Consider the following 455,200-nt stretch of genomic DNA (forward strand, 5'->3'; position numbering starts at 1 on the left):
AACAGACCCGCAAGGCTCAGATTCAAAGGGAACCAACCATACAAGATCGCGCACCAAATACAAGTTTTGCCCGGCGCACGGACACCAATCCACGGACAGGGAGCCCACAGACTTGCTTCAGAGATGATTTGGTTATATTTTATACAGTTATTTCATCTTCATCATGTCATTCATCTTTTCCAATTCATCTTTTTCAAAGTCAAATTACTTATGACCACTGAACCGTCTAAAGCGCCACCGCTTTACCCGAAGACCCACCTGCTCGCCGCAAGTGGGATCGCCGCCCTTCTCAGCCTGGCGCTCCTGGTGTTTCCATCCAGCGATGTTGAAGCCAAAAAGACAACGCTAAGCCTTGAACTGGAAAGTCCTGCTGAACAACTGACACAAGATCAAGACGCTGCTGACGCCGTTCAAGCCACAAATGAGCCAGCAGCCTCCCCTTTCGCACAGATCGAAAACAGCGCCGAAGAGACGCAGCAATCCGCTCAGGCTGCACCAGCGCCGACACCGGTAGTCGAAGAAAAGAAGGCCCCAAATCACAGGGAAGTGATCGTCTCCAAGGGCGATACGCTTTCTACACTGTTCGAGAAAGTCGGCCTCCCGGCCGCGGCCGTCCATGAAGTGCTGGCCAGCGATAAACAAGCCAAACAGTTCAGCCAGCTCAAACATGGCCAGAAACTCGAATTCGAATTGAACCCACAAGGCCAGCTGACCAACCTCCACAGTAAGGTCAGCGACGTTGAAACCATCACCCTGACCAAGAACGACAAGGGTTATGTGTTCAACCGCGTTACCGCCAAACCGACTGTTCGCACCGCCTATGTACACGGCGTGATCAACAGCTCGCTGTCGCAGTCCGCTGCCCGCGCAGGCCTGTCCCACAGTCTGACCATGGACATGGCCAGTGTCTTTGGCTACGACGTCGACTTCGCTCAGGATATTCGTCAGGGCGATGAGTTCGATGTGATCTATGAACAGAAAGTGGTCAACGGCAAAGCCGTTGGCAACGGTCCGATCCTGTCCGCCCGATTCACCAACCGCGGCAAGACTTACACCGCCGTGCGTTACACCAACAAGCAGGGCAACAGCAGCTATTACACCGCCGATGGCAACAGCATGCGCAAGGCGTTCATCCGTACACCGGTGGACTTCGCCCGCATCAGCTCGAAGTTCTCCATGGGCCGCAAACACCCTATCCTCAACAAAATCCGCGCCCACAAAGGCGTCGACTACGCCGCTCCACGCGGCACGCCGATCAAGGCTGCCGGCGACGGCAAAGTGCTGTTGGCCGGTCGTCGCGGCGGTTACGGCAACACCGTGATCATTCAGCACGGCAACACTTACCGTACGCTGTATGGCCACATGCAGGGCTTCGCCAAGGGCGTGAAGACCGGCGGCACCGTCAAACAGGGCCAGGTAATCGGTTACATCGGCACCACCGGCCTGTCCACCGGCCCGCACCTGCACTATGAGTTCCAGGTCAATGGTGTTCACGTCGATCCATTGGGCCAGAAGCTGCCGATGGCCGATCCGATCGCCAAATCCGAACGCGCTCGCTTCCTGGCGCAGAGCCAGCCATTGATGGCTCGCATGGACCAGGAAAAAGCCACCATGCTGGCTTCGAGCAAACGTTAAGCCATGGCTCTGTATATCGGCGTGATGTCCGGAACCAGTCTCGACGGGCTGGACATCGCCCTGATCGAGCAATCCTCGGCGATCAATCTGGTCGCCACGCACTACATCCCCATGCCTGAAACCCTGCGCGCCGAGCTGCTTGGCTTGTGCGCCAGCGGCCCTGACGAAATCGCCCGCTCGGCGATTGCCCAGCAGAACTGGGTGAAGCTCGCCGCGCAAGGGATCCATGCCCTCCTCGAACAACAACAGCTCAAGCCTGAAGCCATTCGCGCGATCGGCAGCCACGGCCAGACCATTCGCCACGAACCCGCACGCGGTTTCACCGTGCAGATCGGCAACCCCGCCCTGCTGACCGAGCTGACAGGCATTACAGTCGTCAGTGACTTCCGCAGTCGCGATGTGGCCGCCGGCGGCCAGGGCGCCCCTTTGGTCCCGGCTTTTCATGAAGCGTTATTCGTAGAGAGTACCGGCAACCGCGCGGTCCTGAATGTCGGCGGTTTCAGCAATCTCAGTCTGATTGAGCCGAACAAGCCTGTAGCCGGTTTCGACTGCGGGCCGGGGAATGTGCTGATGGATGCCTGGATTCATCAGCAACGGGGCGAGAACTACGACCGTAACGGGCAGTGGGCAGCCAGCGGCAAGGTTGAACCGACCCTGCTGAAAGCCCTGCTCAGCGATCCGTTTTTCCTGACCCAAGGCCCGAAGAGCACCGGCCGCGAAGTCTTCAACCTACCCTGGCTGGAGCAGCAACTGTCGCGCCTGCCAGGTTTCGCACCCGAAAACGTACAGGCGACACTGCTCGAACTGACGGCACTGACCATCGTGGAATCACTGCAAAGCGCTCAATCGAATACCGAAGAGCTCCTGGTCTGCGGGGGCGGCGCCCACAACGCCACGCTGATGAAGCGCTTGGCCGACCTGCTACCCAACGCAAAAGTCGCCAGTACCGCGACCCACGGCGTCGATCCGGACTGGGTCGAGGCCATGGCCTTCGCCTGGCTGGCCCACTGCTGTCTGGAAGGCATTGCCGCCAACCGCCCGAGCGTCACCGGCGCCAAAGGCCTGCGCGTACTCGGCGCCATCTACCCCAACTGACAAATCGCAGATAACAAAACGCCGCAGAACCGTGAGGTTCTGCGGCGTTTTATTGTGTTCGGTGAAACGCGGTCAGATCGAGAACGAGGAGCCGCAACCACAAGTGGTGGTGGCATTCGGGTTCTTGATCACGAAACGCGAGCCTTCCAGACCCTCTTGATAATCCACCTCGGCACCCGCCAGGTACTGGAAGCTCATCGGATCGACCACCAGACTGACGCCTTCGCGCTCGACAATGGTGTCGTCCTCGGCAACATCTTCATCGAAGGTGAAGCCGTACTGAAACCCTGAACAACCGCCGCCCGTAACGAATACGCGCAGCTTCAAGCGATCATTCCCCTCTTCATCGACCAGGCTCTTCACCTTGTGCGCGGCACATTGAGTGAATTGCAAAGCCGTGGGGGTGAAGGATTCGACGCTCATGCTGACTATCTCCCGGCGTTACGCCGCCATAATGCGTGATGACGCGCATTATCCGCTTGTCCTAGAAAATCGGTCAACTATTGTTACGGTATATCAATAAAGCTGATCAACCGACCAGAATGCAAAAAGGCCCGTTAGACGGGCCTTTTTACCAAGCAAGATCAGCCGTTACGGCAGCATGCCGGCGTGGGACAGACCAAAACGCTCATCCAGTCCGAACAGGATGTTCATGTTCTGTACCGCCTGACCCGACGCGCCCTTGACCAGGTTGTCGATCACCGACAGCACCACCACCAGATCACCATCCTGGGGACGGTGAACCGCGATGCGGCAGACGTTGGCACCGCGCACGCTGCGGGTTTCCGGATGGCTGCCGGCCGGCATCACATCGACGAACGGCTCATTGGCATAACGCTTCTCGAACAACGCCTGCAGATCCACCGAGCGATCCACCACGGTCGCGTAGAGCGTGGAGTGAATGCCACGTATCATCGGCGTCAGGTGCGGCACGAAAGTCAGGCCGACATCCTTGCCCGCTGCACGACGCAGCCCCTGACGGATTTCCGGCAGATGACGGTGACCTTTCACCGCATAGGCCTTCATGCTTTCCGACGTCTCGGAGTACAGCGAGCCTACGGCAGCACCACGACCGGCGCCGCTGACACCGGATTTGCAGTCGGCGATCAGGTGCGAAGTGTCGGCAATGCCCGCCTCAAGCAACGGCAGGAAACCCAGTTGCGTAGCGGTCGGATAGCAACCCGGCACTGCAATCAGACGTGCTTTCTTGATCTGCTCACGATTGACTTCCGGCAAACCGTAAACCGCCTCGTCCAGCAGCTCCGGCGCGCCGTGTGGCTGGCCGTACCACTTGGCCCATTCATCCGCGTCCTGCAGACGGAAGTCAGCCGACAGGTCGATAACCTTGGTGCCGGCCGCCAGCAGTTCGCCGGCCAGTGCGTGGGCAACGCCGTGCGGAGTGGCGAAGAACACCACGTCGCAAGCGCCCAGGGTCTTGATGTCTGGCACGCTGAATGCGAGACCGTCGTAGTGACCGCGCAGGTTAGGGTACATATCAGCCACGGCCAGACCGGCCTCGGATCGGGAAGTGATCACTACCACTTCTGCTTGCGGATGCTGTGCCAACAGACGCAGCAGTTCGACACCGGTGTAACCCGTGCCGCCGACGATACCGACCTTGACCATAAACCTGCCCTCAACGAACCCACTGGAAAGCCGTCGATAATAGGGGCCGCGCGCCCCTGCGACAACCGTCAAGGTGACGTGCGGACGCTCAAGCCTCTACTATCCGGCCTACCGTGAATCAGGGAATAACCAAAAATGCTCTATCTGTGGATCAAAGCGCTACATATCGTCAGCATCGTGTGCTGGTTTGCCGGCCTCTTCTATCTTCCGCGACTGTTCGTTTATCACGCGCAAAGTGAAGACACGATCAGCAAGGAACGCTTCAGCATCATGGAGCGCAAGCTGTATCGCGGCATCATGGGCCCGGCGATGATCGCCGCGCTGATCTTCGGCGGCTGGCTGATCTACCTGAACCCTGGCATCTTCAGCAGCGGTGGCTGGATCCACGCCAAACTGACGCTGGTTGTGCTGCTGATCGGTTATCACCACATGTGCGGCGCGCAGGTAAAACGTTTCGCCCGTGGCGAGAACACCCGCAGCCATGTCTTTTATCGCTGGTTCAATGAAGTGCCGGTTCTGATATTGCTGGCTATCGTAATTCTGGTCGTGGTCAAGCCGTTCTAACTTCAACAAATACAACTTTCCGGGGTACTTCCGATGTCGCTGCCCGCTCTGCTCGAACAACGTCTGCGCCTGCCCGTAGTAGCGGCACCGATGTTCCTGATCTCCAATCCCGAACTGGTGCTGGCGTGCTGCCGCAACGGCGTGGTGGGCAGCTTCCCGGCGCTGAATCAACGCGAAAGCAGCGGCTTCAAGGCCTGGCTGGAGCAGATCGAAGCAGGGCTGGCGACATTGGAGAACCCGGCGCCGTACGCGGTGAACCTGATCGTCCACCACAGCAACCCGCGCCTGCAGGCTGACTTGAACATCTGCGTCGAACACAAAGTCCCCATCGTCATCACCAGCCTTGGTGCGGTGAAGGAACTGGTAGACGCCGTGCACAGTTACGGCGGCCTGGTCTTCCACGATGTGACAACACGCCGCCATGCCGAGAAAGCTGCCGAGGCCGGTGTCGATGGTTTGATCGCTGTTGCAGCCGGCGCCGGTGGGCACGCCGGGACCTGGAGCCCGTTTTCGCTGATCGCCGAGATCCGCGAGTTCTTCGACAAGACCCTGTTGCTTGCAGGATGTTTGAACCATGGACATGAGATTCTCGCCGCACAACTGCTCGGCGCGGATCTGGCCTACTTCGGGACGCGATTTATCGGTACCACTGAAAGTCATGCGCCTGACGCCTACAAGGAGATGCTGCTGACTGCCAAAGCCGCCGACATCATTCATACTCCTGCCGTGTCCGGTGTACCGGCCAGTTTCATGCGTCAAAGCCTGGAGGCTGCCGGTTTCGACATGGCAGCCCTGCAAGGCAAGGGTGAAGTGAACTTCGGCGACAAGCTCAAGCCGATCAACGACGAAGCCAAGGCCTGGAAAACCGTGTGGTCGGCGGGTCAGGGCGTAGGGCAGATCGACGATCTGCCAAGCGTGGATCAACTGGTAGCGCGTCTAGATGCCGAGTACCGCCAGGCCCTGGAGCACGCAGCGCAACTGCCGAAACGCTGGCCACGTTGAATGAAACCCGGCCAGTCGCTGTCTGACTGGCCTTAGACTCAATTTATCTCGCGACAAGGATGCCTCGGCCATGAGCGAACCCCGTTACAAGATCGTTTTCGACGGCGCGCTCCAGCCCGGCGTCGATATCACCACGGCCAAGCTCAAACTGGCCGATCTGTTCAAAAGCGATGTCGCCGCCATCGAGCGCCTGTTCAATGGTCGCACCGTCGCGCTCAAGCGTGATCTTTCGCACAGCGATGCGCAGACTTATCTGCAAGCGCTGGGCAAGACAGGGATCGATGCCCGGATCGAAACCGAAACGCCCATCGAGCTGAACCTGTCGGATGTCCACGAGCAAAGCGCCGCCGTCGCGGAGCCTGACTCGCCTTATGCGCCCCCTCGCGCCGCCGTCGGTGAAAGCCTGGCGGCATTCGCGCTTCTCAAACCGCTCAGCGTCGAAGGTCGGATCGGCCGCTTGCGTTACCTGGCATGGTCGATGGTCTTGAGCCTGGTAGCCCTGCCAATCGTCAGCGTGTTCGCGCTGATCGGCCTGGGCCTGGTGAGCGCCGACTCGACGACCGGCCTGATCATCGGCGGTCTCCTCGCCTTCTTCCTGTTTCTGGCCTTCGCGATCGTCGGCATCCTGTTCAGCATCCAGCGCTTGCACGACATTGGCTGGTCCGGTTGGCTCTGGCTGCTGACGCTGGTGCCTTTCGTGGGCAGTTTCTTCCCGCTGGTGATCATGGTCGTGCCGGGCAATACCGGCGCCAATCGCTATGGCCCACCGCCTCCGCCGAACAGCACGGCGGTCAAAGTGCTGTGCTCGCTGTGGATCGTGTTTATCGGACTGTTTTTTGTGGGTGGCATGCTGGGCGGGATCACCGCCATCCAGCAAGAGTACGAAAGCAGTCTTGAAAGCAGCTATGAAAGCGGTTCGGTGACCACCGATGAAATCGATGTCGAAGTCGAACCCGCCGCGAATTCGGCAGACGATGCAGCCGAAGCCGCCCTCGCCCCTGTAGACTCTGCGAAAGAATGAACAACGCGCCCCGCCGTGACACCTGCGTCCACGGCGCGGCGCTGTTGCGATGGAGATTTGCATGACCCGTTACGCTCTGATCACCGGCGCCTCAAGCGGTATCGGCCTGGCCATGGCCGAGGCCCTAGCACGCCGTGGCCGCAGCCTGATTCTGGTGGCCCGCCAGCGTGATCAGCTGGAAAGCATTGCGATTGAACTGACCCAGCGCTTCGGCGTGGAGGTGCTGTTCCGTGCCTGTGACCTCGGCGAGCCGCTGCGCCTGTCCGGTTTCCTGCTGGAGCTGGAAGAAGGCGACCGGCAGATCGATCTGCTGGTCAATTGCGCCGGCATCGGTACTTGCGGCCCGTTCCTGGCCCAGGACTGGATGACCGAACAGGACCTGATCGAAGTGAATATCCTCGCACTCACCCGCCTCTGCCATGCCATCGGCAACAGCATGGCGCTGCAGGGTGGCGGGCAGATTCTCAACGTCGCGTCGGTGGCAGCCTTCAATCCCGGGCCCTGGATGAGCACCTATTACGCCAGCAAGGCGTATGTTCTGCACTTCTCGGAAGCACTGCGGGTGGAATTGAAGAAATGCGCGGTCAAGGTGTCGGTACTGTGCCCCGGCCCGACCCGCACCGCGTTCTTTCGCACCGCGCAACTGAACAACGACAAGCTCAACGCCAGCAAACTGCTGATGAGTCCCGAGGAGGTCGCGCTGTATACCGTGCGCGCCCTGGAGAAAAACCGCGCAATCATCATTCCGGGGCGCAGAAACCGCTGGTTCGCCTTTCTGCCACGGCTCGGTTCGCGCTGGCTCAATCGCACGATTGTCGGCATGGTCAACAAGGCTTACTGCCCGCGCTGAAGGGCCGGCAGGCAAATGGCTGGGCGCGGTGTTCCCCCGTGGGTACACTCAGGCCAGCCCAAACAACGGAGAAAACAGCTGTGGATACTCTGTTCACCAAGATCATCAACCGGGAAATCCCGGCGAAGATCATCTACGAGGACGACCAGGTTCTGGCGTTCCACGACATCGCCCCACAGGCGCCGGTGCATTTTCTGGTGATCCCGAAGAAACCGGTGCGCACCCTCAACGACCTGACCGAAGACGACAAGGCACTGGCCGGACACATCCTGTTCACCGCCCAGCGTCTGGCGCTGGAACTGGGCTGCGAGGAAGGCTTCCGGGTGGTGATGAACTGCAATGAAAAGGGTGGGCAGACCGTCTACCACATACATATGCACGTACTCGGTCAACGCCAGATGAACTGGCCTCCGGGCTGATTCAACCCGGAGATCGGTGGGAGCGCCCGGCTCCCACATGACCCAGCGCAAACCTTCACCGGCCGATTCGGTTAAACTGGCCGCCGAGATTCTTCCCGGAGGTCAGCATGACTACCCAACGTCACTACTCGCCCATTGATCGTCTTCTGCTGCAAGCCGATGCCGCAATGCGTACCTTGCTGCCCTTCAGCGGCCAGCCGTACCGTCCGTCGCCGGCAATCGTGCAGCCCGATGTGCAGATGAGCGATGAGGACACCCGCCACGTCGCCGGTCTGATGCGCATCAACCACACCGGCGAAGTCTGCGCCCAGGCGCTGTATCAGGGCCAGGCGCTGACCGCCAAGCTGCCGCAGGTGCGCGAGGCCATGGAGCATGCGGCCGAAGAAGAGATCGATCATCTGGTCTGGTGCGAACAGCGCATTCATCAGTTGGGCAGCCATACCAGCGTGCTCAATCCGCTGTTCTATGGCATGTCGTTCGGGATCGGCGCGGTCGCCGGGCTGATCAGCGACAAGGTCAGTCTCGGGTTTGTCGCCGCCACCGAGCATCAGGTGTGCAAGCATCTGAACGAGCATCTGGAACAACTGCCGGCCGAGGATGAAAAATCCCGGGCGATTCTGGAACAGATGCGTATAGATGAAGAACATCACGCGGAAAGCGCACTGGAGGCCGGCGGCTTCCGCTTCCCGGCGCCGGTGAAGTTCGGCATGAGCCTGTTGGCCAAAGTGATGACCAAGAGCACTTACCGGATCTGAAAAACGCCCATAAAAAAGGCGACTGCCGCAAAGCAGTCGCCTTTTTTTGTGCCCGGATTTCTTAGCTCGGCATATTGCGCGCGTAGAAGATTTCCAGCATTTCGTGTTTCACACGCTCGGTCACCTGAGCGCGTTGCTCGGAAGACAGGTTGCTGGTGGCATCGCCGAACAGGTAATTGTCCAGTTCGAAGTTCTTCAGCAGCATTTTGGTGTGGAACAGGTTTTCCTGGTACACGTTCACGTCGGTCATCTGGTACGCGTCGCGGGTGTCTTCGGAGAGGTAGTTCTGGATCGAGTTGATCTCGTGGTCGATGAAGTGCTTGTTGCCTTCAACGTCACGGGTGAAGCCGCGCACACGGTAATCCACGGTCACGATGTCCGAATCGAACTGGTGAATGAGGAAATTGAGCGCTTTGAGCGGTGAAATGACACCACAGGTCGACACGTCGATGTCCACACGGAAGGTCGCGATACCGGCATCCGGATGGATTTCCGGGTAGGTGTGCACCGTGATGTGGCTCTTGTCGAGGTGGGCCAGGATGATTTCGGGCAACGGGCCCGGGGACTCTTCGATCTGGCTTTCGGTCGGGGTCACCGGCTCTTCCGAGATCAGAATCGTGACGCTGGCACCCTGAGGCTCATAGTTCTGACTCGCAATGTTCAGAATGTTGGCACCAATGATTTCGACAACTTCCGTGAGGATCTGCGTCAGGCGTTCGGCGTTGTACTCTTGATTGATGTACTCGACGTAAGCCTGCTGGTCTTGCGGGGTTTCCGCGTAGCAGATGTCATAGATGTTGAAGCTCAAGGTCTTTGTCAGGTTATTGAACCCGTGGAGCTTGAGTTTGCTTTTCACCGTTAAAAACTCTCTATGTATGCGGCACGGCCGCGTGATCAAGCATGCCCGTCAAGTGCGAACAACGCACCTGCGTAGGACGGTTAACACCTCTTCGCGATGGCGATTTTGGTTATCTGTTCAGGCGGATGACCCGTCGGTTGACTGATCACGGCCCTGAAAAAAGTGGCGCATTATGCAGACGTCAGCGGGGGATCGCCAGAGTCTGCACTGCTTTTATGATAGTTGAATGTCGCTTCAACCGAGTTCGACGATTTCGTAGTCGTGGGTGATCGCTACGCCGGCCGCGCCGAGCATGATCGAGGCCGAGCAATACTTCTCGGCAGACAGTTCGATGGCCCGTTTGACCTGGGCTTCTTTCAGACTCCGGCCCTTGACCACAAAGTGCATGTGGATCTTGGTGAACACCTTCGGATCTTCGGTCGCGCGCTCGGCTTCCAGAAAGGCTTCACAGCTTTCAACGGCCTGACGGGACTTCTTCAAAATGCTGACCACGTCGAAATTGCTGCAACCGCCGACACCCAGCAGGAGCATTTCCATCGGGCGGACACCCAGGTTACGACCACCGGCGTCCGGCGGACCGTCCATGACCACGACATGACCGCTGCCGGATTCGCCGAGGAACATGGCTTCGCCAGCCCATTGGATGCGTGCCTTCATCGCCAAGACTCCACTGTAGAAAAAAGGGTCGCCAGCTTAGCACAGGGCCCCGCCGGGACAGCGAGCAGGTTCCTAGGACGAATCCACCTTTAACGTAGGTGATTTCTCGAAATTTCGACGAAGTGTCTGGTAAGCTGGCGCCAATTCACTGGCGCCTTTGCCAGACTGTGTAGCGACCGCCTCAGCGCCTCATATAAAAACCAAATATAACCGTGCAGTCTTTTCGGGATACAACCATGGTTGGTATTACCCCCACACCCAAAATCAAGAACCTCGACAAGCTGCTGATGCATTGCCAGCGCCGGCGTCACGCGGCCAAGAGCAACATCATCTGCGCCGGGGATCGCTCGGATACGCTGTACTTCATCATCCGGGGTTCGGTCACGATCCTGATCGAGGACGACGACGGCCGCGAGATGATCATCGCCTACCTGAATGCCGGGGACTTTTTCGGCGAGTTGGGTCTGTTCGAAGAAGCCGGCCAGGAACAACAGCGCAGCGCCTGGGTGCGGGCCAAGGTTGAATGCGAAGTCGCGGAAATCAGCTACTCCAAGTTCCGTGAATTGTCGCAGCAGGATCCGGACATTCTTTACGTGCTCAGCGGACAAATTGCACAACGCCTGCGCAATACTACCCGCAAGGTCGGCGACCTGGCGTTCTTCGACGTCACCGGTCGTGTCGCTCGCTGTTTGCTGGAGCTGTGCAAACAACCGGACGCGATGACCCACCCGGACGGCATGCAGATCAAGGTGACCCGTCAGGAAATCGGCCGGATTGTCGGTTGCTCACGGGAGATGGTCGGTCGCGTGCTCAAGGATCTTGAGGAGCGCAACCTGGTGGATGTGAAAGGCAAGACCATGGTGGTCTTCGGCACTCGCTGAGCTCGAATGCTCAGCCGGTGTAGATCTGCGCCAGCATCAGACGAAAGAGCTCATCGAGACGCGCCAGTGCATGGGGCGCCGGGAATTTTTCATGCAGAGCGATGTGACTGGCGGCACGTACCCGCTGCTCCAGACCACACGCTTCGTTGAAGCGATTGACCGCCGCAACCATCGACTCACGTTCGTCATCCACCAGCATCGCACCGTGCACCAAACCCACCGGACGCTGACCGCCCTGACTCTGACGCCAGCGCTGGGCGGTACCTACCATCTTGCGACCGTCGAGATTGACGTTGAAGCGCCCATCGCAGAATGCACCGTCGATTTCACCCAACGACGAAGTGCCACCCAACTCATCCAGCAACTCGCAGATCGGATCGCACAGCCGCCGGTAAGCGGTTTCGATGCGGTTCAGATCGCCTTCGCTGCGAGGCGGTGCGTAGACCAGTGCAATGTTGATGGTGGAAGCCGATTGCGGAACCGGTTCGCCGCCGGTTTCACGCAACAGCACCGGCCAACCGGCAGCAGCGGAGACTTCGCAGGCGGGATCGAATCCGGGCAAGCGATTCAAACGGCGAGGCATGACCAAAGCGCGATCGCTGGGCTGCCAGAACAGCAAGCCGAATTCGGCATCACCAGCGCAGACCGAGGCCAGCAGATCCTGTTCGGCTTGCAGGCCGGCTTCGATGGTCAGGGAAGTGGGGATCATAAGGTTTCCATAGGACGTTGAGTCTGAGGTGAATCTTATGCCGCCTTCGCGGGCAAGCCCGCTCCCACAGGGGACGGGCGCCTGCGAAGACTTGATCAGTCGAGGGTCGAACCGCTCACCGGCACGCCGCGCTCCGGGAAGAACAGACGCTGCAGCTCGATGCCCGGGCTTTCGGCGCGCATGAACGCTTCACCGACCAGGAACGCGTAAACGTCGCTGATTTCCATCAGCTCGACATCGGCACGGTTGAGGATCCCGCTCTCGGTGATGACCAGACGATCGCGCGGAATGCGCGGCAGCAGGTCGAGGGTGGTTTCCAGGCTCACGTCAAAGGTGTGCAGGTTGCGGTTGTTGACCCCGACCAGCGGCGTGTCGAGGGTTTTTAACGCGCGCTCCAGCTCATCGCCGTCGTGCACCTCCACCAGCACGTCGAGGCCGACGTCTTTGGCGACCGACGCCAGTTCGGCCATTTTCACATCATCCAGCGCGGAGACGATCAACAGCACGCAATCGGCGCCCAGGGCACGGGCTTCGACGATCTGGTACGGATCGATCATGAAGTCCTTGCGGATGACCGGCAGAGAGCACGCGGCGCGGGCCTGTTGCAGGTAGGCATCGGCGCCCTGGAAGTAGTCGATGTCGGTCAGCACCGACAGGCAGGTCGCCCCACCCTTCTCGTAGCTTTTGGCGATGTCGGCGGGAACGAAGTTCTCGCGGATCACGCCCTTGCTCGGCGACGCCTTCTTGATTTCGGCGATCACTGCCGGTTGTTTCTTCTTGGCCTGCGCCAGCAATGCCTGGGCAAAACCACGGGGTGCATCGGCCGCCTTGGCCAGACTTTCCAGCTCGCTCAGGCTCACACGGGCGCTACGCTCGGCGACTTCCTGAACCTTGCGGGCCAGAATGTTTTCCAGAACCGTCGGTACACTCATCCCTCATTCTCCACTTTGAATACCGCGGTAAAGGCACCCAACTCCTCGAGTTTTTCCCGAGCAAGACCGGTGTGCAGAGCGTCGTGGGCCAGTGCCACGCCCTCTTTCAGACTTGTCGCCAGATCGGCGGCGTACAGCGCCGCACCGGCATTGAGCACGATCATTTCGGCAGCCTTCTGACCGTTCTCGGTCTTGCGCTTGCCCAGTGCATCGCGGATCAGCGCCAGCGACGCTTCCGGGCCTTCGACCGACAGACCGTGCAGGCTCTGGCTCTTCATGCCCAGATCTTCCGGCTCGACCCAATATTCGGTGATCTGATCGTCCTTCAGCTCGGCGACAAAGGTCGGCGCCGCCAGACTGAACTCGTCCAGACCGTCCTTCGAATGCACCACCAGCACGTGCTTGCTGCCCAGGCGCTGCAAGACTTCAGCCAGCGGCCGGCACAGCGCCGGGGTGAACACGCCCACCACCTGATGTTTCACACCGGCCGGATTCGTAAGCGGGCCAAGCATGTTGAACAGGGTGCGCAGGCCGAGATCGCGACGCGGGCCGGCGGCGTATTTCATGGCTTTGTGGTGGGTCTGGGCAAACATGAAACCGATACCGACGTTGTCGATGCAGCGCGCCACCTGAACCGGGGTCAGGTTGAGGTAGATGCCGGCGGCTTCCAGCAGATCGGCGCTGCCGCTCTTGCCCGATACCGCACGGTTACCGTGTTTGGCCACGGTGCAGCCAGCTGCGGCGACCACGAAGGAAGACGCGGTCGACACGTTGAAAATGTTCGCCCCGTCACCGCCGGTGCCGACCACATCGACCACGCGGTCGAGGGTCTGGAGTTCGACCTTGTCCGCCAATTCGCGCATCACCGACACGGCGCCGACGATCTCGTCGATGCTTTCGCTCTTCATGCGCATGGCCATCATGAACGCACCGATCTGCGCGTCCGTGCATTGGCCGGTCATGATTTCGCGCATCACGTCGCGCATTTCATCGGTGCTGAGGTCAAGGTGATCGACGATACGGCTCAGGGCTGTCTTGATATTCATGGAAAGTCCTTAGCGCGTGCCGCCGGTTTGTTTGAGGAAGTTGGCGAACAGTTCGTGGCCCTGCTCGGTGAGGATCGATTCCGGGTGGAACTGTACGCCCTCGATGTTCAGGGTCTTGTGACGCAGGCCCATGATTTCGTCGACCGAGCCGTCATCGTGCTGGGTCCACGCCGTCAGCTCCAGGCAATCGGGCAACGTTTCGTGTTTGACGATCAGGGAATGATAGCGGGTGACGGTCAGCGGGCGGTTCAGACCGGCAAACACGCCCTTGTCCTCGTGGAATACCGGGCTAGTCTTACCGTGCATTACCTGGCGGGCGCGGACGACATCGCCGCCAAAAGCCTGGCCGATGGACTGGTGACCGAGGCAGACACCGAGGATCGGCAATTTGCCGGCGAAATGCTTGATGGCTTCGATGGAGATACCGGCTTCGGTCGGTGTGCACGGGCCCGGGGATACCACGATCCGCTCAGGGTTGAGTGCTTCGATTTCGGCAATGGTCAGTTCGTCGTTGCGCACCACCTTGACCTCGGCCCCCAGCTCGCCGAGGTATTGCACAACGTTGTAAGTAAAGGAGTCGTAGTTGTCGATCATCAGCAACATGGCGTTTCGAACCTCTTGAATTCTGACTTGAAGACAGCCTTCGGATGACTTGCCAGGGCGCTGCACACTGTCGGACGCGCAGGTCGCATCGGCACAGCGGCATTTCAAACGGGCAAGGAAGGCAAAGCGATACAGATCCGGCGGGGCCGGCAGAAAAGATTCAGGCGCGCCAACGCCAGCGGGCGTGTGCCTTGATGACTTGATCCAGAAGTTTGCTGGTGATCAACACGGGGAAGGTCTCGTTCATACGTTTCGGCACAGTAACTTAGCTGGACGGAGCGTGCAATATGGCCGGGGTCGTGGGGGATAAAACAATCGGAGGGTTGACGACCGATGGCAAAACGCCGGAAGTTTTTGGTACTGTCGTTTCGTTCACTACAACAATAAATAAACGGACTTGCTCATGATCAAACAGACGTTGTTTGTACCGCTCGCCGGATGCCTGCTCGCGATGGCCTGCGCCCAGGCGAATGCCGCACCCAACCCTTATTCCAATTTCGTGGTCTTCGGCGACAGTCTCAGCGACGCGGGGACCTTCACCGACAGCGGCGGTCCCGCCGGATCGGGCAAACGCTTCACCAACCGCACGGGCCCGAACTATCAGGACGGCAGCGGTGAGTTCTACTCGCTCAACGCCACCCAATTGCTCGGCGGCCGTCTCGGCTTCACCCCGGATCAGACCGCCGCCTCGTCCTCTACCGTACGCCCCGACCAAGGTTTGCCGGATGGCAACAACTGGGCCGTGGGCGGCTATCGCACCGACCAGATTCTCGACTCGATCACCAGCCAGTCCGCCACCGGCGAACGCACCCGCGCCGGTTATCTGCCGTCGAACGGTTTCCGTGCCGACCCGAATGCCCTGTATTACCTGACCGGGGGCGGCAACGATTTCCTCCAGGGCCGCGTCACCAGTCTTCCTCAAGCGAATGCCGCCGCCGATCGACTGGTCGACAGCGTACGCACGCTGCAAGGCGCCGGCGCCCGCTACATCATGGTCTGGCTGTTGCCGGACATCGGCCTGACCCCGGCCATCAACGGTTCGCCGCTGCAGGCTTTCACCTCGCAACTCAGCGCCCAGTTCAACACCGAACTGGTCAGCCAGCTGCAGAGCGTCAATGCCAACGTCATTCCGCTGAACGTCCCGGTACTGCTCAAAGAAGCGTTCGCCAATCCGGCGCAGTTCGGTCTGGCAACCGACCAGAACCTGGTCGGCACCTGCTTCAGCGGCAACAGCTGCACGGAGAACGCCCGATACGGGATCAACAGCGTCACCCCGGACCCGACCAAGCTGATCTACAACGACGCCGTCCACCCGACCGAAGCCGGGCAGCGCCTGATTGCCGATTACGCCTACTCGCTGCTGGCCGCGCCATGGGAAGCGACCCTGCTTCCGCAAATGGCCCAAGGCACCTTGCGCTCGCACCAGGATGAACTGCGCAACCAGTGGCTGGCGGATTGGGAAAACTGGCAGACCGTTGGCCAATGGCGGGCGATTGTCGCCGGTGGCGGCCAGCATCAGGACTTCGACAGCCAGCGCAGCGGCGCCAGCGCCGACGGCAACGGTTACAACCTGAACATCGGCGGCAGCTACCGTCTCAACGACGCCTGGCGCGTGGGCGTGGCGGCCGGTTTCTACAATCAGAAACTCGAGGCCGGCGACAACGACTCGGACTACAAGCTGAACACTTACCTCGGCACCGCGTTCGCCCAGTACCAGCAGAACCGCTGGTGGGGTGACGCCGCCGTGACCGCCGGGCATCTGGATTACGACAGCCTCAAACGCAAATTCCAGCTGGGGGTCAACGAACGCGGGGAGAAAGGCGATACCGACGGCTATGTTCTGGCCTTCAGTGGACGCGTGGGTTACGACATTGCGCCAGAAGCGAGCAGCCCATGGCACCTGTCGCCATTCGTCAGTGCCGACTTTGCCAAAGTTGAAGTCGATGGTTATTCGGAAAACGGCGCCGACTCCACCGCGCTGACGTTCGATGACCAGTCGCGCATATCCCGCCGTCTCGGCCTTGGGTTCCAGGGCAAGTACCAGATCACCCCGCAGACCCAGGTGTTCGGCGAACTGGCCCATGAGCGCGAGTACAACGACGACACCCAGAATGTGACGATGAACCTCAACAGCCTGCCGAACAATCGCTACACCCTGGCCGGCTATGCCCCTCAAACCAACCTGAACCGCCTGAACCTGGGCGTGAGCCACAACCTCACCAAGGATCTGGCATTGCGCGCCAGCTACGACATCCGCAAGGATGACGACTTCACCCAGCAAGGGATCAACGTCGGCGTAGCGCTCGACTTCTGATTCGCAGGCCATAAAAAACGCGGCGCCCTCACAGGCGCCGCGTTTTTTTTATGGATGAAGCATCAATCACTCAGTCCGGGGTTTGCTCGGCCAGCGCAACCGCACGGAACATCGCCCGGCGCTTGTTGATGGTTTCTTCCCATTCCAGCGCCGGCACCGAGTCGGCGACGATGCCGCCACCGGCCTGCACGTGCAGTTCGCCGTTTTTGATCACGGCAGTACGGATCGCAATCGCGGTGTCCATGTTGCCGTTCCAGGCGAAGTAACCGACCGCCCCACCGTAGACGCCACGCTTGACCGGTTCCAGCTCGTCGATGATTTCCATCGCACGGATCTTCGGCGCGCCGGACAAGGTGCCCGCCGGCAGGATCGCCCGCAGCGCGTCCATCGCTGTCAGCCCGGCTTTCAACTGGCCGGTCACGTTGGACACGATGTGCATCACGTTGGAATAACGCTCGATGACCATCTTCTCGGTGAGCTTCACCGAGCCGATTTCCGATACGCGCCCGGTGTCGTTGCGACCGAGGTCGATCAGCATCAGGTGCTCGGCGATCTCCTTGTCGTCGGACAGCAGGTCTTCTTCCAGCGCCACGTCTGCCTCTTCGGTGGCCCCGCGAGGACGGGTGCCGGCAATCGGGCGCACGGTGATCAGGTTGTCTTCGACCCGCACCAGCACTTCCGGCGAACTGCCGACGACGTGGAAATCGCCGAAGTTGAAGAAGTACATGTACGGCGTCGGGTTGAAGCAACGCAGCGCGCGGTACAGATCGATCGGGGCAGCCTTGAAGTCGATCGACATGCGCTGGGACGGCACGACCTGCATGCAGTCACCGGCGAGGATGTATTCCTTGATGGTGTCGACGGCTTTTTCGTAGTCGTCCTGGGTGAAACTGGAGCGGAACACCGGCTCGGCCGCCTGCTGCTTGCTGAAATCCAGGCCACGGCGCGGAGTGATCGGCTGACGCAGTTTTTCCAGCAGTTGCTGCAATTGCGCTTGGCCCTGCTCGAAGGCATCGGCCTGAGCCGGATCGGCCAGCACGATCGCGTGCATCTTGCCGGCGAGGTTGTCGAACACCACCACCGCATCGGAGACCATCAGCAGAATGTCCGGTACACCCAGCGGATCCGGGTTCGGGCATTTGCCGAGGCGCTTCTCTACATAGCGCACGCAGTCATAACCGAAGTAGCCCACCAGACCGCCGTTGAAGCGCGGCAGACCGGCAATGGTCGGCACGTTGTAGCGGGCCTTGAAGGTTTCGACGAAGGCCAGCGGGTCTTCAACGTCATGGCTTTCGGTCTCGACGCCATCGACGGTGATACTCACGTGATGGTCGTGAACCCGCAGCACGGTACGGCATGGCAGGCCGATGATCGAGTAACGGCCCCATTTCTCGCCGCCCTGCACCGATTCGAGCAGGTAGGAGTTAGGTTGGTCGGCCAGTTTCAGGTAGATCGACAGCGGCGTGTCGAAGTCGGCCAGGGTTTCGCAGGCCAGCGGGATGCGGTTGTAGCCGTCAGCGGCCAGACGCAGGAATTCTTCGCGGATCATAGGGTGCCTCGTGGTGTGAGGTGCAAATCAGTCAGGTGTGCAAACGCGCCGGCAGGCCGGCCAGGAACAAGTCAGGCGCGCCAACGCCAGCGGGCCAGGGCCTTGATGACTTTCATCCAGAGTTTGCGGGTGACCACCACGATGGCGTTTCCAGAAGGGGATTGAGAAGCGTCGGGCAACGTTATCTCAGCGGCCGTATCCAGGCAACCGGGAATTAGCTTGCGCAGATCGTCGATCACCAGCGCCGGGGATTCCTCGGCAATCGGTCGGCCATGGTTGTAGCCATAACTCAGCGCAACACACTTGACCCCCGCCGCTTTCGCCGCCAGCACGTCGCTGCGCGAATCACCGACGAACAACGATTGCGAGGCCGGGATGCCGGACATCTTCATGACGAAGAACAGCGCCGCCGGGTCAGGCTTCTTCTGCGGCAGGGTATCGCCGCCGATGATCCACTTGAAGTAGCGGCCGATCTTCATCTGATCCAGCAGCGGCGCGACAAAACGCTCCGGCTTGTTGGTGATCAGCGCCATGGCTACGCCCTGCTTGTGCAGCCATTTGAGGGTATCGCGCACGCCGGGATAGACCACGGTCAGCTCATGGCTGGCGCCGTAGGCTTGCATGAAAACTTCCAGCGCATGCTCGGCTTCGACGTCATCCACGGAGGCATGGTCGATGCCACCGGCCAAAGCGCGGCGCACCAACACTGGCGCACCGTTGCCGACCCACTCGCGCACCGACTCGATACCGGCAGGCTTGCGCCCGAGGGAGAGCAGCATGTTATCCACCGCCGCCGCCAGGTCGGGTACCGAATCGATCAGCGTGCCATCCAGATCGAACATCACCAACCGCGGCAGTTGCCCCGGGAACAGCTGCTCAAATCCGCTCATGGGCGAGCCAGCGCCAGTTCGGAACGCATCTTGTCGATGACTTCCTGATAGTTCGGCGCATTGAAGATCGCCGAGCCGGCCACGAAGGTGTCGGCGCCGGCAGCGGCGATTTCACGGATGTTGTTAACGTTGACGCCGCCGTCGATTTCCAGGCGGATGTCACGACCCGAGGCATCGATGATCGCCCGCGCTTCACGCAGCTTGTCGAGGGTGCCGGGGATGAATTTCTGCCCGCCGAAACCCGGGTTGACGCTCATCAGCAAGACCATGTCGACCTTGTCGATCACGTACTTGAGCACGTCCAGCGGGGTCGCCGGGTTGAACACCAGGCCGGATTTGCAGCCGCCTTCACGGATCAGTTGCAGCGAACGATCGACGTGCAGCGTGGCTTCCGGGTGGAAGGTGATGTAGGTGGCGCCGGCCTCGATGAAGTCGCCGACGATGCGATCCACCGGGCTGACCATCAGGTGCGCGTCGATCGGCGCGGTCACGCCGTACTTGCGCAGTGCGGCGCAGACCATCGGGCCGATGGTCAGGTTCGGTACGTAGTGGTTGTCCATGACATCGAAGTGAACGAAGTCGGCACCGGCGGCCAGAACGTTGTCCACTTCCTCGCCCAGGCGGGCGAAGTCGGCGGAGAGAATCGACGGAGCAATAACGAAGGGCTGCATGACGCACCTTTTCTGAGCTAAATCACGATGGCGCGCATTGTATACCTCAAGTTTCCGCGCGCGCACCGTGACCGCGATGATTGGGTTGTGCCATGACCGATGACCGGCGGGTTCTCAGTACGCCGCCCGGTAGATCTTCTCGATGTCGGCGGCACTGAGCTTGCGCGGGTTGTTGCGCATCAGGCGCTCGATTCCCGCGGCCTCTACCGCCATGGCCGGGATCGCTTCTTCGGGCACGCCGAAACTGCGCAAGCCCAGCGGAATTTCTACCGCCGCGCACAGTTCGGTCATCGCAGCGACCGCACTGTCGGCGGCCTCATTGAGACTCAGATGAGCGGTCTTCACCCCCATGGCTTCGGCGATATCCTGCATCCGTTCGACGCAGGCCATCTTGTTCCAGGTCATGACATACGGCAGCAGCAACGCATTGCTGACGCCGTGGGCAATGTTGAAACGCCCACCCAGCGGATACGCCAGCGCATGCACCGCGCCAACCCCGGCATTGCCGAACGCCATGCCGGCCATCAGGCTGGCGGTGGCCATGTCTTCCCGGGCCTGCAGGTTGGAGGGATTGGCGTAGGCCTTGGGCAAGGACCGGGCGATCAATTTGATTGCGCCGATGGCCAGCGAATCGGTGATCGGCGAGGCATTCAGTGACAGGTAGGATTCGATGGCATGCACCAGCGCATCGACGCCACTGGCGGCGGTGACACTGCGCGGGCAGGTCAGGGTCATCTGCGGGCTGACCAGCGCCACGTCTGGCAAAAGGTAATCGCTGACGATGCCTTTCTTCAGTTGGGCGACCTTGTCCGAAAGTATGGCGACGTTGGTCACTTCAGAACCGGTGCCGGCGGTAGTCGGGATCGCAATCAGCGGCGGGCCTTTGCGCGGTACCTGATCGACGCCGAACAGATCTTCCAGCGCACCGTGATAACCGGCATATGCCGCGACGCTCTTGGCGATGTCGATGGCACTGCCGCCACCGAGACCGATCAGCCCGTCATGCCCGCCTTCGCGGTAGACACGCATGCAGTCCTCGACGATGGCGATCTCCGGATCGGGTAGCACCCGGTCGAAGATTTCGTACTCGCGCTCGCCGATCTGCGCCAGCGCCAGCTCAACCGTGCCGGACTTGACCAGCGCGGCATCGGTGACAATCAGCGGGTTATCGATGTCCAGCCGCGTGAGCTCGGCCGACAGTTGCTCGATGGCTCCGGCGCCGGTGATCAGTTTGTGAGCAATCTTGAACGAGGAAAGACTCATCGTGCGCAGCCTCTTATAGATGTGGGAGCTGAGCACAAGCGTAGCTGGGGAATTCGGGTTGTCTGTCATTCAGCGCATGAATGACTGACCGCACACTGATCGTTCCCACGCTCCGCGTGGGAATGCAGCCCGGGACGCTCCGCGTTCCATTCGGGAGCGGGAACGCGGAGCGAGGGAGCAATATCGAGCTGGTTCAGACCTGGGCAGTACGCAGCTTCTCACTCCGCCCACGCAACCACTCCAGCGTCAGCAGCAGAATCACCGAGAAGGCAATCAGCAGAGTCGCAGCCGCCGCGATCGTCGGGCTCAGGTTCTCGCGAATCCCGCTGAACATCTGCCGAGGCAACGTCGCTTGCTCGGGACCTGCGAGGAACAGCGTCACCACCACTTCATCGAACGAGGTCGCAAAGGCAAACAGCGCACCGGAAATCACCCCCGGCGCAATCAGCGGCAAGGTCACCCGACGGAACGTGGTCAGCGGCGAGGCGCCAAGGCTGGCCGCCGCCCGCACCAGATTGTGGTTGAACCCCTGCAACGTCGCCGACACCGTGATGATCACGAACGGCACACCGAGCACCGCGTGCACCACGATCAGCGAGAAGAAACTGTTGCCCAGGCCCAGCGGCGCGAAAAACAGGTAACTGGCCACACCGATGATCACCACCGGCACCACCATCGGCGAAATCACCAGCGCCATCACCAGCGGCTTGCCGGGGAAGTCGCCACGGGTCAGGCCGATGGCCGCCAGCGTACCGAAGACCATCGCCAGCACGGTCGCGGCCGGGGCGACGATGATGCTGTTCTTCAGCGAGCGCATCCATTCCGCCGAGGCGAAGAAGTCCTGATACCAGTGCAGCGAAAAGCCCTGCAGCGGATACACCAGAAAACTGCCCGAGTTGAACGACAGCGGCACGATCACCAGCACCGGTAGGATCAGGAACAACAGGATCAAGCCGCAGAGGATCCGCAAGCTGTAGAACCACACCCGCTCGACGGGCGACATATAAGGACTCAGCATTTCAAATTCCCCTTAGCTCAGGCGCAGGCGACTGGCGCCCACCAGCCAGCTGTAGATCAGATAAAGCACCACGGTCGCCAGCAGCAACAGTCCACCGAGTGCGGTCGCCATGCCCCAATTGATGCTGGTGTTGGTGTAGAACGCGACGAAGTAGCTGACCATCTGATCGTTCGGGCTGCCGAGCAGCGCCGGGGTGATGTAGTAGCCGATGGCGAGGATGAACACCAACAGGCAACCGGCGCCGACACCGGCGTAGGTCTGCGGGAAGTACACCCGCCAGAAACTGGCGAACGGATGGCAACCGAGGGAAATCGCGGCGCGCATGTAAGTCGGCGAGATGCCTTTCATCACGCTGTAGATCGGCAGGATCATGAACGGCAGCAGGATGTGCACCATCGAGATGTAGACCCCGGTGCGGTTGAACACCAGCTCCAGCGGTTTATCGATGATGCCCATCGCCATCAGCGCGCTGTTGATCAATCCGCCGGATTGCAGCAACACGATCCACGCCGCGACCCGTACCAGGATCGAGGTCCAGAACGGCAACAGCACCAGAATCATCAGCAGGTTGCTTTGACGCGACGGCAGATTGGCCAACAGGTACGCCAGTGGATAGGCCAGCACCAGGCAGATCACGGTGATGATCAGGCCCATCCAGAAAGTCCGGGCGAAGATGTCGAGGTAGATCGCCTGATCCGGAGTCGCCGGGGCAATTTCGCCGAGATCATCGATGCGGTGATCCACTGCTGCCAACAGATAGAACGGGGTGATGCTGCTGGTGTTGCGCTTCACCGCTTGCCAGTAGGCCGGATCGCCCCAACGCTCGTCGAGGCCCTCCAGCGCTTCTTTATAAGAGGCCGGTTCGCTGGCGAATGGCAGCGAGCGGGCAGTTTTGGTCAGCAGGCTGCGATAGCCGGCCAACTCCATGTTCAGGCGCTTGGACAGATCGCCCAGGGTCTGGTTTTTGCGCGCTTCGGCGAGGTCTTCGCTGGCGGCTTTGTAGACCGGTTCTGCGGGCAGGCCTCGGCCGTCCCACGCCGCAATCGCGGTCACGGTGCGCGGCATGCCGCCGACCACTTCCGGGTTGCCGACGCTTTTATAGAGCAGCGCCACGATCGGCACCAGGAACACCAGCAACAGAAACAGCACCAGCGGCGCGATCAGCGCCTGGGCCTTCCAGCGATTGACCCGCTCGGCGTGCTTGAGCCGCTGCTTCAAGGTGGGGCTGTTGCCCTCGTTCAGGGGAACGGCGATGGCCATGACGTACTCCGCAAATCTTTGATCGTTACAGAAGCAGTGAACCGCCGCTGTTGTGTTGGAACACCGCAGCCTGTGGGAGCGAGCTTGCTCGCGAATGCGGTCATTCAATCAACGAAGATGTTGAATGGGGTGGCCTCATCGCGAGCAAGCTCGCTCCCACAAGGGTGAGGCGAGCCGCCCTTGCAGGGTCGCGTGCTTACTTCGCAGCCCAGGAATTGAAGCGCTGCTCCAGTTGCTCGCCGTTGTCAGCCCAGAAGCTGACGTCGATCTGCACCTGGTTGGCGATGTTTTCCGGGGTGGTCGGCATGTCTTTCAGGATTGCCTTGTCCAGCAATGGCACTGCCTGAGAGTTGGCCGGGCCGTAGGCGATGTTTTCCGAGTAGGTCTTCTGCTGTTGCGGCTGCACCGAGAACGCGATGAATTTCTTCGCCGCTTCGGCACGCTTGGCGTCCAGGCCTTTCGGGATGGCCCAGGCGTCGAAGTCGTAGATGCCGCCGTTCCACACCACTTTCAGGTTGGATTCTTTCTGCACCGCAGCGATCCGGCCGTTGTAGGCCGAGCTCATGACCACGTCACCGGAAGCGAGGTATTGCGGCGGCTGGGCGCCGGCTTCCCACCACTGGATGTTCGGTTTCAGCTCATCCAGTTTCTTGAACGCGCGATCCTGACCGCCCTTGCTGGCCAGTTCCTTGTAGACGTCTTTCGGCGCAACGCCGTCGGCCATCAGTGCGAATTCGAGGGTGTACTTGGCGCCTTTGCGCAGGCCGCGCTTACCCGGGAATTTCTTGGTGTCCCAGAAATCCGCCCAGCTGGTCGGTGCGGTTTTCAGCTTGTCGGCGTTGTAGGCCAGCACGGTCGACCACACGAAGAAGCCCACGCCGCACGGCTGGATCGCGCCTTTGACGTAGTCTTCGGATTTACCGAACAGCGCAGGATCAAGCTGTTCGAACATGTCTTCGTCGCAGCCACGGGACAGTTCCGGCGATTCAACCTCTACCAGATCCCAGGACACGCTCTTGGTGTCGACCATGGCTTTGACCTTGGCCATCTCACCGTTGTACTCACCAGCGACGATCTTGCCGTTGCCCGCCGCTTCCCACGGTGCGTAGAAGGCTTTGACTTGCGCTGCCTTGTTCGCCCCGCCAAACGAAACCACGGTCAGATCAGGACCTGCGGCCATTGCGCTGGCCGCACCCATCAGGCCCAGGGTCAGGGCTGTGAACTTCAGGGATCTCAACATTTATTGTTCTCTCCACGTGCAGGGTTGGTGTTGGTATTGCGGGGCGTTTTAGTGCGCCTCTAGAAGAGGATCGAGCGCGCGAACGTGCTCGACCTGCCAGCCAAGCGGAACCACGTCGCCGACCGCGAGCGCTGGATCGAGCTCGGCAATCGGTTGTTTCACGAAGAAGTCGGTCTTGCCGCAGACTTCCAGGCGCACCCGGACGTGGTCGCCCAGATAGATGAATTCGGCCACCCGCCCGGAGAAGCGGTTGACGCATTGATCGCTAGAACCGTTGAGGCTGACGCGCTCCGGGCGGATTGAAAGGGTGACCGGCTCGCCGGTCTGGCCGATGTTGACCGCCAGCGCCTCGACCTTTTCCCCGCGCCCCAGCTCGACCACGCAGCGCTCGCCGTTCTGGCTGAGCAGGCGACCGTTGAGGCGATTGTTCTCGCCGATGAAGTTGGCGACGAAGGTGTTTTTCGGTTCTTCGTAAAGGGTGCGCGGCGGGGCGATCTGCTGGATCTCTCCTTGATGGAACACGGCAACGCGGTCAGACATGGTCAGGGCTTCGCCCTGGTCGTGGGTCACGTAGACCACGGTCACGCCGAGGCGCTGGTGCAGGTGTTTGATTTCCATCTGCATGTGTTCGCGCAGCTGTTTGTCGAGAGCGCCGAGAGGTTCGTCCATCAGCACCAGTTGCGGCTCGAACACCAGCGCACGGGCCAAAGCCACACGCTGTTGCTGGCCGCCGGACAGTTGCGCCGGGTAACGCGATGCGAACGCATCGAGCTGGACCATGCTCAGGACTTTCTTGACCTTGTCGCTGACGTCGCTCTTGTTCATGCCACGCACGGTCAGCGGGAACGCGAGGTTTTCAGCGACGGTCATGTGCGGGAACAACGCGTAGTTCTGGAACACCATGCCGATGTCGCGCTTGTGCGGCGGCACGTTGTTGATCGCCCGACCGGCCAGGAGGATTTCACCGGCGGTCGGGGTTTCGAAACCGGCGAGCATCATCAGGCTGGTGGTCTTGCCGGAGCCGGACGGCCCGAGCAGGGTCAGGAACTCGCCCTTGCGGATGTCCAGGTTGAGGTCTTTGACGATCAGGTTCTCGCCGTCGTAGCTCTTCTGCACTCCACGAAAGCTGACCAGCACATCGCTGGCCCCTGCGTTTGATTCGACCTGGCTCATACCCACACCTTTGTTATTGATGACTGCTGTGGGATTAAGCCTAGTGGCTGCTCACAGTCACGCAAATCGGGGCGCAGGAGAGAATCGCCTCAGCCGGATGGAAGTCCGGGGGTAGGGATTGCCCTACAAGGATGACGCTAATGGATAAGGCAGGGGAGAGCGCTGAGCTGCAAGCTTCAATAACAAGCAAAAGCGTGTGTCGCTAAGAGATATGCCCAATATCGCAGGATCGATGCAGAAACCTGTGGGAGCGAGCTTGCTCGCGAAAGCGGTGTGTCAGTCGCCATCTTTTCTGACTGACACCGCCTCTTCGCGAGCACGCTCGCTCCCACTGTGGACAGAGGTGTGGTTCAGAGGAGCTTGTGCTCCATCGCGTACTTCACCAGCTCGGCGAGGGAAGTGATGTTGAGTTTCTGCATCAGCCGCGCCTTGTGGGTGCTGATGGTCTTGCTGCTCAGGGCCAGTTGCTGGGCGATGTCGTTGACGTTGGCACCCTGGGCCAGGCGTTCGAACACCGAGAACTCGCGCTCGGACAGCAACGAGTGCAGCGGCCGCGCATCGGTCAGGCCGACTTCGAACACCATGCGGTCGGCCAGCTCCGGGTCGATGTAGCGCCCGCCCGCCGCGACCTTGCGGATCGCCGTCAGCAACAGCGCCGGATCACTGTCCTTGGTCGCATAACCGGCGGCGCCGATCTTCAGTGCCCGGGCGGCCATCTGCGCTTCGTCGTGCATCGACAGCACCAGAATCGCCGGCGGATGGTTCAGCGCGCGGATCCGCGGAATCGCTTCGAGCCCGTTGACGCCGGGCATCGAGATATCCAGCAGCACCACTTCGCAGGGCACGTTGCGCAGGGTTTCCAGCAATTGCTCGCCATTGCTCGCCTCCCCCACCACTTGCAGATCCTTGGCCAGGCCGATCAATTGCTTGATGCCTTCGCGAACAATGGTGTGGTCTTCGGCTACCAGTACACGGATCACTTTTCTTCTCCAGATTCAGGCAAACACAAATCCCTGTGGGAGCGGCGGTGCGACGATTCGACTTGCCCGCGAAGGCGTCAGTCCAGACACCGCAAAATCATCAGACCTCATCCACCGGCACCCACACCACCAGACGAGTGCCATCCCCCGGCTCACTTTCAAGCACCAACCGCCCGCCCATGATCAACACCCGCTCGCGCATGCCCACCAGTCCGAACGAAGTCGGCCTGCCGGCAGCGGCGACAAATCCTACGCCATCATCGCTGACCGTCAGACACAATTCGTCCCCTTCCTGCGCCAGCGTCAGTTCCACAGTATGCGCCTGGGCATGGCGCATGACGTTGGTCAGCGCCTCCTGAAGAATACGGAACAGGCCGATGGCCTTGGCGTCGCTGAGCGGCGCAAGGTTGTCCGGCACCTGCACCAGACACGGAATCTGCGTGCGCGCCTCGAACCGCCGCGCCTGCCACTCGATCGCCGAGGCGATCCCGGCATCGAGGATCGGCGGGCGCAGCGCCGTCGCCACGTCCCGCACCAGTTGAAACAACTGGGCAATCAGGCGCTTCATGCTGTTCAGCCGCTCGTTCAGACCCGGGTCGAGTTGCGCGTAGGCCAGTTCGCACATCGATGTCTCCAGTTTCAATACCGTCAGCATTTGCCCCAGTTCATCGTGGACTTCGCGGGCAATGCGTGCTTTTTCCTCTTCCCGCACGCTTTCGAGGTGCGCCGACAATTCGCGCAGTTGTTCGCGGGAGGCCGCCAGTTCCAGTTCGATGCGTTTGCTTTCGGTGATGTCCCAGACGATGCCGTCCCAGACATAGGCACCGCCCTCCAGCTGACGGGTGATCGCCTTGATCTCGGCCCAGCGCTGCTCGCCCTGGCGCGTCAGGATCCGGCCTTGCCACGACCAGTCGCTGTCGGTGTCCAGCGCCTGATCCTGGGTCTGGTGATAAGCGGCCCGGTCATCCGGATGCACCAGACTGCGCAGGCCCATGTCGCGATGGGCGATGGCGGCCGGCGCGTAGCCGACCAGACTCTCGCTGCCCTCGCTGATGTAAGCGAAGTCGATCTGCCCGGTCACCGGCGCGCGCTCGAGGCGGAACACCAGCCCCGGTACATTGGCCGCGATGCCTTGCAGCCGCGCCTCGCTTTCCTGCAACGCAGCCAGGGCACGGCGACGCTCTGTGACATCGGTGAGATAAACCACGAGGTACTCGCCATCGCGAAAACGCAGGAAGCTCAACGACACGTCGGCCGGCAGCACACTTCCATCGGCGCGCACACAGTTGGTTTCAAAACTCAGCGGCCCTTCTTCGCTGGCCCGGGCGCGTTTCCACAGGTTCAGCCAGCGGTCCATGTGCAGGCCCGGTTCGAAGTCGATCAACGGCCGGTCGATGATGGCGCCCTGTGGATAACCGAGCATGTTTTCTGCCGCACGGTTGGCGTAGCGCACATGGCTGTCCCAGTTGACCCAGAGAATGCCGACGGTGCTCTGGTCGATGGAAAACTGAGTCAGGCGCAGGGCTTCTTCACTGGCGGCGCGCAGGGCGATGTCTTCGCGCGCGTCGAGCAGACGTTGTTCAAGGTTGCGCTGCTGGCGGCGTTGCCAGAACACGATGGCCACGCAACTGAGCAGCAGCACCGCGAACAACAGACTCAGGTTCTGCCAGAAGCCCGGAGACTCGGAAAGCCGCGGATACTTGGGTTGCAGCCACTGCGCATGCAGACGCTCCAGGTCCTTGGCCGGGATTGCGCGCAAGGCGCTCTCGACGATACCGGCCAGTTCCGGCCAGTCACGACGGGTACCGATGCGCAGCAGTTGCGGCAAACCGATGTCACCGACCACCACCAGCCCGGCGAACTCCGGTTCCGCCGACAGCCGCCCGAGCTGCGCCTCATCGACCACCGCGTAGGACGCCTGCTGACTCAGCAACAGTTGCAGCGCCTGACGTTCCATCGGTACGCCTTGCAGATTCAGGTGGGGATAGTTGCCGCGCAGGTAATCGGCGGTGACGCCGGGCATGCGCACGGCCACGCGGGTCTGGCTGTCGAGTTTTTCCAGTTCCACGGTCGCGCTGCTCTTCTGGTCGCTGACCACCAGTTGCGGCACACGCATATACGGGTCGGAAAACTGCCACAAGCGCAACCCGCCCGGGGTCTGGGTCAAGCCCGGGGCGATGTCGATTTCGCCTTCCCGGGCAGCGGCCTCAAGTTGTGCCAGATCCTGAAAGTTGCGCCAGCTCAGCTCGACATTCAGCGCCTTGGCCAATGCCTTCATCACTTCGACGTTGGCCCCCGACAGCCGCTGCAAGCGCCGGTCGTATTGCGCGTACGGCGCCTGCAACACCAGGCCCACGCGCAACTCATTGTGCTGTGCGAGCCACTGTTGCTCGCTCGCCGACAACCGCGCGAGGTGACTCGGTGGCGCAGGCGCCGCCCAGCCCATCAAGGGAAACGCCAGACAGCCGATAACCCACAGGCAGCAAAAACGCATCATTGAAGTCTCATACACTGACAAATTCTGACCAACCCATTAGGCTGCCGGGATAACTTCTGGCCTGGAATAACCGATGCCCCCTGTCTATCGCCTGGCAATGCCAGCATTGTGCCTGTCGCTGATCCTGCCTTGTGCGTTTTCCGTCGAAGCCGCGGATCCGGCACCTGCCCCCGCCGCAGAAAAAGCCGCCGAAGAAAAACCGGTCGAACGCCAGCCACTGCTTGAGCGTAGTCAGGAAGAAGCCGCGGCACTCGAACGCAAGGTTCCGGCCCAGGAACAACAGCAACTGCAAGCCGGCAGCGACACCTTCCTCGCCTTGTGGAAACCGGCCAACACCGCCGAACCCAAAGGCGCGGTGATCCTCATTCCCGGTGCCGGCGAGACCGCCGACTGGCCCCAGGCGATCGGCCCGTTGCGCCGCAAGTTGCCGGACGTTGAGTGGAGCAGCCTGAGTATCACCCTGCCCGATCTGCAAAGCGATGCCATCGCACCGCGCGTGGCCGAAGCCCCCGCCGCACCGAAAACCGCCGACCCGGGCAGCAAGGATTCCACCACCGCCGAGCCGATCGAACAAGCCGCCGGCGGCGAAGCCGATGTGACGGACAAGGTCGTTGCTGAATCCACCGAGGAACAGTCCAAGGCCGACGCCGAGCGAATCTTCGCCCGCATCGACGCAGCACTGGCCTACGCCGAACAACAGAGCGCGCGCAGCATCGTCGTCCTCGGCCACGGCACCGGCGCCTACTGGGCGGCGCGCTACATGAGCGAGAGACAGAACTCGCAGGTCGAGAAGCTGATGCTGGTAGCGGCGCAGACCCCGGTCAAGGCCAAGCCGGAACTGGTGGAACTGACACCGACCCTGAAGCTGCCGACAGCCGACATTTTCTATATGGATAAGGCGCTGGACCGCAACGCGGCGCTGGAGCGCATGCAGGCGAGCAAACGGCTGAAGACGTCCGCGTTCAGTCAGGTCGCACTTAAAGCGCTGCCGGACAACAAGGCCGAGCAGGAACAATTGTTCCGCCGGGTGCGTGGCTGGTTGAATCCGCAAAGCCCGGACTGAAGAGCCCGGACTAAAAACGCAGACAAAAAAATCGCAGCCCGACGCTGCGATTTTTTTATGCCTAGCGAAAATCCCGCCGTTCGCGAATCAACGTGTAGGCATTGTGCAATTCGCGGGTCCTCTCGGTGGCCTCACGCACTTGCGCCGGCGTGGCACCTGTCCCGGCGACCTTGTCCGGGTGATGCCGGCTGAGCAGGCGTCGATAGGCACGTTTGATCTGCGCCGGTTCACTGGTGGCTGATACGCCGAGCAGACGCATTGCCTCCTGATAGCTGACCGCCGCGCTGACGATCGGACGCTTGTGCGGCTCGTAATCCGCCGCCAGCGCCTGGATCTGGTGCGTCGTCCAGCCCAGCCATTTGCCCCACCTCGCCAGCAACTCACGCTCACTGACGCCGGCCCGGCCGTCGGCCCAGACCATCCGCCAGCAGGCGCGCAACACGCCTTCGGCCGCATGGGGTTGAGCGCTCAACCGCCGCAGATAACCGCGCAGATTGTCGTTGCCGGACTTGCCGCGATTAAATGCAGCAATCGCCCGGCGCTGTGCCGGATCGCTCATTTCCAGCGAGCGCATTTCCTGACGCGCCTGCTGGATGTGACCGTCCGTGACCCGCCCGTCGCTCTTGGCCAGACGCCCGAGCAACACGAACAACAGTTCGTCGTTGCGCAGCATCGGCCGGCCGCCGAGTTTTTCCCGCAAATGCCCCCAGCTCTGCAAATGCAGGCGCCGATCCAGCGCCTGCCCCAACAAAGCCCCAAGCATGGCCCCCGGAATGCTGGCGATAGCAAAACCTGCTCCGGCTCCAATCAGAGTCCCTGGCCACAACATATCAGCGACTCGCTTCTATCAAGGCTTCAGCTTCGGCCAGACGCTCGTGCGTACCGACATCGACCCAGTGACCTTTCAGTCGCTCGCCGGTCACCTGCCCGTCCGCCATGGCTCTTCGCAACAGCGGCGCCAGCTTGAAGGCACCGTCAGTGCAGCCGTCGAACAACTGCGGATGCAGTACGGCGATGCCGCTGTAGGTCAGGGTCGCTGCCTCGGCCTGGCCATCACGCACCTGGCCGTCGGCCAGGGTGAAATCGCCTGTCGGGTGATGCGCCGGGTTGTCCGCCAGCACCAGATGCGCCAGGCCAGTGATCGGCTGATGCAGCACGCTGAAGTCGTAATCGGTCCAGATGTCACCGTTGACTACCAGAAACGCGTCCTCGCCCAGCAGCGGCAAGGCGCGGAAAATTCCACCGCCGGTTTCCAGCGGCTCGCCCTCCGGCGAGTACTGGATCGACACGCCGAATCGCGAGCCATCGCCCAAGTGATCTTCAATCTGCTGTCCGAGCCAGGCATGGTTGATCACGATCTCATTGAAACCTGCCGCCGCGAGGGCACGCAGGTGGTATTCAATCAGCGGCACGCCACCGGCTCGCACCAGCGGTTTGGGGGTGGTCAGGGTCAGCGGGCGCATCCGCTCGCCTTTGCCTGCCGCCAGGATCATTGCCTTCATGCCGTCACTCCACCACGCAGGCTGGCGAGCAGTGCCTGCAGATCCGCCAGCTCGGGACGGCGCGCGATGACCGCTTCTATATAAGAGAAGAAACGCGGTACATCGCCAAGGTAACGCGGCTTGCCGTCGCGATGGCAGATGCGGGCGAAGATGCCGATGACTTTCAGATGGCGCTGCACGCCCATCAGGTCGCTGGCGCGCAGGAACTCTTCGAAGTCCGGCTGCACCGGGATGTTCAGCGCCAACGCCTGTTGCCAGTAGCTTTCCAGCCAGCCGCGCACACGCTCTTCAGGCCAGCTGAGGAATGCGTCCTTGAACAGACAGGTCACGTCGTAGGTCACCGGGCCATACACGGCGTCCTGAAAATCCAGCACGCCGGGATTCGGTTCGCTGAGCATCAGGTTGCGCGGCATGTAGTCGCGGTGCACCAGGACTTTCGGCTGGGCCAGGGCGCTGTCGATCAGCAGCTCGCTGACTTTTTGCCACTGTTGCTGCTGGGTTGCATCGAACTCGACGCCCAACTCGCGTTTCACGTACCACTCGGGGAACAGTTCCAGCTCGCGGCGCAACAATGCGACGTCATAGCTCGGCAGCGGTGCCACCATCGGCAGTTGCTGAAAAGCCAGCAGCGCTTGCAGGGCATCGCTGAATAACGCGTCGGCATTTTCGCTGTCGATCACGTCCAGATAGGTCTTGTTGCCCAGGTCATTGAGCAAAAGAAACCCGCGTTCGAGGTCCTCGGCATAAATTTTCGGCACGTTGATGCCGGATTTCGCCAGCAAAAAGGCGATATCCACGAACGGTTTGCAGTTTTCCTGAGGCGGCGGCGCGTCCATCACGACGAAGCTGCGACCCGCGCCTTCCCAACGGAAATACCGGCGGAAACTCGCGTCGCTGCTGGCTGCGGTCAACGTGGCCGGGGGTACGGCGCCCCAGCCCTGATCTGCAAAAAGGGTTGCCAGCTGTTCATCGAGCCAAACTTTCAGGTGTTGCAAGCGTACATCTTGATCAGGCATTGCAAGGGTCTCCGACGGCGCTAGCCGTCAAGCGGGTCATGCTTTATTATCCAGCATCTTTTTCAGACCATCGAGAGGCGTGCGGCCCACACCGCGGGCAGATGGCACGCAGGAAGCCCGGACTAATAAGATGGCATTGAAATCCCCCGCGTTTCGTAAAAAATTTCCGTTGTTGGTAACCGGCAGTCTGCTGGCTATGCAACCTCTGGCCAGTTCATTCGTTGTTGCCGCCGAGCAGTATGACTGCGCCGTCTCGGCAACGGGTGGCTGGGCCTGCTCGCCGAAGACGCCGGCCGCTGCCTTGCCGCCGCGTCCGGTGCATGACGGCAGTGCCGTCAGTGCTGCTGGCGAAGCCGCGGCCGAGAGCGGCTCCACTGCGGAGTCCGGGCCCAAGCCGGTACTGGTTACCGAGTCCAAGGGCCGCGGCCTGAAATCCCGTAGCGAAGACTACAGTCACCTCGACTGGGTTCCGCGCGAGAAGCTCACCGCCGCCCAACTGGCCGAGACCGGTCCTTACTGCTCTGGTTCCTATATCGAACCGATTCGTCCTGGCATGAATGACAAGACGAATAAAAGTGACGCTCCGACCTTCATCGGCGCCAAGGCTTCGCGTTATCAGCAGGATTCGCAGGTTGCGAGTCTGGCCGGTGACGTGGTCATGCGTCAGGGCAGCATGCAGGTCGAGGCCGACGAGGCCAACCTGTATCAGGCCGAAAGCCGTGGTGAACTGGCGGGCAACGTGCGCATTCGCGACAACGGTGCGCTGATCGTCGGCGACCACGCCGATGTGCAGCTGGACACCGGTGAAGCCAAGGTCGACAACGCCGAATACGTGATGCACAAGTCGCGCATCCGCGGTAACGCGCTGTACGCCAAGCGTGCCGAAAACGCGATCATCCGTCTGAAGGACGGCACGTACACCACGTGCGAACCGAACAGCAATGCGTGGCAGCTCAAGGGCAACAACATCACCCTGAACCCTGCCACCGGTTTCGGTACCGCGACCAACGTGACACTGCGGGTCAAGGACATTCCTGTCCTGTACACGCCGTACATCTACTTCCCGATCGACGATCGTCGTCAGTCGGGCTTCCTGCCGCCGACCATCGGCACCGGCAGCGACACCGGCTTCATGCTGGTGACCCCGTACTACTTCAACCTGGCACCGAACTACGACGCCACGTTGTATCCACGCTACATGGCCAAACGCGGTCTGTTGATGGAAGGCGAATTCCGTTACCTCACCAAGTCCAGCGAAGGTCAGTTCGGTGCGGCGTACCTCAACGACGAGGAAACCGAGCGCAGCAAACAGACCGACTACCAAAAGAATCGCTACATGTACAACTGGCAGCACAAGGGTGGTCTCGACTCCCGCGTGTTCACCCAGGTCGACTACACCAAGATCAGCGATCCGTACTACTTCCAGGATCTGCAGACCGACCAGATTGGCGTGAAAAGTGCCGACTACGTGAACCAGCAGGGCTCGGTCACCTATCGCGGCGACAGCTACACCGCCCGTTTGAACGCCCAGGCGTACCAGCTGGCAACCGTATCGAACATCACACCGTATGACCGCCTGCCGCAGATCACCTTCAATGGTCAGCTGCCGTATCACCCCGAAGGTCTGAATTTCGACTACGAGACCGAGATCGTCCGTTTCGATCGTGATCTGAAAAACGGCGACTTCATCAACGAAGACGGTACTTCCGCACCACGGCTGGACACCAATGTGATTGGTCTGGCCCGCGCCAACGGTGATCGCCTGAACCTGAAGCCAGGTGTCAGCCTGCCAATGAACTGGACTTACGGATTCTTGAAGCCATCGCTCAAGTATCAATACACCCAGTATCAATTGGACCTGGACGGGACCGGCAAATCGCAAATTGCCAACCAGACCGCAGAACAAAACAAGCTCGACGGCACCTTCGACAGCAACCAGAGTCGCGGCGTGCCCATCGCCAGCGTTGACGGCGGCCTGTACTTCGACCGCAACACATCCTACTTTGGCAAGAACTACCGCCAGACGCTGGAACCACGTTTGTTCTACCTCTATGTACCTGAGGTGGACCAGGAAGACATTCCGGTATTCGACACCAGCGAGTACACCTTCAACTACGCCTCGCTGTTCCGCGACAACCGCTTCTCCGGTTCCGACCGTGTCGGCGACGAGAACAAACTCTCGCTGGGCGTGACCAGCCGCTGGATCGAAGATGACGGATTCGAGCGTCAACGCATCAGCGTCGGCCAGGCGCTGTACTTCAAGGACCGCAAGGTTCAACTCCCGGGTATCGCGTTCAACGATCGCGACGACGCCAGATCCAGCGTCTCGCCATACGCGCTGGAGTACGAATACCGCTGGAACCGCGACTGGCGCACCACTGCCGACTACAACTGGGACCCGGACAGCCGCAGCCCGCGTTCCGGCAGCGCGATGTTCCACTATCAGCCTGAAGACAACCCGAACAAGGTGGTCAACGTCGGCTATCGCTATCGCAACGACCAGGTCCGCTACGACCAGAACACCGGTAAATGGTCGGTGGGTGGTGGTGACTACGGCACGCCTGGCCAGCCTGGCTACGTGAAGGACTACTACAAGATCCAGCAGCATGACTTCTCGGTCATCTGGCCGATCGTTCCACAGTGGAGCGCGATCAGCCGCTGGCAGTACGACTACAACCGCAACCGTACACTGGAAGCCTTCGGTGGTTTCGAGTACGACAACTGCTGCTGGAAACTGCGCCTGATCAACCGTTACTGGGTTTCCTACGATGAATTCAGTCAGGAAGCTCCGCAAAACGAAAAAGGCGACCACGGCGTCTTCCTCCAAATTGTTCTGAAGGGACTCGGCGGCCTCACCGGCGCCAAGGTAGAGAGCTTCCTCGACAAAGGCATCCAAGGTTATCGTCAACGTGAAGACCAAGCTTTCTGATTGTCTGCGCCCGCTGATGCTGGGCGCGCTGTTCCTGGGTACCGCGGCCAACGCCGCGGTGCAGTCCATCGATAAAGTGGTGGCCATCGTCGACAACGACGTGGTCATGCAGAGCCAGCTGGATCAACGCGTCCACGAAGTTCAGCAAACCATCGCCAAACGCGGCGGCGGTCTGCCGCCTCCGGGCGTACTGGATCAACAGGTGCTCGAGCGCCTGATCGTCGAGAATCTGCAACTGCAGATCGGCGAGCGCTCCGGCATCCGTATCACCGATGAAGAGCTGAACCAGGCAGTCGGCACCATTGCCCAGCGCAACAACATGACCCCGGACCAGTTCCGCGTCGCCCTGTCTCGTGACGGTCTCTCTTATGAAGATGCCCGCGAGCAGATCCGTCGTGAAATGGTCATCAGCCGTGTCCGTCAGCGTCGCGTGGCTGAGCGCATTCAGGTATCGGAACAGGAAGTGAAGAACTTCCTCGCCTCCGACCTGGGCAAGATGCAACTGTCCGAAGAACTGCACCTGGCCAACATCCTGATTCCGACCCCGGAAAGCGCCAACTCCGAAGCGATTCAGAGTGCTGCACGCAAGGCGATGGAGGTGTATCAGCAACTCAAGCAAGGTGCTGACTTCGGCCAGATGGCCGTAGCCAACTCCGCCAGTGACAACGCCCTCGAAGGCGGCGATATGGGCTGGCGTAAAGCCGCTCAACTGCCACCGCCGTTCGACCGCGAGCTGAGCAGCATGACGCCTGGCGACATCACTCAACCGGCACGCACCCCGGGTGGTTTCATCATCCTGAAGCTGCTGGAAAAGCGCGGTGGCGAGAGCCAGATGCGCGACGAAGTACATGTGCGCCACATTCTGGTCAAGCCTAGTCCGGTTCGTGACGAAGCCAAGACCAAGGAACTGGCCCAGTCGCTCTACAACCGTATCGAAGCCGGCGAAGATTTCGCTGAACTGGCCAAAAAGTATTCGGAAGACCCGGGTTCTGCTCTCAACGGCGGCGACCTGAACTGGATCGACCCGAACGCACTGGTACCGGAATTCCGCGCCGTGATGGCCAAGTCCCCGCAAGGTCAGCTGTCCAAGCCGTTCCAGACCCAGTACGGCTGGCACGTTCTGGAAGTCCTCGGCCGTCGCGCCACTGACAGCACCGAACAGGCTCGCGAGCAGCAGGCAATGACCGTACTGCGTAACCGCAAATACGACGAAGAGCTGCAGACCTGGCTGCGTCAGATCCGTGACGAAGCGTACGTAGAGATCAAACTCCCTGGTGCAGACCAGGCAGCGCAGTGAAACCCAAGCGTTTCGCGCTGACACCCGGCGAACCGGCCGGCATCGGTCCCGACCTTTGCCTGCTGCTCGCCTCGCAAGCCCAGCCACACCCCCTGATTGCCATCACCAGCCGCGACCTGCTCCAAGAGCGGGCCGAGCAGCTGGGGCTGGCCGTCAGTCTGCTGGAAGTCGCACCGGGCAACTGGCCGGACGCTCCGGCGCCGGCCAGCAGCCTGTATGTCTGGGACACCCCACTCAGCGCCCCCGTGGTCGCCGGGCAACTGGACAAGGCCAACGCCGCATTCGTCCTTGAAACCCTGACCCGCGCCGGCAATGGCTGTCTGAACGGCGACTTCGCCGGGATGATCACCGCCCCGGTGCACAAGGGCGTGATCAACGAATCGGGCATCGCCTTTTCCGGCCATACCGAATTCCTTGCCGACCTGACCCACACTGCCCAGGTCGTGATGATGCTCGCTACCCGCGGTTTGCGCGTGGCGCTGGTCACCACTCACCTGCCCCTGCGCGAGATCGCCGATGCGATCACGCCGGAGCGGCTGGAACGGGTCACGCGAATTCTGCACGCCGATCTGCACCAAAAATTCGGCATCGCCCAACCGCGCATCCTGGTCTGCGGACTCAACCCGCACGCTGGCGAAGGCGGACACCTGGGCCATGAAGAAATCGACATCATCGAACCCACATTGGAGCGCCTGCGCGGTGAGGGCATGGACCTTCGTGGCCCGCTGCCTGCCGACACTCTGTTTACCCCCAAATATCTGGAGCACTGCGACGCAGTGCTGGCGATGTACCACGACCAGGGCCTGCCCGTGCTGAAGTACAAAGGCTTCGGCGCAGCGGTCAACGTGACCCTGGGCCTGCCGATCATCCGCACTTCGGTCGACCACGGCACCGCCCTGGATCTGGCCGGTAGCGGCAAGATCGACACCGGCAGCCTGCAGGTCGCCCTGGAAACCGCCTACCAGATGGCCGAGACCCGTTTATGACCGAGCAATACCAACACAAGGCGCGCAAACGCTTTGGCCAGAATTTCCTGCACGATGCCGGCGTCATCGACCGCATCCTGCGCTCCATCAGCGCCAAGCCTGACGACCGGATGCTGGAAATCGGCCCGGGCCAGGGCGCATTGACCGCCGGCATCCTCAACTCCGGCGCGCAACTCGACGTGGTGGAGCTGGACAAGGACCTGATCCCGATCCTCAACCAGCAGTTCGCCGGCAAGAGCAATTTCAACCTGCATCAGGGCGATGCACTGAAGTTCGACTTCAACAGCCTGAACGCTGCGCCGAACAGCCTGCGCGTGGTCGGCAACCTGCCGTACAACATCTCCACGCCGCTGATTTTCCACCTGCTGAACAATGCCTCAATCATCCGCGACATGCACTTCATGCTGCAGAAGGAAGTGGTCGAGCGTCTGGCCGCAGGCCCCGGTGGCGGCGATTGGGGCCGTCTGTCGATCATGGTTCAGTACCATTGCCGGGTCGAACACCTGTTCAACGTCGGCCCGGGTGCGTTCAATCCGCCGCCGAAAGTCGACTCGGCGATCGTCCGTCTGGTGCCGCACGCGGTGCTGCCGCACCCAGCCAAGGATCATCGCCTGCTCGAGCGTGTGGTGCGTGAAGCCTTCAACCAGCGCCGCAAGACCCTGCGCAACACCCTCAAGCAACTGCTGAGCAATGCCGAAATCGAAGCCGCCGGCGTCGATGGCAGCCTGCGACCGGAGCAACTCGATCTGGCCGCGTTCGTGCGCCTGGCCGACAAGCTCGCCGAGCAGCCGGCGAAAGCGCCTGAAGCCGACTGACAAGCAATCATCGCTATCGGGCGGGACGCCAACTCTGGTCTACTGCCCGATACTTGCCTAGACTGAATCCGATCAGCTAAGCCCCGCGTCCCGCTTCGTTTTTAAGGCCTTTTGCATGTCCGATCCTCGCTACCAGGTCGATGTCAGTGTCGTTACCCACTATCTGGCAGACCAATCGCAACCCGAGCACGAGCGCTTTGCCTTCGCCTACACCATCACCGTGCAGAACAACGGCGAACAACCGGCCCGCCTGATGTCGCGGCACTGGGTCATCACCGATGGCGACGGGCATGTCGAAGAAGTGCGAGGCGCCGGCGTGGTTGGCCAGCAACCGTTGATCGGCGCTGGCAAAAGTCACACCTACAGCAGCGGCACAGTGATGACCACCAAAGTCGGCACCATGCAAGGCACTTACGAAATGGTCGCCGACGACGGCAAGCATTTCGACGCAATCATCAAGCCCTTCCGCCTCGCCGTTCCCGGAGCCCTGCACTGATGGCGACTTATGCCGTCGGCGACCTGCAAGGCTGCCTCGAACCGCTCAAGTGCCTGCTCAAGCAGGTCGCGTTCGACCCGACCCTCGATCGCCTGTGGCTGGTCGGCGATCTGGTCAATCGGGGCCCGCAGTCGCTGGAAACCCTGCGCTTCCTTTATGGCATGCGCGACTCGCTGGTCTGCGTCCTCGGCAATCACGATCTGCACCTGCTGGCGGCGGCGAAGAACATCGAGCGCATGAAAAAGTCCGACACGCTGCGTGAAATCCTTGAAGCGCCGGACTGCGCCGAACTGATGGAGTGGCTGCGCCAGCAAAAACTCATGCATTACGACGAGCAGCGCGAAGTGGCCATGGTGCATGCGGGCATCCCGCCGCAATGGTCGCTGCGCAAAGCGCTCAAGTACGCTGAGGAAGTCGAGACCGCGCTGCGTGACGACAACCTGCTTTCGCCCTTCCTCGACGGCATGTACGGCAACGAGCCGGCGAAATGGGACAGCGACCTCAAAGGCGTGACGCGTCTGCGAGTCATCACCAATTACTTCACCCGCATGCGTTTCTGTACCGCCGAAGGCAAGCTCGACCTCAAGAGCAAGGAAGGCCTCGATACCGCGCCGCCGGGCTACAAACCCTGGTTCCAGCACAAGGAACGCAAGACCCGTGGCCTGCGGATCATTTTCGGTCACTGGGCGGCGCTGGAAGGCAACGTCCAGGAACCCGGTATTTCTGCCCTCGACACCGGTTGCGTGTGGGGCGGCAGCCTGACCCTGATGAATGTCGACAGTGGCGAACGCCTGTCATGCAAATGCGACGAACACGGGGCCGTCCTGCCCACCGTCGCACCATTGATCACCGAATCTTCTCCCGTCAGCGCCCCGCGCTAGACTGCGTTTTCAGCCGAGCCACAGGAGCCCGCCATGAGCGAATTCAAACGTATCCCCCCGGAACAGGCCCAGACCCTGCGCGAGCAAGGTGCCGTGGTCGTCGACGTCCGTGACCCGGCAACATTTGCCGCACTGCACATCAGCGGCTCGAAGCACCTGGATAATCACTCCCTTCACGCCTTCATCCAGGGCGCAGACCTCGATGCCCCCACGGTCGTGGTCTGCTACCACGGCAACTCAAGCCAAGGTGCCGCGGCGTATCTCGTGAGCCAGGGCTTTTCCGACGTCTACAGCATGGACGGCGGCTTTGAACTGTGGCGTACGACTTTTCCTACGGAAACCGCGCAAGGCACCTCCGAATAATTTTTTTGTAACGTGCAGGCCCCGGCTGCCGTGGGTCTGCGCGGTAGCAGACGAACGGTCTGAGACAACTAATTACGTATCTCGCCTTTACCTCCCGAATTCCCAACTATCCTTAAGCCCAGGCCATCCAAAACAGGGGAGAGCCGGTACACCGGCGCACGGGTCATCGGGAGTGACTTCCGCGATTGTCGATCGTGGAAGGGTTCTGGGGGGTAAACAACAGCTGCCATCGCGGCTGCTTGCCAGCATCGACTGAGTGATCCGGCGTCGGCTCCACGTATCGAGCGAGGTGACGTCATGAGTATCTTTAGCCACTTCCAACAACGCTTCGAATCCACACGCCAGGAAGAATTCTCCCTGCAGGAGTACCTGGAACTGTGCAAAAAGGATCGCAGTGCCTACGTTTCCGCCGCCGAGCGTCTTTTAATGGCCATCGGAGAACCGGAACTGCTCGACACCTCGACCAATTCGAGGCTGTCGCGAATCTTCTCCAACAAGGTGATCCGCCGCTATCCGGCCTTTGAAGACTTCCACGGGATGGAAGAATGCATCGACCAGATCGTGTCGTATTTCCGCCATGCCGCTCAGGGCCTGGAAGAAAAGAAACAGATCCTCTATCTGCTCGGCCCTGTCGGCGGCGGTAAATCGTCCCTGGCCGAGAAGCTGAAACAACTGATGGAAAAAGTGCCCTTCTATGCCATCAAGGGCTCGCCGGTATTCGAATCGCCCCTGGGTCTGTTCAACGCCACCGAAGATGGCGCGATCCTCGAGGAAGACTTCGGCATTCCACGGCGCTATCTGAACACCATCATGTCGCCATGGGCCACCAAGCGCCTGGCCGAATTCGGCGGCGACATCAGCCAGTTCCGCGTGGTCAAGCTGTACCCGTCGATCCTCAACCAGATCGCCGTGGCCAAGACCGAACCGGGTGACGAAAACAACCAGGACATCTCCGCGCTGGTGGGCAAGGTCGATATCCGCAAACTCGAAGAATTCCCGCAGAACGACGCCGACGCCTACAGCTACTCCGGTGCGCTGTGCCGGGCCAACCAGGGCCTGATGGAATTCGTCGAAATGTTCAAGGCACCGATCAAGGTGCTCCACCCGCTGCTGACCGCCACCCAGGAAGGCAACTACAACAGTACCGAAGGCCTGGGCGCGATCCCGTTCACCGGGATTCTGCTGGCCCACTCCAACGAATCGGAGTGGCACACCTTCCGCAACAACAAGAACAACGAAGCCTTCATCGACCGGATCTACATCGTCAAGGTGCCGTACTGCCTGCGCGTCAGTGACGAAGTGAAGATCTACGACAAGCTGCTGTTCAACAGCTCCCTGTCCAAAGCCCATTGCGCGCCGGACACCCTGAAGATGCTGGCCCAGTTCACTGTGCTTTCACGCCTGAAGGAGCCGGAAAACTCCAATATCTATTCGAAGATGCGCGTGTATGACGGCGAAAACCTCAAGGACACCGATCCGAAGGCCAAGTCGATTCAGGAATACCGCGATGCAGCGGGCGTCGACGAAGGCATGAACGGTCTGTCGACCCGGTTCGCGTTCAAGATCCTGTCCAAGGTCTTCAACTTCGATCCGCATGAAATCGCCGCCAACCCGGTTCACCTGCTCTATGTGCTGGAACAGCAGATCGAACAGGAACAGTTCCAGGCCGAGACCCGCGAGCGTTACCTGCGTTACCTGAAAGAGTACCTGGCACCGCGTTATATCGAATTCATCGGCAAGGAGATCCAGACCGCTTACCTCGAGTCTTACAGCGAGTACGGCCAGAACATTTTCGACCGCTACGTGCTGTATGCGGACTTCTGGATTCAGGATCAGGAATACCGCGATCCGGAAACCGGCGAGATCCTCAACCGCGTCGCCCTCAACGAGGAGCTGGAAAAAATCGAAAAACCGGCCGGCATCAGCAATCCGAAGGATTTCCGCAACGAAATCGTCAACTTCGTACTGCGCGCCCGGGCCAACAACAACGGCAAGAATCCGACCTGGCTCAGTTACGAAAAACTGCGGGTGGTCATCGAGAAGAAAATGTTCTCGAACACCGAAGACCTGCTGCCAGTCATCAGCTTCAACGCCAAGGCCAGCAAAGAGGATCAACAGAAACACAACGACTTCGTTACACGAATGGTCGAACGCGGCTACACCGACAAACAGGTACGACTGCTCTCCGAGTGGTATCTGCGGGTCAGAAAATCGCAGTGAGGCAGCTGCAAGCTTCTAGCAACAAGCTGCAAGCGAACGGCGGATAAGTCCCCACTTCGGGATCTGAGGCGTTTTCGCTTGCAGCTTGAAGCTTACGACTTGAAGCTCCCCGGAGGGGCCTATGAGCTATGTGATCGACCGACGTCTCAATGGCAAGAACAAGAGCACGGTGAACCGTCAGCGCTTCCTGCGGCGTTACCGTGACCACATCAAGAAGGCTGTCGAAGAGGCGGTCAGCCGGCGTTCCATCACCGATATGGAGCACGGCGAGCAGATCAGCATTCCCGGTCGCGATATCGATGAACCGGTGCTTCACCATGGTCGCGGCGGCAAGCAGACCGTGGTTCACCCCGGCAACAAGGAATTCACCGCAGGTGAACACATCGCCCGTCCGCCGGGCGGCGGTGGTGGTCGTGGACCTGGAAAGGCAGGCAACTCCGGCGAAGGCATGGACGAGTTCGTCTTCCAGATCACCCAGGAAGAATTCCTCGAATTCATGTTCGAGGATCTCGAATTGCCCAACCTGGTCAAGCGCAACCTGACCGGCACGGACACTTTCAAGACCGTACGCGCGGGGATCAGCAACGAGGGCAACCCGTCGCGGATCAACATCATCCGTACCCTTCGTTCCGCCCACGCAAGACGTATTGCCCTGTCGGGCAGCAGTCGCGCGAAACTACGCGAGGTCAAAGAGGAGCTGGCGCGACTGAAACGCGAAGAACCGGATAACTTCGGCGATATTCAGGAACTCGAGGCCGAAATCGAGAAACTCAGTGCACGCATCCACCGGGTGCCCTTCCTCGATACCTTCGACCTCAAGTACAACCTGCTGATCAAGCAGCCGAACCCCAGCTCGAAAGCCGTGATGTTCTGCCTGATGGACGTTTCCGGCTCCATGACCCAGGCGACCAAGGACATCGCCAAACGGTTTTTCATCCTGTTGTACCTGTTCCTCAAGCGGAACTACGACAAAATCGACGTGGTGTTCATCCGCCACCACACCAGTGCCCGGGAAGTGGACGAAGAGGAGTTTTTCTATTCCCGCGAGACCGGCGGCACCATCGTTTCCAGCGCCCTGAAACTGATGCAGGAGATCATGGCCGAGCGCTATCCGAGCAATGAATGGAACATCTACGCCGCCCAGGCTTCCGACGGCGACAACTGGAACGACGACTCGCCGATCTGCCGCGACATCCTGATCAACCAGATCATGCCGTTCGTGCAGTACTACACTTACGTGGAGATCACCCCGCGCGAACATCAGGCCCTGTGGTACGAGTACGAGCGCATCGCCGAAGCTTTTTCCGACACTTTTGCCCAGCAGCAACTGGTCTCGGCCGGGGATATCTATCCGGTCTTCCGTGAACTCTTCCAGCGCAGGTTAGCGACATGACCGCCAAGACCGCCAAAGAGCAGAAGCGCCAACCCATTTCCACCGGCTCGGAATGGACATTCGAGCTGATCCAGACGTACGACCGCGAAATCGCCCGTATCGCGGCCGGCTATGCCCTGGATACCTACCCCAACCAGATCGAAGTGATCACCGCCGAACAAATGATGGACGCCTACGCTTCGGTCGGCATGCCGCTGGGCTATCACCATTGGTCCTACGGCAAACACTTCCTCAGCACCGAGAAATCCTACAGCCGCGGGCAGATGGGGCTGGCGTACGAGATCGTGATCAACTCGGACCCGTGCATCGCGTACCTGATGGAAGAAAACACCATCTGCATGCAGGCACTGGTGGTTGCGCACGCGTGCTATGGCCACAACAGCTTCTTCAAGGGCAACTACCTGTTTCGCACCTGGACCGACGCCAGCTCGATCATCGACTACCTGGTGTTCGCCAAGCAGTACATCATGCAGTGCGAGGAGCGCCACGGGATTGATGCCGTGGAGGATCTGCTGGACTCCTGCCACGCCCTGATGAACTACGGTGTCGACCGCTACAAACGTCCGTACCCGATTTCCGCCGAGGAAGAGCGACGTCGGCAGAAGGATCGCGAAGAACACCTGCAGAAGCAGATCAACGACCTGTGGCGCACCATTCCCAAAGGCGCTGACAAGTACAGCGACAAGGACAACGCACGCTTCCCGGCCGAACCGCAGGAGAACATCCTGTATTTCATCGAGAAACACGCCCCGCTACTGGAGCCCTGGCAACGGGAGATCGTGCGGATCGTGCGCAAGATCGCCCAGTATTTCTATCCACAGCGCCAGACCCAGGTGATGAACGAAGGCTGGGCGACGTTCTGGCACTACACGTTGATGAACGACCTGTACGACGAAGGCCTGGTGACCGACGGCTTCATGATGGAGTTCCTGACGTCCCACACCAGCGTGGTGTTCCAGCCGGGGTTCGACAGCCCTTATTACAACGGCATCAACCCGTATGCGCTGGGCTTTGCGATGTATCGCGACATCAGGCGCATGTGCGAAGAACCCACGGAGGAAGACCGCCGCTGGTTCCCGGAAATCGCCGGCAGCGACTGGCTGTCGACCATCAAGTTCGCCATGAGCAGCTTCAAGGATGAGAGTTTCATCCTGCAGTACCTGTCACCCAAGGTGATCCGCGACCTCAAGCTGTTCAGCATTCTCGATGATGATCAGAAGGACGACCTGCTGGTGCCCGCGATCCATGACGAGGGCGGCTACCGGATCATTCGCGAAACGCTCGCAGCGCAATACAACCTGGGCAACCGCGAACCGAACGTGCAGATCTACAGCATCGACCGCCGCGGCGATCGCTCGCTGACCCTGCGCCACCAGCAACACGACCGCAAACCGCTGGGCGATTCCACCGAGGAGGTCCTAAAACACCTGCACCGGCTGTGGGGCTTCGACATTCATCTGGAGACCCTGCAGGGCGACCAGATCATGAAGACCCATCATGTTCCGCCCCGCAGCGAACACAACGAGGGGGATTACGGTCGACTCGACCTGGCCGTCATTCATCTTTGATCCCGTTCAGGCCTCCGAAAGTCCGGCGCAAGGGTTATCCTGTCGGGCCAACGGAGGTTTTTTATGCAGATTTACAAGGTCGGCGGTGCAGTTCGTGATCGCCTGCTGGGCAAACCGGTCACCGATATCGACTGGGTGGTGGTCGGCGCGACTACGGAAGAAATGCTTGCCAAGGGGTTTCGCCCGGTCGGTGCGGATTTCCCGGTTTTTCTTCACCCGAAAAGCGGCGAGGAGTACGCACTCGCCCGCACCGAGCGCAAGAGCGGTCGCGGTTACGGCGGTTTCACCTTTCACGCCAGCCCCGAGGTTACGCTTGAAGAAGACCTGATCCGCCGTGACCTTACGATCAACGCCATGGCCGAGGACGACGAGCAAAACCTGACCGACCCCTACCACGGCCAGCGCGACCTCGAAGACCGGGTTCTGCGTCACGTTTCCCCCGCGTTTGCCGAAGATCCGCTCAGGGTTCTGCGTGTTGCGCGCTTTGCCGCCCGTTACGCGGAGCTGGGTTTCAAGGTAGCGCCCGAGACCCTGGAGCTGATGCGCCAGCTCAGCGAATCGGGGGAACTGGAAGCCCTGACCGCTGAACGCAGCTGGAAAGAGATTTCCCGCGCACTGATGGAAGAACAGCCCCAAGTCTTCATTCAGGTGCTGCGCGATTGCGGCGCTTTGAAAGTGTTGATGCCTGAGGTCGATGCCTTGTTCGGCGTGCCGCAGCCGGAAGCCCATCACCCGGAAATCGACAGCGGCATTCACACACTGAGCGTGCTTGAGCAGTCAGCCCTGCACAAGCAACCGCTGACCGTGCGCTGGGCCTGCCTGCTGCACGACCTGGGCAAAGGGCTGACTCCAGAGGAGGAATGGCCGCGACACATCGCTCATGAGCACAAAGGCCTGAAGTTGATCAAAGCGGTCAACGAACGCTTCAAGGCACCGAAGGACTGTCAGGAGCTGGCCTTGCTGGTCGGTCAATATCACACCCACGGGCATCGCGCCCTGGAGTTGAAAGCTTCGACTTTGCTCGAGTTGCTGCAAAGCTTCGACGTTTACCGCCGACCACAGCGTTTCGAAGAATTTATCGTCGCCTGCGAGATGGATGCCCGAGGCCGAAAAGGACTTGAGCAGCGCAGTTATCCACAGGCGGATTACCTGCGAGGCGCGGCCGATGTGGCGCGCGGTGTGGCGGTTCAGCCGTTGCTGGAGAAGGGATTCAAAGGCCCGGAACTGGGCGAGGCGCTCAAGCGCGAACGACTCAAGGCGTTGAAGGCTTACAAGGAATCGGCGTCGTCCTGAAAACACCTGATCCGCCCTCGGGAGGGCGGATCAGACTGTTCAAGAAAGATCTGAAGGCGTGAGCTGAGTACCGCGCCACTCAAATCCGACCGGTGCCAGCACCTGATCGATCTGCGCCTCGGCCCACAATGTGGCAAAGCTTTTTCCTACACCGGGATGCACCCGATCCGGCGCAATCAAAGACAGCGGCCACAGCACAAAAGCATTCTTCAGAATTTCCGCACGAGGCAGGATCAGCCCGTCGAAGTTGCCGGCCAGATCGCCGTACAACAACACGTCGATATCCAGCGGCAAGCCCTTGCGATCCGGCGCATAGCGACCGTTGTCCGCTTCAATGAACTTCAAGCGGCGATCCAGTTCGATCAACGGCAGATCGGTCAAAGCCGCCACCACGAAGTTAAAGAACGGTCCGCTCTTGATCCCCACCGGCTGGCTTTCGAACACAGGCGAACAGCGAATATCCACCAGAAACGTGGACAAGGCATCCAGGCCGGCCTGCAAATGGGTTTCGCGCTCGATATTGCTACCGAGCCCGAGATAGACCTGAGTCAGCGACATCCGCGCTCGATCTCCACACCCACACCACCCTTGGCGGCCGGTACGGCACCTGGCTTGGTCAGCTTCAGGCGCACCCAGGTGATCTTGAATTCATTCATCAGCACTTCAACCAGACGCTCGGCGAAGGTCTCGACCAGTTGATACTGGGATTGCTCGGCAAAAGCCTGGATCCGCGTGGACACACTGGCGTAATCGAGCGCCAGGGTCAGGTCGTCACCGGCGGCAGCCGGGCGATTGTCCCAGGCGAAGCTCAAATCAAGACGCAGGCACTGTCGGATGCCGCGCTCCCAGTCGTAGGCACCGATCACGGTGTCGACTTCCAGGCCCTCGATAAACACTCTGTCCAAGCACTTTTCTCCGCTGCACGACAAGGGCGCAATGCGCCGTTAGAATCAGGGCGTCCTCGCCCGGAATAGTTAGCATGTTTTGGTTACTGGCGATCCTCGCCTACCTGCTCGGCTCTCTGTCCTTCGCCATTTTGCTCAGCCGCCTGACCGGAAATCCGGATCCGCGAATGAGTGGCTCGGGCAATGCCGGTGCCACCAACATGCTGCGCCTGGCCGGCCGCAAACTCGCGATACTGACCCTGCTGGGTGATCTGTGCAAAGGCCTGCTGCCGGTGCTGATCGCTTCGGCAATGGGCCTTTCGCTGCAGGATCAGGCGTGGATCGGCGTCTGCGCCGTGATCGGTCACCTGTTCCCGTTGTACTTCCGCTTTCGCGGCGGCAAGGGCGTCGCCACGGCGGCCGGCATGCTGCTGGGCCTGTATCCACCCGCAGCGCTGCTGGCCGTGTGCGCCTGGCTGCTGACGTTCTACCTGACCCGCACCAGCTCGCTGGCAGCGTTGATCGCCACCCCCCTGACCCTGCCGTTGCTGGCCTGGCAGGAACCGGCAGCGCTGTTGCCGATGAGCACGCTGACCCTGCTGATCGTCTGGCGCCACCGGGGCAATCTACGCGACCTGTTCGCCGGGCGCGAACGGCATTTTTAAATACCGCACATGAGCGCCGCTCATCACAGCGCCGACAGTTGCTCCATCGGCCAGCGCGCCTGCACGCTGATCGCCAGACTTTCCTGCTGACCGGCCTGCAAACGCTGGCAGCCGGCAAACGCGATCATCGCGCCGTTATCGGTGCAAAACTCGGGACGGGCATAGAACACATCGCCCTTCATGTCGCCGAGCATTTTCTCCAGCGAAACACGCAACGCCTTGTTGGCACTGACGCCGCCGGCGATCACCAGACGCTTCATGCCGGCCTGCTTCAGGGCACGCTTGCACTTGATGGTCAAAGTCTCCACCACGGCCTGCTGGAACGCCAGCGCGATGTCGCAACGGGCTTGCTCGCTGTCGTCCCCGGCACTGACGCACTGCTGCCAGGTATTGAGGGCGAAGGTCTTCAGGCCGCTGAAGCTGAAATCCAGGCCCGGGCGATCACACATCGGACGCGGGAAGGTGAAACGCCCTGCGACGCCCTTCTCTGCCAGCTTGGCGATTTCCGGTCCGCCCGGATAATTCAGGCCCATCATTTTTGCAGTCTTGTCGAAAGCTTCGCCCGCGGCATCGTCCAGCGTCTCGCCGAGCAGGCTGTATCGGCCGATGCCATCGACCTGAACCAGCTGCGTATGACCACCGGAGACCAACAAAGCGACGAACGGGAATTCCGGCGGTTTCGGCTCCAGCATTGGCGCCAGCAAGTGGCCTTCCATGTGGTGCACGCCTAGCGCCGGAATACCCCAGGCAAACGCCAGCGCCTGGGCGCATGACGCACCCACCAGCAGCGCCCCGACCAGGCCAGGACCCGCGGTGTAGGCGATGGCGTCGATCTCGGTTGGCACGCAGTCGGCCTCGGCCAGCACCTGACGAATCAGGGGCAGCATGCGCTTGACGTGATCGCGTGAGGCCAGCTCCGGCACCACGCCGCCATAGACGCGGTGCAGGTCGATCTGACTGAACAGCGCGTCGGCCAGCAGGCCGCGTTCGCTGTCGTACAAAGCGACGCCGGTTTCGTCGCAGGAAGTTTCTAATCCCAGTACTAGCATGGGTTTGCGCCTTGTTTAGGCTGAATTCGAAGGCGCGCATAATAGTCGCCGCGTGATGCCCCGACCAGCGGTTTTCGATCAGAGGCTTTGCATTCCGAGCGATGAGGGGTTAACATCCGCAACCCTTAAAAACCGACGTCTTCAAGTGCTCTTTTGCCGCGAGGATGTTGACCCCGGTAATGAATGAAGGTAGCTCTGGATGCCAGCCGTCAAAGTTAAAGAGAACGAACCCTTCGACGTAGCTCTGCGTCGTTTCAAGCGCTCCTGCGAAAAAGCCGGTGTACTGGCTGAAGTTCGTAGCCGCGAATTTTACGAGAAGCCAACTTCTGAGCGTAAGCGCAAGGCAGCTGCTGCTGTTAAGCGTCACGCCAAGAAAGTTCAGCGCGAACAGCGCCGCGCCGTTCGTCTGTACTAATACACAGACGATCGTAGCAAGCTTCTGCCAAGCCCGGCCCTCAGCCGGGCTAATGGCATTTGCGTAAAACGCTTGATGCTTCACCGTCGAAGCCGCAGATGCGACCGAGACAAACCCGCTTCACCGCGTCAGGCCTGGCTCTTTTGCCAGCGGTGCACGTCTTTTCTGACGAGCCTTTCAAGGCTACTGACGAGCACACCCACTGATTCCTCTTACGACGATCAGCCCAAGGCACCTGCTTGCGTGCCCGCTTCATGAGCTATCCGAGGCCGATTACAGGCCGTCAGCGGATTCAGCGCAACATTTTCGAATAGTCGAAGACTGATGAGTACTAACGTCAGTGGATTTTCGGCAGATACACTTCCCGACAGCGATTACGCAAACGACACCGGTCGAGCAGCCCTTTGTGCGCGCATCACTCAATGACCCGCGTCCGGCTGCCTTTCGCATCGGATCCATTACAGCGCAGACGAGAACGCCATGGCCGGGCTGATTCCCCAGAGCTTCATTGACGACCTTCTGAACCGCACCGACATCGTCGACGTGGTCAGCTCGCGCGTGCAATTGAAGAAGGCCGGCAAAAACTACACCGCCTGCTGCCCGTTCCATAAAGAGAAAACCCCGTCGTTCAGCGTCAGCCCCGACAAGCAGTTCTATTACTGCTTCGGCTGCGGCGCTGGCGGCAACGCCCTCGGCTTTCTGATGGATCACGACAACCTGGACTTCCCCCAGGCCGTCGAAGACCTCGCCAAAGCCGCCGGCATGGAAGTCCCACGCGAGGAAGGCGGTCGCTCGAGCAAACCGCGCCAGCCGACCGATTCACCGCTATATCCGTTACTGACTGCCGCAGCCGACTTTTATCGGCAGGCACTCAAGAGCCACCCGGCACGCAAGGCAGCGGTGGACTACCTCAAGGGGCGCGGCCTGACCGGCGAAATCGCCCGAGACTTCGGTCTCGGATTCGCACCGCCGGGCTGGGACAACCTGTTCAAACACTTGAGCAGCGACACCTTGCAGCAGAAAGCCATGATCGACGCCGGCCTGCTGATCGAGAACGCCGAAACCGGCAAACGCTATGACCGCTTCCGCGACCGCGTGATGTTCCCGATCCGCGACACCCGTGGACGGATTATCGCTTTCGGCGGACGGGTGCTCGGCGACGACAAGCCAAAGTACCTGAACTCGCCGGAAACTCCGGTTTTCCATAAAGGCCAGGAACTCTACGGCCTGTATGAAGCCCGCAAGAACAATCGCAACCTCGACGAAATCATCGTCGTCGAGGGCTATATGGACGTCATCGCCCTCGCCCAGCAAGGCCTGCGCAACGCTGTCGCGACACTGGGCACCGCCACCAGCGAAGAACACCTCAAACGTCTGTTTCGCGTCGTGCCGAACGTGTTGTTCTGTTTCGACGGTGACCAGGCCGGCCGCAACGCTGCCTGGCGCGCACTGGAAGCAACACTCTCCAGCCTGCAGGACGGACGCCGCGCACGCTTCCTGTTTCTGCCCGAAGGCGAAGACCCGGATACGCTGATTCGCGCCGAAGGCACTGACGCCTTCCGCGCCCGGATCAATCAGCATGCACAACCGCTGGCGGACTACTTCTTCCAGCAACTCACCGAAGAAGCCGACCCGCGCTCGCTCGAGGGCAAGGCCCATATGGCCACGCTCGCGGCACCGCTGATCGACAAGGTTCCCGGCGCCAACCTGCGCATTCTGATGCGTCAGCGCCTCACCGAAATCACCGGCCTGAGCAGCGAAAGCGTCAGTCAGCTGGCCCAGAGCGCTCCGCAGGAAGCGCCGCCAGCCTACGACCCGGGCATCGATTACGACGCCATGCCGGACTACAGCGACTACCATCAGCCGCAGGCACAGGACATGTACGTGCCGCAGCAGGAATGGACGCCAAAGAAATCCGGTGCCGGCGGCAAGAAATGGGACAAGAAACCGTGGGACAAGAATGGCAAGCGTGGCGGCGATCGAGACCAGCCCCGCACCCCACGTGTGCCGGCCGCCGTCGAACCACCGACTCTGGCCGCTCTGAGGACCTTGTTGCATCACCCTCAGCTGGCGGAAAAAGTCGAAGACGCCGGGCACTTCGCGGACGAGAACCAGACCAACGCACAACTGCTGGTGGCACTGCTCGAAGCCGTACAGAAGAATCCCAAGCTAAACTCATTTCAGTTGATCGCGCGATGGCACGGAACCGAACAGGGTCGCCTGTTAAAGGCATTGGCGGAAAAGGAATGGCTGATTGACGGAGACAACCTTGAACAACAGTTTTTCGACACCATTACTAGCTTGTCAGCCCGCCAACGCGAGCGAAATCTGGAACAACTGCTCAGGAAAGCGCGTCAAAGCGAACTGAGTGCCGAAGAGAAAAATCAACTGCGCGACCTTTTAAGTCGCAATGTTTCCGCATCAAACCCGACCTCAACTGGCGCGTGAGGTCATAGCTCAGGTATAATCCTCGGCTTGTTTTTTGCCCGCCAAGACCTTCAGTGGATAGGGTGTTATGTCCGGAAAAGCGCAACAGCAGTCTCGTATTATTGAGTTGATCAAACTGGGTCGTGAGCAGAAGTATCTGACTTACGCCGAGGTCAACGACCACCTGCCCGAGGATATTTCAGATCCGGAGCAGGTGGAAGACATCATCCGCATGATTAACGACATGGGGATCCCCGTACACGAGAGTGCTCCGGATGCGGACGCCCTTATGCTGGCCGACGCCGATACCGACGAGGCCGCTGCGGAAGAAGCAGCCGCTGCGTTGGCGGCGGTGGAGACCGATATCGGTCGCACCACTGACCCGGTGCGCATGTACATGCGTGAAATGGGTACGGTCGAGCTTCTGACTCGTGAAGGCGAAATCGAAATCGCCAAACGTATCGAAGAGGGCATCCGTGAAGTGATGAGCGCCATCGCGCACTTCCCTGGCACGGTTGACCACATTCTCTCCGAGTACACTCGCGTCACCACCGAGGGTGGTCGCCTGTCCGACGTTCTGAGCGGCTACATCGACCCGGACGACGGCATTACGCCGCCTGCCGCCGAAGTGCCGCCGCCGATCGACGCGAAGGCCGCGAAAGCGGATGACGATTCCGAGGACGATGACGCCGAAGCTTCCGATGACGAAGAAGAAGCCGAAAGCGGTCCGGATCCGGTCATTGCCGCACAGCGCTTCGGCGCCGTGGCCGACCAGATGGAAATCACCCGCAAGGCCCTGAAAAAGCACGGTCGTCACAACAAGGCGGCAATTGCCGAACTGTTGGCCCTGGCCGAGCTGTTCATGCCGATCAAACTGGTGCCGAAGCAATTCGAAGCCCTGGTCGAGCGTGTTCGCAGTGCCCTGGATCGTCTGCGTCAGCAAGAGCGCGCGATCATGCAATTGTGCGTACGTGATGCACGTATGCCGCGCGCCGACTTCCTGCGTCAGTTCCCTGGCAACGAAGTCGACGAAAGCTGGTCCGACGCCCTGGCCAAAGGCAAGAGCAAGTACGCCGAAGCCATTGCCCGCGTGCAACCGGACATCATCCGTTGCCAGCAGAAGCTGACCGCACTGGAAACCGAGACCGGTTTGACCATCGCCGAGATCAAGGACATCAACCGTCGCATGTCGATCGGTGAGGCCAAGGCCCGCCGCGCGAAGAAAGAGATGGTTGAAGCGAACTTGCGTCTGGTGATCTCCATCGCCAAGAAGTACACCAACCGTGGCCTGCAATTCCTCGATCTGATTCAGGAAGGCAACATCGGTCTGATGAAAGCGGTGGACAAGTTCGAATACCGTCGTGGTTACAAGTTCTCGACCTATGCCACCTGGTGGATCCGTCAGGCGATCACTCGCTCGATCGCCGACCAGGCTCGCACCATCCGTATTCCGGTGCACATGATCGAGACGATCAACAAGCTCAACCGTATTTCCCGGCAGATGTTGCAGGAAATGGGTCGCGAACCGACCCCGGAAGAGCTGGGTGAACGCATGGAAATGCCTGAGGACAAGATCCGCAAGGTATTGAAGATCGCCAAAGAGCCGATCTCCATGGAAACCCCGATCGGTGATGACGAAGACTCCCATCTGGGTGACTTCATCGAAGACTCGACCATGCAGTCGCCAATCGATGTCGCCACTGTTGAGAGCCTGAAAGAAGCGACCCGCGAAGTGCTGTCCGGCCTTACTGCCCGTGAAGCCAAGGTACTGCGCATGCGTTTCGGTATCGACATGAACACCGACCATACGCTCGAAGAAGTCGGCAAACAGTTTGACGTGACCCGTGAGCGGATCCGTCAGATCGAAGCCAAGGCGCTGCGCAAGCTGCGCCACCCGACGCGAAGCGAGCATCTGCGCTCCTTCCTCGACGAGTAACACCAGAACCCCCGGCCCAGGCCGGGGGTTTTGTTTTTACAGCAGATTAAATACCTCGCACCGCCCTCCCCCGCGCACAGCCCGTCTACACTCGAAACATTCCCCCGAGCCATAACGAGACCGTTATGCCCAGACTGGCGTCCGTGCTTTTTTTGCTGTCACTGATGATCTGGACCGCAACGGCTGACGCGCTGACTCTGACCGATGAAGAACGTAGCTGGCTGGCGGCTCACCCGGACTTGCGCCTGGGTGTCGATGCGTCGTGGCCACCCTTCGAGTTCCGCGACGACCAGAACCGCTATCAGGGCCTGGCAGCGGACTATATCGATGTGATTCGTCAACGCCTGGCGATCAAACTCACCCCCATCGAGCCGGTGAGCTGGACCGTAGTGCTCGAACAGGCGAAAAACGGCACGATCGACCTGCTTCCGGGCATCATGTCCACCCCGGAACGCCAGAGTTACCTGTCATTCACCCGCCCTTACCTCGACTTTCCGATCGTCATCCTCGCCCACGTCGGCGGCCCGCAGCCGCGCAAGCTCGAGGATCTCTACGGCCTGAAAATCGCCGTAGTGGAAAACTATGCACCCCATGAGCTGCTGCGCACTCATCATCCCGACCTTAACCTGGTGGCGATGCCCAACGTGAGTTCCGCATTGCAGGCCCTGGCCACCGATGAAGTGGACGCCGTGGTCGGCGACCTGGCCTCCAGCGTCTGGAGCCTGCGCCAGCTCAAGCTCGACGGCTTATACGTCAGCGGCGAGACCCCCTATCGCTACCAACTGGCGATGGGCGTCCCTCGGGACAACAAAATGCTGGTGGGGATTCTGGACAAGGTGCTGGCCGACATGTCCCCGGAGGAAGTCAGCAGCATTCAGGAACACTGGGTGGGCAACGTCCTCGATCACCGGACATTCTGGTCGGATCTGCTGGTTTACGGCTTACCGGGCCTCTCGCTTCTGGTCATCGTGCTGGCGGTCGTGATCCGCATCAACCGTCGCCTGAGTTCGGAAATCGCCCGACGCATCGACCTGGAACAGGAACTGCGCAGCAGCGAATACCACTATCGCGGACTGGTGGAGAGTCTCTCGGCCATCGCCTGGGAAGCGCGGATCAGCGACTTCACCTACAGCTATGTTTCGCCCCACGCCGAAGATCTGCTCGGCTATCCGTTATCTCATTGGCTGATTCCAGGCTTCTGGCGCAACATCATTCACCCGGCGGATCTGACTCGTGCCCAGAGTTTCTGCGATCACGAGGTGCTGGCCGGACGCGATCACAGCCTCGATTACCGGGTGATCACCGCCGACGGCCGTTGCTTGTGGGTGCGCGACATCGTCAGCCTGATCGAACACGGCCACGAACCGGTAATGCGCGGCCTGATGATCGACATCAGCGAAACCAAGCGCACTGAAGAGGCGTTGCGCCTGTCGGAACAGAAGTTCGCTTCGGTATTCCAGCAATGCCCGGACATTCTGGTCATCGCCCGGCTCTCGGACGGCTGCCTGCTGGAGGTCAACGAAGCGTTTGAAGAACAGATCGGGCTCAAGGCCGAAGAAGTGATAGGCCAGACTGCCACCGACCTCAATATCTGGGGCATTCCGGGAGTCGGTCCGGGCTTGCTCCAGCGCTTGCAGGCCGGCAGCATTCGCAACCTGGAGATGCCCTTTCGTCGCAACAATGGCCAGGTGTTTACCGGGCTGATTTCCGCCGAGCCGTTCGAACTCGACACCACACCGGCACTGGTTGTGGTCGTGCGCGACATCTCCCAGCTCAAGGAAACCCAACAGCAGCTGCAAACCTCCGAAGAAAAGTTCGCCAAGGCCTTCCACGCGTCGCCGGACGGCCTGCTGCTGTCGCGCCAGAGTGATGGCCTGTTGCTGGAGGTCAACGAAGGTTTCAGTCGCATCACCGGCTTCAACAGCGCCATGTCGGTGGATCGCTCGGCGCTGGACCTGGGTATCTGGGTCAACCTCAACGAACGCAAGCAAATGCTCGACCTGCTGCACCGCGACGGATTCGTTCGCGACTTCAGCTGCCACATCCGCCGCAGCGACGGGCAGATCCGCCTCTGCGAGGTGTCCAGTCGTCCGCTGCCGATCGGCGACGAAGACTGCATGCTGACCATCGCCCGAGACATCACCGAACGCCACCTGATGCAGGAAAAACTGCAACAGGCTGCGACCGTGTTCGAGAGCACCGCAGAAGGCGTGCTGATTACCGATACCCAGCAACACATCAGCGCGGTGAACCGGGCCTTCACCGAAATCACCGGTTACAGCGAAAGCGAAGCGCTGGGACACACCCCGCGTCTGCTGGCCTCCGGCCTGCACGACAGCGCGTTTTACGCGGCGATGTGGCATCAATTGACCGACGAAGGTCACTGGCAAGGCGAAATCTCCAACAGGCGCAAGAACGGCGAGCTGTACCCGAGCTGGCTGACCATCAGCGCCGTGCGCAACCGCGACAAGTTCATCACCCACTTCGTTGCGGTGTTCGCCGATATCTCCAGCCTCAAGCACGCCCAGGCCAAACTCGACTACCAGGCGCATCACGACCCGCTCACCGGCCTGCCGAACCGCACGCTGTTCGAAAGTCGCCTGTTGACGGCACTCAACAGCCAGCAGGAAAACGGCGGCCAGGGCGCAGTACTGTTTCTCGACCTCGACCGTTTCAAGCATATCAACGACAGCCTCGGTCACCCCGTCGGCGATTTGCTGCTCAAGGGCATCGCCGTGCGCCTCAAGGAGCAACTGCGCGATATCGACACCGTCGCGCGCCTGGGTGGCGACGAATTCATCATTCTGTTGCCGGGCCTGCAACAACCCGGTGATGCCGACAACATTGCCACCAAACTGCTGAACTGCTTTGGCGCGCCATTCCAGGCCGGTGAGCATGAGTTCTTCATCAGCGCCAGCATCGGCACCAGTCTTTACCCACGAGACGGCTGCGATGTCGCGACCCTGATCAAGAACGCGGACGCCGCGATGTACCGCTCCAAGGCCAAGGGCCGCAACCGGGTCGAAAGCTACACCCGCGACCTCACCGCCCAGGCCAGCGAGCGTGTGGCGCTGGAGCACGAACTTCGCCGGGCCATCGAGCGCGAGGAGCTGTACCTCTATTACCAACCAAAAATCAGCCTCGACGATCACAGTCTCGTCGGGGCCGAAGCCCTGATCCGCTGGCGCCACCCGAATTTCGGCGAAGTGCCGCCAGAGCACTTCATTCCGCTGGCGGAAGAGAACGGGATGATTCTGCAAATCGGCGACTGGGTGCTGGAGACCGCCTGCCGGCAAATGTTTGAGTGGGGCCAGATTTACGAATCCCTCGGCCCGCTCTCGGTGAACCTCGCCGGCGCACAACTGCGCCAGCCGAACCTGCTGGGACGCATCGAGCAACTGCTCAAGGACAACCGCCTGCGGCCGGAATTACTGCAACTGGAAATTACCGAAAACTTCATCATGAGCCAGGCCGAAGAAGCGCTGGCGGTGTTGCACCAGCTCAAGCACCTCGGCGTGCAACTGGCTATCGACGACTTCGGCACCGGTTATTCCTCGCTGAGTTATCTCAAGCGCCTGCCACTGGACATCCTCAAGATCGACCAGTCTTTCGTTCGCGGCCTGCCCGACGACCCCCACGACGCGGCAATTGTCCGCGCCATCATCGCCCTGGGTCGCAGCATGCAATTCACCGTGATCGCCGAAGGCGTGGAAACCCAGGCCCAGCAACAATTCCTCGCCGCCGAGGGCTGCGAACAGATTCAGGGCTACATCGTCAGCCTGCCACTGCCACCCGAAGAATTCGCCGCGACGTTTCTTCGCATAGCCGTATCGGATTTTTCGGATAGCACAGCCGAGAAACCGTCGCTATAATCCGCGGCCTACTGAGGGCCTATAGCTCAGTTGGTTAGAGCAGAGGACTCATAATCCTTTGGTCCACGGTTCAAGTCCGTGTGGGCCCACCAAACATGAAAAAGCCGCGCACTCGCGCGGCTTTTTTTCGCCTGTCGTTTGGCGTTTACGTTCTTCACAAGCGCAATATTCGGAAGACTACCGCAAGGTCTGTAGGTTATTTCCCAAGCTGTGTTTTCACTCGGTTTTCGGCCTTGTTGGCCTTTTCTCCGAACGAGTAATCTCCGGGCGCCGCTGTTCGCCAAGGATTACTTTCATGCTCGTGAATGCTGCGCCACTGATAAAAGAATCGAGCGGCCAACAAACATGGATCGACTTAGCTTTGCCGGACCTGCGTACGCTGGCCAGGGGGCTTCGCTCAGCCGCACCGCATGGCCTTCATCAATGCCTACGAGGCAAAGAATGACATGCTCGTGGTGGTAGATGTCAGGCACGGGCACGTCCTGTGGAACGTCATGCATGCCCCGGCAAGAGCGATGAACAAGCACCGCCAGGGCGAACTTCTCTACAAGAGATACGTTCTTCAGGACAAACAAAAAGGGGAGCCTGTTGGCTCCCCTTGAATATTTGAATCCTGATATTGGCATCCTCAGGAAATGGGATGAAGAGGTCTCACCTTACACCGATGTTGCAGCATCGCTGAGGTACCTATGCCTGCTGAAGCCCTGCAAGGCAGCAGATTTCGCGCTCTTGAGGCCATTTTTGATAAATGGCAGCAGGCAAGTCAAATCATTTGTCCGTTCTTTTGTTTCAGTAAAATCCCCCGATCCGGTGGCTGCCTAATCCCCCGCCGCTCAATCAGCGCTCACAAGCGCCTCGCGTGGCGAGCCTGTAACATGCGACCCCATTGATCCGTACCGCTGGAGCCTGCCCTTGCCCGACATCCGCCCACCCGTGCTCGATGAAATCGACCGTCAGCTGATCGCTGCCCTGCAAATCAACGCCCGCGAGAGCGTGGCGATGCTGGCCCGGCAATTGGGGATCGCCCGTACCACCGTGACTTCGCGGCTGGCGCGGCTCGAAAAGGCCAAGGTCATCACCGGCTACGGTGTACGACTGGGCCAGCGTGTAGTGGACGGCGGGTTGCAGGCCTATGTCGGGATCAAAGTGCAGCCACGCTCCGGTAAAGAGGTATTGCGCCGGTTGAGCGTGATGGCCCAGGTACAGCAATTGTGTGCGGTGAGTGGCGAATTTGATTATGTGGCGTGGCTGCGGACCGACTCCCCGGAGCAGCTCGATCAGCTTCTCGATCAGATCGGCAGCGTAGACGGTGTGGAGAAAACCACGACCTCGATCATCCTCAGCAGCAAGATTGATCGCGGGCATCCAGTCTGACCAATAGAATCGTCAGATTGCAGCACAAGCACTCAAAACGACGACACTTTGCGTCTTATTAACGTGTTCTACGCTCCCTAGAATGGCTGGCATCTTTTCCTATACTCAGACGCGCATCCCGCGTCGGGTCGCCAGCAAGGTCAGCCATGAACAAGAACAATCGCCATCCTGCAGACGGTAAGAAACCAGTCACCATTTTCGGCCCGGACTTTCCTTTCGCCTTCGACGACTGGATCGAACACCCGGCCGGTCTGGGCAGCATTCCCGAGCACAACCACGGTGCCGAAGTGGCAATCGTCGGGGCGGGTATCGCCGGTCTGGTGGCGGCTTATGAGTTGATGAAACTCGGCTTGAAACCCGTCGTTTATGAGGCTTCGAAGCTCGGCGGCCGTCTGCGCTCCCAGGCGTTCAATGGCACTGACGGCATCGTCGCCGAGCTCGGCGGCATGCGCTTCCCGGTATCGTCCACCGCGTTCTATCACTACGTCGACAAACTCGGCCTCGAGACCAAGCCCTTCCCCAACCCGCTGACGCCGGCCTCCGGCAGCACCGTGATCGACCTGGAAGGCAAAACCCATTACGCACAGAGCCTGAAGGATCTTCCTGCACTGTTCCAGGAAGTGGCGGACGCCTGGGCCGACGCGCTTGAGGCCGGCTCGCAATTCGCCGATATCCAGCAAGCGATCCGCGACCGCGATGTGCCGCGCCTCAAAGAGCTGTGGAACACCCTCGTGCCACTGTGGGACGACCGCACGTTCTACGACTTCGTCGCCACGTCGAAAGCCTTCGCCAAACTGTCGTTCCATCACCGCGAAGTGTTTGGCCAGGTCGGTTTCGGCACCGGCGGCTGGGACTCGGACTTCCCCAACTCGATGCTGGAAATCTTCCGTGTGGTGATGACCAACTGCGACGATCACCAGCACCTGGTGGTCGGCGGTGTGGAACAAGTGCCGCAGGGCATCTGGCGTCATGCGCCGGAGCGCTGCGTTCACTGGCCGCAAGGCACCACCCTCAAGTCGTTGCACCATGGCGCGCCACGCTCAGGGGTGAAGAAAATCGCCCACGCGCCTGACGGACGATTCGCTGTCACCGACAACAACGGCGACACCCGCGAATACGCGGCCGTACTGACCACTTGCCAGAGCTGGCTGCTGACTACTCAGATCGAATGCGACGAAACTCTGTTCTCGCAGAAGATGTGGATGGCGCTGGACCGCACCCGCTACATGCAATCGTCGAAGACCTTCGTGATGGTCGACCGTCCGTTCTGGAAGGACAAGGACCCGGAAACCGGCCGCGACCTGATGAGCATGACCCTCACCGATCGCCTGACCCGTGGCACTTACCTGTTCGACAACGGCGACGACAAGCCGGGCGTGATCTGCCTGTCGTACTCGTGGATGAGCGATGCGCTGAAAATGCTCCCGCATCCGGTGGAAAAACGCGTGAAGCTGGCGCTGGATGCGCTGAAGAAGATCTACCCGAAAGTCGACATCGCCGCGCGGATCATCGGTGATCCGATTACCGTGTCGTGGGAAGCCGACCCGCATTTCCTCGGTGCATTCAAGGGCGCCCTGCCCGGCCACTATCGCTACAACCAGCGCATGTACGCGCACTTCATGCAGGACGACATGCCGCCGGAGCAGCGCGGGATCTTCATCGCCGGCGACGACGTATCGTGGACGCCAGCATGGGTCGAAGGCGCGGTGCAGACGTCGCTCAACGCGGTGTGGGGAATCATGAAGCACTTCGGCGGGTCCACACATAAAGAGAACCCCGGCCCGGGTGATGTGTTCAACGACATCGGCCCGATCGCCCTGCCCGAGTAAGAGGAATCCCTGATGCGTGTAGCCCTTTACCAATGTCCACCGCTGCCACTGGAACCTGCCGCCAATCTCCAGCGCCTGCATCAACTGGCGATGGAGGCCAAAGGCGCCGACCTGCTGGTGGTGCCGGAGATGTTCCTGACCGGCTACAACATCGGCAAGGAGGCGGTCGCGACATTGGCCGAGGTCTACAACGGTGAGTGGGCGCAGCAGGTCGGACGAATAGCCAAGGCTGCCGGTCTGGCGATTCTTTACGGTTACCCTGAGCGCACTGCCGAAGGACAGATCTACAACGCCGTGCAGTTGATCGATTCGAACGGTGAACGCCTGTGCAATTACCGCAAGACGCATCTGTTCGGCGATCTGGACCGTTCGATGTTCAGCCCCGGCGATGGCGAGTTTCCCATCGTCGAGCTCAACGGCTGGAAGCTCGGTTTCCTGATCTGCTACGACCTGGAGTTCCCGGAAAACGCCCGACGCCTGGCCCTTGAGGGCGCCGAGCTGATTCTGGTGCCGACGGCGAACATGATTCCTTTCGACTTCATTGCCGATGTTTCCGTGCGCTCCCGCGCCTTCGAAAACCAGTGCTACGTGGCGTACGCCAACTACTGCAGCCACGAAGGCGACATCCATTACTGCGGGCAAAGCAGCATTGCCGCGCCGGACGGCAGCCGCATCGCCCAGGCCGGACTGGACGAAGCCTTGATCGTCGGTGAGCTGGATCGCCAGCTGATGGTCGACTCGCGCAGCGCCAACCGCTACTTCAACGACCGCCGCCCCGAACTTTACGACGCGCTCAACAAGCGCTAATCCGCTAGCATTGGCACTTCACAGTTCTGGAAGTGCCCATGCCTGCCCCGACTCACCCCCGCCCCCACACCGAAACCCTGGCCAACGGCTTGCGTGTAACTCTGCGTCACGTGCCCGGCCTGAAGCGCAGCGCCGCTGCGTTGCGGGTGAATGCCGGTAGTCACGATGTGCCGTTGGCGTGGCCGGGGCTGGCGCATTTCCTTGAGCATTTGCTGTTTCTCGGCACCGAGCGTTTTCCTGCACAGCAAGGGCTGATGGCCTACGTGCAAAGGCATGGCGGCCAGATGAATGCCAGCACTCGCGAGCGCACCACCGATTTCTTCTTTGAATTGTCGCCAGCGTCCTTCAGTGGTGGGCTGGAGCGTCTGTCAGACCTGCTCGCCCATCCGCGTATGAGTACGGACGATCAGTTGCGGGAACGGGAAGTGTTGCAGGCGGAGTTTGTCGCGTGGTCGCAGGATGCTGCGGCTCAGCAGAAAGAGGCGCTGTTCGAGGGGTTGTCAGCGGAGCATCCATTGCGCGGTTTTCATGCCGGAAACCGCGATAGCCTGCCGGTAGAACAAGCGGAGTTTCAGCAGGCACTGAAAGACTTCCACCAGCAGTTTTACCGCACCGGGCAGATGATCCTGAGTCTGGTCGGGCCGCAGAGTGCGGAAGAGCTGCGCACGCTGGCCGAACAGTTTGCCGCCGCGCTGACGGCTGGGGATAAAACTGCACAGGCGGCCCCGGCTCGTTTGATGGACACCCCACAGGCAAGTTATCAACAGGTCGGCAAGCGACGCGGCGATCTGCTGTTTGCGCTGGAGGACTTGCCGGAGTCGTCGGCCGAAGCGCTGGCGTTTCTCTGCCACTGGTTGAATAACGCCAAACCCGGTGGGTTGCTCGCGCATTTGCAAAATCAAGGTCTCGCGAATGGTTTGCAGGCCTGTGTGCAATACCAGTTTTCCGGGCAAGCCTTGCTACACCTTGAGTTCACCGCCCCCTCCGCGTCACTCGACACCATTCGAACGGAATGTATCGACTGGTTGAGCTTCTTCGCAGCGCAGCAGAACTGGCCGACACTGCGCGAGGAGTATTCGGCACAGCTTCAACGTCAGCAGCAGGTCAGCGGCGCACTGCAACGGGTGCGACTCGACAGCGAACAACTCGAAAGCGGCCTGTCCGAATCGGCCGTTACGGCGCTCAAAGTGATTCTCGGCAAAATCGGCACTGTGGATAACTTTAGCGGCCACTGGCATCTGCCCGCTGCCAACCCGTTTTTGCGTACAGCCGAACCACTGGCCAACGCCGGCCTCATCCGCGGCCAGACCAGCGCCCACCGAGGCCTGCGCACATTTGCTCAGGATCGCTCGCGCACCCGCCGCGAACGCTCGCCGATGCAATTCAGCCAGGCGCTGCCGGATAACGGTGACGCAGGTGCGGTGTATGTGCGCTGGCAGACGGAAGCAGCGGCCACGGCCGAGTTGCAAGCGAAACTGCAACGCAGTCTGCGGGAGGTGTCTGATGACGCACGTCAGGCCGGGGTCGAGTTGTCCTTCAGCGCCACGGCTGATCAGTGGCTGCTGAAACTCACTGGCCTGCAGGACACGCTGCCTGCGGTGCTGGAGCACGCGCTCAACTCTCTGACACAAGTGGGCGCAGATTCCGCTGAAAGCGAGCCGCAACCTGCGCTGATGCCGATCCGCCAACTGCTCAAGGCATTGCCCGAAAAGTGCCTGCCAGCGGTAAGTGAGTCCGATGACGCCGCGCACCTGTGGACAACTTCCCGCTGGGACGGTCTGGCTTTGGGGCTCAACCCACAAACCCAATCCGGCATGGGCCTGGCCCTGAGTCGTATCCCAGGCATCCCGGATAATCAAATTCCCGCACCTTCTGCCATCAACGCCGGATTTCGGTGGAGTCAGATCGACAGCGCGTCCAGCGAACACGCCTTGTTGCTGTTCTGCGCGACCGCCAGCCGCGAAATCGCCGACGAAGCCGCGTGGCGCCTGCTCGCGCACCTGTGTCAGACGCCGTTCTACCAACGCCTGCGCGTCGAACTGCAACTCGGTTATGCCGTGTTCAGTGGCCTGCGTCAGTTCCACGGTCAGACCGGATTGCTGTTCGGTGTGCAATCGCCCTCGGCTACCGCAGCGCAATTGCTCAATCACATTCAGCAGTTTCTCGATGGCCTGCCGGCCCTTATCGAACAACTCGATGACGCCAGCCTCACACAGCAACGCCAGACGCTTGCCGATCAGTTCGGTGAAAGCGCCCTGTCCGGCAAAGATGCGGCCGAGTTCCTGTGGCAGGCCCGTCTCGCCGGCCACTCGTCGGATTATCTGATGCAATTGCGCAACGCCATCGCTCAACTGGATCGCCCGGCATTGCTGGCCGCCGCACAACGGCTGATCCACGCCGAAGGCGGCTGGCACGGCCTGTCCAACGACTCTGCGCCAGGCGCGCCATGGCTAGCGGCAAAATGATCATTACCGGGGCTGCAAGGAGCTTTCTCAAAGATTCACGGGCCAACCCCCTGAAATTTTGAGTAACATAGCCACCTAACTATTTGGAACATCCCTGCGCTGCCGTGGACTATACCTATGGATAGCGCTATCTCACCCACCTGAAGAAGGAGTCACCCGATGGCCTGGACCAAACCTGCTTACACCGACCTGCGCATCGGCTTCGAAGTCACCATGTACTTCGCCAGCCGCTGAGTCCTGCCTCAAGCAGAACACTGCAGTGCAACGCCTCGGCTCGCCGGGGCGTTTTATTTTCAGCGTTGAAATGATGGAGCGTTCATGTTCGTCCAGATTCTGGGTTCGGCCGCCGGTGGCGGTTTTCCGCAGTGGAACTGCAACTGCGTCAATTGCGCCGGTTTTCGCGACGGCAGCCTGAATGCCCAGGCCCGTACCCAATCGTCCATCGCAATCTCCGATGACGGCGTGAACTGGGTGCTGTGCAACGCCTCGCCGGACATCCGCGCGCAGCTTCAGAGCTTCGCCCCGATGCAACCGGGCCGTGCCCTGCGTGACACCGGCATCAGCGCGATCATCCTGATGGACAGCCAGATCGACCACACCACCGGCCTGCTCAGTCTGCGCGAAGGCTGCCCGCATCAGGTCTGGTGCACGGACATGGTCCACGAAGACCTGAGCACCGGTTTCCCGCTGTTCACCATGCTCAAGCACTGGAACGGCGGGCTGGACTGGAACCGCATCGAACTCGACCAGAGCTTCACCGTCGCCGCGTGCCCGAACCTGCGCTTCACACCGCTGCCACTGCGCAGCGCCGCACCGCCCTACTCGCCGCACCGCTTCGACCCGCACCCGGGCGACAACATCGGCCTGATCGTCGAAGACCTCAGCACCGGCGGCAAACTGTTCTATGCGCCGGGCCTGGGCAAGGTCGACGCGCCGCTGCTGGAAATCATGGCCGGCAGCGACTGCGTACTGGTGGATGGCACGATGTGGGACGACGATGAAATGCAGCGCCGTGGCGTTGGCACCCGCACCGGTCGCGAAATGGGCCACCTGGCGCAGAACGGCCCCGGCGGCATGCTCGAAGTGCTGGAACAGCTTCCCGAGCAGCGCAAAGTGCTTATCCACATCAACAACACCAACCCGATTCTCGACGAAGACTCCCCGGAGCGCGCGGAACTGGTTCGGCGCAATGTTGAAGTGGCGTATGACGGCATGAGTATTGTGCTGTAGCTGAGGGCCTCATCGCTGGCAAGCCAGCTCCCACAGGTTTTGCGTACGCCACGCAACCTTGTGGGAGCTGGCTTGCCAGCGAAGGCGTCCTGACAGACACCAAAGAAACCAACGGTTGTTTCCGGAGAACAGACATGACTGACACTCCAATGTCCCCCGCAGAATTCGAAGCGGCCCTGCGCGCCAAGGGCGCCTATTACCACATTCATCACCCGTATCACGTGGCGATGTATGAAGGCCGGGCCACTCGCGAGCAGATTCAGGGCTGGGTCGCCAACCGCTTCTACTATCAGGTGAACATCCCTCTGAAAGACGCGGCGATCCTCGCCAATTGCCCGGATCGCGAGATTCGCCGCGAGTGGATCCAGCGCCTGCTCGACCACGACGGCGCCCCCGGTGAGGACGGCGGCATCGAAGCCTGGCTGCGCCTCGGCCAAGCCGTCGGCATCGACCCTGATCAATTGCGTTCCCAGGAGCTGGTGCTGCCCGGTGTGCGTTTCGCCGTCGACGCCTACGTCAACTTCGCCCGCCGCGCCAGTTGGCAGGAAGCCGCCAGCAGCTCGCTGACCGAGCTGTTCGCGCCGCAGATCCACCAGTCGCGTCTCGACAGCTGGCCGCAGCATTACCCGTGGATCGACCCGGCCGGCTACGAGTATTTCCGCACCCGTCTCGGTCAGGCCCGGCGCGATGTCGAGCATGGCCTGGCGATTACGCTGGAGCACTACAAGACCCGCGAAGGTCAGGAACGCATGCTGGAAATTCTCCAGTTCAAACTGGACATTCTTTGGAGCATGCTCGATGCCATGAGCATGGCTTACGAACTGAACCGCCCGCCGTATCACAGCGTCACCGATCAACGGGTCTGGCATAAAGGAATCGCCTTATGAGTTTCGACCGCAGCAAGACCCCGACCTGGCGTCCCGGCTACCGTTTCCAGTACGAACCGGCCCAGAAAGGCCACGTGCTGCTGTACCCGGAAGGCATGATCAAGCTCAATGAAAGCGCCGCGCTGATCGGCGGCCTGATCGACGGTGAACGGGACGTCGCGGCAATCATCGCCGAACTCGACAGACAGTTCCCCGGCGTGCCCGAGCTCGGTGACGACATCGAGCAATTCATGGAGGTTGCCCGTGCGCAGCACTGGATCGAACTTGCCTGAGTCATCGGTGCAACCGGAAATCGGCTTGCCGCTGTGGCTGCTCGCCGAGCTGACTTACCGCTGCCCGCTGCAATGCCCGTACTGCTCCAATCCGCTGGATTTCGCCGAACAGGGCAAAGAGCTGAGCACCGAGCAGTGGATCAAGGTGTTCCGCGAGGCGCGGGAAATGGGCGCGGCGCAACTGGGGTTTTCCGGGGGCGAACCGCTGGTGCGTCAGGACCTCGCCGAGCTGATCCGTGAAGCTCGCCAGTTGGGTTTCTACACCAACCTGATCACTTCCGGCATCGGCCTGACCGAGCAGAAGATCAGCGACTTCAAGAAGGCCGGGCTCGATCACATCCAGATCAGTTTCCAGGCCAGCGACGAGCAAGTGAACAACCTGCTCGCCGGCTCGAAAAAGGCCTTTGCACAGAAACTGGAAATGGCTCGCGCCGTGAAGGCCCACGGCTATCCGATGGTGCTGAACTTCGTCACCCATCGGCACAACATCGACAAGATCGACCGCATCATCGAGCTGTGCATTGCGCTGGAGGCCGACTTCGTCGAACTCGCCACCTGCCAGTTCTACGGCTGGGCGCAGCTCAATCGTGTTGGCCTGTTGCCGACCAAAGAGCAACTGGTGCGGGCCGAACGCATCACCAACGAATACCGCGCCAAACTGGAGGCCGAAGGGCATCCGTGCAAGCTGATTTTCGTCACCCCGGACTATTACGAAGAGCGCCCGAAAGCCTGCATGAACGGCTGGGGCAGTCTGTTTCTGACGGTCACACCGGACGGCACCGCCCTGCCCTGTCATGGCGCCCGACAGCTGCCGGTACAATTTCCCAATGTGCGCGATCACAGCATGCAGCACATCTGGTACGACTCGTTCGGCTTCAACCGTTTTCGCGGTTATGACTGGATGCCCGAGCCGTGCCGCTCCTGTGACGAAAAGGAACAGGATTTCGGCGGCTGCCGCTGCCAGGCTTTCATGCTCACCGGCGATGCAAGTAATGCCGATCCGGTATGCAGCAAGTCCGAACATCACGGTGTGATCCTCAAGGCCCGCGAAGAAGCCGAGCACGCCACCCAGACCATCGAACAACTGGCCTTTCGCAATGAACGAAACTCGCGCCTCATCGCCAAAGGCTGAGCCTTTCAGCGCCACCGCCGCCGTTGCTGCAGGCGTGGATTTTGCCGAATTGCAGCTCGGCACCCATGGTTTGTTCTGGAATGAATATCGCCCGACAGATGCCGCCTGCCGGATCTGGCACTGGCACGATGGCGTGGCGAAATGTCTGACGCCTGCGGGTTTCAGCGTGCGCAGCCGGGTGTACGAATATGGCGGTGGAGCGTTTTGTCTGACGCCTGACGGGGTGGTTTTCGTTAACGAGGCGGACCAGCAACTGTACCGACAAACGCTGGACGGCGAGCCCGTGGCGCTGACGTCCGGGGAATGCCGATATGGTGATCTGCATTTTGCCCACGGGCAGGTGCTGGCTGTTGAAGAGAACGGTGATTGCCATCGGCTGGTGGCTATCGATCTGGCGAGTGGCGACCGCCATATGCTGGTTGAAGGCGCGGATTTTTATGCATCGCCAATCATCAGCCCGGACGGCCGGCGCCTGGCGTGGATCGAGTGGAGCCGTCCGCATCAGCCGTGGACGTCCAGCCGGCTGATGCTCGCCGAGCGCTCGTCAAATGGATTTTCCGCCCCGCGTTGTGTGGCGGGTGAAGCGTTTGAAGAGTCGATCCAGCAACCGCGTTTCGATGCCAATGGCCGACTGGGCTGCCTGACAGATCGTGGTGGGTATTGGCAACCGTGGGTCGAGTCGGCAAATGGTTTGCAACCGTTAGCTAGCGCCGAAGCCGATCACGCACCAGCCCCATGGCAACTCGGCGGCTGCACCTGGCTGCCCATCGGCGAAAACTTCTTGGCGAGCTGGAGCGAAGGCGGTTTCGGGCGTCTGGCGCTCAACGGCGAAGACTTCACCGGCGACTACAGCCGCTTCCGTCATGTGTCTGTCGATGATCAATTCATTTACTGCATTGCCGCCTCACCGATCAGCCCTTCAGCGGTGATCGCCATTGATCGCGAATCGCGTGAAGTGAACGTCCTGGCCGGCGGTGTTGCACCGTTGCCCGCCGAGCGCATCAGCCGCCCGCAAACCCTGCGCTATCCCAGCGGTTTGGGTGAAGCGCACGGGTTCTTTTACCCGGCCACCAATGGCGATGAGAAACCGCCGCTGGTGGTGTTCATTCACGGCGGTCCGACGTCGGCCTGCTACCCGATGCTTGATCCGCGCATCCAGTACTGGACGCAACGCGGTTTCGCCGTCGCCGACCTCAACTACCGGGGCAGCAGCGGCTATGGCCGGGAGTATCGGCAAGCCCTGCATCTGAGTTGGGGCGCAGTGGATGTCGAGGATGCCTGTGCGGTGGTGGCCTACCTGAACGATCGCGGCATGATCGACGGCGACTGTGCATTTATCCGTGGTGGCAGCGCTGGTGGCTACACAACGCTGTGCGCCCTGGCGTTCCATCAAGTGTTCCGCGCTGGCGCCAGCCTGTATGGCGTCAGTGACCCGGTGGCACTGGCCCGCGCGACGCACAAGTTCGAAGGCGATTATCTGGATTGGCTGATCGGCGATCCCGAGAAAGATGCCGAACGCTACGCCGCCCGCACGCCGTTGCTGCACGCAGGCAACATTCGCGTACCGGTGATTTTCTTTCAGGGCGAACTGGACGCCGTGGTCGTGCCGCAACAGACCCGCGACATGGTCGCGGCCCTGGAGCAGAACGGCATTGAGGTCGAAGCGCATTACTACGCCGACGAACGTCACGGCTTCCGCCGGGCCGCCAATCAGGCCCACGCGCTGGAGCAGGAGTGGAAGTTTTATCGGCGGGTGATGGGTTTGGGGGACTGAAATCCGCTGCCACCTCCAGGATCCTTGTCGCCCCAATCGCTGGCAAGCCAGCTCCCACAGGTTGTTTGGTGTACACAAAATTCATGTACGACCGAGACTACTGTGGGAGCTGGCTTGCCAGCGATAGCAATTTATCTGGCGCCGCAGAACTCAGCGTTTGGCGATGATGTACACCGCATGCACGATCCCCGGGATGTAACCGCACAGCGTCAGCAGAATGTTCAGCCAGAACGCGCCGCCGAACCCGACCTGCAGAAACACACCCAGAGGCGGCAACAGAATGGCGATGATGATGCGGATAAAGTCCATGGGGCAGCTCCTGATTGGGGGTTGGCTCACCCGAGCCATACAAGCTAATCGACCCGTGCCGTTCGTCAGGGTTCAGTGCAAACCGCAATCTCGCCATCTGATTGCCATTACCCGGCCACAAAAAAACGCCCCACGCCAAAAGAATCAGGCGTGGGGCGTGCGTTATACCGCGAGACGGTTCTTGAATTCGGGTAGGAAATTTCAGCTCAGACGGCAATCCCTTTGCGGCATTGCAGTTGCGCAGTGCGTACCCGGGAGAAGGCGCGAGCCAGGCGCAGGAGCATTTCGTCGATGTTGGCCTTGCTGACGTTGAGCGCCGGGGTGAAGCGCAGGCAGTCGGCTTGTGGGGCGTTGAGCAGCAAGCCCTCGTGAAGCGCGGCTTTGACGACGGCCTCGGCGGAGTCTTCCGACAGGGTCAGCCCCCAGAACAGCCCCTGTCCGCGTAACTCGCCATGTTCATAACGATGGGCCAGACGGGCGAGCCCTTCGCGCAGGTGCTGGCCGTTGTCCCGGATCTGTTCGAGGAATGCGCGATCCTGCACGCTGTCGAGCACCACCAGCCCTGCGGCGGTCATCAGCGCGTTGCCGTGATGAGTGCCGCCCAACTCACCCGAGTCGAAACAGCAGGCCTTGCCTCGCGCCAACAACGCCGCCAAGGGAACGCCACCGCCGAGGCCTTTGCCGAGCACGACGATATCGGCGCGCACGCCGTAGGATTGTTCGGCGAGCAAGGTGCCGCAGCGGCCGATGCCGGTCTGCACCTCGTCGAGAATCAGCAGAATCCCCAGCTCACGGCACAAGCGTTCGACACCCTTGAGGTAATGTTCGGTCGCTGAAATCACCCCAGCATCGCTCTGGATCGGTTCAAGCATGATTGCCACGGTCTGTGCATCGACCGCTGCATGCAACGCCGGCAGGTCGTTGAACGGCACCAGATCGAAACCCGGCAGCAACGGTGCGAAGCGGTTGTGCAAGTTGCAACTGTCCGACGCCGAAATCGTCGCCAGACTACGTCCGTGACAACCTTGTCTGGCGACAATAATCCGCGAGGCGCCGCCACGATGCAGCTGGCCCCATTTGCGCGCCAGTTTGATTGCCGCTTCACAGGCTTCACTGCCGCTGTTGAGCAGATACGCCTGATCGCTTGCAGTGCTCGCACACAGGCGCTCGGCGAGACTGAGCATGCCGCGGTTGTGCAGATTGAAGCCGGGATTGATCAGGGCCTGGGCCTGGTTGGCGATGGCCTTGACCAGTGCCGAAGGGCTGTGACCGAGGCTGTTGGCGCCTCCGGCCTGGGAAAAGTCCAGGTAGGCGCGGTCATTGCTGTCCCACAGCCAGGAGCCTTGGCCGCGAACGAATACCTGCTGCGGACGTTCGACGCTGGGCATCAGACGTTCGGCATTCAGGCCATCAGCGACCTTCGATTCATGGGTTTCAAAAGCCAGGTCATCGAGGCTCGGCGTCTGGCGCCGCAAACTGAACAGATTCATTGAAAAAAACCTCGATCGAGGTTTTTTGAACTGCCTATGTAAACACTATCGAAACAAACGCTGGTCATTGCGCTTTCCGGCCCTGTAAGCCTCGTGAATGCGGTTAGACTAGGCTCACACACGGCTGCCGGCCATTTCGATTTCCCAGCATTTTTGATAAGTGTTACTTATGGATTTCAAACAACTGCGTTATTTCGTCGCGGTCTACGAAGAAGGTCATGTCGGACGCGCCGCCGAGCGTCTGTCGATCTCCCAGCCGGCGCTGTCCCAGCAGATCCGCCAACTGGAGCAGAACCTCGACGTCACGCTGTTCGAACGCAGCAGCAAGCGCCTGCTACCGACCCTCGCCGCCCACACCTTGTACAACCACGCTTTGCCACTGCTCGACGGCATGCAGCGTGCGCGTGAGGCGCTGGGCAACTTCAAGGGTCAGGCACTGCGCACGCTGGCGATCGGCGTGCTGCAAACCGTGCACACCAGCCTGGTGCCGCAAATGCTCGAGCGAGTGCGCAAGGCGCAGCCGCATCTGGTGGTACAGATTTACGAATTGACGGGGCTGGAGATCGAGCGGCGCCTGCTCAATGGCTCGCTGGACATCGGCATCAGTTATCTGCCGCCACGCCAGCCGGGGCTACACGGCGTGATGCTGTACGAAGATGAACTGACGCTGGTCATCCCGGCGGATCATCCGCTGCGGGAATTCAAGAAAGTCTCGATGAGTCAGGCCGCTGAATTGCCGATGTTGTTGCTGGGCGAGGAATTCCAGATCCGCCAGATCTGGCAAGCGCAACTGGCCAGTCTTGGACGTCGACCGCAAGTGCAGGCAGAACTGAACAATATGGTGGGCATTCTCGACAGCCTGCCACATACGCGTCTGGCGACGGTGCTGCCCGGTCGTTCGCAAAAGGAGTACGACGATCAGGATCTGCTGTGGAAACCGTTGAGTGAGCCGCGCGTGCCGTTGAAGGTCGGGCTGGTGTGTCGCGATGTGCAGCGCCAGCAGGCACCATTGGCCTTGCTGCGAACGTTGCTGGAAGAGGTGATGCAGCGTGAGGACAAACCGCTGAAAGGTACGCCGCCACTGGACGCACTGAGCTGAAAGCTTTTCTGCGGGCATAAGAAAACCCCGCCGAAGCGGGGCTTTGCAGACTGTTTCCCTGACATCCATTTCACTCCGCCACCCTGGCAGAATCCTACGTGTCCGTGTTGTTGCTTTGCGCTTCCTGCGCGACGTCCATGGAAAGTAGATTAGCTCTGGATCCAATCTACGCCTATGGGAGAACAGCAGCACGTCATGTAAGAGATCGCTTACATGACGTTACATCATCAGAACTGCGCAGCATCCAGCAGGAACAGCGACTCGCTGCCGGCCTTGACCGACGCGCTCAACGAGTGAATCCGCGGCAGCAGACGGGCGAAATAGAACCGCGCCGTGCCGAGTTTGCTCGCGTAGAAATCGTCCTGCGCCTCTTTGCCCAGCGATGCCTTGGCCATCAGCGCCCACATGTACGCGTAAGCGGTGTAGCCGAACGCTTGCAGATACTCGACCGATGCCGCGCCGATTTCGTTCGGGTTGGTTTTCGCCCGATCCAGCAACCACGAGGTCAACTCGTCGAGGGTGCCGACGGCGTCATTCAGCGGCTTGGTGAACTCGCCCAGATCGGCACTGGCGGTCGCGGTGAAATGGCGGATCTCGTCGGCGAACAGTTTGTAGAATGCGCCGCCGCTACCGACGATCTTGCGACCCACCAGGTCCAGCGCCTGAATGCCGTTGGTGCCTTCGTAGATCTGGGTGATGCGCACGTCACGCACCAGTTGCTCTTGGCCCCACTCACGGATGTAGCCGTGGCCGCCGAAGATCTGCTGACCGTGGACAGTGGTTTCCAGACCCAGATCGGTCAGGAACGCCTTGGCCACTGGCGTCAGCAAGGCCACCAGATCTTCCGCACGTTTGCGGGTGGCGGCGTCTTCGCTGAACTTGGCGGTGTCGAGTTGCATCGCCACGTAGGTGGAGAACGCCCGGCCACCTTCGTTCGAGGCTTTCATGGTCAGCAACATGCGACGCACGTCCGGGTGAACGATGATCGGGTCAGCGACCTTGTCCTTGTTCTGCGCGCCGGTCGGCGAACGGCTCTGCAGGCGGTCACGGGCGTATTCGATGGCGTTCTGGTACGAGCGCTCACCGGTGGCCAGGCCTTGGATGCCGACGCCCAGACGCTCGTAGTTCATCATGGTGAACATCGCGGCCAGGCCCTTGTTCGGTTCGCCGACCAGATACCCCACGGCTTCGTCGAAGTTCATCACGCAGGTGGCGGACGCCTGGATGCCCATCTTGTGTTCGATCGAACCGCAGTTCGCCGGGTTGCGCGCGCCCAGGCTGCCATCGGCATTGACCATGAACTTCGGCACCAGGAACAGCGAAATGCCTTTCGGCCCTGCCGGTGCGTCCGGCAGCTTGGCCAGCACCAGGTGGATGATGTTTTCGGTCAGGTCATGCTCACCGCCGGTGATGAAGATCTTGGTGCCGCTGACCTTGTAGGAACCGTCGGCCTGAGGCTCGGCCTTGGTGCGGATGATGCCCAGGTCGGTGCCGGCGTGCGGCTCGGTCAGGCACATGGAACCGGCCCAGACACCGGCGTACATGTTCGGCAGGTAAGCGGCTTTCAGCTCTTCGCTGGCGTGGGCGTTGATCGACAGGCAGGCGCCGGCGGTCAGCATCGGATACAGACCGAAGGACAGGCTGGCGGAGTTGACCATCTCTTCGACCTGAGCCGACACGGCTTTTGGCATACCCATGCCGCCGTAGGCCGGATCACCGCCGACGCCGACCCAGCCGCCTTCGGCATAAGTCTGATAGGCCTGTGGGAAACCGGCCGGCGTGGTGACGGCACCGTCGGCCCAGTGGCAGCCTTCTTCGTCAGCGGCACGGCTCAGGGGCGCGATGCTTTTGCTGGTGACCTTGCCGGCCTCTTCGAGAATGGCTTCAACGGTTTCCGCGTCCACGGTCTCGGCCAGGGCCGGCAGTTCGGCCCAGAGTTTGGCGACTTCGAACACTTCATTGAGGACGAAGCGCATATCGCGCAGCGGCGCTTTGTAGTCAGCCATGGCAAACCTCGCAAAGATCTAAACAGGTGATTCGTGGAAGGGTGTTTTCGTTGAGCTGGAGTGTAACCCAACAACTTTTGCGACACATAGGGTCAGGCAGTGACTGTTTTGTTATTTTTAGTCACCGACAGTCAACCATAAAGAAGCCCGCAATCAGCGGGCTCTTTTGTTTAACAGGGGCGTGTTACAGCGCGAACAACTGGGCCGGCAGTTTCATCAGGCAATCGCTGCCCGCCTCGATCGCAGAACGATGCGCAGCGGTACGCGGCAACAGGCGCTTGAAGTAAAACTCGCACGTCGCCAGTTTGCCCTGGCAGAAATCGCCGTCCCCTTCGCCCGACTCCAGCTGCGCCTGGGCAACCAGTGCCATGCGCAGCCACAGGTAGCCGAGAACGATGTAACCGCTGTACATCAGGTAATCCACCGACGCGGCGCCGACTTCATCCGGGTTTTTCATCGCGGCCATGCCGACCTTCATGGTCAGCTCGCCCCACTGCTGATTGAGGCCATCGAGCTGCGCGACAAACCCGCCCAGTTGCGCATGCCCGGCGTTGGCGGCGCAGAACCTGTGGACGATTTTGGTGAAATTGCGCAACAGCTTGCCCTGGCTGCCCAGCACTTTGCGCCCGAGCAGATCCAGCGCTTGAATGCCGTTGGTACCTTCGTAGATTGGCGCGATCCGGCAATCGCGAACCAGTTGCTCCATGCCCCACTCGCGGATAAATCCGTGGCCACCAAACACCTGCATGCCGTGATTGGTCACCTCCAGCCCGGTGTCGGTCATGAACGCTTTGCAGATCGGGGTCAGGAACGCCAACAGGTCTTCGGCCTCCTGACGCGCCTCGGCGTCCGGGCTCAGGTGCGCGACATCAAGCATTTGCGCGGTGAAATAGGTCAGCGCGCGGTTGCCCTCGTTGAAAGCTTTCATGGTCAGCAGCATGCGCCGCACGTCCGGGTGGACGATGATCGGGTCGGCTGGTTTGTCCGGGGCTTTGGCGCCGGTCAGAGCACGCATCTGCAAGCGATCGTTGGCGTATTTGATTGCGCCCTGGAAACTCGCTTCGCCCAGACAAAGTCCCTGCATTCCGGTGCCGAGGCGCGCGTGGTTCATCATGGTAAACATGCAATTCAGGCCTTTGTTCGGCTCGCCGATCAGGAAACCTTTGGCGTCGTCGAAGTTCAGCACGCAAGTGGCCGAGGCCTTGATGCCCATCTTGTGCTCGATCGAACCGCAGGAAACGCCATTGCGCTCGCCCGCCTCACCGGCGGAATCGGGCAGGAATTTCGGCACGATAAACAGCGAAATCCCTTTGGTCCCCGCCGGCGCGTCCGGCAGTTTGGCCAGCACCAGATGAATGATGTTGTCGCTCATGTCGTGCTCGCCGGCGGAGATGAAAATCTTGCTGCCGGTCACTGCATAACTGCCGTCGGCCTGAGGCACCGCGCGGGTCTTGATGATGCCCAGGTCGGTGCCGCAATGGGCTTCGGTCAGGCACATGGTGCCGGTCCACTGGCCGGCGGTGAGTTTGCGCAGGTAGGTGTTTTTCTGCTCCTCGGTGCCGTGGGCATGGATCGCCGACATGGCGCCGTGGGTCAGGCCCGGGTACATGCCCCACGAGGTGTTGCTGGAGGCGACCATTTCGCTGATCACCAGTCCCAGCGAACTCGGCAGGCCCTGGCCGCCGTAAGCCGGATCTGCCGCCAGACCGTGCCAGCCACCTTCCACGTATTGTGCGAAGGCTTGCTTGAAGCCTGTAGGCGTTGTCACCACGCCGTTGTCGAAATGGCAGCCCTCTTCGTCACCGCTGCGATTGAGCGGTGCCAAAACGTTCTCACAGAACTTCGCGCCCTCGTCGAGGATCGCGTTGATCATGTCCGGGCTGGCGTCGTGGGCGCCAAGGGCCGCGTACTGAGTGTGGAAGTCAAAGACGTGGTCGATCAGAAAGCGCATGTCGCGCAGGGGAGCTTTGTACTCGGGCATGGTGGCTTCTCCTTCAGCAGATTGCTTCAACCTACTGCCGGCCACCCTGCCCCACAATCACTGTCCAGACGCTGAATGCGCCGTCATCACTCAACCTGCGGCGCTGTCCATGCGCACCGCGCCACGGCGATTCTGCCCGAATGCCATCACACAGTTTCGCCCTGCGCCCTTGGCGCTGTAGAGCGCCTGGTCGGCGGATTTCAGCACTTCTTCGGGAGTGCGCTGTTCCAGGCGTTCGGCCACGCCGATGCTGACCGTGACCGACACGCTGGACGCGCCCGAACCCGAGCGACGCTGACGGCCCTGCTGATCATCCTGCGGGCGACTTTCCTGATTTCGCAGCTGAATGTTGTAGGACGCAATCGACTCGCGAATGACTTCCAGGTGCGGCATGCACTCTTCGAGGGTCTTGCCCGCAAACACCAGGGCGAATTCCTCGCCACCATAGCGATACGCCCTACCGCCGCCGCTGATTTTGGACAGTTTGCTGGCGACCAGTCGCAGGACCTGGTCACCGACGTCGTGGCCGTGGGTGTCGTTGAATTTCTTGAAGTGATCGACGTCGCTCATCGCCAGCACATAGTTGCGCCCCAGACGCTGCATGCGCTCGTTGAGTGCGCGGCGGCCCGGCAGGCCGGTGAGTTCGTCGCGGAAGGCCATTTGATAAGCCTCATGCGCTACCGCTGCAGCAATCATTAGCATGACCTGGCTGCACATGATGTTCAGGGTGAACGGCAGGATGAAGGTTTTCGGCAGCATCCAGAACACCCCGAGCAACCCCACCAGTTGCGCCGCGTGCAGCGGACGCGGGTTGCGCCAGTATTGCCAGGCCAGCAGCAGAAACGCCGAGATGAACACCGGATACGACAACTGGATCAGGCTCATCCACGCGCCGTGCAGCGCCGGCCAGCGGATCTCGGAAAGCCACATCAGCAACGCCTGCGGGTAACTTTGCTCAAGCCCCAGCGCCACGCTGCCAAAGGCCAGCAGCACGGCGAAGCGCGCGACCATGTCCTGAAACAGGTGCGTGCGCTCCTGCCACGCGGCGAACAGCCCGAACAACAGCGGCAACAGCAGACAGACCAGATGAAAGACGACGGCCGCGTCTTCGCGCACCTTGCCGTTGTCGCGGTAATAGTCGGTCTGGGTGTCGAGCAGGAAGTAGGCGATGTACACCGTGACCATCAGAAACAGCTCGCGCTGGCGTCGGTAAACCGCACAGTACGAACCGCCCAACAGCAACACCAGGGTAGGCAACACGTTGAACAGCGAGGTGAAGAACACGTTGAGGTCTTTGACGTACGCAGCCGCCAACCCCGCGAGCAACAACAGCAGTGAAGGCAGGAAATGACTGAAACGTACAGCGGAAGAACGCGGCAAGGGGAAAAGCTCCGACCCGTCATGGCAAAGAGATGGCATTGTGCCTGCAATATGGCCAGTTAAGCACACACAATGTGATCCAGATCACAGGCTGTCTCTTTAACGGCCGAAATCGGCGGTTGCTGAGTAATTCAGTAAGGTTTTTTGTGGAATGACCGCTGGACGGCCACCATGGCCATCATTCTTGATGGCCATGGTGTGCGTTTCTGCTCAGAGATCGTTGTAGAACGGCTGCAATGGCCCCTCTGCCGCCGGCCGGCCTTCAGCACCGTAAGGCTTGAGATTGAGCGATGCATCCATCGCCTGACGGGTCGTGACTTTCGGACTGGCCGGACGCTGGGTCACGGCATTCTCGTCGCCAATGTGGCCCTGCGGAATCACCAGCGACGGATGGTCGAACGGTGCGCGCTCCCACGCCACGCGCGGATCGGTCAGGCCGACTTCCATGAATTTCACCACGGCGTCGATTTCGTCAGGCGTCAGGTTCAGCGCCGTCATGTCCGGGTCGAGGTTGGAAGTGTTGTGCTGGTTCACCGACGGATGCTCGAAACCGCTGGTGTTATTGGCGTCTTCCCCGCGCCGGTCACCGCCACGGTTGTAGAACTCCATCACCTGTTTGAGCGTCGAGCGGCTGCCGTTGTGGAAGTACGGCCCGGTCAGGGCAATGTTGCGCAGGGTCGGAGTCTTGAATGCGCCGTCGACCGAGTCGCGGAAACCGACATTCGGCTTGAGCGAGGCATCGCACGGAATCGCTGCGCTCAACGGCGCCTCGAACGTGCAGACATCGACGTCCAGCGGATCCACCGAACGGCCACCCTGCAACACGCTGTTGTACTGCCGGGTGAACGACCATGGATTGCCCCACGCATCCGCGCCGCCGAGGGCGAGGTCTTCCGAAGTCGGGCGTACACCGGTGTTGTAAAAACCGTTGTCGTAAAGGGTGGTCAGGTTGTCGGCCATCACCATCCGTTCGATGCGTTCGCGCGGATGCATCAGCAGGCGACTGGCGGCGTTGGTCAGCTCCGGCCCGCCGTGGCAATTGACGCATTTGCCTTTGCCGAGAAACAGGTTCATGCCTTCGACCTGTTGCGCGTTCATCGCGGTGTGATCGCCCTGCAGGTAGGCATCGATCGGCGCCTGATCGGACACCAGCGTGGCCTCATACATCTGGATCGCCAGACCAAAGAACAGCGGGAAGTTGGCCTCCATCTGCGTATACGGCGCACCGCCCACCAGAACGTTTTGCGTGGCGTTCCACAGCCGGGGCTGGAAGGCGTTCTTGATCAGTTCGCGATAGGTCGGACGCCGTGCGCCGGATACTGGGGCCAGCACCGAGTCGGTAGACGAAATCCGTTGCTGCTTGAGCATCAGCGTGTCGAGCATCCGCCGGCCGATGTCGGCAAAGGTACGGCCACCGCAGGACATTTCCACAGGGCTGCCGGGCGGGCCGACGGCTTGCGAAGCGGCAGAAGCATCGTTGAGCGCCAGCCGGACCTTGGTTGCGACCGTGCTGCGTTCGCTGGTCACGTAGATCCCGGCATCCGGGTCGCGATTGCCGAATGGCGAGAAGCCGTTGAACACGTTGTTGGCCCGGCCGTCCCAGAAGTTGCGCACGTTGAACGCGGCGTTGATCACCGAAGGCGCATTGCGACCGGTGCTGCGGCGAACGTTGATGCCGCCGACCTGAAACAGACCGTCCGGTTGCTGAGTGCATTTGTCGAAACGCGGCTGATTGGGTTTGACGAAGTTGGCGTCGAACACGCCTTGCGAGCCGACCACGTCGTCCGTCGAGTACACGATGGGCGAGTTGCGCTCCAGAGGATTGCTCAGCACGTGGGTCGGGAAGTCGGTTTTCTTCAGCGTGTAGTTCGGGCCGCCCTTGCCGCCGGACAACGTCGCGTAGGACGCCACGTCACCGGGAATGTCCGACGCCACAAACGGTTTGTTGAAGATCGACGCGACGTTGGCGTTGGTGTGCGCCTGGCCGGGGTTGAGCTGGTTGGTGATGCGGTGGTCGACGCCGGCGTGGTAGTGGCACGAAGCGCAGGCCGTGGAGCCGTCGCTGCCGATCTCCATGTCCCAGAACAGCGCCTTGCCCAGCAGGATCGCGGCCTGGCGATTGAGCACGTAGTCGGTCATCAGGTCGACCTTGCGTCCGCCTTCGGTCCCGGACGGATCGGGGGGCACCATCCCGCGCAACGATTGCAGCGAAGGGACTTCCGGCACCGGGGGATCGACCTCGGGGGGGGCGGCGGCCCATGCGCTGTGGACTGACAGCGCGATGGGTAACCAGAAGGTCAAACGAGCGAGTCGACTGATGTTCATAGGCTTCACCCTGACTGTGGTTGTTAAGTGCCGGGCGTCTTGCTTCTTTGAGCAGGCAGTTCTGGTTAGCACCGGTAAATCGGGCAGTGCAATTAATTGGCCACTCTTCTGGAAACATTTTGAATCAATAAGCGCAGGGGTTCGGCTGATCAGCGACTTCATCAATGCTGGGGAATCAGCCCCGGGATTGGGGAAATCCGGGCACAAAAAAACCGCTGCCCCCGAAGGAGCAGCGGTTTTTGGAAGGACTGCGTTAAGGCTTAGTAGCCCAGTGCGAAGTCTTCTTCTTTCATGTCCATCAGGTTGTTGGCACCCGACAGCATGGTGGCCACGTGCGTACGGGTACGCGGCAGGATGCGCTGGAAGTAGAAGCGCGCGGTTTGCAGCTTGGCGGTGTAGAACGCCTCGTCGGTGGTGCCGGCAGCCAGTTTTTCGGCAGCTAGACGCGCCATGTCGGCCCAGAAGTAGGCCAGGCAGGCGTAACCGGAGTACATCAGGTAGTCCACGGAGGCCGCGCCGACTTCTTCGCGATCTTTCATGGCGGCCATACCGACCTTCATGGTCAGCTCGCCCCACTCTTTGTTCAGTGCTGCCAACGGTGCGACGAATTCTTTGACGGCTTCGTTGCCTTCGTTGTTCTGGCAGAACTTGTGGACGATCTTGGTGAAGCCTTTCAGAGCCTCGCCTTGAGTCATCAGCACTTTACGGCCCAGCAGGTCGAGTGCCTGGATGCCGGTGGTGCCTTCGTACAGCATCGAGATGCGGCTGTCGCGAACGTTCTGCTCCATGCCCCACTCGGCGATGAAGCCGTGGCCGCCGTAGATCTGCACGCCGTGGTTGGCGGATTCGAAACCGACTTCGGTCATGAACGCTTTGGCGATCGGAGTCATGAAGGCCAGCAGTGCGTCGGCTTTCTTCTTCTCTTCTTCGTCCACGCCGTATTTGACGATGTCGACCTGTTTGGCGGTGAAGTACACCATCGCACGGTTGCCTTCGGCGAATGCCTTCATGGTCAACAGCATGCGGCGTACGTCTGGGTGAACGATGATCGGGTCAGCGGCTTTGTCCGGCGCTTTCGGGCCAGTCAGGGAACGCATTTGCAGGCGATCGCGAGCGTATTTCAGGCCGCCCTGGAAGCCGATTTCGGCGTGGGCCAGACCTTGCAGCGCGGTGCCCAGACGTGCGGTGTTCATGAAGGTGAACATGCAGTTCAGACCCTTGTTCGCCGGGCCGATCAGGAAACCGGTCGCGCCGTCGAAGTTCATCACGCAGGTCGCGTTGCCGTGAATGCCCATCTTGTGTTCCAGCGAACCGCAGCTCACCGCGTTGCGAGCGCCAACAGTGCCATCGGCATTCGGCATGAACTTGGGAACGATGAACAGCGAGATGCCTTTGGTGCCGGCCGGTGCATCAGGCAGGCGGGCCAGTACGATGTGGACGATGTTGTCGGCCATGTCGTGCTCACCGGCCGAGATGAAGATCTTGGTGCCGGAAACTTTGTAGGAGCCGTCGGCCTGAGGTTCGGCCTTGGTGCGCAGCATGCCCAGGTCAGTGCCGCAGTGCGGCTCGGTCAGGCACATGGTGCCGGTCCATTCGCCGGAGACCAGTTTGGTCAGATAGGCTTCTTGCTGCTCTGGGGTGCCGTGCTCGGAGATGGTGTTCATCGCGCCGTGCGACAGGCCCGGGTACATGCCCCACGACCAGTTGGCTTCGCCGACCATCTCGCTGACAGCCAGACCCAGCGACTCAGGCAGACCCTGACCGCCGTGCTCGACGTCATGGGCCAGGCTCGGCCAGCCGCCTTCCACGAATTGCTTGTAGGCTTCTTTGAAGCCAGTCGGGGTTTTCACGCCGGACTCGCTCCAGGTGCAGCCTTCGGTGTCACCCACGCGGTTCAGCGGTGCCAGCACCTGCTCACAAAACTTGGCGCCCTCTTCGAGAATGGCGTCAACCATGTCCGGCGTTGCGTCTGCGCACGCTGGAAGGCTCTGATAGTGCGCTTCGTAGCCGAGCAGTTCGTCACGAACGAAGCGAATATCACGCAAGGGGGCCTTGTAGTCAGGCATAGCGATAAACCTCTGCTGATGTAACCGGGAATGAACGACCGCATTGATTTGTTGTGACGGTCAAACAGTTGTTTGAAACATACGTTTACGCCGAAATCTTGTCAAGCGTCGATCTTTTGCCGTTCGTCATCGCATTTTCCGAACGCCGGACACAGCAGCGCGACATGCGCCCGACCGAGCCATGTGCACTGAAAAAAGATTAGTTGAGGGAGAAGGACTTACAACGAAAAACGCCGCGAACAGTCGCGGCGTCTGGCAAAGCGCAGATCAAAAAATCAGGCGAAGGTATCGATGATCGTACCGAGCATTTCATCGGAAGCCTTGGCGACTTTCACGCCCAGCTCCGCCTGAAACTTGCCTTGGGCCATCTCGACCATGTTGCTCGCCAGGTCCGATTGCTGGGCGCGATCCACGGAACGCAGACGATCGACCTGCACTTCCGAAGACTGGCTGGTGACCGAACGCTCGATGGTGCTGCTGGCGATCTGGCTGGCGGCCTGATCAACGCGGTTCTGCCCGGTCTGAATGGTGCTCAGACCTGCATAAAAAGCTGTGTTTCCGGAGATTTCCATGGGAGCTCTCATCCTTGGGAAGGATCAATGGGTGCCATTGAACCAGAGGCGTCAGAAAAACACCCGTCAAAAACACTAATGGCACAGTGCCTTGTCATAGCCAAAATCAGTCGAGCAGATCCAGTTGCAAGTGATCGGCGACCGCTTCGGCGCTGACGGCCTTGAGTTTTGGCACCCGCCCCAGGCAAGGCGCCGGAATACGCTCGGCCAGTGTCGCCAGGTTTTCCTCCAGCCGCGACGTCTTCGGATCAATGATGTTCGCCACCCATCCCGCCAGTTGCAGCCCGTCCCGGGCAATCGCCTCGGCCGTCAGCAGTGCATGGCTGATACAACCCAGACGCACACCGACCACCAGAATCACCGGCAGCTTCAGCGCAATGGCCAGGTCCGACAGATTGTCCTGATCCGCCAACGGCACCCGCCAGCCACCCGCCCCTTCAATCAGCGTGAAGTCGGCGTTCATGGCCAGAATCTCGCGCATCGGTGCCAGCAACGATTGCACGGTCAGCGCCACACCTGCCTCTCGTGCCGCAAGATGCGGCGCGATCGCCGGCTCGAACGCCACCGGATTGACCTGTTGATAAGTCAACGGCAACGAGCATTCGGCCTGCAACGCCAGCGCATCGGAATTGCGCAAACCTCTGGGCGTCACCACACAACCGGACGCCACCGGTTTGCCCGCCGCCGTACTCAGCCCCGCCGACCGCGCAGCGTGCAGCAACCCGGCGGCGACGGTGGTCTTGCCGACGTCAGTGTCGGTTCCGGTGATGAAATAGGCTGCGCTCATAAGGGTTTCTCCAACACGGCGTAGACCACCTGATAAGTCGCCGGCAAGCCCTGCGGCTGACGGAACTGCTCATAGGCTTCGACCAGCCCCAGAATCCGCGCCCGCCCGGTCAAACCACCCGGCCGGCCAGGGTTCAGGTTATGCGCGCCCAAGGCCTTGAGTTCGTGGGTCAGGCTGCGCACATCCGGGTAATGCAGGACATGCGGCCGATTCTCCAGACTGACCGTACGCCAACCACTGGTCGCGCACATTTGCTCGTAGCGGGCGAACTCGCGGAAGCGGTTGACGTGCACCAGGCCATCGACCTGACGCCAGCTGTCGCGCAATTCATACAGCGTCCCTACACAAAGACTAGCAAACGCGAAAATCCCCCCCGGTTTCAGCACCCGAAACGCTTCGCCGAGCACCGCTTCGAAGTCCGCGCACCACTGCACGGCGAGGCTGGAGAAGATCAGATCGCAGGTCGAATCCTGCAACGGCAAACGTTCGGCATCGCCAGCTATAAAGTGCATGGCCCCACCCAACGGCCGCGCGTGATTAAGCATGCCTTCAGCGATATCCAGCGCCAGCCCCTCACCAAACCGCTCGGCCAGTGCCCGAGTGAAATACCCGGTGCCGCAGCCCAGGTCCAGCCAGCGTGCCGGCCGAAAATCCACCGGCAGACGATTCAGCAACTGCGTGCCGACATCACGCTGCAACTCGGCGACGCTGTCGTAGCTGGCGGCTGCGCGAGAAAAAGAAGCCGCGACCTGGCGCTTGTCAGGCAAGCCGCCGGGTAGCGCAGCAAGAGACAAATCAGTCATCACCGCACTCACTTAAAAACGCCTGGATCGCACCCGCCACACCGTGGGGGTCTTCCAGAAGAAACGCATGGCTGGCCTGCTCGATCAGCCCGACCTCGACATCCGCCAGCAAGGCGAACAACTCGCCCGCGGCTTCCGCCGGCACCAGCCCGTCCAGACCGCCAAACAGATGCAATTGCGGGCCTCGAAACACCTGCAAGGCATTGCGTGTATCGATCTGCGCCAACAACTCCAGACCCGCCATCAACGCCACCGGTGAAGTGTTCGGCGCGCCGCCAAGCAACAGCCGCGACAAACCGCGAGAATCTTGCGCACCCTGAGCGCACAGCAACGAAAAACGTTTGAGGATCTGACGCGGGTCAGCGCTGCAACCGGCCAGAAATGCATCGAAGGTTTCCCCCGGCATCGCGCTCGGCCACTGGTCATGGGCAACAAAAGAAGGATTGCTCGCCAGCGTCAGCAAGCCGCAGCAATGTTCACCACGCCGCGCCGCCAGCTCTGAGGCCAGCATGCCGCCCAGCGACCAGCCACCCAGCCAGACGTCCTGGGGGATGCGCTCATCGAGTTCGTCGAGCCAGTCCGCAGGATCGCTGGATTCCAGCTCCGGCAGTGGTTCGATTTCCACCGTCAGGTGTTCGTCGAGCCCACGCAGCGCAGCCGCCAACGGTTCCAGCGGAGAAACCCCGAGGCCCCAACCCGGTAGCAGAATCAGGCGATCACGCATGGCTTGGCTCCGACTTGAGTTGCGCAAAGCAATCGGCCAGTCCTTCTAACAATAGCTGCACCTGTGCCTCGCTGTGGGCGGCGGTCAGCGTCACCCGCAACCGCGCGCTGCCGGCAGGCACGGTCGGTGGGCGGATCGCAGTGACCATCAGCCCACGCTCGCGCAGCATCTGCGACAACCGCACGGCGCGACCGGCATCGCCAATCATGATCGGCTGGATCGGCGTGAAGCTGTCCATCAACTCAAGGCCGATCTGTTCGGCGCCGTGGCGGAACTGGCGGATCAGCGTCTGTAGATGCTCGCGACGCCAGTGTTCGCTGCGCAGCAGTTCCAGACTTTTCAACGTCGCGCAGGCCAGCGCCGGCGGTTGGCTGGTGGTGTAGATGTACGGCCGGGCGAACTGGATCAGGCTTTCGATCAGCTCTTCACTGCCGGCGACGAACGCGCCCGCCGTGCCGAACGCTTTGCCGAGCGTGCCGACCAGCACCGGCACGTCTTCCTGGCTCAAACCGAAATGCTCGACGATCCCGCCACCGTTTGCCCCCAGCGGGCCGAAACCGTGGGCGTCGTCGACCATCAGCCAGGCGCCTTTCGCTTTGGTTTCCCGGGCCAGCGCCGGCAGATCGGCGAGGTCGCCGTCCATGCTGAACACGCCGTCAGTGACTACCAGCGTATTGCCGGTGGCTTTCTCCAGACGCTTGGCGAGGCTGTCGGCGTCGTTGTGCAGATAACGATTGAAGCGCGCGCCGGACAACAATCCGGCATCCAGCAAAGACGCATGATTGAGCCGGTCTTCCAGCACCGTATCGCCCTGCCCGACCAGTGCGGTGACCGCGCCGAGGTTGGCCATGTAACCGGTGGTGAACAGCAGCGCGCGGGGCCGCCCGGTGAGGTCAGCCAGAGCTTCTTCCAATTCGTGATGCGGGCCGCTGTGGCCGATCACCAGATGCGAAGCACCGCCGCCGACGCCCCACTTCGAAGCACCGGCGCGCCAGGCTTCGATCACTTGCGGATGATTGGCCAGGCCCAGGTAATCGTTGTTGCAGAACGCCAGCAACGGCTGACCGTCGACCACCACTTCTGGCCCTTGCGGGCTTTCAAGCAATGGGCGCTGGCGATAGAGATTTTCGGCACGACGGGCAGCAAGGCGTGCGGCGAGATCGAAAGACATGCAAGCCTCGACATTCAAGTGACACAGATCCCTTGTGGGAGCGAGCTTGCTCGCGAAGAGGCATTCACATCCGACATCAATGTCGACTGAAGCACCGCTTTCGCGAGCAAGCTCGCTCCCACAGGGGTTTGCATTCCTTCAGAGGAATCCGCGCAGGTTTTTACACCGCCGCGTTGTAGAACTGCTCGCTGCTCTTCTGCTCCACCAGCGCCTGCTCGATGGCGGCCTGATGCACTTCGTCGGCATGTTCTTCGCGGGCTTCCGGCTGAATGCCCAGACGTGCGAACAGTTGCATGTCCTTGTCGGCCTGCGGGTTGGCGGTGGTCAGCAGTTTGTCGCCGTAGAAGATCGAGTTGGCGCCGGCGAAGAACGCCAGGGCCTGCATCTGCTCGTTCATCGCTTCGCGGCCGGCGGACAGGCGCACGTGGGATTGCGGCATCAGGATCCGCGCCACGGCGAGCATGCGGATGAAGTCGAACGGATCGACGTCGTCAGCGTTCTCCAACGGCGTGCCGGCAACTTTCACCAGCATGTTGATCGGCACAGATTCCGGATGCTCCGGCAGGTTGGCCAGTTGAATCAGCAGGTTGGCGCGGTCATCAAGGGACTCGCCCATACCGAGGATGCCGCCGGAGCAAATCTTCATCCCCGACTCACGCACGTAGGCCAGGGTCTGCAGACGCTCGCTGTAGGTACGGGTAGTGATGATGCTGCCGTAGAACTCCGGCGAGGTGTCGAGGTTGTGGTTGTAGTAGTCGAGCCCGGCCTTGGCCAGTGCTTGGGTCTGGTCCTGATCGAGGCGACCGAGGGTCATGCAGGTTTCCAGGCCCATGGCCTTCACGCCTTCGACCATCTTCAACACGTAAGGCATGTCCTTGGCCGACGGGTGCTTCCACGCCGCCCCCATGCAGAAACGGGTCGAACCGATGGCCTTGGCGCGGGCAGCCTCTTCGAGGACTTTCTGCACTTCCATCAGCTTTTCTTTTTCCAGACCGGTGTTGTAGTGACCGGACTGCGGACAGTATTTGCAGTCTTCCGGGCAGGCGCCGGTCTTGATCGACAGCAGGGTGGACACCTGGACGCGGTTGGCGTCGAAATGCGCGCGGTGCACCGTTTGCGCCTGGAACAGCAAGTCGTTGAATGGCTGAACGAAGAGTGCTTTGACTTCGGCCAAAGTCCAGTCGTGACGCAGGGTGGCAGTGGTGCTGGCGCTCATGGGCGTTTCCTTGGTTATGCTTGGCTGGCGCCTGGGGAAACGGAATACCCACAGGCACGACACGGATGTTCGGCATATTTAAGGAAGAGAAATGCGCTGTCAACCACTCTGCGAAAGACCGGTTTACATCTGGTTAAAAAACAAACAAAACTGCTTGCTGTGCGATGAACCTGCAGACGCGCAAATCCCGATCTGCACCGCCTGTGAAACCGATCTGCCGTGGCTGGGCGATCAATGCCTGACGTGCGCCCTGCCCTTGCCCGCTGCCGGGCTTACCTGTGGTGGCTGCCTGCAGGATCCGCCAGCCTTTGAACAGGTGGCCGTGCCATGGGTTTATGGCTTTCCGGTGGACACATTGATCACCCGTTTCAAGCACAACGCCAAATGGCCGCTTGGCCACTTGCTCGCCGACGTTCTCGGCGAGTTCCTGCAACATCGCTTCGAAGAAGACCTGCCTCGCCCGGACGCCCTGCTGCCGGTTCCACTTGCTCCGAAACGCCTGCGCCAGCGCGGCTTCAATCAAGCGGCGATGCTGGCGCAGTGGCTGGGCAAGTCACTCGACCTGCCTTGCGAGGAACACAGCCTTTTGCGCGTGCAGGATACCGACGCCCAGCAATCACTCGACGCCAAGGCCCGTAAACGCAATCTGCGTCACGCCTTCGCCTTGAGCCCCGATGCCCAGGTGCAAGGCCGGCACCTGGCCCTGGTCGACGACGTGCTGACCACCGGCGCCACCGCCCAGGCGCTGGCCCGTTTGCTGATAGACGCCGGCGCCGCGCGGGTGGATGTGTACTGCCTGGCCCGCACGCCAAAACCCGGCGACGCGGCTTGACGGATACGCCTCGAGCCGCCAACGTCCTCCCTCAACCCTTCAGCACAAAGCGTCCGCCATGTCCCTGCCCTCCCTGTTGTCCCAGCACATCGTCCGCCGCCCGCAGCGCATTGCCTTGCTGCAACACATCGCCGAACAGGGTTCGATCACCCGCGCCGCGAAGAGCGCCGGCCTGAGTTACAAGGCGGCGTGGGATGCCATCGATGAGCTGAACAACCTCGCGCAAAAGCCTCTGGTCGAGCGCGCGGTCGGCGGCAAGGGCGGCGGTGGCGCCAAACTGTCGAGCGAAGGCGAACGGGTGCTGCGCCTGTATCAAAAGCTGCAAGCCTTGCAGGCCCAGGTGCTGGAAGCGGCCGAGGACGCCAGCGATCTGGACCTGCTCGGTCGGCTGATGCTCAGAACCAGCGCGCGCAATCAGCTGCACGGCAAAGTCGTGCTGATCGAAGGCCAGGGCCGCAACGACCTCATCCGCCTCGAACTGGCCGAAGGCCTGTCGATCGACGCGCAGATCACCCACGACAGCACCGTGCATCTGGAGCTGCAACCGGGCACTGAAGTGGTGGCGCTGATCAAGGCCGGCTGGCTCGAACTGCTCGCGCCAGAGGCCACGCCTGCCGTCGGCCACAACCTTTTGAGCGGTCGGATCGAGGCGATTCTCGACGCCGAGGACGGCCCGAGCGAAGTGCGCATCGCCCTGCCCAACGGCCAGACCCTGTGTGCGCTGGCCGAACCGCTGGACTTGCGCACCCGTGGCCTGACGGTCGAGCAACCGGTGCAGGTGCAGTTTTCCCCGTCCAATGTGCTGCTCGGAACACCGCTCTAAAGAGCGCTGCAACGAAAGCGTCATCGACCCGCATTAAGGTGGCTGCCAAAACCATGCAGGGAGCCTGATGTGAGCCTATTAGAAGAAAACCAATCCACAGACCTGGAAAAAATGGTCGGCCTGAGCCGTCGCGGATTCATCAGCGCCGGCGCGCTGTGCGGCGCGGCAATGTTCCTCGGCGGCAACCTGCTGAGCCGCAGCGTGCTGGCCGCCAGTGTCAGCGCCGGCAATAGCCGTCTGCTCGGCTTCGACAGCATTCCGGCTGCCACCACCGACGTCATCAGCCTGCCCAAGGGCTACAAGTCGTCGGTGCTGATCAGCTGGGGCCAGCCCCTGCACAAGAACGGCCCGGCCTTCGACCCAAGCGGCAATGGCACCGCGGCTGCACAGGAAGTGCAGTTCGGCGACAACAACGACGGCATGAGCCTGTTCGAATTCCCGGGCGAGAAAAACCGCGCGTTGATGGCGATCAACAACGAATACACCAACTACCGCTACCTCTATCCGCACGGCGGCATGCCGCAATCGGCCGAAGACGTGCGCAAGGCGCTGGCCTGCGAAGGCGTGTCGGTGATCGAAGTCCAGCGCAAGAACGGCCAGTGGCAGTTCGTCCAGGGTTCGCGCTACAACCGACGCATCCACGGTAACTCGCCGCTGCGTATCAGCGGCCCGGCAGCCGGTCACGAGCTGATGAAAACCAGCGCCGACAAGCACGGCAAGAAAGTCCTCGGCACCTTCCAGAACTGCGCCAACGGCAAGACGCCGTGGGGCACTTATCTGACCTGTGAAGAGAACTTCACCGACTGCTTCGGCAGCAGCAACGCTCAGCAACAATTCGACCCGGCGCAGAAACGCTACGGCGTGTCGGCCGCCAGCCGCGAGATCAACTGGCATCCGTTCGATCCGCGCTTCGACATGGCCAAGAACCCCAACGAGCTCAACCGTCACGGCTGGGTCGTGGAGATCGACCCGTTCGACCCGCAATCGACCCCGGTCAAACGCACCGCGCTGGGCCGCTTCAAACATGAAAACGCCGCACTGGCCGAGACCGATGACGGTCGCGCCGTGGTGTACATGGGCGACGACGAACGCGGCGAGTTCATCTACAAATTCGTCAGCCGCGACAAGATCAACCACCGCAACGCCAAGGCCAACCGCGACATCCTCGATCACGGCACGCTGTACGTGGCCAGGTTCGATGCCGGCGACGGCAACCCGGATCACCCGAAAGGCCAGGGCCAGTGGATCGAACTGACCCACGGCAAGAACGGCATCGACGCCAGCAGCGGTTTCGCCGATCAGGCCGAAGTGCTGATTCACGCACGTCTCGCCGCCAGTGTGGTCGGCGCCACGCGCATGGACCGTCCGGAATGGATCGTGGTCAGCCCGAAAGACGGCCAGGTTTATTGCACCCTGACCAACAACGCCAAGCGCGGCGAAGACGGCCAGCCGGTGGGTGGCCCGAACCCGCGCGAGAAGAACGTCTACGGCCAGATCCTGCGCTGGCGCACCGACCGCGACGATCACGGTTCGAAGACCTTCGGCTGGGATCTGTTCGTGGTCGCCGGCAACCCGGGCGTCCATGCCGGGACGCCGAAGGGCGGTTCGTCGAATATCACGCCGCAGAACATGTTCAACAGCCCCGACGGCCTCGGTTTCGACAAGGCCGGACGGTTGTGGATTCTCACCGACGGCGACTCGAGCAACGCCGGTGATTTCGCCGGGATGGGCAACAACCAGATGCTCTGCGCCGATCCTGCGACCGGTGAGATTCGCCGGTTCATGGTCGGGCCGATCGGTTGCGAGGTCACCGGGATCAGTTTCTCGCCGGATCAGAAAACCCTGTTCGTCGGGATTCAGCACCCGGGCGAGAACGGCGGTTCGACCTTCCCCGAGCACCTGCCGAACGGCAAGCCACGGTCGTCGGTGATGGCGATCACCCGTGAGGATGGCGGCATCGTCGGCGCCTCATAAACCGCGTTCGCGAGCAAGCTCGCTCCCACAGGGTTTGCGTTGAACCTGTGGGAGCTGGCTTGTCGGGTCGCCGTATCGCAGCGATAGCGTCACCACAGACACCAACCCCCTCACTGCCTGCCATCTGCGCTACCATGCTGAGCCGGACGCGGCAGCCTGCTGCGCGCAGGAGTCAGCATGGCCCACCCGTTTGAAACCCTCACCCCAGACCTCGTGCTCGATGCCGTCGAAAGCATCGGCTTTCTGAGCGACGCGCGCATTCTGGCGCTCAACAGTTATGAAAACCGCGTCTATCAGGTCGGCATCGAAGACTCGGAACCGCTGATCGCCAAGTTCTATCGCCCGCAGCGCTGGACCAACGACGCGATCCTGGAGGAGCACCAGTTCACCTTCGAACTGGCCGACGTCGAAATCCCGGTGGTGGCGCCATTGATCCACAACGGCGAAACCCTGCACGAACACGCCGGTTTTCGTTTCACCCTGTTTCCCCGTCGCGGTGGCCGGGCGCCGGAGCCGGGCAATCTCGACCAGTTGTATCGCCTCGGCCAGTTGCTCGGGCGCATGCACGCGGTCGGCGGGACCAAACCGTTCGAGCACCGCGAAGCGTTGGCCGTGAAGAACTTCGGCCATGACTCGCTGACCACCCTGCTGGAAGGCAACTTCATTCCCAAGAGCCTGCTGCCGGCCTACGAGTCCGTCGCCCGCGATCTGCTCAAGCGTGTGGAAGACGTCTACGCCAACACGCCGCACCAGAACATCCGCATGCATGGCGACTGCCACCCCGGCAACATGATGTGCCGCGACGAGATGTTCCACATTGTCGACCTCGACGACTGCCGCATGGGTCCGGCGGTGCAGGACATCTGGATGATGCTCGCCGGCGACCGTCAGGATTGTCTGGGACAACTGTCGGAATTGATGGACGGCTACAACGAATTCCATGACTTCGACCCGCGCGAACTGGCACTGATCGAACCGCTGCGCGCCCTGCGCCTGATGCATTACAGCGCGTGGCTGGCCCGGCGCTGGGACGATCCGGCGTTCCCCCGCAGCTTTCCGTGGTTCGGCAGCGAGCGGTATTGGGGCGATCAGGTGCTGGCGTTGCGTGAGCAACTGTCGGCGCTGAATGAAGAGCCGTTGAAGCTTTTCTGATTCACCACAACCACTGTGGGAGCGAGCTTGCTCGCGATAGCGGACCGACATTCGACATTGATGCCGAATGGACCATTGCCATCGCGAGCAGGCTCGCTCCCACATTTGTCTTTCTGTTCGCAATTTTGCGACTCATTGATCGATGAATCTCCTTACAATCGCTGCTTTGTTAGCTGCCTAAGCAAGGATTCTGCATGCAAGCCGCCAACCCGCGTCGCGGGTACATTCTGGGCCTTAGCGCCTACATCATCTGGGGACTGTTCCCGCTCTACTTCAAAGCCATCGCCGAAGTGCCGGCAGTGGAAATCATCATCCACCGGGTGCTGTGGTCGGCGCTGTTCGGCGCGCTGCTGTTGATGGTGTGGAAGCATCCCGGCTGGTGGCAGGAACTGCGCGACAACCCGAAACGCCTGGCGATTCTCGCGCTCAGCGGCACCTTGATCGCGGCCAACTGGCTGACTTACGTCTGGTCGGTGAACAACGGCCGGATGCTGGAAGCGAGCCTCGGTTACTACATCAACCCGCTGGTGAACGTGCTGCTCGGCATGCTGATCCTCGGCGAACGCCTGCGGCGCATGCAGTGGCTGGCGGTCGGTCTGGCGGCGGTCGGCGTGGCGCAGCAGGTCTGGCAGGTGGGCAGTCTGCCGTGGGTGTCGCTGGTGCTGGCGCTGACCTTCGGTTTCTACGGGCTGATCCGCAAGCAGGCGCCGGTCAAGGCGTTGCCGGGGCTGGTGGTGGAAACCTGGATGCTGGTGCCGATCGCCCTCGCGTGGCTGCTGTTCAATCCGACCGCGACCAGCGCCCAGGCCGAGTTCTGGACCACTTCGGAAGCCTGGTGGCTGGTGGCGGCCGGTCCGGTGACGCTGGTGCCGCTGGTCTGCTTCAACGCGGCGGCACGGCACCTGCCCTACACCACCCTCGGTTTCCTGCAATACCTGGCGCCGACTTTGGTGCTGCTGCAAGCCGTGCTGCTGTTTGGTGAGCACCTTTCGTCCAGCACACTGATCGCCTTCATGTTTATCTGGGCCGGTCTGGCGGTGTACAGCGTCGATGCATGGCTGAGCCTGCGCCGGCGCAGCTGATCAAAAAACACACAAACCTCCACAGGCCACGGTTCTCGTGGCCTGTACCGTTCCTTCCCAAGGTTATCCACAGCGTGATCCCCGCCGTTTGTGCGCAAGTCACTGAATGCTGGCGGTTTTTTGATCAATCTTCGCCAAGCCACGGCGGACGTGGCCTGGCGCTCAGTCTCTACAGGTTATCCACAGGCAGGTGCACGTTTAAACTGGATAACCCGATCCGTCTTCACAGGTCGGTGCGCAGCACCAATTCCACCATCAAGTCATCGGCCAGGGTTTCCAGGCGCGATTGCAGCACATCCAGCGACAGGGTCAGCGGCACCGCGAGAATCGCCTCGGCGTGGAACAGCGGTTCGCTGCTCATCGGCGCCGGGCGCACTTCGGTCACCAGCCGTTCGAGGTTGACGCCCTGCTCGCTCAGCAACCGGGTAATGTCGCGCACGATGCCCGGACGATCGTTGCCCACCAGTTCCATGGCGATCGGCTTCCAGGTGCAGGCCTGCTCGATACCGCTTTGGGCCACCAGCACGCGAATGCCTTGTGCCGACAGTGCTTGTAGGGCATCGACTAATTCGTCGTAAGCCTCTGCCGGCACACCGACCCGCAGGATCCCGGCGAACTGCCCGGCCATCCGTGACATGCGGCTTTCCAGCCAGTTGCCGCCGTGTTCGGCGATGCATTGGGCGATGCGCTCGACCTGCCCGGGCTTGTCCGGGGCGAAGACGGTGAGTACGAGGTGATCCATGGCGCAGCCCTCTTGTCATGACTTTTGTTATAGAAAAGCAAGTATAGGCAAGCGTTCGACAGACGCCTCAGACGCTCGAAATCACAAATCGTGTACAACTTTTTATATTTAGCTGGAACAATCCATTGGTTTTTTGAGAACATCCCGTTCCGCGCCGTGACCGCAATGCGTCATGGGGTCGCAGAACGACGTAATTAGTCTGATTTTCACAACCGCAACTCATCATGTAGTATGCCGCAGCGCGCACTACATAACGCTGGATCGATGTCTGCCCAAGGCACGTTCGCAACCCTGAAAGCCCCGTCAGCAAGGCCCCCAAGCCGTTGATTGGTCCCAACCCAGCCGCCAGCGATGGCATGTACTGGTCAAGGGGTTTGTGGTTTAAATGGCCAGAGGCTTCATTGTTAAATTGAAGAGCTGAAAAGCGAAATAGCTGAGCAGAGTGAGGCAAGCAATGACTGAACACGTTCAAGTCGGTGGCCTGCAGGTCGCCAAAGTCCTGTTCGACTTCGTGAACAACGAAGCCATTCCCGGTACCGGCCTCACCGCCGACAAATTCTGGGAAGGTGCCGACAAGGTCATTCACGACCTGGCGCCGAAGAACAAAGCCCTACTCGCCAAACGCGATGACTTCCAGGCTCGTATCGATGGCTGGCACCAGACTCGTGCCGGTCAGCCGCACGACGCCGTGGCCTATAAAGCCTTCCTGCAAGAGATCGGTTATCTGCTGCCAGAAGCGGCTGATTTCCAGGCAACGACGCAAAACGTCGATGACGAAATCGCCCGTACCGCCGGCCCGCAACTCGTGGTTCCGGTGATGAACGCCCGCTTCGCCCTCAACGCCTCGAACGCCCGCTGGGGTTCGCTGTACGACGCCCTGTATGGCACCGACGCCATCAGCGAAGCCGGCGGCGCGGAAAAAGGCAAAGGCTACAACAAGGTGCGTGGCGACAAAGTCATCGCCTTCGCCCGTGCGTTCCTCGACGAAGCCGCGCCACTGGCGACCGGCTCCCACGTCGATTCCACCGGCTACAAGATTGCTGACGGCAAACTGGTCGTCACCCTCAAGGGCGGCAACACCAGCGGCCTGCGCAACGAAGCTCAGTTGATCGGCTTCCAGGGCGACGCCAATGCGCCGATCGCGATCCTGCTGAAAAACAACGGCCTGCATTTCGAAATCCAGATCGATGCCAGCACCCCGGTCGGCCAGACCGATGCCGCCGGCGTCAAAGACATCCTGATGGAAGCGGCGCTGACCACCATCATGGACTGCGAAGACTCCGTGGCTGCCGTCGATGCCGACGACAAGGTTGTGATCTACCGCAACTGGCTGGGCCTGATGAAAGGCGACCTCGCGGAATCCGTGTCCAAGGGCGGCCAGACCTTCACCCGCACCATGAACCCGGATCGCACCTACACCAAAGTCGACGGCAGTGAACTGACCCTGCACGGCCGCTCGCTGTTGTTCGTGCGTAACGTCGGTCACCTGATGACCATCGACGCGATCCTCGACAAACACGGCAACGAAGTGCCGGAAGGTATCCTCGACGGTCTGGTGACTTGCTTGGCGGCGATGCACAACCTGAGTGGCAACACTTCGCGCAAGAACACCCGCACCGGTTCGGTCTACATCGTTAAACCGAAGATGCACGGCCCGGAAGAAGCGGCGTTCACCAACGAGCTGTTCGGTCGCATCGAAGACGTGCTGGGCCTCAAACGCAACACCCTGAAAGTCGGGATCATGGACGAGGAGCGCCGTACCACGGTCAACCTCAAGGCCTGCATCCAGGCGGCCAGCGAGCGCGTGGTGTTCATCAACACCGGTTTCCTCGACCGCACCGGCGACGAAATCCACACCTCCATGGAAGCCGGCCCGATGGTGCGCAAGGCTGACATGAAGGCCGAGAAGTGGATCGGCGCCTACGAGAACTGGAACGTCGATATCGGTCTGAGCACCGGCCTGCAAGGTCGTGCGCAAATCGGTAAAGGCATGTGGGCGATGCCCGACCTGATGGCAGCGATGCTCGAACAGAAAATCGCTCACCCGCTGGCCGGCGCCAACACCGCCTGGGTTCCGTCGCCGACCGCCGCTGCGCTGCACGCGCTGCACTACCACAAGGTCGACGTGTTCGCCCGTCAGGCCGAGCTGGCCAAACGTGCCCGCGCTTCGGTCGATGACATCCTGACCATCCCGCTGGCGGTCAACCCGAACTGGACGCCGGAGCAGATCAGGAACGAACTGGACAACAATGCCCAGGGCATTCTCGGTTACGTGGTGCGCTGGATCGACCAGGGCGTGGGTTGCTCGAAAGTGCCGGACATCAACGACGTCGGCCTGATGGAAGACCGTGCGACGCTGCGTATCTCCAGCCAGCACATCGCCAACTGGCTGCGCCACGGCATCGTGAGCGAAGCGCAAGTGATGGAAAGCCTCAAGCGCATGGCGCCGGTGGTGGACCGTCAGAACGCCAACGACCCGCTGTACCGTCCGCTGGCCCCGAACTTCGACAGCAACATCGCCTTCCAGGCGGCGGTCGAACTGGTGATCGAGGGCACCAAACAGCCGAACGGTTACACCGAGCCGGTCCTGCACCGTCGTCGTCGCGAGTTCAAGGCTGCCAACGGCCTGTAACCTGCGCTGATGCCGGACATGAAAAAGCCCTGATCTTTCGATCAGGGCTTTTTTGTTTGCGCCGGAACAACTAAGGCTCTATGCCGAGCTCATGTTTGACCAGCCCCAGCAACTTCGCCGTATCGATCGGCTTGAGCAGAAAGTCCACCACGCTCAAATGCATCGCCGCAATCGCATCCTTCACGTCGGCATCGCCCGAGACAATGATGATAGGCATCGCTGCCCGTACCGACTCGCGCACCTGACGAATCAGGTCCAGCCCACCGACATTGCCCATCCGCAGATCGGTGATCACAAGACCAATGGAAGGTTTCTCTTCGAGCATCTTCAGGGCGGACTCACCGCTGGCAGCGGTCATGCACCGAATACCGTCCAACCCGAGAATCTCCGACAACAGCTCCCGGGCGTCCTTGTCGTCATCGACGATCAATACACGCTGCGGTGGCAGATCGGGTTCGAGCATTACAGCGCTGAGCGCTTCCCGCTCGGCGTCGCTCAAAATATCGTGGTCGGACATGGCGTTCTCTACGTTTTCAATTCGATCCCCTGGCACAGTGGTCAGACATCGCTGGGCAGAGCTTCAATGTGCACTTCGTCGGATTTTTTTCCAAGGGGCGAACAGAAGAATTTCCGACCGATTTTGTAGGGCATATCCGAAAACTCCCCAACGGCATGCCCAACCTAGACTTACGTCCAATGGGCACCCCGCGCGATGGGGTCGACCATGGCTGCAACGATCCGACAACAACAATTCGAAAAAGACTGCGGTAATGGTTATGAGTAAAGCGGACGCCTTCACCCAGGCAGGGAAAACCGCGGTGTTGCAGAACATTCAGGGCACTTTGCAATTCCTCCAGCGCTTCCCCCCTTTCAATCAAATGGAACACGCCCACCTGGCCTATCTGGTGGAGCAATGTCAGCTGCGCTTCTACGGTCAGGGCGAGAGCATCATCAAACCGGCTGACGGGCCGGTGGAACACTTCTACATCGTCAAGCAGGGCCGGGTGGTCGGCGAGCGCCCGCACACGGCCAAGGGCGGCACCGAAACCACGTTTGAAATCACCACCGGCGAGTGTTTTCCCCTCGCCGCGCTGCTCGGCGAACGGGCGACCCGCACCGAGCACCTGGCCGGCGAAGACACCTTCTGCCTGCAACTGAACAAACTGGCGTTCATCAAGCTGTTCGCCCTCTCCGGCACCTTCCGCGATTTCGCCCTGCGCGGGGTCAGCAGCCTGCTCGATCAGGTCAATCAGCAAGTCCAGCAGAAAGCCGTGGAAACCCTCGGCACCCAGTATTCGCTGAACACCCGCCTCGGCGAATTGGCCATGCGCCATCCGGTGACCTGCAGCCCGACCACACCGCTGCGCGAAGCAGTGAAGCTGATGCACGAACAACAGGTCGGCAGCATCGTCGCGGTGGACGAGCACAAGGCGCCGCTGGGGATTTTCACCCTGCGCGATCTGCGGCATGTAGTGGCTGAAGGGGTTGGCGATTTCAGCGAGCCGATCGAACGCCACATGACGCGCTCGCCGTTTTATCTGTCGCCGGATCACAGCGCCTTCGACGCGGCGATTGCCATGACCGAACGGCACATCGCCCACGTGTGTCTGGTCAAGGATCGACGCCTGTGCGGCGTGGTTTCCGAGCGGGATCTGTTCTCGCTGCAACGGGTCGATCTGGTGCACCTCGCGCGTACCATTCGCAGCGCACAGCGAGTCGAACAACTGGTAACCCTGCGCGGCGAAATCGGCCAACTGGTGGAGCGCATGCTGGCTCACGGCGCGTCCTCGACCCAGATCACCCACATCATCACCCTGCTCAACGATCACACCGTGTGCCGGGTGATCGAACTGACCCTCGCTGAAAGAGGCGATCCCGGCGTGCCGTTCAGCTGGCTGTGCTTCGGCAGCGAAGGCCGGCGCGAGCAGACCCTGCACACCGATCAGGACAACGGCATTCTGTTCGACGCGCGGGATGCGGCCCATGCCGCGGAGATTCGCGGCAAGCTGCTGCCCATCGCCCAGCAGATCAATAACAGCCTGGCGCAATGCGGCTTTACCCTGTGCAAGGGCAACGTCATGGCCGGCAATCCGCAGCTGTGCCTGTCCCGCGCCGAATGGGCCCGGCGTTTTGCCGCGTTCATTCGCGAGGCGACGCCGGAGAACCTGTTGGGCTCGAGCATCTATTTCGACCTGCGCGTGGTCTGGGGTGATGAACAGGGTTGCGAACAATTGCGCCGGGGGATTCTCGATCAGGTCGGCGACAATCGCCTGTTTCAGCGGATGATGGCCGAGAACGCCTTGCGCAACCGTCCGCCGGTTGGGCGTTTCCGTGAGTTCGTGCTGACCCGCAAGAACGGAGAGAAAGCCACGCTGGACCTGAAAATCCAGGGACTGACGCCGTTTGTCGACGGCGCCCGCCTACTGGCGCTGGCCCATGGCATCGACGCCAACAACACCCTCGAACGCTTCCGCCAGCTTGTGGATAAAGAAGTCATCGACCGGCTGGATGGCGCCGCGTACGAAGAGGCCTATCATTTCATCCAGCAGACGCGCATGCAACAGCATCAATTGCAGACCCGGGAAAACCTGCCGTACTCGAACCGGGTCGATCCCGACAGCCTCAATCATCTGGACCGGCGCATCCTGCGTGAATCCCTGCGCCAGGCTCAGCGTCTGCAAAGCAGCCTGACCTTGCGGTATCAGCTATGAGCCTGTTTTCGTGGCTGCGTCCGGCCAGCCCCGTTGTGCCGGACGACCTGCAACAGCGCCTGACGAAACTGCCGGCTATCGGCGAACTGCGTGAGTGCAGCCTGCGCGAACAGCGTTGGGTGGTGCTGGATCTGGAAACCACCGGGCTGAACCTGAACAAGGACCGGGTGCTGTCGATTGGCGCGGTAGTGATCGAGGACGGTGCGATCGACTTCAGTCAGCAGTTCGAACGCACCCTGCAATGCCGCGAGCTGAAACTCGGCCCGAGCGTGTTGATTCACGGTCTGGCACCGAGCGCGATTGCCGCCGGCAGCGAACCCACCGAAGCGTTGGTCGAGCTGCTGGAGTTTATCGGCGACAGTCCGGTGCTGGCGTTTCACGCCTCGTTCGACCAGCACATGCTTGGCCGCGCACTGAAGGAACATCTGGGGCACAAGTTGCAGACAGTGTTCCTCGACGTGGCGCAGATCGCCCCGCTGCTGTGCCCGCAGGCACACATTCGCGAGGCGGGGCTGGACGAGTGGATCGACTGGTTCAAGCTCGAAGTCTTCGAGCGCCACCATGCGAGCGCCGATGCTCTGGCCACGGCAGAACTGGCGCTGATCCTGTTCAGCCGGGCACGCCAGCAGCAGGTCCACAGCCCGCTGAATCTGCAGCAGCGCCTGAGCCAGTGGAAACGCCGCCAGCAGACGCATTCGTTCTGAATCCGGGTTGTCGCCCGACAACCCGACCGGTGGCCAATTGCTAACCATTCCCACCTCTGCCACAATCGCGAACAATTCTCGTTAGTTAACACTTCCCAGTCGGTGTCGTCGTGTCTTCAGCCCAAAGCCCTCACAGTGAGCTCGTCGGTGCGTTGTATCGCGATCACCGCGGCTGGCTGCTGGCCTGGCTGCGCCGCAATGTGGCCTGTCCGCAACGCGCCGAAGACCTGAGCCAGGACACCTTCGTCCGCCTGCTCGGCCGCGATGAGCTGCTGACACCCCGCGAACCCCGGGCGTTTCTGGTGGCGATCGCCAAAGGCTTGTTGTTCGACTACTTCCGCCGGGCGGCGCTGGAACAGGCGTATCTGACCGAGCTGATGCTGATCCCCGAGGGCGAGCAGCCCTCGGTCGAAGAACAGCAACTGATCCTCGAAGACCTCAAGGCTATCGACCGCATGCTCGGCAAGCTGTCGACCAAGGCCCGCGCCGCTTTCCTCTATAACCGCCTCGACGGCCTGACCCACGCCGAAATCGCCGACAAACTCGGCGTGTCGGTCCCGCGCGTGCGCCAGTACCTGGCCCAGGGCATCCGCCAGTGCTACATCGCGTTGTACGGTGAGCCGACATGAGCCCGGCCAGTTCCCGACCGGTCCCGGCCCATGTGCTGGATGCGGCGATTGCCTGGCAATTGACTCTCGATTCCAGCACGCCGCTGGAGCGCGAAGAGTTCGCCAAATGGCACGCAGCCAACGAAGAACACGCTCGCGCCTGGCGTCAGTTGGGCATGCTCGACCAGCGTTTCAGCGTGGCCAACGGCCCGGCACGCACCGCGTTGCTGCAATCGCGCGAAGGCATCCGCCGCCGGGTGCGCAAGCTGGGCAGCGGGCTGGCCAGTGTCGTGGCGGTGGTCGGTCTGGCGTTGTTTGCCGGCGAACGCTATCTGCCGCTGGATTACTGGCTCGCCGATCAACGCACCGCCACCGGCGAACAGCGCACCGTTCGCCTGGCCGACGGCACGGTGCTCAATCTCAATACCCATAGCGCCGTGGATGTCCGCTTCGATGAGAAGCAGCGGCTGATCGTGTTGCAGGAAGGTGAAATCCTCGTCGAAACCGGTCACGGCGATGCGCGGCCGTTCATCGTCGAAACCGCCGAGGGCAGCATGCGCGCTCTGGGCACGCGGTTCCTGGTCAAGCGCGAAGACGCCGGCACGCGCCTGAGCGTGTTGCAATCAGCGGTGGCGGCGCACCCGCAATCCAATCCGCAGGAACAGATCCTGCGCGAAGGCCAGCAAGTGCTGATCCGTAACAATGGTCTGGATTCGGTAGTGGCGCTCACCCCCGGCGCCGATGCCTGGACCCGCGGCATGCTGGTGGTGGACAACGCACGCCTGGAAGACCTGGTGCATGAACTCGGTCGCTATCGTCGCGGCCATCTGGGCATTGCGCCGGAAGTCGCCGACCTGCGCATCACCGGCAGCTTCCCGCTGCACGACACCGACAAGGCGCTGAACGCCCTGCTGCCGACCCTGCCGGTGCAGATCGAGCAGCACACGCCATGGTGGGTGACCGTGGCCAAGGCGGATCCGAAGCCCTGACATTCAGCGCTGCCTGAGCAATCGCTGTCGCGAGCAGGTCGCGACAGAAACAACCATCACACCCCATGAAAACGGACTTTCTGCTGACTTGTGCAGCGATGTCGTTCGTTAATCGAAATTATTTTCATCCAGCCCTATCACTTTTCGAATCTCGTCCGGCACACAGGCAATTGAGAAATATTTCCATTCAGGAGCCTCCGTATGTCCCGTTCGCTAGACACCTTGTTGCGCCCCAGTTTGCTGGCGGTCGCCATTGCCCTCTGCACCCCGCTGGCCAGCAGCCAACTGATCGCCGCTGAACAGGCATCGAGCGTGCGCGCCTACAACCTGCCGGCGGCTCCGTTGTCGACCACCCTGAACCAGATCGCCAGCCAGGGCGGCCTCACGCTGTCGCTGAACCCGTCGCTGGCGGTGGGCAAGACCTCCGCGCCGGTCAACGGCCAATATGACGCGGCCGGCGCCCTGCGCGCGGCCCTGCGTGGCACCGGTCTGCAACTGGAACAGAGCAGCGCCGGCACCTACACCCTGGTCGCCGTGCCGGAGGGCGTGATGGCCCTGCCGGAAACGTCGGTGATCGGCGTGGAAAACTATGAAAGCGCCTGGGGCCCGGTCGAAGGCTACACCGCCACCCGCACCGCCGCCGGCACCAAGACCGACACCGCGCTGGTCGAAGCACCGCGTTCGATTTCGGTCGCCACTCGCCAGCAAATGGAAGACCGTGGCGTGCACAGCCTCGATGACGCCGTGCGCTACATGCCGGGCATCACCGCCAGCAGCTACGGGAGCGACACCCGCGCCGACTGGCTGCGCGTGCGCGGCTTCGAACCGACTCAGTTCCTCGACGGCCTGCCCCTGCCAAAAGGCGTGTACGCCAACCCGAAACAGGAAACCTGGAACCTCGACCGCCTCGCCCTGCTGCGCGGCCCGGCCTCGTCCGTCTACGGCCAGACCCCGCCGGGCGGCCTGCTGGACATGGTCAGCCGTCGCCCGAGCGATGTGCAGAGCAGCGAAATCCAGCTGCAATACGGCAGCGACAACCACCGTCAGATCAACTTCGCCAGCACCGGCAAGATCGACGACGCCGGCCAGTTTCTCTATGGCCTCAGCGGTGTGGTACGTGACAGCGGCACCCAGATCGACCACGTCGACAACAAGCGCTACAACATAGCGCCGAGCCTAACCTGGAACATCGACGACGACACCAAGTTCACCCTGCTGACCCAGTTCACCCGCGACGATACCGGCATCACCAGCCAGTTCCTGCCGGTGCAGGGCACCAAGATCGACATGCCGTTCGGCAAGGTTTCCCACCACAAGAATCTGGGCGATCCGGACTGGGAATACTACGACCGCACCTACTACGCGCTGGGCTATGCCTTCGAACATCGCCTGAATGACACCTGGCAGTTCAAGCAGAACCTGCGCTACACCAAATCTGACCTATCGTTCCAGGCCCTGACGCCTGGCTCGTATCCGTTCACCGAAGTCGATGATCAGGGTAATGTCGGACGTTCCTCGACAATCGTTGATGAAGACATCAGCCAGTTCGCCGTGGATAACAACTTCCAGGCCGACTTTGCCACAGGTGACATTCGCCACACCTTGCTTTTGGGTCTCGATCACCAGCGCAGCAACACCAATTACATCTCGATCTTCGGTGGCTCGGACGACACGCCGGGAACTAACGTACTCAACCCGATCTACGGCCAGACAATCGTGCGTCCGGCACGCTCGACCGCGTTTTACGACTACGACCAAAAGACCTACCAGACCGGCCTATACGTTCAGGACCAAATGGCCCTCGACCAATGGCGCCTGACCCTCGGCGGCCGGGAAGACTGGGTACACACCAGCACCAAGTTCAACAAGAGCAACGCAACCAACACCGACCGCGACAAGGCCTTCAGCGGCAACGCAGCAATCAGCTACGTGTTCGACTCCGGTTTCGTGCCGTACCTGTCGTACGCCGAATCGTTCCAGCCGACCAGCGGCGCCGACGCCTCTTCGACCGAATCGCTCAAACCGACCGAAGGCAAGCAGTGGGAACTGGGTATCAAGTACCAGCCACCGGGCAGCAAGACCCTGCTGACGGCCGCGGTGTATGACCTGACCCAGAAAAACGTTTCGGTCAGCTCGTTCGTCAACGGCGTATCGATCACCAGCCAGACCGGCGAAGTGAAGGTCAAAGGCCTGGAGCTGGAAGCCGTCTCCGACGTTACCGATAACCTGAAAGTCATCGCCGCCTACACCCTGGCCAAGTCCGAAGTGCAGAACGGCGCCGACAAGGGCAACCGCCTGCAACTGATGCCGAACCAGCAAGCCTCGCTGTGGGCCGATTACACCTGGCACAGCGGTGTGCTCGACGGCTTCGGCATCGGCGCCGGCGCGCGCTACACCGGCAACACTTACGGCGACAAAGCCAACACCTGGCTGGGCAAGGCGGACGCCTACACCGTGTTCGACGCCGCCGTGCATTACGACCTCGGCCGTCTGGACAACAGCCTCAAAGGCGCGTCGCTGGCACTCAACGCCACCAACCTGCTGGACAAGGACTACATTTCCACCTGCGACAGCTTCTATTGCTACTACGGCGACCAGCGCAGTGTCGTCGCCAGCGCCACTTACAAGTGGTAAGCGCCTGAGCTGAAACAGGCCCTGCAACCAGGCCGTCCCTCGTGGACGGCTTTGGTGTTTTTGAAGGTCATGAAATGAAAAGTAAAACAATTCGTCGCTGGTCCTTCGTCCACACCTGGACCAGCCTGATCTGCACCGTGTTTTTGCTGCTGCTGGCCCTGACCGGCCTGCCGCTGATTTTCCATCACGAAATCGACCACCTGCTGGGCGATGCGCCCGAGTTGCGGGTGATGCCGGCGGACACGCCGCATCTGAACCTGGCGCAACTGGTCGAAGCGGCGGAGAAGCATCGGCCCGGCGAAGTCGTGCAGTACTTCGGTTTCGAAGACGACGAGCCGAATGCCGTGCTGACGATCATGGCCAAGACCGCCGGCACCGAGCCCAATTCCTCGCACACCTTCATGCTCGACGCGCGCACCGGCGAAGCCCTGGAAATGCCTTCGGCCAACGGTGGCTTGATGCTGTTCATCCTGCGCCTGCACGTCGATATGTTTGCCGGGTTGCCGGGCAAATTGCTGCTGGCGTTCATGGGGTTGCTGTTCGTGATCGCGATCGTGTCCGGCACGGTGTTGTATTTGCCGTTCATGCGCCGCTTGAAGTTCGGCACCGTGCGCCAGGACAAATCCACCCGCCTGCGTTGGCTCGACCTGCACAACCTGATCGGTGTGGTGACCCTGACCTGGGCACTGGTGGTCGGCGTGACCGGCGTGATCAGTGCCTGCGCCGACCTGCTGATCGCCGCGTGGCGCGCCGAAGCCCTGACCACCCTGATCGCGCCCTACCGCGATGCCCCGCCGCTGACGCAACTGGCCCCGGCCACCCGGGTGCTGGACATCGCCGGCAGCGTCACTCCGGGGATGAAACCGGACTTCATCGCCTTCCCCGGCACCCGCTTCTCCAGCGAGCACCATTACTCGGTGTTCATGAAGGGCGGCACCCACCTGACCTCGCACCTGCTGACCCCGGTGCTGATCGACGCCAGCACCCTGAAAGTCACGGCGGTAGCAGAACGACCTTGGTACATGGACGCCATGGGCATGTCGCAGCCGCTGCACTTCGGCGACTACGGCGGCATGCCGATGAAGATCCTCTGGGCCACGCTGGACGTGCTGACCATCATCGTCCTCGCCAGCGGCGTGTACTTGTGGGTGGTACGACGCAAGGCCGCGAAACCGGTGCTGGAACCGGCGGAGGCCGCTGCATGAAGCCGCGTCAGTCGAATTTCTGGAAGGTCTTCAGCACACCGCTGCTGATCGCGCTACTGAGTGCAGCGGGCCTGTTCGCGGCGCTGCTGGGCGACCGGATCTGGGATGGTTTGAGCTGGGTGGGTCTGGGCATTCCGGCCGCCATTGCCCTGCACGGACTGCTGCAACGCCGCTGAAAAACCTGTGGGAGCGCGCTTGCTCCCACAAAAGGCTTGAGCCAAGGCGCTGACAGGCTATGCTGCCCGTCATTGCCCCTGACCGAGACCCTGCCGATGTCCGCTCCCAGCATGACCCTGTTCCACAACACCCTGTCCCCGTTCGTGCGCAAAGTCATGGTGCTGCTGCACGAAACCGGCCAGCAGGATCGCGTCGCGCTGCAGGACTGCGTGCTCAGCCCTGTGAGCCCGGACGCCGCCCTCAACGAAGACAACCCGCTGGGCAAAATCCCGGCCCTGCGCCTGGCCGACGGCAATGTCATCCATGACAGCCGGGTGATCCTCGATTACCTCGACCACCAGCACGTCGGCAATCCGCTGATCCCCCGCGACGGTTCGGCCCGCTGGCGGCGCCTGACCCTGGCCTCGATGGCCGACGGGATCATGGACGCCTCGGTCATGGTGCGTTACGAGCAAGTGCTGCGCGCCCCGGAAAAACACTGGGACGAATGGCTAGAGGCCCAGCGCGAAAAGATCCGCCGCGCCCTCGCCTTGCTGGAACGCGACGCGATTGCCGAACTGACCTGCCACTTCGACGTCGCTTCGATCAGCGTGGCCTGTGCGCTGGGTTATCTGGATCTTCGCTTCCCGGATCTGGGCTGGCGTGACGCCAACCCGCAACTGGCCAACTGGTTCTTTGAAGTGAGCCAGCGGCCGTCGATGATTGCGACGATGCCGAAAGTTTAGGTCGGCTGTCCCGGCCCCTTCGCGAGCAAGCTCGCTCCCGCAGGATTGGTTTCGCCCCAGCTTTTTCTGTCACAACCAAACCTACTGTGGGAGCGAGCTTGCTCGCGATGGCACCACTTCGGATCCAGTGGAAGTGACGCGAAGATCAGCGTCATCAACACCTCTGCTTCCCGCTGCTCCTCACGCAATCCCACAAACCGGCTCATTGCACCGCTCCGATATCGAATTCCAGCGGTTTGGCCGGTTTCTGCCCGATCCCGTACCAGTCCAGATTGCGGGTCAGCACCATGAACACACCAAGCAGACCGAACAGCAGCAGCGAGCCCATCAGCAGCGCGTAATCCTCGGCGCTCAGCAAGCCGTAGAGCAAGCCGTACAACGCCGCCAGCCCCGCCGAAAAACTCAAGCCATGCCGCACGCTGCGCAGTACGTGGCAGACGTAGAACCCGATCAACAGCACACAACCGCTGGCCGACAACAGATACGCCAGGGCAAAACCGATGTGCTCCGACAACGACAGCAGCAACAGATAAAAGAACGCCAGCGCCACGCCCACCAGCGCGTATTGCACCGGGTGCACCGCCAGGCTTTTCAGCACTTCGAACAGGAAGAAACCGGCGAACGTCAGGACGATGAACAGCAGCGCATATTTGATCGCCCGGTCGCTCTTCAGATACTGATCCACCGGATCGATGAAGCTCACGCCGAAACTTCGCCCGTTGAACGCCTCGCAATCATTGCCCGACACGCAGCGGCTCATCGCTTCTTGCAAATTGGTGGAGAAGAACGAGGTCTGCCAGTCGGCGGTGAAACCCTGATCGTTGATCTCGCGTTTGGCCGGCAGGAAGTTACCGATGAAGCTTGGGTGCGGCCAGTTGGCAGCGAGGTTCACCCGGCTGGTCTTGCCCACCGGCAGCACCTGCAACGAGCCGGTGCCTTGCAGGCGCAGGTCGAAGCCAAAGGCCAATTCCGTGGTCTTGCCGGTGTCCAGCGCCGGCAGCGTCACACGCACACCCTCGCCCAGCCAGCCGACCTGAGTGCCAGGCACGAAGTCCAGGCGTTGCGCGCCCAGCTCCAGCTTCAGCGCGTTTTCGATCCCGCGAATGTCACTGATGCCGACCGCCAGGAACGGCGCATCGAAGGTGTAATCGGCGAAATCTTCCTTGATCCCCAACTGTGCCGGCAGCGAGAAATGTCCGCTTATACGGTTGTCGGCATGAAACAGCCGTGCCTCATAAATGCCCCGGGCGCGCAGCTCGGTCTGCACCTGACCGTCGAGTTCAAAGCGCTCCGGCAGGAAATACAGACGACCGCGTTCTTCACCGATTTCCTGGTAACGCTCGTCGCTCTTCTCTTTGGTCTTCCAGGTGCGCACCACCTTGCGATACGGCACAACCATCACCGGCCCGCTGAGTTGCTGGCTGTAGCTTGAGCTTCTGGCAATGTCTTCGAGCACGCCGTCACGCAGTTGCTGGCGATCGTCGATGATGCCGTCGATCATCAGCAGCGGCACCAGCAGCAACAGGATCAGCAGGGCGATCGCCCCGAGTTTGAAAGTCAGGTTTCTGTTCATTTCCACGCCCCTTGTTTGAATGAGGCGAGTCTGGAAGCCCTGTGTGATTTTGTTATGGAGGTTGTGTGGGCTTTACGTGGAAAAGCCTGTAAAACGCTTTCCCTCGAAAGCCACCACCTGACTTCCCGGGCACCGACGGACAAGACTGGAATAAAGGACTACTGAATTGCGCAACAACTCATTCGATCTGATCAGGCACCTTGCCGCGTTTCTGGTACTGGTCAGCCACCACTTCGCCCTGAGCGGTTCGCAAGAGCCGGGCATCAGCGGCTACAACTCGCTGGGCGGCATTGCGGTCATTGCCTTCTTTTCGATTTCCGGCCTGCTGATCACCCGCAGCTTCCTCAACGCCAACGGCATCACTGACTATCTGAGCAAACGCGTCGCACGGATCTTTCCGGCGCTGATCGTTTGTGCCTTTCTCATGACGTTTGTGTCCGGCGCGCTGTTTGCCGAGGGCTATGTGACGAGCCCCGCCGTCCTGATCGACTTCCTGCGCATCTCGCTGTTCGGCCGGGCGAATATCGAGCCCGTTACTCACGGGTTTATCTTCAGCGAATCTTTCAATGGCAGCCTATGGACGCTGAAAATCGAATTCACTTTTTATCTGCTGGTGGCGGTGGTGCTGAGTCTGTACCGACGGGCGACGGCAGCGGGTGCCTTGCTGGCGTTGTTCTGCGTGGCGACCTTTGTGCTGGGCAACGGTCCTGCCACAGCGCTGACTCAGAAGCTCGCGGTGTATGGATGTGCCGGCATCGCGTTTTTTGCCGGATCGCTGCTGGCCTTCTACAAGCAACTGCTGGGCGACAGGCGCCGGTTGGCAATCATGCTGGTGGCCTGTGTCGGGGTTGCCTTGCTGGCGATCGGAGCACCGATGGCCGGTGTCGTCGTCACCCTGTGCATCTGCCTGGCCACCCTGAGTGTGGGCCTGCTCTACGTCGATCGCACCATTCGGGGTCGATTCGATCTGTCCTACGGCATCTACCTGTACGCGTTTCCCGTCCAGCAGTTGGTGATCAACAAGACATCGCTGACGTTCGTACCGTCCATGATGCTGTCGGCGCTGATCGTGATCGTGCTGGCCATCGCCTCCTGGCACTGGGTCGAGCGACCGGCGCTGCAATGGGCGCATCGCCGGAACAAGGCCAGAATCAGCGAAGCCGCAACACCGACCTGAGTGGGCGACGGTTTGCCGGGCGGATCACGGCAGGTGCAACTGCACCTGCACGCCCCCTGCGAGGTTATCGATGCGCAGAGAACCGCCGTGCAGCTTGACCACTTCCTCGACGAAATTCAGCCCAAGCCCCGTGCTTTTGCGCCCGCTGTCAGGACGCGGCAACGAATAAAAGCGCTCGGTCAGACGCGTCAGCGCGTAATCGGGAATGGGCGCGGCCTCGTTGAACAGGCCAAATACGATCTGTGCGCCAACCCGCTCGGCTTCAAATCGCAGCAAGCCCTTGGGTGGCGTGAAGTCCAGTGCGTTCTCCAGCAGATTGCCCAAGGCCTGGCGCAGCAGAAACGGCTCGCCGAGCAATGCCAGATCAGCGGGGATGGCGCGTTCGATTCTCAGCTGTCGCCCCTCAATCCGTGCGGTCTGTGCCTGCAAGACTTCATCGACCAACGCCGCGAGTGGCACGACGACGCGTTCTTCCAGGCCCTGACGCTGTTCAACCTGAGCCAGATCGAGCAGGCGCTCGATCAACTGCTGCATCCTGGCACTTTCACTGTCGATGTTGCCGACAAAGCGCAATCGCTGATTCGCCGGCATCTCGTCCTGCAGCAGCTCGGCGGCACCGCGAATCGCCGCCAGCGGGCTCTTCAATTCATGGGTCAGGGTGTGCACATAGCGCTCGACGTAAGCCTTGCCTTCGAGCTGGGTGCGCATCTGTTCCACGGCGGTCGCCAACTGCTCCAGCTCGCCGCCGCGATAGTGCGGCACCGCCACCCGACGGCCCTCGCTCACGGCCTGGGCGTATACGGTCAAGCGGTGCAACGCGCGGCTCAGCCACCACGAGAGCAGGGCGCCGAGCAGCAGGCCGAGGCCGATCAGTCCGGCGCCGTAACCGAGCAGGCGGCGTTCGGTACGGTCGACGTAGGGTTGCAGTGAGCTGTTGGGTTTGGCCACGGTGACCACGCCGATGATCGCGCCGTTGTCGCGGATCGGCGCGCCGACGTGCATCACCGAAGAGTTCGGGTCATTCGGATCGCTGCGGCTGGAGCGTGCGCCGTATTCTCCGCGCAAGGTGAGGTAGACGTCGTTCCAGCGCGAGTAGTCCTGGCCGACCGCGACACCGCTGGAGTCCAGCACCACGATGCCCTTGGCGTCGGTGACGTAGATGCGGTGGTTGACCTGGTTTTTCGCCAGGCCCCAGATGGTCGCTTTCGGCTGGCGTTCACCATAGGCGCGGAGCAGTTCCGGCCAGCGATTCTGGTTGAGGGTGCCGGCCTTGAAATCGTCCCGCAGGATTTCCGCCATCAGGTTGGCGGTGTCGACCAGGGTTTCTTCGGTGGACTGACGCACGCCGGGGCGGATTTCTTCCATCACCGTGTTGAGCACGAAATACCCGGTGAGGCCGATGAACAGCACATACACCAGGAAAATCCGCAGCCCCAGCGACATCAGCTGTGCCCCGGGCTGTAGCTGTAACCGAGGCCGCGATGGGTCTGGATCGGTTCGGCCTCGGCACGCACCAGACGCAGTTTGGCGCGCACGCTTTTGATATGGCTGTCGATGCTGCGCTCGTAACCGGCATCCGCCGCCACGCCCAGCGCATCGAGCAGTTGCTCGCGGCTGAACACCCGCTCGGGTTGTTCGAGCAGGCATTGCAGCAGGCGGAATTCATGGCGGGTCAGGCTCAGGGGCTGGCCGCGATAGCTGATCTGTACGCGCTCGGGATCGACGCGGAACAGCGCCGAGGATGCTTCGATGACCGGACGCGGCGCCATGCGCTTGAGAATCGCCCGGACCCGCGCCGCCACTTCGCGTGGGCTGAACGGTTTGACCACGTAATCGTCGGCGCCGATTTCCAGGCCCACCACGCGATCAATTTCGGCGTTGCGCGCACTGAGGAACAGCACCGGCACTTCGCTGAAGCGACGCAGCTGTTTGCAGGTTTCGAAGCCGCTGATATCCGGCAGGCCAATGTCGAGGATGATCAGATCTGCCGGGGTCTGGCGCTGATGCTCCAGCGCCGCCGCGCCCAGGCTCAGCCAGGTCGTGGTGAAGCCCTCGCCCTGCAAGGCAAAAATCAGCGTATCGGCAATCGCCGCTTCGTCTTCGACAATCAGGATATGAGGCATGGCGTCCGAGCCTGTGGGTTAAGTGCGCGAACGGTGCCCCAAGCTCGGCGTTACGTCAATGAGACCACTTGGTTTCAGCAGTCGGGCTTGTCCGCTGTAAAGCGTCGTGCCGGGTTCACCGCCGCGCCGAACTCGCGCAGGGCCTTGGCACCGATCAGCAACGGGTAGTTGAAGTTGCTGCGGTCGGTCAGGTTGACCTCCACGGTACGCTTGACGTCGCCCAGGCACAGCTCCAGATCGACTACCGGGCGCTTGGCCACTTCGGTGCTTTCGCCCTCGTCTTCTTCATCCGAGCGACTCTTGATCTTGCTGATCCGCGCGATCTTGTGCTCGTACACCTTGTTGCTCGCGTCCTTGGTGGCCAGGCGGAAGCGTACCCAGTCTTCGCCGTCGCGTTTGAACGTCTCGATGTCCTTGGCCGACAGCGAGGCGGTCAGCGCGCCGGTGTCCATCTTGGCCTTGAGCACTTCACCGCCGATTTCCGGCAGCGCGATGTATTCGTAACGACCGTACAGGGTCGGTTCGGCGGCGAGCACCGGCAGGGCAACGAGGGAAAGCAGTGCAAGGAGGGATTTCACGTAAGGGGCTTCCTTGGGAAATGGGGGCGTCAGACGCGAGATTTTAGACAGTCAGCGAACAATTGGTTCGCCCGTAAATCGCTTTCGCGGGCAAGCCCGCTCCCACAGGTACAGCGACGCTCACAGATTGTATGTACGACACCAACCCTGTGGGAGCGGGCTTGCCCGCGAAGAGGCCGGCACAGTCAATACAGAACCGGAAGCTCAGCATAGCCAGCCACAGGTGAAACATTCGTCACCGGCGGATTTGGCCTGTCGGCCGAAGCCACTTATCATGGCGCGCCCATCCGTATTCCAAGAGTTGCTTATGCGCCGCCTGCTCACCGGCTGTCTCGTCACCCTGCTGCTGTTGTCCAACACCCTCGTGCTCTTCGGCCCGCTGATGGTGTTTGCCCTGCTCAAGCTGATCCTGCCGGGGCGCTTTCGCGACTACGCCTCGTGGGCGGTGATGTGGATCGCCGAGACCTGGGCGGAAATCGACAAGCTGATCTTTCGCCTGTGCATCCCCACCCAATGGGACATTCGCGGCGGCGAAGACCTGCGCAGCGACACCTCCTATCTGGTCATCAGCAACCATCAGTCCTGGGTCGATATCCCTGCGCTGATCCAGACCCTCAATCGGCGCACGCCGTTCTTCAAGTTCTTCCTCAAGAAAGAACTGATCTGGGTGCCGTTCCTGGGCCTGGCCTGGTGGGCGCTGGATTATCCGTTCATGAAGCGCTACACCAAGGCGTTCCTGGCGAAGCACCCGGAGCTGGCCGGCAAGGATCTGGAAATCACCAAAGCCGCCTGCGAGCTGTTCAAGCGCCAGCCGGTGACGGTGGTCAATTATCTGGAAGGCACGCGTTACACCGCCGCCAAAAGCACTCAGCAGCAATCACCGTTCAGCCACCTGCTCAAGCCCAAGGCCGGCGGCGTGGCGTTCGTGCTTGCAGCGATGGGCGAACAGCTGGACGCGATTCTCGATGTGACCGTGGTTTATCCACAGCAGAAGATTCCAGGGTTCTGGGACCTGATCAGCGGCAACGTGCCGCGCGTGATCATCGACATCCAGACCCGCGAGCTGGATCCGGCCCTGTGGCAGGGTGATTACGAAAACGATCCGGTGTTTCGCGAGAAGGTCCAGAACTGGGTCAACCAGCTCTGGACCCTCAAGGATCAGCGCATCGCCGAACTCAAAGGCGAGCGCCGCTGAGTCATCCGTTGGTGCCGGTGCCCCAGATGCTGCCCAGGCTTTGCAGCAGCGAACCACCGACACCCTGCTGACCAAGGTATTGCAGGAGGATCGGGGCAAACTGGCCGACCATCCCGCTGTCCATGCCCAGCGCACCGAAGGCGTTGTTCAGGTCATTGGTGTCCTTGACATTACCCAGCGCATTTTCCAGCCCGGCGGACTTGCCCGACGAGCCAAGCAAGCCGCTCAACGCCGCCAGATTGCCGCTGCCACCCGACAATTTGTCGATGCCCGGCACTTCCTTGGCCAACTCGGAATAATCCGTGTTGCTGAGCTTGTTTTTCGCCAGCCCCAGCATGGCACTGGTGCCGCCGACCGCTTGCTGCGGCGTGACGTTCAGCGCGCTCAAGGCACTCAACAGACCGGCGGTTTCCGAGGTCGGCGCCGCGGCGGCAGCCTTGTCCCCGCCCTGCATGCCCGATACCGCACCGGCCACGTCATTCAAACTGAAACCGGCAAACACCGGACCTGCCGCCAGGGTCAGGAGCGATGCCAGGGCAAAACCGCGTGAAATCTTCATTCAGACATCCTCTTGTGGCGTGAAGAACCTTCGTCAGCGAAGGGACAAACTGCCGGTTTGACCGGGTATCCGCCGGCATGTTCCGAGCATGGCGCATCCATTCTGGCCCCGGTCGCGTATATGAAACGTGAAACCCCGGATGCCCTCTGATGAATGGCACGAGCGCTGTCGCTGAACTAGCCTGTGAACTACCCGAAACCAGCGCCTGTCCTGTCTGGAGACTTGTCATTACCCTCGCCGACACCGATCAGCTCCGGCAGTTGCTGGCCCAGTGCTCACAGGGCGACCGCCGTGCCTTCGAAACGCTGTACCGCAGCGTAGGCCCGCGCCTGCACGGCGTGGCCCTGCGTTTCATGGGGCGCCCGGATCTGGCCGAAGAAGTGCTGCAGGAAAGCTTCGTGCGAATCTGGAACAACGCTTCGCGCTATGAATCGCACCTGTCGGCGCCAATGACCTGGATGATCAACATCACCCGCAATCAGGCCATCGACCAGTTGCGCAAGCACCGCGACCGGCCCTTGAGTGATTTCGAGCAGGAAGCCTTGGTGGATGAAAATCCCTCGGCCCATGACCAATTGAACAGCGCCCGTGAAGCCAGTGCACTGAACCGCTGCCTGGAAACCCTCGAAGGCATGCAGCGCCAGTCGATTACCGTGGCGTATTTTCAGGGGTTGTCCTGCTCGGAACTGGCCGAGCATCTGGCGGCGCCGCTGGGTTCGGTCAAGTCGTGGATTCGCCGTGGCATGGAACGCCTGCGCCGGTGCCTTGAATCATGAACTACCAGACCCCGGCCCTGCGCCGCGCCCTCGCCGCCGATTACGCTATCGGTTTGATGCCGGCGCCGGCCCGGCGACGTTTCGAGCAGTTGCTGCTGGAAGACGCCGGCCTGCGCGCCGAACTGGCCCAGTGGCAGGAAAGCCTCGCCAGCCTTACCGAAACGTTACCGGAGGTTCCGGTGCCGGAGCGCGTGTGGCACGGCGTTACCGCGCGGATCGAACCGCAGGTGCTGCATGTGCCCGAGAAGCGTCCGTTCTGGAACTGGCTGCGCGTTACGGCAGCACTGGCCTCCATCGTGGTGCTGGTATTCCTCGGCTCGCTGTACACCCACGACGACGTCCACTACCGCGCCACCCTGCTGAGCGCCGAAGCGCGACCGGCGCTGAAGGTCGAGGCGCATGACGATTACCTGCAAGTCGAGCCGCTGACTTTGGCGGCCGTCGATCCTCAGCGCAGTCTGGAACTGTGGGCGATTCCGGCCGATGGCAAGCCGATCTCCCTGGGCGTGATTCCGGCGGGAGGCAAAGGCAAGGTTGAATTGAGCGACGCGCAGAAAGCGTTGATCGGCAAGCCGATTGCGCTGGCGGTGAGTCTTGAGCCGAAAGGTGGATCGCCGACCGGACAGCCGACGGGGCCGGTGCTTTATCAAGGGGCGTTGGCGGCGTTGTAGCCAAACCGAATATAAAAGACCCAATAATTGCTAAAAAAGAATAAAAAACTGTCAGAACTGACAGTTTTCAATACGCATAATTGAGGCGAACATCGTTACTCCATCCTGTAACGGAGTAAAAAAGATGAAGCTGAAACTTGCCACAGGCACCTTGGTTTTTCTGACTTTGTTGAGCAATGCCTATGCAGAAAGCTGCCCAACTGTCTCTCTCACCACTAGCAGCGGCGCCGAAGACGGTAAATTCACAGCAGCACGCATCAAAGACGGCAGCACCGCCAAATCAGTCGTTGTTTGCCAGTATGACGGCGAAGGCGATCTCGGCATCTCTGTCGCTCAAAGACCCGAAGCACCGGTTACCGGCACTGGACCGAACTGGAAGAACAATGAATGTTCTGTCACCGACGGTGACGCCAGCAAGTGCTCCTATAAGCGGTAAGTCAGATTGAACAACGTACTTCGATCAGACAAAACAGGCCTATCGAAATCTTTCAAAAAAAACGGCGCTAAAAAGCGCCGTTTGTTTTATTGCGAGAGTGTTTACGCCGCACTAAACAACTTGTGCGGATCAATCACAAACTTCTTCGGTACACCCGCATCGAACTCGCCGTAGCCTTCCGGCGCCTGGTCGAGGCTGATGACCTGCACGCCCACCACTTCGGCGATGTTGATGCGATCCCACATGATTGCCTGCATCAACTGGCGGTTGTACTTCATCACTGGAGTCTGGCCGGTGTGGAAGCTGTGGGATTTCGCCCAGCCAAGACCAAAACGAATGCTCAGGCTGCCCATTTTCGCGGCGGCATCGACGGCACCCGGATCCTCGGTCACGTACAGGCCCGGGATACCGATCTTGCCGGCTACGCGCACCACGCCCATCAGCGAGTTGAGCACGGTGGCCGGGGCTTCGGATTTGACGCCATCGTGACCATGACCACGGGCTTCGAAGCCCACGCAGTCCACCGCGCAATCCACTTCTGGCTCGCCCAGCAGCGCGGCGATCTGTTCGTGCAGCGGGGTGTCTTTCGACAGGTCGACGATTTCGAAACCCTGAGCCTTGGCGTGGGCCAGGCGGATGGTGTTGACGTCGCCGATGATCACCACCGCAGCGCCCAGCAGGCGGGCGGATGCCGCTGCGGCGAGACCGACCGGGCCGGCGCCCGCGATGTAAACGGTGCTGCCCGGGCCAACGCCAGCAGTAACGGCGCCGTGGTAACCGGTCGGCAGAATGTCGGAGAGGCAGGTCAGGTCACGGATTTTCTCCATGGCCTTGTCGCGATCCGGCAGTTTCAGCAGGTTGAAGTCGGCGTACGGCACCAGCACGTACTCGGCCTGGCCGCCGGTCCAGTCGCCCATGTCGACATAACCGTAGGCACCGCCGGCGCGGGCCGGGTTGACGGTCAGGCAGACGCCGGTGTGTTGCTCCTTGCAGGAACGGCAGCGCCCGCAAGCCACGTTGAACGGAACGGACACCAGGTCGCCAATCTTCAGGTTCTCGACGTCGGAACCCTTCTCGATCACCTCACCGGTAATTTCATGACCCAGGACCAGACCGGTCTGCGCCGTGGTACGGCCGCGCACCATGTGCTGGTCGGAGCCGCAAATGTTGGTTGAAACCACACGCAGGATGACACCGTGCTCGATCTTCCTGCCGCGCGGATCCTGCATTTTCGGATAGTCGATTTTCTGTACTTCGACCTTGCCAGCGCCGAGATACACCACACCACGATTGCCAGACATGCTTTCACCTCGCTGTTGTTTTTATGGAACCGCGCCGCCCAGGCAGGCAGCGCGTTAAGTGCTCGGGTACAGATGCTGATTCTTGTGTTGCCTGTTATGGCCTCATCGCTGGCAAGCCAGCTCCCACAGGATTTAGGGTGAACTGAAAATCTGCGTACAACACAAAACCCTGTGGGAGCGAGCTTGCTCGCGATAGCAATCTAAAGAACGACGGTGCGATTGGCGTTCAAAAACACCCTCCGCTCAATGTGATAACCCACGGCCCGGGCCAGGGTCAGGCCTTCGATGTCGCGGCCCTTGGCGATCAGGTCTTCGGGGTAATGACTGTGATCCACCGCCTCGACGCCCTGGGCGATGATCGGCCCCTCGTCGAGGTCGTTGTTGATGTAGTGCGCCGTCGCGCCCACCAGTTTCACCCCCTTGTTGTAGGCCTGGTGATACGGCTTGGCGCCCTTGAAGCCCGGCAGCAGCGAGTGATGAATGTTGATCGCCTTGCCATCGAGCTTGCGGCACAGCTCCGGCGACAGCACCTGCATGTAGCGGGCGAGGATCACCAGTTCAGCGCCGGACTCTTCGATCACCTGCCACACCTGACGCTCCTGCGACGGCTTGTCGTTGGGGTCGAGGGGGAAATGGTAGTAGGGAATCTGGTGCCAGTCGGCCAGCGGCTTGAGGTCCGGGTGATTCGACACGACCGCCGCCACGTCCATCGACAACTGGCCGATGCGCTGGCGGTAGAGCAAGTCGTTGAGGCAGTGATCGGCCTTGGAGACCATGATCACCACTTTTGGCCGGTAGTTCGGCGCGGTCAGCTCGAAGATCATGCCGAACGCCTGACCGCGTTCGGCGAGGCCGGCGCGGAAGGATTGCTCGTCGAAGCCGTCGGGCTGACGGAATTCCACACGAATGAAGAACCGGCCCGAGAGCCGGTCATCGAACGAGTGGTGCTCGGTGACGTAGCAACCCTGCTCGAACAGAAAACGCGTCACCGCGTCCACGGTGCCGAGAACGCTGGGGCAGTCGGCGGTCAGAATCCATGTATCCGGGGCGCGGCTCATTGTTTTCTCCTGGGTCAGGCCTGAACGCTAAGGCCGTATTCGGCGGACGCGTCCTGCAACCACAACCACCAGTAATCCGAGAAGCTGCGACGGATCAGCAGTTCCCAGGTGTCTTCGGCGGTGTGGCGGATCATCAGCTGCGACTTGGCGAACACCGTGCCCACAGCCTTGCCGACCGGGAAGTTGTTCGGGTGCACGTCGTAACTGGTGGACTTCATCAGCACCTGACGCACGTTCGGGCCGCTCAATTCGAGCACCTGTTGACCGCCGCTGACGTTGACGATTGCGATATGCAGATCGCCCAGCGCTTCGCGCAGTTTCTGCTCGGCAGCAAATTCTTCACCGCTCGGCACGATCAGCAGCCACTCGTCCGGCCCCATCCATTGCAGGCTGGTTTCACCTTTGACGATCACGCTCAGGGCGCCCGGCAACTCAATGCCCAAGGCCTTGTGCACACCGGCGGCGAACGCGGCATCGTGGCCATCGCCGCGAATAGTCAGATGGCCGAGGAGTTTCTTCTCGCGCACGGTCACACCGGCAGTCTTGCGACCCTTGCCCACCAGGCTGGCGAGGTCGGCATGATGCAGCGACGACTCGGCTTTGGCCCCGGTGGTCGGGCGTTGTTGGTAAACGTTGGCTGCGGTCATAAAGCACCTATATCAATTCTGTTGGTTCCGACCCTTGTGGTGGCTGTATCGCCGCCTTCGCGAGCAAGCTCGCTCCCACACTGGACTGATGCCTGACACAAATTCCCTTGGAGACGCCGGCCCTGTGGGAGCGAGCTTGCTCGCGAAAGCAAAATCAGCCACTCCACAGGATTCGAGGTCATCAAATGTTCTGGCGATCGCCTTTCGGATCGAAGAACACCGAAGAAACGATTTCCGCCTCGATCACGCTGCCGTCCGCCAGCGGTGCGAACACCCGCTCGCCCAGGCGTTTCAGACCGCCCTTGACCACGCCCATGGCGAACGAATAGCCGAGGGAGTTGTGCGCGTAGCTGGAGGTCACGTGGCCGACCATGGTCATCGGGATCGACTGCTTGGTGTTGAACACCAGCTGTGCACCTTCCGGCAGCCAGACATTCGGATCGATCGGCTTCAGGCCCACCAGCTGTTTACGCTGGTCACGCACGCAGTCTTCACGGTTCATGCCGCGCTGGCCGATCCACGAGAACGGTTTGGTGCGACCGACACACCAGCCCATGTTCAGGTCGTCCGGGGTCATCGAACCGTCGGTGTCCTGGCCGACGATGATGAAGCCCTTCTCGGCCCGCAGAACGTGCATGGTTTCGGTGCCATATGGCGTCAGGTTGAACGCCTTCCCCGCCTCGACAATCTTCTCCAGAACACCCATTGCGTAGTCGGCCTGGACGTTGACTTCGTACGACAGCTCACCGGTGAACGAGATGCGGAACACCCGCGCCGGCACACCGCCGACCAGACCTTCTTTCCAGGTCATGAACGGGAAGGCTTCGTTGGCCAGGTCGATGTCGGTCACGGCGCTGAGCAGCTTGCGGCTGTTCGGACCGGACAGGGTCATGGTCGCCCAGTGGTCGGTGACGGAGGTGAAGTACACCTTCATCTCTGGCCATTCGGTCTGGTGGTACAGCTCCAGCCATTGCAGTACGCGAGCCGCGCCGCCGGTGGTGGTGGTCATGACGAAATGGTTGTCGGCCAGACACGCCGTCACACCGTCGTCGAAGACCATGCCGTCTTCCTTGCACATCAGGCCGTAACGGGCCTTGCCCACATCGAGCTTGGTCCAGGCGTTGGTGTACACGCGGTTGAGGAACTCACGTGCATCCGGGCCCTGGATGTCGATCTTGCCCAGGGTCGAAGCGTCCAGCAGACCGACGCTGTCGCGCACGGCCTTGCATTCGCGTTTGACGGCGGCATGCATGTCTTCGCCGTTTTTCGGGAAGTACCACGGACGTTTCCACTGACCGACGTCTTCGAACTCGGCGCCGTTTTTCAGGTGCCATTGATGCAGTGCGGTGTAGCGCACCGGTTCAAAGATGTGCCCACAGTGACGGCCGGCTACCGCGCCGAAAGTGACCGGCGTGTAGTTCGGACGGAACATCGTGGTGCCCATCTGCGGGATGGTCACGTTCAGCGAACGGGCGGCGATGGCCAGACCGTTGACGTTACCGAGCTTGCCCTGATCGGTGCCGAAACCCAGTGCGGTGTAGCGTTTGACGTGCTCGACCGACTCGAAACCTTCGCGGGTCGCCAGTTCGATGGCGGCGGCGGTCACGTCGTTCTGCAGGTCGACGAATTGCTTCGGTGCCCGTGCAGTGGCTTTTTCGTGAGGCACCTGGAACAGCGCCAGCGTCGGTTCTTCCAGACGGCTCAGGGCTTTCGGCAGGACTGCTTCGACGCTCTGGAAACCGGCTTCGGACGCAGCGCGCACGCCGCCTTCAAAACCGTCGGCCAGGGAATCGCCGAGACCGTAGACGCCGTTAATGCCACCGACGCACACGCGTTTCTGCGGTGCTTCGCCCGGTACGAAACCGAGGATGTCTTCACGCCAGATCGGCTTGCCACCCAAGTGCGACGCCAGGTGAACCACCGGGCTGTAACCGCCGGAGCTGGCGATCAGGTCGCAGTCGAGCCATTCGCCCGGGCTGGTGACCTTGTGGCCTTTGACATCGATCGCCGCCACGCGGGCAGCGGTGACGTGCTTGCTGCCCCGGGCCTCGATCACAGCGCTGCCGGTGAGGATGCGAATGCCTTTGGCGCGCGCTTCTTCCACCAGCGCACCACGCGGATTGCTGCGGGCATCGGCGATGGCGACCACTTGCAGGCTGGCGTCGAGCCAGTCCAGCGCCACGCGGTAGGCGTGATCATTGTTGGTGGTCAGCACCAGTTTTTTGCCCGGTGCCACGCCGTAACGGCGCACGTAAGTCGACACCGCACCGGCGAGCATGTTGCCCGGCACATCGTTGTTGCCGTAGACCAGCGGACGCTCGTGAGCGCCGGTCGCCAGCACCACGCGCTTGGCGCGCACGCGGTGGATACGCTGACGCACCTGGCCGATCGGAGCGCGGTCGCCGAGGTGATCGGTGAGGCGTTCGTGAATGGTCAGGAAGTTGTGGTCGTGATAACCGTTGACCGTGGCGCGCGGCAACAGCAGCACGTCCGGGGTGTTCTTCAGTTCGGCAACAACACTGGCGACCCACTCCACCGCTGGCTTGCCATCGAGGCTTTCGCGGGAGTCGAGCAGGCTGCCGCCGAACTCTTCCTGTTCATCGGCGATGATCACACGGGCACCGCTGCGCGCAGCCGCCAGGGCAGCGGCCAGACCGGCCGGGCCGGCGCCGACGATCAGCACGTCGCAGTGCTGGTTCATGTAGTCGTAGGTGTCCGGATCGACCTCGGTCGGCGAACGACCTAAACCTGCGGCCTTGCGAATGTATTTCTCGTACGTCATCCAGAACGATTGCGGGTACATGAAGGTTTTGTAGTAGAAGCCCGGCGGCATCAGCTTGCCGCCGACCTTGCCGAGAATCCCCATCATGTCGTTGTTGACGCTCGGCCAGCCGTTGGTGCTGGTGGCGACCAGGCCCTGGTACAACGCCTGTTGCGTGGCGCGCACGTTAGGGATCTGGGTGGCTTCGGTAGCACCGATCTGCAGCACCGCGTTCGGCTCTTCGGCACCGGCGGCGAAGATGCCGCGCGGACGCGAATACTTGAAGCTGCGGCCAATGATGTCGACGCCGTTGGCCAGCAGGGCTGCGGCCAGCGAGTCGCCTTCAAACCCTTTGTAGGTCTGGCCATTGAAGGTGAAGCTCAGCACTTTGTTGCGGTCGATCCGTCCACCATTGGACAGGCGATTGGTCTGGCTCATACCTTCTCTCCCAGCGCCGTCGTGGCTGTTTTCGCAGTGTCAGCCTTGTCGGTGAATTGCGGCTTGCTGCCGATCTTGTAGGTTTCGAGAATCTCGTAGGTCACGGTGTCGCGGGTGACGTTGAAGTACTGGCGGCAACCGGCGACGTGATCCCACAACTCGTGGTGCAGGCCGCGCGGGTTGTCGCGGAAAAACATGTAGTCGCCCCACTCCTCGTCGGTGCAGCTTGCAGGGTCCAGAGGACGCGGGATGTGCGCCTGGCCGGATGCATGGAATTCCTCTTCGGAGCGCAGTTCGCCGCAGTGAGGACAGAAGATATGCAACATGGGATTTCTCCTGTTAGTGGGCGACAGCCGCAGCGCCGTGTTCGTCGATCAACGCACCGTTGTGGAAACGGTCGATGGAGAAAGGTGCGGCCAGCGGGTGCATTTCACCCTTGGCCAGACTCGCGGCAAACACGTTGCCCGAGCCAGGTGTGGCCTTGAAGCCGCCGGTGCCCCAACCGCAGTTGAAGAACATGTTCGGGACCGGGGTTTTCGAAATGATCGGGCAGGCATCCGGCGTGGTGTCGACGATGCCGCCCCACTGACGGTTCATGCGCACCCGCGACAGCACCGGGAACATCTCGACGATGGCCTGGATGGTGTGCTCGATCACCGGGTACGAACCGCGCTGGCCGTAGCCGTTGTAGCCGTCGATACCGGCGCCGATCACCAGGTCGCCCTTGTCGGACTGGCTGATGTAACCGTGCACGGCGTTGGACATGATCACACTGTCGATAATCGGTTTGATCGGCTCGGACACCAGCGCTTGCAGCGGGTGGGATTCGATCGGCAGACGGAAACCGGCGAGCTTGGCCATGTGCCCGGAGTTACCGGCGGTGACCACGCCGACGCGCTTGGCGCCGATGAAGCCCTTGTTGGTTTCAACACCGATGCACACGCCGTTTTCCTTGCGGAAACCGATCACTTCGGTCTGCTGGATCAGGTCCACGCCGAGTGCGTCGGCGGCACGGGCAAAGCCCCACGCCACGGCATCGTGACGGGCCACGCCACCGCGACGCTGAACGGTGGCGCCCATCACCGGGTAGCGGGTGTTTTTCGAGCAGTCGAGGTACGGAATTTCGTCCGCGACTTGCTTGGCGTTGAGCAGTTCGCCGTCGACGCCGTTGAGGCGGTTGGCGCTGACCCGACGCTCGGAATCACGGATGTCCTGCAGGGTGTGGCACAGGTTGTAGACGCCGCGCTGGGAGAACATCACGTTGTAGTTCAGGTCTTGCGAAAGACCTTCCCACAGTTTCATCGCGTGTTCGTACAGGTGAGCCGACTCGTCCCACAGGTAGTTGGAGCGAACGATGGTGGTGTTGCGCGCGGTGTTACCGCCGCCCAGCCAGCCCTTCTCGACCACGGCCACGTTGGTGATGCCGTGCTCTTTGGCCAGATAGTAGGCCGTCGCCAGACCGTGCCCGCCGCCGCCGACGATGACCACGTCGTAGACTTTCTTCGGGGTCGGCGTGCGCCACATGCGCTGCCAGTTTTCGTGGTGGCTGAGGGAGTGTTTGAAGAGGCCGAAGCCCGAATAGCGTTGCATAGTCATGTACTCCAGAACGCTCAGCGATAAACCGGGAAGTCAGCGCACAGGGCCGAAACCTGCTGGGCGACGTTGGCCTCTACATCGGCATCGCCGAGGTTGTCGAGGATGTCGCAGATCCAGCCGGCCAGCGTCACGCACTGGGTCACCTTGAAGCCGCGAGTGGTCACCGCCGGGGTGCCGATGCGCAGGCCGGAGGTGACGAACGGCGACTGCGGGTCGTTCGGTACGGCGTTCTTGTTGACGGTGATGTGCGCGCGACCGAGGGCGGCGTCGGCGTCCTTACCGGTGAGGCCCTGACGGATCAGGCTGACCAGGAACAAGTGGTTGTCGGTGCCGCCGGACACTACATCGTAGCCACGTTTGATAAATACGCTCGCCATCGCCTGGGCGTTGTCGATCACTTGTTGCTGATAGGCCTTGAAGCCAGGCTCCAGCGCTTCCTTGAAGCACACGGCCTTGCCGGCGATGACGTGCATCAGCGGGCCGCCCTGGGCGCCGGGGAATACCGCCGCGTTGAGCTTCTTCTCGATTTCTTCGTTGGACTTGGCCAGGATCAGGCCGCCACGCGGACCGCGCAGGGTCTTGTGAGTCGTGGTGGTGACCACGTCGGCATACGGCAGCGGGTTCGGGTACAGGCCGGCAGCCACCAGACCGGCGACGTGGGCCATGTCGACGAACAGCAGCGCACCGACCTTGTCGGCGATCTGACGGAAGCGCGGGAAGTCGAGGGTCTTGGAGTAGGCCGAGAAGCCGGCGACGATCATTTTCGGTTTGCACTCGACAGCCAGACGCTCGACTTCGTCGTAATCGATCAGACCGGTCTTGGTATCGATGCCGTACTGCACGGCGTTGTACAGCTTGCCCGAGGACGACACCTTGGCGCCGTGGGTCAGGTGACCGCCATGGGCCAGGCTCATGCCGAGAATGGTGTCGCCCGCTTGCAGCAGGGCCAGGTACACGGCGCTGTTGGCCGAGGAACCGGAGTGCGGCTGGACGTTGGCGTAATCGGCGCCGAACAGTTGCTTGGCGCGTTCGATGGCCAGGGCTTCGACCTTGTCGACGTGCTCGCAGCCACCGTAGTAGCGCTTGCCCGGATAACCTTCGGCGTATTTGTTGGTCAGGCCGCTGCCTTGCGCTTCCATCACGCGTTTGCTGGTGTAGTTCTCCGACGCGATCAGCTCGATGTGATCTTCCTGACGTTGCTCCTCGGCATTCATCGCCGCCAGCAGTGCATCGTCGTAACCCTGGATCTGGTCTTGCTTGCTGAACATCGCGTCTCTCCCAGCGGCATCTGTGCGCCATTCGTCTCGGTAAGGCACGGCGTTCAGCCAATGCCCTTTGATGCGATGGTATGGCCGGCGCAGGGAGGTCAAATGCCTACGGACGCCACGCAAAGGTGCGTTTACGACATAGACGTAAATGGCTTTGCCAGACTCGATCTCGGAAACACTGGAGAACCTTGTGGGAGCTGGCTTGCCAGCGATGGCGGTGGCACATCTGGCATTGATGGCGGCTGACCCACTGCTATCGCTGGCAAGCCAGCTCCCACAGGGTTATGCGATGAGTTGGCGGACTGCGAACAGCAGAAGGAAATGTACGGGATAAAGGGCATACGCCCAGCGCCTCATCGGGGGCGGCTGAAGATGTCGCGAGTGTCGCAACAGGAACATTCCGAGCAGTGGCGCGATCAGGCAGGTCGCAATGCCGAGGATGGCGACCAGGTTGCCGAACTGCGCGGATTCGTAGAGCACCCGCCATTGATTCGCGGCCAGACACAGCAGGCCCGGCAGCAGGCTGAAAAACCAGGTTTTGCGAAACACCAGCAACATCGCCAGTGGCAGCAGGACGCCGAACAGACCGAACATCAATTGCTCCGGGAACAGCGCGGCCACCAGCAAGGCACTCACGCCCAGCAGTCGCGAAATCAACGTTGGATCCTGCCAGCCCCGAGCCACCAGCAGGCCCAGCGCCAGCGTGGGCATCACGTTCAACGTGTCGGGCTCGGGAATGTACAAACGGTAGGGAATTTCACTCACAGCGCTGAACAGCAACAACCAGCCCAGGTAGCGCCATTCGGTCTTGGGCGCGCCGTCTCGCGCCAGATTCGCCGCCATTGCCAGACAGAACCACGGGAACGCCAGCCGCCCCGGCACATACAGCCAATCGGCGCTGATCCCGACATATCGCAGGTGATCGAGCAGCATGCTCATCAGCGCCAGCCACTTGAGCAGGTCGAGTGCGCCGTCGCGCGGGCTCAGGTGCATAATCGGCTCGCATCCTTGTAAAGTTCTGACAGCGACATCCCGTGTGCTCCCCGGATGATCTTCGGTACAGTGCGCACCATCATTGACCCCACGAAGCGCCACGAGCGCCTCGATCACGGAAGCCGGCCATGACCGACAAGAGCCAACAATTCGCCAGCGACAACTACTCCGGTATCTGCCCTGAAGCCTGGGCTGCCATGGAACAGGCCAACCACGGCCACCAGCGCGCCTATGGCGACGATGAGTGGACAGCACGCGCCGCCGATTATTTCCGCAAGCTGTTCGAGACTGACTGCGAAGTGTTCTTCGCCTTCAACGGCACCGCCGCCAACTCCCTCGCGCTGTCGTCGCTGTGCCAGAGTTACCACAGCGTGATCTGCTCGGAAACCGCCCACGTCGAAACCGACGAATGCGGCGCCCCGGAGTTTTTCTCCAACGGTTCGAAACTGCTGATCGCCGGCACTGAAAACGGCAAGATCACCCCGGCCTCGATCCGCGAAGTCGCCCTCAAGCGCCAGGACATCCACTACCCGAAACCGCGCGTCGTGACCCTGACTCAGGCCACCGAAGTCGGCAGCGTCTACACCCCGGAAGAAGTCCGCGCCATCAGCGACACCTGCAAGGAACTGGGCCTGAACCTGCACATGGACGGCGCGCGTTTCTCCAACGCCTGCGCGTTCCTCGGCTGCTCGCCGGCGGACCTGACCTGGAAGGCCGGCGTCGACGTGCTGTGCTTTGGCGGCACGAAAAACGGCATGGCGGTGGGTGAAGCGATCCTGTTCTTCAACCACAAACTGGCCGAAGACTTCGATTACCGCTGCAAGCAGGCCGGGCAGCTTGCGTCAAAGATGCGCTTCCTGTCGGCTCCATGGGTCGGCATTCTGGAAAACGACGCCTGGCTCAAATACGCCCGCCACGCCAACCATTGCGCACAGTTGCTCGCCGAACTGGTCAGCGATATCCCGGGCGTCGAACTGATGTTCCCGGTGCAGGCCAACGGCGTGTTCCTGCAACTTTCGGAACCGGCCATCGCCGCCCTGACCGCGCGCGGCTGGCGCTTCTACACCTTCATCGGCAAGGGCGGCGCCCGCTTCATGTGCTCGTGGGACACCGAAGAAGAACGCGTGCGCGAACTGGCGCGCGACATCCGCGAAGTCATGTCAGCCTGATTCCCCCCGCCCTGATCGTTTGATCGTTCCCACGCTCCGCGTGGGAATGCCTCCAGGGACGCTCCGCGTTCCTGCCGCACCGCCGATGCAACGCCGAGCACCGTCATGACGCGGAGCGTCAAAGACTGCATTCCCACGCAGAGCGTGGGAACGATCACCAGCCCCGATATCCCCCAAGTAGATCGTTCCCACGCTCTGCGTGGGAATGCATACCGGGACGCTCCGCGTTCCTGCCTCACCGCCGATGCAACGCCGGGCACCGTCATGACGCGGAGCGTCAAGGGCGGCATTCCCACGCGGAGCATGGGAACGATCAATAGATGCAGATGACTTTTCTTACCGCCGCCACGGACTTCGCCTCTAGCGCGATCACTCCGGCCACCTCACTCTGATCGTTCCCACGCTCCGCGTGGGAATGCATCCGGGGACGCTCCGCGTTCCTCTCAGCAGCACCGCAAGATTCAAGGATGAATCCCATGGGCCGAAGCCGCTACACCATCACCGAACCCGACAAGCCGCACTTCCTGACCTGCACGCTGGTGGAGTGGCTGCCACTGTTCGTCCGCCCCTACCTCGTCGACCACCTGCTCAGCTGTTGGCGCTATCAACAAATCCATCAGGATCTGAAGCTCTACGGTTACGTGATCCTGGAAAACCACCTGCACTTCGTCGCCCAGGCGCCGGACCTGAGCAAATGCCTGAGCCAGTTCAAATCCTTCACCGCCCGACAGATCATTGATGACCTGCAAAGCAAGGGTGCCGAAAGAGCATTGAAGCGTCTTCGCTTCAGCAAACGGGCACACAAGGAAGATAGGGTGTATCAGATGTGGCAGGAAGGTGCTCACGCAGAGATGGTCTACAGCGAAGAAGTCATGCGACAGAAACTCGATTACATCCACAACAACCCGGTAAAGCGTGGTTATGTGGAGTTGCCGGAACACTGGCGGTATTCGAGTGCCCGAAACTATGCAGGGCTGGACGGATTGATCGAGGTTCAGCGCTGGTACTGAAGCCCCAATATCCAACACGCAGATCGTTCCCACGCTCTGCGTGGGAATGCATACCGGGACGCTCCGCGTTCCTGCCTCACCGCTGATGCAACGTCTGGCACCGTAATGACGCGGAGCGTCAAGGGCTGCATTCCCACGCGGAGCGTGGGAACGATCTGGCTCCCTCCCGTTTCAGCTCCATCGTCTACATTGTCTGTCGAGCCATCGCTCACATAACAATAAGCAGGAGCTTGCGCATGTCGCTAAAAGGCAAAACCTTGTTCATCACCGGCGCCAGCCGTGGCATCGGGCGCGAAATTGCGCTGCGGGCTGCACAGGACGGGGCCAATATCGTGATCGCGGCCAAGAGCGCCGAGCCGCACGCCAAGTTACCCGGCACCATCCACAGCGTCGCCGCTGAAGTCGAAGCGGCCGGCGGCAAGGCCCTGGCGCTGCAACTGGATGTGCGGGATGAAGACGCGGTGCGTCAGGCGCTGGCTCAGGCCAATGAACATTTCGGCGGGATCGATGCATTGGTGAACAACGCCGGGGCGATCAAGTTGACCGGTGTGCAGCACATCGAACTCAAGCGTTTCGACCTGATGCACCAGATCAACACGCGCGCGGTGTTGCTGTGCAGCCAGGCCGCCCTGCCCTATCTGAAAAAGTCCTCCGGGCACATCCTCAACCTGTCACCGCCGCTGAATCTGGCCAGCAAATGGTTCGCCCAGTACAGCCCCTACACCGTGACCAAGTACGGCATGAGCATGCTGACGGTGGGCATGAGCGAGGAATTCGCCAACTACGGCATCAGCGTCAATTCGCTGTGGCCGCAGACCATGATTGCCACGGCGGCGATTGAGTTTCAGCTGGGCAATCGGGAGTCGTTCAAGCATGCGCGGACGCCCGCGATCATGGCAGATGCGGCGCATGTGATTCTGGGCAGCAGCGGACGGCGGATTACCGGGCGGTTGTTGATTGATGAGGAGATTTTGCGGGAGAGCGGCGTGACCGGGTTCGATCATTACCGCTTTGAGCCGGGGAGTGATGCGAAGTTGATGACGGATTTGTTTGTGGATTGATCAGTGTGTCTGTGAGCCCCTCCCCTCACCCTAGCCCTCTCCCAAAGGGAGAGGGAACCGACCGAGTTGTTTTGCGAGCTACATCGACCTGCAAGACCTTATCGATTATGGATTCGGCAAAGAAGATTCAGGTCGGCGTATTCCTTGAGCATCCCCCAATCAGCTCCCTCTCCCTCCGGGCGGTCCGACGTTTCGGGAGGGCTGGGGTGAGGGGGCTTTTGAAGTACCACTCAATATTCGATCCGAACATCCCCCTTCGGCACGCTGCAGCAAGAAAGAATGTACCCCTCCGCCTCGTCGTCCTCGGTGATCCCGCCGTTGTGATCCATCTCCACTTCGCCGCCCAGTTTGAGCACCTTGCACGTCCCGCAGATCCCCATGCCGCAGGCTTTCGGGATCATCAGGCCGACCTTGGCCGCCGCCGCATGCACGGTCTCGCCCGGGGCCACGCGGATGCTCTTGTCCGATGAGGTGAATTCCACCAGGTGCAGATCCGCCGCCGGCACTTCCGGTGCCTCCGCCGCCTGTTCGGCCTGCTCCACCGCGTCGGCACGGGCTTCCGGTGGCGTGGCGCCGAAGGACTCCTCGTGATAGCGCTTCATGTCGTAGCCGGCGTTTTCCAGCAGGCGCTTGACCGCCGTCATGTACGGCGTCGGGCCGCAGCAGAAGACTTCGCGCTCGAGGAAGTCCGGCACCATCAGTTCGAGCATTTTGTGGTTGAGGTAACCGCGATAGCCGGCCCACGGCTCGCCCAGCCCGTGCTTCTCGCAGATCAAGTGCAGACTGAAGTTGTCGATCCGCGACGCCATGTGTTCCAGCTCGCGGTGGTAAATGATGTCTTTCGGTGAGCGGGCGCTGTGGATGAACGTCATGTCGACGTTGCCGTTGGTGTCGTAGAACCAGCGCGCCATGGACATCACCGGGGTGATGCCGACGCCACCGCTCAGGTACAGCACTTTCGGGCTCGGGAAGTCGATGGCGTTGAAAAGACCGACCGGCCCGTGCACCGCCAGCTCCTGACCTTCATGCAACGTGTCGTGCAGCCAGTTGGAGACCTTGCCTCCGGGCACGCGCTTGATGGTCACCGAAAAGCTGTACGGCACCGATGGCGAACTGGAAATGGTGTACGAACGCATGATCGGCTGGCCTTCGATTTCCAGCTCCAGGGTCACGAATTGCCCGGGCTTGAAGAAGAACAGGATCGGCTGGTCGGCCATGAAGCAGAAGGTGCGCACATCCCAGGTTTCCTGGATGACTTTGACGCAACGGACGATGTGTCGGCCATTGGCCCAGGTCTGGGTGGTGACCGGATTCAGGAAGCTGTTGGACATGCTGTTCTCCACGGCCGACTGTCGGCCTTCATGTGGCGATTCTGCGTATAGCGTGAAGCGCCCGTTTACCTATCCGCGACATTGACATACTTATCGCGACCAGCCCCCAACCACCGGGGGTTGCGCGTCGGGAACAGATTGCACCATGTCGCCCATGGATAAGGTTCCGGGCAGCGCCGGCCCCACACTCGCCCCTACTACAAACCGTTTCTTTACACCTTGCGTAGCACCCTTTAGCCGCACACCAGATCAGCCACTTTCGCGGCCACGCAGATGGCCTTGAGGAATTCATCGATGGACACCGCAAAAATCAGCCTGGGCGACCTGCTGGAACCCGCACGCAAGGCCACCGCACAAATGCTGCAGGAACGCGAGCGCACCTATTCGCTGCCGCAACCGTTCTACAGTGACGAGCGCCTGTTCGATATCGACATGCAGGAGATCTTCCAGAAAGAGTGGTTGATCGCCGGCATGACCTGCGAGATCCCGGCCAAGGGCAACTACATCACCCTGCAGATCGGCAAGAACCCGATCATCGTCATTCGCGGCGCAGAAGGCGTGGTGCACGCGTTCCACAACGTCTGCCGCCACCGTGGCTCGCGCCTGTGCACCAGCGACAAGGGCAAGGTCGCCAAACTGGTCTGCCACTACCACCAGTGGACGTATGAGCTGGACGGCCGCCTGCTGTTCGCCGGCACCGAGATGGGTGCCGACTTCGACATGAAGCAGTACGGCCTCAAACCGGTGAACGTGAAGACCGCCGGCGGCTACATCTTCATCAGCCTGGCGGAGAACCCGCCGGCCATTGATGACTTCCTGTCGACGCTGAACCACTACATGGAACCGTACGACATGGAGAACACCAAGGTGGCGATTACCACCACCTTGATGGAAAAGGCCAACTGGAAACTGGTGCTGGAAAACAACCGCGAGTGCTACCACTGCAACGGTTCGCACCCCGAGCTGCTGAAAACCCTGCTGGAATGGGACGACGTCACCGACCCGCGCGCCGATCAGGCGTTCAAGGACCACGTCGCCGCCTCCGCCGCTGCCTGGGAAGCCGAGAAGATCCCTTACGCCCACGCCAGTTTCGGCCTGCGTAACCGCATCGTGCGCATGCCGCTGCTCAAGGGCACCGTGTCGATGACCATGGACGGCAAACAGGGCTGCGCCAGGCTGATGGGCCGGATCAAAAACCCGGACCTGGGCTCGATGCGCATCCTGCACCTGCCGCACTCGTGGAACCACTGCATGGGCGACCACATCATCGTGTTCACCGTGTGGCCGATCAGCGCCCAGGAAACCATGGTTACCACCAAGTGGATCGTCCACAAGGATGCCGTGGAAGGCGTGGATTACGACGTCGAGCGCATGCGCAAGGTGTGGGACGCGACCAACGATCAGGACCGGCGCCTGGCGGAAGAAAACCAGCGCGGGATCAACTCCACCGCCTACCAGCCGGGCCCGTACTCGAAGACTTATGAGTTCGGCGTGGTCAACTTCGTCGACTGGTACAGCGAGCGGATGCTGAGCAACCTCGGGGCCGAGCCGGCGCCGTACCTCAAAGGCGTACCGGTCCAAGGCTAAAAGCATCGCTGGCAAGCCAGCTCCCACAGGGTTCTTCGGTGTGCACTAATGTTGTGAGCACCACAAAACCTGTGGGAGCGAGCTTGCTCGCGATGGCGTCCTTACAGACACCCCTCACTTCGATGACCACCTCACGCTGCCATCCTCCCCGATAAACTCTTCAAAAATCTCCTCCCCCACCAACCTGATCTTTGCGTACCCGTTCAACACCCGCAGCGGATAGTCCGGATCGTTCGCATCCTTCGTCTCCGAAAACAACACCCGCGAATGCCCGTTCAGCTCGCTGGTGGTGCCATAGGGAATCGCCCCGTGCCCGGCGCAGCGTGCATGCAACCCGCCCTGAGTCGCGTAGACGATGCCGTTATGCAGATGCCCCCAGTACCAGTAATCCGGCTCGCGCCCCAGGGCATCGCAAACCGGCTGATACAGCGCGGTCTTGTTGTGCCCGGTGATGTCGAAACCCTGATGGTGGCTGAGCACCATGAGTTTCTTGCGTTTCGGCAGGCCTTTCATCCACTCGATCTGCGGCTTGTTCAGCGTGCCGTCCATGTACAGGTTCATCACGTCCGAGGCGTACGCCGTATCCAGTCCGACAATCAGCCAGTCGTCGTTGATCAGGGCAAAGTAGCTGGTGCCCTGCTGGCCCGGGAAACGTGCGGCCAGTTCCTTGAAATAACCGTGGGCGCCGCTGTACATCTCGTGGTTGGAATTGAGGGTGAACGAGCCGTGCGTACCCATCGGCCAGCCGGCCATGTCGGTGTCTTCCTGGGAGTGAGTACCGGCGTAATAGACATCCCCCAGGTGAATGGTGAAATCGGCATTGGCCAGTTGCATCTGGTTGGCCACCGACACCGCCGGCGCATGGCTGTTGAACGGCCCGGTGCCCCAGTCGCCGGCAATTGCCAGCGTCACTTCGCGCTCCATTGTCACCAGCGCCGGATCGGTGCCGAAGGTCGCGTGATGGCGCAGGTTTTCGATCCACTTGAGCAGCGCCTCGCTCCACAACAGATCCAGCAGCTCCCACTTGCGACAGCCCAGCAGCGTGCCGTCCTTGAGCACCTTGGTCTGCAGTTGATCGGGCGATTGCGGCAACGGCGTCGCGTTGCCGATGCGCAGGATCGACAGGCCGTGGGACAACTCCCACGGCACCGCCGGCTCGTCGTCCGGCAGCTCGCCGTGCTTGAGCACGTATTGCGCCTGATCGTGACCGCGCTGGAGCAATTTGATGATGGCTTGAAACTCCTGCGGCTCCAGCTCGCTGATGAGCTTCATCCAGGCCATTTCGATGCGCGTAAGCAAGCCGTGCAGGCGTACCTTGACCTTGTCGTATTCGTGTTTCAGATGTCCGACCGCTGACATGGCGTAATCCTCTATCCGTAAGGGTTCACAGGGTTTTCATGAATTCGATCAGCGCACGCTTGTCGTCGTCCGACAGCGTCGTGCCGTACAGGTGGCCGCTGTTGTGGTTGCCCTCCAGGCGCGTGTCGTAGGTGAAATCCGCCGAGGCTTTGGCCTGGGCGCCGCTGGTGACGAAGCCGACGTTGACCGGGTCGTAGACATCGGAGCCGGTGATGAACACCTGCGGACGTTTTTCCGGCGGTTGCAGCAAATCCCACAGGGTCGGCACCGAGCCGTTGTGCAGGTACGGCGCACGCAGCCAGATCCCGTCGGTGGGCGTGTTGCTGTAGCTCTGGGTCTTGCGGTAGGCGCCGAAATCGAACGGCGGTTTCTTGAAGGTGTGGAACGCCGCCACCAACCCGGTGGTGAACGAGTTCAGCCGGTGCGGATCGGTGCCGAGCTGATCGATGTTGGTGGTGACCTGCCCGGTATCGGTACGCCCGAAATCGTGACAACCCGCGCAATTGGCCTCCCACACCGGTTTGCCCTGGGCGACCTTGGCCTGATCCAGTGCCCACGGCCACGCCGGCGCCTTGTGCCCGAGCAGCCAGTTGGTCACCCGGTTGAAACTCGGCGGCAGCACCGATTCCGGCGTCGCGCCCACCGCCATCGCGGCGGCGTAGTTGCGCTCGTGGATCTTGTTGTTATTGCCGTCCCAGTGCAGGTACATCGATTCCCGGGGTTTCTGGTTCCACACTTGCGGCAGGTCGACGGTGCCAATGGTCGAGTCATCCGGGAAGCCGAACACCACCATTTTCGTCGGGTTGAACGTGTCGGTGCGCCCCGGCCCCTGTTGCGGGCGCAGTTTCTGCCAGGCGTAGGCCTGCTTCTGTTTGAGCAGCGCGGTCTTGGCCATCGGGATGATCAAGTAACGGTTGTAGATCTTCTCGAAGAAGCCCAGCTGGAACTTGCTGTTGATCGCCGCCATCACCGCGTCGGTGGTGAATTTCGGGTCGCTGGCGCAATCGTAGGCGAACCACTGGAAGGCCTGCAGTTGCAGGGTGTTGGCCGGGGCGCTCGGCACATTGACCGCGACGTCGCTGGCATTCGCCCGATAGGAGCCGGTGTGGCACAGCGCGCAGTTCGGCTCGACGGTCGGGTAACCGATCTGCCGCTTGGCCATGCCGATCGGCAGGTCCTTGCCGTTCTCGAACAGGAATCCGAAGACTTCCCAGCCACCGGGTTTCGGCAGTTTTTCCGGGCACATCTGCGGCAATACCGAGAACAGGTAATACGGAATCCGCGCTTCGATGCCGAGGCCGATGGCGGCGTATTTGTAGTGATCTTCGTCGGAGGCGTAATCCTGCTCCGGCACCACGCGCAGCATCTGATACCAGGTCTGGTAACCGATGAACGCCAGCAACGCCAGCACGATCAGCGTGCCGACCTTGAACGCGTGACTCTGCCACTGCCGCGCCCACGCTGCGCGCCATTCGCGCCAGCCGTCACAGAGCAGCGCCAGGGGTCGGTTTTCCGGCGTGGTGCCGAGGTACAGCAGGATGCCGAGGATCAGGAAAAAGCTCAGGTCGCCCATCAGCATCGGCACGAACACCGAGCCCTGGCTGCTGGTGTTGATCAGGTAGATCCAGAACGCCACCGCGATCAGCCGAGTCAGCACGCAGAGCCAGGAGTGCACCACATAGCGCGGCGCGTTGAAGCCCGACGGCATGTAGAACACGCTGATGCCCACCAGCAGCATCCCGGCGTTTTCCAGCCACGGGTCGGAGAGTTGCGGCGGCAGGCCGACCACCGATGTCAGCAACCCCGGCGCAAACAGCGCCGGGATCGCGAACACCATGTTCATCGCAATGCCGAGCCAGATGAAGCGTTGAAACCAGCGGATGTAGCTGTCCATATCATCCATTTCCTTGTGCAGACTGGAGAGGTGTAGCGCCTGATATACCGCTATCGCTGGCAAGCCAGCTCCCACAGGGTCTAGAGGTGTTCACAGGATTAGTGCCTGGCACTATCCAATGTGGGAGCTGGCTTGCCAGCGATGCAGTCGACTCGGTCCGAGATCAACCGAGGGCTGTTTTCTCCAGGTGCTCAAGGATGATCGGATACACATCGACCACCGCGTTCTTGCCGAACATGCAATCGATGTGGCCGTAACCCGGCACCACATGCCGGCTGTAGCGCTCCGGCCCGTGCTTCTCGCAAACCCGCTGATAAGTCTTGAGCGTACTTTCCGGCAGATAACACTGGTTGTCGGCGCCGCTGATGAAGCAGATCGGCATGCTCAGCCGATCAAAGTGCGGCATGTATACGTCGTGCCCTTTGAAATCCACCAGATGCCCTTTGCGCACGATCAGCGCCAGGTGCTCGAAGGTCTCGATGTTCGACTCGCCGAACAACTCGTGCAGGTTGTCGTGCAGGGTTTCGTTGAGGGTGTCGTGGCGATACAGCGAGGCATACATGAAGGTGATGCGGTGGCACACCGGGTTGGTGCAATAGCCCTGGGCTTCGATCCGCGCGTAGCCGTTGAGCGCCTTGTCGTAGAGCCGGTTGAACCAGTTCTCCTTGCTGTCGGCATAAGCGGTCATCGATTTGATGCCGATCGCATCGAGCATTCCCGGCAAGTGCAGACCGGCCTTCAGCCCCGTTGCCGTCGCGACCACCGTATCGGCGGCAATCTGCGAGCAGACCACCGAACGCACACCCTGCAAACCGGCGAGCAGCGACATGAAGAACGTGGTCGCGCCGTAGCAATGCACCACGCACTGCACGTCTTTGGCGTGGGTTTCCTGCTGGATCTGTGCGATGGCGGCCTTGAAGTCGTACTGGGCGATCTGGTCGCCGTTCCATTCCTTCTTGCTTGCCGGCAGCAGGATGCTCACCCGGAAATCCAGCAGCCACACGTCGTAGTCGTGCTTGCAGAGAAACTCCAGCAGGTTGGTCTGGATCGTATCGGTGGAGAAGATATTCGAGCCCACCCCCAGACCATGCACCAGCATCACCGGGCCTTTGCTGCCGGCCTGATAGCGGGTCAGGCGCAACTGCACGCGGTCTTCAGTGGAGAAGAAATGCACGGCCGGCGTCGGTGCATCCAGTGGCCGTTTCAGCCGTGGTGGCGCGTCGGGGTTGAAGTATTTGTCACCGGCAAACACCCCGCCATAACTCTCCCAGAGAATCCCGGCGAAGAACTTGCCGAACCGCGCCAGCCCTTCGATGCGCTCACGCTCGTTGCGCGCATTGAGGACTTTCATGGTGGCCATCTGCTTGGCGAAATCGGTCGGTTTGATGTGCATCACCCCGGAGCCGATCACCTCGCCGGTCTTGTCCGGCCCGCGATACAGCGTCACGTAGAGAGTGCTGGTGTCGTGCCAGATGTTCAGCACGCCGTTGTCTTCCGGCACGGTCTTGAAGGCGCTGAAGAAATAGTCGTTACCGTCCTCGGCGGTCAGTTTCATGTCGTATTTCATGTGACGCGTATCGACCTGCTGCTCGAATTGCTCGAACAGGTTGAACACGCCGTTGCTGGCAGTCAGCGGTTCCGGCGACAGCGCCGGGGCGATCACCGTGCCGACGATGGTCGCAGCGTGTTCCGGCTCCTTGATCATGCGGTTGAGGTCATTGGCGGTGATGGTCAGGGTGAAGTCGATCGGCGAGTTGTCCGCCTCGCCGCGTTTGGCAGCCGCCTCATAAACCTTCAGATCGGTGCTTTGCGCGGCGGTGAAGGCGCGGGAGAAGTAGCCCTTCATGGTTTCGGTGAACTGCACGCCGAGAGTCGGCGGTGCGGTCTGTTTGCGCGGCGCCGACGGCAGCGTGTAGTCGATCGTCCAGCCGCGATCGGCGGCCAGCAGGCCCATGTTGCGCTCGCTCACGGCGGAGATGGTCAGCAGCGGGTTGACCGCCAGTGATGTCGGGATCACCGCGCCGTCGGTCACGTACAGGTTGGCGTAGACATCAGTGCCACTGGCGCCACTGAACACCTGGCCCTTGTGGTTGACCACGCCTTGCGCGGCGTCCTCGCCCATCACGCAACCGCCCAGCGGATGCACCGAGACGATGCTGTGCTTGAGCAGCCTGGTCCAGATCGGATTCTCCACCCAGATCCCGCCCAGGGCCTTGGTGCTCTGGTACAGCCGTTCGTTGCCGATCTTGAAGTTTTCCTGCTCGCCGACGCCCGGCCAGTCAATGCGCAGTTGATCCTTGTTGTCGAGGACCATGCGTCCCTGCCCACTGTCGTGGCTCATGATCAGGTAGGTCTGCATGTTGTGCAGCGCGCCGTGATACGGGCCGCGCAGGAAGCTTTCGGCTTCGCGCTCCTTGTACTTCACTTTGCCGCTGAAGCTGTCGTCGGTGGGCTTGCCGATCATCTCGGCGAACCCGGCCATCGCCGGCACCATCGGCCGGCCGAGCGCGCCGGGAATCGAGCCTTCCTCGATGACCATACGACTGCTGCGGTCACCCTCGGTGCGCATGTCGATGATCGAGGTGATGCACGGGCCGATCGGTTGCAGTTCCTTGGCCGAATGCGCGCCGAAACCGATGCCATTGATGGTCTGCTCGCAGTTGTGGCCGAAGCCGAGGATGTCGCCGTTGCCGCTCATGTTTTCGCCGAGCTGGCCGGACATCACCAGGCCCTTGTCCCGCGAGCGCAGCAAAATTTCGGTGGAGCCGAGAGTGCCGGCAGACACCACGACGATGTCGGCTTTCACAAACAGCGTCGGCGCGTCGAACTTCTCGCGGCCGCTGTCCAGGTATTGGAAGTGCACGATCCAGCCGTTGCCGTCGCGCTCCAGATGCCGCACCTGGGCCTGGCAGAAAATCTCCGCGCCGTGGTTGGTGGCGTCCGGCAGGTAGTTCATCAGCGTGGTGTTCTTGGCCTTGTTGTTACAGCCCGACACGCAGTCACCGCAGTGGTTGCACGGCAGTTGCTCGACGCCGACGTGGTTGAGGTTGTTGGGCAGTTTGTCGAAGGTCACGTTGATCGGCGGCTTGTAGAAGTGCGCGCCTTGCTTGAGGAAGTCTGCGGACTTTTTGTTGGCATCAAGCTTCGGCAGGTTCGGCGCGGTGCTCGGGTAGGGATTGGGCTTGAGCATCTCCCGGGCCTTGGCGTAGCCCGCCTTGAGTAAGCCGTCCTGGTCATTGCGCACCGCCAGTGGCCAGCGTGGATCCTGGAATACCTCATCGGTCGGCTCCAGGGAAACGTTGGCATTGATCAGCGACGTGCCGCCGAGGCCGCAACCGACCACCACGTTCTGCTGGGCGTTGACGTGCAGGTCGAACAACCCGGTGCGCGAGCCGATGTGGCCGTCCGGATCATGTACCTGCAATTCCTCGGTCGCGGCGATCATGGTGTTGGGGTATTCGCCGGGCCGGATTTCCCGACCACGTTCCAGCAGACAGACCTTTTTACCGGCCCGGGACAGGCGCGACGCGGCAATGCCGCCGCCGTACCCGGAGCCGATGACGATCACGTCGTAGTGTTCCTTGATTTCGCTGATGGGCGTTGCGATCCGTGTCATGAGGTGGTTCCTCTCTCAGGCAGATGGGGCAACTCTGCGGTTGCCTGCAATCAATGGGCGAACGGGCACCTGGCCTCCGGGAAATCCCGACGGCAGTACAACGGTTTGGGCAGGAATCAGGCGCTACAGGCGGGCGTGCTGATTGGCGGCTCGACGCAACGTGCGCTTGCGCGGCGAAGGTGCCGGCGGAGCACGGAGCGTGCAGGGATTGAGGGCCAGGCGGTGTGGCTGGGTATCCATCACGCGTTCTCCCTGAACCAGATGTGGATAAGTGACGGCTGTCCTTGTGCCATTGCAGTGAAGACAGGCACCGGATCGAAGTCAAGGCAGCCTCTTAGAACTGTATGAAATCTGATCAATTGCCTTTTGGACTAAGCCAGCCGGGGGTTACAAGGTTTGGCGAACAAGTTATCCACATAGCCACCCACAGCTAATGGGGACAACTGTGGATGACCTGGAAAAATAAACGGGTTTTTGTGAAGAAAAACCGTGACTTATCCAGAAGCAGGGTTTCCATTAGCGATTGAGTATTTTTTGATCAAATCGCCGCATGGCACGGATTACGTGGCTTGCAGAGGATGGCGAACACCTTATCCACAGAAGCGCCAACAGAGTTCGGGGGTAACTTGGCGGGTGCTGTGGAAAAACGCTGGAGCCGTTGATAAATCGGGGTTTGCGTGGGGATTGCCGGGTTAAAACGCTGAATTGGACGTTTTTTGATCAGATCCTTGTAAGCCACGGTTTATAGGGCTCTTAGCGGATAGCGAACATCTTATCCACAGAAACGCCAACAGAGATTGGGGGCAAGTCGGGGAGTTGTGCTGGGAAAAATCTCAGAAAAAACCGCGAGTTAGGCTGGTTGTTTTTTGATCTGAGGGCTGGAGGGCTTGGTTTGTATGGGGTTTGGAGAGGGGCGAACATGTTATCCACAGAGTGGTTAACAGGGATTGTGGGTAAAGCGCCCTCTCCCGAAGGGAGAGGGTCAGCAACGGTTTCAGCGGACAACACCTTCTTCGATCAGCAGCTTGAGAATGGCTTCAGCACCGGCCTGCGCCGTCACGCCTTTCAGGACTTGCCCACCACCGCCACTGGCCTTGGCCGTCGCCGCCTTCATCCGGTCAGCCCCGCTCTTCGCCTTGATCACCTTCAACCGCTTTGGTCGTGGCTTGGCCGGTTGCAGGGTCGCCACCGCGAGCAATTCGTCGTCCACCACTTCCACGTCTTTAGCCTGAAGAGCGCCACGCCGCGCCGGGCCGTAAGCACTTTGCCGAGGCTTGGGCGCAGCGTTATCCACAGTCGCCAGAAACGGCAGGCGCACCTTCAACCGGCGGCGCTGCCCACGAGGCAACGCTTGCAGCACCAGCGCCGAGCCGTCGTTGATCGATTCGACCTGCGCCAGCCCCACCACCAGCGGCCAGCCCAGCCCCTCGGCCAGCAGGAACGGCAACATCCCCGAGCCCTCGCCGGTTTCTGCCTGGCTGCCAGTCAGTACGACTTGTGCACCGGCATCACGCAGATACTCGGTCAACGCCGGCAACGCGTCGGCGCCAGCCGGTTGTTCCAGCACATGCATCTGCGCAAGCCCCATGCCCAGATAGGCGCGCAGCGCCGGTTCGGCGATGTCGCCGGCGTGCAGCACTTGCAGGCTGTCCCCCGCCAGTTGCAGGCCGAGCTCCACCGCGCGGGCGTCCTGATCGGCGCGGCGCGGGCGGCCGGAGGTCGGGTGGGCGCCGATTGAAACCAGACTGATGATCTTTGTGCTCATAACCGTTCCTTAAGCCGCATCGCGCTTGGCTTCGTTGCGGTAAGCCTCTACCGCCGCGATCAAGGCCTGAAGAATTTCCGCGCTTTCGCCGATCACCGACAGGTCGGCACGCTTGATCATGTCGCAACCCGGATCGAGGTTGATCGCCACCACCTTGTCGCAGGCACCGATGCCTTGCAGGTGCTGGATCGCCCCGGAAATCCCCACGGCCACGTAAACCCGAGCGGTGACCCAGGTGCCGGACGCGCCGACCTGTCGATCACGGGCCATGAAGCCGTCGTCCACCGCCACCCGCGAAGCGCCTTCGGTGGCGCCGAGGGCGGCGGCAGTCCTGTGGAAAAGCGCCCAGTCCTTGACCCCGTTGCCGCCGGAGAAGATGAACTCGGCTTCGGCCATCGGAATCGCCGCCGGATCCACCGCCACCGCACCCAGATCCTCGATCCGCGACAGACTGCGCGCCACAGGTGTGGATAACTCAACCGGCAGCGCTTCGTGTCGGGTTTCACTGACCGGCTCGGCACATTCGGCGGACGCCAGAATCAGCCGCGCCACCGGGCGGGCAAGATCCTGCAACCCGGCACCGGCGCGGCCGATGCACTCCTGATCCTTGACCTGCCACACCCGTGTAGCCGGGCGTTCGCCCAGTGCGGCAGCAAAGCGCCGCCCGAGTTCGCCGCCACCGCTGCGGCTGTCCGGCAACAGCCAGTGACGCGGGTTGAACTGGTTATCCACAGCCCGCAGACCCTGGATCCGTTGTTCCGGTGCATAACCGCTGAACTCTTCGCCTTCCAGCACCAGCAGGCGGTCAACGCCCGCCGTGGCGAAAGCGTTTTCCTTGTGCTCGCCGAACACCACGGCCAGCACCGCACCGTCGCTGCCGGCCAACTGATGAGCCAGGCCGAGCAAATCACGGTCATGGCTGCTCAAGCGGCCGCCGACCATGTCCGGCACCACGCTGATGTAGAACGCCGGGGCCGGCACCTGATGCAGCGGCAATTGCACTTCGACCGCTGCCGAACGTTTGACCGCCCCGCCCTGCTGGGCGCCGCTGCGGTCGATGCGCTTGATGCCGTTCGGCCCGATGAAGCCGATGCCGTGCAGGTTCTTGCGGATGATCCCGTTGGGGCCCATCCAGCTGTGTTGCGCCGGTTGCATGGCCGCGTGCAGCGGGTGCAGACGGTTACGTGCAATCCATTCGGCGCGGGGGTCGCGGCGGATAATGTCGCTCATCAGTGGGCCTCCGCAGGTTCACGTTTGGCCGGGGTGGCAGGCTTGTTCGGCGCGGCATCTTCGAGCAGCGCGTCGGCCACCAGTTCGGCGATGTCCTTGATCAGCGGACGCGGTTCGACCACGCCTTCGAGCATCGCCGTGCACTGTGGACAACCCACGGCCACCAGTTCGGCGCCGGTCTCGCGGATGTCCTCCATGCGCATGTCGGGAATCCGCTGCTTGCCCGGAATGTCGGTGATCGGCGCCCCGCCACCGCCGCCGCAGCAGCGCGAACGGAATCCGGAACGTTGCATTTCCTTGATCTCGATGCCGAGGGCGCGCAGCACTTCGCGCGGCGCTTCGTACTCGCCGTTGTAGCGGCCGAGGTAGCACGGATCGTGGTAAGTCACGCTGTTGCCTTTGTGCTGACCGAGGTTCAGCGCGCCGGCCTGGATGATTTCCGCCAGGTAGGTGCTGTGATGCTGCACGAGGTAGTTGCCGTCGAACGCGCCGTACTCGTTTTTCAGCACGTGGAAACTGTGCGGATCGCAGGTGACGATGCGGTTGAAGCTGTATTTGGCCAGGGTCTGGATGTTGCGTTTGGCGAGCAACTGAAAAGTCGCTTCATCACCCAGACGTCGGGCCACGTCGCCGCTGTCGCGTTCTTCCAGACCCAGCACCGCGAAGTCGACCTTGGCCGCTTTCAGCACTTTGACGAACGCACGCAGAGTGCGCTGATTGCGCATGTCGAAGGCACCGTCGCCGACCCAAAACAGCACGTCGGTGGACTTCTTCTCGCTGAGCAGATTGAGGTTCAGGTCCGCCGCCCAGTTCATCCGTCCGCCCGGGGCGAAACCGCCGGGGTTGTCGGTGGCGATCAGGTTTTCCAGGACTTCGGCGCCCTTGTTCGGGGTCGCGCCTTTTTCCAGGGTCAGGTGCCGGCGCATGTCGACGATGGCATCGACGTGCTCGATCATCATCGGGCATTCCTCGACGCAGGCGCGGCAGGTGGTGCACGACCACAGGGTTTCGGCATCGACCAGACCGTTGACGATCGGTTGATGCGGATTGCCGCTGTGTTCGCCCACCGGTTTGCCCGGATACGGGCTGCCGGCGAACTTGGCATCGGTGCCGCCGGCGAGGCCGACGACCATGTCCTGAATCAGTTTTTTCGGGTTCAGCGGCTGGCCGGCGGCGAACGCCGGGCACGCCGCTTCGCACTTGCCGCACTGCACGCAGGCGTCGAAACCGAGCAACTGGTTCCAGGTGAAATCCTTGGGTTTCTCCACGCCCAGCGGCGCGGTCGGATCATTCAGGTCCAGCGGTTTCAAACCGGTGGAACGACCACCACCAAAACGTTCGGCGCGACGGTGCCAAGCCAGATGCAACGCACCGGCGAAGGCGTGTTTCATCGGGCCGCCCCAGGTCATGCCGAAGAACAGCTCGGACACGCCCCACAGCACACCGATGCCGAGAATCGCTGCCAGCACCCAGCCGCCGAAGTTCTCCGGCAGGATCCCGGCCACCGGCAAGGTCACCAGGAAGAACGAGGCCGAGAACGCCAGCAGGCTTTTCGGCAGGCGCATCCACGGGCCTTTCGACAGCCGCGACGGCGGATTGAGGCGACGCCGATAAACGAAGATCGCCCCGACGAACATCACCGCCGTCATCAGCAGCAACGCGTAGCCGAGAATGCGGTTATGCAGGCCGAAACCGTGTACCAGAATCGCCAGCACGATCGACGCCACCGCACCGCCCGCCGTGGCGACGTGGGTGTTGGCGATGTATTTGTCCCGCGCCACCACGTGGTGCAGATCGACCATGTAACGCTTGGGCATGGCGAACAGGCCGCCGATCAGATCGACCTTCGAGGCCCGGCCTCGGCGCCACATGGCCACCCGCCGCAACGCGCCCAGCACCGCGAGGGCCAGGGCTGCGAACAACAGGATTGGAAGAAGGGTGTTCAACATGGTGAAGCTCCCACCAGTACAGCCTGGAGAAACACGTTCGGCGTGTTCCTGTGGGAGCGAGCTTGCTCGCGAAAGCGCCGGGTCAGTCGATGCAGCGGTGACTGACAGAATGCATTCGCGGGCAAGCCCGCTCCCACAGGGTCATGTGCAAGTTTTTAGAAATCCTTGCAGAGGCGCAGGGCGTCGTAGATGGCGGCGTGGGTATTGCGCTGCGCCACGCAGTCACCGATGCGGAACAGCAGGTAACCGTCGCCGGTGCTGCTCAGCGAAGGTTGCGGCTGGATCGCGAACAGCGCCTCGACATCGATCTGGCCCTTGTTGCGCGAGCCATCCTTCAGCGCGTAGTAGATTTCTTCGTCCGGGCGCACGCCGTTCTCGACGACCACCTGATCCACCACCCGCTCCTCTTTGGCGCCGGTGTATTCGTTCTCCAGCACGGCAACGAGCTTGTCGCCTTCGCGGTAGACCTTCTCCAGCATCATGTCGCCGGTCATGATCACTTCTTTCGGGTACATGCTGCGGTAGTAGGTCGGGAACGACGTACCGCCGATGGCCACGCCCGGCTTGATGTCGTCGGTGACGATCTCGACCTGGCTGCCCTTGTCGGCAAGGAAATCGGCCACCGACATCCCGGTGAACTCGCAAATGGTGTCGTAGACCAGCACGTTCTTGCCCGGCGCAACCTTGCCGTCGAGCACGTCCCAGCTGCTGACCACCAGCCCTTCGGCGGCGCCCCAGTGTTCGTTCTGCTCCAGGTACGGGTGCCCGCCGACGGCCAGCACCACGATGTCCGGACGCAGGTCCATGATGGTATCGGCGTCCGCTGCTGTTCCCAGACGCAGGTCGACTTTCAGCCGCGCCAGCTCCAGCTGGAACCAGCGGGTGATACCGGCGATCTGGTCACGCTGCGGCGCTTTCGAGGCGGTAGTGATCTGGCCGCCGATGAATTCTTTCTTCTCGAACAGGGTCACGTCGTGGCCACGTTCGGCTGCCACACGGGCAGCTTCCATCCCCGCCGGGCCGGCACCGACGATCACCACCTTGCGTTTCGGCCCGGTGGATTTCTCGATGATGTGCGGCACGCCCATGTATTCACGGGACGTCGCGGCGTTCTGGATGCACAGCACATCCAGACCCTGGTACTGACGGTCGATGCAGTAGTTGGCGCCGACGCACTGTTTGATCTGGTCGATCTGGCCCATCTTGATCTTGGCGATCAGGTGCGGGTCGGCGATGTGGGCGCGGGTCATGCCGACCATGTCGACGTAACCGCCCTCGAGAATCCGCGTCGCCTGGTTCGGGTCCTTGATGTTCTGCGCGTGCAGCACCGGAACCTTGACCACTTCCTTGATCCCGGCCGCCAGGTGCAGGAACGGCTCCGGTGGATAACTCATGTTCGGAATCACGTTGGCCAGGGTGTTGTGGGTGTCGCAACCCGAGCCGACGACGCCGATGAAATCGAGCATGCCGGTGTCGTCGTAATACTTGGCGATCTGCTTCATGTCTTCGTGGGACAGACCGTCCGGGTGGAACTCGTCGCCGCAGATGCGCATGCCGACGCAGAAGTCGTCACCGACCTCGGCGCGCACGGCTTTGAGGACTTCCAGACCGAACTTCATCCGGCCTTCAAAGGTACCGCCCCATTCGTCGGTACGCTTGTTGACGCGCGGACTCCAGAACTGGTCGATCATGTGCTGGTGCACGGCCGACAGTTCGACGCCGTCCAGGCCACCAGCCTTGGCGCGGCGAGCCGCTTGCGCGTAGTTGCCGATCACCCGCCAGATCTCTTCCGGCTCAATCGTTTTGCAAGTGGCGCGGTGCACCGGTTCACGGATACCCGACGGCGACATCAGGGTCGGCCAGTGGAAACCGTCCCAACGGGAGCGTCGACCCATGTGGGTAATCTGGATCATGATCTTGGCGCCATGCTTGTGCATGGCGTCGGCGAGATTCTGGAAGTGCGGGATGATCCGGTCGGTGGACAGGTTCACCGAACTCCACCATTGCTGCGGGCTGTCGATCGCCACCACGGACGAACCGCCACAGATCGCCAGGCCGATGCCGCCCTTGGCTTTCTCTTCGTAATACTTGACGTACCGTTCGGTGGTCATGCCGCCGTCGGTCGCGTAGACCTCGGCGTGCGCGGTGCTGAGCACGCGGTTGCGGATGGTCAGTTTGCCAATTTGAATTGGCTGAAACATTGCTTCGAAAGCCATGGCGGGTTCCTCGACTTACAACGGCTTGACGGTGAACAGGCCGTCGTCGTGGCCTTCTTCGGAGCCACCGTAAACCTGCTCGGCCACGGTGCGGATCTTGCTGCCGCGAGCGGCGAGGATCTGGTCCATGGCACCGGCAAACCAGCCGGTGAACATGTAGTCGACCTTGCGCCCGACCTTGCCGTAGACGTAGACGAACGCCGAGTGTTCGAGCTTGACGCTGCAGGTGCCTTTGCCGAGGTCGATGTCCTGGATCTTGAACAGGCCCCAGCCGCGCTGCGACAGGCGCTTCATGTAGTGCTCGAACACCGCGACGCCTTCCAGGCCGTGGCACTCGGCTTCTTTTTCACACCAGTGCCAGGCGGATTTGTAGCCGGCCTTGTAGAGGATTTCGGCATAGGCGTCGGCGCCCAGCACTTCCTCGATGCCCATGTGGTTGTTCACGAAGAAGTGGCGCGGCACATACAGCATCGGCAGGGCGTCGGAGGTCCAGACACCGGTCTCGCTGTCGACTTCGATTGGCAATTGCGGGGCGATCTTGGCCATGGAAACTTAACTCCAGAAAAATTTTGGTGTTGCCCCCGGCGCGGACGGCCGGGGGAAAGTATTCGGGAAGCGGCGGCTTACTCGCCCCAGACGTCTTTCAGGACGTTGACCCAGTTTTCGCCCATGATCTTGCGCACGACTCGTTCGGAGTGGCCGCGCTTGAGCAGGGTTTCGGTCAGGTTCGGGAACTCGCCGACGGTGCGGATGCCCAGCGGGTTGATGATCTTGCCGAAGTTGGTCAGACGGCGGGCGTAGCCCTTGTCGTGGGTCAGGTATTCGAAGAAGTCCTGACCGTGACCCTGGGTGAAGTCGGTGCCGATGCCGATGGCGTCTTCGCCGACGATGTTCATGGTGTATTCGATGGCTTCGGCGTAGTCGTCGATGGTCGAATCGATGCCCTTGGCCAGGAACGGCGCGAACATGGTCACGCCGACGAAACCGCCGTGGTCGGCAATAAACTTAAGCTCTTCATCGGACTTGTTGCGCGGGTGCTCTTTGAGCCCCGACGGCAGGCAGTGGGAATAGCAGACCGGTTTTTTCGATTCGAGGATGACTTCCTCGGAAGTCTTGGAACCGACGTGGGACAGGTCGCACATGACGCCGACACGGTTCATCTCGGCGACGATTTCGCGACCGAAGCCCGACAGGCCGCCGTCACGTTCGTAGCAACCGGTGCCCACCAGGTTCTGGGTGTTGTAGCACATCTGCACGATGCCGACGCCGAGCTGCTTGAACACCTCGACATAGCCGATCTGGTCTTCAAAGGCGTGGGCGTTCTGGAAGCCGAAGAGGATGCCGGTCTTGCCCTGCTCCTTGGCCTTGCGGATGTCGGCGGTGGTGCGGACGGGGATCACCAGGTCGCTGTTTTCGCGAATCAGTTTCTGGCTGGCGGCGATGTTGTTGACCGTGGCCTGAAAGCCCTCCCACACCGACACGGTGCAGTTGGCCGCCGTCAGACCGCCCTTGCGCATGTCTTCGAACAGCTCGCGGTTCCATTTGGCAATGATCAGACCGTCGATAACGATGCTGTCGGCGTGTAATTCGGCTGGGCTCATCAGGCGTCCCCTTATTGGCGATTCATGCGCCGAATCGTCTGCCGGCGCTTTGGGGCCAGCATATGCCTCGGTGCGCGACCAGCCGGGTGCAAAAACGACAGGGGAATTGCCGAAAGCGTCAATCCGCGACAAAGGGTCGCCAACCGGTCCGACCGGCCACCTGTTCAAGCCCGCGAGCTTGAGCCAGAATCTGCCGCATCCCGGAAACACCACTGGATTAGAGCGGCGACATCAATGAAATCGATCTTCCTGGCCCTGGCCCTGATTGCGACCGGCGTACACGCCGCCGAAGAGTCCGACAACAACCCCTGCGACGCGGTGGAAAACGACATCCAGACCCTGGAATGCTCGACTTACAGCCGCACCACCGCCGAGGACCTGCTCAAGGACAACTACGCCAGCCTGAACGAGCGCATGCAGACCACCTACGGCAAGAACCCGGCGCAACTGGCCGACATCACCGCCAAACTCAAGGCCGCCCAGCAACAATGGCTGAAAACCCGCGACGCCGACTGCGCCGTCGAAGCCTTCCCGGCGACGGACGGCAGCAAGGCCTTCAAGATTGCGCAGAACGATTGCGTGGCGCGGATGAGTGACGAGCGGTCGGAGTTTTTGGAGTCGATAGGCCAGGAGTGAGTCGAAGATGGAAAGCATGATTCCCCACGAAGTCGTTAGCCGCATCGTTGATGGCGCCCTCCCGGTTCGCGCCTGGCGCGAACATCTCAACCTGACCCAGGAAGAAGTCGCGAAACGCATGGGCATTTCGCAGCCAGCCTTCGCCCAGCAGGAAACCGTTGCAAAGCCGCGCAAGGCCACTCGCGAAAAGATTGCAGCGGCGTTTGGTATCACCGCCAACCAGCTTGAGCTGTAAGCTGCACCTCTTCAGCCAATCAAGGGATTCACATGAACATCTGCGGTATCGAAATCAAAGGCAGTGAAGCGATCATCGCCGTGGCGTCCCTCGACGGTTCGGTGCTGAGCCATGTCGCGCTGAGCACCAAGAAAATCGCGCTGGACGATGACGACGAGGCGGCCAACGTGAAGCTGTTCGCGGCTCAGGTGGCGTCGTTCGTGCGCGAGAACTCGATTGATCGCATCGCGATCAAGAAGCGCAGCAAGAAGGGCGAGTTTGCCGGTGGCCCGACCACGTTCAAGATCGAGGGCGTGTTTCAGTTGCTGGACGGTTGCGAGGTGACGTTGCTGTCGCCACAGACGATCAATGCCCAGGCCAAGAAGCACAATTTCGAGCTGCCGGGCACGCTGAACAAGTATCAGCATGAAGCCTACAAGGCCGCGTGCTCGGCATTGGTGAAGAAGTAATTAGCGCGTTTTGCGTGCGCTCAGCCAGTCGCCGAAGGACTTGTCTTCCAGCGCATAACCACCACGGCTCGACTTCCACACCAGCTCCTTGTCACGCAGGGCATCGATGCAGGCCTGAATGGTCTGGGTGCCCGGCACCACGTCGCTGCCCAGGTTTTCCAGTGCCTTGCTGACCGCGATGAGCGTGCTGTCGGTGAACGGTGCAAAAGGCTCGTTGTTCTGTGAGCGCTCCACCATCACTTCCAGCACGGCGCGCTGAGGGATGGTCAGCGCGTTCCAGGCGCTTTCGAACTCGGTCCACACGCCTGCGCGCAACAATTCGGCACGGCTTTGCAGCAGCTGCCCCAGATTGCTGGCCTCACCCAGCTCCAGCGCGACTTCGCCGATGATGGTGCGCAACATTTCCGGGCGCCGCCCCACCAACTCAAAGGCGTCGTCGATATCGGCCGCACTGAACTGGTTGGTCTCGGCCAGATGGGCATTGAGGTGCAAGGTGTACGCTTGGGTGAACTCTTTCCCCAACAGCGGAAAGGGTGTGATGCTCGAGCCGAAAAACGGTTGGCTCTTGCCCAGCACCAGGTGGGCGAGCTTGTCGCGATTGGAACCGGTGAACACCAGATGCAAACCGCTGCCCTCGCCTTCACGTCCCTGGTTGAGCTGATCCCGAGCTGCCTTCAGGGCAAACATCGCGTTGATGCCCGCGGCGGTGGTGAGCGCGTGCTGGGCCTCATCGATCACCAGCACTACGGATTTTTCGGCGGCGCTGTGGAGCAACTCCAGTGCTTGAGTCAGAGTCGCGCCCGCCGGCAGTTGCGGCTTGGTGAAATCCCAGGACAAGGTGCGCAGAAAGCTGAGTTTTTCGATGCCGATATTCTTCGCCAGTTTGCGGATGCCCTTTTCGAAGGGGACCAACGCACCCGCAATGGCACTGGCGATCAGGTCAGCAGGGTCTTTTTCCTTGTCGGCCCACAGGTCGACATAAACCGTCAGCCAGCCTCGGGCCTGGCATTCCGGGATCAGATCCTCCCGCAAAAAGGTACTTTTGCCGGTGCGCCGCGGCGCTGCCAGAAAAAGGCCGGAGGTGAAATCCTGCAGACCCGCACCCACCAGACCATCGGCAACGCTGCGGGCCAGAGCGGGGCGGCGGAAGACGAAGCCGTTGTTTCTGGACATGGTTTTACACTCAATTATTCAAACGACTGTAATTTATACCTAAAAGTATAATTAACTATAATCGCCCGTCAAACGGCCTCCCGTCGCCGATCCTCCCGTGGACACCGTGCAAACTTCGCCCGGTAGCTGCGGGTGAAATACGACGGTGATTCAAACCCGCAGGCGATGCTGACTTCCAGCACGCTCATGTCGGTCTGGCGCAACAGCTGCCGGGCCTTTTCCAGTCTCAAGCGCAGATAGAAATTGCTCGGAGTGTCGTTCAGGTGCAGGCGAAACAGGCGCTCCAGTTGCCGCCGCGTCACCTTGATCGACTCCGCCAGTTCCAGCGTGGTCAGCGGTGGTTCGCTGTGCTGCTCCATCTCGCCGATCACATGCACCAGCTTCTTGTTGCTGATGCCGTAACGCGTGGCGACTTCCATGCGCTGGTGGTCTTTGCGCGGACGAATCCGCCCCAATACAAACTGCTCGCTGACCTGGATCGCCAGCTGCGGGCCGTGAGCCTGGGCGATCAGGTCGAGCATCAGGTCGATGGAGGCGGTGCCGCCGGCAGACGTGATACGCCGACGGTCGATCTCGAACAGCTCCTGGGTGACGCTGAGCTGTGGATAAGATTCCTTGAAGGCATCGATGGCCTCCCAGTGCAGCGTCAGGCGATGACCATCGAGCAGGCCCGCCTCGGCAAGGACGAAGCTGCCGGTGTCGATGGCGCCGAGGGTCACGCCTTCGTTGTCCAGCCGTCGCAGCCAGTGCTCCAGCGCCGGGGTGGCGAACTTCAGCGGTTCGAAACCGGCGACCACCAGCAGCGTCGCACCCTTCTTCAGCGGTTCAAGCGCCGCATCGGCGTTGACCGACATCCCGTTGCTCGCCAGCACCGCCCCGCCATCGTCGCTCAAGACGTGCCAGCGGTACAGCTCGCCGCGAAAGCGGTTGGCCACCCGCAGCGGTTCGATCGCAGAGATGAAACCGATGGCGGAAAAACCCGGCATCAACAGAAAGTAGAAATCCTGGGACATGGCGCGCACTCGGTCAGCGGGTAGCGTGCAACGTTGATACGCCAGTTGTCGGCGGCATTCAAGGGGACAGGTCGCTACAGTGCAAGAGCCAGTCGCCGCAGTGCGCTTTCAAGGGCGTACAGCTGCGTAATTTGAGCATCACCGGCGCACAGACACCGGAACCCACAATAACGACCTGCCGAGGAACCCGACATGAAACGACTGATCAGCAGCTGTGTTCTCGCACTCAGCGGTACCGCGTTTTTAAGCGCCAGCGTCATGGCGGCTGAACCCGCCGCCTGCCAGAACGTGCGCATGGGTGTGGTGAACTGGACCGACGTGATCGCCACCAGTGCCATGGCTCAGGTTCTGCTCGACGGCCTCGGCTACAGCACCAAACAGACCAGCGCCTCTCAGCAAATCGTCTTCGCCGGCATCCGCGACCAGCGTCTGGACCTGTTCCTCGGCTACTGGAACCCGCTGATGACCCAGACCATCACCCCGTTCGTCGATGCAAACCAGGTCAAGGTACTTGAAGCGCCAAGCCTCAAGGACGCCCGCGCTACCCTCGCCGTGCCGACCTATCTGGCGGACAAGGGCCTGAAAACCTTCGCCGATATCGCCAAGTTCGAGAAAGAACTGGGCGGCAAGATCTACGGCATCGAGCCAGGCTCGGGCGCCAACACCCAGATCAAGGCGATGATCGCCAAGAACCAGTTCGGCCTCGGCAAGTTCCAGCTCGTGGAATCCAGCGAAGCCGGCATGCTCGCCGCCGTCGATCGCGCCGTGCGCCGCAAGGAAGCCGTGGTGTTCTTCGGCTGGGCGCCGCACCCGATGAACGTCAACGTGCAGATGACCTATCTGACCGGCAGCGACGACGCCCTCGGCCCGAACGAAGGCATGGCCACCGTGTGGACCGTCACCGCGCCGAAATACGCCGAACAATGCCCGAACGTCAGCCGCCTGCTGAGCAACCTGACGTTCACCGCCGAAGACGAGAGCCGGATGATGCAGCCGCTGCTCGATCACAAGGATGCTTTCGAATCGGCCAGGCAATGGCTCAAGGATCACCCGCAGGACAAACAGCGCTGGCTCGAAGGCGTCACCACCTTCGATGGCAAACCGGCGGCTGAAAACCTCCAGCTCACCAGCAAATAAACCGCAACGAACGAACCACTTCGCAGCCCGCCACGGGCTGCGAACAGACCCATCACGCCTGAAGGAAAACGCACCATGAACCACGACGTCATCATCACCTGCGCACTCACCGGTGCTGGCGACACGACCGCCAAGAGCCCTCACGTGCCGGTCACCCCGAAACAGATCGCCGCAGCCGCAGTAGAAGCTGCCAAGGCCGGCGCCACGGTCGTGCACTGCCACGTCCGTGACCCGCAGACCGGCAAGTTCAGCCGCGACGTGGCGCTGTACCGCGAAGTCATGGAGCGCATCCGCGAAGCCGACGTCGACATCATCGTCAACCTCACCGCCGGCATGGGCGGTGACCTGGAAATCGGCCCGGGCGAGAACCCGATGGAGTTCGGCCCGAACACCGACCTGGTCGGCCCGCTGACCCGCCTGGCCCATGTCGAAGAACTGCTGCCGGAAATCTGCACCCTGGATTGCGGCACCCTGAACTTCGGCGACGGCGACACCATTTATGTCTCCACCCCGGCCCAGTTGCGCGCCGGTGCCAAGCGCATCACCGAGCTGGGCGTGAAAGCTGAGCTGGAAATTTTCGACACCGGCCACCTGTGGTTCGCCAAACAGATGATCAAGGAAGGCCTGCTCGACAACCCGCTGTTCCAGCTGTGCCTGGGCATCCCGTGGGGCGCGCCGGCCGACACCACCACCATGAAAGCCATGGTCGACAACCTGCCCGCCGACGCCGTGTGGGCCGGGTTCGGCATCGGCCGGATGCAGATGCCGATGGCGGCGCAAGCGGTGCTGCTCGGCGGCAACGTGCGGGTCGGTCTGGAAGACAACCTGTGGCTGGACAAAGGCGTGCTGGCGACCAACGGCCAACTGGTCGAACGCGCCAGCGAGATCCTCAGCCGCCTCGGCGCCCGCGTGCTGACCCCGGCTGAAGGTCGCAAGAAGATGGGCCTGACCCAGCGCGGCTGACGGCCACACATCAAACCCTGTGGGAGCGAGCTTGCTCGCGAAGAGGCCGGTACATCCGAAGCATCTTCATCAGCAGTGCCGCCGCATTCGCGAGCAAGCTCGCTCCCACAGGGAATCACCGAATTTTCCCAGGAAATCACCATGAGCTTTATCACCGAAATCAAAACCTTCGCAGCACTGGGCAGCGGCGTCATCGGCAGCGGCTGGGTCGCCCGCGCCCTCGCCCACGGCCTTGACGTGGTGGCCTGGGACCCGGCGCCGGGTGCCGAAGCGGCGCTGCGCAAACGCGTGGCCAACGCCTGGGGCGCACTGGAGAAAAACGGTCTGGCGCCGGGCGCTTCGCAGGATCGCCTGCGCTTTGTCGCGACCATTGAAGAATGCGTGCGCGATGCGGATTTCATCCAGGAAAGCGCCCCGGAACGCCTTGAACTGAAACTGGAGCTGCACAGCAAAATCAGCGCGGCGGCCAAGCCGAATGCGTTGATCGGTTCCAGCACTTCCGGCCTGTTGCCGAGCGAGTTCTACGAGAGCTCGACCCACCCGGAACGCTGCGTGGTCGGTCACCCGTTCAACCCGGTTTACCTGCTGCCGCTGGTGGAAGTGGTCGGCGGCAAGAACACCGCGCCGGAAGCGGTTCAAGCGGCGATGAAAGTCTACGAATCCCTCGGCATGCGCCCGCTGCATGTGCGCAAGGAAGTGCCGGGCTTCATCGCCGACCGCCTGCTCGAAGCGCTGTGGCGCGAGGCACTGCACCTGGTCAACGATGGTGTGGCGACCACCGGTGAAATCGACGATGCGATCCGCTTTGGCGCCGGTCTGCGCTGGTCGTTCATGGGTACATTCTTGACTTACACCCTGGCCGGTGGCGATGCCGGCATGCGCCACTTCATGTCGCAGTTCGGCCCGGCGTTGCAGTTGCCGTGGACGTACCTGCCGGCGCCGGAACTGACCGACAAGTTGATCGACGATGTGGTGGACGGCACCAGCGATCAACTGGGCCGGCACAGTATCTCGGCGCTGGAGCGCTATCGTGATGATTGTCTGCTGGCGGTGCTTGAGGCGGTGAAAACCACCAAAGAAAAGCACGGGATGAGTTTCAGCGAGTAATCCTTGCGCCAGCAATACCGGCCTCTTCGCGAGCAAGCTCGCTCCCACAGGGGACTGCATTTCGACTGTGGGAGCGAGCTTGCTCGCGAAGACGGCAGCCCAGACACCACCAATGGCGGAACAGATACCATGCCCACCCTCACCACCTACCAGACCCGCATCATCCCCGACTGGGTCGACTACAACGGCCACCTGCGCGACGCCTTCTACCTGCTGATTTTCAGCTACGCCACCGACGCCCTGATGGATCGTCTCGGCATGGACAGCAACAACCGCGAAGCCAGCGGCCACTCGTTGTTCACCCTCGAACTGCACCTCAACTATCTGCACGAAGTGAAGCTCGATGCCGAAGTCGAAGTGCGCACGCAGATCATCGGCCACGACCAGAAACGCCTGCACCTCTATCACAGCCTGCACCTGGCTGGCGGTGACAAGGAACTGGCCGGCAACGAACAGATGCTGCTGCACGTCGACCTCGCCGGGCCGCGCTCCGCACCGTTTACGCCGGACACCCTGGGCCGTCTGCAAGCCATCGTCGCCGAGCAGGCCGACCTGCCAGCGCCTGCTTACATTGGCCGGGTCATCGCCCTGCCCCCAGCCCGGTAAATTCATCCATCGCAAGGAGCCGCCATGTACACCGCCGCTGCAGTTGCCGATTTCCGTACTTATCCGTTGATCAGCGCGCTGAACGGCGTGCAGAACCTGGCGGATCGCGTCCTGATCGAATGGGCCGACGGGCGTGTCAGCCCGTTTCACCACGTGTGGCTGCGCGACAACTGTCCGTGTCCGCACTGCGTCTACAGCGTCACCCGCGAGCAGGTATTCGAGATCGTCGATGCCGCGCAGGATCTGTCGCCCTGCGCCGCGCATATCGACACCGATGGCTGCCTGCGCATCGACTGGCAGGACGGCCACCTCAGCCGCTTCGATGCGGGTTGGCTGCGGGCCCACGCCTATGACGACGAATCCCGCGCCGAACGCCTCGCCGCCAAACCTAAACCCTTCCTGTGGCGCAGCGATTTGCAGTTGCCGGTGTTCGACTATTCGGCCCTGATGAACGACAACACCGCGCTGCTGCAATGGTTGCTGGCGGTACGCGACATCGGCCTGACCCAGGTGCGCGGCGTACCCACCGAACCCGGCTCGCTGAAGCTGATCGCCCAGCGCATTTCGTTCATCCGCGAGAGCAATTTCGGCGTGCTGTTCAACGTGCAATCCAAGGCCGACGCCGACAGCAATGCCTACACCGCTTTCAACTTGCCGCTGCACACGGACCTGCCGACCCGCGAGCTGCAGCCGGGCCTGCAATTTCTGCATTGTCTGGTGAATGATGCCGAAGGTGGCGAGAGCATTTTCGTCGACGGTTTTGCGATTGCCGAAGCGTTGCGTCAGGAGGATCCCGCGTCGTTTCAGGCGCTGTGCGAGGTCCCGGTGGAGTTTCGCAACAAGGACCGCCGCAGCGACTACCGCTGCCTCGCGCCGGTCATCGCCCTGGATGCGCTGGGCCGGGTCGCGGAAATCCGCATGGCCAATTTTTTGCGCGGAGCGTTCGACACGTCCGTGGAGCAAATGCCGCTGCTGTATCGCGCTTACCGGCGCTTCATCGCCATGACCCGCGAGCCACGTTTCCGGGTGATGCAGCGACTCAATCCGGGCGAGCTGTGGTGCTTCGACAACCGCCGCACCCTGCACGCACGCAATGCGTTCGACCCGACCACCGGGGCCCGGCATTTTCAGGGCTGCTACATCGATCGGGATGAACTGCTGTCACGGATTCTGGTGTTGCAGCGCTAGACCGCGTCAGCGTTATTCGCAGGCAAAAAAAAGCCCCGATACAAGCCGTGACAGGATCGGGGCGAGGGTACTGTTGAGGAGCTGCCGTGGCGAGGGTGACCAAACCTTCGTGAAGCGAGCTGGGTCCAGTGTGCCCAGTCCCCTTGCCGGCAAGTTAGCCGAAAACGACATGCTCATAGCCAATGTGGACACTGCGACAAATCGCCCTTGCCGTGCCTGGGCATGCCTACCAGAATCGAGCCACGACCTCCGTTGCCGAAGAAGGATTCGCGTCATGATGTATGCCGATTTGATCGATCAGGAAGACCTGTTGGGCCAGCTCAAGTCGTTGGGCTTTCAAGTGCCGAGCGGCTCCACGGCCGAACAGGCTTGTGAGTGTGCGGTGCGAGGCCTGGACAATGTCCGTGCGTTCGAGCTGCGCAAAATGGTCAAGGACATGTACACCAGCGGCGCCAGCATCCAGCCTGCAGTGCGTCAGGCGATCGACAAACAATTGTTGCCGGCATTGGCGCTATACCAACAAACCCATAGCGCCTGACAGGCCGCCATCGCTGGCAAGCCAGCTCCCACATTGATCCGGGCGAACACAACATTTGTGTACTGCACAGATCCTGTGGGAGCTGGCTTGCCAGCGATAAACGATGACCCGGTCTACAGCCTTACACTGGCAAAGGTCGACTCGTTGCGTGCCTGGCTCAGCGCCGACATCGGCCCGGACAACGGCGACATCACGATGGCCTGCGGCAGCGGCATCATCGCCACCTGCTGGGTGGTGTTGGAACCGACGCGTTCGTCACGCGGCGGAATGCCGAAGTATTCGCGGTAGCACTTGGAGAAGTGCGGTGTCGACACGAACCCGCAGACCGACGCCACTTCGATGATCGACATCGGCGTCTGCTTGAGCAGTTGCCGCGCACGAATCAGGCGCAACTTGAGGTAGTAGCGCGAAGGCGAGCAGTGCAGGTATTTCTGGAACAGCCGCTCGAGCTGGCGACGGGACACGGCGACGTACACCGCCAGTTCGTCGAGGTCGATCGGCTCCTCCAGGTTGGCCTCCATCAACGCGACGATTTCCTGCAGTTTCGGCTGGTTGGTGCCAAGCATGTGTTTGAGCGGCACACGCTGGTGATCCTGCTCGTTGCGGATGCGTTCGTAGACGAACATTTCCGAGATCGCGGCGGACAGTTCACGGCCGTGATCGCGGCTGATCAGGTGCAGCATCATGTCCAGCGGCGCGGTGCCGCCGGAACTGGTGAAACGGTTGCGGTCGAGGGTGAACAGACGGGTGCTCATCGCGACGCGCGGGAAAGCTTCCTGCATCGCTGCCAGACATTCCCAGTGCACGCTGCAATCGAAGCCGTCGAGCAGGCCGGCGCAGGCCAGGGCCCAACTGCCGGTGCACACGGCGCCGAGGCGACGCGACTGACGTGCCTGGCTTTGCAGCCACGAGACGTGTTCACGGGTAACGGTGCGCTGAATGCCGATCCCGCCGCACACGATGATCGTGTCGAGGGCCGGGGCTTTGTGCATGGAGGCGTCGGGGGTGATCTGCAGACCGTCACTGGCCCAGACCTGGCCGCCATCGACAGTGAGGGTGGTCCAGCGATACAGCTCGCGACCGGACAACTGGTTGGCCATGCGCAGCGGTTCGACTGCGGAAGCCAGGGAAATCAGCGTGAAATTGTCCAGCAGCAGAAAGCCGATGGATTGAGGCGCACGGTTCTGGGGTTGAGCCCCGGAGTTGAACGACGTCATCGCGGTATCTCCTCACACAAAGCGGGTGATGGCCTCAGGCGGAGGCTCTTGTTATTGCCATCGTTCTCTTGCGTGAGACGGGCTTTGTTATGACAGAGCAATTGCCATGCCTAAAATTGAATGGCTGTTCAATAACTCCTGAAAACGACGTCGCGACGCGTCTATACAAGCGCTCCGACGAAAGGTAATTCGAAGTGCAATCAGCGGTCGCGAATGCCCTGCTCCGACGGGTGTGAGCAAATCGGTAGCACTTGTGGGAACTGGCCTGCGCGCGATTGTCCTACAGTGTCACCGCAAGCACGGGTGACGGACGGTAGCGCCTGCGAATCCGGCGCTGGAGGTGGGAAAGACTCTTATCTGATAGCGACGCGCCAAAAGGTGGCGCGTTTTGATTCCGGTGTGCACTTAACGCGCAGTTTTGACTGGTCCGGCCTCATCGCTGGCAAGCCAGCTCCCACAGTTTGTTTGGTGTTGCTGCTATTTTGGTAACACCTCAAAACCCTGTGGGAGCTGCGGTGCGACGGTTCGACTTGCCAGCGATTGGGGCGACTCGGAATCAGCACTCCACCGCGCTGACCGCCAACCCGCCCCGCGATGTCTCTTTATATTTGTCATGCATGTCGGCGCCGGTATCGCGCATGGTGCGGATCACCCGGTCCAGCGAAATAAAGTGCTGACCGTCACCACGCAAGGCCATCTGCGCCGCGTTGATCGCCTTCACCGCCGCAATCGCGTTGCGCTCGATGCACGGCACTTGCACCAGGCCACCCACCGGATCGCAGGTCAGACCGAGGTTGTGTTCCAGGCCGATTTCCGCCGCGTTGCACAACTGCTCGGGACTCGCGCCGAGGATTTCAGCCAGCCCTGCGGCCGCCATCGCACAAGCCGAACCGACTTCACCCTGACACCCGACTTCAGCGCCGGAGATCGAAGCGTTCTTCTTGCACAGAATCCCCACCGCCGCCGCCCCCAGGAAGTAGTCGACCACGTTGGCGTCGGTCACCGCCTCGCTGAATTTCATGAAGTAGTGCAGCACCGCCGGAATGATCCCCGCCGCGCCGTTGGTGGGCGCCGTGACCATGCGCCCGCCGGCCGCGTTTTCCTCGTTCACCGCGAGGGCGAACAGGTTGACCCACTCCATCGCGCTGAGGGTCGAGCCAATCACATTGGGCTTGTTCAATTCCTGAAGACTGCGGTGCAACTTCGCCGCGCGGCGGCGCACGTTGAGGCCGCCGGGCAGGATGCCTTCGTGCTTGAGGCCCTGCTCGACGCAATCCTGCATCGCCCGCCAGAGTTTCAACAGGCCGGCGCGGATTTCCTCTTCGCTGCGCCAGACCTTCTCGTTGGCCATCATCAATTCGGCCACGCGCAGGTTGTGGGTCTTGCACAGTTCCAGCAGCTCCACCGCGCTGGAAAAATCGTAAGGCAACTCGGTGCGGTCCAGGTCCACCACGCCGCTGGAGGCCTGCGCCTCGTCCACCACAAAACCGCCGCCCACCGAATAGTAGGTGTCGCGATGCAGCTCGCCGTGATCGCCTTCGGCAACCAGGGTCATGGCGTTGGGATGGAACGGCAGGTTCTCGTCGATCAGGTGCATGTCGCGGCCCCATATAAAGGGCACCGACAAACGACCGTCGAGCAACAGCGTGTGGGTTTCACGCAGGGCCTGGATCCGCGGTCCGATCTGCGACGGATCGATCGCGTCTGGCCACTCGCCCATCAGGCCCATGATCACCGCGTTGTCGCTGCCGTGACCGACACCAGTGGCCGACAGCGAACCGAACAGCTGCACTTCGATGCGACGCACCTGCTCCAGCAGGTGTTTGTCGCGCAATGACTCGACAAAAAGCGCGGCGGCGCGCATGGGCCCGACGGTGTGGGAACTGGAGGGGCCAATGCCGATTTTGAACAGGTCGAAAACGCTGATAGCCATTGCTGCAGAGCTCCTGAGAGTGCCGGTCCGGGGCGTGAAGCGCCCGCTGGCGGAGCTGCTACGCTCAAGCTGCGATCCGCCGGAATGCCCGCATCATCGGGCTTTTCCCGGGTCGCTCGGCGTCTGACACCGACGCACTCATGCCCACTAACGCCGTGCCGGTTTCAGCCCGTGTTTTCGCCGTTTTTATGCGGTTCAGATGGCCAGACAGGGCAGAAAAAAGCTGTAAACGACGTCACTGACACTGGATGCGACCATCCCTGTACTGGATACGACGCACCCTGTAGGCGTCAGATTTTCACTGGTACATGATCGTATCGACTCGATTGCAAGGCGCTGCGGTAGAGCTGTCTCCAGAACGCCATCCAACCGCAACCCATAAGTGCGGTGGTCCAATCGGAACACTGCCAAAAAAAACACCAAGGAGTCCATTCATGAAAGGTTCCCCGTCGTTGTTGTTGGCCGCCATGCTGAGTCTGCCGTTACTGGCTCAAGCCGCAGAACCGGCGCAGTGCAGTACCGTTAACTTCTCCGATGTCGGCTGGACCGACATCACCGCAACAACCGCCACCACCTCCGTCGTGCTCAACGCCCTCGGTTACAAGACCAAGACCACCATGATTTCCGTACCCGTGACCTACAAGTCGCTGGCCGACGGCAAGAACATGGACGTGTTCCTCGGCAACTGGATGCCGACCATGGAAAACGACATCAAGGCCTACCGCGACGCCGGCACCGTGGAAACCGTGCGCACCAACCTCAAGGGTGCCAAGTACACCCTCGCGGTTCCCCAGGCCTTGTATGACAAGGGCCTGCACGACTTCGCCGACATCGCCAAATTCAAGAAGGAACTCGACGGCAAGATCTACGGGATCGAGCCGGGCAACGACGGCAACCGCCTGATCCAGAGCATGATCGACAAGGACGCCTTCGGCCTCAAGACCGCCGGCTTCAAGGTCGTCGAGTCCAGCGAAGCAGGCATGCTGTCGCAGGTTGACCGCGCGCAGAAACGCGACACCGCCGTGGTGTTCCTCGGCTGGGCGCCGCATCCGATGAACAAGCGCTTCAAGATTCAGTACCTGACCGGTGGTGACGATTTCTTCGGCCCGGATTTCGGCGCCGCCACCGTGGCGACCAACACCCGCAAGGGCTACGCCGAGGAATGCAGCAACGTTGGCCAACTGCTGAAAAACCTGGAGTTCACCGTCGACATGGAAAGCGAACTGATGGGCAACATCCTGGACGACAAGATGAAGCCTGACGCGGCCGCCAAGGCCTGGCTGAAAAAGAATCCACAGGTGCTCGATACCTGGCTCGCTGGCGTGACCACCATTGACGGTAAACCTGGCCTGGAGGCCGTGAAAGCCAAGATTGCCCAGTAATCGCTTATGCCGGGCGGGCTAGTCCCGTCCGGGCTGTTTATTTCCTTGCATGCGGACGTTCACTACCATGCTGATTGATCAGAAAATCCCTTTAGGCCAGTACATCGCGGGCTTCGTTGAATGGTTGACGCAACACGGCGCCAACACCTTCGACGCAATCGCCGTGACACTGGAAACGATGATCCACGGCGTGACGTTTGCGCTGACCTGGTTCAACCCGCTGGTGCTGATCGGCCTCATCGCCCTGCTGGCCCACTTCATTCAACGCAAATGGGGCCTGACCGCGTTCGTGGTCGCCTCCTTCCTGCTGATCCTCAACCTGGGGTACTGGCAGGAAACCATGGAAACCCTCGCCCAGGTCATGTTCGCGACTCTGGTCTGCGTGGTCATCGGCGTGCCGCTGGGCATCGTCGCCGCGCACAAACCGATGTTCTACACTTTGATGAGGCCGGTACTCGATCTGATGCAGACCGTACCGACCTTCGTTTACCTCATTCCTACCCTGACCCTCTTCGGGCTGGGTGTGGTGCCGGGCCTGATCTCGACGGTGGTGTTCGCCATCGCCGCGCCGATCCGCCTGACCTACCTGGGCATCCGCGATGTCCCGCAAGAACTGATGGACGCCGGCAAGGCCTTCGGCTGCTCGCGTCGCCAACTGCTTTCACGGATCGAACTGCCTCACGCCATGCCGAGCATCGCGGCCGGCATCACCCAGTGCATCATGCTGTCGCTGTCGATGGTGGTGATCGCGGCACTGGTGGGCGCCGACGGACTCGGCAAACCGGTGGTCAACGCACTGAACACTGCTGATATCGCCCTGGGCTTCGAAGCGGGCCTGGCGATCGTACTGCTGGCGATCATGCTCGACCGTATCTGCAAACAACCCGACGCCAAAGCAGGGGGTGACGCATGAGCATAATTCGCTTCGATAACGTTGACGTGATCTTCACCAGGGATCCGCGCGAAGCACTGAAACTTCTCGATCAAGGCCTGACCCGCAGCGAGATCCTGAAAAAGACCGGGCAGATCGTTGGCGTTGAAAAGGCCAGCCTGGACATCAACAAAGGCGAGATCTGTGTGCTGATGGGCCTGTCCGGCTCCGGCAAGTCGAGCCTGCTGCGCTGCATCAACGGCCTCAACACCGTGAGCCGCGGCAAGCTGTTCGTCGAACACGAAGGCAAGCAGATCGACATCGCGTCCTGCACCCCGGCCGAGCTGAAAATGATGCGCACCAAACGCATCGCCATGGTGTTCCAGAAGTTCGCCCTGATGCCTTGGCTCACGGTGCGCGAGAACATCAGTTTCGGTCTGGAAATGCAGGGTCGTCCGGAGAAGGAACGGCGCAAGCTGGTCGACGACAAACTCGAACTGGTGGGCCTGACCCAATGGCGCAACAAGAAGCCCGACGAGCTGTCCGGCGGCATGCAGCAGCGTGTCGGCCTGGCTCGCGCGCTGGCGATGGACGCCGACATTCTACTGATGGACGAACCGTTCTCGGCCCTCGACCCGCTGATCCGTCAGGGCCTGCAGGATGAACTGCTGGAACTGCAACGCAAGCTGAGCAAGACCATCGTGTTCGTCAGCCACGACCTCGATGAGGCGCTGAAACTCGGCAGCCGCATCGCGATCATGAAAGACGGCCGGATCATCCAGTACAGCGTGCCGGAAGAGATCGTGCTCAACCCGGCGGACGATTACGTGCGCACCTTCGTCGCCCACACCAACCCGCTGAACGTACTCTGCGGGCGCAGCCTGATGCGCACCCTCGACAACTGCAAACGCATCAACGGTTCGGTGTGCCTGGATCCGGGCGGCGATTCGTGGCTGGACCTGGCCGAAGGCAACACCATCAAGGGTGCACGGCAGAACGGTTCGGTGCTGAATCTGCAGAACTGGGCACCGGGGCAAGCCGTGGAAGGGCTGGAGCGCAAGCCGACGCTGGTGGACTCGAACATCGGCATGCGCGACGCGTTGCAGATCCGTTACCAGACCGGCAACAAACTGGTGCTGCACGACAACAATCATGTGGTGGGGATTCTCGGGGACAGCGAGCTGTATCACGCGCTGCTCGGGAAGAACCTGGGATAAAGAGAGCAGACACAAAAACGCCGCGAGAGGATCGCGGCGTGATCGTTCCCACGCTCTGCGTGGGAATGCAGCCCGGGACGCTCCGCGTCCCAAATCAAAAGCCGAACGCGGAGCGTCCGTTGAGGCATTCCCACGCAGACGGTTCGACGCCTCGACATGGGAACGATCAGGCACAAAAAAGGGGCTCAACTTGAGCCCCTTTGTATTCCCGCACAACGTGCAGGAAAGATCACTTCACAACTCAGCTATAGACACGGCCAAGGAGCTGCCGATGGCTTTCAAACTGATCGAGCACATCGCGCGTGATCTGATCCTGTGTGAAGCCCATCAGGTCGTAGTCCTGGCTGCCGTTGTGCAGGTACACCTCAGCGCGGTAGAAACGCTGGCGCGCTTCATCGGACTGGACCGACTCGCTCGGGGTCGCCAGATAGCCGTCCAGGCTCACTTCGTAGACAAAAGGGTTGCCCTCTTCCATCTCGACCCGCACGCCCATGCAGCGCTTGGATTTGCCCAGCAGCGTCTGTACTTCCAGACCCTGAGCACGCATTTGCGCAGCGGCATCTTCCAGCGCCGGGCTGACGTGTTTGTCCATGAAGCGCTGAACCACCGACTGGCTCGGTTGCAGATCCAGCTGGGTCAGGCGCTCGCTGAAACCACGACGACCGCGTTCAGCCAGTTGCGCCTGCTCCTGTTCGATCTGCATGTCCTGGCGCATCGCCTTGTGCAGGCCGAACATGAAGCACACCAGCACCACCGAGAACGGCAGACCGGCCAGCACCACCATGGTCTGCATGGCTTCGAAGTTACCGGCGAACAGCAGGCCGATGGTCACCAGGGTGATCACGACCGACCAGAAAATCCGCAGCCAGTGCGGGGCATCTTCGTCGACATTGCCGCCCTTGCAGGACAGGTTCGCCATCATCACCGCGCCGGAGTCGGCCGGGGTCAGGAACAGCACGAAACCAACGAAGATCGACACACCGATGACGACTTTCGACGCCGGGTAGTGTTCCAGCAACTGATAGATCGCCATCGACGGCTGTTCCAGCGCCGTCTTGCCGAGTTCCACCGCGCCCTGGTTCATCACCAGATCCAGCGCCGAGTTACCGAAGATCGACAGCCACGCCAGGGTGAAACCCAGCGGAATCAGCAGTACGCCAGCCACCAGTTCACGCACGGTACGACCACGGGAAATACGCGCGATGAACATGCCGACGAATGGGGCCCAGGAAATCCACCACGCCCAGTAGAACAGGGTCCACAGGCCCAGCCAGCGGTCGGACTTCTCGCTGTCGCCTTCATAGACGTACAGGTCGAAAGTCTTCAGCACCACGCCGTTGAGGTAGTCGCCGATGTTCTGCACGAAGCCGTTGAGCAGGTGCAGGGTCGGGCCGAACAGCAGGACGAAAATCAGCAGACCGCTGAACAGAATGATGTTGAGGTTGGACAGACGACGGATGCCGTTTTCCACGCCGGACACGGCAGCGATGGTCGCCACGGTGCTCATCACGATGATCACGATCAGCAGGTTGGTGTTGCTGTGTTCCATGCCGAACAGGTTTTCCAGGCCCGAGGACACTTGCAGCGAGCCGATCCCCAGGTTGGTCACCAGACCCAGCAGGGTCACGAACATGCCGAAACCGTCCACCGCATGACCGGCAGCGCCCTTGACCCAACGCTCGCCCACCAGCGGATACAGCGCCGAACGCAGTGCCAGCGGCTGGTTATGACGGTATGCGAAATAGGCCACGGCCAGACCGACCAGCGCGTAGATCGCCCAGCCGTGCAGGCCCCAGTGCAGGAAGGTCAGTTGAACAGCCTGACGTGCCGCCATGTTGGTAGCGGATGCACCTTCCGGTGGGTTGAAGTAATGATCCAGCGGTTCGGATGCGCCGAAGTACAGCAGCGAAATACCGATACCCGACGAGAACAGCATCCCCGCCCAGGCGCCGTAGCTGAAATCCGGGGTGTCGTCCTTGCTACCCAGTTTGAGTTTGCCGTAGGAGGAAAACGCCAGGCCCACCACGAAAACCAGGTAAGCGGCGATCACCACCATGTAGTACCAGCCGAAGCTGCGGGACAACCAGGCCTGAGCCACTCCCAGCATTCTGCCGGCCTCTTGCGGGGCGATGATCAGAATGGCGGTCAACAACAGAATCAGCGCGGTAGAGGTGTAGAACACCCAACCGTTGACCGTCACCTTCTCGGGCGGGGTCTTTATAAGCGAGGCAGAACTCATGGCACAAATGCTCCAGGCAGTGCGAGAGAAGAACACAAGGCAACACGGAACCCGACCAATCGGTTAGTTGGCAGCCGACCGGCGGGTGATATAAAGACACCCCGAAAAAAGCCCGAACCTGCAGAGATGGCACCGCGAATCGCCGTCGTGGCCGAGGCATGGACGTTCATCCGAAACCTGGCCTTGAGCGTCTTGCCCATTCAACACGTCCATCGAACGTCGAACCGCGCCTTGCCCCGCGCAGGTTTCGAGCATTTTCGGATGTCGGTTTTATCGCCACTTACACGTAGGAAAAATCTGTAGGCAGCGACGATTTGTCGCAGATCTTATTCTTTGTTGATTGAACGTTCAATCAAAACAAAATAGACTGGCCCTCAATCCGATAGGCGTCATTCGCCCGTCGGAAGGCCTAAGGAGATGTGCAAGATGCCCAAGGTCGGTATGCAACCCATCCGCCGCCAACAACTGATCGAAGCCACTTTGCAGGCGGTTGATCAGGTCGGAATGGGGGACGCCAGCATTGCGCTGATCGCCCGTTTGGCCGGTGTCTCGAATGGCATCATCAGTCACTATTTTCAGGACAAGAATGGCCTGATCGCCGCCACGATGCGGTATCTGATGACCGCCCTCAGCGAGAGCGTCACCGCGCGCCGTCAGGCGCTGGCAGACAGCAGCCCCCGGGCGCATCTGCAGGTGATCATCGAAGGCAACTTCGACGCCAGCCAGGTCAATGGCCCGGCAATGAAAACCTGGCTGGCCTTCTGGGCCACCAGCATGCACCAGCCGTCTTTGCACAGGTTGCAGCGGATCAACGATCACCGTCTGTATTCCAACCTGTGCTGCGAGTTCCGCCGTGTGTTGCCGCTCGAAGATGCGCGCAGCGCCGCCCGTGGACTGGCAGCTCTGATTGACGGTTTGTGGTTGCGCGGCGCGCTGTCGGGAGACGCTTTCGACACCGCGCAGGCGCAACAGATCGCTTACGAATACATGGATTTCCAATTGGCCAAGCAGGTGAGCTAGAGCACAGAAAAAACGCTCGGCCCCTGAACTGTCACCGACCAGCGATGCCACAGCTACATGGCTCACCCGGTGACCAACGCCAACCACTAATGCACTTGCGAGGACACTATGGCCCGTTTCGAACTGCAAAAACTCTACATCGATGGCGCGTACTCCGACGCCGGCAGCGATGCCACCTTCGAAGCCATCAACCCGGCTAACGGTGAAGTCCTCGCACACGTGCAACGTGCGACCAAGGAAGACGTCGAGCGCGCTGTGGTCAGCGCCGAAAAGGGCCAGAAAATCTGGGCCGCGATGACCGCCATGGAGCGTTCGCGCATCCTGCGTCGCGCCGTCGACATCCTGCGCGAGCGCAACGATGAACTGGCGGCCCTGGAAACCCTGGACACCGGTAAAGCCTTCTCCGAAACCAAGTACGTCGACATCGTCACCGGCGCCGACGTGCTGGAATACTACGCAGGCCTGGTACCCGCCATCGAAGGCGAGCAGATCCCGCTGCGTGACACCGCATTCGTCTACACCCGTCGCGAGCCGCTGGGCGTTGTCGCCGGTATCGGCGCGTGGAACTACCCGATCCAGATCGCCCTGTGGAAATCCGCTCCAGCCCTGGCGGCCGGTAATGCGATGATCTTCAAGCCAAGCGAAGTCACTTCGCTGACCACCCTGAAACTGGCCGAGATCTACACCGAAGCCGGCGTTCCGAATGGCGTGTTCAACGTCCTGACCGGCAGCGGCCGTGAAGTCGGCACCTGGCTGACCGAGCACCCGCGCATCGAGAAAATCTCCTTCACCGGCGGCACCGACACCGGCAAGAAGGTCATGGCCAGCGCTTCGGCTTCGTCGCTCAAAGACGTGACCATGGAACTGGGCGGCAAGTCCCCGCTGATCATCTGCGACGACGCCGACCTGGATCGCGCCGCCGACACCGCCATGATGGCCAACTTCTACAGCTCCGGTCAGGTCTGCACCAACGGCACTCGCGTGTTCGTGCCGAGCCACCTGAAAGCCGCTTTCGAAGCCAAGATCGTCGAGCGCGTTGCGCGCATCCGCGTTGGCAACCCGGAAGACGAAAACACCAACTTCGGCCCGCTGGTCAGCTTCCCGCACATGGAAAGCGTGCTGGGCTACATCGCCAAAGGTAAAGAAGAAGGCGCCCGCGTTCTGTGCGGCGGCGAACGTCTGACCGACGGCGAATTCGCCAAGGGCGCGTTCGTGGCTCCGACCGTGTTCACCGACTGCACCGACGACATGACCATCGTCCGTGAAGAAATCTTCGGCCCGGTGATGGCGATCCTGACCTACGAAACCGAAGAAGAAGTGATCCGCCGCGCCAACGACACCGACTTCGGCCTGGCCGCCGGTATCGTCACCCGCGACCTGAACCGCGCCCATCGCGTGATTCATCAACTGGAAGCCGGTATCTGCTGGATCAACGCCTGGGGCGAGTCCGACGCAAAAATGCCGGTTGGCGGTTACAAGCAGTCGGGCGTCGGCCGTGAGAACGGCATCAGCTCGCTGAACAACTTCACTCGCATCAAATCGGTACAGGTCGAGCTGGGCGATTACGTCTCGGTGTTCTAAGACCCGCGTCTTGTAGTGCCTGCGAGGGCCTCTTCGCGGGCAAGCCCGCTCCCACAGGTTTGTGTGTCGCCCATCAAATCTGTGGCAACTCCCGATCTTTGTGGGAGCTGGCTTGCCAGCGATTCGAGTGCACAGCACTCGCCGAGGCCCCGACCTGACCACATCTAAAGAGGGTGCATTCAATGTCCCAAGAATTCGATTACATCATCGTCGGTGCCGGCTCTGCCGGTAACACCCTGGCGACCCGTCTGACTGAAGACGAAGGCGTCACCGTTCTGCTGCTCGAAGCCGGCGGCCCGGACTACCGTTTGGACTTCCGTACACAGATGCCGGCTGCCCTGGCTTTCCCGCTGCAAGGCCGTCGCTACAACTGGGCGTACGAAACCGATCCAGAGCCACACATGGACGGTCGCCGCATGGAATGCGGTCGCGGCAAAGGCCTCGGCGGCTCCTCGCTGATCAACGGCATGTGCTACATCCGTGGCAACGCGATGGACTACGACGGCTGGGCAAAACTGCCAGGCCTGGAAGACTGGACCTACCTCGACTGCCTGCCGTACTTCCGCAAAGCGGAAACCCGCGACATCGGCCCGAACGACTACCACGGCGGCGAAGGCCCGGTCAGCGTGACCACGCCGAAGGCGGGCAACAACCCGCTGTTCCACGCCATGGTTGAAGCTGGCGTACAGGCCGGTTACCCGCGCACCGAAGACTTGAACGGCTACCAGCAGGAAGGTTTCGGCCCGATGGACCGCACCGTAACGCCGAATGGCCGTCGTGCTTCCACCGCGCGTGGTTACCTGGACGTGGCCAAGAAGCGCTCGACCCTGACCATCGTCACTCACGCCCTGACCGACAAAGTCTTGTTCGACGGCAAACGTGCCGTTGGCGTGCGTTACCTGGTCGGCGCTGCCGAAGAGCGCGTTGAAGCCCGCGCCCGCAAAGAAGTCATCGTCTGCTCCGGCGCGATCGCTTCGCCGCAACTGCTGCAACGCTCCGGCGTCGGCCCGGCAAAACTGCTGGAAAGCCTGGACATCCCGGTCGTTCACGATCTGCCGGGCGTCGGCGAAAACCTGCAGGATCACCTTGAGCTGTACCTGCAATACGCCTGCACCCAACCGGTCTCGCTGTACCCGTCGCTGCTCTGGTACAACCAGCCGGCCATCGGTGCCGAATGGCTGTTCAACGGCACCGGCATCGGCGCCAGCAACCAGTTCGAAGCCGGCGGTTTCATTCGTACTCGCGAAGAGTTCGAATGGCCGAACATCCAGTACCACTTCCTGCCGGTAGCGATTAACTACAACGGCAGCAACGGTGTGAAAGAACACGGTTTCCAGGCGCACATGGGTTCCATGCGTTCGCCGAGCCGCGGTCGCATCCAGGTCAAATCCAAGGATCCGCGCCAGCACCCGAGCATCCTGTTCAACTACATGGCCACCGAGCAGGACTGGCAGGAATTCCGCGACGGCATCCGCCTGACCCGTGAAATCATGCAACAGCCTGCACTGGACGCCTTCCGTGGCCGTGAAATCAGCCCGGGCATCGAAGTGCAAACCGATGAGCAGCTGGACAAGTTCATCCGCGAGCACGCCGAAACCGCGTTCCACCCGTCCTGCTCGTGCAAGATGGGCACCGACGACATGGCCGTAGTGGATGGCGAAGGCCGCGTGCATGGCATGCAGGGTCTGCGTGTGGTCGATGCTTCGATCATGCCGATCATCACCACCGGCAACCTGAACGCGCCGACGATCATGATGGCCGAGAAAATCGCCGACAAGATCCGTGGTCGTCAGCCATTGCCGCGCAGCAAGGCGCCGTATTACGTCGCTGGCGAAGCGCCGGTGAAAGGCAAGGCGCTGCGTGATGTGAGTGCTGTTGCTCAGTAAGTCGTAATACCGCGTCACGGCTAATCGCTGGCAAGCCAGCTCCCACAAGGTTTTGCGTCGTTCACAGATTCTGTAACCACCAAAAAACCTGTGGGAGCGGGCTTGCCCGCGATGAGGCCATGCAATTCACTGCAAATTCCCCTGCTTCACAGTAAATCTTCCTACACCCCCTCTTCACTTGATCCTACCCCCTCGCAGGCCTACTCTAGTCCTCGCCCAATCGTTTCACCCCCTCCCCGCCGAATCCGCTTCGCCGCTACTCCCATAACAAGGAGGTTCCCTGATGTTCGATTTCCACCCCCAGCTCAAGCAGCGCTTCGCTGCCTTGCGTACGGGCGCCGAGTTCTTTTCCTTGCGGTATGTCCGCGAGTCCGGCCAGTACCTGTCGGTGCGCAAGAATGTCGCCGAACCACCGAGCCTGAGCCGCGACGAAGGCGCGATGCTCACCGTTCGGGTCAACGGCGTCGAAGCCTACGCCGCGACCAATGACCTGTCGCAACAAGGCCTGCAAGCCGCCCTCGAGCGCGCCGAACAACAGGCCCGGCGGCTCAAGCCCCACGCCCTGCTCGACCTGAGCCAGCAGCCGGTTTCGAGCGACCGCGCCGACTACTTTTCACCCAATCTGGAACAACCCTTCCCGTCCCTGAGCGAATGCTTCGAGCTGCTCGGCGCGGAATCCGCCTCGGTGCCAAAGGATGAGCGCCTGGTGAATTGGGAAGTGAGCATCGGCATCACCCACGTCGAACAGATCTACCTGAGCAGCGCCGGGGCCGAATTGCGCCAGGCCCAGCGCTTCGTATACCCGGGCCTGGACGTCACCGCCTACGACGGCAACGACAGCCAGACCCGCAGCCTCGGCCGCGAGAACTTCGGCCAGCAGGGCGGCGCCGACGTGATCAGCCGTTGCGGTCTGATCGGCGCCGGCCCGCAAGTTGCCGATCAGGCGCTGCAATTGCTGCTCGCGCCGAACACCCCGCAAGGCCCGCGCGACCTGCTGCTGATGCCTGACCAGATGATGCTGCAGATCCACGAATCCATCGGCCACCCGCTGGAGCTCGACCGGATTCTCGGTGACGAGCGCAACTACGCCGGCACCAGTTTCGTCAAAGCCTCGGATTTCGGCAGCCTGCAATACGGCTCGAAACTGCTCAACGTGACGTTCGATCCGGGCATCCCGGAAGAACTCGCGAGCTACGGCCATGACGACGACGGCACAGCCGCCAGCAAACAATTCCTGATTCGCGAAGGCCTGTTGGTACGGCCGTTGGGCGGTGCCTTGTCGCAGTTCCGCGCGGGTCTGGACGGCGTCGCCAACAGCCGCGCCTGCGGCTGGAACCGCCCACCGATCGACCGCATGGCCAACCTCAACATCGAGCCGGGCGACCAGCCGCTGGAGCAACTGATCGGCGGTATCGAAAACGGCATCCTGATGAGCACCAACCGCTCATGGTCGATCGACGATGCACGCAACAAATTCCAGTTCGGCTGCGAATGGGGCCAGTTGATCGAAAACGGCGAACTCAAGGGCGTGGTGAAAAACCCGAACTACCGGGGCATTTCCGCGCACTTCTGGAAGAGCCTGCGCGCCGTCGGCAACGCCGGCACCACCCAGGTGCTGGGCACGCCGAACTGCGGCAAGGGCGAACCGAACCAGGTGATCCGCGTCGGCCATGCGTCGCCGGCCTGCGTGTTCAGCAATGTTGATGTGTTTGGGGGAGACGCCTGATGAGTATTTCCAAGAACCCGTCCGAGGCGTTCAAGGTGCTGGTCAACTGGCTGCGCGATGCCGTGCGCGAGCCGGAACAGTTCACCCTGAGTTACGACGCCGAATCCTCGGCCTTCGTCCGTTTCAACCACGCCAAGGTGCGTCAGGCCGGGCAAGTGCAACAAGCCGGTATCGGCCTGAAACTGATCGACGACGGCCGCCATGCCGACCTGCACATCACTCTGTCCGGTGAGCAGACCACCGACCTGCAACGCCTCGCCGAAGGCTTGCAGCAATTGCGCGAAACCCTGCCGCTGCTGCCGCAGGATCCGTACCTGCTGCTCAACCACAATGGCTGGCAGAGCAAGAACGTGCAGGAGCATCCGTTGCCAGATACCGAGCAGGTGGTGGCGGAAATCGCTAAGGCTGCCGAAGGTCTGGATCTGGTCGGCTTCTACGCTGCAGGTCCCATCAGCCGTGGCTTCGCCAGTTCTTCCGGCGCATTCGGCTGGCATCAGGCCAACAGTTTCAACTTCGACTTCAGCCTGTTCCACGAGAACGGCGAAGCGGTGAAGGCCAGCTACGCCGGACATGACTGGAACAGCGAAGACTTCGCCAGACGCATCCAGCAGGCTCGCGAACAGCTCGAGTTTCTCGGTCGCCCGCTGCGTACCTTGCCGCCAGGCCAATACCGCGCCTATCTGGCGCCCGCAGCCCTGGAAGAAATCATGGGCATGCTGTGCTGGGGCGGTTTCTCGGCGCAGTCGATCGCCAGCAAGAGCAGCCCGTTGCAGAAACTGTATGCCGGCGATCAGGCATTCAGCCCGCTGGTGTCTCTCGACGAAAAGGTCAGCGATTCGCTGAGCCCGGCGTTTTCCGGTGAAGGTTACCCGCGCAGCGATCTGCGGTTGATCATCGAAGGCAAAGCGGGTGATCAGTTGGTGGGTTCGCGCAGTGCCGCCGAATACGGTCTGACAGCCAACGGAGCCGGCGGTGGCGAATCGCCGAGCGCGCTGAACATGGGCGCAGGCGATCTGCCGCAGGCCGAAATCCTCAAGCAGTTGGGCACCGGGTTGTACATCAGCAACCTGTGGTACCTGAACTTCTCCGATCAACCGGCGGCGCGCCTGACCGGCATGACCCGGTTTGCCACGTTCTGGGTCGAGAATGGCGAGATTCAGGCGCCGGTCAGCACCATGCGTTTCGACGACAGCGCCTACAGCCTGCTGGGTTCGCAGCTGGAAGCGTTGACTGCCGAGCGCGAGTTGCTGCTGTCGGCGAGCACCTACAGCCAGCGCAATACTTCGTCGGCGCTGTTGCCGGGGGCGCTGGTGAGCCGATTGACCCTGACCCTGTGACACCCTGTGGGAGCGAGCTTGCTCGCGAAGAGGGCATTTCATTCAACATTGATGTCGACTGATTTACCGCTTTCGCGAGCAAGCTCGCTCCCACATTGACCGAGCTCGACCATGGATATGCACTAACCCCAATCACCAGAGGTTCCATGCCCAACCGCCCGCCTCTCGACGCCATCACCGCCCGCTGGTTGCCGTGGGTCGTCGCCATCGCTTTCTTCATGCAGTCCCTCGACGGGACCATCCTCAACACCGCCCTGCCTGCCATGGCTCGGGATCTGGCCGAAGACCCATTGCGCATGCAGGGCGTGATCATCGCCTACATGCTCACCGTGGCCCTGCTGATTCCGGCCTCGGGCTGGATCGCCGACCGCTTCGGCACCAAGAAAATCTTCTTCGGCGCGATCCTGCTGTTCAGCCTCGGCTCGCTGCTCTGCGCCTTGTCGAGCAGCCTGAGCATGCTGATCGGTGCGCGAGTGATTCAGGGCCTCGGCGGTGCGCTGATGCTGCCGGTCGGGCGCCTGGTGGTGCTGCGCGCCTACCCGCGTTCGGAACTGGTGCGGATCATGGGTTTCATCACCATTCCCGGCCTGCTCGGCCCGCTGATCGGTCCGACCATGGGCGGCTGGATGGTGGAATACCTGACGTGGCACTGGATCTTCCTGATCAACCTGCCGGTCGGCGTCATCGGTTGCTACGCGGTGTGGAAATTCATCCCCGACCTGCGCGGCACCGAGCGCACGCGCTTCGATAGCCTGGGCTTCCTGCTGTTCGGCGCGGCGATGGTGCTGATCACCATCGCCATGGAAGGCCTCGGCGAACTGCACCTGCCACACCTGCGGGTGATGCTGCTGCTGTTCGGTGGCATGGCGTGTCTGGCGGCATACTGGTTGCGCGCCGGGCACATTGAAAACCCGCTGTTCGCACCGTCGCTGTTCAAGACCCGCACCTTCGCGGTCGGCATTCTCGGCAACCTGTTCGCGCGCCTGGGCAGCGGCGCCCTGCCGTTTCTGGTGCCGTTGTTGCTGCAAGTGGCACTGGGTTACTCGCCGTCCCAGGCCGGTATGAGCATGCTGCCGCTGGCCGCTGCCGCGATGGTCGCCAAGTGGGGCGCGCGGCCGCTGATCGAACGCCTGGGCTATCGCATTGTGCTGACCGGCAACACGCTGCTTCTGGGGATCATGCTGGCAAGCATGGGCCTGGTCAGCGAGCAGACGCCGTACTGGCTGCTGCTGTGCCTGCTGGCGATTCTCGGGGCGATCAACTCGCTGCAATTCACTGCGATGAACACCGTGACCCTGATCGACCTCGACGACGCCAGCGCCAGCAGCGGCAACAGTTTGCTGTCGGTGGTGGCGCAGTTGTCGCTGAGCCTCGGCGTGGCGTGCGCCGGTGCGTTGCTTGGCGGCTTTACAGCGGAAGTCGGCAACGACGGCGTTGAGACCGTGTTGGGCGCGTTTCAGCTCACGTTCGTGACTGTTGGGATCATGGCGATGCTCGCTGCGACGATATTTTCGCAGCTCTCGAAGAATGACGGGCGGCGTGTCAGGCGTCCGGAAGAACACATCGAGTCTTAGGGCTATTGGCCACCGGGCTGGTACACTGCGCGACATTTTGTTTTGCAGGCCAGTCCCGTGACCACCATCGCCACCGCTTTTAATACTTTGCCGCTGTCCGCCGCCATGCTGGCTAACCTCGACTCCCTCGGTTATGCCCAGATGACGCCGATCCAGGCGCAGAGCTTGCCGGTGATCCTCAAGGGGATGGACCTGATCGCCCAGGCCAAGACCGGCAGCGGCAAGACCGCCGCGTTCGGTATCGGCCTGCTGAACCCGATCAATCCGCGCTACTTCGGTTGCCAGGCGCTGGTGATTTGCCCGACCCGCGAGCTGGCCGACCAGGTTGCCAAGGAAATCCGTCGTCTGGCCCGTGCCGAAGACAACATCAAGGTGCTGACCCTGTGCGGCGGCGTGTCCTTCGGCCCGCAGATCGGCTCGCTGGAGCACGGCGCGCACATCATCGTCGGCACTCCGGGCCGCATCCAGCAGCACCTGCGCAAGGGTTCGCTGGTCCTCGACGGCCTCAACACACTGATCCTCGACGAAGCCGACCGCATGCTCGACATGGGTTTCTACGACGCCATCGAAGACATCATCGAGCAGACCCCGGCCCGTCGTCAGACCCTGCTGTTCTCGGCGACCTACCCGGTGGGCATCAAGCAACTGGCGTCGAAGTTCATGCGCGATCCGCAAACGGTGAAAGCCGAAGCGTTCCACGACGACACCCAGATCGAACAGCGCTTCTACGAGATCTCCCCGGAAGAGCGCATGAGCGCGGTGACCAAGGTCCTGCACCACTTCCGTCCGGCCTCCACCGTGGCGTTCTGCTTCACCAAGCAGCAAGTGCAGGAAACCGTCGATCACCTGACTTCCAAGGGCATTTCCGCCGTCGGCCTGCACGGCGATCTGGAGCAGCGTGACCGCGATCAGGTGCTGGCGATGTTCGCCAACCGCAGTACTTCGGTACTGGTTGCCACCGACGTTGCCGCCCGTGGTCTGGACATCGATGCCCTGGACATGGTGATCAACGTCGAACTGGCCCGCGACTCGGAAATCCACATTCACCGCGTCGGCCGTACCGGTCGTGCCGGCGAAAAAGGCATCGCGGTCAGCCTGGTGGCGCCGTCCGAAGCGCACCGCGCGCAAGCCATCGAACAATTGCAGAAAACCCCGCTGAACTGGGATCAGGTGGACAACCTGAAATCCCAGGGCGGTGCCCCGCTGCAACCGCCGATGAGCACGCTGTGCATCGCTGGCGGGCGCAAGGACAAAGTACGTCCGGGCGACATTCTTGGCGCATTGACCGGTGAAGCCGGCATTCCGGGCGCGCAGGTCGGCAAGATCGCGATCTTCGACTTCCAGTCCTATGTGGCCGTTGAACGCACCGTGGTCATGCAGGCGCTGCAGCGTTTGAACAACGGCAAGATCAAGGGCCGTTCGCTGCGCGTACGCGTTTTGTAAGCGGTCTTCCATCCGAGGAGGATCCCCTGTGGGAGCGGGCTTGCCCGCGATTGCAATCTGTCAGTTGATATATTTGTGACTGACACACTGCAATCGCGAGCAAGCTCGCTCCCACATTGGTTTCCGGTGAATTTGAATTTTGTGTGAGGACACCGTTTTGCGCTCTACCGAAGTCGTGATCATTGGCGCTGGCGCCGCAGGGTTGATGTGTGCACTGACCGCCGCCGGGCGCGGGCGTCAGGTGTTGTTGCTCGACCACGCGAACAAGGCCGGCAAGAAAATCCTGATGTCCGGCGGTGGGCGCTGCAACTTCACCAACATGTACACCGAACCGAGCAATTTTCTCTCGCAGAATGCGCACTTCTGCAAATCCGCGCTGGCCCGCTACACCCAGTGGGATTTCATCGGCATGGTCGCCAAGCACGGCGTGCCGTACCACGAGAAAAAACTCGGCCAACTGTTCTGCGATAACAAATCCAGCGACATCCTCGGCATGCTGCTGGACGAATGCGATCAGGTCGGCGTCAACCTGCATCTAGACACCTCGATCCAGACCATCGAGAAAGTCGAAGGCGGTTACCTGCTCGACACCACCCTCGGCCAGATCCAGTGCCAGTCGCTGGTGATCGCCACCGGCGGCCTGTCGATCCCGACACTGGGCGCGACCGGTTTCGGCTACCAGGTCGCCAAGCAATTCGGCCACGACCTGCTGCCCACCCGCGCCGGTCTGGTGCCGTTCACCATCACCGATCAGCTCAAGGATTTGTGCACCGAACTGTCCGGCACCTCGGTGGATTGCCTGGTGAGCTGCAACGACCAGAGTTTTCGCGAGAACATCCTGTTCACTCACCGTGGTCTGAGCGGGCCGGCGATTCTGCAGATTTCCTCATTCTGGGAGCCGGGCGACACGGTCGAGATCAACCTGCTGCCCGATCACGACGCCGCGAGCTGGCTGCAACAGCAAACCGCCGAGCGTCCGAACAGCGAACTGAAAACACTGCTCGGCGAAATCTTCACCAAGAAGATGGCCAACCTGCTGGCGGACAACTGGTTCGTCTCCAAACCGATGAAGCAGTACACCCACGCTGAACTGGCGGAGATCGCCGAGAAGCTCGGCAGCTGGAAAGTCGTCCCGGCCGGCACCGAAGGCTACCGCACCGCCGAAGTCACCCTCGGCGGCGTCGACACCCGCGAAGTCTCGTCCAAGACCATGGAATCGCTGAAAAGCCCGGGCCTCTACTTCGTTGGTGAAGTGCTGGATGTCACCGGGCATCTGGGCGGATTCAACTTCCAGTGGGCCTGGGCCTCTGGCTACGCAGCCGCCCAATACGTCTGACCCAAAGCCCTATACAAAACCCTGTGGGAGCTGGCTTGCCAGCGATGAGGCCGGCAGATCCAACATCATTGTTGACTGTCAGACCGCTATCGCTGGCAAGCCAGCTCCCACAGGTTTGAGTGCAAGATTCAAAATTTGAAGTCGGCGCAAGAACCCAAAGGAACACTTTTTGCTGTCAGATGTGATCGGCGCCATTGCGTCGGCGTCATTACTGGCTCAATTTAGCGGCATCGCCTCGGAAGGCCTTCGCACTTCATGTCCTCGACCTCGTTTCGTCAGTCTTTGCGGCGCCTGTGGGCGCTGGATAAATTCAGCTACAGCGTGCGGGTGTTCATCGCCCTGACCGGCAGCATGGCGCTGTGCTGGTATCAGGATGAAATGGGGCTGCTGATCCCGTTGTTCCTCGGGATCATCGCCAGCGCCCTGGCCGAGACCGACGACAGTTGGCAGGGCCGCCTCAATGCACTGGCGGTGACGCTGGTGTGTTTCAGCGTCGCGGCGCTGTCGGTGGAATTGCTCTTCCCCTACCCCATCGTGTTCGTCATCGCTTTGGCACTGGCCAGTTTCGGCCTGACCATGCTCGGTGCGCTCGGCGAACGGTATGGCGCGATTGCCTCGGCGACGCTGATCCTTTCCGTCTACACCATGATCGGCGTGGATCAGCGCGGTGGCGCGGTCACGGACTTCTGGCATGAGCCGATGCTGCTGGTGGCCGGTGCCGCGTGGTACGGCCTGCTGTCGGTGCTGTGGCAGGCGATGTTTTCCAATCAGCCGGTGCAGCAGAGTCTGGCGCGGCTGTTCCGCGAACTGGGCTATTACCTGAAGCTGAAATCGTCGCTGTTCGAGCCGATCCGTCAGATGGACGTCGAAGCACGGCGACTGGAACTGGCCCAGCAGAACGGCCGGGTGGTAGCAGCCCTGAACAGCGCCAAGGAAATCATCCTGCACCGGGTCGGCAACGGTCGTCCCGGCTCGAAAGTCAGCCGTTACCTGAAGCTGTACTTCCTGGCGCAAGACATTCACGAACGCGCCAGCTCTTCGCACTATCCCTATAACGCCCTGGCCGATGCGTTTTTCCACAGCGACGTGCTGTTCCGCTGCCAGCGCCTGCTGCGCCAGCAAGGCAAGGCCTGTCGGGCGCTGGCCGAATCGATCCAGATGCGCCAGCCGTTCATCTACGACGCGAGTTTCGCCGAAGCCCTGAGCGACCTGCACGCCTCCCTCGAACACCTGCGCATCCAGAGCAACCCGGCCTGGCGCGGACTGCTCCGTTCACTGCGCGCACTGGCAGCCAACCTCGGCACCCTCGACCGTTTGCTCAGCGACGCCAGCAACCCCGACGCCCTGGCGGATGCCACCGACAGCAGTCTGCTCGACCGCTCGCCGCGCAACTTCAAGGACGTGTGGATTCGCCTGCGCACGCAGCTCACGCCGACTTCGCTGCTATTCCGTCACGCCCTGCGCTTGCCGCTGGCGTTGAGCATCGGCTACGGCATGGTGCATCTGATTCACCCGTCGCAAGGCTACTGGATCATCCTCACCACACTGTTCGTCTGCCAGCCGAACTACGGCGCGACCCGGCGCAAACTCGGCCAGCGGATTTTCGGCACGGCAATCGGCCTGACGATTGCCTGGGCGCTGTTCGATCTGTTCCCGAATCCGCTGGTGCAGTCGTGCTTCGCCATCGCCGCCGGCGTGGTGTTCTTTACCAACCGCACCACCCGCTACACCGTGGCGACCGCCGCGATCACGATCATGGTGCTGTTCTGCTTCAACCAGGTCGGCGATGGTTATGGTCTGTTTGTGCCGAGGTTGTTCGATACGTTGCTCGGCAGCCTCATCGCCGGGCTTGCGGTGTTCCTGTTCCTGCCGGACTGGCAGGGCCGACGCCTGAACAAAGTGCTGGCCAACACCCTCACCTGCAACAGCATCTACCTGCGCCAGATCATGCAGCAATACGCCGCCGGCAAGAGCGACGACCTCGCCTATCGCCTGGCCCGACGCAACGCGCACAACGCTGACGCGGCACTCTCCACAACGCTGGCGAACATGCTGATGGAGCCGGGGCATTTCCGGAAGGAAGCCGACGTCGGTTTCCGCTTCCTGGTGCTGTCGCACACCTTGCTCAGCTATCTGTCAGGCCTCGGCGCACACCGGGAAACCCAGCTGCCGGCCGAGGTGCGCGAACACTTGATCGACGGCGCCGGCGTGAGTCTGGCGGCGAGCATCGATGAAATTGCCCAAGGTCTGGCAAGCAAACAGCCGATTGCGATTCAGAGCGATGAGGAAGAGGCGCTGGCCAATGAGCTGGAGCAGATGCCGGACGAAATCGACGAAGGCCAGCGGCTGGTGCAGACGCAACTGGCGCTGATCTGCCGCCAGCTAGGGCCGTTGCGCACGCTGGCGGCGCATCTGATCAAGGACACAGCCGAAGACTGAGTTGGCTGGACAGGCCTCTTCGCTGGCAAGCCAGCTCCCACAGGTACAGCGGCAGTTCACATAATTTGTGTACCACACCGACACTGTGGGAGCTGGCTTGCCAGCGATGAGGCAATCAATCACACCGCAAATTCTGGATCAGCCCCTCACATGCCATGCTGCCTGAGCAACTTGTCATAGCTGCCATCGGCCTTCATCGATGCAATCGCCTTGTCGAACCCCGCCACGATCTGTTCGTGCTGCGGGTTCTTCAGGCTGACCAGAATATGCAGGCTGTTCTCGCTCAACGGCTTGGGCAGAAACTCCACCGCGTTGCGCACTTTCGGTGATTCCCGGGCCAGGTAATAGCGGGCGACGTATTCGTCTTCCAGGGTCAGCTTGACCCGGTCCGCCGCGAGCATGCGCACGGCCATGGCGAAGTTATGCACAGGGACTTTCTGCAAGGCGGTATCGGCGTCGAACGGCGCCGAATAGGCGTAGCCGCGCACAACCGCAATCGGATAGGTGTGCAGTTCCTGCAGGTTGTTGTATTCGATGGGCGCGTCTTTGCGCTTGAGGAAGCGCACGCGATTGAGCAGGTACTCGGCAGAAAACTGCCCCAGCTTCGTGCGCTCGTCGTTGTACCAAGCGTTGACCAGCACGTCGTAACGTCCTTCGCCAACCCCCATCAACGCCCGCGCCCATGGCACCTGCTCGTAACCGCTGGCATAACCGGCACGGGCCAGGGCCGTGCTGACGATGTCGGTCGCCAGCCCACCGTTGACCAGCGTGTCATCGGTAAAGGGCGGCCAGACGTCGAACACCAGACGCAATTTCTCCGCTGCAGCGCTTTGACCCAGCAACAGCAATCCGATCAAAGCAAAGGCTCGATGCAATCGCGGCATGCTTGAAAATCCTTAGCGGGCGGGCCGCCCGGCGTGTTTTCAGTCAAAACCCCAAGGCCCCTTACCGGCGAATCCCAGGCCCTAACATTAGCTCATTGAAGCCATTGCACAGCGCTTCCCAGCAGATTACACAAAGTACGGCGGGCCGCGATATTGGAATGATGGCATTTTGGCCTTTGTCACAGATTTCTCAGCCATACAGACATATTTCGGCGCTGCGCTTAGTATCGGGCGACGTAGTTCAAGGAATCGGAAGATGACAATCGAGTGGGTCTGCAAACATCACAGCGATCTGGGACTGGAGCAGCTGTACGCCATTTTGAAATTGCGCTCGGAAGTATTCGTGGTCGAACAGCGCTGCGCGTACCTGGATCCGGACGGTCAGGATCTGGACGGCGACACCTGCCATTTGATGGGCTGGGACGGCGATCAGCTGGTGGCGTACCTGCGCCTGCTGGACCCGGAATCCCAGGGTGGCGACGTAGTGATCGGCCGCGTGCTGACGGCGCCGGCCGGGCGTGGCAAAGGCTTGGGGCATGAAATGATGGAGCAGGCGCTGAAGCAGGCCGAGAAGCATTGGCCTGAAGTGCCGATCTATCTGTCGGCCCAGGCGCATTTGCAGGGGTATTACGGGCGCTACGGGTTTGTCGTGGCGGGTGAGGAATATCTTGAGGATGACATTCCGCATATTGGTATGCGGCGGTCCTGAGGGTCTCTTCGTCGGAACGCCTTCGCGAGCAAGCTCGCTCCCACAGGCGGAATGCATTTCAATGTGGGAGCGAGCTTGCTCGCGAAGGCGCCAGCCCTGTCAACACAGGACTCAGGGATACTCGAGAACAGCCTTGATCTGCCGCAAATTGCGCTCGATCCACCCCCGATCAATCGCCCCCCACTCACGAATCCGATAGCGCCCCGCATGATTGCGCGCGCCCTCTTCCTGTTCGAACTCGCAGACGATATCCAGATCCGCCAGCGCCGCAATCGTGTCCTGCGCCGTGCGCCGGGGCATGCCGGTGACCTCGGTCAGCGCGGGCACGCTACTCGCCAGGCCGCTGTCGATCAGGTACGCCACGTACAAGCGCCGGTAGAAACTGCTCTTGGTCTTGCTTACGTCCATGCATGCGCTCCGTTGTTTGATGTCTTATTGCATGTCCCGCCACGTCAGGTACACCCGCAGGTCGAACTCGACCTGGTGGTAGCCCGGCAGCATGTGCTCACATAACTTATAGAACGCCTTGTTGTGATCCGACTCCTTGAAGTGCGCCAGTTCGTGCACGACGATCATCTTCAGAAACTCCGGCGCGGCGTCCTTGAACAGCGAGGCGATGCGGATCTCTTTCTTGGCCTTGAGCTTGCCGCCCTGCACCCGTGAGACCGTGGTGTGCAGGCCGAGGGCGCGATGAGTCAGGTCGAGGCGGTTGTCGAACAGCACCTTGTCGATGGCCGGGGCGTTGCGCAGGTATTCCTGCTTCAGATCCAGCGCATAGCCGTACAAGGCCTTGTCGCTCTGCACATCGTGGCGACCCGGATAGCGTTGGCTCAGGTAATCACCGAGGCGGTTGTCGGCGATCAATTGGCGCACCTGATCCTGCAGATTCGCGGGATAGGCCTGGAGGTATTTCAACGCAGTCATGGGGCGGCACAGGTCATGAAAAGGCCGCCAGTGTAGCGAATTCAACCGGCCAACGCGCTCCAGTCGAACGGCTCGGTAAAGCGTGCGGTGTCCTCGGCGACCAACGGCCGCGCCACCAGGAAGCCTTGCACGTACTCGCAACCATGGGCTTGCAGCCACTGGAATTGCTCGACGGTTTCCACGCCTTCGGCAATCACCAGCAAGCCGTATTCCTTGCACAGGGCGATGACACTGCGCACCAGCGAGGCGTCCCGGGTCGAATCCGGCAATCGGGCGATCAGATGGCGATCGAGTTTAAGGGTGTCCAGTTCCAGATCGCGTAGATGCGACAGCGAGCAGGACCCGGAACCGAAATCGTCCAGCGCTACCCGCACCCCGAGATTGCGCAGCAGCTTGAGCTGTTTGCGGGTTTCATCCGGGTTGATCGTCAGCGCTTCTTCAGTGACTTCGACTTCCATCTGGTGCGGCTGCAAACCATGGCGCTCCAGCACCTGGCGCAATTCGGTGACCAGATTCGGCATACCGAACTGGGTGTTGCTCAGGCTCACACCAATCACCAGATCCCTGGAAAACTCGGATTCCCAGGCCTTACGCTGCCCGGCGCTGCGGTGATAAATCCAGCTGCCGAGCCGGCTGATCAACGTCGCCTCTTCCAGCAACGGCAGGAACAGCCCCGGCGGTACATCGCCGACGCTCGGGTGCTGCCAGCGCAACAACGCCTCGAAACCGCGAATCCTGCCGTCGCCTATCGCCACTTGCGGCTGATAGACCAGATTGAAATCGCGGTTCTCGATAGCGTTGCGCACGCTCTCTTCCAGCATCAGCCGCGAGCGCGCGCGGCCGTTCATTTCATGATCGTAGAAGCGATATTGCTGACGCCCGGCACGCTTGGCCTCGTACATCGCGATGTCCGAGGCGCGCAGCAAACCGTCGAGGTTGTTGCCGCAATCCGGGTAGGTGGCGATGCCGATACTGGCGCCGAGCGCGATATCGAGGCCTTCAATCTGCTGACAGATCGACACCCGCTCGATGAGCTTCTCGGCAATCTTCGCCGCTTGTTCGGGGAATTCCAGATCCAGCAGCGCGGTGAATTCATCGCCGCCCATCCGCGCCAGAATGTCGAATGGCCGCAGGCAGGCTTTCAATTGTTCGGAAACCCAGCGCAACACCCGGTCCCCGGCATCATGGCCGAGGGAATCGTTGACCCTTTTGAAGCCGTCGAGATCGAGGTACATCAGCACCCAGCTGCTGTCCGTGCGCTCGCCGCGCAGCAGCAGGTTTTCCACGGTCTGGTAAAAACCCCGGCGATTGAGCAGCCCGGTCAGCGGGTCGGTGACAGCCTGAAATTCCAGCTGCTGATGCAGATGGCGCACCACCGACATGTCCAGCACCGTCACCACCATCGCGTGCTGTTCACTTGGCAGCGGCGCACAGGACAAAGCCACCGGCACCTGCTGCCCCGGCGCGGTACGCAGCAACGCGTCGTGTAAGCGCAACGTCTCGCCGCGTTTGTAACTGGCATAAAACTCGGAATCGGCCCACAGCGGAATGTGCGGTTTCTGCAGGAAATCGAGAAACTCCTGCCCTTCCAGCTCCTTCACCGGCGCATTGAGCAGCCGGGAAATCGCCGGATTGGCGAAGCGAATCAAACCATCCTCAGCCAGCACCAGAATGCCTTCGGCGGCGTTATCCAGCACCGAGGCATTGAAGGCCCGCGCCGATTCCAGATCCTGACTCAAGCGCTGCAAGGCCCGGCGATTGCGCTGGTGCTCCAGCAACGCCTGGACTTTCGGCTTGAGAATCTGCGGATCGAAGGGTTTGAACAGGTAATCCACCGCACCACTGGCGTAGCCCTTGATCACGGCGTCCTGGGACTGCTCATTGGCGGTGAGGAAAATGATCGGGGTCAGGCGCGTGCGCTGACTGCCGCGCATCAGCCGCGCGACTTCGAAGCCGTCCATGCCCGGCATCTGCACATCCAGCAGCACCAGATCGACGTCGTGTTCGAGCAGCAGGCTGAGGGCTTCGAAACCGGAAGCCGCGGTCATCACCTGCCAGTCCTGGCGCTGCAGCAACGCGCGCATGCTGATCAGATTTTCAGGGTAATCATCAACGATCAAAAGGACTGAGCTGCCTTCACCTGGCTGGGGTTGCGCGCATTCCATGCTGCTTCTCTTGTCGGGACATCTCGTGTCGGGGCATCTCGGATCAGCGTTCCGGGCGGTTTCTCGTGAAAACCGTACAGTCACTGAGTCTTCACTCTAGTCCGGGATCTGTAAAAGCAGTAGCTGTCACCGCGCCATCATTTAACCAATCCGGTGAGTAGCCGACTAACGGTCACCGCTGAAGCCCCCGAAAACCGGGAAAGATGGCATTTCGACAGGATGTTGACGCCAATCATCCGCCAGACGGCCGTTAACAAAAAATCCCTCTACGCTTATAAAGGCCGCCCCCAAGAACCGCGAGTTAGAGCTTCTGGCACGCGCGTGCAACAGCAAAAAAGTGGAAGAACCGACATGATCGACCTCGCAACCTGGAACCTCAGCGTTCCCGTTGGCAGCCCGCCCTACACCGTCGAAACCTCCAAACTGGTGAACGGCTTCAAGGATCAGTACTTCCATTCCGACACCGGCACCCTTTTCTTCTGGTCCCCGGTGACCGGCTCGAAAACCGAAAACGCCATCTACCCCCGCACTGAACTGCGCGAGACCTACAGCAATGGAACATTGCGCAACTGGTACTACCCGGACGCCGACAACCTGTTGCGCGCAACCCTCTCGGTCAACAAAGTGCCCAGTTCCGGCAAGATCGTCATCGGCCAGATCCACGCCTATGAAAGCCAGAAGCCGATGCTCAAGCTTGAGTACCAATACAAGGACAAAACCGAGACCGGCAACCTGGTGATCAAGCTGCGCACCCATCCGGATCAGGACGAAAGCCGCGTCATCACCCTCGCCACCGGGATCAAACTCAATCGCGAGTTCAACTACCTCATTCACCTGAGCCCCGGCGGCGCGCTGGGCGTGAGTGCGGCCGGGTATCAGTGGGATTCGCAGATCAGCGCGACGTGGCGCAACAAACCGTTGTATTTCAAGGCGGGCGTGTATGTGCAGGACAACACCGGGTACACCAGTGAGGGTGGGCAGGTGACGTTCTCAAAACTGGACATTGACCACGACAAATAACCTGTGGGAACTGCGGTTCGACGATTCGACTTGCCAGCGATGGCGCCTGCGGCAGCGCTGACGTTTAAACGGTCATGTTTAAAGCAGCCCGGCGCAACTTCCCGAAGCCTACATCGACTTGCGTCGCTGCCTACCGGTACGCCAGAATCCGCCGGCTTGTGCGCCTGGAGGGCCATCGGTAACTTGATTCGGGTCACTGATTCGCAGTGATCGGGTTTAGTAGCCCGAGGTGTTTTCAGCTACGTGCAACGCGCTATCCATCAGACATTCCAGTCTGACCGTGATGGTGGCTGTGTGCAGGGCGCTTCGGCGCGCCGGTCAATGCTGAATACTCCCCGGTCTACTAACCTGCGCACAGCTGCCACCCTTCTTTTAGTAGGGAAGGGCCGGCAGCTCCTTACAGGAGTTTTCAGCATATGTTCAAAATTACGCCAAACCCGCCAGAGACCGATCTGGCCTCCCCCTACGATTCCCTCGACCCCAAAAAACTCAACGAAGCCGCCGAACGCGCCCTCGACCACTACCTCTGCCCCGGCGCCCGCATCATGGCCACGGTCAACGAACCCGACCGCATGTACTTCGCCAACCCCGCCTACAACACCGAATCCCTGCTGGCCAACGCCAGCGAAACCCTCGGCTCCGCCAGCGAAATGCTCAACAACTTCGCCGCCTCCCTCGCCCCCGTCGACCGTAAAACCGCGATTGGCATTGCGCAGTTGGTAATGCTGGGAGAACTGGCAGTGAATCAGGCGCTGGATCACGTCGAGCTGAAATAACCTGAGCACCGCAGAAACCCACAAACCCGCCCTTTCACTGAGCATGACGGGGCGGGTTGCCTTAGACCGGACATGGCCTGGAGCCTGCCTGACTAGGTAATCAAATACGGGCGAAGGAAACTGAGAGCGACCACTCGACTCGGAATAGCGGGCACTTGAGGCGCCGGAGAGGGCGGAGTCGGCACACCCGGTAGAGTCGCACCAGAGTGCACAACTTCAACATCATAGATGCCGGGCGTAATACCCATGGCTGGCCAACGACTTGTATTGATCTCGTTCTGGATAAATACACCTTGCTGCCTTCTAAGAGCCACAAAAATCCGATAGTCATCGAGATGAATCTTCATTACCGACGTTGGAAAAAGGCCTTGGTCAACCAGAAAGATTTCCAGCTCATCGCCAAACCGGGTGGCCCATGGCAATGCGTAGTGGAAAGCAACGAACACCGTCCCCGGCACTTGCACCAGCAACGGCGCAACACTTCTCATCTGCAAAAATGAATAAGGATTAGGATCGGAAGCTATTTGCAGGGTAGTAGCGCTCAATCCAATCAGATTTCCCGGAACCGCTACAACAGGGGCAACATTCATGTTCAACCTACTTGATCAAAGATGCCGGATGGATGATTGAAACCAAGCTCATACACTCACAGCCTAACAAGCACTTGAGCTCAAGGAACCTGTAAAAAATACCAGTTTCTAATTCAATTCAGCCATAAGAACTATCCCAGCTATGGCCCTGCAGCATTTCAACCACTCACTACAACACCACCTGAACAAAAGGGAGCAAAAAAAGGTGACGAATTCATTTACTGCAGAGATCAAAAAAAAGAAGAGTTCATATTTCCCCTGAAATAAAAATATCTTCCGCTTCAAAAAACGAAAACTGCTATTTACGCCATCGCCAAACGGTATAAAAAACTGTCAACTTTGACAGTACCCACCACGTTTGAAAATCCACAACAATCACCCTCGCAGTGACCCAAACCTATGGGAACCAGCCACACCCATACAAGCAACAGAACAAATGCAAACCCTTTCAATCCAGGACTCATAAAAGGAATTATCAAATGAACTTCCCTAACGTTGATTTTGAGAATGGTGATTCTGTATACATTTTCACTGTTGATGATTTCTACTACGACGGCAAATTCATCAGCTTTGATCAAGATGCGCACGCACTGATTCTTGACGTAAAAAATGAGCCACAAGTGATCGAAATGCAAAATATTGTACGCATGTACGGTGGCATCGGCGGATCCGTCTGGCTTTCGGAACCCCAAAAAACCATGAAGGGTTGCAGCACGATTGAGACAACCGCTCTATCGAATATCACGCTTGGACAGCTTCTGACCTTTATGGACTTGAACAAACAACAGGTTATAGCGAGAATCTCAAACATCGATTCAAACTCAACATCAATAACAGCTGACATCCTCGATGCATCCCAAAGAGTTAATGCTTCCGGGCCGATCAACCTAGCGTCAGATAGATTCATTTTGACAGCGGACGTCACGACTTCAGATGACGCAAAAAAAGTCACATGGAGACCTGATTCCAGAAGTGCCGCGGCGGGAGTTGGAATCACGATGGCTATTAACTCGCACAGAGAGAACAACCCCAACTGGAACTACAACAGGAGATAAGCCAAGGGGTCGAGCTTACAATTCGTCCAATCACCGAATAAAACCCGACCCTATTCCTTTCAACCAATAGCTTACAAGTCCCTGACATAGTAAGTCGATCAAATATACCGTGACACACTGTCCGGCGCCGTATTCATTGAGTGAAATCAGGGACTCGTTATTAAGCGAAGGGATAATTTTTCACCGTTCCCTGCACACAACAGGAGTTTAATCATGAGCGTTTTAACAATGCTTTCTCCGTCAGTACAATTTCCGCCTCCAAGCATAACTGTTTCCTCCATCACTGCCCCGCCTCCAACAACTGCCAGCGTGGCCCCAGCACCTTGGGTACAGTGGAACAACTCAAAAACAAACACAGCCTTGGCAGGCATGCTATTGCATCTACCCGTAAACACTCGGATTGATGACAAAATCGAGCTTCTAATCAATCCGATCAACCCCACTGGTCCTTCGACTACCGTACACACCGAAACTTTAACCCTCCAAAGGCTCAATCCTTTACTGGATATTAAACTAGGCCGCATTGGTGTAGAGAAAAATTTGACACTTCAAAATGGTGACTATGCACTTCGTTATTTACAACGCAACGCAAGCGGCGTTCTTGTCTCAGCATCGCTTTCTGCAAAATTTAGAATCTCCTGAGACATCTGCAAAGACAATAGAAAGAGGGGGAAACTTATTTAATTCACTTACCAGAATGCCACTCCCCACCCTTTTTTTTCATTTGCAAATACAACTCCACCAACCTTGGTTATAAGACACCATTAACTTGAACAAATTAATCACAAAAAAATTGCGGCTTTTAAAAGATACGACTTCACAAATGGAATAACGCTGACCTACGCCAGCCCTAAATATTATTAAAACCTGTAATTTTTGACAGTAGATCGGGCTGAGAGATGAAGCAATAATATAGACTCAACAAAAAAGGAGCTTTTAGATGAAAATTCTCTTGGAAAGCAATGACTTAGCAACATTCGCTTCAGAGGACGGAAAAATGTGTGGCGGCACTATTATTGGAAACGATGATGACGGTTTTATACTTCAAACCGGCCCACAAGAAAACAATATAGAGGTAATCCAGAAAAGTTCCATAAGGCGTATTTTTCTTCATGACCGACTAGATGAAATGATTCTTTCGCTCACAGAGTTTGGCCATATTAACCCTCATCAACAAAGTTCCGAGCCCTATATTCCACCACCTCCTCGCTCAATGTCTCCGATATGGGACCGCATCGCGATGGTATGGCGTCACCCATTTGATGGGGTATGTAATTGTGGATGTAAAACAGGTGGGGAAAGTAGCTCCGATATCGCAATAGTAAAGGTGGGGTAAGGGAAGTGAAGTCAGATTTGATTTTAATGGAACTTATTTAGTAGCTAACCAATTGAGCTAAAAGCAAAAATGAAGAAGGGCTGGCCTTGGTCTACGGTAATAGTTGCGAACACACACCAGAAAACCAAGGACACAGCCCTCATGGATCGTAGACGTCAAATTCTCCAGCATCAACAACAACGTTTCCGCCACCATGCTTGAAATTGAGGGAGAAACGGGGACAGAGAAACGGGGACAGATTTATTTAATACATATAGCCACCACACTAAATAGATCAGTCCCTCTCACGCTGAACAACAATTACCATCCACAAGAAAGTGGACTTGTTTATCCCCTGCTTCAACTCTGCCGACAGGCATCAAATGCCAGTCTTGCTCACTGGCTTTCGCTTCATTCCTGAGCCAATGGAGTCATTCAACGCTACTCCCCGCCCTGCATCCCATTCCCGCTGCATATCAGCAAACAACTCACCGTTCACTCGCGTCTGATGATTCGCCAAGGCTTGAGTCATCGCCTCGGCAATACGCTCGATGATCAAGGCCGGCTTCTCCACTGAGCAATGCTTGCGACCAAACTCGATCAGTAGCTGGCGATCCGGATAGCTTTTCACTTTGTTCATCTTGATGGCCAATGTGCGATCAACCAATGAGCGTCCTGATTTTGGATTGTAGTTTTCGTAGACCGTTGTGGTGGTGACATCGAAAACGGGAGCCAATTGCACGGTTTCAAGAGCGTCTGGATGGGTATAGATCACACCGAAGTTCTTCAGGTGCGCGTCCCCGTTTCGAACCATCACCGAAAGGCAGACCGAAGAGAAGAAGCGCTCCAATTCCCGAAGCGGATCACCATGCCGGCAGACCTGGCCAATCACAGCCGCGAGGGTTTCGTAGCTCTGCGAATACTTGTAGTTGTCATGGGGATCTTTGTTGAGCCCCAACAGAACGGCCATGTCTTCAAACCCGAGACGACCGGCTTCGGTCAAGTCAAAGCGCTCCATCACAAACAAATCGCCGTTTTCGGACAGCCAGAACGGCGGTGTTTCCAAACCGGCAAGACGAGCCGCCTCCAGGCAAAGAAATTCATTCTGAGCCAGATGCGCGTACTCATCCGCGCCTGATTTGACGATCAGATCGGAGCTGAGCATGGTTTTTCGATTGCCGGCGAGTTTGTCCAGGTCGGGTACCAGCACTTTGGGCTGCACCCCTGAAATGCCCGACTCGAAATAGGTGTCGACCAGAAACTCGAAAACGCCCTGCGAAATATCGGCAGACAGGATCTCCTGCAATCCGACTTGCGCACGCACGGATACCGGAGTCTCTATCGGATTTTGGTAGGTGAGGCGTCCGATCTGGTTCCCGCCGATAACTGATAACAGGCGCATCTCATCGACTTGCATGTGCTTGGCCATCCGGCGCTTGATCTGATCCGCCAGAAACCCTTCAGGCACATTCATATCGAAGATCGGATGCAGCACGTTGCTCACCGAGGGCGTTGGGTCATAGGGCATGACCAGTGAGACTTCCCTTGTTGCATCTGCGCTTTCATAAGCGAAGGAAAACTGCGACCCCTTGGACAACTCGCCGGAGAAGCCTTGCGGCGTGGTGACGTTGAGCCGTTTGACTTTACTCATCGTGCTCTACCAGATCGGCCAGGGATTTGAGGTCGATTCGGTTGTCGACAATTTCCAGCGCCATGCCCAGCGCTGACAGCACCCTGAACGCGGTGTAGAGCGCGACATTCTCGCCGGCCTCAAGGTCAATGATGGTTTTGCGGCTGCATTTGGCTCTGTGGGCCAATATCGCTTGGCTATAGCCTTTGGCCCGACGCAATTGCCGAATTCTTTCTCCGAAAACCGCTGGATTGGGGAGCAGCATAAATGTCACCCATAAAGGACTTTTATAAATACAGACTCGATTATGTCCACTATAGGTGACATTTCAAGCGCCTTACGTCAGTCGGCTGCTTGATAAAACTCCAGGCAAAAAGAAACCCGCCTCTCGGCGGGTTTCTTTCAAATCAGCTAAACACCCAGTCTCAATTGACCTTGGCGTTCAACTCACCCTTCAGATAACGCTGATACATGCTTTCCAGCGAGATCGGCTTGATCTTCGAAGCGTTGCCGGCAGTACCGAATGCTTCGTAACGAGCGATACATACATCGCGCATCGCCTTCACGGTTTCGCCGAAGAATTTACGTGGGTCGAACTCGCTCGGGTTGGTGGCCATCAGGCGACGCATTGCGCCGGTGGATGCCAGACGCAGGTCGGTGTCGATGTTGACCTTGCGCACACCGTGCTTGATGCCTTCGACGATTTCTTCAACCGGTACGCCGTAGGTTTCTTTGATGTCGCCGCCGTACTGGTTGATGATCGCCAGCCACTCCTGTGGAACCGACGAGGAACCGTGCATCACCAGGTGGGTGTTCGGGATGCGTTTGTGGATTTCCTTGATGCGGTCGATGGCCAGCACGTCGCCGGTAGGTGGCTTGGTGAACTTGTAGGCGCCGTGGCTGGTGCCGATGGCGATGGCCAGGGCGTCGACCTGAGTCTTCTTGACGAAGTCAGCGGCTTCTTCCGGGTCGGTCAGCATCTGGCTGTGATCCAGAACGCCTTCAGCGCCGATGCCGTCTTCTTCACCGGCCATGCCGGTTTCCAGCGAACCCAGGCAGCCCAGTTCGCCTTCAACCGAAACGCCGCAGGCGTGAGCCATGGCGACGGTTTGTTGGGTTACGCGGACGTTGTATTCGTAGTCGGTCGGCGTCTTGCCGTCTTCGCCGAGGGAGCCGTCCATCATGACCGAGCTGAAGCCCAGTTGAATGGAACGCTGGCAGACGTCAGGGCTGGTGCCGTGGTCCTGGTGCATGCACACCGGGATGTGCGGGAATTCTTCGATCGCGGCCAGGATCAGGTGACGCAGGAACGGCGCGCCGGCGTATTTGCGAGCGCCGGCCGAAGCCTGGACGATCACCGGGGAGTCAGTCTTGTCAGCGGCTTCCATGATGGCGCGCATCTGCTCAAGGTTGTTGACGTTGAAGGCTGGAACGCCGTAGCCGAACTCGGCTGCGTGGTCCAGCATCTGGCGCATGCTGATAAGTGCCATTGTGTGTGTCTCTCCCGGTTTGGGTCGTTAATCGTGCCAGCCTGCCGGAGCGGCGGCGGCTATTCAAGTGATTGCAGATCGGGGGTTGAGGCCCGGCCTGGTGATTCGATAAAGCAAATTCTGTTTTATTCGGCTTTGCAGCCCCGGCCGATCAGATCATTGGTAGCGACCCAGTAGACCAGGCCTTCATTACCTTTGATGTGAAACGCCAGCATGTCGTCGCTGTACAGCGCACCCGAGGCGCCCGGCTCTTCTTTCAGGCGATAGACCTGATCGCCGCCGCCCAGGCGCACATCGACCTCCTTGCGGGCAGCATCGGTGAAGCGCCACAGCACCTTGGCCTGGCTGTCGCAGGTCCAGGTGGTCCAGTTATCCACAGGGGCAGACGACTGGAACGGGTTCCACTGCGCGCAACCACCCAACAATCCCAGTGCCGCAACGGCGATCAAGCCTTTCATCCGTGTTCCTCGACCGGCAGCGCACGCCGCCGGACTTGAGTAAAGAGTCAGACCGGTCAAGGACAACCATGTTCCTTGGCCGGGGTTTGCGTCTCGTATTTGTCCAGACCGTCCGGGCCCGAGCGCTTGTTCAGCACCGGGTTGGTTTCGGCCTGCCAGTCGGCCTGGTAGCAGCCTTTCTGGGCCTCGCCCGGTGCCGGTGTCGGCTCGGCCTTCGGGTTACTCCCGCAGGCCGCCAGCGTACCGGTCAGCAGCAACAGCGCTAACGACTTGACCATCTGAACACTCCTTTGCCTGGCCAATCGGGCGGCCTCAGGCCTTGGCCCGGCTTTCCAGGACTTCAACGGCCGGCAGCACCTTGCCTTCGACGAATTCGAGGAACGCGCCACCGCCGGTGGAAATGTAGGAGATCTTTTCAGCCACGCCATATTTATCGATGGCCGCCAGGGTGTCGCCACCGCCGGCAATCGAGAACGCCGCGCTTTCGGCGATGGCCTGGGCCAGCACTTTGGTGCCGTTGCCGAACTGGTCGAATTCAAACACGCCGACCGGGCCGTTCCACAGGATGGTTTTCGACGACTTCAGCAGTTCGGCGAAGTTGGCCGCGGTTTGCGGGCCGATGTCGAGGATCATGTCGTCAGCAGCAACATCAGCGATAAGCTTCACGGTCGCTTCTGCGCTTTCAGCGAATTCCTTGGCAACCACCACGTCCACCGGCAGCGGCACGCTGACCTTGGCGGCGATGGCGCGCGCGGTGTCCAGCAGGTCCGGCTCGTACAGCGATTTGCCGACGGGGTGACCGGCCGCAGCGAGGAAGGTGTTGGCGATGCCGCCGCCGACGATCAGCTGATCGCAGATCTGGCTCAGGCTGTTCAGCACGTCGAGTTTGGTCGAGACCTTGGAGCCGGCAACGATGGCAGCCATCGGCTTGGCCGGTGCGCCCAGGGCTTTGCCCAGTGCGTCGAGTTCAGCAGCCAGCAGAGGGCCGGCAGCGGCGACCTTGGCGAACTTGGCGACGCCGTGGGTCGAACCTTCGGCGCGGTGAGCAGTGCCGAAAGCGTCCATCACGAACACGTCGCACAGGGCGGCGTATTGCTGGGCCAGTTCGTCGGCGTTCTTTTTCTCACCCTTGTTGAAGCGCACGTTTTCGAACAGCACGATGTCGCCGGCCTTGACGTCAACGCCGCCCAGGTAGTCGGCCACCAGCGGCACTTCACGACCCAGCGCCTTGCTCAGATAGTCGGCGACTGGCTTGAGGCTGTTCTCGGCAGAGAATTCGCCTTCGGTCGGACGACCCAGGTGCGAGCAGACCATCACGGCCGCGCCTTTTTCCAGGGCCAGCTTGATGGTCGGCAGCGAGGCCAGGATACGCGCATCGCTGGTGACAACACCGTCCTTGACTGGGACGTTGAGGTCTTCGCGGATCAATACGCGCTTACCTTGCAGATCGAGGTCGGACATCTTCAACACGGTCATGGGTCGCACTTCCTACGGTTTTTTTGAAGTCGCTGTTTGCAGATAGTGTTCTGCAACATCCAGCATTCGGTTGGCAAAACCCCATTCGTTGTCGAACCAGGCCAGGATGTTCACCAGCCGAGGGCCGGAAACACGGGTCTGACTGGCATCGACGATGGCCGAATGTGGGTCATGGTTGAAATCACAACTTGCGTGAGGCAATTCGGTGTAGGCCAACAGACCCTTCAGCGGGCCGCTGGTGGCGGCATCGCGCAGGATCCGGTTGACTTCGCCGGCGTCGGTGTCGCTCGCGGTCTGCATCGTGATGTCGAGGCAGGACACGTTGACCGTCGGCACTCGTACGGCTTTGGCCTGGATTCGCCCGGCAAGTTCCGGCAGCAGGCGCTCGATACCACGCGCCAGACCGGTGGACACCGGGATCACCGACTGGAACGCCGAACGGGTGCGGCGCAGGTCTTCGTGGTGATAGGCGTCGATCACCGGCTGATCGTTCATCGCCGAGTGAATCGTGGTGATCGACACGTAATCCAGACCGACCGCCTGATCCAGCAGACGCAACAGCGGCACGCCGCAGTTGGTGGTGCAGGAGGCGTTGGACACCAGCAGTTCGTCGCCGGTCAGGCAATCCTGATTGACGCCGTAGACGATGGTGGCGTCGACATCCGCCTCGCTGGCCATCGGCTGCGAAAACAGCACACGCGGCGCGCCGGCGTCGAGGAAACGCTGGCCGTCTGCACGAGTGTGGTAGGCGCCGGAGCATTCGAGCACCAGATCGACGCCCAGCGACGCCCAATCGATGCCTTCGGGGGTGGCACTGCGCAGGACCTTCACGCAGTCGCCATTAATATGCAGACAATCGCCGTCGACCTTCACCTCGCCAGGGAACCGGCCGTGGGTGGAGTCGAAGCGTGTCAGGTATTCGATGCTGGCCATGTCGGCCAGATCGTTGATCGCGACAATTTCAAACCCTGCCGCCGAGCCTCGCTCGAACAACGCACGCAAGACGCAACGACCAATCCGGCCGTAGCCGTTGAGTGCAACTTTGTAGGGACGCGGTTGAGGCATGGGGTTCTCGATAATACGCAGGCAGACGCAATGCTTATTTGCGACACATCCCATGTGGGAGCTGGCTTGCCAGCGATAGCGTCCGATCAGGCAACATGTATGTTGACGCGGATGGCCCTATCGCTGGCAAGCCAGCTCCCACAAGGATTGCGGTGATCATGAGATCACCGCGTTGTGCCTTAGTCTTCCAGCAGCTCTTCAGCCTGACCCAGGATGTTTTCCAGGGTGAAGCCGAACTCTTCGAACAGTGCCGAAGCCGGAGCCGATTCGCCGTAGGTGGTCATGCCGATCACGCGACCTTCCAGACCCACGTACTTGAACCAGAAGTCGGCGTGAGCCGCTTCGATCGCGATACGCGCGCTGACCTGCAACGGCAGGACCGATTGCTTGTAGCTGGCGTCCTGAGCGTCGAACGCGCTGGTGCATGGCATGGAAACCACGCGCACCTTGCGGCCCTGCTCGGTCAGTTTGTCGTAGGCCTGAACGGCCAGACCGACTTCCGAACCGGTGGCGATCAGGATCAGCTCAGGCTCGCCTGCGCAGTCCTTCAGCACGTAACCGCCACGGCGGATGTCGGCGATCTGGCCGGCATCACGGGTTTGGTGCTGCAGGTTCTGACGCGAGAAGATCAGCGCCGACGGGCCGTCCTTGCGCTCCAGGGCGTTTTTCCAGGCCACGGCCGATTCAACGGCATCGGCTGGACGCCAGGTGTCGAGGTTCGGCGTGCTGCGCAGGCTGGTCAGTTGCTCGATCGGCTGGTGCGTCGGGCCGTCTTCGCCCAGACCGATGGAGTCGTGGGTGTAGACGTGGATCACGCGCTGTTTCATCAGAGCGGACATGCGCACTGCGTTGCGGGCGTATTCCATGAACATCAGGAAGGTCGCGCCGTAAGGCACCAGACCGCCGTGCAGGGCAACACCGTTCATGATCGCGGTCATACCGAATTCGCGCACGCCGTAGTACATGTAGTTGCCGCTGGCGTCTTCGGCGCTGACGCCTTTGCAGCCTTTCCACAGGGTCAGGTTGGAACCGGCCAGGTCAGCCGAACCGCCCAGCACTTCCGGCAGCAGCGGGCCGAACGCGTTCAGGGCGTTCTGGCTGGCTTTACGGCTGGCGATGGTTTCGCCCTTGGCCGCGACTTCAGCGATGTAGGCATCAGCCTTCTCGGAGAAGTCGGCCGGCAGTTCGCCGCTCAGGCGACGGATCAGTTCGTTGGCTTCGGTCGGGAACGCAGCGGAGTAGGCAGCGAAACGCTGGTCCCACTCGGCTTCGGCGGCGCGGCCCTTTTCCTTGGCGTCCCACTCGGCATAGATGTCGGCCGGGATTTCGAACGGGCCGTGGTTCCAGTTCAGCGCCTGACGGGTCAGGGCGATTTCCGCGTCACCCAGCGGGGCGCCGTGGCAGTCTTCCTTGCCTTGCTTGTTCGGCGAACCGAAACCGATGGTGGTCTTGCAGCAGATCAGGGTCGGCAGCGGGCTCTTGCGAGCGGTCTCGATGGCGGTCTTGATCTCTTCCGGGTCGTGACCGTCAACGTTGCGGATCACTTGCCAGTTGTAGGACTCGAAACGCTTCGGCGTGTCGTCGGTGAACCAGCCTTCGACTTCGCCGTCGATGGAGATGCCGTTGTCATCGTAGAAGGCGATCAGCTTGCCCAGGCCCAAAGTGCCGGCCAGGGAAGCGACTTCGTGGGAAATGCCTTCCATCATGCAGCCATCACCCAGGAACACGTAGGTGTGGTGGTCGACGATGTTGTGGCCAGGACGGTTGAACTGCGCGCCCAGTACCTTTTCAGCCAGGGCGAAGCCCACGGCGTTGGCCAGACCCTGACCCAGCGGGCCGGTGGTGGTTTCGACGCCCGGGGTGTAACCGAATTCCGGGTGGCCCGGGGTGCGGCTGTGCAGTTGACGGAATTGCTTCAGGTCGTCGATCGACAGGTCGTAACCGGTCAGGTGCAGCAGCGAGTAGATCAACATCGAGCCGTGGCCGTTGGACAGCACGAAACGGTCACGGTCGGCGAACGACGGGTTGCTCGGGTTGTGCTTGAGGTAGTCGCGCCAAAGCACTTCGGCGATATCTGCCATACCCATAGGTGCACCGGGATGGCCGCTGTTGGCTTTTTGCACGGCATCCATGCTGAGGGCACGAATGGCGTTGGCACGCTCACGACGGCTAGGCATCGCTGATCTCCTGGGGGTTTGTTAAATCAATACGGAAAAAAGGCGAGCATTTTCCCTCACCAAGACGCTTCGGGGCAATGACAGATAGTCATCCGGAGGCGTTTTTCCAATGGATAACATCGGTTTCGGCTGGTGAAACCTTTCCGCTGTTCGTTTGTAGAGTTAACCGGGCGGTGAGAAGTGCCATCGAAAGCACCACCCATCGAGCAATATCAAAACTTTTTGATATTGGCCTTGCGATGGATTCCACCCGTCACTAGACTGCCAGCCCTATGAACTTACGCGTGCCTTCCATTCGCCATGACGATTGCGACGAGCTGGCGGCCTTGTGCAAGGCCGGCGGCGATCCGCTGCGGCTGAATGTATTGCGCGCCCTGGCCAACGACTCGTTCGGCGTGCTGGAGCTGGCACAGATTTTCGGTATCGGTCAGTCCGGCATGAGCCATCACCTCAAAGTGCTGGCGCAGGCGGATCTGGTGGCGACTCGCCGCGAAGGCAATGCGGTGTTCTATCGCCGCGCCCTGCCCCACACCGAGTTGCTGGGCGGCAAGCTGCACGCGGCATTGTTAGAAGAAGTCGACAATCTGGCGCTGCCAGCGGACGTGGAAACGCGGATCGCACAGGTTCACGGCCAACGCGCGGCCAACAGCCAGGACTTTTTCGCCCGGGTCGCGGAGAAATTCCGCGCCCAGCAGGATTTGATTGCCGGCCTGCCGCAGTACCGTGAAAGCGTGCTGGCCCTGCTCGACAAACTGAATTTCAATGGTGCTGCCACGGCCATTGAAGTCGGCCCCGGCGATGGAGCTTTCCTGCCGGAACTGGCGCGCCGCTTCGGCACCGTAACCGCACTGGACAACAGCGCGGCGATGCTCGAACTGGCCCGCCAGGTATGTGAACGTGAACAGCTGGCTAACGTCAGCCTGCAATTGGCCGATGCATTGAATGGTGTGAGCCTTCAGGCCGATTGCGTGGTGTTGAACATGGTGTTGCACCATTTCGCCGCGCCGGCCGAAGCGCTCAAGCACATGGCCAGCCTGCTGCAACCGGGCGGTAGCCTGCTCGTGACAGAGTTATGTAGCCACAACCAGAGTTGGGCCAGGGAGGCCTGCGGTGATCTGTGGTTGGGGTTTGAACAGGACGATCTGGCCCGTTGGGCCACCGCTGCGGGACTCGTTCCCGGGGAAAGCCTCTATGTAGGCTTACGTAATGGTTTCCAGATCCAGGTCCGCCATTTTCAGCGACCGGCTGGCGACACTCACCATCGGTAAATTCAGGAAAACATCGAGATGAGCGAATACTCCCTCTTCACCTCCGAGTCCGTGTCTGAAGGACATCCGGACAAAATCGCCGACCAGATTTCCGATGCAGTGCTGGACGCCATCATCGCCCAGGACAAACACGCACGCGTTGCGGTGGAAACCCTGGTCAAGACTGGCGTGGCCATCGTTGCCGGTGAAGTGACCACCAGCGCCTGGGTCGACCTGGAGCAGATCGTTCGTGACGTGATTTGCGACATCGGCTACACCAGCTCCGACGTCGGCTTCGACGGCGCCACCTGCGGCGTGATGAACATCATCGGCAAGCAGTCCCCTGACATCAACCAGGGTGTTGACCGCGCCAAGCCTGAAGATCAGGGCGCCGGCGACCAGGGCCTGATGTTCGGCTACGCCAGCAACGAAACCGACGTGCTGATGCCGGCACCGATCACCTTCTCGCACCAGCTGGTGCAGCGTCAGGCCGAAGCCCGCAAATCGGGTCTGCTGCCTTGGCTGCGTCCGGACGCCAAGTCGCAAGTGACCTGCCGTTACGAAGGCGGCAAGGTTGTCGGGATCGACGCCGTGGTTCTGTCGACCCAGCACAACCCTGAAGTGTCGTACAACGACCTGCGCGAAGGCGTGATGGAGCTGATCGTCAAGCACGTGCTGCCTGCCGAACTGCTGAGCAAGGACACCCAGTTCCACATCAACCCGACCGGCCAGTTCATCATTGGCGGCCCGGTAGGTGACTGCGGTCTGACCGGTCGCAAGATCATCGTCGACAGCTACGGCGGCATGGCCCGTCACGGCGGCGGCGCGTTCTCCGGTAAAGATCCATCCAAGGTTGACCGTTCGGCTGCCTACGCTGGCCGTTATGTTGCCAAGAACATCGTGGCTGCCGGCCTGGCCGAGCGTTGCGAGATCCAGGTTTCCTACGCGATCGGTGTGGCCCAGCCTACCTCGATCTCGCTGAACACCTTTGGCACCGGCAAGATCAGCGATGACAAGATCATCAAACTGGTCCGCGAAGTGTTCGACCTGCGTCCATACGCGATCACCACCATGCTGGACCTGCTGCACCCGATGTACCAGGAAACCGCTGCCTACGGCCACTTCGGTCGCGCTCCGCAGACCAAGACTGTTGGCGAAGACACCTTCTCCACCTTCACCTGGGAAAAAACCGACCGCGCCGACGCCCTGCGTTCCGCTGCCGGCCTGTAATTTTCCTGGCGGTACAAGAAGCCCCGCACGGTTCGCCGTGCGGGGCTTTTTCATTCGTACCCTGTGGGAGCGAGCTTGCTCGCGAAGAGACCCGTATCAGCGACATCAAATGGGGATTGGAAACAGCTCGCAAAACACCCACCTCTCTCAACAACAAATCCTCGCCTAGCCTTCAAGCATCTCCCTGAGCAAGGACGCTCACAATGCTTGCCACACTGCGCCTGTTTCTGTTTTTCCTGCCAGTTTTCCACCTCAACGCCTTTGCTGCCGACTGTCCCGACTGGGCCGCCACGCGGGCTTCGAGCGAAGTCGCCGCCCTGCAACAACAGATCGATCGCTGGGACGACGCCTACCATCGCGAAGGCCGTTCGGTGATCGCCGATGAGCTCTACGATCAGTCCCGCTTGCGCCTGAACGAATGGCGCCGATGCTTCAAACTTCCTTCACCGCCCGCGCCGTTGCGCACCGCATCAGGCCCGGTTGCGCACCCTGTCGCCCACACCGGCCTGGACAAACTCCACGACGCGGCAGACATCGCCACCTGGCTGCGCGACCGCCAAAACGTCTGGGTACAACCCAAGGTCGATGGCGTGGCGGTCACCCTGATCTATCGCGACGGCCGATTGCATCAGGCGATCAGTCGCGGGGATGGTGTTCACGGGCAGGACTGGACCGCGTCGGCAAAAAAGATCGGGGCCATCCCGCAACAGCTGACGCAACCGCAGGATCTGCTGGTGCAAGGCGAACTTTACTGGCGTTTGAACGGGCATACGCAGGCACGTGCCGGCAGCGCCAATGCCCGCGCCACCGTGGCCGGGCTGCTGGGGCGCAAGGATCTCGACGCGGAACACGCCGCCGGCATCGGGCTGTTTGTCTGGGACTGGCCGCAAGGGCCGAAGGACTTGCCGGAGCGAATCGCAGCCCTGGCGCAATTCGGCTTTCCCACCACGGAGCCCTACACCCATGCCGTCACCAGCCTGAACGAAGCGCAACACTGGCGCGATCACTGGTATCGCTCGCCACTGCCATTTGCCACGGACGGCGTGGTTCTGCGCCAGAGCCAGCGGCCGCCGGCCGAGCGCTGGCAGGCTCGTCCGCCCTACTGGGCTGTCGCCTGGAAATACCCTTTCGCACAGGCACTGGCCGATGTGCGCAAGGTGAACTTCAAGATCGGCCGCACCGGGCGCATCACGCCGGTGCTCGAACTGTCGCCAGTGATGCTCGATGACCGGCAGATCAAACGGGTCAGTGTCAGTTCGCTCAGGCGCTGGCAGGAGCTGGACATTCGCCCCGGCGATCAGGTGGCAATCAGCCTGGCCGGGCTGACGATTCCGCGTCTCGACAGCGTGGTGCTGCGCAGTACCGAACGCGCCGATCTGACTGTTCCGCTCGCCAGCGACTTTCACGCCCTGAGCTGCTGGCAACCGACGCCGGGCTGCGAAAGCCAGTTCCTCGCGCGCCTGACCTGGCTCAGCGGCAAGCAGGGACTGGCCCTGCCCCATGTCGGTCGCGGCACCTGGGAGAAACTTCTGGAAACAGGCCGCCTGAACAGCCTGCTGGATTGGTTGACCCTCGACGGGCCGGAGCTTGCTAACATTGCCGGTCTCGGCGAGCGCAGCAGTGCCCGCCTGCTGCACAGTTTTCACAGCGCCCGCCAACGGCCGTTCCTGCAGTGGCTCAAAGCCCTGGGATTGCCGCCGACCGGTCAGGCAACACTCGCCGATTCATGGCAGGCGCTGGCACAACGCAATACCGAACAATGGCAGGCAGAAGCCGGAATCGGCCCGGGCCGCGCGGCGCAATTGAGTGCCTTTTTTCGCGACCCGCAGGTACTGGCCCTGAGTGAAACCCTGCAAGCCGCCGGAGTCGACGGCTTCTGAACACGCAATCCCCGGCCCGCCGGGAACCCAATGTCCGCCGGAGCGCTCCAACAGCGCAGTGCTTCACCGACCCGATTGCCTTTGCACATGGAGCTTTTATGAAATTTCTCGCACCGCTCGCCCTGCTGTCTTTCTGCGCAGTCCTCGCCGCCCCCGTGATGGCCGACGAAGACGCGCCGGGCCTGACCGGTTGTGCCGCCAAGAAGCAGGGCATCATCAATCAGATCGAACAGGCCAAGTCCCGCGGCAACGCCGACCAGCAGGCCGGCCTCGAAACCGCCCTGCGTGAAGTCACTGAACACTGCACCGACGCGGGCCTGAAGAAAGAACGCGAAAACAAGGTGCTCGACGCCAAGCACGAAGTGAGCAAGCGTCAGGCCGATCTGGACAAGGCCATGAAGAAAGGCGATCCGGAGAAGATCGACAAGCGCAAGAACAAGCTCGCCGAATCACGCAAGGAATTGCAGGACGCGCTGGACGAACTCGACAAGTAAGAAAGCCGGGGATCACGGCCAAAGGCTGTGATCCCTTGAATATCAGTGGTCGCGAAACTCTTTATGGCAGGCACTGCAGGCATCTTCGACTTTCTGCACGGCCGGCCCCAGGTTGCTGGCCTTGTAGGGTTGAACCTTGCTGGCGATCACCAGTTCACCGGTGGCCGCTTCAAGGGTGCGGGCCATTTCCTGGAAGCGGGCCTGCTTCTGCCAGACATCGTCCTTGGCGCTGGTGTGATCTTCTTCGCGCACCTGCGGGAAATGTTTCCACGGTTCATGGGACAACGCATCGAGCTTGACCGCGCCTTCGGCGAATTTCGGTCCGTCGAACGGGATGCGCCCACGCAACATGCCACCCAGGTCTTCGCCGGTCTTGAGCATCTGCTTGAAGATCGCCTTGCGCTGGCCCAACGGGGAATTGGGGTCGACACCGCCACAGGCGGACACGGTCAGACAGGCCAGCAATACAACAGAAATTCTTTTAAGAGTCATGGTGGCTTCAGGTCACGGAAATCGGCGGCCAGTATCCCCGCGTCACCGCCAAACACCAATAGCCCTATTAACAATAAGGGTTGCTTGAGCGCATGGAGCACTTCTGCAACCGGCACAGGAAATTCTCCATGAACAGCCGTTTCAAGGCCTGGCGTCATCCGCTTATCGCTACCCTCCCGCTGCTGGCGATCCTCGCCGGCTGCACCGGTGGCGACAGCGCCAAGCCGAAAACCCACGCCCTGGCCACGTATTCCAGTGCCACCTGGGAAGCATTGCCGGCGGTGTCCGATAGCGACCTTGTGGCCGGCTTCGGTTCCTGGCGCAGCGCCTGCACCCGGCTCAAGGCTGATCCGGTCTGGGGCGCAACCTGTGCTGCAGCTGCCAACGTGCCGCAAAGCGCTGGCGACATTCGCACGTTCCTCAAGCAGAACCTCGACGTGTTCGGCCTGCGCGCCGAGAACGACAACCCCAACGGTCTGATCACCGGCTACTACGAACCGGTCTATCCCGGCAGCCTGACGCAAACCGCCACCGCCAACGTGCCGGTGTATGGCGTGCCCGAAGACATGATCATTGTTTCGCTGGACAGCATTTACCCGGAACTGAAGGGCAAGCGCCTGCGCGGACGCCTCGAAGGTCGCGTGCTCAAGCCTTACGACGACGCGGCGACCATCGAGAGCCAGGGCGTCAAGGCGCCGGTCGTGGCCTGGCTGACCGATCCGATGAACCTGCAATTCCTGCAGATTCAGGGCTCGGGGCGGATCCAGACCGATGACGGCCGGCAGCTGCGCATCGCCTACGCCGACCAGAACGGTCATCCGTACCGGCCGATTGGCCGCTGGCTGGTGGAACAGGGCGAGCTGAAAAAAGAAGAAGTGACCATGGGCGCGATCAGCAAGTGGGCCAAGGCCAACCCGTCGCGCATTCCGGAACTGCTGGCGAGCAACCCGAGCTACGTGTTCTTCACCCGCAACCCGGACAGCAACGAAGGTCCGCGCGGCTCGCTGAATGTACCGCTGACCGCCGGTTACAGCGCGGCAGTGGATCGCAAAGTGATTCCGTTGGGCAGCCTTTTGTGGCTGTCGACCACCCGCCCGGACGGCACGGCACTGGTACGCCCGGTGGCCGCGCAGGACACCGGCGGCGCGATTGCCGGCGAAGTTCGTGCGGATCTGTTCTGGGGCACCGGAGATGCCGCCGGGCAACTGGCTGGCGACATGAAGCAGCAAGGGCAGATCTGGATGCTTTGGCCGAAAGGGGCGGCGTTGCCGCAAGTGCCGCAGGTGGCCGACAAGCCATAAGCACAAAGCAAAAGATCGCAGGCCTCGTCAGCCTGCGATCTTTTCAGGTTCAGACCGAAACGAAGAAGAAACTGGCAATCAGCCCCATCCCGACAAACCACACCAGCGACCGCAGAATCGCCCAGTCCGCCAGATAGCAAATGATGTAGAGCAGGCGACTGGTGATGAACAGTACCGCCAGCACGTTGACCGTCACCAGCTCTGCCGTGCCGACCAGGTGCGCAACGATCACCGCTGCCGCAAACGCCGGCGTCACTTCAAAACTGTTCAGCTGTGCCGCATGGGCACGTCGCGCCACGCCGTTCAGGCTTTCGAGAAAATCCCGGGGATCGTGATTGTCGCTCAGCCGATACCCACCGACAGCCTTGGCCACGCCTGTGCACAGGTAGGGCAGAAAGATCGCAATCAAAACGCACCACAGAGCCACCGTCATAACGCCGTCCTTTTTTCGAGTCATAGAGTTGCCGGGCGGTCAGAACTTCATGACCAGCATGCCGACCAGCACCAGCCCACAGGCTAAGAGCCGTGGCCGGCCGAAAGGTTCTTTCAGGTAACGCATGCCGAACAACACCACCAGAATCACGCTGATTTCACGCAACGCCGCCGCTTCGGCAATCGAGCCCAATTGCATCGCCCACAGCACCAGAGCGTAGCTGAACAACACGCAGAACCCGACCGCCAGTCCCAGCTTCCATTGCTCGCGCCAGAACAGCATGAACGCCGGACGCTTGGCCACCCACGCCAGCAACGGAAACGGCCAGGCACTGAGCAGCGTGACCCAGACCAGGTAATCCAGCGGATGCGACCAGCGTCGCAACGCCTGGCCATCGATGTAGGTGTAGCAACCGATGCACAAGCCGATCAGCGCCACCACCGGCAGCATCGACCACGGCAAGTGCTTCCCGCCGCCGCCCTGCCAGAGCAGGCAAGCCATGCCCAGCGGGATCAACATGATCCCGAAGATCTGCTGAGTGGTCAGCGCTTCGCCGGCGAAGATCAGGGTCAGCGCCAGCACCACCAGCGGCGACAGTCCGCGCATCAACGGGTAGACCAGCCCCAGATCGCCGACCCGATAGGCCTGGATGAGCAGATAACGATAGAGCAGCTCGAACGCCGCCGACGCCAGAATCCAAGGCCAGATTTCCGCCGGCGGCAGGCTGATGAAAGGGAACGCCAGCGCGACGAACAAAAGCGCCACGGTGTCCATGCAAGCCACCACCAGCAGCCGCTCGGCGCTGAACTTGATCAACGTGTTCCACGCTGCATGCAACAGCGCCGCCACCAACACCAGAGCTGTTGCCAGCACGTGCCACTCCTTAGTGCTTGTTGTTGAGCCTGAGCCAATTAGTCAGATTATTGATTCGCGATGTGTCAGCAGCTGTTTATACTGCAAGCGACCACGCCGCACTCAGTTGCGCACAGATAAATTCCAATAATTCCTGCCTGTCCCGTTCTCGTCCGAGACCGGTCGCCGGCCTGCGTATGCCTGATCAAAGCGTCAAGACTACCGACAGAGACCTTGCGCATGCCACTCGCCTTGCTTGCACTCGCTGTTGCCGCTTTCGGCATCGGCACCACTGAATTCGTCATCATGGGCCTGCTGCCCGATGTCGCCCGCGACCTCGCGGTGAGCATTCCCCACGCCGGCCTGTTGATCACCGGCTACGCCCTGGGCGTGGTGTTCGGTGCGCCGATCCTGGCGATCGGCACCGCCAACATGCCGCGCAAGGCCACGCTGCTGGGCATGACGCTGATGTTCATCCTCGGCAACGTGCTGTGCGCACTGGCGCCGAACTACGCGACGCTGATGGCGGCGCGAGTGGTCACCGCACTCTGCCACGGCGCGTTCTTCGGCATCGGCTCGGTGGTGGCCGCCGGGCTGGTCGCGCCGAACAAACGGGCGCAGGCGATTGCCATGATGTTCACCGGTCTGACTCTGGCCAACGTCCTCGGCGTACCGCTGGGCACCGCGCTTGGCCAGTACGCGGGCTGGCGTTCGACCTTCTGGGCGGTCTCGGTGATCGGTGTGATCGCTGCCCTAGCCCAATGGCTGTGGTTGCCGAAACATATCCCGATGGACAAGGCCAACCTCGCCAGCGAATTCAAGGTGCTGGGCAAGGTCAACGTGTTGCTGGCGCTGGGCATGAGCGTGCTGGCCTCCACCAGCCTGTTCAGCGTGTTCACCTACATCGCGCCGATTCTGCAGGACATCACCGGCGTCAGCCCCCACGGCGTGACGGTGATGCTGCTGTTGTTCGGCGTCGGCCTCACCGGCGGCAGCATGCTCGGCGGGCGCCTGGCCGACAGCCGTCTGTTGCCGTCGCTGGTGGGTGTGGCGCTGGCAGTGGTGGTGATTCTGGCGGCGTTCAGCCAGACCAGTCGCTCAGTGGTTCCGGCGGCAATCACGCTGGTGCTGTGGGGGATTTTCGCCTTCGCCCTGTGCCCGATCCTGCAACTGCTGATCATCGATCAGGCGCACGAAGCACCGAACCTCGGCTCGACCCTGAACCAGAGCGCCTTCAACCTCGGCAATGCCGCCGGCGCTTGGATCGGCGGGCTGGTGGTAGCCAGCGGCGCAGACCTGGCGGACTTGCCGTGGACCGGCGCGCTGGTGGGCGTGCTGACCGTGCTGACGGCGCTGTTTTTCATCTACCTGCAACGTCGGGGTGTCGCTGCGGTCAATGTGTCCGGCTGATTGTCCCGGGGGACACAATTGTGTCCCCACCCGGCATCAGCCCATCCAACCCTTGCGTCCATGAATGGGCGCGCTGTCTTTCACCCCCATCCAAAGGACCCCGGATGCTTGAACTCGTCGCCGCTTTCATCTGCCTCACCACCCTCCTCACCTTTGTGAATTTCCGCTTCATCGGCCTGCCACCGACCATCGGCGTGATGGTTACCGCACTGATGTTTTCCCTGTTGCTGCAAGGCCTGAGCCTGCTCGGTTATCCCGGTCTCGAAGAACGCGTACAGCAACTGATCGGCCAGATCGACTTCGGCGATCTGCTGATGAACTGGATGCTCTCGTTCCTGCTGTTCGCCGGCGCCTTGCACGTGAACCTGAACGACCTGCGCAGCTACCGCTGGCCCATCGGCCTGCTGGCGACCTTCGGCGTACTGATCGCCACCGCCGTGATCGGCAGCCTCGCCTACTACATTTTTGCCCTGTTCCGCTGGCACGTGAGCTTTCTCTACTGCCTGTTGTTCGGCGCGCTGATTTCCCCGACCGACCCGATTGCGGTACTCGGCGTGCTGCGTACGGCCAATGCCTCGAAGCCGCTGAAAACCACCATCGTCGGCGAATCGCTGTTCAACGACGGCACCGCCGTGGTGGTGTTCACCGTGCTGCTGGGTATCGCGCAACTGGGCGAAACCCCGACCGTCGGCGCAACGGCCATGCTGTTCGTTCACGAAGCGGTGGGTGGTGTGCTGTTCGGCGGACTGATCGGTTATCTGGTGTACCTGATGATCAAGAGCATCGAGCAGCACCAGATCGAAGTCATGCTGACCCTGGCGCTGGTGATCGGCGGTTCGGCGATGGCCACCGAGCTGCACGTCTCGGCGCCGATTGCGATGGTGGTCGCCGGTCTGATCATCGGTAACCTCGGCCGCAACCTGGCGATGAACGACATGACCCGCAAATACCTCGACGGTTTCTGGGAATTGCTCGACGACATGCTCAACGCGCTGCTGTTCGCGTTGATCGGCATGGAGCTGTTGCTGCTGCCGTTCAACTGGCTCCACGTGGCGGCGGCGAGTCTGCTGGCGCTGGCGATTCTGCTGTCGCGCCTGCTCACCGTGGCCCCGGCCATCGTCCTGCTGCGCCGCTGGCGAACGGTGCCGCGCGGCACCATCCGGATCCTGACCTGGGGCGGTTTGCGCGGCGGTGTTTCGGTGGCCCTGGCCCTGGCCCTGCCGCTGGGCCCGGAACGCGACCTGCTGCTGAGCATCACCTACATCGTGGTGCTGTCGTCGATCCTGTTGCAGGGTCTGACGATTGGCAAACTGGTCAAGCACGCAACGCGCGACGAGCCGGCGACCGCTGCCGAGCCCGCGCACCATTGATCATTTCTTGATCTGCTGCGGATCAGGCTTTTCGGCCTGGTCCGCAGACTCTTTCGGCCCGTCCGTTTCTTTTGGCGCGCCGCTTTCGCTGCGGATCTGCGCATGACTGATCAGTGCGAAGATGAAACTGCCGCCTATGATGTTCCCCGCCAGGGTCGGCCCGGCAAACACCGCCCAGAAATCACTCCACGGCAACTCGCCGGCAAACACCAGATACGACACTTCCGCCGACCCCACCACGATGTGCGTGAAATCGCCCAGCGCCATCAAATAAGTGATGAGGATGATGATCCACATCTTCGCGCTCTCCATGGACGGGATCATCCAGACCATGGTGGCGATCATCCACCCGGAAACGATGCCCTTGGCGAACATCTGACTCGCGTGGTTCTCCATGACCTTGCGGCCGATTTCGAGGAAGGCCTCGTCGGTCTTGCTGTCGAAGATCGGCAGTTCGAGCATCACGTACGCCACCAGAATCGTGCCGCACAGGTTGCCGAACAGCACCACCGTCCAGAGCCGGATCAGTCGGCCGAAGTTGGCCAGGGTCGGCTTGGTCATCACCGGCAGCACGGCGGTCAGGGTGTTTTCGGTGAACAGTTGCTGGCGGGCGAGGATCACCGCGAGAAAGCCTGCGCAGTAGCCGAAGCTGGCGATCACCTTGAATTCGTCGCCCTCGGGCAGGCGGGAGTTGAGCAGGCCCATGCCCATCAGCGACAGGCCCATGGTCAGCCCGGCCGCCAGCGCCGACCACCACAGCGCGGCGATGCTGCGCTCCAGTTCCTGGTCGCCCTGTTTGCGGATGATTTCATGCAGGACCGCCGCCCGGGGCGGCTGGCTTTTCTCGACTTCGTGTTGTTCCTTGGCCGAGAGGTCGGGGGTCTTGCCGTCTGTTGGCGTGGTCATGGCGGGAAACCGGTGGCGGGGTCATAAGGCTACGACACGCGCCGCTCGGCTTCCGTTCGCCAGGGTGGTGCGATTACTCGGTAACGGGTGTTTCATCCTTGAACTGGTCTTTGACGTACTTGATCTCGGTCCGCCCGTGCGGCGCCGGCAAGCCGTCTTCGCCGAGGTTGACGAAGACCATCTTCTCGACGGTCAGGATGCTTTTGCGGGTGATCTTGTTGCGCACTTCGCAGGTCAGGGTGATCGAGGTGCGGCCGAACTCGGTGGCGGTGATGCCCAGTTCGATGATGTCGCCCTGGCGCGAGGCGCTGACGAAGTTGATCTCGGAAATGTACTTGGTCACCACGCGCTGGTTGCCCAGTTGAACGATGGCGTAGATCGCCGCTTCTTCGTCGATCCAGCGCAGCAGGCTGCCGCCGAACAGGGTGCCGTTGGGGTTGAGGTCTTCGGGTTTTACCCACTTGCGGGTGTGGAAATTCATCTTCACTCCTGAGCGTCTTGCCGAATGATGGCGCCATCTTGGCAGACTGAGCGGTCATGCTCCATGAGGCTTCTACTATGGTCGCGATTGGCGATCTTCATCTGGCCGACAGAAACCCTTTGGAAGATCAGTCTAGACGGCTATAATCGCCCCCGTTTCAAAACGGTAACCTTCACTTGCTACCGTTTTCCCGCCACCTGTCCGAGGGGCGCTGCAGCAGGTTCAACCTGTCAGGCTCGGATGGGGCGTTGACCGGCTCAGGCCGGACACTAAACGCACAACGGCGCCCATTCGCATACATTACGAATGGAGGCTCTTCATGAGCGCTGTTATCACGCCTGCAGATTTTAACGATTACAAAGTTGCCGACATGTCCCTGGCTGCCTGGGGCCGTCGCGAAACCATCATCGCCGAGTCGGAAATGCCGGCCCTGATGGGTCTGCGTCGCAAGTACGCTTCCGAGCAGCCGCTGAAAGGCGCAAAAATCCTCGGCTGCATCCACATGACCATTCAGACCGCCGTGCTGATCGAAACCCTGGTTGCCCTGGGTGCCGAAGTACGCTGGTCGTCGTGCAACATCTTCTCGACTCAGGATCAGGCTGCTGCTTCCATCGCCGCTGCCGGCATTCCGGTTTTCGCCTGGAAAGGCGAGACTGAAGAAGAGTACGAGTGGTGCCTGGAGCAGACCATCCTGAAGGATGGCCAGCCATGGGACGCCAACATGATCCTCGACGACGGCGGCGACCTGACCCAGCTGCTGCACGACAAGTACCCACAGGTTCTGGACCGCGTTCACGGCGTGACCGAAGAAACCACCACCGGCGTACACCGTCTGCTGGACATGCTGGCCAAGGGCGAGCTGAAAATCCCGGCCATCAACGTCAACGACTCGGTGACCAAGTCCAAGAACGACAACAAGTACGGCTGCCGTCACAGCCTGAACGATGCCATCAAGCGTGGTACTGACCACCTGCTGTCCGGCAAGCAAGCGCTGGTCATCGGTTACGGTGACGTGGGCAAAGGTTCGGCCCAGTCCCTGCGTCAGGAAGGCATGATCGTCAAGGTTTCCGAAGTCGACCCGATCTGCGCCATGCAAGCCTGCATGGACGGTTTCGAACTGGTTTCGCCGTTCATCGACGGTATCAACGACGGCACCGAAGCCAGCATCGACAAAGCGCTGCTGGGCAAGATCGACCTGATCGTGACCACCACCGGTAACGTCAACGTTTGCGACGCAAACATGCTCAAAGCCCTGAAGAAGCGTGCCGTTGTCTGCAACATCGGTCACTTCGACAACGAAATCGACACCGCTTTCATGCGCAAGAACTGGGCATGGGAAGAAGTGAAGCCACAGGTGCACAAGATCCACCGTACCGGCCCGGGCGCTTTCGACGCTCAGAACGACGACTACCTGATCCTGCTGGCCGAAGGCCGTCTGGTGAACCTGGGCAACGCCACCGGTCACCCGAGCCGCATCATGGACGGTTCGTTCGCCAACCAGGTTCTGGCGCAGATCTTCCTGTTCGGCCAGAAGTACGCCGACCTGTCGCCAGCCCAGAAAGCCGAGCGCCTGACCGTTGAAGTATTGCCGAAGAAACTCGACGAAGAAGTGGCCCTGGAAATGGTTCGCGGCTTCGGCGGCGTGGTCACTCAACTGACCAAGCAACAGGCTGACTACATCGGCGTGACCGTCGAAGGCCCGTTCAAGCCGCACGCTTACCGCTACTAACAGGCGCTGACTGCTCGCTCTTCCTGTGGGAGCGAGCTTGCTCGCGAAGGCGGTTTATCATTCAACACCATAGTTGTCTGACCCACCGTTTTCGCGAGCAAGCTCGCTCCCACATGGAATTGCAGCGCCTCGAAGGTTCTTGTTTCCAAGGGTATGACCATGTCCCAAGACCGTCGCTACAGCTTCGAGTTCTTCCCGACCAAGACCGATGCTGGGCATGAAAAACTGCTCGCCACTGCCCGTCAGCTGGCCACCTACAACCCTGATTTCTTTTCCTGCACCTACGGCGCTGGCGGCTCGACCCGTGACCGCACGCTGAACACCGTGTTGCAGCTGGAAAGTGAAGTCAAAATCCCCGCCGCCCCGCACCTGTCGTGCGTCGGCGACAGCAAGGACGACCTGCGCGGCCTGCTGAACGAGTACAAGGCTGCCGGTATCAAGCGCATCGTCGCCCTGCGCGGTGACCTGCCGTCCGGCATGGGCATGACCAGCGGCGAGCTGCGTCACGCCAATGAGCTGGTTGAATTCATTCGTGAAGAAACCGGCAATCATTTCCACATCGAAGTCGCCGCCTACCCGGAGATGCATCCGCAAGCGCGCAACTACGAAGACGATCTCGCCAACTTCGTGCGCAAGGCCCGTGCCGGCGCCGACAGCGCGATCACCCAGTACTTCTTCAACGCCGACAGCTACTTCTACTTTGTCGACCGTTTGCAGGCGCTGGGCGTGGACATCCCGGTCGTGCCGGGAATCATGCCGATCACCAACTACAGCAAACTCGCGCGCTTCTCCGATGCCTGCGGTGCGGAAATCCCGCGCTGGATCCGCAAGCAGTTGGAAGCCTACGGCGATGACAGCCAAAGCATTCAGCGCTTTGGCGAACAGGTCGTCACCGAGATGTGCGAACGCCTGCTGCAGGGTGGCGCACCTGGCCTGCACTTCTATTCCATGAACCAGGCCGAACCGAGCCTGGCGATCTGGAACAACCTGAAGCTGCCGCGCTAAAAAGACGTCACCGCAAGACCAGAAGATCGCAGCCGCGACAGTGCCTACAGCGCTTTCGCCGCTGCGATCTTTTGCTTTTAACGCCCGAAACAGAGCTTCTGCGGCCAGTTTCTGGCTCTTTGCCGTTTCTCGTCGTAATCTCAAGCCATGCCTTTGATCGCGCAGTTATTCGCCGTGCTGGTTTTTGCTTGCCTGAGCTTTGCGGCTCGGGGCGAGAAGCTGCGTATTGTCACCGAACCGTGGGCGCCGTACGTCTATGAACAGGGCGGCAAGAACCTCGGGCTGGACTACGAAACCACCGCCATCGTGTTCAAGCGCCTGGGCATCGAAGTCGAATGGCAGTTCCTGCCGTGGAAACGCTGCCTGTCGATGCTCGAAACCGGCCAGGCCGACGGCGCGCTGGATATCTTCCACAGCGACGAACGCGACGCCACCCTGCTCTATCCGGGCGAACCGTTGTCGGACGTCGAATTCGTGATGTTCTACGCCAACGAGCGACCGCACCCCTTTGGCAGCCTGGAAGACCTCAAGGGCCTGACCATCGGCACCTCACCGGGCTATCTGTACAGTCCCGATTTTCGCGAATCGACCCTGTTTACCCGTGAGCCGGCCCCGACCCACGAAGCCAATTTCGGCAAACTGGTGCGCGGGCGCATCGACCTGCTGATCACCGACCGCCGCGTGGGTCAGCATTTGCTCGATGAACTGGGCATTCGCGACAAGATCACGGAAAACCCCACGGTCATCAGCCGTCAGAGCCAGTTTCTGGCCGTGCGGCGCAACGCCGGGATGGATTTGCTGGTGCAGCGCTTCGGCGCCGAGCTCAAGCGTTTCAAGCGCGAACCGGCCTATGCTGAGCTCAGCGCCCGCTACGGCGCAGCCCCCGCCCTGTCTGCGCCACTGGGCAACGCCACCGCCAGCGGTAAAACCGTTGAGCAGCAGGAAAGCGGCGCGCAGTGATTGCTCTGTTATACTCCGGCGTTCCCGCCAGGCTCACGCCCGGACGCCCGGAACCGTAACAGGCCTCCCGACCCGCTACAGCGCAGCTTTTCAGCCCGCGCGAGCGCTCCGGACGTGCCTTCGGAACCGCAGCAGGACCGGACGGGATTGCGTCCTCTTAAACGCCATTCGCGCCAGGCAAGACTCCCATTGGGCCAAGCCCTAACTGAAACAGGATTACTCATGTCCTTTGCTTCCCTCGGTCTCTCCGAGGCTTTGGTCCGCGCTATCGAAGATGCGGGCTATACCGAGCCTACTCCGGTGCAACAGCGGGCCATTCCCGCCGTGTTGCAAGGTCGCGACCTGATGGTTGCGGCACAGACAGGTACTGGTAAAACCGGCGGTTTCGCCCTTCCGATCCTGGAGCGGCTGTTCCCCAACGGCCACCCGGACAAATCCCAGCGTCACGGCCCGCGCCAGCCGCGCGTGCTGGTCCTGACACCGACCCGCGAACTGGCGGCCCAGGTTCACGACAGCTTCAAGATCTACGCCCGCGACCTGAAATTCGTCAGCGCCTGCATCTTCGGCGGCGTCGGCATGAACCCACAGGTTCAGGCCATGTCCCGTGGCGTTGACGTGCTGGTCGCCTGCCCGGGTCGTCTGCTCGACCTGTGCGGCCAGGGCAGCGTCGATCTGTCCCACGTTGAAATCCTCGTGCTCGACGAAGCCGACCGCATGCTCGACATGGGCTTCGTCCACGACGTGAAGAAAGTCCTCGCCCGTCTGCCGGCCAAGCGCCAGAACCTGCTGTTCTCGGCGACCTTCTCCAAAGACATCACCGATCTTGCCGGCAAGCTGCTGCACAACCCGGAACGCATCGAAGTGACGCCGCCGAACACCACGGTCGAGCGCATCGAGCAACGCGTGTTCCGTCTGCCGGCCAGCCACAAGCGTGCGCTGCTGGCCCACCTGATCACCGCCGGCGCGTGGGAACAGGTGCTGGTGTTCACCCGCACCAAGCACGGCGCCAACCGTCTGGCCGAGTACCTGGACAAGCACGGCCTGCCGGCTGTGGCGATCCACGGCAACAAAAGCCAGAACGCCCGCACCAAAGCCCTGGCCGACTTCAAGGCCAACCAGGTACGCATTCTGGTAGCAACCGACATCGCGGCGCGCGGCCTGGACATCGACCAGTTGCCACACGTGGTCAACTTCGAACTGCCGAACGTCGATGAAGACTACGTGCACCGTATCGGCCGTACCGGCCGGGCCGGTCGTTCGGGCGAGGCGATCTCGCTGGTCGCGCCGGACGAAGAAAAACTGCTGAAAAGCATCGAACGCATGACCAAGCAGAAAATCGCCGACGGCGACCTGATGGGCTTCGATGCCAGCACCATCGAGGCCGAGAAGCCGGAAGCCCGTGAACGTCCGGACATGCGCAACCCGCGCAACGCCCGTGGCCCACGTGGCGACGGTCCGAATGGCGGCGGCGGTGGCGGCGGTCGTAAAGACAAAGGCAAAGACAAGGGCAAGGAAAAACCAGCCGGCGAACGCGGTGAGCGTGGCGAGCGTCCAGCCCGTCAACAGAAACCGCGCGAAGGTACCCCGGCCCGCGAACAGCGCCAGCCAAGCCAGCCGCCACGCGCCGCTGCCGACCGTGCTCCGGACGAATTCCTCGACGACGATATCGATAACTTCGGTAACCGCGTTGATTACGTGCCGAAGCAGGCTCCGGCCGGTGGTCGCAACCGTCGTCCAGGCGCTCCGGCGCAAGGCGCAGGTTCGGGCGCACCACGCGGCGGTCAGCCGCAAGGTCGCCAGAACGGCCCACGCAACAGCAACGGTTCGAGCACCGGCACGCCACCAGGCAAACGCAGCGGCCCGCGCAACGGTGCCCCGCGTGATGGTCAGGGTCGTCGCGATGAAAACTCGCGCAACCGCCGCCCGGCCCGCGACGATCAGCAACGCGCTGAACCGGCCGTGCAGAACCCGCGCAGCAGCGGTCCGAAGATCATGCACAAGGAATCAAAAGCCGACCGCTTCCCGACGCCTGAGCAGCTGGATCAACTGCCAAGCCGCCCACGCGGTGAAAAACCGGCCTTGCTGACCCGCAATCGCTGAGTTAACGCTGTAACAAAAAATGCCCCGGCCTCAAACCGGGGCATTTTATTGACCAACACAGAACCCTGTGGGAGCGAGCTTGCTCGCGATGGCGTCGTGTCAGTTGACAATCTTTTGAATGTGCCGGCCTCATCGCGAGCAAACTCGCTCCCACAAGGGGCGTGTGTTATTGCAGGCAATAAAAAACGCCCCCGGTCGCAAGACCGGGGGCGTTTTTGTATGTCTGGCGAAAATTACTTCGCTTTGACACCTTCAAACGAGATGTACAGGTCGACGTTGTCGGACTGTGGACCCAGGTCCATCATCTTGCCGAAATCAGAGCGCTTGATGCTGGTGGTGCCTTCGAAGCCGGCACGGTAGCCGCCCCATGGATCCTTGCCTTCACCCAGGAAAGTGGCCTTGACCACGATCGGCTTGGTCACGCCGTGCAGCGTCAGGTCGCCGGTCACGTCAGCCGTGTCTTTGCCAGCGGCATTCTTGCCGGTGGATTTGACGCTGGTGGAAACGAACTTGGCGTCAGCGAATTTGCCCACGTCCAGGAAGTCTTTGCTGGCGATGTGCTTGTCACGCTCGGCGTGGTTGGTGAACACGCTGGCGGTCTTCACGTCGAACTCGATCTTGCTGTCTTCAGGCTTGGCAGCATCGAAGCTGAACTTGCCGCTGATGTCCTTGAAGGTACCGGTGATGTAGCTGTAGCCCAGGTGGCTGATCTTGAAGTCGACGAAGGCGTGCTGGCCTTCTTTGTCAACCACGTAGTCAGCGGCCATCACGTTGGCGGACAGGACGGCAGAGCCGATTGCCAGAGCGGCCAGAGTCTTTTTCAACATGCTTTGTTTTCCTTTGGAGTCGAGGTTGAACATCAGGCTTTGCGTCCCAGCATTCGTGTCAGGGTCGCATCACGATCGATAAAGTGGTGCTTCAATGCTGCCAACGCATGAAGGCCGGAAAAAATTACCAGCGCCCACGCCAGCCAGAGATGAATCACACCGGCGGTATCTGCCTGATCCGGTAGTCCGGAAACCAGTGCAGGAACTTCAAACAGGCCAAACACCGGGATCCCGACACCGTCTGCGGTGGAAATCAGGTAACCGGCAATCATCACGGCGAACAGCGCAAGGTACAGAAACCCATGGCCGAACCTGGCGCCGATGCGGGTCATGCGGCTGTAGCTTTGCAGCGTTGGCGGTGGCGGGCTGACAAAGCGCCACAACACCCGCAACACCATCACACCCAGCAGCACCAGACCGATGCTCTTGTGCAGATCCGGCGCGTCTTTGCGCCAGGTGCTGTAGTAATCCAGCCCCACCATCCACAGACCCAGCGCGAACAGCCCGAAGACCACCAGCGCCACGCCCCAGTGCATGAAGATGCTGACCCAACCGTAGCGCGAAGAAGAGTTACGTAGCTGCATTGCCCAAATCCTGTGAGAACTGCGAACCAAGACTAGCGAGTTATCTATCGAATTAAAGCGGAAAATTTCGCTTTGAAATATCGAGAAATACGATCAAGAGTCTTGAACGGGGGAGTTAAGGAAAGATTAAAGGGAAAAGTGTGACGGGAGATTAGCTGGCGACCGAATACTTTCAGGTGCCGGTTCTGGCCTCTTCGCGAGCAAGCTCGCTCCCACAGTGGCCGGTGGCGTTCACAAGAATCACGCTCAAAGCCGAAACCTGTGGGAGCGAGCTTGCTCGCGATTGCTGCCGCACAGGCAATAAAAAGCGCGGCATGAAAGCCGCGCTTTTTCATTCACCGCAAAGTCCTACTGCGCTTTGGTCTCGGTGGTTGCCGCCGGTTTGGCCGCTGGCTTCTTCGCCGGCTCAGCTTTTTTCGCCGCAGGTTTGGCTGCAGGTTTTTTCGCTTCGGTCTTGGCCGCCGGTTTCTTCGCTGCTGGCTTGGCTGCCGCTTTCTTCGCCGGCTCGGCTTTCACCGGAGTCGCTGGCTTCGGTGCTTCCACCGGGGCTGGCGCAGGGGCCGGAGTCGGTGCAGGCGCTGGAGCGGCTGGAGCAGGTGCCGGCTCTGGCGCTTTCACTGGCTCTGGTTTCTTGTCGTCGTCCGAACCGCCGAACAGGTTGGTGAAGAAGTTGCCTTTCTTCGCCGCCACTGCCGCGCCCGCTGCACCTGCCGCTACGGCGGTGGCCGCTGCAGGGCCGACTTTGACCGGTTCGAAGGATTTGCCCGCCGCCAGGTCTTCAACCTGACTGGCCGCGCGCTGACCGGTGCGCAGTGCGCCTTCCAGGGTGCCCGGGTACAAGGTGTCGGTGTGTTCGCCGGCAAACGCTACGCGTTGCAACGGACGCTCCCACAGGCGCCAGAATTTGCTGATCTGACCAGGACCGAAGGCCAGGTAGGAACCACCGGTCGATGGATCGGTGCTGTAACGACGGATTTCATAACCGGTGAATGCGCCACGGGCCTGTGGATAAAACGCGTGCAGACGGATCAGCACCTGATCGACCATCTGCTTGTCGCCGAAGGCCTGCATGACGCGAGCGTTGTCGCCGGACAGGTTGATCACCACGTTCGCGCCGCCCTTCAGGGCTGGCTCGATCCACAACATGCCCAGACCGGTGTTGCTGTAGATCTCGCCGGACATCCGCGCCTTGCTTTCCCACACAGGCGTCTTGAACTTCAGCATGATCTGGTCGCGCCAGCCGTAGTTGGTGCCTTTGATCGCGGCCAGGTGCTGAGCGTCCAGCGCCGGGGTCAGCTGGATCTTGTTGAGGGCGCGCAACGGCACCGCCAGCACCACGTAGTCTGCCTGGTAGCCGACGCTGCCGACCTTGACGGTCACGCCGTCCTTGTCCTGAGTGATGGCGGACACTGGCGAGTCGGTCTTGATGGTTTTCAGTTGCTTGACGAAAGCCTGGGCCAGCACCGGGCTGCCGCCGACCAGGCGCGAAGCGCGCAGGTCACGGTCGGACACGCCGCGATACACCCGGCTCTGCTGCGCGAAATACAGCAGCGAAAGGCGCGAAGGTTCGTCGTAGTGGGTGCGGATGTCCTGGTTGATCAGCTGACGCGCGGTGGCTGACAGGTTCTGCTTGTCGAGCCAGCTCGAGACGTTGATCTGGTCCAGGGCGTGCAGAGTATTGGTCGCCGCCGGGTTCTGCGGATCGTCGATCGAGCGCGCCAGATCGTCACGGGTTTTCTCGTAGCGCTTCAGCGCTTCGGCCGTGGCGGGCTGTTTGGCGGCCAGGTCGGCGGCGGAAAAATACTCGCCGTCGATCAGGTAACCCGGGGTCCGTACGAATTCAGGGGCTGGCGTGGTGTTCAGCTTGAAAGTCGATACGTACTTGTTCAGCACCGGTTGAGTCTTGTCGTTGCCGATCCACTCGCTGGTGGCCATGCCCGAGCGACCGCCCAGGCTCGGCTTGGCTTCGAGCAGGGTGACCTGCCAGCCCTTGTTCTGCAGTTCGTAAGCCGCCGTCAGGCCCGACAGGCCGCCGCCGATCACGATTGCGGTTTTATCCTTGGCCAGCGCCGTAACGCTAAACAGCCCCAACACCACTAGCGCACAGGCGCGCAGCCAACCGACAGACATTCAGCGAACTCCGGAAAAACACGTAGGAAAATGCAGTTTTGCGGGTCAGACGACCCAAAGAACCGCGAAGAATACGTCAGCCATCAAAACGCCGCCAGCGACGTCTATCGGCCCATACAAAGTAGCTCAATCGACACAATGGGTTGTCCCGACGCGACGCATTGCATAGGCTTGCGCGATTGTTTGCCCGCGCCTGACGCGAGCCGCCTCGAGGAGACTGAACATGGGCCTGAACAACCAGTGGATGCAACGCGATCTCGCGGTGCTGTGGCATCCCTGCACCCAGATGAAAGACCACGAACAGCTGCCGCTGATCCCGATCAAGCGCGGTGAAGGCGTCTGGCTGGAAGACTTCGAAGGCAAGCGTTATCTGGATGCCGTCAGCTCCTGGTGGGTCAACGTGTTCGGTCACGCCAACCCGCGCATCAACCAGCGCATCAAGGATCAGGTCGATCAGCTGGAACATGTGATTCTGGCCGGTTTCAGCCATCAGCCGGTAATCGAGCTGTCCGAGCGTCTGGTAAAGATGACGCCGGAAGGTCTGAACCGGGTGTTCTACGCCGATAACGGTTCGTCTTGCATCGAAGTCGCGCTGAAAATGAGCTTTCACTACTGGCTCAACCGCGGCCAGCCGAACAAGAAGCGCTTCGTCACCCTGACCAACAGCTACCACGGCGAGACCATGGCGGCGATGGCGGTCGGTGACGTGCCGTTGTTCACCGAAACCTACAAAGCCCTGCTGATGGACACCATCAAGGTGCCGAGCCCGGATTGCTACCTGCGCCCGCAGGGCATGAGCTGGGAAGAACATTCGCGCAACATGTTCGCGGCCATGGAACAGACGCTGGCGGAAAATCATGACAGCGTCGCTGCCGTGATCGTCGAGCCGCTGATCCAGGGCGCCGGCGGCATGCGCATGTACCACCCGGTGTACCTCAAGCTGCTGCGCGAAGCTTGCGACCGTTATGGCGTGCACCTGATCCACGACGAAATTGCCGTCGGCTTCGGCCGCACCGGGACGATGTTCGCCTGCGAACAGGCCGGCATCCGCCCGGACTTCCTGTGCCTGTCGAAAGCCCTGACCGGCGGTTATCTGCCGTTGGCGGCGTGCCTGACCACCGACGAGGTGTACAGCGCGTTTTACGACGACTACCCGACCCTGCGCGCCTTCCTGCATTCGCACAGCTACACCGGCAACCCGCTGGCGTGTGCGGCGGCACTGGCGACTCTGGATATTTTCGAGCAGGACAACGTGATCGAAAACAACCAGGCCTTGGCCCAGCGCATGGCGTCGGCCACGGCGCATCTGGTGGATCATCCGAATGTCTCGGAAGTCCGTCAGACCGGCATGGTGCTGGCGATCGAGATGGTCAAGGACAAAGCCACGAAAGAGGCTTATCCGTGGCAGGAGCGTCGCGGCCTGAAGGTGTTCCAGCATGCGCTGGAGCGTGGCGCGCTGCTGCGTCCGCTGGGCAGCGTGGTGTATTTCCTGCCGCCGTATGTGATCACCCCGGAGCAGATCGACTTCCTTGCCGAAGTCGCCAGCGAAGGCATCGACATCGCCACCCGTGACAGCGTCAGTGTGGCGGTGCCGAAGGATTTCCATCCCGGGTTCCGTGATCCGGGCTGATTGACTTCACTTAAGCTTCAGCGGTGACCGGACTACCGTCATCGCTGGCAAGCCAGCTCCCACAGGGAATTGCGTAGACCTGTGGGAGCTGGCTTGCCAGCGATAGGGCCGCCAGACTTTTACAATTTTTTCGAGACTCCGAATGAGACTGTCCCGCTTCTTTACCGACGCCCCGCTCAGCATTGGCGAACACGAACTGCCGGAAGCCCAGGCGCATTACATCAGCCGCGTGCTGCGCATGGCCGAGGGCGACGCGGTGCAGTTGTTCGACGGTTCCGGTCACGAGTTTCGCGGCTCGCTGGTGGAAGTCGGCAAGAAACGCGTGGTGGTGCAGATCGACGAGCAGTTCGCAGGTCAGGTCGAATCGCCGCTGCAAATCCACCTCGGCCAGGGCCTGTCCCGGGGCGAGCGGATGGATTGGGCGATCCAGAAAGCCACCGAACTGGGCGTCAACGAAATCACCCCGATCTTCAGCGAGCGCTGCGAAGTCCGCCTCAAGGACGAACGCGCCGACAAACGCCTGTTGCACTGGCGTCAGGTGGCGATCAGCGCTTGCGAGCAATGCGGTCGTTCCCGGGTGCCGGTGATTCATCCACCAGTGCTGCTGGCCGACTGGCTGAAGCAGACCGAAGCCGAACTGAAACTGGTACTGCACCCGGTAGCCGAGCCGTTGGTCAGCCACGCCAAGCCTGCGACGCTGGCGTTCCTGATCGGCCCCGAAGGCGGCTTGTCCGACACAGAAGTCGAGCAAGCCAAGGCCAACGGTTTCCACGCCGCCCGCCTCGGCCCGCGCGTGCTGCGCACAGAAACAGCGCCGGTTGTGGCCCTGGCGGTGGCCCAACAGCTGTGGGGTGATTTCTAAGGCCCTATCGCTGGCAAGCCAGCTCCCACGGGATCCTTGTTGGCCGCAACAGTTGTGAGCAACACCAAACCCTGTGGGAGCTGGCTTGCCAGCGATTGGCGGCGCCTCGGTCTATAAGACATAAAACAAGATCGCCACAAAATGCAGCAGGCTCCCGGCGATCACGAACAGATGCCAGATACCGTGGGCATGGCGTAGCCGATGGTCGAGGGCAAAAAAGATGATCCCCACGGTGTACAGCACGCCACCCGACGCCAGCCAGGCAAACCCGGCACTGCCCAGCGCGGCGATCAGCGGTTTGACCGCCACCAGCACGATCCAGCCCATCACCGCGTAGATCACGATCGACAGAATCCGCGCCTCGGAGCGCGGCTTGATTTCCTGCAGGATGCCGATCAGCGCCAGCCCCCAGACAATACCGAACAACGTCCAGCCCCACGGCCCGCGCAGGGTCACCAGGCAGAATGGCGTGTAACTGCCGGCGATCAGCAGGTAGATCGAAAAGTGATCGACCTTCTTCATGATCGCTTTCTTGCGCCCGCGCACGCTGTGGTACACGGTCGATGCGCTGTAGAGCACCAGCAAGGTGAAGGCATAAATCGCCACGCTGACGATCTTCCAGGGGCTGCCGTCGAGGCTGGCGATCACCAGCATCCAGACGCCCCCGACAAACGCCGCCACCGCCCCGACCAGATGCGTCCAGGCGTTCAGTTTTTCTCCGTGATACATGTGTCGCACACCTCGATTTCATTACCGCAGCGCGCAAGGCTCGGGCCTCGAGCGTAAAAGCGCAATGTTTCCGTTCAACGCAGGCAGGCGCCTGTCCTGATATTTGGGCACAATCGAGCGATACCAAGAAGAGTCCGCGCCATGCTGATCGACGAAGAATTGACCCTGAAGAAACTCGAGGTGTTCCTCGCCTTCATGCGCACCGGCAACCTCGCCCGCGCCGCCGCCGAGCTGCAGACCAGCAACGTCAGCGTGCACCGCGCGATCCATTCGCTGGAAAGCGCCCTGCGCTGCCCGTTGTTCAAACACGAAGGGCGCAACCTGACGCCACTGGAAAGCGCCTACGTGCTCGAAGAGCGGGCGCAGAAGCTGATTCAGGACGTGGTCGAAAGCGTGCGCCTGACCCGTGAAGCGGCCGGGTTCTCGGCCGAGCGCTTCAAGCTCGGCTCGCTGTATTCACTGACGGTGAAAACCGTGCCGCAGCTGATCATGGGTTTGAAGATCCGCCGCAGCGAACTCAACATCGACCTGATCCTCGGCTCGAACATCGACCTGCTCTACAAGCTGAAAAACATGGAAGTCGACGCGATCCTGGTGTCGCTGGACGACACCGTCAACGACCCGGACTGCGAGCAGATTCCGCTGTTTTCCGACGACATCTTCCTCGCCACCCCGGCGGATTCGCGCTTCGCCCAACGCAGCGAAGTGGATCTGGCGGAGGTGCGCGACGAAACCTTCATCACCCTCACCCAAGGCTTCGCTACCCATCAGGACGGTATTCGGGTGTTCAGGCAGGCGGGGTTCGAGCCGAAGGTGGCGATGCAGGTCAACGACATCTTCACCCTGCTGAGCATGGTCAGCTCGGGGGTCGGTTATGCGTTGCTGCCGGGGAGGATTGCGGCGGTGTACGAGAACCGGGTGAAGCTGATTCCGTTGCAGGAGAAGTACCGGTTGCAGCAGCACATTGGCGTGGTGTTCTTGAAGGCCAAGGAGCGGGATCCGAATTTGCTGGCGTTGCTGGCGGAGTGTCGGATGTATGCCAATCGCCAGACCTGAAACCGAGTCGCCTGCATCGCTGGCAAGCCAGCTCCCACAGGGTTTTGTGCTGATTCGGAAATCTTCTTACAACACAAAACCTGTGGGAGCTGGCTTGCCAGCGATGGCGTCAGCCCGAACGACAACTAATCTTCGGTTTAGCCCATCAACCCACGCATCAGCAGAAACAACACCGAAGGCCCGAGCAAGCATCCAAGTGCGGTATAGAACGCCGCCGTCAGGCAACCATAAGGCACCAGCTTAGGATCGGTCGCCGCCAACCCTCCGGCCACACCACTGGACGTCCCCATCAAACCGCCAAAAATCACCGCACTGCGCGGGTTGTTCAGACCAATCATCGGCGCCACGAACGGCGTCATGACCATCACCAGAATCGCCTTGATCAACCCTGCGGCGATAGACAGCGCCATGACCTCGGAACTCGCGCCAATCGCCGCGCCAGTTACCGGCCCGACGATGTAGGTCACCGCCCCTGCACCAATGGTCGTCAGACTCACCGCATCGGTATAACCGAATGCCATCGCCACACCGACCCCGGCAACAAACGACGTGCCCACGCCGACAAACAACGCCAGCACGCCAGCAAACCCGGCCCGCTTCAACTCATCGACACTCACGCCGAACGCCGTGGCAACAATCGCGAAGTCCCGCAGCATGGCACCGCCGAGCAAACCGATACCCGACAACAGTGGAATGTCCACGACACCTTTCTGACCGCCAGTCAGCGCCCCACCGACATACGACAGCACCAGGCCCAGCAAAATGGCGATGGCCGAGCCGTGCAGGCGGCCCTTGGTGAAGGTGTTGGACATCCAGTAGGACACCCACATGGTCAGGCCGACAATCAGGAAGCCGCTGATCAGCCCGTAGCCGGTGATGACTTTCATCATGGATTCGTACATGGCGCTCACCCCGCAGTCTTGGCAGGTGTGATCGGTGTCGGTTCCTTGTTACCGAGGCGCACCAGCACCGGCACCAAGGCAAAGGCGATGACCACGGCGAGCGTTCCCGCAAGGATCGCCATCGGGCCGCCCTTCAGCGCGCCGTAAACGTTCTGCTGCGCGGCCATGGCAACCACGATCGGAATGTAGATCGCACTCCAGAACTCGACGCCCTGTTCGGTCTTGCCCTTGAGCCAGCCACTTTTGTTCAAGTAACTGCCCAACCCGATCAACAGCAGCATCGCAATACCGACACCGCCGACATTGGCCGGCACGCCGATCAACTTGCCGAGCAGTTCACCGACCCAGATACCCACCAGCGTACAAAAGGCGAGAAACGCCACACCGTAAATAATCATTGTTGTAGTCCTCAAAGTGCATCGTCGAATGTTGTTTTTGTTGTTCGAAGCCTGAGTCGGTGATTTAGGGTCGTCGGCCCTCCTCTTCACGCAACAGCGCCTGCAAGGTGTCGAGCCGGGCGCTGTCGAAGGCAGTGACAGTTCCCTGTTCGAACACCCGGCGCGCCAGCCCGGTCAGCACCGCACCGGGCGGCAGTTCGATCTGTAGTCGCACACCGCGCTCATAGGCGCTTTGTACGGTGCCGCGCCAGTCCACCACGCGGCACATGTTGAAGGCGAGGTCGTCGCGCAGCGCTTCTACCTTGGTCACAGGCCTTGCGCGACTGCCGCTCAGGTAAGCGATTTTCGGTGTTTTCAGTTCTATCTTTTTGAACGCTTCGGCGAGGGTTTGCGCAGGCTCATCCAGCAACGGGCAGTGCGACGGCACACTGACCGCCAGACGTTTCGCCAGCCCGGCGCCACGACTGCGTGCCAGCTCGGCGACCGCTTGCATCGCCTTGTCACTGCCGGCAATCACCACCTGGTTATCGGCGTTGATGTTGGCCAGGTACACCGGTGTTTCTGCGCCGTGCACCTGCACCAGCAGCGTTTCGACTGTGGATAATTGCAGACCGATGATCGCGGTCATGCCGAAGCCCTGTGGATAAGCCTGCTGCATCAACTCGCCACGCAGGCTGACCAGTTGCAGCGCATCGCTGAAGCTCAATGCTCCGGCGACCACCGCTGCCGGATACGCACCGATGGACAGGCCGGCGACGTAATCTGCGGGGAGTCCGTCCTGCAACAACTGCCGCGAGGCTGCAACCCCGGCGATCAGCAGGCAGAGCTGAACCGATCGGGTGCTGCGCAACGCTTCGCTGGAATCCAGCCGCAAGACATCTTCACCGAGGCTATCGCTGGCCTCGATCAGCGTTTCCCGAGGCAAACGCTGGAGCATGCCGGGCTGCTGCGCGCCCTGACCGGGAAACACCAGCAAACTGCTCACGCTGCCTGCTCCTGCGGGTTCCACGGATCAGACACCAGACAGGCTTCATGGGCGTTTTTCAACAGCACCCGCGCCGAGGCACTGGCCCATTCGCGCAGGGCGACGGCACCGAACGGCGTCTGCAACTGCATGTCGACCCGGCAGCTCGCCTGATCGAAAACCGCGACCAATTTGCGTGCCTGGTTACGGGTGATGAGTTGCGGTGTACGCAGGATCAAGTCGAGATCACTCGCCTCGTGCATTGCCGTAAAACCGCTGGCCAGTTCAAACCCGACACTGCCGCTGACACCCCAGATCCACCCGCAATCGTCGAGCATCGGCCGCAGTTGCCGCAGCGCCTGCATGACCGGCAGATCACGCTCGCTGTCCACATGACAAAGCGCCTCGGGACTGACCCGACAGGCAATCGAATCGACAGACATAAACGCCGCCAACCGCTGCTCGCGCAATACACCGCGCACGCCAACCGCAATCAGACCTTCAGCGCTCACGGCACGGCGCACCACCACCGGTTGCCCGGCAGCCAGCGATTCAATTGCCCACTGCGGCGCATCCGCCGGCAGTTGCGCCGGCGTCATGCCCCACAGCAGGTCGTGGGCCAGCGGCGTGCTCACCACTGCGCCCTCAACAGTTCACGTACGCGGCTTGAGGCTTCGCGATTTTTCGCGCCGAGACGATTGCTCAAGTCAGTCGCAGCAACATCGCCGATGGCTTGCTTCAGGCATTCGCCGACCCGCGCCAGATCCTCCGCCGTCGGCTGTTCGATCTGCTGCACCGACAGGGTTTCCCAGAGCAAGCCGAGGCTGGCGTAGCTGTCGATGTCATAAGCCATCGGCGGCACGCTGGACGCCAGGGCTTCCAGTTCTTCGACGCTGCGCAAAGTCACCCGCGCCGCCGAAGCCTTGCCCATCGCATGCACCATCACCCCCGGATCACGCAGGGCGATCAAGCGGTTGGCCTGATAACCGTGGGCCAGAAACGCCCCGGACATGGCCTTGCCCACCAGCAGCGCAATCACCGGATGCCCGGCCAGACGCGCACGGGCGTAAGCGTCCGCCGCACCGGCCAAGGCCTGATGAATGCCGAAGGCTTCTTCGCGGCGACCGTAGGCCTGACTCGGCACATCGACGATGGCGATCAAGGGACGTTTTTGCGCTTTGTCACGGTCAGCGGTGATCGCGTCATCTACAGCCTTGGCCAGGCCCCAGCCTTCGAGCAAACCGACTTCGCCGTTGCGAGCGCGAGGGAAACGGTTTTGCGGATCGGCGACCACCGCGATAAACCGCCCGAGCTCACCGTCAGCGACTTTCAGCGATGCCGGCAAACCCTGAACGGCATTCGCGCCAGCGCTCAAGGCGTTGAACCAGTTCAAACCGCGCACGGAATAACCACTCATGAGCGCTCTCCTCGATACAGATGGCGAACCATCGAAGGCTCGACTTGCTTGTCAGTGTCCAGGCTCGCCAGCCGTTGCAGGAACCATTCGGCCCGCTGGCTGCGAGGCTGCTCCGGCAGGCCTTGTTGCAGCAACTCGCCGACCTGCCCACGAATCTGCGCGACATCATCGGCGACGTAACGATCCACCAGGCCACTGGCAAACCGTTGCTCACCGCCGGTCAGGCTCCAGATGAAGGGCCGGTCGCGGGAGTCGTATTCCTCGATCCCGGCTTCCTGCTCGATCACCTGCGGGCCGTTCAGGCCGAGGCGTGCTTCCTGGGTCACCAATAAATAGCTGCACAGCGCAGCGGCAATCGACATCCCGCCAAAGCAACCAACGCTGCCGGCCACCACACCGACCACCGGTTGGTATTGCTGCAGATCGACAATTGCCGCGTGAATGTCGGCAATCGCCGCCAGTCCGAGGTTGGCTTCCTGCAAGCGCACGCCGCCGGTTTCCAGCAGCAGGATGGCGCGGGTCGGGAGGCCTTTGCGGTTGTCCTCGGCGGCCAGTTCCAGTGCGCCGGCGATCTTTGCGCCGCCGACTTCACCGAGGCTGCCGCCCTGAAATGCACCCTCGATGGCAGCAATCACCACCGGCAAACCGTCGAGGCTGCCCTTGGCGATCACCACGCCGTCATCGGCCTGCGGCACCACGCCCTGACGTTCGAGCCACGGCGACATGACGCGCTGGAACGGGTCGAGCAGTTCACGGAAGGTGCCGGCGTCGAGCAAGGCTTTCGCCCGTTGACGAGCGCCAAGTTCGACGAAGCTGTGTTTGTGCAAAAGCGCTGAGGTATCAGTCATGACCGATCTCCTCGAAGCCTTGTTCCAGACGCAGACGCACCACGCCCGGAGTCGCGCCGAAGTCGTGGATATCGATGGCCATCGCCGGCGGCGTGGTGCCGTCGAACATCCGCGCAAACAGATGCTGCCAGCGCTGCTGCGCGCCGTTGACCGAGGTCTGCACGTTGATTGTCAGCTTGCCGGCCAGGCCCGGTTCGATCAGCACTTCCAGATCACCCGAGCCGACACAACCGACCAGCGCCCGACCGCGTGGCGGCTGCCCGGCGGGGAATTCAAAGGATAAGGTTTCCATCAAAACGCTCCCTGAAGGATGCCGTCGCGCTCGATTCGATCAAGCAGCAGAGTGGCGGCGAGCAAGTCGGCGGCGCCACCGGGCGAGGCATTCAATGCGATGAGTTGTTGATCCAGTTCGTGCAGGCGACGACGACCGGTGAGACTGGCGCTGCCACCGGCGTCGAGTACCGCCCGGGCGCCGTGTTGCATGGCGTGCAGGCCCTCTACGCCGGCGCGATAGAGGACGCAGGTATCGGCAAGGTCGGTCATGATCGCCAGCAAGCCATCGAGCCGGGCATTCTGTTCGCCATGGCCGGCGGCGCGGCTGCGCTTGAGCTGCGGCAGACCGCGTTGCACCACGGACGGGAAGCCAAGTTGCGCTTCTTCCCGGGCACCGCGAGCGCCGTAGCGTTGGGCGACTTGGGCACCGTGGCTCAGCGGGCGCGGCGCATCACGGTCATCGAGCAACGCCAGACGCGCGGCGCGCAGCGTGACGGCGCCAGCGCTGGTGGACTTGGTATCCAGCGCAGCAGCCGTGACCAGCAGGCCCAGCGCCCAGATCGCCCCGCGATGGGTGTTCACGCCGTTGGTGGTGGCGAGCATCGCTTGCTCGCCTTCCCGGCCGATGCGGCCAATGGCTTCGCGCAGCGGCAAGCCGATCTCGCCGAACTCAAGCGCAGCTTCGGCCATTTCCTTGAACGCCGGCCACAACGCCAGTGCCGAGGCGTGCATCAATCCGAGGTGCAGATCGGTGTGTGCACCGTTTCCGCGACGGTCGACCAATGCCGGTTTCGGCGACAGGTCAGCTTCGTCGATCAGCGCGTCCACGGCCAGATCCGCCAGCCGCTCCGCAAGGGTGATGGTTTTCGGTTGCAGGTTGAGTGCGTGCATTACCAGCTCCTGAACTTGGCGGGCGGGTTGTAGAGACCGCCGGACCACTCGACCAGATCGGCCACGCTCTTCGCCGCCAGCAATTCGCGGGTAGCGTCGGTGCGACGGATGCCGAGGTCTTCGGGCAAGGCGATCAGGCCTTCGCGGCGCATGCGTTCGGTGTCTTTCGGGTTGTGCCGCAGACCGATGGCGGTGACGCCGGCCACCGCTGCGATCATCGCCTGACGCTCTTCCAGCGAACGCGCCTTGTACAGGTAGGCGATGCCTTCTTCGGTGAGCAGGTGAGTGACGTCGTCGCCGTAGATCATGATCGGCGCCAGCGGCATGCCGCTTTTCTTCGCCACCTCCACCGCGTCGAGGGTTTCGACGAAGGTCGGTTTGCCGCCCTCCTGGAAGGTCTCGACCATTTGCACCACGAGTTTCTTGCCGCGTTCGAGCATCGGTTGCTGCGAATCGTCATGGCGCATGTCGAGCCAGGCTGGAGTGCCGTGACGGCGACCGCGTGGGTCGTGCCCCATGTTCGGTGCGCCACCGAAACCGGCGAGACGGCCTCGGGTTACGGTTGAAGAATGACCATCGCCATCGACTTGCAGGGTCGCGCCGATGAACAGGTCCACCGCGTATTGCCCGGCCAGTTGGCAGAACATCCGGTTGGAACGCAGCGAGCCGTCGCGCCCGGTGAAGAACACATCGGGGCGAGCAGCGATGTAGTTTTCCATGCCCAGTTCGGTGCCGAAGCAGTGCACGCTTTCGACCCAGCCGCTTTCAATCGCCGGGATCAGCGTCGGGTGCGGATTGAGCGTCCAGTTGCGGCAGATCTTGCCCTTGAGGCCGAGGGATTCGCCGTAGGTCGGCAGGATCAGTTCGATGGCCGCGGTGTTGAAGCCGATGCCGTGGTTCAGCGACTGCACGTTGTGTTTTTCGTAGATCCCGCGGATCGCCATCATCGCCATCAGCACGTGCACAGGCTTGATGTGGCGAGGGTCGCGAGTGAACAGCGGTTCGATGTAGAACGGCTTGTCCGCCACTACCACGAAATCGACCCACGATGCGGGGATGTCCACGCGAGGCAGTTCGCTGACGTCGTCCACCAGTTGGTTGACCTGGACGATGACGATGCCGTCGCTGAACGCGGCCGGTTCGATCAATGCCGGGGTGTCTTCGGTGCTCGGGCCGGTGTAGATGTTGCCGGCACGGTCGGCCATGAACCCGGCCGAGAGCACGACGTTGGGGATCAGGTCCACCACCAGCCGGGCGTAGAGTTCGATGTAGGTGTGGATCGCGCCGACTTCCAGCAGCCCGTCTTCGAGCAACTGGCTGATGCGCAGGCTCTGGGTGCCGGCGAAGGAGAAATCGAGCTTGCGGGCGATACCGCGTTCGAACAGGTCCAGATGCTCGGATCGACCGACGCTGGGCATGATCATGTGCAGGTCGTGGAGCTTTTCAGGATCGGCCTTGGCCAGCGCACGGGAAAGGAAATCCGCCTGCTTCTGATTGTTGCCCTCCAGCACCACACGGTCGCCGGGCAGGATCAGCGCCTCAAGCGCCGCGACGATCCTGTCGGTGGGCAACACCGCACCGTCGGCCAGCCCGCGCACCTTGTCGAGGCGGCGCTGCTTCTCGTCACGCCGCCGCGTCCAGCGCGAGTCGGGGGATATTGTTGTTGTCATGCTCACTCCACGGGGTTCGCTGTCGTGGAGTTACCTTAGGAGTGTCGGCTGGGGGCATCAATCAAGCGCGGCGGCGGATCATTACGCTCAGCGTAATGAATACTGGCCTCATCGCTGGCAAGCCAGCTCCCACAGTGATTGTGGTGAGCCAAGTTTTTGTGAACGGTCCAGAACCTTGTGGGAGCTGGCTTGCCAGCGATGAGGCCAGTGAGATCGCCACACACTCTGGATCAGTGGACAAGCCCCGCGTCCACCAACAGTGTCTCCAGCGCCAACAAATCCGGAACCTTCGCCACCTGCTCCCCCACCTGCACCGCCGCCTGCTCCAGCGCACACAACGGCACGTCGACATAACTCAACTGGCTGTCGAGCTTGTAAGAGCGCGGAATCCCCTGCACCAGCAGCGCAATGAACTTCAATTCCGGCCGCCCGCCGAGGGCGTTGAGGATGACGATCCGTGCGCGATCGCCGATGACGATCTTGTTGCCGCACGCCGACTCGAAACTCAGCAACGGAATCTGCCGCTCGCGCCAGGTCACCCGGCCCAGATACCACGGCGGCGTGTCGAGATCGAAGGCGCTGGACTGGTAGTCGATCAGCTCGGCGACGGCGACGTTGGGCAGGATCAGGTTGCGATCCGCCAGCGGCAGCAGCAGCCCCGTGAGTTGGCTGGTGCGCTGGTTGTGCCGGCGTTCATGCATGTTTTTTGCTCCACAGGGCGATGCTTTCGAGCAGCACCGATTCCTGGTACGGCTTGCCGAGGTAGTCGTTGACACCGATGGCCATCGCGCGGTCGCGGTGTTTCTGGCCGGTGCGCGAGGTGATCATGATGATCGGCAGGTGTTGCAGGCGCTCGTCGTGACGCACCTGGGTCGCCACTTCGAAGCCGTCCATGCGCGGCATTTCGATGTCGAGCAGCATCAGGTCGGGCATGTGTTCTTCCAGCAGCAACATCGCATCGACCCCGTCCTTGGCGGTCAGCACGTTCATGCCGTGGCGTTCGAGCAGCCGGCTGGTGACCTTGCGCACCGTGACCGAATCGTCGACCACCATCACCAGCAACGGCTTCTGCGGTTCGCTTTCGATTTCGTGACTGGCCGGACGCTGCGGCAACCGCGCCTGCATCGCGCGGATCGGCGCCAGCAGGTCGAGAATCAGCACCACCCGGCCATCGCCGAGGATCGTCGCCCCGGACACGCCCTGCACCGACGCGAACTGTGGGCCGAGGCTCTTGACCACGATCTCGCGGGTGCCGGCCATCGTGTCGACCTGCACCGCGATGTGCCGGTCGTTGCACTGCACCAGCAAGACCGGCACCGGCAGGCTCTGCCCGGACAGTTTTGGCCGTGGCGCGGTTTTCAGCAGCTCGCCCAGGTAGCACAGCTCATAACGCTGGCCGCCGTACTGATAACTCGGCGGATCGAGACGGAAATGCCCGTCCAGCTCATTCGGCAGCACACGGACGATGCCGTCGATGGTGTTCAACGGAATCGCGTATTGATCCTCGCCGCACTGCACCATCAGCGCACGATTGACCGACACGGTGAACGGCAGGCGAATCCGGAAGTGCACGCCCTGCCCCGGCACCGAGTCGATGCTCATGGTGCCGCCCAGTTGCCGGACTTCTTCGTGCACCACGTCCATACCCACGCCGCGCCCGGAAATCTGGGTGATTTTCTCGGCCGTGGAAAACCCCGGTTGGAGAATGAACTGCAACACCTCGCGGTCGCTGATGTCGGCGTCCGGCGCCAGCAGACCGCGCTTGATCGCCTTGCGCCGCACCGCGTCCAGCGGCACACCGGCGCCATCGTCGCGGATGTCGAACACGATGTCGCCGCCCTCGCGGGACAAGTCGAGGCTGATCTGCCCTTGCGCCGGTTTGCCCGCCGCCAGCCGGACTTCGGCGGACTCCAGACCATGGTCGACGGCGTTGCGCAGCATGTGCTCCAGCGGTGCGGCCATGCGTTCGAGGACGTTGCGGTCCATCTCGCCTTCGGCGTTGCCGACGCTGAACGCGACGTCCTTGCCCAGCTCTTCGGCGACCTGCCGGACGATGCGTTTCAAACGCGGCAACATGCGTTCGAACGGCACCATGCGCGTGCGCATCAGGCCTTCCTGCAATTCAGTGTTGATCCGCCCCTGCTGCTGCAACAGGTTCTCGGCGTCGTGGGTGCGTCGGTCGAGGGTTTCCTTGAGGTCGAGCAGGTCGGAAGCGGACTCGAACAGCGCACGGGACAACTGCTGCAGCTGCGAATGGCGGTCCATTTCCAGCGGGTCGAAATCTTCGTAGCCGAGGCGTTCGGCGTCCACTTGCTGGCGGCTGAGGATCCGCCCCTGGGTTTCGGTGTCGAGCCGGCGCAACTGGTCGCGCATACGCTCGATGGTGGTTTCCATCTCGTGCAGCGCGGTCTGCGCATCGCTGACTTGCTGTTCGATTCGCCCGCGGAAAATCGAGGTTTCGCCGGCGAGGTTGACCAGTTCATCCAGCAGCTCGGCGGAGACCTTGACCATGTCCGCCCCGGCCTCGGGCGCCGGGGCAGCAGGCTCGGCCTTGACCGCCACCGGCGGCACGGGTGCCGGGGTTTGCACGACCAGCGGATGGCTGAAATTCTGGATCGCGCTGATCAGCCGGTCCGCCGGAGGGCACGGCTGGCCGGCGCGCACCGCGTCGAGCATTTGCGCCAAGCGGTCCTGGCCGCGCTGCAACAGCGCGAACAGTTCGGCGCTGCCTTGCAGGGTGCCGGCGGACAGGCTTTCGTAAAGGTATTCCAGCTCGTGGGCGAGGTCGCCGATCGGGCCGATCTCCACCATCCGCGCGCCGCCCTTGAGGGTGTGCAGGTCGCGCAACAGGGTTTCCACTTCCTGGCGATTGCCGGGCTCGGCCTGCCAGCGCAGCAGCGCGGCGCCGGAGTTTTCGATGATGTCGAAACCTTCTTCGAGGAAGATTTCCAGCAGTTCAGGGTCGTGTCCGGGGCCGTCCTGCGTGACGGAAGCTGTCGGTGTTTCGGGACTGGCGCTCGGGCCCTGGCGGAAGCGGCGGATCGCTTCGATCAGGTCCTGCGCCGGATCCAGCGGCTGGTGCCGGTGCAACTGTTCGAGGAACAACGCCAGACGCTCGTGGCTCTGGCGCAACAGTCGGTCCAAGGCTTCGCTGTGGCTGTAACGACGATCCACCAGCCCTTCGTAAAGGCCTTCCAGCTCATGGGCCAGATCGCCAACGGCTTCGACCTCGGCCATCCGTGCGCCGCCCTTGAGAGTGTGCAAATCCCGTTGCAGCGACGACAGCGGTGCGCCGTTTTCCGGATCCTTCAGCCAGCGCTGCAAGGCTTGGCCGGCGCTGTCGAGGATGTCCACCGCCTCTTCGAGGAAGATCTCGACGATCTCGTCGTCCGGCCCGCTGTCGATGCGGTGTTGCTGCAGTTCGGCGGTGGCGCTGCCCAGTTCGCGGATGCTCAGGGTGCGGCTGCCATCGCTGCGGATCAGGCCCATGGCCGACGGATCGAGGCTCTCGTCGAGCAGTTCGTGCAAGGCGCGGATGCGTTGCGGTTGCGGGGTGATTTCCTGGCCGGCGGCCAGTTCATCGAGCATATTGATCAGCGCTTCGTGGGCCTGTTGCGCCTCATGGAAAAACCGCTCGCTGACCGCCAGGCTGCTTTCTTCGACCGCACCGTACAGGTCGAGCAAGGCTTCACACAGCACATCCACCGGCAGCAGATCCGCCAGGTGCGCGCCTTCGCCCAGGGTGGTCAGCTCATCCAGCAACGCGCTGAGCTCCTGACGTTCACCGGGGTGCTGCTGCCAGCGCTGCAAGAGGCTTTCGGCGTCGAGCAGGATGTCCATGCCCTGGGCCAGGAAGTTGTTGATCAGTTGCGGATCGCGCTTGACCCGCAACGCACTGCTCGGGGCGCTGAGGATCGATTCCAGGCGCTCGCCGAGCAGGGTTTCGGTGCGTTTGATCAGCGACTGCGCGCCGACAATCGGCGCCAGCGGATCGTGTTTGAGCTGACGCAGACCGACGCGGAACAGGCCCTCGGCTTCGAGCAGCAGCTCCACTTCGTCGAGGTCCAGCGCCAGTTGATGGGCCTTGAATTCCCGGGCCAGTTTGTCGAGCGGCGCCGCCAGTTCGGCAATCGGCGACACCCCTGCCATCGAGGCGCTGCCCTTGAGGGTGTGCAGCGCGCGCTGCAACTCGTCGCTGGCCTGCAACGGCACATGCTCGGCGGCCTGATCGAGAAAACGGTTGAGGCTGGCGAGGTGGGTCTCGGCTTCGTTGCGGAAGATCTCCAGCAACAGCGGATCGAGGGCCGCGACGTCTTCCACGTCTTCGGCCGGCAGCGGCGTGTCGCCTTTGGCCAGCGCGTGGGCGCGGGCCGCCAGTTGATCGACATCGTGGCGTTGACGCTGGCCGTTGGTGGCGAATTCGGCGATCAGGTCCGGCAACAGCAGCAGCGTGTCGGCCAGCAACTGGCGCACCGCCGGGCCGGGTTCGACACTGTGTTCCAGCACGCGGTTGAGCAGGTTTTCCACCGCCCAGGCCAGCTCGCCGAGGACCAGCGCGCGCACCATCCGGCCACTGCCCTTGAGGGTGTGGAAGGCGCGGCGCAGTTCACTCAGGGCGGCGCGGTCATCGGGCGCGGCAGACCAGCGCGGCAAGTATTCGCTCAGTACTTCGAGCACTTCCCCGGTCTCTTCGAGGAACACTTCGCGCAGTTCGTCGTCCACCGGCTCTTCATCGGCCGGTGGCGGCAGCAGGCTGCCCGGCGTGGTCAGCGCCGGCGGGTTGACCGCAGAGACCGGGCTGGCCAGCACTTCCGCCAACGATTGCACAATCTGCGGGTCGTCCAGCTCCTGCAAATCCTGCATCACCAGCGCTTCGCTGGGGCTGAGCACATCGTCGAGCACCGGCACATGCGGCTCGCCGGGCTGTTCGTCAGGAAAGAAGCCGAGGCTGGCGAGGCTTTTCTGCGCGATATCCAGCAAGTGTTCGCTGGGTGCCTGCGGATCGTCGGTCAGGCGTTCGAGGTAATACTCGAGGCTGGTAATGGCGTCGGCGAGGCTGTCGAGTTGCTGCCAGCCCGGTTCGTGAGAATCGAGCAACAGATGCTCGCGGATAAACCCGTTGCAGGCTTCGAGCAGGCTTGCCGCCCGCGCCAGCGGAATCATCGCCAGTGCGCCGCGCACCTGGGTCAGCAGCGCCGGCAGGCTTTGCAGTTGCTGGCGATCCCAGTCGGCGTCGATGTAGTCGACGATCATGTCCTTGGCCTGTTGCAGGCAGATGCGCGCTTCCTTGATCACGATCTGATGGATCTGCGTCAGGTCGGTGGTCGGCAGGCGCGAGTCTTCCGGGCTCTCCGGCTCCACCGTACCGACCATCCCGGCCAGCGTCGCTTCGACGTAGAGCAAGGCGCCGGCAACGTCCATCAGCGTGGCGTCATTCGGTTCGCGCTGGCCCTGCGCGAGGCTGAGCACCACCGCCAGTTGATCGATGATGACCTTGCGCGGCTGACCGAAACCGAGCACCGCGAGGGTGTCGGCGATCTGCCGCAACGGTGCGAGCAGGCTGTCCAGGTCCGAGGCGTGCTGGCGGTCGCTGCGCACGAACAGGTCGAGGCGTTCCTTGACCCGCACCAGTTCTTCGCACAGCGCCGCGAGCACCGAGCGCATGGCATCGCGGTCGGGGCCGGCCAGGCGCGCGCGTTCTTCGTCGACCATCGCGCTGTCGGGCAGCGCGTCGTCCAGGGAGTAGCGATCTTTCATGGTCAGCATCTGCCCGGTGGGATGTTCGGCTTTGGCGATATAAAACAGCAGGCTTTTCAGCAGTTCAGGCGGTGGCGGCTGGTTGAGGCCGGGCATGCCCTGTTCGAGCAGGCGCTTGAGTTCCTTGTCGGCGTCCTTGAACAGGCTGCGCAGGGCCGGGCTGTTGGCGATCCGCCCTTCGCGCATGCCTTCGACGAGTGCCGAGGCGACCTGCCACAACGGGCTCAGTGGCGAGTTACCGCTGAGTGCTTCAAGCCGGGTAAAGACCTTGGCCAGATAAGCGAGGTGCGTCTGGTCATCCTGTTCGCGAAGCAATCCGACCAGCGCCATTTGCAGCATCTGGCGTAATTTGCGCAGCACATTCGGCAGCTCCGCCGGTTCCAGCAGCGCCAGAGTTTCCTCGCCCAGAGGCGCCAGCTCTGGCAACTGCGGGCTGAACAGGCTGGTTTCCGACAACAGACTTTCGCCCCGGGCGCTGCGCAAATCGTTGATCAGCGGCAGCACCACCAGCGGCAGGTCACGGCGGGCGCCCTGCACGCGGTCGAGGTAGATCGGCAATTGACCCAGCGCCTGCAACAACAAGTGCAGCGCTTCGTCGCGGTGGCTGACGCGGTCGTTCTGCAACGCTTCGACCAGGTGCTCCATCTCTTCGGCCAGCAGCGCCGCGCCGTAGAACTCGACCATCTGCAGGCTGCCGTGGACCTGATGGATGCAGGCCAGGCATTCGTCCAGTCCGGGCACCGACTGCGGATCGTCAAGCACGGCTTCAATGGCCTGATGCGCCTGTCTCAGCGTCTCGGCTATTTCACCCTTGACCCATTCGAGGGCCACGTAGTCGTGCCGGTCACCCATAACCACTCCGCTCGACATGAACTCGCCCGCAGGCCTCACGCCTTGTCCGTGGCAGGCGCTGCCGCCGCCGCCGGCAAGGTGAACCCGGACACCGAGCGACGCAACTGGCTGGCCATTTTCGCCAGGTTGCCGATGCTCTCGGCGGTGGCCGTGGAGCCGGACGACGTCTGCGAGGTGATCTGCTGGATCACGTTCATCGTCAGGGAAATCTGCCCGGCCGAAGACGTCTGCTGCTGCGCCGCGTTGGAAATGCTCTGGATCAGCGCCGCGAGGGTCTTGGACACGCCTTCGATTTCTTCCAGGGCCACACCGGCATCCTGCGCCAGCCGCGCGCCGCGCACCACTTCGGTGGTGGTCTGCTCCATGGAAATCACGGCTTCGTTGGTGTCGGTCTGGATCGCCCGCACCAGCGTTTCGATCTGCCGGGTTGCGGCGGACGAACGCTCGGCCAGCCGTTGCACTTCGTCGGCAACCACGGCGAAACCGCGCCCGGCGTCACCGGCCATCGAGGCCTGAATCGCCGCGTTGAGGGCGAGGATGTTGGTCTGGTCGGCAATGTCATCGATCAGGCTGACGATGTCACCGATTTCCTGGGACGACTCGCCCAGGCGCTTGATGCGCTTGGCGGTGTCCTGGATCTGTTCGCGGATGTTGTCCATGCCGTGGATGGTGTTGTGCACCACCTCGTTGCCCTTGTTGGCGATCTCCACCGAACGCTCGGCCACCGCCGAAGATTCGGCGGCGTTGGCCGACACCTGATCAATCGATTGGGCCATGTCGTTGATCGCCGTCGAAGCTTCGGAAATCTGCTGGGCCTGATGCTCAGAGGCCTGGGCCAGGTGCATGGCGGTGGCCTGGGTTTCCTGCACCGCAGCGGCGACCTGGCCGGCGGTGAGGTTGATGGTGGCGACCAGATCGCGCAACTGGTCGACGGAATAGTTGATCGAGTCGGCGATGGTCCCGGTAAAGTCTTCCGTCACCGAGGCCGTTACGGTCAGGTCGCCGTCGGCGAGGTCTTCGATTTCGTCGAGCAGACGCATGATCGCGTTCTGGTTGCGTTCGTTCTTCTCGGCGGTCTCGCGCAACTGACGGTTGGTTTCCCGGACCATGACCATGCCGATCAGGATGATCGAAGCCAGCGCCAGCAGGCCCAGCACATAACCGCCGATGGTGTCGGTGTTGCGCCCGCCGGCGAGGTTCTCGAAACCGGTGGCCAGGTGCGAGGCTTCGTCGAGCAGGGTCTGCGACAGGCTGAAGATATTGGTGGCGGATTCACGGACCTTGAACAGCTCCGGCGAGGTTTCGAGGATTTCATCCACAGAACCTGAGACGAACTGGAACAGCTCGGAAATCTCGCTCAAGCGAGCGCGGGCGTCGCGATCTTCGACCTGACTGATCTTCAGCGTCGAGTTACCTTGCAGCATGCCGTTAAGCACCTGACCGAAGCGCGCAGCATCGCGACCGAAGGCGTCGGCGGCCTGCTGGGAATTTTCATCGCCCGACAGCACGGTGTTGACCGCGCCGAGAATCCGCTCGGCCAGCAGCGACTGACGCTGGGCCATCGCCACCTGCGCCGCCGGAGCGCCGCGTTGCAGGAGAATCTCGACGACTTTTTCGTATTCGATCTGCAACTGCGGCACGGTTTCGGCCAAAGTCGCGGCCACCTGATGCAGGGACAGCACGGTCTGTTCGCTGGAGAGAATCGCGTCGGTGTTTTTCAGCAGGCGTTCCCAGTCCAGCTGCACGGCGCGCATTTCCGGACGCACGGTGGACGGTGCCGGCGGCAGACCGGTGGCCGGGTCACCTTTCTTCAGATAGCTCCAGCGCTGGGCGAAGTCGTTGCGCGCATCGCTCAACAGTTTGAATGCGGCAGCCTTGCCGGCGGCGGCTTCGGTGGCGTTCTTGGCGATCCGCTGCGATAGCACCCGCAGCTCGCCGGCGTGGCCGATGTACTGCTTGTCGTAGTTGGCCTGGGTGTTGAGGTAAGCGAAGTTGGCGAACAGCAGCATGATGAACACGATCAGTGCGATGAACAGCACGATGATCTGCGAGCGGCTGCGCGAGCCTTCTGCGGGCTTGCCTGTTTTTGCTTTGATCATCGGTCCTCGCCTGTTAAACCGCGACGTGCATGAAACTCGGTGACTGCGCCAGCGCAAACAGGCTGAACACCCGCCAGTTCTGCTCGCGCCGGAAATAGCCCTTGATGAACTCGCCCTTGGAGCCTTGCCGTTTGCTGATCGAGACGGATTCGAAACTGCCCTGCTCGAAGTGCTGCAGGCCGAAGACTTCATCGACCAGCAAACCGGCAAACACGTCCTGATGCTCTACCACCAATACCCGCCGCTGTTTGCGCATCGGTGACAGCTCATGGCCGAAGAATCCGCACAGGTCCATGACCGGCAGCAGGCGACCGCGCAGGTTGGCCACGCCCTTGACCCACGGCTTGACGCCCGGCAGCTGGGTGACACGCAGTTCGGGCAGCACTTCGCTGACTTCGCCCATCGGCGTGACGTACCAGTGCTCGCCCAGACGAAAGCCGATGCCGCTCCAGCGATCCTGGCGCGCCGGTTGCGACGGCAGGTCCGCCGCCAGCAGGCGACAGCGCTGGTCGATCTGCCACAAGAGTTCGAACGCGGTCAGCGATTCACTCATGGCGGCGCGGTCAACCGGCCAGCACGTTGTTCAGGGTCTTGATCAGCGTGTCTTCGTCGACCGGTTTGGTCAGGTAGTCCTTGGCGCCCTGGCGGGTGCCCCAGACCTTGTCGGTCTCCTGATCCTTGGTGGTGATGATGATCACCGGGATGTGGCTGGTTTCCGCATCCTTGGTCAATTGACGGGTAGCCTGAAAGCCGTTGAGGCCGGGCATGACGATGTCCATCAGCACCGCGTCGGGCTTCTCCTGGCGGGCCAGGGCCACGCCGTCGGCGCCGTTTTCGGCTTTCAGCACTTCGTGCCCGTGCTTTTCCAGCATGCCGGTGAGTTTGTACATTTCGGTCGGCGAATCATCGACGATCAGGATACGTGCCATGGTCTTCCCCATTTTTCTTGTCGACACCGGGCCCGCTGGCCGAGCGTCTCTGTGCGTGTCTTACTGCGGCAAAGCGGCAGCGAAGCCCGGAACATGGGCCGAAATCGCGTCGAGCAGTTCTTCCTTGCTGAAAGGTTTGGTCAAAAATTGATCGGAACCGACAATCCGCCCCTTGGCCTTGTCGAACAGCCCGTCCCGGGACGACAGCATGATCACCGGCGTGCCCTTGAACGCGTTGTTGTTCTTGATTAAAGCGCAGGTCTGATAACCATCCAGACGCGGCATCATGATGTCGACAAAGATGATCCCGGGATGGTGGTCGGCGATCTTCGCCAGGGCGTCAAAACCGTCGATCGCGGTGATGACTTCGCACCCTGCATTTTTCAACAGGGTCTCGGCGGTGCGACGAATCGTTTTCGAGTCGTCGATCACCATGACCTTCAAGGCGCTGGACTGCTGTTCCATAAGGGGGCTCTACCGTCGCCTTTGCGAATCAATTTGTCCGTTTTGCGATGACTGATGGCTGGAAACCCTTGATGCTCAAGGGCCAGCACGGTTGGGAGCCTTTTTAGCACAGTCTCCAGAAGCAATCTATCGACGGGTTTTTCCTTGACCGAAAACCCGCCCGGAGCCACTCTGGCGGCACTTTTTTCATACCGATCCGGTAGCCAATTTTCGAGGAAAACCCAATGAGCGTTCGCGTCGGGATTGTCATGGACCCTATCGCCAGCATTTCCTATAAAAAGGATAGCTCGCTGGCCATGCTGCTGGCGGCGCAGAAGCGCGGCTGGGAACTGTTCTATATGGAACAGAAAGACCTTTATCAGGGTGAAGGCCAGGCACGGGCGCGGATGAAGCCGCTGAAAGTCTTCGCCAACCCGGAAAAATGGTTCGAACTGGGCGCCGAGCAGGATTCGCTGCTGAGCGACCTGAACGTGATCCTGATGCGCAAGGATCCGCCGTTCGACATGGAGTTCGTCTACTCCACCTACCTGCTCGAACAGGCCGAAGCCGCCGGCGTACTGGTGGTCAACAAGCCGCAGAGCCTGCGTGACTGCAACGAAAAGCTGTTCGCCACGCTGTTCCCGCAGTGCACGCCGCCGACCGTGGTCAGCCGCCGCGCCGACGTGCTGCGTGAATTCGCCGCCAAACATGGCGATGTGATCCTCAAGCCGCTGGACGGTATGGGTGGCACCTCGATTTTCCGTCACCGCGCCGGCGACCCGAACCTGTCGGTGATTCTGGAAACCCTGACCGCCCTCGGCGCCCAGCAGATCATGGGCCAGGCCTACCTGCCGGCGATCAAGGACGGCGACAAGCGCATCCTGATGATCGACGGCGAGCCGGTGGATTACTGCCTGGCGCGGATTCCGGCCCAGGGCGAAACCCGTGGCAACCTCGCGGCCGGTGGTCGTGGCGAAGCCCGTCCGTTGACCGACAAGGATCGCTGGATCGCTGCCCAGGTCGGCCCGACCTTGCGCGAGAAAGGCCTGCTGTTCGTCGGCCTTGACGTGATCGGTGAACACCTGACCGAAATCAACGTCACCAGCCCGACCTGCATCCGCGAGATCGACAACGCCTTCGGCACCGACATCGGCGGCCTGCTGATGGATGCCATCGAGAAAAAGCTGCAAGCTTGATGTGTGTCACATGCAGCCTGTCGCTTGATGCTTGAAGCCCAAGGCGAGAAACCAACATTGCGTTATCATGCGCGGCCTGTGAAAAACGCGATGTTGGTTTTCTTGTCATGACACTTCCGTCCGATCTGCCCGCTGAACTCGCCCATAAAGGCGTGCGCCCGGTCGATCGCCTCGGATTTACCCTGTTTCTCGCGGCGCTGATCCATTTGGCGCTGCTGCTCGGCGTGGGTTTCACCATGGTCGAGCCCAAGCAGATCAGCAAAACCCTGGAAATCACCCTCGCCACCTTCAAGAGCGAAAAGAAGCCGGCGAAGGCTGACTTCCTCGCCCAGGAAAACCAGGAGGGCAGCGGCACCCTCGACAAGAAGGCGATCCCCAAGACCACCGAGGTCGCGCCGTTCCAGGCAAATGAAGTCAAGAAAGTCACCCCGCCGCCGGCCGCCAGGCCGGAAGTGCAGGAAGCCGCGCCCAAGGCGGCCGTGACCACCGTCGCGCCAAAACCGAAAAAGGCGCCGACCAAAAAAGAAGAGGCGAAGACCGAGACCAAACCGACGGTCGATGCCCCGACTTTCGACAGCTCGCAGCTCTCCAGCGACATCGCCAGCCTCGAAGCCGAACTGGCCAACGAACAACAGCTGTACGCCAAGCGCCCGCGCATCCACCGCCTGAGCGCCGCCTCGACCATGCGCGACAAGGGCGCCTGGTACAAGGACGAGTGGCGCAAAAAGGTCGAGCGCATCGGCAACCTCAATTACCCCGACGAAGCCCGGCGCAAGCAGATCTACGGCAATCTGCGCCTGATGGTGTCGATCAACCGCGACGGCTCGCTGTATGAAGTGCTGGTGCTGGAGTCTTCCGGCCAGCCGCTGCTGGATCAGGCAGCGCAGCGCATCGTGCGGCTGGCGGCACCGTTTGCACCGTTTACCGGGGACCTGTCGGACATCGACCGGCTGGAAATCATCCGCACCTGGAAATTCGCTCGCGGTGACAAGCTCTCGAGCAACTGACACACCGCAGAACCCCTGTGGGAGCGAGCTTGCTCGCGAATGTGGTGTGTCATGCAACATTGATGTGACTGATCCACCGCTTTCGCGAGCAAGCTCGCTCCCACATTGGAACAGTGTTGTAAGCATCTCCAGCTTGTCAGTTCGCCCCCCGAACGCCACACTACCGCACATGAAAAACGTCAGCCCCAGCTACCTCAAGCATCACTTCCTGATCGCCATGCCACACATGGCCGACCCGAACTTTGCCCACACCTTGACCTACATCGTCGAGCACACGGCCAATGGCGCCATGGGGCTGGTGGTCAACCGACCGCAAGAGCTGAATCTGGCCGACATCCTCGAACAACTGCGCCCGGACATCGACCCGCCAGCGCTGTGCCAGCATGTGCCGATCTTCATCGGCGGCCCGGTGCAGACCGATCGCGGCTTTGTGCTGCACCCGGCGGGCAAGACGTTCCAGGCCACCGTCGAACTGGACGGCGATCTGGCACTGTCCACCTCGCAGGACGTGCTGTTCGCCATCGCCGACGGCGTGGGCCCGGCCAAAAGCGTGATCACCCTCGGCTATGCCGGCTGGGAAGCCGGGCAGCTGGAAGCCGAACTGGCCGACAACGCCTGGCTGACCTGCCCGTACGACGCCGACATCCTGTTCAACACCAGCAGTGAACTGCGCCTGGAAGCGGCGGCCAAACACCTGGGGATCAACCTCAGCCTGTTGACCAGCCAGGCAGGACACGCCTGATGGCCCTGCGCCTGATCCTCGGCTTCGACTACGGCACCAAACAGATCGGCGTGGCGGTCGGCCAGGTGATTACCGGCCAGGCCCGCGAACTGTGCACCTTGAAGGCGCAAAACGGTGTGCCGGACTGGAATCAGGTCGAAGCCCTGATAAAGGAATGGAAACCCGACGCCGTGGTGGTCGGCCTGCCGCTGAACATGGACGGCACGCCCAGCGAGATGTGCGCCCGCGCCGAGAAATTCGCCCGGCGCCTCAACGGCCGCTTCAACCTGCCTTTCTATACCCACGACGAACGCCTGACGACCTTCGAAGCCAAGGGCGAGCGACTGGTGCGCGGCGGACAGAAAGGCAGCTACCGCGACAACCCGGTGGACGCCATCGCCGCCGCCCTGCTGCTGCAAGGCTGGCTCGACGAAAACACCGCACTATTTGAATCCTGACAAGCGCTACGGCGCTTTTCTTTTGGTTACAACCCGAGCCCCGGTTCGCGAGAACCGGCTCGACCCCAAGAAGGAGCAACCATGAGCCTGCCCAATCCCGCCGATCTGATCAGCCAGATGGCGACCCGCCTCAAGGCGCACCTTGCCCAGCGTGAGATCAGCGAACCGCGTTACATCGGCATCCGCACAGGCGGCGTCTGGGTCGCCCAGGCCCTGCTCGAAGAGCTGGGCAGCGACGCGCCATTGGGCACGCTGGATGTTTCCTTCTACCGCGACGACTTCAGCCAGAACGGCCTGCACCCGCAAGTGCGCCCGTCCGCCCTGCCCTTCGAAATCGAAGGCCAGCATCTGGTGCTGATCGACGACGTACTGATGAGCGGCCGGACCATTCGCGCCGCCATGAACGAACTGTTCGACTACGGCCGCCCGGCCAGCGTGACGCTGGTCTGCCTGCTGGACCTGGACGCCGGCGAACTGCCGATCCGCCCGAACGTGGTCGGCGCGACCCTGTCGCTGGCCGCCCACGAGCGGGTCAAGCTGTCCGGGCCGGAGCTGGCCCTCGAACTGCAAGACCTTGCCCTTTAATCCGCCCTATTGAGAGTCCCCCTCGCGATGACGCCTCTAGATACCAAGCGCCCGCTGCAGCTCAATGATCAGGGCCAGCTGCGCCACTTCCTCTCGCTCGACGGCCTGCGCCGCGAGTTGCTGACGGAAATCCTCGACACCGCCGACTCGTTCCTCGAAGTCGGTGCCCGGGCCGTGAAGAAGGTCCCGTTGTTGCGCGGCAAGACCGTGTGCAACGTGTTCTTCGAAAACTCGACCCGCACCCGCACCACCTTCGAACTGGCGGCCCAGCGGCTGTCGGCGGACGTGATCACCCTGAACGTGTCGACCTCGTCGGCCAGCAAGGGCGAAACCCTGCTCGACACCCTGCGCAACCTGGAAGCCATGGCCGCCGACATGTTCGTCGTTCGCCACGGTGACTCGGGCGCGGCACACTTCATCGCCGAACATGTCTGCCCGCAAGTGGCGATCATCAACGGCGGCGACGGCCGGCACGCGCACCCGACCCAGGGCATGCTCGACATGCTGACCATCCGCCGTCACAAGGGCGGCTTCGAGAACCTTTCGGTGGCCATCGTCGGCGACATCCTGCACTCGCGGGTGGCGCGCTCGAACATGCTCGCCCTGAAGACCCTCGGCTGCCCGGACATCCGCGTGATCGCGCCGAAAACCCTGCTGCCAATCGGCATCGAGCAATACGGCGTGAAGGTCTACACCGACATGACCGAAGGCCTCAAAGACGTCGACGTGGTGATCATGCTGCGCCTGCAGCGTGAGCGCATGACCGGCGGCCTGCTGCCGAGCGAAGGCGAGTTCTACCGCCTGTTCGGCCTGACCACCGCACGCCTGGCCGGCGCCAAACCCGATTGCATCGTCATGCACCCGGGGCCGATCAACCGTGGCGTGGAGATCGAGTCGGCAGTGGCCGACGGCCCGCACTCGGTCATTCTCAATCAAGTCACCTACGGCATCGCGATCCGTATGGCCGTGCTGTCCATGGCCATGAGCGGACAAACAGCGCAGCGTCAATTCGAGCAGGAGAACGCCCAGTGAAGCTCAGCATTCTCGGCGCCCGCGTCATCGATCCAAGCAGCGGCCTGGATCAAATCACCGATATTCACGTTGAAGCCTGCAAGATCGTCGCCCTCGGCGCTGCACCGGCCGGTTTCACCGCCGTCGAAACCATCGACGCCACAGGCCTGGTGGCCGCTCCGGGGCTGGTCGACCTCAACGTCGCCCTGCGCGAGCCGGGCTACAGCCGCAAAGGCACCATCGCCAGCGAAACCCGCGCTGCGGCGGCCGGTGGTGTGACCAGCCTGTGCTGCCCGCCGAAAACCAAACCGGTGCTCGACACCTCCGCCGTGGCCGAGCTGATCCTCGACCGCGCCCGCGAGGCCGGCAACACCAAGGTGTTCCCGATCGGTGCCCTGAGCAAAGGTCTGGATGGTGAACAGCTGGCCGAACTGGTTGCCCTGCGCGACGCCGGTTGTGTGGCGTTCGGCAACGGCCTCGAAAGCTTCCGCAACACCCGTACCCTGTGCCGGGCGCTGGATTACGCGGCGACCTTCGACCTGACGGTGATTTTCAACTCGCAGGATCACGACCTCGCCGACGGCGGCCTGGCCCACGAAGGCGCCACCGCCAGCTTCCTCGGCCTGCCGGGTATTCCGGAAACCGCTGAAACCGTGGCCCTCGCCCGGGATCTGCTGCTGGTCGAGCAGACCGGCGTGCGCGCGCACTTCAGCCAGCTGACCAGCGCTCGCGGCGTGGCCCTGATCGCTCAGGCTCAGGCCCGTGGTTTGAAAGTCACGGCGGATGTTGCCCTGTATCAGCTGATCCTGACGGACGAAGCGCTGATCGACTTCAGCAGCCTGTACCACGTGCAACCGCCGCTGCGCACCCGCGCCGACCGCGATGGTCTGCGTGAAGCGGTGAAGTCCGGCGTGGTCTCGGCCATTTCCAGCCATCACCAGCCCCATGAGCGCGATGCCAAACTGGCACCGTTTGGCGCGACCGAGCCGGGCATCAGCAGCGTCGAACTGCTGCTGCCGCTGGCGATGACGCTGGTCGAGGACGGTCTACTGGATCTTCCGACCCTGCTGGCCCGCCTGAGCGCCGGCCCGGCCGAGGCCCTGCGCCTGCCGGCGGGCAAACTGGTGGTGGGTGGCGCGGCGGATATCGTGCTGTTCGATCCGAAGGCTTCGACCGTTGCCGGCGAAACCTGGCTGTCGAAGGGCGAGAACTGCCCGTTCCTCGGCCATAGCCTGCCGGGTGTGGTGCGTTACACGCTGGTGGATGGCCGGATCAGCCATCAGGCTTGATACCGAGTTGCCCCCAATCGCGAGCAAGCTCGCTCCCACAAGGTCACCACGAACCCTGTGGGAGCGAGCTTGCTCGCGAAGCTTTATTGGAAGGCGCCCCGCCCTTCGGCGTTACGCACCGACACCTGATCGTTCAGCGTCCAGAAGTCATACAGCACCCCCAGAAAGAACAACCCGCCGGTCAGCAGATACACCACCCCGCTGATCCACTTGCCCTGATACATCCGGTGCACGCCGAACGCGCCGAGGAAGGTCAGCAGAATCCACGCCACGTTGTACTCGATAGGGCCCGCGGCGAAACGCAGGTCGGCTTCGCGATCCATCGCCGGGATCAGGAACACGTCGATCAGCCAGCCGATCCCCAGCAACCCGAAGGTGAAAAACCAGATCGTGCCGGTTACCGGTTTGCCGTAATAGAAGCGGTGCGAGCCTGTGAAACCGAAAATCCACAACAGGTAGCCGATCACCTTGCTGTGGGTGTCTTTTTCCTTCACACGGGGCAGCTGATAGCTGTTCATTAAGACCTCGATTCACGCGATAGATAAATATTCTTTAATTCTTTGTGACTTTTTTACAGGTAGCCGACGTATGGCAAATGCTACCGTGTCTCCCGTCAAAGCCTTATAGCACCGGACTTCTGTCCGACAATTGCGTCTTTTTGCCGCTTATTTGGTTCCGTTGGCACCCGATTGAATCGACCAACGGCCTCGGAAGTGACAAAAAAGCTGTTATAAAGTTGCGCGCTAACACACAAGAGCCCTGCCTAATGCGTCCATTTTTCAAGACATGGCTGACCATTTGCCTATTAATGCCACTGGCCGCCCACGCCACCAATCGTGAGCAACGTCTTCCCAACGTTAACGGTTTCACCCCCAAATCCCATGCCTCTGCTCCTTCGAACAAAGGCAAACAGGTCAAACACACCACGCTGAGCAGCAACGGCCGCAGCAAGCTGGTGCCACCGATGGCGACCAAGGAAAGCAGCAACGTCCTCAGTCGCGCGGTAAACGTCCTCGGTACGCCATACCGTTGGGGCGGCAGCAGCCCGAGTAAAGGCTTCGACTGCAGCGGTCTGGTGAAATACGCGTTCAACGACGCCACGTTCGACCTGCCACGCACCTCGAACGCCATGGCCAGCGGTCACGGCGAGAAAGTCGAACGCAAGGACCTGAAGCCGGGCGACCTGATTTTCTTCAACATCAAGAGCCGTCGGGTCAATCACGTTGCCATCTACCTGGGCAACGACCGTTTCATCCATGCGCCACGGCGCGGCAAGTCGGTGAGCATCGACACACTGAACAAGCCGTACTGGGAAAAGCATTACGTCGTAGCCAAACGCGTATTGCCGAAGGAACAGGGGCAGATGCGCGTCGTTCAGCGCTGAAGCTGGCTCGTCCGCACGCTCTGCGTCCGCTTTGGGGCGCGGAGCGTCCCGGGCTGCATTCCCACGCGGACGGTTCGACGCCTCGACGTGGGAACGATCAGAACAAAAAAATCGCAGCCCACGGGCTGCGATTTTTTTGTCTAGAAATTATCCGGCGTGCGCGCCTTTTCCCGCGCGTGCTCGCGGCTGATCAAGCCCTTGGTCACCAGATCCTTCAGGCACATGTCGAGTGTCTGCATCCCCAGGGAGCCGCCGGTCTGTATCGCCGAATACATCTGCGCCACCTTGTCCTCGCGGATCAGGTTACGGATCGCCGACGTGCCCAGCATGATTTCGTGCGCCGCCACCCGGCCGCCGCCGATCTTCTTGATCAGCGTCTGCGACACCACCGCCAGCAACGACTCCGAGAGCATCGAGCGCACCATGGATTTCTCGTCTCCGGGAAACACGTCCACCACCCGGTCGATGGTCTTGGCCGCCGATGTGGTGTGCAGCGTGCCGAACACCAGGTGCCCGGTCTCGGCCGCCGTCAGCGCCAGGCGGATGGTTTCCAGATCACGCATCTCACCCACGAGGATCACATCCGGGTCTTCGCGCAGCGCTGACCGCAGCGCCGTAGCGAAACTGCGGGTATCGCGGTGGACTTCGCGCTGATTGATCAGGCATTTGCGCGATTCGTGGACGAATTCGATCGGATCTTCGATGGTCAGGATGTGGTGATGGCGATGGGTGTTGAGGTAGTCGATCATCGCCGCCAGGGTCGTGGACTTGCCGGAGCCGGTCGGGCCGGTCACCAGCACCAGCCCCCGTGGCGCATCGGTGATCTTGCGAAAGACGTCACCCATGGCGAGGTCTTCCATGCTCAGCACTTTCGACGGGATGGTCCGGAACACCGCACCGGCGCCCCGGTTCTGGTTGAAGGCATTGACCCGGAAGCGCGCCACGCCGGGGACTTCGAAGGAAAAGTCGGTTTCCAGATGTTTCTCGAAGTCCACCCGCTGGGTGTCGTTCATGATGTCGTAGATCAGCTCGTGTACTTGCTTGTGATCCAGCGCCGGCAGATTGATCCGCCGCACGTCGCCATCCACGCGGATCATCGGCGGCAGACCGGCCGACAGGTGCAGGTCGGAAGCGCCCTGTTTGGCGCTGAAGGCCAGCAGTTCAGTGATATCCATAGCGTCCCTCAATTCCAGTAGAATGCCGCGAACCTTCAGACCGCTGGCGCCTCTTGATGTCCACGATAGCAGACAACATTCAACTGGTTAGTTCGCGAATCCGTAACGCCACCCAAGCCGCCGGACGCGATGAAAACAGCGTCCAGCTGCTGGCCGTGAGCAAGACCAAACCTGCACAAGCCCTGCGCGAAGCGTACGCCGCCGGCCTGCGCGATTTCGGCGAGAACTATCTGCAAGAGGCCTTGGGCAAACAGCTCGAACTGGCCGACCTTCCCTTGATCTGGCACTTCATCGGCCCCATTCAGTCGAACAAGACCCGCTCGATTGCCGAGCATTTCGCCTGGGTGCACTCCGTGGATCGTCTGAAAATCGCCCAACGCTTGTCCGAACAACGCCCGGCGGATCTGCCGCCACTGAATATCTGCATTCAGGTCAACGTCAGCGGTGAAGCCAGCAAGTCCGGCTGTACGCCGCAAGACCTGCCGGCCCTGGCCCAGGCCATCAGCGCCCTGCCGCGTTTGAAGCTGCGCGGATTGATGGCGATTCCCGAGCCGACCGAAGATCGCGCCGAGCAGGATGCTGCATTCGCTGCCGTTCAGAAGTTGCAGGCCAGCCTCGATCTGCCACTCGACACACTTTCCATGGGCATGAGCCACGACCTCGAGTCGGCCATTGCCCAGGGCGCCACCTGGGTCCGTATCGGTACGGCCCTGTTCGGCGCCCGCGACTATTCCCAATCTTGAACATTTCCAGATAAGGACCTGACATGAGCAACACGCGTATTGCCTTTATCGGTGCCGGCAACATGGCCGCCAGCCTGATCGGCGGCCTGCGGGCCAAGGGTCTGGAAGCTGCACACATTCGCGCCAGCGATCCGGGCGAAGAGACCCGCGCCAAAGTCAGCGCGGAACACGGCATCGAAACCTTCGCCGACAACGCCCAGGCTATCGACGGCGCCGACGTGGTGGTACTGGCGGTCAAGCCACAAGCCATGAAGCTTGTGTGCGAAGCGATTCGCCCGAGCCTGAAACCGAATCAACTGGTGGTCTCCATTGCCGCCGGCATCACCTGCGCCAGCATGACTGCATGGCTTGGCGAGCAGCCGATCGTGCGCTGCATGCCGAACACCCCGGCGCTGCTGCGCCAGGGCGTGAGCGGTTTGTACGCCACCAGCGCAGTGAGTGCCGAACAACGCCAACAGGCTGAAGAACTGCTGTCCGCCGTGGGCATCGCCCTGTGGCTGAACGAAGAGCAGCAACTGGACGCGGTCACCGCCGTCTCCGGTTCCGGCCCGGCGTACTTTTTCCTGCTGATCGAAGCCATGACCGCCGCCGGCGTCAAACTCGGTTTGCCGAAAGAAACCGCCGAGCAACTGACTTTGCAGACCGCTCTGGGCGCCGCGCACATGGCGGTATCCAGCGACGTCGACGCCGCCGAACTGCGCCGCCGCGTGACCTCGCCGGCCGGTACCACGGAAGCTGCGATCAAATCGTTCCAGGCCGGTGGCTTCGAAGCCCTGGTGGAAAAAGCACTCGGCGCCGCCGCGCACCGCTCGGCCGAAATGGCCGAACAACTGGGCAAATAAGGAGCCTTACATGATTGGATTGAACACCGTAGCGGTTTACGTGCTGCAAACCCTCGGCAGTCTGTACCTGCTGATCGTGCTGCTGCGCTTCGTCCTGCAACTGGTGCGGGCGAACTTCTACAACCCGCTGTGCCAGTTCGTGGTCAAGGCTACCCAGCCACTGCTCAAGCCACTGCGCCGGATCATTCCGAGCCTGTTCGGCCTCGACATGTCGTCGCTGGTGCTGGCGATCCTCGTGCAACTGGCGCTGATGGCGCTGACCCTGCTGCTGACCTACGGCACCACCGGTAATCCGCTGCAACTGTTGATCTGGTCGCTGATCGGCGTGACGGCGCTGTTCCTGAAGATTTTCTTCTGGGCCATGATCATCAGCATCATCCTGTCCTGGGTCGCACCGGGCAGCCACAATCCGGGCGCCGAACTGGTAAACCAGATCTGTGAACCGGCTCTGGCGCCGTTCCGCCGCATCGTGCCGAACCTCGGCGGTCTCGACCTGTCGCCGATCTTTGCCTTCCTCGTGCTGAAGCTGATCGACATGCTGGTGATCAACAACCTCGCGGTGATGACGATGATGCCGGAAATCCTGCGCCTGCTGATGTGAGCTGGTTTCGCTGGGACGGTGACGACCTGATTCTGGAGTGTCACCTGCAACCGGCCGCCCGCAGCGATGATTTCTGCGGGCTGCACGGTGATCGCTTGAAGATCCGCCTGACCGCGCCGCCGGTCGAAGGCAAGGCCAATGCATACCTGATGGGGTTTCTGGCCAAGGCTTTCGGGGTCTCCAAAAGTCAGGTCAGCCTGATCGGCGGTGAGCTGAACCGGCAGAAGCGAGTGCGCATCAGCGCACCGAAAAAGCTGCCGGACTTGCCGGGTCTGGCTTTACCTTGATCGTTCCCACGCTCTGCGTGGGAATGCATCCCGGGACGCTCCGCGTCCCTGCCGAAGCGGACGCGGAGCGTCCAATGAGGCGTTCCCACGCAGAGCGTGGGAACGAGCGCAAATCAGGCCTGATCGTTGCTTGCCGCTAACCCCACCGGTCTTTAGACTTACGCCTCATTTCAACGAGAGCAGGGTCGATGCCAGCTGCCTTTCCCCCCGATTCTGTTGGTCTGGTGACGCCGCAAACGGCGCACTTCAGCGAACCGCTGGCCCTGGCCTGCGGCCGTTCGCTGGCCGATTATGACCTGATCTACGAAACCTACGGCACGCTGAACGCGCAAGCGAGCAACGCCGTGCTGATCTGCCACGCCCTGTCCGGCCATCACCACGCTGCGGGTTACCACAGCGTCGACGACCGCAAGCCCGGTTGGTGGGACAGCTGCATCGGCCCCGGCAAACCGATCGACACCAACAAGTTCTTCGTGGTCAGCCTGAACAACCTCGGCGGTTGCAACGGCTCCACCGGCCCGAGCAGCCTCAATCCGGAAACCGGCAAGCCGTTCGGCGCCGACTTCCCGGTGCTGACCGTGGAAGACTGGGTGCACAGCCAGGCACGTCTGGCCGACCTGCTCGGCATCGGCCAGTGGGCGGCGGTGATCGGCGGCAGCCTGGGCGGCATGCAGGCGCTGCAATGGACCATCACGTATCCGGATCGCGTTCGCCACTGCCTGGCCATCGCCTCGGCCCCCAAGCTGTCGGCGCAGAACATCGCCTTCAACGAAGTGGCGCGCCAGGCGATCCTAACCGACCCGGAATTCCACGGCGGCTCGTTCCAGGAACAAGGCGTCATCCCCAAGCGCGGCCTGATGCTGGCGCGGATGGTCGGGCACATCACCTACCTGTCCGACGACTCCATGGGCGAGAAATTCGGCCGCGGCCTGAAGAGCGAAAAGCTCAACTACGACTTCCACAGCGTCGAGTTCCAGGTCGAAAGCTACCTGCGCTATCAGGGCGAAGAGTTCTCCGGGCGCTTCGATGCCAACACTTATCTGTTGATGACCAAGGCGCTGGACTACTTCGATCCGGCGGCGAACTTCAACGATAACCTGGCGAAAACCTTCGAAGGTGCCAAAGCGAAGTTCTGCGTGATGTCGTTCACCACCGACTGGCGCTTCTCCCCGGCCCGATCGCGGGAACTGGTGGACGCGCTGATGGCCGCGCGCAAGGACGTCAGCTACCTGGAAATCGATGCGCCGCAGGGCCACGACGCCTTCCTGATTCCGATCCCGCGTTATTTGCAGGCGTTCGGCAATTACATGAACCGCATTACGTTGTGAGAAAGCCATGAGAGCTGATCTGGAAATCATCCAGGAATGGATCCCCGCCGGCAGCCGCGTGCTCGACCTCGGTTGCGGCGACGGCGAGTTGCTGACCTGGCTGCGCGACCACAAACAAGTCACTGGCTACGGCCTGGAAAACGACCCGGACAACATCGCCGAGTGCGTGGCCAAGGGCGTCAACGTCATCGAGCAGGACCTGGACAAGGGCCTGGGCAACTTCGCCAGCAACAGCTTCGACATCGTGGTGATGACCCAGGCCCTGCAAGCCGTGCATTACCCGGACAAGATCCTCGACGAAATGCTGCGGGTCGGGCGCCAGTGCATCATCACCTTCCCGAATTTCGGTCACTGGCGCTGCCGCTGGTACCTGGCGAGCAAGGGCCGGATGCCGGTGTCCGAGTTCCTGCCGTACACCTGGTACAACACGCCGAACATCCACTTCTGCACCTTCGAAGACTTTGAAGAACTTTGTCGCGAACGTGAGGCGAAGGTCATTGATCGGCTTGCCGTGGATCAACAGCACCGCCACGGGTGGGCCAGTAAGCTATGGCCTAATCTGTTAGGTGAGATCGGTATCTACCGCGTCAGCAGCCCGGGGCTTGCGGATCACAGAATCGCGGTCTGAACCACGACATTGCGAGGAGAACGAACATGGGACGCTTGATTACCGTGCTATTGGCCGCCTGCCTGAGCCTGTCGGCCGTGGCCGCCGATGCCATCAAGGGCGAACGCAAGGAAGTGTTCGGTGATGTCACCGTGCATTACAACACCTTCAACTCCACCTTCCTGACGCCCGACATCGCCAAGGCTGCCGAGCTGATCCGCAGCAAGAACCAGGGCGTGATCAATGTCTCGGTGATCAAGGACGGCAAACCGCTGATCGCCCAAGTCACCGGCACCGTCAAAGACCTGACCAGCCAGAGCGTGCCGCTGACCTTCCGCCAGATCACCGAGCAAGGCGCGATCTACTACATCGCCCAGTACCCGGTGGAGCAGCAGGAAACCCGCACCTTTGAAATCAAGGTGCAGAACGGCGACAAGATCAACACCATCAATTTCAACCAAGAGCTTTTCCCTGGCCAATGATCAATCTCACGCAACTCGTACTGGCCAGCCATAACGCCGGCAAACTCAAGGAACTCCAGGCCATGCTCGGCGAATCGGTGCAACTGCGCTCGATCGGCGAATTCAGCAGCGTGGAGCCGGAAGAAACCGGTCTGTCGTTCGTCGAGAACGCGATCCTCAAGGCGCGCAATGCCGCTCGCATCTCCGGGCTGCCGGCGCTGGCCGACGATTCGGGTCTGGCGGTGGATTTCCTCGGCGGTGCGCCGGGCATCTACTCGGCGCGCTACGCCGACGGCAAGGGTGACGCGGCGAACAACGCCAAGCTGCTCGACGCCTTGAAGGATGTGCCTGAAGCCGAGCGCGGCGCGCAGTTCGTCTGTGTGCTGGCGCTGGTGCGTCACGCCGACGATCCGCTGCCGATCCTCTGCGAAGGCCTGTGGCACGGGCGCATCCTGACCGCCGCCAGCGGTGAGCACGGTTTCGGCTACGACCCGCTGTTCTGGGTGCCGGAGCGCAACGTGTCCAGCGCCGAGCTGAGCCCGAGCGACAAGAACCAGATCAGCCACCGCGCCCGTGCAATGGATCTGCTGCGCCAGCGTCTGGGCTTGAAATGACCGATAGCTCCTGCGCGTCGTCGCTGATTATCGGCGGCGCCGCCTCCTCGCCTCGGGCGCCGTTGCCGACGCTGCCGCCCCTGGCGCTGTACATCCACATCCCGTGGTGTGTGCGCAAATGCCCCTATTGCGACTTCAACTCCCACACCGCCAGCCCGGTGCTGCCGGAGCAGGAATACGTCGACGCGATGCTGGCCGACCTCGATCAGGATCTGCACGCGGTGTATGGCCGTGAGCTGAGTTCGATCTTCTTTGGCGGCGGCACACCGAGCCTGTTCAGTGCCGAAGCCCTCGGCCGCTTGCTCGAAGGTGTGAAACAACGCATTCCGTTTGCCGATGACATCGAAATCACCCTGGAAGCCAACCCCGGGACCTTCGAACAGGAGAAGTTCGTCGCCTACCGCAAACTGGGGATCAATCGCCTGTCGATCGGCATCCAGAGCTTCCAGCAGGAAAAGCTCAAGGCCCTCGGCCGCATCCACAACGGCGACGAAGCGGTACGCGCCGCTGGCATGGCGCGTCAGGCCGGGTTCGATAATTTCAACCTCGACTTGATGCACGGCCTGCCGGACCAGTCGCTGGACGATGCCTTGAGCGATCTGCGCCAGGCTATCGACCTGAAGCCGACGCACATTTCCTGGTATCAGCTGACGCTGGAGCCGAACACCGTGTTCTGGAACCAGCCGCCGGTGCTACCGGAAGACGACACGCTGTGGGACATTCAAGAGGCCGGGCAAGCGCTGCTGGCCGAGCACGGTTACGCGCAGTACGAAGTTTCGGCCTATGCGCAACCCGGTCGCCCGGCGCGGCATAACCTCAATTACTGGAGCTTCGGCGACTTCATCGGCATCGGCGCCGGCGCCCACGGCAAGCTCAGCCACCCGGACGGGCGCATCGTGCGCACCTGGAAGACGCGCCTGCCGAAGGACTACCTCAACCCGGCCAAAAGCTTCCAGGCCGGCGAGAAAGCCCTGACCAACGACGAGATGCCGTTCGAGTTCCTGATGAACGCCCTGCGCCTGACCGCCGGCGTCGAATCGCGCCTGTACCCGGAGCGCACCGGCCTGCCGCTGGAGAGCCTCGACGAACACCGGCGCGAGGCAGAACAAAGCGGTCTGTTGCAGGTCGAACCGTCACGTCTGGCGGCCACCGAGCGCGGACAACTGTTCCTCAACGACTTGCTGCAGAAATTTCTGAGCTGACCGCTCTTAAGGAAACCGCATGGATTTGATACTCGACCTGCTCGCCACCGTGTCCCGCTGGAGCCGCAGCAACCTCTCGGAAATCGCTCTGGCCCTGGTGGGCTGTTTGCTGGTGCTGTTCGGCGCCGACTTCAAGGGCTGGGTCGAGCAACGCCTGGGCAGCATCGCCGGCGCCCTGCGCGTCCCGTTGATGGCCCTGCTGTGCATGATCGGCAGCGGCGCAGCGCTGATCTACGCCACGCCCTGGGTGGTGAAGGGGCTGAGCCAGTTCAACAACTACAGCCTGGCGCCGGTGTTGTTGGTGGTGCTGGTGTTGATTGGCGTGGTCGCGGATCGCCGCTGATCGCGCATTGAGAACAGACAGGGAAGTTCATGAGCAAGAAACTGCTGGACGAAACAAGCAAATTTCTCAGCTTCGTGCTGCGTCATGAGCCTCAGGCGATCGGCCTGACGCTGGACTCTGAAGGCTGGACGAACATCGACGCCTTGATCGATGGCGCGGCGCGGGACGGCAGAACGCTGGATCGCACGCTGATTGAAAACGTCGTGGCGAGCAGTGACAAGAAGCGCTTTTCGATCTCCGCAGATGGCCAGTCGATTCGTGCCGTACAGGGCCACTCGACGAAAAGCGTGGAACTGCAGTTCGAAGAAAAGCAGCCTCCGGAAACGCTGTACCACGGCACGGCGACACGTTTCATGGACTCGATCAACGAGCAGGGATTGATCCCGGGGTCACGTCATCACGTGCATTTGTCCCAAGAAACTGCCACCGCTTCAGCGGTTGGGCAACGTTACGGAACGGTCGTGATTCTGCAAGTCGCCGCGCGGCAAATGCAGGAACAGGGTTTCAGGTTCTATCAGGCCGAGAATGGCGTCTGGCTGACAGAGCGAGTCCCAGTGCGCTACATCTCGATTCTGTAATGTCCTCAGCACACAAAAACAAATGTGGGAGCGAGCTTGCTCGCGAAAGCGTCATAACATTCAACATCTTCGTTGACTGCCAGACCGCAATCGCGAGCAAGCTCGCTCCCACAGTTTTTTATTGCGTGATGCTTAAGCGAGCTTTTCGAACTTCAGATCCCACACGCCATGCCCAAGACGTTCGCCGCGGCGTTCGAACTTGGTGATCGGGCGTTCGGCCGGGCGCGGCACGCACTTGCCGTCTTCGGCGAGGTTGCGATAGCCCGGGGCGACGTTCATCACTTCCAGCATGTATTCGGCGTACGGCTCCCAGTCAGTGGCCATGTGCAGAATGCCGCCGACTTTCAGCTTGCTGCGCACCAGTTCAGCGAAGGACGCCTGAACGATGCGGCGCTTGTGGTGACGGCTCTTGTGCCACGGATCCGGGAAGAACAACATCAGGCGATCAAGGCTGTTGTCGGCGATGCAGCGGTTGAGCACTTCGATCGCGTCGCAATCGTAGACCCGCAGGTTGGTCAGGCCCTGAGTCAGCACGCCGTTGAGCAGCGCGCCGACACCCGGACGGTGAACCTCGACACCGATGAAATCCTGTTCCGGCGCAGCGGCGGCCATTTCCAGCAGCGAGTGGCCCATGCCGAAACCGATCTCCAGCGAACGCGGCGCGGAGCGGCCGAACACCTGGTCGTAATCCACCGGCGCATCGGCCAGCGGCAGGACGAACTTCGGCGCGCCCTGATCCAGGCCGCGCTGCTGGCCTTCGGTCATGCGCCCGGCGCGCATCACGAAACTCTTGATGCGACGGTGTTGGCGCTCGTCGCCTTCTTCCGTCTGGATTGGCGTGTCGTTCGATTCAGTCATCAATAGCTCTTACTTGATCAGACCATCCAGCGGCGAAGAGGCGCTGGCATAGAGTTTTTTCGGCATGCGGCCGGCGAGGTAGGCCAGGCGGCCCGCGACGATCGCGTGTTTCATGGCTTCAGCCATCATGATCGGCTGCTGGGCGTGGGCGATGGCCGAGTTCATCAGCACCGCATCACAGCCCAGCTCCATCGAGATGGTGGCGTCGGAAGCGGTGCCGACACCGGCATCCACCAGCACCGGGATTTTCGCTTCTTCGAGGATGATCTGCAGGTTGTACGGGTTGCAGATCCCCAGGCCCGAGCCGATCAGACCGGCCAGCGGCATGACCGCGATGCAGCCGATTTCCGCCAGTTGCCGGGCGATGATCGGGTCATCACTGGTGTAAACCATCACGTCGAAGCCTTCCTTGACCAGCACTTCGGCGGCCTTGAGGGTTTCGATCACGTTGGGGAACAGGGTTTTCTGGTCGGCCAGCACTTCCAGCTTCACCAGATTGTGGCCATCGAGCAGCTCACGGGCCAGGCGGCAGGTGCGCACGGCCTCGACCGCGTCGTAGCAGCCGGCGGTGTTCGGCAGGAAGGTGTAGCGATCCGGCGACAGCACTTCGAGCAGGTTCGGCTCGCCTTCGATCTGGCCCAGGTTGGTGCGGCGCACGGCGAAGGTGACGATCTCGGCACCCGAGGCTTCGATGGCCAGACGGGTCTCTTCCATGTCACGGTACTTGCCGGTACCGACCAGCAAACGCGACTGGTAAGTACGACCGGCCAGAACGAAAGGCTTGTCGCTACGAACGATGCTCATGGGAAATCCTCTGTTGGGGTGAGGGTCTTGCAGAATTCTCGGCCCATGCAGGCCGGACAGCTAGCCGCCGCCGATGGCGTGCACCACTTCGACGTTGTCGCCGTCGTTCAAAGTGGTGTCGGCATGCTGGCTGCGCGGGACGATATCCAGATTGAGCTCGACCGCGACGCGGCGTCCGGTCAGATCCAGACGGGTCAGCAGGGCCGCAACGGTTTCACCGTCGGGCAGTTCAAAGGACTCACCGTTCAACTGAATGCGCATGCGCAACGCCGCCATCACTTTTTAGGGGGTGGCATTCTAGCCCGATCATGACCTAAAGGTCAGCACCAAGCGTCAAGCGGTTGGCTGCAGGCGCCAGGCGGCGAGTCCGAGGCACAGCCAGCCGATCAGGAACGCCAGACCACCGAACGGGGTAATGATGCCGAGCTTGCCGATACCGATGGTGGTCAACAGGTACAGGCTGCCAGAGAACAACAGGATGCCAACGGTGAACGAGATCCCGGCCCAGGCGACCAGACGCCCCTGAAGCTGGGTGGCCAGCAGCGCCACGCCGAACAGCGCCAGCGCGTGCACCAGTTGGTAGGTGACGCCGGTGTGGAAGATCGCCAGGTACTCCGGGGTCAGGCGGTTTTTCAGGCCATGGGCGGCGAATGCGCCGAGGCCGACACCCGTGAAACCAAAGAAGGCAGCCAGCATCAGAAAGCTACGCAGCATGTAGAACTCCAGTCAGACTCGATCGGCAGGGTCTGTATAATGGCCCGCTCAACCGGTTCGGCCAAGCCATCTCTATGCTGCGTTCATTTCTCCGTCGTTTCACGAAGGCCCTGCTCTGGTTAGCGGGCGGCAGCGTATTGCTGGTGTTGGTGTTTCGCTTCGTGCCGCCACCGGGCACGGCGCTGATGGTCGAGCGAAAGATCGAATCCTGGGTCGACGGCGAGCCGATCGACCTGCAACGCACGTGGAAGCCGTGGGACGAGATCTCCGATGACCTGAAGGTCGCGGTGATTGCCGGCGAAGACCAGAAATTCCCCGAGCACTGGGGTTTTGACCTGAGTGCAATCAAGGCCGCACTGGCCCACAACGAACTCGGCGGGTCGATTCGCGGCGCCAGCACCCTGAGCCAGCAAGTGTCGAAGAACCTGTTTTTGTGGTCCGGTCGCAGCTATCTGCGCAAAGGCCTGGAGGCCTGGTTCACCGCACTGATCGAAGTGTTCTGGCCCAAGCAGCGCATCCTTGAGGTGTATCTGAACAGTGTCGAATGGGATGACGGTGTGTTTGGTGCCGAAGCGGCGGCACGGCATCACTTTGGCGTAAGCGCCAAGTCTTTGTCGCGGCAGCAGGCGAGTTATCTGGCGGCCGTATTGCCCAATCCCCGGGTCTGGAGCGCCAGCCACCCGACATCCTATGTTTCACGCCGGGCCGGATGGATTCGCCAGCAGATGAGCCAGCTGGGCGGGGACAGCTACCTGCTGACACTCAATGATTCGCGCAAGGCACCGTGGGCCCAATGACTTTCTGACACGCACACAAAAACGCCCCGATCATCACTGATCGGGGCGTTTTTATTACCGGACTACCGATTACGCGGCAATCGACAACTTGAGCTTGTTCATCGCGCTCTTCTCGAGCTGACGGATCCGCTCGGCCGACACGTTGTACTTCTGCGCCAGGTCGTGCAGCGTGGCTTTCTCTTCTGCCAGCCAGCGCTGGTAGAGGATGTCGCGGCTGCGTTCGTCCAGCACTTCCAGCGCTTCGTGCAGGTTGTGATTGGAGTTGTCGCTCCAGTCGGCATCTTCCAGTTGACGCGCCGGGTCGTACCGGTGGTCTTCCAGGTAGTTGGCCGGCGACTGGAAAGCGCTGTCGTCGTCGGCTTCGGCAGCCGGATCGAAGGCCATGTCATGGCCGGTCAGGCGGCTTTCCATCTCACGCACTTCACGCGGCTCGACGCCGAGGCTTTCCGCCACACGGTGGACTTCCTCGTTGTTCAGCCAGGCCAGACGTTTCTTCTGGCTGCGCAGGTTGAAGAACAGCTTGCGCTGGGCCTTGGTGGTCGCGACTTTCACGATCCGCCAGTTGCGCAGGATGAACTCGTGAATTTCGGCCTTGATCCAGTGCACCGCGAAGGACACCAGACGCACACCCATTTCCGGGTTGAAACGCTTCACGGCCTTCATCAGGCCGACATTGCCTTCCTGGATCAGGTCAGCCTGAGCCAGACCATAGCCGGAATAGCTACGGGCAATGTGTACGACAAACCGCAGGTGGGCGAGCACCATCTGCCGAGCCGCCCCCAAATCCTGCTCATAGTAGAGACTCTCGGCCAGTTCACGCTCCTGCTCCGGCGTCAGCAATGGAATGCTGTTGACGGTGTGCACGTAGGCTTCCAGGTTTGCGCCTGGAACCAATGCATACGCAGGTTGCAAAGAATTGGACATACGGAAAAACCTCCGACTTACATACTCATGCTTTTCAGCATTGCGAAAAATTGACCGGAAACTCAAATGAAAGTTTCCTTAACCACTGAAAGGTCAATCACGCGCAAAAAAGATTCTACTTCGGCGCCAGCTCCCTGAGATGACGTGCGACTGCAATCCATGCACCGATATAACCCAACAGCACCGCGCCAAGCAAGAGCGACAGACCGTCGGCAACTGGCACGCCGGCCAGTGCGAAATCACTGCCGTACAAGCCGGCCAGTCCAACCACCGCGTCGTTCAGCCAGTTCAGGCCGAACGCCAATACACCCCAGGACAGCAGCCCCGCACCGAAGCCATACAGCGCGCCCATATAAAGGAAGGGACGACGCACATAGCTGTCGGTGCCGCCGACGAGTTTAATCACTTCTATCTCGGTGCGGCGGTTTTCAATATGAAGACGAATGGTATTGCCTATCACCAAAAGTAATGCGGAAACCAGCAACACCGTCAGACCGAAGACAAAACGATCGCCGAGCTTGAGGATGGCGGCCAGACGCTCGACCCAGACTAGATCAAGTTGCGCCTGTTGTACCTTGGGCAGCTCGGAAAGTTTTTGTCTTAATGCTTCCAGGGTCGACTTATCGACCTCGTTCGGCGTCACCAGCACCACGCCCGGCAGCGGGTTTTCCGGCAGTTCGCGCAGGGCTTCGCCCAGTCCCGACTGCTGCTGGAACTCTTCCAGCGCCTGGTCGCGGCCGACATATTCAGCATCAGCTACGCCCGGCATGGCTTTGATCTGGTCGCGCAACGCTTCGCCTTGGGCCGGACTGGCTTCGAGCTCCAGGTACAGCGAGATCTGCGCCGCGCGCTGCCACGAGCCGCCCAGACGCTCAACGTTGCTCAGCAACAGCGAAAGGCCCATCGGCAGGCTCAACGCAACCGCCATCACCATGCAGGTGAAGAAGCTGCCGATCGGCTGCTTGCCGAGACGGCGCAGGCTGTCGATCCAGCTGGCGCGATGGCTTTCGATCCAGGCACGGAACAACGTGGCGAAGTCCGGCCCGTCGTCATCGTCGTGCTTTTTCTTCTTTGGCGGTTGCGGATCGGCGGCCTTCGGGGCCACGCGCTCGGAAACCTTCGGACTACGTGTCGCACTCATTCGCCAGCCTCCCCGTCGCCGATCAATCGGCCGCGTTGCAGGGTCAGCATGCGATGGCGCATGCGCGCGATCAGCGCCAGGTCGTGACTGGCGATCAGCACGCTGGTGCCCAAACGGTTGATGTCTTCGAAGACGCCCATGATCTCGGCCGCCAGACGCGGGTCGAGGTTACCGGTCGGTTCGTCCGCCAGCAGCAGGGCCGGACGGTGAACGATGGCGCGGGCAATGCCGACGCGCTGTTGCTGACCGGTCGACAGGTCGCCCGGATACAGCTCGGCCTTGTCCGACAGCGCCACGCGCTCCAACGCCGAATCGACGCGCTTGGCGATTTCGACCTTGGACAGCCCGAGAATCTGCAACGGCAGCGCGACGTTGTTGAACACCGTGCGATCGAACAGCAGTTGATGGTTCTGGAACACCACGCCGATCTGCCGACGCAGGAACGGAATCTGCGCATTGCTGATGGTGCTCAGGTCCTGCCCGGCCAGCAGCAGCTTGCCGCTGGTCGGACGTTCCATCGCCAGCAACAGGCGCAACAACGTGGATTTACCGGCACCGGAGTGGCCGGTGACAAACAGGAACTCGCCGCGACGGACTCGAAAGCTCAGCTCATGCAAGCCGACGTGACCGTTCGGGTAGCGCTTACCGACCTGTTCGAAACGAATCATGAACGCTCCCGCTCGGCAAACAGTGCCTGGACAAAGGGTTCGGCTTCAAAGGTACGCAGATCGTCGATGCCTTCACCGACGCCGATGTAGCGGATCGGCAGGCCGAACTGCTTGGCCAGGGCGAAAATCACCCCGCCCTTGGCGGTGCCGTCGAGCTTGGTCAGCGCCAGGCCGGTCAGTTCGACGGTCTGGTTGAATTGCTTGGCCTGGTTGATGGCGTTCTGGCCGGTGCCGGCGTCGAGCACCAGCAGCACTTCGTGCGGCGCATCGGCGTCGAGCTTGCCGATCACCCGGCGAACCTTTTTCAGCTCTTCCATCAGGTTGTCTTTGGTGTGCAGGCGACCGGCGGTGTCGGCGATCAGCACATCGATGCCACGGGCCTTGGCAGCCTGCACGGCGTCGAAGATCACCGAAGCCGAGTCCGCGCCCGTGTGCTGGGCAATCACCGGAATCTTGTTGCGCTCGCCCCAGACCTGCAACTGCTCGACAGCCGCCGCACGGAAGGTGTCACCGGCGGCGAGCATGACTTTCTTGCCTTCCAGTTGCAGCTTCTTCGCCAGTTTGCCGATGGTGGTGGTCTTGCCGGCGCCGTTGACGCCGACCACCAGAATGACGAATGGCTTGTGCTGGGAAACGATTTTCAGCGGCTGCTCGACTGGCTTGAGCATTGCGGCCAGCTCGGCTTGCAAGGATTTGTACAGCGCGTCGGAATCGGCCAGCTCTTTACGTGCGACCTTCTGGGTCAGGCGCTGGATGATGACCGAAGTCGCCTCGACGCCTACGTCGGCGGTCAGCAGGCGGGTTTCGAGGTCGTCGAGCAGATCGTCATCGATCGCCTTCTTGCCGAGGAACAGGCTGGCCATGCCCTCGCCGATGCTGGCACTGGTCTTGGACAGGCCTTGCTTGAGACGGGCAAAGAAGCCGGCCTTGGTTTCTTCGGTGCGCGGGGCCTCGACCGGGGTTTCTACCTGGACTTCCACAGGAGCGACTGGCGCTACGGCGACCGGTGCAGGTGCAGGTGCAGGTGCAGGTGCAGGTGCAGGTGCAGGTGCAGGTGCAGGTGCAGGTGCAGGCTCGGGGATTTCGATAACCGGAGCAACCGGAGCAACCGGAGCAACTGCGACAGGCTCGGCAGGAACGGGCGCGGCCTCAATCACAGGCTCAGGTTCAGGCTCAACCACAGAAACCGGAACCGGCTCAGGCATCAAGTCAACCGGCGCAGGAATCACCGGCGTCACATGCGGCGCAGCCTCTTCAACCAATGCCACCGGTTCCTCGGCCACAGGCAAGGTCAGCCATGGCTGGGCAACCGGGGTCAGCGGCAATTCGGCGGCAGCCGGCGCTTCAGGCTCGGCCTCGGCCACCGGTTGCAGCACCGGCTCGGCAATCGGCAGCACAACCGGCGCCGGCGCTTCTTCTATTACAGGAGCGGGCGCAGGGGCTGGCTCAGGAATGGCGGTCGGCTGTTCGACGACGGGTTCCTGCGGTTTTTTGCGCAGCCATCCGAACAGGCTTTTCTTCTCGCCAGCCGCAGCTGGGGTCTTCTTGTCGTCGTTGGAACCAAACATGGAGGACGGCTATCTCACGGTAGCGACGCGCCACAGGGGCGCCCCGGCAAATAAATATTCGATGCAGAACAGACTGTGTTTCACCCAGCTTGTTCACGCGCAACATTTTGTCGAGGTGCAAGCGGCACCTCAAAAGATTGATCAACACGAAGGACTGGTAGGCCATCGTCGGGGAAAAAGCAGAGTCTAGCGGACAAAATCCAGATTAAATCCGCAATTAGCATCACCTGCCTGCCGATCAAAGGCCTTATAGGCGTGGCCCCCAGTAAAACGGATCAGTATCCTAGCACCCTCTCGCCCGCCGACGCTAAGACCAAGCGGGCAGCCCAACAGGTTTAAAAACGAATGAATGCTCTAGCCCGCCGCGCCGCAGGCCTGCTGCTCAGCACAGTCTGCCTGCCCCTTTCGGCCCTGGCGGCCGACCCGCAACCGACCCACGAATTTACCCTCGACAATGGCCTGAAGGTCGTCGTGCGCGAAGACCATCGCGCGCCGGTGGTGGTGTCGCAGGTCTGGTACAAGGTCGGTTCCAGCTACGAAACCCCGGGCCAGACTGGTCTGTCCCACGCCCTCGAGCACATGATGTTCAAGGGCAGCGAAAAAGTCGGCCCCGGCGAAGCCTCGCTGATCCTGCGCGACCTCGGCGCCGAAGAGAACGCGTTCACCAGCGACGACTTCACCGCTTATTACCAGGTGCTGGCCCGCGACCGTCTGGGCGTGGCCTTCGAACTGGAAGCCGACCGCATGGCCAACCTGCGCCTGCCGGCCGACGAATTCGCCAAGGAAATTGAAGTCATCAAGGAAGAGCGCCGCCTGCGCACCGACGACAAGCCGATGGCCAAGGCCTACGAGCGTTACAAGGCCATGGCCTACCCGGCCAGCGGCTATCACACGCCGACCATCGGCTGGATGGCCGACCTTGAGCGGATGAAGGTCGAAGAGCTGCGTCACTGGTATCAGTCCTGGTACGTGCCGAACAACGCCACGCTGGTGGTGGTCGGCGACGTGACTCCGGACGAGGTGAAGACCCTCGCCCAGCGCTACTTCGGGCCGATCCCGAAACGCGATGTGCCGCCGGCGAAAAAGCCGCTGGAACTGGCCGAACCCGGCGAGCGCCAGATCACCCTGCACGTTCAGACCCAATTGCCCAGCCTGATGCTCGGCTTCAACGTCCCGAGCATTGCCACCGCCGAAGACAAGCGCTCGGTCAACGCCTTGCGCCTGATTTCGGCGCTGCTGGACGGCGGCTACAGCGGCCGCATCCCGACCCAACTGGAGCGCGGCGAAGAGCTGGTGTCCGGCGGTTCGTCGAGTTATGACGCCTACACTCGCGGTGACAGCCTGTTCACCCTGTCGGCCACACCGAACACTCAGAAGAAAAAGACCATGGCCCAGGCTGAAGCCGGCCTGTGGAAACTGCTGGAACAGCTGAAAACCACCGCACCGTCCGCCGAAGAGCTGGAACGCGTGCGAGCGCAGGTCATCGCCGGTCTGGTCTTCGAGCGTGATTCGATCACCAGCCAGGCCACCGCCATCGGCCAGCTGGAGACCGTCGGCCTGTCGTGGAAGCTGATGGACAGCGAACTGGCCGATCTGGAAAGCGTCACCCCGCAAGACATCCAGAACGCCGCCAAGCTGTATTTCACCCGCGAACGTCTCAGCGTCGCCCACGTCCTGCCACTGGAGACGACTCATGAGTGAGCGCAAAACCCCACGCCTGCTGCTCGGCCTGATCGCCGTGGCCATCATCGGCTCAGCCGCGTTCTATCTGGTGCCGAGCGACAACACCAAGGCCAGCGAAGCGCTGGATAACGCTAAGTCCAGCCAAAAGCTGCAATCGCTGGCCGAACTCGACGGCAAGGCCCCGGCCAGCCGCAAGCTCGACGTGCAGACCTGGAACACCGCCGAAGGCGCCAAGGTGCTGTTCGTCGAGGCCCGCGAACTGCCGATGTTCGACATGCGCCTGATCTTTTCCGCCGGCAGCAGCCAGGACGGCAACGCGCCGGGCCTGGCCCTGCTGACCAACGCCATGCTCAACGAAGGCGTGGCGGGCAAGGATGTCGGCGCCATCGCTCAGGGCTTTGAAGGCCTGGGCGCGGATTTCGGCAACGGCGCCTACAAAGACATGGCCATCGCGTCGCTGCGCAGCCTGAGCGCCGCGGACAAACGCGAGCCGGCGCTGAAGCTGTTTTCGGAAGTGGTGGGCAAACCGACCTTCCCGGCCGACTCCTTTGCGCGCATCAAAAACCAGATGCTCGCCGGTTTCGAGTACCAGAAACAGAACCCCGGCAAACTCGCCAGCCTGGAGCTGATGAAGCGCCTGTACGGCAATCACCCGTACGCCCATTCCAGCGATGGCAATGCGCAAAGCGTGCCGAAGATCACGCTGGCGCAACTGCGTGAGTTCCACGCCAAGGCCTATGCGGCCGGCAACGTGGTGATCGCGCTGGTGGGCGATCTGTCCCGTAGCGAAGCCGAGGCGATTGCCAACCAGGTCTCCGCTGCGCTGCCAAAAGGCCCGGCGCTGGCGAAAGTCGAGCAACCGACCGAGCCGAAAGCCGGCATCGGCCACATCGAGTTTCCGTCGAAACAGACCAACCTGATGATCGCGCAACTGGGCATCGACCGTGACGACCCGGACTACGCTGCCTTGTCGATGGGCAACCAGATCCTCGGCGGTGGCGGTTTCGGCACCCGGCTGATGAGCGAAGTGCGCGAGAAGCGCGGCCTGACCTACGGCGTGTATTCGGCATTCAGCCCGATGCAGGCTCGCGGCCCGTTCATGATCAACCTGCAGACCCGCGCAGAAATGAGCGAAGGCACCCTGAAACTGGTGCAGGACGTGCTCGCCGACTACCTCAAGACCGGCCCTACCCAGAAAGAGCTCGACGACGCCAAGCGCGAACTGGCCGGCAGCTTCCCGCTGTCCACCGCGAGCAACGCCGATATCGTCGGCCAACTCGGCGCCATGGGTTTCTACAACCTGCCGCTGAGTTATCTGGACGACTTCATGCGTCAGTCCCAGAGCCTGACCGTCGAGCAGGTTCGCGACGTTCTGAACAAACACTTGAGCACGGATAAACTGGTCATCGTCAGCGCTGGCCCGACCGTGCCGCAAAAGCCGTTACCGGCCCCATCTGATAAACCTGCCGAGCAGCCGCTCGGGGTTCCGGAGCATTAATGGCCAGTCCAAAGAAACCTGTACAAAAACTGCACAACGGTGTGAACCAGTTGCGCATCATCGGCGGCGAATGGCGCAGCCGAAAGCTGAGCTTCCCTGATGCGCCGGGCCTGCGTCCGACGCCGGACCGCGTGCGCGAAACCCTGTTCAACTGGCTCGCACCGTATGTCGCCGGCGCCAAGGTGCTCGATCCGTTCGCCGGCAGCGGCGCGCTGTTTCTGGAAGCCCTGTCCCGTGGCGCGGCCATGGGCCAGGCACTGGATGCCAGCCATGTTGCGGTCTCCAGCCTGAAAGAACACCTCGGCACCCTGCGCTGCACCAACGGCCACGTGCAGACCGCCGATGCCCTGCGCTATCTGGAAACCCAGACCGCGACCGCGTTCGATCTGGTGTTCCTCGACCCGCCATTCAACCAGAACCTGCTGCCAGCGGTGTGCACGTTGCTGGAAGAGCGCCAATGGCTGGCCGATGATTCGTGGATCTACACTGAAAGCGAAACCGCGCCATCGACCCTCGGCCTGCCGGGCAACTGGCGCCTGCACCGTGAGCAGAAATCCGGGCGGGTGTATTACGCGTTGTGGCAACGTATGGCAGTGATCGCCGGTTAACCGACCGGCCTGAAAAAGCGGCGAGTCTCAGCCGAGGCTCGCTGCACTGCATCGAGAGCAATCGTGTCCCCTTCGTCAAAACCGTTCATCCCCGCCTTCGGCCTCGGCAACCCGCACCTGCAAACCTTGTGGGGGCCACTGTGGCGCAAAACCGTGCACCTTGATCGCCAGCGCGAACGGCTATGGCTGGACGACGGCGACTTCCTCGACCTCGACTGGCACGGTCCGCACAGCGCTGAAGCGCCTCTGGTATTGGTGCTCCACGGGCTGACCGGCTCTTCCAATTCGCCTTACGTTGCCGGAATCCAGGCAGCACTCGCCGCGCAAGGCTGGGCCAGTGTCGCGCTGAACTGGCGCGGCTGTTCCGGCGAACCGAACCTGTTGCCGCGCAGCTACCACTCCGGCGCCAGCGAAGACCTCGTCGAAACCATCCGCCACCTGAAAGCCAAGCGGCCACTGGCACCGTTGTATGCAGTCGGCTATTCCCTCGGCGGCAATGTGCTGCTCAAGCATCTGGGGGAAACCGGCAGCGCGAGCGGCGTGCTCGGTGCAGTGGCGGTGTCGGTGCCGTTTCGCCTCGATCAGTGCGCCGACCGTATCGGTCAGGGTTTCTCTAAGGTCTATCAGGCGCACTTCATGCGCGAGATGGTCGCCTACATCAAGAACAAGCAGCGCCAGTTCCAGCACGACGGACGCGAGGACGGTCTCGCCGCCCTCGCCGCCCTCGGCTCGCTGGAAAACATGCGCACCTTCTGGGATTTCGATGGCCGGGTGACCGCGCCGCTGCACGGTTTCGTAGACGCCGAGGATTACTATCGCCGGGCGTCCAGTCGCTACTTTCTCGGCGAGATCCGCACGCCGACCCTGATCATTCAGGCCGCGGACGACCCGTTCGTGTTTCCCCACAGCCTGCCGCAGGCCAGAGAGTTGTCGGCCACGACGCAATTCGAATTGCAGGACAAGGGTGGGCACGTCGGCTTCGTCGACGGCACGTTCCGTCAGCCAGGTTATTACCTGGAACGACGCATTCCGCAGTGGCTGGCCGATGCGGGGCGTGGGTGAGGTCATGAGCGATCAGGGCGAGTCGATCCGCTTCTGGCAAACCCCGCCGCTGGCCGGTGTTGAACTGCTGTCGGCACGCTACATCGAGCAGCGTTTCGCCCCGCACGTCCACGACGGCTACGTGATCGGCATGATCATGGCCGGCGCCCAGCGATATCGTTATCGCGGTGCCGAACACCTGGCCGGCAGCGGCACGCTGGTGCTGATCAACCCGGACGAATTGCACACCGGTCACAAGGGCACAGAAGACGGCTGGCTGTACCGGGCGTTTTATCCGGACACCGGCAAGATTGTTGCACTGCTTGAAGAGCTGGAGCTGCCGACTGCGCCGATGCCGGCCTTTGGCGCGACGCTGTATCGCGATCCGGATCTGGTCAACGGTTTCTGTCAGTTGCATCGTTTGCTGGAAAGCCCCGCCACCGCATTGCAACAGCAAACGGTGTGGCGGGAAATGATGATGCTGCTGTTGCAGCGTCACGCGGCGGTGCAGATCAACGGCAAGCCCGGCAAAGAGCACCGTGCGGTGGCGATGGCCAAGGAGTTGCTGCACGCGCAACTGGCGGCGCCGCCGTCTCTGGAAGAACTGGCGGCAGCGGTGAACCTCTCGCCTTTCCACTTCGCTCGGGTGTTCCGCCGCGCCACCGGGATGCCGCCGCACAGCTGGCTGATGCAGCAGCGGATCGCCTGCGCACGGGGTCTGCTGCAGAGCGGCTGCCTGCCGGTGGAAGTCGCTACACAGTTGGGATTTGCCGACCAGAGTCATTTGAGCCGGCAGTTCAAACAGGTTTACGGCGTGGGGCCGGCGGCCTATCGCAGTGCGCGGCTTTTGGAGTAAACAAAAAACAAATGTGGGAGCGAGCTAGCTCCCACAAAGTTATTCGCCCGTAGCAATACCGCGCGAAGGCTCGTTGATCCACTCGCTCCACGATCCGGCATACAGCGAACCCAGCGGATAACCCGCCAGGCTCAGGGCAAACAGGTTGTGGCACGCCGTCACCCCGGAACCGCAATAAGCCACCAGATCGTTCGGCGAACGCTCGCCGAGTTTTGCGGCGAAACGCTGCTTGAGCTGATCGGCCGGCAGGAAACGCCCGTCGCTGCCCAGGTTGTCGGTGAACGCTGCGCATTTCGCGCCGGGAATATGCCCGGCAATCGGGTCGATCGGTTCCACTTCGCCCTTGAAGCGCGGCAAGGCGCGGGCATCGAGCAGGGTCAGGTCCGGCTGGCCGAGGCGCTGCTGCAATTGCTCGGCGCTGAGCAGCAGGCTCATGTCCGGCTGACCGCTGAAGTTGCCCCGTGCCGTTGACGGTGGATCAAGACTCAACGGCAGCCGCGCCGCATGCCAGGCCTTGAGCCCGCCATCGAGAATGAACACGCCGTCGCGCTTGCCCAACCACGCCAGCAACCACCAGGCCCGCGCCGCATAGGCACCCGGGCCGTCGTCATACAGAACCACGTCGCTGTCGTTATTGATGCCGAACGCTTGCAGGCGCTCGATCAGCGCCGCCGGCTCCGGCAGCGGATGGCGACCGGTCACGCCCTTGATCACCGGACCGCTGAGGTCGCGTTCAAGATCGGCGAAGTTCGCCCCGGCAATGTGCCCCTCGGTATAGCTGCGCTGGCCGTAATCCGGGTCTTCGAGGGCAAAACGGCAATCGAGAATCACCAGCCCCGGTTGTGCCTTGCGGGCATCCAGTGCGGTCGGGCTGATCAGTTGCGCAATCGGCATAGCGAACGACTCCAGTGAGGAAATGGAATTACGGTCTTTCTTCGAGGGCCTGTGCCAGTGGCACGTAGAACTCTTCGAACAAGGCGTTGACCTCATCGCGAGCCTGCTCGGTGACGAACCCTGCTTCCAGCACCAGCACCTGATACACGCCACGCTTGATGGCCTGTTCGCTGAGGTAATTGGAATTCTCCCGGGTCGTGCACAGGAAGCGCACCCACGAGGTGAGGATGATCCACGCGTTGAGGGTCAGGGATTCGATCTGCACCCGGTCCATCTTCAGGATTCCGGCGGCAACGAACCCTTCGTAGATCGCCGCGCCCTGGATCACGCAGCGCTGGGAGAAACGCCGGTAACGCCCGGCCAGATCCGGATCGCTGTCGAGCAGATGCTCGAGATCGCGATGCAGGAAACGGTAGCGCCACATCGCCGACAGCAGTTCCTTGAGATAGAAGCGCTTGTCTTCGACCGTCGCGGCACGGCCCTGGGGCGGACGCAGGAAGCTGTCCACCAGGCTTTCGTACTCACTGAACAATACGGCGATGATCGCCTGCTTGTTGGGGAAGTGGTAGTACAGATTGCCCGGAGAAATCTCCATGTGGGCAGCGATGTGATTGGTGCTGATGCTGCGCTCGCCCTGCTGATTGAACAGCTCGAGGCTGTTCTGCACGATGCGCTCGCTGGTTTTGATCCGTGGGGCCATGGCTTGAGCTTTAATTCAGAGTGCGTTGGGGGGCATCTTACGACCTAACCGGAACGGGATAAAACCAGGATGCGCAAGGAAGCCATTTGACTTTCTAGAGCATAGACTCTAAAAAGTTCCTCACAACAACATCTCCGGAGCTGACGATGACTGCCGATATTGCCTACCTGCAAACGCTGCAACAGCCGCTGGAAGAGCTCAACCGGCTGTTCGATGCGCAGCGTGCCGCCTACGCCGCCAATCCGATGCCGCCTGCGGCCCAGCGCCAGCAATGGCTCAAGGCCCTGCGCGATTTGCTGAGCAGCGAACGGCAGGCCCTGATCGACGCCATCAGCTCCGACTTCAGCCACCGCAGCGCCGATGAAACCCTGCTCGCCGAACTGATGCCGAGCCTGCACGGCATTCATTACGCCAGCCAGCACATCAGCCAGTGGATGAAACCTTCGCGGCGCAAAGTGGGTGTGGCTTTCCAGCCGGCATCGGCCAAAGTCGTGTACCAACCGCTGGGTGTGGTCGGCGTCATCGTGCCCTGGAACTACCCGCTGTTTCTGGCCATCGGCCCGTTGACCGGCGCCCTCGCGGCCGGCAATCGGGTGATGCTCAAGCTCAGCGAGTCGACCCCGGCCACCGGCCTGCTGCTCAAGGAACTGCTGGCGCGGATCTTCCCCGAAGACCTGGTGTGCGTGGTGCTCGGCGAAGCCGATGTCGGCGTGGCGTTTTCGAAAATGCGCTTCGACCACCTGCTGTTCACCGGCTCCACCAGCGTCGGCCGGCATGTGATGCGCGCGGCGGCGGAAAACCTGACGCCGGTGACGCTGGAACTGGGCGGCAAATCCCCGGCCATCGTCTCCCACGACGTTCCGCTCAAGGACGCCGCCGAACGCATCGCCTTCGGCAAGACCCTCAACGCCGGCCAGACCTGCGTGGCCCCGGACTACGTGCTGGTCCCGGAAGAGCGCATCGGCGGTTTCGTCGAAGCCTATCGCCAGGCGGTGCGCGGGTTTTATCCGACGCTTGCCGACAACCCGGACTACACCGCCATCATCAACGAGCGCCAACTGGCGCGGCTCAACAGCTACCTCAGCGACGCCACCAGCAAGGGCGCGCTGTTGATTCCGCTGTTCGACCAAGGCCAGGGCCGGCGCATGCCGCACAGCCTGCTGCTGAATGTCAGCGACGAGATGACGGTGATGCAGGACGAAATCTTCGGCCCACTGTTGCCGATCGTGCCGTATCAGGATCTGGATCAGGCATTTGCTTACATCAATCAGCGGCCACGTCCTCTGGCTCTTTACTACTTCGGCTACGACAAACGCGAACAGAAGCGCGTACTCAGCGAAACCCATTCCGGTGGTGTCTGCCTCAACGACACGCTGCTGCATGTGGCGCAGGACGACATGCCGTTCGGCGGCATCGGCCCGTCAGGCATGGGCCATTACCACGGGCACGAAGGTTTCCTGACGTTCAGCAAGGCCAAGGGGGTGCTGGTCAAACAGCGCTTCAACGCGGCGAAGTTGATTTACCCGCCGTACGGAAAGTCCATTCAGAAACTGATCCAGAAACTGTTCATTCGCTAACGTCACCGCCGGGTAATAACAACAATGCACCCAAGCCTGACCGAAACACCTGCCCTCTCACGCCGTGGCCTGCTGAAATTCAGCCTGGGCGCCACGGCTTTCCTCGCCACCGCCGGCCTTGGTGCCAGCCTCAGCGGCTGTTCGTCGAGCGTATCGGCCAACGGATTCGCCACGTTGCGCAGCGGTGATCTGCTGTTTCTGCGCGCGCTGATTCCAGTGATGCTGGATGGCGCCGTTGCTGTGGAAAAGATGCCCACCGCTGTCGATGGAACCCTGAAGTCGCTGGATTACAGCCTCGATCACCTGTCGCCGGAAATGCTCAAGCTCACCCGGCAACTGTTCGATGTACTGGGCATGGCGGTGACGCGCGGGCCATTGACCGGAATCTGGGGCAGTTGGGAAAACGCCAGCCCCGAGGCGATCCGCCACTTCCTAGAACGCTGGGAAAACAGCTCGCTGAGCCTGCTGCGCATGGGCCACAGCTCATTGCTGCAAATGGTGATGATGGCCTGGTACACCCGCGCCGAATCCTGGGCCCACTGCGGTTACCCCGGCCCGCCCGCCGTCTGAGCCTGGCGACCCCACGCAAAACAATAATAAGAGAACCTGATCGATGCCCGTACCCGACCCGTTTCGCGAAGGCCTTGCCCGTGGCTGGAAAACCTACAACGGCGCGCAACTCACCGATGACCTGACCCTGGAAGCCGACGTCGCCATCATCGGCAGCGGCGCCGGTGGCGGCACCACGGCGGAAATCCTCAGCGCCGCCGGCTACAAAGTGCTGCTGATCGAAGAAGGCCCGCTCAAGACCAGCAGCGATTTCAAACTGCTGGAAGACCAGGCCTACAGCAGCCTCTATCAGGAAGGCATCGGCCGCATGAGCAAGGACGGCGCGATCACCATCCTTCAGGGCCGCGCAGTCGGCGGCACCACGCTGATCAACTGGACATCGAGTTTTCGTACGCCCGAGCCGACCCTCGAACACTGGGCCAAAGAGCACAACGTCAAAGGCCACAGCCCCGCCGACATGGCGCCGTGGTTCGAAAAAATGGAGCAGCGCCTCGGCGTCGCCCCGTGGATGGTGCCACCCAACGCCAACAACGATGTGATCCGCAAAGGCTGCGAACAGCTCGGCTACAGCTGGCACGTGATCCCGCGCAACGTGCGCGGCTGCTGGAACCTGGGTTACTGCGGCATGGGCTGTCCGACCAACGCCAAGCAATCGATGATGGTCACGACCATTCCGGCGACCCTGGAAAAGGGTGGCGAACTGCTTTATCTGGCCCGGGCCGAAAAGCTGTTGATCAACGGCGACAAGGTCACCGGCCTGCAATGCGTGGCGATGGACGACCGCTGCGTCGAGCCGACTGGACGCACCATCACGGTCAAGGCGCGGCACTACGTGCTGGCCGGTGGCGGGATCAACAGCCCGGCGCTGCTGATGCGTTCGGATGCACCGGATCCGCACAAACGGCTGGGCAAGCGCACCTTCCTGCATCTGGTGAACATGTCCGCCGGGCGTTTCGACGAGGTGATCAACCCGTTCTACGGTGCGCCGCAGTCGATCTACTCGGACCATTTCCAGTGGAAGGACGGCACCACCGGCCCGATGGCCTACAAACTCGAAGTGCCGCCGCTGCACCCGGCGCTGGCCGCGACTTTGCTCGGTGGTTTTGGTCAGGAAAGCGCGCAACACATGGCGGACCTGCCCCACACCCACGCGATGCTGGCCCTGCTGCGCGACGGTTTTCACCCGGACAGTCAGGGCGGCAGCGTCGAGTTGCGCGGTGACGGCTCGCCGGTGCTCGACTATCAGGTTTCGCCTTACACCTGGGAAGGCTTGCGCCGGTCATTCCACAGCATGGCCGAGATCCAGTTCGCCGGCGGCGCCAAAGCGGTGATGCCGATGCACGCCGATGCGCGTTACGTGAACAGTCTGGCCGAGGCCCGCTCGTTGATCGACAGCCTGAGTCTGGAGTTGTATCGCACACGCCTGGGCAGCGCCCACGTCATGGGCGGTTGCGCCATGGGCGAAGACCCGAAGACTGCCGTCACCGACAGCCTCGGCCGGCATCATCAGCTACGCAATCTGTCGATTCACGACGGCTCGCTGTTCCCCACCAGCATCGGCGCCAACCCGCAGTTGTCGGTGTATGGTCTGACGGCGCAGCTGGCGACATCCCTCGGCGAACGGTTGAGAAACCCGTGAAAAAGACGAAAATTCCGATCGTCTATAGTGCTTTCTTACCCAACAGGCGACTTTCCCGACCGGGACGGCTGCGATACCATCCGACTCCCCAACGGATTCCCGCCAGGACGACGCGATGAACCGAGTGTTGTACCCAGGTACCTTCGACCCTATTACCAAGGGCCATGGCGATCTGGTCGAACGCGCCTCGCGCCTGTTCGACCACGTGATCATCGCCGTCGCCGCCAGCCCCAAGAAGAATCCGCTGTTCCCGCTGGAACAACGGGTCGAGCTGGCCCGCGAGGTCACCAAACACCTGCCGAACGTGGAAGTGGTCGGCTTCTCGACGCTGCTGGCGCATTTCGCCAAAGAGCAGAACGCCAACGTGTTCCTGCGTGGCCTGCGCGCGGTGTCGGACTTCGAATACGAATTCCAGCTGGCCAACATGAACCGCCAGTTGGCCCCGGATGTGGAGAGCCTGTTCCTCACCCCGTCCGAGCGTTATTCGTTCATTTCCTCGACCCTGGTGCGGGAAATCGCGGCCCTGGGCGGCGATATCAGCAAGTTCGTCCACCCGGCGGTGGCCGAGGCCCTGACCCTGCGCTTCAAGAAGTAACGACCGTTCAAACGGCGCCCGCGTGCACTACGGGCGCCAATGCGGCACAATTGCGCGCATTGATTCATAGCGCCCGGGCTCCCCGCCCCGGCTGGAGTTAGCATGTCCCTGATCATCACCGACGATTGCATCAACTGCGACGTCTGCGAACCCGAGTGCCCGAACGCCGCCATTTCCCAAGGCGAAGAGATCTACGTGATCGACCCGAACCTGTGCACCCAGTGCGTCGGCCATTACGACGAGCCGCAGTGCCAGCAGGTCTGCCCGGTGGATTGCATTCCACTGGACGAAGCCCATCCGGAGACTGAAGAACAGTTGATGGAGAAGTACCGCAAGATCACCGGCAAGGCTTGAGCCCCTGACCCCGATCGCAGCGCCAGGCTGCGATCGCGTCATTCACGCTGCTCGAATCCTTCCCCTGTGCAGCCCAGGCAACGCACGAACGCTGCTTTCGCCGGCGCCACCACCAACGCCTCTCCCGCATCGCCAATCCCGCCACCCAGCGCGGTGAACGGCAACGACACGACGAACGCCCCGGCACCGATCACCGTCGCCACCACCAGCAATGGTCGGGCAATCAGCAGATCGCCGAGCATGGCGTAGGCCGGTGGATTCTGGATGGCGTAACGAGGGTCACCGCTGCCGCCTTCCGTGGCCTGAACGGTCAGGCTGAAGCACAGCAGCAGGGCGACGATGAGGGTTTGCAAGGACTTCATGGCACGATCCTTCGGGCTAACAGTGAGACAACTCACTATAGACCGTAGGACTTTTTCGGACGCTTTGCTCAGCTTTGGCAGCGCGGACACCAGACGCTGGCACGCTGACCGAGCTTCATTTCCCGCAGGCCCGTGCCGCAGACCTTGCAGTGCTCGCCGCCACGACCGTAGACAAACAGTTCCTGCTGGAAATACCCCGGCTGCCCGTCGCCACCGATGAAATCGCGCAACGTGGTGCCGCCGCGCGCGATGGCGGCAGCGAGGATGCGTTTGATCTCGATCGCCAGCTTCAAATAACGCGCCCGGGAAATGCCTTTGGCTTCACGGCGCGGATCGATACCGGCGGCGAACAGCGCTTCGGTCGCGTAGATATTGCCGACCCCCACCACCACCGCGTTGTCCATGATGAACGGTTTGACCGCCATCGAACGCCCGCGTGACAGCTGATACAAGCGCTCGCCATCGAACAGATCGGTCAACGGCTCCGGGCCCAGGCGAATCAGCAATTCGTGATTGAGCGGGTCGGTGCTCCAGAGCATCGCCCCGAAGCGCCGCGGATCGGTGTAGCGCAGGGCCAGGCCCGACTCCAGTTCGATATCGACATGCTCATGCTTGGCCGCCGGCATCCCGACTTCCACCAGCCGCAAGTTACCCGACATACCCAAGTGACTGATCAGCGTGCCGACCTCGGCATTGATCAGCAGATACTTGGCACGCCGCTCGACCAGCACGATGCGCTGCCCGGACAGGCGCACATCGAGGTCTTCGGGAATCGGCCAGCGCAGCCGCCGGTCACGCACGATCACCCGGCTGACGCGCTGGCCTTCCAGGTGCGGGGCGATCCCGCGACGGGTGGTTTCGACTTCCGGCAATTCAGGCATGAGTGTCTCGAATCAAAGGTCTTTTCAAATCATGAGCTTTTGAATCATGAGCTTTCGAATCAGTGTGCGCCAAGTTCGCGGATCGTCTGCTTCAACGTTTCGAAGTCGTAATCCGAGAGGCCGATGTATTCCAGCACCAGCGGCCCGACAGCCTGCCATTCGAAGTCTTCGGTCTGGTTGCCCAGCACCCGGTACGACGCGCAGATGTGCTCGGCCATTTTCAGGATCGCCAGCAGGTTTTTCATCTGACTGTTGCGCGAAGTCTCGTCGCTGAAGATCGCCAGGGCATTGTGGTGGTTGGCGATGGCCGCGCTGACGTGTTCCGGCAGGCGCCAGGACTTCGCGGTGTAGTAACCGACCACCGAGTGATTGGTGTTGTAGACATCGTTCTCGGTGTCCACGACCCGGCGCTCGGCACTTGCGTTGGCGTAGGCCTTTTCGAGCGTCGTCATGTAATCCGGGAAACGCTGAAGCATCAACGGCACGCCGCAGTCATGGAACAGACCCAGGGCGTAAGCCTCGTCGCTGGCCTCGGTGCCGACACGCTTGGCCAGGGTCAGGCAGGTCATGGCCACGTCCTGGGCGGTATCCCAGAAACGGTTGAGGGTGACGATAGTGTCGTCATTCATCTCGCCCTTGATCGACATCGCGTTGATCAGATTGACGATCGAACGACTGCCCAACAGGTTCACCGCGCGCTTGATCGAAGTGATCTTGTTGCTCAGGCCGTAATACGGCGAGTTGACGATTTTCAGCAGCGAGCCGGACAGGCCGGGATCCTGGGAGATCAGCTTGGCGATCGTCTCCAGGTCCGGGTCGGGCATGTATTGCTCCATTTGCAGATCCACCATGATCTGCGGCTGCGCGGGCACGCTGATGCCTTGCAGGGACTGTTGAATCTGTTCGGTGGTCAGCTCTTGGGACATAAGTACACACTCTGGGACAGGCGGCGATTCTAACCTCTAAAAACCGACGGACGACACATCGGGGGCAGATCGGCGGAAACTTTCATTCAAGACCATCTGGCCAATTCTGCCTTCATTCATTTGCAGGCCGGGCTGACGCGCCGCGTGTCCAGCGTCGAACCCGCGTGCGGCGCAACACGGTATACTCCCGCTCTTTTTTCCGGAGCGACGTCATGTCCCTGCCTAGCTTGCGCCTCAAAGCCAACGCCGACCGTCGCCTGCGCGCCGGTCACCTGTGGATCTACAGCAACGAAATCGACGTGGCCGCGACCCCGTTGCACGGCTTCAAGGCCGGCGACCAGTCGATCCTCGAAGCCGCCGGCGGCAAGCCGCTGGGCATCGTCGCCATGAGCCCGAACAACCTGATCTGCGCGCGCCTGCTGTCGCGCGACATCAAGCTGCCGCTGGACAAGTCGCTGCTGGTGCATCGCCTGAACGTGGCGCTGTCGCTGCGCGAGCGTCTGTTCGACAAGCCGTTCTATCGCCTGGTCTACGGCGATTCCGACCTGTTGCCGGGTCTGGTGGTCGACCGTTTCGGCGACATCCTGGTGGTGCAGCTCGCCTCGGCGACCATGGAAGCGCATAAAGATGACGTGATCGCGGCGCTGACCCAAGTGCTCAAGCCAAGCGGCATCCTGTTCAAGAACGACTCCGCCGCTCGCGACGCCGAAGGCCTCGAGCGTTACACCGAAACCGTGTTCGGCGTGGTGCCGGAGTGGGTGGCGCTGGAAGAGAACGGCGTGAAATTCGAAGCGCCGGTGGTTCAGGGCCAGAAAACCGGCTGGTTCTACGATCACCGCATGAACCGCGCACGTCTGGCCCCCTACGCCAAGGGCAAGCGTGTGCTTGACCTGTACAGCTACATCGGTGGCTGGGGTGTTCAAGCCGCCGCGTTCGGCGCCAGCGAAGTATTCTGCGTCGACGCATCGGGCTTCGCCCTCGACGGCGTCGAGCGCAACGCCGCACTGAACGGTTTCGCCGACAAGATGACCTGCATCGAAGGCGACGTCTTCGAAGCACTGAAGGAACTCAAGGCCAGCGAAGAACGCTTCGACGTGATCGTTGCCGACCCGCCTGCATTCATCAAACGCAAGAAAGACCTGAAGAACGGTGAAGGCGCCTACCGTCGCCTGAACGAGCAAGCCATGCGCCTGCTCAACAAGGACGGCATCCTGTTCAGCGCTTCCTGCTCGATGCACCTGCCGGAAGACGATCTGCAGAACATCCTGCTGACCAGCGCCCGTCATCTGGACCGCAACATCCAGCTGCTGGAGCGCGGCGGTCAGGGCCCGGATCACCCGGTACACCCGGCCATCCCGGAAACCCGCTACATCAAGAGCATCACCTGCCGTCTGCTGCCTAACAGCTGACAGACGCACAGCGTGGAAGCTATCGAAAGGGGAGCCCATGGGCTCCCCTTTCTTTTATCTCGCACTTTGCTTTCCTACATTTATCGCCCTGTCGACGCGCAGGACATTTCCGTGAATACTTTATTTACTGACATTTAACTTACACACTCACTTCCAACCGAAGATCACTCCGACAAAATTACTGGATTATTCCTACTTAATATTTGCTTGCGATTAATCCATTACAAACTATTATTAAGTCGTCACCACGGAGGTGACACCAACTAACCACGAAGCAACAATGAACAAGGAGTTCAATCATGAAAGCAATTACTCTGGAATCCCGCTCCCTCGCAAACCTGGCTTTTCTGGTCGCACCTAAAGCCCGTTAAGTAAGGTTGGCGCTGGGTATAGCCGGCTACCCAGCGCCTCTGACAAAGCACCTATCCAGAGCAGCGTGCCCCAACATGCATATAAACCCTTATTTATTCATACTGCCACGAACGCCCGGCCAGATAGTCTGGAACTACAAAGACCATACTCAACACGAACTTGACCTTGAGTACTCTTCCCGACTGACGCAACTTGTCCACAACCCTGACTTATATGACAGCAGCAACATAATAGACACACAGCTATTAAATGCCGGAATACTGATTTCTTCAAAAAACTCAGCACCTGCCTGGGGCTGGGATGAACTGTCCAGGATCTACCATATCGGGACTCGGGATATTCCTTGCGAACACACTCCCCGAAACATTCAGGAATGGTCCAGGCAATACCTCGAGCACTGCAATACAGTGCTTGCCACTCCACCGCCGGTCGACATCCCTGCGGATACCCGTCCGGACGCACTCATCGCCCTACCCGCACCGCTCGTACTGAATGACGACAGCCTGTCGAGTTCACTGACCCGGAGAAAGACCTGCCGATCCTTCACCGGCGCCGCCGTGTCGCTGGACGATGTCGGCACCTTGCTCTACCTGTCACTCGGTTACCTGCGAGAACGCGAAGCCGATTGCGACGACAGCATCGCCGATGGACTGAGCGCGCGGCGCAGCAGCCCTTCCGGGGGCGGGCTCAATGCCTGCGCCGGGTACGTGTTTGTCCAGAACGTCGACGGACTGGCGCCCGGCGTGTATGCCTACCACTCCGTCGAACACGCCTTGAGCTTCATCAACCCCTTGCCCGACACCGCGCCCGGCAATCTGCTGGGGGGCCAGCATTTCATCAATAACCTGCCATTGGGATTGTTCATCACCGCCCGCTTCGACCGGCTCTGGTGGAAATACCCCCACTCGCGCGCCTATCGAATGGCGTTCGTCGAAGCCGGGCACCTTTCACAGACGTTTCAGCTGGTGGCCACAGCCCTGGGTATGAACACCTGGCTGACGGGCGCGTTTTCCGATGATCAGGTCGAAACGTTGCTGAAGCTCGAGAACAGTGCAGAGCAACCCTTGTTCTTTGTCGGTTGCGGGGAAAGCGACGGTCAGGCGATGTGCCAGGAAATGCGTGACCTGCTGCGTGAGGCACAACCATGAGCGCCCTCGCCCCGGAACCGGTCTTTCAGTTCACCCTGAGTGACTGGAACACCCGCGCCTCGGTTCGCACCAGTTCTCACGATTACCGCTTACCGGATGACCTGCAGAAACAACTGGAGACCCGGCACTGGTTTCCGCCGGCGTTCCTGCCCTACCTGGCCCACCCGGTCATCGAAGCAGCGGGCCGTTCGATGCTGCATCGGCTTACGGCCCGGCATCTGGTGCATTTTCTCGACTACACCACGCTACTTGAACACCGAATCGTCAATCGCGCCGTCGAAACCATCGTCCACGGCGAGCTCCCGGTCGAGGTACCGGCGCCGATGAAAACGGCCGCACTCCAGCTCTACACCGACGAGGGCTATCACGCCCTGTTTTCCAGTCAGGTGGCGGAGCAGATTGCTGGCGTCTACGCCCTCAGCGCGCGTCCGGCGATGCCCAGGCGGATCACCCGGATGAACCTGCTGATTGCGCGCACCGGGCAGGAGCAACGGCCGCTGGTGTGCTTTCTTCTGGGTTTCGTCTCGGAAACCATCATTGCCCGTGAACTGCTGGATGTATGCCGCGACAGCCTGGTGTCCGGGGTCAACGACATGTTGCGCGATCACCTGACCGACGAAGCGCGCCACAGCCGCTATTTCACCGAAGTGTTCCACTACCTCTGGCTGCGCCTGGGCCCGCGACAGAGAACGTTCACCGCAACGACCTTGCTCGACATTTTCGCAATCTTTTTCGAAGTGGATGAGCTCTGGCTGCAGGAAAGCCTCAGTGGCGCAGGTATTGCTAACACGACGGTGACGGACATTCTCGGCACGATGACAACCACCCAGGCCAGTCAGCGGCGGGCTCGCGCCGGCAGCCTCGCCACACTGAACGCATTGAAGAAAGCCGGCTTTTTCAACGAACCTCAAAACCAGACACTATTTGCCAAGGCAGGACTGATCGATGGATGACGGACAACCTGTGGTAACCCGACAACAGCAGCGCGGAGCTGTCAGTCTTTTGCTGGCAATGGTGTTGCTCGGCGTCTTTCCACTGGATGTCCTGCTGCCTTCATTCCCCGCACTCGCCGAGCACTTTCGCAGCACCCCGGCGGACATCGCCCTGTCGATCAGCCTGTTCGCCGTCGGGATTGCCTTCGCCCAGTTGCTGATCGGGCCGCTGTCGGATGTGATCGGGCGCAAGGGCCTGCTGCTCGCCGGCATGAGCGTTTCGATGCTCGGCGCCCTCGGGTGCGTGATGACCTCGGACTATTCGCTGTTTCTGATTTTTCGGGTGGTGCAGGCGCTGGGGTGCGGTTGCTTCGTGCTGTCCCAGGCGCTGGTGCAGGACCTGTTTGAAGGCGAGCAGCGTGATCGCCTGCGGATCCTGATGGTCACCGCCGGCGGGATTTTCATCTCGATATCGCCGCTGGCCGGCACCTTTCTTCAGGCGACATTGGGCTGGCGCGGCAGTTTCTGGGTGTTCATCGCATTATCAGCCGCAGTGCTGCTCAAGGCCTGGCTGTTTCTGGAGAACACCCGACCGACCGGCAGTGGCACACATACGAACTTCCTCACGGCCTATCGACGGGTTCTGGGAGATTTCGACTTCGTCGGCTACTGGCTGATTTCAGCATTTGCATTCGCCTGCCATTTTTCATTCATCGTGATCTCGCCGCTGATTTTCATGGATCGGCTGCAACTGTCCGCTTACGAATTTTCGTTGATCCTGTTGATCTACGGTGCGGCTTACGTCACCGGGGGCATCCTCGCCAGCGTGCTGAGCAGGCGCATCAACAGCGGCCAGCAGATGGTCGTCGGCCTGAGCCTGATCCTGTTCGCCGGCGTGAGCATGCTGTACCTGTCGTCGAACCTTGCACTGGCTCCGGCGACCGTGCTGATCCCGATGCTGATCTGTACCGCCGGCACCACTATTGCCCGGCCGGCCGCCACGTCCCGGGCCATGAGTCTGTTTCCGGAAAACGCCGGCACCTCGGCCTCGGCCGGCAGCACAATCATTTTCATCTGCGGCGGGTTGATCAGTGCCTTGATCAGCCTGAGCCCGACCACTCTGCAATCCACGCTGGGCTACAGCTTCGTGATACTCAGCGGGGTGGCACTGGCACTGAACGCGCGGATCGGTCGGCGCAACGATCTGGTGGGGCAACCGGATAGCGATTAATCCTGCCGGTCGTCATCCCGCACGCTTCGTCAGCACTGGAACAACGCTTTGCGCCATTCCCTCCTGACGCCAGCGGTGTAGAATCGCGAGATTCATCGCCATTCATCCCCGGCGGGTTTATGAGCTCAGGCTGAGACCAGCGGCGATCCCGCAACGTCATCGGCAACATCAGGACACACGGCCATTTCTGAGTGTTCCAGACGTCAATAGAAGCTCACTCCCTTTTGATACCTGATTAGCCGCCCGGAGTGCTCCATGCCAGATTACCGCTCGAAAACATCCACCCACGGCCGCAACATGGCCGGCGCCCGCGCACTGTGGCGCGCCACCGGGATGAAAGATGACGACTTCAAGAAGCCGATCATCGCCATTGCCAACTCCTTCACCCAGTTCGTACCGGGTCACGTGCACCTGAAGGACCTGGGTCAACTGGTTGCCCGTGAGATCGAACGCGCTGGCGGCGTTGCAAAAGAATTCAACACCATCGCCGTGGACGACGGCATCGCCATGGGCCACGACGGCATGCTCTATTCGCTGCCGAGCCGCGAGATCATCGCCGACTCCGTCGAGTACATGGTCAACGCCCACTGTGCCGACGCCATCGTCTGCATCTCGAACTGCGACAAGATCACCCCCGGTATGCTGATGGCCGCCCTGCGCCTGAACATCCCGGTGATCTTCGTCTCCGGCGGCCCGATGGAAGCCGGCAAGACCAAACTGGCCAGCCACGGTCTCGACCTCGTCGACGCCATGGTGATCGCCGCCGACTCCAGCGCTTCTGACGAGAAGGTTGCCGAGTACGAGCGCAGCGCCTGCCCGACCTGCGGTTCGTGCTCCGGCATGTTCACCGCCAACTCGATGAACTGCCTGACCGAAGCCCTGGGCCTCGCACTGCCGGGCAACGGTTCGACCCTGGCCACCCACAGCGACCGCGAACAGCTGTTCCTGCAGGCCGGCCGCACCATCGTCGAGCTGTGCAAGCGCTACTACGGCGAGAACGACGAGTCGGTATTGCCGCGCAACATCGCCAACTTCAAGGCGTTCGAAAACGCGATGATGCTCGACATCGCCATGGGCGGTTCGACCAACACCATCCTGCACTTGCTGGCCGCCGCCCAGGAAGCCGAGATCGACTTCGACCTGCGGGACATCGATCGTCTGTCACGCAAGGTGCCGCAACTGTGCAAGGTCGCGCCGAACATCCAGAAGTACCACATGGAAGACGTACACCGTGCCGGCGGCATCTTCAGCATCCTCGGTTCGCTGGCCCGTGGCGGCCTGCTGCACACCGACCTGCCGACCGTGCATAGCCGCAGCATGGAAGAAGCCATCGCCAAGTGGGACATCACCCAGACCGACGATGAAGCCGTGCACCATTTCTTCAAGGCAGGCCCGGCCGGCATTCCTACACAAACCGCGTTCAGCCAGTCGACCCGTTGGGAAACCCTGGACGACGACCGTGAAAACGGCTGCATCCGCAGCTTCGAACACGCCTATTCGAAAGAAGGCGGCCTGGCCGTGCTGTACGGCAACATCGCCCTGGATGGCTGCGTGGTGAAAACCGCCGGCGTCGACGAGTCGATCCACGTGTTCGAAGGCAACGCGAAGATCTTCGAAAGCCAGGACAGCGCCGTGCGCGGCATCCTCGCCGACGAAGTGAAGGAAGGCGACATCGTCATCATTCGCTACGAAGGCCCGAAAGGCGGCCCGGGCATGCAGGAAATGCTCTACCCGACCTCGTACCTGAAATCCAAAGGCCTGGGCAAAGCCTGCGCTCTGCTGACCGACGGCCGTTTCTCCGGCGGTACTTCCGGTCTGTCCATCGGCCACGCTTCGCCAGAGGCTGCGGCCGGCGGCGCAATCGGTCTGGTGCAGGACGGTGACAAAGTGCTGATCGACATCCCGAACCGCTCGATCAACCTGTTGATCAGCGACGAAGAACTGGCGGCACGCCGGGTCGAGCAGGACAAGAAGGGCTGGAAACCGGTGGAAAAACGTCCACGTAAAGTGACCACCGCCCTCAAGGCCTACGCCCTGCTGGCGACCAGCGCCGACAAGGGTGCAGTGCGTAACAAGGCGATGCTCGACGGGCTGTAAGCGTCAAATCGCAGAAACAAAATGCCCCGCCAAGTGCGGGGCATTTTTTTGCCTTCAAGTTTACTGGGTGATCGTTCCCACGCTCCCGCGTGGGAATGCCTCAAGGGACGCTCTGCGTCCAGTGACGCGGAGCGTCACGGGCTGCATTCCCACGCGGGAGCGTGGGAACGATCATTGCGCTCTGCGCGGGAGCAATCACCGTAGCAATTACTGGATTTCTTCCGGCTTCACGATCACCCAGTTTTTGTCCGCCGTCACCGGCAGGCCTTCTTTCGCCTGGGCCGCTGCGTGCTTGGCCATCATGCCCTGGAGCTGGGTCATGTACTTGTCCTTGCGGTTGACCCACAGATGAATGCCACCCTTGGCCACGTCCACATCGTGGAACAGCATGTAGCCGTCGCTGGTCGGCGTGTCGCCACCCACCAGCACCGGTTTTTTCCATTCGTCGATGTAGGTCAGGATCGCCGCGTGCTTGCCGGCCATCCAGGTCGCCGGGGTCCACAGGTACGGGGTCAGTTCGAGGCCGAGGTTGGCCTTCTCGTCATACTTGCCGGCGGTGATCTGTTTGCGCGCGGTGGTCAGCTCGCCAGTCTCGCGGTTCTTCAGCAACGTGGTCACGCCGATCACGTTCTGCGGTTTGACGTTGTAGCCGTACTTCGGATCGGCCGCGACCATGCGCACCAGTTCTTCGGAGGCAGCAGTCATCACGTAAACCTCGATGCCGTTCTCCATCAGTTTGTTGTACAGCTCTTTCTGGCCGGTGAAGATTTTCGGCGGATTCACATCCAGGTTCTTGACCACGTCACCTTCGTAATAGGTCGCCGGCACCGGTTTGCCCGAGGCCATCAGTTCGTCGACGTAGCCCTTGAGTTCCTTGAGGGTGAAACCGGAGAACACCTGCGCCACCCATGGATAGCAAACCATGTCGTCGACTTCGCAGAGGCGGTAGTAGTAGCTGAACAGGCTTTCCTTGTGGTCGGCGGTGTCCTTGAACGGCATCAGTTTCAGGGAGGGGTCGAGCTTGTCGCGGGTGATCAGGCCCTTGTTTTCCATGAACGGCAGCAACGACTCTTCGAGGTCGTAGCGGTAACTGGTGTTGTCCATGTCGAACACCGCGTAGTTACCCTTGTTGGCGTTGGCGGCGATCATCGCGTCCAGTGCCTTGGCCTGATCCGCCGGCCAGTGTTTCAGGTCGGTGGCGAATGCCTGAGTGGCCAGGCCCATTCCCACAGTCAGTGCGACAGCCAGAAATTTCGGTGCAAACTTCATTGGCGCTTCTCCCTGGGTCAAAGAAATCGACGCTAACAAATAAATGTGACAGTCCCCGTCTGTCAGCGACCGTCCACGTCCGTTTCGCGCCAGCTGCATCTCCGAGAGCGACACCCGCTTATTCCAAAAACGACGGACGACCTTTGATTTCGGTATTAAATCATTGGAAATCAAGCTGTTAGGCTTGCCGGTTCGCAACAGCCCCGGAAGGTTGTTGGCACAGTCTTTTCTGGAGTCCCCATGAATCTGCCCCTGATTCTCAACTTGCTGGTGTTCCTCGCCCTGCTCTTCGGTCTGGCGCAAACCCGTCACACCACGTGGAGCCTGGCGAAAAAAGTCCTGCTCGCCCTGGTGCTGGGCGTGGCGTTCGGCGTCGCGCTGCACACGATCTACGGTGCCGGCAACCCGGTGCTGAAAGCCTCGATCGGCTGGTTCGATCTGGTCGGCAACGGTTACGTGCAGCTGCTGCAAATGATCGTGATCCCGCTGGTGTTCGCCTCGATCCTCAGCGCCGTGGCCCGTCTGCACAACGCATCGTCGCTGGGCAAGATCAGCTTCCTGACCATCGGCACGCTGCTGTTCACCACCGCGATTGCGGCGCTGATCGGCATCGGCCTGACCAACCTGTTTGGCCTGACCGCCGAAGGCCTGGTCGCCGGCACTCAGGAAATGGCCCGTCTGCAAACCATTCAGACCGACTATGCCGGCAAGGTCGCCGACCTGAATGTGCCGCAACTGCTGCTGTCGTTCATCCCGCAGAACCCGTTCGCCGACCTGGCGCGGGCCAAGCCGACCTCGATCATCAGCGTGGTGATCTTCGCCGCGTTCCTGGGGGTCGCCGCGCTGCAACTGCTCAAGGATGATGTCGAGAAAGGTCAGAAAGTGATCAACGCCATCGACACCCTGCAAGCCTGGGTGATGCGCCTGGTGCGTCTGGTGATGAAGCTGACCCCGTACGGCGTGCTGGCGCTGATGACCAAAGTGGTCGCCGGTTCCAACCTGCAGGACATCATCAAGCTCGGCAGTTTCGTGGTGGTGTCGTACCTCGGCCTGGGCCTGATGTTCGTGGTGCACGGTCTGCTGGTGTCGGCGGCCGGGATCAACCCGCTGCGCTTCTTCCGCAAAATATGGCCGGTGCTGACCTTCGCGTTCACCAGCCGCTCCAGTGCGGCGAGCATTCCGCTGAGCATCGAAGCGCAGACCCGTCGTCTGGGCATTCCGCAATCGGTGGCAAGCTTCGCCGCATCGTTCGGCGCAACCATCGGCCAGAACGGCTGCGCCGGTCTGTACCCGGCGATGCTCGCGGTGATGGTTGCGCCAACCGTCGGCATCAACCCGCTGGATCCGCTGTGGATCGCGACGCTGGTGGCGATTGTGACCCTGAGTTCGGCCGGTGTGGCGGGCGTGGGTGGCGGTGCGACCTTCGCCGCGCTGATCGTGCTGCCGGCCATGGGCTTGCCGGTTTCGCTGGTGGCGTTGCTGATTTCGGTCGAGCCGCTGATCGACATGGGTCGTACGGCGCTGAACGTGAGCGGTTCGATCACCGCTGGCGCGATTACCAGCCAGGTGATGCAGCAGACCGACAAGGCCCTGCTGGACGCCGATGAGCATGCGGAGCTTGCTCAGGCTTAAGTTCTACTTTGCCTGATCTACCCTCATCGCTGGCAAGCCAGCTCCCACAAGGGTTCCGGATGTTCACACAACATGTGATTCACCTTGGACACTGTGGGAGCTGGCTTGCCAGCGATGCTTTTAAGCTTTTTCCCAGACTTCGAAGTGGTAAGCCGGTTTGTCGCCTTCAGCCGGATTCGGCACGTTCGACACCAGTTTCCACTGGTTCAGATCGAATTCCGGAAACCAGGCATCCCCTTCCGGACTCAACGCCACACGGGTCAGATACAGACGATCCGCCTGCGCCAGTCCCTGCGCATACAACTGTGCCCCGCCAATCAGCATCAACTCATCGACGCCCTGCTCTTTCGCCCACTCTTCGGCGCGAACCACGGCAGCTTCCAGCGAGGGATAGACTTCCGCCCCTTCCAGCACCAGACCGGCCTGACGGCTGACCACGATGTTCAGACGGCCCGGCAACGGACGACCCAGCGAATCCCAGGTCTTGCGACCCATGATGATCGGCTTGCCGAGCGTCGTGGCCTTGAAGTATTTGAAGTCCCCCGGCAGGTGCCAGGGCATGCTGTTATCGACGCCGATCACGCGGTTTTCACCGAGGGCTGCGATCAGGCTGAGGGGGAGTGATTTAGTCATGCCGGCGAGGATACCAGAGCCGCCCTTACCCCGATAAGCGCCACAGCGGTTATGCTCACGGCTCAATCAAGCAACGGGATGCCGCGTGACTGAACTGACTTCACTGCAAAACCTCTGGCTCACCGAAACCGTGCGTCTGCGCGAAGAACACGCAGGCCCGCTGGACGATCTGGAAGCCAATCGCCTGGCCCGCGCGGCCGGCGGCGATCTGCCGGGACGCATTCAACGCCGCGCCCTGTGGCTGGCCGAGCGCGACGGCCTGACCTCGGCGCTCAAGCACTGGCTGCAAGGCGCGCGCCTGGCGCTGGTGCTGCTGGCGATCTTCGCGGTACTGAGCGGCGCCGGCCTGGCCTTTGCCGCACTGGGCCAGACGCCGGTCAACGTGTTCTGGGCCTTGGGCAGCCTGCTCGGGCTGAATCTGATCTTGCTGTTGAGCTGGGCGCTGGGGCTGATCTTCGCTGGCGAACATGGCGCCACACTCGGCCGCTTGTGGCTGTGGCTCAGTGAAAAACTTGCCCGCGATGCCAAGGCGGCGCAACTGGCGCCAGCCCTGCTGTTGATGCTGCAACGCCAGAAACTCAATCGCTGGGCGCTCGGTACGCTGGTCAATGGCCTGTGGTTGCTGGCGATGGTCAGCGCGCTGGTTTTGCTGCTGACGCTGATGGCGACCCGGCGCTACGGCTTCGTCTGGGAAACCACGATTCTCAGTGCCGATACGTTCATCAACATGACCCAGGCCCTTGGCACCTTGCCGGCGCTGCTAGGCTTCAACGTGCCGACCGTGGACATGATCCGCGCCAGCGGCGACACCGCGCTGAACATCGAAAGCGCCCGTCAGGCGTGGGCGACCTGGCTGGTCGGCGTGCTGGTGGTGTACGGCGTATTGCCGCGTCTGCTGTTGGCGCTGTTTTGCTTCTGGCGCTGGAACAGCGGCAAAGCGGCGTTGCGTCTGGACTTGAACCTGCCCGGTTACGCCCAACTGCGCGAACGCCTGATGCCGACCAGCGAACGCCTCGGCATCACCGACCCTGAGCCTGCGCAATTGCACCGCGTCGAAAGCACCGTCGGCGAACACGCCAGCGATGGCGCGTTGCTGGTGGCAATCGAACTCGACGATCAACACCCATGGCCACCGACGCTGCCGAAAAACGTCAGCAACGCCGGCATCCTCGACAGCCGCGAATCGCGCAACAAACTGCTCGAACAGCTCAGCCGCTTCCCGCCCGCGCGCCTCGCGATTGCCTGCGACCCACGACGGTCACCGGATCGCGGCAGCCTGGCGCTGATCGCCGAGCTGGCGCGCAATGCCGCCGCGACCCGTGTCTGGCTGTTGCAGGCGCCATCGGGGCAAGCGCTGGACGCCGAACGCCTCGGTGACTGGCACGTGGCGCTGCAGCAGCTGGAGCTGCCGTTCGCCGATTGCGCCCCGTTGAACTGGCTGGAGCACGGACATGACTGATGCCTGGAAAGCGCCGCTGAAACTGGCGGTGGTCGGCCACACCAACGTCGGCAAGACTTCGCTGTTGCGCACCCTGACCCGCGACGTCGGTTTCGGCGAAGTCTCCCATCGCCCGAGCACCACCCGGCATGTCGAAGGCGCGCGGTTGTCGGTGGATGGCGAACCGTTGCTCGACCTCTACGACACACCCGGTCTGGAAGACGCCATCGCCCTGCTGGATTTTCTCGAGCGCCTGGAGCGCCCTGGTGAACGCCTCGACGGTCCGGCGCGATTGGCGCGGTTTCTCGACGGCAGCGAAGCGCGCCAGCGTTTCGAACAGGAAGCCAAAGTACTGCGGCAATTGCTCGACTCCGATGCCGGCCTGTATGTGATCGATGCGCGCGAACCGGTGCTGGCCAAGTACCGCGATGAGCTGGAGGTACTGGCCAGTTGCGGCAAGCCGTTGCTGCCGGTGCTGAATTTCGTCAGCAGCGCCAACCACCGCGAGCCTGACTGGCGCGAAGCATTGGCGCGTCTGGGCCTGCATGCGCTGGTGCGGTTCGACAGCGTCGCCCCACCCGAAGATGGCGAGCGGCGGCTGTATGAAAGCCTCGCGTTGCTACTGGAAAACGCCCGCCCACAACTTGAACGGCTGATCGCCGATCAACAGGCCCAACGCCTCGCCCGTGAACAAAGTGCCGCGCGCCTGATCGCCGAATTGCTGATCGACTGCGCCGCGTGCCGGCGCAGTGTGGCGAGCAACGCCGAACAGGAACAACAGGCCATCAGCGAACTGCGCAAAGCCGTGCGCCAACGCGAGCAGAAATGCGTCGAAGCGCTGCTCAAGCTCTACGCCTTCCGCCCGCAAGACGCTGCCGCCAGTGATCTGCCGCTGCTCGACGGGCGTTGGGGCGATGACCTGTTCAACCCGGAAACCCTGAAGCAACTCGGCGTGCGGGTCGGTGGCGGGATTGCCGCCGGCGCCGCAGCCGGTGCGGGTGTGGACTTACTGGTGGGCGGCATTACCCTCGGCGCAGCGGCCCTGGCCGGTGCAATTGCCGGCGGCGCCCTGCAAACCGCCCGCAGCTATGGCAACCGCCTGCTCGGCAAGATCAAAGGGCAGCGGGAACTGACCGTCGACGACAACGTGTTGCGCCTGCTGGCATTGCGTCAACGGCAACTGCTGCAAGCGCTGAATGCCCGAGGCCATGCGGCGCTGGACAGCATTCAGGTGGCCACGCCGCAGGACAAGACCTGGCGCGAAGGCAAGCTGCCGGAGGCGCTGAATATCGCCCGGGCCCACCCACAATGGTCGTCGCTCAACCCGCATCCGAAACTGAATCAGGCCCAGCGTCAGGAACAGATCGATGAACTGGTCGGCAAGGTCCTCGAACTCTAGAACCAGCCGAGCTTGAGAAACTGTTTGACCAGCGTCGTCACCCGGCTGCGATCCGTGCGATTGGTGCGCCCGTCGTTGTCGACGTCCGAACACAGCACAACCTCGAAGCCGCCATCGTTATCCAGGTCGTGGACGGCGGCCTTGTAAGCGATCGTTTCGCCCTCGTGAAAGTGCAGCCTGACTGATTCCGGCGTTCCATCGCTGCCGGGGTTCAGAGCGAACATCCGCAGATGTCGCGTGTCCTCGTCGGCCGCGTTGAACCAGGCACATTTCAGATAGGTGCTGGAGAAGCTGCGCAGTAGCGCCACCTCGCGAGCCGAGGCTTCGCGCCAATCCAGTTCGCTGTCATGAAAGCGCAGCTCGATACTGTCCGCTGCGCCGCTGCCTTGTCGATCCTGGGCAATCACTTTCAAAAAACGCATCCGTGCGCTCCTTCGGCAAAAAAACAGTCTGGGCCGAAGGGGACAACACGCGCCATGCACCGTTTCCCGGTTTGGCGTAAGAAGGTTCAGCGCGCTTCGCGGGACAACACGGTAAAGGCCTTGTGCTTCAACACCGCAAGATCCATCACCGGCACCGCCATTTCCTTCGCCAGCTCATCCCACTGGCGCATCCGCAGGCTAACGGCGCACAACGGATCCTGCTCGAACGCATCCGCTTCAGCCTCGGTCATCACCCCGCCCTGATATTCCAGGGTGCGGCGGCTGGCTTCGCTCAAGCGTTCGTAATAACCCGCCTCTCTGAGCGTCAGGTAACGCTTGGCCTGGACGTGATATTCCACCAGCCGCGCCAGGCGCTCGCTGAATCCGGCCTCACGCAAATAGTCCGCGCCGAGGCGTTCGTGGCTGACCACGCCGTAGCCGCCCATGTTCTCCGCACCTTCGGCACACAAATGGCCGATGTCGTGGAAGAACGCGGCGAGCACCACTTCATCGTCAAAGCCTTCGGCGATGGCCAGTTGCGCCGCCTGGGACATGTGCTCGATCTGCGACACCGGTTCGCCGATGTAGTCGCTGGCGCCGAAGCGCTCATAGAGGCCGAACACCCGGGCGATGACTTGTTCGTGACTCAACATCAGTTCTCTCCAAAAAGCCGTGCAACATTGCGCTCGGCCATGGCCGGGCCGACGCTCATGCCGACGCCGCTGTGCATCAGCGCCACACTCAGCCCCGGTGCCGGCCGCAGGAACGAAAACGGCCCCGGCCCCCGGGAACCATAGACACCCTGCCAGCGCTCGACCACTTGCACCTTGCAGCCGAGGGTCTGTTCGACCAGTTCGAGCATCCAGTTGTCGACCTGCTCGGCGTTGAACGGTGAAGGATCGCTGCCGTAATGGTGCGAATCACCGATGATCAGTTCGCCGTAAGGCGTCGGGCTGATCAGCAGGTGAATGCCGTTTTCCTGAAGGTGCGGCTGCTCGCGCAGAATCTGTGCCTGCACAGCCGCTGCTTCCGGCAAGTCAGCGAAGGCGCCGTAGTGCACGCAGCTGAGGCCGGTGAGCAAGGCGTGTTGCAAGTTCAGATCAATCTGCGGCCGGGCGCGGAGCATTTGCAGACGGCAGATTTGCGGGTCGAGGGTGGCAATCGGCTCGGCCAGCAGGGTCTGATAATCGTGGCCGGAACAGACAATGATCTGCTCGGCGGTGAAGCGGCCGACGGTGCTGTGCAGGCGTCCCGGCTCGACGTCGCGCACCAATGTCGAGAAGTGAAACTCGACGTCGAGTTCGCGACGCAGGTAATCGATCAGCGCCGGAATCGCTTCCCGGGAATACAGCTGTTGATCGTCCATGCCGTGCAACGCGGCGCGGTGATGGCTGAACTGGCCGCCATACAGATCGCGCAGCGCGGCACCGCGCAGCAGCTCGACACGGTAATCATGCTCCACGGCGCGCCCGGCGCAGAAGGCTTCGAGCAAGTGCTCTTCGGCCTCGGTGCGGGCGAACAGGTACGAACCGTTGCGCTTGAGTTGCAGGCCGGCGAGCTGTGCCCACTGGCCCCAGATCTCGCGGCTGGCTTTGGCCAGTTCGAGCATCGGGCCCGGTGGCTGGCCGGTGACCAGCGCCTGACCGAAGTTGCGTACCGAGGCGCCGAGTGGCGTGGCGGTGCGCTCGAAAACCGTAACCTTGAGACCGCGCCGGGCGGCGGCATAGGCGTGGGACAGGCCCAGAATGCCGGCGCCGACGATCAGCAAGTCTTTGTGTTGTGTCATTGAGAGGTGCTCTGAATGCGAGACCGCCATCGCTGGCAAGCCAGCTCCCACATTGGCCGGTGTGAAACACACATTGTGTGAACACCGCCAAACCTGTGGGAGCTGGCTTGCCAGCGATGGGGCCCTGTCAGTCGATGAAGATCTTACTTGGCAGCGACTTTCTCGGACTTGCCGTCATAGCGCTTGCGCCATTCGGTCAGGATCTCGTCACGATTTTTCGAGGCCCAGGCAAAGTCGTTCTTGATCAGGCGTTGCTCGTAGTCGGCCGGCAGTTCGGTCTGCGGCTTGGCGATGCCCGGCTGCGCGAGGACGGCGAAATTTTCCTTGTACAGGTCCATCGCCGGGGCGCTGGCGGAGAAGTCAGCCAGTTTCTTCGCGGCCTCTTCGTGCGGAGTGCCTTTGATCACCGCAGTCGCTTCGATCTCCCAGCCCAGGCCTTCCTTCGGCAGGATGATGTCCAGCGGCGCACCCTGGCGCTTCAACTGAACGGCCGGGTATTCGAAGGAAATGCCGATCGGGAATTCGCCCGCTGCCGCCAGTTTGCAAGGCTTGGAACCGGAGTGAACGTACTGGCCGATGTTCTGGTGCAGACCGTCCATGTAGGCCCAGCCCTGTTTCTCGCCGAAGGTTTGCAGCCAGGCGCTGACGTCGAGGAAACCGGTGCCGGACGAGGCCGGGTTCGGCATCACGATCTTGCCCTTGTACTCAGGCTTGGTCAGGTCCTGCCAGCTCACCGGTTTGGTCAGGCCCTGTTTCTCGGCCTCGACGGTGTTGAAGCAGATCGTTGCGGCCCACACGTCCATGCCGACCCAGGCTGGCGGATTGGCCGCGTCGCGGTAGTTCGCGCCGATCTTGCCAAGGTCCTTCGGTGCGTAACTTTGCAGCATGCCTTGCTGATCGAGGATCGCCAGGCTCGACGCCGCCAGGCCCCACACCGCGTCAGCCTGCGGGCGATCCTTTTCGGCCAGCAGTTTGGCGGTGATGATCCCGGTGGAGTCGCGCACCCACTTGATTTCAACGTCCGGATTGGCCTTTTCGAAGGCCTCTTTATAGGACTTCAACTGTTCGGCTTCGAGGGCGGTGTACACCGTCAACTCGGTTTTTGCCGCGAAGGCATTCAGGCTGAAAGTAGCGAGCACAGCAGCGGCCAGGGCCATAGGCTTGAACATGATCGTTTTCCTGTCTTTTGAGTTGAGGGGGAGTTGAACGGGATGGAATCAGTGGCCCGGCGCCGTTTGCCGCCAGGCCTGGGAGCGGCGCAGCAAGCCGCGCGAAGCCCACGCCAGCAACAGGGACACACCCGCCGAGGTGAACAGAATCAGGGTCGACATCGCCGCCGCGCCGCCGACGTTGCCGGCGTCATCCATGTTCAGCACTGCTACTGCCGCGAGGATGGTGTCGGGGCTATAGAGGAAGATCGCGGCGGACACGGTGGTCATGGCCGAGACGAACAGGTAGCGCACGATGTCCAGCAGCGCCGGCAGGCAGATCGGCACGGTGACCCGCAGGTAATGCCGGTACAGCGGCGCCTTGAGCGACAGCGCGGCGGCTTCGAACTCGGCGTCGAGCTGGCGCAGTGCGGTGGTGGCGGTCATCTGCGCAGTGGTCAAATAGTGAGCAATGGTGCAGACGATCAGCAGGGTCATGGTCCCGTACAGCACGTGCAGCGGGTTGCCGGTCAGGTTGAAGAAGAAGACGTAACCCAGACCCAGCACCAGCCCCGGCACCGCCATCGGTACGAAACTGAGCATTCGCAGTGTCAGATTCAACCCGCGCTGGCTGCGGGTCTTTTCCATCAGGTAGGCGCCGGTGAAGATCAGCACGCTGCCAATCAGCGCCGTGCCCAGCGCCATCTTCAGACTGTTGCCGTAGGCCAGCCAGCCACCGCCGGCGGTTTCGTTGAACTGATAGTGGTTGAGCGACAGCGACAGGTTGTACGGCCAGAACTTCACCAGCGACGAGAACACCGCCATGCCGAACACCAGCAGCAACGCGGCGCTGATCAGCAGGACCACGCTGAGATAAAAGGCATCGCGCTTCTTCGACGGCGCCGGTTTGAACACCTGGGCGCGGCCGCTCATGGAGTCGCCGTGACGACGACGCAGCCAGGCATCAACGCCGAAGCTGAACAGCGCCGGCAGCAACAGAACCATGCCGATCAACGCGCCACGACCGAATTGCTGCTGGCCGACCACCGCTTTGTAGGCTTCCAGCGCCAGCACCTGATAGTCGCCACCGACCACCACCGGCACCCCGAAATCGGTGATGGTCAGGGTGAACACCAGGCAGAACGCGGCGAACACGGCTTGGCGAGTCGCCGGCCAGGTAATGCTGCGGAAGGCTTTCGCAGGACTGGCGCCCATGCTCGACGCAGCGTCGAACAATCGCGCATCCGCCAGCGACAGGGCTGACAGCAAAATCATCAAGGCGTGTGGGAAGGTGTAGATCACCTCACCCAGAACAATCCCCCAGAAACCGTAGATGTTGTCCGACAGCAGCCCGCGCAACATGCCCTGATTGCCGAACAGATAGACCAGCGCAATCCCCGGCAACATCGAAGGTGCCATCAGCGGCAGCAGCGAAATACCGCGCCAGATGCCTTTTGCCGGAATCAACGTGCGCTGCAAGGCGTAGGCAAACAGGTAGGCCAGCGGTACGACGATGGCCGCAACGCTGAGGGAAACTTTCAGGCTGTTGCCGAGCAGCCAGTGGAAATTGTCGCTGGTCACCAACTCTTTCGCGGCGAGCCAGCCACCGCCCTGCCCGGCTTCGCTGCTGAAACCGCGCCAGAAGATCGCCAGCAATGGCAACAGCACCGCCACACCGAGCAACACCAGCAGCAGGAGTTTGCCGCCGAGGACGAAGATCCGGTCGCCGACCTCGGCCCCGGACACCTGCCGCGCCTGCTTTTGCGGTAGCGGCAGTGCGAGGTTGCTGTTCATCAGGCAAACACCTGCAGGCTGCGTGGCGGCAAGGCGACCATGATCTGCTGGGCGCCGAGGCGCGGCATGGCTTCCGGCGCCAGTTCGGCGAGCAAGGCATGGCCTGGCAATTGATCGAGTTCGAAGCTCATGCGGCAGCGGTTGCCGAGGAAAGTGATCTCGCGGACCTTGGCCGGGAACAGGTTTTCCTCATGCACCAGCGGATTGACGTTGATCGCTTCCGGGCGGCAGAACAGCCGGCCCGACGGACTATGGACGCTGCCATCGGCCAGGCGCAGGTTCATCCCGCCGACCTTGGCGTGGCTGTCGCTGCTGCGCTGGAACGGCAGCCAGTTGCCCTGGCCGACAAACTCGGCCACGAACGGCGTGGCCGGGCGGTTGTAGATTTCCTGCGGGGTGGCGTACTGCTCGACCTTGCCGTTGTTCATCACGGCGATGCGGTCGGCCATCAGCATGGCTTCGTCCTGATTGTGGGTGACCATCAGGGTGGTGATGCCGAGGTTGCGTTGCAGTTGGCGCAGCTCGGTGCACAGATGCTCGCGCACCCGGGCATCGAGGGCCGACATCGGTTCGTCGAGCAACAGCAGCGACGGCGCCGGTGCCAGAGCGCGGGCCAGTGCCACACGTTGTTGCTGGCCGCCGGACAATTGGCCCGGGTACTTTTTCTCACTGCCGCTGAGGCCGACCAGTTCCAGCATCTGACCGACGCGACGGCGCACTTCATCGCGACCGCTGCCGGCGAGGCCGTAGGCAATGTTCGCTTCGACGGTCAGATTGGGGAACAGCGCGTAGGACTGGAACAGAATGCCGTAGTCCCGAGCCTGCGGGGCGAGGTGGGAAACGTCGCGCTCGCCGAGGTACAACTCGCCGCTGTCCTGCTTCTCCAGACCGGCAATGCAACGCAGCAGCGTGGTCTTGCCACAGCCCGACGGGCCGAGCAGGCACACCAGCTCACCGGCCGCGACATCGAGGGAGACGTTATCCAGCGCCGTGAATGCGCCGAAGCGCTTCTGCACGCCGCGCACTTTCATCGGTGCGCCGGGGTTGGTCAGGGCAGTTGCGATTGCAGGGTTCATGGACAGGCCTCATCAAGCAGATGAGACGAATCCTAGAGTTGTAATGCGTCGGTCATATGGCAACAAGGCAAAATCGACCGATAGTGGTATTCAGGGATTTTGGTTCAGAACTTCAGATCATGTGTCGTTTGATCTGGCCCCATCGCTGGCAAGCCAGCTCCCACAGTTTCTCGGGTGTTTACAAAATTTGTATTCACTGAAGATTCCTGTGGGAGCTGGCTTGCCAGCGATAAGGCCTGAACAGGCACTGGAGATCTCAGGCCGGGGACATTTCCTGGGCCAGTCCGAGAAACGCCGCTGGCAACCGGGCGTTCTTGCGTTCCTTGAGGCAGTAAAGGTATTCGGGAATCTGCGGCGCATTCTCCAGGGTCAACACCCGCAACTGCGGATCGTGCGGCACTTCCTGGCGGGCAATGATGCTGATGCCGATGTTGCGCAACACCGCTTCGCGGATCGACTCGCGGCTGCCGATCTCCAGCAACGGGCCGAAACTGACGCCAGCACTGGCCAGCAACTCTTCGGTCAGGCGCCGAGTCGTCGAACCGGACTCGCGCATCAACAAGGTATGCCCGGCCAGCGCACTCAGCGTCACATGGTCGTGCGCCGCCAGTGGATGATTGCGATGCACCGCCAGCACCAGTGGATCGCTGCCCAACACCCGACGGATCAGCCGGGCATCGTCGAGCAACTGCGAGGATGCCGCGACATCCACCCGGTAATCCTCCAGCGCTTCGAGCACCTGCTGTGAATTACCGATTTCCACCGAGACTTCCACCTGCGGCAAACGCTCGCGGAAGGTCTTCACCAGATCGAGGATGTAATACGGCGCGGTGGCGGCAATGCGCAGCGTGCCCTGCACCTGGCCGCTGTTGCGCAGGAAGAACTCGATATCGGCCTCCTGCTGCAACAGCGCCTTAACCATCGGCAACAGCCGCGCGCCTTCGTCGCTGACACTCAGGCGTCGGCCGCCACGGTAGAACAGCTCCACCGAATACTGGCTTTCCAGATTGCGAATCTGAGTGGTCACGGTCGGTTGGCTGAGGCCGAGCTTTTTCGCCGCCAGCGTGATGCTGCCCAGACGGGCCACCATGTAAAACGCTTTCAGCTCGGCACTCAGCACAACCGTCCCTCTTCCTCTATTTGCGCAACAGGCGCAAACCGTTGAACACCACCAGCAGGCTCACGCCCATGTCGGCAAACACCGCCATCCACATGGTGGCGAGCCCGGCGAAGGTTACCCCAAGAAAGATCGCTTTGATCACCAGCGCCAGCGCGATGTTCTGTTTGAGGATAGCGGCGGTATGACGCGACAGGCTGATGAAGGCCGGAATCTTGCGCAGATCGTCGTCCATCAGAGCGACATCGGCGGTTTCAATCGCCGTATCGGTGCCGGCTGCCGCCATCGCAAAACCGATCTCGGCCCGAGCCAGTGCCGGCGCATCGTTGATACCGTCGCCGACCATGCCGACCCGTCGGCCCTGTGCATACAGTTCTTCGATGGCTTGCAGTTTGTCGGTGGGCAGCAGATCGCCCTTGGCCTGATCGATCCCGACCTGCGCCGCAATCGCCTGCGCGGTGTGGACGTTGTCGCCAGTGAGCATCAGGGTTTTCACGCCCAGTTCGTGCAATTGGCGAATGGCTTCGCGGCTGGTCTCCTTGACCGTGTCGGCCACGGCAAACAGCGCCAGCGGGCCGGAACTATCGAGCAACAGCACCACGGATTTGCCCTGTTTCTCCAGCGCGTACAGCTTTTCTTCCAGTTGCGGCGAGCACAGGCCCAATTCTTCCACCAGACGATGGTTGCCCAAGTGGTAGACCTGACCGTTGACCTCGCCTTTTACCCCACGCCCGGCCAGTGCTTCGAAGTTATCCACAACCCGCGACGCGAAACCTTTATCCAAAGCCGCGTTGGCGATCGCCAGCGACACCGGGTGATCGGAACGTCCGGCCAGCGCGGCGGCAATCGCCGGGGCCGTGGCGTCGGCGGTCGGGTCGAGGGACAGGTAATCGGTCTGCACCGGTTTGCCGTGGGTGATGGTGCCGGTCTTGTCGAGGGCCAGATAGTCGAGCTTGAAACCGCCCTCCAGGTACACGCCGCCCTTGACCAGAATGCCTTTGCGCGCCGCTGCGGCGAGGCCGCTGACGATGGTCACTGGAGTGGAAATCACCAGCGCACACGGGCACGCGACCACCAGCAGCACCAGCGCGCGGTAGATCCAGTCGAACCACGCGGCGCCCATGAACAACGGCGGGATGATCGCCACGGCCAGGGCCAGGACGAAGACCACCGGGGTGTAGATCTTCGAGAACTGATCGACGAAACGCTGGGTCGGCGCCCGTGCACCTTGCGCCTGCTCCACGGCGTGGATGATCCGCGCCAGGGTGGAGTTGTTCGCTGCTGCGGTCACCGCGTATTCCAGCGAACCGGCCTGGTTGATGGTGCCTGCGAACACTTTGTCGCCGACAGTTTTCTCTACCGGCAGGCTTTCACCAGTGATCGGCGCCTGATCGATAGTCGAACTGCCGCTGACGACTTCACCGTCCAGCGCAATGCGCTCGCCGGGTTTCACCCGCACGCGGGCGCCGAGATCGATGCTTTTCACATCCAGTTCGACCCAGTTACCGTCCGCCTGCAACACCGTCGCCTGCTCCGGCGTCATCTGCATCAGGCCGCTGATGGCGTTGCGCGCGCGGTCCAGCGAGCGCGCTTCGATCAGCTCGGCCACGGTGAACAGGAACATCACCATCGCCGCTTCCGGCCATTGGCCGATCAACACGGCGCCGGTCACGGCGATGCTCATCAGGGCGTTGATGTTGAGGTTGCGGTTCTTCAGGGCGATCCAGCCCTTCTTGTAGGTGGTGAGGCCGCCGCTGAGGATCGAGATCAGCGCGATGATCGCCACTACCCAGGTCGGGGCGGCGCTGGTGAAGTGGATCACTTCGGCAGCGAGCGCACCGACGCCGGACAGCGCCAGCGGCCACCAGTGTTTTTTCACCGGCGCCGGCGTTGGCGCTTCGACGCCCGCCTCCAGCGGCTCGGCCTGCATGCCCAGGGATTTGATCGCGTCGATGATCGGCGCGGTGTCCGGCAGATTGTGGGTCACGCCGAGCACGCGGTTGATCAGGTTGAATTCCAGCTGCTGGATCCCGGCCAGTTTGCCGAGCTTGTTCTGGATCAGCGTCTGTTCGGTCGGGCAGTCCATCGCCTCGATGCGGAAGCTGCTCAGCCGGGCGTCGGCGCTCGGCGCTTCGCTCAATTGAATCAACGAAGGCGCGGCAGCTTTCAACGAGCAGCAAGAGTCTTCACTCGAATGAACCGGCGCAGGCGTAACGGTTTTCGACCCGCAGCAGGAGTCGCCGGCGTGGGCATGTTTATGCACAGGCTGCAGTTTGTGACTGTGATCGTGCCCGTCGCCGGGCTTGTGGGTGTGCAGGGAATCGCTCATTGGTCGCGTCCATGAAGGTGCCTGTTGCCAAGTAAAGACCCTGTAGCCACTATAGGGTCAAGCACCCTTTTGGAGATTGCCGTCATGAAGATCGGAGAACTGGCGAAACAGACTGATTGCGCCGTGGAAACCATTCGCTACTACGAGCGTGAAAACCTGCTGCCGGAGCCGGCCCGCAGCGACGGCAACTACCGCGTCTACACCCAGGCCCACGCCGAGCGCCTGACGTTCATCCGCAACTGCCGCACCCTCGACATGACCCTCGAAGAAATCCGCAGCCTGCTGGCCTTGCGCGACAGCCCGCAGGATCAATGCGAAAGCGTGAATGCACTGATCGACGAGCACATCCAGCACGTCAAGGCGCGGATCGATGGGTTGTTGGCGTTGCAGACGCAACTGCTCGACCTGCGCCAGCGCTGTGGCGAAGGGCCGGAGGCGGATCAGTGCGGGATTTTGCAGCGGCTGGAAGTCAGCGGCGGGGTTGTCGCGGCGGAGGTTGAGCATTCGCATGTGGGCCGCAGTCACGGCCACTAGCCATAGTCGCTCGTTCCCATGCTCCGCGTGGGAATGCCGCCATGGACGCTCCGCGTCCAAAGTGACGCGGAGCGTCACGGGATTCATTCCCACGCAGAGCGTGGGAACGATCCTGCCGACTAGACCGCCATCGGCGCGGTCATCGGCGCATGGTGCTCGTAGCCTTCCAGCGAGAAGTCGCTCGGTTCCACCAGCTCCAGCCATTCCGGCTGATAAACACCCGTCTTGGCAAACTCCGGCACGCGGTCCGAAATCTTCAGTTTCGGCATGGCGAACGGCTCGCGCTTGAGCTGTTCGTTGAGCATGTCGAGGTGGTTTTCGTAGACGTGGGCATCACCGATGAAATAGGTGAACCAGCGCGGCGTGTAGCCGGTCAGGCGACCGATCAGGCTCAGCAGCGCAGCACCTTCGGTGAGGTTGAACGGTGTGCCCAGGCCCAGGTCGTTGGAGCGGATGTAGAGGGTCAGAGATATCTCTTTGGTCTCGACATTCGGGTGGAACTGGTACAGCAGATGGCACGGCGGCAGGGCCATTTCATCGAGCTGGGCGCAGTTCCAGCCGTGGAACAGGATGCGGCGGCTGCCCGGGTCCTTGATGATCGTGTCGACGCACTGGCGCACCTGATCGATGGCTTTGTACAGCACGACGTAGGCCTGGCCGTCTTCTTCGCCCTGGGCAATCTGCTTGTAGCCGTTGCTCAGGGTTTGTTCGATGGCGGCGGTGTTGCTCAAAGGGATCTGCTTGTACGCCGGCCATTTGCGCCATTGCACGCCGTAGATCTCGCCGAGGTCGTCTTCGCCCTGGCGGAACGGGTTGGCCAGCCACTGGGCGTTTTCGTTGGCGTTCTGATCCCAGACCTTGCAGCCCAGCGCGCGGAATTCGGCAGCGTTGTTCACGCCACGCAAAAAGCCGCACATCTCGCCGATGGCCGACTTGAAGGCCATCTTGCGGGTGGTGATCGCCGGGAAACCTTCCTGCAGATCGAAGCGCAGCATGGCGCCCGGAAAGCTGATGGTGTTCACGCCGGTACGGTTGGCCTGTTTGGTGCCGTTGTTGATGACGTGCGACACCAGATCGAGATATTGCTTCATGAGTTACCTGTGTCCTTGAGCCCCGGCAGACATCGCCGGGGTTCGAATATTTAAGCTGTCGGTGCAACCGGCGCCGCCGGGGCGCGGTGGTAGGCCAGCCAGATCAGGAACAGCCCGCCGATGATCATCGGTACGCAGAGTACCTGACCCATGGTCAGCCAGTTCCAGGCCAGATAGCCCAGTTGCGCGTCCGGTACGCGGACGAATTCGACGATGAAACGGAAGATGCCATAGAACAGCGCGAACATGCCCGAGACCGCCATGGTTGGTCGCGGTTTACGCGAGAACAGCCAGAGGATCAGGAACAGCGCCACGCCTTCGAGCGCGAACTGATACAGCTGGGACGGGTGACGCGGCAGTTGCGCCGGATCGCTGAACGGCGGGAACACCATGGCCCACGGCACGTCGGTGGCCTTGCCCCACAGCTCGGCGTTGATGAAGTTGCCGATACGTCCGGCGCCCAGGCCGATCGGCACCATCGGCGCCACAAAGTCCATCAACTGGAAGAACGACTTGCCGTTACGCTTGCCGAACCACAGAGCCGCCAGCATGACGCCGATGAAACCACCGTGGAACGACATGCCGCCCTTCCACACTTCGAAAATCAGCGTCGGGTTGGCCAGGTAGGCACTCAGGTCGTAGAACAGCACATAGCCCAGACGCCCGCCGACAATCACCCCCATCGACAGCCAGAACACCAGGTCGGACAGCTTTTCCTTGGTCCAGGTCGGGTCAAAACGGTTGAGCCGGCGCGATGCCAGCAGCCACGCGCCGCCGATGCCGACCAGGTACATCAGGCCGTACCAGTGGATTTTCAGCGGACCGATGGCCAGGGCCACCGGATCGATCTGCGGGTAAGGCAGCATTGCGACTCCTCGTTAGCATTCAAATCTTCAAAAATTCCCGGGCGACGCTGTCACCTCAGGATTAAGCCAGGATTGCGACCTGCCAAAACAGACGGCTCAGAACAGAAAGCTCAAGCCCACGCAAAACAGCAAAGCCGCGAACAGCCGTTTCAGCAACTTCGGCGACAACCTGTGCGCCAGCCGCGCGCCGATCCGGGCGAACACCATGCTGGTCAGGGCAATGCCCAAAAGCGCTGGCAAATACACAAACCCGAGACTATGGGCCGGCAGCAACGGATCATGCCAGCCCAGAATCATGAAACTTATTGCACTTGCAACAGCGATCGGCAGGCCACAGGCCGACGAAGTCGCCACTGCCTGCTGCATCGGCACGCTGCGCCAGGTCAGGAACGGCACGGTCAGCGAGCCGCCGCCAATGCCGAAAATCGCCGACGCCCAGCCGATCACACTGCCGGCCACGGTCAGACCGAGCTTGCCGGGCACCGTTCGGCTGGCCTTGGGTTTGACGTCCAGCGCCAGCTGCGCCGCGATCACCAGGGCGAACACACCGATGATCTTTTGCAGGTTGGGCCCGGAAATCGCTTCGGCGGTCAGCGCGCCGAAACCGGCGCCGAGCAGGATGCCGACGGTCATCCACTTGAAGATCGGCCAGCGCACGGCGCCGCGTCGATGATGCTCGCGCACGGCATTGACCGACGTGAAGATGATCGTCGCCAGGGACGTGCCGACCGCCAGATGGGTCAGGATCGACGGATCGAAGCCCTGCAAGGTGAAACTGAACACCAGCACCGGGACGATGATGATCCCGCCGCCCACCCCGAACAGCCCGGCCAGTACGCCCGCACAGGCGCCCAGCGCCAGATAGAGCAGAAATTCCATGACTGCCTCCCAAGGCGCGCCCCCAAAACCGGAGCGGCATGGTAACGGATGGATACCCTTCGGCTCCACTGGCGATGGATGCACGGACGATGTCTGCGTAGAGTGGGCAAAAAACACACAAGGACCACCTTATGTGCCTGATCGTTTTCGCCTGGCGGCCGGGGCATGCCCAGCCGCTGATCGTCGCGGCCAACCGTGACGAATTCTACGCCCGGCCCAGCCTGCCGCTGGCGCAGTGGCCCGAGTCGCCGCATGTTCACGCCGGTCGGGATCTTGAGGCTGGGGGCACCTGGCTCGGCCTGGGCGCCAACGGTCGTTTTGCGGCGCTGACCAATATCCGCGACCCGCATCAGCCGCCGGCGCGACGCTCTCGGGGCGAGCTGGTGGCAGGATTTCTCACCAGAAACCTGTCGATCGATGACTATTTGTCCGACGTTGTCGCCCGTTCGCCGGAGTATGCCGGGTTCAATCTGCTGCTGGGCAATGCCAACGAGCTGTGGCATTTCAACGCGCGGTCTTCGGAACCGGTGATGTTGCAGCCGGGCGTTTATGGATTGTCCAACGCCGGGCTGGATACGCCGTGGCCGAAACTGCTGAAGGCCAAGTCGGCATTGAGTGCGGTGCTGGATGATCCGCAGCCCGAGCGATTGTTGGCGTTGTTGGGTGATGCGCAAACGGCGCCGTTTGCTGATCTGCCGGATACCGGCGTGGGGCTGGCGACCGAGTCGTTGCTGTCGAGCGTGTTTATTGCCAGCCAGAGCTATGGGACGCGGGCGAGTACGGCGCTGATTGTGCAGGCGGACGGGACGCGGCGGATGGTCGAGCGTAGTTTCGGGCCATATGGCGGGCACTTGGGGGAAGTGGAAATTCTGATTTAGGCGTTGCTATACGGACGCCATCGCTGGCAAGCCAGCTCCCACAGGATGCTCGGTGGACACATATTTTGTGAACACCAGAGGAAACTGTGGGAGCTGGCTTGCCAGCGATGAGGCCCTCAGAATTTCAGAGAGGTTTTGCCGCCGCCGGATTGACCATCTTCGCCAGCCCGAGGTTCTTCAGCGCCAGTTGCAGCGAGCTGTGGATAACCTGCGGGTTGTCGATGGTCATCAGTTCCTTCAGCAGATCCTTGGCCTTGCTCAGGTTGATCTGACGCAGCATCCATTTCACTTTCGGCAGGTTGGTGGCGTTCATCGACAGGCTGTCGAAACCCATCGCCATCAACAGCACCGCTGCCGCCGGGTCACCGGCCATCTCGCCGCAGATGCTCACCGGCTTGCCTTCGGCATGGGCGTCGCGCACGACGGTTTGCAGGGCTTGCAGCACCGCCGGATGCAGGTAGTCGTAGAGATCGGCCACCCGTGGGTTGTTGCGGTCCACCGCCAGCAGATACTGAGTCAAGTCGTTGGAGCCGACCGACAGGAAGTCCACCATCCGCGCCAGCTCTTTGGTCTGGTAGACCGCCGCAGGAATTTCGATCATCACACCCACCGGCGGCATCGGCACGTCGGTGCCTTCGTCGCGCACTTCGCCCCAGGCCCGGTGGATCAGGTGCAGCGCCTCTTCGAGCTCGTGGATGCCGGAGATCATCGGCAGCAGGATCCGCAGGTTGTTCAGGCCTTCGCTGGCCTTGAGCATCGCGCGGGTCTGCACCAGGAAGATTTCCGGGTGGTCGAGGGTGACGCGGATCCCGCGCCAGCCGAGGAACGGGTTGTCTTCCTTGATCGGGAAGTACGACAGCGACTTGTCGCCGCCGATGTCCAGGCTGCGCATGGTCACCGGTTGCGGGTGAAACGCGGCGAGCTGCTCGCGGTAGATCGCCAGTTGTTCCTTCTCGCTCGGGAAACGCTGGTTGATCATGAACGGCACTTCGGTGCGGTACAGACCAACGCCTTCGGCGCCGCGCTTCTGCGCCCGCGCCACGTCCGCCAGCAGGCCGGTGTTGACCCATAGCGGCATGCGGTGACCGTCGAGGGTCACGCACGGCAAGTCGCGCAGGGTATCGAGCCCCAGCGCCAGTTGCTTCTCTTCCTCCACCACCTCGGTGAATTGCTTGCGCAGCACTTCGCTGGGGTTGGTGTAGACCTCGCCCCGTGTGCCATCGACGATCATTTCGATGCCGTCGACCTTGGCGTACGGCAGGTCGACCAGACCCATCACCGTCGGAATACCCATGGCCCGGGCCAGGATCGCGACGTGGGAGTTGCCCGAACCGAGTACCGAGACCAGACCGACCAGCGTACCTTCCGGCACTTCGCCGAGCATCGCCGGGGTCAGCTCTTCACTGACCAGAATGGTTTTTTCCGGATAGACCAGGTTCTGCTGGCGCTCTTCCTGCAAATAGGCGAGCAGGCGGCGACCGAGGTCCTTGACGTCCGACGCCCGCTCACGCAGGTATTCGTCGTCCATCAAATCGAAACGGTTGACGTGATCGGTCACGACCTGACGCAGCGCGCCCTGTGCCCATTGGCCGGTCTTGATCACGTTGGTGATTTCGCTGCCCAGCGAGGCATCGTCGAGCATCATCAGGTAGACGTCGAACAGCGCGCGCTCTTCCGGACGCAGCTGGGTTGCGAGCTTCGCCGACAACGCACGCATGTCGGCGCGCACGCCTTCGATGGCGGTCTTGAACAGCGCCAGTTCCGCGTCGATGTCGGTGATGGTCTTGTCCGGCACCACGTCCAGATCCGCCGGCGGCAGCATGACCACCGCGGTACCGACCGCCGCGCCCGGTGAACCCGGCACGCCGACGAATTTGGCTTCCTGGATGCCCTTGCCCTGACGGCCCAGGCCACGGATCGAGCCGGTGGCCTCGGCGTGAGCGATTACGCCAGCTAGCTGTGCGCTCATGGTCACGAGGAAGGCTTCTTCACCTTCATCGAACTGGCGGCGTTCTTTTTGCTGGATGACCAACACGCCGACGACGCGGCGGTGGTGAATGATCGGCGCCCCGAGGAACGAGGCGTAGCGCTCCTCGCCGGTTTCGGCGAAGTAGCGGTAGCGCGGGTGATCCGCGGCGTTTTCGAGGTTCAGGGGTTCTTCACGCGTGCCGACCAGGCCGACCAGACCTTCGTTGGGTGCCATGCTGACCTTGCCGATCGAGCGCTTGTTCAAGCCCTCGGTGGCCATCAGCACGAAGCGGTTGGTCTCTGGATCAAGCAGATAGACCGAGCAGACCTGGCTGCCCATGGCCTCTTTGACGCGCAACACAATAATCCCCAACGCCGCCTTGAGATCCTTGGCGGAGTTAACTTCCTGGACGATCTTGCGCAGCGTATTGAGCATGGCTCGGGGTCGAACTCCGTCGTCAGTCGCGCGCTAAAAGGCGCGGGGCAAGCTCTTTGAGAGCGCGGCGATACACTTCGCGCTTGAATGTCACCACCTGGCCCAACGGATACCAATAACTGACCCAGCGCCAGCCATCGAACTCCGGTTTACCGGTCAAATCCATCCGCACCCGCTGCTCGTTGGAGATCAGGCGCAGGAGAAACCATTTCTGTTTCTGGCCGATGCACAGCGGTTGGCTGTGGGTTCGCACCAGACGTTGCGGCAAACGATAGCGCAACCAGCCCCGGGTGCAGGCCAGTATTTCAACATCTTCGCGTTCCAGGCCAACTTCTTCGTTCAGCTCGCGGTACAAGGCGTCTTCCGGCGTCTCCTCGGGATTGATTCCCCCTTGCGGAAACTGCCAGGCATCTTGATTGATACGGCGAGCCCATAGCACCTGGCCGGCGTCATTCGTCAGAATGATCCCGACATTAGGGCGGAAACCATCGGGGTCGATCACGGCAACAACCTCGCAAACGCATGTCGCCGCATTGTTCCACAAAGGTTGTGAAGGCGGCAACGAAGGTTCCGAGCTTATGTGCACTCTTGTGAAAAGACCGTATTCTTGTGGCCTTTTTACTGACTTTTCAGCGGGTAACTGCAATGCGCCTGGCTTTATTCGATTTGGACAACACTCTTCTGGGCGGCGACAGCGATCACGCCTGGGGCGATTATCTGTGCGAACGCGGCTTCCTCGACCCGATTGCCTACAAGACGCGCAACGACGAGTTCTATCAGGATTACCTGGCCGGCAAACTGGATAACGCGGCCTACCTGAACTTCTGCCTGGAAATCCTCGGCCGCACCGAGATGGCCGTGCTTGAGCAGTGGCACAACGACTACATGCGCGACTGCATCGAGCCGATCGTGCTGCCGAAGGCGCTCGAGTTGCTGAAAAAGCACCGTGATGCCGGCGACAAACTGGTGATCATCACCGCTACCAACCGCTTCGTCACCGCGCCGATCGCCGTGCGCCTGGGCGTCGAAACCCTGATCGCCACCGAGTGCGAGATGCAGGATGGCCGCTACACCGGGCGCAGCACCGACGTGCCGTGCTTCCGTGAAGGCAAGGTGACGCGCCTGAACCGCTGGCTGGAAGAAACCGGGCATTCGCTGGAAGGCAGCTATTTCTACAGCGACTCGATGAATGACCTGCCGCTGCTGGAGCAGGTTGCGAATCCGGTGGCGGTAGACCCGGATCCGAACCTGCGCGCCGAAGCCGAGAAACGCGGCTGGCCGGTAATCAGTCTGCGCGACTGACTACGCCTTCGTCGGAACGCCGCCCGGGGCAAGCCCGCTCCCACAGGTTTTACGGGCGCTCACAAAATCTGTGTTCACCGAATATCCTTGTGGGAGCTGGCTTGCCAGCGATTGGGTCGACTCGGTGTGAAGCCTTAAACCGGCTTGGCGCCCATCAACCCGGCAATCGCGATAAAGCAGACCAGCCCGAACAACGCCAGCCCCAGGCTGAACCGGCCCACGCCGCCCGGCACCTTGCGCAACCGGTTCAAGCGCACCAGCAGCCAGAACCACGCCAGCGCCGCCACGGTGTACAGCACGCTGGAGGCCAGAATCCACGTCTGCCCCAACGGCCAGCCCACCAGATGCACCATCCACCAGCCGGTGAATGGCATGCTCACCAGCGCCAGCACGATCAACAGCCAGACAAACAGCCATGGCCGCTGCAACGTGCGGCTGCCCGCCGTCGCGTCACCCTTGCGCCGTGCGCGCCAGACCCAGATTCCCAGGCCCAGCGCACCGAGCAACAGCACCGCAGTCGCCAGCATGTGCGCCGCTTTCAGGGCGGTTAACGTTTCCATGATCCGATTTCCTTATGGCCTGCCCATCAGCGTAGCCGTTCAGCCAAGAAACAGCTGATAGGCGGGGTTGTCGCTTTCGTCCCAGTACGGGTAGCCGATTTCCTCAAGGGCTGCGGGCACCAGATGACGTTCGTCGTGGGGCACTTGCAGACCCGCCACCACGCGGCCGTCCGCTGCGCCGTGGTTGCGGTAGTGGAACATCGAGATATTCCAGCGCCCGCCAAGCTTGTTGAGGAAGTTAAACAGCGCGCCCGGACGCTCCGGGAACTCGAAGCGCAGCACCACTTCATCGACCACGTGCGCCGCACGACCGCCGACCATGTGACGGATGTGCAGTTTGGCCAGTTCGTTGTCGGTCAGGTCGAGCACCGGGAAACCCTGTTCGGTCAGGCTTGCCAGCAGCGCACTGCGTGGGTCGTTGTCCGGGTGGGTCTGCACGCCGACGAAGATGTGCGCTTCGCTGCCATTGTTGTAGCGGTAATTGAATTCGGTGATCTGGCGCTTGCCGATGGCCTCGCAGAAGGCCTTGAAGCTGCCGGCCTTCTCCGGGATGGTCACGGCGATGATCGCTTCGCGGCCTTCACCCAGTTCGGCGCGTTCGGCGACGTGGCGCAGGCGGTCGAAGTTGACGTTGGCCCCGGAGTCGATGGCCACGAAGGTCTGGCCGCTGACGCCGCGCTGCTCGACGTACTTCTTGATCCCGGCCACGCCGAGGGCGCCGGCCGGTTCGGTGATCGAACGGGTATCGTCGTAGATGTCCTTGATTGCCGCACAGATTTCGTCGGTGCTGACGGTGATCACTTCATCGACGTAATCCTTGCAGATGTCGAAGGTGTGCTGGCCGATCTGCGCCACCGCCACGCCGTCGGCGAAGATGCCCACGGTCGGCAGCACCACGCGCTCGCCCGCGGCCATTGCCGCTTGCAGACAGTTGGAGTCGTCGGGCTCGACGCCGATGACCTTGATGTCCGGGCGCAGGTATTTCACGTACGCCGCGATGCCGGCGATCAGACCGCCGCCGCCCACCGGAACGAAGATCGCGTCCAGTGGCTGCGGGTGCTGACGCAGGATTTCCATCGCCACGGTGCCCTGCCCGGCGATGGTGTGCGGATCGTCGTACGGGTGGATGTAGACGTAGCCTTTTTCATCGACCAGTTTCAGCGAATAAGCCAGCGCTTCCGGGAAGGAATCACCGTGCAGCACCACCTTGCCGCCACGGGAGCGCACGCCTTCGACCTTGATCTCCGGGGTAGTCTTGGGCATCACGATGGTCGCTTTCACGCCCAGCACTTTCGCCGCCAGGGCCAGGCCCTGCGCATGGTTGCCCGCCGACGCGGTGACCACGCCGCGTGCGCGTTCTTCGTCGCTCAACTGGGTCAGCTTGTTGTAGGCGCCGCGAATCTTGAACGAGAACACCGGCTGCAAGTCTTCGCGCTTGAGCCAGATGTCGTTGCCCAGCCGCTCGGAGAGCTGGCGGGCGTTCTGCAGCGGGGTTTCTACGGCAACGTCATAAACGCGCGAGGTGAGGATCTTCTTGACGTACTGTTCGAGCATCGGAAAGCATCACTGGCGGTTGGGCGGGACCAACGAGTCTAACCCGCCTTTTGGGCGCACGACCACACGAATCCAGAGGTTTTAGCCCGGCTTGAGGCTATAATGCCGGCCTTTCCGTTCTTACCTTGCCCGCTTCCGGAGCCCGCATGACCCAGGATCAACTCAAACAGGCCGTGGCCCAGGCCGCCGTCGACTTCATCCTTCCGAAACTCGACGACAAGAGCATCGTCGGCGTCGGCACCGGCTCCACCGCCAACTGCTTCATCGACGCCCTGGCCCAGCACAAGGGCGCGTTCGATGGCGCGGTCGCGAGCTCCGAAGCCACCGCCGCACGCCTCAAGGGCCACGGGATTCCGGTGTATGAACTGAACACGGTCAGCAACCTGGAGTTCTACGTCGACGGCGCCGATGAAAGCGACGAACACCTGAACCTGATCAAGGGCGGCGGCGCAGCCCTGACCCGCGAGAAGATCGTCGCGGCCGTGGCCCAGACCTTCATCTGCATCGCCGACGCCAGCAAACTGGTGCCGGTGCTGGGCGCGTTCCCACTGCCGGTGGAAGTGATCCCGATGGCCCGCAGCCACGTCGCCCGTCAACTGGTGAAACTGGGCGGCGATCCGGTCTACCGCGAAGGCGTGCTGACCGACAACGGCAACATCATCCTCGACGTGCACAACCTGCAGATCACCAATCCGGTGGAGCTGGAAGCGCAGATCAATGCGATTGTCGGCGTGGTCACCAACGGTCTGTTCGCGGCGCGTCCGGCGGATCTGTTGCTGCTGGGTACTTCCGAAGGTGTGAAAACACTGAAGGCTGAGTAAGCCGAAACTGCCCACATTGTTGTGGGCAGATGAAAAACCTGTGGGAGCTGGCTTGCCAGCGATGGCGGCCTGCCAGTCAACATTAATGTTGAGAGTCATGGCCTCATCGCTGGCAAGCCAGCTCCCACAGTTTTTCAGGGCGTCAGTCAGGGCTGCACAGGCTTCCTGAAGACATAAAACAGATTCGGCTCGCTCACCAGATACAACGTCCCGTCGTCATCCATCGCGATACCTTCCGCCTGCGGCACGGTTTTTTTCAGGCCCTGCCGGCCACCGCTCAACGACAGAGTGCTCAACGGACGCCCGTCCACATCCAGTTCCAGAATCAGCCGTGACTCGTCGGACAACGCCAGCAAATGGCCGCTGCGCTCGTCGTATTGCAGGCTCGACAGATCGCGCACGAACATCCCGGCATCGCGCTTGGGATTGTTGATGACGTGTACCGCGTAGGATTTTTCCGGATTGAAGTGCGGGAAACCGTGCACCTCATAGATCAGCATCGGATCCCGCTCCTTGGCCACGAACAGGCGCTTGCCCACCGAGTCGTAAGCCAGACCTTCAAACCCCTTGTTGCCGCTCATGTGCACACCAAGGGTCATTTGTTCGGCATCCGCTGCATCGAGGAACGTGGTGTCGTGTTCCAGATGGATCTTGATCAGCCGCTGCTGGCGCTCGTCAGTGATCACGTACGTATCGGCGCTGATGAACTCCACCGCCTCCGGATCGCCGAAGCCGATCAAGGCGACACGGCGCAGGATCGTGCCGTCCAGCGACAGCTCGATCAGCTCGGCATTCTTGTTGGTGACAGTGAACAGGCTCTTGCGCACCGGATCGTAGGTCAGCGCCGAGACGTCGTCGTTCAGACCGTCGATGACTTTCGCTTCGATCTCCACCCGATATTGATCCAGCCCGATGGCCTCGCTGCTTATCGGCTGCCAGAGCGCATGCAGGTTGAACCAGGCACGCTCGAACAGGCGCATGTATTGCCCGATCGCAATCAACACGATCAGGGCAATCACCGACAAGATGATGAACAGAGGTTTGGGACGGGCAAGTCGACGCATTCGGGCAAGCTCGGAATCAAAACAGGCGGATGAAATATCACGCCCGTCTGAACTGAAGCTTAATGGCCACTTGCCCCAGGCCACAACTCAACCGATCTGCATTTGCTGTAGGAGTAATTACTTCTGCTTTTCGAAGCGGTAGAACAGATTCGGCTCGCTGACCATGTACAGCGTGCCCGACTCGTCCATGGTCACGCCCTCGGCGCGGGGAATGGTTTTCTTCAAACCGTTGAAACCGCCAAGCAGGGTCATGAAGCTGACCTGTTCGCCCTTCTCGTCCAGCTCCAGCAACAAGTGCGAATCGGCGGACAGCACCAGGGTGTGACCGGTGCGCGGGTCGATCGCCAGGGCCGAAAGGTTGCGAATGTCCAGTTCGTCGCTGTCGAGTTTCTGCTTGTCGCCCTCGAGCGTCTGGCTGCCGTCGCTTTTCCAGGTGAACAGCGCCGGCGGACGCTCTTCGCCCAGCAGCAGCTGCTGATTGCGGGCGTCCCAGGTGATGGCTTCGAAAGCCTTGTTCTGGTCTTTCGACGGGCCAAGGTCGTATTTCGGGAAATCGTCGCGCTTCAGTTCGCGGGTTTCGGCATCGACCTTGACGATGGAGAGCAGGTGCTCGCGCTCATCGACAATCGCCATCAAGCCGTTTGGCATCACCGTCAGGCCTTCAGGGTTGCTCCAGCCCACCAGTGGCATCTTGCGCAGCACGTCACCCTGAAGGGTCAGTTCGACCAGAAACGGATTCTTGCCCATCACCGAAAACAGGGTTTTGGTCTGCGGGTTATAGGACAGGTCCGAAGCTTCGTCCTTTTCCATCCCCGGCAGCAGCTTGGCGTCGATGACCACCCGGTAGTCCGGGAGCCAGACGCTTTCCTGCTTCTCCGCCGTGCTTTCGAAACGCTCCAGCACCCACAGCACGCCCCGGTCATCCCAATGCATCGCATACGCCAGCCCGTACGCAGCGGCGGCTGCCAACAAGAGCCAGGAATACCAGCGCAGGGCGAAGCGTGAACGACGAGCGGGTTTTAGCTGAGTTTGAGATGACATCGAAGGACGCGTTCCGAAAATTCAGGCTACGGGTAATAGCACAAAGAGGCCGGCTCAGACGCCAGAATGACCGGAATTATCCGGACAAAATGTGAAAAAAACGGCAAATGGCCGGAATGCCTTATGTGTTTGCGAGCTGCAACACAAAAACAAATGTGGGAGCAAGCTCGCTCCCACAGTTTTACTCAGAGTTGCAGTCAGCGAACGCTGCTGGTGAAGCGACTGGCGCCCGGCAGTTCCAGCACGATCTCATCACCAACGTTCAGCGGGCCGACGCCCACCGGCGTGCCGGTCAGGATCACGTCACCGGCCTGCAGCGAGAAGCAGCCGGCCATGTGCTGGATCATCGGTACGATCGGGTTGAGCATCGCGCTGCTGTTGCCGTCCTGGCGCACTTCGCCGTTGATGGTCAGGCGGATGCCGATGTCGGTCAAATCGGCGAAAGTGCTGCCGACCACGAACGGTGCAATCACCGCCGCGCCATCGAACGACTTGGCGATTTCCCACGGCAGGCCCTTGGACTTGAGCTCGGCCTGCTTGTCGCGCAGGGTCAGGTCCAGCGCCGGGGCGAAACCGGAGATCGCGTCCAGCACTTCTTCACGGCTTGGTTTGGTCGACAGCGGCTTGCCGATCAACACGGCGATTTCCGCTTCGTAATGCACCGAGCCACGCTCGGTCGGAATGCTGAACCCGCCTTCCAGCGGCACCACGCAACTGCCCGGCTTGATGAACAGCAACGGCTCGGTAGGGACCGGGTTGTCCAGTTCCTTGGCGTGTTCGGCGTAGTTACGGCCGATGCACACCACTTTCCCCAGCGGAAAATGAATCCGCGTACCGTCGACATACTGGTGCTGATAGCTCATTACCGACTCCTGCCTTCATTGATTCATCAGGGATTGCCAATCAAACCGCGAAGATCTTGCCCGGGTTCATGATGCCGTTCGGGTCGAACACCGCCTTGACCGCTTTCATGTATTCGATTTCCACCGGCGAGCGGCTGTAGGTCAAGTAGTCACGCTTGGTCATGCCCACGCCGTGTTCGGCGGAAATCGAACCGTTGTACTTCTCGACGGTTTCGAACACCCACTTGTTGACGGTGGCGCACTTGGCGAAAAACTCGTCCTTGCTCAGGTTGTCCGGCTTGAGGATGTTCAGGTGCAGGTTGCCGTCGCCGATGTGGCCGAACCAGACGATTTCGAAATCCGGATAGTGTTCGCCGACGATCGCGTCGATTTCCTGCAGAAACGCCGGGACTTTGGATACGGTGACCGAGATGTCGTTCTTGTACGGCGTCCAGTGGGAGATGGTTTCGGAGATGTACTCGCGCAGCTTCCACAGGTTCTGCAACTGGGTTTCGCTCTGGCTCATCACGCCGTCCAGCACCCAGCCCTGCTCCACGCAATGCTCGAAGGTTTCCAGGGCGGTGTTGGCCACTTCTTCGGTGGTCGCCTCGAATTCCAGCAAGGCATAGAACGGGCAGTCGGTTTCAAACGGCGCCGGGACATCGCCACGCCCCATGACCTTGGCCAGGGCCTTGTCGGAGAAAAATTCGAACGCGGTCAGGTCGAGCCGGCCCTGAAAAGCGTGCAGCACCGGCATGATCGAATCGAAATCGGCGGTGCCGAGGACCATCGCGGTCAGGTTTTTCGGCGAACGGTCCAGGCGCATGGTGGCCTCGACCACAAAACCCAGAGTGCCCTCGGCGCCGATGAACAGCTGGCGCAGGTCATAACCGGTGGCGTTCTTGATCAGGTCTTTGTTCAGTTCCAGCACATCGCCCTTGCCGGTCACCACCTTCATGCCTGCGACCCAATTGCGGGTCATGCCGTAGCGAATGACCTTGATCCCGCCGGCATTGGTGCCGATGTTGCCGCCAATCTGACTGGAACCTGCCGAAGCGAAGTCCACCGGGTAGTACAGGTCATGTTCTTCGGCGGCGTTCTGCAATTGCTCGGTGACCACGCCCGGCTGACAGACGGCGGTGCGGTCGGTGAGGTTGATGTCGAGAATCTGGTTCATGTAGTCGAACGACACGACCACTTCGCCATTGGCGGCCACGGCTGCGGCGGAAAGACCGGTGCGCCCGCCCGACGGCACCAGCGCCACTTTATGTTCGTTGGCCCAGCGGACGACGGCCTGCACCTGCTCGATGGTCTTGGGGAACACGATGGCGCTGGGCGCCGGGGCGAAGTGCTTGGTCCAGTCCTTGCCGTAAGCGTTCAGGGAGTCGGCATCGGTCAGGACCTTGCCAGGCTCGACCAGGGTCTTCAGTTCATCAATCAGGGCAGGATTGGTCATCGACGGAACTCTCGAACAATTCATGGTCATCCTGAGAACGCTTCACGTCGCAGGAATGAGTGATTAGCGGGGCGGCTATGCTAGCATACCGACCCCGCAGGCCAGTGCCCAACGGCGGTTCTGCGGTGACGGCTTTCTTGCCGTGCGGGTCAGCTCCAGGCTGCTCCCCTCCCTGCCATTTTTCTCCGGGATACAGGTTTACGCAGATGAGCAAGACTTCTCTCGATAAGAGCAAGATCAAGTTCCTTCTTCTCGAAGGCGTCCACCAATCGGCTGTCGACGTCCTCAAGGCGGCGGGCTACACCAGCATCGAATACCTGACAGGCTCCCTGCCGGAAGCCCAGCTCAAGGAAAAGATCGCTGACGCTCACTTCATCGGCATTCGTTCGCGCACCCAACTGACCGAAGAGATCTTCGATCACGCGAAGAAACTGGTCGCGGTCGGCTGTTTCTGCATCGGCACCAACCAGGTTGACCTGGAAGCGGCCCGCGAGCGCGGCATCGCCGTGTTCAACGCGCCGTACTCCAACACCCGCTCCGTGGCCGAGCTGGTGCTGGCCGAAGCGATCCTGCTGCTGCGCGGCATCCCTGAGAAAAACGCTTCCTGCCACCGTGGCGGCTGGATCAAGTCCGCAGCCAACTCCTTCGAGATCCGTGGCAAGAAACTGGGCATCGTCGGCTACGGCTCGATCGGTACTCAGCTGTCGGTTCTGGCCGAAGGTCTGGGCATGCAGGTGTTCTTCTACGACACCGTGACCAAGCTGCCACTGGGCAACGCGACCCAGGTCGGCAACTTGCACGAGCTGCTGGGCATGTCCGACATCGTCACCCTGCACGTTCCGGAAACCGCTGCGACCCAGTGGATGATCGGCGAGAAGGAAATCCGCGCCATCAAGAAGGGCGGCATCCTGATCAACGCTGCACGCGGCACCGTGGTCGAGCTGGATCACCTGGCCGCTGCGATCAAGGACAAGCACCTGATCGGCGCCGCCATCGACGTGTTCCCGGTCGAGCCGCGCTCCAACGACGAAGAGTTCGAAAGCCCGCTGCGTGGCCTGGATAACGTGATCCTGACCCCGCACATCGGCGGTTCCACTGCTGAAGCCCAGGCCAACATCGGTCTGGAAGTGGCAGAAAAACTGGTCAAGTACAGCGACAACGGTACCTCGGTATCGTCCGTGAACTTCCCGGAAGTGGCCCTGCCGGCTCACCCTGGCAAGCACCGTCTGCTGCACATCCACGAGAACATCCCGGGCGTGATGAGCGAGATCAACAAGGTCTTCGCCGAAAACGGCATCAACATCTCCGGTCAGTTCCTGCAGACCAACGAGAAGGTCGGCTACGTGGTGATCGACGTCGACGCCGAGTACTCGGAGCTGGCGCAAGAGAAGCTGCAACACGTCAACGGCACCATCCGTAGCCGCGTGCTGTTCTGATCAAGCGTTGAGCGACAAAAAAAGGGAGCCTTCGGGCTCCCTTTTTCATGCACGCGAAAACGTCATTCGACGTTGACGGTGATCTTCTTCGACACGATCGGCGGATCGAAGGCCATGTGGCCGCTGTCACCCAGCTCCAGCTGCAAGGTGTGTTTGCCCGGCGCGAGCTTGATGTCGGCCTGGGTCTGCGCCTTGCCGAAGTGCATGTGGTTGGCGTCGGTCGGCACGACGGAACCGGCCGGAACGATTTCCTTGGCATCGATCAGCAGATGGTGGTGACCGGTGTTCTTGGTGACGTCACCGGCGGGTGCCAGCGCGATGTCCTTTACGCCGAACTTGACCGTGAAGGTCTGCGGAACCGTGGCTCCGTCCTCGGGAGAAACGATGAACACTTCGGCGCCTTTCGGTGCCGGCGTGGCCGCACTGGCCAGTACCGAAACACCCATCAGCACACCGGCCAACGCTGCACGTGACATAAAGCTTTTCATTTTCTTCTCCAGTTTTTCCGTAAAATCCGCACGGTCATGACAACTTCATGACCATTCGTTGTCGAAGGCACTCGACAACCATAGCAAAGCGAGCCTGGAAAACAGGCCGATATCGATTTCAAAGGAGTGACCATGCGTTTTCTGCCTGGCCTGATCTGCCTGCTACCCCTTCTGAGCCCGCTGGCTCATGCCGAACTGATTGACGACGTCTACGACCGTGGCGAGTTGCGCATAGCCCTTGAGGCTAATACACCGCCCTTCAATTTCAAGGACGGCGACACGCTCACGGGGTTCGAGGTCGAGCTTGGGCAACTGCTGGCCAACGAACTGGATGTGCGCGCCGACTTCATCGTCACCGACGAAGCCGATCTGCTCCAGGGCGTTGAAAGCGGCAAGTACGACGTCGCGCTCAACCACATAGCACTGACCCCGGAACTCAAGGATCGTTTCGACGTGAGCGAGCCTTACACGCAGGTCAATGCGCAGTTGCTGGCGAAAAAGGATGAGCAGCCGCGCCCTCTGGTGCTGGTCCAGACGCTGACTGAGGAAAAGCCGAAGGTTATGCCGCCGGTGGAACTGGCGATTCCGTTTCAGAAGGGCAACCCGGCGTTTCACGTGAGCCTTGAGAATGCCTTGCAGCGGATCAGGGCGGACGGGCGGCTGGAGGCGTTGTCGAAGAAGTGGTTGAGCGCGCAGGCCACTGAAGACCTGAAATGAGCGCAATTTCCATGTGGGAGCGAGCTTGCTCGCGAAAGCGGTCTGTCAGCCACAAATACCGGTACTGACAATACGCAATCGCGAGCAAGCTCGCTCCCACAGTGTTTGAGGTGCGGGATTAGTCGAGATGTGTCAGGGCCCGTGCGGCTTGCGGCAACTCAAGTTCGCTGAAAACCTGCACGCCATGGCGCTTGAGCAAGGCTGCCGTGACGCCCTCGCCACTCACCTTCACCCCACTGAACGTCCCGTCATAGGTCAACAGATTCCCGCACGAAGGACTGTTGGCCTTGAGCACCGCCACCCGAATCCCGTGCTTTTGCACCAGCGCCAGCGCCTGCCGTGCGCCGTCGAGAAACTGTGAACTGACATCTTCGCCCTCGGTGGTGATCACCGAAGCGAGCCCGTCCAGCACTTCGCTACCCTGCCCGCCGGGAATCTCCGCTGCCGCTCGTGGCGTCGGCAAGCCACCGGCGACTTCCGGGCACAGCGGCACTACTCGCCCTTCGGCAATCCACTGTTCCAGCAGATCGAACGGCCCGCTGGCCCCACCGTCGTAACGCACGCGATGGCCAAGCAGGCAGCGACTGACCAGAATCCTGTGCATCTCAGAACGGCTCGTTGCCACGGCGGCGGAACCAGCCTGTCAGCGACAGCCGCTCGCGGCTGGCTGGCAACACTTCATGAGGGACTTCGCCGGAGAGAAACACCACCAGACAACCGCCCGTAGGCTGTACGTCATGAACGCGGTCATTCTCCAGGTACATGCGCAGTTGCCCGCCATCCTCCGGTAGCCAGCCGTCATTGAGGTAGATCACCGCCGAGACCATGCGCCGGTCATCGTCGCGGAAACGGTCGACATGCTTGCGATAGAAAGCCCCCGGCGGGTACAGCGCGAAGTGGCACTCGAAGTCTTCAAGCCCCAGGAACAACCCGCGGTTGAGCGCTTCACGCAGGCTGTCCATCAGGTTCAGGTAGCGGTCGCTGGCCTCGGCCTGACCGGGGTCGATCCACTGGATATGGTCGCCACGAATCCCCTCGCGGATCTCCGAAAACGGGCCACGTCCGACCCCCGCCGGCGCCAGTTCACCTTCGGCGTCACGTTTGCGGCACTCGGCCGCCAGTGCGCGGGTCAAATCCGCAGGCAGGAAAATGTTCTGCTGCGACCAGCCGCGCTCGGCCAGGTCGTCGACGATACGTAACAGCAGCGGGTGATCAGAGGATATTTGCATGGCGCGCATAGTATGCCTGCGGCAAGAAATCCGACAGAGCCACGCGGCGGCTTGATACGAATTCTCGACAAGTACTGGCACCGCACGGAGAATAGTCGGCTGCCGACAGGAGTCCTTATGCGCCGTTTGCTTCTTTCACTGTTGATGTTCTGCGTTTTGCCCGCCTGGGCGGACGGCCACGACCAGTTGTACAAGGTCGCCGGCTGGCCAGAACAACGCGCGCATTTCAACGACGCCCTGAGTGCCGCGCAGCAGCGTTACCAGAACAGCCTGCCGCCGGCGGTGTTTCAGGCGCTGGTGAACAACAGCAATCAGCGCTTCGCCCCCCAGGCCGTGGATCAACGCGCCGAAGCGCAACTGCGCAAGAACCTCGCCGATCCGAAACCGGCCCTGTCATTCTTTCAGTCACCGCTGGGCAAGAAGATCGTCGCCGCCGAACTGCTGGCGACCCGTCGCGATCAATTGGCAAAAAACGCCAAGGGCCTGCCGAAGATGCCGGCCAGCGACAGCCGCCTGCTGATCATCGGCCACCTCGCCCAGGCCCTGCCCGCGCGCGAAGCCGGCGCCGAAGTCAGTCTGGCGATTGCCGGTGTGGCGGCGGACAGCCTGAGCTCGATGATCCCCGGCCTGCTCGGCGGCGGTCAGGCCCAGGGCATGTTGAACGGTCAACGCCAGCGCCTGATGGATCAGATCGGTGCCGACCTGAACAACACGCTGCTCTACGTCTATCGTGATCTGTCGGATGAAGAGCTGGAAGAGTTCGCGACCTTTGCCGAGTCCACCGAAGGCAAGGCCTACTATCAGGCCGCGCTGGCCGCGATCCGCGCCGGGCTGGCCGTCGGCCAGAGCACCTCGAACCTCAGTCAGTGATCTCTGTCGCCTGACAGTCCGCCATCGCTGGCAAGCCAGCTCCCACAGGGTTTTCAGTCGATCAAAAATTATGTGAGCACTGGAAAAATTGTGGGAGCTGGCTTGCCAGCGATGAGGCCATCTCGATCACTAGGGGTTGCGGCCCTTGATCCGCTTGCTCAAGAACTCGAAATACTCCTCGCGCATTTCCGCCGTCTCATTGGCCAGGTGATGCCGCGCCTCGGCCAGCAACAGAATCTGCGGCCGGTCGAACTTCCACTTCATCACTTGCAGGTTGTGCTGCCAGTCCACGGTCATGTCCGCCTGGCCCTGAACGATCAATGGCCGGCGCGGACTTTTCTTCGCGTATTCCACCCGGTTGATCCAGCGTGACAACGCCCCGACCCATGCGGTCGGCAAGCGTTTTGGCTGCAACGGATCGGCCTGCAGGAACGGCAGGAAATCCGGGTCGTTGGAGTTCTCGCTGAACCGCCGGGCGATGCCCCGAACGAAGGGCCGCAGCAGGTAATAACTGAACTGCGACCAGCCCCAGGCCCGCGGACGCACCAACGGTGCCAGCAGAATCAGCTGGCCTTGCGCCGGGCTGTTTTCGCCATGGTTGAGCACGTGATCGACAATGATCGCCCCACCGGTGCTTTGCCCGCACAGGTGCCACGGCTGCGGCAAGGCAATCGAGCGCGCCTCGGCGAACAGGCCTTGCAGCGCATCCTGATATTCGGAGAAGTCGCGGATGCTCGCCCGCTCGCCGCTGGACAGACCATGCCCCGGCAGGTCGCAGGCAATCACCGCGAAGCCCTGATCCAGCGCCCACTCGATCACATGCCGGTAGAGGCCGGTGTGATCATAAAAACCGTGCACCAGAAACAGCGTGGCCTTGGCCGTTTCCGCCGGCCACCAGCAATGACTGACCAGCTCATAACCATCGACGTCGAACCGGCCCATCCCACGCCAGACATCACGCTCCGGAAAGTCGGTCTTGTAGAACCGCTGATACGCCTTCGCCTCCTCGGACAACGGCTGCCACTCGGCCAGAGGCTTGAGGCTCGCACGCAGATGATCGGGATCGAAGGCAACAGACATGGGCAATTCCAGAACGGTAAACGGACTTTATCGGCCTGCGATATTCATCTGTAGAAGCAAGCATGGCAAGCTAGCCGGCCTTCGAGGATCGAAAACCATGCGTTCGCCCTACCGCACCGCACTGTTTGCCAGCCTGCTCGCCATCGTGTGTGCCGGCGTGCTGTGGGCTGCGTACGACTGGTTTCAGGGCCGCTACCTGCGCGCCTTCAGCGAGCACACCGCGGTGTTTTCCGGCGACCCGCTGCGCCTGCCCGCCGACCTCGCCGGCCCCGGCAATATCCGTCTGGTGCACTTCTGGGACCCGGCCTGCCCGTGCAACGTCGGCAATCAACAGCACCTGACCGAAATGGTCGAACAGTTCGGCCCCAAGGGCGTTGAGTTCTTCGCGGTGCAGAAGGCCGGCAGCCATGGCCAGTTGCCCGCCACCCTCAGCAATCTCAAAACCATCGCGGTGCTGCCCGGCTCTGAACAGATTCCCGCGAGCCCGGCCGTGGCGATCTGGGACCGCAGCGGCAAACTGGCGTACTTCGGCCCGTACAGCGAAGGCCTGACGTGCAACTCCAGCAACAGTTTTATCGAACCGATCCTGCAAGCGTTGAGTGATGATCGTCCGGTCAATGCGACTCATACGTTGGCGGTTGGGTGTTATTGCCCGTGGCCGGCGGAAACGAAGTAAGGCATTCCGGACATTTCAAGGACGGCGATGCGCAGCACACGAGGCGTGTGCTAATTGTTTGCAGCCCGCACGGGCGGCAATCCCGAATGCACAAGGAGTCACCATGAAACGCGTGTTCACCGTTCTTGCCTTGCTCATCGTTGTCCTGCTCGCCGCCGGCGGCTGGTACGTGTACAGCAAGCAACCGACGCGCCAGGGCCAGGTGGAGTTGCGCAACCTGCAAGGTTCGGTGACCGTGCGTTACGACGAGCGCGGCGTGCCGCACATCCGGGCCGAAAACGAGACTGACCTTTACCGCGCCCTCGGTTATGTGCACGCCCAGGATCGCCTCTTTCAGATGGAAGCCATGCGCCGCCTGGCCCGGGGCGAGCTGGCCGAAGTGCTCGGGCCGAAGCTGCTCGACACCGACAAGTTGTTCCGCAGCCTGCGCATCCGCGAGCGGGCCGCCAGTTACGTGGCTGGCCTCGACAAGCAGTCACCGGCGTGGAAGGCCCTGCAAGCCTATCTGGACGGTATCAATCAATATCAGGACTCGCACGCCGCCCCTGTCGAGTTCGACGTGCTGGGCATCCCCAAGCGGCCGTTCACCGCCGAGGACAGCATCAGCGTCGCCGGCTACATGGCCTACAGCTTTGCCGCCGCGTTTCGCACTGAACCGCTGCTGACCTACGTGCGAGATCAACTGGGCGCCGATTACCTCAACGTCTTCGACCTCGACTGGCAGCCCAAGGGCGTGCTCGCCAAGGACCACGCCGGCACCGCACCGGCCCTCGCCGCCGAAGACTGGAAAGACCTGAGCACCCTCGCCCGCGTCAGCGAACAGGCGCTGATCGACAACGGCCTGCCGCAGTTCGAAGGCAGCAACGCCTGGGTCATCGCCGGCAGCCGCAGCAAGGGCGCCAAACCCTTACTGGCGGGCGATCCGCACATTCGCTTTTCGGTGCCGTCGGTGTGGTACGAGGCGCAATTGTCGGCGCCGGGGTTTGAACTCTACGGCCATCATCAGGCGCTGGTGCCGTTTGCGTTTCTCGGCCACAACCTGGATTTCGGCTGGAGCCTGACCATGTTCCAGAACGATGACCTGGACCTGATCGCCGAGAAGGTCAATCCGGATAACCCGGATCAGGTCTGGTATCGCGGCCAGTGGACCGACATGGTCAAGACCGAGCAGCAGATCGCCGTGAAAGGCCAGACGCCGGTGACCATCACCCTGCGTCGGTCGCCCCACGGGCCGATCGTCAATGACGCCCTCGGCAGCGCCGCCGGGAAAACCCCGATTGCGATGTGGTGGGCATTCCTCGAAACGCCGAATCCGATCCTCGAAGGTTTCTACCAGCTCAACCGCGCCGACACCCTGGCCAAGGCTCGCGCCGCTGCGGCCAAGGTGCAGGCGCCGGGGCTGAACATCGTCTACGCCAACGCCAAGGGCGATATCGCCTGGTGGGCCTCGGCCCTTCTGCCCAAACGGCCGGCCGGGGTGAAGCCTGGCTTCATTCTCGACGGCAGCGGCAATCAGGCGGACAAGGACGGCTACTTCCCGTTCAGCGCCAACCCGCAGGAAGAGAACCCGGCGCGCGGCTATATCGTCTCGGCCAACTTCCAGCCCGTGTCGCCGACCGGCATGGAGATCCCCGGTTACTACAACCTCGCCGACCGTGGCCAGCAGCTCAACCGCCAGCTCGCCGACAAGAACGTGAAGTGGGACAACGAAGCCAACCAGAAGCTGCAACTGGGCACCACCACCGGTTACGGTCCGCGTCTGCTGGCGCCGTTGCTGCCAGTGCTGCGGGAGGTGGCGGGCAATCCCGCCGAGCAGAAGCTGATTGAGCAACTGGCCCAGTGGCAAGGCGACTATCCGCTGGATTCGGTCAGTGCGACAGTGTTCAACCAGTTCCTGTTCAACCTCGCCGACGCGGCAATGCGCGATGAGCTGGGCAATGATTTCTTCGAAACCCTGCTGTCGACCCGGGTGATCGATGCGGCCCTGCCCCGGCTCGCGGCGAATGCCGATTCACCGTGGTGGGACAACCGCAGCACGCCGAACAAGGAGACCCGCGTCGACACCGTGCGCGTCGCGTGGCAGGCGAGCATGGCGCACCTGAAGTCGACCCTCGGTGATGATGCTTCCGGCTGGCAATGGGGCAAGGCCCACACCCTGACCCATGGTCATCCGTTGGGTCAGCAGAAGCCGCTGGATCGCATTTTCAATGTCGGCCCCTTCGCCGCACCGGGCTCCCATGAAGTGCCGAACAACCTCTCGGCCAAGATCGGCCCCGCGCCGTGGCCGGTGACCTACGGCCCGTCGACCCGCCGGTTGGTGGACTTCGCTGACCCGGCTCACAGCCTGACGATCAACCCGGTCGGCCAGAGCGGCGTGCCGTTCGACAGCCACTATGACGATCAGGCGGAAGCGTATGTGGACGGGATGTATGTGCAGGCGCATTTCAGTGATGAGGAGGTGACAGCGAATACGCGAAGTACCTTGAAGCTGTTGCCGGCGCGAGCGGCGCAATAAGCGCCGCTCAAACCATCGCCGCAAAATTCAGCCGAAACTGCTGCGGCGTCCCCCCCAGCCGCCGGTTGAACACGCTGCGCATGTGTTGCGCATCACGAAATCCGCACTGATACGCCACCGTCTTCAGCGGCGCCGTGGTGCTTTCGAGCATCACCCGCGCCGCATCCACCCGCGCCCGCTCGACGAACTCCGCCGGGGTGACTTTCGCCTCCCTGGCAAACACCCGGGAGAAATTCCGCGCACTCATGTTCGCGGCATTCGCCAGGTCGGCAATGGTCAGGTCGCCGGTGAGATTGGCCAGCACATACAGCTGCACCATCGCCACCGCCGACGTCGGCTCTGCATGGGGCGTGAGGAACGGACTGAACTGCGACTGCCCGCCCGAGCGCTGGGTGAACACCACCAGCCGCTTGGCCACGCTCAGCGCGACCTCGGACCCGTGATCACGCGCCAGCAGATACAGCGACAGATCGATCCCCGCCGTCACCCCCGCCGAGGTGTAGAGCTGGCCATCCTCGACGTACAAGCGATCAGCCTCGACCCGGCTCGACGGGCACAACTGCGCCAGCGCTTCGGCGTCGTTCCAGTGGGTGGTGACCGTACGCCCGTCCAGCAACCCGGCACGGGCGAGCATGAACGCGCCGTTGCAGATCGAGCCGAATCGCCGCGACCGCCCACAGGCCTCGCGCAGCCAGGCATCGAACGTCTCGCCGAAATCCAGGAACGGCAACTGCGGCCCGCCCGCCACCAGCAGCAAATCGTAAACCTGCGACGCTTCGCTGAAATGCCGGTGCGCACTCAGGGTCAGCCCGTTGGAACACGCCATCGGCCCGCGCTCGACGCCGATCACCTCGAGCCGGTAATGATCCTCCGGCGCCAGGAAGCGGTTGGCCTCGGCAAACACGTCCATCGGCCCGCTGACGTCCAGCGCCTGCACGCCGGGGAACACCACGATGGCGACGGTTCTGTTCATGGCAATCTCGGCTCTCGGGGAATGGCGGATCAGCGCCAACCCTAGCCAATCCTCGCCGCAGAAGCGAGCTGGCACGATTTGCAGGTGGAATGGCAAGGATCGCAGCCATGGATCGATTGTCCGGTTTAGCCCCCGGGAACAGACTTTCTCCATCAGCGCCGTGACGGCGTTTTCGACGAGGAAGCTCAACATGACCACGACCATCGCCGGTATCCAGATCCCCGACAGCGCCCTCGCCCGGGCCACCACCGAGTACATCCGCGACATCGAATCCGACCTGCTTTACCACCACTCGCGCCGGGTATTTCTGTTCGGCGCCTTGAGCGGTGAGCGTCAGCAACTGGCCTACGATCCGGAGCTGCTGTACGTCGGCGCGATGTTCCACGACCTGGGTCTGGTCGAAGGTCACCGCAGCGATGACGAGCGCTTCGAAGTCGATGGTGCCAACGCAGCCGCCGCGTTTCTAAAACCGTACGGGTTGAGTGATGACGACATCGAACAGGTCTGGCTGTCGATCGCCCTGCACACCACGCCGGGTGTACCGAAGCATCTGCGTCCGACCGTGGCGCTGGTGACCGCAGGCGTCGAGATGGATGTGCTGGGCATGGACTACGCGGCGTTCACCACGGTGCAGCGCGAGGCGGTAGTGCATGCGCATCCACGGGGCGAGGGCTTCAAGGAGTGCATCATCTGCGCGTTCGCCGACGGCTTGCGTCATCGTCCGCAGACTACGTTCGGCAATGTGAAGAGCGATGTGCTGAAGGATCAGGCGCCGGGGTTCAAGCCGATGAACTTCGTTGAAGTCATCCGCAAATCCCCGTGGGTTGCCTGACCGCAGATAAACCTGTGGGAGCTGCGGTGCGACGACTCGACTTGCCAGCGATGGCGTCATCACAGCCAACATCAATGTTGAATGGAACGACGCTATCGCGGGCAAGCCCGCTCCCACAGGGATTGGGGTTGATCACAGAGTTGTGACCAGCCCCATGACTGCTTAAGCCGCTTCCGGCGTCGGCGCCCGGCGCACGTCCGGTTGCTTCCACGAATCGGCAGCGCCTTCTTCGATGGCCTGCTGAATCGCTTTCTTGCGGGCTTCTTCGGCACGGCGGCTGAAGAACCAGACCATGAAGGTCACCAGTGACACCGCCAGCAGAATCAGACTGGCCACGGCGTTGATCTCAGGCTTGACGCCCAGACGCACCGCCGAGAACACTTCCATCGGCAGGGTCGTCGAACCCGGGCCGGAGACGAAGCTCGCCAATACCAGGTCGTCCAGCGACAGCGCGAACGACATCATGCCGCCCGCCGCCAGCGACGGCGCGATCATCGGGATGGTGATCAGGAAGAACACCTTCCACGGCCGCGCACCGAGGTCCATCGCCGCTTCTTCGATCGACAGATCCAGCTCACGCAGACGCGCCGAGACCACCACCGCCACATACGCCGCACAGAACGTGGTGTGGGCGATCCAGATGGTGACGATGCCGCGCTCCTGCGGCCAGCCGATCATCTGCGCCATGGCCACGAACAGCAGCAACAGCGACAGACCGGTAATCACCTCAGGCATGACCAGCGGCGCGGTGACCAGGCCACCGAACAGCGTGCGGCCCTTGAAGCGGGTGATGCGGGTCAGCACGAAGGCTGCCAGCGTACCCAGCGCCACGGCGGCAATCGCGGTGTAGCAGGCGATTTCCAGCGAGCGCACCACCGAGCCCATCAGTTGCGAGTTGTCGAGCAGGCCGACGTACCACTTCACCGACCAGCCGCCCCACACCGTCACCAGTTTGGATGCGTTGAACGAGTAGATCACCAGGATCAGCATCGGCAGGTAAATGAACAACAGGCCGAGCACCAGCATCAGGCTGGAGAAACGGAAGCGCTTCATTCTTTACCCTCCATTTCCTTGGCCTGACTGCGGTTGAACAGGATGATCGGCACGATCAGGATCGCCAGCATCACCACCGCCAGGGCGGACGCCACCGGCCAGTCACGGTTGTTGAAGAACTCTTGCCAGAGCACTTTACCGATCATCAGGGTTTCCGGACCGCCGAGCAGTTCCGGGATCACGAACTCGCCCACCACCGGAATGAACACCAGCATGCAGCCGGCGATGATGCCGTTCTTGGACAGCGGCACGGTGATTTTCCAGAAGCTGTTGAAGGTGCTCGAACCCAGGTCGGAAGCGGCCTCCAGCAGGCTGGTGTCGTGCTTCACCAGGTTGGCGTACAGCGGCAGGATCATGAAGGGCAGGTACGAATAGACGACGCCGATGTACACCGCCAGGTTGGTGTTGAGGATCTGCAGCGGCTCGTCGATCAAACCCATGCTCATCAGGAAGCCGTTGAGCAGGCCGTTATTGCTGAGGATGCCCATCCACGCATACACGCGGATCAGGATTGCGGTCCAGGTCGGCATCATGATCAGCAGCACCAGCACCGTCTGCAGCTCTTTGCGGGCGCTGGCGATGGCGTAGGCCATGGGGTAGCCGATCAACAGGCACAGCAGCGTGCTGAAAAACGCCATCTTCAGCGAGCCGAGGTAAGCGGCGATGTACAGCTCGTCGTCGCCGAGCATCGCGTAGTTGCCCAGGTTCAGCAGCAGTTGCAGCTTCTGCTCGGCGTAGGTGTAGATCTCGGTGTACGGCGGGATCGCCACGTCCGCTTCGGCGAAGCTGATCTTCAGGACGATGAAGAACGGCAGCATGAAGAACAGGAACAGCCAGATGAACGGAACCCCGATGACCAGCTGACGGCCACCGGGAATTCTTCGATTGAGCCGGCGTTTGAATTTGCGCATGTTCATGAGCGAAGTACCACGCCGCTGTCGTCTTCCCACCACACGTAGACCTGATCGCCCCAGGTCGGACGTGCGCCACGGCGTTCGGCGTTGGCCACGAACGACTGCACCAGCTTGCCGCTCGGCAATTCGACGTAGAACACCGAGTGACCGCCGAGGTAGGCGATGTCATGCACCTTGCCGCTCGACCAGTTGTATTCGCAGGTCGGCTGGTCGGCGGTGACCAGCAGTTTTTCCGGACGGATCGCGTAGGTCACGGACTTGTCCTGCACCGAGGTGCTGATGCCGTGGCCGACGTAGATCTGCCGGTCGAGGTCCTTGCAGGTGATGCTCGCGTGGCCTTCGGCGTCGTCGATCACTTCACCTTCGAAGATGTTCACGTTACCGATGAATTCGCAGACCAGACGGCTGGTCGGGGTTTCGTAGATGTCGATCGGGCTGCCGATCTGGGCGATCCAGCCCAGGTGCATGATCGCGATGCGCTCGGCCATGGTCATGGCCTCTTCCTGGTCGTGGGTCACCATCACGCAGGTCACGCCAACGCGCTCGATGATTTCCACCAGCTCAAGCTGCATCTGAGAACGCAGTTTCTTGTCCAGTGCGCCCATCGGTTCGTCGAGCAGCAGCAGTTTAGGCCGCTTGGCCAGCGAACGCGCCAGCGCCACACGCTGACGCTGGCCGCCGGACAACTGATGCGGCTTGCGCTTGGCGTACTGGCTCATCTGCACCAGTTTGAGCATTTCGGCCACGCGGGCGTCGATCTCGGCCTTGGGAATCTTGTCCTGCTGCAGGCCGAAGGCGATGTTCTGCGCCACGGTCATGTGCGGGAACAGGGCGTAGGACTGGAACATCATGTTGATCGGTCGCTCGTACGGCGGCATGTCGGTGATGTCGACGCCGTCGAGGAAAATGCGCCCCTCCGTGGGCCGTTCGAACCCTGCCAGCATCCGCAGCAGAGTGGATTTGCCCGATCCCGAACCGCCGAGCAGGGCGAAGATCTCGCCCTTCTTGATTTCCAGGGACACATCGTCCACGGCAACCGTCTCGTCGAACTTCTTCGTGACCCGGTCGATTTTGACCAGCACCTGTTTCGGTGTCTGGTCGCCCTCGAGGGCTTTCTTATAGGCGCCGGAGGCAACTGCCATTTACAAAACTCCCAGAAAAAAAGAGTGCAGTTCGCCCACGCAAGACGAACCCAGGATAGTTTGTACGTTGAAGCTATTTACCCGACTTGACCTTGGTCCAGCTGCGGGTCATCAAACGCTGAATGTTCGGCGGCAACTCGATCGACACGTAGGTCTTGTCGAGCACGGCCTGCGGTGGATAAACCGACTCGTCGGTGCGGATGGATTGCTCCATCAGCTTGTCCGAACCCGGGTTGGGGTTGGCGTAACCGACGTAATCACTGACCTGGGCGATCACCTCAGGTTTCAGCAAATAGTTGATGAAGGCGTGGGCCTCTTTGACGTTGGCCGAATCCTTCGGAATCGCCAGCATGTCGAACCACAGCGCACCGCCCTCTTTCGGGATCGAGTAGGCGATGTTCACGCCTTTCTTGGCTTCTTCGGCGCGGTGCTTGGCCTGGAAGATGTCGCCGGAGAATCCGATGGCCACGCAGATGTCGCCGTTGGCCAGGTCGCCGATGTATTTCGAGGAATGGAAGTAGGTCACGTAAGGACGCACCGCCAGCAGTTTGTCCGTGGCCTTGGCGTAATCCTTGGGATCGGTGCTGTTGGCGTTCAGGCCCATGTAGTTGAGCACGGTCGGCATCATTTCATCGGCCGAATCGAGGAACGCCACGCCGCAGCTGTGCAGCTTCTTGATGTTCTCCGGCTCGAACAGCACGCTCCAGGAGTCGATCTTGTCGACGCCCAGCACGGCCTTCACTTTATCGACGTTGTAGCCGATGCCGTTGGTGCCCCACAGGTACGGTACGGCGTAGAGGTTGCCCGGATCGTTCTGTTCCAGACGCTTGAGCAGCACCGGATCAAGATTGGAATAGTTCGACAGCTGCGCCTTGTCGAGCTTCTGGAAAGCGCCCGCCTTGATCTGCTTGCCGAGGAAGTGGTTCGACGGCACGACCACGTCGTAACCGGTACGCCCGGCGAGCAGTTTGCCCTCCAGGGTTTCGTTGGAGTCGAACACGTCGTAGACCGGTTTGATCCCGGTGTCTTTCTGGAAATCGGCCAGGGTGGTCTCGCCGATGTAATCCGACCAGTTATAAATATGCACAGTACCGGCGGCCTGGGCACCGACAGCGAACGTCAGGCCGGCAGCGGCCAGCAGGGCATTGCGCAAAGAAGAAAAAATAGGCAAGTGGAGGTCCTCTAATTTAGTTGGGCCCAAGTTGCCCCGTGCTGCATGACAGTCACGGTTGCCCGGCAACAAAACCGGCGCGCAACTTACCTTCGAAAAACCGTTCCAGCAAAACTTTCTGTCATTTAATTGCACCACTGGCCGCCCGGGTGAAGGCGACGGCCAGCGGTGACTGCTTCAAACCGGCTTATTTACCGGATTTGATCTTGGTCCAGCTGCGAGTGATCAGGCGCAGGGTGGCCGCGTCCAGATCGCTGATCGCATAGAGCTGCTTCTTCACTTCAGCCGAAGGGTAGATGCTCGGATCGCTGGTGATTTCCTTGTCCACCAGCGGCGTGGCCGCCTTGTTGCCGTTCGGGAAACGCACGGCGTTGGTGATTTCGGCCATCACTTTCGGCTCGAGCAGGTAGTTCATGAACTTGTAGGCGGCTTCGACGTTTTCGGCATCCTTTGGAATGGCGACCATGTCGTAGAAAGTACCGGCACCTTCTTTCGGAATGGTGTAGGCCAGTTTGACCTTGTCACCGGCTTCCTTGGCTCGGGTCTTGGATTGTTCCAGGTCACCCGAGTAACCGACGGCTACGCAGATGTTGCCGTTGGCCAGGTCCGAGATGTACTTCGAGGAGTGGAAGTAGGCAACCGAAGGACGCACTTTGAGGAACAGGTCCTCGGCGGCTTTCAGGTCAGCCTTGTCTTTGCTGTTGGTCGGTTTGCCCAGGTAGTGCAAAGCCGCCGGAATCATTTCGGTCGGCGCGTCGAGGAAGCTCACGCCGCAGCTTTTCAGCTTTTCGATGTTTTCAGGCTTGAACACGATGTCCCAGGAATCGATCTTGTCGACGCCCAGCGCAGCCTTGACCTTCTCCGGGTTGTAGCCGATGCCGATCGAACCCCACATGTACGGGAACGCGTGCTTGTTGCCCGGGTCGCTGGCGTCGCCAACAGCCTTGAGCAGGTCTTCGTCGAGGTTCTTCCAGTTCGTCAGCTTGGACTTGTCCAGTTCCTGATAAACGCCGGCCTTGATCTGCTTGGCCAGGAAGTTGTTGGAAGGCACCACGATGTCGTAACCGGATTTGCCGGCCAGCAGCTTGGCTTCCAGGGTTTCGTTGCTGTCGAAAACGTCATAGACGACCTTGATGCCCGTCTCTTTTTCGAAATTGGCAACCGTGTCCGGCGCGATGTAGTCGGACCAGTTGTAAACGTGCAACACCTTGTCGTCCGCCTGGACCGCACCCGCCATCACGCCCATCAGGGACATGGCGAGCAGAGTCTTGCCAGCGAGCTTTTTGCCTAATGCCTTCATGCGTTAATGCTCCAAATTTTTCTTTTTTGAACCACTTTGTTCAGCGGCCGAACCCGGACAACTGGAACCGCGGCTAGTCTGGCAAGATCCGAGGCGGTCTTTCAAGAAAAGACCAGCCTTTCTGACAGCTCCGGGCGACAGCGCAACAGCTCCATCGCTCAGAGCCTAGCACTTACCCCTGCAACGCACTCAGGGTCAGGTCCAGACACTTGCGTGCCTTTGTCACCAGCTCATCGATCTCCGCCTTGCTGATCACCAGCGGCGGCGCGATGATCATGGTGTCGCCCACGGCACGCATGATCAGCCCGTTGTCGAAGCAGAACTGACGGCAGATCATGCCCACACCCTTGCCTTCGTAACGCTTGCGAGTGGCCTTGTCCTGCACCAGCTCGATGGCCCCCAGCAGACCGACGCCGCGCACTTCACCCACCAACGGGTGATCGTTCAGTTCGCGCAGACGCTTCTGCAAATACGGTGCCGTTTCTTCATGAGCGCGATCGATGATTTTCTCTTCGCGCAGAATCCGGATGTTTTCCAGACCCACCGCCGCCGCCACCGGGTGCCCGGAGTAGGTGAAGCCGTGGTTGAAGTCGCCGCCTTCGTTGAGCACCGCCACCACTTCGTCACGCACGATCAGGCCACCCATCGGGATGTAGCCGGACGTCAGGCCTTTGGCGATGGTCATCATGTGCGGCTTGAGGTCGTAGAAATCGCTGCCGAACCATTGGCCGGTACGGCCGAAACCGCAGATCACTTCATCGGCCACGAACAGGATGTCGTACTTGGCGAGGATTTCCTTGATACGCGGCCAGTAGGTGTCTGGCGGAATGATCACGCCGCCGGCACCCTGGATCGGCTCGGCAATAAACGCACCGACGTTATCCACGCCAACTTCGAGAATCTTCTCTTCCAGCTGATTGGCCGCCCAGATCCCGAACTCTTCCGGGGTCATGTCGCCGCCTTCGGCGAACCAGTACGGCTGGGCGATGTGGACGATGCCCGGAATCGGCAAGTCGCCTTGCTCGTGCATATAAGTCATGCCGCCCAGGCTCGCGCCGGCCACGGTGGAGCCGTGGTAGCCGTTCTTGCGGCTGATGATGACTTTCTTGTTCGGCTGGCCCTTGATCGCCCAATAGTGGCGAACCATGCGCAGCATGGTGTCGTTGCCTTCGGAACCGGAACCGGTGAAGAACACGTGGTTCATGCCCTCCGGCGCCACGTCGGCGATGGCCTTGGCCAGTTCCAGTGCCGGCGGGTGCGCGGTCTGGAAGAACAGGTTGTAGTAAGGCAGTTCGCGCATTTGCCTGGCGGCCGCATCGGCCAGCTCATCGCGTCCATAACCGATCGCCACACACCACAGACCCGCCATGCCATCGAGGATCTTGTTGCCCTCGCTGTCCCACAGGTACACGCCCTTGGCGTTGGTGATGATCCGTGGACCCTTTTCTTTCAGCTGCTTGAAGTCGCTGAACGGGGCCAGGTGGTGATCGCTGCTGAGGGCTTGCCACTCACGGGTTTGCGGGTTGTTGCTGGTCATGCCAATTCTCCTTGTTATCGGTGAAGGCGCGGCGGCTGGCCACCGCGCCCGGCGTATCAGACGGCGAAGAGCAGGTACTCACGCTCCCACGAACTGATCACGCGCTTGAAGTTTTCATGCTCGGCCCGCTTGACCGCGACGTAACCGGTGATGAAGGTCTTGCCCAGGTATTTCTCGATGGTCGCGCTGTTTTCCATGCGCTCCAGCGCATCTTCGATGGTCAGCGGCAGGCGCAGGTTGCGGCGTTCGTAGCCACGGCCCACGACCGGCGCGCTCGGGTTGATGCCCTCCACCATGCCGATGTAGCCGCAGAGCAGGCTCGCGGCAATCGCCAGGTACGGGTTGGCGTCGGCGCCCGGCAGGCGGTTTTCCACCCGGCGGTTCTGCGGGCCAGCATCCGGGACGCGCAGGCCCACGGTGCGGTTTTCTTCGCCCCATTCCACGTTTACTGGCGCGGAGGTGTCCGGCAGGAAGCGGCGGAACGAGTTGACGTTCGGTGCGAACAGCGGCAACAGCTCAGGGATCAGTTTCTGCAGGCCACCGATGTGGTGCAGGAACAGCTGGCTCATGGTCCCGTCTTCATTGGAGAACACGTTCTTGCCGGTCTCGATGTCGATGATGCTCTGGTGCAGGTGCATGGCACTGCCCGGCTCGCCGGTCATCGGCTTGGCCATGAAGGTCGCGGCCACGTTGTGCTTGAGGGCGGCCTCACGCATGGTGCGCTTGAACACCAGGATCTGGTCGGCCAGCGACAGGGCATCGCCGTGACGGAAGTTGATTTCCATCTGCGCTGTGCCGTCCTCGTGGATCAGCGTGTCGAGGTCCAGCTCCTGCAATTCGCACCAGTCGTAGACGTCTTCGAACAGCGGATCGAATTCGTTCGCCGCTTCGATGGAGAACGACTGACGACCGATTTCCGGACGCCCGGAACGGCCGACCGGCGGCTGCAACGGATAGTCGGGGTCGTCGCTGCGCTTGGTCAGGTAGAACTCCATTTCCGGCGCCACGATCGGCTGCCAGCCCTTGTCGGCATAGAGTTTCAGGACTTTCTTGAGCACGTTGCGCGGCGACAGCTCGATCGGGTTGCCTTGCTTGTCGTAGGTGTCGTGGATCACCTGGGCGGTCGGCTCGATGGCCCATGGCACCAGGTACACGGCGTTCTGGTCGGGACGGCAGATCATGTCGATGTCGGCCGGGTCGAGCAGTTCGTAATAGATGTCGTCTTCGACGTAGTCGCCGGTCACGGTCTGCAACAGAACGCTCTCTGGCAGGCGCATGCCTTTTTCGGCGATGAACTTGTTGGTCGGCGAGATCTTGCCCCGGGTGATGCCGGTCAGGTCGCCGATCATGCATTCGACTTCTGTGATCTTGTGGTCTTTCAACCAATCGGTGAGCTGGTCGAGGTTGTTACTCATAAATGCCTCTGGGCTGAGTCTCCTGACGCATGTCAGGCAAGTTTGACGCACCAGGCGTCGCGTTAAAGGGCCTTGCTTGCGCGCAGTGCCGGCTTACGCCCGGCACCGCGCATAGACAATGAAGGAGGAGCTTACCTGCCCTTTACGCTGGCGTTGCATTTCCTGTGCACATCCCGGGCGTGCAGAATCACGGGCACGGCGACGAACGCGGTGCAGGCCGGGAGCGGGAAAGAGATCTATATTGAAAGGAGAACCGCTAAAGAGGATGCCCTCGCACACGTCCAGAATATCGGACGCTGCCGCTCGATCTGCCATGGGCAGGGAGATCGCTGGCACGTTGCAGGCCTTGCTGGCCGCGCTGCGGACGGACGTGTCGCCACTGATGTGATAAGCATGCAGACCGGACTGCAAAGAGCAGTCGGTGACGCCGATTAACGGCAGGCGAGACATGAAGCACCCCGGTATTATTGCTGTTATGGGTTTGATCCGAGCTTAGCCTTGTTCATTTTTTTACACAACACCCCCGTAAAAAATACAACACGGCCTGCTCAAGCCTGCGGGTGGCGCGTCCTTCACGGATAAAAAAATGCCCCAAAGTGCCCCATAAATGCCCTCGCGGCGCTTTTTCAGGGCAGAAAAGGCCTCGCTTGACTTCGGCAGGCCGTTCGGGTTGACTGAAACCAGAAAAGATCAATGATTGATATTTTTAACAACAAAGGTGTTGCATCATGTCGGTACCCCCGCGTGCCGTTCAGCTTAACGAAGCGAACGCGTTCCTTAAGGAACATCCTGAGGTTCTGTACGTTGACCTTCTGATTGCGGATATGAATGGTGTGGTGCGCGGCAAGCGCATCGAACGCACCAGCCTCCACAAGGTTTACGAGAAAGGCATCAACCTGCCGGCCTCTCTATTTGCTCTGGATATCAATGGTTCGACGGTGGAAAGCACCGGCCTGGGCCTGGACATCGGCGACGCCGACCGTATCTGCTATCCGATCCCCGATACCCTGTGCAACGAGCCATGGCAGAAGCGCCCGACCGCGCAATTGCTGATGACCATGCACGAACTCGAAGGTGACCCATTCTTCGCCGACCCGCGCGAAGTGCTCCGTCAAGTTGTTGCAAAGTTTGACGAGCTCGGCCTGACCATCTGCGCCGCGTTCGAACTCGAGTTCTACCTGATCGACCAGGAAAACGTGAACGGCCGCCCTCAGCCGCCACGCTCGCCGATCTCCGGCAAACGCCCGCATTCGACCCAGGTTTACCTGATCGACGACCTCGACGAATACGTCGACTGCCTCCAGGACATTCTGGAAGGCGCCAAAGAGCAAGGCATCCCGGCCGACGCCATCGTCAAGGAAAGTGCCCCGGCGCAGTTCGAAGTGAACCTGCACCACGTCGCCGACCCGATCAAGGCATGCGACTACGCGGTCCTGCTCAAGCGTCTGATCAAGAACATCGCCTACGACCATGAAATGGACACCACTTTCATGGCCAAGCCGTACCCGGGCCAGGCTGGCAACGGTCTGCATGTCCACATTTCGGTTCTCGACAAAGAAGGCAAAAACATTTTTGCCAGCGAGGATCCCGAGCAGAACGCCGCGCTGCGTCACGCGATCGGCGGTGTGCTCGAGACCCTGCCCGCGCAGATGGCTTTCCTCTGCCCGAACGTCAACTCCTACCGTCGTTTCGGCGCACAGTTCTACGTGCCGAACTCGCCGAGCTGGGGCCTGGACAACCGCACCGTAGCCCTGCGCGTACCGACCGGCTCCGCCGACGCGGTCCGTCTGGAACACCGCGTGGCCGGCGCCGACGCCAACCCGTACCTGCTGATGGCTTCGGTGCTGGCGGGCGTGCACCACGGTCTGGTCAACAAGATCGAACCGGGCGCTCCGGTCGAAGGCAACAGCTACGAGCAGAACGAGCAGAGCCTGCCGAACAACTTGCGCGATGCCCTGCGCGAGCTGGACGACAGCGAGGTGATGGCCAAGTACATCGATCCGAAATACATCGATATCTTCGTCGCCTGTAAGGAAAGCGAGCTGGAGGAGTTCGAACACTCCATCTCCGACCTTGAGTACAACTGGTACCTGCACACCGTTTAAGCGGACTGCAGCAAAGGAAAACGCCGTTGGCTTCTCAGCCAGCGGCGTTTTTTTTATTGGCCGAACATTAATTACCTGTTTCTTGTGTGAATGGCCGCCTGCGGCGGATCGCTGGCAAGCCAGCTCCCACAAGGAATGTTGTTGTGCTCGGAATGCATGTTCGACGAAGAACATGTGGGAGCTGCGGTGCGACGACTCGACTTGCCAGCGATGGCGTCCGGGCAGACAACACGGAACCCGGCTCGTACAATGCCCGCTGCCCCGCAGGAGACTTTCATGACGCGTCCCGCCCCCGTCCGCAAACCCCGTGCCCGCAGTCAGGCGCGGATCGATTCGATACTCGACGCCGCGCGCACGCTGCTGGCCGCCGAGGGCGTGGCGAGCCTGTCGATCTACAGCGTGGCCGAGCGCGCGCAGATTCCGCCCTCCTCGGTCTACCACTTCTTCGCCAGCGTCCCGGCGCTGCTCGAAGCGCTCACCGCAGATGTGCACGCTGCCTTCCGCGCCTGCCTGCAAGCGCCGATCGATCACGATGCCCTGCGCGACTGGCGTGACCTGTCGCGATTGGTCGAGGAGCGGATGCTGGAGATCTACGGCGAAGATGCCGCCGCCCGCCAACTGATCCTCGCCCAGCACGGCCTCACCGAAGTCACTCAGGCCGACCGTCAGCACGATCTCGAACTGGGCGACCTGATGCACAAGTTGTTCGACCATCACTTCGAACTGCCGCGACTGCCCGATGACGTGGACGTATTCGCGCTGGCCATGGAGCTGGGCGACCGCGTCTATGCCCGTTCGGTGCAGCAGCACGGACAGATCACCCCGCGCATGGCCGAGGAAGGCATGCGGGTGTTCGATGCTTACATCGGGCTGTATCTGCCGCCGTATCTGCCGAAAAGAATCCTCTAGCGCACTCACCGGCCTCATCGCGAGCAAGCTCGCTCCCACAGGGATTTGTGGCGCTCGCAATATTGGTGGGTGGCACTGAATCGGTGGGAGCGAGCTTGCTCGCGAAGGCAGCACCACCGATCACAAGCCATGAAAAAACCCCGAAGGGCTCACACCCTTCGGGGTTGTTTTTGTTCCACGCTCTTACAACTTGGCGATGGACACCTCGGTGGATTTCACGAAGGCGATCACTTCGCTGCCGACCTCCAGTTCCAGCTCCTTGACCGAACGGGTGGTGATCACCGACGTGACGATGCCGGAAGCGGTCTGCACGTCGATTTCCGACAGCACGTCGCCGAGAACGATCTCCTTGATCGCGCCTTTGAACTGGTTGCGTACGTTGATGGCTTTGATAGTCATGGCATTGATTCCTGTCGTTTGCTTGAGTTATTGAGCCCAACGCAGTTGCGTAGGCAAGGGTGAAACGGGTTCCGGCGCCGGCGGCTCGCCGGGCAGGGACAACACACGGTTGAGTACTTCGGTTTCCAGCGCCGCCAGCCGATGGGAACCACGCACCCGAGGACGCGGCAGTTCCACTTGCAGGTCGAGGCCGACTTCGCCGTCCTCGATCAGAATCACCCGGTCGGCAATCGCCACCGCCTCGCTGACGTCGTGGGTCACCAGCAACACGGTGAAACCGTGCTGTTGCCAGAGACGTTCGATCAGTTGCTGCATCTCGATCCGGGTCAGCGCATCCAGTGCGCCCAGCGGCTCGTCGAGCAGCAACAGACGCGGTTGATGAATCAGCGCCCGGGCCAGCGCCACACGCTGCTTCTGCCCGCCGGACAGCGCCGCCGGCCACTCATTGGCGCGATCCGCCAGGCCCACCGCATCCAGCGCCTGCAAGGCTTGCGGGCGCCAGTTGCCCTTGAGGCCGAGACCGACGTTGTCGATGATCTTTTTCCACGGCAGCAGTCGCGCTTCCTGGAACATCAGCCGGGTGTCGTTCCGCGCATCGCTGAGCGGTGCAGCACCGGCCAGCAGATCGCCGCCGGAGGGTTGATCGAGGCCGGCGAGCAAGCGCAGCAATGTACTTTTGCCGCAACCACTGCGCCCGACCACAGCGACAAACTGCCCCGCCGGAATGTGCAGATCGATGCCGCGCAGCACTTGCCGCGAGCCGAAGGTCTTTTGCAGGTTGCGCACCGCCAGCGGAATCCCGCGCAGCAGGCGTGGAGGTTGTTGAGCGGTCATGCCGCACCTCCTTTCGCCACTTGATACGCCGGATGCCAGCGCAGCCACACACGCTCAAGTCCACGGGCCGCGAGGTCGGCCAGCTTGCCGAGCACCGCGTACAGCAGAATCGCCAGCACCACTACGTCCGTCTGCAAGAACTCACGGGCATTCATCGCCAGATAACCGATGCCGGAGCTGGCGGAGATGGTTTCCGCCACGATCAGCGTCAGCCACATGAAACCCAGGGCGAAGCGCACGCCGACCAGAATCGAAGGCAGCGCGCCCGGCAGAATCACTTGCCAGAACAGGCTGAAACCGGACAGGCCATAACTGCGGGCCATTTCCACCAGCGCCGGGTCGACGTTGCGGATGCCGTGATAGGTGTTGAGGTAAATCGGGAACAACGTGCCCAACGCCACCAGGAAAATCTTCGCCGACTCATCGATGCCGAACCACAGGATCACCAGCGGAATCAGCGCCAGGTGCGGCACGTTGCGGATCATCTGCACCGAACTGTCGAGCAGGCGTTCGCCCCACTTCGACAGACCGGTGATGAAACCCAGCACCAGGCCGATGCTGCCACCGATGGTGAACCCCAGCGCGGCGCGCCAGCCGCTGATTGCCAGGTGCGTCCAGATTTCGCCGCTGCGCACCAGGCTGACGCCGGCTTCGATCACCGCCACCGGCGCCGGCAGAATCCGCGTCGACAGCCAACCGGCCGACACCGACAACTGCCACACCGCCAGTAACAACACCGGCAACGCCCAGGGCGCGAGGCTGTGGATAAATTTCTTCATGGCGGCGCCTCAGCTCTGGGACGCGGCTTTGGGAAGAATGTCGTTGGCCACCATCTCGCCGAACGGGCTGACGTAACCGGCGCTTTTCGGCAGTTCCGGGCGCTCGACGTCGAGGTGCGGGAACAGCAGTTCGGCCACCCGATACGACTCTTCAAGGTGTGGATAACCGGAGAAGATGAAGGTATCGATGCCCAGATCCGCGTATTCCTTCACCCGTGCAGCGACAGTCGGACCATCGCCGACCAGCGCGGTACCGGCACCGCCGCGCACCAGACCGACGCCGGCCCACAGGTTCGGGCTGACTTCAAGGTTGTCGCGACTGCCACCGTGCAGCGCGGCCATGCGTTGCTGGCCGACCGAATCGAACCGCGCCAGCGAAGCCTGGGCACGTTTGATGGTGTCGTCGTCCAGATGCGAGATCAGGCGATCCGCCGCCTGCCAGGCTTCAGCGTTGGTTTCCCGCACGATCACATGCAGGCGAATGCCGAAGCGCACGGTGCGGCCGAGCTTGGCCGCTTTGGCGCGAACCTGTTCGATCTTCTCCGCGACTGCTGCAGGTGGCTCGCCCCAGGTCAGGACCATTTCCACTTGTTCGGCGGCCAGATCCTGCGCCGCTTCCGACGAACCACCGAAATACAGCGGCGGACGCGGTTGCTGGATCGGCGGATAGAGCAATTTGGCGCCCTTCACGCTGATGTGCTCGCCGTCGTAATCCACGGTTTCGCCTTCCAGCACACGGCGCCAGATCCGGGTGAACTCCACCGAAGCCTGATAGCGCGCTTCGTGATCGAGGAACAGACCGTCGCCGGCCAACTCTTCCGGATCGCCACCGGTCACCAGGTTGAACAGCGCACGACCGCCAGACAGACGATCCAGCGTTGCTGCCTGACGCGCTGCCACCGTCGGGGAAATGATCCCGGGGCGCAGGGCGACCAGAAACTTCAGACGCTGAGTCACCGGGATCAGCGAGGCCGCCACCAGCCACGAGTCCTCGCAGGAACGGCCGGTGGGAATCAGCACACCGCCAAAACCCAGTCGATCCGCCGCTTGCGCGACCTGTTGCAGATAGCCGTGGTCGACGGCGCGGGCGCCTTCGGCGGTGCCAAGGTAATGGCCGTCGCCGTGGGTAGGCAGGAACCAGAAGATGTTGAGGCTCATGGAGTGGTCTCCTTGGGGATTCGAATTACTGCGCTTTTGCCACAGCGGCCGGTGGGGTCCAGATCACGTCCTTGATGCTCAATGGCTTGGGAATCAGCTTGAGCTGGTAGAAGGTGTCGGCGATTTTCTGTTGTGCGGCGACCACTTCCGGGGTCAGGAACAGCGCGCCGTAGCCCTGGCGTTTCACCGAGGTCAGGGTGATGTCTGCCGGCAGGCCGAGCAGCGGCGACACCTGTTGGGTCACGTCTTCCGGGTTGGCCCTGGACCACTCGCCGACGGCGCGCACTTCTTCCACGAGGGTCTTGATCACCTCGGGATTTTTCTGTGCGTAGGGTTTGGTCGCCAGGTAGAACTGGTGGTTGTCGACGATGCCTTTGCCGTCACGCAGGGTGTGCGCTTGCAGCTGTTTCTCGGCGGCGGCCTGGTACGGATCCCAGATGACCCAGGCGTCGACGCTGCCGCGTTCGAACGCGGCGCGGGCATCGGCCGGCGGCAGGAAGACGGTTTGAATGTCGGTGTACTTGAGGCCGGCGTCTTCCAGCGCACGCACCAGCAGGTAGTGGACGTTGGAGCCTTTGTTCAGGGCGACTTTCTTGCCCTTGAGATCCGCCACCGATTTGATCGGCGAATCTTTCGGCACGAGGATCGCTTCGCTGTTCGGCGCTGGTGGCTCGTAGGCGACGTAGAGCAGATCGGCACCGGCCGCCTGAGCGAAGACCGGCGGGGTTTCGCCGGTGACGCCGAAGTCGATCGAGCCGACGTTCAGGCCTTCCAGCAACTGCGGGCCGCCGGGGAATTCAGTCCATTGCACGTCGACGCCTTGGGCGGCGAGACGTTTCTCCAGAGTGCCCTTGGCTTTGAGCAGCACCAGCGTGCCGTACTTCTGATAACCGATTCGTAGCGTCTCGGCCTGAGCTTGAGTGATGGCGCCGAAGGTGACAGCCGCAGCAAACAGAGCGACCAGACCACGACGCAAAAATACAGTGCGCATAGCGCTCTCCTTTTTGCTGTTGGGTTTTGGCTGCACCTGCTTGGCCGTTGGCGGCTGAGTAAGGTGAGTACTTCAAGTTTCGATGTGGCTCAAATGCTCCAGCGAGCACTCAACAAACGTTCGTTCAACAGCCCCGGCTCCAGCGGCTTCGGCCGGCGGGCCATGGCGCTGACAAACTGGTCCAGCGCCTCATGCAGTCGCTGCTCCAGAGCCGGCGCCAACTGCGCCTGGGCACTGCCTTCGCCGTAGGCGATCTGGCTGTCCTCGGCAAAAATCCCTTGCAGCATTTCCTGGGCCTTCAACGCCGACAGCACAGGCTTGAGGGCGTAATCGACCACCAGCATGTGGGCGATGCTGCCGCCGGTGGCCATTGGCAGAACAATCTTGTGGTTCAGGGCGCGTTCGGGCAGCAGATCCAGCACGGTCTTCAGCGCGCCGGAAAACGACGCCTTGTACACCGGCGTGGCGATCAGCAGGCCATCGGCGTTTTCAATCTGTTGCAGCAGGTCGAGCACCTTCGGGCTGTCGAAGCGAGCGTGGAGCAAGTCTTCGGCCGGGAAGTCCCGCACCTGATAACTCACCACTTCCACCCCTTGCTGCTGCAACCAGCGTTGCGAGCGCTCCAGCAACACCCCGGACCGGGAACGTTGACTAGGGCTGCCACCGAGTGAGACGACCAGCATTCAGAGAATTCCTTGCGCGTTACAGGCGATTCGCGGGTTGCGATCTCGCTTCGATGTCAGTGACCTTACCAGCTGATTTATATATCCATAAATCATATTTATTCATTTGGTTATTCTTTATGGAGATATGCATTTCACTTTCCTGCGGGCAAAAAAACAGGCCGTGAAAACGGCCTGAAACCCTGCATCGTGGTTCGTACTGATCGCTCCCAGACTGATCGTTCCCACGTCGAGGCGTCGAACCGTCCGCGTGGGAATGCCGCCCGTGACGCTCTGCGTCACAGTGGACGCGGAGCGTCCATGTATTCATTCCCACGCGGAGCGTGGGAACGATCCCAAGTAGGTTATTTGTTGGGCTGTGGGGTGAGGCGCAGGTACGGCTTCACCGCGCGGTAGCCTTTCGGAAAACGTTGCTTGATTTCGTCTTCGTCCTTGAGCGACGGCACGATCACCACCTCGTCACCGTCCTGCCAGTTGGCCGGGGTGGCCACCTTGTAGTTGTCGGTGAGCTGCAGCGAATCGATCACCCGCAGGATCTCGTGGAAGTTGCGCCCGGTGCTGGCCGGGTAGGTGATGGTCAGGCGGATCTTCTTGTTCGGATCAATCACGAACAGCGAACGAACGGTCAGGGTGTCGTTGGCGTTCGGATGGATCAGGTCATACAGATCGGACACCTTGCGATCGGCATCGGCCAGGATCGGGAAGTTGACGATGGTGTTCTGGGTTTCGTTGATGTCACCGATCCACTTGTGGTGCGAGTCCACCGGATCGACCGACAGCGCAATAGCCTTCACGCCACGTTGGGTGAACTCATCCTTGAGCTTGGCAGTGAAGCCCAGCTCGGTGGTGCACACCGGGGTGAAGTCCGCCGGGTGGGAGAACAGCACGCCCCAGCTATCGCCCAGCCATTCGTGGAAACGAATCTTGCCGGCGCTGGAATCCTGTTCGAAATCGGGGGCGATATCGCCAAGTCTGAGGCTCATGGTGCGGCTCCTGATGAGTGGTTGGAGACCTCAACTGTAGCTCGTGATTCGTTCTTCTGAAAAAGAATAAATAACTAGATATTTATATCTATAAAGAATATTAAACATCTGTTCACTGGACGCCCCGCAGCATCGCGACGAACATCGCCCTCAAGGTTCGAGAAGGCCTTGAGTTGCTGTAAAGAGGGGAACATCGGGAAAGGCTTACGGGGGTGAGCCGGACCCGAAACGCAAAAGCCCCGTCCGGCGCGATGCCGGACGGGGCTTTTTTACATCAGTGCAGGAGCGCGCTATTACAGCAGCGGGATCGAGTAGCTGACGATCAGGCGGTTTTCGTCCTGCGAACGAGTGTTCGGCAGGTCGGTGCGCCATACAGCGTTTTTCCACATCAGGCCGACGTTCTTGAACGGACCTTCCGGTACGACGTAACCGATGGTGAAGTCGCGTTCCCACTCGGAACGGTTCGAAGCGTTTTCGCGACCGTTGGTGCCAACGGTGTCGATCGAATCGCCTTTCAGGTAAACCACACCAGCGGTCAGGCCAGGTACGCCGACTTTAGCGAAGTCATACGAGTAGCGAGCCTGCCAGGTTTTCTCGCCGGCACGACCGAACTTCTGGATCTGCATGTCGGTGATGGTGTAGTTCGACGAACCGTCGCCCTGGTTCAGCCAAGGGAAGTCGGAGCTGCCGTTGGAAACCTGGTAACCGCCACCGAAGGTGTGACCTTCAACGGTGTACAGGAACAGGCCGCTGTACAGGTTGTTGTCGACTTCGCCACGACCGTTACGCACGCCGGTGTATTTACCGCTGCTGTAGTAGGCCGGATCAGTGCCGTTCTTGCCGTCGTCGGAGCTGTTGAAGTAACGGAAGTCAGACTTCAATACGCCCGGGCCGATGGCCCAGTTGTGTACCAGACCCAGGAAGTGCTGCTTGTAGAAGTCTTCCAGGTTGCCGTAGTAGTACTGGGCAGTCAGGTCTTTGGTGATCTTGTAGTCACCACCGGCGTAGATGAACTTGTTGCTGTCACGGAAGCCAGTGCCACGGGTGTTTGCACCGCCGATGGACAGGTTCTCGTTGTTGCTGGAGTTACGGCCTTTCACGGCTTCGATCTGACCACCGACCAGAGTCAGGTCCTTGATTTCGCCGGAAGTGATCTGACCACCCTGCCAGGTTTGTGGCAGCAGACGACCGTCGTTGGTCACGATGACCGGGTTCTTCGGCTGCAGGGTACCCAGCTTCAGTTCAGTCTGGGAGATCTTGGCTTTGGCAGTCAGACCCAGGCTGGAGAAGTTGTCTACGGCTTTACCGTTGGACTCGCTCGGGAACACAGTGCCGCCGTAAGCGGTGCCGCTGTTGCCGTTGGTGCCGCCGCCCGAATCCAGACGCACGCCCAGCAGGCCGATGGCGTCGATACCGAAGCCTACAGTGCCTTGGGTGTAGCCGGAGATGAAACGCAGATCGAAGCCTTGGCCCCACTCTTCGTTCTTGTTGGCGCCAGCGCCATCGCGGTTGTCGGTGTTGATGTAGAAGTTACGCAGCCCCAGGGTGGCCTTGCTGTCTTCGATGAAACCGGCTGCGCCTGCCTGCTGCGCAATAACCCCTACGGCCACGGCCAGGGCCAAGGTGGACTTGTTCATGTATCGCTCCTCTCGTTTCTAATTCTTGTGTTCCTGGTCCGGGGTCTGATGCCCCTGGATCCTAAGATGCGCGATTAGCGCCAGACCGTGACTGACAAGTCAATCGTAACCTTGTGTGTCTACGACCAAGGTCTAATCGCAGTTATTTGGTCCCTGCAGGGTAAAGACTTCCTGATAATCCCAAAAAGAATTTATTCATTCTTTTTCATATCATTCGGATATATGGCCAGCCAATTGCCATCTGTACCGGGATACAGCGTATCGGCGACTAAGCTCATTACTAAATGGTATTTGTTAGCCTTTTTTTAGATCGATTAGCTTTGACGCAACCCCGATTCGTCAATCCCTATCAAAAAGGCGACGCCATGATGGCCAAACGCGCACTATCTAGTCAATTTGTTACAGTTTGTGTGTCGGCGCTGATTTCTTTTTCAGCCCATGCTGCCAACCTCACCGTGGGCTATCAGACCGGTATCGACCCGAGCAAAGTGCCCCAGGCAGACGGCGTCTACGAGAAGACCATCGGCGAGAAAATCGACTGGCGCCGGTTCAACAGTGGCCCGGAAGTTGTGACAGCCATTGCCTCCGGCGATGTGCAGATCGGCAACCTCGGCTCCAGCCCGCTGGCGGCCGCCGCCTCGCGTAATCTGCCGATCGTTGCCTTCATCGTCTCGGCGCAGATCAATGCCGCCGAAGCGCTGGTGGTGCGTAACGGCAGCGGTATCAACAAGCCCGAAGACCTGATCGGCAAGACCATCGCCACCCCGTTCGTCTCCACCTCCCACTACAGCCTGCTCGGCGCGCTGAAGCACTGGGGCCTGGACACCTCGAAAGTCAAAGTAGTGAACCTGCAACCCGCAGAAATCGCGGCGGCATGGAAGCGCGGCGACATCGACGGTGCCTTTGTCTGGTCGCCGGCGCTGGGGGAAATCCGCAAGACCGGCAAGACCCTCACCGATGCCGCGCAGGTCGGCCAGTGGGGCGCGCCGACCTTCGAAGTCTGGGTCGCGCGCAAGGACTTTGCCGAGAAGCATCCTGAAATCGTGGCCAAGTTTGCCAAGGTGACCCTGAACTCGTTCGCTGATTACGCGGCTCATAAAGACAGCTGGACGGCCGACTCGGTGCCTGTACAGAAAATCGCCAAACTGACCGGTGCCAATGCCGCCGACGTCCCGGAATTGCTCGCCGGCTCGGCCTTCCCGGACGCCAAGGCGCAACAGACCACGGCGCTGCTGGACGGCGGCACGGCGAAGGCTATTGGTGAGACGGCGAAGTTTTTGAAGGAGCAAGGCAAGGTCGAAAGTGTTTTGCCTGACTACTCGCCGTACGTCAGTGCGAAGTTTGTAACCGAATAAACGCTATCGCGAGCAGGCTCGCTCCCACACAGGCTCAGTGAACCTTTGTGGGAGCGAGCCTGCTCGCGATGAGGGCGTCACGTTACAGAGACTTTTCGAAGATCTTCGAATTGCGCTGATAGTTATAGAGAGAAGCCCGCGCCGCCGGCAGGCGCTCGACGCTGCTCGGTTCGAAGCCGCGCTCCCGGAACCAGTGGGCGGTGCGGGTGGTGAGGACAAACAGGGTTTTCAGGCCCTGCGCCCGGGCACGGGTCTCGATGCGTTCCAGCAGTTCGTCGCCGCGGCCGCCATGGCGATACTCGGGATTCACTGCCAGGCACGCCAGCTCGCCGGCATCCGAATCGGCAATCTGATACAGCGCCGCACAGGCAATGATCATCCCTTCCCGCTCGACCACGCTGAACTGCTCGATCTCACGCTCCAGCACTTCGCGGGAGCGACGCACCAGAATCCCCTGCTCTTCCAGCGGACTGATCAGGTCGAGCAAGCCGCCGACGTCTTCAATCGCCGCCTCGCGCACCAGTTCGAATTGCTCCTGAGCCACCAACGTACCGCCACCGTCACGGGTGAACAGTTCGGTCAGCAGCGCGCCGTCCTCGGCATAACTGACGATATGGCTGCGCGCCACACCGCCACGGCAGGCTTCGGCGGCGGCATCCAGCAGTTCCGCCTGATAGTTGCTGCCCAGACGCTGCAAATGCGCCGGCACCTGTTGCGGACGCAGCTCGCGCACCAGTTTGCCGTTTTCATCGATCAGACCGAGGTCGGCGCCGAACAGCAGCAGTTTGTCGGCGCCCAGATCGATGGCGGCACGGGTGGCGACGTCTTCGCAGGCCAGGTTGAAGATCTCACCGGTCGGCGAATAACCCAGCGGCGACAGCAACACGATGGAGCGCTCGTCGAGCAGGCGGTTGATGCCCTTGCGGTCGACCCGGCGCACTTCGCCGGTGTGGTGATAGTCGACACCTTCCAGCACGCCGATCGGCCGCGCCGTCACGAGGTTGCCGCTGGCCACCCGCAGGCGCGAGCCCTGCATCGGCGACGAGGCCATATCCATCGACAGCCGCGCTTCGATGGCGATGCGCAACTGGCCAACCGCGTCGATCACGCACTCCAGCGTCGCGGCATCGGTGATGCGCATACCGTGGTGGTAATGCGGGGTCAGGCCGCGGGCGGCAAGGCGGGTTTCAATCTGTGGACGAGAGCCATGAACCAGCACCAGTCGCACACCGAGGCTGTGCAGCAGCACGATGTCATGGACGATGTTGCCGAAATTCGGATGCTCCACGCCGTCGCCCGGAAGCATGACGACGAAAGTGCAATCGCGGTGAGCATTGATATAAGGAGACGCGTGGCGAAGCCAATTGACGTATTCGGGCATGAACCTGGGCCTGTAATAAATAGCAGCCGGAAAAGGGGCGAAACGGAAAACGCACAGCGGGCTGATGGTTATCGTCGGAACAGGCTTGGCGACACGCGCGCTCTCCTCATGAATACGGGTGGGTGTTTGGGCAATTTATACAGCTTTGAGACAGTAATGTTCGATCAACTGCCGCAATAGATGCACGGTAGGCTGCAAACGTGACATTTCAAGGTACTCGTCCGGCTGGTGCGCACAGGCGATGTCACCCGGGCCGAGCACGATGGTTTCGCAGCCGAGGCGCTGAAGATAAGGCGCTTCGGTGCCGAACGCTACCGCTTCGGCCGTGTGGCCGGTGAGTTTTTCGGCTATTCGCACCAGCTCGGCGTCTTCGGCCTGCTCGAACGGTGGCACTTCGGGAAACAGCGGCGCGTAATCAATCTTCACCTGATGGCGCTCGGCGACCGGGTTGAGCCTGCGCAGAATCTCGCTGCGCAAGACCTTGGGGTCCATCCCCGGCAGCGGCCGCAGGTCGAATTCCAGCGAACACTGGCCGCAAATGCGGTTGGGGTTGTCGCCACCATGGATGCAGCCGAAGTTCATGGTCGGCTGCGGCACGCTGAACTGCGGGTTGTTGAATTCGCGCTGCCACAGAAGGCGCAGGCCGCGCAGCTCGCCGATGGCGTCGTGCATCGCTTCAAGGGCGCTGTGCCCGAGACGCGGATCCGACGAATGGCCGCTCTGTCCGAGGATATCGATGCGCTCCATCATGATCCCCTTGTGCATGCGGATCGGCTTGAGCCCGGTCGGCTCGCCAATCACCGCCGCACGGCCCAACGGGCGCCCCGCTTCGGCCAGCGCCCGGGCCCCGGACATCGAGCTTTCTTCATCGCAGGTGGCGAGGATCAGCAGCGGTTGCTTGAACGGCTGATCGAGCAGCGGTTGCACGGCTTCGATGATCAGGGCAAAAAAGCCCTTCATGTCGCAACTGCCGAGGCCGACCCAGCGGCCGTCGACTTCGGTGAGTTTCAGCGGATCGGTTTTCCACAGCGCATCGTCGTACGGCACCGTGTCGCTGTGCCCGGCCAGCACCAGTCCGCCGGGGCCGCTGCCGAAACTGGCGAGCAGGTTGAATTTGCCGGGGCTGACCTGCTGGATATCGCAATTGAAACCGAGATCGCCGAGCCATCCCGCGAGCAGATCGATCACCGCCCGGTTGGACTGATCGAGGCTCGGCTGGGTGCAACTGACCGACGGCACGGCGATCAGTGCAGCGAACTGGTCTTGCATGGACGGCAAAGGCATCGCTGACTCCAACTCCCGGATTGAAGTCCATCATAGAACCATCCGGCGCCGAGAATAAACCGCCGCAAAGCGTAGGAAGGTTCAGTCCTGTACACTGCACGGCCTTGGCAGCCACACACTCCCCCGGCTGCGCTCCCGATCCTGGATTTTCCGGCCATGCAGAAAGAAACCGAAATCAAACTCCGCGTCAGCCGCGAAACCCTCGCCGCCCTGCGCGAGCACCCTCTCCTGAAAAAACGCAACAAAAGTGGCTGGGAACGCCGTGAGTTGATGAATCAGTACTTCGACACGCCCGAGCGTGACCTGGCCCGGGCCAAGGTTGCCCTGCGCCTGCGCAAGGACGGCGAAGAGGTGATTCAGACCCTCAAGACCCGTGGCCAGAGCGTCGCCGGCCTGTCCGAGCGTAACGAGTACGACTGGAACCTGCCCAAAGCCAAGCTCGACGTGAAAAAACTCGACGGAGAATGCTGGCCCGAGTCCCTCGCCGAGCTGGACAAGAAAACCCTGAAGCCGATCTTCACCACCGATTTCGTCCGCGAGCGCGCCGAAATCGCCTGGGGTCGTGGCAAGACCAAAGTGGTCATTGAAGCCGCGCTGGACCTGGGCCACGTGGTAGTCGGCAAGCAGAAAGAAGAAATCTGCGAACTGGAACTGGAACTGCGCGAAGGCGAGCCTGCCGCGCTGCTGGAACTGGCCGCCGAGCTGGCGGAAACCCTGGCTCTGATGCCGTGCGACATCAGCAAGGCCGAGCGCGGCTATCGCCTGTACGACGCCAACAGCTACTCGCTGAGCCTGCCGGCGCCAGCCATCACCGCTGAAACCCCGCTGGACGATGCCTTCGCCGCTCTGGCCTGGCACTTGCTCGGCAGCAGTCAGCGTCTGGCCGAACAGTATCGTTTCAACGGCCACTGGCGCCTGCTGCAGGACTGGGTCGAGAACCTCGCGGAAATGCGCGCCCTGCTGAGCAGCCTCGGCCAGGCCGCACCGCGTCCGTCGACCCACGACTTGCGCGTTGCGCTGGATGCGTTGCTGGAAGACTGGCGTCCGCTGGTACAGGTCGGTATCGAAGACGAAGACGTGCGCAAAGCCGCGCCGGAGCAGTTCCTCGAAGAACTGGAAGATCCGCGCTGGGGGCTGTTCTCGCTGAACGCTTCGCGCTGGTTGCTGGCCCGCACCTGGACGGCTGACCGCAACACCCGTGGCAATCGCCAGGGTGCCGCGCAGTTGCAAAGCTGGCTGCCGCGCCTTCTGGGCGAAGAAGCCACTTCGCTGCAATTGCAGCGTTACCAGCAACAGCCGGAAGATCTGGCCGAGCAACTGCCGCGCATCGAGCGCATCCAGGTCTGGCTGCACCACGCGCGCAATGTGCTGGAAATCCCGGAAATGGATCGTCTGTACGGCGAGCTGAACAAGCTGGCGCAACTGGCCAACGAGCCGACCATCACCGACGAACTGCTCGATGCGCGCAAGCATCAGGCAATTGCGGTTTACCAGAATCGCGCCTGGAAAATGCTGCTGCGCATGTAACACCGCCATCGCTGGCAAGCCAGCTCCCACAGGTTTTTGTGTTGAAACACAATATGCGTTTCAACCTGGAACCCTGTGGGAGCTGGCTTGCCAGCGATGAGGCCCGCACATCCACAGCAAAACGTCAGACCGGCAAACTCGTCGTGGACTTGATCTCCGACAACGCCACAATCGAGTTCACTTCCTGAATCCCCGGCACCAGCGACAGCTTCTCGAAGAAGAACCGCTCATACGCCTCGATGTCCGCCGCGACAATCCGCAACAGAAAATCCACCGCCCCCATCAACACGTAACACTCCAGCACTTCCGGAAAGCCGCGAATCGCCTCGGTGAACTCAGTGAAGTTCGAACGCCCATGAGCATTGAGTTTGATTTCGGCAAAGATCTGCGTGTTCAGACCGATTTTCTTGCGATCGAGCAAGGTCACCTGACCACGAATGATCCCCTCCTCCTTCATCCGCTGAATACGCCGCCAACAGGGCGACTGCGACAGGCCCACCTGTTCGGCAATCTGTGCGCTGGACAAGGAAGCGTCCTCTTGCAGCAGGGCGAGAATGCGCCGGTCGTAGCTGTCCAGCTCACTGTGCATAAACAATCCTCAAAACCAATAAATAGCGAATTGATCTACCCGATCAGCCGCCTAATCAGCTCATCTTAGACAAGAAATGCCCGGCATCGAATGTAAAAATTCCTCCACTGATTCCGGGGACCTGCCATGCCACACCTCGAAGCCGTCAACACCCCTGCGCCCCGTGCCGATGTGTGGAACGCCAGCAATACCCATTGCCTTGCGCAGTACCAGATCCTGGCCGAGGCCGAGCCGGATTTGCTGGTGCGGGTGCTGAACCTGTTCGCCTTGCAGTTCCTCACCCCGGAACAGGTCAATGTCCAGCGGCTGGACGATCTGCTGTCAATCGACATCATCATGGGTGGCCTGAGCTGGCACCGCGCCCAGGTGATCGCGGAAAAACTTCGTAACCTGATCAGCGTCTGCTCGGTGAACCTGCAAAACCCCGACGCGGCGTGGGATGCGCCGGCGCAGGCGGCCGGCTGACAAGAACCGAAACGTCTTCGTCGGGTAGTGGCCCAACGGTCGGCGGGGCCGCGACTATCCTTTGCGCACTGTCGTTCAAAAGGAGCCCGCATGTCCGTTCAACTCGCCACTCAGGACCGCTGGCTGGATCTCAATGAGGTACTGCGTGAACTGGTCGCCCAGGGTTTCATCTGCCAGGACTCGGCCGAACAGGCCCTGAATGCCCGGCGTCGGCATGCCGCCCACGGCCAGAAGCACCCGCTGGAATTCATCGCCAGTCAGCAACTGGACGACCTCAGCCGTCCGGGCAAATACCTCGACCTGGAAAGCCTGACCCTGTGGCTGGCGCAGCAGGCCGGCCAGCCGTACCTGCGGATCGATCCGCTGAAGATCAACGTCGCCGCCATCACGCCGCTGATGTCCTATGCCTTCGCCCAGCGCCACAAGATCCTCGCGGTGTCAGTCGACCGCGACGCCGTCACCGTCGCCAGCGCCCAGCCCTACGTCAGCGGCTGGGAGGCGGATCTGACTCACGTCCTGAAACTGCCGATCAAGCGAGTGGTGGCCAATCCGGCGGACATTCAGCGTTTCAGCGTCGAATTCTTCCGCCTCGCCAAATCGGTCAGCGGCGCCAGCAATGCCGATGCGCAGGGCGGCAACCTCGGCAACTTCGAACAACTGCTCAACCTCGGCGCCAGCGATCAGGAGCCGGACGCCAACGATGCGCACATCGTCAACATCGTCGACTGGCTGTTCCAGTACGCCTTCCAGCAGCGGGCCAGCGATATCCACATCGAACCCCGGCGCGAGCAAGGCACGGTGCGTTTTCGCATCGACGGCGTGTTGCACAACGTCTATCAATTTCCGCCGCAGGTGACGATGGCTATCGTCAGCCGCCTGAAAAGCCTTGGCCGGATGAATGTCGCCGAGAAGCGCAAACCCCAGGATGGCCGGGTCAAGACCAAGACCCCGGACGGCGGCGAAGTCGAACTGCGGCTGTCGACCCTGCCCACAGCGTTCGGCGAAAAAATGGTGATGCGGATCTTCGACCCGGAAGTGCTGCTCAAGGATTTCGATCAGCTGGGGTTTTCCGCTGACGATCTGCGGCGCTGGCAGGACATGACCCGCCAGCCCAACGGCATCATCCTGGTCACCGGCCCGACCGGTTCCGGCAAGACCACCACGCTGTACACCACGCTGAAAAAACTGGCGACGCCGGAGGTCAACCTCTGCACCATCGAGGACCCGATCGAGATGGTCGAGCCGGCCTTCAACCAGATGCAGGTCCAGCACAACATCGACCTGACGTTCGCCGCCGGCGTGCGCGCGCTGATGCGGCAAGACCCGGACATCATCATGATCGGCGAGATCCGCGATCTGGAGACCGCCGAAATGGCGATTCAGGCGGCGCTGACCGGACACCTCGTGCTCTCGACCCTGCACACCAACGACGCGCCGAGTGCCATCAGCCGTCTGCTGGAACTCGGCGTGCCGCATTACCTGATCAAGGCCACCGTGCTCGGCGTCATGGCGCAACGACTGGTGCGCACACTGTGTCCGCACTGCAAGGCGCCGCTGACCCTTGACGAAGAAGACTGGCAAACCCTGACCCGGCCGTGGCAGGCACCGCTGCCGGGCAATGCGCAACGGGCCATCGGTTGCCTGGAATGCCGCGACACCGGTTATCACGGTCGCGCCGGGGTCTACGAAATCATGCAACTGAGTGACGGCCTCAAGGCCTTGATCAGCCCCGACACCGATCTCACTGCGATCCGTCGGCAGGCGTTCAAGGAAGGCATGCGCAGCCTGCGGTTGTCCGGCGCGCAGAAAGTCGCGGCGGGGCTGACTACGCTTGAGGAAGTGTTGCGGGTGACACCACAGAGCGAGCAGAAATAGCCGCTCACGGAACCGGATCGGGGAAATGGCAATCCAACCGGTTATTCAACACCAGTGGAGTCACCCAACATGCGTCTCAAACTTGCTGTCGCCACCCTTGCCCTGCTGTCTCTGCCCGTCGGTTCGGCAATGGCCGACAGCTTTTGGCGTAACGTCATTTCGTCCGGCGCCACGACCGGCTCGACCTACCTGACTTTCAAGGATCACAAACTGATCGTTGCCGCTCAGGACGACGCCGGCAGCTTCGTCGCCAGCGACGGCGGTATCCGCGGCCCGTACCTGGAAGCCGCGATGCAGAAAGTCCGCGCCGACAACCCGGGCCTGCAGGCAACGGACATGGAACTGGCGAACGCGATCCTGGCGAAGAACGCCGTGGCCTCGGAATAACCTTCCGGACAGACAAAAATGCCGCTCACACGAGCGGCATTTTTTTGCCCGCCGTTTCAAATTCACCATAGCCCCTGTGGGAGCGGGCTTGCTCCCACAGGGTCGAGGTATACGCGAAAGATCAGAGGTAATCGTCCACCGGCACGCAGGCGCAGAACAGGTTGCGGTCACCGTAGACGTTATCGACCCGGTTCACCGCAGGCCAATATTTGTGCGCCTTGGTGTGCGCATCCGGCGTGATGCCCCGCTCGATGCTGTACGGCCGCTCCCACACGCCGGTGATATCAGCCAGGGTGTGCGGGGCCCGTTTGAGCGGGTTGTCCTCGGCCGGCCAGTTGCCGTTTTGCACCTCGGTGATTTCCGCGCGAATACTCAGCATCGCGCCGATGAAGCGATCCAGTTCAGCCTTGGATTCGCTCTCGGTCGGCTCGACCATCAAGGTACCCGGCACCGGGAACGACATGGTCGGCGCGTGGAAGCCGTAATCCATCAGGCGCTTGGCGACGTCTTCTTCGCTGATGCCGGTGGCGGCCTTGAGCGGCCGCAGATCCAGAATGCATTCGTGGGCGACCCGCTCGTTGCGCCCGGTGTACAGAACGGGGAACGCACCTGACAGATGCTGCGCCAAGTAGTTAGCCGCGAGGATCGCCACTTCGCTGGCGTCCGCCAGTTGCGGCCCCATCATCGCGATGTACATCCAGCTGATCGGCAGAATGCTCGCACTGCCCCACGGCGCGGCGCTGACCGCACCGTTTTGCGGTTGCGGCCCGTCGATCGGCACCACCGGATGATTGGCGACGAACGGTGCCAGATGCGCGCGAATACCAATCGGCCCCATGCCCGGCCCGCCTCCGCCGTGGGGAATGCAGAAGGTCTTGTGCAGGTTCATGTGTGACACGTCGGCGCCGATGTCCGCCGGCCGCGCCAGCCCGACCTGGGCATTGAGGTTGGCGCCGTCCATGTAAACCTGGCCGCCGTGCTTGTGGATAACTTCGCAGATTTCGCTGATGCCTTCCTCGTACACGCCGTGGGTCGACGGGTAGGTCGCCATCAGGCACGACAGTTTGTCCCCGGCCTCGGACGCCTTGGCTTTCAAATCCTCCAGATCAACGTTGCCGGCGTCGTCGCACTCGACAATCACCACGCGCATCCCGGCCATCTGCGCCGAGGCCGGGTTGGTGCCGTGGGCCGAAGATGGAATCAGGCAGATATCCCGCCCGCCCTGCTGGCGGCTCTCGTGGTATTTGCGGATCGCCAGCAACCCGGCGTACTCGCCCTGGGCGCCGGAGTTGGGCTGCATGCAGATCGCATCGAACCCGGTGATCGCGCACAGCCAGCGCTCAAGCTCCTCGATCATCAGGGTGTAACCGACCGCCTGCTCACGGGGCACGAACGGGTGCAGGTTGGCGAATTGCGGCCAGGTGATCGGGATCATTTCGCTGGTGGCGTTGAGTTTCATGGTGCAGGAGCCCAGCGGGATCATCGACTGGTTGAGCGCCAGATCCTTGTTCTCCAGCTGCTTGAGGTAGCGCAGCATCTCGGTTTCGCTGTGGTGGGCGTTGAACACCGGGTGACGCAGGTACGGCGTGCTGCGTTGCAGCGTGTCGGGAATGCCGGAGGTCAGCGTTTCAGCGTCGAGATCACCGACGCTCAACCCGTGATCGGCGCCCAGCAGCACATCGAACAGTCTGGCCACGGTGTTTTCATCACAGGTCTCGTCGAGGCTCAGGCCCAGTTGGCCGCGACCGAGGATGCGCAGGTTGATCTGCGCGGCCCGGGCACTTTCGATGATCGCGGTTTGCGCCCCGCCCACGTCCAGCGTGAGGGTGTCGAAGAAATGTTGGTTGAGGCGCTTGATGCCATGGCGCTCAAGCCCGGCGGCGAGAATACAGGTCAGCCGGTGCACGCGCTGGGCGATTCGTTTCAGCCCTTCCGGACCGTGATAGACCGCATAGAAACTGGCGATGTTGGCCAGCAGGACCTGTGCGGTGCAGATGTTCGAATTGGCCTTCTCCCGGCGGATATGCTGTTCGCGGGTTTGCAGGGCCATGCGCAACGCAACGTTGCCACGGGCATCTTTCGACACGCCGATGATCCGCCCCGGTATCGCCCGTTTGTATTCCTCGCGACTGGCGAAAAACGCTGCGTGCGGGCCGCCGTAACCCATCGGCACGCCGAAGCGCTGGGATGAGCCAAACACCACATCGGCACCCAGTTCGCCCGGCGGGGTCAGCAGCAACAGACTGAGCAGATCGGCCGCCACGCACGCCAGCGCTTGCTGCGCGTGCAGGTGATCGATCAGTGGCCGCAAGTCGCGAACTTCGCCGTGGGTGTCGGGGTATTGCAGCAACGCGCCGAACACCTGGTGCTGCTTCAAGTTATCCACAGCGTCGACAATCAACTCGAAGCCGAAGCCTTCGGCGCGGGTCTGCACCACGGAAATGGTTTGTGGATGACAGTTTTCGTCGACGAAGAACAGATTGCTTTTCGACTTCGCCACACGCTTGGCCAGGGCCATGGCTTCCGCCGCGGCGGTGGCTTCATCGAGCAGCGAAGCGTTGGCCAGTTCAAGGCCGGTGAGGTCGATGGTCAGTTGCTGAAAGTTGAGCAACGCTTCGAGCCGGCCCTGGGCGATTTCCGGTTGATAAGGCGTGTAGGCCGTGTACCAGCCGGGATTTTCCAGCACGTTGCGCAGGATGACGGTCGGCGTCAGGGTGCCGTGGTAGCCCATGCCGATCAGGCTGGTCCAGACCTGGTTCTGCTCGGCATAACCGCGCAGCTTTGCCAGCGCCGCCTGTTCGTCCAGCGCCGGCGGCAGGTCCAGCTCGCGGTTGAGGCGAATGCCTGGCGGCACGGTCTGTTCGATCAGTTCGACCCGGCTGCCGAGGCCTAGGCTGTCGAGCATCGCCTGCTGCTCGGCGGCATCGGGGCCGAGGTGGCGGCGCAGAAAGGCATGGGGATCGCGTAACTGGCTCAGGGATGGCAACTGGGACATGACGGGCTCTCTCTTGGCTGGCGGCTCGGCGTCAATGCAACACGGTCAAACCAGCATAGCAGCCACCCCGACGGCAAAAGTCCCGGGCAGAAAAAAGCCCCGACGGGTCGGGGCTTTGGGGGTCTCGCCTGCAGCTTATTCGCCGATGGCAGCCTTGTAGGCGGCAGCGTCGAGCAGCTTGTCCAGCTCGGCCTTGTCGCTTGGCTTGAGCTTGAAGATCCACGCGGCGTACGGATCGTTGTTCAGTTCTTCCGGCGCGCTGGCCAGTTCCTCGTTGACAGCAATCACTTCGCCACCAACCGGGGAATAGATGTCGGAAGCGGCCTTGACCGACTCGACGACACCGGCGGCATCACCGGCGGCGAACACCTTGCCCACTTCTGCCAGCTCGACAAACACCACATCACCCAACGCTTCCTGGGCGTGATCGCTGATGCCCACGGTGACGGTGCCGTCGGCTTCCAGGCGCGCCCATTCATGACTTTCGGCAAAACGCAGTTCAGCTGGGATGTTGCTCATGCTCGGTGTCCTCAAGAAATTGTCAGCGGTCGTGCCCGCCGGAAAAGGTTTAGATCAAGGTTTTGCCGTGACGGACAAAGGTCGGTTTGACCACGCGTACCGGATACCACTTGCCACGGATTTCCACTTCGGCGCGGTCGGCAGTCGCCATCGGTACACGCGCCAGGGCAATCGACTTGCTAAGCGTAGGAGAGAAACTACCACTGGTGATCTCCCCTTCGCCAACATCAGCGATACGAACCACCTGATGAGCCCGCAAAACCCCGCGTTCCTCAAGCACCAGGCCGACCAGTTTATGCTGCACGCCGGCGGTTTTTTCCGCTTCCAGCGCGTCGCGACCGATGAACCGGCGCGTGGCCGGCTCCCAGGCGATGCTCCAGGCCATGTTCGAGGCCAGTGGCGAAACGTCCTGGTGGATGTCCTGACCGTAAAGGTTCATGCCGGCTTCGACCCGCAGCGTGTCGCGGGCACCGAGGCCGATGGGGGAAATGCCGGCGCCCACCAGATCGTTGAAAAACCCGGGGGCCTGATCGGCCGGCAGGGCGATTTCCAGTCCGTCCTCACCGGTGTAGCCCGTGCGCGCAATGAACCAGTCGCCGTCGACGTGACCTTCGAAAGGCTTGAGCATCTGGATCAGGTTGGCGCGGGACTGGGTCACCAGCTCGGCAATCTTGTGCCGGGCATGGGGGCCTTGAATGGCGAGCATCGCCAGCTCGGAGCGTTCGTGCATTTGCACATCGAAACTGCCCAGCTGCGCCTGCATCCAGGCCAGGTCCTGATCGCGGGTGGAGGCATTGACCACCAGACGATAACCGTCCTCGAGCCGGTAGACGATCATGTCGTCGACGATGCCGCCGCGCTCGTTGAGCATGGTGCTGTACAACGCACGGCCGGGGCTGTGCAGGCGTTCGACATCATTGGCCAGCAAATGCTGGAGCCAGGCCTTGGCCTGGGGGCCGGTGACATCGATCACGGTCATGTGGGAAACATCGAACACCCCGCAATCGCGGCGCACCTGATGGTGTTCCTCGACCTGCGAGCCGTAATGCAGGGGCATGTCCCAACCGCCAAAATCGACCATCTTCGCGCCGAGGGCGAGATGCAGGTCATACAGAGGCGTACGCTGTCCCATGGGTTTCTCCTTCCGGGCGTGGCGAAGGTGCGGAGCGCTGCTGCACGGATCGGAAAGCCCTGTAAAAAAAGGCTTTCAGCCGATTTCAGCGACAGGGTCTGTCAGACGGACCGCACCGAATGCCGCGCATTGTAGCCGCATGATTCAGGTCTCACTACTAAGTGTTTCGATGCGCCGAACGGCGAATAAGTCCGATGACCGGCAACAAGCCGACCAGCACTAACGTCAGCGCCGGCAACGACGCCCTCGCCCATTCCCCTTCGCTGGTCATTTCGAAGATCCGCACCGCCAGCGTGTCCCAGCCAAACGGGCGCATCAGCAGGGTCGCGGGCATTTCCTTGAGCACATCGACGAACACCAGCAACGCGGCGCTGAGCGTGCCGGGCAGCAACAGCGGCAGATACACTTTGAAAAACAGTCGCGGCCCACTGACACCCAGGCTACGTGCCGCTTCAGGCAAAGAGGGCCGTATACGCGCCAGACTGCTTTCCAGCGGCCCATAGGCCACCGCCACGAACCGCACCAGATACGCCAGCAGCAACGCCGCCAGACTGCCCAGCAGCAACGGTTTGCCCGCACCGCCGAGCCAGCCGGACAGCGGAATCACCAGCTCCCGATCCAGATAACTGAATGCGAGCATGATCGACACCGCCAGCACCGACCCTGGCAAGGCATAACCGAGATTGGCCAGACCGACTGCGGAATTGATCGTCCGGGTGGGCGCCAGACGCCGGGCGAACGCCAACAACATCGCCACGCCAACCGTGATCAACGCCGCCATGCCGCCCAGATACAGCGTATGGAGAATCAGCCCGGCGTAGCGCTCATCCAGATCGAATCGCCCGCGCTGCCAGAACCACACCACCAGTTGCAGCACCGGAATGACAAACGCGCAGGCGAACACCAGACCACACCAGCCGGTCGCCGCCCAGGCCTTTGGCCCCCGCAGGTGATACAGCGCCTTGACCCGTGGCCTTTCATTACTTGCCCGGTTCGCGCCACGGGCACGACGTTCGCCGTACAGCACCAGCATCACCACCAGCAGCAACAGGCTGGCCAGTTGCGCGGCGCTTGGCAGGCTGAAGAAGCCGTACCAGGTCTTGTAGATCGCGGTGGTGAACGTGTCGAAGTTGAACACCGACACCGCGCCGAAATCCGCCAGGGTTTCCATCAATGCCAGCGCCACGCCGGCACCGATGGCCGGGCGGGCCATCGGCAATGCCACACGCCAGAATGCTTGCCACGGCGACTGACCGAGCACTCGCGCGGCTTCCATCAATCCCTTGCCCTGCGCCAGGAACGCAGTGCGCGCCAATAGATAAACGTAGGGATAAAACACCAGCACCAACACCAGAATCACCCCGCCGGTGGATCGCACTCGCGGCAGGCGCAGGCCGGTGCCGAACCATTCGCGCAGCAGGGTTTGCACGGGGCCTGCGAAGTCCAGCAGGCCGACGAAGACGAACGCCAGCACGTAGGCCGGGATTGCGAACGGCAGCATCAGCGCCCAGTCGAGCCAGCGTCGCCCGGGGAATTCGCAGAGGCTGGTGAGCCAGGCGAGGCTTACGCCGATCAGCGTCACGCCGACGCCTACGCCGAGGACCAGCGTCAGGGTGTTGCCCAGCAGACGCGGCATCTGGGTTTCCCACAGGTGCGACCAGATCTGGTGATCGATGGTTTGCCATGAGAGCAGGAGCACGCTGAGGGGGAGCAGCACCAACGCGGCGATGGCGAAGACGATGGGGTACCAGCGGCGTTGGGCGGGGTGGGCCAAGGAAACAGTCTCGTTCAAATGATTGTGCCCACGCTCTGCGTGGGCACACATTCTGTGACGCTCTGCGTCACGCTGTCGATGATGCGACGCAGAGCGTCGAGGGCTGCATTCCCACGCAGACGGTTCGACGTGGGAACGATCAAACAGTGCTGTCAGGGATGACTCAGTTCCAACCCGCCCGATCCATCATCCGGATCGCTTCAGCCTGTCGCTTGCCCGCCACTTCAACCGGCAGCGTATCGGCCACAAATTGCCCCCAGGCCGCCACTTCCTCCGAAGGCTTCACTGCCGGATTCGCCGGGAATTCCTGGTTCACGTCGGCAAAGATCTTCTGCGCCTCAGGCGTGGTCATCCACTCCACCAGCGCCTTGGCCGCTTCCGGGTGCGGCGCATGTCTGGTCAGGCCGATGCCCGACAGGTTGACGTGCACCCCGCGATCCGCCTGGTTCGGCCAGAACAGTTTCACCGGCAGTTCCGGCTTCTGCTTGTGCAGGCGGCCGTAGTAGTAGGTGTTGACGATGCCGACGTCGCACTGGCCGGCGTTGATCGCCTCCAGCACCGCGACGTCGTCGGAGAACACGTCGGTGGACAGGTTGTTGACCCAGCCCTTGAGGATCTTCTCGGTCTTCTCGGCGCCATGCACTTCGATCATGGTGGCGGTCAGCGACTGGTTGTAGACCTTCTTCGCCGTGCGCAGGCACAGACGGCCTTCCCAGTTCTTGTCGGCCAGCGCTTCGTAGGTGGTCAGTTCGCCCGGCTTCACCCGTTCGGTGGAATAGGCGATGGTCCGCGCGCGCAGGCTCAGACCGGTCCAGGCGTGGCTGGACGAGCGATATTGCAGGGGAATGTTGGCGTCGATGGTTTTCGAGGTGAACGGCTGGAGAATGCCCATCTGCTCGGCCTGCCAGAGGTTGCCGGCATCGACGGTCAACAGCAGGTCGGCGGTAGCGTTCTCGCCCTCGGCCTTGATGCGCTGCATCAGCGGCGCTTCCTTGTCGGTGATGAACTTGATCTTCACCCCGGTCTTGGCGGTGTAGGCATCGAACACCGGCTTGATCAGCTCATCGATACGCGAGGAGTAGACCACCACCTCGTCGGCGGCCTGGGCGGCAGTGCTGCCGATCAGGGTCAGGGCCAGTGCGGTCAGAACACGCTTGGATGCCAACATGGGAGCGGTCTCTCGGTCGGGAAAAGTGGCCCAAATGATAAGGACTCACATTTACGAGCTCAATCGAACACTTTCCCAAGGAGTTACCAGATGTTGCACGGCATAGGCGGTGCCTGATCTGACGCCTTCGCGGGCAAGCCCGCTCCCACAGGGTTCCAGGGTGTACTCAAATTTGAATTTCACACTGACCACTGTGGGAGCGGGCTTGCTCCGGGCGGCGATCCGACGAAAGGGCCCTCAGTCCCAACGGAGAATTAAGGTTTAGCCAGGACTGGAAGGTCCCCGGTCAACCCCAATGCTTCGCGCACGAACAACGCTTTGGCCTCTGGCATCTGCTCGACGATTTTCAGCCCGGTGTTGCGCAACCAGCGCAGCGGCAGCGGATCGGCCTGGAACAAGCGCTCGAAGCCTTCCATCGCCGCCATCAGTGCCAGGTTGTGCGGCATGCGCCGACGCTCGTAGCGGCTCAGGACTTTCACGTCCGCCAGACGCTCGCCGCGTTCGTGCGCTTGCAACAGCACTTCGGCCAGCACCGCGGCGTCGAGGAATCCGAGGTTCACGCCCTGCCCCGCCAACGGGTGAATGGTGTGCGCGGCATCACCGATCAGTGCCAGGCCTTCGGCCACGTAGCGTTTGGCGTGGCGTTGACGCAGCGGCACACACAGGCGCGGGTCGGCGCTGATGACGTCGCCGAGACAACCTTCGAAGGCGCGCTCCAGCTCACGGCAGAAGTCCGCTTCATCCAGCGCCATCAGCCGTTCGGCTTCGCTCGGCGTGGTCGACCAGACGATCGAGCACCAATCCTGCTGACCGTCACGCTCCAGCGGCAGAAACGCCAGCGGCCCGTGATCGGTGAAGCGCTGCCACGCGGTCATACGGTGCGGTTTACTGCTGCGCACGCTGGTGACGATGGCGTGGTGCAGATAATCCCACTCACGGGTGGCGACGCCGGTGAGACGGCGCACGGCGGAGTTGGCGCCGTCTGCCGCGATCACCAACGGTGCGCGCAAGGTGCGGCCGTCGGCCAGGGTCAGCAGCCAGTCGTCACCGGAGCGGCGCATCTGCTCCAGTCGCGCGTTGGCCAGCAGGCCCATATCGCAATCGTGCAGACGATCGAGCAAGGCGTCCTGGACCACGCGGTTTTCGACGATATGCCCCAGCACATCGGCGTGCACGCTGCTGGCCGAAAAGTGAATCTGGCCGGTGCCGCTGCCGTCCCAGACGTGCATGTCGGTGTACGGGCTGCTGCGTCGGTTGACGATGCCGTCCCACACGCCGAGGCGATCGAGGATCCGCTGACTGGCCGCCGACAGTGCGCTCACCCGTGGTTCGAACGGCGCGTCGCCATCGAAGGGTTTGACGCTCAACGGGCTGCCGTCGAGCAGCAGGACTTCCAGCCCGCTGCCCTGCAACGCCAGCGCCAGGGCACTGCCGACCATTCCGGCTCCGACAATCAGCACATCCGCGCGCATTTCCATGCTTTAAGCCTGTCTCGCTGGCGGCTTGAGCCGCACGTAAAGGGTTTTACCGACCCGCGCCACCAGGTTGCCGGCGCCGTCATGAATGTCGACCTGCAACTGCGGCAGGTATTTCTCGCCACTGGCGGTCTGCCGACGAATCTCGTCGAGCAGGGTGTCGTCGATGTTGAACCGGGCGAACACCGGGCCTTTGCCCGGCGAAATGAAATCAATGTCGGCGGCCTTGTCCCAGACGATGTACCGCGAACCGAGGTTCTCCATGAGCATCAACATGAAGAACGGATCGACCATCGAATACAGACTGCCGCCGAACTGGGTGCCGACGTAATTGCGGTTGTACCAGCCCAGGCCCATCGAGACCTGAATGTCACGAAAGTCATCGCTGATGTGCCGCACCCGGACACCGGCGCCGAAGTACGGCGGGTAGAACGTCATGATCCAGCGCATCAGTCGCGCTTTACCGAAAGTCTTTATCAGCCACTCACGCATCCGGCCGCGTCCCCAGCCCCATGGCCTGGCGGGCGAACCAGCGTTTGGCCGGCGGCAGCAGATCGAGGCCGAGCAGGCCGATGTTGCGCCCCAGCGACACCAGCGGCTGGGTGCTGCCGAACAGGCGCGTGACCTGATCGGAGAAGCCGACGGTGAGGTCCTGATCGAGGCGCTGACGCTCGCGATAAGCCTGCAACGTGGCGAAGTCACCCAGCGGTTTGTCGCTGGCCAGCAGCGCGGCGGCCAACGCGTCGGCATCGCGCAGTGACAGGTTGAAACCCTGCCCGGCAATCGGGTGCAGGCTGTGGGCAGCGTTGCCGAGGACGGCCAGATGCGAGCGCACCTGCTCTTCGGCCTCCACCAGCGACAGCGGGTACAGATGCCGCGCGCCGACCTGTTTCAGGGTGCCGAGGCGGTAACCGAACACGCCTTGCAGCTCGCTGAGGAAATCACGTTCGCTCAGGTCGGCCAGCCGTTGCGCGTCCATGCCCAGACGGGTCCAGACCAGCGCGCAACGGTTCTCCGGCAGCGGCAGCAGCGCCATCGGGCCTTCGTCGGTGAAGCGCTCGAACGCCATGCCGTTGTGCGCTTCGCTCGGGGTGATGTTGGCAATCAGCGCGCTCTGGTTGTACGGGCGCTTGCGTACGTTGATGCCCAGCTGTTCGCGCAGACCGGAACGGCCGCCATCGGCGAGCACCGCCAGATCGCACTCGACCGTCGTTTCGTCGTTGAGGGTCAGGCGGTAGCCGTCCGGCAATGGTTCCATGCGGGTGACTTCCGCCGGGCAGCGCCAGCTGATCACCTCTTTATCGAGGTGTTGCCACAGGCACTGGCCGAGCCAGGCGTTTTCCACTACATAGCCGAGCGCCGGCACGCCCTCTTCCATCGCCGAAAGACGGGCGGTGGAGAAACGACCACGGTCGGACACATGAATCTGCTTGATCGGCTCGGCGCGGCGGGAGATTTCCTGCCACACGCCCAGTCGCTGATAAATCTGCCGCGAGCCGAAGGACAGCGCCGAAGAACGCGCGTCGTAGCTTGGTTGCCAGGTGTCACCGGGGGCGAACGGTTCGATCAGCACGATCTTCCAGCCACGGGCCTTGGCCCCGGCCTGCAAGGCCAACGCCAGACTGGCGCCGACCAGACCGCCACCGATGATTGCCAGATTGACCCGGCTCATGCCGCGCAGGTCCGTGCTTGCGCCATCAGGGCTTCGATCTCGGCGACGGTTTTCGGCACGCCACCCGTCAGGATTTCACAACCGCTTTTGGTCACTACCACGTCATCCTCGATGCGCACGCCAATGCCGCGCCATTTCTTCGCTACGTTCTGATTGTCCGGGGCGATGTAGATGCCCGGCTCCACGGTCAGCGCCATGCCGACTTCCAGCACTCGCCATTCGCCGCCGACCTTGTACTCACCGACGTCATGCACATCCATCCCGAGCCAATGGCCGGCGCGGTGCATGTAAAAAGCCTTGTAGGCCTCGGAGGCGATCAACTCGTCCACTTCGCCCTGCAACAGCCCCAGCTTCACCAGCCCCGCGGTGATGACCCGAACCGTCGCTTCGTGCGCCTGGTTCCAGTGCTTGTTCGGAGCGATTTCGGCGAATGCCGCTTCCTGTGAGGCCAGCACCAGTTCGTAGATCGCTTTCTGCTCGGCCGAGAACTTGCCGTTGACCGGCCAGGTGCGGGTGATGTCGCTGGCGTAACAGTCGATCTCGCAACCGGCGTCGATCAGCACCAGATCGCCGTCCTTGAGCAGCGCGTCATTCTGCTGGTAATGCAGGATGCAGCTGTTGCGCCCGGCAGCGACGATCGAGCCGTAGGCCGGCATCTTCGCCCCGCCCTTGCGGAACTCGTAATCCAGTTCGGCTTCGAGGCTGTACTCGTAAAGCCCGGCCCGGCTGGCCTGCATCGCCCGGATGTGGGCCTGGGCAGAAATCCGCGCCGCTTCGCGCATCACCTTCACTTCTGCCGCCGATTTATACAGGCGCATGTCGTGCAGCAGGTGATCCAGGGCAACGAATTCGTTCGGCGGCTGGGCGCCGAGATGCGCCTTGGAGCGGATCACGTTGATCCAGTCCATCAGATGGCGGTCGAATTCCGGGTTGCTGCCCATGGCCGAATACACCCGGTCGCGACCTTCGATCAGGCCCGGCAGGATGTCGTCGATGTCGGTGATGGGGAAGGCGTCGTCGGCGCCAAAATCGCGAATCGCGCCTTCCTGACCGGCGCGCAGGCCGTCCCAGAGTTCCCGTTCGGCGTTGCGTTCACGGCAGAACAGCACGTACTCGCCGTGCTCACGACCGGGCATCAGGACGATCACCGCCTGTGGCTCGGGGAAACCGCTGAGGTACTGGAAATCGCTGTCCTGGCGATAGACATGCTCGACGTCGCGGTTGCGAATGGCAACCGCGGCGGCCGGCAGGATCGCGATGCTGTTGGGTTCCATCTGCGCCATCAGCGCCTTGCGACGCCGGGCGTATTCCGCTTTCGGGATATGGATCATGGGCAGATGGCTTTCCCTGGCACGCGATCAGTGCAGCGACGGCTTGGCCGCTGGCGGCACGTCGGCCTTTTTGGTTTCGGAGAACAGCAGCAGCGGAGCGACACGCAGGTACTCCATGACTTCCATATAGTCGCTTTCGCCGTCTTCGGACTCTTCCAGTGCATCTTGCACCTGGGAGATCGCTGCCAGATCCTGCAACACTTCAGTGGCTTCGGTACTCAGCATGCTGCTGTCGCGGCAGTTCAGGCCGAAACCGGTGAGGAAGCCCTGGCACCATTCGCCCAGCGCGGCGGCACGCTCGGCCAGTGGCGCGTCATCGTTCGGCAACAGCAGAACCACGGTGACGTCGTCGCCGGTGAGTTCGCTCTTGACCATTTCCTGCAGGCCGATCAGCGCGTTGCGGACGTTGTCCTGCGGCTCGCTTTCGAGCAGCTCGGCGGCATCGATCAGCCACTCTTCGGCATTGAAGCCGGCGCCAGCGCAACTGCGGCCCAGCAACAGGCCGTGCAGTTCGGCAGGCGAAACGGAGTGACCGCTGGAGTTCAGCAGGGTGGCAAAGCCTTGGTACGGGGAATTCTGAATGGGCATGGGCAGCTAGGCGCCAGACGGCGCTATGTCTAGAATGAAGGCCTTGTATCCTACATCGACAGACTCGCCAAGACCATTAAAGGCTGTCCGCCAGCCAAACCCATCAGACCGAATCAGTGGACACAATGGAAGACACCGACCTGCAAGCGCTGATGGCCAGACTCGAACTGCTGATTACCCGAGTCGAGCAACTAAAGAGTCAAAACGCACTCTTACATGCTCAGGAAAAGACCTGGCGCGAGGAACGCGCGCACCTCATTGAAAAAAACGAAATCGCCCGGCGTAAGGTCGAATCGATGATTTCGCGCCTCAAGGCCCTGGAGCAAGACTCATGAGTTCAAGCAATAGCGTTACCGTGCAGATCCTCGACAAAGAGTATTCGATCATCTGTCCCCAGGAAGAGCGCAGCAATCTGATCAGCGCCGCCCGCTACCTGGATGGCAAGATGCGCGAGATCCGCAGCAGCGGCAAAGTCATCGGCGCCGACCGCATCGCCGTGATGGCCGCGCTGAACATCACCCACGATCTCTTGCACAAAGAAGAGCGCCCGGACATCCAGGCCAGCGGTTCGACCCGTGAACAGGTGCGTGACTTGCTTGATCGTGTCGATCTGGTGCTGGCCGACGATCCGGACATCAGCAAGGGCTGATTCGCCAGGCCGCTTGAGTTATACTCGCCGCACTCCCTGGGGTGCTTGCCAGTTGACGATGTCCCTGAGCCGATTTGCACTACCCTGGGGGTTGCACGTTGGGCTGGTGTGCATGTCCGCCAGACGGAAAGCCTTAAAGCCTACTGCATCCTCCACCTTGAACTCTCGGGTTCAAGGGCTAAGTCGACAGCGGCTCATCCGGGGAGCCTGATTCGAATCCGATGCCGGTGCATGCCGGCATCGGATTTTTTATGCGTACGTTTTCGTCCCACCCTGCCGAAGCCGAACCATGACCGAACCCGCGTTGTTGCCCCGCCCCCAACTGCGCCGCCTGCTGCGCAAGGCCCGCCGCTCGCTGACGCGAAGCGAACAACGCCAGGCCGCCGAGGGTCTGTACAAGCAACTGGCACAAGACCCGCACTTTCGTCGGGCCAGACACATTTCCCTGTACCTTCCCACCGACGGTGAAATCGACCCGCGCCTGTTGCTGCGCGCCGCCCAGCGTCGGGGCAAGAAAACCTACCTGCCGGTGCTCAGTGCCTGGCCACGGACCAAAATGATCTTTCAGCAGATCCGCCCCGGCGAAAAACTCAAACCCAATCGCTTCCGCATTCTTGAGCCACGCGCCAATCTGGCCCGTCAGCGCAAGGTCTGGGCACTGGATCTGGTGTTGTTGCCACTGGTGGGATTCGACGATGTCGGCGGACGTCTGGGCATGGGCGGCGGTTTCTACGATCGCAGCCTGGCGTATCTGGCCCGACGCAAGACCTGGCGCAAGCCGACGCTGCTGGGCCTGGCCCATGAATGTCAGAAAGTCGAACGACTGGCGCAGGCCAGTTGGGATGTACCGTTGCAGGGAACGGTGACGGACAAGGCGTGGTATTTCGCGGGATAGACGCCGCGCGGATCAGCGGCGTCGAAAAAGCGTTTTCAGCGTTTGAACGCTGTCGACTGCTGTACTTGCTGCGCCACTTCGATCGGAGCATCGGTCTTGTTGGCCCAAAGGCTTTGCGCATAACCGGTGGTCACGACGCCCAGGCCGAACAAAATCACCAAAGTCCACAGCAAATCCGGTTTGCGTTTCATCGATTGCCCCCCTCAAGGCACATCATCACGATGACAGCAGCGGTTTCCATTCGTAGGCCGTGCAGCAGCGTCAAGCTTTAAAGGCCGGCATTTTGCGACAACGTGAACCTCTGCGCAAATGCTGACGTCAACCGACTGTCGGTTTGTCATAAAATTGCCGGACAACCTGCCCAATGACCGCTTGAGGAGCACACACCATGGCCTACTGGCTGATGAAATCCGAGCCCGACGAGCTCTCGATCAAGGGCCTGGAGAAGCTCGGCAAAGCGCGCTGGGACGGGGTTCGCAACTATCAGGCACGTAATTTCCTGCGGGCCATGGCGGTCGGGGATGAGTTCTTTTTCTACCATTCCAGCTGCCCGGAGCCTGGAATTGCCGGAATCAGCAAAATAATCGAAGCCGCGTACCCGGATCCCACCGCACTGGAACCGGAAAGCCATTACTTCGACCCGAAAGCCACGCCGGAGAAGAACGCCTGGAGCGCGATTGATGTCGCCCACGTGGAGACGTTCAGCCGGGTCTTGAAGCTGGATTATCTGAAACAGCAGACCGCGCTGGCCGAGATGCCGCTGGTGCAGAAGGGCTCGCGGCTGTCGGTGATGCCGGTGACGGCCGAGCAGTGGGCGGCGGCGATCGCGTTGAAACCCTGAGTCATTTGTCGCCTGACAAAATGCCATCGCGAGCAAGCTCGCTCCCACAGGGCTCAGCGGCGATCACACAAATGTGTGGCACCACAAAACCACTGTGGGAGCGAGCTTGCTCGCGAAGAGGCCCGCCCGGACAACGAATGCCTTACTGAATGATCAGGTTGTTGAACAACAGATCTTCAACCACCGGCTTGCCGGTCTCGTCATTCATCACTTGCTGGGTCTGCTTCAAGGCTTCCTGACGCAGTTTTTCCTTGCCTTCGATGCTGCCCATCGCATCGGTGGTCTGCTGGGTGAACAGCGCCACCAGCTGATTGCGGATCAGTGGTTCATTGGCCTTGACCAGTTTGGTCGCCTCTTCGCCAGTCACTCGCAGTGCCACGTCGGCCTTGTAGACCTTGAGCTTCGGGGTGCCATCCAGCCCGTAGTTGCCCACAAACGGCGGGCTCAGGGTGATGTAGTTGACCTTCGGCGCCTCGCCCTCTTTGGCTTCTTCGGCCTGCGCTGCCACAGGCAGAGACAGGGCCAGCAACAACATGATCCACGCTTTCACAATTCGCTCCTTATCCGGTTTGCGGCCTAGCATAACGACCCGCCGCGCAAGCACAAGCTTATGGCGGACTATCAGGGCCGGGCATGCTCGTTGACCCGTTGACTGCCACACCTACACTTATCGGCCATCACTCCCAAAGGAATAGCCCTGATGAAAGCCGTGCTGTGCAAAGCCTTCGGCCCTGCCGAATCGCTGGTGCTGGAAGACGTCGCCAGTCCTGTCGCCAAGAAGAACGAAATCCTGCTGGACGTGCACGCCGCCGGGGTCAACTTCCCGGACACGCTGATCATCGAGGGCAAGTACCAGTTCAAGCCGCCCTTCCCGTTCTCGCCAGGTGGCGAAGCTTCCGGCGTGGTCAGGGAAGTGGGTGAAAAGGTCAGTCACCTGAAGGTTGGCGACCGGGTCATGGCCCTGACCGGATGGGGCAGCTTCGCCGAGCAGGTCGCAGTACCGGGCTACAACGTGCTGCCGATCCCGCCATCGATGGATTTCAACACCGCCGCCGCCTTCAGCATGACCTACGGCACGTCGATGCACGCCCTCAAACAACGCGGCAACCTGCAACCGGGTGAAACCCTGCTGGTGCTCGGTGCCTCCGGCGGTGTTGGCCTGGCCGCCGTGGAAATCGGCAAAGCCATGGGCGCCCGGGTGATCGCCGCCGCCAGCAGCGCGGAAAAACTCGCCGTGGCCAAGGCTGCCGGTGCCGATGAACTGATCAACTACAGCGAAACCAGCCTCAAGGACGAAATCAAGCGCCTCACCGACGGCCAGGGCGCGGACGTGATCTACGACCCGGTCGGCGGCGACCTGTTCGACCAGGCCATCCGCGCCATCGCCTGGAACGGCCGCCTGCTGGTGGTCGGCTTCGCCAGCGGACGCATTCCCGAACTGCCGGTCAACCTTGCGCTACTCAAGGGCGCGGCAGTGCTCGGCGTGTTCTGGGGCTCCTTCGCCCAGCGCCAGCCGCAGGACAACGCGGCGAACTTCCAGCAATTGTTCGGCTGGTTTGCTGAGGGCAAATTGAAGCCGCTGGTCTCGCAGGTCTATCCGCTGGGCAATGCCGCGCAGGCGATCAATGATCTCGGGCAGCGCAAGGCTGTCGGGAAAGTTGTAGTGCAAGTGCGCTGACCTGATCGGGCGACGCGGAATTGATGGCAACTTCCGGGTCGCCCTTCAGAGCATTCCAGCCTTACATCAGACTGCGAATGTCCTCCGGCAACAGACTCATGTACGTCCGGACCGGGCTGTCGCGGCATCCCCTGACAATCGTCGCAATCCGCTTGTTCAGTCTGGCGATCATCGCCAGGCGTTGTTCGTCCGGCAGCTGCGCTTTGTGGAAGACATTGGAAAGGTAGGCCCTGGTGTGAACGAACACCTTGGCATCGATCCACGACTGTTCCGCAATGTTGCCGAGATATTCGTTCAGGGTGCGGCACTTCAAGGCTTTCAGTTGTCGGTTGATGTGGATGGGTTGATCCAGATCGAGCCTGAAGACCATCGGCGCGTGGACTCGCGTCTGGGCTGGTCTGTCGTCCTCGACGGTCCATGGTTTGAAACGCCATTGTTCGATGGCGACCCTGACCGCTTCAATCAGCTCCGGATGACTGTCTTGCGCAAAGCTGATCCGGTCGACCGAACCGTCGGCATGGACGGTGAACTCGGCGCCCACTTCACCGACCACGCCAGCCCTGAAAAGCCCCTGCGGATAGACTGGCCTCGGGTTGTTTTCCGGAATCAGCAGCACCTCGGACGCCCACGCGCCTCCCGATACAACCAGCAAAATCAGCAACACACACCACCGCATGAGCCCTCCCCCTTCACCGCACGAGTGCCCGATTGGCACCGCAAAAGGGTAGAGCCCGGCAGCCTGAAACAGAACGCCGCGCCTTCTGCATTGTTCGCAGGACATTTCCCAAACATGCGCCCTACAAAACCCTGAAACACGGCAGGAAGCTGCCGAAGTAACCTTTCCCACAGCGCCCCGCACTTATATCTGAGCGACATGTTCATAAAGGAACGCGCGACTTCCAACATTTCCGCTGTTTTGCCGATGGGAAGCGGTGCTATTTTCGGTAACGAAACTGTAACATTCGCATCCGCAGTCAAAACAAGAAATCTGGAGCTCTTGAATGTTTGCTTTCTTTCGTCCTGCCGCACATCAGGCTCCATTGCCTGAAGAAAAAATCGACAGCACCTACCGACGCCTGCGTTGGCAGATCTTCGCCGGCATCTTCTTTGGCTACGCGGGTTACTACCTGCTGCGCAAGAACTTCTCGCTGGCCATGCCGTACCTGATCGACGAGGGCTACAGCCGTGGCGATCTGGGTCTGGCGATGTCGGCCATCGCCATCGCCTACGGCCTGTCCAAGTTCCTCATGGGCCTGGTGTCCGACCGCTCCAATCCGCGTTACTTCCTGCCATTCGGCCTGCTGGTATCGGCCGGGGTGATGTTCATTTTCGGTTTCGCGCCTTGGGCAACGTCCAGCGTAACCATGATGTTCATCCTGCTGTTCATCAACGGTTGGGCCCAGGGCATGGGCTGGCCGCCGAGCGGACGCACGATGGTGCACTGGTGGTCGCAGAAGGAACGTGGCGGCGTGGTATCGGTGTGGAACGTGGCGCATAACGTCGGCGGCGGCCTGATCGGCCCCCTGTTCCTGATCGGCATGGGCCTGTTCAACGATTGGCACGCAGCGTTCTACGTCCCGGCTGCCGTAGCCCTGGCAGTAGCGGTGTTCGCTTTCGTGACCATGCGCGACACCCCGCAATCGGTCGGCCTGCCGCCGATCGAGAAGTACAAGAACGACTACCCGGAAGGCTACGACGCCAGCCACGAAGACGAATTCAGCGCCAAGGAAATTTTCGTCAAATACGTGCTGCGCAACAAAATGCTCTGGTACATCGCCATGGCCAACGTCTTCGTTTACCTGCTGCGCTACGGCGTGCTGGACTGGGCGCCGACCTACCTGAAGGAAGCCAAGGGTTTCACCGTGGATAAAACCTCGTGGGCCTATTTCTTCTACGAGTGGGCAGGGATTCCGGGCACGCTGCTGTGCGGCTGGATGTCGGACAAGATTTTCCGTGGCAACCGTGGCCTGACCGGCATGGTGTTCATGGCACTGGTGACCGTCGCGACGCTGGTGTACTGGCTGAACCCGGCCGGCAACCCGACCGTCGACATGATCGCGCTGTTCTCCATCGGCTTCCTGATCTACGGCCCGGTGATGCTGATCGGCCTGCAGGCGCTGGAACTGGCGCCGAAGAAAGCCGCCGGCACTGCCGCAGGCTTCACCGGCCTGTTCGGGTATCTGGGTGGTTCGGTCGCGGCCAGTGCAGCGATGGGCTACACCGTGGACCATTTCGGCTGGGATGGTGGTTTCGTGCTGCTGGTGGGCGCTTGCCTGCTGTCGATGGCTTTCCTGGCACCGACCCTGTGGCACAAGCAAGTCGCCAGTCAGAGCCGCGAAGCAGTCGCCTGATCGGCCTTTGACTTACAGCGCTTGAGCCGCGCCTCCAGATTCCGGTCTGGCATGGCGTGGCTGCGCAGAGCGTGGGCGGTCTGCTCGACATAATCGCGAGTCGTGCCGTACCGCCCGCAAGCGCTTTCGAACACCTGGCTCAGCACATGATCCGGCAAGTTGCCGGCATAGCTGGGCAGGTGTCGCTCCAATACGAATCCCAGCGCCTGAACCTGGCTGCCATCTTCGAGTCGGCAGTTGAGCCAGTGTGGCCGATAGGACGGGAACGGCATCTCGCGTTTCCACAGCGCATACAGCGCGCTGTCCAGATTGTCTTCCGGCAACCGGTAGGCGAAGCCGCTGCATGAACCGCCGCGATCCAGACCGAAGACCAGACCGGGCATTTCCGGCGTGCCGCGGTGCTCGTGGGACCACAGATACAAGCCACGATGGTAGCCATGCACGCGTCCGCGCACTCGCTCGACGGCGGAGCATTCCGGCCGCCAGATCAGCGAACCGTAGGCGAACAGCCACACCGGCCCGCCCTTGTGGCGCGCCATGGTCGACTGCATGGAAGCGAGAAGTTGTTCGTGCGTCAGCTGCGGCCCAAGATCGAGCCGCGGAGGGTAAGCCAGGTTCAGAAAAGCGTTTTCAATGGCGCTCATGGCGAATAGCGTTCAGCTCCCCGCGGGTGAAGAATTACTTAATAGAACGCACCGCTGTAACAATAAGGCACATATGTTTTAAGGCAATTTGAGTGCCATGGCACAGTTCTTAATTGATTGCCTGATGGATATATAACCTACCGGCATTTATGCAATTACATAAATACCGATCGGCTATATGGAGAGTTATAACGAACTCAGGAACAGGGCTCAAGAGCGCGGCGCGTATGCAAACACATCCGCACGCATCTGATGGGCATCCATCCCCGCTTCCACCAGCGCATCCAGCGTGCCGTAGACCATGGCCGGCGAGCCGCTGGCATAAACGTGCAGCGGTTTCAGATCAGGGAAATCCTCGCAGACCGCTTCGTGCAACATGCCGCAGCGCCCTTCCCAGCCGCATTGGTCACTGACGACTTTGTGCAGGAACAGATTGGGTAACTTCAGCCACTCGTCCCAATGTTCGATCTCATAGAAATCTTCCGGACGACGCACGCCCCAGTACAGGTGCACCGGATGTTTGAATCCGTTGGCCCGGCAATGTTCGATCAGACTGTGGATCTGGCCCATACCGGTGCCGGCGGCAATCAGCACCAGCGGTCCGTCCGGCAGTTCCGCCAAATGAGTGTCGCCGAACGGCAGTTCAACCCGCACCATCGCGTTGCGCTTGAGCTGATCGATCAGGCTCAGCGCACTGGATTCGCGCGCCAGCACATGGATTTCCAGATCGCGCCCGCCGTGGGGCGCCGAGGCCATGGAGAACGCCGACTTCTCGCCGTTCTCGCGCTCGATCATCAGATACTGACCCGCGTGATAACGCGGCGGCTTGCCGGCCGGCGCACGCAGGCGCACGCGCCAGGTATCGCCACCGACGTCCCGGCATTCGATGACCTGACACGACACGCTGCGCACCGGCAGTTCTCCCAGCGCGAGCACGCCATCCCACAGCACGATGCAGTCTTCCAGCGGCTCCGCTATGCAAGTGTAGAACTCGCCGTGGTCGTGCACCTTGCCGGCCTGTTCGACCCGACCTTCCACCAGCAGCGCCGCACACACATGGCAATTGCCGTTGCGGCAGCTTTGCGGGCATTCGTAGCCCAGGCGCCGCGCACCATCGAGAATCCGCTCTCCGGGCTGTATCTCGAGCACCGCTCCGGAGGGCTGCAGGGTTACACGCATCAATCTATTCCTAACTGATTCCAGATGGCATCGATCCGTTGGGTGACGGCATCATCCTTGACGATAACGCGGCCCCACTCGCGAGTGGTTTCGCCCGGCCACTTGTGGGTGGCGTCCAGGCCCATCTTCGAGCCGAGTCCCGACACCGGCGAGGCGAAGTCGAGGTAGTCGATCGGCGTGTTGTCGATCATCACCGTGTCGCGCTTGGGGTCCATGCGCGTGGTGATGGCCCAGATCACGTCGTTCCAGTCCCGCGCGTTGATGTCGTCGTCGGTGACGATAACGAACTTGGTGTACATGAACTGTCGCAAAAACGACCAGACACCCAGCATCACGCGCTTGGCGTGGCCCGGATACGACTTCTTCATCGTCACCACGGCCATGCGGTACGAGCAACCTTCCGGCGGCAGGTAGAAGTCGGTGATCTCCGGGAACTGCTTCTGCAGGATCGGCACGAACACTTCGTTCAGCGCCACACCGAGAATCGCCGGCTCATCCGGTGGACGGCCGGTGTAGGTGCTGTGGTAGATCGGCTTGATCCGGTGGGTGATGCGCTCGACGGTGAACACCGGGAAGCTGTCGACTTCGTTGTAGTAACCGGTGTGGTCGCCGTACGGGCCTTCATCGGCCATTTCACCCGGATGGATCACGCCTTCAAGGATGATTTCGGCAGTGGCCGGCACTTGCAGATCATTGCCACGGCACTTCACCAGTTCCGTGCGGCTGTCGCGCAGCAGACCGGCGAAGGCGTATTCGGAGAGGCTGTCCGGCACAGGGGTGACTGCGCCGAGAATGGTCGCCGGATCCGCGCCGAGGGCCACGGACACCGGGAACGGCTGGCCCGGATGCTTCTCGCACCACTCACGAAAATCCAGCGCACCGCCACGGTGGCTGAGCCAGCGCATGATGACCTTGTTGCGGCCGATCACTTGCTGACGGTAAATGCCGAGGTTTTGCCGATCCTTGTTCGGACCTTTGGTGACCGTCAGGCCCCAGGTGATCAGCGGCGCCACGTCGCCCGGCCAGCAGGTCTGCACCGGCAGCATCGCCAGATCGACGTCGTCGCCTTCGATGACCACTTCCTGGCACTGCGCGTCTTTGACGACTTTCGGCGCCATCGCGATGATTTTGCGGAAGATCGGCAGCTTCGACCACGCGTCCTTCAAACCCTTCGGCGGCTCCGGTTCCTTGAGGAACGCCAGCAGCTTGCCGATTTCGCGCAGTTCGCTGACCGACTCGGCGCCCATGCCCATGGCGACCCGCTCGGGGGTGCCGAACAGGTTGCCGAGCACCGGGATGTCGTAACCGGTCGGCTTCTCGAACAGCAGCGCCGGGCCCTTGGCCCGCAGCGTGCGGTCGCACACTTCGGTCATTTCCAGCACCGGCGAGACGGGAATCTGGATGCGTTTCAACTCTCCGCGCTGCTCAAGCTGCTGCACGAAATCCCGAAGATCCTTGAATTTCATTGACGATGGCACCCTCAAAATAGGCGTACATCCTACCTGCTATGCCGGTCGCTGGCAGCCCGTCACTGCTTACTTGGCTGCATTCGCCTGACCTTTCCCAAGATTTGCCCTGGCCTGCAAGCCGACAAACAGCGGTTCGAGGATCGGCGCCACGAAGCGCGCACCGACCTCCGACAAGTGATTGTCATCGGTGTAGAGCGAGTAACCACTGAGCTCGGCACGGCACAGCCCCCTGTCATCGCATAGTTTCGGCGCCGGATCGACGACGCGCACCGCCGGGTCTTTCGCCAGATCGGCGAACAGCTGACTGATGAACGCCTGGCGCTTGTGGTGTTCGGCGACGTTCAGCCCGACTTCATCCACAGGACGATCCAGCATCGCCAGCCGCGTCAGACGGTACGGCGGACTGAAAGCCTGCAACGGCGCCTCTTTCACCAGCCAGACCCGATGCCCGCCTGCCCGCAACTGCGCCACCCGTGTGCGCAGTCCGTCAGCCAGGCGCCGCTCGGCGACGGCACGGTCGTAGTGCCCGTCAGGCGTCCTCAAGACATGGCCCAGATCACCTTTGGCATCGCCATAGAGATACAGACTCCAGCGTGCGACCAGCACCACATCACTGACTGCTTGCGGTTTGATTGCCTGCACCACTCGCTGGTTGAATCGCGCGCAGCGGGCGTCATGCTCAAGACCTTCCACCGGTATGCACCCCGGCGAACTGGCGAGGTTCACGCTGACGCCATGGGCTTTTGCGCCATCGTCGAACACGGGGATCAGCGCCGTGGCATGGCTGTCGCCCCAGACCAGCGCTCGCGGCAAGCGACTTTGCAACCCGTAATGACAGAACAGCTTGTCATCAGGGGTCTTGTCGTCAGCCAGGCACGCCATCAACTCTGGCCGCCAGTCTCGGCCCTTGGCGTATTGCAGCGCCTGATCCGAAAGGCGCCATGGCAGGCCATCGGTCCAGCGCAGGGTTTGCCCGGCCAGTCCGATTATCAGCACGCCGAATGCACCGGCGATCAGAATCTGCCGGCGCCCGGCCAGCAAGCGCCGCTCGCGGAACGGCGTCTCGACGAATTTCCACGACAGATAACCCAGCACCAGGGTCAGCAGGATCAGCCCGGCGCTGTCGAAGGCGCTCGGCTCCTCGACGCTGGCGTAGCTGGAAAACACGAACACCGGCCAGTGCCACAAGTACCAGGAATAGGAAATCAGACCCAGACCGACCATGACCCGACTGCTCAAGAATTGACCCACCCAGGTCTGGCGATGACCGTTGGCCAGGATCAGCAGCACCACGCCCAGCACCGGCAGCAATGCCGCCGCGCCGGGGAACGGCGTGCGCTTGTCGAAACCGAACACCGCCAACAGAATCAGGCCCATGCCGAGCAGGCTCAACAGTTGCGCGGCCATCGGCTTGAGGCGCCAGGCATGTTTCGGCGCGATCGCCAGCATCGCCCCGGCCAGCAGCTCCCACGCTCGCATCGGCAACAGGAAGAACGCTTTTTCCGGATGGTGATTGACCGCCCATATGCTCAAGCCGAAAGACACCAGCAACACGCTGAACAATGCCAGCCGCCAATGCTTCAACCGACTCGACAGCAAGGTCAGCAACAACGGAAAGATGATGTAGAACTGTTCCTCCACCGCCAGCGACCAGGTATGCAGCAGCGGTTTGAGATCCGAGGCGACATCGAAATAGCCGTCCTGGCGCATGAACAGGATGTTCGAGACGAACAGCACCTGATAGCGCACCGAACGCCCGAGCTCTTCGTAGTCCTTGGGCGCCATCAGGAACCAGCCCACCGCCAGCACCGCGATGATCATCGCAAACAACGCCGGCAGGATCCGCCGCGCACGCCGCGACCAGAACTCGACAAAACTGAACCGGCCGGCCTGGCGTTGATTCCAGATGATCGAGGTGATGAGGTATCCGGAGATCACGAAAAACACGTCCACACCGACAAAACCGCCGGTGAAACCCGGGACGCCAAAATGGAACAGCACCACGGCAATCACCGCGACTGCCCGCAAGCCGTCGATATCCCTTCGATAAGCGAGTGTGCTCATAAATCTTTAATGCCAATCAGATGGTTGTTTTTTGTACAGCCTGCCGATGAGAAACGGAGGCTGCTTTTTGTTGTGCCAACTCACTGACCTTAGCTGATCGAAAACCTCCCATGATTTGTACAAAAAACGGGCAAAAAAAATGGCGCCCCCTTAGGGACGCCATTTTCAGACTCGACCGACGATATTACTTGCGCTTCATCGACAGGAAGAATTCGTCGTTGGTCTTGGTCGTTTTCAGCTTGTCGACCAGGAACTCGATGGCCGCCACTTCGTCCATCGGGTGCAGCAGTTTGCGCAGGATCCACATACGCTGCAGTTCGTCGTCGGCGGTCAACAGCTCTTCGCGACGAGTACCGGACTTGTTGATGTTGATGGCCGGGAACACACGCTTCTCGGCGATACGACGGTCCAGTGGCAGCTCCATGTTGCCGGTGCCCTTGAACTCTTCGTAGATCACTTCGTCCATCTTCGAGCCGGTTTCAACCAGCGCGGTGGCGATGATGGTCAGCGAGCCGCCTTCTTCGATGTTGCGCGCGGCGCCGAAGAAACGCTTCGGTTTCTCCAGGGCGTGGGCATCGACACCACCGGTCAGCACCTTGCCGGAGCTCGGGATCACGGTGTTGTAGGCACGGGCCAGACGGGTGATGGAGTCGAGCAGGATCACCACGTCCTTCTTGTGTTCGACCAGGCGCTTGGCCTTCTCGATCACCATTTCAGCCACTTGTACGTGACGGGTCGGCGGCTCGTCGAAGGTCGATGCAACCACTTCGCCGCGCACGGTGCGCTGCATTTCGGTCACTTCTTCCGGACGCTCGTCGATCAACAGCACGATCAGGTGAACTTCAGGGTTGTTACGGGCGATGTTCGCCGCGATGTTCTGCAGCATGATCGTTTTACCGGCTTTCGGCGGTGCAACGATCAGACCGCGCTGGCCTTTGCCGATCGGGGCGCACAGGTCGATAACACGACCGGTCAGGTCTTCGGTGGAACCGTTACCGGCTTCCATCTTCATGCGCACGTTCGGGAACAGCGGGGTCAGGTTCTCGAAGAGAATCTTGTTCTTCGCGTTCTCAGGACGATCGAAGTTGATCGTGTCGACCTTGAGCAGGGCGAAATAACGCTCGCCTTCCTTCGGAGGGCGGATCTTGCCAACGATGGTGTCACCGGTGCGCAAGTTGAAACGGCGGATCTGGCTCGGCGAGACGTAGATGTCGTCAGGGCCGGCGAGGTAGGAAGCGTCAGCGGAGCGCAGGAAGCCGAAGCCGTCCTGGAGAATCTCCAGCACGCCATCACCGGAGATTTCCTCACCGCTTTTAGCGTGCTTTTTCAGCAGGGAGAAAATCACGTCCTGCTTGCGCGAACGGGCCATATTTTCTATGCCCATCTGTTCGGCCAATTCGAGCAGTTCGGTAATCGGCTTTTGCTTGAGTTCAGTCAGATTCATATAGGAATGACGTAATCATTTATGGAGGGGGGGGAAATTAAGCTTTTGGCTTAATGAGGCCGCGCCGCGGAGAAGGCGACAGGATCGCGTACTTATTCGAAAAGGAGTGCGTCGGCGACGGCTAGCAGGGGGCAGTGGAGAAACCAGTGCGGGGCCGAATGTACCACCTGAGTTTCGGAGCGTCTAGCCCTGAATACGCAAAAAGCCCCGCAATTTGCGGGGCTTTTTGAGGACACGCTTTACCGCGACGCTTAGATGTTGGCGTCGAGGAAAGCAGCCAGTTGCGACTTCGACAGAGCGCCAACCTTGGTCGCTTCCACGTTGCCGTTCTTGAACAGCATCAGGGTCGGAATACCACGTACGCCGTGCTTGGCAGGGGTTTCCTGGTTTTCGTCGATGTTCAGTTTGGCAACAGTCAGCTTGCCTTTGTAAGTCTCTGCAATCTCGTCCAGAACCGGAGCGATCATTTTGCAAGGGCCGCACCATTCAGCCCAGTAGTCGACCAGGACAGCGCCTTCGGCCTTGAGTACGTCGGCTTCGAAGCTAGCGTCGCTAACGTGTTTGATCAGATCGCTGCTCATGGAATTCTCCAGGTTGTAAGCAAAAAAACGTGGCCCATCATAGCCGCCCTTCCCTTGTTCAGGAAGCCGCAGATGATTGAGTCTTGCTATGGCACTCGATGAGTTTGGGTATAGCTCAAGTCACGCGCCGGCGGGGGCGATGAAGGAAATTCCGGTGCGCAGCGCCGCGTTACGCACGTGCTCCTGCATGGCTTTCTGCGCGGCGGCGGAGGCCCGGCGGGCCAGGGCGCGGAGGATCTTGCGGTGTTCCTGCCAGGTTTCCATGGCCCGCTCGGCACGGATGAACGGTAGCTTCTGGCTCTCCAGAAAGATGTCGGCGCTGGCGGTGAGGATGCTCAGCATCGCCTGATTGCCGCTGGCCAGCAGGATCCGCCGGTGGAATTCGAAATCCAGTTTCGCCGCAGCCTCGAAGTCACTGGCGCGCAGTTGCTCGCGCATGGCGGCGACGTTGTCTTCCAGTTCATCCAGATCAAACGTGCTCAACGTCACCGCCGCCAGACCGGCCGCGAACCCTTCCAGCGCATAGCGCAACTGAAAGATCTCCAGCGGTGAAGCCTGGGCTGCAAACGGCCAGGCCGGCGCGCCCTCGCCGCGCGGCAGCTCCACCGGCGCCTGCACGAACACGCCTTTGCCCGGCTGGATGCTGACCACGCCCAGCGCACTCAAGGACGACAACGCCTCACGCAACGACGCACGGCTGACACCCAGCTGAACCGCCAGATCCCGTTGCGAAGGCAGCGCATCGCCGGGGCCGAAGCCCTGCTCGGTAATCAGTTTGCGGATCGCTTGCAGCGCCACTTCGGGTACGGCGCGGGAGATCGAGTTCATGGTTTTCCAGACGGACCAGGCCAAGGTGCGGCCAGTTGTAATGCTATTCGAGGGATCAGGCAAGTCGTGCCCCAGCGGGGTTCGGCGGCGCACGCCGATGCGCTATCGCAGTGCGAAACCCTACCTGACTGTTCAGACCAGTAAGACCGAACAAACCCGCCAAACCCGTGGCTTTGCGGGGCCGAACTCTTGTATTGGCACGACCCATGCTCTGTCCGATCGCAGAATTCACTTCCCGCCGATCCGGAGATTGTCCATGACGAAGCGTTACAGCGCCCTCCTCGCCGCCCTGTTTGCCGGTCTGATGCTGAGCCAGGCCCCCGCCCATGCCGACGGTCTGGACGACGTGGTCAAACGCGGCACTTTGAAAGTCGCGGTGCCTCAGGACTTCCCGCCGTTCGGTTCGGTCGGCCCGGACATGAAACCGCGCGGCCTCGATATCGACACCGCGAAACTGCTGGCCGACCAGCTCAAGGTCAAACTCGAACTGACCCCGGTCAACAGCACCAACCGCATCCCGTTCCTGACCACCGGCAAGGTCGATCTGGTGATTTCCAGCCTTGGCAAAAACCCCGAGCGTGAAAAGGTCATCGATTTCTCCCGCGCCTATGCGCCGTTCTACCTCGCCGTGTTCGGCCCGCCGGACGCAGCCGTCAGCACCCTGGACGACCTCAAGGGCAAGACCATCAGCGTCACCCGGGGCGCCATCGAAGACATCGAGCTGACCAAGGTCGCCCCCGAAGGCGTGACCATCAAGCGCTTCGAAGACAACAACTCGACCATCGCCGCCTACCTCGCGGGGCAAGTCGACCTGATCGCCAGCGGCAACGTGGTGATGGTCGCAATCAGCGAAAAGAACCCGAAACGCGTGCCCGCGCTGAAAGTGAAGCTCAAGGATTCGCCGGTCTACGTCGGCGTGAACAAGAACGAGCCGGCGCTGCTGGGCAAGGTCAACGAGATTCTGGCCACCGCCAAGGCTGACGGCGCGCTGGAAAAGAATGCGCAGACCTGGCTCAAAGAGCCGCTGCCGGCCGACCTCTGACCGGCGACGCGGGAGACTTTCATGGCCTATCAGTTCGATTTCTTGCCGGTGGTGGAAAACACCGACCTGCTGCTGCGCGGGGCGTTGTTCACCCTTGAGCTGACGGCCATTGGTGCGTTGCTCGGGGTCGGCGTGGGTATCGTCGGGGCGTTGGTGCGGGCGTGGAACATCCGTCCGTTCTCGACGATCTTCGGCGTCTATGTGGAGTTGATCCGCAACACGCCCTTCCTGGTGCAGCTGTTTTTCATCTTCTTCGGCCTGCCGTCCCTCGGCGTGCAGATTTTCGAGTGGCAGGCGGCGGTGCTGGCGATGGTGATCAACCTCGGGGCGTACTCGACCGAGATCATCCGCGCCGGCATCCAGGCGATTCCGCGCGGGCAGCTGGAAGCAGCGGCGGCATTGGCGATGAGCCGTTTCGAAGCGTTCCGCCACGTGGTGCTGCTGCCGGCGCTGGGCAAGGTCTGGCCGGCACTGAGCAGCCAGATCATCATCGTCATGCTCGGTTCGGCGGTGTGTTCGCAGATTGCCACCGAGGAGCTGAGCTTCGCCGCCAACTTCATTCAGTCGCGCAACTTCCGCGCGTTTGAAACCTATGCCCTGACCACCCTCATTTATCTGTGCATGGCGCTGCTGATCCGTCAGCTGCTGAACTGGCTCGGTCGGCGTTACCTGTCGAAAAGCAGCGCAAGGAGCAGCCAATGAGCGACTTCACGTTCTGGGACATCCTGCGCAACCTGCTCACCGGCCTGCAATGGACGCTGGCGCTGTCGCTGGTGGCGTTCATCGGCGGCGGGATCGTCGGGTTGCTGATCCTGATCATGCGCATCTCGAAAAACGCCCTGCCCAGCAGCATCGCCCGCACCTGGATTGAGCTGTTTCAGGGCACACCGCTGTTGATGCAGCTGTTTCTGGTGTTCTTCGGCGTAGCGTTGGCCGGGGTGGAAATTTCGCCGTGGATGGCAGCGGCGATAGCCCTGACGCTGTTCACCAGCGCCTACCTGGCGGAGATCTGGCGCGGCTGCGTCGAGGCGATTCCCACCGGCCAATGGGAAGCTTCGTCGAGCCTGGCGCTGAATCCGCTGGAGCAACTGCGCTACGTGATCCTGCCGCAAGCGCTGCGCATTGCCGTGGCGCCGACCGTGGGTTTCTCGGTGCAAGTGGTCAAGGGCACCGCCGTGACCTCGATCATCGGCTTCACCGAGCTGACCAAGACCGGCGGCATGCTCGCCAACGCCACCTTCGAACCGTTCATGGTCTACGGCCTCGTTGCCCTGGGCTACTTCCTGCTCTGCTACCCCCTGTCCCTCAGTGCGCGCTACCTGGAAAGGAGACTGCATGCCTCTGCTTAGAATTTCCGCCCTGCATAAATACTACGGCGATCACCACGTACTCAAAGGCATCGACCTGAGCGTCGAGGAAGGCCAGGTGGTGGCGATCATCGGCCGCAGCGGCTCGGGTAAATCCACCCTGCTGCGCACCCTCAACGGTCTGGAGTCGATCAATGACGGCGTGATCGAAGTCGACGGCGAATACCTCGACGCCGCCCGCGCCGATCTGCGCAGCCTGCGGCAGAAAGTCGGGATGGTGTTTCAGCAGTTCAATTTGTTCCCGCACCTGACCGTTGGCGAGAACGTGATGCTCGCGCCGCAAGTGGTGCAGAATGTGCCCAAGGCCAAGGCGCAGGAGCTGGCGCGGCAGATGCTGGAGCGCGTTGGGCTGGGCGAGAAGTTCGACGCGTTCCCGGAGCGCCTCTCGGGCGGTCAGCAACAGCGCGTGGCGATTGCACGGGCGCTGGCGATGTCGCCCAAGGTGCTGCTGTGCGACGAGATCACCTCGGCGCTGGACCCGGAGCTGGTCAACGAAGTGCTCAGCGTGGTCCGCCAGCTCGCGAAAGAAGGCATGACGCTGATCATGGTCACCCACGAAATGCGCTTCGCCCGAGAGGTCGGGGACAAGCTGGTGTTCATGCACCAGGGCAAGGTCCACGAGGTCGGTGACCCGAAAGTGCTGTTTGCTGATCCGCAGACGCCGGAACTGGCGAACTTCATTGGCACTGTTGAAGCGACTGCCTGAAGGATCTTCGGGACTTTTCTGGCCTCATCGCGGGCAAGCCCGCTCCCACAGGGGTCTGTGCCGGGAGATGGTTTTGTGTTCGACGCAAAACCTGTGGGAGCGGGCTTGCCCGCGATTGACCGCCCGGCGGTCCCTGGCTTTTATGCGCAGGATCAAGGGTTTGAGCCATGCGCGTTGGCGGCAGCGTTTGATCGTGGCACGATGTCGGGGTTATCGACCGAGACCCCCAGACCATGCCGCAATCCCAAGCCAAGAATCTGTCCCTGATCGCCGCGATCGACCTGGGCTCCAACAGCTTCCATATGGTCGTGGCCAAGGCCCAGAACGGCGAAATCCGTATTCTCGAACGGCTCGGGGAAAAGGTTCAGCTGGCCGCCGGCATCGACGATGAGCGTCAGCTCAACGAAGAATCCATGCAGCGCGGCCTCGACTGCCTCAAGCGCTTTGCCCAACTGATCAACGGTATGCCGCTGGGCGCCGTGCGGATCGTCGGCACCAACGCCCTGCGCGAGGCGCGCAACCGTGGCGAATTCATCCGCCGCGCCGAAGAAATCCTCGGCCATCCGGTGGAAGTCATCTCCGGCCGTGAAGAGGCGCGCCTGATCTACCTCGGCGTGTCCCACACCCTCGCCGATACTCCGGGCAAACGCCTGGTCGCCGACATCGGCGGCGGCAGTACCGAATTCATCATCGGCCAGCGTTTCGAACCGCTGCTGCGCGAAAGCCTGCAAATGGGCTGCGTGAGTTTCACCCAGCGCTATTTCAAGGACGGCAAGATCACCCCGGCCCGCTACGCCCAGGCGTACACGGCGGCGCGCCTGGAAATCATGAGCATCGAACACGCCCTGCACCGCCTGACCTGGGATGAAGCCATCGGCTCCTCGGGCACCATCCGCGCCATCGGCCTGGCGCTGAAGGCCGGCGGTCATGGCACCGGCGAAGTGAATGCCGAAGGCCTGGCATGGCTCAAGCGCCGCCTGTTCAAACTCGGCGATGTCGACAAGATCGATTTCGAAGGCATCAAGCCGGATCGCCGGGCGATCTTCCCGGCAGGTCTGGCGATTCTCGAAGCGATCTTCGACGCCCTGGAACTGCAACGCATGGACCACTGCGAAGGCGCGCTGCGTGAAGGCGTTCTGTATGACCTGCTCGGCCGCCATCACCACGAAGACGTGCGCGAACGCACCCTGACCTCGCTGATGGAGCGTTACCACGTCGACCTCGAACAGGCTGCCCGCGTCGAGCGCAAAGCCCTGCATGCCTTCGATCAAGTGGCAGTCGATTGGCAACTCGACGACGGCATCTGGCGCGAACTGCTGGGCTGGGCGGCGAAAGTGCACGAAGTCGGGCTCGACATCGCCCACTATCACTACCACAAGCATGGCGCTTACCTGATCGAGCACTCGGACCTCGCCGGCTTCTCCCGCGAAGACCAGCAAATGCTCGCCCTGCTGGTGCGAGGCCACCGTCGCAACATCCCCAAGGACAAGTTCGCCGAGTTCGGCGACGAGGGCGACAAGCTGATCCGACTGTGCGTGCTGCTGCGTTTTGCCATCCTGTTCCACCACATCCGTGGCACCCAGGCGATGCCGCAAGTGGCACTGCATGCCAACGGCAACAACCTCGACGTGGAATTCCCGGAGAACTGGCTGGATGAAAACCAGCTGACCCAGGCGGATTTCGGGCTTGAGGCGGAGTGGCTGACGCGTGTCGGGATTGTGCTGACCGTTCACTGAGTAACGGGCAGGCACAAAAAAGGCGATCCGATGGATCGCCTTTTTTATTGCGCCGAAATCTTCGGTCAGCTGCTGACCGGCAGGATCGGGCTGCCCAACCGCTCCAGCAACGTCGCCTGCGCGCTGCGCGGGTTCTGGTTGCCGGTCGGCGTGTTGCGGATGTAACGGCCATCCGACTGCAGGCTCCAGCTGTGGGTGTTGTCGGTCAGGTACAGCTCCAGTTCTTTCTTGACCCGGGTCAGCAGCTTCTTGCCTTCCACCGGGAAGCAGGTCTCGACGCGCTTGTCGAGGTTGCGCTCCATCCAGTCGGCGCTGGAAAGGAACATCTGCTCCTCGCCCCCGTTGAGGAAGTAGAACACTCGGGTGTGTTCAAGGAAGCGGCCGATGATCGAGCGCACGTGGATGTTGTGCGAAACCCCGGCGATGCCCGGACGCAGGCAGCACATGCCGCGCACCACCAGATCGATGCGCACCCCGGACTGGCTGGCCTTGTACAGCGCGCGGATGATCTTCGGATCGGTCAGCGAGTTGAACTTGGCGATGATGTGCGCCGGCTTGCCGTCGAGCGCGAATTGCGTCTCGCGGGTGATCATGTCGAGCATGCCTTTCTTCAGGGTGAACGGCGCATGCAGCAGCTTTTTCATGCGCAGCGTCTTGCCCATGCCGATCAACTGGCTGAACAGTTTGCCGACGTCTTCGCACAAGGCGTCGTCGGAAGTCAGCAGGCTGTAGTCGGTGTACAGGCGAGCGTTGCCGGCGTGGTAGTTACCCGTACCGAGGTGCGCATAACGCACGATCTCGCCGGCTTCGCGACGCAGGATCAGCATCATCTTGGCGTGGGTCTTGAAGCCGACCACGCCGTAGATCACCACCGCGCCCGCCGCTTGCAGGCGGCTGGCCAGTTGCAGGTTGGATTCCTCGTCGAAACGCGCACGCAGCTCGATGACCGCCGTCACTTCCTTGCCGTTACGCGCGGCGTCCACCAGCGCATCGACGATTTCCGAGTTGGCGCCAGAACGGTACAGGGTCTGGCGCACGGCCAGAACGTGCGGGTCTTTCGCGGCCTGGCGCAGCAGGTCGACCACCGGGGTGAACGACTCGAACGGGTGCAGCAGCAGGATGTCCTGCTTGCTGATCACGCTGAAAATGTTCTCGCTGTTCTGCAGCAGTTTCGGGATCTGCGGCGTGAACGGCGTGTATTGCAGCTCCGGATGGCTGTCCAGGCCGGTAATGCTGAACAGACGCGTCAGGTTCACCGGACCGTTGACCTGATACAGCTCGGTCTCGCTCAGGTTGAACTGCTTGAGCAGGTAGTCCGACAGGTGTTTCGGGCAGGTGTCGGCGACTTCCAGGCGCACGGCGTCACCGTAACGACGGGAGAACAGCTCGCCACGCAGGGCGCGGGCCAGGTCTTCGACGTCCTCGGAGTCGAGCGCAAGGTCGGCGTTTCGGGTCAGGCGGAACTGGTAGCAGCCCTTGACCTTCATGCCCTGGAACAGGTCATCGGCGTGGGCGTGGATCATCGACGACAGGAACACATAGTTGTCGCCAGGGCCGCCGACTTCTTCCGGCACCTTGATGATTCGCGGCAGCAGACGCGGCGCCGGGATGATCGCCAGACCGGAATCGCGACCGAAGGCGTCGATGCCTTCGAGCTCGACGATGAAGTTCAGGCTCTTGTTCACCAGCAACGGGAACGGGTGCGTCGGGTCGAGGCCGATCGGGGTGATGATCGGCGCGATCTCGTCGCGGAAGTAGCGGCGCACCCAGGTTTTGATCTTGGTCGTCCAGTGGCGACGACGGATGAAGCGCACCTGATGCTTTTCCAGCTCCGGCAGCAGGATGTCGTTGAGGATCGCGTACTGACGATCTACGTGACCGTGCACCAGTTCGCTGATGCGGGCCAGGGCCTGATGCGGTTGCAGGCCGTCGGCGCCCGCCTGTTCACGGGCGAAGGTGATCTGCTTCTTGAGGCCGGCGACGCGGATTTCGAAGAATTCGTCGAGGTTGCTGGAGAAGATCAGCAGGAACTTCAGCCGCTCCAGCAACGGGTAGGACTCGTCCAGCGCCTGTTCCAGCACGCGGATGTTGAACTGCAGTTGCGACAACTCACGGTGGATGTACAGGCTGCTGTCATCCAGGCCGGGAATCGCGATCGCCGGGGCCGCCGCAGCGGGCTCGGTTGCCGGCGCGGGTGGCGCAGGCTCCAGTTCCGGCGGGGTTTCGGTAATCTGCTCGACCACGGGTTGAGCTTCTTTTACGGCAACTTCAGTGAGTCCTTCGGTATTCATCGAATGTTCCTGGGAGGGCTATTTCTGCTCTCGTAACAATTGAGCGGCACGGACAGCAAAGTAAGTCAGGATGCCATCAGCGCCGGCACGTTTAAAGGCGGTCAGGGATTCGAGGATCACGCCTTCGCTCAACCAGCCATTCTGGATCGCCGCCATGTGCATGGCGTATTCGCCGCTAACCTGATAGACGAAGGTCGGCACTTTGAAGGCATCTTTTACCCGGAACAAAATGTCCAGGTACGGCATGCCGGGTTTGACCATGACCATGTCCGCGCCTTCAGACAAGTCCGCGCCCACTTCGTGCAGCGCTTCGTCGCTGTTGGCCGGGTCCATCTGATAGGAAGCCTTGTTCGCCTTGCCCAGGTTCGCGGCCGAACCCACGGCATCGCGGAACGGGCCGTAATAGGCGCTGGCGTACTTGGCCGAGTAGGCCATGATCCGCACGTTGACGTGACCGGCCAGCTCCAGCGCCTCGCGGATCGCCTGGATGCGGCCGTCCATCATGTCCGACGGGGCAACCACCTGGGCGCCCGCAGCGGCGTGGGACAACGCTTGCTTGACCAGTGCATCGACGGTGATGTCGTTCTGCACGTAGCCTTCTTCGTCGAGAATGCCGTCCTGACCGTGAGTGGTGAACGGGTCGAGGGCGACGTCAGTGATTACGCCAAGTTCCGGGAATCGGTCACGCAGGGCGCGGGTGGCGCGCTGGGCGATACCTTCGGGATTCCAGGCTTCGGCGGCATCGAGGGATTTGAGTTCAGGAGGAGTAACCGGGAACAGCGCCAGCGCCGGAATCCCCAGTTCGACCCATTTGGCAGCTTCTTCAAGCAGCAGATCGATGGTCAGGCGCTCGACACCCGGCATCGAGGCCACGGCTTCGCGGCGGTTTTCACCGTCGAGCACGAACACCGGCAGGATCAGGTCATCGACCGTCAATACATTCTCACGCACCAGCCGCCGGGAAAAATCATCACGGCGATTGCGACGCAGGCGGGTGGCAGGGAACAGGCGGTTGGCTGGGGTAAAGCTCACGGCAGACTCCTGAGCCCGCGCAAACGGGCGAGCGTGACAGTTATAGACGGCCATTATGACGAACAGATGACAGTTGTGTGAGACCTGTGACGTGTAGTCGTATTCCATTCTCAGCGTAGGAATTGTTCACGTCGAGACACATTTGGACACTTTCCTGAATGTGCCCGAAGGGTTAGGCTGCGCGTTCATTTCGCCAGCACCCAGACAATGCTCCAACAATTTCTGCATGACTTCGGCTACTTTGCCCTGTTTCTTGGCACGTTTTTCGAAGGCGAAACCATCCTGGTGCTCGCGGGTTTCCTCGCGTTCCGTGGATACATGGACATCAACCTGGTGGTGGTCGTGGCGTTCTTCGGCAGCTATGCCGGCGATCAGCTGTGGTACTTCCTGGGTCGCAAGCACGGGCGCAAGTTGCTGGCGCGCAAACCGCGCTGGCAAATGATGGGCGACCGCGCGCTGGAGCACATCCGCAAGCACCCGGACATCTGGGTTCTGAGCTTCCGCTTCGTTTACGGTCTGCGCACGGTAATGCCGGTGGCGATCGGCCTGTCGGGCTATCCACCAGGACGCTATCTGCTGCTCAACGGTATGGGCGCTGCGATCTGGGCCACCGCCCTGGCCGCTGCCGCTTACCACTTCGGCGCCGTGCTCGAAGGCATGCTCGGCAGCATCAAGAAGTATGAGTTGTGGGTACTCGGTGCGCTGCTGGTGCTGGGTGTCGGCCTGTGGTTGCGCCGCCGGTTCAAGAATGCCCGGCTGGCCAAGAAGGTCTACGAAGAAGAACAGGCCGAGCAATTGGCCAAGGCCGAACGGCACAAAGCCGAAATGGCCAAGACCGCCGACCCTAAGACGCCAGCCGAGTAAGTCGCTGGCGGCAGCCATACAGTCCGATGCCGCTGAGCAGGCTGTAAACGAGCAGGCCGACCCACATCCCCGGGTTGGCCGGCCACAGCCCGACCAGCGGCGCGAGCCACATCAGCGGCAGGTTCGATGCCAGCCGCAGCACTTCCAGCTTCGCCGCCCACGGACGATTCTCCAGGGCCACGCCCAACACGAACAATCCGAACGCCACCGCACCCCAGCCGAGCAGCAATGCACCGGTGGGCAGACTGCGTTCCAGATTCAGCAGATAACTGCCCAGCGCCACATAGACGCCAAACTGCAACCCCACGTACCACTGCTGACGGCTGTCCAGCGGCACCTCGAATTTGCGGAACCGGCTCAGGTCCGGCTTGCTCATCGGATACTTCGCCGCGACATCCGCCGGACGCCAGCCGGTGCGCATGAACCAGATCCGGAGCTTGTCCCACGTGCGCTCGGCCCGGCGCGCGTCATCCCACAGCTGCACGTAAAACTGCAGGTTGGCCCACAAGGGATTCCAGCTCGCCAGCGGCGTGGTCACACCGAAAATCACCGGCTCGTTGTCGTCCTCTTCCTGGAACGAGCCGAACAGACGGTCCCAAATAATGAACACCCCGCCGTAGTTGCGATCCATGTAGAGAGCGTTCTGTGCATGGTGGGCCCGATGATTGGACGGCGTGACGAAGCACCACTCGAACCAGCCGAGCTTGGGAATGTGCCGGGTATGGACCCAGAATTGATACAGCAGATTCAACGCCGCAACACTGACGAACACCAGCAGCGGCACCCCGAGCACCGCCATCGGCAGGTAGAAGATCCAGCCCAGCAGAAACCCGGTGCTGGTCTGGCGCAAGGCGGTGGAAAGGTTGTAGTCCTCGCTCTGGTGATGCACCGAATGCGCCGCCCAGAGGATGTTGCGTTCATGGCCCATGCGATGCAGCCAGTAATAGCAGAAGTCATACAAGACAAAAGCAAACACCCACACCCAGACGCTGTCCGCCGGCAACCTGACCAGCGCCAGATGCTCCAGGGCAAACGCATAGGTCACCAGGCCCACACCCTTGGTCAACAGGCCGGTGGTGGTCGACAGCACCCCGGTGCTGATGCTGTTCACCGCATCGGCCAGGCGATAGTTACTCACCCCGCGCCAGCGGTCGGCGATGAGTTCGGCCGCAATCAATACGAAGAAAAACGGCACCGCATACAGAATGAAATTCATGACGCACCCTGACCGAGATCCGTGTGCACAGATCCTAGGTGTAGCCGCGGCTTCACCCTATGGCAACGAACGCCAATTTAGTGGACATTTAACGCCATGAATCTGGAGAGAAACCCATGAGCAAAAAAGTTGCAGTGATCCTGTCCGGTTGCGGCGTGTACGACGGCGCCGAGATCCACGAGAGTGTCATCACCCTGTTGCGCCTCGACCAGCGCGGCGCCCAGGTACAGTGCTTCGCCCCGAACATCGCGCAATTGCATGTGATCAACCACCTGACCGGTGAAGAAATGCCCGAATCGCGCAACGTGCTGGTGGAATCGGCACGCATCGCCCGGGGCGACGTCAAGGACCTGCGCGAGGCCGATGTCGAGGACTTCGATGCGCTGATCGTGCCCGGCGGTTTCGGTGCGGCGAAGAACCTGTCGAACTTCGCCATCGAAGGCGCCGGCTGCACGGTGCAGCCGGAAGTGCTGGCGCTGGCCGAAGCCTTTGCCGAAGCGGGCAAGCCTGTTGGCCTGATCTGCATCTCGCCGGCGCTGGCCGCGAAAATCTACGGCCCCGGCGTGACCTGCACCATCGGCAACGACGCCGACACCGCCGCCGCCATGAACAAGATGGGCGCCACCCACGAAGACTGCGCAGTGACCGACATCATCGAAGACAAGGCGCGCAAACTGGTGACCACCCCGGCGTACATGCTGGCGCAGACAATCAGCGAGGCGGCTTCGGGGATCAACAAGCTGGTGGATCGGGTGCTTGAGCTGACTCACGAAAACGACGCCTAAGCCCCTCTTCCACTGGATCAATACTGAACCCTGTGGGAGCGAGCTTGCTCGCGAAAGCGATGGGCCATTCAATATTGTGTTGTTTGGCCTGACGCCTTCGCGAGCAAGCTCGCTCCCACAGGTCTTGTATGAGGCTCAGGACTGGCGCGCCAGCCGCGTCAGGATCCGGTCCAGCGCATTGGCGAACGCCTGCTTCTCCCGGTCACCGAACGGCGCGGGGCCGCCACTGACCTGGCCCTGCTCACGCAGATCGGTGAACAGGTTGCGTGTCGCCAGCCGTTCACCCATGTTCTGCGCGTCGAACTCCTTGCCTCGCGGGTCCAGCGCTGCAACGCCCTTCTTCACCAGCCGATCGGCCAGCGGAATGTCGCTGCAGATCACCAGTTCGCCCGGCACCGCATGCTCCACCAGATAATCATCCGCCGCATCGGGGCCACTCGGCACCACGATCAACTTGACGATCGCCAGCGCCGGTTTGCTCTGCGGCTGCCCCGCCACCATCACCACTTCGAAGCGGCGCTTGAGGGCGAACTTGACCACCAGCTCCTTGGCCATCTTCGGGCAGGCGTCGGCATCGATCCATACGCGCATGTTTTCTACCTCCAAAAAATTCGCGAGCAAGCTCGCTCCCACAGATTACGCACCAACCCTGTGGGAGCGAGCTTGCTCGCGAATATGAGCGCAGCGAATGCCTTTAAGCAGCAGTCACCCTACGTTTTTCAGCCACCCAGCTACGGCCATACAGCACGATGATCGCCGCAATCGCCACAGCCTGCGCCGTCAGCGAGTACGCATCGGCATGAATCCCCAGCCAGTCGAAATCGAAGAACGCCACCGGCCGGGTGCCGAAGATCCCGGCTTCCTGCAACGCCTTCACGCCGTGGCCGGCGAACACCACCGACAGCGCGCAGAGCAGTGCCGCGTTGATGCTGAAGAACAGCGTCAGCGGCAATTTCGCCGAGCCGCGCAGGATCACCCACGCCAGACCGAACAGCAACACCAGCGCCGTCGCACCGCCGGCGAGTACCGCGTTATGCCCGGCGGGACCGGCCTGCAGCCACAGGGTTTCGTAGAACAGGATCACTTCGAACAGCTCGCGGTACACCGAGAAGAACGCCAGGATCGCAAACCCGAAACGCCCGCCTCCGCCCACCAGACTCTGCTTGATGTAATCCTGCCAGGCCGCCGCGTGCCGACGGTCGTGCATCCACACGCCGAGCCACAACACCATGACGCTGGCGAACAGCGCCGTGGCGCCTTCGAGCAGCTCACGCTGGGAGCCGCTGACATCGATCACATATGCCGCCAACGCCCAAGTGCCGAGACCGGCGAGCAGCGCCAGCCCCCAGCCGACGTTGACGCTGCGCACCGCCGATTGCTGGCCGGTGTTGCGCAGAAACGCGAGGATCGCCGCCAACACCAGAATCGCTTCCAGACCTTCGCGCAGCAGAATCAGCAGCCCGGAAATGTAGCTCAGCGACCAGCTCAGCCCGTCGCTGCCCAGCAGGCCGGCGGATTCCGTGAGTTTGGCCTTGGCCGCGTCGAGACGCTGTTCGGCCTGCTCCACCGGCAAACCGTCCTGCAACGATTGCCGATAGGCCATCAGGGATTTTTCGGTGTCCTTGCGCACGTTGGCGTCGACGTTGTCCAGCGAGCTTTCGACCAGCTCGAAGCCTTCCAGATACGCCGCCACCGACAGGTCATAGGCCTGATCGTGTTCACCGGCGCGGTACGCCGCCAGGCTCTTGTCCAACGTCGCAGCGGTGTAGTCGAGCAACTGCGCCGGGCCACGCTTGACCTGCGGCGGCTGCGCCCGTTGTACACGGAAGATCGCGGCGGCTTCAGGGCCTTCGGCGGCCTGCACTTCGGCCGGGGTCTGGCGGGCCAGATCGGCGATGTTGTAGGTCTTGTCGGATTTGGCCGTGGCCGGATCGGCGCTGAACTGCGCGATATAGGTCGCCAGATCCCAGCGCTGACGGTCATCCAGCTGATCGGCGAAGGCTGGCATGTCAGTGCCTTCCACGCCCTGGCCGAGAGTGCTGTAGATCGCGTACAGGCTCAGGTGATCCATCCGCGCAGCGTCGCGCAGGTTGGCTGGCGGCGGCGTCATGCCGAGACCCGCCGGACCGTCGCCGGCACCTGCGTCGCCGTGGCATACCGAGCAGTTTTGCGCATACAGCGGCGCGCCACGGGCCGGGTCTGGCGTGATGATGGGAGCCTGGCTGACTTCATAGGCCACTGCCAGTTTCGCCCCCAGTTGCCGGGCCTGACGGGCGACGTCCGCGCCGTCCTGTTTCGCCGTGATCGCGGCGTGCAACGCAGTGACGCCCTGTTCCAGCGCCGCTTTTTCCGGCTTGGCCGGCAGGCCGGCGATCAGCCCTTGCAGCACCTGGGTGAATTCCAGTTGCTCGCGGTATTCACCGTCGTCGATGACCTTGCCTGCCTCTACCGTCGGCGGGTAATCGGCGCTGATGTAATCGAGCAGGTGCAGCGCTTGCGGCGCGCCTTCCACAGTGTCGGCCAGCAGATTGAAGCTGCTCAGGGCGCACAACGGGAACACCAGCCAGGCCAGAAATCGGGACGCGGCAGTCATGAATGAGTCTCAAGTGGAAATGCGAAGTTACATATTGTTCACGTCGATGAAGATCGACTCAAGCTTTCTCGGTGGTTTGACGAATGATCTTCGCTGCTCAACGCCAATACTCATCCCTATAATGCCGGCGCGTCCCGCCGTTTCCGTTCAAGGAAGAATCGCTGCCCATGCGCAGATACCTGCTGCTTTCATTGCTCATCAGCGCCGTCCTGCATCTGAGCGGGTGCGCCGCCTACCGCAATTACGACCGGGAAATGCAGCAGACCAACGACCGGTTGATGCAGGCCGATTTTCAGGGCGCCCTTGATTTGCTGGAGTGGAACAACCCCTGGGAAGACAAGGATCTGCTGTATTACTTCGAAAAGGGCTCGATCCTCAGCTTCGCCAACGCCCGCGCCCAGAGCCAGATAGCCTGGCGCAGCGCCGACCGGATGGTGTTCCAGCGCGAAGAAGCGGTACCTTCCGCGCCCATGAAGCTGCTCAACCGCTTCGCCTATGAAATGGGCACCATGCTGGTCAACGACAAGCTCAGTCGCTACGAAGGCTACGACTACGAAAAGGTCATGCTGACCACACAGATGGCCCTCAACCAGCTGGCCGAAAGTGATTTCGACAGCGCCCGGGCGGACATCAAGAAAACCCATGAGCGCGAAACCCTGATCGCCCGCCAGCGAGAACGCCAGTACGAAGAACTTGAAGAGCAGGCCAAGGCTCAGGGTATCGTCGTTCACTACAAAGACCTGAAAGGCTATCCGGTCGCCACTCTCGATGCGCCGGCGGTCATTGAGTTGAAGAACGGTTACCAGAGTGCCTTCAGCCACTATCTGGCCGGATTCGCCTACGAAGCACTGGGCGAGCGAGGCCTGGCCGCGCCGGGTTATCGCCAGGCGATCGAGTTGCGCCCGAACACGCCCTTCCTCGAACAGGCGCTGCGCAATCTCGACCAGCCGCCCAAAGCCGATGAAAGCGACGTGCTGATCGTCGTTCAGAGTGGTCTGGCACCGGCCCGCAGTTCGGTCAGCGTACCTATTCCGGTTCGGCTCAATGAAACCCTGGTCATCACCGCGCCGATCTCGTTTCCCATTCTGGTGCCGGACACCGTCACACCGGCGTTCGACCACATCCTGGTGGATGGCCGCAAACGGCCGCTGACCGTGATCAACAGCGTCACCGACATGGCGTTTCGTACGCTGCGCGACGACATGCCGGCGATCATTTCCCGGGCGATGTTCCGCGCCAACATGGCCGCCATTTCCCAGGCTCAGGAGAATGAACGCAATCCGGCCAAGGCCTCGCTGGTGGTGACGGAACACGATCCGTTTGAAGAAGCCGACACCCGTACCTGGCGCACCTTGCCGGACAAGACCCTGGTGGCACGGGTACGCCTCAAAAAAGGCAACCACCAGTTCAGTGCGCCCAATGCACCGGGAGCAGCGCCGGTCACCTTGCGTATCGACCGCGATCATCAGTTGATCAACCTGCGGGTTTTGAGCGACGTGGCCAACGTCATCGGCAATGCCAGACTGCCCGACAAATAATGGCACCCAACTAACCGGTGCAATTAAAAAGCTATTACATAGCCAGCATCGCCCGCTTATAATGCCGCGCCCGCGCTATCGCGTTACGGCATTAAAGCTCCTCTTTTTATGAGGAATTGGCAGGAGGCCAGTGCCACTGCCGATCGGTCCCAGCAGCCCGACCCGCACCCGAGGCTGTCGCTACTCATGGAAGAAGTACCCCATGGCATTTCGCGCCCCCACTCTGATCGCGCTCAGCGCTGTCACCCTGCTGTCCGGCTGTTCGGCGTTTCGCAACTACGATTCCGAACTGGCCCAGACCAACCAGCAACTGGCCACCGGCAACGTCGACGCTGCTCTGACCCTGTTGGAAAAGAACAACACCGGCCCGGACAAAGACCTGCTCTATTACTTCGAGAAGGGTGAACTGCTGCGCGCCAAGGGCGATCTGTCCGGCAGCCAGAACGCCTGGACCAGCGCCGACCAGGTAGTGGGCAAGTGGGAAGATTCGGTCAAGCTCGACACCGACAAGTACCTGGCCCAGTTCGGCAGTTTCCTGGTCAACGACAAGGTGCGTCGCTACGAAGGCTACGACTACGAAAAAGTCATGCTGACCACGCAGATGGCCCTGAACCTGCTGGCGGTCAACGATTTCGACGGCGCCCGCACCGCGATCAAGAAGACTCACGAGCGTGAAGCGGTGATCGCCGACCTGCGCGACAAGGAATACCTCAAGAGCGAAGAGGAAGCCGAGAAGGAAGGCGTCAAGACCCAATACAAGGACTTGCAGGGCTACCCGGTCGCCAGCCTCGACGCGCCGGAAGTGGTCGGCCTGAAAAACAGCTACCAGAGTGCGTTCAGCCATTACCTGGCCGGCTTCGTCTATGAAGCCCTGGGCGAGAAAGACCTCGCTGCGCCGGGCTATCGCAAGGCTGCCGAGCTGCGCCCGAACACCCCGCTGCTGGAGCAGGCGCTGGTCAACCTCGACAAGCCGGCCAAGAGCGACGACAGCGACATCCTGATCGTGGTGCAAAGCGGCCTGGCGCCGGCCCGCGATTCGATCCGCATCCCGCTGCCGCTGCCGATCTCCAACAGTGTGGTGATCACGCCGCTGTCATTCCCGGTGATCAAGCCTGACACTTCCACCGCGCCATTCGCGCAGATCGGTGTCGATGGCCAACAGGTCGACCTGACCGCACTGAACAGCACCACCGCCATGTCCCGCCGCGCCCTGCGCGATGACATGCCGGGGATCATCCTGCGCACCACCGTGCGTGCGATCACCAAAGGTGTGGCGCAGAAGAAGATCAACGAAACCAACCCGCTGGCGGGTCTGGCCGTCGGTATTTCTTCAGCTGTGCTCGAAGGTGCCGATACCCGTACGTGGCGCACCCTGCCGGACACCACACAAGTGGTACGTCTGCGCCTGAAAAAGGGCGAGCACCAGGTGACTCTGCCGAGCGCCGTCGGTGGATCGCAGGTCAAGGTCACTGTCGATCAGCGTTATCAGGTGATCACCCTGCGCGCCGTCGGCAATCAGGTGTTCGCTGCCGGCATCGCCGCCCACGTCACCCCGAGCGCTGGCGCCACCGCTGTGGCCAGCCTCAAACAACCTTAAGAACGGAGTCTTTGCATGCGCTTCAAACTCATCGCCGTCGCCGCCCTCGCCCTGCTGGCGAGCGGCTGCGCCACCCCGCCACCACCGGAGCCGGGCAGTGCCGCGAGCAAGGTCGTGGCCATGGGCCCGCAGAAACACATCGTGGTCGGCGCGATGCGCGTGGCCCGCGAAAACGGCTTCATGACCGTCAACGTGCAGTTGAGCAACACCCTCAACAGCAACAAGACGTTCTACTACCGCTTCGCCTGGCTCGGCCCGGAAGGTTTCCCGATCGCCGAAGAAGAAGTCTGGAAGAGCCAGATGATGTACGGCGCCCAGACCAGCTTCATCCAGGGCATCGCCCCGACACCGAAAGCCGTGGATTTCCGTCTGGAACTCAAGACGCCTTAAGCCCGACACCCTATTCCCGATTCAGAGAGCATTCCCATGTTTGCACGCTTTTCCTTCATCGCCGTCATCGCCCTGCTGGCCAGCGGTTGCGCCAACACTTCGCCGACCCTGGGCAGCAAGAACATCAGCTACGGCGACACCAAGGCCGTTGAAACCGTGACCAACGAGTTCGGTTCGACCGACCTGCAGATGATCGCCGAATCGATGACCCGCTCGATGGCCCAGTCCGGCATCCTGCAAGGTCGCCCCGTGGTTCAGGTCTATGACGTGAAGAACAAGACCAGCGAGTACATCGACACCCGTGAAATCACCACCAGCATCAAGACTCAGCTGATGAAGACCGGCGTGGCCCGCTTCGCCAGCGACAACACTGCCATGCAGAGCCAGGTCGACCAGCTCAAGCTGCAAAACCAGAGCGGCCTGTACAAGAAGAGCACCGTAGCCAAGACCGGCAACATGATCGCGGCCAAATACCGTCTTGAAGGTTCGATCAGCTCGATCGTCAAGCGCAGCAGCGACTACAAGGACGTCTTCTACAAATTCAGCCTGCAACTGATCGACGTTGAAAGCGGTCTGGCCGAGTGGATGGACGAGAAAGAGATCCGCAAAACCACGGAGCGTTAATCGATGCGCACATGGATTGGCATGATGGCCCTGGCTTGTGCGTTCAGCGTGCAAGCGGCCCCGAAAGTCGCGGTGACGGACCTGGCGTACCAGGAACGTGTGGAGCAATACATCCACATCGTTTCGTCGAAGAGCAATTATCGCGAGGGCTATTACAGCGCCAGCGGTTCTTCGAGCTACAACGAGTTCGAAGCCAACACCAGCTACATCGAACAGGCCGAGCTGCGTAAATTCACCGGCGACATCAAAGGTGAAATCCTGCGTACCGGCATGTTCCAGTTGATCCAGGGCACGCCGTACACGGCGTCGTCCAAGGGTGACATCTACGATGTGATCAAGCGGATCAAGGCCGGCAACTTCAAGGGCGCCGACTATGTGCTGTTCGGCACGGTGTCGGACATCGACTTCACCCAGGACGTGAACGAGCTGGCGAACACCGACAGCTATTCCGCCGTGCTGGGCCTGACGCTGGTGGCCGACTTCAGCCTGATCAACACCAAGACCTTCGAAATCACTTCGGCCTTCACGGCGATGGGTGAAGCGCAGGACACCAAACTGGTGAACCACCGCGACATCAAGATCTCGCTGAACCGCCCACGGGTGGTGCGTGACGTTTCGAAAGCGCTGGGCGAAGACGTGGCCGGACAGCTGAGCATGCAGCTCGGCGGTGGCGGTTACGAACAACCGCGTGAAACGCAGCAACGCAACAATCTGCCGCGCGATACCGCGCCGGTGATTCTGCGCTGATCGACAGCCGTAAACGAAAAAGGCGACCTGCAAAGGTCGCCTTTTTTGTGCCTTTACGCTTTACGCGGCAGCTTTGCGCAACGTCGCCATGAACGCCGCCGCACCGATGAACAGCCCGGCAAACGTGCGGTTCATGCGTTTCTGCTGGGTCGGTGTACGCAACAGACGCAGCACCTTTGAAGCCAGACCGGTGTAGCCGGCCATGACGATCAGGTCGACCGCAATCATGGTCACGCCGATCACCACGTACTGGATCAGCAGTGGCGCATGCGGGTTGATGAACTGCGGCAGCACCGCGAGCATGAACACCAGGGCCTTGGGGTTGCTGATGTTCACCAGAAAGCCACGGAACACCAGGGCCAACGGTTTGCCGATCGGCCGAACCGCCGCGTCGTCACTCATGTCCATCGGCAGTGCGCGCCATTGCTTGATCGCGAGATAGACCAGGTAGGCGACACCGAACCATTTGATCGCATGGAACGCGGTGGCCGAAGCAGTGAGGATCGCGCCGACACCGGCGCCGACGATGGCGATCTGCACAGCCAGGCCGATCTGCAGGCCCAGGGCGTTCCAGTAACCGCGCCAGAAACCGTATTGCAGACCGCTGGACATCGACGCAATGGCGCCGGCACCCGGAGAAAGACTGATCACCCAGCAGGCGGCAAAGAACGCCAGCCATGTTTGAAGCTCCATCGCACACCTCGACTTCGGACTCGTGACAATCCTCAAAGCTAATGCGGATTTGGCTGGATGACTACCGATTTTTTGCAGGATGTTGCGGCCGCCGACCAATGTGGCCGGCGCCCGATCACTTTTCGAAACCGCTGGAAGGGAAGATATCCGTGCCGCGCCAGCGTCGTACCGAACGTTGGAAGAACAGGCTGTTGGGCACCTGCACCATGGCGCTGCCGGTGCCGAGTTCTTCGGCTTCGATCAACGTGGTGTAGAGCAGATTGATCGCCACCACCCGACCTTTGACGCCGGGCTTGTCCGTGGTGTCCACCAGTTCGACCACGTCGCCAAGACGAAACGGGCCGACGGTGAAGATCAGAATTGCGCACAGCAGGTTCGACAGCACGCTCCACATGGCGAAGAACGCCACCGCCGCCACTGCGACGAAACCCGATAACGCAGTCCAGAGCACCGTGGCCGAGACCCCGAGGCGTTCCAGCACAAAGATCAGCGCACTGCCCATGATCAGCCAGCGCAGACCACCGCGCAGCGGCATCAGCAGCTGCGGCGGAAACGGATACTTCTCGCCCAGGCGAGTCAGGAATCGGGCGACGACGCGCTGGGCGAAGTAGCCGGCCAGCAGGATCAGCAGAATCTGCACGCCGAGCCAGATCGGCTCGACCCACACCGCCGGCAATGGAAGTCTGAAGGCTTCCATCAGGACAACGCCTCCAGCTCCGCCTGCATACTTTCCAGGGTTTCCAGAGCTTCCATCCACGCTTCTTCAAGTTCGCCTTCGCGGACTTTCAGCTTGGCCTGTTCGGCCAGCAGGTCACGCAGTTCGTTCTTGCGCGCCGGCTCGTAGATGTCGCTGTCACCGAGGCTGGCATCGACCTTGGCCAGTTTTTCGTGGAGCTTGCCCAGTTCGGCTTCGAGCTTGTCGGCTTCACGCTTGTGCGGCGCCAGTTGCTGACGCAACGCAGCGGCGGCCTGACGCTGGGCCTTTTTGTCGGTCTTGTCCGGGTTGACCGGCGTGTTGCTGACCGGAGCGTTGCGCTGACGGTACTCCACCAGCCAACGGGCGTAGTCTTCGAGGTCGCCGTCGAACTCTTCGACCTTGCCGTCCGCCACCAGGAAGAAGTTGTCGGTGGTGCTCTTGAGCAGGTGCCGATCGTGGGAAACCACCAGTACGGCGCCGCTGAACTCCTGCAGCGCCATGGTCAGCGCGAGGCGCATTTCCAGGTCCAGGTGGTTGGTCGGTTCGTCGAGCAGCAGCAGGTTCGGCCGTTCCCAGGCGATCAACGCCAGGGCCAGACGGGCCTTTTCGCCGCCGGAGAAATTCAGCACCGGCTCGTCGATACGCGCGCCCCGGAAGTCGAAACCACCGAGGAAATCACGCAGGGTCTGTTCCCGCTCTGTGGGTGCCAGACGCTGCAAATGCAGCAACGGGCTGGCCTTGGCGTCCAGCGAATCGAGCTGATGCTGGGCGAAGTAGCCGACCACGGTGTTCTCGCCACGGGTCAGGCGTCCGGCCAGCGGTGACAGCTCACCGGCGAGGTTCTTGATCAGGGTCGATTTACCCGCGCCGTTGGGGCCGAGCAAGCCGATCCGCGCGCCGGGGGTCAGTTGCAGCTTGACCTTCTCCAGCACGGTTTTCTCGCCATAACCCAGACGCGCATCGGACAGGTCGATCAGCGGGCTGGAGATCTTGGTCGACTCGCGGAACACGAAATCGAACGGCGAGTCGACGTGGGCCGCCGACAGCTCCTCCATGCGCTCCAGCGCCTTGATCCGGCTCTGGGCCTGACGGGCCTTGGTGGCCTGAGCCTTGAACCGGGCGATGTAGCTTTCCATGTGCGCACGCTGCGCCTGCTGCTTCTCGTAGGCCTGTTGCTGCTGGGCCAGACGCTCGGCACGGGCGCGCTCGAACGCGGTGTAGCCGCCACGGTAGAGCGTCAGCTTGCGCTGATCGACGTGGGCCACGTGATCGACGACTTCATCAAGGAAATCCCGGTCGTGGGAAATCAGCAGCAAAGTGCCGGGATAACTTTTCAGCCACTCTTCAAGCCAGATGATGGCGTCGAGGTCCAAGTGGTTGGTCGGTTCGTCGAGTAGCAACAGGTCTGATGGGCACATCAAAGCCTGCGCAAGGTTCAGACGCATCCGCCAGCCACCGGAGAAATCTCCTACCTGACGATCCATCTGCTCGTTGGTGAAACCGAGCCCGGCGAGCAATTTGCGCGCCCGCGCATCGGCGGTGTAGCCGTCGGCGCTGTCCAGCTCGGCGTGCAGGCGGGCCAGCGCGGTGCCGTCGTGGGCCTCTTCGGCCGCTGCGAGGTCACGCTGCACTTCGCGCAGGCGCAGGTCGCCGTCGAGCACATAGTCGACCGCCAGACGCTCGAGCGTGTCGACCTCCTGGCGCATGTGGGCGATACGCCAGTCGGTCGGCAGCAGGCAGTCGCCCGAGTCCGGGTGCAACTCACCGCGGAGCAAGGCGAACAGGCTGGATTTGCCGGCGCCGTTGGCACCGATGAGGCCGGCTTTGTGGCCGGCGTGCAGGGTCAGCTCGGCGTCTTCTAGCAGACGTTGCGGGCCACGCTGTAAAGTCAGGTTCTGAAGTCGGATCATAATGGCGGCGGAGTCTACCAGCTTCCCCCGCAACTGGCGCGAGTAGCACGATGTCCTCTGACCTGTGGAGCTTTGCCCTTGCCGTCTACGCCCGTCCCGGCGTGGAGGATGCCTGTCTGCGCCTGCAATCGGCGGGGGCCAGCGTGTGCCTGATGCTGTGCGGTTTATGGCTGGAACAGCGCGATGCGACCTGTGAAGAGGCCCGCGCGCGGCAGCTTCTGGAACTGACAGAGCCCTGGGACCGGGAAGTGGTGCAGCCGTTACGCACATTGCGCATGCAGTGGAAAACCCTGGCCGACACCGATCCGGTGCTCAAGGGGATGCGCGAGCAGATCAAGGGATTGGAGCTGGAGGCGGAGCGTGCGCTGCTGTCACGACTTGAAGGTGCCGCGCAGGGCTGGAAGCGTAATTCGAAGGAATCGAGTGACTGGCTGGAAGTGCTGGCTGGCCCTGCGGCCAACCTGAACCGCGACGCGCTGCAAGTGCTGCGCGTCGCGGCGACCGGCGCTTAGGAAGCGCTGGACGGGTTGCTGGCGACGCTCGACACCGGCGCCGGGGATGGCGTGGTTGCGGTGGTCGAGGTAGTGGCGGCGGATGCCGGTGCTGCGGTCGCAGCCGGGGTTGCTGGCGCAGCGGGTTTGGCGGCAGGAGCAGTGGCCGGTTTTACTGCTGGCTTGGCAGCGGCAGGTTTTTTCACCGCAGGTTTTGCAGCGGTTTTCGCTGCTGGCTTGGCGGCCGGTTTAGCGGCGGTCGCTGGCTTGGCTGCGGTCGTTGCAGGCTTGGCAGCGGCAGCCGGTCTGGCGGCTGGTTTTGCAGCGGGTTTGGCCGCCGCTTTTACCGCTGGCTTGGCTGCTGCTTTGGCTGCAGGTTTGGCAGCAACCGGTTTGGCAGCGGTTTTCGCCGCAGGCTTGGCAGCAGCAGTTTTGGCAGCTGGTTTAGCGGCGGCTTTAACGGCTGGTTTTGCTGCTGGCTTTGCTGCCGGTTTAGCGGCCACTTTGGTGGCTGGCTTGGCAGCAGGTTTTGCAGCAGCAGTTCTTGCCGGAGCCGCTTTTGCAGCAGCGGTTTTCGCCGCAGGTTTGGCGGCTGGTTTTGCAGCAGCCGGTTTGGCGGCAGCTGGTTTGGCCGCTGTGGTTTTAGCCGCAGGTTTGACAGCGCTGGCTGCTGCGGGTTTCTTCGCGGCTGGTTTTGCGGCGGCTTTCACTGGCGCTTTTGCAGGGGCTTTGGCAGGAGCTTTAGCCGGTGCTTTCGCAGCAGGTTTGGCGGCCGCTTTTTTCGCAGGCGCCGCTGCAGGTTTGGCCGAACGCAGGGACAACGCCTTGCCGACAGCCTCTTGAACACGACCGACACCCTGGGCCAGTTTCAGGCTTTCCTGGGCATCGCGCTTGAGTTGCAGAATGTAGCTGCGGGTATCGGACTGACGATCCTTCAGCGCATCGAGCAGGTCTTCGAGTTCCTTCACGGCAGCCTTGGCCTTGGTCTGCGCCTTGGCTTTACCGGCTGCTGCTGCGTCCTGCAATTTGGTGCGGGATTTGTGCAGTTTTTCTTGCGCCTTGCCGCGTTGCTTTTCCAGTTTGGCGAGCAGTTTTTCAGCATCAGCCAAGGCTTGGGAGCAAGCGTTTTCCAGATGCTCGAGCAGGCTGCCCGAGAGTTGTTGGAGTAAATGCAACGGAGTGTTTACAGGCTTCTTGGTGGCCGACATGGTTTACCTCCTGGCTGACGTGAGTGCGGCTCATACTAGACCTCTGCTGCTACCGCCGCTAGGGCATGTTGACAGTATCGAAAGCACTCGGTTGCAGGCTTGCGAAAAACTTCTGCGCATTGGCAAAAGCAGTTCACCGTTGCAGACGTTCGCGCTGGCATAATCCACCGCAATTCAGGACGGAGAGTGCCCATGTCGCGCTACCTTTTTTTATCCCTCTGCATGATTTTTTCCGTGGCTCAGGCCGACGAAAAAACCACCGCGAACGATGCCCACGATCTGGCTTACAGCCTCGGCGCCAGCCTCGGTGAACGGCTGCGTCAGGAAGTGCCGCAGCTACAGATCCAGGCATTGATCGAAGGTCTGCAACAGGCCTATCAAGGCAAGCCACTGGCACTGAGTGAAGCACGCATCGAGCAGATCCTAGCCGATCACGAATCGCAGACCGCCGAGCAGGCAGCCATGCCTTCGACTGAAGCGGCGATGGAAAACGAGCGCCGTTTTCTCAGCGCCGAAAAAGCCAAGCCGGGTGTGAAGGAACTGGCCGACGGCATCCTGCTGACCGAACTGACGCCGGGGAATGGCACCAAGGCCGGGCCTGACGGGAAAGTGCAGGTGCTGTACATCGGTCGACTGCCCGACGGCACCGTGTTCGATCAGAACAGCCAGCCGCAGTGGTTCAATCTCGACAGCGTGATCGCCGGCTGGCGTACCGCGCTGCAGAACATGCCGGTCGGCGCGAAGTGGCGTCTGGTGATCCCATCGGACCAAGCGTACGGCGCTGACGGTGCCGGCGACTTGATCGCGCCATTCACACCGCTGGTGTTCGAAGTGGAATTGCGCGGCGCGACCAGTTGATCGCCCAATAAAAAACGGTGCGCCTGGGGCGCACCGTTTCTGTGTCTTGCGAGGTTCGATTCAGGCCTGAACCGAATCCTCTTCCTTGTGTGCGGTATGCAGCACTTCGATCAGGCAGTCTTCCAGTTCGAAGCGCTCGTGGAGCAGGCCGCCCAGCTCCTTGAATTTCTCCGCAACGCATTTGCCTTCATCGCAAAGGTCGTTGAACGCGAGCAGCTTTTCGGTGATGACATCGATCCGCGGATAGATCGTCTCGGCCAGCTCCAGGCCGCGCTTGTCGTTGAAGGCCTTGGCCTCGCCCGTCAGCTGTTCGTAGATCTCGAAGTGCCCGGCCGAGACGTAATCGACCAGCACACCGCAGAATTCCTGCAAGGGCTTTCGATCCTCGGACAGCGCCTGAGGTTTGGCGCCCAGCTTGTCATAGGCAGCGATCAATTCCTCACGCTCCTGCAGCCAGCGGTCGATCAGCAGATGAACTCCACCCCAACGTTCCTGAGCATTCTGACAACTTTCGAGCATGGCGATCTCTCTTCCCTTGTGGGTCATGCTGCCCTACACCCGCGCCCCTTCTTGTGGATATTGCTTTGAGAGGCGGCCAGGCAGAGCGTCATCGAGCAACACAATTCCAATGACACGTGCGGGCCAGATTATGCCCGCACGCCTATGGCTTCAAGGTACGCAGGAGAGAAAGTTCATACAAGTGTTTAATCCCTGACCAGCGCCGGGTGCGACGGTTGGCCGCTGAGCGGTTGCTGGAGAGCCATCCAGACCTGCCGCAGCAACTGGTAAGCGGCCAGGATCGACATCCCCACGAAAAACAGCAAGCTCCACTCCGGAATACTCAGGTCGAACAGCGTCCAGGACAATTCCGTGCAATCGGCAGTGTCGTTGAACATCCGCATCAGTGCGCATAACCATGGCAGGCTGCTGAACATTTCCTGCGGATCGGGCGTGCAATGCGCCAGTCTCTGCAACGAATCGCTTTGCAACAACACCTGTCGCCACGCCGCCGTCGTACCGCCGAGACTGCTCAGCAACACCATTATCCAATACAGCGACAGACCGAAACGCTGTGGTCCATGGATCGCCGCCACACCACAAAAAACGGTGAGTGCGCTCATGAACAGACGCTGGACCAGGCACAGACTGCAGGGCACCAGACCGATCGCGTATTCGAGGTAATAGGAAGCTCCCAGGGCCAGAATCCCCGCAGTGAAAGCCATAAAGAACAGGGAACGTGAGCAGGCCAACGACATGGCTTATCCGTAACAATAAAGACAGGCAGTTACGGTAGAGGAAAGGGCCTTGGGCTTTCAAGGCAGGTCACTGACGACACTTCACCAGAAGTGTAGGGAAATCCCGACAGACACCGAAGGATTCGGTGTAGTCCACTGTAGGACTTTGCTCGGGAGGAGATTTACCGGTAATTATTCAGGCACCGGGAAAGAAAAGGAGGAGCACGCTCCTCCTTTCTGATCACGCTCGAACGGCTACGGGCAATGGCGCGGCCAGCAAACGTTCGTCCAACAGTCCAAGCCCTTCCTGGAACAGCAGGTTGCTGCGTTCGGTGTCGCCGAGCCGGGCCAGCAGACGCGCCAACTCGGCGCACGCTTCCGGATTGCGCTGCACCCGCAGACTGCTTTCCAGATAATCCCGAGCCTTGCCCCAAAGACTGGCTTGCAGACACAGGCGGCCCAGCGTCAGCAACAGGCTGGCATCGCCCGGGTGATCTTTGAGCCAACCCTCAGCCGTCTGCAACTGACGCGCCGGATCGCTGCCGCGCACCAGACCGTAAAGACGCGCCAGATGGCTGTCGTATTTGCGCTTGAGCGCCGTGCGCAGCAGCTCTTCTGCCTCGACCTGAGCACCCAGTTGGCGCAGTTGCTCGGCGTAGGCCAGCACCAGCGCCGGCTCCTGGCGCTGGGCAGACGTCAGTTGCTGCCAGGCGCGGTTGAGCGACTGCAAACCAACCGCCCCATCTTCTTCGCGATGAGCCGCCAGGGACAGGTTCTCCCCCCAGGCGCGACGCTCGAGTTCGGTCAGCTCGGCCGGCGGCAGGACTTTGTCCTTGCGCAATTCCGGCAACAGCCGGATTACGGCCGACCAGTCTCCGCGCTGCTGATGCAGACGCTGCAGCTGACGCAGGGTCTGGACATTGTGCGGATGGCGTTCGTGCATTGCCTGCAAGGTGACCAGCGCCCCATCGGTATCGCCACGATCGGTCTGCAACTGCGCATGGCTGAGGGCGATCGCCAGTTCGGCCTGCGGCTGACGCTCGAGGGCACGCTCCAGCAGACGATCGCTTTCCTCGTAATTACCCTGTTCGTTGGCGGCGCGTGCGGCCCCCAGGTAATAGAGCAACGGCTGGCGCTCGGCTTCAGCGGCCCGGTAAAGGTGACGCTGAGCACTGGCCCAGCGACCTTCGGCAAGATCGAGTTGACCGTGCTCGATCGCCACTTGCACACGACGACTGCGGTTACGCCGCGACCATGGGTTGACCACGCCGCCGGAGGTCAGCACCAGCTCGACCAGCGCCTTGATGCCCCAGACCAGCAGCCACAGCGCCGCCACCACCGCCAGGGTCGCCCACAGGCTCGATTCATAACGAAAGCTTTTGTAGGCGACCAGCACGTAACCGGAATGCTCGGCAATCGCCAGCCCCAGCGCTGCCGTTGCGGCGATCACCAGAAACACGATCACATACAGGCGCTTCATGGTGTCGCCTCCTGCGCGGTGCTGGCGGCCGGCTTGGCAAAAGGTTTCACCGACTCTTCGGCGTTGATGTTGCGACGCTCGAGATACGCCTGCACCGCGCTCAAGGTTCCGGCGAGATCCGGCGTGTTGACAGTAACCGGTTGCTTGCTCAATTCCGCGACCTGCTCGAGCATGATTTTGCTCTGCGGGTTGTCCGGATTGAAGTTGCCCGTAAGGACGTCACGCGCTTCGGCCAGGGCCTGGGTGTACACCGGCGCCTGACCGTTGAGCGCGGCCCATTGCGCCTGCTCGAGCGAAAGGCTCAGGGCCAGACGCACCTGGCTCAGGCTTTGGCCGGCGAGCAGCGGCCGGACGTTTTTGTCCGCGTTGAAATCGATACGGATGTAGCGCGAGATCTGATCCCACCACAGCGCCCAGCGACTGGCGCCGTCGCCATCGGAGGTCAGGCCCAGCAGCGAATCGCCGCGATCCTTGTATTCCGGCGCCAGCTCGGTGAGGCCGACGACCTGATCACGCAAGGCGCCCAGTCGCAGGAACAGCCCGGTGCGGTCCGGCTGCGCGGTACTGCGCAGCGCTACCAGGGTTTTCGCCACTTGCTCGCGGGCGGCGAACGAGCCGGGATCATTCTGCTCGCGCAGGATTTCGTCGGCACCCTGGACCAGCGCCTGGGCGCTGCTGATGTCCTGCAGGGCAGAAAGGCGCAGGCTGGCCAGACGCAGCAAGTGCTCGGCCTCGGCCAGGCGCCAGTCCTTGCGGCTGGCGCCGAGGACGGTTTCCAGACGTTGATTGAGGCGCTGTTGATCGCCCTGTAGCTGGGTCACGAGACGCTGGCGATCGGCAAGTTCGTCGGCGCCGGGCAATTGCCCGAGGCGCTCGGTCAGTCGTTGCTCGTTGAGTTTCAGGGTCTGGGCCTGATCGTTCAACGCCTGAACCTGACTCAACTGATTCTGAGTGCTGGTCTGCAGGTGTCGCACCTGCCAGACACCCCAGCCACCCACCGCAACACCGGCGGCGCCGAGCAGCAGCGCGAGAATGGCCAATCCGTTGCCTCGGCGCGGTTCCGCGGCCGGTGGCGGTGCATCAACCGGTGCATCGATCACAGGTTGAACGTCATCTTTAGGCAAGGCTGTTTCGCTCACGTATCCATCCTTTGCATTAGAGAACGGGCACGGGATGCTCCCGTAACGCCGTCAGCAAGGCCGCGGCGCTGGCGCCACGACAATCCACAACTGTTCGGGCCCCGGCGGCACTGGCCTGCTCGGCAACCCTTGGGCTTGGAACAAACAACGGCAACTGCGCAAGTGCAGGCCAGCTGTCGCCGGCCAGTTGGCGCAGGTGCTCGAAACCCTGTCCACTGCTGACCACCAGGCCGTTCAGGCGTTCCGCTGCAATCCTGCGGGGCAGCTTCTGCGGCGGATAGTCCGGCAGGTCGCGACGGTACAACTCCAGATATTCGACACTAGCACCAAGCGCGCGCAGGCGCTCGGCCAGCAGCTCGCGTCCGCCCTCCCCGCGCAGGATCAACACCTGCGAACCGGGCTCGGCCACCGCCTCCAGCAGACGCGGTAATCGCAGTAAGGCTTCACTGTCGTCGCCGGCCTCCGGGAAGCTCACATCCAGCCCCCGGTCCCGAAGGATAGCGGCGGTCGCCGCGCCGACGCTGAACCACGGCATCGATGGAGTCGCCAGACTCAGAGCGTCGAGCAAATCCACCGCGATCCGCGCGGCCGGCTTGCTGACCACGATCACCGCGCGGTAACGCGGCAGTCGCGTGATCGTGCGGCGCATTGTGTCAGAGACCGGCAGTGGCGCGATTTCCAAAAGCGGCAGACAGCTGCTGAAAATCCCTTCATCGGCCAGCACGGCGGCGAGCGCCGAACAGTCCTCCGCCGGGCGCGTCAGCAGCAGGCGCCAGGCGGTCACTCGTGACCTGCCTCGCCGTAGACTGCCTTGAGAATATCGTCCGCCCCCTGGCTCAGCAGGTCTTCGGCAACCTGCACGCCCAGCGTCCGGGCTGCCGCACGCGGTGCGCGAGCCTGTGCGCTGAGCAGCCTGCCGCCGCTCGGTTCGCCCACCAGCCCCCGCAGCCACAACTGATCGCCTTCGAGCACGGCGTAGCACGCGATCGGCACCTGGCAGCCGCCATTCAGATGTTTGTTGAGGGCACGCTCGGCCGTGACACGGTCAGCGGTATCGGCGTGATGCAGGGGCGCGAGCAAGGCGTGGATTTCACTGTCGACGCTGCGGCACTCGATACCGACGGCGCCCTGGCCACCGGCCGGCAGGCTGTCGTCGACGCTGATGGCCGAGGTGATGCGGTCTTCGAAGCCGAGGCGGATCAGACCGGCTGCCGCGAGGATGATCGCGTCGTACTCGCCGGCGTCGAGCTTGGCCAGACGGGTGTTGACGTTGCCGCGCAGGAAGCGGATTTCGAGATCCGGACGGCGCGTCAGCAACTGCGCCTGACGGCGCAGGCTGGAGGTGCCGACGATGCTGCCGGCTGGCAACGCATCGAGGCTGGACCAGGTATTGGAGACAAACGCGTCACGGGGATCTTCGCGCTCGCAGATGCAGAACAGACCGAGGCCTTCGGGGAAATCCATCGGAACGTCTTTCATCGAATGCACGGCGATGTCGGCTTCGTTTTCCAGCAACGCGGTTTCCAGTTCCTTGACGAACAGGCCCTTGCCGCCGATTTTCGACAGGGGCGAATCAAGCAGCTTGTCACCGCGACTGACCATGGGCACCAGCGTCACCAGCAGGCCCGGGTGGGCTGCTTCCAGACGGGCTTTGACGTATTCGGCCTGCCAGAGGGCCAGAGCACTTTTGCGGGTGGCGATGCGGATTTCGCGAGAGGACATGGATCAATCCGTACTGAATAGATACGGCGGATAATAACAGCTCAGCCAAATCCACTTTGACCTGAATCAGAAACGGCGTGGCCTCCCTGGCCTGCGATGCCTGGTTAAAAGAACGAAGAACCGCCCGGAGCCTGCGGACTAAAGCCCCTGCATCATTTTGCGCACGCCCGCCACATGTCGACGGCTGACGATCAGCGCGTCACCGTTCAGTCCTTTCAGGAACAACTGGAAGTGGCCCAGCGGAGTGCGTTGCAGTCGCTCGATGCGGTCGCGGGCGACCAGCGCGTTGCGGTGGATCCGCACGAAGCGTTCGCCGAATTCGTCTTCCAGCGCTTTGAGTGGTTCATCCAGAAGGACTTCGCCACCCTCGTGACGCAACGTCACGTATTTGTGGTCGGCAATGAAATAAACCACCTGATCCAGCGGGATCAGTTCGATGCCTTTGCGAGTTCGGGCGCTGATGTGACTGCGCGGGCCGTTACCGCTTTCGGCGGCTGGACGGGTCAGGGCCGAGAGCTGGGCCCGGTTGGGACGTTCAGCCCGTTTCAGGGCGTCATGCAGATGTTCGGTTCGCACGGGTTTCACCACATAGCCCACGGCGCTGGCCTGCAGGGCTTCCACGGCAAATTCATCGGGACCTGCGCAAAACACCACGGCCGGCGGGGTTTCGCGTTCGCACAGACGGGCAGCCACCTGCAGGCCATCGAGGCCCGGCATGCGGATATCGAGCAGCACGATATCCGGCTTGTGGCTGTCGATCAGCGCCAACGCCTCTTCGCCATTGGTGGCGCTGGGCTCCAGGACTGTGTAGCCCTCGAGCTCGCTCACCATTCGGCTGAGGCGCTCGCGGGCCAGTGGTTCGTCATCAACGATCAGGACATTCATATTGCGCTGGATTCCTGCGTGAGTCTCGCACAAGGATAGCGTAGACAAGTGGAGTGACGTCCGTCACCGCGATCCACGCTAAGACTAGCGCGAGCACCAAAAAGTGCCGTACGTCGGCCGGCAATATTTGCCGACACCTGCAACGTACCGCCTGGCGCCCGTCGCCGACTGCGTTTTACGCAAGGTATGCCAATGGCCAATACACCCACCCCTCTCTCTTCTTATAGTCGGTGGCCGGACCTTTGCCCGATCCGTGCTCACCCGACCCCTATGTCCTACTGTAGACGCTCGTCGGGCCGATATTGCTCAATCGAAAAATATCCTTGCGCAAATCCCCCGGGGACGCCGACGACTATGGCGGACCGAATGAGAAAAAAACGTATCGACCAGTGTCAGCGACAGGATTGGCAACCCTGTTATTATCCGCGCCAGCGTTTCACGCCTTCTTTCTTCAAGCCGATACGAGCGAATTCATGAGCACTGACAAGACCAATCAGTCCTGGGGCGGCCGCTTCAGTGAACCCGTCGACGCCTTCGTCGCCCGCTTCACCGCCTCCGTCACTTTCGACCAGCGCCTGTATCGCCACGACATCATGGGCTCGATCGCCCACGCCACCATGCTGGCCAAGGTCGGCGTGCTGACGGATGCCGAGCGCGACAGCATCATCGATGGCCTGAAGACCATCCAGGGCGAAATCGAGGCCGGCCAGTTCGACTGGCGCGTCGACCTCGAAGACGTGCACATGAACATCGAAGCACGCCTGACCGACCGCATCGGCGTCACCGGCAAGAAGCTGCACACCGGCCGCAGCCGCAACGACCAGGTCGCCACCGACATCCGCCTGTGGCTGCGTGACGAGATCGACCTGATCCTGAGCGAAATCACCCGCCTGCAAAAAGGCCTGCTGGAGCAGGCCGAGCGCGAAGCCGCGAGCATCATGCCGGGCTTCACCCACCTGCAGACCGCCCAGCCTGTGACCTTCGGGCACCACATGCTAGCCTGGTTCGAAATGCTCAGCCGCGACTACGAGCGTCTGGTCGACTGCCGCAAACGCACCAACCGCATGCCGCTGGGCAGCGCCGCGCTGGCCGGCACCACTTACCCGATCGACCGCGAATACACCGCGCAACTGCTGGGCTTCGACGCCGTCGGCGGCAACTCGCTGGACAACGTGTCCGACCGTGACTTCGCCATCGAATTCTGCTCGGCCGCCAGCATCGCGATGATGCACCTGTCGCGTTTCTCTGAAGAGCTGGTGCTGTGGACCAGCGCGCAGTTCCAGTTCATCGATCTGCCGGACCGTTTCTGCACCGGCAGCTCGATCATGCCGCAAAAGAAAAACCCGGACGTGCCCGAGCTGGTACGTGGCAAGACCGGTCGTGTGTTCGGTGCCCTGATGGGCCTGCTGACCCTGATGAAAGGCCAGCCTCTGGCCTACAACAAGGACAACCAGGAAGACAAGGAGCCGCTGTTCGACGCCGCCGACACCCTGCGCGACTCGCTGCGGGCCTTTGCCGACATGATCCCGGCGATCAAGCCAAAGCACGCCATCATGCGCGAAGCGGCGCTGCGCGGTTTCTCCACCGCCACCGATCTGGCCGACTACCTGGTACGCCGCGGCCTGCCGTTCCGTGATTGCCACGAGATCGTCGGCCACGCCGTGAAGTACGGCGTCGACACCGGCAAGGATCTGGCAGAAATGAGCCTGGAAGAACTGCGTCAGTTCAGCGACCAGATCGAGCAGGACGTGTTTGCCGTGCTGACCCTGGAAGGCTCGGTGAATGCCCGTGACCACATCGGCGGCACTGCGCCGGCGCAGGTCAAGGCTGCCGTGGTTCGTGGTCAGGCGCTGATCGCCAGCCGCTAAAAGCCAAAAGCATCGCTGGCAAGCCAGCTCCCACAGGTTCAGTGTCGAACACGCAATTGTGTTTCAACCGAAAACCCTGTGGGAGCGGGCTTGCCCGCGATGACTGATTTCAGAACGCTACAAATTTCTACTTTTTGGCTGCGATCATCGCCAAAAACGCCGGCATCGCCGCATCCTTGTCCGCGGCAATCTTCTGCACGTGCGCATTCTGCTCAAGTCGCTCCAGCAGCGCCTTGGCCTTCGGCATCTCCGCCAGCAAATCCAGACCGAACAGCTTGTGCCCCACGGCAGCCGCCAGCGGCACGCTGTAGAGGAAGTACAAGTCCGCAATGCTCAGGGTGTCACCCGCCACATACGGGGCGAATTTGCCGTGACGCCCCAGCGCCGCAAAGCCCAGCAGCAATTCAGCCTTGGTTTTCTCCTTGATCGCCTCCGGCAGCGCCGTACCGAAAAACGCTTCGCCGTAACAGGCACGGGCCGGCAACTCGATATACAGCTCGATTTCCTTGGCCACCGCCAGCACCTGGGCGCGGGCAAACGGCTCGGTCGGCAACAGCGGGACACCCTGCTGACTGCTTTCGAGGTATTCGAGCATCACCATCGTTTCGTTGATGTACCCGCCTTCAGCCCCCAGCACCGGCACCTTGCCGCGCGGGCTGATGGCCAGGGATTCAGGCGTTGGCGTCGGGTAGAACGTGACCTCTTCGAACGGCAGGCCTTTTTCCAGCAGCGCCAGTTTGACCATGTTGTAGTAGTTGCTGACGGAGAATCCATAGAGCTTGAACATCACATAGCCTCCAGGCCGTGCGGGGTGGGCAGTGCCTGTTTATAGATCGCTCCGGGAAATCCTGCCAGCAGCATCACGCCGCTGAATGCGGGTAAACTGGCGCCTTTCCTTGAGGAGCCTGCCATGAGCGAGCCGACTGACATCGACAATGATGAAGAAGAGTTCACCGAATCGACGCTGATCGAAGCGATCGAGAACCAAATCGAAAGCGACAACCCGCCAGCGGCCAAGGCAACCTTCAACAAGTTGACGCTGGTCGGTTACGAGCGTGACGACATCCTGAATCTGATGGCCCACGTGCTGGCCTGTGAAATCGACGCAATGCTCGACGATGACCGCGCGTTCGATACCGAGTGGTACGAAACCGCGCTGCGCGCACTGCCGGAACTGCCACCGGAAAAGCAGTAAACGGCCCCTCGCTGTGGGAGCAGGCCTGCTCCCACACAATTTGTCACCCATCTGCGGGGCCTTCTGCCGCCCCCTGACTACACTGGAATCCACCCCGGGACAAAAACCCTGACGCGCGTACTGGACAGGCCGCGCCGGCAGGTTCACCTTAGGGGCGCTGTCGTCCAATTCCTAGAAAGTCTGGAGTCCTTATGTCGCTTACCCCTGAGTTGGTTGCCGAACTGGAAGTCCTCGCACTCTTCAACCTGGACAGTTCCCAGGAAGGTCTGAAAATTCATCAGACCGCTGCCCCGAAGCACATTGCTGCTGCCCAACGCCTTTTTGAAAAAGAACTGACAGACCAGCCTGATGGCGGTTACCTGACCAGCCTCGGTCGCGATGCTGCACAAAACGTGCAAACCGTACTGACGATTCTCAAAGAGCAACAAACCGCCTGATCCTCCCGACTTTGCCCACGGAAACCCCTGCCACGGGATTTCCGCGGGCCAGCCATCAACGTCACCCATCGCTGCGCGATAGAAATCTGACGTCAAAAAACAAATTCAGCTTAAAACTCCTGCCGCTCAGGCGCTAAACTCCCGGACACCCGAGACCCCTTGCCTCCGAGCCCTGCGCGCCGGTTTGAGCCGACATGACCCGCACCCATGAAATCCGCCCCGACCTGGACGAAGGCATCGACCGCAAGGTACTCAGCCAGCTACGCGCACGTTTTCTCAAACTCAACGAAGGCCGCCTGAACCGGGCGCTGGAAGGCCTGTCGACGCGCCAGCAAAGTGTGCTGACGCTGCTGCCGCTGTTCTTTCACGTCAATCATCCGCTGCTGCCCGGCTATGTCTCGGGCAGCACGCCGGCCGGGCTGTCGAATTACGAGCCGGACGCCGCCGCCCTCACCGAAGCCCAGCGCCTGACGCGTTCGTTTTCCTACAAGCCGCGTCACGGCAGTAACCCGCCACGGCCGATTCACGGTCTGTTCCTGATGGGCAGCCTCGGCACGCTGGCACAGGCCGATCAGAGCGACATGGACGTGTGGGTCTGCCACGCCCCCGACCTGAGCGACAGTGAGCTGGCGGAACTGCGCAAGAAATGCCAGCTGCTCGAAACCTGGGCCGCGAGCCAGGGCGCCGAGGCGCATTTCTTCCTGATCGACCCGACACGCTTCGTCAAAGGCGAGCGCGACACCCAGCTCAGCTCCGAAGATTGCGGCACCACCCAGCACTATCTGTTGCTGGACGAGTTCTACCGTACCGCGATCTGGCTCGCCGGGCGCACGCCGATCTGGTGGCTGGTGCCGGTCTACGAAGAACGTGCCTACGACGCGTACACCCACACCCTGATTTCCAAGCGCTTCATCCGCAACGATGAAACCCTCGACCTGGGGCCGATGGCGCACATTCCGCCGGGCGAGTTCGTCGGCGCCGGGCTGTGGCAACTGTTCAAGGGCATCGAGTCTCCTTACAAGTCGGTGCTCAAGCTGCTGCTGACCGAGGTCTACGCCAGCGAGCATCCTCAGGTGCAGTGCCTGAGCCTGCGCTTCAAGCAGGCCGTGTTCGCCAATCGGCTGGACCTCGACGAGCTGGACCCGTACATGGTGGTTTACCGGCGGATCGAGGAATACCTCACTGCGCGCAACGAGCCGGAGCGCCTGGAACTGGTGCGACGGGCGCTGTATCTCAAGGTCAACCGCAAGCTTACCGGCAACACCCGCACCCAGAGCTGGCAACGCTCATTGCTGGAAAGACTGGCCAGTGAATGGCATTGGGATCAGCGGCAACTGGCGCTGCTCGACAGCCGCAGCCAGTGGAAAGTCCGTCAGGTCAGCGCCGAGCGTCGGGCGCTGGTCAACGAGCTGAACTACAGCTATCGCTTCCTGACCCAGTTCGCCCGCACCGAACAGACTGTCAGCCTGATCAACAAGCGCGACCTCAACGTCCTCGGTCGACGACTGTACGCCGCGTTCGAACGCAAGGCGGACAAGGTCGAGTTCATCAACCCCGGCATCGCCCCGGATCTGGCCGAAGACACCCTGACCCTGGTGCAATCGCCGAACAAAAAGGAACCCGGGCAAACCCAGTGGGGCCTGTACAACGGCAGCCTGACGGCGCTGGAGTGGGAACATTTCGCGCCGATCAAGCGCAGCCGTGAGTTGCTGGAACTGCTGACCTGGTGTCACCGCAACGGCGTGATCGACAGCAGCACCCGACTGGCCCTGCACCCTGGCACCAGCGATTTGAGCGAGTTCGAACTGTTCAACCTGCTCGGCAGCCTGCAACAGAGCATCGCCCTGCCCTTGTCGACCGTTGCCGAAGAACCGCTGCTGCGTGCCGCCGTGCCGAGCGAAGTGTTGATGCTGGTGAATGTCGGGGTCGACCCGCTCAAGCATCACCGCGACCTGAACATCCTGATGACCACCGAGCGCACGGATTCTCTGAGCTACGCCGGCGTGCGCGAAAACCTGGTGCTGACCCTGGATCAGGTCACGCTCAACAGCTGGAACGAAGTGCTGGTCAACCGCTTCGACGGGCCGCATGCCCTGATGGACTGCCTGCGCGATTACCTCAACAACCTGCCACGCGGACCGCTACAGCCATCGCTGCGGGTGCGCTGTTTCTGTCACAACCGCGCGCAATTCATCGCCCGCCGGGTGGAAGAAATCGTCGACACCGCGCAGACCCTGTTGCTCAGCGACCTTAATCACCGCTACCTGATCCAGGTGCAACAGCATTACCACGTGCTGGAGCTGGTGCCGGGTCAGGTCAGCCATGTGGCCCTCGCCACCCTGCCGGCACTGCTTGATTACCTGGGTGAGGAACAACCGCACTACAGCCCGCTGCACCTGGACCCGATGGCGCTGGAAGACCACGACCTGGCGTTGATCCTGCCGATGGGCCAGCCCGAATGCATTCAAGTGTTCTACCGGATCACCGAGCAAACTGCCGAGCTGTATGTACTCGACGAGTTCAATGCGCTGTGGCAACAGCACTTGCCCTATCACGACGAGCAAAGCCTGTTGGTGCCGTTGCAGCGGTTCCTGCAATCGATCCAGTTCCGCCGCGAAGCGCTGCTGCCGATGGATGCGGGCCACGCCGCCAGCCTTGAAATCTTGTATTACCAGTTATTGCCATCAGGGCCTGGACGCGCGCGGCGGGTCGAAATGCGCCCGGCGCCGCAGACACCGGCCAACAAACCGTTCTATGACGTGCAGGCGATCGTCGGCAAAGCCGCGCCCGGCGAAGTGCAGGTCACGCTGTATTGCAATCAACGGGAATTCAGCGAACTGGAGCATGGCGACCAGCTGTTCAGCGTGGTCGCCCGGGAGATCGTCGGACAGCGCCGGGAAACCGAGCGCTATCGCTGCTACATCACCGACCTGGACCTGTCGGGTGTGATCGGTGACGGGCAGAGTTCAAGCAATCTGTATCTGCGTTACAAGGCCGACCTGGAACGCTCTCTGAACGAGGCGCTCGAGCAGGTCTGAGGCGGGTTACTCCGGGAAATCACCGCCGTTGGCCGGCTGCGATTCGACTTCGAGCAAAGTCAGTTTCAGGGTCTTGCCACCCGGAGCCGGCCAGTCGATGTGCTGGCCAACCTTCAGGCCCAGCAGCGCACTGCCAACCGGGGCCAGGATCGAGACTTTGCCTTCGTCGGCGTTGGCGTGCTTCGGATAGACCAGAGTCAGGTGGTAGTCCTTGCCACTGCTTTCTTCGCGGCAGTGCACACGGGAATTCATCGTCACGACATCGGCAGGCACTTCATCGTGACCGACCAGGGTATCGGCGCGGTCCAGTTCGGTTTGCAGCGCGATCACGCCCGGCAGCGTGTCATCCAGGCTGTCGATCAGGCGCTCCAGACGTTGCACGTCCAGACGGGTAAGGGTGATGGAAGGTGCGGTCATGATCCGGGCAGACTCCTTTCTTCTGCACACAAAAAAAGCAAAACCCCGCCAAAAAAGACGGGGTTTTCACCAGGCCTCGATGGGTTGAGGCGTTTCCGGACACTATCACAGCTCAAAAAATATACAAGCTACGCTCCGGCGAGCTGCCGGCGTTGCATCGCCTGCGCGCAAATCACCCGGCGGCGCTCGTCATCGGCCGAACGCCACTCGCGGATGTCTTCGACATGGCGCATGCAGCCGAGGCAGACCTTCTGCTCATCCAGCCGGCACACGCCGGTGCACGGCGAAGGCACGGCCGGGCTGACGTTGCTGTAGAGCGGCTTCGGCGGACGGGCGGGCGCGGTGTCAGTCACGAAATCACAGGCCTTCGAAATCGAATTCGGTGCCGGCCTGCTGCTTGACGATGCGCTCGAGCATTTCGCCCAGTTGCTCTTCGCTCTTGTCGCACATCCAGCGTTCGCTTTCTTCGTCGTAGTCGAAGTGGAAACCACCGGACACCGCGGCCAGCCACAGCTGACGCAACGGTTCCTGCCGACTGAAGATCAGCTGGGTGCCGTTCTCGAACTTGACGGTCAGCACACCGGCCGAGTTCTCCATGTCGATGTCCAGGTCGCTGTCGTCGAAGATGTCTTCCAGTTTTTCCTGGGTTTCATCGACCAGATCGTGGAAACGGGCTTCGGACAAACTCATTGCGGCAACCTCAAAAAATGTCTGATCAGGCTCAAGCGCCGCAAGATACGGACGCTGCCAGCCGATTGCAAAGGATAACGACCAACAACCATGCCTGCACTGTCTCTGGTGGGAGCGAGCCTGCTCGCGATAGCGGCAGATCAGGCACCCGAATGTTGAATGTGCCGAAGCCATCGCGAGCGGGCTCGCTCCCGCAAGGATTGCACTTGATCGTCCTGCCTGCGGACGAGCCCCGCCGGACGGGAGTTCCGTCGCATAGGCAAGCTGCCGGGTGGCCGGTATACTCCGGCGCAATTAACGCATTTTCAAGGATTTCGCCATGAAGCGCCTGATCTCTTCCCTTGCTGCGCTCGTCGCGGTTGCCTGCCTTGTTTCGGCTTGTGGTCAAAAAGGCCCGCTGTACCTGCCCGATGAAGATCAGGACCCGGCCGAGCAAGCCCAGTCTTCGCAAAAGCAGCCTGTTTCCAAGGCACACAAGCACGACGTTTACTAAGGATCGCCATGGACGCTTTTAACTACCGTGGCGGGGAACTGTTCGCGGAAGGTGTGGCGCTGTCCGCCATCGCCGATCGCTTCGGCACACCGACCTACGTCTACTCCCGCGCCCACATCGAGGCCCAGTACCTGGCCTACGCCGATGCGCTGGCCGGCATGCCGCACCTGGTCTGCTTTGCGGTCAAGGCCAACTCCAACCTCGGCGTCCTGAATGTCCTGGCCCGCATCGGCGCCGGTTTCGACATCGTCTCCCGTGGCGAGCTGGAACGCGTTCTGGCCGCTGGTGGCAGCCCGGACAAGATCGTGTTCTCCGGTGTCGGCAAGACCCGTGACGACATGCGCCGGGCGCTGGAAGTCGGTGTTCATTGCTTCAACGTCGAATCCACCGACGAGCTCGAGCGCCTGCAAGTGGTCGCCGCCGAGCTGGGCGTTCGCGCGCCGATCTCGCTGCGCGTCAACCCGGACGTCGATGCCGGCACCCACCCGTACATTTCCACCGGTCTCAAAGAGAACAAGTTCGGCATCGCCATTGCCGACGCCGAAGACGTGTATGTGCGTGCCGCGCACCTGCCGAACCTGGAAGTGGTCGGCGTCGACTGCCACATCGGTTCGCAACTGACCACTCTGCCGCCATTCCTCGATGCCCTCGACCGCCTGCTGGATCTTGTCGATCGTCTCGGCGATTGCGGCATCCACCTGCGCCATATCGACCTCGGTGGTGGGCTGGGCGTGCGTTATCGCGATGAAGAGCCGCCATTGGCCGCTGACTACATCAAGGCTGTGCGCGAGCGTCTGGTCGGTCGCGACCTGGCGCTGGTGTTCGAACCGGGCCGCTTCATCGTCGCCAATGCCGGCGTGCTGCTGACTCAGGTCGAGTACCTCAAGCACACCGAACACAAAGACTTCGCCATCGTCGACGCGGCCATGAACGATCTGATCCGCCCGGCGCTGTACCAGGCCTGGATGGACGTGACCCCGGTCAAGCCACGCGAGACCGCTGCGCGTACCTACGATGTCGTCGGCCCGATCTGCGAAACCGGCGACTTCCTCGCCAAGGAACGCGAACTGGCGCTGGAAGAAGGCGATCTGCTGGCCGTGCATTCGGCCGGTGCCTACGGTTTCGTGATGAGCTCCAACTACAACACCCGCGGCCGTGCCGCCGAGGTGCTGGTAGATGGCGATCAGGCATTTGAAGTGCGTCGCCGCGAGACCGTGGCCGAGCTGTTTGCCGGCGAAAGCCTGCTGCCGGAGTAACCCCATGCTGCTGCGTTTTACCAAGATGCACGGCCTGGGCAACGACTTCATGGTTCTCGACCTGGTCAGCCAGCACGCGCATATTCAGCCCAAGCACGCAAAAATGTGGGGCGACCGACACACCGGCATCGGTTTCGACCAGTTGCTGATCGTCGAAGCGCCGAGCAATCCGGATGTGGATTTCCGTTACCGGATCTTCAACTCCGACGGTTCCGAAGTGGAGCAGTGCGGCAACGGTGCGCGCTGCTTCGCCCGCTTCGTGCTCGACAAGCGCCTGACCGCCAAACGGCAGATCCGCGTCGAGACCAAGGGCGGCATCATCGAACTGGACGTACGTAATGACGGCCAGATCGGCGTGAACATGGGCGCCCCGCGTCTGGTGCCGGCGGACATTCCGTTCCAGGCGCCGGAACAGGCCCTGAGTTATCAGGTCGATGTCGACGGTACGCCGGTTGATCTGGCGGCGGTGTCCATGGGCAACCCCCATGCGGTGCTGCGGGTCAGCGATATCAACACTGCACCGGTGCATGAACTGGGGCCGAAAATCGAACACCACCCGAGCTTTCCGGCGCGGGTCAACGTCGGTTTTCTCCAGGTCATCGACCGCCATCGCGCGCAACTGCGCGTCTGGGAACGCGGCGCCGGGGAAACCCAGGCCTGCGGTACCGGTGCCTGCGCTGCTGCTGTAGCTGCGATCAGTCAGGGGTGGATGGATTCGCCACTGTTGATCGACCTGCCGGGCGGGCGCCTGTCCATTGAATGGGCAGGCCCTGGCCAACCGGTGTTGATGACCGGCCCGGCAGTGCGCGTATACGAAGGACAAGTGCGTCTTTGAGTGAGCAGAAGCCATGACCGATAAGCCTCAGGTACCCGCCCGACAGTCCGGTGAATCAGCGTCCGAGAGCCTGGAGGCGGCAGCGGTTGCCGCGTACCTGGAGGCTCATCCGGACTTCTTCGTCGAACATGAAGAACTGCTGCCGTCCCTGCGCATCCCCCATCAGCGCGGCGATACTGTCTCGCTGGTCGAGCGCCAGATGGCCATCCTGCGTGACCGCAACATCGAGATGCGTCACCGTCTCTCGCACTTGATGGACGTGGCCCGGGACAACGATCGCCTGTTCGACAAGACCCGTCGCCTGATCCTCGCGCTGATGGATGCTGCCACTCTGGAAGACGTGGTGATCAGCGTCGAAGACAGCCTGCGCCAGGATTTTCAGGTGCCCTTCGTCAGCCTGATTCTGCTGGGCGACAACCCGGCCCCGGTCGGCCGCTGGGTGACCCACGCCGACGCGCAAACTGCCATCGGCGGATTGCTCACCGAAGGCAAGAGCGTCAGCGGCAGCCTGCGTGAACACGAGCTGGACTTCCTGTTCGGCGAAGAGCAACGCAAGCAGATCGGCTCCACCGCCGTGGTCGCTGTCAGCCATCAGGGCATCCACGGGATTCTGGCCATCGCCAGCCGTGATCCGCAGCACTACAAGAGCTCGGTCGGCACGCTGTTCCTCAGCTACATCGCCGAAGTCATGGGTCGCGTGCTGCCACGGGTCAACAGCTCCCTGCGCTCGGTACGCTGAGCATGGAACGACAACTGGACGCTTACTGCGAACACCTGCGCAGTGAGCGGCAGGTGTCGCCGCACACGCTGTCGGCCTACCGACGCGATCTCGACAAAGTCCTCGGCTGGTGCAACAAACAGAACATCGGCAGCTGGCAGGCGCTGGACATCCAGCGCCTGCGCAGCCTGATCGCCCGCCTGCATGCCCAGGGCCAGTCCTCGCGCAGCCTGGCACGCCTGCTCTCGGCGGTGCGCGGGCTCTATCACTATCTGAATCGTGAAGGCCTTTGCGACCACGATCCGGCCACCGGCCTGACACCGCCCAAAGGCGAACGCCGGCTGCCGAAAACCCTCGATACCGACCGTGCACTGCAACTGCTTGAAGGTGCTGTGGAGGACGATTTCCTGGCCCGCCGCGATCAGGCGATTCTGGAGTTGTTCTATTCCTCCGGCCTACGCCTGTCGGAGCTGACCGGACTCAATCTTGACCAGCTCGACCTCGCCGACGGCATGGTTCAGGTGCTCGGCAAGGGCAGCAAGACGCGTCTGTTGCCCGTCGGCAAAAAGGCCCGGGAAGCACTGGAGCAATGGCTGCCGCTGCGAGCGCTGACCAACCCGGCGGACGATGCGGTGTTCGTCAGCCAGCACGGCCGCCGCCTCGGCCCGCGCGCGATTCAGGTGCGGGTCAAACTCGCCGGCGAGCGCGAACTGGGGCAGAACCTGCACCCGCACATGCTGCGACACTCCTTCGCCAGCCACTTGCTCGAGTCCTCTCAAGACCTGCGCGCGGTGCAGGAACTGCTCGGCCACTCGGACATCAAGACCACCCAGATCTATACCCACCTGGACTTCCAGCACCTGGCGGCGGTCTACGACAGCGCCCATCCACGGGCCAAACGCATGAAAGGCGACGATTCATGAGCATCCAGTTGATCACCTTCGACCTCGACGACACCCTGTGGGACACCGCTCCGGTGATCGTCAGCGCGGAAGCGGTATTGCGCGAATGGCTGGGCGAACATGCGCCGAATCTCGGCGCGGTGCCGGTGGAGCATCTGTGGTCGATCCGCGAGCGGGTGCTGGCCAACGAGCCGGGACTCAAGCACCGCATCAGCGCGCTGCGCCGGCGAGTGCTGTTCCATGCACTGGAGGAAGCCGGCTACGCCCACGGCGAAGCGTCGGAGCTGGCGGACAAGAGTTTTGAAGTGTTTCTGCATGCGCGGCATCAGATCGAGGTGTTCCCGGAGGTCGAGCCGATCCTGGAAACCCTCGCCAAACACTACGCACTCGGCGTGGTCACCAACGGCAATGCCGATGTGCGCCGGCTCGGGCTGGCGGACTACTTCAAGTTTGCGTTGTGCGCCGAAGACATCGGCATCGCCAAGCCGGATGCGCGACTGTTCCATGAAGCGTTGCAACGCGGTGGCGTAAGCGCCGAAGCGGCGGTGCATATCGGTGACCACCCGGGGGATGACATCGCCGGGGCGCAGCAGGCCGGTCTGCGAGCGATCTGGTTCAACCCGGCCGGCAAGGTCTGGGAAGCGGAGCGCCTGCCGGATGCCGAGATTCGCAGCCTGAACGATCTGCCTGCCGTGCTCGCGCGCTGGAATGCCCGGCACTGACTCTGAATTCACGTCATCCTCTGTGGGAGCTGGCTTGCCAGCGATGAGGCCAGCACATTCAACATCCATGTTGTCTGACAGGCAGCCATCGCTGGCAAGCCAGCTCCCACAGGGTCTTCATCGCTTTCATTTTTCCAGGCATGAAAAAGCCCGCAGCGACGGCGGGCTTTTTCAGCAAGCAAGCGACACACCTCAGATAGGGCGGCTGCCGTACTTGTTGTCCGGCTTCTTGGGCGGATCGGCGACCACGTTGGCCTCCACTTCCTGCACCTTGCCGCCGCGCGCAAGGAACTCTTCCATGGCCTTGGCCAGGGCATCGCGCTCCTTGTTCTTGGCTTCGATGCTCGGCAACTCGTCGACCGACACTGCAGCCTTGGCCTTGCCTTTGGCAGCCGGGGCCGGCGTATCGTCACCGCCATCGTCTTCAGCAACGTCTTCCGCTGCTGCTTCCAGACCTTCCTCGGCCTCGTCTTCGTCGCCTACTTCGAGGTCGTCGTTTTCCAGATCATCGTCGCTCATGTTCTACCTCATGACTTGCGAAAAGCAGATTAGTTATAGACCAGCTTTGGCGACTGTCGAAAGTCGCCGGAAAAAAATCAGTAACCATTGGTGACCAACGGTTTATGCCCCTTCACCGTGCAAGGTGGCGAGGACTTTACGGGCACCGCCATGATCACGATGCTCGCCCAGGTAAACGCCTTGCCAGGTGCCCAGTGCCAGTCGGCCCGCCGTTACCGGCAAACTGATCTGACAGCCCAGCACGCTGGCCTTGAAGTGCGCCGGGAGGTCGTCCAGGCCTTCGTCGTTATGCTCATAGCCGTCTGTTCCTTGTGGGATCAGACGATTGAAAAATCGTTCGAAGTCGCGACGTACCGCCGGATCGGCGTTCTCGTTGATGGTCAACGACGCCGAGGTATGCTGCAGCCACAAATGCAACAGACCGACCCGGCATGCCTTGAGTTCAGGCAGGCCGGCGAGCAACTCGTCCGTCACCAGATGAAAGCCCCGGGGCCGTGCCCGCAGGGTTATCAGAGTCTGTTGCCACATACAGTTCTCCGCACGTTCGGGGCGCATTCTAGCGCGCTCTGGAAAAAAACAAAGGCCCTAATATTCCTTCAATGATGTAAGCCTTTGGCCGCAGAAAAACACTCGTCGTAAACACGACCAAAGCAGTACGAAAAATCCTTTCAGCTGTATCAGGGATGACAAATTCCAGACAAAAAAATGCCCGGCAAGCCGGGCAAGTTTTTTGCGGCACGTGCTTAAAGGTTGTAGCCGCGCTCGTTGTGTTGTGCCAGATCCAGGCCGACCGATTCTTCTTCCTCGGTCACGCGCAGACCCATCACGGCATCCAGTACCTTGAGGATGATGAAGGTGACAACCGCGGTGTAGATCACGGTGAAGCCGACGCCTTTGCACTGAATCCAGACTTGTGCGGCGATGTCGGTGACGGTGCCGAAGCCACCCAGCGACGGTGCGGCGAACACACCGGTCAGGATCGCGCCGAGGATACCGCCGATACCGTGCACGCCGAAGGCGTCCAGGGAGTCGTCATAACCGAGTTTGCGTTTCAGGGTGGTGGCGCAGAAGAAGCACACCACGCCTGCCGCCAGACCGATCACCAGGGCGCCCATCGGGCCCACGGTGCCAGCCGCCGGGGTGATCGCGACCAGACCTGCAACGACGCCGGATGCGATACCCAGTGCGCTTGGTTTGCCGTGGGTGATCCACTCGGCGAACATCCAGCCCAGAGCAGCAGCGGCGGTCGCGATCTGAGTCACCAGCATCGCCATGCCGGCAGTGCCGTTGGCGGCCGCAGCGGAACCGGCGTTGAAGCCGAACCAGCCAACCCACAGCATCGCCGCGCCCATCAGGGTGTAACCCAGATTGTGTGGCGCCATCGGGGTGGTCGGGAAGCCTTTGCGCTTACCCAGTACCAGGCAGGCAATCAGACCGGCCACACCGGCGTTGATGTGCACCACGGTGCCGCCGGCGAAGTCGAGCACGCCCCAGTCCCACATCAGGCCGCCGTTGCCGGACCAGACCATGTGCGCGATCGGTGCATAGACCAGGGTGAACCAGATGCCCATGAAGATCAGCATCGCGGAGAACTTCATCCGCTCGGCGAACGCACCGACGATCAGCGCCGGGGTGATGATCGCGAAGGTCATCTGGAAGGTGATGAAGACCGCCTCGGGGAACAGCGCCGCCGGGCCGGTCAGGCTCGCTGGCGTGACACCGGCCAGGAACGCCTTGCCGAAACCGCCCACGAACGAGTTGAAGTTGACGACGCCCTGCTCCATGCCGGTGGTGTCGAACGCGATGCTGTAGCCATAAATGACCCACAGGACGCTGATCAGACCGGTAATGGCGAAGCACTGCATCATCACGGAAAGAATGTTTTTCGACCGAACCATGCCGCCGTAGAACAGCGCAAGGCCGGGAATGGTCATGAACAGCACGAGGGCTGTGGAGGTGAGCATCCAGGCGGTGTCGCCGGAGTTCAGGACTGGAGCTGCCACTTCGTCTGCCGCCATGGCCAGGCCGGGCATTACGATAGACAACAGGGCTCCTAGCCCTGCGAATTTACGCAGAGTCATATTGTTTTCTCCTGGGGCGTTGGGTTTGTGGCGGCGCTTAGATCGCGTCGGTATCGGTTTCGCCGGTACGGATGCGGATCGCCTGTTCCAGATTGACCACGAAGATCTTGCCGTCACCGATCTTGCCGGTGTTGGCAGCCTTGGTTATCGCCTCGATAACCCGATCCAGATCCTTGTCGTCGATGGCAACGTCGATTTTCACCTTGGGCAGAAAATCGACCACATACTCCGCGCCGCGATACAGCTCGGTGTGACCCTTCTGCCGACCGAAGCCTTTGACTTCAGTAACGGTAATGCCCTGCACGCCGATTTCGGACAGCGACTCGCGCACGTCGTCCAACTTGAACGGCTTGATGATGGCAGTGACTAGCTTCATGAAACTCTCTCCCGAATTGGTGGACTTGCCCCAGGAAAACAAACCCGACTCAAGTCTAAGCGCAGTGCCTGGCTTTGTAACGCTTCGTTGTCGACGCCAGCTAACCGCTCCAGACGAAACTCCCCGCTCCGTCTGCCGCACTGCATTCGTCACAGCGACTGCATCAGTGCATGGGTCGAAGGTGACTAAGCAGAAAGCTTGCCATCTCGCCAAAAACCACTGATTTCAATCCCTTGGCCGCTGCCACAGATGCCATCACCCAAATGGCACTCGGGATACGCACAACAACGGTGCGTGGCCGTGCATCCAGTTGCGCGAAAAGCGTGCATCCGTGCCTGCGTCAATGACTATAGACACTGCGTGATACACTGCCGGCCATTGTTTCCAGGACATATCCCATGCTCGCGCCCAAAGACTTCCTCGACGCCCTGAGCGGCACCGCCTCCCGCCTGTTCAGCGGCGACACGCCCTTGCCAAAAGCCGAAATCGAAAGCCAGTTCAAGATGCTGCTGCAAAGTGCCTTCAGCAAACTGGACCTGGTGAGCCGCGAAGAGTTTGACAGTCAGATGGTGGTGCTGGCGCGCACTCGCGCCCGGCTCGAGAGCCTTGAGGCGAAGGTGGCTGAGATGGAAGCGAAGCTGACGCCGCCGGCTGAGTAACACCTCGTGTCTTTGTGAAAGCGGCCCCTTGTGGGAGCGGGCTTGCCCGCGAATGAAGGTCGGAACGACCTTCCCGCGATTCAGGATTCGCTATCGACTCTCGGCAGAATCCTACAGTTTGCAACCCCGCCGTCCGATTGCGTCGTGAAGCTCTGATTCCTAAGCTCACCCAATGCTGAATGTTCAGCACTGGGTTTGGCGACCCGGCAACATTTGACGCAACGCGATGATGTTCGAACGAGGGAAATACTCCCACCTCGAATTATGGCGGCTGTGCGCGGGAGACCTTCGCGTCTGCCGGTTTTCGAATGTTCCGGTTCGCCAATCCGCGCATAGCTGCCACCCTTTTTGTTTGGCGACGATCAGAGGCAGCTTTCTTCACCACATTCGAGAACCGAGTCATGGACGAAAGCTATTTAATTCCCAACGTCTTCATCCGCCACAAACTCCACCTTCACGCCCTTCTTATCCAGAACCAACCCTGGTTCTCCGCCCGCGACTTGGGCCGCCTGCTGCACATCTACCTCAACGAACGCATGCTGCGAAAACTCGACCCCGACCAATACCAAACCCGCAAAACCCTCGTCCACAACCAGATCGAAAACACCCTGCTGATTAGCGAATCCGGCATCTACGCCCTCCTCGTCTATCACTACTGCCCCGAATACCGAGCGCTACGCGAATGGCTCACCCATCAGGTCATCCCCACCCTGCGCGACGCCCAGCACCCCACCACAAGTGAACGCCCCCAGCTAAGCCTGCTGAATTGGCCCGAGATGTCGTTGAGTTTGCTGCACTGGAATAACCAGCCGTGGATTCGGCTGCAGGATGTGCCACAGATGGTGGTGGAGCGGGAAAAGCGAAAACACCCAGTGCCGGCCACTTGGTGGAAAAGGGCTTCGCGGATGCTGCAATCGCTATAGGCCCGCATGCCGGAGCTGAGCCCTTCGTAAATCGTAAGTCGACTGAAGATTCATCCAGAACTCAGGCGTGAAGTTGAGGTGAATGGCCAGCCTGATTGCCAAATCGGCGCAGATCCTGAGCTGGCATTTCACAAGCTTTTCGATCTCGGTTTCAGGCCAGTTCGTGGGCATGGCCAAGTCCATGACGGTCATGCCCAACGGCTCCATGAATTCCTTATTCAGAACTTCGCCGGGATGAATCGGGCGCATACCATTGCGGTTCATTTGTCGCCTCCAGAGGCTGCATTGAGCGGCAAAACTGGAGCACCCGACTTTGCAATACAAGACCGTCGAGTCGCTTTCGCTGGCGTCCTACAACTATTAGGGCATGCCCCTACAAAAATCAGCGTCTGCGCCTGGTTATGCAGTCCTTACACCTGTCATTACATTGGCAAACGAAAATGTACCCGTCAGGATGGAGGTCTCTGTGAGAGATAAAAAGAGGAAGACAAAGCTACTTCTGATTGTTGAACTACACCTCAAAGCACTCCGACTGGCTGGAAATATGTCAGCCAATCAACGGAGGTTTATTGAAGTCGCCGTTACGTGCGGACCTGAGCTTGAGCCAAGCGGCCTGTTGTCGGGCAGAAAATCCTGAATCAAAAAAGAAAAAGGCGTCCGACAGGACGCCGTTTTCTTTTTTTAGGAGTAGTCGCAGCGAACTTTTAGCTCCCAAGTCGCATCACCCTGAATTCGCCCAAACCAACGTCCTTCACTTACGTAAGTACCGTCCTACAAGGACTGTCCCCCACGCCTGATTACGTGAGTATCCCCGCCTTCGCTACCTTCTGCGGCCTGATCCAAACAGAACTCAGACAATGCGAAGAAAAGGAAAATGTACCGAGCTCCGTAATCAGACACTCAAATCCGAAGCCCGCAAACTTGCACACCGAGCCGTATCTATGAACCCGGAAGCATTAGCGGCCGGGGTGGAAGCAACATCACTCGGAATTGAGCCAATTACTCCTGTAGCAATCAATGCATACCACCAGTGGAGCGGGCCCGTAGCTATCCATGGGATGACGTGCTGAAGTGGAAAACCAAAGACGCAAAGGGTCTGGACCTGGCTTTTTGGTACGAAGGAGAACTGTGCGGCTTGTGTTACGCAACCCCGCGCAAAAGCACGATCTGCATAAAAATCATCCTTTTGCAGGGACGAACTGGCAAGACCCACACCTTGCGGGGCTGGATCGCCCCCATGGCGATACTGACAACTGAATTCTATGCACGGAGACTGGGATGCACTGAAATCGAGGTCCAGGAACCTGACTCTGGCGCCATCCCTTACTATCAAAAACTTGGCTTTCATTTCGACACAACCGACCGCCTTGTCTTTCCACTGGACGACCAATAAGATCGACTCATTCATCCAGACACGAGAGGTGTCTATGAAACAGAAGAAACAGAAAAAACAGCCGTTACTCGCATCCAGGCTTCGTGCAGAAACGCCCAGTTTGGCCGATACGGTTTCTGCCAGTCAGCGGCAATTTTTGAAGGTCGCCGCGGCCTATGGCAAAGAATTGGAGCCTGATGGCTGGCTCGCCGGTGGCGGAACCTGAATCCCGCATTAAAAGACCGTCTAGTAGGCGGTTTTTTTTCGCCTGAAGATTAATCATTTTGACTCCAGCAACATCCAGTGAAGCTTTGCCCAGGCAATTGTCCCTTCAACTCCCTCCTCCCCGACTACCCTTAAAAAAACGCAGGAAGCGGCCCCCGATTCAACTCAAGGAACGACCATGTCCCTCGCCATCGTCCACAGCCGCGCCCAGATTGGCGTGGATGCTCCCGCCGTCACCGTCGAAGTCCACCTGGCCAACGGCTTGCCCTCGCTGACCATGGTCGGCCTGCCCGAAGCGGCGGTGAAGGAGAGCAAGGACCGGGTGCGCAGTGCGATCATCAATTCCGGGCTGCAGTTTCCGGCGCGGCGGATCACGTTGAATCTGGCACCGGCGGATCTGCCCAAGGATGGCGGGCGGTTCGATCTGGCGATTGCACTGGGGATCCTGTCGGCGAGTGTGCAGGTGCCGACGTTGACGCTGGATGATGTGGAATGCCTGGGTGAGCTGGCGTTATCCGGCGCAGTGCGGGCGGTGCGTGGGGTGTTGCCGGCGGCACTGGCGGCGCGCAAGGCCGGGCGGACGCTGGTGGTGCCACGGGCGAATGCCGAGGAGGCTTGTCTGGCGTCCGGACTGAGGGTGATCGCGGTGGATCATCTGCTGGAAGCCGTGGCGCATTTCAATGGGCATACACCGGTCGAGCCTTATGTCTCGGATGGGCTGATCCATGCCGCCAAACCTTATCCGGACCTGAATGAGGTGCAGGGCCAACTGGCCGCCAAACGGGCGCTGCTGATTGCCGCCGCCGGTGCGCACAACCTGCTGTTCAGCGGGCCACCGGGGACGGGCAAGACGTTGCTGGCCAGTCGATTACCGGGGTTGCTGCCACCGCTGGCCGAGAGTGAAGCGTTGGAGGTGGCGGCGATTCAATCCGTCGCCAGCGGCGCGCCGTTGACCCACTGGCCGCAGCGCCCGTTCCGCCAACCACATCACTCGGCCTCCGGGCCGGCACTGGTCGGTGGCAGTTGGGACAAAAAGAAATAAAAGAGAAAACAAGGAATAAACTGAGAAAACATTGGGGGTTACGCGTTTCACCGCGGTTCTCGCGGTACCTGCCTCAGCTTGTGGTTTCACTCACTTCTTCGAGCGCGCGTGCCTTTCAAATCTGCAAGTTGAACTGCTTAGAGCCGGTGTCCAACACACCCCATTATTCGTAGCCCAGCTATACCTCATAGCAATTATGTTTTTTTGCATAATTGTGCATAAAGCTTTTTTTGGACTCTGAAGTCATGCTTCCGCCCGGCTTTCCAAGTCCTAGCTGCCAGATCTGGGTAGCGTGCGAGATCGAGCGACTTTTTCGTTGGCGATCACATTCATGTGTCGTAGCGAGCCTGTTTCTATCGGCTTGGCCCGACTGCTAGGGTCAATCTTTAGCAGGCGTAACCACTTGGCTAGCGCCGATCGAGGGCGTCTCCACCGTAGCCATCCCGCAACGGCTCAGATATCGTATCGCCACTACGAAATATCCATATCGTTCGACCGGCTTCAGTGAGCGAGCGCATCAACAGGGAAGTGTTATGGCGGCGATACCAGTGGAGTACCATGGTCGGGAACAGGCTTACGTAAAGCACACGATTCTAAAGACCTATCTCCAACGGCTTTTCATGATTATTGGCAGAAATGAAACAGTCATCAATTACGTAGACTGCTTCGCTGGTCCGTGGTCTGAAGAATCTGAGGATTTGCGCGACACCTCTATCGGCATTTCACTGAAGCTGATGAAAGACTGCGCCAAGTCGCTCGAAGAGGTCCACGGCTGCAAAGTTAAATTCCGTGCCTTATACATCGAGAAAAACAAAGAAGCTTTCTCAAAGCTGAAAAGCTTTCTCGACAGCGATTCGAACTCCTGCGTTGCAGCAGACTGCATCCAGGGCGATTACACCACCAAAATTCCTGAGATTGCCGCGTGGGCATCGCATAACTTCACCTTCTTTTTTATCGACCCTAAAGGGTGGCGCAAGGTCATCAACGCTCCGGTGCTTGCTCCACTACTGGCGTTAAACAAAGCAGAGTTCCTCATCAACCTGATGTATGACTTCATCAACAGAGCGATGTCGATGAAAGCCCAGCAGGCAAACGTGGAAGAGCTGTTGGGCAAACCGGTTAGCTTTTCGGGTAGAGAGTCGGCGACCGAGCGACAGCGCATTATCGTCACGCAGTACCGCCAGGCGATTGGAAGCCTTTACGGTGGCAGGTCGGCACACGTGACGGTGGAACGTCCCGGGATGGATCGTGTGCTGTATTTCCTGATTTATCTCACCCGACATCCAAAAGGCCTGATTGTCTTTAAAGAAGCCGCCGAGCAAATGCACATGATTCAACGCGTCAGTCAGTTTGAGACAAAATTGCGACAACAATCGAGCAAACGCGCGCCGATCGACGACCTGTTTGGCACCATCGAGGAGCCGCCTGAGGCAACGGGTGCTCAAGACAATCGAACGCTTGCAAAGACCTACTTGCTCACAAAGCTCTCGACGAGCCCGATGCTCATAGACAATGAGTGCTGGGCGGACTTTTTAGAAGAAACGGACCTATACCCTACGGACTTCCAGCTCGCCTTTAAAGAACTCGTGAAGGAAGGAAAGATATACAACTTGAATACAGACGTTAAAAGTCGGACAAAAAAACCTGTCCGACCTAATTGGCCAAGAGCAAGCGAGCGTTGGGCACTTTGCGCAGAATGATCTCATCAATTCATTGGTGATACCCATGAGCAGCAATGAGTAAAATCCAACTCGTCACCGCTTGTCTTATATATCAAATTAAAGTGACTTTTATTTATGTCGCCAGACTATTTGCCTAGTTTTTTGAAAGCTTTGTGGTATGCTTGAAACTTGGTAGGGATTAGAATATATGCGCCGCCTCTTCAGTGGCGAGTGCTATTTCAAACCCATGATTAAGACTTTCCTGCATGACGACAGGAGTGAAAGTGCAATGAGTACCCAGACGAGCATTGAATGGACTGAAATGACTTGGAACCCTATTGTTGGGTGCACCAAGGTATCGCCGGGCTGCAAGCATTGTTATGCAGAAAACATGGCCCATCGTTTGCAAGCGATGGGTACGCCAGGTTACGAGAATGGATTTAAGCTTAGCCTGCGCCCGGAAAAACTGCGAGAACCACTTCAGCGCAAAAAGCCGACCATTTATTTTGTAAATTCGATGTCTGACCTCTTTCATGAAAAAGTCCCGGATCATTATATCGATCAGGTCTTTGAGGTAATTCGCGAAGCAACGCAACATACCTTCCAAATTCTGACAAAACGGGCCGAAAGACTCGCAGACTATTTTAGTAAGCGCACTCCACCGACCAATGCCTGGCTGGGCGTCTCGGTTGAGGACAAGGCATACGGTGTTCCTCGTATTGATTGCCTGCGTCGGGTCAATGCAACAATCAGGTTTCTTTCGGCAGAACCTCTTCTGGAAGATTTAGGCGAGATCGATCTGACCGACATCCACTGGGTGATTGTCGGTGGCGAGTCAGGTAACAAGGCACGCCCAATGCAACAAGAATGGGTCGATAACATTCATCGCCAGTGCGATACATCAGGCTCGGCCTTCTTCTTCAAACAATGGGGAGGCTGGGGGGCAGACGGCGTCAAACGCTCGAAGAAAGCCAATGGGCGACTGTTGAACGGTCAAACCTGGGATGAGATACCTCTTTTGAATTTAGCCTGAGTTAGGGACAGACGACATGGCCAAGGATGAAAAATACAAATGGAATATTTTCACAGGAACGTATCCCCAGATTGACCCGCACAGCAAGATAAAGCACAAAATCATTGAGGATTATATTCGCACTTACATCACAGTCGTGATGAGCAATCAGCGAATCCCCAAGATCGGGATAAATATCATCGACGGCTTCTGTGGAGGTGGTGTTTACCAAGATGACGACGGTGTGGGCATCCACTACGGCTCACCGATCATTGCCTTGGATACCGTGCGACAAACCGTCGCCGAGCTCAACATTCTAAGGCGACAAGATCGCGAGGTTGCAGCCAACTACTATTTCGTAGATATCAAGAAAGACAATATCGATTATTTACGTGGCGTGCTTTTTGAAAGGGGATACAGCCATCTTATCGACCAGAATGTATTTTTGCTCAAGTCGCGCTTTACCAATGCTCTTCCCGCTCTGATTAACCAAATCAAGAAATTCAAGCTTTCCGAACGAGCACTGTTTCTGCTGGATCAATACGCGTACAAAGATGTGCCATTTTCGAGCATTCGAACCATTTTCAATGAAGTGGATAATGCAGAGGTTTTATTAACCTTCAACGTGGACAGTTTGATTGACTATCTGTCCGAACGAGATGAAAACCGCAAGGCACTGCAAAACATCGATCTTGAGAAGTACATTCCGTGGGAAAAACTTCCCTCTTTCAAGGCCACGATGCGTCGTGAATGGCAGCACCTCATACAGAGATTTCTGGCAGAAGGTATTCTGAAAGAAAGCGGCGCGGAATTCATGACGGTCTTTTTCATTACACCATTCGGTTCCAATCCAAGGACTTATTGGTTCATCCACCTTGCCAACAGCTATCGCGCCAATGCGGTGATGAAAGAAATCCATTGGAAGTACGGCAACCACTTTTCGCACTCCATGACGCCTGCATTGTTTGTTGGCTACGACACCAAGCGCGACATCCAGGTGACCGATCAGCGAAACCTGGGCTTCGGTGAGGAACACTTCTTCGATGGCGCGACCGGCAAGCGGATCGAGACGGAGCTGTCTGAACTGCTGCCAAGCAAGATCTACGACCAGCCAACCCAGTCGTTCGGAATGATGATGAGGGGCATGGCCAACGGGACTATGGCTAACGAAAGCATCGTTCGTGAAGCGCTTCACATGCCGATCCTGTGCAAGGACATCGAAGTCTTTGACAAGGATGGGCGAACCAAGCGCCGAAAAGGCAGCAGCATCAAGTCCACTGACATCTTGATGCCGGCCTCGCAACGCACCATGTTTTTCACCCCGTCGGTATCGGTGCCTCGTAAGGCGCAGTCAGACGCTGACGATTGAAGACCGCTCGAGTAGATTCACAAACTATTTTTTCGCCCATTACCGAGTTGTTTTTTGCACGGCGGCTCGCTGATGTCAGGAGTTATTGATGGTAGGTAAAAAACTCATTTGGGCCACTACGGTGACTCTCGAATTGCTTTTTGCAGGTTTGGCGCAGGCTCAACAGCCGGTGGCAATCGCTCAGCGACCCGTGACCGTGCCGTATGAAGTAACTGAAGGTACGTTCCTTAATCTGAGACTGGAGCGTGTAGACCCTAACTATGTTGCGGCGATGGTCTACGAGAATGTTTACGACGACTACGAGAACGTGGCAATCGCGCGAGGTAGCCGCTTGTTTGGACGTCTGGTCAACAAGGTCAATGACTCACACGATGTGTATTTCACACAGCTACAGCTCAGCACCGGGCAAACGCTCAGTCTTGATCCTCCACTGCAAGCCACTTCTCCACTGGGTTCTGCAGGCATCATCGACTTCAAGCCAGGTGCCATTGCTGGAACCATCTGGCGACGAGATCAGGTAATGCCCCATTAATGGCATTCCTCTCAAGAAAATTTGTCTGCACAGCCGCTACTCCCGATGGACAGGGCTCTAGCCACAGCCGTTTCCCTTAGATAGGAGCGCTGTGACATTTGGCAATAAATGCAACTGATTGGAAATTGATGCAACTCACAGGCGGTGGGCAAGATTGATTGTTTACGCTTCATGTAGCTTTCAGAAATAAATGCGACCGAAACCGCAGCAACTAACGACCTCAGCCACTGTTAAGGCAAGTTTGACGCGGTATGTGACGCCCCCCAAACTTACCAACTGTAAAGTTAGGCCCAACGCGTGAGGCCAAGTCGGCTCACCAGCAGCTTGCACCCTTCGGTTTCATTGCCCAAACAGACAGTGAGAGAAATTATGAATTTTTGCATAATTCCGCATAAAGCAAATTTCGGTGATTTCGAATCTTGCCAGCTTGGGGAAAGCGCATATTGATCAGCCCTCGAAAGGCCGAGCCAGTAAAGAGGGAAAATGTCGTTTTTGTTCAGTCCGCGCCAGAAGCCGGATAGAGAGACTAACCAAACGTTGCAGATTTTACCTAGCAATGCAGACTTCAAAACGGTCCATGCTTTTTCACACAGCCTGGGCCAATAGCTGCCGCTCATGAACGACCGCTTTCGGCCATTAGCGGACGCTCACAAACGACCGCTACCGGCCAGAAGCGCGCTTTCGGACAGGCATGCTTCCAGCCAAAAGTTGCCAACAAATCACCAAGCGTCTAAGGTCACAACAGAGCATAAATTGGTGCCTATTAAACTTTAGAATTTCCAATAAAATAAGGTAATAAATCATGTTAGTAGAAAGAGTTGATTTGGGAAATGGTGGTAGTTTTGGTGTTGTGTTGACGCCACTCAAAGGAACCAGTTTTGAAAGCGATTGGGCCGCTAACACTGACCTTGTATTGGTCTCACTGCTGCATCCGGTCGGAAAGTCTTGCACTTATGGTAAAGGGATGGGGCATTATCGTCTTATAGATAAAATGAATCTTTCAGAATCTGACGCAATTGGTCTTTCTAAGTGGCTTGATGCCCAATTGTGAATCGCCCCTCTTTTCATATAAAAAGCGAGAAGTGATGAATAGACTGCCAGCGCTTACAGCAAAAGGTTTTTTACCACCAGGAACCCATGTTTGTTCTGCTCAAGAGTTCATTGACAGATTTTGTCTGGTCAACGAAAAAAGGAAGCAGCTCAGAAAAGCATTCGTAGACATTTTAGATTTCTCTAATGCGCGAAATGCAGTTTGTGTTTTAATTGGTGGGTCGTACGTGACGGACAAGGAGGATCCTCACGACCTAGATGTGGTAATCGTTCTCCAGAAAAAGGAACATATACCTTCCAAGCCCGAGCGACTCATTTTAGATGGAAGACGAACTGATATCATGTTTTGCTCGATTGATGAGCCAATCATCGCATCATCTTTCGTGAGATTATTATCCTACGCTAGGTTTGGTCAAGAAGTGGGCGTGGTACAGATAAGTCTGAATCATCCGGACAAAGCTTGGGAAACAACTCACGAACCTGATGACGAAACCTTCGAGGTGATCAAGAGGGCTTATTTTAATAGGCACTTAGTCGATCTAAATGAGGTCCCAGGCGTCTTGGTAACTATTCATGGCATCATGTCGCACGCCGATTGGAATGCAAGTTTAATTCCAATCGCAAACAGCCAAGGATGGATTGTTGCACCATACATTTATGGATTTACAACACCCGATATTTTATTAAACAAAGGAAAAAGAAAAGAGGCTGTCGATCTGTTTAGAGATTGGATATTTTCTATAAAGGAAGATTACTGTCAAAATGGCGAACGAATTTCTGTAATTGCACACTCATTTGGCACTTATCTCATAGGGGCGTACTTGAGTGGATTTGAAGAATTTCCGCCAGTTAATTTCAATACCATCATCCTGACTGGAAGCATACTAAATAAACAATACGACTGGGAAAGTTGTGCTGGATTTAAAGTTGCACGAGTCAGAAATGAAATCGCCCCTAATGATCAATGGGTAAAGTGGATGCCCAAAAAACCGGCTGAATGGTTAGGTCTTGATCCTTTATTCGGTCAAGCTGGCACAGAGGGGTTCGAATCAAAAAGCGAGATTTTGAGTCAGGCAACTAATAAAATATTTGACCATAACAATGTAATCAAAAAAGATGTAATAACCTCGATGTGGATGCCCTTTTTAAATAGCAACAGACACGCCAGCGACGAAGAAGGCTATAAGAGGCTTATGCAAAAAATCAAGAGCGGAGATTTATAAGGCAAAGTATTATTTCCGCTATCACAATGCAGCTTTATCTTCGACAACCTCTATCGAGCAACATCCGTTAGAGATCAACAAGCACTGCGGGTTGTGCGCATCTCATAGTCAAATTCGACTATGAGGGCTACCCGCAACTGACCGCTATTGGCCGATTGCTGCCGATCACTACTAACCGCTTTCGGCCAATTGCTGCCCGTCGTAAGAGGAAGCAGACGACCCGATGCCCTTCAAGGAAGAGCAATAGCCACCATCCGAGTACCTCTTACACTTGTGTCAGTACTCCACGGGGCCGAAATGTCCTCTATATCCGACCTGAGTGAGTATCAAGCGATTAATGCATTTGATGCTTACTAGGTCATTCTCCAGTGGACGTCCAAACAGGGCAAAATTTTGGATTGTGTATGCTTCTGCATATTTTTCCCGCTCAGGATGATAGCGCCGCAGTGACATACCATAGGTGGTTTCAAAAGGATGGCCACCAGTGCGAATCAAACTAAAGAACGACGGGTAAATTATGCCGTCAAAACCCGTTTCTTTGGCTGCTAATGCGATTGCTCGGGAAATCTCATAGGAGTGAGAGCGTGCCAGGAAGAGCATATGGATAGCCATATCCAAACTTTCGAACTCTGTCACATCCTCTTCGAGTAAATGAGTAAGATCTAGGAGCCGTAGGTTTCGCTTGGGCTCCAGGGTAGCGACGTAGAGGTCGTCATCTGTCGATGCTCGACATTCATGGATGCAAACGTCGATGTCCTGCGATCCGTACATGATAGGAAAGCCTGGCGAGTCGAGTCGCCCCTTTCCAGCGAGTGCAATCGGTGGGCTGTCGTACTCTGTCGGATCAGCTGGACGTTGTGGGCAGATTCGTAGGCGATAAAACTTCTCCCCTATTTCAAGTGTCTTTTCTGGGTATTCCTTCATCACGCGCTTGATGATTTGCGACCGCTTCGATTCATCCTGAAGATCCTTAAGTGGTTCGACTTCGCCAATCATCCATAGCCGTGGGCCGTAGTGGAAGAAGCCAAGCTGAGCAGCCTCCTCAAGAAGTCTGATGTCATCTTCAAGCCAGATCGAGGGCGATATATCGCTCCTCCCAAAGTGATGCTCGTTGCACTGAATAACAGTCGCTGCGCCGTAATCGCAACGGACGGTAGTTCCACCCACAAAAAAGCGCCATGCAAGAGATTCAATAAGCTCCTTCGTCAGCTTTCGCCCTTCTTGGCTATGACAATTCGGACATTTCACATGTTCCTCAATGCCGAGCTTGAATGCATCTATCCGCAATCCTTCATCCGTGAAGCAATCAGAGCAAAGGAGGGTTTGATTCGTCTCCGCCGTTTCTTCTGCCATAGTCCTCCCGTGAATATTTTTATGGGGTTGAACTCAAACTTTAGACCAAGTGGATCGCTCCGGTTTTGAGCTCACTTCAGCCCGGCTGTTTTTCCCGCTGTTGGCCGGTTTCTGCCTACCGTGACGGACAGAAACCGGCCAACAGCGGATGTTCGCCCAGTGTCGCGATAACGGACCGTCGATCTGCGGAAAGTTTGACGTATACATTAATCCTCATCTAGTAGCTTTAGGATTTCTGGCTTAGCGATGCCATTTAATTCATAAAATGATAAATGTATCTCCGGGCTACCTAACGCGTAACCAGCCACTTGATATTCTGCAAAAATAAAACTTATTCCATATCGCCCAATTATAAACGGAGTTGAGACAATGGAGTCGACGTTCGTTCCTGACATAAGCCATTCTCCATCGAACTCAGGAAGGTCCTTTGCAAACCTATCCCTAATGAGGCTAGACAACTTGATCAAGCATCCCTCATTAATTAGCAGGTAGTCTAAGGTCAAAGGGGAGAAAGGTGATAGGAGGAAGTTTTGAGCTCTAGTTTCCCTATAGCCGTGCGCGCCACCTAAATAGCCCTGAATAGTGTATCGCACACTTAACACATACGCATCTCGCCGATTAACTTCGTACCTCCCTATCAAGTAGGTGCCGAGACAGCCGCCCTCATAATCAACTGCATCCTTTTTGTTACTTTCAGCTGTAGACGTATGCGATTCCAGCAGCTCATTACCCCAAGCTTCTATATTTTTTGAAGCAATAATTACGTCTGTATTGCAAAAATCTGGGTACTCAAAGTCAAAATAAATACCCGAATGGCTAGTGTCGATTGTGTATATGCGCCGCTTAATCTCAACGATAGGATGACTGAACGCGGAGGCTCCTAAATCGCGAATAGCTGAAACCAATGCCGATTTGTATTTTACCAGTGATTTCCGATCAATCTCACCATCATGAACCCGAGTGTGGCAGTTTGGGCAAAGTGCAATGAGATTATGGTACTCATGTTTTTTGCATTTAGCCCAAGGAATAATATGATGAATTTCTACTCTTGGATGTCGGCAGGCAGGAATCGCGCACTGATGACCAGCCTCAATTAATACCGCTCTTTGAATTTCCATTGGAATTGCAGGTCTAGTCACGCCATCTCGTCCCTAATAAAACCGAATATTCTGTTTGCATTCTGTCGGTGGTGGTGCGAACGATAGGCGTGCAGTTACCACCAAGTGAATGCTGAGCATTTTATTGTCGTGGCACATTCTAGACTGACTGCAATAGGCCAAGGCAATCGTTGGCGAGGGTAGATCCACTAATAGTTCGGGACAGAGCGTCCGCCTTTGGCCGTTTTTTGTCTGCCGCAGGAGGGCAATCGACCCATGACTGCCCTTCGCCGATGGTCGCAGGGAGCCCTCCAAAAAAAACCGCCTGGCTCAGGCGGTTTTGGCTATACGCGGGAATCAAGCTTATTCGGCGACGGAGTTATCCACGGCCGGAATGCCATTTCGTTTGTAATTGACGATCCAACCCCGAGAGACAATGCTAATTGCCTTTTTGCGGTTGTCGTCGTCATCAGCTTCGCTTTCAATCAGGTTTGCATCCGCCAGAGCCTTCAAATGTGGATGCATCGCTGGATATGATTTAAAGCCATATTCTTCAAATTGACTGGGGCGCATAACACCACCCTTCGACGCAAGGTCGTCAAACACTTTCCAAGCTGTCTTCCCAACTTTTACATCGTCCGCGCCTTTAGCGGCTTCTTCGTCCATCCATTTCTCCAGAATGGCACGACGCGCGTCTGGGTCAGCAATTTCTTGGGAGGTGGATATTGCCCACAAGGAAAAATCCTGGCTGTACTTCATCGCGTTGCGGAGATTTCTATTCCCTACATGGTATAGGTGAAGAAAGCCTGCGGCATCAACGGGAGGAACTACATTGGAGTCTAACTTGTATGCAGTAAGGCGAGCGGTGATCAATGGCGTGATGTGCTCGTCTAAAATTGGTTTAACCATGATTGGTGCCCCTAAGACACCTTCGAGTCGTGGGGTGTATGCGGCGCGGCGCACAACACCTAGGGCTCCACATAATACCCATCGCAATCCTGGGATGCGTATAACTTCATCTCGAAGCTCTTCCAATAACTCACGGACTTCTTTTGAGGTTTCCAAGAGCTCCAAATTATCGATAACGCCTATAAAAAAGCCAGCAGTCGAGCTCGGAAAACATTCTTGGAGCCACTTCGAAACAGTAGTTATAAAGCCCTCTTCGGAAAAGCCAGCTGCGGAATTTACTGTGGTGCTTTCGCCAGCAGTAACACCACCAACGAGTGCGATGGTCGCTCCGCCATTATAATTTCTGAAGACGGGAGAGCTTAGCCAACCGTCTACCGCTGCAATATCTGGAACGTTGAGCCCTCGGGCCTTCAAAAGGTCATGGTTGTCGATGAATGCTCGGGCTATACGTTGAAATACTTTCCGCCTGAATGCATTCACATCCTCGCCAAGCCTCAGCTGAAAAGGTTCGCCAAGGGGGATCGCGGCTTGGTTTGTTTCACCTTCTACAAACGATTTCTTAAGCTTATAGGCTGCTACTGAAACCAAACTAGTTTTTCCAACGCCATTTGGCCCCTCTAAAGTCGGATTAGTGTCGAGAGAAGCCAACGACATCATAAGCTGTTTGAGCTCTCCATCTCTTCCCACCAAGAGTTTCTCGCCTATCTCATCCGAAGTTATGGGTTTGGTGCTGTATGGGTTTTCCACCAAGCCGAAATTGGTCCAAATATTCACTGAAGCTCCTTAGGAATGTAGAAGGCGCAGAGCGCGTGGTTTGTGCATTAAACCCATTATCTATGGTGATGTTTCGCGATAGACCTTCCGACGCTCCAAGCTCGTCATCGGTGGGGCTGTGGATTGGCATCATACGCCTTGAGGTCGAATCGAGCATGCAAGGAGGGACACTCATTGACCTACCCTGAATGTCCGCTCCTGGCCGAAAGCGGCCGCTTGCTGACTCCAATTATGAATTAGATGCAGTAGCCCACCTCCCCCCAACTGATTGGCTAAAGTCTCAAATCATCTGCGCGGCGTAGCAATTTTTAACCATGCGGTACCTAAACCACTCTGCTGCGACTGCATGAGCTAGGCTTTGCGAACCCATCATTGCCGGGATAGATCGCATGCCAAATAACTCATCTTCTAATATCGCCACTGCTGACGCCCTGACATTGCTCCTGCACAACCAGCATGCCCTTGCGGCGGCAATCGAGGAGGTCGCCGTTTGGCTTTCAGCCAATGGCGTGGCAGTGGTTGCAGATAACGCTGTGATGGCCATGGAGACCTTAGACACAAATGCAAAAGCGATCACAGAAGCGATTATGCGGATACGGCAATCCTGATATCGTCTTTGCAGGCAGCAATCGGCAAATCGCTGTCGTTCATCATTTGTAGCAGACTGATTAAGCAACGCGCTCCATAGCCGAGATGGGGACAGCAACGCACTGTTTCAGCAGGTCATCGTAGAAAAGAATTCCCTGAAGGAAATTTTCCACCGCGCACCGGCGTCGGTACCCAGCGCTTTAGCCCAGATAGCCATATGAATGGGTGGCGGTGTTCACCAAGCTGTTTAGCGCCGGTTACAGCTGAGAGCAGGCGTAGCGGCTGGCAACGCAACTGGTGGCCGACTATGAGGGGCTATTTTGCTGGCTCGCATCTACGGTGATCTGAGCTACATCGATGCGATGACCGAGAGAGGCCTGCGTCAGCTGAAGGAGGCAGGCGAGCCGTCTAGGATCTGATCCCATGAATAATCTGTGGCACTTTCTGCCCAGTCAGGCCGTGCGGCCCTGTTTTCAATTGGCGATCACGCTCATGTTTCGTCCGCTGGTTTTGGCAATATAGAGCGCTTTATCCGCAGCACCGATCAGAGCATCCGTCGTTTCTTCGGCTTTGGGGTTATACGCACTGACCCCGATGCTAATGGTGACGATGCCCTGGTCGCTGTCTTTATGTTCGATGTGCGCGTGCAGGACAGCGTTGCGAATCTTCTCTGCGACGATAAAGGCTCCGACGTAGTCAGTGGAAGGAAGCATCACTGCGAATTCCTCACCTCCAAATCGTGCGGCCAAGTCGCCGGGCCGTCTGATGTCTTCCTGGATGATTCTGCTCAGGTTGCGTAAGCATTCGTCCCCCACCAGATGGCCATAGCGATCATTAAAGCGTTTGAAGTGGTCGACATCGATCATCAACAAGGCCAAATGGGTTTTACCGCGCTTGGCCCGGCCGATCTCGGCCTGAGTGAAAAGATCGAACTGGCGGCGATTCGCCAATCCGGTCAGGGCGTCTTCCAGAGCGAGCAGCTCCAGGGTGCGATTGACCTCCAGTAGCTTGTCTTGGGTCCCTAGCAATTCGTGTTGAATACGATGCTGTTGTTTCATCAATCGGATGAAGCGGTAACCGATAGCACCCAAAACGGTCATGAGCGAGATGACTATGATGGTGCTCATCAACGTTTCCTGTCGCCAGCTCGCCAATACCTCCTCTTTGTTCATGGCTTTTCAAATCGCTAAATCCCCATGCAGATATGACTGATCCACAGCTTCCTTTCGCCAGTTCAAACCTCGTATGATCCGAGCGCGCTCCCCAACCACCGCTCTAGCACAAGGAGTTGTAGTGCTTACCAGAATCAAGCGTGAGAAAGTACTTTCGCCAAGTGCTCGGGCAAACCTGTACGAATATGACTCAAACCTGCCCATGGGAAGTTGGGTGGTGTGGTGGTATGGGAGGTTGATCAAAAACTTCGCGGACAACACCGTTCCCCTGGTGATGGTTACTCTGCAACGCGTGGACGGTGATTTACTCACTGAAGAATTCGAGACGTGCCAGATCGCAATCAGCCGTCTACGGTTTTATCCGCAGGGCTTGATTCTGGAAGATCGACTACCGGTTGCCAAAATCGCTTTGGAAACACTCTGGTTCAAGGTCGGTTTCGGCTACAAGGACTGGAATTTCCGCACCGCTAAAGAGCTCCACCGCTGTTCAAGCCAGCATGAGCTTTCACTGCCGGATGAATGCGCCAATGACTGGTCCTTGGAGTTCAAGCAACCAAAGGGTGCGCTCATGCTGAACTGTGTGGATTATCTAGTTCGAGGCTACTCAATTCGCTCCGAAATCCCGCGAATCCTGACCACCTATCGTTGGAACGAGGCAAAAAACCGTCTACTGAAACACGACACCCCTTCAAACGAAAAAAACCTGCCCGATAGTCTGGTTGTTTATCCGCACCCGGACATGGTCAAAGAGGATGAAGTGTTTTTGGCTCTCCTTGCTAATGACGATCGTCGGACGCGAAAAGCAGCGCAGAGTATCTTTTCGGAGATCGACACCCCCAGCTTCAAAGCGGGCAATCCGCACACTCTCCAAGTGCTTCCGTGGTTCGACGGACCAACTGAGTTGGCGTGCCGCGGACTCTGGATCAATGGCGGCAAGGATTTTGTATGCATGGAGCTGCGCGGCTATATCGAACCCACCGGCAAACGGATCGACAACCGAGGCTATCGTCCAAGCAAAAAGGCCAAACACGTCGAAGACCGAAGGGGTGTTCCTCCGATTAAACGCTTCTTGACCGAAGCTGATCTGGATATAGGGATGACCGACACGTACCAACCTCGCAGCCCTTACCCGCGTGAGGACGTCGTTCATGATGACTTCCACATTGTCTCCACCCGTGAGAAGACCCGGACGTTGTTAGATTCTCCTGACGAAGAGACCCAGGCTCACTCAGTGGACGAGTTGCCACCCAGCAAATACTCCACCGGTGATTCACTGGGTGAGAAGGACGACGACACCGCAAAATTCACAATGACCGCCGAGCCTGTTGACGCCGATTACAATGGGGCACTGGCCGAAATGTGGAAGTCCTTCACTCGATTGCATGCGGCCGGCCAAATCGATGAGGTTCGTTGGTACCTCAACAAAGAATTTTATGAAAAAGGACCACCCAGGCTCTTTGAGTTGTCTGATCGCCAATACACTGAAAAAGACGACCCCGAACGCAAGCTTGAAAAATGGCTCAACCTGCATAGCCGCCGCCGTCGAGGCGTTATGTTCATCGTCATCAAGGTGAATGGTAAGTATTATCTTGTCGTTGAGACCGAACGGCGCCACTGGGTCAACAAGGACGGCGAACAGCAGGAAGAGTCCTCGCGTGGCCTGATCTGCGCGGTGAGCGGTGCCAGAGAGATACAGAGCGTGTGCGAGTTCATTGATGCCGAACTGCCAAAACACGCAGGCGTGTTCAAGAACCTGGCCTGGACCTTGGATAATCGTTTTGCCCTTTACTCGCACCGCCCCAGTGAAGATAAGGCAACCTGGTTGGACGGGGCCGCGATTCACGCGCTGCGGCAGATAGGCGTCACCCTGCGCAAGCCTGTCAAACACTCTACGGCCACCGAAGCCAACAAGAGCGATGTATCAGAAGCCGATCGCGATCAGCTCGCAAACGCTGCGCTATCCTGAATAATGATCGCGAGCTCCCGGCACCCAGTATTCCTCACCGCCAAACCTCACCGTAAAACCAGGCTGATCGCCCTGCGGCTGCTCCTCGTAATGCAACGGCGAATTGAGGGGAAGTTTGAGCCTATGAAAGTAGGCCATGGCTGCTCTGATCCATTCTTGCGCCGTCATGTTTCCTTCAGCGGTCGCGTAGAGTTCAGTTAATTTGACCTCTGCAAGGTGGCGGGCAGCTTTGGCCAGCCACCTGCGATTAAAACGAGCATCCAGCCCCAACCCATAATGTCGATTTAAAAACCCAACGAAGCCAAAAAGCGAGGCATGGAGGCCAGGCCGATTACGCAGGAGCAAACGCAGCGCCTGCTGATCCGGAAGCGTTTGGCCCGTTTCATCACAGTGCTGTAAAAGGCGCAACGCGCTGCTAATTGACATACGCACGGTGCGCAGCTTTACAGAACGGCCGAGCAAATCTTGCCTGTAAGTATGAAGAGCATCTCTGGCGATGCCTTCAGGAAAATGCTGCAGTGATGTGCTGATACGACGCTGATCGCTGGTATTTTCTCTGGCCTCAGGATCAACCACTAAGCCATCAGTTTCCGCCAGCCAGTTCACCACCGAGCGCGAGCGCCTGAGCGTCTCCGCGCCAAAGTGCGCAACCATTTCGGCATAGGACGGTAACGTCGCCCAAAGCCCGTATAGCGCCTTAAGAAAAGGTAGGTATCGCTGCATGTTCAGAGCTGCAAACTGCGCGCCTCGGCGTGCTTTGAGCCAGACAGAGAAGCCGCCCATCGCCGTGCGTAGGCGCTCGTCCTCGATAGCACTGAGCAGGTCGCTTCTACGCACTTCAAACGATGATGCCCAGTAGCAGGCCATGCAAGCGTTACCCAGACCAGCAGGCATCGGCCTATTGCATTTAGGACAATGCACCTCTCCCAGCTCAAAGCACTTTTTGCACAGCGCCGGTCCCTCTGCCGAGACAATCACCCTGGGCTTTCGGCAGGCAGAGCAACAGGCGGTTCTCAACGAGGAATGGCAGGCCGGACAACACCGCAGCACGTGGTCGCCGACTTGAATCCTGACCAGGCGCGTTGAAGGAGTTGCACAACGCTCGCATGGCTGAGGGCTGCGGAAATAATGCGCGCATGAAGCACATGCCGGACCTTGAGCCGTGAGCCTGCCGATCTTCAACCCGGAGCGATGACAGCGGACACAGGGCTTATTCACCTCGCACGTACGACAAACCGCAGAAGTATCAAACAGCGGCAGACGGGCAAAGTTGTTGCAGGCCGGGCAAAGCTTTCGCTTGAAGAGTCGGGCATAGCACGTTTCACAGAAGCGCTTTTCTTGGTGAATCTTCTTGGCTTTGCTCATCGTGCGACCGCATTCATCGCAGGCACAGGTCTGAGAGGCAGAATTGATCACAGTGCTGGCCCTTCACAGTGGCCAACCTGCACCGCCTTTGAACGGAGCACCTTTCTTTTAAATCGTAACCAGGCCTTCAACACCGAGCGTGGGGATCTCGGCCTCCGGCTCGATGCGAGCACCGTTCTGACATAAGCACGGGAAGGTCGTCGCGGCATTAGCTGTGATAGCTGGGCAGAGCTGGAGGCGGCATCACGGATAGAAGGACACAGCTGAGCATCTTCAGCCGCCGCCCGGAAGCGATCGGCACCGGCCGACAGGATTCGGCTTACCGCAGACAAAAGATGTGATCTCTCTGCGTTACTCAAGCACTCTAACTTCAAGCCGGCATCCACTGTCGGCTTCAAGGACGCAATATCCACATCAAGGGCGGCCAGAAACTGTTGCCCTGCGGCCGAGGGGCTAATTGCCAATGCGCGCACCAATCTAAACAACCCTTTCAGAAGAGAAAATCGCTCGGCAATGGTCATCCATGGCCAGTTGAGGTCGGCCGGCGCGCCCTGAAGGATCAATTCGGCCTGCCGGATCAGTTGCAGCTCATCAGTGGCCGCGTCTTGAGTGTCCACTTCAGCGAGCATCCCACCGCACTCATGACACCGCATAAGGTCGCGGGCCCGGTAATCAAGCCGATGAGGTGATACGACCGCCGAGCAGTGGGGGCAACTGTCGCGAAGTTTTACCCCATGGTCAGGACAGCAGGTGTACCACGCCAAGCGCCATTGAAGACGGTAGAAGGGAGAATCGGCAAAGCAGCAGGGGCAGTACTGCAAACCACCGGCTCGACGCAGATTTCTCCCACCCAGCGAAAGCACCCAGGACGTGATGCCCACAGGCGGCAGTTTCAGCCCCATCAATCTGCAGACTGGCACCAACGAAGATTGGATCAACGCCGAGGAGGGAATACCAGAAAGCTCCTGCAGTCCGCCCAGGCACAATGAGCAGATTCCCAAATCGCAATCTCCTGTCCATATCCGACGCTGCGGCCAGATGTGATGGGCGATTTCCAGCGCGTCGCAGGCGTTGCACAAAGCACACCGGATCAGCCACGAGGAGAACAATTCGTCACGCTGCAACACTGGCACCCATGGCCATTGCTGACCTACCGGACGTACTTCCTCATGCCAGAAACATCGGGAGACCATTGATACTTCTCCAACAGCTCGAGGTCGATCTTTTCCTTCCCGGTTTCGATAGCCTTTCGAGCACTGTGAAAAAGAATCTCTTCCACGTAGCCCGTAATACCTTGGCTTCGTTTGAGAATAAGCGCCGCAGTCTCCTTGCTCGCCAGATTGGAGGGTTGCTTGAGCGGCAGCCAGGATTCAAAGCCCTTTAGCAGTTGCCTGAAACCAATAGAAGGCGCCCACACCGGAAGCTCCACTGTTACAAACCGCGCCGCGTACTGACGCTCGAGCATGAGCAACTTATTGGCGCTGGGCATGCCGACACCAACGACTGCCAGCTTCAGGGTATTTGTCAGACACTTGATCTCATTCATGAAGTCAGCGACCTGGCGCGACGTTCCATTGGCGATCGTTTGAATTTCATCGATGATAAGCATCCTGGTCTGGCTGGAGGTCAGCAGGCTCTCCACCTTGTAGCGCAGCTTCATCTCACTGGCGTCGGGGTTGAAGGGCGAGTTGGAACAGTTGAGGATCGAGCAGTAAAACATCCGCAGACTGGGCTTACTGACCTCGACCTTGATGATCGGCCGAACCCTGCAACCATCCTCGTTCACGTACTCAGCCCCATGCACGGCGATGAACCTGTCCACCAGGGATGATTTGCCCATCCGGGACTCGCCGACGATGAAAAAGTCCGGCACATCCCGATGGCCGCAGAGCTTTGCGTACAACTGCTCAAACAGAGTTTCTGACAACTCGTAATCGATCCAGCGGGACTTGATGAAGGCCAGGCGCTCCGCATCACAGAGATCCATGATCGGCCTGAACTCCTGAAGTAGATGAGGGTAGTTGCTCATGCCACACCTCCATACAGCGGAACATCGTCATCGTCACCCCATGCATCCTCGACCGGTATTGCCGGTAGCGGCCTGGGCGGGCTGTCCTCTTGTTGACCGAGAAAGACCGTCGCGGGGGTCTTACCCTTAGCGTTGTTCTTGGTTTTCTGAGCGCTTCGTCTAGCAGCTTTGGTTTTAACCGCCTCTTCCTCTTCAATAAGTCTTCGTTTTTCGATGTGCTGGCGAATGGTGTCGTTGTCCACCGAGGCCAAGTTCTCTTTCTTCAGTTCACGCTTGGTTTTGACGTACTCCGCTACGGAGACACTATCAAACCGTCCATCCGCCAGAGGCACTCGGAAATACCTATTGAGGCCCGGATCAAAGAACCAGATGAAATTGATATCTCGTAGATCCCGCCGAAACAGGAACTGCATTTTCTTGCCCGTCTTGGGATCCATCTGATTAATCCATGGACGAAGCGCCTCCGCGTAATACATCGCGTCCCATTCGACACCATAGGTTTGGATGGTGCGGTATTCAGACGGCAGGAAATCCAGCTGCAGAGACAGGGGATCCTCAGGAATCGGTGGCATGCCGCAAAATGCTTTTGGACCCCAGAAGGCCTGGTTCCACATGGCTATGGGAGGTTTGAACAAGATGCCGCTGTGCGGCTTGTTGTTGTAGATCAGAATGGTGTGCACCAACCACTTCTCCAGTGCATCAAAACTCATGGTCGCCTCTTTGTCCGAGTCGACATCTCCACGGCTGTCAGGGTTACGCTGAGTGGCGCCCTGCAGCTTGCTGAATACCTTGGCGTTCTCTTCCATCAACGCCTCGATGTGGCCACCCCAATGAGGGCGTTTGCGAGGGCGAAACTGCCGTTCGATGTTGTGGGCAGTACAGGCCATGATCAGGCTCTTGGTTTTAAAGTCAGGGCCGTTGTCGCTGTGGATTTCATACGGTAAGCCCCACACAGGCCATTCACCTGAAACCTGATGGTGGGTGAGCCATTCATGCTTGGGCAGCATTGCCTGAACCAGACACATGGCCACCGATACAGCCGACGGCGCATCCAGGGATATGAAGTAGCCCACAACCATGCGCGAGTACATATCGATGGCCATGGTTACCCACGGACGGCCGATGGAGACGCGATGTACATCATCGACAATCATCACGTCGGCCGGACTGTGGTCGATCTGAATCCGGTGCAAGGGGTAGTCGGCAGAATACTTACCGGGACGCGCCTCATAAGTGTCGGAAGCGATGTCTGCATACCCCCTGGCCTTCAGCACTTGCCTGGCCGGAACCTTCTTGATGCGTAACGAGACCGTGGGAATGGACGGTGCCGGGAGTCCGCGCAGCCGGCATATCTTGGCGACTTCATCGTGTACGTCTTTGATCGTGTAGCGTCGCGTACTCAGGTAAAGCGTTTGAATGACATTACCGATAATGTCTTCCACCTCGGTGCAGACGCGTGAGTTGCCTTTCTTCCAGCCTCGAGCCTGGGGTAACAGACTCAAGAAACGGCTACCTTCCGTATAGGCATACAACCATCGATAGACCGTTGCCTTACTGACGCCACAGTCCTTGGCACGCTTGATCACAGCGCCTTCCACGTGCATGTCCTTGGCCAAAAGCGGGGCGATGATGGCGTAGCGCTGTTCGGCAATGGCCCACTGTTTATCCGCGATCCGCGCCAAATCGAGACCGCTGGCATACACCCGCCCATTTTTTCCTTCAGGCCTTTTCAGCTCGGCGATAGGCAGCAGTTTGGAAATGCCTGACTCGACGTCCTGACCAAGCACATGGTGGAAATCCACCAGCAACGCGATTTTGTAGGTGTGTTTATGATGGCGTACAAACTCACCTACCTGGATCTTAAGGGCGGCCCGGTTCAGCGCATGGCTCTGGACCTCAGAAGCGCTCATCATGGCACCTCATGACAGAGAACTCGTCGAGCTCCTGGTCCAGATCTGTCCAAACCTGGCCGGTAGCAATCAGATGCCAGAGATGGGATCGGCCGATAGCTTCATGACCATGAAAATGCAGTGCCAGCAATGCATGGAATGGCGCCCGTCGCATCATCGCAAGCTTTCCCAGAATGACTTCCGTCAGTTTCGGATCCAGCGCCATATTCCGATAACGCTGTAAGAACTCGACGTTCTTCAGCCGGGTGCCCCGAATTCGAGACTCGTCGAAAATATGGAATTCCCACCCCTGATCACGGGCGAAACGCCACGCGGCTTTCCACTTGGGTAACCACAGCCGCCAGTTCTCTTTCCAATCTTCCCGAGGCTTTACCTCAACCAGTAACGGTTTCAGGTTGAGCTCATCATCGAACTGAACGAAGAAATCCGGGGTATGGATGTAGGCACGCCCATTGTGAGCGGTGAACGGGACTTGAACCGGCTGCGCGACAAGTGCGACGACTTCCGGGGAGAGCGACCAGATCCTGATGAAATCACGCTCAAGCCCCGACTCGTAGTAAATGCCCTGTCCGCGGAAAGGAAAAACACCAGAGAGGCTGCGCGTCATGGATCGGCTTTTTCGGGTCTGAGAGATTTCCTGACCCATGTAGACGGTAGA

417 protein-coding genes, 1 tRNA gene, 1 other RNA gene, 4 pseudogenes and 1 riboswitch are annotated in these 455,200 nt (G+C 60.9%); of the genes and pseudogenes, 203 read left to right on the forward strand and 220 right to left on the reverse strand.

Annotation, left to right across the window (positions count from 1 at the left end):
* Positions 1 to 210: 210 nt before the first annotated feature.
* Together IHQ43_RS26295 and IHQ43_RS26300 are read left to right on the forward strand one after the other, a co-directional pair.
* Positions 211 to 1,635 (forward strand): peptidoglycan DD-metalloendopeptidase family protein, encoded by a 1,425-nt coding sequence (locus IHQ43_RS26295; RefSeq protein ID WP_192562591.1) that lies wholly within the window; start codon positions 211 to 213, stop codon positions 1,633 to 1,635.
* Positions 1,636 to 1,638: 3 nt separating this feature from the next.
* Entirely contained in the window at positions 1,639 to 2,730 is a 1,092-nt protein-coding gene (locus tag IHQ43_RS26300; protein WP_192562592.1) for an anhydro-N-acetylmuramic acid kinase, read from the forward strand.
* Positions 2,731 to 2,802: 72 nt separating this feature from the next.
* Here the strand turns inward: IHQ43_RS26300 and erpA are convergent, their stop codons facing one another.
* The gene (gene erpA, locus IHQ43_RS26305) at positions 2,803 to 3,153 is read right to left on the reverse strand and encodes an iron-sulfur cluster insertion protein ErpA (protein ID WP_192562593.1); all 351 of its coding nucleotides are present in this window, start codon (positions 3,151 to 3,153) and stop codon (positions 2,803 to 2,805) included.
* A 168-nt stretch (positions 3,154 to 3,321) separates the two neighbouring features.
* Positions 3,322 to 4,356 (reverse strand): N-acetyl-gamma-glutamyl-phosphate reductase, encoded by a 1,035-nt coding sequence (gene argC / locus IHQ43_RS26310; protein ID WP_192562594.1) that lies wholly within the window; start codon positions 4,354 to 4,356, stop codon positions 3,322 to 3,324.
* A gap of 135 nt (positions 4,357 to 4,491) precedes the next feature.
* Between argC and hemJ the strand changes: the two genes are divergently transcribed.
* The 6 genes from hemJ (at position 4,492) to coq7 (ending at position 8,967) form a co-directional block, all read left to right on the forward strand.
* Positions 4,492 to 4,920, forward strand: a complete 429-nt coding sequence (hemJ, locus tag IHQ43_RS26315) for a protoporphyrinogen oxidase HemJ (RefSeq protein WP_085688426.1) — start codon at positions 4,492 to 4,494, stop codon at positions 4,918 to 4,920.
* Between the two features lie 33 nt (positions 4,921 to 4,953).
* Positions 4,954 to 5,922, forward strand: a complete 969-nt coding sequence (locus IHQ43_RS26320) for an NAD(P)H-dependent flavin oxidoreductase (RefSeq protein ID WP_192562595.1) — start codon at positions 4,954 to 4,956, stop codon at positions 5,920 to 5,922.
* Between the two features lie 70 nt (positions 5,923 to 5,992).
* Complete coding sequence (locus IHQ43_RS26325; RefSeq protein WP_192562596.1) at positions 5,993 to 6,943, forward strand: DUF805 domain-containing protein; 951 nt, start codon at positions 5,993 to 5,995, stop codon at positions 6,941 to 6,943.
* Between the two features lie 61 nt (positions 6,944 to 7,004).
* A complete protein-coding gene (locus IHQ43_RS26330; RefSeq protein WP_007956321.1) occupies positions 7,005 to 7,793 on the forward strand; it encodes an SDR family NAD(P)-dependent oxidoreductase in 789 nt (262 codons plus the stop codon).
* A gap of 80 nt (positions 7,794 to 7,873) precedes the next feature.
* Positions 7,874 to 8,212, forward strand: a complete 339-nt coding sequence (locus IHQ43_RS26335) for a histidine triad nucleotide-binding protein (RefSeq protein WP_003228789.1) — start codon at positions 7,874 to 7,876, stop codon at positions 8,210 to 8,212.
* A 107-nt stretch (positions 8,213 to 8,319) separates the two neighbouring features.
* Positions 8,320 to 8,967: a 2-polyprenyl-3-methyl-6-methoxy-1,4-benzoquinone monooxygenase gene (gene coq7, locus IHQ43_RS26340; protein WP_007956317.1), complete on the forward strand. Its 648-nt coding sequence runs from the start codon at positions 8,320 to 8,322 to the stop codon at positions 8,965 to 8,967.
* A 61-nt stretch (positions 8,968 to 9,028) separates the two neighbouring features.
* On the opposite strand, the gene speD is transcribed toward coq7, so the two are convergent.
* Both speD and IHQ43_RS26350 read right to left on the reverse strand, forming a co-directional pair.
* Positions 9,029 to 9,823, reverse strand: coding sequence for an adenosylmethionine decarboxylase (speD, locus tag IHQ43_RS26345; RefSeq protein ID WP_007956315.1), 795 nt, complete (start codon positions 9,821 to 9,823; stop codon positions 9,029 to 9,031).
* 237 nt (positions 9,824 to 10,060) lie between these two features.
* Positions 10,061 to 10,483: an OsmC family protein gene (locus tag IHQ43_RS26350; protein ID WP_007966429.1), complete on the reverse strand. Its 423-nt coding sequence runs from the start codon at positions 10,481 to 10,483 to the stop codon at positions 10,061 to 10,063.
* 236 nt (positions 10,484 to 10,719) lie between these two features.
* On the opposite strand from IHQ43_RS26350, the gene crp reads away from it, so the two are divergent.
* Complete coding sequence (crp, locus tag IHQ43_RS26355; protein WP_192562597.1) at positions 10,720 to 11,364, forward strand: cAMP-activated global transcriptional regulator CRP; 645 nt, start codon at positions 10,720 to 10,722, stop codon at positions 11,362 to 11,364.
* A 10-nt stretch (positions 11,365 to 11,374) separates the two neighbouring features.
* Here the strand turns inward: crp and IHQ43_RS26360 are convergent, their stop codons facing one another.
* From IHQ43_RS26360 to IHQ43_RS26375, 4 genes are all read right to left on the reverse strand, one after another.
* Entirely contained in the window at positions 11,375 to 12,073 is a 699-nt protein-coding gene (locus IHQ43_RS26360) for a lipoate--protein ligase family protein (RefSeq protein WP_192562598.1), read from the reverse strand.
* Between the two features lie 95 nt (positions 12,074 to 12,168).
* Entirely contained in the window at positions 12,169 to 13,005 is an 837-nt protein-coding gene (gene trpC, locus IHQ43_RS26365; RefSeq protein WP_007956311.1) for an indole-3-glycerol phosphate synthase TrpC, read from the reverse strand.
* Positions 13,002 to 14,051, reverse strand: coding sequence for an anthranilate phosphoribosyltransferase (gene trpD / locus IHQ43_RS26370; RefSeq protein ID WP_007956310.1), 1,050 nt, complete (start codon positions 14,049 to 14,051; stop codon positions 13,002 to 13,004). Before trpD ends, trpC begins: the two co-directional genes overlap by 4 nt.
* Before the next feature lie 9 nt (positions 14,052 to 14,060).
* Positions 14,061 to 14,654, reverse strand: a complete 594-nt coding sequence (locus IHQ43_RS26375) for an aminodeoxychorismate/anthranilate synthase component II (RefSeq protein WP_007956309.1) — start codon at positions 14,652 to 14,654, stop codon at positions 14,061 to 14,063.
* Between the two features lie 403 nt (positions 14,655 to 15,057).
* Between IHQ43_RS26375 and estP the strand changes: the two genes are divergently transcribed.
* On the forward strand, positions 15,058 to 16,968 hold the full coding sequence (estP, locus tag IHQ43_RS26380) for an esterase EstP (protein WP_192562599.1): 1,911 nt from the start codon (positions 15,058 to 15,060) through the stop codon (positions 16,966 to 16,968).
* A 70-nt stretch (positions 16,969 to 17,038) separates the two neighbouring features.
* Here estP and trpE read toward each other — a convergent pair whose 3' ends face one another.
* From trpE to IHQ43_RS26430, 10 genes are all read right to left on the reverse strand, one after another.
* The gene (gene trpE / locus IHQ43_RS26385; RefSeq protein WP_192562600.1) at positions 17,039 to 18,517 is read right to left on the reverse strand and encodes an anthranilate synthase component I; all 1,479 of its coding nucleotides are present in this window, start codon (positions 18,515 to 18,517) and stop codon (positions 17,039 to 17,041) included.
* Between the two features lie 71 nt (positions 18,518 to 18,588).
* On the reverse strand, positions 18,589 to 19,407 hold the full coding sequence (locus IHQ43_RS26390; protein WP_192562601.1) for a phosphoglycolate phosphatase: 819 nt from the start codon (positions 19,405 to 19,407) through the stop codon (positions 18,589 to 18,591).
* Complete coding sequence (rpe, locus tag IHQ43_RS26395; RefSeq protein ID WP_007918813.1) at positions 19,404 to 20,078, reverse strand: ribulose-phosphate 3-epimerase; 675 nt, start codon at positions 20,076 to 20,078, stop codon at positions 19,404 to 19,406. The genes IHQ43_RS26390 and rpe overlap by 4 nt, the downstream gene beginning before the upstream one ends.
* 114 nt (positions 20,079 to 20,192) lie before the next feature.
* Positions 20,193 to 21,341: an iron-containing alcohol dehydrogenase gene (locus tag IHQ43_RS26400; RefSeq protein WP_192562602.1), complete on the reverse strand. Its 1,149-nt coding sequence runs from the start codon at positions 21,339 to 21,341 to the stop codon at positions 20,193 to 20,195.
* Between the two features lie 193 nt (positions 21,342 to 21,534).
* Positions 21,535 to 22,359 (reverse strand): ABC transporter permease, encoded by an 825-nt coding sequence (locus IHQ43_RS26405; RefSeq protein WP_011336198.1) that lies wholly within the window; start codon positions 22,357 to 22,359, stop codon positions 21,535 to 21,537.
* Between the two features lie 12 nt (positions 22,360 to 22,371).
* Positions 22,372 to 23,619, reverse strand: a complete 1,248-nt coding sequence (locus tag IHQ43_RS26410) for an ABC transporter permease (protein WP_007959935.1) — start codon at positions 23,617 to 23,619, stop codon at positions 22,372 to 22,374.
* A 196-nt stretch (positions 23,620 to 23,815) separates the two neighbouring features.
* A complete protein-coding gene (locus IHQ43_RS26415) occupies positions 23,816 to 24,859 on the reverse strand; it encodes an ABC transporter substrate-binding protein (protein WP_007959933.1) in 1,044 nt (347 codons plus the stop codon).
* A 48-nt stretch (positions 24,860 to 24,907) separates the two neighbouring features.
* The gene (locus tag IHQ43_RS26420; RefSeq protein ID WP_192562603.1) at positions 24,908 to 26,032 is read right to left on the reverse strand and encodes an ABC transporter ATP-binding protein; all 1,125 of its coding nucleotides are present in this window, start codon (positions 26,030 to 26,032) and stop codon (positions 24,908 to 24,910) included.
* A 350-nt stretch (positions 26,033 to 26,382) separates the two neighbouring features.
* The gene (locus IHQ43_RS26425) at positions 26,383 to 27,012 is read right to left on the reverse strand and encodes a response regulator (RefSeq protein ID WP_011336200.1); all 630 of its coding nucleotides are present in this window, start codon (positions 27,010 to 27,012) and stop codon (positions 26,383 to 26,385) included.
* Positions 27,013 to 27,112: 100 nt separating this feature from the next.
* Positions 27,113 to 29,509 (reverse strand): PAS domain-containing sensor histidine kinase, encoded by a 2,397-nt coding sequence (locus IHQ43_RS26430; protein ID WP_192562604.1) that lies wholly within the window; start codon positions 29,507 to 29,509, stop codon positions 27,113 to 27,115.
* 73 nt (positions 29,510 to 29,582) lie between these two features.
* Between IHQ43_RS26430 and IHQ43_RS26435 the strand changes: the two genes are divergently transcribed.
* A complete protein-coding gene (locus tag IHQ43_RS26435) occupies positions 29,583 to 30,572 on the forward strand; it encodes an alpha/beta hydrolase family protein (RefSeq protein WP_192562605.1) in 990 nt (329 codons plus the stop codon).
* Between the two features lie 61 nt (positions 30,573 to 30,633).
* Here IHQ43_RS26435 and IHQ43_RS26440 read toward each other — a convergent pair whose 3' ends face one another.
* The 3 genes from IHQ43_RS26440 to IHQ43_RS26450 are packed head-to-tail and all read right to left on the reverse strand — an operon-like array spanning position 30,634 to position 33,090.
* The gene (locus IHQ43_RS26440; protein WP_192562606.1) at positions 30,634 to 31,401 is read right to left on the reverse strand and encodes a TerB family tellurite resistance protein; all 768 of its coding nucleotides are present in this window, start codon (positions 31,399 to 31,401) and stop codon (positions 30,634 to 30,636) included.
* A 1-nt stretch (position 31,402) separates the two neighbouring features.
* A complete protein-coding gene (gene murU / locus IHQ43_RS26445) occupies positions 31,403 to 32,074 on the reverse strand; it encodes an N-acetylmuramate alpha-1-phosphate uridylyltransferase MurU (RefSeq protein WP_192562607.1) in 672 nt (223 codons plus the stop codon).
* The gene (locus IHQ43_RS26450) at positions 32,071 to 33,090 is read right to left on the reverse strand and encodes an aminoglycoside phosphotransferase family protein (protein ID WP_192562608.1); all 1,020 of its coding nucleotides are present in this window, start codon (positions 33,088 to 33,090) and stop codon (positions 32,071 to 32,073) included. Before IHQ43_RS26450 ends, murU begins: the two co-directional genes overlap by 4 nt.
* A 130-nt stretch (positions 33,091 to 33,220) precedes the next feature.
* Between IHQ43_RS26450 and IHQ43_RS26455 the strand changes: the two genes are divergently transcribed.
* The 11 genes from IHQ43_RS26455 (at position 33,221) to IHQ43_RS26505 (ending at position 47,331) form a co-directional block, all read left to right on the forward strand.
* Positions 33,221 to 36,019, forward strand: a complete 2,799-nt coding sequence (locus IHQ43_RS26455) for an LPS-assembly protein LptD (RefSeq protein WP_192562609.1) — start codon at positions 33,221 to 33,223, stop codon at positions 36,017 to 36,019.
* Positions 36,000 to 37,316, forward strand: a complete 1,317-nt coding sequence (gene surA, locus IHQ43_RS26460; RefSeq protein WP_192562610.1) for a peptidylprolyl isomerase SurA — start codon at positions 36,000 to 36,002, stop codon at positions 37,314 to 37,316. The genes IHQ43_RS26455 and surA overlap by 20 nt, the downstream gene beginning before the upstream one ends.
* The gene (pdxA, locus tag IHQ43_RS26465; RefSeq protein ID WP_192562611.1) at positions 37,313 to 38,302 is read left to right on the forward strand and encodes a 4-hydroxythreonine-4-phosphate dehydrogenase PdxA; all 990 of its coding nucleotides are present in this window, start codon (positions 37,313 to 37,315) and stop codon (positions 38,300 to 38,302) included. The genes surA and pdxA overlap by 4 nt, the downstream gene beginning before the upstream one ends.
* Positions 38,299 to 39,117 carry a 16S rRNA (adenine(1518)-N(6)/adenine(1519)-N(6))-dimethyltransferase RsmA gene (rsmA, locus tag IHQ43_RS26470; protein ID WP_192562612.1) on the forward strand — a complete coding sequence of 273 codons (819 nt, stop codon included), beginning with the start codon at positions 38,299 to 38,301 and terminating at the stop codon, positions 39,115 to 39,117. The genes pdxA and rsmA overlap by 4 nt, the downstream gene beginning before the upstream one ends.
* A gap of 115 nt (positions 39,118 to 39,232) precedes the next feature.
* Positions 39,233 to 39,613, forward strand: a complete 381-nt coding sequence (apaG, locus tag IHQ43_RS26475) for a Co2+/Mg2+ efflux protein ApaG (protein ID WP_064380341.1) — start codon at positions 39,233 to 39,235, stop codon at positions 39,611 to 39,613.
* Positions 39,613 to 40,494, forward strand: a complete 882-nt coding sequence (locus IHQ43_RS26480; protein WP_192562613.1) for a symmetrical bis(5'-nucleosyl)-tetraphosphatase — start codon at positions 39,613 to 39,615, stop codon at positions 40,492 to 40,494. The genes apaG and IHQ43_RS26480 overlap by 1 nt, the downstream gene beginning before the upstream one ends.
* A gap of 33 nt (positions 40,495 to 40,527) precedes the next feature.
* Positions 40,528 to 40,857: a thiosulfate sulfurtransferase GlpE gene (gene glpE, locus IHQ43_RS26485; RefSeq protein WP_192562614.1), complete on the forward strand. Its 330-nt coding sequence runs from the start codon at positions 40,528 to 40,530 to the stop codon at positions 40,855 to 40,857.
* A gap of 297 nt (positions 40,858 to 41,154) precedes the next feature.
* The gene (locus tag IHQ43_RS26490) at positions 41,155 to 43,077 is read left to right on the forward strand and encodes a PrkA family serine protein kinase (protein ID WP_064599839.1); all 1,923 of its coding nucleotides are present in this window, start codon (positions 41,155 to 41,157) and stop codon (positions 43,075 to 43,077) included.
* Between the two features lie 121 nt (positions 43,078 to 43,198).
* Complete coding sequence (locus IHQ43_RS26495) at positions 43,199 to 44,470, forward strand: YeaH/YhbH family protein (protein ID WP_192562615.1); 1,272 nt, start codon at positions 43,199 to 43,201, stop codon at positions 44,468 to 44,470.
* Positions 44,467 to 46,038: a SpoVR family protein gene (locus IHQ43_RS26500; RefSeq protein ID WP_192562616.1), complete on the forward strand. Its 1,572-nt coding sequence runs from the start codon at positions 44,467 to 44,469 to the stop codon at positions 46,036 to 46,038. Before IHQ43_RS26495 ends, IHQ43_RS26500 begins: the two co-directional genes overlap by 4 nt.
* Before the next feature lie 63 nt (positions 46,039 to 46,101).
* Entirely contained in the window at positions 46,102 to 47,331 is a 1,230-nt protein-coding gene (locus tag IHQ43_RS26505; RefSeq protein WP_192562617.1) for a multifunctional CCA addition/repair protein, read from the forward strand.
* 39 nt (positions 47,332 to 47,370) lie between these two features.
* Here the strand turns inward: IHQ43_RS26505 and folK are convergent, their stop codons facing one another.
* Both folK and folB read right to left on the reverse strand, forming a co-directional pair.
* Positions 47,371 to 47,889: a 2-amino-4-hydroxy-6-hydroxymethyldihydropteridine diphosphokinase gene (gene folK, locus IHQ43_RS26510; RefSeq protein ID WP_192562618.1), complete on the reverse strand. Its 519-nt coding sequence runs from the start codon at positions 47,887 to 47,889 to the stop codon at positions 47,371 to 47,373.
* Positions 47,880 to 48,236 (reverse strand): dihydroneopterin aldolase, encoded by a 357-nt coding sequence (gene folB / locus IHQ43_RS26515; RefSeq protein ID WP_011336216.1) that lies wholly within the window; start codon positions 48,234 to 48,236, stop codon positions 47,880 to 47,882. The genes folK and folB overlap by 10 nt, the downstream gene beginning before the upstream one ends.
* 74 nt (positions 48,237 to 48,310) lie before the next feature.
* Here folB and plsY point away from each other — a divergent pair, with 74 nt between their 5' ends.
* Positions 48,311 to 48,880, forward strand: a complete 570-nt coding sequence (plsY, locus tag IHQ43_RS26520; RefSeq protein WP_007959895.1) for a glycerol-3-phosphate 1-O-acyltransferase PlsY — start codon at positions 48,311 to 48,313, stop codon at positions 48,878 to 48,880.
* A gap of 23 nt (positions 48,881 to 48,903) precedes the next feature.
* On the opposite strand, the gene tsaD is transcribed toward plsY, so the two are convergent.
* Positions 48,904 to 49,929, reverse strand: coding sequence for a tRNA (adenosine(37)-N6)-threonylcarbamoyltransferase complex transferase subunit TsaD (gene tsaD, locus IHQ43_RS26525; RefSeq protein ID WP_192562619.1), 1,026 nt, complete (start codon positions 49,927 to 49,929; stop codon positions 48,904 to 48,906).
* 199 nt (positions 49,930 to 50,128) lie between these two features.
* On the opposite strand from tsaD, the gene rpsU reads away from it, so the two are divergent.
* From rpsU to IHQ43_RS26605, 16 genes are all read left to right on the forward strand, one after another.
* Entirely contained in the window at positions 50,129 to 50,344 is a 216-nt protein-coding gene (gene rpsU / locus IHQ43_RS26530) for a 30S ribosomal protein S21 (protein WP_002551877.1), read from the forward strand.
* Between the two features lie 480 nt (positions 50,345 to 50,824).
* Positions 50,825 to 52,792 carry a DNA primase gene (dnaG, locus tag IHQ43_RS26535; protein ID WP_192562620.1) on the forward strand — a complete coding sequence of 656 codons (1,968 nt, stop codon included), beginning with the start codon at positions 50,825 to 50,827 and terminating at the stop codon, positions 52,790 to 52,792.
* A 67-nt stretch (positions 52,793 to 52,859) separates the two neighbouring features.
* Entirely contained in the window at positions 52,860 to 54,707 is a 1,848-nt protein-coding gene (rpoD, locus tag IHQ43_RS26540; protein ID WP_011336219.1) for an RNA polymerase sigma factor RpoD, read from the forward strand.
* A 125-nt stretch (positions 54,708 to 54,832) separates the two neighbouring features.
* Positions 54,833 to 58,579, forward strand: coding sequence for a bifunctional diguanylate cyclase/phosphodiesterase (locus IHQ43_RS26545; RefSeq protein ID WP_192562621.1), 3,747 nt, complete (start codon positions 54,833 to 54,835; stop codon positions 58,577 to 58,579).
* Positions 58,580 to 58,594: 15 nt separating this feature from the next.
* Positions 58,595 to 58,671, forward strand: a tRNA-Ile gene (locus tag IHQ43_RS26550).
* A 318-nt stretch (positions 58,672 to 58,989) separates the two neighbouring features.
* The gene (locus IHQ43_RS29640; protein WP_244142229.1) at positions 58,990 to 59,181 is read left to right on the forward strand and encodes a hypothetical protein; all 192 of its coding nucleotides are present in this window, start codon (positions 58,990 to 58,992) and stop codon (positions 59,179 to 59,181) included.
* A gap of 310 nt (positions 59,182 to 59,491) precedes the next feature.
* On the forward strand, positions 59,492 to 59,953 hold the full coding sequence (locus tag IHQ43_RS26560) for an Lrp/AsnC family transcriptional regulator (protein WP_192562622.1): 462 nt from the start codon (positions 59,492 to 59,494) through the stop codon (positions 59,951 to 59,953).
* Positions 59,954 to 60,099: 146 nt separating this feature from the next.
* The gene (locus IHQ43_RS26565; protein ID WP_192562623.1) at positions 60,100 to 61,782 is read left to right on the forward strand and encodes a flavin monoamine oxidase family protein; all 1,683 of its coding nucleotides are present in this window, start codon (positions 60,100 to 60,102) and stop codon (positions 61,780 to 61,782) included.
* A 12-nt stretch (positions 61,783 to 61,794) separates the two neighbouring features.
* The gene (locus tag IHQ43_RS26570; RefSeq protein WP_192562624.1) at positions 61,795 to 62,589 is read left to right on the forward strand and encodes a carbon-nitrogen hydrolase family protein; all 795 of its coding nucleotides are present in this window, start codon (positions 61,795 to 61,797) and stop codon (positions 62,587 to 62,589) included.
* Between the two features lie 38 nt (positions 62,590 to 62,627).
* Positions 62,628 to 65,054, forward strand: a complete 2,427-nt coding sequence (gene pqqF, locus IHQ43_RS26575; RefSeq protein ID WP_192562625.1) for a pyrroloquinoline quinone biosynthesis protein PqqF — start codon at positions 62,628 to 62,630, stop codon at positions 65,052 to 65,054.
* 159 nt (positions 65,055 to 65,213) lie between these two features.
* Entirely contained in the window at positions 65,214 to 65,288 is a 75-nt protein-coding gene (pqqA, locus tag IHQ43_RS26580; RefSeq protein WP_003444522.1) for a pyrroloquinoline quinone precursor peptide PqqA, read from the forward strand.
* Between the two features lie 84 nt (positions 65,289 to 65,372).
* A complete protein-coding gene (pqqB, locus tag IHQ43_RS26585; RefSeq protein WP_007959878.1) occupies positions 65,373 to 66,284 on the forward strand; it encodes a pyrroloquinoline quinone biosynthesis protein PqqB in 912 nt (303 codons plus the stop codon).
* A gap of 134 nt (positions 66,285 to 66,418) precedes the next feature.
* Positions 66,419 to 67,171 (forward strand): pyrroloquinoline-quinone synthase PqqC, encoded by a 753-nt coding sequence (gene pqqC, locus IHQ43_RS26590; RefSeq protein WP_192562626.1) that lies wholly within the window; start codon positions 66,419 to 66,421, stop codon positions 67,169 to 67,171.
* The gene (gene pqqD / locus IHQ43_RS26595; RefSeq protein WP_007959876.1) at positions 67,168 to 67,443 is read left to right on the forward strand and encodes a pyrroloquinoline quinone biosynthesis peptide chaperone PqqD; all 276 of its coding nucleotides are present in this window, start codon (positions 67,168 to 67,170) and stop codon (positions 67,441 to 67,443) included. Before pqqC ends, pqqD begins: the two co-directional genes overlap by 4 nt.
* Positions 67,415 to 68,575, forward strand: coding sequence for a pyrroloquinoline quinone biosynthesis protein PqqE (pqqE, locus tag IHQ43_RS26600; protein ID WP_192562627.1), 1,161 nt, complete (start codon positions 67,415 to 67,417; stop codon positions 68,573 to 68,575). The genes pqqD and pqqE overlap by 29 nt, the downstream gene beginning before the upstream one ends.
* Positions 68,541 to 70,349: an alpha/beta hydrolase family protein gene (locus IHQ43_RS26605; protein ID WP_192562628.1), complete on the forward strand. Its 1,809-nt coding sequence runs from the start codon at positions 68,541 to 68,543 to the stop codon at positions 70,347 to 70,349. The genes pqqE and IHQ43_RS26605 overlap by 35 nt, the downstream gene beginning before the upstream one ends.
* 150 nt (positions 70,350 to 70,499) lie before the next feature.
* On the opposite strand, the gene IHQ43_RS26610 is transcribed toward IHQ43_RS26605, so the two are convergent.
* A complete protein-coding gene (locus IHQ43_RS26610; RefSeq protein ID WP_003228885.1) occupies positions 70,500 to 70,658 on the reverse strand; it encodes a YqaE/Pmp3 family membrane protein in 159 nt (52 codons plus the stop codon).
* A 206-nt stretch (positions 70,659 to 70,864) separates the two neighbouring features.
* On the reverse strand, positions 70,865 to 72,148 hold the full coding sequence (locus tag IHQ43_RS26615) for an aspartate aminotransferase family protein (protein WP_192562629.1): 1,284 nt from the start codon (positions 72,146 to 72,148) through the stop codon (positions 70,865 to 70,867).
* Between the two features lie 169 nt (positions 72,149 to 72,317).
* Here IHQ43_RS26615 and IHQ43_RS26620 point away from each other — a divergent pair, with 169 nt between their 5' ends.
* A complete protein-coding gene (locus IHQ43_RS26620) occupies positions 72,318 to 73,247 on the forward strand; it encodes a LysR family transcriptional regulator (RefSeq protein ID WP_192562630.1) in 930 nt (309 codons plus the stop codon).
* Between the two features lie 227 nt (positions 73,248 to 73,474).
* Here IHQ43_RS26620 and IHQ43_RS26625 read toward each other — a convergent pair whose 3' ends face one another.
* From IHQ43_RS26625 to bioB, 11 genes are all read right to left on the reverse strand, one after another.
* Positions 73,475 to 75,253, reverse strand: coding sequence for an acyl-CoA dehydrogenase C-terminal domain-containing protein (locus tag IHQ43_RS26625; protein WP_192562631.1), 1,779 nt, complete (start codon positions 75,251 to 75,253; stop codon positions 73,475 to 73,477).
* Between the two features lie 184 nt (positions 75,254 to 75,437).
* A complete protein-coding gene (locus IHQ43_RS26630; protein ID WP_192562632.1) occupies positions 75,438 to 77,234 on the reverse strand; it encodes an acyl-CoA dehydrogenase C-terminal domain-containing protein in 1,797 nt (598 codons plus the stop codon).
* A gap of 90 nt (positions 77,235 to 77,324) precedes the next feature.
* Positions 77,325 to 78,614, reverse strand: a complete 1,290-nt coding sequence (locus tag IHQ43_RS26635; protein WP_064380305.1) for a GGDEF domain-containing protein — start codon at positions 78,612 to 78,614, stop codon at positions 77,325 to 77,327.
* A 210-nt stretch (positions 78,615 to 78,824) separates the two neighbouring features.
* Positions 78,825 to 80,939: a cytochrome-c peroxidase gene (locus IHQ43_RS26640; RefSeq protein WP_192562633.1), complete on the reverse strand. Its 2,115-nt coding sequence runs from the start codon at positions 80,937 to 80,939 to the stop codon at positions 78,825 to 78,827.
* A gap of 260 nt (positions 80,940 to 81,199) precedes the next feature.
* Positions 81,200 to 83,005, reverse strand: a complete 1,806-nt coding sequence (locus IHQ43_RS26645; protein WP_192562634.1) for a phenylacyl-CoA dehydrogenase — start codon at positions 83,003 to 83,005, stop codon at positions 81,200 to 81,202.
* A 275-nt stretch (positions 83,006 to 83,280) separates the two neighbouring features.
* Complete coding sequence (locus tag IHQ43_RS26650) at positions 83,281 to 83,577, reverse strand: hypothetical protein (RefSeq protein WP_007959856.1); 297 nt, start codon at positions 83,575 to 83,577, stop codon at positions 83,281 to 83,283.
* A gap of 106 nt (positions 83,578 to 83,683) precedes the next feature.
* Complete coding sequence (bioD, locus tag IHQ43_RS26655) at positions 83,684 to 84,364, reverse strand: dethiobiotin synthase (protein WP_007959854.1); 681 nt, start codon at positions 84,362 to 84,364, stop codon at positions 83,684 to 83,686.
* Entirely contained in the window at positions 84,361 to 85,167 is an 807-nt protein-coding gene (gene bioC, locus IHQ43_RS26660) for a malonyl-ACP O-methyltransferase BioC (RefSeq protein WP_192562635.1), read from the reverse strand. The genes bioD and bioC overlap by 4 nt, the downstream gene beginning before the upstream one ends.
* Positions 85,160 to 85,891 carry an alpha/beta fold hydrolase gene (locus IHQ43_RS26665; RefSeq protein ID WP_192562636.1) on the reverse strand — a complete coding sequence of 244 codons (732 nt, stop codon included), beginning with the start codon at positions 85,889 to 85,891 and terminating at the stop codon, positions 85,160 to 85,162. Before IHQ43_RS26665 ends, bioC begins: the two co-directional genes overlap by 8 nt.
* Entirely contained in the window at positions 85,884 to 87,062 is a 1,179-nt protein-coding gene (gene bioF, locus IHQ43_RS26670) for an 8-amino-7-oxononanoate synthase (RefSeq protein ID WP_192562637.1), read from the reverse strand. Before bioF ends, IHQ43_RS26665 begins: the two co-directional genes overlap by 8 nt.
* 160 nt (positions 87,063 to 87,222) lie before the next feature.
* The gene (gene bioB, locus IHQ43_RS26675; protein ID WP_192562638.1) at positions 87,223 to 88,278 is read right to left on the reverse strand and encodes a biotin synthase BioB; all 1,056 of its coding nucleotides are present in this window, start codon (positions 88,276 to 88,278) and stop codon (positions 87,223 to 87,225) included.
* A gap of 91 nt (positions 88,279 to 88,369) precedes the next feature.
* Here bioB and IHQ43_RS26680 point away from each other — a divergent pair, with 91 nt between their 5' ends.
* The 5 genes from IHQ43_RS26680 (at position 88,370) to rarD (ending at position 94,141) form a co-directional block, all read left to right on the forward strand.
* The gene (locus IHQ43_RS26680) at positions 88,370 to 89,110 is read left to right on the forward strand and encodes a ComF family protein (protein WP_192562639.1); all 741 of its coding nucleotides are present in this window, start codon (positions 88,370 to 88,372) and stop codon (positions 89,108 to 89,110) included.
* A 58-nt stretch (positions 89,111 to 89,168) separates the two neighbouring features.
* A complete protein-coding gene (locus IHQ43_RS26685) occupies positions 89,169 to 89,933 on the forward strand; it encodes a TOBE domain-containing protein (RefSeq protein ID WP_115079425.1) in 765 nt (254 codons plus the stop codon).
* A gap of 69 nt (positions 89,934 to 90,002) precedes the next feature.
* Entirely contained in the window at positions 90,003 to 91,907 is a 1,905-nt protein-coding gene (locus IHQ43_RS26690) for a PhoX family protein (RefSeq protein WP_192562640.1), read from the forward strand.
* 177 nt (positions 91,908 to 92,084) lie between these two features.
* Entirely contained in the window at positions 92,085 to 93,059 is a 975-nt protein-coding gene (locus tag IHQ43_RS26695; RefSeq protein ID WP_192562641.1) for a serine/threonine protein kinase, read from the forward strand.
* A 194-nt stretch (positions 93,060 to 93,253) separates the two neighbouring features.
* On the forward strand, positions 93,254 to 94,141 hold the full coding sequence (gene rarD, locus IHQ43_RS26700) for an EamA family transporter RarD (RefSeq protein WP_007959831.1): 888 nt from the start codon (positions 93,254 to 93,256) through the stop codon (positions 94,139 to 94,141).
* A 223-nt stretch (positions 94,142 to 94,364) separates the two neighbouring features.
* Here rarD and IHQ43_RS26705 read toward each other — a convergent pair whose 3' ends face one another.
* Positions 94,365 to 94,883: a glycine cleavage system transcriptional repressor gene (locus tag IHQ43_RS26705; RefSeq protein ID WP_192562642.1), complete on the reverse strand. Its 519-nt coding sequence runs from the start codon at positions 94,881 to 94,883 to the stop codon at positions 94,365 to 94,367.
* Between the two features lie 454 nt (positions 94,884 to 95,337).
* Here IHQ43_RS26705 and IHQ43_RS26710 point away from each other — a divergent pair, with 454 nt between their 5' ends.
* Positions 95,338 to 97,515, forward strand: a complete 2,178-nt coding sequence (locus tag IHQ43_RS26710; RefSeq protein WP_192562643.1) for a malate synthase G — start codon at positions 95,338 to 95,340, stop codon at positions 97,513 to 97,515.
* A 70-nt stretch (positions 97,516 to 97,585) separates the two neighbouring features.
* Here IHQ43_RS26710 and IHQ43_RS26715 read toward each other — a convergent pair whose 3' ends face one another.
* Positions 97,586 to 98,032 carry a response regulator gene (locus tag IHQ43_RS26715; RefSeq protein WP_192562644.1) on the reverse strand — a complete coding sequence of 149 codons (447 nt, stop codon included), beginning with the start codon at positions 98,030 to 98,032 and terminating at the stop codon, positions 97,586 to 97,588.
* Between the two features lie 253 nt (positions 98,033 to 98,285).
* On the opposite strand from IHQ43_RS26715, the gene IHQ43_RS26720 reads away from it, so the two are divergent.
* The 8 genes from IHQ43_RS26720 to IHQ43_RS26755 all read left to right on the forward strand — a co-directional run bounded on the left by IHQ43_RS26720 (position 98,286) and on the right by IHQ43_RS26755 (position 107,268).
* Positions 98,286 to 100,226, forward strand: coding sequence for a putative nucleotidyltransferase substrate binding domain-containing protein (locus tag IHQ43_RS26720; protein WP_192562645.1), 1,941 nt, complete (start codon positions 98,286 to 98,288; stop codon positions 100,224 to 100,226).
* The gene (locus tag IHQ43_RS26725) at positions 100,223 to 100,930 is read left to right on the forward strand and encodes a 3'-5' exonuclease (protein WP_192562646.1); all 708 of its coding nucleotides are present in this window, start codon (positions 100,223 to 100,225) and stop codon (positions 100,928 to 100,930) included. The genes IHQ43_RS26720 and IHQ43_RS26725 overlap by 4 nt, the downstream gene beginning before the upstream one ends.
* A gap of 110 nt (positions 100,931 to 101,040) precedes the next feature.
* Positions 101,041 to 101,559, forward strand: a complete 519-nt coding sequence (locus IHQ43_RS26730) for an RNA polymerase sigma factor (protein WP_039768032.1) — start codon at positions 101,041 to 101,043, stop codon at positions 101,557 to 101,559.
* A complete protein-coding gene (locus tag IHQ43_RS26735; protein ID WP_192562647.1) occupies positions 101,556 to 102,527 on the forward strand; it encodes a FecR family protein in 972 nt (323 codons plus the stop codon). Before IHQ43_RS26730 ends, IHQ43_RS26735 begins: the two co-directional genes overlap by 4 nt.
* A 201-nt stretch (positions 102,528 to 102,728) precedes the next feature.
* Positions 102,729 to 105,161 (forward strand): TonB-dependent siderophore receptor, encoded by a 2,433-nt coding sequence (locus IHQ43_RS26740; protein WP_192562648.1) that lies wholly within the window; start codon positions 102,729 to 102,731, stop codon positions 105,159 to 105,161.
* 74 nt (positions 105,162 to 105,235) lie between these two features.
* Positions 105,236 to 106,366: a PepSY-associated TM helix domain-containing protein gene (locus tag IHQ43_RS26745; protein WP_192562649.1), complete on the forward strand. Its 1,131-nt coding sequence runs from the start codon at positions 105,236 to 105,238 to the stop codon at positions 106,364 to 106,366.
* Entirely contained in the window at positions 106,363 to 106,542 is a 180-nt protein-coding gene (locus IHQ43_RS26750) for a hypothetical protein (protein ID WP_192562650.1), read from the forward strand. The genes IHQ43_RS26745 and IHQ43_RS26750 overlap by 4 nt, the downstream gene beginning before the upstream one ends.
* Before the next feature lie 96 nt (positions 106,543 to 106,638).
* Complete coding sequence (locus IHQ43_RS26755; RefSeq protein WP_192562651.1) at positions 106,639 to 107,268, forward strand: glutathione S-transferase; 630 nt, start codon at positions 106,639 to 106,641, stop codon at positions 107,266 to 107,268.
* A 202-nt stretch (positions 107,269 to 107,470) separates the two neighbouring features.
* Here IHQ43_RS26755 and creD read toward each other — a convergent pair whose 3' ends face one another.
* A complete protein-coding gene (gene creD, locus IHQ43_RS26760; RefSeq protein ID WP_192562652.1) occupies positions 107,471 to 108,841 on the reverse strand; it encodes a cell envelope integrity protein CreD in 1,371 nt (456 codons plus the stop codon).
* A 166-nt stretch (positions 108,842 to 109,007) separates the two neighbouring features.
* Between creD and IHQ43_RS26765 the strand changes: the two genes are divergently transcribed.
* Positions 109,008 to 110,018 carry an acyltransferase family protein gene (locus IHQ43_RS26765; protein WP_192562653.1) on the forward strand — a complete coding sequence of 337 codons (1,011 nt, stop codon included), beginning with the start codon at positions 109,008 to 109,010 and terminating at the stop codon, positions 110,016 to 110,018.
* A gap of 24 nt (positions 110,019 to 110,042) precedes the next feature.
* Here the strand turns inward: IHQ43_RS26765 and creC are convergent, their stop codons facing one another.
* The 3 genes from creC to rloA2 form a co-directional block, all read right to left on the reverse strand.
* The gene (creC, locus tag IHQ43_RS26770) at positions 110,043 to 111,461 is read right to left on the reverse strand and encodes a two-component system sensor histidine kinase CreC (RefSeq protein ID WP_192562654.1); all 1,419 of its coding nucleotides are present in this window, start codon (positions 111,459 to 111,461) and stop codon (positions 110,043 to 110,045) included.
* Entirely contained in the window at positions 111,461 to 112,141 is a 681-nt protein-coding gene (gene creB / locus IHQ43_RS26775) for a two-component system response regulator CreB (protein WP_129972195.1), read from the reverse strand. Before creB ends, creC begins: the two co-directional genes overlap by 1 nt.
* A 74-nt stretch (positions 112,142 to 112,215) precedes the next feature.
* Positions 112,216 to 112,719: a retropepsin-like aspartic peptidase RloA2 gene (rloA2, locus tag IHQ43_RS26780; RefSeq protein WP_011336265.1), complete on the reverse strand. Its 504-nt coding sequence runs from the start codon at positions 112,717 to 112,719 to the stop codon at positions 112,216 to 112,218.
* 307 nt (positions 112,720 to 113,026) lie between these two features.
* Here rloA2 and IHQ43_RS26785 point away from each other — a divergent pair, with 307 nt between their 5' ends.
* Positions 113,027 to 113,914, forward strand: coding sequence for an acyltransferase (locus tag IHQ43_RS26785; protein ID WP_192562655.1), 888 nt, complete (start codon positions 113,027 to 113,029; stop codon positions 113,912 to 113,914).
* Position 113,915: 1 nt separating this feature from the next.
* Here the strand turns inward: IHQ43_RS26785 and IHQ43_RS26790 are convergent, their stop codons facing one another.
* On the reverse strand, positions 113,916 to 114,473 hold the full coding sequence (locus IHQ43_RS26790; protein WP_192562656.1) for a DUF2780 domain-containing protein: 558 nt from the start codon (positions 114,471 to 114,473) through the stop codon (positions 113,916 to 113,918).
* A 149-nt stretch (positions 114,474 to 114,622) separates the two neighbouring features.
* Here IHQ43_RS26790 and IHQ43_RS26795 point away from each other — a divergent pair, with 149 nt between their 5' ends.
* The 3 genes from IHQ43_RS26795 to IHQ43_RS26805 all read left to right on the forward strand — a co-directional run bounded on the left by IHQ43_RS26795 (position 114,623) and on the right by IHQ43_RS26805 (position 116,356).
* Positions 114,623 to 115,249: an RNA polymerase sigma factor gene (locus tag IHQ43_RS26795; protein WP_192562657.1), complete on the forward strand. Its 627-nt coding sequence runs from the start codon at positions 114,623 to 114,625 to the stop codon at positions 115,247 to 115,249.
* A complete protein-coding gene (locus IHQ43_RS26800) occupies positions 115,246 to 115,920 on the forward strand; it encodes an anti-sigma factor (protein WP_192562658.1) in 675 nt (224 codons plus the stop codon). The genes IHQ43_RS26795 and IHQ43_RS26800 overlap by 4 nt, the downstream gene beginning before the upstream one ends.
* A 124-nt stretch (positions 115,921 to 116,044) precedes the next feature.
* A complete protein-coding gene (locus IHQ43_RS26805; protein WP_244142230.1) occupies positions 116,045 to 116,356 on the forward strand; it encodes a hypothetical protein in 312 nt (103 codons plus the stop codon).
* Between the two features lie 101 nt (positions 116,357 to 116,457).
* Here IHQ43_RS26805 and fdhA read toward each other — a convergent pair whose 3' ends face one another.
* The 8 genes from fdhA to IHQ43_RS26845 all read right to left on the reverse strand — a co-directional run bounded on the left by fdhA (position 116,458) and on the right by IHQ43_RS26845 (position 126,418).
* The gene (gene fdhA, locus IHQ43_RS26810; RefSeq protein WP_096817794.1) at positions 116,458 to 117,657 is read right to left on the reverse strand and encodes a formaldehyde dehydrogenase, glutathione-independent; all 1,200 of its coding nucleotides are present in this window, start codon (positions 117,655 to 117,657) and stop codon (positions 116,458 to 116,460) included.
* A gap of 200 nt (positions 117,658 to 117,857) precedes the next feature.
* Positions 117,858 to 118,715 (reverse strand): formyltetrahydrofolate deformylase, encoded by an 858-nt coding sequence (gene purU, locus IHQ43_RS26815; protein ID WP_008086918.1) that lies wholly within the window; start codon positions 118,713 to 118,715, stop codon positions 117,858 to 117,860.
* A gap of 14 nt (positions 118,716 to 118,729) precedes the next feature.
* On the reverse strand, positions 118,730 to 119,362 hold the full coding sequence (locus IHQ43_RS26820) for a sarcosine oxidase subunit gamma (RefSeq protein ID WP_064599941.1): 633 nt from the start codon (positions 119,360 to 119,362) through the stop codon (positions 118,730 to 118,732).
* Positions 119,363 to 119,543: 181 nt separating this feature from the next.
* Positions 119,544 to 122,561 carry a sarcosine oxidase subunit alpha gene (locus tag IHQ43_RS26825; protein ID WP_192562659.1) on the reverse strand — a complete coding sequence of 1,006 codons (3,018 nt, stop codon included), beginning with the start codon at positions 122,559 to 122,561 and terminating at the stop codon, positions 119,544 to 119,546.
* Positions 122,558 to 122,887, reverse strand: coding sequence for a sarcosine oxidase subunit delta (locus IHQ43_RS26830; protein WP_192562660.1), 330 nt, complete (start codon positions 122,885 to 122,887; stop codon positions 122,558 to 122,560). The genes IHQ43_RS26825 and IHQ43_RS26830 overlap by 4 nt, the downstream gene beginning before the upstream one ends.
* Positions 122,888 to 122,900: 13 nt before the next feature.
* On the reverse strand, positions 122,901 to 124,151 hold the full coding sequence (locus tag IHQ43_RS26835) for a sarcosine oxidase subunit beta (protein WP_003206307.1): 1,251 nt from the start codon (positions 124,149 to 124,151) through the stop codon (positions 122,901 to 122,903).
* Between the two features lie 20 nt (positions 124,152 to 124,171).
* Positions 124,172 to 125,425, reverse strand: a complete 1,254-nt coding sequence (gene glyA, locus IHQ43_RS26840; RefSeq protein WP_007959804.1) for a serine hydroxymethyltransferase — start codon at positions 125,423 to 125,425, stop codon at positions 124,172 to 124,174.
* A gap of 282 nt (positions 125,426 to 125,707) precedes the next feature.
* Positions 125,708 to 126,418, reverse strand: a complete 711-nt coding sequence (locus IHQ43_RS26845; protein WP_192562661.1) for a TraX family protein — start codon at positions 126,416 to 126,418, stop codon at positions 125,708 to 125,710.
* Between the two features lie 128 nt (positions 126,419 to 126,546).
* Here IHQ43_RS26845 and IHQ43_RS26850 point away from each other — a divergent pair, with 128 nt between their 5' ends.
* From IHQ43_RS26850 to IHQ43_RS26860, 3 genes are all read left to right on the forward strand, one after another.
* On the forward strand, positions 126,547 to 127,587 hold the full coding sequence (locus IHQ43_RS26850; protein ID WP_085608919.1) for a threonine aldolase family protein: 1,041 nt from the start codon (positions 126,547 to 126,549) through the stop codon (positions 127,585 to 127,587).
* Between the two features lie 476 nt (positions 127,588 to 128,063).
* On the forward strand, positions 128,064 to 128,597 hold the full coding sequence (locus tag IHQ43_RS26855) for an REP-associated tyrosine transposase (protein ID WP_192562662.1): 534 nt from the start codon (positions 128,064 to 128,066) through the stop codon (positions 128,595 to 128,597).
* 236 nt (positions 128,598 to 128,833) lie between these two features.
* On the forward strand, positions 128,834 to 129,658 hold the full coding sequence (locus IHQ43_RS26860) for an SDR family oxidoreductase (RefSeq protein ID WP_192562663.1): 825 nt from the start codon (positions 128,834 to 128,836) through the stop codon (positions 129,656 to 129,658).
* A 230-nt stretch (positions 129,659 to 129,888) separates the two neighbouring features.
* Here IHQ43_RS26860 and gbcB read toward each other — a convergent pair whose 3' ends face one another.
* A complete protein-coding gene (gene gbcB, locus IHQ43_RS26865; RefSeq protein WP_011336281.1) occupies positions 129,889 to 130,989 on the reverse strand; it encodes a glycine-betaine demethylase subunit GbcB in 1,101 nt (366 codons plus the stop codon).
* Positions 130,990 to 131,283: 294 nt separating this feature from the next.
* Between gbcB and gbcA the strand changes: the two genes are divergently transcribed.
* Positions 131,284 to 132,576, forward strand: a complete 1,293-nt coding sequence (gene gbcA, locus IHQ43_RS26870; RefSeq protein WP_192562664.1) for a glycine-betaine demethylase subunit GbcA — start codon at positions 131,284 to 131,286, stop codon at positions 132,574 to 132,576.
* Between the two features lie 114 nt (positions 132,577 to 132,690).
* Here gbcA and IHQ43_RS26875 read toward each other — a convergent pair whose 3' ends face one another.
* From IHQ43_RS26875 to IHQ43_RS26915, 9 genes are all read right to left on the reverse strand, one after another.
* Positions 132,691 to 133,935 (reverse strand): metallophosphoesterase family protein, encoded by a 1,245-nt coding sequence (locus tag IHQ43_RS26875; protein ID WP_192562665.1) that lies wholly within the window; start codon positions 133,933 to 133,935, stop codon positions 132,691 to 132,693.
* Between the two features lie 25 nt (positions 133,936 to 133,960).
* Positions 133,961 to 135,829 carry a c-type cytochrome gene (locus IHQ43_RS26880; RefSeq protein WP_192562666.1) on the reverse strand — a complete coding sequence of 623 codons (1,869 nt, stop codon included), beginning with the start codon at positions 135,827 to 135,829 and terminating at the stop codon, positions 133,961 to 133,963.
* Positions 135,830 to 135,992: 163 nt separating this feature from the next.
* Entirely contained in the window at positions 135,993 to 139,445 is a 3,453-nt protein-coding gene (locus tag IHQ43_RS26885; RefSeq protein WP_192562667.1) for a GMC family oxidoreductase N-terminal domain-containing protein, read from the reverse strand.
* A 994-nt stretch (positions 139,446 to 140,439) separates the two neighbouring features.
* Complete coding sequence (gene etfB / locus IHQ43_RS26890) at positions 140,440 to 141,210, reverse strand: electron transfer flavoprotein subunit beta (RefSeq protein ID WP_192562668.1); 771 nt, start codon at positions 141,208 to 141,210, stop codon at positions 140,440 to 140,442.
* A 9-nt stretch (positions 141,211 to 141,219) separates the two neighbouring features.
* On the reverse strand, positions 141,220 to 142,440 hold the full coding sequence (gene etfA, locus IHQ43_RS26895; protein WP_102716761.1) for an electron transfer flavoprotein subunit alpha: 1,221 nt from the start codon (positions 142,438 to 142,440) through the stop codon (positions 141,220 to 141,222).
* A complete protein-coding gene (gene dgcB, locus IHQ43_RS26900; protein WP_074692124.1) occupies positions 142,440 to 144,389 on the reverse strand; it encodes a dimethylglycine demethylation protein DgcB in 1,950 nt (649 codons plus the stop codon). Before dgcB ends, etfA begins: the two co-directional genes overlap by 1 nt.
* 155 nt (positions 144,390 to 144,544) lie before the next feature.
* Positions 144,545 to 146,605, reverse strand: a complete 2,061-nt coding sequence (gene dgcA / locus IHQ43_RS26905) for a dimethylglycine demethylation protein DgcA (RefSeq protein ID WP_011336289.1) — start codon at positions 146,603 to 146,605, stop codon at positions 144,545 to 144,547.
* A gap of 15 nt (positions 146,606 to 146,620) precedes the next feature.
* Complete coding sequence (locus IHQ43_RS26910) at positions 146,621 to 147,151, reverse strand: DUF5943 domain-containing protein (RefSeq protein WP_192562669.1); 531 nt, start codon at positions 147,149 to 147,151, stop codon at positions 146,621 to 146,623.
* A 77-nt stretch (positions 147,152 to 147,228) separates the two neighbouring features.
* A complete protein-coding gene (locus IHQ43_RS26915) occupies positions 147,229 to 148,206 on the reverse strand; it encodes a dipeptidase (RefSeq protein ID WP_007959776.1) in 978 nt (325 codons plus the stop codon).
* A gap of 234 nt (positions 148,207 to 148,440) precedes the next feature.
* Here IHQ43_RS26915 and IHQ43_RS26920 point away from each other — a divergent pair, with 234 nt between their 5' ends.
* The 3 genes and pseudogenes from IHQ43_RS26920 to IHQ43_RS26930 all read left to right on the forward strand — a co-directional run bounded on the left by IHQ43_RS26920 (position 148,441) and on the right by IHQ43_RS26930 (position 149,526).
* Positions 148,441 to 148,842 (forward strand): lysozyme inhibitor LprI family protein, encoded by a 402-nt coding sequence (locus tag IHQ43_RS26920; protein WP_007959774.1) that lies wholly within the window; start codon positions 148,441 to 148,443, stop codon positions 148,840 to 148,842.
* Positions 148,843 to 148,858: 16 nt separating this feature from the next.
* A pseudogene (locus IHQ43_RS26925) lies at positions 148,859 to 149,077 on the forward strand (helix-turn-helix domain-containing protein); the annotation flags it as partial.
* Between the two features lie 32 nt (positions 149,078 to 149,109).
* The gene (locus IHQ43_RS26930; RefSeq protein WP_102685736.1) at positions 149,110 to 149,526 is read left to right on the forward strand and encodes a DUF3010 family protein; all 417 of its coding nucleotides are present in this window, start codon (positions 149,110 to 149,112) and stop codon (positions 149,524 to 149,526) included.
* Here IHQ43_RS26930 and IHQ43_RS26935 read toward each other — a convergent pair whose 3' ends face one another.
* Both IHQ43_RS26935 and IHQ43_RS26940 read right to left on the reverse strand, forming a co-directional pair.
* The gene (locus IHQ43_RS26935; RefSeq protein WP_192562670.1) at positions 149,527 to 150,699 is read right to left on the reverse strand and encodes an ATP-binding protein; all 1,173 of its coding nucleotides are present in this window, start codon (positions 150,697 to 150,699) and stop codon (positions 149,527 to 149,529) included. It lies immediately after the preceding gene.
* Positions 150,700 to 150,767: 68 nt separating this feature from the next.
* Positions 150,768 to 151,712, reverse strand: coding sequence for a GlxA family transcriptional regulator (locus tag IHQ43_RS26940; protein ID WP_192562671.1), 945 nt, complete (start codon positions 151,710 to 151,712; stop codon positions 150,768 to 150,770).
* 192 nt (positions 151,713 to 151,904) lie between these two features.
* Here IHQ43_RS26940 and IHQ43_RS26945 point away from each other — a divergent pair, with 192 nt between their 5' ends.
* The 6 genes from IHQ43_RS26945 to IHQ43_RS26970 all read left to right on the forward strand — a co-directional run bounded on the left by IHQ43_RS26945 (position 151,905) and on the right by IHQ43_RS26970 (position 157,251).
* On the forward strand, positions 151,905 to 152,849 hold the full coding sequence (locus tag IHQ43_RS26945; protein WP_192562672.1) for a choline ABC transporter substrate-binding protein: 945 nt from the start codon (positions 151,905 to 151,907) through the stop codon (positions 152,847 to 152,849).
* 75 nt (positions 152,850 to 152,924) lie between these two features.
* Positions 152,925 to 153,812 (forward strand): 3-dehydrocarnitine:acetyl-CoA trimethylamine transferase CdhC, encoded by an 888-nt coding sequence (gene cdhC, locus IHQ43_RS26950; RefSeq protein ID WP_011336296.1) that lies wholly within the window; start codon positions 152,925 to 152,927, stop codon positions 153,810 to 153,812.
* A 141-nt stretch (positions 153,813 to 153,953) separates the two neighbouring features.
* Positions 153,954 to 154,919 (forward strand): L-carnitine dehydrogenase, encoded by a 966-nt coding sequence (locus IHQ43_RS26955; protein ID WP_007959763.1) that lies wholly within the window; start codon positions 153,954 to 153,956, stop codon positions 154,917 to 154,919.
* 129 nt (positions 154,920 to 155,048) lie between these two features.
* Positions 155,049 to 155,525, forward strand: coding sequence for a thioesterase family protein (locus IHQ43_RS26960; protein ID WP_064380221.1), 477 nt, complete (start codon positions 155,049 to 155,051; stop codon positions 155,523 to 155,525).
* A gap of 24 nt (positions 155,526 to 155,549) precedes the next feature.
* Positions 155,550 to 156,713 carry a gamma-butyrobetaine dioxygenase gene (locus tag IHQ43_RS26965; protein ID WP_192562673.1) on the forward strand — a complete coding sequence of 388 codons (1,164 nt, stop codon included), beginning with the start codon at positions 155,550 to 155,552 and terminating at the stop codon, positions 156,711 to 156,713.
* 274 nt (positions 156,714 to 156,987) lie between these two features.
* The gene (locus tag IHQ43_RS26970; protein ID WP_192562674.1) at positions 156,988 to 157,251 is read left to right on the forward strand and encodes a hypothetical protein; all 264 of its coding nucleotides are present in this window, start codon (positions 156,988 to 156,990) and stop codon (positions 157,249 to 157,251) included.
* 113 nt (positions 157,252 to 157,364) lie between these two features.
* Here IHQ43_RS26970 and gbdR read toward each other — a convergent pair whose 3' ends face one another.
* Together gbdR and IHQ43_RS26980 are read right to left on the reverse strand one after the other, a co-directional pair.
* Positions 157,365 to 158,468 (reverse strand): choline metabolism transcriptional regulator GbdR, encoded by a 1,104-nt coding sequence (gene gbdR, locus IHQ43_RS26975; RefSeq protein WP_007959756.1) that lies wholly within the window; start codon positions 158,466 to 158,468, stop codon positions 157,365 to 157,367.
* A 556-nt stretch (positions 158,469 to 159,024) separates the two neighbouring features.
* A complete protein-coding gene (locus IHQ43_RS26980; protein ID WP_192562675.1) occupies positions 159,025 to 160,401 on the reverse strand; it encodes an L-serine ammonia-lyase in 1,377 nt (458 codons plus the stop codon).
* 434 nt (positions 160,402 to 160,835) lie between these two features.
* Between IHQ43_RS26980 and IHQ43_RS26985 the strand changes: the two genes are divergently transcribed.
* From IHQ43_RS26985 to choV, 3 genes are all read left to right on the forward strand, one after another.
* Positions 160,836 to 161,783 (forward strand): choline ABC transporter substrate-binding protein, encoded by a 948-nt coding sequence (locus IHQ43_RS26985; RefSeq protein WP_192562676.1) that lies wholly within the window; start codon positions 160,836 to 160,838, stop codon positions 161,781 to 161,783.
* Between the two features lie 67 nt (positions 161,784 to 161,850).
* The gene (gene choW / locus IHQ43_RS26990; RefSeq protein ID WP_039767993.1) at positions 161,851 to 162,696 is read left to right on the forward strand and encodes a choline ABC transporter permease subunit; all 846 of its coding nucleotides are present in this window, start codon (positions 161,851 to 161,853) and stop codon (positions 162,694 to 162,696) included.
* The gene (choV, locus tag IHQ43_RS26995; protein WP_102685742.1) at positions 162,693 to 163,871 is read left to right on the forward strand and encodes a choline ABC transporter ATP-binding protein; all 1,179 of its coding nucleotides are present in this window, start codon (positions 162,693 to 162,695) and stop codon (positions 163,869 to 163,871) included. Before choW ends, choV begins: the two co-directional genes overlap by 4 nt.
* 241 nt (positions 163,872 to 164,112) lie before the next feature.
* On the opposite strand, the gene IHQ43_RS27000 is transcribed toward choV, so the two are convergent.
* On the reverse strand, positions 164,113 to 166,053 hold the full coding sequence (locus tag IHQ43_RS27000; RefSeq protein ID WP_223290698.1) for a BCCT family transporter: 1,941 nt from the start codon (positions 166,051 to 166,053) through the stop codon (positions 164,113 to 164,115).
* 483 nt (positions 166,054 to 166,536) lie between these two features.
* On the opposite strand from IHQ43_RS27000, the gene betI reads away from it, so the two are divergent.
* From betI to yccS, 9 genes are all read left to right on the forward strand, one after another.
* On the forward strand, positions 166,537 to 167,130 hold the full coding sequence (betI, locus tag IHQ43_RS27005) for a transcriptional regulator BetI (protein ID WP_192562677.1): 594 nt from the start codon (positions 166,537 to 166,539) through the stop codon (positions 167,128 to 167,130).
* A gap of 108 nt (positions 167,131 to 167,238) precedes the next feature.
* Positions 167,239 to 168,711, forward strand: a complete 1,473-nt coding sequence (gene betB / locus IHQ43_RS27010) for a betaine-aldehyde dehydrogenase (RefSeq protein ID WP_192562678.1) — start codon at positions 167,239 to 167,241, stop codon at positions 168,709 to 168,711.
* 182 nt (positions 168,712 to 168,893) lie between these two features.
* Positions 168,894 to 170,597, forward strand: a complete 1,704-nt coding sequence (betA, locus tag IHQ43_RS27015; protein ID WP_192562679.1) for a choline dehydrogenase — start codon at positions 168,894 to 168,896, stop codon at positions 170,595 to 170,597.
* Between the two features lie 283 nt (positions 170,598 to 170,880).
* A complete protein-coding gene (locus IHQ43_RS27020) occupies positions 170,881 to 172,323 on the forward strand; it encodes a TldD/PmbA family protein (protein ID WP_192562680.1) in 1,443 nt (480 codons plus the stop codon).
* Positions 172,323 to 173,660, forward strand: coding sequence for a TldD/PmbA family protein (locus IHQ43_RS27025; protein WP_192562681.1), 1,338 nt, complete (start codon positions 172,323 to 172,325; stop codon positions 173,658 to 173,660). Before IHQ43_RS27020 ends, IHQ43_RS27025 begins: the two co-directional genes overlap by 1 nt.
* Before the next feature lie 146 nt (positions 173,661 to 173,806).
* On the forward strand, positions 173,807 to 175,234 hold the full coding sequence (gene mdtD / locus IHQ43_RS27030; protein WP_192562682.1) for a multidrug transporter subunit MdtD: 1,428 nt from the start codon (positions 173,807 to 173,809) through the stop codon (positions 175,232 to 175,234).
* Positions 175,235 to 175,291: 57 nt separating this feature from the next.
* On the forward strand, positions 175,292 to 176,677 hold the full coding sequence (gene dbpA / locus IHQ43_RS27035) for an ATP-dependent RNA helicase DbpA (RefSeq protein WP_007959732.1): 1,386 nt from the start codon (positions 175,292 to 175,294) through the stop codon (positions 176,675 to 176,677).
* A gap of 157 nt (positions 176,678 to 176,834) precedes the next feature.
* Positions 176,835 to 178,013: a BaiN/RdsA family NAD(P)/FAD-dependent oxidoreductase gene (locus IHQ43_RS27040; protein ID WP_192562683.1), complete on the forward strand. Its 1,179-nt coding sequence runs from the start codon at positions 176,835 to 176,837 to the stop codon at positions 178,011 to 178,013.
* Positions 178,014 to 178,268: 255 nt separating this feature from the next.
* Entirely contained in the window at positions 178,269 to 180,452 is a 2,184-nt protein-coding gene (gene yccS, locus IHQ43_RS27045; RefSeq protein ID WP_007959728.1) for a YccS family putative transporter, read from the forward strand.
* Positions 180,453 to 180,598: 146 nt separating this feature from the next.
* On the opposite strand, the gene IHQ43_RS27050 is transcribed toward yccS, so the two are convergent.
* Entirely contained in the window at positions 180,599 to 181,336 is a 738-nt protein-coding gene (locus IHQ43_RS27050) for a substrate-binding periplasmic protein (protein WP_064380188.1), read from the reverse strand.
* Positions 181,337 to 181,592: 256 nt separating this feature from the next.
* Here IHQ43_RS27050 and IHQ43_RS27055 point away from each other — a divergent pair, with 256 nt between their 5' ends.
* The gene (locus IHQ43_RS27055) at positions 181,593 to 182,045 is read left to right on the forward strand and encodes a GNAT family N-acetyltransferase (RefSeq protein ID WP_192562684.1); all 453 of its coding nucleotides are present in this window, start codon (positions 181,593 to 181,595) and stop codon (positions 182,043 to 182,045) included.
* A gap of 111 nt (positions 182,046 to 182,156) precedes the next feature.
* On the opposite strand, the gene IHQ43_RS27060 is transcribed toward IHQ43_RS27055, so the two are convergent.
* From IHQ43_RS27060 to IHQ43_RS27070, 3 genes are read right to left on the reverse strand one after another with little or no spacing between them, the layout of a single operon-like run.
* A complete protein-coding gene (locus IHQ43_RS27060; RefSeq protein ID WP_007894945.1) occupies positions 182,157 to 182,453 on the reverse strand; it encodes a winged helix-turn-helix domain-containing protein in 297 nt (98 codons plus the stop codon).
* A gap of 24 nt (positions 182,454 to 182,477) precedes the next feature.
* A complete protein-coding gene (locus IHQ43_RS27065; protein WP_007959720.1) occupies positions 182,478 to 182,969 on the reverse strand; it encodes a M48 metallopeptidase family protein in 492 nt (163 codons plus the stop codon).
* 41 nt (positions 182,970 to 183,010) lie between these two features.
* Entirely contained in the window at positions 183,011 to 185,134 is a 2,124-nt protein-coding gene (locus tag IHQ43_RS27070) for a putative bifunctional diguanylate cyclase/phosphodiesterase (RefSeq protein ID WP_192562685.1), read from the reverse strand.
* 351 nt (positions 185,135 to 185,485) lie between these two features.
* On the opposite strand from IHQ43_RS27070, the gene IHQ43_RS27075 reads away from it, so the two are divergent.
* Together IHQ43_RS27075 and IHQ43_RS27080 are read left to right on the forward strand one after the other, a co-directional pair.
* The gene (locus tag IHQ43_RS27075; protein ID WP_007959711.1) at positions 185,486 to 186,154 is read left to right on the forward strand and encodes a polysaccharide lyase family 7 protein; all 669 of its coding nucleotides are present in this window, start codon (positions 185,486 to 185,488) and stop codon (positions 186,152 to 186,154) included.
* Between the two features lie 416 nt (positions 186,155 to 186,570).
* On the forward strand, positions 186,571 to 186,930 hold the full coding sequence (locus IHQ43_RS27080; RefSeq protein WP_192562686.1) for a DUF6124 family protein: 360 nt from the start codon (positions 186,571 to 186,573) through the stop codon (positions 186,928 to 186,930).
* Positions 186,931 to 187,022: 92 nt separating this feature from the next.
* Here the strand turns inward: IHQ43_RS27080 and IHQ43_RS27085 are convergent, their stop codons facing one another.
* The gene (locus IHQ43_RS27085) at positions 187,023 to 187,520 is read right to left on the reverse strand and encodes a hypothetical protein (protein ID WP_192562687.1); all 498 of its coding nucleotides are present in this window, start codon (positions 187,518 to 187,520) and stop codon (positions 187,023 to 187,025) included.
* 479 nt (positions 187,521 to 187,999) lie between these two features.
* Here IHQ43_RS27085 and IHQ43_RS27090 point away from each other — a divergent pair, with 479 nt between their 5' ends.
* The 3 genes from IHQ43_RS27090 (at position 188,000) to IHQ43_RS27100 (ending at position 189,911) form a co-directional block, all read left to right on the forward strand.
* A complete protein-coding gene (locus IHQ43_RS27090; protein ID WP_192562688.1) occupies positions 188,000 to 188,575 on the forward strand; it encodes a hypothetical protein in 576 nt (191 codons plus the stop codon).
* Between the two features lie 213 nt (positions 188,576 to 188,788).
* Entirely contained in the window at positions 188,789 to 189,217 is a 429-nt protein-coding gene (locus IHQ43_RS27095; protein ID WP_192562689.1) for a hypothetical protein, read from the forward strand.
* Between the two features lie 298 nt (positions 189,218 to 189,515).
* Positions 189,516 to 189,911 carry a hypothetical protein gene (locus IHQ43_RS27100; RefSeq protein WP_192562690.1) on the forward strand — a complete coding sequence of 132 codons (396 nt, stop codon included), beginning with the start codon at positions 189,516 to 189,518 and terminating at the stop codon, positions 189,909 to 189,911.
* A gap of 358 nt (positions 189,912 to 190,269) precedes the next feature.
* Here IHQ43_RS27100 and IHQ43_RS27105 read toward each other — a convergent pair whose 3' ends face one another.
* From IHQ43_RS27105 to tkt, 8 genes are all read right to left on the reverse strand, one after another.
* Positions 190,270 to 191,541: a type II toxin-antitoxin system HipA family toxin gene (locus IHQ43_RS27105; protein ID WP_192562691.1), complete on the reverse strand. Its 1,272-nt coding sequence runs from the start codon at positions 191,539 to 191,541 to the stop codon at positions 190,270 to 190,272.
* Entirely contained in the window at positions 191,534 to 191,785 is a 252-nt protein-coding gene (locus IHQ43_RS27110) for a helix-turn-helix transcriptional regulator (RefSeq protein ID WP_102619726.1), read from the reverse strand. The genes IHQ43_RS27105 and IHQ43_RS27110 overlap by 8 nt, the downstream gene beginning before the upstream one ends.
* Before the next feature lie 160 nt (positions 191,786 to 191,945).
* Positions 191,946 to 193,010: a class II fructose-bisphosphate aldolase gene (gene fba / locus IHQ43_RS27115; protein WP_007959708.1), complete on the reverse strand. Its 1,065-nt coding sequence runs from the start codon at positions 193,008 to 193,010 to the stop codon at positions 191,946 to 191,948.
* Positions 193,011 to 193,135: 125 nt separating this feature from the next.
* Positions 193,136 to 193,468, reverse strand: a complete 333-nt coding sequence (locus IHQ43_RS27120; RefSeq protein WP_039767975.1) for an MliC family protein — start codon at positions 193,466 to 193,468, stop codon at positions 193,136 to 193,138.
* A gap of 56 nt (positions 193,469 to 193,524) precedes the next feature.
* Complete coding sequence (locus IHQ43_RS27125) at positions 193,525 to 193,746, reverse strand: hypothetical protein (protein ID WP_007959706.1); 222 nt, start codon at positions 193,744 to 193,746, stop codon at positions 193,525 to 193,527.
* A gap of 34 nt (positions 193,747 to 193,780) precedes the next feature.
* A complete protein-coding gene (locus tag IHQ43_RS27130) occupies positions 193,781 to 194,944 on the reverse strand; it encodes a phosphoglycerate kinase (RefSeq protein ID WP_179693423.1) in 1,164 nt (387 codons plus the stop codon).
* A 12-nt stretch (positions 194,945 to 194,956) separates the two neighbouring features.
* A complete protein-coding gene (epd, locus tag IHQ43_RS27135; protein WP_007959703.1) occupies positions 194,957 to 196,009 on the reverse strand; it encodes an erythrose-4-phosphate dehydrogenase in 1,053 nt (350 codons plus the stop codon).
* A gap of 179 nt (positions 196,010 to 196,188) precedes the next feature.
* The gene (gene tkt, locus IHQ43_RS27140; RefSeq protein ID WP_192562692.1) at positions 196,189 to 198,186 is read right to left on the reverse strand and encodes a transketolase; all 1,998 of its coding nucleotides are present in this window, start codon (positions 198,184 to 198,186) and stop codon (positions 196,189 to 196,191) included.
* Positions 198,187 to 198,458: 272 nt separating this feature from the next.
* Between tkt and IHQ43_RS27145 the strand changes: the two genes are divergently transcribed.
* The 4 genes from IHQ43_RS27145 (at position 198,459) to IHQ43_RS27160 (ending at position 203,037) form a co-directional block, all read left to right on the forward strand.
* Positions 198,459 to 199,454, forward strand: coding sequence for an ArsR/SmtB family transcription factor (locus tag IHQ43_RS27145; RefSeq protein ID WP_064380157.1), 996 nt, complete (start codon positions 198,459 to 198,461; stop codon positions 199,452 to 199,454).
* Positions 199,455 to 199,472: 18 nt separating this feature from the next.
* Positions 199,473 to 200,663, forward strand: coding sequence for a methionine adenosyltransferase (metK, locus tag IHQ43_RS27150; RefSeq protein WP_011336330.1), 1,191 nt, complete (start codon positions 199,473 to 199,475; stop codon positions 200,661 to 200,663).
* 203 nt (positions 200,664 to 200,866) lie between these two features.
* A complete protein-coding gene (gene ligB / locus IHQ43_RS27155; protein WP_192562693.1) occupies positions 200,867 to 202,543 on the forward strand; it encodes an NAD-dependent DNA ligase LigB in 1,677 nt (558 codons plus the stop codon).
* Positions 202,544 to 202,641: 98 nt separating this feature from the next.
* Entirely contained in the window at positions 202,642 to 203,037 is a 396-nt protein-coding gene (locus IHQ43_RS27160; protein ID WP_007959697.1) for a DUF1090 domain-containing protein, read from the forward strand.
* A gap of 42 nt (positions 203,038 to 203,079) precedes the next feature.
* On the opposite strand, the gene IHQ43_RS27165 is transcribed toward IHQ43_RS27160, so the two are convergent.
* Entirely contained in the window at positions 203,080 to 203,529 is a 450-nt protein-coding gene (locus IHQ43_RS27165; protein WP_192562694.1) for a c-type cytochrome, read from the reverse strand.
* Between the two features lie 128 nt (positions 203,530 to 203,657).
* Here IHQ43_RS27165 and mltA point away from each other — a divergent pair, with 128 nt between their 5' ends.
* Positions 203,658 to 204,830, forward strand: coding sequence for a murein transglycosylase A (gene mltA / locus IHQ43_RS27170; RefSeq protein WP_192562695.1), 1,173 nt, complete (start codon positions 203,658 to 203,660; stop codon positions 204,828 to 204,830).
* Between the two features lie 49 nt (positions 204,831 to 204,879).
* Here mltA and IHQ43_RS27175 read toward each other — a convergent pair whose 3' ends face one another.
* Together IHQ43_RS27175 and IHQ43_RS27180 are read right to left on the reverse strand one after the other, a co-directional pair.
* Positions 204,880 to 205,263, reverse strand: a complete 384-nt coding sequence (locus IHQ43_RS27175) for an MAPEG family protein (RefSeq protein ID WP_007959694.1) — start codon at positions 205,261 to 205,263, stop codon at positions 204,880 to 204,882.
* Between the two features lie 39 nt (positions 205,264 to 205,302).
* Complete coding sequence (locus IHQ43_RS27180) at positions 205,303 to 206,136, reverse strand: EamA family transporter (protein WP_192562696.1); 834 nt, start codon at positions 206,134 to 206,136, stop codon at positions 205,303 to 205,305.
* A gap of 219 nt (positions 206,137 to 206,355) precedes the next feature.
* Here IHQ43_RS27180 and IHQ43_RS27185 point away from each other — a divergent pair, with 219 nt between their 5' ends.
* Positions 206,356 to 207,525, forward strand: a complete 1,170-nt coding sequence (locus IHQ43_RS27185; protein WP_007959692.1) for an MFS transporter — start codon at positions 206,356 to 206,358, stop codon at positions 207,523 to 207,525.
* Between the two features lie 104 nt (positions 207,526 to 207,629).
* Positions 207,630 to 208,895: a cation:proton antiporter gene (locus IHQ43_RS27190; RefSeq protein ID WP_192562697.1), complete on the forward strand. Its 1,266-nt coding sequence runs from the start codon at positions 207,630 to 207,632 to the stop codon at positions 208,893 to 208,895.
* Here the strand turns inward: IHQ43_RS27190 and IHQ43_RS27195 are convergent, their stop codons facing one another.
* Both IHQ43_RS27195 and IHQ43_RS27200 read right to left on the reverse strand, forming a co-directional pair.
* Positions 208,896 to 209,801 carry a formate/nitrite transporter family protein gene (locus IHQ43_RS27195; RefSeq protein ID WP_192562698.1) on the reverse strand — a complete coding sequence of 302 codons (906 nt, stop codon included), beginning with the start codon at positions 209,799 to 209,801 and terminating at the stop codon, positions 208,896 to 208,898.
* Between the two features lie 73 nt (positions 209,802 to 209,874).
* Positions 209,875 to 210,282 carry an acyl-CoA thioesterase gene (locus tag IHQ43_RS27200; RefSeq protein WP_007959686.1) on the reverse strand — a complete coding sequence of 136 codons (408 nt, stop codon included), beginning with the start codon at positions 210,280 to 210,282 and terminating at the stop codon, positions 209,875 to 209,877.
* A gap of 197 nt (positions 210,283 to 210,479) precedes the next feature.
* A riboswitch (S-adenosyl-L-homocysteine riboswitch) is annotated at positions 210,480 to 210,578 on the forward strand.
* Between the two features lie 23 nt (positions 210,579 to 210,601).
* Between IHQ43_RS27200 and ahcY the strand changes: the two genes are divergently transcribed.
* From ahcY to rhlE2, 4 genes are all read left to right on the forward strand, one after another.
* Positions 210,602 to 212,011: an adenosylhomocysteinase gene (ahcY, locus tag IHQ43_RS27205; protein ID WP_007959684.1), complete on the forward strand. Its 1,410-nt coding sequence runs from the start codon at positions 210,602 to 210,604 to the stop codon at positions 212,009 to 212,011.
* Positions 212,012 to 212,170: 159 nt separating this feature from the next.
* Positions 212,171 to 213,016 carry a methylenetetrahydrofolate reductase [NAD(P)H] gene (gene metF, locus IHQ43_RS27210; protein ID WP_007959683.1) on the forward strand — a complete coding sequence of 282 codons (846 nt, stop codon included), beginning with the start codon at positions 212,171 to 212,173 and terminating at the stop codon, positions 213,014 to 213,016.
* Positions 213,017 to 213,163: 147 nt separating this feature from the next.
* Entirely contained in the window at positions 213,164 to 213,976 is an 813-nt protein-coding gene (locus IHQ43_RS27215) for a substrate-binding periplasmic protein (protein ID WP_192562699.1), read from the forward strand.
* 222 nt (positions 213,977 to 214,198) lie between these two features.
* On the forward strand, positions 214,199 to 216,076 hold the full coding sequence (rhlE2, locus tag IHQ43_RS27220) for an RNA helicase RhlE2 (RefSeq protein WP_007959679.1): 1,878 nt from the start codon (positions 214,199 to 214,201) through the stop codon (positions 216,074 to 216,076).
* 233 nt (positions 216,077 to 216,309) lie between these two features.
* Here rhlE2 and IHQ43_RS27225 read toward each other — a convergent pair whose 3' ends face one another.
* The 3 genes from IHQ43_RS27225 to IHQ43_RS27235 all read right to left on the reverse strand — a co-directional run bounded on the left by IHQ43_RS27225 (position 216,310) and on the right by IHQ43_RS27235 (position 219,617).
* Positions 216,310 to 216,903 (reverse strand): YceI family protein, encoded by a 594-nt coding sequence (locus IHQ43_RS27225; RefSeq protein WP_085697911.1) that lies wholly within the window; start codon positions 216,901 to 216,903, stop codon positions 216,310 to 216,312.
* A gap of 32 nt (positions 216,904 to 216,935) precedes the next feature.
* Positions 216,936 to 217,487 (reverse strand): cytochrome b, encoded by a 552-nt coding sequence (locus tag IHQ43_RS27230; RefSeq protein ID WP_192562700.1) that lies wholly within the window; start codon positions 217,485 to 217,487, stop codon positions 216,936 to 216,938.
* A 348-nt stretch (positions 217,488 to 217,835) separates the two neighbouring features.
* Entirely contained in the window at positions 217,836 to 219,617 is a 1,782-nt protein-coding gene (locus tag IHQ43_RS27235; RefSeq protein ID WP_192562701.1) for a flavin monoamine oxidase family protein, read from the reverse strand.
* A gap of 223 nt (positions 219,618 to 219,840) precedes the next feature.
* Between IHQ43_RS27235 and IHQ43_RS27240 the strand changes: the two genes are divergently transcribed.
* Together IHQ43_RS27240 and IHQ43_RS27245 are read left to right on the forward strand one after the other, a co-directional pair.
* Entirely contained in the window at positions 219,841 to 221,247 is a 1,407-nt protein-coding gene (locus IHQ43_RS27240; protein WP_192562702.1) for an adenosylmethionine--8-amino-7-oxononanoate transaminase, read from the forward strand.
* Positions 221,248 to 221,389: 142 nt separating this feature from the next.
* A complete protein-coding gene (locus IHQ43_RS27245) occupies positions 221,390 to 222,109 on the forward strand; it encodes a 16S rRNA (uracil(1498)-N(3))-methyltransferase (RefSeq protein WP_192562703.1) in 720 nt (239 codons plus the stop codon).
* Between the two features lie 111 nt (positions 222,110 to 222,220).
* Here the strand turns inward: IHQ43_RS27245 and trhA are convergent, their stop codons facing one another.
* Complete coding sequence (gene trhA / locus IHQ43_RS27250; RefSeq protein WP_192562704.1) at positions 222,221 to 222,838, reverse strand: PAQR family membrane homeostasis protein TrhA; 618 nt, start codon at positions 222,836 to 222,838, stop codon at positions 222,221 to 222,223.
* 141 nt (positions 222,839 to 222,979) lie between these two features.
* On the opposite strand from trhA, the gene IHQ43_RS27255 reads away from it, so the two are divergent.
* Complete coding sequence (locus IHQ43_RS27255) at positions 222,980 to 223,894, forward strand: LysR family transcriptional regulator (protein ID WP_085689645.1); 915 nt, start codon at positions 222,980 to 222,982, stop codon at positions 223,892 to 223,894.
* A gap of 137 nt (positions 223,895 to 224,031) precedes the next feature.
* Here IHQ43_RS27255 and madM read toward each other — a convergent pair whose 3' ends face one another.
* From madM to pilG, 15 genes are all read right to left on the reverse strand, one after another.
* On the reverse strand, positions 224,032 to 224,796 hold the full coding sequence (gene madM / locus IHQ43_RS27260; protein ID WP_192562705.1) for a malonate transporter subunit MadM: 765 nt from the start codon (positions 224,794 to 224,796) through the stop codon (positions 224,032 to 224,034).
* Positions 224,797 to 224,801: 5 nt separating this feature from the next.
* Positions 224,802 to 225,194 (reverse strand): malonate transporter subunit MadL, encoded by a 393-nt coding sequence (gene madL / locus IHQ43_RS27265; protein WP_192562706.1) that lies wholly within the window; start codon positions 225,192 to 225,194, stop codon positions 224,802 to 224,804.
* Between the two features lie 64 nt (positions 225,195 to 225,258).
* On the reverse strand, positions 225,259 to 226,179 hold the full coding sequence (gene mdcH, locus IHQ43_RS27270) for a malonate decarboxylase subunit epsilon (protein ID WP_192562707.1): 921 nt from the start codon (positions 226,177 to 226,179) through the stop codon (positions 225,259 to 225,261).
* Positions 226,176 to 226,796, reverse strand: a complete 621-nt coding sequence (locus tag IHQ43_RS27275; RefSeq protein ID WP_192562708.1) for a malonate decarboxylase holo-ACP synthase — start codon at positions 226,794 to 226,796, stop codon at positions 226,176 to 226,178. The genes mdcH and IHQ43_RS27275 overlap by 4 nt, the downstream gene beginning before the upstream one ends.
* On the reverse strand, positions 226,790 to 227,575 hold the full coding sequence (gene mdcE / locus IHQ43_RS27280; RefSeq protein WP_192562709.1) for a biotin-independent malonate decarboxylase subunit gamma: 786 nt from the start codon (positions 227,573 to 227,575) through the stop codon (positions 226,790 to 226,792). Before mdcE ends, IHQ43_RS27275 begins: the two co-directional genes overlap by 7 nt.
* Positions 227,572 to 228,423, reverse strand: a complete 852-nt coding sequence (locus tag IHQ43_RS27285) for a biotin-independent malonate decarboxylase subunit beta (protein ID WP_192562710.1) — start codon at positions 228,421 to 228,423, stop codon at positions 227,572 to 227,574. Before IHQ43_RS27285 ends, mdcE begins: the two co-directional genes overlap by 4 nt.
* The gene (locus tag IHQ43_RS27290; RefSeq protein WP_003229075.1) at positions 228,416 to 228,715 is read right to left on the reverse strand and encodes a malonate decarboxylase subunit delta; all 300 of its coding nucleotides are present in this window, start codon (positions 228,713 to 228,715) and stop codon (positions 228,416 to 228,418) included. The genes IHQ43_RS27285 and IHQ43_RS27290 overlap by 8 nt, the downstream gene beginning before the upstream one ends.
* A complete protein-coding gene (locus IHQ43_RS27295) occupies positions 228,715 to 229,587 on the reverse strand; it encodes a triphosphoribosyl-dephospho-CoA synthase (protein ID WP_192562711.1) in 873 nt (290 codons plus the stop codon). The genes IHQ43_RS27290 and IHQ43_RS27295 overlap by 1 nt, the downstream gene beginning before the upstream one ends.
* Entirely contained in the window at positions 229,587 to 231,257 is a 1,671-nt protein-coding gene (gene mdcA / locus IHQ43_RS27300; protein ID WP_085689631.1) for a malonate decarboxylase subunit alpha, read from the reverse strand. The genes IHQ43_RS27295 and mdcA overlap by 1 nt, the downstream gene beginning before the upstream one ends.
* 230 nt (positions 231,258 to 231,487) lie before the next feature.
* Entirely contained in the window at positions 231,488 to 231,958 is a 471-nt protein-coding gene (locus IHQ43_RS27305) for a chemotaxis protein CheW (RefSeq protein ID WP_192562712.1), read from the reverse strand.
* The gene (locus IHQ43_RS27310) at positions 231,951 to 237,866 is read right to left on the reverse strand and encodes an Hpt domain-containing protein (protein ID WP_192562713.1); all 5,916 of its coding nucleotides are present in this window, start codon (positions 237,864 to 237,866) and stop codon (positions 231,951 to 231,953) included. Before IHQ43_RS27310 ends, IHQ43_RS27305 begins: the two co-directional genes overlap by 8 nt.
* A gap of 35 nt (positions 237,867 to 237,901) precedes the next feature.
* Complete coding sequence (locus tag IHQ43_RS27315; protein ID WP_192562714.1) at positions 237,902 to 239,965, reverse strand: methyl-accepting chemotaxis protein; 2,064 nt, start codon at positions 239,963 to 239,965, stop codon at positions 237,902 to 237,904.
* Between the two features lie 13 nt (positions 239,966 to 239,978).
* Positions 239,979 to 240,518, reverse strand: a complete 540-nt coding sequence (locus IHQ43_RS27320; protein WP_192562715.1) for a chemotaxis protein CheW — start codon at positions 240,516 to 240,518, stop codon at positions 239,979 to 239,981.
* A 10-nt stretch (positions 240,519 to 240,528) separates the two neighbouring features.
* A complete protein-coding gene (pilH, locus tag IHQ43_RS27325; RefSeq protein WP_007953328.1) occupies positions 240,529 to 240,894 on the reverse strand; it encodes a twitching motility response regulator PilH in 366 nt (121 codons plus the stop codon).
* Positions 240,895 to 240,954: 60 nt separating this feature from the next.
* Entirely contained in the window at positions 240,955 to 241,359 is a 405-nt protein-coding gene (gene pilG, locus IHQ43_RS27330) for a twitching motility response regulator PilG (RefSeq protein ID WP_007953330.1), read from the reverse strand.
* Between the two features lie 224 nt (positions 241,360 to 241,583).
* Here pilG and gshB point away from each other — a divergent pair, with 224 nt between their 5' ends.
* From gshB to IHQ43_RS27365, 7 genes are all read left to right on the forward strand, one after another.
* On the forward strand, positions 241,584 to 242,534 hold the full coding sequence (gene gshB, locus IHQ43_RS27335) for a glutathione synthase (RefSeq protein ID WP_192562716.1): 951 nt from the start codon (positions 241,584 to 241,586) through the stop codon (positions 242,532 to 242,534).
* Positions 242,535 to 242,641: 107 nt separating this feature from the next.
* Positions 242,642 to 243,541, forward strand: a complete 900-nt coding sequence (locus tag IHQ43_RS27340; RefSeq protein WP_192562717.1) for an energy transducer TonB — start codon at positions 242,642 to 242,644, stop codon at positions 243,539 to 243,541.
* Between the two features lie 169 nt (positions 243,542 to 243,710).
* A complete protein-coding gene (locus tag IHQ43_RS27345; RefSeq protein WP_007953333.1) occupies positions 243,711 to 244,283 on the forward strand; it encodes a YqgE/AlgH family protein in 573 nt (190 codons plus the stop codon).
* Positions 244,283 to 244,720: a Holliday junction resolvase RuvX gene (gene ruvX / locus IHQ43_RS27350; protein ID WP_007953334.1), complete on the forward strand. Its 438-nt coding sequence runs from the start codon at positions 244,283 to 244,285 to the stop codon at positions 244,718 to 244,720. The genes IHQ43_RS27345 and ruvX overlap by 1 nt, the downstream gene beginning before the upstream one ends.
* An 81-nt stretch (positions 244,721 to 244,801) precedes the next feature.
* Positions 244,802 to 245,305 (forward strand): bifunctional pyr operon transcriptional regulator/uracil phosphoribosyltransferase PyrR, encoded by a 504-nt coding sequence (gene pyrR / locus IHQ43_RS27355; protein WP_192562718.1) that lies wholly within the window; start codon positions 244,802 to 244,804, stop codon positions 245,303 to 245,305.
* A 27-nt stretch (positions 245,306 to 245,332) separates the two neighbouring features.
* Positions 245,333 to 246,337, forward strand: a complete 1,005-nt coding sequence (locus tag IHQ43_RS27360) for an aspartate carbamoyltransferase catalytic subunit (RefSeq protein WP_007913665.1) — start codon at positions 245,333 to 245,335, stop codon at positions 246,335 to 246,337.
* On the forward strand, positions 246,334 to 247,605 hold the full coding sequence (locus IHQ43_RS27365) for a dihydroorotase (protein WP_192562719.1): 1,272 nt from the start codon (positions 246,334 to 246,336) through the stop codon (positions 247,603 to 247,605). Before IHQ43_RS27360 ends, IHQ43_RS27365 begins: the two co-directional genes overlap by 4 nt.
* A gap of 83 nt (positions 247,606 to 247,688) precedes the next feature.
* Here IHQ43_RS27365 and IHQ43_RS27370 read toward each other — a convergent pair whose 3' ends face one another.
* Positions 247,689 to 248,123 (reverse strand): NINE protein, encoded by a 435-nt coding sequence (locus tag IHQ43_RS27370; protein ID WP_192562720.1) that lies wholly within the window; start codon positions 248,121 to 248,123, stop codon positions 247,689 to 247,691.
* 248 nt (positions 248,124 to 248,371) lie between these two features.
* On the opposite strand from IHQ43_RS27370, the gene IHQ43_RS27375 reads away from it, so the two are divergent.
* Positions 248,372 to 248,989, forward strand: coding sequence for a C40 family peptidase (locus IHQ43_RS27375; protein WP_007953345.1), 618 nt, complete (start codon positions 248,372 to 248,374; stop codon positions 248,987 to 248,989).
* Between the two features lie 140 nt (positions 248,990 to 249,129).
* On the opposite strand, the gene IHQ43_RS27380 is transcribed toward IHQ43_RS27375, so the two are convergent.
* Complete coding sequence (locus tag IHQ43_RS27380; protein ID WP_007953348.1) at positions 249,130 to 250,164, reverse strand: type IV pilus twitching motility protein PilT; 1,035 nt, start codon at positions 250,162 to 250,164, stop codon at positions 249,130 to 249,132.
* Positions 250,165 to 250,220: 56 nt separating this feature from the next.
* On the opposite strand from IHQ43_RS27380, the gene IHQ43_RS27385 reads away from it, so the two are divergent.
* From IHQ43_RS27385 to IHQ43_RS27435, 11 genes are all read left to right on the forward strand, one after another.
* Positions 250,221 to 250,907: a YggS family pyridoxal phosphate-dependent enzyme gene (locus tag IHQ43_RS27385; protein WP_192562721.1), complete on the forward strand. Its 687-nt coding sequence runs from the start codon at positions 250,221 to 250,223 to the stop codon at positions 250,905 to 250,907.
* A 23-nt stretch (positions 250,908 to 250,930) separates the two neighbouring features.
* Positions 250,931 to 251,749 carry a pyrroline-5-carboxylate reductase gene (proC, locus tag IHQ43_RS27390; RefSeq protein WP_192562722.1) on the forward strand — a complete coding sequence of 273 codons (819 nt, stop codon included), beginning with the start codon at positions 250,931 to 250,933 and terminating at the stop codon, positions 251,747 to 251,749.
* A 10-nt stretch (positions 251,750 to 251,759) separates the two neighbouring features.
* Positions 251,760 to 252,350, forward strand: a complete 591-nt coding sequence (locus IHQ43_RS27395) for a YggT family protein (protein WP_192562723.1) — start codon at positions 251,760 to 251,762, stop codon at positions 252,348 to 252,350.
* Entirely contained in the window at positions 252,347 to 252,637 is a 291-nt protein-coding gene (locus IHQ43_RS27400; protein WP_192562724.1) for a DUF167 domain-containing protein, read from the forward strand. The genes IHQ43_RS27395 and IHQ43_RS27400 overlap by 4 nt, the downstream gene beginning before the upstream one ends.
* A 188-nt stretch (positions 252,638 to 252,825) precedes the next feature.
* Complete coding sequence (metX, locus tag IHQ43_RS27405) at positions 252,826 to 253,965, forward strand: homoserine O-succinyltransferase MetX (RefSeq protein ID WP_134022578.1); 1,140 nt, start codon at positions 252,826 to 252,828, stop codon at positions 253,963 to 253,965.
* Between the two features lie 7 nt (positions 253,966 to 253,972).
* Positions 253,973 to 254,593 carry a methionine biosynthesis protein MetW gene (gene metW, locus IHQ43_RS27410; protein ID WP_192562725.1) on the forward strand — a complete coding sequence of 207 codons (621 nt, stop codon included), beginning with the start codon at positions 253,973 to 253,975 and terminating at the stop codon, positions 254,591 to 254,593.
* Between the two features lie 26 nt (positions 254,594 to 254,619).
* Positions 254,620 to 255,054, forward strand: a complete 435-nt coding sequence (locus IHQ43_RS27415) for a DUF4426 domain-containing protein (protein ID WP_192562726.1) — start codon at positions 254,620 to 254,622, stop codon at positions 255,052 to 255,054.
* On the forward strand, positions 255,051 to 255,647 hold the full coding sequence (gene rdgB / locus IHQ43_RS27420; RefSeq protein WP_115079511.1) for an RdgB/HAM1 family non-canonical purine NTP pyrophosphatase: 597 nt from the start codon (positions 255,051 to 255,053) through the stop codon (positions 255,645 to 255,647). The genes IHQ43_RS27415 and rdgB overlap by 4 nt, the downstream gene beginning before the upstream one ends.
* On the forward strand, positions 255,644 to 256,849 hold the full coding sequence (gene hemW, locus IHQ43_RS27425; protein ID WP_244142231.1) for a radical SAM family heme chaperone HemW: 1,206 nt from the start codon (positions 255,644 to 255,646) through the stop codon (positions 256,847 to 256,849). Before rdgB ends, hemW begins: the two co-directional genes overlap by 4 nt.
* A 19-nt stretch (positions 256,850 to 256,868) precedes the next feature.
* Entirely contained in the window at positions 256,869 to 257,192 is a 324-nt protein-coding gene (locus IHQ43_RS27430) for a DUF3392 domain-containing protein (protein WP_011336381.1), read from the forward strand.
* 29 nt (positions 257,193 to 257,221) lie between these two features.
* Positions 257,222 to 257,770 (forward strand): RNA 2'-phosphotransferase, encoded by a 549-nt coding sequence (locus tag IHQ43_RS27435; protein WP_192562727.1) that lies wholly within the window; start codon positions 257,222 to 257,224, stop codon positions 257,768 to 257,770.
* 132 nt (positions 257,771 to 257,902) lie between these two features.
* On the opposite strand, the gene trmB is transcribed toward IHQ43_RS27435, so the two are convergent.
* From trmB to IHQ43_RS27455, 4 genes are all read right to left on the reverse strand, one after another.
* On the reverse strand, positions 257,903 to 258,628 hold the full coding sequence (trmB, locus tag IHQ43_RS27440; RefSeq protein WP_085646976.1) for a tRNA (guanosine(46)-N7)-methyltransferase TrmB: 726 nt from the start codon (positions 258,626 to 258,628) through the stop codon (positions 257,903 to 257,905).
* A gap of 9 nt (positions 258,629 to 258,637) precedes the next feature.
* Complete coding sequence (locus IHQ43_RS27445) at positions 258,638 to 259,432, reverse strand: thiazole synthase (protein ID WP_007953385.1); 795 nt, start codon at positions 259,430 to 259,432, stop codon at positions 258,638 to 258,640.
* A gap of 60 nt (positions 259,433 to 259,492) precedes the next feature.
* Entirely contained in the window at positions 259,493 to 259,693 is a 201-nt protein-coding gene (gene thiS, locus IHQ43_RS27450; protein WP_007953386.1) for a sulfur carrier protein ThiS, read from the reverse strand.
* A gap of 72 nt (positions 259,694 to 259,765) precedes the next feature.
* The gene (locus IHQ43_RS27455; RefSeq protein WP_179693392.1) at positions 259,766 to 260,146 is read right to left on the reverse strand and encodes a DUF423 domain-containing protein; all 381 of its coding nucleotides are present in this window, start codon (positions 260,144 to 260,146) and stop codon (positions 259,766 to 259,768) included.
* Between the two features lie 74 nt (positions 260,147 to 260,220).
* Here IHQ43_RS27455 and mtgA point away from each other — a divergent pair, with 74 nt between their 5' ends.
* On the forward strand, positions 260,221 to 260,943 hold the full coding sequence (mtgA, locus tag IHQ43_RS27460; RefSeq protein ID WP_192562728.1) for a monofunctional biosynthetic peptidoglycan transglycosylase: 723 nt from the start codon (positions 260,221 to 260,223) through the stop codon (positions 260,941 to 260,943).
* A 69-nt stretch (positions 260,944 to 261,012) separates the two neighbouring features.
* Here mtgA and rpoH read toward each other — a convergent pair whose 3' ends face one another.
* From rpoH to ftsY, 4 genes are all read right to left on the reverse strand, one after another.
* Positions 261,013 to 261,867, reverse strand: a complete 855-nt coding sequence (rpoH, locus tag IHQ43_RS27465; RefSeq protein ID WP_007953393.1) for an RNA polymerase sigma factor RpoH — start codon at positions 261,865 to 261,867, stop codon at positions 261,013 to 261,015.
* 115 nt (positions 261,868 to 261,982) lie between these two features.
* A complete protein-coding gene (gene ftsX, locus IHQ43_RS27470; protein ID WP_064600097.1) occupies positions 261,983 to 263,008 on the reverse strand; it encodes a permease-like cell division protein FtsX in 1,026 nt (341 codons plus the stop codon).
* Positions 263,005 to 263,676 (reverse strand): cell division ATP-binding protein FtsE, encoded by a 672-nt coding sequence (gene ftsE, locus IHQ43_RS27475; protein ID WP_192562729.1) that lies wholly within the window; start codon positions 263,674 to 263,676, stop codon positions 263,005 to 263,007. The genes ftsX and ftsE overlap by 4 nt, the downstream gene beginning before the upstream one ends.
* Positions 263,673 to 265,244 carry a signal recognition particle-docking protein FtsY gene (gene ftsY, locus IHQ43_RS27480; protein ID WP_192562730.1) on the reverse strand — a complete coding sequence of 524 codons (1,572 nt, stop codon included), beginning with the start codon at positions 265,242 to 265,244 and terminating at the stop codon, positions 263,673 to 263,675. Before ftsY ends, ftsE begins: the two co-directional genes overlap by 4 nt.
* Before the next feature lie 345 nt (positions 265,245 to 265,589).
* On the opposite strand from ftsY, the gene IHQ43_RS27485 reads away from it, so the two are divergent.
* The 5 genes from IHQ43_RS27485 to IHQ43_RS27505 all read left to right on the forward strand — a co-directional run bounded on the left by IHQ43_RS27485 (position 265,590) and on the right by IHQ43_RS27505 (position 270,930).
* Positions 265,590 to 266,945 carry a M16 family metallopeptidase gene (locus IHQ43_RS27485; protein WP_192562731.1) on the forward strand — a complete coding sequence of 452 codons (1,356 nt, stop codon included), beginning with the start codon at positions 265,590 to 265,592 and terminating at the stop codon, positions 266,943 to 266,945.
* The gene (locus IHQ43_RS27490; RefSeq protein WP_192562732.1) at positions 266,938 to 268,425 is read left to right on the forward strand and encodes a M16 family metallopeptidase; all 1,488 of its coding nucleotides are present in this window, start codon (positions 266,938 to 266,940) and stop codon (positions 268,423 to 268,425) included. The genes IHQ43_RS27485 and IHQ43_RS27490 overlap by 8 nt, the downstream gene beginning before the upstream one ends.
* On the forward strand, positions 268,425 to 269,033 hold the full coding sequence (gene rsmD / locus IHQ43_RS27495; protein ID WP_007953401.1) for a 16S rRNA (guanine(966)-N(2))-methyltransferase RsmD: 609 nt from the start codon (positions 268,425 to 268,427) through the stop codon (positions 269,031 to 269,033). The genes IHQ43_RS27490 and rsmD overlap by 1 nt, the downstream gene beginning before the upstream one ends.
* Before the next feature lie 63 nt (positions 269,034 to 269,096).
* Entirely contained in the window at positions 269,097 to 270,095 is a 999-nt protein-coding gene (locus IHQ43_RS27500) for a hydrolase (protein WP_192562733.1), read from the forward strand.
* Positions 270,096 to 270,099: 4 nt separating this feature from the next.
* On the forward strand, positions 270,100 to 270,930 hold the full coding sequence (locus tag IHQ43_RS27505) for an AraC family transcriptional regulator (RefSeq protein WP_192562734.1): 831 nt from the start codon (positions 270,100 to 270,102) through the stop codon (positions 270,928 to 270,930).
* A gap of 39 nt (positions 270,931 to 270,969) precedes the next feature.
* On the opposite strand, the gene IHQ43_RS27510 is transcribed toward IHQ43_RS27505, so the two are convergent.
* Together IHQ43_RS27510 and IHQ43_RS27515 are read right to left on the reverse strand one after the other, a co-directional pair.
* Positions 270,970 to 271,824, reverse strand: coding sequence for a sulfurtransferase (locus IHQ43_RS27510; RefSeq protein ID WP_192562735.1), 855 nt, complete (start codon positions 271,822 to 271,824; stop codon positions 270,970 to 270,972).
* 28 nt (positions 271,825 to 271,852) lie between these two features.
* Positions 271,853 to 272,524, reverse strand: a complete 672-nt coding sequence (locus IHQ43_RS27515) for a TetR/AcrR family transcriptional regulator (protein ID WP_192562736.1) — start codon at positions 272,522 to 272,524, stop codon at positions 271,853 to 271,855.
* 146 nt (positions 272,525 to 272,670) lie between these two features.
* Between IHQ43_RS27515 and IHQ43_RS27520 the strand changes: the two genes are divergently transcribed.
* The 5 genes from IHQ43_RS27520 to IHQ43_RS27540 all read left to right on the forward strand — a co-directional run bounded on the left by IHQ43_RS27520 (position 272,671) and on the right by IHQ43_RS27540 (position 277,259).
* Positions 272,671 to 274,101: a coniferyl aldehyde dehydrogenase gene (locus IHQ43_RS27520; RefSeq protein WP_007953409.1), complete on the forward strand. Its 1,431-nt coding sequence runs from the start codon at positions 272,671 to 272,673 to the stop codon at positions 274,099 to 274,101.
* A gap of 24 nt (positions 274,102 to 274,125) precedes the next feature.
* Positions 274,126 to 274,671, forward strand: coding sequence for a twin-arginine translocation pathway signal protein (locus IHQ43_RS27525; RefSeq protein WP_192562737.1), 546 nt, complete (start codon positions 274,126 to 274,128; stop codon positions 274,669 to 274,671).
* A 43-nt stretch (positions 274,672 to 274,714) separates the two neighbouring features.
* Positions 274,715 to 276,310, forward strand: a complete 1,596-nt coding sequence (locus IHQ43_RS27530; RefSeq protein ID WP_192562738.1) for a GMC family oxidoreductase — start codon at positions 274,715 to 274,717, stop codon at positions 276,308 to 276,310.
* Positions 276,311 to 276,425: 115 nt separating this feature from the next.
* Positions 276,426 to 276,905: a pantetheine-phosphate adenylyltransferase gene (coaD, locus tag IHQ43_RS27535; protein ID WP_007953414.1), complete on the forward strand. Its 480-nt coding sequence runs from the start codon at positions 276,426 to 276,428 to the stop codon at positions 276,903 to 276,905.
* Positions 276,906 to 277,007: 102 nt separating this feature from the next.
* Positions 277,008 to 277,259, forward strand: a complete 252-nt coding sequence (locus IHQ43_RS27540) for a YfhL family 4Fe-4S dicluster ferredoxin (RefSeq protein ID WP_003195146.1) — start codon at positions 277,008 to 277,010, stop codon at positions 277,257 to 277,259.
* Between the two features lie 38 nt (positions 277,260 to 277,297).
* On the opposite strand, the gene IHQ43_RS27545 is transcribed toward IHQ43_RS27540, so the two are convergent.
* The 3 genes from IHQ43_RS27545 to IHQ43_RS27555 all read right to left on the reverse strand — a co-directional run bounded on the left by IHQ43_RS27545 (position 277,298) and on the right by IHQ43_RS27555 (position 279,374).
* Positions 277,298 to 277,621 carry a hypothetical protein gene (locus IHQ43_RS27545; protein ID WP_007953415.1) on the reverse strand — a complete coding sequence of 108 codons (324 nt, stop codon included), beginning with the start codon at positions 277,619 to 277,621 and terminating at the stop codon, positions 277,298 to 277,300.
* A gap of 68 nt (positions 277,622 to 277,689) precedes the next feature.
* A complete protein-coding gene (mutM, locus tag IHQ43_RS27550) occupies positions 277,690 to 278,502 on the reverse strand; it encodes a bifunctional DNA-formamidopyrimidine glycosylase/DNA-(apurinic or apyrimidinic site) lyase (protein WP_192562739.1) in 813 nt (270 codons plus the stop codon).
* A gap of 59 nt (positions 278,503 to 278,561) precedes the next feature.
* Positions 278,562 to 279,374, reverse strand: a complete 813-nt coding sequence (locus IHQ43_RS27555) for an HDOD domain-containing protein (protein WP_162130477.1) — start codon at positions 279,372 to 279,374, stop codon at positions 278,562 to 278,564.
* 266 nt (positions 279,375 to 279,640) lie between these two features.
* Here IHQ43_RS27555 and IHQ43_RS27560 point away from each other — a divergent pair, with 266 nt between their 5' ends.
* From IHQ43_RS27560 to ilvD, 5 genes are all read left to right on the forward strand, one after another.
* Positions 279,641 to 280,837, forward strand: coding sequence for a class I SAM-dependent rRNA methyltransferase (locus IHQ43_RS27560; protein WP_192562740.1), 1,197 nt, complete (start codon positions 279,641 to 279,643; stop codon positions 280,835 to 280,837).
* Positions 280,838 to 281,283: 446 nt separating this feature from the next.
* Positions 281,284 to 282,357: a SagB family peptide dehydrogenase gene (locus IHQ43_RS27565; protein WP_192562741.1), complete on the forward strand. Its 1,074-nt coding sequence runs from the start codon at positions 281,284 to 281,286 to the stop codon at positions 282,355 to 282,357.
* Positions 282,354 to 283,310 (forward strand): diiron oxygenase, encoded by a 957-nt coding sequence (locus tag IHQ43_RS27570; RefSeq protein WP_192562742.1) that lies wholly within the window; start codon positions 282,354 to 282,356, stop codon positions 283,308 to 283,310. Before IHQ43_RS27565 ends, IHQ43_RS27570 begins: the two co-directional genes overlap by 4 nt.
* Complete coding sequence (locus tag IHQ43_RS27575) at positions 283,303 to 284,520, forward strand: multidrug effflux MFS transporter (protein WP_192562743.1); 1,218 nt, start codon at positions 283,303 to 283,305, stop codon at positions 284,518 to 284,520. Before IHQ43_RS27570 ends, IHQ43_RS27575 begins: the two co-directional genes overlap by 8 nt.
* Positions 284,521 to 284,775: 255 nt before the next feature.
* Positions 284,776 to 286,617, forward strand: coding sequence for a dihydroxy-acid dehydratase (gene ilvD / locus IHQ43_RS27580; RefSeq protein WP_064380052.1), 1,842 nt, complete (start codon positions 284,776 to 284,778; stop codon positions 286,615 to 286,617).
* Positions 286,618 to 286,824: 207 nt separating this feature from the next.
* Here ilvD and IHQ43_RS27585 read toward each other — a convergent pair whose 3' ends face one another.
* Positions 286,825 to 287,886, reverse strand: a complete 1,062-nt coding sequence (locus IHQ43_RS27585) for an HAD family hydrolase (RefSeq protein WP_192562744.1) — start codon at positions 287,884 to 287,886, stop codon at positions 286,825 to 286,827.
* A gap of 240 nt (positions 287,887 to 288,126) precedes the next feature.
* On the opposite strand from IHQ43_RS27585, the gene IHQ43_RS27590 reads away from it, so the two are divergent.
* On the forward strand, positions 288,127 to 289,518 hold the full coding sequence (locus tag IHQ43_RS27590; protein ID WP_064600151.1) for an L-cystine transporter: 1,392 nt from the start codon (positions 288,127 to 288,129) through the stop codon (positions 289,516 to 289,518).
* A gap of 120 nt (positions 289,519 to 289,638) precedes the next feature.
* On the opposite strand, the gene IHQ43_RS27595 is transcribed toward IHQ43_RS27590, so the two are convergent.
* Positions 289,639 to 290,151, reverse strand: coding sequence for a dihydrofolate reductase (locus tag IHQ43_RS27595; protein ID WP_134828419.1), 513 nt, complete (start codon positions 290,149 to 290,151; stop codon positions 289,639 to 289,641).
* An 85-nt stretch (positions 290,152 to 290,236) separates the two neighbouring features.
* Between IHQ43_RS27595 and IHQ43_RS27600 the strand changes: the two genes are divergently transcribed.
* Both IHQ43_RS27600 and IHQ43_RS27605 read left to right on the forward strand, forming a co-directional pair.
* Entirely contained in the window at positions 290,237 to 291,610 is a 1,374-nt protein-coding gene (locus tag IHQ43_RS27600) for a DUF2868 domain-containing protein (RefSeq protein ID WP_192562745.1), read from the forward strand.
* Positions 291,603 to 292,988, forward strand: a complete 1,386-nt coding sequence (locus IHQ43_RS27605) for a GTPase/DUF3482 domain-containing protein (protein ID WP_192562746.1) — start codon at positions 291,603 to 291,605, stop codon at positions 292,986 to 292,988. The genes IHQ43_RS27600 and IHQ43_RS27605 overlap by 8 nt, the downstream gene beginning before the upstream one ends.
* Here the strand turns inward: IHQ43_RS27605 and IHQ43_RS27610 are convergent.
* The 8 genes from IHQ43_RS27610 to IHQ43_RS27645 all read right to left on the reverse strand — a co-directional run bounded on the left by IHQ43_RS27610 (position 292,985) and on the right by IHQ43_RS27645 (position 302,660).
* Positions 292,985 to 293,410: a hypothetical protein gene (locus IHQ43_RS27610; RefSeq protein ID WP_192562747.1), complete on the reverse strand. Its 426-nt coding sequence runs from the start codon at positions 293,408 to 293,410 to the stop codon at positions 292,985 to 292,987. The genes IHQ43_RS27605 and IHQ43_RS27610 overlap by 4 nt on opposite strands.
* An 86-nt stretch (positions 293,411 to 293,496) precedes the next feature.
* Complete coding sequence (locus tag IHQ43_RS27615; protein ID WP_192562748.1) at positions 293,497 to 294,063, reverse strand: phosphonate degradation HD-domain oxygenase; 567 nt, start codon at positions 294,061 to 294,063, stop codon at positions 293,497 to 293,499.
* A complete protein-coding gene (locus tag IHQ43_RS27620; RefSeq protein ID WP_192562749.1) occupies positions 294,063 to 295,196 on the reverse strand; it encodes a TIGR03364 family FAD-dependent oxidoreductase in 1,134 nt (377 codons plus the stop codon). The genes IHQ43_RS27615 and IHQ43_RS27620 overlap by 1 nt, the downstream gene beginning before the upstream one ends.
* A 143-nt stretch (positions 295,197 to 295,339) precedes the next feature.
* Positions 295,340 to 296,365: a putative 2-aminoethylphosphonate ABC transporter substrate-binding protein gene (locus IHQ43_RS27625; protein WP_064600170.1), complete on the reverse strand. Its 1,026-nt coding sequence runs from the start codon at positions 296,363 to 296,365 to the stop codon at positions 295,340 to 295,342.
* 48 nt (positions 296,366 to 296,413) lie between these two features.
* Entirely contained in the window at positions 296,414 to 298,138 is a 1,725-nt protein-coding gene (locus tag IHQ43_RS27630) for a putative 2-aminoethylphosphonate ABC transporter permease subunit (protein ID WP_192562750.1), read from the reverse strand.
* Positions 298,138 to 299,214: a putative 2-aminoethylphosphonate ABC transporter ATP-binding protein gene (locus tag IHQ43_RS27635; protein ID WP_074690113.1), complete on the reverse strand. Its 1,077-nt coding sequence runs from the start codon at positions 299,212 to 299,214 to the stop codon at positions 298,138 to 298,140. Before IHQ43_RS27635 ends, IHQ43_RS27630 begins: the two co-directional genes overlap by 1 nt.
* Before the next feature lie 256 nt (positions 299,215 to 299,470).
* Positions 299,471 to 300,334 (reverse strand): LysR family transcriptional regulator, encoded by an 864-nt coding sequence (locus IHQ43_RS27640; protein WP_007953452.1) that lies wholly within the window; start codon positions 300,332 to 300,334, stop codon positions 299,471 to 299,473.
* A 16-nt stretch (positions 300,335 to 300,350) separates the two neighbouring features.
* A complete protein-coding gene (locus IHQ43_RS27645; protein ID WP_192562751.1) occupies positions 300,351 to 302,660 on the reverse strand; it encodes a heavy metal translocating P-type ATPase in 2,310 nt (769 codons plus the stop codon).
* 84 nt (positions 302,661 to 302,744) lie between these two features.
* Between IHQ43_RS27645 and cadR the strand changes: the two genes are divergently transcribed.
* Positions 302,745 to 303,194 (forward strand): Cd(II)/Pb(II)-responsive transcriptional regulator, encoded by a 450-nt coding sequence (gene cadR, locus IHQ43_RS27650; protein ID WP_007953454.1) that lies wholly within the window; start codon positions 302,745 to 302,747, stop codon positions 303,192 to 303,194.
* 119 nt (positions 303,195 to 303,313) lie between these two features.
* On the opposite strand, the gene IHQ43_RS27655 is transcribed toward cadR, so the two are convergent.
* The 3 genes from IHQ43_RS27655 to IHQ43_RS27665 all read right to left on the reverse strand — a co-directional run bounded on the left by IHQ43_RS27655 (position 303,314) and on the right by IHQ43_RS27665 (position 306,030).
* Positions 303,314 to 304,285 (reverse strand): thymidylate synthase, encoded by a 972-nt coding sequence (locus tag IHQ43_RS27655; RefSeq protein WP_011336420.1) that lies wholly within the window; start codon positions 304,283 to 304,285, stop codon positions 303,314 to 303,316.
* Between the two features lie 50 nt (positions 304,286 to 304,335).
* On the reverse strand, positions 304,336 to 305,151 hold the full coding sequence (lgt, locus tag IHQ43_RS27660) for a prolipoprotein diacylglyceryl transferase (protein ID WP_039767887.1): 816 nt from the start codon (positions 305,149 to 305,151) through the stop codon (positions 304,336 to 304,338).
* A gap of 96 nt (positions 305,152 to 305,247) precedes the next feature.
* A complete protein-coding gene (locus IHQ43_RS27665) occupies positions 305,248 to 306,030 on the reverse strand; it encodes a sulfite exporter TauE/SafE family protein (protein ID WP_192562752.1) in 783 nt (260 codons plus the stop codon).
* A gap of 131 nt (positions 306,031 to 306,161) precedes the next feature.
* On the opposite strand from IHQ43_RS27665, the gene IHQ43_RS27670 reads away from it, so the two are divergent.
* A complete protein-coding gene (locus tag IHQ43_RS27670; RefSeq protein WP_192562753.1) occupies positions 306,162 to 306,908 on the forward strand; it encodes an NRDE family protein in 747 nt (248 codons plus the stop codon).
* Between the two features lie 124 nt (positions 306,909 to 307,032).
* On the opposite strand, the gene ptsP is transcribed toward IHQ43_RS27670, so the two are convergent.
* Together ptsP and IHQ43_RS27680 are read right to left on the reverse strand one after the other, a co-directional pair.
* Positions 307,033 to 309,312: a phosphoenolpyruvate--protein phosphotransferase gene (ptsP, locus tag IHQ43_RS27675; protein ID WP_192562754.1), complete on the reverse strand. Its 2,280-nt coding sequence runs from the start codon at positions 309,310 to 309,312 to the stop codon at positions 307,033 to 307,035.
* Between the two features lie 22 nt (positions 309,313 to 309,334).
* The gene (locus tag IHQ43_RS27680; protein ID WP_003229203.1) at positions 309,335 to 309,814 is read right to left on the reverse strand and encodes an RNA pyrophosphohydrolase; all 480 of its coding nucleotides are present in this window, start codon (positions 309,812 to 309,814) and stop codon (positions 309,335 to 309,337) included.
* A 143-nt stretch (positions 309,815 to 309,957) separates the two neighbouring features.
* Between IHQ43_RS27680 and IHQ43_RS27685 the strand changes: the two genes are divergently transcribed.
* Positions 309,958 to 310,614, forward strand: a complete 657-nt coding sequence (locus IHQ43_RS27685) for a histidinol-phosphatase (protein ID WP_007953472.1) — start codon at positions 309,958 to 309,960, stop codon at positions 310,612 to 310,614.
* Positions 310,615 to 310,748: 134 nt separating this feature from the next.
* Here IHQ43_RS27685 and IHQ43_RS27690 read toward each other — a convergent pair whose 3' ends face one another.
* On the reverse strand, positions 310,749 to 311,174 hold the full coding sequence (locus IHQ43_RS27690) for a DUF2269 family protein (RefSeq protein WP_192562755.1): 426 nt from the start codon (positions 311,172 to 311,174) through the stop codon (positions 310,749 to 310,751).
* Positions 311,175 to 311,213: 39 nt separating this feature from the next.
* Positions 311,214 to 312,728, reverse strand: coding sequence for a threonine ammonia-lyase, biosynthetic (gene ilvA, locus IHQ43_RS27695; RefSeq protein WP_011336426.1), 1,515 nt, complete (start codon positions 312,726 to 312,728; stop codon positions 311,214 to 311,216).
* 146 nt (positions 312,729 to 312,874) lie between these two features.
* Between ilvA and rpiA the strand changes: the two genes are divergently transcribed.
* Complete coding sequence (rpiA, locus tag IHQ43_RS27700; RefSeq protein ID WP_007953476.1) at positions 312,875 to 313,549, forward strand: ribose-5-phosphate isomerase RpiA; 675 nt, start codon at positions 312,875 to 312,877, stop codon at positions 313,547 to 313,549.
* Between the two features lie 146 nt (positions 313,550 to 313,695).
* On the opposite strand, the gene IHQ43_RS27705 is transcribed toward rpiA, so the two are convergent.
* The 4 genes from IHQ43_RS27705 to IHQ43_RS27720 form a co-directional block, all read right to left on the reverse strand.
* Positions 313,696 to 314,613 (reverse strand): SdiA-regulated domain-containing protein, encoded by a 918-nt coding sequence (locus IHQ43_RS27705; protein WP_192562756.1) that lies wholly within the window; start codon positions 314,611 to 314,613, stop codon positions 313,696 to 313,698.
* A 117-nt stretch (positions 314,614 to 314,730) separates the two neighbouring features.
* Positions 314,731 to 315,654: an SdiA-regulated domain-containing protein gene (locus IHQ43_RS27710; RefSeq protein ID WP_192562757.1), complete on the reverse strand. Its 924-nt coding sequence runs from the start codon at positions 315,652 to 315,654 to the stop codon at positions 314,731 to 314,733.
* A 197-nt stretch (positions 315,655 to 315,851) separates the two neighbouring features.
* Positions 315,852 to 316,517 (reverse strand): fumarylacetoacetate hydrolase family protein, encoded by a 666-nt coding sequence (locus IHQ43_RS27715; protein ID WP_007953483.1) that lies wholly within the window; start codon positions 316,515 to 316,517, stop codon positions 315,852 to 315,854.
* Between the two features lie 40 nt (positions 316,518 to 316,557).
* Positions 316,558 to 317,952 (reverse strand): FAD-binding oxidoreductase, encoded by a 1,395-nt coding sequence (locus IHQ43_RS27720; protein WP_085702378.1) that lies wholly within the window; start codon positions 317,950 to 317,952, stop codon positions 316,558 to 316,560.
* Positions 317,953 to 318,158: 206 nt separating this feature from the next.
* Between IHQ43_RS27720 and serA the strand changes: the two genes are divergently transcribed.
* Complete coding sequence (gene serA, locus IHQ43_RS27725; RefSeq protein ID WP_007953487.1) at positions 318,159 to 319,388, forward strand: phosphoglycerate dehydrogenase; 1,230 nt, start codon at positions 318,159 to 318,161, stop codon at positions 319,386 to 319,388.
* 62 nt (positions 319,389 to 319,450) lie between these two features.
* Here the strand turns inward: serA and IHQ43_RS27730 are convergent, their stop codons facing one another.
* The gene (locus tag IHQ43_RS27730) at positions 319,451 to 319,876 is read right to left on the reverse strand and encodes a DUF4399 domain-containing protein (RefSeq protein ID WP_007953489.1); all 426 of its coding nucleotides are present in this window, start codon (positions 319,874 to 319,876) and stop codon (positions 319,451 to 319,453) included.
* 132 nt (positions 319,877 to 320,008) lie between these two features.
* Between IHQ43_RS27730 and IHQ43_RS27735 the strand changes: the two genes are divergently transcribed.
* A complete protein-coding gene (locus IHQ43_RS27735; RefSeq protein WP_192562758.1) occupies positions 320,009 to 320,593 on the forward strand; it encodes a transporter substrate-binding domain-containing protein in 585 nt (194 codons plus the stop codon).
* A 118-nt stretch (positions 320,594 to 320,711) separates the two neighbouring features.
* Here IHQ43_RS27735 and IHQ43_RS27740 read toward each other — a convergent pair whose 3' ends face one another.
* Together IHQ43_RS27740 and IHQ43_RS27745 are read right to left on the reverse strand one after the other, a co-directional pair.
* Positions 320,712 to 321,197: a 2-thiouracil desulfurase family protein gene (locus tag IHQ43_RS27740; protein ID WP_192562759.1), complete on the reverse strand. Its 486-nt coding sequence runs from the start codon at positions 321,195 to 321,197 to the stop codon at positions 320,712 to 320,714.
* A gap of 1 nt (position 321,198) precedes the next feature.
* The gene (locus tag IHQ43_RS27745) at positions 321,199 to 321,831 is read right to left on the reverse strand and encodes a 2OG-Fe(II) oxygenase (protein WP_007953495.1); all 633 of its coding nucleotides are present in this window, start codon (positions 321,829 to 321,831) and stop codon (positions 321,199 to 321,201) included.
* A gap of 108 nt (positions 321,832 to 321,939) precedes the next feature.
* On the opposite strand from IHQ43_RS27745, the gene IHQ43_RS27750 reads away from it, so the two are divergent.
* A complete protein-coding gene (locus IHQ43_RS27750) occupies positions 321,940 to 322,692 on the forward strand; it encodes a DUF2059 domain-containing protein (protein ID WP_192562760.1) in 753 nt (250 codons plus the stop codon).
* Between the two features lie 129 nt (positions 322,693 to 322,821).
* Here IHQ43_RS27750 and bipL read toward each other — a convergent pair whose 3' ends face one another.
* The gene (gene bipL / locus IHQ43_RS27755) at positions 322,822 to 323,772 is read right to left on the reverse strand and encodes a phospholipase BipL (protein WP_192562761.1); all 951 of its coding nucleotides are present in this window, start codon (positions 323,770 to 323,772) and stop codon (positions 322,822 to 322,824) included.
* Between the two features lie 97 nt (positions 323,773 to 323,869).
* Between bipL and IHQ43_RS27760 the strand changes: the two genes are divergently transcribed.
* Positions 323,870 to 324,448, forward strand: coding sequence for a DUF6436 domain-containing protein (locus IHQ43_RS27760; protein WP_192562762.1), 579 nt, complete (start codon positions 323,870 to 323,872; stop codon positions 324,446 to 324,448).
* A gap of 103 nt (positions 324,449 to 324,551) precedes the next feature.
* Entirely contained in the window at positions 324,552 to 326,963 is a 2,412-nt protein-coding gene (locus IHQ43_RS27765) for a penicillin acylase family protein (protein WP_192562763.1), read from the forward strand.
* Positions 326,964 to 326,970: 7 nt separating this feature from the next.
* On the opposite strand, the gene IHQ43_RS27770 is transcribed toward IHQ43_RS27765, so the two are convergent.
* On the reverse strand, positions 326,971 to 327,936 hold the full coding sequence (locus IHQ43_RS27770) for a GlxA family transcriptional regulator (protein WP_192562764.1): 966 nt from the start codon (positions 327,934 to 327,936) through the stop codon (positions 326,971 to 326,973).
* Between the two features lie 190 nt (positions 327,937 to 328,126).
* On the opposite strand from IHQ43_RS27770, the gene IHQ43_RS27775 reads away from it, so the two are divergent.
* On the forward strand, positions 328,127 to 328,768 hold the full coding sequence (locus IHQ43_RS27775; protein ID WP_192562765.1) for an HD domain-containing protein: 642 nt from the start codon (positions 328,127 to 328,129) through the stop codon (positions 328,766 to 328,768).
* A 162-nt stretch (positions 328,769 to 328,930) separates the two neighbouring features.
* Here the strand turns inward: IHQ43_RS27775 and IHQ43_RS27780 are convergent, their stop codons facing one another.
* The 8 genes from IHQ43_RS27780 to IHQ43_RS27815 all read right to left on the reverse strand — a co-directional run bounded on the left by IHQ43_RS27780 (position 328,931) and on the right by IHQ43_RS27815 (position 337,750).
* Complete coding sequence (locus IHQ43_RS27780) at positions 328,931 to 329,821, reverse strand: ABC transporter permease subunit (RefSeq protein ID WP_192562766.1); 891 nt, start codon at positions 329,819 to 329,821, stop codon at positions 328,931 to 328,933.
* Complete coding sequence (locus IHQ43_RS27785) at positions 329,818 to 330,699, reverse strand: ABC transporter permease subunit (RefSeq protein ID WP_170844921.1); 882 nt, start codon at positions 330,697 to 330,699, stop codon at positions 329,818 to 329,820. Before IHQ43_RS27785 ends, IHQ43_RS27780 begins: the two co-directional genes overlap by 4 nt.
* Before the next feature lie 35 nt (positions 330,700 to 330,734).
* Complete coding sequence (locus IHQ43_RS27790; RefSeq protein WP_192562767.1) at positions 330,735 to 331,877, reverse strand: ABC transporter ATP-binding protein; 1,143 nt, start codon at positions 331,875 to 331,877, stop codon at positions 330,735 to 330,737.
* Between the two features lie 73 nt (positions 331,878 to 331,950).
* Entirely contained in the window at positions 331,951 to 333,048 is a 1,098-nt protein-coding gene (locus tag IHQ43_RS27795; RefSeq protein ID WP_192562768.1) for a polyamine ABC transporter substrate-binding protein, read from the reverse strand.
* A gap of 187 nt (positions 333,049 to 333,235) precedes the next feature.
* Entirely contained in the window at positions 333,236 to 334,348 is a 1,113-nt protein-coding gene (locus tag IHQ43_RS27800) for a polyamine ABC transporter substrate-binding protein (protein WP_115079590.1), read from the reverse strand.
* A gap of 172 nt (positions 334,349 to 334,520) precedes the next feature.
* Positions 334,521 to 335,885 (reverse strand): aspartate aminotransferase family protein, encoded by a 1,365-nt coding sequence (locus IHQ43_RS27805; RefSeq protein WP_192562769.1) that lies wholly within the window; start codon positions 335,883 to 335,885, stop codon positions 334,521 to 334,523.
* A 56-nt stretch (positions 335,886 to 335,941) separates the two neighbouring features.
* Positions 335,942 to 337,300: a glutamine synthetase family protein gene (locus IHQ43_RS27810; protein ID WP_007953514.1), complete on the reverse strand. Its 1,359-nt coding sequence runs from the start codon at positions 337,298 to 337,300 to the stop codon at positions 335,942 to 335,944.
* Between the two features lie 93 nt (positions 337,301 to 337,393).
* Positions 337,394 to 337,750 (reverse strand): gamma-glutamyl-gamma-aminobutyrate hydrolase family protein, encoded by a 357-nt coding sequence (locus IHQ43_RS27815; RefSeq protein ID WP_127800512.1) that lies wholly within the window; start codon positions 337,748 to 337,750, stop codon positions 337,394 to 337,396.
* A 278-nt stretch (positions 337,751 to 338,028) separates the two neighbouring features.
* Here IHQ43_RS27815 and IHQ43_RS27820 point away from each other — a divergent pair, with 278 nt between their 5' ends.
* On the forward strand, positions 338,029 to 339,405 hold the full coding sequence (locus tag IHQ43_RS27820; protein WP_007953516.1) for a glutamine synthetase family protein: 1,377 nt from the start codon (positions 338,029 to 338,031) through the stop codon (positions 339,403 to 339,405).
* 276 nt (positions 339,406 to 339,681) lie between these two features.
* Positions 339,682 to 340,314 (forward strand): TetR/AcrR family transcriptional regulator, encoded by a 633-nt coding sequence (locus IHQ43_RS27825; protein ID WP_039765384.1) that lies wholly within the window; start codon positions 339,682 to 339,684, stop codon positions 340,312 to 340,314.
* A gap of 183 nt (positions 340,315 to 340,497) precedes the next feature.
* Here IHQ43_RS27825 and IHQ43_RS27830 read toward each other — a convergent pair whose 3' ends face one another.
* From IHQ43_RS27830 to IHQ43_RS27865, 8 genes are all read right to left on the reverse strand, one after another.
* Complete coding sequence (locus tag IHQ43_RS27830) at positions 340,498 to 340,713, reverse strand: TOBE domain-containing protein (RefSeq protein ID WP_007953520.1); 216 nt, start codon at positions 340,711 to 340,713, stop codon at positions 340,498 to 340,500.
* Positions 340,714 to 340,740: 27 nt separating this feature from the next.
* Positions 340,741 to 341,547, reverse strand: coding sequence for an aliphatic sulfonates ABC transporter ATP-binding protein (gene ssuB, locus IHQ43_RS27835; RefSeq protein WP_192562770.1), 807 nt, complete (start codon positions 341,545 to 341,547; stop codon positions 340,741 to 340,743).
* Positions 341,544 to 342,326 carry an aliphatic sulfonate ABC transporter permease SsuC gene (gene ssuC / locus IHQ43_RS27840; protein WP_011336451.1) on the reverse strand — a complete coding sequence of 261 codons (783 nt, stop codon included), beginning with the start codon at positions 342,324 to 342,326 and terminating at the stop codon, positions 341,544 to 341,546. The genes ssuB and ssuC overlap by 4 nt, the downstream gene beginning before the upstream one ends.
* 9 nt (positions 342,327 to 342,335) lie before the next feature.
* Positions 342,336 to 343,484 carry an FMNH2-dependent alkanesulfonate monooxygenase gene (ssuD, locus tag IHQ43_RS27845; protein WP_011336452.1) on the reverse strand — a complete coding sequence of 383 codons (1,149 nt, stop codon included), beginning with the start codon at positions 343,482 to 343,484 and terminating at the stop codon, positions 342,336 to 342,338.
* Between the two features lie 25 nt (positions 343,485 to 343,509).
* Positions 343,510 to 344,475 carry a sulfonate ABC transporter substrate-binding protein gene (locus IHQ43_RS27850; protein WP_192562771.1) on the reverse strand — a complete coding sequence of 322 codons (966 nt, stop codon included), beginning with the start codon at positions 344,473 to 344,475 and terminating at the stop codon, positions 343,510 to 343,512.
* Between the two features lie 89 nt (positions 344,476 to 344,564).
* On the reverse strand, positions 344,565 to 345,158 hold the full coding sequence (gene ssuE, locus IHQ43_RS27855) for an NADPH-dependent FMN reductase (RefSeq protein ID WP_011336454.1): 594 nt from the start codon (positions 345,156 to 345,158) through the stop codon (positions 344,565 to 344,567).
* Between the two features lie 344 nt (positions 345,159 to 345,502).
* Positions 345,503 to 346,141, reverse strand: a complete 639-nt coding sequence (locus tag IHQ43_RS27860) for a peroxiredoxin (RefSeq protein WP_192562772.1) — start codon at positions 346,139 to 346,141, stop codon at positions 345,503 to 345,505.
* 293 nt (positions 346,142 to 346,434) lie between these two features.
* A complete protein-coding gene (locus IHQ43_RS27865; protein ID WP_192562773.1) occupies positions 346,435 to 347,778 on the reverse strand; it encodes an OprD family porin in 1,344 nt (447 codons plus the stop codon).
* 365 nt (positions 347,779 to 348,143) lie between these two features.
* On the opposite strand from IHQ43_RS27865, the gene tauA reads away from it, so the two are divergent.
* Positions 348,144 to 349,133 carry a taurine ABC transporter substrate-binding protein gene (gene tauA, locus IHQ43_RS27870; RefSeq protein WP_425220286.1) on the forward strand — a complete coding sequence of 330 codons (990 nt, stop codon included), beginning with the start codon at positions 348,144 to 348,146 and terminating at the stop codon, positions 349,131 to 349,133.
* Between the two features lie 82 nt (positions 349,134 to 349,215).
* Here the strand turns inward: tauA and argA are convergent, their stop codons facing one another.
* Together argA and argE are read right to left on the reverse strand one after the other, a co-directional pair.
* Positions 349,216 to 350,514 carry an amino-acid N-acetyltransferase gene (gene argA / locus IHQ43_RS27875; RefSeq protein WP_007951778.1) on the reverse strand — a complete coding sequence of 433 codons (1,299 nt, stop codon included), beginning with the start codon at positions 350,512 to 350,514 and terminating at the stop codon, positions 349,216 to 349,218.
* 135 nt (positions 350,515 to 350,649) lie between these two features.
* A complete protein-coding gene (gene argE, locus IHQ43_RS27880; RefSeq protein WP_192562774.1) occupies positions 350,650 to 351,798 on the reverse strand; it encodes an acetylornithine deacetylase in 1,149 nt (382 codons plus the stop codon).
* A 156-nt stretch (positions 351,799 to 351,954) separates the two neighbouring features.
* Here argE and IHQ43_RS27885 point away from each other — a divergent pair, with 156 nt between their 5' ends.
* The gene (locus IHQ43_RS27885) at positions 351,955 to 353,325 is read left to right on the forward strand and encodes a CYTH domain-containing protein (protein WP_007951783.1); all 1,371 of its coding nucleotides are present in this window, start codon (positions 351,955 to 351,957) and stop codon (positions 353,323 to 353,325) included.
* Between the two features lie 124 nt (positions 353,326 to 353,449).
* On the opposite strand, the gene IHQ43_RS27890 is transcribed toward IHQ43_RS27885, so the two are convergent.
* Complete coding sequence (locus tag IHQ43_RS27890) at positions 353,450 to 353,914, reverse strand: Lrp/AsnC family transcriptional regulator (protein ID WP_027610503.1); 465 nt, start codon at positions 353,912 to 353,914, stop codon at positions 353,450 to 353,452.
* Positions 353,915 to 354,040: 126 nt separating this feature from the next.
* Here IHQ43_RS27890 and IHQ43_RS27895 point away from each other — a divergent pair, with 126 nt between their 5' ends.
* The 3 genes from IHQ43_RS27895 to IHQ43_RS27905 all read left to right on the forward strand — a co-directional run bounded on the left by IHQ43_RS27895 (position 354,041) and on the right by IHQ43_RS27905 (position 356,641).
* Positions 354,041 to 354,379: a hypothetical protein gene (locus tag IHQ43_RS27895; protein ID WP_192562775.1), complete on the forward strand. Its 339-nt coding sequence runs from the start codon at positions 354,041 to 354,043 to the stop codon at positions 354,377 to 354,379.
* A gap of 90 nt (positions 354,380 to 354,469) precedes the next feature.
* Positions 354,470 to 356,254, forward strand: a complete 1,785-nt coding sequence (gene tfpB / locus IHQ43_RS27900; RefSeq protein ID WP_192562776.1) for a type IV pilus assembly ATPase TfpB — start codon at positions 354,470 to 354,472, stop codon at positions 356,252 to 356,254.
* A 69-nt stretch (positions 356,255 to 356,323) separates the two neighbouring features.
* Positions 356,324 to 356,641 carry a DUF2388 domain-containing protein gene (locus IHQ43_RS27905; RefSeq protein ID WP_007951791.1) on the forward strand — a complete coding sequence of 106 codons (318 nt, stop codon included), beginning with the start codon at positions 356,324 to 356,326 and terminating at the stop codon, positions 356,639 to 356,641.
* 121 nt (positions 356,642 to 356,762) lie between these two features.
* On the opposite strand, the gene gcvP is transcribed toward IHQ43_RS27905, so the two are convergent.
* The 10 genes from gcvP to IHQ43_RS27955 all read right to left on the reverse strand — a co-directional run bounded on the left by gcvP (position 356,763) and on the right by IHQ43_RS27955 (position 369,295).
* Positions 356,763 to 359,636: an aminomethyl-transferring glycine dehydrogenase gene (gene gcvP, locus IHQ43_RS27910; protein ID WP_192562777.1), complete on the reverse strand. Its 2,874-nt coding sequence runs from the start codon at positions 359,634 to 359,636 to the stop codon at positions 356,763 to 356,765.
* 135 nt (positions 359,637 to 359,771) lie between these two features.
* Entirely contained in the window at positions 359,772 to 360,155 is a 384-nt protein-coding gene (gcvH, locus tag IHQ43_RS27915) for a glycine cleavage system protein GcvH (protein WP_192562778.1), read from the reverse strand.
* Between the two features lie 49 nt (positions 360,156 to 360,204).
* Complete coding sequence (gene gcvT / locus IHQ43_RS27920; RefSeq protein WP_007951799.1) at positions 360,205 to 361,287, reverse strand: glycine cleavage system aminomethyltransferase GcvT; 1,083 nt, start codon at positions 361,285 to 361,287, stop codon at positions 360,205 to 360,207.
* Positions 361,288 to 361,444: 157 nt separating this feature from the next.
* Positions 361,445 to 363,061, reverse strand: coding sequence for an ABC transporter permease (locus IHQ43_RS27925; RefSeq protein WP_192562779.1), 1,617 nt, complete (start codon positions 363,059 to 363,061; stop codon positions 361,445 to 361,447).
* Between the two features lie 163 nt (positions 363,062 to 363,224).
* Complete coding sequence (locus IHQ43_RS27930) at positions 363,225 to 364,229, reverse strand: extracellular solute-binding protein (RefSeq protein WP_169432383.1); 1,005 nt, start codon at positions 364,227 to 364,229, stop codon at positions 363,225 to 363,227.
* Positions 364,230 to 364,483: 254 nt separating this feature from the next.
* The gene (locus tag IHQ43_RS27935; protein ID WP_192565069.1) at positions 364,484 to 365,701 is read right to left on the reverse strand and encodes a 2-octaprenyl-3-methyl-6-methoxy-1,4-benzoquinol hydroxylase; all 1,218 of its coding nucleotides are present in this window, start codon (positions 365,699 to 365,701) and stop codon (positions 364,484 to 364,486) included.
* Between the two features lie 9 nt (positions 365,702 to 365,710).
* Positions 365,711 to 366,196: a DUF4442 domain-containing protein gene (locus IHQ43_RS27940; protein ID WP_192562780.1), complete on the reverse strand. Its 486-nt coding sequence runs from the start codon at positions 366,194 to 366,196 to the stop codon at positions 365,711 to 365,713.
* Entirely contained in the window at positions 366,189 to 367,376 is a 1,188-nt protein-coding gene (gene ubiH / locus IHQ43_RS27945; protein ID WP_007951808.1) for a 2-octaprenyl-6-methoxyphenyl hydroxylase, read from the reverse strand. Before ubiH ends, IHQ43_RS27940 begins: the two co-directional genes overlap by 8 nt.
* The gene (pepP, locus tag IHQ43_RS27950) at positions 367,373 to 368,707 is read right to left on the reverse strand and encodes a Xaa-Pro aminopeptidase (protein ID WP_085696903.1); all 1,335 of its coding nucleotides are present in this window, start codon (positions 368,705 to 368,707) and stop codon (positions 367,373 to 367,375) included. Before pepP ends, ubiH begins: the two co-directional genes overlap by 4 nt.
* Before the next feature lie 27 nt (positions 368,708 to 368,734).
* Positions 368,735 to 369,295, reverse strand: coding sequence for a YecA/YgfB family protein (locus IHQ43_RS27955; protein WP_007951810.1), 561 nt, complete (start codon positions 369,293 to 369,295; stop codon positions 368,735 to 368,737).
* Between the two features lie 125 nt (positions 369,296 to 369,420).
* Here IHQ43_RS27955 and IHQ43_RS27960 point away from each other — a divergent pair, with 125 nt between their 5' ends.
* The 4 genes from IHQ43_RS27960 to IHQ43_RS27975 all read left to right on the forward strand — a co-directional run bounded on the left by IHQ43_RS27960 (position 369,421) and on the right by IHQ43_RS27975 (position 370,839).
* Entirely contained in the window at positions 369,421 to 369,630 is a 210-nt protein-coding gene (locus tag IHQ43_RS27960; protein ID WP_064379955.1) for a TIGR02449 family protein, read from the forward strand.
* Entirely contained in the window at positions 369,627 to 369,944 is a 318-nt protein-coding gene (locus IHQ43_RS27965) for a cell division protein ZapA (RefSeq protein WP_007951811.1), read from the forward strand. Before IHQ43_RS27960 ends, IHQ43_RS27965 begins: the two co-directional genes overlap by 4 nt.
* 30 nt (positions 369,945 to 369,974) lie before the next feature.
* Positions 369,975 to 370,153, forward strand: a non-coding RNA gene (ssrS, locus tag IHQ43_RS27970) — 6S RNA.
* Positions 370,154 to 370,233: 80 nt separating this feature from the next.
* Positions 370,234 to 370,839: a 5-formyltetrahydrofolate cyclo-ligase gene (locus IHQ43_RS27975; protein WP_192562781.1), complete on the forward strand. Its 606-nt coding sequence runs from the start codon at positions 370,234 to 370,236 to the stop codon at positions 370,837 to 370,839.
* Positions 370,840 to 370,874: 35 nt separating this feature from the next.
* Here IHQ43_RS27975 and IHQ43_RS27980 read toward each other — a convergent pair whose 3' ends face one another.
* Entirely contained in the window at positions 370,875 to 371,030 is a 156-nt protein-coding gene (locus tag IHQ43_RS27980; protein ID WP_024014743.1) for a hypothetical protein, read from the reverse strand.
* Between the two features lie 197 nt (positions 371,031 to 371,227).
* On the opposite strand from IHQ43_RS27980, the gene IHQ43_RS27985 reads away from it, so the two are divergent.
* Positions 371,228 to 371,680: an EVE domain-containing protein gene (locus IHQ43_RS27985; protein WP_192562782.1), complete on the forward strand. Its 453-nt coding sequence runs from the start codon at positions 371,228 to 371,230 to the stop codon at positions 371,678 to 371,680.
* A 142-nt stretch (positions 371,681 to 371,822) separates the two neighbouring features.
* On the opposite strand, the gene IHQ43_RS27990 is transcribed toward IHQ43_RS27985, so the two are convergent.
* Positions 371,823 to 372,230, reverse strand: coding sequence for a flagellar basal body-associated protein FliL (locus IHQ43_RS27990; RefSeq protein WP_192562783.1), 408 nt, complete (start codon positions 372,228 to 372,230; stop codon positions 371,823 to 371,825).
* A 150-nt stretch (positions 372,231 to 372,380) separates the two neighbouring features.
* On the opposite strand from IHQ43_RS27990, the gene IHQ43_RS27995 reads away from it, so the two are divergent.
* Positions 372,381 to 373,358, forward strand: a complete 978-nt coding sequence (locus IHQ43_RS27995; RefSeq protein ID WP_192562784.1) for an NADPH:quinone oxidoreductase family protein — start codon at positions 372,381 to 372,383, stop codon at positions 373,356 to 373,358.
* Positions 373,359 to 373,419: 61 nt separating this feature from the next.
* On the opposite strand, the gene IHQ43_RS28000 is transcribed toward IHQ43_RS27995, so the two are convergent.
* Complete coding sequence (locus IHQ43_RS28000; protein ID WP_192565070.1) at positions 373,420 to 374,034, reverse strand: energy transducer TonB; 615 nt, start codon at positions 374,032 to 374,034, stop codon at positions 373,420 to 373,422.
* Between the two features lie 325 nt (positions 374,035 to 374,359).
* Between IHQ43_RS28000 and glpT the strand changes: the two genes are divergently transcribed.
* Positions 374,360 to 375,709 carry a glycerol-3-phosphate transporter gene (gene glpT, locus IHQ43_RS28005; protein WP_007951819.1) on the forward strand — a complete coding sequence of 450 codons (1,350 nt, stop codon included), beginning with the start codon at positions 374,360 to 374,362 and terminating at the stop codon, positions 375,707 to 375,709.
* Here glpT and IHQ43_RS28010 read toward each other — a convergent pair.
* The 7 genes from IHQ43_RS28010 to IHQ43_RS28040 form a co-directional block, all read right to left on the reverse strand.
* A complete protein-coding gene (locus IHQ43_RS28010; RefSeq protein ID WP_007951821.1) occupies positions 375,685 to 376,353 on the reverse strand; it encodes a gamma-glutamylcyclotransferase in 669 nt (222 codons plus the stop codon). The two genes, glpT and IHQ43_RS28010, sit on opposite strands and share 25 nt — an antisense overlap.
* 210 nt (positions 376,354 to 376,563) lie before the next feature.
* Complete coding sequence (locus IHQ43_RS28015; RefSeq protein ID WP_192562785.1) at positions 376,564 to 377,532, reverse strand: CDP-6-deoxy-delta-3,4-glucoseen reductase; 969 nt, start codon at positions 377,530 to 377,532, stop codon at positions 376,564 to 376,566.
* A complete protein-coding gene (gene ubiD / locus IHQ43_RS28020) occupies positions 377,532 to 378,998 on the reverse strand; it encodes a 4-hydroxy-3-polyprenylbenzoate decarboxylase (RefSeq protein WP_192562786.1) in 1,467 nt (488 codons plus the stop codon). The genes IHQ43_RS28015 and ubiD overlap by 1 nt, the downstream gene beginning before the upstream one ends.
* Positions 378,999 to 379,067: 69 nt before the next feature.
* The gene (locus IHQ43_RS28025) at positions 379,068 to 381,065 is read right to left on the reverse strand and encodes an acyltransferase family protein (protein ID WP_192562787.1); all 1,998 of its coding nucleotides are present in this window, start codon (positions 381,063 to 381,065) and stop codon (positions 379,068 to 379,070) included.
* A gap of 184 nt (positions 381,066 to 381,249) precedes the next feature.
* Positions 381,250 to 382,509: a transcription termination factor Rho gene (gene rho, locus IHQ43_RS28030; protein ID WP_007951825.1), complete on the reverse strand. Its 1,260-nt coding sequence runs from the start codon at positions 382,507 to 382,509 to the stop codon at positions 381,250 to 381,252.
* 251 nt (positions 382,510 to 382,760) lie between these two features.
* The gene (trxA, locus tag IHQ43_RS28035; RefSeq protein WP_003206727.1) at positions 382,761 to 383,090 is read right to left on the reverse strand and encodes a thioredoxin TrxA; all 330 of its coding nucleotides are present in this window, start codon (positions 383,088 to 383,090) and stop codon (positions 382,761 to 382,763) included.
* Between the two features lie 120 nt (positions 383,091 to 383,210).
* Entirely contained in the window at positions 383,211 to 383,918 is a 708-nt protein-coding gene (locus IHQ43_RS28040; RefSeq protein ID WP_192562788.1) for a FadR/GntR family transcriptional regulator, read from the reverse strand.
* Between the two features lie 256 nt (positions 383,919 to 384,174).
* Here IHQ43_RS28040 and IHQ43_RS28045 point away from each other — a divergent pair, with 256 nt between their 5' ends.
* The 5 genes from IHQ43_RS28045 (at position 384,175) to ppx (ending at position 388,769) form a co-directional block, all read left to right on the forward strand.
* A complete protein-coding gene (locus IHQ43_RS28045) occupies positions 384,175 to 384,960 on the forward strand; it encodes a transporter substrate-binding domain-containing protein (RefSeq protein WP_192562789.1) in 786 nt (261 codons plus the stop codon).
* A gap of 21 nt (positions 384,961 to 384,981) precedes the next feature.
* Positions 384,982 to 385,662: an amino acid ABC transporter permease gene (locus IHQ43_RS28050; protein ID WP_192562790.1), complete on the forward strand. Its 681-nt coding sequence runs from the start codon at positions 384,982 to 384,984 to the stop codon at positions 385,660 to 385,662.
* Entirely contained in the window at positions 385,659 to 386,309 is a 651-nt protein-coding gene (locus IHQ43_RS28055; RefSeq protein ID WP_192562791.1) for an amino acid ABC transporter permease, read from the forward strand. Before IHQ43_RS28050 ends, IHQ43_RS28055 begins: the two co-directional genes overlap by 4 nt.
* On the forward strand, positions 386,296 to 387,033 hold the full coding sequence (locus tag IHQ43_RS28060; protein WP_192562792.1) for an amino acid ABC transporter ATP-binding protein: 738 nt from the start codon (positions 386,296 to 386,298) through the stop codon (positions 387,031 to 387,033). The genes IHQ43_RS28055 and IHQ43_RS28060 overlap by 14 nt, the downstream gene beginning before the upstream one ends.
* 233 nt (positions 387,034 to 387,266) lie before the next feature.
* Positions 387,267 to 388,769 (forward strand): exopolyphosphatase, encoded by a 1,503-nt coding sequence (gene ppx, locus IHQ43_RS28065; RefSeq protein WP_192562793.1) that lies wholly within the window; start codon positions 387,267 to 387,269, stop codon positions 388,767 to 388,769.
* Positions 388,770 to 388,834: 65 nt separating this feature from the next.
* Here ppx and ppk1 read toward each other — a convergent pair whose 3' ends face one another.
* The gene (ppk1, locus tag IHQ43_RS28070) at positions 388,835 to 391,060 is read right to left on the reverse strand and encodes a polyphosphate kinase 1 (protein WP_192562794.1); all 2,226 of its coding nucleotides are present in this window, start codon (positions 391,058 to 391,060) and stop codon (positions 388,835 to 388,837) included.
* 18 nt (positions 391,061 to 391,078) lie between these two features.
* Complete coding sequence (hemB, locus tag IHQ43_RS28075; RefSeq protein WP_007951836.1) at positions 391,079 to 392,092, reverse strand: porphobilinogen synthase; 1,014 nt, start codon at positions 392,090 to 392,092, stop codon at positions 391,079 to 391,081.
* Positions 392,093 to 392,299: 207 nt separating this feature from the next.
* Here hemB and IHQ43_RS28080 point away from each other — a divergent pair, with 207 nt between their 5' ends.
* Positions 392,300 to 392,956: a DedA family protein gene (locus IHQ43_RS28080; RefSeq protein WP_192562795.1), complete on the forward strand. Its 657-nt coding sequence runs from the start codon at positions 392,300 to 392,302 to the stop codon at positions 392,954 to 392,956.
* Here the strand turns inward: IHQ43_RS28080 and IHQ43_RS28085 are convergent.
* Positions 392,937 to 394,172, reverse strand: coding sequence for a sterol desaturase family protein (locus IHQ43_RS28085; RefSeq protein ID WP_192562796.1), 1,236 nt, complete (start codon positions 394,170 to 394,172; stop codon positions 392,937 to 392,939). The two genes, IHQ43_RS28080 and IHQ43_RS28085, sit on opposite strands and share 20 nt — an antisense overlap.
* Positions 394,173 to 394,288: 116 nt before the next feature.
* Between IHQ43_RS28085 and elbB the strand changes: the two genes are divergently transcribed.
* A complete protein-coding gene (gene elbB / locus IHQ43_RS28090; RefSeq protein ID WP_192562797.1) occupies positions 394,289 to 394,957 on the forward strand; it encodes an isoprenoid biosynthesis glyoxalase ElbB in 669 nt (222 codons plus the stop codon).
* 135 nt (positions 394,958 to 395,092) lie between these two features.
* Here elbB and IHQ43_RS28095 read toward each other — a convergent pair whose 3' ends face one another.
* Together IHQ43_RS28095 and IHQ43_RS28100 are read right to left on the reverse strand one after the other, a co-directional pair.
* The gene (locus IHQ43_RS28095) at positions 395,093 to 395,548 is read right to left on the reverse strand and encodes a YaiI/YqxD family protein (RefSeq protein ID WP_192562798.1); all 456 of its coding nucleotides are present in this window, start codon (positions 395,546 to 395,548) and stop codon (positions 395,093 to 395,095) included.
* Positions 395,549 to 395,651: 103 nt separating this feature from the next.
* Entirely contained in the window at positions 395,652 to 397,550 is a 1,899-nt protein-coding gene (locus IHQ43_RS28100; protein WP_192562799.1) for an FTR1 family protein, read from the reverse strand.
* 167 nt (positions 397,551 to 397,717) lie between these two features.
* Here IHQ43_RS28100 and IHQ43_RS28105 point away from each other — a divergent pair, with 167 nt between their 5' ends.
* The 5 genes from IHQ43_RS28105 to IHQ43_RS28125 all read left to right on the forward strand — a co-directional run bounded on the left by IHQ43_RS28105 (position 397,718) and on the right by IHQ43_RS28125 (position 402,446).
* On the forward strand, positions 397,718 to 399,088 hold the full coding sequence (locus IHQ43_RS28105) for a COG3014 family protein (protein ID WP_192562800.1): 1,371 nt from the start codon (positions 397,718 to 397,720) through the stop codon (positions 399,086 to 399,088).
* Positions 399,089 to 399,290: 202 nt separating this feature from the next.
* The gene (locus tag IHQ43_RS28110) at positions 399,291 to 400,685 is read left to right on the forward strand and encodes a COG3014 family protein (RefSeq protein WP_192562801.1); all 1,395 of its coding nucleotides are present in this window, start codon (positions 399,291 to 399,293) and stop codon (positions 400,683 to 400,685) included.
* A gap of 15 nt (positions 400,686 to 400,700) precedes the next feature.
* Entirely contained in the window at positions 400,701 to 401,075 is a 375-nt protein-coding gene (locus IHQ43_RS28115; RefSeq protein ID WP_011336502.1) for a YcfL family putative periplasmic lipoprotein, read from the forward strand.
* 36 nt (positions 401,076 to 401,111) lie between these two features.
* On the forward strand, positions 401,112 to 401,699 hold the full coding sequence (lpoB, locus tag IHQ43_RS28120) for a penicillin-binding protein activator LpoB (protein WP_192562802.1): 588 nt from the start codon (positions 401,112 to 401,114) through the stop codon (positions 401,697 to 401,699).
* A 3-nt stretch (positions 401,700 to 401,702) separates the two neighbouring features.
* Positions 401,703 to 402,446: a penicillin-binding protein activator LpoB gene (locus IHQ43_RS28125; RefSeq protein WP_192562803.1), complete on the forward strand. Its 744-nt coding sequence runs from the start codon at positions 401,703 to 401,705 to the stop codon at positions 402,444 to 402,446.
* A 60-nt stretch (positions 402,447 to 402,506) separates the two neighbouring features.
* Here IHQ43_RS28125 and IHQ43_RS28130 read toward each other — a convergent pair whose 3' ends face one another.
* The 3 genes from IHQ43_RS28130 to IHQ43_RS28140 all read right to left on the reverse strand — a co-directional run bounded on the left by IHQ43_RS28130 (position 402,507) and on the right by IHQ43_RS28140 (position 405,746).
* Positions 402,507 to 403,139, reverse strand: coding sequence for a LysE family transporter (locus IHQ43_RS28130; protein WP_007951851.1), 633 nt, complete (start codon positions 403,137 to 403,139; stop codon positions 402,507 to 402,509).
* A gap of 115 nt (positions 403,140 to 403,254) precedes the next feature.
* On the reverse strand, positions 403,255 to 403,836 hold the full coding sequence (locus IHQ43_RS28135) for a mechanosensitive ion channel family protein (protein ID WP_192562804.1): 582 nt from the start codon (positions 403,834 to 403,836) through the stop codon (positions 403,255 to 403,257).
* On the reverse strand, positions 403,836 to 405,746 hold the full coding sequence (locus IHQ43_RS28140) for an ATP-binding cassette domain-containing protein (RefSeq protein ID WP_192562805.1): 1,911 nt from the start codon (positions 405,744 to 405,746) through the stop codon (positions 403,836 to 403,838). Before IHQ43_RS28140 ends, IHQ43_RS28135 begins: the two co-directional genes overlap by 1 nt.
* Before the next feature lie 50 nt (positions 405,747 to 405,796).
* Between IHQ43_RS28140 and IHQ43_RS28145 the strand changes: the two genes are divergently transcribed.
* Entirely contained in the window at positions 405,797 to 406,258 is a 462-nt protein-coding gene (locus IHQ43_RS28145) for a TIGR02444 family protein (RefSeq protein ID WP_192562806.1), read from the forward strand.
* Here IHQ43_RS28145 and IHQ43_RS28150 read toward each other — a convergent pair.
* Positions 406,255 to 407,445, reverse strand: coding sequence for an AlgP family protein (locus IHQ43_RS28150; protein WP_192562807.1), 1,191 nt, complete (start codon positions 407,443 to 407,445; stop codon positions 406,255 to 406,257). The two genes, IHQ43_RS28145 and IHQ43_RS28150, sit on opposite strands and share 4 nt — an antisense overlap.
* A 192-nt stretch (positions 407,446 to 407,637) precedes the next feature.
* Here IHQ43_RS28150 and IHQ43_RS28155 point away from each other — a divergent pair, with 192 nt between their 5' ends.
* Positions 407,638 to 408,303 carry an FKBP-type peptidyl-prolyl cis-trans isomerase gene (locus IHQ43_RS28155; RefSeq protein WP_192562808.1) on the forward strand — a complete coding sequence of 222 codons (666 nt, stop codon included), beginning with the start codon at positions 407,638 to 407,640 and terminating at the stop codon, positions 408,301 to 408,303.
* A gap of 60 nt (positions 408,304 to 408,363) precedes the next feature.
* Here the strand turns inward: IHQ43_RS28155 and IHQ43_RS28160 are convergent, their stop codons facing one another.
* The 7 genes from IHQ43_RS28160 to IHQ43_RS28190 form a co-directional block, all read right to left on the reverse strand.
* Positions 408,364 to 408,822 carry an Rsd/AlgQ family anti-sigma factor gene (locus tag IHQ43_RS28160; protein ID WP_007951863.1) on the reverse strand — a complete coding sequence of 153 codons (459 nt, stop codon included), beginning with the start codon at positions 408,820 to 408,822 and terminating at the stop codon, positions 408,364 to 408,366.
* Between the two features lie 185 nt (positions 408,823 to 409,007).
* Positions 409,008 to 409,559, reverse strand: coding sequence for a disulfide bond formation protein B (locus IHQ43_RS28165; protein ID WP_192562809.1), 552 nt, complete (start codon positions 409,557 to 409,559; stop codon positions 409,008 to 409,010).
* A gap of 220 nt (positions 409,560 to 409,779) precedes the next feature.
* On the reverse strand, positions 409,780 to 411,018 hold the full coding sequence (locus IHQ43_RS28170) for a heme biosynthesis protein HemY (protein WP_192562810.1): 1,239 nt from the start codon (positions 411,016 to 411,018) through the stop codon (positions 409,780 to 409,782).
* Positions 411,015 to 412,157 carry a uroporphyrinogen-III C-methyltransferase gene (locus IHQ43_RS28175; protein WP_192562811.1) on the reverse strand — a complete coding sequence of 381 codons (1,143 nt, stop codon included), beginning with the start codon at positions 412,155 to 412,157 and terminating at the stop codon, positions 411,015 to 411,017. The genes IHQ43_RS28170 and IHQ43_RS28175 overlap by 4 nt, the downstream gene beginning before the upstream one ends.
* 16 nt (positions 412,158 to 412,173) lie before the next feature.
* Positions 412,174 to 412,941 (reverse strand): uroporphyrinogen-III synthase, encoded by a 768-nt coding sequence (locus IHQ43_RS28180; RefSeq protein ID WP_192562812.1) that lies wholly within the window; start codon positions 412,939 to 412,941, stop codon positions 412,174 to 412,176.
* Positions 412,938 to 413,879, reverse strand: coding sequence for a hydroxymethylbilane synthase (gene hemC, locus IHQ43_RS28185; RefSeq protein ID WP_192562813.1), 942 nt, complete (start codon positions 413,877 to 413,879; stop codon positions 412,938 to 412,940). The genes IHQ43_RS28180 and hemC overlap by 4 nt, the downstream gene beginning before the upstream one ends.
* A 138-nt stretch (positions 413,880 to 414,017) precedes the next feature.
* Positions 414,018 to 414,764 carry a LytR/AlgR family response regulator transcription factor gene (locus tag IHQ43_RS28190; RefSeq protein ID WP_007951875.1) on the reverse strand — a complete coding sequence of 249 codons (747 nt, stop codon included), beginning with the start codon at positions 414,762 to 414,764 and terminating at the stop codon, positions 414,018 to 414,020.
* Between the two features lie 473 nt (positions 414,765 to 415,237).
* Here IHQ43_RS28190 and argH point away from each other — a divergent pair, with 473 nt between their 5' ends.
* Positions 415,238 to 416,632, forward strand: a complete 1,395-nt coding sequence (argH, locus tag IHQ43_RS28195; RefSeq protein ID WP_011336517.1) for an argininosuccinate lyase — start codon at positions 415,238 to 415,240, stop codon at positions 416,630 to 416,632.
* A gap of 127 nt (positions 416,633 to 416,759) precedes the next feature.
* On the opposite strand, the gene IHQ43_RS28200 is transcribed toward argH, so the two are convergent.
* Positions 416,760 to 417,419 carry a glutathione S-transferase family protein gene (locus tag IHQ43_RS28200; RefSeq protein WP_192562814.1) on the reverse strand — a complete coding sequence of 220 codons (660 nt, stop codon included), beginning with the start codon at positions 417,417 to 417,419 and terminating at the stop codon, positions 416,760 to 416,762.
* Between the two features lie 123 nt (positions 417,420 to 417,542).
* Between IHQ43_RS28200 and IHQ43_RS28205 the strand changes: the two genes are divergently transcribed.
* The 3 genes from IHQ43_RS28205 (at position 417,543) to IHQ43_RS28215 (ending at position 421,302) form a co-directional block, all read left to right on the forward strand.
* Positions 417,543 to 417,827: a hypothetical protein gene (locus IHQ43_RS28205; protein WP_192562815.1), complete on the forward strand. Its 285-nt coding sequence runs from the start codon at positions 417,543 to 417,545 to the stop codon at positions 417,825 to 417,827.
* 191 nt (positions 417,828 to 418,018) lie between these two features.
* Entirely contained in the window at positions 418,019 to 418,264 is a 246-nt protein-coding gene (locus tag IHQ43_RS28210) for a TIGR02647 family protein (protein WP_007951883.1), read from the forward strand.
* A gap of 194 nt (positions 418,265 to 418,458) precedes the next feature.
* Positions 418,459 to 421,302, forward strand: a complete 2,844-nt coding sequence (locus IHQ43_RS28215; protein WP_192562816.1) for a class I adenylate cyclase — start codon at positions 418,459 to 418,461, stop codon at positions 421,300 to 421,302.
* A gap of 6 nt (positions 421,303 to 421,308) precedes the next feature.
* Here IHQ43_RS28215 and rnk read toward each other — a convergent pair whose 3' ends face one another.
* The 3 genes from rnk to cyaY form a co-directional block, all read right to left on the reverse strand.
* Positions 421,309 to 421,719 carry a nucleoside diphosphate kinase regulator gene (gene rnk / locus IHQ43_RS28220; protein WP_007951886.1) on the reverse strand — a complete coding sequence of 137 codons (411 nt, stop codon included), beginning with the start codon at positions 421,717 to 421,719 and terminating at the stop codon, positions 421,309 to 421,311.
* A 128-nt stretch (positions 421,720 to 421,847) separates the two neighbouring features.
* Positions 421,848 to 422,072, reverse strand: coding sequence for a DUF1289 domain-containing protein (locus IHQ43_RS28225; protein ID WP_096817341.1), 225 nt, complete (start codon positions 422,070 to 422,072; stop codon positions 421,848 to 421,850).
* A gap of 4 nt (positions 422,073 to 422,076) precedes the next feature.
* Positions 422,077 to 422,409 carry an iron donor protein CyaY gene (cyaY, locus tag IHQ43_RS28230; RefSeq protein ID WP_007951887.1) on the reverse strand — a complete coding sequence of 111 codons (333 nt, stop codon included), beginning with the start codon at positions 422,407 to 422,409 and terminating at the stop codon, positions 422,077 to 422,079.
* 319 nt (positions 422,410 to 422,728) lie between these two features.
* On the opposite strand from cyaY, the gene lptM reads away from it, so the two are divergent.
* Genes lptM through IHQ43_RS28260 form a run of 6 tightly spaced genes read left to right on the forward strand, consistent with a single transcriptional unit; the run spans position 422,729 to position 427,335 of the window.
* Complete coding sequence (gene lptM / locus IHQ43_RS28235; protein ID WP_007951888.1) at positions 422,729 to 422,902, forward strand: LPS translocon maturation chaperone LptM; 174 nt, start codon at positions 422,729 to 422,731, stop codon at positions 422,900 to 422,902.
* Positions 422,903 to 422,910: 8 nt separating this feature from the next.
* Entirely contained in the window at positions 422,911 to 424,158 is a 1,248-nt protein-coding gene (gene lysA, locus IHQ43_RS28240) for a diaminopimelate decarboxylase (RefSeq protein ID WP_007951889.1), read from the forward strand.
* A gap of 4 nt (positions 424,159 to 424,162) precedes the next feature.
* Positions 424,163 to 424,993, forward strand: a complete 831-nt coding sequence (gene dapF, locus IHQ43_RS28245) for a diaminopimelate epimerase (protein ID WP_192562817.1) — start codon at positions 424,163 to 424,165, stop codon at positions 424,991 to 424,993.
* 13 nt (positions 424,994 to 425,006) lie between these two features.
* Positions 425,007 to 425,732 (forward strand): DUF484 family protein, encoded by a 726-nt coding sequence (locus IHQ43_RS28250; RefSeq protein WP_007951894.1) that lies wholly within the window; start codon positions 425,007 to 425,009, stop codon positions 425,730 to 425,732.
* Between the two features lie 2 nt (positions 425,733 to 425,734).
* On the forward strand, positions 425,735 to 426,634 hold the full coding sequence (gene xerC / locus IHQ43_RS28255; RefSeq protein ID WP_192562818.1) for a tyrosine recombinase XerC: 900 nt from the start codon (positions 425,735 to 425,737) through the stop codon (positions 426,632 to 426,634).
* Positions 426,631 to 427,335 carry an HAD family hydrolase gene (locus IHQ43_RS28260; RefSeq protein ID WP_192562819.1) on the forward strand — a complete coding sequence of 235 codons (705 nt, stop codon included), beginning with the start codon at positions 426,631 to 426,633 and terminating at the stop codon, positions 427,333 to 427,335. Before xerC ends, IHQ43_RS28260 begins: the two co-directional genes overlap by 4 nt.
* 192 nt (positions 427,336 to 427,527) lie before the next feature.
* Here IHQ43_RS28260 and sutA read toward each other — a convergent pair whose 3' ends face one another.
* The 4 genes from sutA to glnK form a co-directional block, all read right to left on the reverse strand.
* On the reverse strand, positions 427,528 to 427,854 hold the full coding sequence (gene sutA / locus IHQ43_RS28265; RefSeq protein ID WP_016772583.1) for a transcriptional regulator SutA: 327 nt from the start codon (positions 427,852 to 427,854) through the stop codon (positions 427,528 to 427,530).
* Between the two features lie 102 nt (positions 427,855 to 427,956).
* Positions 427,957 to 428,382 (reverse strand): secondary thiamine-phosphate synthase enzyme YjbQ, encoded by a 426-nt coding sequence (locus tag IHQ43_RS28270; protein WP_039765261.1) that lies wholly within the window; start codon positions 428,380 to 428,382, stop codon positions 427,957 to 427,959.
* A 215-nt stretch (positions 428,383 to 428,597) separates the two neighbouring features.
* Positions 428,598 to 429,935: an ammonium transporter gene (locus IHQ43_RS28275; RefSeq protein WP_179693297.1), complete on the reverse strand. Its 1,338-nt coding sequence runs from the start codon at positions 429,933 to 429,935 to the stop codon at positions 428,598 to 428,600.
* A gap of 37 nt (positions 429,936 to 429,972) precedes the next feature.
* The gene (gene glnK / locus IHQ43_RS28280) at positions 429,973 to 430,311 is read right to left on the reverse strand and encodes a P-II family nitrogen regulator (protein ID WP_002555808.1); all 339 of its coding nucleotides are present in this window, start codon (positions 430,309 to 430,311) and stop codon (positions 429,973 to 429,975) included.
* Positions 430,312 to 430,709: 398 nt separating this feature from the next.
* Between glnK and IHQ43_RS28285 the strand changes: the two genes are divergently transcribed.
* Both IHQ43_RS28285 and IHQ43_RS28290 read left to right on the forward strand, forming a co-directional pair.
* Positions 430,710 to 430,970 carry an accessory factor UbiK family protein gene (locus tag IHQ43_RS28285; protein ID WP_007920416.1) on the forward strand — a complete coding sequence of 87 codons (261 nt, stop codon included), beginning with the start codon at positions 430,710 to 430,712 and terminating at the stop codon, positions 430,968 to 430,970.
* 401 nt (positions 430,971 to 431,371) lie between these two features.
* Positions 431,372 to 431,893 (forward strand): BRO-N domain-containing protein, encoded by a 522-nt coding sequence (locus IHQ43_RS28290; RefSeq protein WP_192562820.1) that lies wholly within the window; start codon positions 431,372 to 431,374, stop codon positions 431,891 to 431,893.
* Here IHQ43_RS28290 and IHQ43_RS28295 read toward each other — a convergent pair.
* Entirely contained in the window at positions 431,888 to 432,157 is a 270-nt protein-coding gene (locus IHQ43_RS28295; protein WP_192562821.1) for a HigA family addiction module antitoxin, read from the reverse strand. The genes IHQ43_RS28290 and IHQ43_RS28295 overlap by 6 nt on opposite strands.
* A gap of 799 nt (positions 432,158 to 432,956) precedes the next feature.
* Here IHQ43_RS28295 and IHQ43_RS29645 point away from each other — a divergent pair.
* From IHQ43_RS29645 to IHQ43_RS28330, 7 genes and pseudogenes are all read left to right on the forward strand, one after another.
* On the forward strand, positions 432,957 to 433,286 hold the full coding sequence (locus IHQ43_RS29645) for a GNAT family protein (protein WP_244142232.1): 330 nt from the start codon (positions 432,957 to 432,959) through the stop codon (positions 433,284 to 433,286).
* 34 nt (positions 433,287 to 433,320) lie between these two features.
* Positions 433,321 to 433,491, forward strand: a complete 171-nt coding sequence (locus tag IHQ43_RS28305; RefSeq protein ID WP_192562822.1) for a hypothetical protein — start codon at positions 433,321 to 433,323, stop codon at positions 433,489 to 433,491.
* Between the two features lie 177 nt (positions 433,492 to 433,668).
* Positions 433,669 to 434,511: pseudogene (locus IHQ43_RS28310) on the forward strand (YifB family Mg chelatase-like AAA ATPase); the annotation flags it as partial.
* A 554-nt stretch (positions 434,512 to 435,065) separates the two neighbouring features.
* On the forward strand, positions 435,066 to 436,232 hold the full coding sequence (gene tcmP, locus IHQ43_RS28315; protein ID WP_064621069.1) for a three-Cys-motif partner protein TcmP: 1,167 nt from the start codon (positions 435,066 to 435,068) through the stop codon (positions 436,230 to 436,232).
* A 250-nt stretch (positions 436,233 to 436,482) separates the two neighbouring features.
* Positions 436,483 to 437,226 (forward strand): phage Gp37/Gp68 family protein, encoded by a 744-nt coding sequence (locus IHQ43_RS28320; RefSeq protein WP_064621368.1) that lies wholly within the window; start codon positions 436,483 to 436,485, stop codon positions 437,224 to 437,226.
* 16 nt (positions 437,227 to 437,242) lie between these two features.
* Positions 437,243 to 438,574, forward strand: a complete 1,332-nt coding sequence (locus tag IHQ43_RS28325) for a three-Cys-motif partner protein TcmP (protein ID WP_064621070.1) — start codon at positions 437,243 to 437,245, stop codon at positions 438,572 to 438,574.
* A gap of 88 nt (positions 438,575 to 438,662) precedes the next feature.
* Positions 438,663 to 439,106, forward strand: a complete 444-nt coding sequence (locus IHQ43_RS28330; RefSeq protein ID WP_064621071.1) for a TraB/TrbI/VirB10 family type IV secretion system protein — start codon at positions 438,663 to 438,665, stop codon at positions 439,104 to 439,106.
* A 284-nt stretch (positions 439,107 to 439,390) separates the two neighbouring features.
* On the opposite strand, the gene IHQ43_RS28335 is transcribed toward IHQ43_RS28330, so the two are convergent.
* Positions 439,391 to 439,723 (reverse strand): hypothetical protein, encoded by a 333-nt coding sequence (locus IHQ43_RS28335; RefSeq protein WP_156523305.1) that lies wholly within the window; start codon positions 439,721 to 439,723, stop codon positions 439,391 to 439,393.
* A gap of 185 nt (positions 439,724 to 439,908) precedes the next feature.
* Here IHQ43_RS28335 and IHQ43_RS28340 point away from each other — a divergent pair, with 185 nt between their 5' ends.
* Positions 439,909 to 440,157 carry a hypothetical protein gene (locus IHQ43_RS28340; RefSeq protein ID WP_155418724.1) on the forward strand — a complete coding sequence of 83 codons (249 nt, stop codon included), beginning with the start codon at positions 439,909 to 439,911 and terminating at the stop codon, positions 440,155 to 440,157.
* Positions 440,158 to 440,191: 34 nt separating this feature from the next.
* Positions 440,192 to 441,379 carry a DUF6932 family protein gene (locus tag IHQ43_RS28345; protein WP_052906073.1) on the forward strand — a complete coding sequence of 396 codons (1,188 nt, stop codon included), beginning with the start codon at positions 440,192 to 440,194 and terminating at the stop codon, positions 441,377 to 441,379.
* A 276-nt stretch (positions 441,380 to 441,655) separates the two neighbouring features.
* Here IHQ43_RS28345 and IHQ43_RS28350 read toward each other — a convergent pair whose 3' ends face one another.
* The 3 genes from IHQ43_RS28350 to IHQ43_RS28360 all read right to left on the reverse strand — a co-directional run bounded on the left by IHQ43_RS28350 (position 441,656) and on the right by IHQ43_RS28360 (position 445,512).
* Positions 441,656 to 442,732, reverse strand: coding sequence for an RES family NAD+ phosphorylase (locus IHQ43_RS28350; RefSeq protein ID WP_192562823.1), 1,077 nt, complete (start codon positions 442,730 to 442,732; stop codon positions 441,656 to 441,658).
* 206 nt (positions 442,733 to 442,938) lie between these two features.
* On the reverse strand, positions 442,939 to 443,871 hold the full coding sequence (locus tag IHQ43_RS28355) for an HNH endonuclease (protein ID WP_192562824.1): 933 nt from the start codon (positions 443,869 to 443,871) through the stop codon (positions 442,939 to 442,941).
* A gap of 321 nt (positions 443,872 to 444,192) precedes the next feature.
* A complete protein-coding gene (locus IHQ43_RS28360) occupies positions 444,193 to 445,512 on the reverse strand; it encodes a MarR family winged helix-turn-helix transcriptional regulator (RefSeq protein ID WP_169872555.1) in 1,320 nt (439 codons plus the stop codon).
* Between the two features lie 389 nt (positions 445,513 to 445,901).
* Between IHQ43_RS28360 and IHQ43_RS28365 the strand changes: the two genes are divergently transcribed.
* Positions 445,902 to 446,120, forward strand: coding sequence for a hypothetical protein (locus IHQ43_RS28365; RefSeq protein ID WP_064621088.1), 219 nt, complete (start codon positions 445,902 to 445,904; stop codon positions 446,118 to 446,120).
* Positions 446,121 to 446,573: 453 nt separating this feature from the next.
* On the opposite strand, the pseudogene IHQ43_RS28370 reads toward IHQ43_RS28365, so the two are convergent.
* A pseudogene (locus IHQ43_RS28370) lies at positions 446,574 to 447,275 on the reverse strand (GGDEF domain-containing protein); the annotation flags it as partial.
* A gap of 118 nt (positions 447,276 to 447,393) precedes the next feature.
* Between IHQ43_RS28370 and IHQ43_RS28375 the strand changes: the two are divergent.
* Positions 447,394 to 449,238 (forward strand): hypothetical protein, encoded by a 1,845-nt coding sequence (locus IHQ43_RS28375; protein WP_156523306.1) that lies wholly within the window; start codon positions 447,394 to 447,396, stop codon positions 449,236 to 449,238.
* Here the strand turns inward: IHQ43_RS28375 and IHQ43_RS28380 are convergent.
* The 6 genes and pseudogenes from IHQ43_RS28380 to IHQ43_RS28400 all read right to left on the reverse strand — a co-directional run bounded on the left by IHQ43_RS28380 (position 449,230) and on the right by IHQ43_RS28400 (position 455,149).
* The gene (locus IHQ43_RS28380; RefSeq protein ID WP_192562825.1) at positions 449,230 to 450,105 is read right to left on the reverse strand and encodes a hypothetical protein; all 876 of its coding nucleotides are present in this window, start codon (positions 450,103 to 450,105) and stop codon (positions 449,230 to 449,232) included. The two genes, IHQ43_RS28375 and IHQ43_RS28380, sit on opposite strands and share 9 nt — an antisense overlap.
* Positions 450,106 to 450,650: 545 nt before the next feature.
* Entirely contained in the window at positions 450,651 to 451,232 is a 582-nt protein-coding gene (locus IHQ43_RS29650; RefSeq protein WP_064621092.1) for a hypothetical protein, read from the reverse strand.
* Positions 451,233 to 451,337: 105 nt separating this feature from the next.
* Positions 451,338 to 451,796, reverse strand: a pseudogene (locus IHQ43_RS29915) (TniQ family protein); the annotation flags it as partial.
* Complete coding sequence (locus IHQ43_RS28390; RefSeq protein ID WP_064621093.1) at positions 451,754 to 452,632, reverse strand: TniB family NTP-binding protein; 879 nt, start codon at positions 452,630 to 452,632, stop codon at positions 451,754 to 451,756. The pseudogene IHQ43_RS29915 and the gene IHQ43_RS28390, both read right to left, overlap by 43 nt.
* The gene (locus IHQ43_RS28395; protein ID WP_192562826.1) at positions 452,629 to 454,545 is read right to left on the reverse strand and encodes a DDE-type integrase/transposase/recombinase; all 1,917 of its coding nucleotides are present in this window, start codon (positions 454,543 to 454,545) and stop codon (positions 452,629 to 452,631) included. The genes IHQ43_RS28390 and IHQ43_RS28395 overlap by 4 nt, the downstream gene beginning before the upstream one ends.
* On the reverse strand, positions 454,529 to 455,149 hold the full coding sequence (locus IHQ43_RS28400) for a TnsA endonuclease N-terminal domain-containing protein (protein WP_156523308.1): 621 nt from the start codon (positions 455,147 to 455,149) through the stop codon (positions 454,529 to 454,531). The genes IHQ43_RS28395 and IHQ43_RS28400 overlap by 17 nt, the downstream gene beginning before the upstream one ends.
* Positions 455,150 to 455,200: the final 51 nt, after the last annotated feature.

The organism is Pseudomonas gozinkensis (assembly GCF_014863585.1).
Lineage (GTDB): Bacteria > Pseudomonadota > Gammaproteobacteria > Pseudomonadales > Pseudomonadaceae > Aquipseudomonas > Aquipseudomonas gozinkensis.

Excerpts from the sequence above, each read along its gene's own strand:
- IHQ43_RS27775 (WP_192562765.1), top strand. The coding sequence starts at position 328,127 with ATGACCACGACCATCGCCGGTATCCAGATCCCCGACAGCGCCCTCGCC.
- elbB (WP_192562797.1), top strand. The coding sequence starts at position 394,289 with ATGAGCAAAAAAGTTGCAGTGATCCTGTCCGGTTGCGGCGTGTACGAC.
- IHQ43_RS27305 (WP_192562712.1), bottom strand. The coding sequence starts at position 231,958 with ATGCATGAACGCCGGCACAACCAGCGCACCAGCCAACTCACGGGGCTG.
- IHQ43_RS27160 (WP_007959697.1), top strand. The coding sequence starts at position 202,642 with ATGAAATTTCTCGCACCGCTCGCCCTGCTGTCTTTCTGCGCAGTCCTC.
- IHQ43_RS26295 (WP_192562591.1), top strand. The coding sequence starts at position 211 with ATGACCACTGAACCGTCTAAAGCGCCACCGCTTTACCCGAAGACCCAC.
- IHQ43_RS27240 (WP_192562702.1), top strand. The coding sequence starts at position 219,841 with ATGGGCCTGAACAACCAGTGGATGCAACGCGATCTCGCGGTGCTGTGG.
- IHQ43_RS26725 (WP_192562646.1), top strand. The coding sequence starts at position 100,223 with ATGAGCCTGTTTTCGTGGCTGCGTCCGGCCAGCCCCGTTGTGCCGGAC.
- ilvA (WP_011336426.1), bottom strand. The coding sequence starts at position 312,728 with ATGCTCGAACAGTACGTCAAGAAGATCCTCACCTCGCGCGTTTATGAC.
- pqqF (WP_192562625.1), top strand. The coding sequence starts at position 62,628 with ATGCCTGCCCCGACTCACCCCCGCCCCCACACCGAAACCCTGGCCAAC.
- IHQ43_RS27070 (WP_192562685.1), bottom strand. The coding sequence starts at position 185,134 with ATGGAATGCGCGCAACCCCAGCCAGGTGAAGGCAGCTCAGTCCTTTTG.
- mutM (WP_192562739.1), bottom strand. The coding sequence starts at position 278,502 with ATGCCTGAATTGCCGGAAGTCGAAACCACCCGTCGCGGGATCGCCCCG.
- coq7 (WP_007956317.1), top strand. The coding sequence starts at position 8,320 with ATGACTACCCAACGTCACTACTCGCCCATTGATCGTCTTCTGCTGCAA.
- ilvD (WP_064380052.1), top strand. The coding sequence starts at position 284,776 with ATGCCAGATTACCGCTCGAAAACATCCACCCACGGCCGCAACATGGCC.
- IHQ43_RS27815 (WP_127800512.1), bottom strand. The coding sequence starts at position 337,750 with ATGTCTCGCCTGCCGTTAATCGGCGTCACCGACTGCTCTTTGCAGTCC.
- IHQ43_RS27090 (WP_192562688.1), top strand. The coding sequence starts at position 188,000 with ATGAACTTCCCTAACGTTGATTTTGAGAATGGTGATTCTGTATACATT.
- sutA (WP_016772583.1), bottom strand. The coding sequence starts at position 427,854 with ATGAGCGACGATGATCTGGAAAACGACGACCTCGAAGTAGGCGACGAA.
- IHQ43_RS27065 (WP_007959720.1), bottom strand. The coding sequence starts at position 182,969 with ATGACTGCGTTGAAATACCTCCAGGCCTATCCCGCGAATCTGCAGGAT.
- IHQ43_RS26940 (WP_192562671.1), bottom strand. The coding sequence starts at position 151,712 with ATGTCCCAGGATTTCTACTTTCTGTTGATGCCGGGTTTTTCCGCCATC.
- IHQ43_RS27380 (WP_007953348.1), bottom strand. The coding sequence starts at position 250,164 with ATGGATATCACTGAACTGCTGGCCTTCAGCGCCAAACAGGGCGCTTCC.
- bioB (WP_192562638.1), bottom strand. The coding sequence starts at position 88,278 with ATGAGCGCCAGCACCACTGCCACCCTGCGTCACGACTGGACTTTGGCC.
- yccS (WP_007959728.1), top strand. The coding sequence starts at position 178,269 with ATGTCCTCGACCTCGTTTCGTCAGTCTTTGCGGCGCCTGTGGGCGCTG.
- IHQ43_RS27145 (WP_064380157.1), top strand. The coding sequence starts at position 198,459 with ATGAACTTACGCGTGCCTTCCATTCGCCATGACGATTGCGACGAGCTG.
- IHQ43_RS26685 (WP_115079425.1), top strand. The coding sequence starts at position 89,169 with ATGTCCCTGCCCTCCCTGTTGTCCCAGCACATCGTCCGCCGCCCGCAG.
- cdhC (WP_011336296.1), top strand. The coding sequence starts at position 152,925 with ATGAACCACGACGTCATCATCACCTGCGCACTCACCGGTGCTGGCGAC.
- argC (WP_192562594.1), bottom strand. The coding sequence starts at position 4,356 with ATGGTCAAGGTCGGTATCGTCGGCGGCACGGGTTACACCGGTGTCGAA.
- mltA (WP_192562695.1), top strand. The coding sequence starts at position 203,658 with ATGAACAGCCGTTTCAAGGCCTGGCGTCATCCGCTTATCGCTACCCTC.
- IHQ43_RS27455 (WP_179693392.1), bottom strand. The coding sequence starts at position 260,146 with ATGCTGCGTAGCTTTCTGATGCTGGCTGCCTTCTTTGGTTTCACGGGT.
- IHQ43_RS27515 (WP_192562736.1), bottom strand. The coding sequence starts at position 272,524 with ATGGCCCCACGGATCAAAACCAGCGAGCGCATCGTGCAGAACAGCCTC.
- estP (WP_192562599.1), top strand. The coding sequence starts at position 15,058 with ATGATCAAACAGACGTTGTTTGTACCGCTCGCCGGATGCCTGCTCGCG.
- IHQ43_RS26500 (WP_192562616.1), top strand. The coding sequence starts at position 44,467 with ATGACCGCCAAGACCGCCAAAGAGCAGAAGCGCCAACCCATTTCCACC.
- IHQ43_RS28400 (WP_156523308.1), bottom strand. The coding sequence starts at position 455,149 with ATGACGCGCAGCCTCTCTGGTGTTTTTCCTTTCCGCGGACAGGGCATT.
- IHQ43_RS28095 (WP_192562798.1), bottom strand. The coding sequence starts at position 395,548 with ATGCGCGTATGGATCGATGCCGACGCCTGCCCGAAGATGGCCAAGGAG.
- IHQ43_RS27485 (WP_192562731.1), top strand. The coding sequence starts at position 265,590 with ATGAATGCTCTAGCCCGCCGCGCCGCAGGCCTGCTGCTCAGCACAGTC.
- IHQ43_RS28155 (WP_192562808.1), top strand. The coding sequence starts at position 407,638 with ATGTCGCGCTACCTTTTTTTATCCCTCTGCATGATTTTTTCCGTGGCT.
- ssuC (WP_011336451.1), bottom strand. The coding sequence starts at position 342,326 with ATGAAGAAATTTATCCACAGCCTCGCGCCCTGGGCGTTGCCGGTGTTG.
- rpoD (WP_011336219.1), top strand. The coding sequence starts at position 52,860 with ATGTCCGGAAAAGCGCAACAGCAGTCTCGTATTATTGAGTTGATCAAA.
- IHQ43_RS26330 (WP_007956321.1), top strand. The coding sequence starts at position 7,005 with ATGACCCGTTACGCTCTGATCACCGGCGCCTCAAGCGGTATCGGCCTG.
- tkt (WP_192562692.1), bottom strand. The coding sequence starts at position 198,186 with ATGCCTAGCCGTCGTGAGCGTGCCAACGCCATTCGTGCCCTCAGCATG.
- IHQ43_RS28140 (WP_192562805.1), bottom strand. The coding sequence starts at position 405,746 with ATGATCCGACTTCAGAACCTGACTTTACAGCGTGGCCCGCAACGTCTG.
- mdtD (WP_192562682.1), top strand. The coding sequence starts at position 173,807 with ATGCCCAACCGCCCGCCTCTCGACGCCATCACCGCCCGCTGGTTGCCG.
- IHQ43_RS26455 (WP_192562609.1), top strand. The coding sequence starts at position 33,221 with ATGGCATTGAAATCCCCCGCGTTTCGTAAAAAATTTCCGTTGTTGGTA.
- IHQ43_RS26615 (WP_192562629.1), bottom strand. The coding sequence starts at position 72,148 with ATGAATCTGTTCAGTTTGCGGCGCCAGACGCCGAGCCTCGATGACCTG.
- IHQ43_RS26400 (WP_192562602.1), bottom strand. The coding sequence starts at position 21,341 with ATGAGTCTTTCCTCGTTCAAGATTGCTCACAAACTGATCACCGGCGCC.
- IHQ43_RS27865 (WP_192562773.1), bottom strand. The coding sequence starts at position 347,778 with ATGAACAAGTCCACCTTGGCCCTGGCCGTGGCCGTAGGGGTTATTGCG.
- IHQ43_RS28145 (WP_192562806.1), top strand. The coding sequence starts at position 405,797 with ATGTCCTCTGACCTGTGGAGCTTTGCCCTTGCCGTCTACGCCCGTCCC.
- IHQ43_RS26710 (WP_192562643.1), top strand. The coding sequence starts at position 95,338 with ATGACTGAACACGTTCAAGTCGGTGGCCTGCAGGTCGCCAAAGTCCTG.
- IHQ43_RS27890 (WP_027610503.1), bottom strand. The coding sequence starts at position 353,914 with ATGCACAGTGAGCTGGACAGCTACGACCGGCGCATTCTCGCCCTGCTG.
- IHQ43_RS26680 (WP_192562639.1), top strand. The coding sequence starts at position 88,370 with ATGCGCTGTCAACCACTCTGCGAAAGACCGGTTTACATCTGGTTAAAA.
- IHQ43_RS28085 (WP_192562796.1), bottom strand. The coding sequence starts at position 394,172 with ATGAATTTCATTCTGTATGCGGTGCCGTTTTTCTTCGTATTGATTGCG.
- IHQ43_RS26450 (WP_192562608.1), bottom strand. The coding sequence starts at position 33,090 with ATGCCTGATCAAGATGTACGCTTGCAACACCTGAAAGTTTGGCTCGAT.
- IHQ43_RS27790 (WP_192562767.1), bottom strand. The coding sequence starts at position 331,877 with ATGGCAGTTGCCTCCGGCGCCTATAAGAAAGCCCTCGAGGGCGACCAG.
- IHQ43_RS28295 (WP_192562821.1), bottom strand. The coding sequence starts at position 432,157 with ATGAACCGCAATGGTATGCGCCCGATTCATCCCGGCGAAGTTCTGAAT.
- trpE (WP_192562600.1), bottom strand. The coding sequence starts at position 18,517 with ATGATCCGCGAAGAATTCCTGCGTCTGGCCGCTGACGGCTACAACCGC.
- madM (WP_192562705.1), bottom strand. The coding sequence starts at position 224,796 with ATGTACGAATCCATGATGAAAGTCATCACCGGCTACGGGCTGATCAGC.
- proC (WP_192562722.1), top strand. The coding sequence starts at position 250,931 with ATGAGCAACACGCGTATTGCCTTTATCGGTGCCGGCAACATGGCCGCC.
- IHQ43_RS27780 (WP_192562766.1), bottom strand. The coding sequence starts at position 329,821 with ATGAAGCGCTTCCGTTTCTCCAGCCTGATGCTGGTGCTCGGCCTGTTG.
- IHQ43_RS27850 (WP_192562771.1), bottom strand. The coding sequence starts at position 344,475 with ATGCGCACTGTATTTTTGCGTCGTGGTCTGGTCGCTCTGTTTGCTGCG.
- IHQ43_RS28010 (WP_007951821.1), bottom strand. The coding sequence starts at position 376,353 with ATGAGCGCCATTGAAAACGCTTTTCTGAACCTGGCTTACCCTCCGCGG.
- IHQ43_RS28000 (WP_192565070.1), bottom strand. The coding sequence starts at position 374,034 with ATGCGGTGGTGTGTGTTGCTGATTTTGCTGGTTGTATCGGGAGGCGCG.
- IHQ43_RS26985 (WP_192562676.1), top strand. The coding sequence starts at position 160,836 with ATGAAAGGTTCCCCGTCGTTGTTGTTGGCCGCCATGCTGAGTCTGCCG.
- metW (WP_192562725.1), top strand. The coding sequence starts at position 253,973 with ATGAGAGCTGATCTGGAAATCATCCAGGAATGGATCCCCGCCGGCAGC.
- IHQ43_RS26720 (WP_192562645.1), top strand. The coding sequence starts at position 98,286 with ATGGTTATGAGTAAAGCGGACGCCTTCACCCAGGCAGGGAAAACCGCG.
- IHQ43_RS27435 (WP_192562727.1), top strand. The coding sequence starts at position 257,222 with ATGAGCAAGAAACTGCTGGACGAAACAAGCAAATTTCTCAGCTTCGTG.
- IHQ43_RS28270 (WP_039765261.1), bottom strand. The coding sequence starts at position 428,382 with ATGTGGCAACAGACTCTGATAACCCTGCGGGCACGGCCCCGGGGCTTT.
- IHQ43_RS26625 (WP_192562631.1), bottom strand. The coding sequence starts at position 75,253 with ATGGCTGACTACAAAGCGCCGCTGCGCGATATGCGCTTCGTCCTCAAT.
- IHQ43_RS26620 (WP_192562630.1), top strand. The coding sequence starts at position 72,318 with ATGGATTTCAAACAACTGCGTTATTTCGTCGCGGTCTACGAAGAAGGT.
- metX (WP_134022578.1), top strand. The coding sequence starts at position 252,826 with ATGCCAGCTGCCTTTCCCCCCGATTCTGTTGGTCTGGTGACGCCGCAA.
- IHQ43_RS27820 (WP_007953516.1), top strand. The coding sequence starts at position 338,029 with ATGTCGGTACCCCCGCGTGCCGTTCAGCTTAACGAAGCGAACGCGTTC.
- IHQ43_RS27085 (WP_192562687.1), bottom strand. The coding sequence starts at position 187,520 with ATGAATGTTGCCCCTGTTGTAGCGGTTCCGGGAAATCTGATTGGATTG.
- IHQ43_RS26800 (WP_192562658.1), top strand. The coding sequence starts at position 115,246 with ATGAACTACCAGACCCCGGCCCTGCGCCGCGCCCTCGCCGCCGATTAC.
- ppk1 (WP_192562794.1), bottom strand. The coding sequence starts at position 391,060 with ATGAATACCGAAGGACTCACTGAAGTTGCCGTAAAAGAAGCTCAACCC.
- IHQ43_RS28165 (WP_192562809.1), bottom strand. The coding sequence starts at position 409,559 with ATGTCGTTGGCCTGCTCACGTTCCCTGTTCTTTATGGCTTTCACTGCG.
- bioC (WP_192562635.1), bottom strand. The coding sequence starts at position 85,167 with ATGACTGATTTGTCTCTTGCTGCGCTACCCGGCGGCTTGCCTGACAAG.
- IHQ43_RS27025 (WP_192562681.1), top strand. The coding sequence starts at position 172,323 with ATGAGTATTTCCAAGAACCCGTCCGAGGCGTTCAAGGTGCTGGTCAAC.
- IHQ43_RS26735 (WP_192562647.1), top strand. The coding sequence starts at position 101,556 with ATGAGCCCGGCCAGTTCCCGACCGGTCCCGGCCCATGTGCTGGATGCG.
- IHQ43_RS27415 (WP_192562726.1), top strand. The coding sequence starts at position 254,620 with ATGGGACGCTTGATTACCGTGCTATTGGCCGCCTGCCTGAGCCTGTCG.
- fba (WP_007959708.1), bottom strand. The coding sequence starts at position 193,010 with ATGGCACTTATCAGCATGCGCCAGATGCTGGACCACGCAGCCGAGTTC.
- IHQ43_RS28345 (WP_052906073.1), top strand. The coding sequence starts at position 440,192 with ATGAATAGACTGCCAGCGCTTACAGCAAAAGGTTTTTTACCACCAGGA.
- IHQ43_RS26790 (WP_192562656.1), bottom strand. The coding sequence starts at position 114,473 with ATGAAGATTTCACGCGGTTTTGCCCTGGCATCGCTCCTGACCCTGGCG.
- IHQ43_RS27590 (WP_064600151.1), top strand. The coding sequence starts at position 288,127 with ATGAATCTGCCCCTGATTCTCAACTTGCTGGTGTTCCTCGCCCTGCTC.
- IHQ43_RS28135 (WP_192562804.1), bottom strand. The coding sequence starts at position 403,836 with ATGGAAGCCTTCAGACTTCCATTGCCGGCGGTGTGGGTCGAGCCGATC.
- IHQ43_RS28050 (WP_192562790.1), top strand. The coding sequence starts at position 384,982 with ATGGCCTATCAGTTCGATTTCTTGCCGGTGGTGGAAAACACCGACCTG.
- IHQ43_RS27825 (WP_039765384.1), top strand. The coding sequence starts at position 339,682 with ATGACGCGTCCCGCCCCCGTCCGCAAACCCCGTGCCCGCAGTCAGGCG.
- IHQ43_RS26785 (WP_192562655.1), top strand. The coding sequence starts at position 113,027 with ATGCGCCGCCTGCTCACCGGCTGTCTCGTCACCCTGCTGCTGTTGTCC.
- serA (WP_007953487.1), top strand. The coding sequence starts at position 318,159 with ATGAGCAAGACTTCTCTCGATAAGAGCAAGATCAAGTTCCTTCTTCTC.
- IHQ43_RS26320 (WP_192562595.1), top strand. The coding sequence starts at position 4,954 with ATGTCGCTGCCCGCTCTGCTCGAACAACGTCTGCGCCTGCCCGTAGTA.
- rpiA (WP_007953476.1), top strand. The coding sequence starts at position 312,875 with ATGACCCAGGATCAACTCAAACAGGCCGTGGCCCAGGCCGCCGTCGAC.
- IHQ43_RS27595 (WP_134828419.1), bottom strand. The coding sequence starts at position 290,151 with ATGACTAAATCACTCCCCCTCAGCCTGATCGCAGCCCTCGGTGAAAAC.
- IHQ43_RS26945 (WP_192562672.1), top strand. The coding sequence starts at position 151,905 with ATGAAACGACTGATCAGCAGCTGTGTTCTCGCACTCAGCGGTACCGCG.
- ftsE (WP_192562729.1), bottom strand. The coding sequence starts at position 263,676 with ATGATTCGTTTCGAACAGGTCGGTAAGCGCTACCCGAACGGTCACGTC.
- IHQ43_RS28340 (WP_155418724.1), top strand. The coding sequence starts at position 439,909 with ATGTTAGTAGAAAGAGTTGATTTGGGAAATGGTGGTAGTTTTGGTGTT.
- rpoH (WP_007953393.1), bottom strand. The coding sequence starts at position 261,867 with ATGTCCAATTCTTTGCAACCTGCGTATGCATTGGTTCCAGGCGCAAAC.
- IHQ43_RS27830 (WP_007953520.1), bottom strand. The coding sequence starts at position 340,713 with ATGACTATCAAAGCCATCAACGTACGCAACCAGTTCAAAGGCGCGATC.
- IHQ43_RS28330 (WP_064621071.1), top strand. The coding sequence starts at position 438,663 with ATGGTAGGTAAAAAACTCATTTGGGCCACTACGGTGACTCTCGAATTG.
- IHQ43_RS27310 (WP_192562713.1), bottom strand. The coding sequence starts at position 237,866 with ATGGGTGACCGGCACGACTACGTGGCCCTCGAATGGGTCAAGGGTGAA.
- fdhA (WP_096817794.1), bottom strand. The coding sequence starts at position 117,657 with ATGTCTGGCAATCGTGGTGTGGTGTATCTCGGCGCTGGCAAGGTCGAA.
- xerC (WP_192562818.1), top strand. The coding sequence starts at position 425,735 with ATGGAACGACAACTGGACGCTTACTGCGAACACCTGCGCAGTGAGCGG.
- ssuE (WP_011336454.1), bottom strand. The coding sequence starts at position 345,158 with ATGCTGGTCGTCTCACTCGGTGGCAGCCCTAGTCAACGTTCCCGGTCC.
- coaD (WP_007953414.1), top strand. The coding sequence starts at position 276,426 with ATGAACCGAGTGTTGTACCCAGGTACCTTCGACCCTATTACCAAGGGC.
- hemC (WP_192562813.1), bottom strand. The coding sequence starts at position 413,879 with ATGTCCTCTCGCGAAATCCGCATCGCCACCCGCAAAAGTGCTCTGGCC.
- IHQ43_RS26325 (WP_192562596.1), top strand. The coding sequence starts at position 5,993 with ATGAGCGAACCCCGTTACAAGATCGTTTTCGACGGCGCGCTCCAGCCC.
- IHQ43_RS27315 (WP_192562714.1), bottom strand. The coding sequence starts at position 239,965 with ATGATCAAAGCAAAAACAGGCAAGCCCGCAGAAGGCTCGCGCAGCCGC.
- IHQ43_RS27625 (WP_064600170.1), bottom strand. The coding sequence starts at position 296,365 with ATGTTCAAGCCTATGGCCCTGGCCGCTGCTGTGCTCGCTACTTTCAGC.
- IHQ43_RS26875 (WP_192562665.1), bottom strand. The coding sequence starts at position 133,935 with ATGTCAGCGGTCGGACATCTGAAACACGAATACGACAAGGTCAAGGTA.
- mtgA (WP_192562728.1), top strand. The coding sequence starts at position 260,221 with ATGCTGCGTTCATTTCTCCGTCGTTTCACGAAGGCCCTGCTCTGGTTA.
- IHQ43_RS28015 (WP_192562785.1), bottom strand. The coding sequence starts at position 377,532 with ATGCGTGTAACCCTGCAGCCCTCCGGAGCGGTGCTCGAGATACAGCCC.
- IHQ43_RS27385 (WP_192562721.1), top strand. The coding sequence starts at position 250,221 with ATGTCCACGATAGCAGACAACATTCAACTGGTTAGTTCGCGAATCCGT.
- metK (WP_011336330.1), top strand. The coding sequence starts at position 199,473 with ATGAGCGAATACTCCCTCTTCACCTCCGAGTCCGTGTCTGAAGGACAT.
- IHQ43_RS26755 (WP_192562651.1), top strand. The coding sequence starts at position 106,639 with ATGTCCGCTCCCAGCATGACCCTGTTCCACAACACCCTGTCCCCGTTC.
- IHQ43_RS26390 (WP_192562601.1), bottom strand. The coding sequence starts at position 19,407 with ATGAGCGGATTTGAGCAGCTGTTCCCGGGGCAACTGCCGCGGTTGGTG.
- bioD (WP_007959854.1), bottom strand. The coding sequence starts at position 84,364 with ATGAGCGCAGCCTATTTCATCACCGGAACCGACACTGACGTCGGCAAG.
- IHQ43_RS26850 (WP_085608919.1), top strand. The coding sequence starts at position 126,547 with ATGACCGACAAGAGCCAACAATTCGCCAGCGACAACTACTCCGGTATC.
- IHQ43_RS27095 (WP_192562689.1), top strand. The coding sequence starts at position 188,789 with ATGAGCGTTTTAACAATGCTTTCTCCGTCAGTACAATTTCCGCCTCCA.
- IHQ43_RS27215 (WP_192562699.1), top strand. The coding sequence starts at position 213,164 with ATGCCTTTGATCGCGCAGTTATTCGCCGTGCTGGTTTTTGCTTGCCTG.
- IHQ43_RS26750 (WP_192562650.1), top strand. The coding sequence starts at position 106,363 with ATGAAGCCGCGTCAGTCGAATTTCTGGAAGGTCTTCAGCACACCGCTG.
- IHQ43_RS27605 (WP_192562746.1), top strand. The coding sequence starts at position 291,603 with ATGACTGATGCCTGGAAAGCGCCGCTGAAACTGGCGGTGGTCGGCCAC.
- lgt (WP_039767887.1), bottom strand. The coding sequence starts at position 305,151 with ATGCTGCCTTACCCGCAGATCGATCCGGTGGCCCTGGCCATCGGTCCG.
- crp (WP_192562597.1), top strand. The coding sequence starts at position 10,720 with ATGGTTGGTATTACCCCCACACCCAAAATCAAGAACCTCGACAAGCTG.
- IHQ43_RS27735 (WP_192562758.1), top strand. The coding sequence starts at position 320,009 with ATGCGTTTTCTGCCTGGCCTGATCTGCCTGCTACCCCTTCTGAGCCCG.
- IHQ43_RS27165 (WP_192562694.1), bottom strand. The coding sequence starts at position 203,529 with ATGACTCTTAAAAGAATTTCTGTTGTATTGCTGGCCTGTCTGACCGTG.
- rnk (WP_007951886.1), bottom strand. The coding sequence starts at position 421,719 with ATGACCGCACCTTCCATCACCCTTACCCGTCTGGACGTGCAACGTCTG.
- IHQ43_RS28390 (WP_064621093.1), bottom strand. The coding sequence starts at position 452,632 with ATGAGCAACTACCCTCATCTACTTCAGGAGTTCAGGCCGATCATGGAT.
- IHQ43_RS27980 (WP_024014743.1), bottom strand. The coding sequence starts at position 371,030 with ATGAAACGCAAACCGGATTTGCTGTGGACTTTGGTGATTTTGTTCGGC.
- gcvT (WP_007951799.1), bottom strand. The coding sequence starts at position 361,287 with ATGGGACAGCGTACGCCTCTGTATGACCTGCATCTCGCCCTCGGCGCG.
- ftsY (WP_192562730.1), bottom strand. The coding sequence starts at position 265,244 with ATGTTTGGTTCCAACGACGACAAGAAGACCCCAGCTGCGGCTGGCGAG.
- IHQ43_RS27705 (WP_192562756.1), bottom strand. The coding sequence starts at position 314,613 with ATGCGTCGACTTGCCCGTCCCAAACCTCTGTTCATCATCTTGTCGGTG.
- IHQ43_RS29640 (WP_244142229.1), top strand. The coding sequence starts at position 58,990 with ATGGCCTTCATCAATGCCTACGAGGCAAAGAATGACATGCTCGTGGTG.
- IHQ43_RS27255 (WP_085689645.1), top strand. The coding sequence starts at position 222,980 with ATGCTGATCGACGAAGAATTGACCCTGAAGAAACTCGAGGTGTTCCTC.
- dgcA (WP_011336289.1), bottom strand. The coding sequence starts at position 146,605 with ATGGCTTTCGAAGCAATGTTTCAGCCAATTCAAATTGGCAAACTGACC.
- IHQ43_RS26645 (WP_192562634.1), bottom strand. The coding sequence starts at position 83,005 with ATGCCTGACTACAAGGCCCCCTTGCGTGATATTCGCTTCGTTCGTGAC.
- IHQ43_RS28250 (WP_007951894.1), top strand. The coding sequence starts at position 425,007 with ATGACCGATAAGCCTCAGGTACCCGCCCGACAGTCCGGTGAATCAGCG.
- IHQ43_RS26440 (WP_192562606.1), bottom strand. The coding sequence starts at position 31,401 with ATGTTGTGGCCAGGGACTCTGATTGGAGCCGGAGCAGGTTTTGCTATC.
- IHQ43_RS27885 (WP_007951783.1), top strand. The coding sequence starts at position 351,955 with ATGCAGAAAGAAACCGAAATCAAACTCCGCGTCAGCCGCGAAACCCTC.
- creD (WP_192562652.1), bottom strand. The coding sequence starts at position 108,841 with ATGAACAGAAACCTGACTTTCAAACTCGGGGCGATCGCCCTGCTGATC.
- IHQ43_RS27360 (WP_007913665.1), top strand. The coding sequence starts at position 245,333 with ATGACGCCTCTAGATACCAAGCGCCCGCTGCAGCTCAATGATCAGGGC.
- IHQ43_RS26910 (WP_192562669.1), bottom strand. The coding sequence starts at position 147,151 with ATGGCCAAGATCGCCCCGCAATTGCCAATCGAAGTCGACAGCGAGACC.
- IHQ43_RS26650 (WP_007959856.1), bottom strand. The coding sequence starts at position 83,577 with ATGGAAATCTCCGGAAACACAGCTTTTTATGCAGGTCTGAGCACCATT.
- IHQ43_RS27505 (WP_192562734.1), top strand. The coding sequence starts at position 270,100 with ATGAGCGATCAGGGCGAGTCGATCCGCTTCTGGCAAACCCCGCCGCTG.
- murU (WP_192562607.1), bottom strand. The coding sequence starts at position 32,074 with ATGAAGGCAATGATCCTGGCGGCAGGCAAAGGCGAGCGGATGCGCCCG.
- IHQ43_RS26545 (WP_192562621.1), top strand. The coding sequence starts at position 54,833 with ATGCCCAGACTGGCGTCCGTGCTTTTTTTGCTGTCACTGATGATCTGG.
- thiS (WP_007953386.1), bottom strand. The coding sequence starts at position 259,693 with ATGCGCATTCAGTTGAACGGTGAGTCCTTTGAACTGCCCGACGGTGAA.
- IHQ43_RS27320 (WP_192562715.1), bottom strand. The coding sequence starts at position 240,518 with ATGAGTGAATCGCTGACCGCGTTCGAACTCTTGTGGCAGATCGACCAG.
- ssuD (WP_011336452.1), bottom strand. The coding sequence starts at position 343,484 with ATGAGCCTCAACATCTTCTGGTTCCTGCCTACCCACGGCGACGGCCAT.
- IHQ43_RS28260 (WP_192562819.1), top strand. The coding sequence starts at position 426,631 with ATGAGCATCCAGTTGATCACCTTCGACCTCGACGACACCCTGTGGGAC.
- trpD (WP_007956310.1), bottom strand. The coding sequence starts at position 14,051 with ATGAATATCAAGACAGCCCTGAGCCGTATCGTCGATCACCTTGACCTC.
- IHQ43_RS27940 (WP_192562780.1), bottom strand. The coding sequence starts at position 366,196 with ATGCGTGAGTGGCTGATAAAGACTTTCGGTAAAGCGCGACTGATGCGC.
- gbcB (WP_011336281.1), bottom strand. The coding sequence starts at position 130,989 with ATGTCCAACAGCTTCCTGAATCCGGTCACCACCCAGACCTGGGCCAAT.
- lysA (WP_007951889.1), top strand. The coding sequence starts at position 422,911 with ATGGACGCTTTTAACTACCGTGGCGGGGAACTGTTCGCGGAAGGTGTG.
- gbdR (WP_007959756.1), bottom strand. The coding sequence starts at position 158,468 with ATGACGTCGTTCAACTCCGGGGCTCAACCCCAGAACCGTGCGCCTCAA.
- IHQ43_RS29650 (WP_064621092.1), bottom strand. The coding sequence starts at position 451,232 with ATGCTCGCTGAAGTGGACACTCAAGACGCGGCCACTGATGAGCTGCAA.
- IHQ43_RS27745 (WP_007953495.1), bottom strand. The coding sequence starts at position 321,831 with ATGCGCGCCATGCAAATATCCTCTGATCACCCGCTGCTGTTACGTATC.
- ppx (WP_192562793.1), top strand. The coding sequence starts at position 387,267 with ATGCCGCAATCCCAAGCCAAGAATCTGTCCCTGATCGCCGCGATCGAC.
- pepP (WP_085696903.1), bottom strand. The coding sequence starts at position 368,707 with ATGATCCATATCCCGAAAGCGGAATACGCCCGGCGTCGCAAGGCGCTG.
- IHQ43_RS27710 (WP_192562757.1), bottom strand. The coding sequence starts at position 315,654 with ATGTCATCTCAAACTCAGCTAAAACCCGCTCGTCGTTCACGCTTCGCC.
- IHQ43_RS27245 (WP_192562703.1), top strand. The coding sequence starts at position 221,390 with ATGAGACTGTCCCGCTTCTTTACCGACGCCCCGCTCAGCATTGGCGAA.
- betB (WP_192562678.1), top strand. The coding sequence starts at position 167,239 with ATGGCCCGTTTCGAACTGCAAAAACTCTACATCGATGGCGCGTACTCC.
- IHQ43_RS26740 (WP_192562648.1), top strand. The coding sequence starts at position 102,729 with ATGTCCCGTTCGCTAGACACCTTGTTGCGCCCCAGTTTGCTGGCGGTC.
- IHQ43_RS26825 (WP_192562659.1), bottom strand. The coding sequence starts at position 122,561 with ATGAGCCAGACCAATCGCCTGTCCAATGGTGGACGGATCGACCGCAAC.
- gshB (WP_192562716.1), top strand. The coding sequence starts at position 241,584 with ATGAGCGTTCGCGTCGGGATTGTCATGGACCCTATCGCCAGCATTTCC.
- IHQ43_RS28060 (WP_192562792.1), top strand. The coding sequence starts at position 386,296 with ATGCCTCTGCTTAGAATTTCCGCCCTGCATAAATACTACGGCGATCAC.
- dnaG (WP_192562620.1), top strand. The coding sequence starts at position 50,825 with ATGGCCGGGCTGATTCCCCAGAGCTTCATTGACGACCTTCTGAACCGC.
- IHQ43_RS27020 (WP_192562680.1), top strand. The coding sequence starts at position 170,881 with ATGTTCGATTTCCACCCCCAGCTCAAGCAGCGCTTCGCTGCCTTGCGT.
- IHQ43_RS27930 (WP_169432383.1), bottom strand. The coding sequence starts at position 364,229 with ATGTTGGCATCCAAGCGTGTTCTGACCGCACTGGCCCTGACCCTGATC.
- IHQ43_RS26630 (WP_192562632.1), bottom strand. The coding sequence starts at position 77,234 with ATGCCCGAGTACAAAGCTCCCCTGCGCGACATGCGCTTTCTGATCGAC.
- rho (WP_007951825.1), bottom strand. The coding sequence starts at position 382,509 with ATGAATCTGACTGAACTCAAGCAAAAGCCGATTACCGAACTGCTCGAA.
- IHQ43_RS27985 (WP_192562782.1), top strand. The coding sequence starts at position 371,228 with ATGGCCTACTGGCTGATGAAATCCGAGCCCGACGAGCTCTCGATCAAG.
- IHQ43_RS27935 (WP_192565069.1), bottom strand. The coding sequence starts at position 365,701 with ATGCGCGCGGATGTGCTGATTGTCGGAGCCGGAATGGTCGGCAGTGCC.
- IHQ43_RS27055 (WP_192562684.1), top strand. The coding sequence starts at position 181,593 with ATGACAATCGAGTGGGTCTGCAAACATCACAGCGATCTGGGACTGGAG.
- IHQ43_RS26490 (WP_064599839.1), top strand. The coding sequence starts at position 41,155 with ATGAGTATCTTTAGCCACTTCCAACAACGCTTCGAATCCACACGCCAG.
- IHQ43_RS27760 (WP_192562762.1), top strand. The coding sequence starts at position 323,870 with ATGCGTTCGCCCTACCGCACCGCACTGTTTGCCAGCCTGCTCGCCATC.
- argE (WP_192562774.1), bottom strand. The coding sequence starts at position 351,798 with ATGCCTTTGCCGTCCATGCAAGACCAGTTCGCTGCACTGATCGCCGTG.
- IHQ43_RS26505 (WP_192562617.1), top strand. The coding sequence starts at position 46,102 with ATGCAGATTTACAAGGTCGGCGGTGCAGTTCGTGATCGCCTGCTGGGC.
- dapF (WP_192562817.1), top strand. The coding sequence starts at position 424,163 with ATGCTGCTGCGTTTTACCAAGATGCACGGCCTGGGCAACGACTTCATG.
- glpT (WP_007951819.1), top strand. The coding sequence starts at position 374,360 with ATGTTTGCTTTCTTTCGTCCTGCCGCACATCAGGCTCCATTGCCTGAA.
- IHQ43_RS27750 (WP_192562760.1), top strand. The coding sequence starts at position 321,940 with ATGCGCCGTTTGCTTCTTTCACTGTTGATGTTCTGCGTTTTGCCCGCC.
- argH (WP_011336517.1), top strand. The coding sequence starts at position 415,238 with ATGAGCACTGACAAGACCAATCAGTCCTGGGGCGGCCGCTTCAGTGAA.
- IHQ43_RS26415 (WP_007959933.1), bottom strand. The coding sequence starts at position 24,859 with ATGTTGAGATCCCTGAAGTTCACAGCCCTGACCCTGGGCCTGATGGGT.
- IHQ43_RS27540 (WP_003195146.1), top strand. The coding sequence starts at position 277,008 with ATGTCCCTGATCATCACCGACGATTGCATCAACTGCGACGTCTGCGAA.
- IHQ43_RS27510 (WP_192562735.1), bottom strand. The coding sequence starts at position 271,824 with ATGCCGATTGCGCAACTGATCAGCCCGACCGCACTGGATGCCCGCAAG.
- IHQ43_RS27665 (WP_192562752.1), bottom strand. The coding sequence starts at position 306,030 with ATGGAATTTCTGCTCTATCTGGCGCTGGGCGCCTGTGCGGGCGTACTG.
- IHQ43_RS26610 (WP_003228885.1), bottom strand. The coding sequence starts at position 70,658 with ATGGACTTTATCCGCATCATCATCGCCATTCTGTTGCCGCCTCTGGGT.
- erpA (WP_192562593.1), bottom strand. The coding sequence starts at position 3,153 with ATGAGCGTCGAATCCTTCACCCCCACGGCTTTGCAATTCACTCAATGT.
- IHQ43_RS26830 (WP_192562660.1), bottom strand. The coding sequence starts at position 122,887 with ATGTTGCATATCTTCTGTCCTCACTGCGGCGAACTGCGCTCCGAAGAG.
- IHQ43_RS26570 (WP_192562624.1), top strand. The coding sequence starts at position 61,795 with ATGCGTGTAGCCCTTTACCAATGTCCACCGCTGCCACTGGAACCTGCC.
- IHQ43_RS27490 (WP_192562732.1), top strand. The coding sequence starts at position 266,938 with ATGAGTGAGCGCAAAACCCCACGCCTGCTGCTCGGCCTGATCGCCGTG.
- creB (WP_129972195.1), bottom strand. The coding sequence starts at position 112,141 with ATGCCTCATATCCTGATTGTCGAAGACGAAGCGGCGATTGCCGATACG.
- rpe (WP_007918813.1), bottom strand. The coding sequence starts at position 20,078 with ATGCAGCCCTTCGTTATTGCTCCGTCGATTCTCTCCGCCGACTTCGCC.
- IHQ43_RS27175 (WP_007959694.1), bottom strand. The coding sequence starts at position 205,263 with ATGACGGTGGCTCTGTGGTGCGTTTTGATTGCGATCTTTCTGCCCTAC.
- rsmD (WP_007953401.1), top strand. The coding sequence starts at position 268,425 with ATGGCCAGTCCAAAGAAACCTGTACAAAAACTGCACAACGGTGTGAAC.
- trmB (WP_085646976.1), bottom strand. The coding sequence starts at position 258,628 with ATGACTGAATCGAACGACACGCCAATCCAGACGGAAGAAGGCGACGAG.
- argA (WP_007951778.1), bottom strand. The coding sequence starts at position 350,514 with ATGCCCGAATACGTCAATTGGCTTCGCCACGCGTCTCCTTATATCAAT.
- IHQ43_RS26965 (WP_192562673.1), top strand. The coding sequence starts at position 155,550 with ATGTACACCGCCGCTGCAGTTGCCGATTTCCGTACTTATCCGTTGATC.
- IHQ43_RS28110 (WP_192562801.1), top strand. The coding sequence starts at position 399,291 with ATGGCATTTCGCGCCCCCACTCTGATCGCGCTCAGCGCTGTCACCCTG.
- IHQ43_RS28380 (WP_192562825.1), bottom strand. The coding sequence starts at position 450,105 with ATGGCCTGCTACTGGGCATCATCGTTTGAAGTGCGTAGAAGCGACCTG.
- IHQ43_RS26835 (WP_003206307.1), bottom strand. The coding sequence starts at position 124,151 with ATGCAACGCTATTCGGGCTTCGGCCTCTTCAAACACTCCCTCAGCCAC.
- IHQ43_RS26960 (WP_064380221.1), top strand. The coding sequence starts at position 155,049 with ATGCCCACCCTCACCACCTACCAGACCCGCATCATCCCCGACTGGGTC.
- IHQ43_RS26405 (WP_011336198.1), bottom strand. The coding sequence starts at position 22,359 with ATGCTGAGTCCTTATATGTCGCCCGTCGAGCGGGTGTGGTTCTACAGC.
- rhlE2 (WP_007959679.1), top strand. The coding sequence starts at position 214,199 with ATGTCCTTTGCTTCCCTCGGTCTCTCCGAGGCTTTGGTCCGCGCTATC.
- IHQ43_RS26705 (WP_192562642.1), bottom strand. The coding sequence starts at position 94,883 with ATGGATCACCTCGTACTCACCGTCTTCGCCCCGGACAAGCCCGGGCAG.
- IHQ43_RS26795 (WP_192562657.1), top strand. The coding sequence starts at position 114,623 with ATGAATGGCACGAGCGCTGTCGCTGAACTAGCCTGTGAACTACCCGAA.
- IHQ43_RS28210 (WP_007951883.1), top strand. The coding sequence starts at position 418,019 with ATGTCGCTTACCCCTGAGTTGGTTGCCGAACTGGAAGTCCTCGCACTC.
- IHQ43_RS27545 (WP_007953415.1), bottom strand. The coding sequence starts at position 277,621 with ATGAAGTCCTTGCAAACCCTCATCGTCGCCCTGCTGCTGTGCTTCAGC.
- IHQ43_RS27810 (WP_007953514.1), bottom strand. The coding sequence starts at position 337,300 with ATGAGTAACAACCTCGACCAGCTCACCGATTGGTTGAAAGACCACAAG.
- IHQ43_RS26480 (WP_192562613.1), top strand. The coding sequence starts at position 39,613 with ATGGCGACTTATGCCGTCGGCGACCTGCAAGGCTGCCTCGAACCGCTC.
- trxA (WP_003206727.1), bottom strand. The coding sequence starts at position 383,090 with ATGAGCAGCGATCTGATCAAACACGTTAGCGACGCTAGCTTCGAAGCC.
- glyA (WP_007959804.1), bottom strand. The coding sequence starts at position 125,425 with ATGTTCAGCAAGCAAGACCAGATCCAGGGTTACGACGATGCACTGCTG.
- IHQ43_RS26410 (WP_007959935.1), bottom strand. The coding sequence starts at position 23,619 with ATGGCCATCGCCGTTCCCCTGAACGAGGGCAACAGCCCCACCTTGAAG.
- IHQ43_RS26350 (WP_007966429.1), bottom strand. The coding sequence starts at position 10,483 with ATGAAGGCACGCATCCAATGGGCTGGCGAAGCCATGTTCCTCGGCGAA.
- choW (WP_039767993.1), top strand. The coding sequence starts at position 161,851 with ATGCTGATTGATCAGAAAATCCCTTTAGGCCAGTACATCGCGGGCTTC.
- IHQ43_RS26300 (WP_192562592.1), top strand. The coding sequence starts at position 1,639 with ATGGCTCTGTATATCGGCGTGATGTCCGGAACCAGTCTCGACGGGCTG.
- mdcA (WP_085689631.1), bottom strand. The coding sequence starts at position 231,257 with ATGACAACAACAATATCCCCCGACTCGCGCTGGACGCGGCGGCGTGAC.
- IHQ43_RS28170 (WP_192562810.1), bottom strand. The coding sequence starts at position 411,018 with ATGAAGCGCCTGTATGTGATCGTGTTTCTGGTGATCGCCGCAACGGCA.
- IHQ43_RS27130 (WP_179693423.1), bottom strand. The coding sequence starts at position 194,944 with ATGACCGTGTTGAAGATGTCCGACCTCGATCTGCAAGGTAAGCGCGTA.
- rarD (WP_007959831.1), top strand. The coding sequence starts at position 93,254 with ATGCAAGCCGCCAACCCGCGTCGCGGGTACATTCTGGGCCTTAGCGCC.
- IHQ43_RS27575 (WP_192562743.1), top strand. The coding sequence starts at position 283,303 with ATGGATGACGGACAACCTGTGGTAACCCGACAACAGCAGCGCGGAGCT.
- IHQ43_RS26980 (WP_192562675.1), bottom strand. The coding sequence starts at position 160,401 with ATGGCTATCAGCGTTTTCGACCTGTTCAAAATCGGCATTGGCCCCTCC.
- bipL (WP_192562761.1), bottom strand. The coding sequence starts at position 323,772 with ATGTCTGTTGCCTTCGATCCCGATCATCTGCGTGCGAGCCTCAAGCCT.
- ftsX (WP_064600097.1), bottom strand. The coding sequence starts at position 263,008 with ATGAGTGCGACACGTAGTCCGAAGGTTTCCGAGCGCGTGGCCCCGAAG.
- IHQ43_RS27370 (WP_192562720.1), bottom strand. The coding sequence starts at position 248,123 with ATGAACAGCTATCAGCTGCCCCGTGTGAAGGAAAAAGACACCCACAGC.
- lptM (WP_007951888.1), top strand. The coding sequence starts at position 422,729 with ATGAAGCGCCTGATCTCTTCCCTTGCTGCGCTCGTCGCGGTTGCCTGC.
- IHQ43_RS27285 (WP_192562710.1), bottom strand. The coding sequence starts at position 228,423 with ATGACTGATACCTCAGCGCTTTTGCACAAACACAGCTTCGTCGAACTT.
- IHQ43_RS26880 (WP_192562666.1), bottom strand. The coding sequence starts at position 135,829 with ATGGACAGCTACATCCGCTGGTTTCAACGCTTCATCTGGCTCGGCATT.
- IHQ43_RS26375 (WP_007956309.1), bottom strand. The coding sequence starts at position 14,654 with ATGTTGCTGATGATCGACAACTACGACTCCTTTACTTACAACGTTGTG.
- IHQ43_RS27235 (WP_192562701.1), bottom strand. The coding sequence starts at position 219,617 with ATGTCTGTCGGTTGGCTGCGCGCCTGTGCGCTAGTGGTGTTGGGGCTG.
- IHQ43_RS27520 (WP_007953409.1), top strand. The coding sequence starts at position 272,671 with ATGACTGCCGATATTGCCTACCTGCAAACGCTGCAACAGCCGCTGGAA.
- hemW (WP_244142231.1), top strand. The coding sequence starts at position 255,644 with ATGACCGATAGCTCCTGCGCGTCGTCGCTGATTATCGGCGGCGCCGCC.
- IHQ43_RS27200 (WP_007959686.1), bottom strand. The coding sequence starts at position 210,282 with ATGAATTTCCACACCCGCAAGTGGGTAAAACCCGAAGACCTCAACCCC.
- IHQ43_RS26855 (WP_192562662.1), top strand. The coding sequence starts at position 128,064 with ATGGGCCGAAGCCGCTACACCATCACCGAACCCGACAAGCCGCACTTC.
- IHQ43_RS26495 (WP_192562615.1), top strand. The coding sequence starts at position 43,199 with ATGAGCTATGTGATCGACCGACGTCTCAATGGCAAGAACAAGAGCACG.
- pilG (WP_007953330.1), bottom strand. The coding sequence starts at position 241,359 with ATGGAACAGCAGTCCAGCGCCTTGAAGGTCATGGTGATCGACGACTCG.
- IHQ43_RS28285 (WP_007920416.1), top strand. The coding sequence starts at position 430,710 with ATGCTCGCGCCCAAAGACTTCCTCGACGCCCTGAGCGGCACCGCCTCC.
- IHQ43_RS26935 (WP_192562670.1), bottom strand. The coding sequence starts at position 150,699 with ATGTCCAGAAACAACGGCTTCGTCTTCCGCCGCCCCGCTCTGGCCCGC.
- epd (WP_007959703.1), bottom strand. The coding sequence starts at position 196,009 with ATGCCTCAACCGCGTCCCTACAAAGTTGCACTCAACGGCTACGGCCGG.
- IHQ43_RS27620 (WP_192562749.1), bottom strand. The coding sequence starts at position 295,196 with ATGACACAACACAAAGACTTGCTGATCGTCGGCGCCGGCATTCTGGGC.
- glnK (WP_002555808.1), bottom strand. The coding sequence starts at position 430,311 with ATGAAGCTAGTCACTGCCATCATCAAGCCGTTCAAGTTGGACGACGTG.
- IHQ43_RS28395 (WP_192562826.1), bottom strand. The coding sequence starts at position 454,545 with ATGATGAGCGCTTCTGAGGTCCAGAGCCATGCGCTGAACCGGGCCGCC.
- pilH (WP_007953328.1), bottom strand. The coding sequence starts at position 240,894 with ATGGCACGTATCCTGATCGTCGATGATTCGCCGACCGAAATGTACAAA.
- IHQ43_RS27645 (WP_192562751.1), bottom strand. The coding sequence starts at position 302,660 with ATGAGCGATTCCCTGCACACCCACAAGCCCGGCGACGGGCACGATCAC.
- glpE (WP_192562614.1), top strand. The coding sequence starts at position 40,528 with ATGAGCGAATTCAAACGTATCCCCCCGGAACAGGCCCAGACCCTGCGC.
- IHQ43_RS27715 (WP_007953483.1), bottom strand. The coding sequence starts at position 316,517 with ATGAGCTATCAGCACCAGTATGTCGACGGTACGCGGATTCATTTTCCG.
- IHQ43_RS26860 (WP_192562663.1), top strand. The coding sequence starts at position 128,834 with ATGTCGCTAAAAGGCAAAACCTTGTTCATCACCGGCGCCAGCCGTGGC.
- betA (WP_192562679.1), top strand. The coding sequence starts at position 168,894 with ATGTCCCAAGAATTCGATTACATCATCGTCGGTGCCGGCTCTGCCGGT.
- IHQ43_RS26920 (WP_007959774.1), top strand. The coding sequence starts at position 148,441 with ATGAAATCGATCTTCCTGGCCCTGGCCCTGATTGCGACCGGCGTACAC.
- IHQ43_RS27230 (WP_192562700.1), bottom strand. The coding sequence starts at position 217,487 with ATGCAGCTACGTAACTCTTCTTCGCGCTACGGTTGGGTCAGCATCTTC.
- IHQ43_RS28305 (WP_192562822.1), top strand. The coding sequence starts at position 433,321 with ATGAAACAGAAGAAACAGAAAAAACAGCCGTTACTCGCATCCAGGCTT.
- IHQ43_RS26930 (WP_102685736.1), top strand. The coding sequence starts at position 149,110 with ATGAACATCTGCGGTATCGAAATCAAAGGCAGTGAAGCGATCATCGCC.
- ahcY (WP_007959684.1), top strand. The coding sequence starts at position 210,602 with ATGAGCGCTGTTATCACGCCTGCAGATTTTAACGATTACAAAGTTGCC.
- tauA (WP_425220286.1), top strand. The coding sequence starts at position 348,144 with ATGATGGCCAAACGCGCACTATCTAGTCAATTTGTTACAGTTTGTGTG.
- pqqD (WP_007959876.1), top strand. The coding sequence starts at position 67,168 with ATGAGTTTCGACCGCAGCAAGACCCCGACCTGGCGTCCCGGCTACCGT.
- IHQ43_RS27615 (WP_192562748.1), bottom strand. The coding sequence starts at position 294,063 with ATGTTGAGTCACGAACAAGTCATCGCCCGGGTGTTCGGCCTCTATGAG.
- IHQ43_RS27570 (WP_192562742.1), top strand. The coding sequence starts at position 282,354 with ATGAGCGCCCTCGCCCCGGAACCGGTCTTTCAGTTCACCCTGAGTGAC.
- IHQ43_RS27975 (WP_192562781.1), top strand. The coding sequence starts at position 370,234 with ATGACCGAACCCGCGTTGTTGCCCCGCCCCCAACTGCGCCGCCTGCTG.
- trhA (WP_192562704.1), bottom strand. The coding sequence starts at position 222,838 with ATGTATCACGGAGAAAAACTGAACGCCTGGACGCATCTGGTCGGGGCG.
- IHQ43_RS27895 (WP_192562775.1), top strand. The coding sequence starts at position 354,041 with ATGCCACACCTCGAAGCCGTCAACACCCCTGCGCCCCGTGCCGATGTG.
- IHQ43_RS26420 (WP_192562603.1), bottom strand. The coding sequence starts at position 26,032 with ATGAGCCAGGTCGAATCAAACGCAGGGGCCAGCGATGTGCTGGTCAGC.
- IHQ43_RS27225 (WP_085697911.1), bottom strand. The coding sequence starts at position 216,903 with ATGTTGAAAAAGACTCTGGCCGCTCTGGCAATCGGCTCTGCCGTCCTG.
- IHQ43_RS27060 (WP_007894945.1), bottom strand. The coding sequence starts at position 182,453 with ATGGACGTAAGCAAGACCAAGAGCAGTTTCTACCGGCGCTTGTACGTG.
- IHQ43_RS28350 (WP_192562823.1), bottom strand. The coding sequence starts at position 442,732 with ATGGCAGAAGAAACGGCGGAGACGAATCAAACCCTCCTTTGCTCTGAT.
- IHQ43_RS28160 (WP_007951863.1), bottom strand. The coding sequence starts at position 408,822 with ATGCTCGAAAGTTGTCAGAATGCTCAGGAACGTTGGGGTGGAGTTCAT.
- etfA (WP_102716761.1), bottom strand. The coding sequence starts at position 142,440 with ATGAGCGACATTATCCGCCGCGACCCCCGCGCCGAATGGATTGCACGT.
- IHQ43_RS27800 (WP_115079590.1), bottom strand. The coding sequence starts at position 334,348 with ATGAAGGCATTAGGCAAAAAGCTCGCTGGCAAGACTCTGCTCGCCATG.
- pyrR (WP_192562718.1), top strand. The coding sequence starts at position 244,802 with ATGAGCCTGCCCAATCCCGCCGATCTGATCAGCCAGATGGCGACCCGC.
- IHQ43_RS27585 (WP_192562744.1), bottom strand. The coding sequence starts at position 287,886 with ATGAAGTTTGCACCGAAATTTCTGGCTGTCGCACTGACTGTGGGAATG.
- folK (WP_192562618.1), bottom strand. The coding sequence starts at position 47,889 with ATGTCGCTGACTCAGGTCTATCTCGGGCTCGGTAGCAATATCGAGCGC.
- IHQ43_RS28325 (WP_064621070.1), top strand. The coding sequence starts at position 437,243 with ATGGCCAAGGATGAAAAATACAAATGGAATATTTTCACAGGAACGTAT.
- IHQ43_RS26695 (WP_192562641.1), top strand. The coding sequence starts at position 92,085 with ATGGCCCACCCGTTTGAAACCCTCACCCCAGACCTCGTGCTCGATGCC.
- IHQ43_RS26435 (WP_192562605.1), top strand. The coding sequence starts at position 29,583 with ATGCCCCCTGTCTATCGCCTGGCAATGCCAGCATTGTGCCTGTCGCTG.
- IHQ43_RS26430 (WP_192562604.1), bottom strand. The coding sequence starts at position 29,509 with ATGATGCGTTTTTGCTGCCTGTGGGTTATCGGCTGTCTGGCGTTTCCC.
- IHQ43_RS27690 (WP_192562755.1), bottom strand. The coding sequence starts at position 311,174 with ATGGAAACGTTAACCGCCCTGAAAGCGGCGCACATGCTGGCGACTGCG.
- IHQ43_RS27395 (WP_192562723.1), top strand. The coding sequence starts at position 251,760 with ATGATTGGATTGAACACCGTAGCGGTTTACGTGCTGCAAACCCTCGGC.
- IHQ43_RS28055 (WP_192562791.1), top strand. The coding sequence starts at position 385,659 with ATGAGCGACTTCACGTTCTGGGACATCCTGCGCAACCTGCTCACCGGC.
- creC (WP_192562654.1), bottom strand. The coding sequence starts at position 111,461 with ATGTCGCTGGGGCTGCGGATTTTCCTGGTGTATGTGCTGTTCATCGGC.
- IHQ43_RS26565 (WP_192562623.1), top strand. The coding sequence starts at position 60,100 with ATGAACAAGAACAATCGCCATCCTGCAGACGGTAAGAAACCAGTCACC.
- IHQ43_RS28125 (WP_192562803.1), top strand. The coding sequence starts at position 401,703 with ATGCGCACATGGATTGGCATGATGGCCCTGGCTTGTGCGTTCAGCGTG.
- mdcE (WP_192562709.1), bottom strand. The coding sequence starts at position 227,575 with ATGAGTGGTTATTCCGTGCGCGGTTTGAACTGGTTCAACGCCTTGAGC.
- tfpB (WP_192562776.1), top strand. The coding sequence starts at position 354,470 with ATGTCCGTTCAACTCGCCACTCAGGACCGCTGGCTGGATCTCAATGAG.
- IHQ43_RS27960 (WP_064379955.1), top strand. The coding sequence starts at position 369,421 with ATGGAAGACACCGACCTGCAAGCGCTGATGGCCAGACTCGAACTGCTG.
- cadR (WP_007953454.1), top strand. The coding sequence starts at position 302,745 with ATGAAGATCGGAGAACTGGCGAAACAGACTGATTGCGCCGTGGAAACC.
- IHQ43_RS28290 (WP_192562820.1), top strand. The coding sequence starts at position 431,372 with ATGGACGAAAGCTATTTAATTCCCAACGTCTTCATCCGCCACAAACTC.
- IHQ43_RS27295 (WP_192562711.1), bottom strand. The coding sequence starts at position 229,587 with ATGCACGCACTCAACCTGCAACCGAAAACCATCACCCTTGCGGAGCGG.
- IHQ43_RS28190 (WP_007951875.1), bottom strand. The coding sequence starts at position 414,764 with ATGAATGTCCTGATCGTTGATGACGAACCACTGGCCCGCGAGCGCCTC.
- IHQ43_RS27375 (WP_007953345.1), top strand. The coding sequence starts at position 248,372 with ATGCGTCCATTTTTCAAGACATGGCTGACCATTTGCCTATTAATGCCA.
- IHQ43_RS28200 (WP_192562814.1), bottom strand. The coding sequence starts at position 417,419 with ATGTTCAAGCTCTATGGATTCTCCGTCAGCAACTACTACAACATGGTC.
- IHQ43_RS26640 (WP_192562633.1), bottom strand. The coding sequence starts at position 80,939 with ATGAACATCAGTCGACTCGCTCGTTTGACCTTCTGGTTACCCATCGCG.
- IHQ43_RS27905 (WP_007951791.1), top strand. The coding sequence starts at position 356,324 with ATGCGTCTCAAACTTGCTGTCGCCACCCTTGCCCTGCTGTCTCTGCCC.
- rdgB (WP_115079511.1), top strand. The coding sequence starts at position 255,051 with ATGATCAATCTCACGCAACTCGTACTGGCCAGCCATAACGCCGGCAAA.
- IHQ43_RS27185 (WP_007959692.1), top strand. The coding sequence starts at position 206,356 with ATGCCACTCGCCTTGCTTGCACTCGCTGTTGCCGCTTTCGGCATCGGC.
- IHQ43_RS27610 (WP_192562747.1), bottom strand. The coding sequence starts at position 293,410 with ATGCGTTTTTTGAAAGTGATTGCCCAGGATCGACAAGGCAGCGGCGCA.
- IHQ43_RS27075 (WP_007959711.1), top strand. The coding sequence starts at position 185,486 with ATGATCGACCTCGCAACCTGGAACCTCAGCGTTCCCGTTGGCAGCCCG.
- hemJ (WP_085688426.1), top strand. The coding sequence starts at position 4,492 with ATGCTCTATCTGTGGATCAAAGCGCTACATATCGTCAGCATCGTGTGC.
- dgcB (WP_074692124.1), bottom strand. The coding sequence starts at position 144,389 with ATGTTGAACACCCTTCTTCCAATCCTGTTGTTCGCAGCCCTGGCCCTC.
- IHQ43_RS27630 (WP_192562750.1), bottom strand. The coding sequence starts at position 298,138 with ATGAACAGCAACCTCGCACTGCCGCTACCGCAAAAGCAGGCGCGGCAG.
- IHQ43_RS27530 (WP_192562738.1), top strand. The coding sequence starts at position 274,715 with ATGCCCGTACCCGACCCGTTTCGCGAAGGCCTTGCCCGTGGCTGGAAA.
- IHQ43_RS26745 (WP_192562649.1), top strand. The coding sequence starts at position 105,236 with ATGAAAAGTAAAACAATTCGTCGCTGGTCCTTCGTCCACACCTGGACC.
- IHQ43_RS27655 (WP_011336420.1), bottom strand. The coding sequence starts at position 304,285 with ATGAAGCAATATCTCGATCTGGTGTCGCACGTCATCAACAACGGCACC.
- madL (WP_192562706.1), bottom strand. The coding sequence starts at position 225,194 with ATGATTATTTACGGTGTGGCGTTTCTCGCCTTTTGTACGCTGGTGGGT.
- IHQ43_RS28025 (WP_192562787.1), bottom strand. The coding sequence starts at position 381,065 with ATGAGCACACTCGCTTATCGAAGGGATATCGACGGCTTGCGGGCAGTC.
- IHQ43_RS27125 (WP_007959706.1), bottom strand. The coding sequence starts at position 193,746 with ATGGTCAAGTCGTTAGCGCTGTTGCTGCTGACCGGTACGCTGGCGGCC.
- IHQ43_RS27995 (WP_192562784.1), top strand. The coding sequence starts at position 372,381 with ATGAAAGCCGTGCTGTGCAAAGCCTTCGGCCCTGCCGAATCGCTGGTG.
- IHQ43_RS27720 (WP_085702378.1), bottom strand. The coding sequence starts at position 317,952 with ATGACCAATCCTGCCCTGATTGATGAACTGAAGACCCTGGTCGAGCCT.
- ligB (WP_192562693.1), top strand. The coding sequence starts at position 200,867 with ATGCTTGCCACACTGCGCCTGTTTCTGTTTTTCCTGCCAGTTTTCCAC.
- rpsU (WP_002551877.1), top strand. The coding sequence starts at position 50,129 with ATGCCAGCCGTCAAAGTTAAAGAGAACGAACCCTTCGACGTAGCTCTG.
- ssuB (WP_192562770.1), bottom strand. The coding sequence starts at position 341,547 with ATGACCGCTCAACAACCTCCACGCCTGCTGCGCGGGATTCCGCTGGCG.
- cyaY (WP_007951887.1), bottom strand. The coding sequence starts at position 422,409 with ATGAGTTTGTCCGAAGCCCGTTTCCACGATCTGGTCGATGAAACCCAG.
- IHQ43_RS26915 (WP_007959776.1), bottom strand. The coding sequence starts at position 148,206 with ATGAGCCCAGCCGAATTACACGCCGACAGCATCGTTATCGACGGTCTG.
- IHQ43_RS26665 (WP_192562636.1), bottom strand. The coding sequence starts at position 85,891 with ATGCGTGATCGCCTGATTCTGCTACCGGGTTGGGGCCTCGGGGTTTCT.
- IHQ43_RS27685 (WP_007953472.1), top strand. The coding sequence starts at position 309,958 with ATGCGCCTGGCTTTATTCGATTTGGACAACACTCTTCTGGGCGGCGAC.
- IHQ43_RS28080 (WP_192562795.1), top strand. The coding sequence starts at position 392,300 with ATGCTCCAACAATTTCTGCATGACTTCGGCTACTTTGCCCTGTTTCTT.
- IHQ43_RS27445 (WP_007953385.1), bottom strand. The coding sequence starts at position 259,432 with ATGAGCATCGTTCGTAGCGACAAGCCTTTCGTTCTGGCCGGTCGTACT.
- ruvX (WP_007953334.1), top strand. The coding sequence starts at position 244,283 with ATGGCCCTGCGCCTGATCCTCGGCTTCGACTACGGCACCAAACAGATC.
- apaG (WP_064380341.1), top strand. The coding sequence starts at position 39,233 with ATGTCCGATCCTCGCTACCAGGTCGATGTCAGTGTCGTTACCCACTAT.
- IHQ43_RS27765 (WP_192562763.1), top strand. The coding sequence starts at position 324,552 with ATGAAACGCGTGTTCACCGTTCTTGCCTTGCTCATCGTTGTCCTGCTC.
- IHQ43_RS27190 (WP_192562697.1), top strand. The coding sequence starts at position 207,630 with ATGCTTGAACTCGTCGCCGCTTTCATCTGCCTCACCACCCTCCTCACC.
- tsaD (WP_192562619.1), bottom strand. The coding sequence starts at position 49,929 with ATGCTAGTACTGGGATTAGAAACTTCCTGCGACGAAACCGGCGTCGCT.
- IHQ43_RS27195 (WP_192562698.1), bottom strand. The coding sequence starts at position 209,801 with ATGACCACGCCAACAGACGGCAAGACCCCCGACCTCTCGGCCAAGGAA.
- IHQ43_RS27340 (WP_192562717.1), top strand. The coding sequence starts at position 242,642 with ATGACACTTCCGTCCGATCTGCCCGCTGAACTCGCCCATAAAGGCGTG.
- etfB (WP_192562668.1), bottom strand. The coding sequence starts at position 141,210 with ATGAGCACAAAGATCATCAGTCTGGTTTCAATCGGCGCCCACCCGACC.
- choV (WP_102685742.1), top strand. The coding sequence starts at position 162,693 with ATGAGCATAATTCGCTTCGATAACGTTGACGTGATCTTCACCAGGGAT.
- IHQ43_RS27110 (WP_102619726.1), bottom strand. The coding sequence starts at position 191,785 with ATGCTGCTCCCCAATCCAGCGGTTTTCGGAGAAAGAATTCGGCAATTG.
- IHQ43_RS28100 (WP_192562799.1), bottom strand. The coding sequence starts at position 397,550 with ATGACTGCCGCGTCCCGATTTCTGGCCTGGCTGGTGTTCCCGTTGTGC.
- bioF (WP_192562637.1), bottom strand. The coding sequence starts at position 87,062 with ATGTCTTTCGATCTCGCCGCACGCCTTGCTGCCCGTCGTGCCGAAAAT.
- IHQ43_RS26970 (WP_192562674.1), top strand. The coding sequence starts at position 156,988 with ATGATGTATGCCGATTTGATCGATCAGGAAGACCTGTTGGGCCAGCTC.
- IHQ43_RS26820 (WP_064599941.1), bottom strand. The coding sequence starts at position 119,362 with ATGACCGCAGCCAACGTTTACCAACAACGCCCGACCACCGGGGCCAAA.
- IHQ43_RS27565 (WP_192562741.1), top strand. The coding sequence starts at position 281,284 with ATGCATATAAACCCTTATTTATTCATACTGCCACGAACGCCCGGCCAG.
- tcmP (WP_064621069.1), top strand. The coding sequence starts at position 435,066 with ATGGCGGCGATACCAGTGGAGTACCATGGTCGGGAACAGGCTTACGTA.
- IHQ43_RS27670 (WP_192562753.1), top strand. The coding sequence starts at position 306,162 with ATGTGCCTGATCGTTTTCGCCTGGCGGCCGGGGCATGCCCAGCCGCTG.
- gcvP (WP_192562777.1), bottom strand. The coding sequence starts at position 359,636 with ATGTCCCAGTTGCCATCCCTGAGCCAGTTACGCGATCCCCATGCCTTT.
- IHQ43_RS28105 (WP_192562800.1), top strand. The coding sequence starts at position 397,718 with ATGCGCAGATACCTGCTGCTTTCATTGCTCATCAGCGCCGTCCTGCAT.
- IHQ43_RS26360 (WP_192562598.1), bottom strand. The coding sequence starts at position 12,073 with ATGATCCCCACTTCCCTGACCATCGAAGCCGGCCTGCAAGCCGAACAG.
- IHQ43_RS26845 (WP_192562661.1), bottom strand. The coding sequence starts at position 126,418 with ATGCACCTGAGCCCGCGCGACGGCGCACTCGACCTGCTCAAGTGGCTG.
- plsY (WP_007959895.1), top strand. The coding sequence starts at position 48,311 with ATGTTTTGGTTACTGGCGATCCTCGCCTACCTGCTCGGCTCTCTGTCC.
- IHQ43_RS26885 (WP_192562667.1), bottom strand. The coding sequence starts at position 139,445 with ATGACACGGATCGCAACGCCCATCAGCGAAATCAAGGAACACTACGAC.
- IHQ43_RS27860 (WP_192562772.1), bottom strand. The coding sequence starts at position 346,141 with ATGAGCCTCAGACTTGGCGATATCGCCCCCGATTTCGAACAGGATTCC.
- trpC (WP_007956311.1), bottom strand. The coding sequence starts at position 13,005 with ATGAGTGTACCGACGGTTCTGGAAAACATTCTGGCCCGCAAGGTTCAG.
- IHQ43_RS27740 (WP_192562759.1), bottom strand. The coding sequence starts at position 321,197 with ATGCACAGGATTCTGGTCAGTCGCTGCCTGCTTGGCCATCGCGTGCGT.
- IHQ43_RS27955 (WP_007951810.1), bottom strand. The coding sequence starts at position 369,295 with ATGCCCATTCAGAATTCCCCGTACCAAGGCTTTGCCACCCTGCTGAAC.
- betI (WP_192562677.1), top strand. The coding sequence starts at position 166,537 with ATGCCCAAGGTCGGTATGCAACCCATCCGCCGCCAACAACTGATCGAA.
- IHQ43_RS26805 (WP_244142230.1), top strand. The coding sequence starts at position 116,045 with ATGAAGCTGAAACTTGCCACAGGCACCTTGGTTTTTCTGACTTTGTTG.
- gcvH (WP_192562778.1), bottom strand. The coding sequence starts at position 360,155 with ATGAGCAACATCCCAGCTGAACTGCGTTTTGCCGAAAGTCATGAATGG.
- IHQ43_RS27345 (WP_007953333.1), top strand. The coding sequence starts at position 243,711 with ATGAAAAACGTCAGCCCCAGCTACCTCAAGCATCACTTCCTGATCGCC.
- ubiD (WP_192562786.1), bottom strand. The coding sequence starts at position 378,998 with ATGAAATTCAAGGATCTTCGGGATTTCGTGCAGCAGCTTGAGCAGCGC.
- IHQ43_RS28115 (WP_011336502.1), top strand. The coding sequence starts at position 400,701 with ATGCGCTTCAAACTCATCGCCGTCGCCGCCCTCGCCCTGCTGGCGAGC.
- IHQ43_RS26955 (WP_007959763.1), top strand. The coding sequence starts at position 153,954 with ATGAGCTTTATCACCGAAATCAAAACCTTCGCAGCACTGGGCAGCGGC.
- IHQ43_RS27635 (WP_074690113.1), bottom strand. The coding sequence starts at position 299,214 with ATGAACCCTGCAATCGCAACTGCCCTGACCAACCCCGGCGCACCGATG.
- IHQ43_RS28040 (WP_192562788.1), bottom strand. The coding sequence starts at position 383,918 with ATGAACTCGATCTCCCGCGCCGTACCCGAAGTGGCGCTGCAAGCGATC.
- IHQ43_RS28130 (WP_007951851.1), bottom strand. The coding sequence starts at position 403,139 with ATGGAGCTTCAAACATGGCTGGCGTTCTTTGCCGCCTGCTGGGTGATC.
- IHQ43_RS27525 (WP_192562737.1), top strand. The coding sequence starts at position 274,126 with ATGCACCCAAGCCTGACCGAAACACCTGCCCTCTCACGCCGTGGCCTG.
- purU (WP_008086918.1), bottom strand. The coding sequence starts at position 118,715 with ATGAGCCGCGCCCCGGATACATGGATTCTGACCGCCGACTGCCCCAGC.
- IHQ43_RS28320 (WP_064621368.1), top strand. The coding sequence starts at position 436,483 with ATGAGTACCCAGACGAGCATTGAATGGACTGAAATGACTTGGAACCCT.
- ubiH (WP_007951808.1), bottom strand. The coding sequence starts at position 367,376 with ATGAGCCGGGTCAATCTGGCAATCATCGGTGGCGGTCTGGTCGGCGCC.
- IHQ43_RS27100 (WP_192562690.1), top strand. The coding sequence starts at position 189,516 with ATGAAAATTCTCTTGGAAAGCAATGACTTAGCAACATTCGCTTCAGAG.
- IHQ43_RS27805 (WP_192562769.1), bottom strand. The coding sequence starts at position 335,885 with ATGACCAGCAACAACCCGCAAACCCGTGAGTGGCAAGCCCTCAGCAGC.
- IHQ43_RS27080 (WP_192562686.1), top strand. The coding sequence starts at position 186,571 with ATGTTCAAAATTACGCCAAACCCGCCAGAGACCGATCTGGCCTCCCCC.
- IHQ43_RS28335 (WP_156523305.1), bottom strand. The coding sequence starts at position 439,723 with ATGAGCGGCAGCTATTGGCCCAGGCTGTGTGAAAAAGCATGGACCGTT.
- metF (WP_007959683.1), top strand. The coding sequence starts at position 212,171 with ATGTCCCAAGACCGTCGCTACAGCTTCGAGTTCTTCCCGACCAAGACC.
- IHQ43_RS28215 (WP_192562816.1), top strand. The coding sequence starts at position 418,459 with ATGACCCGCACCCATGAAATCCGCCCCGACCTGGACGAAGGCATCGAC.
- IHQ43_RS27120 (WP_039767975.1), bottom strand. The coding sequence starts at position 193,468 with ATGAAAGGCTTGATCGCCGTTGCGGCACTGGGATTGTTGGGTGGTTGC.
- IHQ43_RS27290 (WP_003229075.1), bottom strand. The coding sequence starts at position 228,715 with ATGGAAACCTTATCCTTTGAATTCCCCGCCGGGCAGCCGCCACGCGGT.
- IHQ43_RS28275 (WP_179693297.1), bottom strand. The coding sequence starts at position 429,935 with ATGACTCTGCGTAAATTCGCAGGGCTAGGAGCCCTGTTGTCTATCGTA.
- IHQ43_RS28205 (WP_192562815.1), top strand. The coding sequence starts at position 417,543 with ATGAGCGAGCCGACTGACATCGACAATGATGAAGAAGAGTTCACCGAA.
- IHQ43_RS28045 (WP_192562789.1), top strand. The coding sequence starts at position 384,175 with ATGACGAAGCGTTACAGCGCCCTCCTCGCCGCCCTGTTTGCCGGTCTG.
- rsmA (WP_192562612.1), top strand. The coding sequence starts at position 38,299 with ATGACCGAGCAATACCAACACAAGGCGCGCAAACGCTTTGGCCAGAAT.
- IHQ43_RS26715 (WP_192562644.1), bottom strand. The coding sequence starts at position 98,032 with ATGTCCGACCACGATATTTTGAGCGACGCCGAGCGGGAAGCGCTCAGC.
- IHQ43_RS26605 (WP_192562628.1), top strand. The coding sequence starts at position 68,541 with ATGAACGAAACTCGCGCCTCATCGCCAAAGGCTGAGCCTTTCAGCGCC.
- IHQ43_RS28365 (WP_064621088.1), top strand. The coding sequence starts at position 445,902 with ATGCCAAATAACTCATCTTCTAATATCGCCACTGCTGACGCCCTGACA.
- IHQ43_RS27105 (WP_192562691.1), bottom strand. The coding sequence starts at position 191,541 with ATGAGTAAAGTCAAACGGCTCAACGTCACCACGCCGCAAGGCTTCTCC.
- lpoB (WP_192562802.1), top strand. The coding sequence starts at position 401,112 with ATGTTTGCACGCTTTTCCTTCATCGCCGTCATCGCCCTGCTGGCCAGC.
- IHQ43_RS27770 (WP_192562764.1), bottom strand. The coding sequence starts at position 327,936 with ATGAACAGAACCGTCGCCATCGTGGTGTTCCCCGGCGTGCAGGCGCTG.
- IHQ43_RS27430 (WP_011336381.1), top strand. The coding sequence starts at position 256,869 with ATGGATTTGATACTCGACCTGCTCGCCACCGTGTCCCGCTGGAGCCGC.
- pqqB (WP_007959878.1), top strand. The coding sequence starts at position 65,373 with ATGTTCGTCCAGATTCTGGGTTCGGCCGCCGGTGGCGGTTTTCCGCAG.
- IHQ43_RS27050 (WP_064380188.1), bottom strand. The coding sequence starts at position 181,336 with ATGCCGCGATTGCATCGAGCCTTTGCTTTGATCGGATTGCTGTTGCTG.
- IHQ43_RS27965 (WP_007951811.1), top strand. The coding sequence starts at position 369,627 with ATGAGTTCAAGCAATAGCGTTACCGTGCAGATCCTCGACAAAGAGTAT.
- pqqC (WP_192562626.1), top strand. The coding sequence starts at position 66,419 with ATGACTGACACTCCAATGTCCCCCGCAGAATTCGAAGCGGCCCTGCGC.
- IHQ43_RS27730 (WP_007953489.1), bottom strand. The coding sequence starts at position 319,876 with ATGAAAAGCTTTATGTCACGTGCAGCGTTGGCCGGTGTGCTGATGGGT.
- gbcA (WP_192562664.1), top strand. The coding sequence starts at position 131,284 with ATGGACACCGCAAAAATCAGCCTGGGCGACCTGCTGGAACCCGCACGC.
- IHQ43_RS27560 (WP_192562740.1), top strand. The coding sequence starts at position 279,641 with ATGTCCCTGCCTAGCTTGCGCCTCAAAGCCAACGCCGACCGTCGCCTG.
- ptsP (WP_192562754.1), bottom strand. The coding sequence starts at position 309,312 with ATGCTCAATACGCTGCGCAAGATCGTCCAGGAAGTTAACTCCGCCAAG.
- IHQ43_RS28150 (WP_192562807.1), bottom strand. The coding sequence starts at position 407,445 with ATGTCGGCCACCAAGAAGCCTGTAAACACTCCGTTGCATTTACTCCAA.